The following is a 461,373-nucleotide window of genomic DNA, read 5'->3' on the forward strand; positions in this document are numbered from 1 at the left end:
GTTACGGGACCGAATTGCGATTCGACACGGGAGATACATCGACCATGACAGTGATGATAAGAAAACGTTCCGTTTCGTCCGAGAAGACTTAGGGATTCTCGTAGATTTTGTCGCAGAGCTGATGAAAGAAGAGCGTCATCTGTTGATTGGCGTACGGGGAAACCCGCGTGTCGGCAAGACAGAGTCAATTGTCGCAGCAAGTGTGTGTGCGAACAAACGGTGGCTATTCTTGTCATCGACACTGATGAAACAGACCGTCCGGACCTCTTTATTTGAAGAAGAGCGTGAAGGCGATCATGTATACATAATCGATGGAGCTGTCTCTACGCGTACGATGGATGAGCGACATCGTCAACTGATCCGTGAGGTCATGCGGTTGCCTGCCGTAAAAGTCATTGAACACCCAGACCTTTACGTCCGAAACACCGATTGCGTGTACGAAGACTTTGATTATATTATTGAATTGAGAAACAATCCGGATGAGACAATCATCATCCCACAAGAAACACATCGTGAGTCAGAATGGTTTGAATAATTATGTGAATGGAAGGTGTGGACCCCTGTGACAGAACTAGGGACTTTTTTGAAACAAAAGCGTGAGGAGAGCGGATTAACGCTCGACCAAATCCAGCAGACGACGAAGATTCAAAAGCGCTATATCATCGCGATCGAGGAAGGTGATTACAAAAATCTCCCTGGCTCTTTCTATGCACGGGCGTTCATTAAAACGTATGCGGAGTCACTCGGTCTCGATGTGGATGAACTATATGAGACATACGCTAAAGACCTACCAAAAATCGAAGCACAACCCTCCGTTCAACTTTCTCGGAAAAAGACGTATTCAAAAGCGTCAGAGTCGACAAGTCGGGTGTCGAGATGGGTTCCGAAAGTACTGCTTGCCCTCACGGTATTCTTGCTCATTACAGCAGTTTATTTTGCGGTGAGAAGTATCGACTTCGGCGGACAAGAAGCGAGTCCGGCCGAGCCGCCGAGTTCTGGTGTCACAGTCGACCAGAATGAAGACGTCCCGGCGGATGAACCAGCCGAGGAGGAACCGGCTTCAGAAGAGCCGGCTGAAGAAGAACCGCCAGTAGAGTCTGGTCCGATTGCGGTAACAGAATCGAACGGTGCGGACATCACTTATGAGATAGCGACGAGTGATAAGCTGTCGACCGAGATTTATGTGAAAGAATCACCAGCCTCATATGTCGGTGTTCGTGATACTTCACTAGAAGGTCCGTTCCTTGCTCCTGAGTATCCGAACCAATCGAAACAGAACCCGATTGTCATTGAAGACGCTGAAACGGATACGCTACGTATCCGAATCGGACTGATCGCAGGTGTTGAGAAAATCGTCGTCAACGGTCGCGAGCTCGAGCTTCAAGAGTCTCCGGTCACACAAAATATTTTCGTAAAGAGAGTCGACGCAGAATAAGTCGACTCTCCTTCTAAGAGGAGGCGTTCTACATGAACCTACCTAACCGATTGACGATGCTACGCGTGGTCTTGATCCCCGTATTCGTCGTCTTACTCGCTGTTGATTTTGATTGGGGAAACATCGCCTTTTTAGGTGCTGATATCCCACTTCACCAATTTATCGCTGGTGTCATCTTTACCATCGCGGCCATTACAGACTGGTTGGACGGTCACTTGGCGCGAAAACACAATTTGGTCACGAACTTCGGGAAATTTATGGACCCGCTTGCGGACAAGTTACTCGTTACAGCGGCACTCGTGTTGCTCGTCGAGATGGACCTCGTTGCCGCATGGGTGGTTGTCGTGATTCTTTCTCGTGAGTTTGCGGTCACAGGTCTACGACTAGTCGCTGCCGACGAAGGGATTGTCGTTGCGGCAGGTAAGTCGGGTAAAGCAAAAACATGGGTGCAATTGTTCGCCATCATTTTCTTACTATTCGGTAATCCGATTTTCAGCTATGTCGGTATCCCGTTCGGGGAATGGGCGATGTGGTTGGCACTCGCACTAACGATTTACTCCGGAGCCGAGTATTTCGCACAAAACTACAAGATTATTGTGAAGTCGATGTAAGTCGACAGAGACGAGTTGGTTGATCTAGCTCGTCTTTTTTTTGAAGTCGAGGAGGAAATAAGATGAAACGAGCCGAAATCATTGCGGTAGGAAGCGAGTTGCTCTTAGGGGAAATCGTCAATACAAATGCGAGTTACATATCGGAACAACTATCGAAATACGGTGTCTCCGTCCTGTATCATCAAGTTGTCGGCGATAACGCGGAACGGATGCGTGAGACGTTTGAGATGGCGCGTCGTCGTTCAGACCTCGTAATCGTCACAGGTGGGCTCGGGCCGACGGCAGATGATGTCACGAAGACGGTCCTTTCAGATTTGCTTGAGCGCCCGATTGTACGAGATGAAGAAGCATTTCATACGATTCAACAATTCCTTCGTTCACGTAACCGTGAGATGAATGAAGGGGACGCTCGTCAGGCGGATGTCTTGGCTGGTGCTGATGTTTTACAAAATCCGGTCGGTCTCGCTCCTGGGATGTGGATTGAAGGGGAGACGACGTGGATGCTCCTACCAGGTGTGCCTCGTGAAATGCGAGCGCTCGTCGATGTGACGTTTCCAAAAAAGTTTTCAGGCGCGACGCTCGTCTCGGAATCGCTACGATTTTATGAGATTGGAGAATCTGCACTCGATGATGCCGTCAAAGACTTATTGAACGGATCGAATCCGACCGTTGCACCATATGCCGAAACGGGAGAGGCGAGACTGCGAATCAGTGCTCGTGCGATTAATGAGACGGTTGCAAGAGCGATGATCCAGGAAATGAAAGCTGAAATTTTAAGTCGCGTCGGTTCTTATTATTTCGGATCGGATGATGAGACGATTGCCTCATACCTCGTGCAATCATTGACACGTCATCATCAAACACTCGCAATCGCCGAATCGTTGACCGGTGGAGAAGTTCAGTCGATGATTACATCGACCCCGGGAGCATCGGCTGTCTTTTTAGGTGGTGTCGTTACCTATTCAGATGAGCTAAAAAATAGGTATTTGGGGGTTGCTCTTGATACAATTGAACAGCACTCAGTCGTCTCAAAAGAAGTTGCTTATGAGATGGTAGATGGATTAGCCGATCAAACAAATGCGGACTACGCACTCTCCTTTACAGGTGAAGCCGGACCAACCTCGAGCTCGGGACGTCCTGTCGGTACGGTATATATCGGCGTGAAGACGCCGAGAGGAATCGAGGTCATCGAACGGATGTATCCGCATCAAGAACGTAACGTCATCCGTATGCGAGCTGCGAAAGATGGGTTATGGGCACTGATTCAACGAATGAAAAAAGGCGAATAAATGTTCGTAAAAAACTTGTGTATCGCTATTTGTTCACGTATAATGAAAGTATCAATTAAAGGAGGCTCATTTATCTATGAGTGATCGTAAACAAGCGTTAGAAATGGCATTACGCCAAATTGAGAAACAATTCGGTAAAGGCTCGATTATGCGCCTTGGTGAAAATACAGACCAGCAAGTATCGGTCATCCCTTCTGGGTCTATTGCCCTCGACGTCGCACTTGGAGCAGGCGGATATCCACGCGGTCGTGTCATTGAAGTGTACGGACCAGAATCTTCAGGTAAGACGACTGTTGCCCTTCATGCGATTGCAGAAGTTCAAAAGCGTGGTGGTCAAGCTGCATTCGTCGATGCTGAGCACGCACTCGATCCAAAGTATGCGAAAAATCTTGGCGTCAACATTGATGAGTTGTTACTCTCTCAACCAGATACAGGGGAACAAGCGCTAGAGATCGCTGAAGCGCTCGTTCGTTCGGGAGCAGTTGATATCCTCGTTGTCGACTCGGTTGCGGCACTCGTACCGAAAGCCGAAATCGAAGGGGAAATGGGAGACTCGCACGTCGGTCTTCAAGCTCGTTTGATGTCACAGGCTCTTCGTAAATTGTCTGGTGCAACGAACAAGTCGAAAACGATTGTCATCTTCATCAACCAAATCCGTGAGAAAATTGGGATTATGTTCGGTAACCCAGAAACAACACCTGGTGGTCGTGCCTTGAAGTTCTACTCTTCAGTACGTCTCGAAGTACGTCGTGCGGAGACACTCAAGCAAGGTCAAGACATGGTCGGGAACCGTACGAAGATCAAGATTGTAAAAAACAAGATCGCACCACCGTTCAAGACGGCGGAAGTCGACATCATGTACGGTGAAGGGATCTCACGTGAAGGGGAGCTCATCGACATCGGTGCAGACCTCGATATCGTGCAAAAGAGCGGTGCTTGGTACTCGTTCAATGAGGAACGTCTCGGTCAAGGTCGTGAAAACGCGAAGCAATACATGAAAGAAAATCCAGCAATCGCTGCTGAGGTGGAACGACAAATTCGTGACCACTACGGCTTGAACGGCGAAAAAACGGTCACAGTTGAAGGGGAAGACGACGAAGTTCTCTCGCTTCTTGATGACGAATAAGTACACGGTCTCACTCGAAATCATTCGAGTGAGATTTTTTTAGTATAATTTTTTAGGCAATTGGTAGTTCTATCCTGTCCGTGCATTGCATTCTCCTGCTTAAATAAGTACAATAAAGTTATGCGCGGGCTTGCCTGCGTTACTCACTTATTAAAAAAATAAAATAACCTTGCGAAAGGGAGGTGAACATGATGGAATGGCAATATATGCTTATTCTGATCCTCCTTTTGCCGATAGCTTTTGTTGCAGGTTTTTTTGTGCGTAAATCGATCGCCGAAGCGAAGATTCAAGGTGCCGAGACGGAAGCGACCAAGATTGTAGAGCAAGCAAAACAACAATCGGAAGCGATGCAAAAAGAAGCACGGCTTGAAGTAAAAGAAGAGATGATTCAACTTCGTAATGAGACGGAACAAGAATTACGTGAACGTCGCGAAGACCAGAAAGTGAAAGAGAATCGCCTCGTTCAAAAAGAAGAGCTTCTCGACCGCAAAGCAGACATGCTCGAGCGGAAAGAAGATTCGCTGGATGAACAGGAGCGCGGGCTCGAAAAACGCAAGCGTGAAGCAGAAATGCTCGAAAGCAAAGTGGAGGAACTATACGAAGAGGCACGCCAAGAACTTGTACGCGTGGCATCCCTCTCGAAAGATGAAGCACGTACCATCATCATGGACGAAGCGAAGCAGGAAGCGCTTCACGATGCTGCTCTCCTTCAAAAAGAAATCGAGCAAAAAGCAAAACAAGAAGCGGATAAAAAAGCGAAACACCTCTTATCTCTCACGATGCAACGATACGCTGCTGAACATGTCGCGGAGACGACGGTATCCGTTGTCAACTTACCGAGTGATGAGATGAAAGGTCGCATCATCGGGCGTGAAGGACGTAACATCCGTACGCTTGAGACGTTGACTGGGATTGACCTCATCATTGATGACACGCCAGAAGCTGTCATTTTGTCAGGTTTCGACCCGGTTCGCCGTGAAATCGCCAAAATGACGCTTGAAAAACTCGTTCAAGACGGTCGGATTCACCCGGCTCGAATTGAAGAGATGGTTGAGAAGTCTCGTCGTGAAGTGGACGAACGCATTCGTGAATACGGGGAAGAGGCTACTTTCGAAGCCGGTATTCACGGACTTCATCCAGACCTCGTCAAGACGCTCGGTCGCATGCGCTATCGTACGAGTTACGGTCAGAACGTCTTGTCTCACTCGGTCGAGGTGGCACACCTTGCCGGGATGATGGCAGCGGAACTCGGTGAGGACGTCACGCTCGCGAAGCGGGCTGGACTCTTACACGATATCGGGAAAGCGATTGACCACGAAGTCGAAGGCAGTCACGTCGAGATCGGTGTAGAGCTCGCGACGAAGTACAAAGAGCATCCGGTCGTCATCAATTCGATTGCTTCCCATCACGGGGACGTCGAAGCGACATCAACGATTGCGGTACTTGTTGCAGCGGCTGACGCATTGTCAGCGGCTCGCCCAGGGGCCCGTCAAGAGACACTTGAAAGCTACATTCGCCGTCTCGAGCGACTCGAGTCGATTTGTGAGTCGTTTGAAGGTGTCGAGAAATCGTATGCGATTCAAGCAGGACGCGAAGTCCGTATTATCGTTCGCCCAGATGTCGTCGACGATGTCGTCGCTGGTAAGATGGCACGCGATATTTGTAAACGAATCGAGGATGAGCTTGACTATCCTGGACAAATTAAAGTGACGGTCATTCGTGAAACACGTTCCGTCGATTATGCGAAGTAAACAAAGCGGAGAATTTCTCCGCTTTTTCTGTTTGAGGGAGGATTTTATATGAAAATTTTATTTATCGGTGATGTGGTCGGTAAACCAGGTCGAGATATTTTAAGCAATCAGATTGGACGATTGAAAGACAAATACAATCCGACGTTCATGCTCGTGAACGGGGAGAACGCGGCCAATGGGCGCGGCATCACGAAAAAGATTTATCAACAGTTTTTAGAGCTCGGCTTTCATGGAGTGACGATGGGGAACCATACGTGGGATAATCGCGACATCTTTGATTGGATTGACGATGCCGACCGAATCGTCCGCCCGGCCAACTATCCTGACGGAACTCCTGGAGTCGGAGTGATGAAATTGAAGCAGAATGGGAAGAAACTTGCCGTGATCAACGTCATGGGTAATGTGTTCTTACCATCTCTCGACTGCCCGTTCCGTACTGTCGATCGTCTCATCGAAGAAGTGCGAGACGAGGTCGATGCGATCTTCGTTGATGTTCACGCTGAGGCGACAAGTGAGAAGATTGCGATGGGTTATCATCTTGACGGGCGTGCCCAAGTCGTCGTCGGGACGCACACACACGTACAGACGGCAGATGAGCGTGTTCTGCCGAACGGAACGGCCTATATTACAGACGTTGGGATGACCGGCCCGCTTGACGGGGTGCTCGGAATGGATGCGTCGGTCGTTTTAAAAAAATTTATGACACAACTCCCAGTTCGGTTTGAAGTTGCCGAGGGACGGGAACAACTTAATGGAGTTTTCATTACAATCGATGATCAGACGAAACGAGCGACAAAAATCGAACGAATACACCTAGATGATCAGACCGTCTGGTTTGATTGAACAACCTACCCGAGGGGGAAACAAGAATGGACGTACTCAAAGTTTCGGCAAAATCGAACCCTAACTCCGTTGCGGGTGCTTTAGCGGGTGTGCTACGTGAAAAAGGAACGTGTGAGATACAGGCGATTGGGGCAGGTGCACTGAATCAGTCCATCAAAGCCGTCGCGATTGCCAGAGGCTTCGTCGCGCCAAGCGGTCTCGATTTGATTTGCATTCCAGCCTTTACCGATATTATGATTGACGGAGAGGAACGCACTGCCATCAAGCTCATCATCGAGCCACGGTGAGCGGTCGGGACATAGGTCCTATTCTTGTGAAGAGGAGCCATCGGCGCGGATGGCTCCTCTTTTTATGACGAAGTCAAAGGAGTGATTAAGGTGTTGCAGTTATATATTGTCAGACATGGGCAGACAGAGTGGAATAAAGAAGGACGTCTACAAGGGCGACAGAATTCGCAGTTAACGAGTGAGGGGGTACTGAATGCGGAAAAGTTAGGTAACCGACTTCGAACGATTAAATTCGAGTCTGTTTATGTGAGCCCAAGTGGTCGAGCCGTTCAAACGTTAGAAGCGATGAACGTATCTTTAGATACACCTGTACATATCTTAGATGACTTGAATGAAATCTCATTTGGTGATTGGGAAGGGAAGGCTGAGCATGAAATCGAACGAATGGATGTATTCGAAACTTTTTGGTCAAATCCAAGTCAATATGATCCTCAATCGAATCAAGGGGAAGAACTGATAGCTTTTACGAGTCGTATTTCGAAAGTGATTCATCAAATCATTCAGTCGAACGAACACGGCAATGTTCTGATTGTGACACACGGAATGGTGATTCAGGCAATATTGAGGGAAGTGCGACAAGTCAATCTGTCCGAATTGTGGTTCGATGACGAAATCGAAGGAACGAGCTTATCGATTATTGAGTTTTCAACGCAAGGATTTAAAGAAATGCTGATTGGAGACACCTCCCATCAACTGAGTGGAACATATTAAGACTAGACATCAGAAGAATGTCATAAAAAAATCATGATGCATCTTCTCAGTTTCGTCATTTTATGACAAGATGATAAAGAACGTATCGTTCGATCATAAGAGACAAGAGGGGGACGTTTTCAATGGAACAACTCGTGTCAACCACAGAGACGGAAACAACGACACCAGTAATGAAAGCGATTCAAAAACACACGGCCGGGTTTGGGGCAAAGCTAGTCGAAGTACCCGTTCCGACACCGGGACCTGGAGAGGTACTCATTCAAGTCAAAGCGACATCGATTTGCGGGACCGATGTCCACATCTATGAGTGGGATGAGTGGTCACAGAGCCGCGTTAAACCACCGTACGTATTCGGTCATGAGTTTTCGGGAGAAGTCGTGGCACTCGGGGAAGGGACGAAGCGCATCAAAGTCGGACAGACAGTGTCCGCTGAGACGCATATCGTCTGTCATCAATGTAAACAATGCTTACGTGGACAATATCACATCTGTAAAAACACAAAAATCATTGGTGTGGATACGCAAGGCTGTTTCGCAGAATATGTCGTCATGCCTGAAGAGAACCTTTGGGTGAACCCGGAAACGATGCCGGCAAAACTCGCATCCATTCAAGAACCGCTCGGAAACGCGGTGCATACTGTGCTAGCGAGTGACGTATCCGCCAAATCGGTCGCCATCGTCGGATGTGGACCAATCGGTCTCATGGCAGTCGGCGTTGCCAAAGCAGCTGGCGCGAGTCGCGTTTATGCGATTGATGTCAACCCGTATCGTTTGAAACTTGCTGAAGAGATGGGAGCGGATGTCGTCATCAACAGCTTAGAAGAGAATCCGCTCGAATTGATCGAACGCGAAACAGATGGAGATGGAATCGACGTCGTCTGTGAGATGAGCGGACACCCAATCGCCATCGACCAAGCGTTCAAAATGGTCACGGCAGGTGGGGACGTTAACGTCTTGTCACTTCCAGCTCGTCCGGTCGCCATCGACCTCACACGGGATGTCGTCTTTAAAGGCGTCCGTGTACAAGGTATCACGGGACGTAAGATGTACGAGACGTGGGGCCAAGTCTCGACGATGCTCGCGACGGGTCAATTGAATGTCGAACCAATCATCACACACGTCTTCAAGCTTGAAGAGTTTGAAAAAGGATTCGAACTCATGCGGGCAGGGAAATGTGGAAAGGTCGTCTTACTACCATAAAGGGGGAAACAACATGGCATTTGAACATATTACAGAAGCAATCAATGAGATGAAAGAACAAGGGACGTTTCGTAAGCTCGTCCCGCTCGAATCGGCACAAGGGAACGAAGTGACAATCGACGGGAAATCACTCGTCCAGTTGTCATCAAACAACTATCTCGGACTTGCGAACCATCCGCGATTAAAACAAGCGGCAGTTGAAGCGGTCGAACAGTACGGTGCGGGAACAGGATCGGTTCGGACGATTGCCGGTACGTTCGAGATGCACGAAGCGTTCGAGCGCGAACTTGCAGAGTTCAAGCATACAGAAGCATCACTCGTCTTCCAATCAGGGTTCGCGACGAACCTTGGGGTCTTGTCTGCACTTCTCGGACCAGAGGATGTCGTCATCAGTGACGCACTCAACCATGCGTCGATTATCGACGGGATTCGTCTTACGAAAGCAGCGCGACGCATTTATAAGCACGTCGACCTTGAAGACTTGGAGAAGGCGTTGAAAGAAACACAGGACTACCGGACGCGTCTCGTCGTAACGGACGGTGTGTTCTCGATGGACGGGAACATCGCACCACTTCCGGCGATTGTCGAACTCGCAGAGAAATATGATGCTGCGGTCATGGTAGATGATGCTCACGCATCTGGCGTTCTCGGGAAGAACGGTCGCGGAACGGTCAACCACTTCGGTTTGGACGGTCGTGTCGCGTTACAAGTCGGGACGCTTTCAAAAGCGATTGGAGTCCTTGGCGGTTACGTCGCCTGTTCACAAGACGTACGGGATTACTTGATTCATAAAGGTCGTCCGTTCCTCTTCTCGACTTCACATCCACCGGCAGTCGTTGCGGCGAACCGTGAGGCAATCCGTGTCATGAAAGAGGAAGAAGAGTTGTTCGACAAACTATGGGCGAACACGGAATTCTTCAAGAACGGACTACGCGACCTCGGCTTCGATATCGGACATGCGACAACACCGATCACACCGGTCATGCTCGGTGAAGAGACGCTCGCGCATACGTTCTCGGACAAGTTGAAGGAGCACGGCGTATTCGCACAGAGTATCGCCTTCCCAACAGTTGAGCGCGGAAAAGCACGCATCCGGACCATCGTCACAGCGGAGCATACGCGAGATGACCTCGAACGCGCGCTTGAGGCGTTCAAAACGGTAGCGGAAGAGTTGAATGTGACACTACACGCATGAATGAGGACTGCAGACGATTTGTCTGCAGTTTTTTGATGGAACCATAGTGAAATACCGAAACAAATTATTTATATTTCAATTACCGTAATTTGATTAATAGGTTTTCATGCATAAAAGAAGCAAAGCGCAATGCTTTGCTTAAATCACGAGTATTCCTCTAAATCCTCGAGCCGCATAATAAGAGTCTGCACCATTGTGATAGACGAAGGTGTGATCATAGCGACGGTCGCAGAACAGGGCGCCACCTTTTTGACGAATGGTGTCCGGTGTGTGAATCCAACTCGACGTCTTCAAATCGAATGCACCGAGTGTTTGTAAGTGTCGGTATGTTTCTTCGTCGAGAAGGGTTATGCCCATCTGTTCAGATAAGGCGACCGCGCTTCCGACGGGCTTATTCTTTTTACGTGCCTCAAGAGCTGGTTCGTCATAACAGAGGCTTCGTCGACCGCTCGGACTCTCGACTGAGCAGTCGCAAAAAGCGAGATCTCCGTTAGGGAGTCGAATCACGTCGGGTTCGCCTCCTGTCTGTTCCATTCGAAATAAGGACAGAAGCTTTTCTTCGGCAGTCTCAATTTTTGTTGAAATGCCAGACCATGACACATTTTCGTGTCGCTCTGGATGGTCCTCAAAACGCACCTTCAGTATGATTAATAGTTCAGAGACTTGCTCTTGTGAAAGTTTAAACATGGAGAATCCACTCCTTGTGTTATTTTTACTTAAGTATAAGCTACATTCACGATGAATACTTCTCGATTTAAGAAAATATGAGTAATAAGGCGCCCTCTCTTAGAGAAGGCGCCTGCTGCTTATACAGATGATACGGTTAACATGGACTGTTCAGTCAATCGCCCGATCCAAATCAATGGAAGGGTCAAAAGAGCTCCGAAAAGGTAAACCGAATCGATCGGTAGGCCGTCCGCAAGAAGACCGAACAATAAACTTCCTATACTGAATGCGAGGGCGTATCCTGTTTGTTGCACACTATATACATAAGGAAGCTGTGTAGCCGGGATCTGGTCTTGAATGACTGTATTTGTCTGAATGATCCGCATTTGTGTGGCTGCCCCTTGAATGACTAACGCCAGAATCGCAAACGCGAGATGTGCAGTCATGCCGAACAAAATGGCAGCGACAATGGATAAGATGGCAGTCGACGATAGCGAGGGTGCGTATCGTGATCGATAAAGGTAGGCACTCACCGCAATCATGCTGATCAAAAAGGATGCGTTAAGCGTTCCCCACCAGCCCGTATCAACTTGTAAATGTCGCTCGAGATAGACGAGAAGCAAGGCGGAAATCCAAAGTGTACTGACGAAGGATTCATACGTGACAAACCAGGTCACGCGACGTGCGAATGGTGACGTCTTTACATAAGTGAGGCTTTCAAGTAAGGAAATCGATTCATCCGTTTCGTCATCCATCACGTCTTCCGTAAGCGATTGATTGAAGTAAAACGTCACGATTGTGGAGAGGCTGAAAAGAATGAGCGAAACGATTAACGCAAAGGCACTCGACATGAGAGAGACGAGCATCGTGCCAATTGGCCACATCGCGAGTTGGATGAACTGATTGGACCCTTGAACTAGGCTGTTCGCTTGTTGACGATTCGTCGTCAATCTTGGGATAAATGACGCTTGGATCGGACGCGCGAACCCATCGAGGAATGCAATCAACACGACAAGTCCGAGAACAAGAATCGAATCCGTGAAGAGAACGAGTACAAGGGTGATCGTCTTCATCAGTTGTGACAGGACGAGCGTTTTTCCGAGCGAGCAGCGACTGAGGATGCGGGCGAAAAAGAGTCCGCTGAGCGTCATACCGGCAGTCACGGCAATCGGAAAGCTAGCCGCCATGAGAGCGGACCCAGTTTGTTGATACAGCAAGGCAATGAGCGCGACGATGTATAGGACATCGCCAATGTTTGCGAGCCATTGGCTAACGAGCAGTGTGTAAAACGATTTCATCACAAATCTCCTCCGAATCTATTCAATTAGGTGGGTTGGACGAATCGTTTTTACACATTTTCACCTCTTCATAAAATGATATAAAAATAATTATACAAAATTTGATGAATTCTGTAAACTTGTCATATGGGTGAAATTGTCATAGTGGGAGGATGAAATGATTCAACAAGCTTTGAAACTCGTAGGTAAAAAGAAGTTGGAGTGGGTTACAACACGAATACCGACTCTTGAGGCGGATCAGGTTTTGATTGAAACCATCGCTACTGCCATTAGCATTGGTGCAGAGATTCCCCAATTTGAAGCAACGGATTTGACTGATGCAAGTCCGATCTATCCTCGTAAAGTGGGATATGAGAGTTATGGAAGGGTTGTAGATAAGGGTGAGAATGTCACAACACTCCATGTTGGCGACCGAGTAATTGCCTTTTATGGGCAACAAACGTATGGGATTGTCTCTGAACAAAAAGCGTTTTATGTTCCACCTGAAGTAGACTATGAAACAGCGTTGTTAGCGATTTTATCTTGCGATGCAGCGAAAGGAGTTAGAAAATTAGCACCATCTTCTACCGATTCGGTCATTGTTTCCGGTCTGGGAACGATAGGGTTACTCGCGATCTATTATCTACGCACCTATTATGGTGTGACGATGATTGATGCGATTGAGCCAGATTCGAATCGAAAAGAACTGGCTCATACGTTTGGAGCTGGCTGTGTATATACCCCGAATGAGGTGAAAGAGAGCTTTTATGATTACGGCATTGAATGTTCGGCTCGCAATGATGGATTCATGAACCTTCAAGAAGCTGTTAAGCCGAATGGATCGATCTGTATTTTATCAGACGGTAATCGAGAAGAATTGGTGCTACAACCTCAATTTTATGAGAAAGAACTACATATTGTTGGGTCTAGTGATGGCTGGGATTATACAGAACACTTCAGCTGGTATTTTGAAGCGAGTCGACAAACTCCATACATAAAAGAGATTTTTGAGTTAGACATTGAACAAGATAGCTTGATTGGTACGTTTCAAGAATTAAGTGAAGGTGTCATCAACCCAATTAAAGTTTCCGTGACATATAGAAACGAAAATACATCATTTGATGAGTGAGAAGGATGGATTCATATGCTTGATTATAAAATAAATGACGATATAACACTGAGAATGTTTAATGTAGAGGACGCGGAAGCATTATTTCAACTGACGATGGAATCGAAACCTTACCTAAGAGAGTGGCTGGGGTGGCTTGATTATATCGAGTCAGTAGAGGATTCAAAGCAGAACATAGAAGGACGAATCAAAGGATTGATTGAAACGGGTGGATTCCCGAAATCGTTCGCTTTGATGTATAAAGGCGTGCTTGCCGGGACGATCGGATTCAACGAAATCGACCGTGGTATCAAATGTGGTACGATCGGTTACTGGCTCGGACAAAATTTTCAAGGTAAGGGAATCATGAGTCAGGCACTCGAGACAATCATCGAATATGGATTCTGTGATCTTAATCTAAATAAAATTGAGATTCGAGTCGCGACAGAGAACTTGAAGAGTCGGGCTCTCCCTGAACGCTTTGGCTTTAAAGAAGAAGGGGTCATTCGAGATGCGGAATGGCTATATGATCGTTATGTCGACCATGTCGTTTACGGGTTGCTACGGAATGAATGGGTAAGATAAAAATAGGAAGGACATTCTCTCTTGATGGGAGAATGTCCTTTTTGCAAGTCAATAATCGGTTTGTATGATAATTTCTAATGACTTTTTTAAAATTTCCACATCTCGATCCGATAAATGGTCGAAAACTTTTTCATTCAGTTCGATTGTCGCAGCTTCGATTCCACTTCTCAATTCTTCAGCTTTTTGAGTAGGTACAACCAATACGTTTCTACGATTATCAGGGTCAATCGAACGCTCGACGAGTCCTGCCTTTTGCATTTTATCGAGTATTCCTGAAATTGTCGGAGCCTCTAAATATAACTTTTCTGCAATCTGTTTCGGGGAAAGTTGTCCTTCCCTCCATAAACAATTCAATACCCCATATTGAGCTGGAGTCACTTCATATTCTTCTAGTAGCTTGCTGAAATATTTAAAAACCTTATTCTGGCTTGCGCTTAGTAAAAAGTTAATACAATCTTTCAATTCCATATCGTTCTCTCCTTATCTTGACACTACTTATCATATCATGTTAAATTTCGTGGTGAAACAGTTTTGGTACAAAACAATTTGATGTACGAATCTAGATTTGACAGCTAGAAATCAACTTCATGATGAAACGTAATGCAAAATGAGGAGGACAACAAAAAATGAGTAATGAAAAACAATTTTCAAATTGCCATGTAAAAGTCGAAAATCACGTAGCCTATCTTTTCGTCAATAATCCACCAGCAAACGTAATCAGTTCAGAGACGGTTAGTGGATTATCAGCTTGCGTTGATTATGTCGCGAATGATTCAGAGATCAAGGCAGTCGTGATTACAGGGGAAGGAAAATTTTTCATTGCGGGTGCTGATATCAAAGAGTTTGTATCTGCGTTCGATAGTGAAGATAAAGGAAAATTACTATCTGTAGAAGCACAAGCTGTCTTAAACAAGATCGAACAATTAAACAAACCTGTCATTGCTGCGATTAATGGAGCTTGCTTAGGTGGAGGTTTGGAGCTTGCAATGAGTTGTCACATGCGGATTGCTGCAGACGAAGCCAAACTTGGACAACCTGAACTGAACTTAGGATTAATACCGGGCTTTGGAGGAACACAGCGGTTGGCACGGCTCACAAATAAATCGAAGGCTCTTGAAATGATTTTGACTAGTAAAGTCATTGGTGGGAAAGAAGCGGAATCGATTGGCTTAGTCAACAAATCAGTGCCCCTTGTCGAGTTGATGAATGAAGCGAAACAACTTGCCGAAGCCATTGCACTTAAAAAGAGTCGATTATCGATTGCGGCAACGATAGAGGCGGTAAATAAAGGGTTGGAAACAACATTAGACGAAGGTTTCGCAATTGAAGCGGACCTCTGGGCGAAGTTATTTACAACGGAAGACATGAAAGAAGGAGTCAATGCTTTTATCGAAAAACGTGAGGCAGAATTCCAAGATAAATAATGATTGGATCATTTCAACCTGTTTTCAGCAAGTTTATGTTGTGTAGTAGTCATATTAACCTATACTCAAGGCGGTGATCGATAGTGGATACTCGAGAAAGTGTCGTCACAGAAGTTCAAAATGGGATTGGATGGATCAAGCTGAATCGCCCCCGTGCGTTAAACTCTTTAAATGTTGACATGGTAGATACGATGAATGAACGGTTAAAGCAATGGAAGTCAGATGACCGTGTGTCATTGATATGCATCTATGGAGAAGGCGAAAAGGGTTTTTGTGCAGGTGGGGATATGCGAACCTTATACGATTTAAAAGAAAAAGGTAATGAAGCGTACGCCAATCAGTTCTTTTCGCTTGAGTACGGATTAGACAATGCAATTCATCATTATCCAAAACCAGTCGTCGTATTGATGGATGGTGTAGTTATGGGAGGTGGCGTTGGCCTCTCCATTGGTGCCTCACATCGGATTGTCACCGAGTCATCAAAGTGGGCAATGCCTGAAATGAACATCGGTTTTTTCCCTGATGTCGGGGCAAGTTATTTTTTGAATCGAATGCCTGGTTTGGTTGGTACTTACGTCGCGCTAACCGCTAGTGTCATACATGCAACCGATGTACTTTACGTTGGAGCGGCTGACTATTATATGGAGAGCAAAGATTGGCCGGGATTAAAAGAAAGCATGATGGAAAAACATTGGACGCCAAATGCAGTTGAAACAGAACTCAATCAACTATTGCAGTCATTTCGAAGCCCTGTTTCTCTTCCTTCGTCAATATCATCGATACAAGACAAAATTGATCATCACTTTCGGTTTGAAACGATTGAAGAAATCATTTCATCACTCCAGGTATCTGCAAATCAAGGTGATGAATGGGCAGGAATCACGATGAGGACACTTCTATCTAAATCACCGACGTCACTAAAAGTAACCCTTCGTCAAATTCAGAAAGGGAAGGGGCTATCTCTTCAAGCGTGTTTTGATATGGAACAAAACCTCGCATTGAATTTTATGAAATGTCATGATTTCTATGAAGGGGTTCGTTCAGTTCTAGTTGATAAAGATCGTTCTCCAAAATGGAGTCCTACTACACTTGACGAAGTGACAGAACAGCAAGTTGAATCTTTTTTTAAAACGGTATAGCTCAGGATTGTTGACGCTTAATGACAGAACTAAACCCGCCCTTCACGAGAGGGCGGGTCTTTCGTCTGATTCGAATAATTCAGTTCCGAACTCTTCATACGCCTGTTCATAGCGACGTAATGAAGATTCTTTATGCATACACGTAAGGTTCATCCGCTCAGATGGCGTCATGTCGGTCGCATATGTCTTTAATACATGGGCGTTTCGTAGCATTGACGGGGTGACCGAACGCGCGAGTCCGCTCCGTTCGTTTAGCTGCCGCATCATCTTCGTGATCATGACGATCGTCAATTGCTTCGGTTGATTTTTCGCATACACCCAGCGGAACGTCATGCGTGCGAAATCGAATGAGACGAAGACTGGGTCTTCCGAGTACCAACGTGGTCGTACTGGTGTAGGGATATCAGCCAAATAATTCATGAGTAACGATTGGTCTTCCTGTGACAGTTTCAAGGTGAACTGATTCCCGAGACGATCATATACGTCAAAGGTGTGGTCGGCCAGATGCAGGTCGCTCATTCGCAAACGAATGATGTGATGGACGCGCAAGCCGTATTTATAGAAGAGCGTCACGATCAGTTCATTCCGATTGACGAGATAGGGATGGGCTTGCAACTGATTCTCGCTCAATCCTCTCGTCGAACGAATCGTATGAACGAGTCGGTCAAATTCAGACTCGAGCGCGATCTGGTCGACGGACAACGTATGTGCCGGTTGCGAGTAGGCTAGCATTTTTTTTCGTAATGGATTTAAAAAGTGGGTCAGGCTATTGATGACCGTGACGATTCGGGCGACGGTCGCCTGTTGATAATGCTTTTCTTCGATTAGAAAATCATTCACGAACGTTTTCCATGATTCGATTGGAACGTCTAACCAGTCCGTCGGTTCGTTCAATTCGACATTGTGGTCGTGAAAGTACTTGTGCACATCAATCAAGTCGTAGCGATAGCGTTTAAGCGTCGAGGGTTGACGGCCGCTTGCTCCGAGATGATACAAGTATGTTTCGATAAATTCGGGGAGCGGATAGTCTTTTCTACGTTTCGTCATGGTCGAGCCTCCTTCTTCCTTTATCCTACCACAAACGGACGTTCTCTATACGCTGATTCGTGGTAAGATGAAAGGTGAGACTTTATGGAATGAGGGATTACATGATAGAACGTGAAAAAGTTGTCATCGTCGGCTGTCAGTTACCGAATGTCGATGATTGGACATATGAACAGTCGATGGGCGAGCTCGTCGAACTCGTGGATACGGCGCAAGGTGAAGTCGTCGCTCGGCTCGACCAAAAACGTCAACAAGTCGACCGTCGTACCTTTATCGGGAAAGGGAAAATTGAGGAGCTCGCGATGCTCGTCGAACAGTTCGAGCCGGATTTGTTAATCTTCAACGCCGAGTTGACACCGGCGCAGTCGAAGAACATTCGCATCGCCTTGAACGACCCGGATGAGATGAAGCTGATCGATCGCACGCAGCTCATCTTAGACATCTTTGCGAGCCGTGCGCAATCGCGCGAAGGGAAATTGCAGGTCGAACTCGCGCAGATGAACTATTTACTACCACGTCTCATCGGACAAGGGACACAGTTATCGCGACTCGGTGGTGGAATCGGGACACGTGGACCGGGTGAGACAAAACTTGAGTCGGACCGTCGCCACATCAAGCGTCGTATCGATGAGATTACGAAACAACTCGAAGGAACGGTCGCACACCGGGATCGCTACCGGGAACGTCGGAAAGAAAACCGCGTGTTCCAGGTAGCGCTCGTCGGGTATACGAATGCCGGGAAATCGACAATCTTTAACCGATTGACGGATGCAGATACGTATGAACAGGATGAGTTGTTCGCAACACTTGACCCCTTGACGCGTGAACTCGAACTTCCACGCGGTGGGAAAGTGCTGATTACCGATACGGTCGGATTTATCCGTGATTTACCGACGAAACTCGTTGCCGCCTTCCGTTCTACTTTGGAAGAAGTGGTCGGTGCCGATTTGATCCTTCATGTCATCGATGCGTCGAACCCACATTATTTGAACCAAATCGATACGACGAATGCGGTATTGGAAGAACTCGGTGCGAGTGAGGTCCCACAACTCGAGGTATATAATAAGAAAGACCGTCTTACGGAAGACTTCGTCGGTGGACCCCTGTTGATCTCGGCAATTGCACCAGAAGATATCGAACAGTTGATTGGTGCACTCGAAGATAAAATCTCGGACATTTTGACAAAAGTCCACGTCGTCTTACCGGTTACGGCTTTTGAACATTATCACCCGGCGAAAGAGGCGATGTATCGTCTTGAGGAGAGTTTCTTAGATGACGGCTCGGTCGAGTTGATCGGTTATATGAGAGAAGACACGCGTCTATATGCGACGCTAAAACAATTTGAGGTGTAAGTATGTGGCAAGAAAAGATTGAGCATTATGATGCACTCGCGCCGTACGTGAAAAAGGCCGAGGAGCGAGTGAAACCATTTTTTGAAAAGATTGAAGAGACGGCTGAGTTCAACCAGTATCGTGTTCTCGAATCGTTTAAAAAGCATAAAGTGTCGGATTTTCATTTCAACCCGACGACGGGGTATGGATATGATGATCTCGGTCGTGACACGCTCGAGTCGATTTATGCAGACGTGTTCGGAGCAGAGCTCGCATTATGCCGACCGCAAATCATCTCGGGTACCCACGCAATTGGGATTGCCTTGTTCGGTGTCCTGTTACCGGGTGACGAATTACTGTATATCACAGGTAAACCGTACGACACGCTCGAGGAAATCGTCGGTATTCGTGGAGACGGTCGTGGTTCATTAAAAGAACTTGGTGTCCATTACGATACCGTCGAATTAAAAGAGGATCGTGAAATCGACATCGACCGCGTTCTTGAACGGATTCGTCCGGAGACGAAACTCGTCGGGATTCAGCGTTCGAAAGGATATGCGAATCGTCGCAGTATTCCTGTCGGAGAGATCAAAGTCGCGATCGAACGGATCAAAGCGGCACATCCGCACGTATATGTGTTCGTTGACAACTGTTACGGGGAGTTCGTCGAGACGATCGAGCCGACGCATGTCGGGGCAGATTTGATGGCTGGTTCTCTCATTAAAAACCCGGGTGGTGGATTGGCGAAAACGGGTGGTTACATTGCTGGAACAAAAGAATTGATTGAACGTTGTTCGTTCCGGATGACAACACCAGGTATCGGTAGTGAGGCAGGTCCCTCACTCTATTCGCTTCAGGAGATGTATCAAGGTTTCTATATGGCCCCACACACTGTGGCGCAGGCGCTCAAAGGAGCTCACTTGACAGCTAGTCTCCTGTCTTTGATTGGATTTGAGACAGACCCGCACTATACGACTCCTCGAACGGACTTGATTCAATCGGTGACGTTCCGCGACCGCGAGAAGATGATTGCATTTTGTCAAAGCATCCAAATGGCATCGCCGGTAAACGCACATGCGTTACCCGTCCCGGCCTATATGCCGGGATACGAAGACGATGTCATCATGGCGGCTGGAACGTTCATTCAAGGTTCGTCGATCGAGCTATCAGCGGATGGCCCGCTTCGGGCACCTTATACAGCGTACGTTCAAGGTGGTCTGACGTATGCTCACGTAAAAGTCGCTCTCATGTTGGCGTTGAGCCAATTACACGACAAAGGATTGGTCGAATTCAACGATCAAAATCAACACACGCATTTGTAACCATTCTGTCATGTTAACTTTCTTAACATCTATTGACAGGATTGTTGTCATGTATTATTCTCACATTGTGAGACAGAAAAGGAGGGGTAAGGATGGCTGATCAATTTCGTCGCTCCAACCCGTTGTTTCCGATTGGAATCGTCCAAGATCTGACGCAACTGACTGGTAGACAGATTCGGTATTATGAAGAACAGGGTCTGATTTCGCCTAGTCGGACGGAATCGAAACGACGGCTTTATTCCTTTAATGATGTCGAACGTCTACTCGCAATCAAGGATTACATTGACCAAGGCTTTAATTTGGCGGCAATTCGCCACATGTTAGAGCAAGAAGGTGAGAAAGAAGCGGAAACGACTGCTCCGACTGCACCGGTCAATGAAGCACCAAAGGTTTCGGAAAAAGAGTTACATCAATTATTGAAAACACAGCTTCAAGAAGCCGGTCGTTTCAATAAGACGTCGCTCATTCAAGGCGAGCTTTCACGTTTTTATCGATAACACCGCACACATCAACCATTACACAATGTGAGAGGGGACATTTTACCATGGCCAGAAAAACGTTCACAAAAGAAGACATTAAACGCATCGCACAAGAGGAAGACGTACGCTTTATTCGACTTCAATTCACGGACATCCTCGGAACAATCAAAAACGTCGAGGTGCCGATCAGCCAATTGGACAAAGCACTTGATAACAAGATGATGTTTGACGGATCGTCAATCGAAGGATTCGTCCGCATCGAGGAATCAGACATGTACTTATATCCAGACCTCAACACATGGGTTGTCTTCCCGTGGACAGATGGCAGCGGAAAAGTCGCTCGCTTAATTTGTGATATTTATAACCCAGACGGTACACCGTTCAGCGGTGACCCACGCGGTACACTCAAACGCAACCTTGAGAAAATGCAAAAACTCGGTTTCTCAGCGTTCAACGTTGGGCCAGAGCCAGAGTTCTTCTTGTTCAAGAAAGACGCATCAGGCCGTCCGACACTTGAGCTCAACGACCAAGGTGGATACTTCGACTTGGCACCAGTTGACCTCGGTGAGAACTGCCGTAAAGAAATCGTGATCGAACTTGAAAACATGGGCTTTGAAATCGAAGCATCACACCACGAAGTTGCACCAGGACAACATGAAATCGACTTCAAATACGCGGATGCTGTCACAACGGCAGATAACATCCAAACGTTCAAGCTCGTCGTTAAGACGATTGCTGCGAAGTATGGTCTTCACGCGACATTCATGCCGAAGCCACTCTTTGGTGTAAACGGTTCAGGAATGCACGCGAACATGTCACTCTTCAAAGGTGATACGAACGTCTTCTACGATCCAAATGGCGACATGGAACTTTCAGACACAGCTCGCGCATTCACAGCTGGTATTTTGGAGCACGCTCGTGCGTTCACGGCAGTATGTAACCCGACTGTGAACTCTTACAAGCGTCTCGTACCAGGCTACGAAGCACCTTGCTACGTTGCATGGAGCGCACGTAACCGTTCACCGCTCGTGCGTGTTCCAGCAGCACGTGGTCTCTCGACTCGTATCGAAGTACGTTCGGTTGACCCAGCGGCGAACCCGTACCTTGCTCTTGCTGCCCTCTTGGCTTCAGGTCTTGACGGAATCGAAAAAGATTTGAACGCACCAAAACCAATCGACAGCAACATCTACGTGATGGACAAGCCAGAGCGTGTAGCGAACGGAATCGACGATCTCCCAGCAACACTCTTTGATGCACTCGAAGTCCTTCGTGCGGATAAAGTCGTGATGGATTCACTTGGTGAGCACATCGGCGAACATTTCCTCGAATTGAAAGAAATCGAGTGGGATATGTTCCGTATGCAAGTAACGGAGTGGGAGCGCGATCAGTACATGACGCTCTACTAATAATAGAAGTATGCAAAAGAGCAATGGATGACCTTCTTCAGAAGGGTCGTTCATTGCTCTTTTTGTTGTGCTTCAGATGAAGCAGATATATATAAAGGACCACCTTCCGTGATCAGTCGGAAGGTGGTCCTTTCGTCGGTCAAAATGCTTTTTTTATAAATGTCGATGTATAGTCGAGTGCCGTATGCAATGTCGTCGCGAATACGAGTCCTAGAAAGAACGGCATGCCGTGAACGTCCACCCATGACCGAATCTCCGCCTCATATGCCGTAAAAGGTAATAGCATGATGAGCGGAAAGCCGATGTATGCAATCCGAATCACATCACTCAGACCAGGTAAATGCGAGAAGAGCGAGCGGTGCGGCATGAGCTTCACATAAGGTAGCCATATCAATTTAAGTGGACCCCATCGATAATAGGCATCTGATTTTAAATCGAGGTCCGGGGAGAGCCAGAGTGTGCCGATAATCGCACCGATGATCAATGCGAACGGAACATCGATTTCAAGAAAAGGCGTGGCAACCGCAAGTGCTCCGGTTGCCACGAGATTCGTTCGAGTATGTGTCTTGCCACTAGCCATTAGTGAATCGTCCGGTATACACCGATAACCTTCCCTAAAATCGAAACATTGTCAAAATACATCGCTTCTAACTCATCATTTTCCGGTTGGAGACGAACTTTTGAAGCTTCTTTATAGATTCGTTTCACCGTCGCCTCACCCTCATCGGTCATAGCGACGACAATCTCTCCATTGTCGGCCGTGCTCTGCTGGCGGACGAGCACGCGGTCTCCGTCCAAAATCCCAGCGTTAATCATCGAATCCCCAGAAACCGACAACATGTATACATTATCTGAACCAACGATATGTGCCGGGAGCGGGAAGTGTTCTTCCACGTTCTCGATGGCGGTAATCGGTGTCCCGGCGGTAACTTTCCCGATAACCGGTACGTACATGACGGACTCTTGTTCTTCCATTGCCGGCATATCTTCAGTCAAAATCTCAATCGCGCGAGGCTTCGTCTTGTCCCGACGAATCAACCCGCGTTTTTCTAGACGATCTAGGTGACCGTGTACGGTCGAACTAGAAGCAAGGCCGACGGCTTCTCCAATTTCACGAACAGAAGGTGGATATCCCTTTGCCCGAACTTCATCTTTGATGAAATCAAGAATCTGTTGTTGTCGCGCTGACATTTTTTTCATTATGTTCACCTCGATGTAATCGAATAACCTGCAAACGCATCCTATTCTTTATGTGTCTAGTGTAACACAAGAACACATGAGCGTACAAACATTCGTTCGTTATTTTCTGTTGACCGAACACGGGTTCTTGTTTTATGATGAGAACAGATAAACGAACAAACGTTCTAACGAACATATATTCTTATACAGGAGGCAATGCAATTATGAAAGATACACTCAACGGAATCATTTTAGTCGGAATGCTCTTGGTCGGGATGTTCGCTTTTTATTTGGCAGGAGAGATGCGGGGGGAACCGGCAGCGGTTGAACCAGTCGTCACATCGGAACGCACGATTGAAGAAGAGGTCGCGTATGTCCAGGCAGAATCACTCGAAGCACAGATCATGGCGGAGCGAGAAGAGCATAACGAACGTAAAACAAAATGGTATGCCGCTGAGTGATCGTTCATCATTGCGTACCGTTCTCGAACTGTGTATCGTAAGGAATGAATGCGATGAAAGGGAGTGATGCGATGCGAGTCGTCGTCTATTGTCGGGTATCGACGAACAAGTCCACCCAAGAGACATCACTCAGTCGGCAAGTCGATGAATTACAGCAATTGGCTTCGCAACTAGGGGCAGAAGTCATAGATATCATCACGGAACAAGAAAGTGGGTACGAGGTGAATCGAAAGGGTTTGCTTGATTTACTTGACCACGTGTCGACGTCTGATTTGGACGCCGTGCTTGTCACGGACGACAGTCGCTTGGGGCGAGGAAATGCCAAGATTGCCATCTTGCACACATTAATGAAACACGACGTTCGGTTGTTGACGATGCAATCGACATCGGACTACGTCGTTTCCGATGCCGAGAAGATGGTGTTGGAGATTGTCAGTGTCGTTGAAGAATATCAGCGGAAAATTCACAACGCTAAAATTTCTCGTGGGATGCGTCGTGCCGTCGCCAACGGATTCAATCCGCAACGGAACATTCAGAACAACGATCAAGGTGGGCGACATCGAATCGAAGTACCAATTGAAGAGATCATTCAACTGCGCGAACGTGGGTTGACGTTTGCCGAGATTGCGGCAACGCTCCGTGGATTCGGGTATGAAGTGTCGAAAGCGACCGTGAATCGACGGTATCTCGAGCACCAGTCAGTTGCTGAAACTTGATTCTTCCTCTCTGATTTTGTAAAGTATAAGAACAAATTCACTAGAGAGGGGGCGAGTCAGATGTTAGCACCAGGACAATTGGAGCGAATCAATTTCCTCGCCAACAAAGCGAAGACAGAAGGACTGTCTCAAGATGAAATGAACGAGCAACAAAACCTACGCCAAGAATATTTGAAGGCGTTCCGTCAATCGTTCAAGTCGCAAATGATGGGCATGAAAGTCGTGGATCCAGATGGCAACGACGTCACGCCTGAGAAATTGAAAGAAGATCAAAAACGCTATCGTGGCGAGTGATGCTGAATGCACATCCTATTTCGTATAGGATGTGCATTTTTGTTATACACGAACGCTCATCAGACGAACGGATTTCGGTTCATTTCATGCAATTGAAGGAAACGATTTCAATGAATGTGTTATACTAATTAATTAGTTGTGACACACGAATGAGTGTGATAAAATATGACGGGTAGAAAACCTTCTTAACACAGAGAGGATGAAATTAGTGGAAACAACTACTAAAGAATTATTAGCGATTAACTCGATCCGGACGCTCTCAATTGATGCGGTCCAAAAAGCGAACTCTGGTCACCCAGGGATGCCGATGGGTGCTGCACCTATGGCGTTTACACTTTGGACAGACAAAATGCGTCATAACCCGAAAAACCCGAACTGGTTCAACCGTGACCGTTTCGTACTTTCGGCAGGCCATGGATCGATGCTCTTGTATTCGCTCCTTCACTTGTCTGGATATGATTTGTCGATGGACGACCTTAAATCATTCCGTCAAATGGACTCGAAGACTCCTGGTCACCCAGAGTACCGTCATACGGCTGGTGTAGATGCGACGACGGGACCGCTTGGACAAGGGATTGCGATGGCTGTCGGGATGGCCATGGCAGAGAAGCATTTAGAAGCGACTTACAACCGCGACGAGTTCAACGTCGTTGACCACTACACGTTCGGGATTTGCGGAGATGGAGATTTGATGGAAGGTGTTTCAGCGGAAGCAGCATCACTCGCTGGTCACTTGAAGCTCGGTAAACTTGTTGTGCTTTACGATTCAAATGATATCTCGCTCGATGGCGATCTTCACAAGTCGTTCTCTGAAAGCGTAGAAGACCGTTTCAACGCATACGGATGGCAAGTCATTCGTGTTGAAGACGGAACAGATATCGATTCAATCGCAAAAGCAATCGACGCAGCGAAAGCTGAGACGTCAAAACCAACATTGATTGAAGTGAAAACGGTCATCGGATTCGGTTCACCGAACAAGTCAGGGAAATCAGCCTCACACGGTGCACCACTTGGAGACGCTGAAATCGAATTGACGAAACAGTTCTATAAATGGGAAGGCGAGTCGTTCTACGTGCCGAACGAAGTATACGACTTGTTCAACGAGAAAGTTGTCGAGCCTGGCGCAAAATACGAGTCAGACTGGAACGAACTCGTAGAAGCATATAAATCGGCACACCCAGAACTCGGTGCACAGTTCGAGCGTGCGATGAACAACGAACTTCCTGAAGGTTGGGACAGTGAGTTGCCGACATTCGAAATCGGTTCGAAAAAAGCAACACGTCAAACGAGCGGTGAAGTGTTGAACGCAATCGCAAAAGCAGTACCGACACTCTTCGGTGGATCGGCTGACCTTGCCGGTTCAAACAACTCGATGATTAAGGGTGCAGTGGACTTCGATGAAGATCCAGCTGGACGTAACATCTGGTTCGGTGTTCGTGAGTTCGCAATGGCGGCAGCTGTAAACGGAATGGCACTTCACGGTGGCGTACTTCCTTACGGTGCGACATTCTTCGTCTTCTCGGATTACCTTCGCCCGGCAGTCCGTCTTGCTGCACTCATGGGACTCCCATCGACGTTCATCTTGACGCACGACTCAATCGCAGTCGGTGAAGATGGTCCGACACACGAGCCGGTTGAACACTTGATGAGCTTCCGTGCGATGCCAAACCTCTCTGTCCTTCGCCCGGCAGACGGTAAAGAAACGATTGCTGCTTGGAAACAAGCTGTGACATCGAAAACGACACCGTCACTTCTCGTCTTGACTCGTCAAGCGTTGCCTGAGCTTGAAGGCACATCGATTGAAACGGCAGGAAAAGGAGCATATGTCGTTGCAGGAGAATCGAAAGATGCAGACGTCCTCTTACTCGGAACAGGTTCGGAAGTACACGTTCTCGTCGAAGCGCGTGAACAGCTCGCGTCAGAAGGTGTGAATGCGGCAGTTGTTTCAATGCCATCATGGGAACTCTTTGAAGCTCAATCTGCTGAATATAAAGAGTCTGTCCTTCCATCTTCAATCACGAAGCGTGTATCACTTGAAGCGGGTGCGACACTTGGATGGTACAAATATGTAGGATTCGGTGGAAAAGTACTCGGAATCGACAAGTTCGGAGCTTCTGCACCTGGAGACCTTCTTATGAAGGAATACGGGATGTCAGTCGACAACGTCGTCAATGCAGTGAAATCACTTTAATTGAATGCTAGAATGTTGTGGCGGTCGCTCATTTGGCCGTCACTTTTTTTCTGCACGACTAGCGAAGTTGTTCAATTTAGTGTATAGTAAAAAACGATGTTTCATATGGTAGAGGAGGTAAAGCCTTGAGTACATTATTCTGGATTCTTCTTGTCGTGGCAGCACTCATCGGGGGTATCGCGATTGGATTCTTCATCGCGCGTAAATACATGATGAACTACCTTGAACAGAACCCGCCAATCAATGAAGATATGATTCGTACGTTGATGATGCAAATGGGTCAAAAGCCATCACAGAAGAAAGTCAACCAAGTGATGCGCGCCATGAACGTGCAGATGAAAAACGAAAAGAAATCATAATCAGTCATGAAAGCACTTCGGTCTCCGAAGTGCTTTTTTGCTTCCTCTTTTTGTTAGACAATCGAACAAACTTTCGCTACGATTAATGAATAATCTTCATGTGAAGACAAAGGGGGCGTTTCACATTCGTGTATTTAAACAATTATCTTGGTTTTTACGTCTCGAGTGGAGGACGTATGCACTTGGCATCGTCTTACTCGTATTCGTAGCGGGATTAGAATTAATTCCACCGCGCATCATCGGACGAATCGTCGATGAAATCAACCGGGGTTCACTTTCGTCGAACACGCTTTGGATGTTGCTAGGCGGTCTGGCTGCCGTCGGAATCGGAAATTATGTCGCCCGCTTCTTTTGGCGCTATTTTATCTTCGGCGCTTCAATTCGACTGGGGAGAATGCTTCGAAGCCAACTGTATCGGCACTTTACCGATCTTGATCAACGATTTTACAAAAAGTCACGTGTCGGCGACCTGATGGCTCACGCGACAAACGATGTACAAGCCGTATCCATGACGGCAGGGGCAGGGATTTTAACACTTGTCGATAGCGTGACGCTTGGAACGTTCGTCATCATCACGATGATTACAACAATCAGTTGGAAGCTCACGCTCGTCGCCTTGCTCCCACTCCCGATCATGGTCGCTCTGACGACACGATATGGGAAGATGTTACATAGCCGATTTGGGGTCGCCCAAGCGGCATTTTCAGAATTGAATGACAAAGTACAGGAAAGTGTGAGTGGGGTTCGTGTCTTGAAGTCGACCGGGGAAGTCGAACGAGACGTAGACTCGTTCGAGAACTTATCGAGTGAGGTCATGGCAAAAAACGTACGGGTTGCCAAAATCGATGCCCTGTATGATCCAACTATCTTTGGTATTGTCGGTTTGTCGTATATCCTTTCAGTTGGCTATGGGGCGGTCTTGATTGAACAAGGTGAATTGACAATCGGACAAATTGTAAGCTTCACTGCCTATTTGGCACTATTGACGTGGCCGATGTTAGCTTTTGGATGGCTCTTCAACATCGTCGAGCGTGGACGGGCGTCATACGACCGGATTGAACGAATGCTCGCCGTCAAACCAGAGATTCAAGATGACCGGATGGCCGCCACGACACTTGCACACTCAGAGGTGGAAGTCGATGTGCGAAACTTTGCGTATGACGATACGGTTGTACTCCATGATGTCCATTTTCGGATTGAGCGTGGGAAGACAATCGGGATTGTTGGAAGGACAGGTGCAGGTAAGACGACGATTGTCCGTCTGTTGACCCGTGAGTATGACGTAAAAGATGGAAAGATTAAAATCGGAGGCATCAATATCCGCCAAGTGAAAAAATCACTGTTAATGGACAAAATTGCGGTCGTGCCACAAGACCATTTCTTATTCTCGGATTCGATTGCGAACAACATCGCTTTCGGAAAACCTGAGGCGAGCATGGAGGAAATCATCGAGGCGGCCAAAGTCGCTGAGGTGCATGAAGATATCGTCCGTCTCCCTGAAGGGTATGCGACACTCGTTGGGGAACGTGGAGTGACCTTGTCAGGTGGACAGAAACAACGTATATCCATTGCGCGTGCGCTCATGACTGAAGCGGATGTCTTAATCTTAGATGATGCGCTATCTGCCGTAGATGCGAAGACGGAAGAGTCCATCATCGAACACTTCCGTGTCGGAAATCCTGATCAAGCTCGTGTCATCGTTGCGCATCGCCTCTCTGCTGTGGAACACGCGGATGAGGTCCTTGTGATCGAAGACGGGAAAATCGTACAGCGTGGGCGTCACGACGAATTGCTTAGAGAAGCAGGTTGGTATCGTGAAACGTATGATCGCCAACAACTTGAAGCGATTGTAGAAGGGGGTGGACATGATGAAGCATGATGTTCAAGAATGGGAAGTCATCAAACGGTTACTCAGCTATGCGAAGCGTTACGGAAAGTCACTCAGTGTCGCCTTCGTTTTTCTATTGATTGCGACAGGTGCTAAGTTGGCTGGTCCTTTTTTAATCAAAGTATTCATCGATGAATTTGTCACTCCCGGTGTCTACCCGACGAACTGGGTCATTGCACTCTTCACGGTCTATATGGTTCTTCACTTATCGGCGATCTTATTTGACTATCTGCAATCCATCTCATTCCAGAAGATTGCATTGAAGATTGTTCAAAACATACGAATGGATATTTTCCGCCACGTCATGGGGATGCGGCTCGCTTATTTTGATCGAACACCAGCGGGCGTCCTCGTATCAAGAATCACCAATGATACGGAGGCAGTAAAAGAACTGTACGTCGGAGTGATGAGTACATTCGTGCAGTCGGCTGTTCAATTGATTGGGACGTATATTTTCCTATACATATTAGAACCGCCGCTTGCGACGATGGGACTCGTCTTATTGCCGCTCTTCTGGCTCATCATTTGGGCATATCGTCGTTTCTCAACGAAATATTTCGCGCAAGTGAGAGACCTGTTGTCACAGCTAAACGCCCAGTTGAACGAATCAATCAACGGCATGGGGATTATCCAACAGTTTCGTCAAGAAGAGCGCCTCATTCGTCAGTTTGAAGAGACGAATGAGGCGCACCAGGAGGCACGATATCGCAACTTAAAGCTCGACAGCATGTTGCTACGACCAATCATCGAACTCCTTCTTGCTTTCTCAATCATTGGGTTGCTTGGATATTACGGGGTGCTCTCGATGAGTGAACAAGTTCAGGTCGGGGTCGTCTACGCGTTCATCAGTTACATTGAACGGATCTTCCGACCTGTCCTCGATATTATGCAGCGATTGAGTGAGTTCCAACAAGCCGTCGTCTCGGCGGACCGGGTCTTTAAAATCTTAGATACGGATGAACCCGCTCCAGGGAAACAGATGCCGGGCGAGGCAAAGGTTACAGAAGGAGAAGTGCGATTCGAGGATGTGACATTTAGCTACGACGGAGAAGTCGACGTATTGAAACAGATTTCATTCGTTGCAAAACCTGGTGAGACGGTCGCGCTCGTTGGACACACCGGAAGTGGGAAAAGTTCAATCATCAACCTTTTGACCCGCTTTTATCCGTATGGAACTGGTCGAATCACGATTGATGGACAGCCGCTCGAGCAATTTGAAGAGCAAGAACTTCGTCAACAGGTCGGACTCGTATTGCAGGATCCCTTTTTATTCACCGGGACGATTGAAGAAAATCTGAAACTATTCAATCCAAACATCGATTCAGAACGTGCTCGTGAAGCTGCCGAGTTCGTCCAGGCACACACATTCATTGAGAAGTTAGATGCGGGGTATGGACACGTCGTCGGAGAGCGTGGCGCGACATTTTCGAGCGGCGAACGGCAATTGCTCGCATTTGCCCGGACTGTTGCCCGTAATCCAAAAGTACTCATTCTTGATGAGGCAACGAGTTCAATCGATACAGAAACGGAAGAACGTGTACAGATCGCGCTCGACCGCATGCGCCGTGGCCGTACTACGATTGCAATCGCTCACCGGCTATCAACGATTCAAGATGCTGACTTGATTCTGGTGTTGCACCGTGGAGAAATCGTGGAGCGTGGCAATCATCAACAATTATTAAAACAAAATGGTCTATACAAAAAAATGTACGAATTGCAGTCGGGGCAACGTCTGATGTCTTGAATTGGAAAGGATACCTATTGGGGTGTCCTTTTTCCATGGAAAAAAAGCTCGTCACCATAAGTGACGAGCCATCAAGGTTAATTCGAATGCTGATCTTTTTTATGCTTTGATAGGACGTGACGTGTAATGAGAGAGTCAAGTTCTTGACTGACCAAAATGACTTCTGGTGAGGTCCAAGTGTGTGTTGACGCGATTTTATACAGTTCATCACGTTTCTGTTCAATGGCCTGGTGTAGTGTATCTGCTGCGGTGACTGCCACGTTCGTTCCCCCATCATGTAAATTAGAATTTTGCGAACTAGAATATCCAAATCTTAGCACCTACGTTTACAGATGACAAGTTTCATTTCCATTTCAAAAATTACAAAATGATGTTTCATTTCGAAAGAAAAGATTCGAGCAATTTAAATAGGTTTTCGCTATAATGGTCGTGAAAGGTGGAAATCGTCATGGAAGTCACATTATGGCTCGCATTTGGGGCGGGCGTCTTATCGTTTTTGTCACCATGTACGCTCCCGTTATATCCGGTGTTTCTCTCGTATATTACAGGGGTTTCCGTATCTGAATTAAAAAATGAAGGATTGAAACAGCGTACAGCTTGGTTCCACACGTTTTCGTTCTTGTTCGGCTTTTCAATCGTTTTCCTCGTGCTCGGATTATCGACCTCGTTAATTGCTGATGTATTCATCCAATATAAAGATAGTTTGCGGATGTTTGGCGCCATTTTAATTTTCGTGTTCGGCGTCTTTTTGGCAGGTCTATGGCAACCGCAGTTTATGATGCGCGAGAAGAAAATGGATATCGGCGAACGGAAGAGTGGATATTTTGGGACCGTATTAATCGGAATTGGCTTTGCTGCGGGATGGACACCGTGTACGGGTCCAATTTTAGCTGGTGTGATTGCACTTGCCGCGACTAACCCGAGTCAAGGTCTCGGCTACATGTTGGCGTATGTCATCGGTTTCGCGATTCCGTTTTTAGTGATGGTCGCGTTTGTTGGCAAAATCAAGTACTTAGCACGAAACAGTGCGAAAGTTGCAAAAGTCGGAGGCTATTTGATGATGGCATTCGGCGTATTATTATATTTTGACGGAATGAACCGGTTCGCTGCTTGGATGAGCGAGCTTGTCGGATTCACCGGATTTTAAGGGGTTGACCGAGATGTCAATGTTATGGGGGTCGACTCTCATTGCATTATTGATGGGGATCGTGGCTAGTTTCGTTCGTGTGAAAGCATCAGCGAAACCGACAAATGCAAAAAAAATCTTAATTCCACCACTTGCCATGACGACCGGGATGATTCAATTTTTGATTCCTGCATTTCGTTTGTCATGGTTCGAAGTGCTTGAGGCGTTAGCGGTAGGACTAATCTTTAGTCTGTTCCTCATCAAAACGTCAAACTTTGAAAAGCGGGATGGAGAAGTGTATCTGTCACGCTCGAAAGCATTTTTTATCGTCGTATTCGCGCTACTCGCGATTCGTACAGCGATGAAAGTTTGGGTCGGGCATGAAGTCGATATCTTCTCTACAGGTGGGTTGTTCTACTTGATTGCCTGGGGGATGATCGTCCCTTGGCGGATTGCGATGTATCAAAAATATAAACGGATTGCGATCACGTAAAAATGGAGTGGCTCATGGCCACTCCATTTTTGTTTACGATTCTTTTGTGACGGCCACTTCCGTCTCCGCATCGATTCCTGTGTTTGCTTTGACGAGAATACGTTCGTAGTTTCCTGCAACTTCATCGGACTTCGTGACGAGCGTACCGATGATGGCTGCAATGAACCCGAGTGGAATCGAGACGATTCCTGGGTTCGAGAGTGGGAAGAGCGCTTCTCCAATGAAAATGGCTGATCCGTCTGGTGCCCAAAGGTTCGGACTAAGTGCGACTAAGATTAAAGAAGAGAACAACCCGACGACCATTCCCCAGATTGCTCCACCAGTATTGAACCGTCTCCAGAAGATCGTGAAGAGAATGACCGGTAAGTTCGCACTTGCCGCAACAGCAAAGGCGAGTGATACGAGAAACGCCACGTTCATCGATTGAGCAAAGAATGCAAGTCCCATCGAGACGAGGGCGACTGCAACAGAGGCGATACGAGCGGCTTTCACTTGCTCCTTCTCTGTTGCTTCCCCTTTACGAATGATATGACCATAGAAGTCATGAGCAAAAGCAGAAGCGGCCGATAAAACGAGCCCGGCGACGACAGCAAGAATAGTCGCAAATGCGATTGCCGCTACGAAAGCGAACAAGAGATCGCCACCGAGTACTTGCGCGAGGAGAGGAGCTGCCATGTTACCTGCAGGGTTCGCAGCGAGAATGGCATCACGTCCAACGAAAGCTGCTGCCCCGAAACCTAAAAAGATTGTCAAAATATAGAAGGCACCGATGATCCATGTCGCATACACTACCGACTGTCTCGCGGTCGGTGCATCTTTGACGGTGAAGAAGCGAATCAAAATGTGTGGAAGACCAGCTGTACCAAGAACGAGCGCCATATTTAACGAAATCGTATCGAGCGGAAGCTTGAACTTGTTTCCTGGGTTCAGAAAGTCACTACCAAGCGGTGTGGCTTTGCTCACTTCATTGAACATTGTTGTAATCGAGAAATCAAACCGTGCGAATACGAGGAACGAGATGATGGCCGTACCAATCATCAATAAGACGGCTTTTGTGATCTGTACCCATGATGTCGCTGTCATGCCGCCGAACACGACATAGACCGTCATCAATATACCGACAACGACGACACTCGTCGTATATGGGATACCAAGCAACAGCTCGATCAAAGCACCAGCACCTACGAGCTGGGCAATCATATAAAAGATGGAGATGACAATCGCATTCATCGCCGCGACGCCACGCACGCGTGGTTTGTTGAAGCGTGCTGCGATCATATCGGCCATCGTATACTTTCCAAGGTTGCGGAGCGGCTCCGCGACGAGATAGAGGACGACGAGATAAGCCACGAGGAATCCGATGGAATAGAAAAAGCCATCAAATCCAGCTAGCGCAATCATACCTGCAATCCCTAAGAAAGAAGCGGCAGACATATAGTCGCCTGCAATCGCGAGACCGTTTTGGAAACCAGTCAACCCACCATCAGCCGTGTAGAAATCACTGGCGGTTTTCGTTTTTCTTGCTGCGAAGTATGTAATGACAAGGGTGAGACCGACAATGGCAGTAAAGAGGGCAATCGCTGTCCAGTTCATGATTTCACCTCTTCTTTCAATTGTCTCACGAGTGCATCAAACCGGCGGGCACGTCGACTATAGAGTACGCATAATGTCCACGTCATAATAAATTGGGAGAAGGCGAACGCCCATGCCCAAGTGATGTCTCCGACGAGTGGCGTATTCAAAATGGTCGTATAACTTGTTAAAACGGGGAGTGTGAAATAAAAAATGAGTGAGAAGATGATAGCTGGAACGATGAATCGATTTTTTTCACGCATCAATCGATGGAACGTTTCGTGCTCTGTGATCGACGGAGCGGAATGACTACTGGTCGTTTGTGCAACTTGCGTCACGTCATGCATAAAATTCCTCCTAAGCTGTAAGATAAATCCATTATGCGATGTAAAAATGAGAGGAGTCATGCCTTTTTTTCATGTCGAATCCTTCAACATTATTGTAATATTGGTCATACCAATTCATTGTAAGCGTTTTCAATATTGTCTAAAAATTGAACGTTATGTTTGAAAAGTAAATAGTTTGAGAAAAGGTACTTTTGACCCAATAGGCAAAAAGCACAATTCGACAAATAAAAAACTCTACCCAGGTCGGATAGAGTCTATTGCTGAAAATAGTGCTCGTAAGGCGTCCAGTCGATTTGTTCCTCGGCTAGTGCTTTCTTTAAAAACTTATGGTCTCGTTTCGGCGTTGCGGCAATATACCCTTTCACCACGAGTTCGGTCGTCATTTTCTTCGCGCGCGATTCGAGCGCAAACTGGCCGATCTTACCAGCGATTTTTCGGATGGCGACGTCACGAAACAGTTCTGGAACCGGTGAGACGAGTCGGTCTAATAACGTCCGTGTCTCTGGCGTCCATAGGTGTCGTGTTCTCTCTATATAGTCGTCTTCAATGTCTAGAAGGGAACGTCCGTCTTCTTTCGGCATTCGTTTTAAAAACTTACGAAACATGAAGTATCCGCCAATCGTCATGAGTCCAATCATGACGAATCCCCAGAATACAATGAAATACATCATCAAGTTTTCTGGCATCGTCTTTCCCCCGTTCTATACATTCACTTGCTATCATCGTTAGTATACAAAAAAGAATCCATTTGCAAAAGGAGCACGTCTCGTTAGGATAGACGAACTCAACCGATTTCGTTAGAATAGATAGCGTTGCTACGAGAATAAGCATGAAGTGAGTCGAGAAAGGAAAGGTCTATCACATATGAGCCAATTGAAACAAGAAGTCGAGAGACGCCGAATATTCGGGATCATCTCTCACCCGGATGCGGGTAAGACGACATTAACAGAGAAATTACTTTTGCACGGTGGCGCGATTCGTGAAGCCGGTACCGTCAAAGCGCGTAAAAATTCAAAACATGCGAAGTCAGACTGGATGGAAATTGAGAAGCAGCGTGGAATCTCGGTTACATCGTCTGTCATGCAATTCATCTATCAAGATAAAGTCGTATCAATCATGGATACACCAGGTCACAATGACTTTGGTGAAGACACATACCGCGTATTGACATCGGTCGACAGCGCGGTCATGGTCATCGATGCAGCTAAAGGGATCGAGACGCAGACGAAAAAACTTTTCCAAGTGTGTCGGATGCGCGGTATTCCAATCTTTACGTTCATGAACAAATTAGACCGTCAGGCAAAAGACCCGCTCGAATTGATGGAAGAACTTGAGGAAGTACTCGGCATGCCTTCCGTTGCCATCACATGGCCAATCGGGAGTGGGATGCAGTTCGAAGGGGTCTATGACCGGATGAAAAATGAAGTTCATTTGTTCCGCGGAGACAAGTCAACCCTTCAATTAAGTGAGGACGGGGTAAACGACCCGGTGCTCGCTGATCATCTATCTGAAGAAAACTTGACGAATCTTCGCGATGAGATTGACCTTCTCGACGGAGCGGGGAACGAGATTGATGTAGAGGCGATTCAGAGCGGTAAGTTGACGCCTGTATTCTTCGGGACGGCACTCGTTGACTTCGGTGTGACTGCGTTCTTGAACCATTATTTGGAGATGTCTCCAGCTCCAGAAGCCCGTAAATCGAACGTAGGCCCAATCAATCCGACATCAGAAGACTTCAGTGGGTTCGTCTTTAAGATTCAAGCCAACATGAACCCGGCTCACCGTGACCGGATTGCATTCGTCCGCATCTGTTCAGGTGTGTTCGAGCGTGGAATGGACGTCACGCTTACCCGGACTGGTAAGAAAATCAAATTGAGCCAGTCTACACAACTGATGGCCAACGATCGTGAAACGGTCGACCAAGCGTTCGCAGGAGATGTCATCGGGATCTATGACTCAGGTACGTATCAAATCGGGGACACGATCACGACATCGAAGCAAAAGATCGCCTTTGAAGCATTGCCGACTTTCCCACCTGAGTTGTTTATGCGTGTGTCGCCTGTCAACTCGCTCAAGTCGAAACACTTCCACAAAGGTGTAGAGCAACTCGCGCAAGAAGGGGCAATCCAAGTTTATCGAAACGAATACAATGAGATTTATCTCGGTGCGGTCGGCCAACTCCAGTTCGAAGTGTTTGAATATCGTTTGAACAATGAATATGGCGTAGACATCCGGATGGAACCTGTATCGTACAGCGTTGCACGTTGGGTGAAGGACAAGGAATTGAAAGCGTTGAAACCTTTCCAGGACTCACGGAACATGCTCGTTACAGACCGTTGGGAACGTCCAGTCTTCCTTTTCGCGAACGAGTTCACGTATGAGCGGTTCGCTGAACGTCATGCAGACGATTTGACGCTCGTCGAGGCACTTGATGTCAACGAAGAGATTGGAACAGAAGAATAATTTGTAAACACCTCAGTTTTGAGGTGTTTTTTTGTCGTTTATCCCTTTCTGAATGAATTGATAAGTTTTACTTATGACTAATTTGTGACGGAATGTATTTTACGTCACGCTATACTTGTATTATGATAAATATGTGAAAAGTAAGCGATTACGCATTGTCGTGTGGTCGGCGCTTTCAAAAAGGGGGAAATTGCAATGGAACAGACGAATGTTTTAGACGCCTTCGCATCTCGGACAACGTTCGAGGCGAACGGGCAATCGTATGATTTTTATCGATTGAAAAAGTTAGAAGAAGAAGGGTTAACGAACATCAGTCGTTTACCTTACTCGATTCGCGTTCTTCTCGAATCGGTACTCCGTCAACAAGACGGTCGCGCGATTACAAAAGAACATGTCGAGAACTTGGCAAAATGGGGTACTGCCGACGTCTCGAAAGACATTGACGTACCGTTCAAGCCGGCACGAGTCGTACTTCAAGATTTCACAGGTGTACCGACAGTCGTAGATCTCGCGTCACTTCGTAAAGCGATGGCGGACCTAGGTGGAGACCCGAACAAAATCAACCCAGAAATCCCTGTCGATCTCGTCGTCGACCACTCTGTTCAAGTAGATGCGTACGGATTTGCAGGCGCATTGATGAAAAACATGGATATCGAATTCGAACGTAACGAAGAGCGTTATAAGTTCTTACGTTGGGCTCAGACGGCATTCGACAACTACCGTGCCGTGCCACCAGCAACGGGTATCGTTCACCAAGTAAACTTGGAGTACTTGGCATCTGTCGTCCTTGAGAAAGACGATGGAGCAGGTACGGTTGCGTATCCGGATTCACTCGTCGGGACGGATTCGCATACAACGATGATCAACGGACTTGGTGTCCTTGGTTGGGGAGTAGGAGGAATCGAGGCGGAAGCGAGTATGCTCGGCCAACCGTCATACTTCCCAGTACCAGAAGTCGTCGGTGTTAAAATCATCGGTGAAGTCAATCCAGGCGTGACAGCGACAGACGTTGCCCTCGTCGTGACAGAGATGCTCCGTCATGAAAAAGTTGTCGGCAAATTCGTTGAATTCTTCGGCCCATCGCTTCACACGATGCCACTCTCAGACCGTGCGACAATCGCAAACATGGCTCCAGAATACGGTGCGACATGTGGATTCTTCCCAGTCGATACGGAAACATTGAACTATATGCGTACAACCGGCCGTTCTGAAGAATTGATTTCACTCGTTGAAGAATACTCAAAAGCAAACGACCTCTTCTACACGCCAGATCAAGCTGATCCGACGTTCACGAAAGTGTTGACGCTCGACTTGTCGAAAGTTCAACCTTCACTTGCAGGTCCGAAACGTCCGCAAGACCGAATCAACCTCTCAGACGTTCAAACTTCGTTCATCGATAGTTTAAGCGCTCCTGCTGGGAACAGTGGTTTCGGACTTGACCGCTCGGAACTCGAGAAGAAGGCAACTATCAACTATGAAGATGGAGCAGTCGACATGAGCACGGGAGATGTAGCGATTGCTGCAATCACGAGCTGTACGAACACGTCAAACCCTTACGTTATGGTCGGTGCTGGACTCGTTGCGAAGAAAGCGGTAGAGCGCGGCTTGACTGTTCCGAAATACGTGAAGACATCACTCGCACCAGGTTCGAAAGTCGTAACGGACTATCTCGACAAAGCCGGCTTGACTTCTTACTTGGACGAACTCGGCTTCAACACAGTCGGTTACGGCTGTACGACATGTATCGGAAACTCGGGTCCACTTGACCGTGAAGTCGAAGAAACAATCACGGAGAACGACTTGCTCGTATCTTCTGTCCTTTCTGGGAACCGTAACTTTGAAGGACGCGTTCACCCGCTCGTGAAAGCGAACTTCTTGGCGTCACCACCACTCGTCGTCGCTTACGCACTCGCGGGATCGGTTAACTTCGACATCATGAACGATTCGTTCGGTACGGACAAAGATGGAAATGAAGTGTACTTCAAAGACATCTGGCCATCAAACGATGAAATCAAAATGGTCGTACAAGACGTCGTTTCACCAGAAGCGTTCCGTAAAGAGTATGAAACTGTCTTCACTGGTAACGAACGCTGGAACGCGCTTGACGTACCAGAAGGTAACTTGTATGACTTCTCAGACGAGTCGACATACATCCAAAACCCACCGTTCTTCGAACAACTCGAACCAGAAGCTGGGGAAGTGCATGCATTAAATGGATTACGCGTCATCGGGAAGTTCGCGGATTCGGTCACGACTGACCATATCTCGCCAGCTGGATCGTTCTCGAAAACGACACCAGCCGGTCAATATCTCCTTTCAAAAGGAGTAGAACCGATCGACTTCAACTCATATGGATCACGCCGTGGTAACCATGAAGTCATGATGCGTGGTACGTTTGCAAACATCCGTATCCGTAACCAAGTCGCACCAGGTACAGAAGGTGGATTCACGACTTACTGGCCAACAGGTGAGATCATGCCGATGTACGATGCAGCGATGAAGTATAAAGAACAAGGTACTGGTCTTGTCGTCCTTGCTGGAAACGACTACGGAATGGGATCATCTCGTGACTGGGCAGCGAAAGGAACAAACCTCCTTGGCATTCGTGCGGTCATCGCACAAAGTTTCGAGCGGATTCACCGTTCAAACCTTGTCATGATGGGTGTGCTTCCACTTCAATTCTTAGAGGGTGAATCAGCAGAGTCACTCGGATTGACTGGTGAGGAGGCAATCGATATCCAAGTCGATGAGTCTGTTCGTCCACGCGATATCTTAAACGCAAAAGCGACACACGAAAACGGTACGGTGACAGAGTTCAAAGTCATCGCTCGTTTCGACTCGGAAGTGGAAATTGATTACTACCGTCACGGTGGAATCTTACAGATGGTTCTCCGTAACAAACTCAAATAAACAATCGCTGATCAAACCTTCCTTTGAAAAAAGGAAGGTTTTTTCATGAATATGCGATTTTATGGTGAAAGTTTTAAAAGAATCGGGAACAGGAAGACAGGGAGGGGTGTGCTTATGGTGCAGGAAGAAAATAAGGGCAAGAGTTGGTGGAAACGATTGACACAGCAAAAAGAGGTAGAACCTGATCGGGAAATCGACATCACTTTACCTGAATTGCGTCATGCGATTCACGAATATGAACAGACGCTGCCAAAAGGCGTCAATCGTACGGTCCTACTCGATGACACGCAAGAAATTGACACCAAGCGATTGAAACATCATTTGTCCGGGGTACCGAAACAACGCTTCTATATGTCTAAGGAGACGTTTCATATCGTTCCGGAAGAAGAACGTGATGTCATTTATGAGATGGACCAAGTGCAACGTGCTCTAGACCTTTACATGGACCAAGAAAAGAAACTGCCACTTCGTAAATTTCAAGACGCATTGCAATTAGATTTGACCCGGCTCCGTGATGGCGGCTACCTTAAGACATTGCCAAAAAGACCGTACTATGTGGTGGATGAAACGTTGATTGTTTCACTTGAACCAAAGGAAACGTCTTCTTGACAAGACACCTATCTATTTTGCGGTAAATGACACATTTATGGACAGTTAGGGTTGAGACTTGTTTAAAAAGTATGTTAGGGTGGAAAACGTATATGAAAATAGAAAATTAAATAGGAGTGATTTTTATGGAACGGAAAAGCCGTGTGACGCCTGTATTCGTCATATCTGCAATCATAACGGGATTATTCACAATCTGGGGATTATTTCCCGAAAGTCTTCTCGGAAATGCTAGTTTATTGAACGTGACGAGCACGTTACAAGGTTGGCTATCGAACGGGATGGGCTGGTTCTACTTATTAAGTGCGACCGGATTCTTACTCGTTGCCATCTTTTTAATCTTCTCTCGATACGGTTCGATTCGTCTTGGTAAAGATACGGACCGACCTGAGTTTAGTTACATGTCATGGTTCGCCATGTTATTCAGTGCGGGAATGGGGATTGGGCTCATCTTCTGGGGAGCAGCAGAGCCATTGCTCCACTTCCATTCGCCACCTTTCTCTTCATTGACACCTGAAGGAGACGCACGGACAGCGATGCGCTATGCCTTCTTCCACTGGGGCTTCCACCCGTGGGCAATCTATGCCATGATCGCACTTGCCATCGCTTACTCAACATTCAGAAAAGGACGCCCTGCGACGATTGGGGAAACAATCGGTTCGCTCGTCCACAACCGCTACGAAAAACCTGTGAAACAAACGGTCGATATTCTTGCAGTCATTGCGACGGCATTTGGGGTGGCGACTTCACTCGGTTTTGGTGCTCAACAGATTGCCGGTGGTCTTCATTATCTCATCCCTGGGGTGCCGAACGCCTTCGTGACACAGTTGATCATCATCGCCGTCGTAACGGTGCTTTATATGATCAGTGCTTCTACCGGCCTTGATAAAGGGATTCGTATCTTGAGTAATACGAACATTTTCTTGGCAATCGTTTTACTCGTCGCGACGATGTTCGCCGGACCGACAGCATTCATTTTCGACTTATTCACACAAACCGTCGGAACATACTTGCAACAACTTCCTGGTATGAGTTTCCGTACAGCTGCGTTCGAACCGGTTGAACGTGAATGGATCAACGGCTGGACAATTTTCTATTGGGCTTGGTGGATTTCTTGGTCACCATTCGTCGGAACATTTATCGCACGCGTATCGAAAGGTCGGACAATTCGTGAGTTTATCATCGGAATCCTGCTCGTCCCAACATCATTCGGGCTCTTATGGTTCTCCGTTTTCGGCGGTTCAGCAATCTGGGCTGACTTGTTCGGTGGATACGACTTGATTGGTCAAGTGAACGAAATCGGGACAGAGGTCGGACTCTTCGCATTGTTTGATACGTTCGGTGGTTTTGGGACAGTACTCAGTATTGTTGCCATCTTCTTGATCTCGACATTCTTTATTACGTCTGCCGACTCTGCGACATACGTACTCGGGATGCTCACATCGAATGGGAAGCTCGTTCCTCCGATGGGCATTAAAATGACGTGGGGTGTCATTCAATCATCAATCGCAGCTGTGCTTCTATACGCAGGTGGACTAGATGCCCTGCAAGCCGTAGCAATTCTCGCAGCCTTCCCATTCATCTTCGTTCTCGTCTTTATGATTGTCGCCTTGTTCAAAGACTTGGCCGATGAACCAGATGAGCGAGATAAATGGTTAGAGGCACAAAAGAAAGATGAAGATAAATTAGGATAATCCGGAAGGGTCTCATGCGAGACCCTTTTTTCAGTCAAAAATATTTTGCTTGTCCTCTTAGCTAGTGTAGGATAGTAAGTGAAGAAACGAGGAGGATAGGCGATGAAACAACAGATAAAAAAACGGTTGAGCTGGGTCATTTTGGCCGGCATCCTCATTGTCGGAGCATTGCTCGCTTATAATTTTTACGTACTCATGAATTTGAATGGTGAAGAGACAGAACAGGTTGAGCCTTTCTACTCGAATGTCGTAATTGGGTACCAAGAGCGTAAACTTCCGAAAGAAGGGGAAACACTCGAAGAACGAGAATATCTCGTCACGTATGATGAAAACGGACATTTCGTCTCTGAAGTCGTGACGGGTCCAAACGTGGGCGCAAAAGCGGAATGGGACGGAGAGACGTATTTGGAGTTTAATCCAGATGGAGAAGAAGTCCTGCGACAAGAGACCAATTCTGGAGCAGTCGCACCACATCCTTTCTTGTCACGTGCTACGAACGAACAGATTCGTAAATGGTTAGATGATGGCACGCTCGGATCGAGTGAAGGTGAGACGAACTTGGTCGGTCGAACCGCACAAGCGTATGTAAAATCTGAATCGGCTGAAACGGTTCCGGAAGAATGGATTGAAAATTATCCATCTATTTTCAGTGAAGAAGAGAATAAAGAGACAGTCACATATTATGTTGATGCGAACGAACGGATTTTGCTAGCGGCAGAATCGCGGAATAACGGGAAGTTGTTCCATTCGATTCGGATGACATCTTTTGAATCAAGATAATCCGATGGGGAGCAGACGTCATGTCGGCTCCCTTGTCGTCTGAAAGGGAGAACAGGATGAAACAAATTCAAGTTGAACAAGTTCAAACGGATTTGACGAACTGGGAAGCTGGAGAAAAGATCAATGAGGCGGCACTCTTATCCTACGCGCACTGGTCACGTGCGACTGGACATGAGGAGGAGTTGATTCGTTCATTGACCTTGCTCGCTACGCATCGACTCGAGAAGAAAGAATCGATGGACCCGTTATTGAACCGCTGGGTAAAAGAGTTGGAGTCGATGAATGCGTTGCCCCCTGAATTACGTCTATTTCAATTGAATGAGCAATTGCGGCGTTCGAAGCAAGCACTTCAAATCGATTGGCCGACACTTCGCGAAGCGGATTATGCCTCGATGAAAGTACAAATTTTGACAGAATACGAGTCCAAAACATCTGCGTTACTCGACCAACTTGACCAACTGCATGATGAGGTGGAAGCGGCGAAGTCTGATTTACGTGACTCTGAATGGCGGGGACAACTCGAGAAAATCTTTGAAGCCATCATCGAGGCGATGCAGGAGGTTGCGTCTTTAGAAGATGATACGGCATCTCTGCTCGCATCGATGCAAGGAAATTACTTCAGTCGAGAAGCGTTTCGTCGCTTCGGTGAACGTGTTGTGCTCGTCAAGGAGCGACTCGATACAATCTGTCAGTTGTTGCCGGAGCGTAAGAGCGAGACGCGTTCGAGCGCAATCGAATCACTCGAGGAAATGATCGGTCTTGACGATATAAAAGAGCGTGTGAAGGCGTGGTATCGTTTTCTTCTCTTCCAAAAGGAACGTGAAAAAGCAGGGTTTTCATCAAAGCACCAACCCTCCCTCCATCTCGTGTTCACGGGTAATCCTGGGACCGGGAAGACGACGCTTGCTCGACTTATGGCAGAAATCTATTTCGAGCTTGGTTTGCTTAGTCGCCCAGATCTCGTCGAGGCAGATCGCTCAAGCCTCGTCGGGGCGTACGTCGGACAAACGGAAGAACAAGTGATGAATAAGGTGAAAGAGGCAGAAGGTGGCGTTTTGTTCATCGACGAGGCATACGCGTTAAAACGCCAAGATGCGAGCGGAAGCGATTACGGACAAGCGGCAATCGATACGCTCGTCGCAGCGATGACGAGTGGCGAATATGCTGGGAAGTTTGTCGTCATCCTTGCCGGTTATCCAGAAGAAATGCGCCATTTCCTACTCGCAAACCCAGGTTTACGCTCAAGATTCCCAGAATCAAATCATTATGAGCTACCTAACTATCGGGATGAGGAATTAGTTGCTATTGGAGAAAAGGTGGCACAGGAAAACAATTACGTGTTAACGGAAGAGGCGAAACGTGCACTTCTAACGCGGATTGACCGCGAACGAGTCGATTCGACGTTTGGGAACGCGCGAACGGTTCATAACATTTTACTCGATGCGATGTTTAAGAAGGGTTCTCGTTTTGGTGCGGATGCTCCTTTAGATGAAATGGCGCTCTTGAACGAAGAAGACTTTGATCAACCGATAGATGATTCACACTCAGTATCGCTAGACGATTTGGTCGGTATGGAAGAAGCTAAAGCACAGTTAGCGGAGATTGAAGCACTCGTAAATGTGCAAAAGAAACGTAAAGCGCTCGGTTTGAAGACGGCGCCGGTCCAGCTCCATATGACACTCACTGGAAATAGTGGTACAGGAAAAACAACTTTTGCATATTTGTACGCCCAAATGCTGAAGCGTACAGGGTATTTGAAGCGTGGGCATGTCAACGTCGTCAGCCGAGCAGATCTAGTCAGTGGTTATGTGGGGCAGACCGCTCAAAAAACCAAAGCGGCGATTCGTGACGCACTCGGTGGTGTACTGCTCATTGACGAAGCGTATAGCCTGAATGGGGGAGCGAACGACTACGGCCGAGAAGCAATCGATACACTTGTGGATGAGATGCCAAAACATGGAGAGAATCTTGTTGTCGTCCTTGCGGGATATGAAGGCCCAATGCGACGGTTGATTGAGTCCAATCCAGGATTAAGTAGTCGTATGAAACGCACGATTCATTTTGAGGATTATTCGCAAGAACAGTTAGTGGAAATCGCAACGAACTACGCAAATCAATTTGGCTACGTCATAGATGAGGAAGCGATGGATGCGTTATCGACACGATTAGGTGAAATCAAACACGCGAATGCACGGACTGCCTTGTCCGTCATTGATGAGTCAATTGCTCGTCAATCATATCGACTCATGTCGGAGGAAGAGAACGAGACGTCACTCCAACAATTATTAGTAGTAGATATTAAGAGTAAACTATAATACACTATTGGTAGGAAAGAAGGATGATTCAATGCACACGATTCAAATCCCAGTAAGATATCAAGAAACGGACATGATGGGAATCGTCTATCATGCCAACTATTTAGTTTATTTAGAAATAGCTCGCACCGAACTGTTGCGTCAACTCGGTGTCGAATATAAAGACATGGAAGAGGCAGGATTCGTTTCACCCGTGACGAACGTTTCTATGGACTACAAGCGAAGCGTCACATTTGGTGATACGGTTCATGTCCGTGTCTGGGTTGATCAGTACTCGAAAATCAGAACGATTTATGGGTACGAGTTAACGAACCAAGCCGGGGAACTCGTTGGCACCGCCAAGACAACTCATGTGGTCGTCAAACGGGGAGATTTTAAACCGATTCGCCTTGATCGGGAATTCCCAAAATGGCATGACATGTATATGAACGTCATGAATCCTGTCTAAGAATCTTCTGTCTTCGTACCGTCAGTATGGTATCATATCTTGACGGTACTTTTTGTTATCTAGAAAGGGGAAGATCGCATGCGATATCCATCAGTTTTGATGGTTTGCGGCACCTTGACGTTCATGTTAGCCGGATGTACGACAAACGAGCAAGTTGAACCGAAAGAACCAACGACACAGTCATCAACAATAGATGAACCACAGACAGAACCAAATGAACCGACTTCAGATCAAGAAGAGGTCGAGACCGAGTCTCAGACTGACGAGGAGACGACGGAATCTGAATCGGAAGTCGAAGAAGAGCCGGCTGAGCCGTCAACAACGGAAGAACCGACAATACCTGTTCAACCGATTGAAATAGGCGGTGTGGCAAATTTAGATTTAGAAGAATTGATTCTCGTCAATAAACAAATTGCATTGCCTGCCAATTATCAACCGAGCGACTTGGTTGAGGCCAAAATCGACTTTGTCGATTCGTCGGTCGGTGATCGGAGGATGATGCGCAAAGAAGCAGCACGTGCGATTGAAAGTTTAATGAGTGACGCAAAAGCGGCTGGAATTGATTTGAAAGGAACGAGCGCGTTTCGTTCATACGGTTATCAAGTAACGCTATTCAACGCTTATGTTGAACGGGACGGGAAGGAGCAAGCGATGAAATACTCCGCTCCACCCGGACACTCTGAACACCAGACCGGTCTTGCAATCGACGTATCGAGCGCTTCTGTCAATTATCAGCTCACACAAAGCCTTGGGGAAACGGTTGAAGGAAAATGGTTGGCAGACCATGCTCACGAGTATGGCTTTATCGTTCGCTACCAAAAGGCGTTTGAGGAAGAGACGGGCTACATGTATGAACCTTGGCACTTACGCTATATTGGGACTAAACATGCCAAAGAAGTGCATACATTGAATCAGCCATTTGATCGATATATTGAGGAATATATGAAGTAAGGGGAATTGCAATGCCATATGTGACAGAAATCATCATTATTATTTTAAGCTATTTACTCGGTTCGATTCCGTTTGCGCTCATCATCGGTAAGCTCGGCTATCGAGTAGATGTTCGAGAACATGGGAGCGGAAACCTAGGCACGACGAATACGTTCCGTGTTCTCGGTAAAAAGGCTGGCATCCTTGTTCTGCTCGGTGACATGGGGAAAGGACTGGTCGCTGCACTACTACCTCTCTTGTTTGGAAGTGAGATGAGTCTATTACTTGCGGGGATTCCGTCAGTCATTGGACATTCTTATCCGATCTTTGCGAAATTTAAAGGTGGAAAATCGGTGGCGACAAGCGGAGGCGTTCTCTTAGCGGCGTTTCCGTGGTTCTTCTTTGTCGTCGTCGGCACGTTTATTGTGACACTTCTTATTTCACGGATGGTTTCTCTTTCTTCCATGGCTGCGGCTGTAGTCGGGCTTGTGACGGCCACAGCGTATAGTTTAGTGACAGAGGATTGGTTGCCGCTAATCGTCATTGTACCACTCGCCTTGTTTATCATCATCAAACATCGCACCAATTGGCAACGCATACGAGCGGGGAAAGAACCGAAAGTGCCTCTTTTTCAAAATAAGCATAAATCTTAATTCATCTAGGTGCGTCTGATTCAGACGTGCCTTTTTTGTGCATTGTTGTTGATTTACACAAGGAAGAAACAAAATCATGTTGGATTTGCTCGTTCTTTACTTTCAATTTACGATAAATTTACATCCGTTCGTTACACTAGAAAAGGAAAGATTTTAGTGGAGGAGGCAGGGACGTGTCTTTAATCGGTGAAGAACGTAAACAGAAAATTGTCGAATGGATCGAACGAGAAGGAAAAGTGAAGACGAGCGAATTGATCGAACGCTTGAACGTGTCAGGAGAATCGATTCGACGCTATTTAGAAGAACTAGAGAAAGAACACCGTATCAAACGTGTTTATGGGGGTGCCGTCCTCCATCAGAGCATGTCCTTTCAGCCAATCGTGATTGCCAACATGGATGGAATCCGACGCATCGCATATACGGCATTCCAATTAATTCCGGACGATACGTTAGTCTATATCGGTCACGGTGTCGCGGCCGAACAAGTAGCGTCTCGTCTACGCGGACGTAACGTAACAGTGGTCACCCCATCTCTAACGGTCGCGAAAGCGCTATTTGAGCAGCGAGCGAAAGGAGTGCTCGGTGGCGAAATACAGTTGTTAGGTGGTACAATCGACCCGAAACATCTCGTGACGACGGGAGAGCAAGTCCTTGCACAACTTCAAACATATATGTTCGATCTTGCCATCTTGTCTGTTGAGGGGGTCGATGCGACTCTTGGTCTAACGTGCGATGCTTATGGGCTCACCAGTATTACGCAGGCTGTGATGTCTCAAAGTCGCGAAACGTTCTTATTGACAGACCATACACAGTTGAACCAACAAAAACGGTATCGAGTCTGTGATTTTTCGAAGGTAACGGCCATCATCTCTGATTTTCCGGAACCTCAAGAATTTAAAGGCGTCTTAGCCGAACATGGTGTGGATTGGAAATTCGCACCGTAAAAGGAGCGATTACATGAAAATAGAAGTAATAGTCACAACGTTATCTGAAGCAATCCAAGCGGAACAACTCGGGGCGGATCGACTCGAGCTGATAGCGGATATGGAAAAGGGTGGCATCACACCAAGCTTCGGGACGATTCGGAATGTAGTTGAACACGTCTCGGTTCCGGTACACGTTATGATTCGACCGCATACACGTTCGTTCCATTTTAACGAGGATGACGTCGAAACGATGCTCGCCGATATCGGTTTATGCCGTGAACTCGGAGTTGATGGAATTGTCTTTGGTGCATTGACACAGGACGGGGCAATCGATGAACGGATTTTAGGAGAGGTCATTAAGCATAAAGGGGAAATGACACTCACGTTCCATCGTGCTTTCGATGCATCTCGTGATGTATTTGAATCGATTGATGTCTTAAATGACTTTCCGGAAGTCGATCTTTTATTGACGTCAGGCGGTGCGAACACAGCACTCGAAGGAATCGAGACATTAGAGCGGCTTAAAGAACAAGCAGAGATGACAATCCTACCGGGAGCTGGCATCACAACAGAGACGTTACCTACCTTAAAAGCTCGACTTGGAGTAGACATGGTACACGTCGGCAATGGTGTACGGACAGATGGCCAGTTCGATGAGTCTAAGTTCAAACAACTTCGAGGATAAGTCAAAGCGGAAAGCAGTCGTATGACTGTTTTTTTGCTATAATGAAAGAAAATGATAAGTGTAGGTGAACTCATGCAATCTTCTGTTTACAAACAATATGCGCTTCGAATGCTCTCTGGAAAGTGGGGCATATCTTTGCTCGTCGTCTTGACTGTTATGGTCATACAAGCGATGATTACGACGCGTCTCGACCTTTCCACAAATGATCCTGAAGTTCTCATGACTTCAGTGGCGTTGTTGTATGGAGCGACCGTATTGCTCGCGCCGATTGAACTCGGGAAAAATTGGGTGTTTCTTCAAGTTGCTAAAGACGAAAAGCCCAAGTTTGGATTATTGATTGAAGCGTTCGGGTCACTAAAAGACTATTCGCGTGCAGTGGTTTATTATGCGGTGTTCTATTTAGGGTTAAACGTGTTGATGTTATTCTTGATTGTGCCTGGCGTATGGTTTTATTTGACGTATCGAATCGCGCCATTCATTATGCGTGACGAACCAGATCTTTCGGCATTCCAGGCAATGCGAAAGAGTCGGTTAATGATGAAAGGGCACAAACAGACGCTGTTAAAACTGTTCGCAAGTTTTATCGGATGGTACGCGCTCGTTCTTCTCACTGGCGGACTCGCTTATATCTTTGTCACGCCTTATCTTCAAACAGCAATTTCAGGACTTTACTTAGAAATGAAGGCATCTTATCTCGCAAAACAACCGGTCGGGTAATCCGACCGGTTGAATACGTTTAATGCTGATCTGTCTTTTTCGGGTTAGGGGCGTCTTCAAAATCTTGCTTTTCTTGTTCTGACGCATCCGCATGCCACTTTTTCGCTTGTTCGGTGGCAATCGGTATCGCTTTCGTCTCAGAATAGCCTTGTGCGAGCAATGCGTTCGCAATATCGATGGCTTTCTTTTTTACAAGTGGATCGAAGTTTTTCAGTGATTCCGGATAGTCTCTCATGTTCCATGGCACGAAAATCGCCTCCTTCACTCCTACTAATTCCACAAACGGGATGATTCAAACGTCTTGGTTGAGATAATACTCGATGAGCGCTTGCGTCCCGTTCTCCCCGTATCCATTGTCTTCGAGGATTGAGTAAAGACGATGAGCCAGTTCAAGTCCAGGTAATGTTACGTGGAGCTCGTTCGCACTTTCAATGGCGAGCGTCATGTCTTTTATAAAATGTTTGATAAAGAAACCAGGAGCATAATCTTCGACGATCATACGTGGAACTAAATTTTCCAGTGTCCAGCTACCCGCTGCCCCTCCGCGAATCGTACGGATGAGTGCTTCCGGGTCAAGACCTGCTCGTTTGCTGAACGCGAGCATTTCTGCATTTCCCATCATCGTTCCGGCAATTGCGATTTGGTTGGCGAGTTTCGCGTATTGACCGCTCCCAGCATACCCCATCCGCTCAATTGACTGTCCCATTGCTTCAAATAAAGGTTTCGCCTTGTTGAAGGCAAACTCCCCGCCTCCGACCAAAATGGATAACGTTCCATTTTTTGCGCCGATGTCACCGCCTGTGACCGGTGCATCAAGTGGGAGAAGACTCCGTTCGATCGCCGTTTCTGCGATGCGTTCGGCAAGCTTGGGAGAGGAGGTGGTCATGTCGATCAACAGTGTCCCCGGTTCCGCAGAATCGAGGATGTTTCCGTCCCCAAAATAGATAGATTCGACATCTGACGGGTAACCGACGATGGTGATGACGGCATCAGCATCTTCGCAGACGTCTCGAATCGATTCACACCATGTCACACCTTCTTCGAGTAGAGAAGTGGCCTTCTCCTTCGTGCGTGTATAAGCTTTTACGTCAAAGCCATGTTTCATCAAATTTCGTACCATGGATTGGCCCATTACCCCGAGACCGATAAATCCGATTGTTTTCATGTTGATTGTCCCCCTAATAATTGTTGTGAGACGAGTCGCTGATAAAGAGCGTTCTCGTTTAAAAGTTGCTCATGTTTTCCAATCCCGCTGATGCGTCCATCTTCTAACACGACGATTTGGTCGGCATGTCTGACGGTCGATAAGCGATGGGCGATCACGAGCGTGGTTCTTCCGACCATAAGCCGATCGAGCGCTTCTTGGACGACGCGTTCCGATTCTGAGTCAAGGCTTGATGTCGCTTCATCAAGCAATAGAATTTGTGGGTTGCGTAACAATGCTCTGGCAATTGCAAGACGTTGTCGTTGTCCTCCTGACAAGCGAATACCACGTTCTCCAATCTCCGTCTCGAGTTGCTCGGGCATCGCTTCAATGAAAGACCACGCATTGGCCATCTCACACGCTTCTTTAATTTTCTCATCACTTACTTCATGCTGAAGGCCGTAGATGATGTTTGTCCGAACAGAACCCGACAGGACAGGAGAGTCTTGGGCGACATAACCGACGATTTGACGCCACGTGTCACGACCGTATGTCTGAATGTCATGATTGCCGTACCGGATCAGTCCTCCCGTCGGGGTATAAAACTGTTCAACAAGCGAAAAGAGTGTCGTTTTACCTGCGCCGCTTCGACCAACGATAGCGGTCGTCGCACCTGGCGAAACGTGAAGGGATAGCCTTTGTAAAACAGGCTCTGTCCCGTAATGAAACGTTACATCCTCGAAGAATAGATCAGCCTGTTCGATGGATTCTTGACGTGTGCTGTATGGTTCTGGAACAACGTCGAGTAATTCGGCAATCCGTTCAGTTGCGCCACGAGCTTTTTGAAGTCTTGTTAGAAATTCACTCATCGTGATAAGTGGCGTGATGATCTGGAACACATACAACATGAAGGCGAGCAGTTCACCAGTCGATAAGGCTCCTGTCGAAACACGATAGGCACCAAACCCGAGAATAGCAATCAACATCCCCGTCAACGTGACGTTCAGGAGAGGGATGAGAATGGCTTGGATTCGCCCTTCTTTCACTCCGTAATCGAATAACGTCTCGATTTTTACTTTACCTGTACTCACTTCCATTTGTTCTGTCGCCTGTGACTTGACGAGTCGAATTTCACTGAGTAGTTCCGCAAAGAATCCAGACAAGTTTCCGAGCTCCTGTTGCGTTTCTTTCGCGATGATTCGAAGTTTTCGACCGAGTGGTATAACGATGACAAGCGTGGTCGGCACTGAAAACAAGATGACGAGCGTCATTTGCCAATCGAGCGTGAACAAGATGGCGACGGCACCGATGACCGAGACGAAGGAGGTCAACAATCGGACACTTTGTTCGGATAACAACTGTTGCAGTGTCGTCGTATCATTGTTTAAACGAGAGACGAGTTCACCCGATTTGATTCCATCGTAAAACGGGATAGGTAGTTTGATGAGATGGTCCCACAATGTCGTACGAAGATTGGCGACGACACGTTGACCGACGATATGTAGCCAGTAGATCGATAACGCACTCGTGATGACCTGGACGAGAAACGCAATGATAAAGTATGCGAGCCATTCGGGTGTCAACAGGTCGCTACTCCAACGGTCGACGACGCGTTGCAGGATGAGTGGAATCGCTAGCGATGCAACGGCTTGGAGGAGCGAAATCAGAATGGCTCCGACAAACAATCCTTTAGGAGGGTTCGCGATTTTAAAAAGCTGGAAAAACGTCTTCCACGTTGATGATTTCATATTGAACAATCCTCCTCCCTTCTTACTTTCGCTGTTTCAAAATCGGGTGTCAAGACGTCGAATCGAACGAATGAGTCATGCTAGAATAAAAAGGAGAGGTGATACGTGATGAAATGGATTCACACGGCCGATTGGCATCTAGGTAAGATTGTCCATGGTCGTCATATGACAGAAGATCAACGAAATATTTTATTCCATTCGTTTTTACAAATCGTCGATGAGGAAAAACCTGATGCGGTCGTCATCGCGGGAGACTTGTATGACCGTGCCGTACCGCCAGTCGAGGCTGTCGATTTGCTAGATGAGATGTGGCGGGAATTGGTATTAAAACGAGAGATTCCGGTCGTCGCCATCGCCGGAAACCATGATTCTGCTGAGCGGCTCGAATATAGTTCAAAACTATTGAGACAAGTAGGGCTACATATCGTCGGTAAACTAGACCCAGATGCGGGTCCGCTTGAAGTAGCCGGAATCCCGTTTTACCCAATCCCGTTCCTTGAGCCGGCTCGGGTTCGACACGTTTTGGGAATCGATACGATTCGTACACATCATGACGCACTAAAAGCCGTCATAGAAGCATTTGGTTTGATTGAAAAGAATGCGGTCTCAGTCGGACATAGTTTTGTCGCAGGTGGACTTGAAACCGATTCGGAGCGTCAATTATCGATTGGTACTGCCGGGCAGGTCGCGAAAGGGTTGTATGACCCCTTTTCGTATACGGCTCTCGGTCATCTACATAATCGTGATGCGATTCAAGCAGAACGGATTGCGTATAGTGGTTCTCTCATGAAATATTCATTCTCTGAGGTCAACCATGAAAAATCAGTGGATATCGTAGAATGGGACGGGCAATGGAAGCGACGACGTCGAACGTTGACACCTGAACGTGATATGAGACAACTCACGGGAACGTTACACGAGCTTCTCGCGCCGTCATTTTATCAGCAACAACAGACAGATGATTATTTAAAGATTGTGCTGACCGATGATAAAGCACTTTTTGACCCGATGGCGAAGCTTCGCACTGTCTACCCGAACATTCTCCATCTCGAATTGGAACTGTTGCGACGACAAGAACAAACATCCACATTTGAACGGGAAACGCTCGAGCGACAATCGGTCGAAGAGGTGTATTTACAGTTCTTTGAAGCCGTGCATGATCGCACGGCCTCGGATGCCTTGAAACAAATGATTGAAGAAGGTGATGTCAGATGAGACCGGTTGAATTGAAGATTCAAGCATTCGGACCGTATGCAGAACGTGAAACGATTGATTTTACGCAATTAGTGGGCAGATCGATGTTTGTCGTAAGTGGTCGCACGGGAGCAGGGAAGACTACTATCTTTGATGCAATGACATTCGCCCTATATGGTCGAGCGAGTGGTGCGCTTCGAAATGCGAGTGATTTCAGAAGTCAATACGCTCAAGCTGAAATGAAGACGGAGGTCGACTTCTCGTTCACAATTCGTGGTGATCGCTATCGGATTGTGCGACAACCACAACAACCTCACCCTAAAAACAAAACACCCATCCCGCATGAGGCCGTTCTGTATGAATGGGAGGACGGTTGGAAGCCGGTAGCAACAAAAGTGAACGAGGTTCAAGAACAAATTGAGTCGATCCTACAATTATCGTATGAACAATTTAGCCAAATCTTGTTACTCCCTCAAAACCAATTTAGACAATTGCTCGACTCGAACTCAAATGAGAAGCAACAAATCTTGCAATCTATATTCAAAACAGAGGCGTATCGTGCTTTCCAAGAGCGATGGGCAGAACGTTTCAGTAGTTATCGGAAACAAGTTGAATGGGCGGTCGAACGAACACGACTCAAGTTACTCGAGCTCGAAGACGAAGCGATAGAGGATGTTTCGACAAAATCGATCGATGTGATCCATCACTGGCTGAATGAACGCGAACAACACTTGATCACAACAGCTGAGATGGCAGCAGACCAAAAACAAGTTCATTCGAAAACCTTTGAACAGGCTCGTGCCGAATTAGAACAAGCGAGAGCACTTGTCAGTTTATTTCAAGAACAACAAGAAACCGTGCAAGCCCTCAATCAATTTCTAAAAGGGGAGACAGAACGAAACGAACGTCACGAGCTGTTGCGGCATTTAGAAGCAGCCGCAACTATTCGTCCAGTCCATGATCGACTATTAGAAATGGAGAAACATGTTCTCCGTATGACGATAGAGGACGAAGCATCTTCTAAAAAGCTCGAACAATTACAACAAAAACAATCTTCTTTATCGGAGCAACAAGTTGCGATTGAAGAGGACAAACAAAAAATCTTATCCCTTCAAGAGCGACTCCGTCTAATTGATGAGATGTTACCTCGAATGAAAGAGCGAGCCGAACACGTAACTCATCGTGAGCAACTGACGAAGCGTGCGAAGGATTTAAGTACTTTCCCTAAAGAAGCGCGACTTCAAGAACTACAAGAGCGTGAGCGACATTTCGTTGAAACGTTGGCAATTGAACCAGAAGAACGTGCGATTGATGCAGAGCGATATGTCGACCGATTATTGTATTTGGATAAACTTGAAACAAAGATGAACAAGTTATCGGATCAACTCGCCGCTTGTGAGCGGGACGGAAAAGAAGTACAGCGACTGCATGCCATTCAGCAAGAATTAATGAATAAATATAAACAACAAGAACAGATGAATATGGCAAGACAACTAAGTGAAGCGTTGGAAGATGGCGAACCGTGCCCAGTATGTGGTTCGCGTCATCATGATGTTCCACAGTTCGAAGAAGCAGTCGAGTATTTGGATGAAAGAGAATCCGCTATGACGCGACTTGAAGAACTGTCAACACGTCTGATTGAAGCGAGAGCCGATTATCGTTCACTTCATCAACAGCTTGAAACGGTTCGAAGAGAATTTGACGAAGGGTTAAAGGACGTTCAAGTGGAATCGTCATTGACAGAAGAAATCAAAAAATGGCAAACGCATACGAATCGTCTACAACGTGAGGAGCGGACTCGTCTCGAGAATGAACGGACGTTGCGTCAACTAACCGGCGAAATGAGACAACTCGAAGAAGAGCGACGTAACCAGTTCGAAGAGCGTCAACGTGTTCTCGCAGAACTTGAAGCAACACAACAAAAGTTGAACGCGCTCGGTCAAACAGAGGAAGCAACGTTAGAAGGATTACAAACCGAACGGACGGAGCGACAAAATCTTCTCACGGCACTGACTAAAAAAGTCGAGTCGTTCAATCATGACTTCGAAATCGTCAAAAAAGAAACGTGGAAAGAGGAAGAACGGCTCACTTTGCTACGTCAACAACTCGTAGAGGCGAGAGGGCAATTTGATATACAAAGAACGATATGGAGTGAGCAGTTAGAAGCCGCTCGATTGACTCAGGAGCGATACGAACAACTTGCCAGTCGAATCGACCAGCGGACAAAGATGCAGGAAGACTTGCAACGTGAAGAAGAAGAAGGGATCCGGCTTCGACATCGTATTCAAATGATTGAGGAGAAACTAGGAACCGTAGAACGACCTGACTTGCAGTCGATTGAAATGAAGGTCAATGAGGCCAAAGCGTTATACGAACGAGCGTCAGAACATTTCATTTCCTCACAAGATGCTTTATTTAGACATCGTCAAATCGTATCAGAGTGGCATGTACTTCGTGAGGAAACAGCGCGCGAAGAACAGAAGCTAGAGACCATCAAGTTGATTGCTGAAACCGGAAAGGGAATTAATCCTCAAAAGATGACGTTTGAGACATACGTACAAACGGCCTTTTTTGACCAAATCTTACATGCTGCAAATATTCATTTAGACCAGATGACAAGTGGTCAGTTCCGACTCGAACGCAAAGTAGAGACGGCGAAAGGAAACGCAAAATCTGGACTGGAACTCCTTGTGTTTGATGCATATACCGGTCAATCACGGCGCGTTCAAAACCTTTCTGGAGGAGAAGGGTTTAAAGCGTCTCTCTCACTCGCACTCGGACTTGCGGAAGTGGTGCAACAATTGAGCGGGGGCGTCAGTCTCGAAACGATGCTCATCGATGAAGGATTCGGGACGCTCGATGCCGAATCTTTAGACCAAGCGATTGAATTATTGATGTCTTTACAGGCGACCGGACGCCTTGTCGGGGTCATCAGTCATGTCCAGGAATTGAAAGATCGCGTCGATGCCCGAATCGAAGTGAAAAAATCTAGAAGCGGGTCAACGATCCAGCTGATTGTGGAGTGATAGATTGTGAAACAGATGGTGACGAAATCAATTCTCATCAATTATTTGAAAGAAGCGGGAATCCGACCAGGAGAATCCTTGTTCGTGCATACCTCGCTCTCTAAACTCGGATGGGTATGTGGCGGTGCGCAGACCGTGATTGAAGCGTTGCAAGAAGTAGTGGGAGCATCAGGACTAATCATGATGGCGACTCAGACAGGAGACAATTCAGATCCGGCTGAATGGGAGGCGCCACCTGTCCCGGTTGAATGGTGGCAGACGATTCGCGCCGAAATGCCACCTTATGACCAAGAAAAGACATCAACTCGCGGAATGGGACGTGTCCCAGAGCTGTTTCGGAATTATCCGAACGTTTATCGAAGTGCACATCCGATGTGGTCTGTTGCTGCATGGGGAAAAGATGCAGCAGCAATCGTTTCTGATCATACGATTGATGTCGGATTCGGTCCAGGCTCTCCAATCGAACGTATGATTGAACGAAATGCTCGCGTCCTCCATCTAGGGTCGCCACTCGATGCGACGACGCTTTGGCACTATGCCGAGTATGGGATTGATGGCCCGACAAAAACTTTCGGTTGTGCCGTTCTCGAAGATGGTAAACGCGAATGGCGGACGTTTGATCATACCGACGTGAACAGCGATCCCTTTGGAGCAATCGGAGAAAATATCGTCAAACAAAAAGACGTTCAGATGTTTTCCATCAACGAAGCGACGTGCTATCTGATTCCAGCTAATACGTGGGAGCCGGTTCAACACGCTTTAATTGCACTCCGTAGCTGGTTGAGATAATGAATGCAGAATCGAGGGGAAGAAATAAATGAATCGTTGGATGAAAATAGTGAGTGTTGCTGTAGTCGTGATTTTGATTGTGGCGGGGTTGGCAATCGGTGGAATCTCGGCTCATATCGGTGATCAGTTGACGTCACCTGAGCGAGAAACGTTAACATATACTCCAAAATCACTCGGATTGAAGTATGAGAATGTGACAATCCAATCTGAAGAAGGACATGACTTATATGGATGGTGGATTCCACATCCAACACCTCGCGCGACAATCGTCTTTGCCCACGGATATGGAAAGAATAGAGAACAGGATGACTTGCCGCTTAAAGAGTTGATTCCAGAATTTCATGAACAAGGATATCAATTTTTAACGTTCGACTTCCGAGGATCAGGGATTTCTGAAGGAGACCGTGTAACGGTCGGTGCGAAAGAACAATCGGACTTACAAGCCGCCATCCAATATGCGAAAGGTCGTTCAGACGGCCCAATCGTACTTTACGGAATTTCCATGGGGGCGGCGACGGCTCTCTCTACGGCTGACGATGTTGAAGTAGCAGCAGTCATCGCAGATAGTCCGTTTAGTGATTTGCGAAATTATCTCGAGACAAATCTTCCGGTGTGGAGTGACCTACCAAACGTTCCTTTCACGCCTGTCATCATGACAGTGACCCCTTGGTTCACAGGACTCGATGCGGATCTCGTCTCACCAATTCAAGACATTCAAGCGATTGAGGCGCCGATTTTGTTAATCCATAGTGCGGGTGACGATGCGATTCCGGTCTCAGAAAGTGAAAAACTGGCGAGCGTACGGGACGGTGTCGAGCTATGGGTGACGGAGAACGATGGACATGTCGGATCGTATCAATCATTCCAGACTGAATATCGTCAACAGATTTTCGATTTTCTAGAACGGTCATTGTAAGCAAAGGGGCGCATTTGTGGCCCCTTTTTGATATGATTGCAGACGAGACCAATGAAAGAAGGGTGCAACATGGATTTTTTACAATTATTTCAGTTTCTCTTGCTCGGTACGTTGATTGGAATCTTGAGCGGTTTCTTCGGAATCGGGGGAGGAATCTTGCTTACGCCTCTCCTTCTCGTCTTCGGATATGAAGCGAGTGCGGCAATCGCACTCAGTCTCATGTTGACGCTCGGTTCAACGACGGCAGGCACGATCTCACATATTCGTTTACGGAACGTGAACGTGTCTCACGCGCTATGGATTGGTGTGTTCGGGATTGTAGGGACTTGGATTGCTACACCTCTCGTTTTTTACTTAGAAGGGGTGGACGGAGCCACATTAATCATCTCCCTCGTCTATATTGCTTTACTCACGTACTTTGCGATTTCATTCTTCCGGTCGAAACAACATGTCGAAGGCAGCGTTGGGACAGACTCTGTACCACGACTTGGAATCATCGGTGTTTTTGCAGGTTTTATCTCTTCTTTGATGGGAGTAAGTGGAGGATTCGTTTTGACCCCACTTCAAGTCAAGTTACTTAACACTGAAATGAAACGAGCGGTCGGGACGAGTATTTCAGCAGCTCTCCTCATCGTTGTCTCAGGCGTGATTAGTTATGCCGTAGCAGGCGCTGATACGAACTATTGGCATGGACTTGCTTTAATTGCTGGTGCAATGATTGGATCTCCGTTTGGGGCCAAACAGTTGCAACGCTTCAGTTCACAACATGTCAAAAAAGCACTCGGTGGCTTTTATATCACGGTCGCATTTAGTGTGGCGCTTAATTTAGTCGGGTGGAACACGGCTTCACTGGCACTTCTGGTCACATTAGCACTTCTTTTTATTATCACACTAGTCATTCGACCTCGTAAAAAATAAACCCCGTCCTTGGACGGGGTTTTAACGTCTAGCAATATGATCAATGTTCTCTTGAATCTCTCCAACTTTTGCTTTAGCCTCGCGGAGTCTGCGCTCAAATGCTTCTGTGTCACGTTTCTCATGAGACGACTTGTCAATTCCTTGACGTTGCCCTTTGTCAGAGCGTTGATAAAAGTGGGTTGCTTTTTGTAAGCGTTTTTTAAACGTCGAGTCGCTCATAGGGACACCCCCTTCCATACTTCATTTATTCCACATATGGAAACGGGTGAAACGTTTGAAAGCTTTATGAAGCGAGTGAACGTCTTACTTGAGCATTCTCAGAAATTTTTACAGCTAAGATCGCAGCAAGCACGGCTTTGAGTGAATCGCCAAAAATAAATGGGATATTCACTTTGAGTGCATCAATGAACGACATTCCCAGAACGAGCTCAAGTCCAATGCTACCGAATAAATACACGAGGCCGAGGCCGAATAACAGATTATATCCAATCAATCCAGGAATCGAGCGATGTCGTTCGCTGAACCAGCCGATGAAGAAAGCTGCGATTGGGAATCCAATCAAATATCCGACTGTCGGTCCTACGAATGGGGCGAACCCTCCTTGACCGCTCAGGACTGGAAGTCCAATCAATCCGAGTAATAAATACACGATGACCGCCAAAAATCCTTTTCGTGCACCGAATACACCAGCAATTGTCATAATGGCTAATGTTTGAAGTGTGATAGGAACTGGACCGATTGGTATTTCAATGAAGCCGATACTTGCGATGAGTGCTGCGCCGAAGGCGATTTGAGTCATGTCTTGAATCTTCATATGTAAACCCCTTTTCAGTTAACGTTAACAATATAAAAGTTAACATGGGTTTGAGAGGTTGGCAAGTCATTTTTATGAAACGTGATTGAATCAATAAAACATCGTCTCAGCAATATGACTGAGACGATGTCGATTAAAGTGTGGTCATCGCATTGATGCATTCCGAAGCTTCTTTTAACTGTTCACGAACGGCATTAAATCCTGTGCCACCGTAACTATTACGACGTGCAACTGCCTGTTCAGGGGTCAAGGCGAGGTACACATCTTCTTGAATCAAAGCAGAATGTGTTTGGAACACAGACATCGGTAGTTCGCGTAGATATAGACGTTCATCGACGCAGTATTTGACGAGTTTCCCAGTTACTTCATGCGCTTCACGGAACGGCATGCCTTTTGCCGTCAAATAATCAGCAAGCTCGGTAGCATTTGAAAAGTCGCGCTCTGTTGCTTGCTTCATCGTGTCCGGGTGGAACGTCAATTCATTCATCATCCCGGCCATAATACTTAGCGATCCTTGAACGGTTTTGACCGTGTCAAACATACCTTCTTTGTCCTCTTGCAAATCTTTATTATACGCGAGAGGAAGTCCTTTCATAAGGGTCAACAATCCCATCAAGTTTCCGATAACGCGACCTGATTTCCCACGTACGAGCTCGGCCATGTCTGGGTTTTTCTTCTGTGGCATCATGCTTGAACCGGTCGAGAACGTATCAGACACGGTAATGAAGCGATATTCTTCACTTGCCCAAAGAATCAACTCCTCACAAAAACGCGAGAGATGCATCATGAGCATCGATGCGTTCGACAAGAACTCGAGAATGAAATCGCGATCACTGACGGCGTCTAAACTGTTCGGATAGACACGATTAAATCCGAGTAATTCAGCCGAACGAGCACGGTCAATTGGGAACGTTGTCCCAGCAAGTGCACCGGCACCGAGCGGTGACCAGTCGATTCGCTTCAAACTGTCACTGAAGCGTTCTTTGTCTCGTTCGAGCATCCAAAAGTAGGCGAGTAAATGATGTGCCAAAGAAATCGGCTGAGCACGTTGGAGGTGCGTATAGCCAGGCATAATCGTCTCTACATTTTCTGAGGCGTGTGCATATAACTCATGTTGAAACGATTCAATCAATTGAATGACTTCTTTTACTCGTTCTTTCAAGTAAAGGTGCATATCCGTCGCGACTTGATCATTACGACTACGTGCCGTATGCATTTTCCCAGCAATCGGACCAATCTCTTCATGGAGCAACGCCTCTAAATTCATATGGATGTCTTCATGATACACCTCAAACGTCAACTCGCCTGCGATTGCTTTTTGTTTAAGTTGTTGTAATCCTTGAAGGAGTTGTTTCACTTCGTCATGGGAGAGGATGTGTTGCTCCCCGAGCATCGTCACATGCGCCATACTGCCTTCTAAATCTTCAAGGACGAGTTGAGCATCAAATTCAATCGAGGCCCCGAATGCATCGACCCAATCGCTGGCCGTCTTCTCGAAACGCCCTCCCCATAATTTACTCATTAATGAACGCCCCTTTTTCCATCAATACCTCTGACTGTACTTTTGTAGGGAGACCCCATAGTTTGATAAATCCAACGGCTGCTTGTTGATCGAACGTGTCTGCAGATGTATACGTCGCAAGTTCCTCGTCATAAAGCGAGATTGGTGACTTACGTCCGTCTACAATTGCTTGTCCTTTGAACAGTTTCATCCGCACCGTACCTGTGACGGTCTGTTGCGTCTCGTCGATGAAAGCGAGTAGTGCTTTCGTGAGAGGAGAGTACCAAAGTCCGTTATAAATCGTCTCCGTCAACTTTTGCTCGACAATCGGTTTGAAATGCGCAACTTCACGCACAAGCGTCAATGCCTCAAGCGCCTTATGAGCTGTGATCAACGTCATTGCGCCAGGAGCCTCATACACTTCACGTGATTTGATTCCAACGACACGGTTCTCAATGTGGTCGATTTTACCGACGCCATGTGCACCTGCGACAATATTCAACTCTTTTAGAATATCTGTGAACGATTGGCTTTGACCATTGATGGCCACCGGAACCCCGTTCTTGAACTCGAGCTCAAGATAAGTCGGCTCATGCGGTGTATTTTCAAGAGCTGCCGTCAACTCATAAGCGCTCTCTGGTGGTGCGGCCCATGGGTCCTCTAAAATGCCGCATTCAATCGCACGTCCCCAAATGTTTTGGTCGATCGAGAAAGGTTCCTCTTGAACGATTGGGATTGGGATATTGTGTTTCGCTGCGTATGCGATCTCTTCTTCACGTGACCATTTCCACTCACGAACAGGTGCAACGATTTCAAGTGACGGATCGAGTGCATGGATGGACACTTCAAAACGAACTTGGTCGTTTCCTTTTCCCGTACATCCGTGTGCCACGGCAACTGCACCTTCTGCTTGAGCAACTTCAACCAATTTTTTCGAGATGAGAGGGCGTGATAGAGCGGATACGAGTGGGTATACGCCTTCGTATAACGTATGCGCCTGCATCGAATAACGAGCAAAGTCACTCACGAATTCATCGACCGCGTCGATGACGATGGATTTTTTAGCCCCAACTTTAATCGCCTTCTGTTGGATTTTTTCTAAGTCTTTTCCTTCTCCGACGTTTAAGCATACGGCAATGACGTCATAGCCTTGTTCATCCAACCATTTGATTGCAACTGATGTATCTAGTCCTCCAGAGTAAGCCAATACGAGTTTCTGTTTCAAAATGTGAGCACCCCTTATGAATAATTATTAATTTTTATTTATAAATATACGACTTAGTGTAAGGGATAATAAACACTGTGGCAACCCTTTTTTGAAAAGAAAAAAATGACCACGAAACATTCGTGGTCATCATTGTTCGATTGTAAGCTCGGGTAGCCATTGCGACATATGGTTGCTGACAGGGGAAAAGAGTTCAGGTTTTGCTGATTTTAATGGAACAACTTCATAATATCCCTCTGATGATTTCTGTGTGAACGTTGGATAGAACATCGGATTTTTTAACTCAAACGTTGAAACGTCATCTTCCGTCGTTTTGACGACATCAATCCCAATAATGCCGCCCGTATTTCGATCATCTCCTTGTTGTCCAGACAGGAAGTTACCGAGAGAGTACACGACGAATGTTTGATTGCCATCAACTCCTTCAAGCATCTTTGGTGGTTGGAGGACGTGTGGGTGATGACCGATGATAATGTCGACCCCAAGGTCCGCCAGCTTCTGAGTAAGTTCTGTCTGACTCTCATTCGGTAACGTTTCGTACTCTGTGCCAAAGTGTAGAGAGACGACTGTCAAATCAGTCGTTTGCTCGGCCTTCTCGATTTCAGGTCGCATCTGCTCAAGGTCAATATAGTTGACGTGGTAAGGTTGCTTCGGAATGACACCATTCGTCCCATACGTATAGGCTAAAAAAGAAAAAGAAATCTCATTTGCCGTCAACGTCCGAATGTTTGCCTTATCTTCCTCAGACAGGAATGAACCTGTGTAAGGCATACCGATTTCATTCCAGTGATTAATCGAATTCTCAATCGCACGTACTCCTCGATCCAGTGTATGATTGTTCGCCGTCGTGACTAAATCAATTCCGGCTCGTTGCAGAGCATCACCAATCTCAAACGGGCTGTTGAAAGCAGGATAACTTGATAATCCGATTTCACTCCCACCAATCATACTCTCTTGGTTGGCAATTGCTACATCCGCTCGTTCTAAAATCGGTGCGACCCGTTCGAAGGAAGAGTCAAAATCAAACCCGTCATTGACACGAGCCGCGTTATATACTGAGTCATGCAACAATACATCGCCGATAGCATAGACCGAAGCCGTCGTAATGACTGGTTCAGGTTCGGCTGGTGGCTCTTCAACGGGTGTTTGCACGACTGGTTCCTCGGTTTCGACTTGAGTGGTCGAGGAAGATTGTCCGCAGCCGAATAGGAGGATCAGGCTTGAAGTAAAAGCGAGATGAGAAATATATTTAATTGCTTTCATCAATAATAACCTCCTTTTCAAAGTGGAATCATCCTTAATATAAATTATTCGTTAAAAACTAGAAAAATCCTTGTATGTAAAAATGGCAGGTCAAGAAGACCTGCCAGGACGATTATTTAATATGTTCTTTCACCATGTCACGCATTTGGTCGAATTCACGTTGAATGATTTCACTTGGTTTAGGTGTCATGAGACTGACGACATAAATAGCAAGAGCGGACAGGAAGAACGCAGGGATCATTTCATAGAGCGTTCCGAACGTGCCAAAAAGTGAAGACGCGTAGTTCTTCCAGAGGATGACGACGAATGCACCGGTCAACATCCCGGCAAGGGCGCCTTGACGAGTCGTCCGTTTCCAAAAGAGACTGAACAGAATGAGAGGTCCAAATGATGAACCAAATCCTGCCCAAGCATAACCGACAAGATTTAAGATGGTGTCATCTGCATCGAGCGCGAGTACAATCGATACGACAGAGACGAGAATGACAGTGATACGACCGACCATGACGAGTTCACGGTCACCTGCGTCCTTACGGAAGAATTTTTGATAAAAGTCTGTCGTCGCTGCACTTGATGAGACGAGCAATTGTGATGAAATGGTCGACATGATGGCAGCAAGAAGAGCCGCCAATAACACACCGGTGACCAAATCAGGGAACAATAAGTCTGATAGATTAATAAAAATGTTTTCTGGATTATCGATTGTCAGTCCTTGTTGCGTGTAATAGGCAAGACCAAACAATCCGGTCGCCATCGCCCCGACGACAGTGAAGACCATCCAAGAGATTCCAATGCGACGTGCTGTTTTAATGTCTTCTAGTTTTCCAATTGCCATAAAGCGTACGATGATGTGAGGTTGACCGAAATATCCGAGGCCCCACGCGAATAAAGAAATGATACCAATCAGCGATTGTCCCGTCCAAGGGTCAAGTAACGCTTCATCGATATCCCGAACCGTGTCTAATGCGTTCGAGACACCATCCGTTGCCATAATGGCGATCGCCGGTACAAAAATGAGCGCAAAAAGCATAATCAATCCTTGAACGAAGTCCGTCCAGCTTACGGCTAAAAAACCACCGATGAACGTATACAGAATGATAATCGATGCAAGAATGATAACGCCTGTCACAAACTCGATGTCAAAGACGGCATTGAACAGTCGTCCACCTGCAACGAACCCACTCGTCGCATACAACGTGAAAAAGATGAGCGTGACAGCAGCAGAAAAGGAACGTAACAATCCTTTTGAGTCTTTGAATCGCTTCTCAAAAAAATCTGGAATTGTGATCGCATCATCCGATATGTAGGAATAAATGCGCAATCTCGGAGCGACCAATAACCAGTTCAAGTAGGCGCCGATTGTCAACCCGATGACAATCCAGCCGCTTGAGATTCCCGTGGCATACATCGCACCAGGTAATCCCATCAAGAGCCACCCACTCATGTCAGACGCGCCAGCAGATAAAGCGGCGACGCCGGGTCCGAGTGCCCGTCCGCCTAACATATAATCTCCGATACTGCTTGTTCTTCGATATGCGATGATCCCAAGTAAGACCATCAGTGCCATGTATAAGACAATGGACACTAAAATTCCGTTCATCAACATCCCCCCGAAAGATATAAAATATGAAAACGCTTTCAGTGATAGAATATCACTTTGTCAAAATATTGTCACAAGAGCTGGGGAGATGTAAAGATGTTTTTGATATCTGGTCTTAAGTTATCGAAATGTGCAAGAGACGAGATGGTCATTGACAAGGCCTGTCGCTTGTAGGTGGGCATAAACCGTGGTTGGCCCTAAAAATTTAAATCCACGCCGCTTCAGGTCTTTACTCAATCGCTCAGACAATTCTGTCGTTGCGGGGACTTCATCAAGTCGCTCCCACGAATTGATGATCGGCTTATGATCAACGAACGACCAAATATATGAATCGAACGAGCCAAACTCTTCCTGTAGTTTGATGAACTGTTTCGCGTTATTGATGGATGCTTCAATTTTTCGTCGGTTCCGGACAATTCCGCTATCTGCCATGAGTCTCTCAATATCTGCTTCTGTAAAACGTGCTACTTCGTTCACCTCGAAATTCGCATAGGCGGAGCGATAGTTTTCACGCTTTCTTAAAATCGTGATCCAACTGAGTCCAGCCTGTGCACTCTCAAGTGTCAGACACTCAAAATGTTTTTGGTCATCGTGAACTGGATTGCCCCATTCCTCGTCATGATAGCGAACGTAGAGCGGGTCATTCCCACACCACGGGCAGCGAAGTGTTTCTTGCATCTCAATCAACTCCTTTTTATATAAGTGTAGCATGTCTCAACGATTACTCGTTTGGAAGGTTGGGTATAAAGTGGGGGAATGGAGGCATCAAAATGAGTGACTGGATGATTTCGATAATCGAACAATATGGATACATAGGAATCGCGTTCATGATTTTTATTGAGAACGTCTTTCCGCCGATCCCTTCTGAAGTCGTATTACTCTTTGGTGGTTTTTTTGCAGTCAAGACTGATTTATCAATCATACTCGTGATTGTCGCTTCGACGGTTGGAGCTATTTTAGGGGCAGTATTACTTTACGGACTTGGTCTCTTATTTGATGTCGAACAGATTGAAAAGTGGACGAAGAAATATGGGAAGTGGCTTCGTCTTAATATCGATGACGTTAAAAAAGCGGATGCCTGGTTTGATCGCTATGGAGGATGGATGGTCTTCTTCGGTCGATTGATGCCAGTCGTTCGAAGTCTCATCTCTATCCCGGCTGGTATGTCAAATATGCCATTTCTGAAGTTTTTACTTCTCAGTACTGCCGGAACGGCAATTTGGAATACGATCCTCATCATGGTCGGGATGAAGGTTGGTGAGAACTGGAAAGATATTCTCGCCTACCTGGATGCGTATTCTTACACGATTTACGGCCTGCTCCTCGTTGGGGTGATCGCTTATGTTATTTGGCGTAAAAAACGGCACAAAAAACTAGCAAAAGACTAAATGAAAAAGCGGGTGGACCTATGAATGGGTTCGCCCGCTTACTCTTCTTTTTTCTTCTCGGGTAATACTTTTGTAAGTGTTCGTTCTGTCTTCTCGGCCAAATATTCAGAGAAGCGGAATAAGATAATACCGACAATGGCTGATACGAAAATGTAGAGACCAACAAATAAGTTGATTGCACCGTTCGAGAGGGCGGTAAACAAGATGGAGAACTCTCCACGAGGAGCGAGAGAGAAGCCGGCTTCATTTGCCTGAACACGAGATAACCCGTAGATCCTGCCTCCGACACGACCGACAATCCATTTCGACAAAACACCCCAAACAATCAAGACAAAGAATAGTGCGTTAACGATGACACCTTTCTCCAAATTGATTGATATTCCAAATGAAATAAAGAAAATGGGGAGAAACAAATCACGAACTGGTACAGTCAAACGTTTAAGCGGACGAACGTCATGGATATCAGCTAGCATGATTCCGGCAATGAAGGCTCCTAAAATCTCAGAAAGCCCAAATACCATACCGATCCCAGCGAAGAAGAGGATAAGTCCAATAAGACCGATACTCGCATCATCCTGACGCAACAAATGTTTCGAGAACTTTTGTTGTTTTGATACAAAATTTGAACCAATAAACAACAGCACACCAAAAATGAGGAATCCGGCAAACACTTTGCCAACGTCAGTCATGGCTATCGGTTCCTCTTGAATAATGAATGGGGCAATCGTAAGCAGGAGTGGTGCAAAAATATCTTCGAAAATAAGTAGAGCGAGTACGAATTCTTTAATATCTTCATGTTTTTCGGAGTGGCGCTCAAGCAGTTTCGCCGAGATGGAAGAGCTCGTCGCATACAATACGGCACCAATCAGGAAGGCACGTGGAAAGTCCAACCCGAACAGCAAGGCGATTCCGAATGAGACACCAAATGAAAGGACGATGTCCAGAACGCCCGCCTTCCATACTCTTCGCATCCGTTTCCAAAGTTCACGCAACGGAAACTTTAAACCGAGCAGGAAAAATAACAGAATAATCCCGATTTCACCCGCAATTTTAAATACCTCGTTTCCGTCCCAGAAAAAGCCGACTCCAACACCAATGGCGATAAACGCTAAAATACTAGGAAAGTACAGGCGTTCAATAAGGAGGCTGAAGACGGAGATGAGCGTGAGCGCCAGTCCGAGCAACACGATGATGTTCAATCCATCCATAAGTCATCTCCTTCGTTGAGGGGTATTAACTTTCTGATTGATTCCACTGGTACTCCATGCCAACTGATTCAGGACGTGAATAGTCAAAGCCGAATTGTCGATATAATCCATCCGCCGGAATATCTGCGATCAGACTGATGATAGCCGTCTCATCCGCTTCCTTTAAAATCCACTCCATTAAATTCTCCATAATTAGCTTTCCAAGGCCGAGGCCTTGACACTCTGGATCAACGACGATGTCGACTAGATGAAAGACCATCCCGCCGTCCCCGACGACTCGTCCCATTCCGACGATCTCATCATCTAAATATAAACAGACACCAAATAATGTGTTTTTAAGACCTTTGATTGTACTTTCATCCGATCGCCGAGGCATTCCCGCCTTCACACGTAACGACTGATGTTGTTCCGGTGTCGGTGTCTCAACTTTAACAGTAACTTCATTGACCATACTAAAATCCCCCTCTACACAAGTTAATTTTATTTTCCCACTATATTGAATGAGTAAACCTTGATTTCTGAAAATGGCTATCGGCATAATGAGAGAAGAGACAGGGGGAATTGCGGATGTTACATGGACAATCGATCTTGCCCGCGATAAGGGATATGCGCGATCTAGAACGATTTTTGTCAAGTGAACTTGAGTTAGGCGTATTGCTTGAGGTTCATATGAGTCGTTTAGAGTCAATTTTCAAACTGCTGGAGAAGCATCAAAAAAAGGTATTCGTTCATATGGATTTAATCCAAGGCATGAAAGCGGATGAATTTGCGACCGAATACGTCTGCCAAACGTTTAAACCGTTCGGAATCATCTCGACGAAAGGAAACGTCATCGTTAAGGCGAAACAAAATAATGTGATGACGGTACAACGGTTATTTTTAATTGACTCGACGTCGTTAGAAAAGAGTATCAGACATATTGAACGGTCAAAACCAGACTATATTGAGGTGCTTCCAGGAATTGTGCCGAAATATATTCGACGAGTGCAGGAGCGGACCGGTATACCGGTATTTGCAGGTGGACTCATTGAGACGACAGAAGAAGTGAACGAAGCCCTTGCTGCTGGAGCAAGCGTCATTACGACATCGAATCGTAAACTGTGGACTGAGTAAGCTACATTGGGGTATACATTCTTCTAGGAGGGATGAATAGATGAAAGACGTGATGATTATTACAGGAGTGACTCATGGGATTGGATATGCGCTCGCAAATGCGTTTGTAGACCAATATGAAGTGATTGGGTTAGATATTGAGGATGACCCGCATATTAAAGGGATGCTCTTTTATCAAGTTGATCTTGGAAATACAGAGGAATTACAACGTGTATTTGAAGACATCAAGACACGTGTCGGACGTGCCCACGTTTTGATTAACAATGGTGGAATCGCCTCACTTGTCAAGCCAATTGACGAACTGAATGTCGATACGTTTAAACGAGTTATCGATGTCAATTTAGTCGGCACTTTTACTTGTGCAAAATACTTTTTAGAACTAAATCATGATGAATCGTACGGTCGGATTGTCAACATGGCCTCTACAAGGGCTTCTCAAAATGAACCTCACTGGGATGCATACGGCGCCTCAAAAGGTGGAATTGTCGGTTTGACTCACTCGCTAGCCATTTCATTGAGTGAACGACCCGTAACGGTAAATGCAATCAGCCCAGGGTGGATTCATACGTCAGAAGATAGCTTACGTGAAGTCGATCATCGTCAACACCCGTCAGGACGAGTCGGGGAACCGGATGATATCGTCCGAGCTGTAAGCTATTTGATTGACCGAAACAATGACTTTGTCAATGGTCATAATCTAGTTGTAGATGGTGGAATGACGAAAAAAATGATTTATGAAGAATGATAAGGCTATATACCCAATTCCGCTTTAAAATTAGATTATTTAGGCCTATATCCGGGTAATTAATAAAGAGTTTATACCCGAGATTAGGAGGAAGGTGCTATGAATCCCCTTGTAGAAGAAGCACTCCGCTTTTCATCGATTCGTCATGGAGGACAACATCGCAAAGGTTCATCGATTCCATATTTGTCACATCCATATTCAGTTGCATTGCTTCTTGAAACGGATCAGCAACCGTCAACGGTCGTGGCAGCAGGGCTCCTTCATGACTTGATTGAAGATACGAATACGGAACCGAAAGAAATTTTAGCAAGATTTGGTCCAGACGTGTTACGGCTCGTACTTGCCGTCTCTGAGAAAAATCGGGAGGAAACATGGGAACAACGAAAACGAAAGACTTTGCAACACATCTCCTTTCTACAATTTGATGAGGTCGCACTCCTCGTGGCGGACAAGCTACATAATCTCCGTTCCATCCGCTATGATTTAGAGATGGAAGGGATGACGGTGTGGCAACGCTTTAAACGTCCGATGCGAGACCAATCTTGGTATTATCATCAGTTACTTCTTGCGTTCGAACCATTTAGTAGTTCGACAGACTTGATTGGTCTGTACGAACAAGAACTCAATTCCTTATTTTATGGCGGAAATAATGAAAAAGATCGGAAAGTGGCAAGACTCTTTGAATCAATTCTTACCTGTTTTATCGAGGATGAATGGGTTCAAGAAGCGGCACCACTTTGTCAAACTGCATATGAACTAAAAGAGATTGTTGCTCGTGCGTCGGTGGATGAGGCTGAGGTACATGAATTTCGTGAACAACTCGAGCGAGCTGGTTGGAACACACCTTTGTCGGCGCCTTTATTAGCTGCAATGCAAGAACTGGGCTATCGAACTGCCTTAGATGCGCCGGATTTTGTCACACTCATGCGCCGCTCGATTGTCAACTAGGACGGTTCATGCTATAGTCAAATGGAAGATAAAAAGGGGAGTAGCGACCACAATCGTGGTCGATGGGTCGTCATTACAGTGCGCATGCACTCGGTCCATCGAGCTTTTACAAGTCCGCAAGACCTTTTTATGGGCGTTTTTGTCGTCCATAAAAAGGTCTTTTTTGTTTACCCAAGGAGGAGAAAAAATGGTATTTGTTTATTTCTTATTGGCTGCGGCCATAACGGTCTACGCCGCTATCAAGTTGTCTACGTACGCCGATGTTATGACGGAAAAGTCAAAAATGGGCGGGATGCTCGTTGGTACCGTTCTTTTGGCGGGGGCAACCTCATTACCTGAAGTGACGACGAGTATCTCGGCGGTCATGATTGATAACCCGGACATCGCCATCGGAAACATGCTTGGTTCTAACTTATTCAACATTTTTATTTTGGCAATGTTTGATCTTTATTTCCGTCAAAAACAACTCTTCAACTATGCGAGCCGTGATCATTTATATACGGCGGGACTTGGTCTATTACTGACTGTTACGACATTGGTCGCCTTGATTGTCCGTGTCGATATGACGTTTATCGGAATTGGCGTGGATGCCCTTTTAATCGCTATTCTTTATGGGATCGGAATTTACTATATTGGGAAGCAACCGAAAGAGCCAGTCGCTGAACATGAAGTGGAAGAAGAGGTTGTCGTCAGCAAGTATGAAGATATCACGTTGAAACGAGCTGGATTTGGATTTTTGATTGCTGCCGTCCTCATCATGGCGGCCGGAACAGCACTCTCCATCACGGGTGACCAGATTGCCGTCGTCACAGGATTCGGTTCAAGTTTTGTCGGTAGCTTTTTGATTGCGGCATCAACGTCTTTACCTGAAGCGGTCGCCGTGTTTATGGCACTTAAACTTCGAAACGTCAACTTGGCGTTCGGATCGATTCTCGGAAGTAACATCTTTAACATGCTCATTATCGCTATGTCAGACGTCTTCTATCGCAATGGTTCGATTTTGGCAGACGTATCTACGTCACATCTCGTATCAGCGGTCGGTATCACGATTCTATCAATCCTTGTCATGTACAGCGTGCTTCGACAAAACGTCACCTCGAAGGTACGCTACGTCATTCCTTCACTACTTGTCGTCGTCGTTTACTTTGTTTCGTCTTATTTGATTTTCATCGGATGATTCGATGCATCAGCTTCTTGCTGATGCATTTTTTTGTGGGAATGTGAAGCAGTCGCTTCGGGTATAGAGGAAGGGAGAGGAGGGGTGGCGATGCAAATGCATGAAGTAGGAGTACGTGATGCGTATTCAATTCTAATCCCGGCCTATAACCCTGATGGTGCACTCGTCACACTTGTAGAGAAATTGAGAGCAGACGGATTCTCGACAATTATCGTCGTGAATGATGGAAGTGATGCATCGTCCGATTCAATTTTTCGGGAGCTAGGTTCAATCGTCGATGTGGTGTTAGCACATGAACAGAATCGAGGAAAAGGAGCAGCACTAAAGACTGGTTTACGCTATATTGTGGAGAATTATACTGATAAGTTAGGTGTCATCACGGTAGATGCCGATGGACAACATCTTCCTAAGGATGTCGTCAATGTATATGAGGAGGGTGTAAGTAAGCCGCACCATCTAATCATGGGATGTCGTGATTTCAGTGGTGACAAGATCCCCCTTAGAAGTCGCTTTGGTAACCAGGCGACGCGACTCGTCATGTTAATCGGGAGCGGATTGAAATTGAAAGACACACAGACTGGTCTACGTGCCATACCGATGCGATACGTGAGACAGTTGCTCGACATTCCTGGGAACCGATACGAGTTCGAGATGAATATGCTGACGTTCACCAAACGCTTGCAGGTCCCCATTCAACAGACGACCATCCAGACGGTATATGAGAACGAAAATGACTCGTCCCATTTCAGACCGATTTTAGATTCGATATTAATCTATCGCATGTTTTTGATGTATTCGGCATCATCCGTCGCATCGTTCCTTGTCGACGTGGGTATGTATGCAGTCTTTATCTATTTATTGTCACCGTACTTCGATACAACCCATGTCATCGTGGCAACGGTACTCGCACGAATCATTTCCTCTTTATTCAACTATTTCGTCAATCGGAAAGTCGTCTTTCATTCAAAAGCGCGACGATCACTTTCCAAATATTTTTCTCTCGTCGTTCTCCAGATGGCGATCTCGGCAATACTGGTATATATCCTGTTTCTATTATTTAGACAAGGAGAAGTTATCTTAAAAATTATTGTCGACAGTTTTCTCTTTTTCATCAGCTATTATGTTCAAAAGCGATGGATCTTCAAAAAATAACCGGCTACGAGATCGTGGCCGGTTTAGTATGCGAGTGTACCTGTTTTCACAGAGGTGTAGCGATGTAACTCACGGGGACTCATAATACCTGTCTTTTGCATCATGTCGCGCATTAAGAGCGCACAGACCCGCGCATCTTCTGCAGCGTCGTGGTGAATGAACGGGACATTCAAGTAGTCTGCCATCGTGTTTAACTTATGGTTCGCTAATCCTGGATAGAGTTTTCGTGACAGTTTGACAGTGCACCCGTACTCAATCGTTGGAAAATCGTACAAGTCATATTTCACGATTGCCTTTCTCAAGGCCCCCATATCAAATGAGGCGTTATGTGCGATGACGAGGTCGACTTCTCGTAAAATCGGGTAAAGAGAGGCAAGTACTTCCGGTAACGCTGGGGCATCCCACACGTCGCTCGGACGAATGCCGTGGACACGGATGTTACCCATATCAAAGTCCTCCTCTGGATTGACAAGTCGTTGATCAGTGTCGATGACTTCTCCGTTTTTGAGGATACTCCATCCGACAGAACAGATACTGCGACTGTCTCGGTTTGCGGTCTCCACATCGAGCGCGAGAATGGTATGTTGCATGGTGCTTCACCTTCTTTCTTTGCAATAAAAAAAGTCTAACAGAAAGTTAGACGAATGTCGTGGTTAAGCAGCGACGAGTGTACGACACGCTTCTGCACAGCGCTCACATGCTTTCGCGCAAGCTTGGCAGTGGTCATGCAAGTGGCGACCACACTCGACGGCACATGTATCACACACCTGAGCGCACAATGCGACAATTGGTTTAGAGAAAGCTGAATCTGTTTCTAAGGCGTTTAACGCCAACGTGCAAATGTCAGAGCATTCCCTTGTCAGTCGAATGCATTCGGTGAACATGTGCAAATCTTCTTCTTGTAAACTTTTTGAAAAACAATGATTACAGGCGCGCATGCATTCAATCACGCTCGTCAATGTCTCTTCTACAGATGTGCGTTCCATCATAAAGTCCCCCTTGTATGAAAAAGTCTACCTTACCTTACCCGTTCAACAAGGGATTGAATCGCATAACATCAATAAAAAAGTCACATCTCATTTGAGATGTGACAGATTAATGGAGCATAGGGGGCTCGAACCCCTGACCTCTACGCTGCCAGCGTAGCGCTCTCCCAGCTGAGCTAATGCCCCGTTTGAAATCATTATATCATCCTAGTATTCGACATGGCAATTCCCTTTTTCATTTTAGGTTTATAAAAATTGAAGCATGGGAATTTCATGTTAGACGTTATATTAAGAAAGTAGGTGTGTTTCATGGAAATGATTTTATTGGCGCTCTTACCAGCACTCATGTGGGGGAGTATCCCGCTCATCGTGTCGAAAGTGGGAGGGAAACCGATTCAGCAATTGATTGGTACGACCATCGGAGCCATGATCATGGCAGGAATCATCGCCCTCGTTTTCAGACCAGAGTTCACGACTCTTGCGATTGTGACCGGGTTTATTTCTGGGGCGTTTTGGGCGCTCGGTCAATATTTACAGTTCCAATCGTTCCAAATCTTAAGTGTCTCAAAGGCGATGCCAATTAGTACCGGCATGCAACTCGTCGGGACGTCTCTCTTCGGGGTCATCGTACTCGGTGACTGGAAGACGACGACAGAGCTGTGGTTAGGGTTTTCTGCGCTCGTCTTGATTATCATCGGGGCGACAATGACTTCGTATCAACAGAAGAAAGACAAAGACAGCGCCGGTGCATTGAAGAAGGGGTTACTGGTCCTATTCGTCTCAAGTATCGGTTACGTCACATATGCTGTCTTGACGAACTATTTTGAGGTGGACGGAATCACTGCAATCCTTCCACAATCAGTCGGGATGTTCATCGCGGCGCTTCTCTTCAGTCTTCGGGAGAAGGACGTGAAGAAAATCGATCCACGTACGTTCAAAAATATCTTGGCAGGTCTTGCCTGGGGAATCGGGAACTTCGGTCTCTTCGTCTCGAGCGGAGAAGTCGGAATTGCCACTTCCTTCGCTTTATCTCAATTGAACGTCGTCGTGGCGACACTCGGTGGAATCTATCTATTGAAAGAAGAGAAGACGACAAAAGAACGTGTCTTTGTCTTTATGGGAATCGGTCTCATTGTCGTCGCTGGATTTATGCTTGGGATTGCCAAGAGTTAAATTTCGATGATGAAATGAAAAGAACCCTGAATGTTCACTCGGTCTAGAGTGCCATTCAGGGTCTTTCTTTTGAGTAAATTTTAATCGTTAAAAGGAGAGCAGGAGATGACGTAATCGATAGGGAAGTAATCCCATGTTGCGTTCGTCATATAGGACGTGCAACGCATTCGTGATGAATCAAAAAAATGTAGAGTAAAGGAGAAAACAATCATGGAATCAAATGTAGTGACGATCTCGACGCTTGTGGATACACCAATCGAAAAAGTCTGGGAACTCTGGACAGCCCCTGATCATATCAAACAATGGAATCATGCATCTGAAGATTGGCATACGACCGAAGCGGAGAATGACTTACGCGTCGGTGGGAAGTTTCGCAGTCGGATGGAAGCAAAAGACAACAGTATGGGGTTCGATTTTGAAGGCGTGTATGAGGAAATTCAAGTGAACGAGATTATTCAATATCGCCTCGATGATGAACGGAGAGTGAGAATTTCATTCGCACCAGAAGGTGATCAGACAAAGATTGTTGAAACGTTTGATGCGGACTCGATGAATCCGGTTGAGTTGCAACGTCAAGGATGGCAGGCAATCCTCGACAATTTCACTCGATATGCGAATGAGAAGAATAAGTAAGGTGATCGAGTAATCTAATAATCAGCAGTATATATGATGAAGTTTACATGTATACTGCTGTTTGGCATGATAGCAATAAAAACCGCTTGTATATGTATATGTATATGTAGAGGATGTTATCTTTAGAATCGATCATGAACAACAAAATGAGATCGTTAAATCTAATACAGTGGCCCAAAAACTATGAAAAGTTGGATCATGCAATTCCGTAAGTAAATATGACAGGTGATGCAAAGAGTACATACATAAATACATTGTGAAATTAAGCAAACGCTTCAAACACAGGCATCATAAACGGAAGCGAAAACATCATAACGATCGAAAAAATAAAGGTTGCCATAAATCGTGAGAACTTCATTTTCTTCTCCACTTCAAAGAAATGGCAAAGGCAGTCAATCCTCCTATGACGACGACATAATAAACGGAATAGAAGACAAACTCTCCAATATCCTCAAAACTACTAAACGTATTTTCCATAATCATTGGATCAGACAACATACCGATTGTCACAATCGGCAAAAAGAAGACCCAAAAACGTTTCCAAAAATACGTGCGGTACGACGACTCATTTGAAATCACTAGTAGCCCCTCCTATCAGTTCCATACTTTACCATATTGTAACATGAACCTCTTATGAACAAATAGTTGAAATTTGGGTATTATACAATTTTTACTACATGTAAAAACAGCGAGTGCATCACATGTACCCGCTGCTTAATATTGATTATTCACTCGTCGTGCTCAATTCACCCGTCCCGAACGTTGCACTAAAAGCACGACACCAAATCACCACCGTGCTATATTCTGTCAAATCGACATCAGCCGGAACCAAATAGTTTTGATTTCCCGTGTTTCCCTTAAGTGCTCCGAGTCTAATCCCTTCAGACACTTCCACGCCTGGTTTCGTCAAATAAACAAACAAGTCAGGACCGTTCGTCGTCTCAAACTCTTCAAATCGCAGGTAAGTTCCGTCTTCTGCTTCAACTGAGCGAATCATACCGGTCGTCTCATAATTTTTCTCCCCGTCCATGAACACACCCGCTACTTCGGTTGGACTCGGTTGTGCTTCCGGTGTTTCGGACGTCTCTTGATCTGATTCCTCTTCCTCTGGAGCTGGTGATTCGACAGCTGTCGGTGGTAATCCTTCGTCGACCGTCTCGGTTAAAAATAGTGGAGAGATGAGCCACCAGGCGATTGCGATGATGGCGATCCCGATGATCCCGATGATGATTTTTGTCCGAGTCTTCATCAATGAATCCTCCTTTTCGGATGTATGAACCATTAATAGTCTTTCCCGATTATTGGTCTTATAAAAAGACGCGAATGCTGAAATTCGCGTCTGATGACCGTTATACGGTTTCAGTCCAGTTCTCCTCGATGAACTCGTCACGTCCCGAGATGGAACGGTCTTCCTTGTAATGCTTCGGATTCTTTTTATGATAATCCTGATGGTAGTCTTCTGCAGCGAAGAATGTCGTCGCCGGAATAATTTTCGTGACGATCGGAGCCGTGAAGCGCCCGCTTGCCGCCAACACATCACGACTCGCTTCGGCAGCGACGCGTTGTTCCTCTGTGTGATAGAAGATAGCTGGGGCATACTGAGGTCCCCGGTCTTGGAACTGCCCCTCGTCGTCCGTCGGATCGGTCTGAATCCAATACAGTTCAAGCAGACGTTCATACGAGAATAATGCTGGATCATATGTGATTTGAACGACTTCGAAGTGCCCCGTCGTCCCGGTTTTTACTTGTTCATATGTCGGATTGTCGACCTGTCCGCCCATATAGCCGGATAGGATGCCTTCAATCCCTGGTAATTCTTCAAATGGTGTCACCATGCACCAAAAACAGCCGCCTGCGAATGTTGCTTTTTCCATACTGTCGTTCCCTCCAAATCGTCATTCAACAAAAAAGCGCTCACGTCGGATGACATGAGCGCTTTCGTCATATCGTCCAAGGTTTCCCTTGCTGGTCGTAGCACCTTGCCTAAGGCAGGTTGCTGTGAAGTCGCGGAGCCAGATCTCTCGTTCACTCTTGATATCGATATGTAGTTGGTGAGAGCATCATACCACCCTCAAAATACATTCGTCAATGATTCGGTTTTCGTTTCAACTGAAAAATCGTCAAGACGATGATGAACCCAATCAACGCGATGGAGATGAACGTGCCATACGGCACATTTTCACCGTATAGCTGCAAGGAAAATAGACCGAATACGGCGAGCAACACGAATACGTAGGAGCGCGTCATAGGAACCTCCTGTTTTTTCTTAAGTGTAACAAGAACACATCGACTTGGCGATGAGAAAAGGAAATCAAGGACATAACACGAATAAAGGGGGGAGGTAAAGGAGGAATGAACAATGAAACAATCACAATTGTTAGAGCTGACAATCGAAGACGCGCATCGTGGCTTTAAAGAAGGGGTATTCACAGCACGAGACGTGACCGCGTATTATCTAAAAAGGATTGCGACATATAATGAGCGACTCCACGCCGTCATCCAGGTGAATCCGGACGCACTTTTCGAGGCAGAGGCGGCAGACCGGGCCTATAAAAAAGGGGTACGCAAACCACTACTCGGGATTCCCGTATTGATCAAAGATAATATCGAAACGGCAGGACTGATGCGTACGACGGCAGGTGCTGCCGCGATGCGACATCATTTCGCAGGTCGGGATGCCGAGCTCGTCAAACGGTTACGGGCTGACGGGGCCATCATTCTCGGTAAAGCAAACCTGTCCGAATGGGCCAACTTCTTGACAGAAGACATGCCGAACGGTTGGAGTGCCGTCGGTGGCCAGACGATGAATCCATATGGCGACGGGTTGGATGTCGGAGGATCAAGTTCAGGGTCGGCATCTGCGGTCGCTGCAAATTTAACGCTTCTTGCAGTTGGATCTGAGACGAGTGGTTCAATCGTACACCCGAGCGTGCATAATGGCATCGTCGGAATCAAGCCGACCGTCGGATTGATCAGCCGCTCAGGAATCATCCCGATTTCACGTTCTCAAGATACGGCTGGACCGATGGGGCGTACGCTACGTGATGCGGTCATCGCGTTACAAACGATGTGTAGTGAGGACTCGGAAGATCCGTCGACATGGGATACCCCTGTCGGACCGCCTTATGTGACATGTCTTGATGTCCGTCAAGCGGTCGGAATGCGTGTCGGGTTCATCAAACCTGACATTTCAGACGAAGAAGTTGGGTTGTATGACCAGGCGGTCCGGTTGCTACGTCAAGCCGAGGTTGAACTCGTCGAGGTCACCCTACCAAAGCATACGGGGCTTGAACAAGCAGACATCCTGTTCGATGAATTCAAGCTCGGGATCGAGGCCTATCTTGCGAACACGACCGTGCCTTTTAAGACGCTTTCTGACTTGATCGAGTGGAACGCAGAACACCCTGAATCGATTCCGCACGGTCAAACCATTTTTGAAGAAGCGAACGCCCGATCTGGGAAACTGATTGAAGCGAGCTATCTCGACCGTCGCATCGAGGACGTTCGTTTAGCGAAAACAGAAGGGATTGACGCGTTGCTTGCGTCGCATAAACTTGATGCGATCGTCTTACCACATGATGCGAACTATGACATGGCGGCGAAAGCAGGGCATCCGACGATCACAATACCCTATAAACGAAAAGCGAGCGGCGCCCCGTTCGGTCTATCATTCACGGGGACGAGCTATTCGGAACGTGATTTGATTCGTGTCGCCTATGCGTTCGAACAGTTCATCACTCGTCCGACGCCTCCTGATTATTCGTAAGTTGCACCCGTCTCTGACGTCCGCTACAATGGTACGTATGCGGATTAGAGAAAGGACAGGTTAGAATGAAATCATCTATATACGGGTTGACGTTCGATCAACTCACAAACGAGTGTACGGAAGCAGGATACGGTGCCTTCCATGCACGTCAAGTCTGGGACTCGCTATACATCGATCGAGTCAAATCGATGGACGCGCTAAACGTCCGTGACGAGGTACGCGATTACTTAACAGAGAAATATGTCATCTCGACACAAGAACTGTTCGTCAAACAAGAAGCGGGAGACGGGACGGTCAAATTTTTACTTAAACTTCACGACGGGCACTATATCGAGACAGTGCTCATGCGCCATAAATACGGTCGTTCGGTCTGTGTGACGACACAGGTCGGTTGTAATATCGGTTGCAGCTTCTGTGCGAGCGGTTTGTTGAAGAAGACACGTGACTTGACGGCTGGTGAGGTAGTCGAACAAATCATGACCGTCCAACATTTCCTCGATGAAGAAGGGGAAGGGGATCGCGTCAGTCATATCGTCGTCATGGGAATCGGCGAACCGTTCGATAACTTTGAGAACTTGGTCGACTTCTTGCGCGTCGTCAAAGATGAGCGTGGTCTTGCGATCGCCCCACGTAAAATCAACGTGTCGACGAGTGGTCTCGCGGACAAGATTTACAAGTTCGCAGACCTCGACTTGCGGATCAACTTGGCACTTTCACTCCATGCACCGAACGATGAGCTTCGGACTCGCATCATGAAAATCAACCGTGCGTTTCCGCTTGATAAACTCATGCCATCGATTCGTTATTACGTCGAGAAGACGAATAAACGCATCACGTTTGAGTACATCTTGCTATCGAAAGTGAATGATTTACCGGAACATGCGGAAGAATTGGCTAATTTGATTGAAGACATCAAAGACAAGTCTTACATCAACTTGATTCCGTATAACCCGGTCAACGAGCATATTCAATATGAACGAAGCACACCTGAAGATATCATGGCATTCTATGATATCTTGAAGAAACGTGGCGTCAACACGGGTGTCCGTCTCGAGCACGGGACAGACATCGATGCAGCTTGCGGTCAGCTCCGCAGTAAGCATATGAACGTCGAGGGTGCGAAGTGACGAGAGGCCTCTCCGATAGCGGAGAGGCCTTTTGTTTACCTTTTTTGACCGACATACTGGATGACGGAAGAGTCACCGTGATGGAGTGACCCTTCTTCGCGCCATACAACCACCTCATGTAAGATGAGCGGTACGAAATCGTCCTCTAGTTGGTGGAACATTTCTTCAGAATAGAGAAGTGAGACGTCTTGTGGTCCGCCTGTGCCGTAAGCGAGTTGATTTGTAGAGTACACTTCGGTCAGGAATACACCACCAGGTCGAAGCGTTCTTTGAATTCCGGCGAACACTTTTTCTCTGACATGTTGAGGAAAGTGACCGAAGATACAGATGACCACATCATACGCATCTTGCGACCAATCCGCTTCATTCAAGTCAATCTGTTTCGTCTGAAGGGAGACGTTTCGCGAAATCGCCAAGCGCTCCGCTTTTTCGAGCCCTACTTTCGAAGCGTCCCACATCTCGACGTCGAATCCGAGTGTGGCGAGCCACACGGCGTTCCGACCTTCTCCTTCAGCGATGGCTAACACGCGTCTCCCTTTAAGCTGGTGTGTTGTGATGTAGTCGCGTAAAAATTGATTCGGCTCGGTCCCATACACATATTCATCCGTATTGTAACGTTCGTTCCATTTCGACAAACCATCCACTCCTCTCACTTTTCCTTAAATATAGCAAAACAATGAGACTCAGATGGAAATCCTTCACGATTTTCTGAATTCATGCTTAGTCCAGTTGGGAGAGGGGAATAGATTTCTGAACTAATGGATAGAGTGGAGGCTAAGTAATGGAGAGAGTAGATGCGTCGTTGTGGATTCGGGTACGTAATACGCTAGGTGAAGGTCCTTGTTGGGATGCTGAGTTGAAGCGTTTTTATTGGGTGGATATCGAAGGTCATACGTTGTGGTGGTATGACGAACGAGAAGATGAAATTTCTTCTTTTGAGGTCGGGAAACAAGTCGGTTTCGTCATTCCAAAAGTGACGGACGGTGTCGTCCTTGGTCTAAAAGACGGGATTTATGAATGGGATGAAATCAATCGGGAACTAAATAAAATTGTCGAATTGGATGATCCCGACGGTCGATTACGTTTTAATGATGGGAAAGCCGATCCATATGGTCGTATTTTTGCGGGCACACTCCACCTCGAAGATGAAGAAAATCAAGCGACATTGTATCGGGTCGATCGTGATGGAACGACGACATCATTGATGGATGAGTTGACGCTTTCGAACGGATTGACGTGGTCTCCTGACCATTCCGTTTTTTATCATATCGATACACCGACTGAAAAAATCCGGAAGTATGATTTTGATTTGAAGACAGGAACAATTTCGAACGGAGAGGTCGTCATCGATTTTTCGGAGGAAGAAGGCTTTCCTGACGGGATGACGTCCGATTCTGAAGGTTGTCTATGGGTTGCGCATTACGCGGGTGGAAGAGTATCGCGGTGGGACCCGTCAACAGGCGAAAAGTTACTTGAAGTCCATGTTCCCGCACCAAATGTCACTTCATGTGCCTTTGTCGGAGATGGACTCAATCGATTAGCTATCACGACGGCTCGTGAAGGAATGGATGAGGAGGCGCTTTCTGAATATCCGGATGCGGGATCGGTATTTATCATCGACACAGAAGTGAAAGGGATGCCATTGTATCGTTTCGGTCGCTGAGGAGGAAGTTCGATGGTGAAACGACTGTTAGTTCGAGCTGGAATTGGGTTGGCAGTTGCTGCAGCGGTCAAGATTGGGATTCAAAAGTTACAAGAAAATCGAACGCGTGAAGAAGATCATTCGTATCTCGATCCGAAGTGGGATGAAGTGCCAAGTATTGATTCGGATAAAGATGAGGATGAGGTCGGATTGACTCAACTCGATTCGATTTATCGGGCTGAATGGCAGGCGAATGCTTATCCACGCTCGGAGGCAGAACGAAAAGCATTGGAAGAATAATTGTATTTTCTTCAAAAACACGTCCATGTGGCGTGTTTTTTATTGACAAAAGTAAGGAACGACTCCATTATACAAAGAGTAATGATTACGATTTAATGGAGGTCCATCATGAAACGAATTCCAATTACAGTACTTTCGGGTTATCTCGGTAGCGGGAAGACGACACTGCTCAACCACATCTTACATAACCGAGAACATAAAAAATATGCGGTCATCGTGAATGATATGAGCGAGTTGAATATCGACGAGAAGCTGATTGATCAGGGCGGGTTCTCGCGGACCGATGAAAAGCTAGTCGAACTCTCGAACGGGTGTATCTGTTGCACGCTGCGGGAAGATTTGTTGACGGCTGTCTATGACTTAACAAAAGACCGTGAGCTCGATGGGATCATCATCGAGTCATCAGGAATCTCTGAACCAATTCCTGTCGCGCAGACATTCACGTATGCCGATGACGCTCTTGGGATTGATTTGACGAGCCGTGTGTACATCGATGCGATGGTCACGGTCGTCGATGCATACCGTTTCTTCAAAGATTTCAATTCTGGTGAATCGCTCATGGAGCGTCAACAAGCCGTCGACACCGGTGACGTCCGTGAAGTAGTCGATTTGCTCGTCGACCAAGTCGAATTTGCGGATATCATCGTATTGAATAAGGCGGACCGTGTGTCCGAAGGGGAACTACAGGAGATGGAGGGGTTACTCCAAACACTGAACCCGAGTGCGAGATTGTTGACGTCGACATACTCGAACGTCGCGTTAGAAGACCTTCTAGACGTCCAGTTATTCGATTTTGATCAGGCGATGCGCGCTGCAGGGTGGATCCAAGAACTCGAGTCGGAAGAACATACGCCGGAAACGGAAGAGTATGGCATCAGCTCATTTGTCTACCGGCGCCGTCGACCGTTCCACCCTGAACGTTTGATGCACTGGATGGAACATTATCCAGAAGAAATCGTCCGTGCAAAAGGATTTTTATGGATTGCGACAAGAAACGACCTCGCTTGTCTGTTTTCACAGGCAGGGTATGCATCAACGCTTGAACATGCAGGTCGTTGGCTTGCGACGTTACCTGCAAGTGAACGTGAGGAGATGTTTGCTGCTGAACCTGACCTTCGTGAGGATTACATCGAGCCATACGGGGATCGGCAAAATGAGTTGGTGCTCATCGGTCAACGAATGGAACGGGAAGCGGTCGAGCAATCGCTTGATGCCTGTTTATTGACGGACGAAGAGATGTCGTCATCGTGGGATACGTTCCATGACCCACTTCCGGGTTCAGGTCATCTCGTCACATATTCAGATTGACCGTTTACAAAAGATTGAAACATCGCTATACTGTGACTGCATAAGTAACCGCATATCAATGACTGCACTAGGGGTGCTTCGGCTGAGATGAGAGCATGGCTCCGATCCCTTATAACTCGATCCAGGTAATACTGGCGTGAGGAAGTGCGGCACTTTCTCTATGCAAGTTTGTATAGATTTTGTTGCTGCATTCTCATGAATGCGGCTTTTTTTATGCAAACACATTTAGAGGGGGAAACAAAATGAATGAATCATGTGGTACGAGCCCAATCGTCGGGTTTCGATTCACACTGAGCCCGATGACAGACGACTTCGTCGGGACAATCAAAGGTGCACTAAAACGAACGGATCTATCAGGCGTGTGGCGCCATACGGACGATGTGTCGACGGTTATCCGTGGGCGAGCCGAGCATGTATTTGACGTCGCCCGAACAGTTTTGAGTCTTGCCTCAGAGGAAGGAAAGCATGTTTCGATGAGCGGAACGTTCTCCGTTGGATGTCCGGGAGATTCGATTGGGGATGAAGCGCTCGAGGCACCGCCACAACCACTGAACGGATCCTCAAGAGAACAGTATGTCTCCTCACAGTTCGCACTTTATCCGATGGGTACTGAACATTACATGGACCTCATCTACGAGGAAATCGAGCAAGCGAAACAGGTCGGTGTCTATAATGACTCTATGCACTATGCGTCAGGTATTCATGGGAATTTGGATGATGTGTTCTCGTATTACGAGGCGGCGTTCAAACGGACGCGCGAGAAGAATCAACATGTCGTCATGACGGTGACGTTCAGCGTGAACAGTCCGTCACACGGAGGTCGACATGCTTAAATCGTGGAAATTAAAAGAGGTCGTCCTCGTCTCCGTATTGTCTGTCGTCTTTGCCGTCGTCTACTTATTGTTCGTCCATATTGGGAACTTATGGGCAGGATTGATCGGACCGATCGCCTACGAGTGGATTTTCGGTATCTGGTTTATCGTGTCGATCATCTCGGCGTACATCATCCGGAAGCCTGGTGCCGCCTTCATCTCAGAAGTGATGGCTGCGACAATCGAGATGTTGATTGGAAACGCGATTGGACCGCGCATCATCTTGGTCGGAATCGTTCAAGGTTTAGGAGCGGAAGCTGTCTTTGCGATGACGGGTTACCGCCGCTATGAGCTGTGGGTACTCATGCTTGCAGGATTCGGGTCCGCCGTCACGAGTTTCGTCTATACATATTTCATGAGTGGGTTCGCGATGCTAGAACCTGGTTATGTGGCGACGATGTTCGGACTTCGAGCTGTCAGTGGGATGGTTATCGCAGGAATCGGAGGAAAGTTACTTAGTGATTTGTTGCTAAAGACAGGTTCCCTTCGCGGCTATGCGATTTCACGAAGTGGGAACGTCCATGGTTGAGACCGAATCACTCCACTTTCAATTCCCAGAGAGTTTAGATGCGATTCTTGAAGATGTCACCGTATCGATCCGACCAGGTCGTACGATGTTAAGTGGGGCGAGCGGGAGCGGGAAGTCGACCTTTCTTGCGCTATGCAACCGTCTCTTCCCCGAGAATTGTGACGGCATTCTCCAAGGTAGACTCAAACTGTTCGGGAGGTTGCACGACGATTATGTACCAGGCGAAATCAATCAACGTGTCGGGACGGTGTTCCAAGATCCGGACACGCAATTTGTCATGGAGCGTGTGGATGAAGAACTCATCTTCACGCTTGAGAACTTGTCGACACCTATCTCAGAAATCGAACGACGCGTGACGGAGATCCTCGAATCATTACAGTTAAGTGCCTATCGAACCCGTGAAATCGATTCGTTATCAGGTGGGGAGAAACAGCGAATCGCCGTCGCATGTGCTTTAGTCGGAAGACCTGAATGGCTGCTGCTCGATGAACCGTTGACTCATCTTGACCCGGTGACCGCGTACGAATTTGTGGAATGGCTCGATCGAGTGACAGGACTGAACGTCATCGTCGTTGAACATCGTCCTCACCTATGGGGTGATTACTTTGACTGGCATATTGAATTAGAGCGAGGGCGTATCGTTCGGAATGAATCCTTTTGCCCGGTCGATGACTTTGCATTTATAAAGTCAAACGCTTCGCTAAAAAATCCTTATCACTACACGATCGAAGAGGTCAGACGTGATTCATTTCAGCTGAAAAGATCGGAGCTTCATGTCCGAGCAGGAGAAGTGATTGCCATACTTGGTCCGAATGGGAGCGGGAAGTCCACGTTTTTAAGAAGCTTAACGGAACATGACCGACGGGTTGGGCTCGTACCGCAATCGCCGGAACATTTATTTTTCATGAATTCTGTCGAAAGTGAGTTACAGTTTGGTCATGAAGATTCGATTGAAAGCGTTTTATCTGACATGTCGCTTCTTGATCAGCGACATCTCCATCCGTTATCTCTCAGTCACGGACAAAAACGGAGGCTCGCAGTTGCAATCCAGTCGCTAACGAACAAACAGTTGCTCGCATTCGATGAACCGACAGCGGGTCAAGACGAACCGTCATTGCATGCGCTCGAGCTGTTGATGAAGCGACATGCTGAAATGGGTCGAACGATTCTATTCGTGACCCACGACTTGTCGTTCGCCCGCATCGCCAACACGTTTTATTTGATGAAGGACGGGGAACTTTCAGGACCATTTAAAGATGAACTCTGGCAGGACACGGAGACACTTCGTCATTATCAGTTGCAAGGGAGGAGAGCGCGATGTCACTCCATGACATGAATCCGACGGTGAAATTTCTGACATTGACGTTCGTCATGTTCGGTCTCGCATTGTTTTACAATCCATGGACCCAGCTCGTGATCGTAGTAGGGACGGTACTGATTCAATGGATGGCAACCAATGTCTCATGGAAAAGATGGCTACTTTTCTTGATCCCTTTTCTCATCACGGCGCTCGGAACGTTTTGGACAACGCTCGTTTTCGGAAAAGACCTCGGGGGAGAGACATTGGTGACCATTCTGAGTCAGGAAGTCACAATTGAGGAGAGGGATGTCGCGATTGCCCTCAGCCTTCGCGTATTGGCGTTCACGGTCCTCTCGCTTCTTTTCATGTTGACGACGGATTCAAAGCGGTTCGTCATGAGTCTGATGCAACAGGCGAAGTTGTCACCGACAATCGCCTATAGCGCGCTCGTCGGGTTCCGTTTCATTCCTCTTTTAAAACGGGAACTGCAACAACTTCAATATGCACATCGCCTACGGGGTGTCCCACTCGATACGAGATGGGAACGTCTACGGCACGTACCGAAATTACTGTTGCCACTCCTTGCCGGATCGATTCGAAGAGCGGAGCGTGTCGCCTTCTCGATGGAAGCGAGAGGGTTTACAGGCGGAAAACGGACGATTTATGACAGGGTTGAAGTCAAATCAAGTGATTTTATATGGTCAGGTGTCTTTTTCGCGTTGTTTGGATTTGCCATCTGGGCAGGAATATAAAAAAGGAATGGCCGCCAAAGGGGGCGGCCATTAGTGCGGCTGGTCCCACTGCGCCCCGACTCCTGCAGGAAAGCAATCCGATGGAGACCCAGCAGCGACTTGAGTCGCGATGCGGCTCCGGGATTGCCTGCGGAAAGCGTGGGCGCCGAAAGGACGAGTACGAACATGTTATTTGTCAACAAGCTGTGACAACTCACTCGGAGTCGTCTTTTTTTGTTTCTTTTACGATTCGAAACTTTGGTTTGATTGATTCATTGTTGAACGCCTCGAGCACTGTGTTTTCGTTGGCCATACGGATCTGTTGTGGTTCACCTTTGGCCGTCGTACCAATGCAGTACATGTTTGACTCGTAATCGGCAAAGAGCGACTTATAGGATGTCGCATGGTGCATCAATCGACCAGGTGAACCCCAACCGACGATGATCATGCCATTGCTTGCTGCTACCTCTTGCAACGTCTCTTCGACATAGTGATAGTTTGTCTCGTCGAGTTGTGATTCCACATACGGAAGATTATCATTGATGGCAAGTGTCGGCACAAGGCTGATGACACGCATCTCCCGAATCGGCTGTGACAAATGATTTTGCATCAACATATAGGCACGTTGCGTTGTCGTACCTGATAAGAAAGCATCGCTCATTCGTGGTGAATAAATGATGACGGCACAAATGACCCCGTCTTCCACATCCGTGAACTCATACGTTCGCATATAGCGTTTTGTTTTATCTTCATTGAAGATTGATTTTACGCGGATGGTTACTTCTTCTACATGCGTATTCATTTCCATTCCTCACTTTTTCATGTAAGCATCAGCCGAGTGTTTTGAACCACTCGATGTATCGAATCGTATAATAGGCGACATGTTGACTGATTGTGTCCCGTTCTTCAGGGATGTACGTCACGTTTGTTTCGTAATTTTCATAGTATGTCATAACATCGTTAACATACTGCTCACTCCGGTTGTACTCGAAGATAGCATTTCGAATAGATGTGGTAGAATCCGTTTTCTTCCCACCGTGTTCACTTAAATAATACGCCGCGGTATGTGCGGAATCAATAAGACTATGTGGGTCTGCTTTCCCGTCTCCATTCCCGTCACGACCGAGACCACCGTACTGGTCGATCAATGCAAGGTCTGTCAAATCGACTTCGTCTTCTGGGACGTCACCTTTTTGGTCATCCGTATCATATTCCCAACCGAGCCAAGTACGAGGCATGAATTGGAATGGTCCGATCGCACCAACGGATGAGCGCATGGAAGAACTGTGAGAGAAAATCGTCTCGACGCGATGTACGGCGGCAAGCAAATGCCAGTCCACATCGTATGCGTCAGCAGCGTCCTGATAGACAGCGATGTGAGCGTTCGGTACGCCATGCTCACCATAATAGGTTCGATACAATCCATTGTTTACTTTATCGTGTTGACCGAGCCAGCCGATTGCCCCGAGCAAAAGCACGAGCACAATGATAAAACCGGTCAATCGCAGCATCATACGTTTCAAGATACCGCCTCCTAGCTTTTAGACAATACCCGAATAGTGTAGCATATAGCTAAGAGTAAGGACAGGAGTGGATATGGATGCTCGAACGATTGATTTTTACGGCAATTATTGGATACATGTTGATTGTCCAAATATTCAACGCAAAATTGATCCGTCCATTGATTGAGACGAAGGGACGGGCGTGGGTGTACGATCAAACCGTAAAATCAGCATGGGGACTGACCTTGTTGATTGTCGCCCTCATATTCTTATTTCAAGTACCGCCATCCGAAGTTGGTTTAACATTCGCGCCAGAAACGGGCAACGAACAGGCGTGGCAAGTCTTTTTCCTATCATGTATCCTCGTTGCATTTACGCTCGTCTTTTATTTATTGGTCAAGACCTCATCAAAACTTCGTCGAGCATTGCGTCCTTATTATGAGCTCGATTTAGAAAAATTGCTCCTGCCAAGAACGAAGAATGAGGAGCAGGCATGGAGCGCCGTCTCGGTCACGGCCGGCGTGACCGAAGAGTTTATTTTCAGAGGAGTGCTCTTGTACACAATCTCCCTCTATATAGAGGTACCGAATCTGACACTTGCCTTGATCGGAGGTGCCCTGTTCGGCATGGCCCATGCCTATCAAGGGATCAAAGGTGTCGTTACGACAGGCGTCGTCGGTTTCGGTCTCGGTCTCTTATATCTAGGGATGGGTGTCCTGTGGCCGGTCATGGTCTTGCATGCACTGCTTGACTTGATTGCTGGACCAATCCATGTCGACGTAAAAAACGATTGACCGCGTCTTCATATGCAGGCGCGTCCTTGATCATACAATCCGTATGTTCCGCCCCGTCAATCAATAGCAAGTCATTTTGCCGGTTCAGTGCGTTCATCTCGACTGACATCCACGTTGGGACGAAATCATCTTTTGATCCGTGTACGAATAAGATCGGGGTCGTCGTTTCGGTGACGGCCTTTTTCGGTTGTACTTGCTTCATCGTGAACCCGGCACGTGACCATAAGAAATAATTGATACCGGGAAGGAAAAGTTCTGCCGGTATCCGGTGTAACTCCTTCAACTGGTATCGCATCAGGTGACCCATATCGTCAAACGGACATTCTGCGATGACGAAATCGACATCTGTGAGAGGGGTCGTCTGAAGGACCGTCGCGGCACCCATCGAGACCCCGTGAAGACCAATTTGGTCGACCGATTCATTTATTTTCAACCATTCGATCCAATCAATCATATCGATTTTTTCATGATATCCGTAAGAAGCATAAATCCCTTCGGATTCCCCATGAGACCTCAAATCGACAGCGAGCAAGTTATAACCGAGGCGATGGAACATGGCAAGATGAGGAGCCATGAAACTATGAGAAGCGGTATACCCATGAACGAATACAATCCACTTCGTCGATGCGTCATTTCGATAAATCCGTCCGTAGAGTCGATAATCGTCCCTCGACTGAATCGAGACGTGCTCGAACGGGACATCATGATAGAAGGCGCGATCCTCTTCTGTGTACGGAGCGAGTAACATCTCCGGTGTTTTCCGTTTCCCTCGAGTCATCCGTTTGAAGGCATAGTAGCTGATTGCGTAATAACTTGTGAAAAGTGAAGCTAATCCGATTTGCCATTTCCGTTGCATAATACCGACTCCTTTCACCGTTATTGTACCCGAAATGAAGACAAATCGTCCTATTTTCATACATAAGAAGAACGCATACGCACAATAACTCCTTAGGTTGGATAACATATAATCACTCGTTTTAGATGTGAGTCAACGCTATGATCAATAAACAATCTACAAGGGAGTGGGAATCACGATGGAGCGAACGGATATCTTTCGAATGATTCAAAGCATATTGAGCAATCCAAACGGCACACTTGATCGGGGAGTAACTTTTAAGTGGACAAGCGATGGAAACATACGAGTCGTCGGACTCGTGTTTGATTTGTTGCTAGACCGCTATTTTTTACACAACAAAACGAGTATATCCACCGAGGTACAGGAAATCGCAATGTCAACCGGATGTAGACCAGAAGAGGTCGTCCGGGCGTTTGCCTGTCTCTCGGGGATTCGACTCGAATCCAATCATATAGTGGAGCGGTTCATGGTGATCGAAGAAGCGATGATTTCTCGAAGCGGAGAAATTGGAGTCACCGTACGTTTCGGCGGTTGGCTCACATATCAGCTCCAACAAATCTGTCAGCATGAGAAGATACTTAGTTTCTAATCTCGGTCAGCGTGCCATCAATGACGCGTAAGACACGGTCACACACATCAAGCATGCGCTCGTCGTGCGTGATGACGACAACGCTGCGCCCTTTACGGTGTGCCTGTTGTGACAGTAATTCCATCACTCGACGTCCGTTCTCATAATCCAGGCTCGCCGTTGGCTCATCTGCCAGAATCAGTCGTGGAGAATTGACCAAAGCTCTTGCGACGGCAACTCTTTGTTTTTCTCCTCCTGACAGTGTCATCGGGAGATGATGCAGCCGATGTTCTAATCCGAGCTCTTGTAACAGTTCTTTAGCATCGACGTTTCTGTTTTCTTGAATGAGTTCGAGTTGCTCGAGCACTGTCAAATAGGGAATGAGATGAGCCTGTTGAAATACGAACCCGACCTCATGAAGTCTTAGAAGACGCCGTTGTTCCTCATCTAAATCAGACACGTCTCGTTCATTCAGTAAGAATGTTCCATGTTCCGGTTTACGAAGCAGTCCGAGAATGTATAACAATGTGCTTTTCCCACTACCACTTGGGCCGACAATGGCGATACATTCTCCCGGAGACACGTTTAAATTGATATTGTTTAAAACGAGTTGACCATCGAATTGATGGGATACGTGTTGTAGTCTCATGATGCTTTTCCTCCTATGATTTCAATTGCGTCAACTTGGCGAAGTTTCCAAAGGGGGAGCAACGCGCCAAGGATCGATAAGATGATGAACATGAAGCCGAATCGTAAAACGTGACCGATGTCGACGATAAACGGCATGGACGACGGAATCACTGCATCAGCGATGTACATAATCCCGATAGACGTAACAACAGCGGATGAAACGATGACGATGACCTGAAAGAGCAAAGCTTGCCCGATGATACGAGGTGACAGACCAATCGCTTTTAAAATACCGAGTTCCGGTAGTTTTTGTAAGGTGAACAAATAGAAAAAAGCAGTCAAAATAAATGTACCGATTACGAGTAGGAATGCTCGCATCATCGTGAAGGTGCTCTGTTCGGCACTATAGCCAGGAACGGACTCGATGAGCTCCTGTTGACTCATCATGAGCGTATCGGATGCTGAGTGATTTGTACCGATTTCAGCAGATACATATGGGCGTTGTTCGGAATATCGTAAATAGTCGAACCATGTTTCATTCGTCGTGTAGAGAACAGGTCCATGACTGTATCTTCCGATTGACTCACCGGCGATTGTAAAGTCATATTCCGACACGAAGTCTGTCAAAACATCACCTGATCGAAGATTCTCAGAAAGACTAGAATCGTACAGGACTTCTCCTTTTTGTAGATGATCGACTGGGCCGATATCGCTTCCTTTTGGAAGAGCAAACAGTGTCACCTCTTCCTTTTTTCCATTCAGCGTGATTGTGAGGGGACGTACACTCATCGTCGCGATAGAAGAATCGGCAGGGACGTCTAAGAAGGACCGCGTCAACTGTCCATCCGAATCCTTGTCTAATCGATACGTCGAAGCGTTTAATTCGTGCAGGGCAGAGCCATTATCGTATGCGAGTCCGTCGGCAAGCCCAGTGATCAAAGTTGTCAACATAACAATCAAAAGTGTAATCACAAAGAGCATGGAAAACTTTCGTTTTTGTCTCCACATCTCTTTCCATCCTAATTGCATAAAAAAACCTCCTTCAAGTTCTTATGAAGGAAGTGTAATCGTTTAATATGAACAGAATATGAACAGCTTCAAAAATGAAGATGAATCGTCGTCCCTTTTCCTTTTGTGGATTCGAGCGTGATCTGCCCACCGTGTAAGGCGATGATGTCTGAAGTGATGGCAAGACCTAAACCGGTTCCTTGACTCGACCTCGCGACGTCGCCTCTGAAGAATCGGTCGAACAAATGTCGTTTCGTCTCTTCGTCCATTCCGATCCCTTCATCGGTAAAGGAAACGGTGATACGTGGTTCGGTGGAGCAGGTGATACGAATCGTTCCGCCCTCGTGAGAGGCGTGAACGGCATTCACCAATAGATTGTTCCATACTTGGGCGAGAAGGACCGGGTCACTTTTTAGTATGGTGTCGGTCGGGATATCGGTCATGACGGCGAGTCCTTTTTGGTCGAGCAGAAAAGCATTCATTTGTATGACCTCTGAGATGGATTGAAGGACGTTCACATCTGAATCAAGGGAAGGCGGCTGTTCGTCTAAACGTGATAAGAGTAAGAGTTGTTTGGTCAATTGAGATAAACGTCTCGTTTCCTGTTCAATGACGCGAGCGTATTCATTCGAGACACCATCGGTACGTTCTGCCAGTTTCTCGGCATAACCGACGAGTGATGTCAAAGGCGATTGAAATTCATGAGAGACGTTCGACACGAACCGACGTTGGCGTGCCTCAGTCTGATTGATGACAGTTGTCATCTCTTGAAACTGTCTCGCTAACGTTCCGATTTCATCTTTTCGCTCGATAGGCAGATGTTTCGGCTCCTGTCGCATCGCCACGTCCGTTGTCGCTGTAGTGAGCGTTTTTAAAGGCCGGACGAGTGAACGTGTCGAAATCGCGATCAAGCCGAACGCAAGGATTGTTACGAGCGCGAAGAACATGCCGACAAAAAGGTGAAGCTCTCGGATCTGGGCACTTAAATCCGGACGAATGAAAACGACGTCCCCGTTTTCGAGGGTCATTCCGTACGTATTTGTCAACTCGTTATCGAAAAGGCCTAATAAGAACAAGTGAAACGGAAAATCACGCATTCCTTGATAAGCGCTACCTTCACGGACGGATGCGATCACTTCTTCAGGAATCGACTCATCTCGAAATTCCCCACCGTAGCGAGAGCGCATATTGGTTGAATCAATCACGACCAATTGGTAGCCCGTTGCAGCTAAAAACGTATAAAAAGCCTCTTCATCCGCATCTGTATGTTCAGCAAAATAAGTCGATGCCTCGTTTGCAACCGATTCGGTCTTCTCACTATATGAGGGTTGCCACCACGTATAATATGCGACATTACTGATGAGGAGAGAGATTGCGCCAGAGACAAGTAAAATGAAAAACATGGTGAGGATGATTCGAGTATAGAGCGTCTTCATTTCACTACCTCGAACGAATAGCCGACCCCACGAACAGTTCGAATAGAGAGTGCAGGATGATCGAATCTGTGTCGAAGTCGTTTGATGTGCACATCGACGGTTCGTTCGTCGCCTTCAAAGTCATAACCCCAGACAAGTTCAATCAATTCCTCACGGCGATATACTCTTCCTGGAAATGAAGCCAACTGAAACAATAACTCGAATTCCTTTTTTGGAAGATAGAACATTTTGCCTTCCAGTTTCACCTCATACTCTTTTAAATCCAACTGAAGCGGGCCTGCCTGAATGCGCGAAGCGGACGAACGTTCATAGCGCCGGGATACGGCTTGCAGTCGAAATAATAACTCCTCCGGGATGAACGGTTTTGTCATGTAGTCATCTGCCCCGTGTTCAAAACCTTGACGCTTATCCCCCCATTCGCCGAGCGCGGTCAGTAAGATGACTGGAATATCGAATGCGCTTTTTAGACGGCGACACAACTCTCGACCATCTATGCCAGGGAGCATGATATCAATGATTGCCGCATCGATTGGCTGGCTCATGTATAGTTCCTCTCCTGTCTTGCCGTCGGTCGCAATCAAGACATCATGCCCGGCTTCTTCAAACGTCTCTTTCACGAGTCGTAAAATGGAAGAGTCGTCTTCCACGATGAGTAAACGCATGTTGATCAATCCTTTCCTTCGGACTCCGTACGCGAAACGAGGTGACCCTTTAAGAGCCACCTCGAGTCCATTTAGTTCAATTGCTTCGTCATCTCTTGATGCAAGGCGCGAAGCGCACGGATGAAAGCGTCTTTGAAGTATTTATCCTCTTGGGTTTCTAGTGTTTGTACCGCTTTTTGATCACCTGTCGTTGCTTTTACGAGCAGATTCACGACTGTTCCCCAACGCTTGACGTGTTCTGGTCTTGGGTGATTGAGGGCGGTTGTCAGCGTGAACCAATACGGTTGGTCACGTCGTTGCAGAGTGGCAATCATTTGTTTTGCAAGAAGTGCCTCTTCTTCGGAAGGGAGTGTTGCCGTTGCGAACCAACCAAGTAGCGAGGCACTCATCGATTCGAGTTCCTGCTTCATTGATTGTTCCATCGGCAAACGTCCGAAATCTGTGACGTTCACAAACACCAGGCGGTCTTTCGGGTCGATATGGGTGACCCATCCGGTGATGACTTTCAACTTGTCCCGTTCCTTTGACTGTGCTTTACACGTATAACCCTGTTGTTTTCCGATATAGATTCGGAACTGCCCCCGATCGACATGTTTATCCACTTTGAATTCAATGTCTTGTCCCACTTGAAACGGTTGATTTCGCTTATTCAAAGTCTGTCCTTTTTTCAACTCAGGTCGTTTTGAAATATGACGCAATGCTTCTTGCTCGGTTCGATCATCCAACGTCCAAAGATTGTGAGGGGTCACATTCTTGAAGCGATGGCGTCGTACAAAAATGTATTGATCGAGCGCATCAATCGCGTCTGCGGAAGCGAGCGTTCCATTCAAATAGTCATCAGCGATGTCGCGTAACGTGAGGGATTCGAGACGATCGATATATCCGGCGTATGGAATCGTTTCGACAACGTATAGAGCAGTCGCAATCAATTCACTTTCGCGAGGGGTCAACGGTCGTTTGGCCATGGTGCACTTCCTCTCTAGATTCATACGATTAGTATAACAAAAACAATGCAATCGGTGCGAATTCGACCGAGATTTGGAAAATCATGAGGAATGGACAGGATTCCCACAACGCATCACGAATAGTAACTTGTAGAGAATCGGATGAAGGAATGAAAAGTGAGGTGAGGCGATGAAACTCTCCATCGAACCAGGTGATTATGTTGTACTGATTGAAATCAATAAAGAAGTCTTAAAATGTGTCTCACTCGAAGAAGCGGATCAGGCAGACCGAATCAGATACGAATTAGTCGGACGGATGAGTGAACGGTTACCAGCTGAAGTCATCGTACCGTCCATTATCGACTATATTCGCTTCGGAAGTGGGTATATTGGAGATCGTATCGTCTGGGATGCGGAAACGGAGTCTTTTTTTTGTCAACAGTTCGAGACAATCGAGGGCTCACCGCTCGGAGAAGATTTGGAAGGATTCCGACCTGATCCGAGTCGAGTCGAACTAGCACGGTACTATACGTACTTGACTATTGGACGGATCGTCGAATATGAAATGTTACATCCTGATGAACCGAGCTATTGGTAATTTTTTTGAAAATAGGTAAATCTGCTATTTGATTTGCGATAATAAAGTGATCAATCATTTGTTTGAATGGAGCGTGTCAAATGAAGAGACTTTTATTAGGTTTAACGATAGCAGCATTTATCTCTCCTTTGCATTCATATGCAGAAAAACCTGTTGTGATAGAAAAACATAGTTATCAAGTAAGTGAACCGAAATATAAAAATCAATATTATATTAATCAGAGTGAAACAAATAAAGCGTGGAATGTTACAAGAGGATCATCTGATATTTTAGTTGCGTTGATTGATTCTTCAGCCGACCGTACACATTCTGAGTTGAAAAGTGTGCCTCGGATTCTTAATTCTATGAAGGGTCCTTATAGTGCTGATTATCACGGCACCCATACTTCGGGGATAATGGCTAGTAAACATAATAAATCTGGAATCGCCGGTATGGCGCCGTCCGTTCGATATGACTTTTACAACGTTTTTTATGGAAAGAACTCTGAATATACAGATTCTTGGACAGTTGCAAAAGCGGTTGATAAGGCAGTGGCTAATGGCGCTACCATTATTAATTTGTCTTTAGGTGGAGACCAATATGATAAAGTTCTTGCAAACTCTATAAAGGCAGCAAGATCTAAAGGGATCATAATTGTTGCCTCTTCGGGAAACGATTCCTCTAATAAAGTATCTTTTCCTGCTAATATGAAAGAGGTTGTTGCAGTAGGAGCAGTCGATGCCAAACATCGAATTGCAAGTTTTAGTAATATGAACAAAGACGTCAAGATTGTGGCTCCAGGTGTTAGTATTTTATCTCTTGGCGTTAAAAATCAGTATGTATATATGGACGGTACTTCGATGGCAGCACCAATGGTCACTTCTGCGCTTGCTTTAGTAAAGTCAGTTAATCCTTATCTAACTCCCTCTGAAATTGACAACTTGATTGCCAAAATGCCAAGAGCGAACGGGAAATCGTATACAGAATTAAATACAAAGCGTTTACTAGATGCAACACCTCAACCGGTAATAGTAACTGCTCCTCAAAACATAGTAGAGCCATATGTAAGAAACGTACAAGTCAAGCCAGGGACTGCGAAAAAAGTAAAGACTAGTTTGGCGTTATACCAAGGTTCAAAGAAATTGAAAACGTTACCAGTAAATAAAGAGTTTACAATGTTTGCGAATGGTGACTGGTTATCTAGTGGACAATATAAGTTAGTAGCTAAAGTTAGCGATGGGACTTTTAAACGTCAAACGAGTAAGACGTTCAATTATGTAAATCATATGAAGAGTAGAATTCGAATCAGTGCCAAAGATAAGAAAACCTTTGAAGTTGATTTATCAAGAAAAGGTAATCTTGAAGTTAGAGATGTAGATGGAAAAATCATTTTTTCTGGAAAACGTCCGGTTGGAACATTTTTTATAAATGGAGATCCAACTAAAACGATGACATTTATCTTGAGACCAGATGATCGTAATGAGAAGAGTGTCAAAACGATATATTACCCATAATATTTGTTGAATGAATTTAATGAAGAAAAAGGGAAGGAATCAGAATGTGCAACCATTCTGATTCCTTCCCTTTTTATGTTGTACTCTATCTTTACTTCATGGTGATGGCTTCTCCACACCAACGGATACTCGCTTCTAGTACATTTCCTTGGTCGTCAATATGCTCAAAACTGAGTTTACCATCGCGGATAATCTCGCATAATCCGACTCGAACCCGATCGCTCCAAGCGCGACGTGTTTCATGGGATTCATCGAACACCGGAATCGCATCTGGGAAACGCTCTTCTAGGTGTGCTAAATTATGATGGTCAAAATGATAAGGTCGCTTTGAGAGTTCGTTCGGTGCTTTAATATCGAACGGTTCAAACCCTCGGACGAGACGATTATTTCGGTAGAAGGCGAACACGCCGTTGTTCGGGTGGAGCACTTTAATGTCATCGATTTCTATTACATAGGTTAGACGTTGAATCCAACCGTTTTTTGCATCTTGATGCATCAAAATCCCTCCTTATTCAATGAACACGCCTTATTTTAGCGCTGACTGAACGTAAAATCAAGTTTCGAATTTAAGTTGTCAATCATTGAAATTTCCGCTACAATGGTTGAAGTGACTATGAGGTCTGGACAATCGCGGGATGCAAGTCTTGAGGAAAGTCCATGCTCGCACAGCCTGTGATGGCTGTAGTGATCGTGCTACACGAAAAGATAAGTGTAGGCAACGCAAGTTGACGGCAGAAGAAATACCTAAGTCTACGGATATGGTATACGCTTCTTGAAAGTGCCACAGTGACGGAGTCTGATCGGAAACGTTCAGAGTGGAACGAGGTAAACCCCACGAGCGAGAAACCCAAACTATGGTAGGGGAACTTCCAGACCGGAACCGAACGGGACGGAGGGCGCCGATGTGCGCAGATAGATGATTGTCACTCCATCGTGCCAGGGAAACCGCTATGAGCACCGGAGTACAGAACATGGCTTACAGGACAACATAGTCTCAACTGACAACGACAAGGAGTTCAAGCACATATACTTGAGCTCCTTTTTTCATGATTTTTTTACAACTTACAGAATCAATGAGAGAATTTAATGTAGAAAGAAGGCGATTGCAGATGGCAAAACGTAAACTGATTGCGACGGCAGCGATGGGAATCGAGGCGCTCGTTGCAAAAGAAGTGAGAGATTTAGGATATACATGTGAAGTGGAGAACGGTCGAGTGTATATTGATGCAGAGATGGAGGACATCCCACGTCTGAATATGTGGTTGCGTACGGCAGACCGGGTCAAACTCGTCGTAGCGGAATTCAAGGCGACAACGTTCACAGAACTTTTCGACGGGGTCGTGGCTTTGCCATGGACAGACCTCATGCCGTGGGATGCTGCGTTCACGGTTGACGGTCGCTCGGTCAAATCGAAATTGTTCTCGATCCGAGACTGTCAAAAGATCACGGAGAAAGCGATCGTTGAAACGATGCAACGCGGCTATCATAAGGAAGGGGAATGGTTGCCGAAATCAGGTGCGAAATTCCCAATCGAAGTCGCATTGTTGAAAGACGTAGCGACAATCACAATCGATACGTCAGGCCCGCTTCACCGTCGTGGGTACCGTGAGCTTCATTCACAGGCACCGTTGAAAGAGACGATGGCGGCAGCGATGATTCAACTGACGAACTGGCGCCCGGATATGCCGTTTTATGATGTATTTACGGGATCGGGGACACTTGCGATCGAGGCGGCGATGATCGGCCGGAACATCGCTCCCGGGATCAACCGTGAATACTTCGCACAGGATTGGACATGTATCCCGAAAAAAGCGTGGTATGCTGCCATTAATGAAGCGAATGAGAAGGCGGAATGGGATAAACCGCTTAAAATCTACGGGATCGACCTCGACCCGCGCATGGTGAAACTCGCGAAAGATAACGCTGAACTCGCTGACGTACGTGATGCGATCACGTTCGTGCATAGCGATGCGGCTGCTTTGAAGCCGAAAGAAGAGTACGGTGTCATCATCGGTAACCCGCCATACGGCGAGCGACTGCAGTCAGAAGAAGAAATCATCGACTTGTATGAGCGGATTGGAGCGCAATATGCGAAATATCCTGGTTACAGCGTCTACATGTTGACGAGTTACGAAGACTTTGAGAAGGCGTACGGTCGTCCGGCGACGAAACGTCGTAAGTTGTACAACGGGAATATCGAGACCCAATACTACCAATATTATGGTTTACGTCCTAAAAAGCGCTCAACAGAGCCGATGAATGACGATAAATAAATAGTCATTGCACACTTATTACACACTTTTAATTTTTTTCTGCCTCAGACACACGAAAACCGCTCCCTAGAGCGGTTTTTTTACGTCCTCGATCAACATGGAGAAAAGCTCGGCCGTATCGCCCTGAGTAGTGTGCAATACGTGTGCGTAGGTATCCATCGTCGTCTTTGCATCGGCATGGCCCAGTCGTTCCTGGATGACCTTCGCGTGGACCCCGGCCTTGATGGGCAAGGTCGCATGTGTGTGCCGTAATTCATGCATCGTGATTTCTGGAATCTCGGCCGCTTGGACGGTCAGTTTTTGACGTCGTCTCAGACCTGAATACCATACATAGGCGCCTTTAATCCCGAGACAGACGAGGTCCTCGTCGTTACGCCACCCGAACTTGACCATATCATACTTCTGTCGAAGACGAGACTTCTCGAGAAAACGGATCAATTGTTCGGGGATGGTGACGACCCGGGCCTTCTTCCCTTTGGTCTGCTCGAACGAATAGCCGCCCTTCGTCTCGATGGCGGTGCGGGCGATTGTGACCTGTTTGCGGTCGAAGTCGATGTCCGACCAACGGAGTGCGGTTGCCTCGCGGGCACGCATGCCCGTATAGGTTATCGAGTGGACCGCTGTACGATAACCGTTCGCCATCGTCTCATCCGTAGCCTCGAGGTATCGTTTCAGCTCGTCAGGGGTGAGTGTCTTATATTCCTTATAGCCTTCCGACAATTTTTTGACGGCAGCCATCGGGTTGTCACCGCTGTAATAGTCCATTCGGCGAGCCCAGGAGAAGAATCCGATGTAGACTCTCCGTCGAATATTGACAGTGTTCGGCTGCAGGCCCATATCGAGGTATTCCCGAAGCAGGCGGAGGCAGTGCTGCGGTTTTACTTTGTCTATGTTCAGACGCTTGAACCAGCCTGGTGCGTTCTCCACAAAACTTGTATAAGTGTTGTACGTCGTCTTGGCCATCGTGGTCTTGATGTAAAACTCGAGCCAGTCATCGAGCACCTCGCCGACTCGTCCTTTCGGACGTACCTTTACGAACTCACCTTCCTTCTGAGCCCGGATCTGGTCGGCGACCCAATATTCTACGGTCTTCTTCCTTTCGTCGGAGAAGTAGCGTTGCACGCGTTTACCTTCCTCGTTGAAGCCTAGAGAGAGTCGAACCTCCCATTTTCCGTTTTTCTCATTCTTTTTGATTTTTGCCATTTACATCAACCTCCTTCCAAACTAGTAAATATCCCGAACGTACTTTCGTTTTTTTTGATGTCTCAAGTTTAACAAATTATGAACCCGGAAATAATAAAAATAGAACTACTTACTCTTTTTCGCACTTTTTTTAACCATTCTTGTAACATTATTGTTATTATTAATACGAACACAAGGTAAAAAGGCGAACGTGGGTTCTTTAAAAGAACCCGAAAAAAGCGACCGTCTACCTTTCAGTTAGGGGGTATTTACATGTATAACATCCAACATGTGGTCAATTACTTTTTGAGCCAAGAAGCGATGACTCCAAAAAAATTACAAAAACTACTTTATTACGCGTACTCCTGGTATCTTGTATTGGAGAACGAAGAGTTGACTGATCCGCCGGAACGTCTATTCAGTGAAAAATTTGAGGCGTGGGTACATGGTCCGGTTGTCCCAAGTATTTATCACCAATATAAAGAAAACGGGGCTAACAACATCCCGAAAATAGAAGACTTTGACCCGGTTGATGCCGGATTCACTTCTGATACTATAGATGTCCTAGAGCAAGTCTGGGAAATCTATGGTGGCTACAACGGTAACCAACTTGAATCGATAAGTCATCAGGAAAAACCTTGGATTGAAGCGCGCGGGAATTGCTCACCAATCGAGATTTGTCGTACAGACATCAAAGATGAAACAATCTTTGAGACATACGGCTCTCGTTTATAAGAGGAATAAACATGACACGTCAAAGAAGAATCGTCAACAACAAAGTTCCAACCCAAATTCCTCAAGAATCAAAGGCCGCTGCAGGGAAAGTCGTCTCATTATTCGGACCTTCGAATGACGACATCCCGCAGTTTTTCTTTTCCAATCCAAACTGGATGCGAGGTGCCAAAGTAAGAGGGGGAGTAACGACGTTTTTAAAAGACTCTGCGCAGTACGCTGAGAAGACAGCTATTATCCTGACTTCGCTTCTTCCTAAACTGATGAGTGATTGGGATTCGCTCTATCCTTCCCCGAATCGTCATCAGTATGCTCATTGCCATAGTCTCAAAAATGATGCGTTATTAAGAGCGAAAGATGTCATCAGAAAGATTTATGGGGAATCACTTGATGAGGAATCGGAATATATGAAAAATATATGGCAGTTCGGCTTTAGCCAGGGTGTCCGATTGGTTTGTGGAGTGAGTGGCCGCAATAAGATCTATCCTTTGTTTGTGGACTACCATCATCTATTGTTCCCTAACGCGCATTACAATGAACATGACTACGAGACGTATCGCTTTTGTCCGAAACATATGATTGAAATGGAAGAAGAAGTTCAGGAAGAGACCGCAGTGAGCTCCGTCCTCTACATCTCCCAGGAACAATTGTATGAGGCGATGGGGGACATGTGTGACGCATGTGTAGAAAGACTGGAAGATCTGATATGATACATCTGTAGAAGAATTGCATTAACAAAATTTCTATTTCAAACAGTTTTGCAGTCTATAAAAATCATAGTTTTAAATAAAGATGCTGCAGACAAGTTGCTTGTCTGCAGACTTAGAACCAAAAGAAATCTCTTTTTTATATCTAAACTCGTTTTTAAAAGCCTTTACATCTTTCATGTAGTTCGAAAGATGTAAAGGCTTTTTGTACATATTTATTAATTAATCACATAACTTGATAATGTGTTTATTGCTCTTATTTACAATTTTGATAATACCCCCATTGAGATCTCTAGGAGTATCCCATCTATCTATCGACTCTAAGGGGTGGAATACATTTTTACAAGAGAGGACTGGAAATTGGGCTCTTATAAATGTATCATCTTTAGGGATTTTTATCTCTCCATTTAAAAAAATGTTTTTGCTCGATAATGCAAATATCAATTTTCCGATTTCTCTCTTGGTGGTGGGGTCGAATAGTTTAACTTCTTGAAGAATCGAAATCATACACAAAATGATACAGTTAATAGTTTCGTTTGATAATTTAGTTAAACCATTTGTAGTAAAAAAATTATTTATACCGTTTCGAATTTGTTTGAAAGAGAAAACGTCATCGATTTTCATTGTGCCAGCTGCTTTACCCAAATTAATTAAAATGTTCTCATTTCTCTCTAAGTAATCCTTGATATCACCTTTCGATTTTTCTCTGTGTGCTATAAAATCCCCCATTTCTCTTATAAATTTATTACTCCGTGACTTTTCTCTTATCAGTATAAAAAAGCTGTATACATCAAGCTCATCGAATGAATTTTCGATAAATTTATTGTGTATTCGATGGACTAGCTCGCTTTCTTTGGCATCCAATGTTTTCACCTCTTATCTATTAGCGGATCATGAATATTAATTATAATTTTCATCCAATTTTAGTAATTATATAATTTATGAATGTTAAATGTCTGTCACTTTGAATCAACGACTAGTTGCGGCTTCACTCTCTGACAAGATTTGAAGCGTTCGATTATATTCCTCGGCCTGAGCCAACTTCGTAATCTCAAGCGTCTGGTCGAATTCCTGTTTGATAACATCGGCGACTTCATCAATGTTGACCTTGAAGAACTCCTTGCGGAAGTTGACCTGATTCACGCGACGGTCGGCGAAACGTTTGTGTAGCTTGTTCTCGAGGTTTGGTGCATCTTCTGAAAAAATCATGGCGTGGATGTCGAACGTGAACGGTACCGATGCGCTGCCAAGCTCACGGATCCGCTCGAGTGGCTCAAGACGACGTGTCATACCGATTTTGTAGACATGTTCCCCGAATGAACCGATGTTCGAGATGACATAGACGTAACCAGCACGCGTGTTACGCTCGCGGTTCTCGATATCACCTTTGATCTCCTCGACTTCTTGAAGCTTCGCCTCGAGTTCCGCAATCTTAGCCTCCAGGGCAGTACGCTCTGATTCGCTCGCATTCTCAATTTTAGTACGTGCAGCGAGTAGGGCGGCCTTAAAGTGAGTTTCTTCCTTCTCAACTTTTTTACGCGCTTCTTCGATTTCTTTCAAGACACGTGCCTCTTCTCGCATCTGCTCTTTAATGGCTTGCTGTTCTTCCTTCTCCTCCTGTTTTTTGACGCGGTACCTATGCATGACTTGAAGCTCTTGAAGTTTCAGTTTGAGATACTCATCCGTCATGAATACAGACTGCATGTCGGTCAAAGAGTTCAATTGCCTGAAGCTCTTCGCGATCTTGTCGATCGACCGGTCATGGTTCGTATGCTTCACGCCGGCAATGATGACGTCGCATTCGTTGTTGAAGGCTCTTAAAATCAGCTTGATTGTGTCATTCACGAACTCTTTGCCTTTCTTCTTGTCATCATCAACGGTATAAGCGCTTGGGTGAGTGGTAGCGCGTTTCTCTTTGATTAATGCCTTCTGCTTCGCACGCACCGCGTCCAGTTTTGCCTTCAACATCTCGGATGTGTCGTCGTCCGTCAGGTAGCGAGGAGGTGAGTATAAGCCATGCTCGATTGCAGACAAACGCCCTTTATATTCGTTGATGCTCAGACCAAGCTGGTCACGTGTACGCTTGAGAGTCTCGACTTCTTTTTCAAGCGAAGATCGTTCCTTCTCGATGCCTTTTTTGAATTTGTCCAATTCGGCACGCAACTGTTCTTGTTTGACCTCGTTGTGTTTCTCGATGTTTTCGATTTCCTTTTTGAGGTCGATATATCGAACCTCTTCCTTCGTCAACTCGATCCGTTCGATTTCTTTCGTCAAGCGCTCGACTTCTTCCCGGTTCTGTCGCGCGTTCATGATATCTTGCCACCAACCCATATCATTCATCTCCTTTGAAAAATACATATGTGCTATTACATAGAAAAGGAACGAGGAATGAAGTTCAGCCTCGTTCAGTCGACAAACTTATAAAATCACTATTAAATTGTAACATGTAAGAATATGGAACAATTTATTTACAAATGAGAATCGTTCGACAAAACAATGCCAATTCTGGGACTTTGACGAACATCTCACCTTGTCCCGATAGGAAAAATGGTTGAAAATATTTTGTGTTCGGTTCATACTGGGAACAAGAAAACAGAACAAGTGTTCTTGTCACTAGGCTATAACCCGATGCCTTTTTCTGAAGAGCAGGTGACGGTAGGTGTCAACGCCGTGATTGGTGTGGCAGGGACGGTTTACATCTGGTGGGAAAATGCACCGATGACGAAAGAGACGCAAGAAGCGCAAGAAGCGCAGGTATATCTCGAAGAGTTGAAGAAACGAAAAAAATGAGAGTGGAGGTAGAAAATATGGTTGAAAAGGCGATTCTTCCTTTAAATAACGCTAGGGTTACAGCGGGTTACAAAAACGAATTATACAAAAAAAAGTATGGGATTCGAGCATTTCGGTACCGACATGGCAGACAAGTTCCGCAAAGATATCTCGATTTACGCCCCGTTCAAAATGAAAATCGTGGCGGTCGGATTAGATACATTGATGGGTGGGATAATTATTGCAACCAGTGTGAATCCAATCGATATCCATTACGGGCCGAAAAAGGGTTCGCGACGCCTAACAGTACGGATGGCGCATCTAGCCAAAACTTATGTGAAGGTCGGTGACCTCGTTTCCCCAGAAGATTCTAAAATCGCAGACTACGGTTCGACTGGGAAATATGGAGGTTCTCCGCACTTGCACATCGAAATCGATACGGATGTGGAGTATCCGCAATATAGCCCGACTCTTTCGCGTTCGTCTAAGCTATGGAAGAAAGGGAAAAACTCCACTTTAAATCCAATGGACGTGTTCAAGGTAGACGCGAGCGGGCAACGCGGATTTAAACAGACATTCTCTCATGCGAAAGCATCGCGAGGTTGGGTAAAACCAGATGATAAAACGACAGTCGATCTCGATGGGAAAATCGTCAAAGCAAAAAGTGTGTGAAACATGAAACCCCACCTTTATCGGGTGGGGTTCTTTTTTCGTTTGACTGTGGGCTTCACATACATCTTACGGCTGTGCCCTCGATGTAGATAGACCCATTGCCACCACGTTTCATCACGGCTCTTCACTTCGCAGAGGTATCGCATCTTGAGCGGATGGACCTTGATAACGCGAAACTTGATGAGAGGATCGAGATTCCCCATCACTAATCTGGAGAAAATAAGTTCATACGTGTCTTCATATAACAGGAATGGCCGTTTTGTCGCTGCCATGTTTTCACCTCATATCGAGCATACGCCCTGCCCAGACAGTCCTGCAATCGTCAGAATTGTGAAAGATGAATGTGAGCAAATGAATATAAAATAAAAGCCCTCATCAGGGAGCTCAACCGATCTTCGTCGTATTCGGCACAATGTCTTCGAACCTAAGTTGCGTCTGTTCCTCCGTACGTGTGACAATCTCGGCCCGGACCACTTGCTCGCCCTTCTGGATAACCCGCATGCCCTCAATATATCGCATCACTTCCATGATCTCTTCCTTTGACCCGATGATTGCCAGTTGCATATGATTGCCTCCCCGTTCCACAAACAGGCGAAGATTTAATAAAGTAATATACCCGTATATTACGTAAAAGAAACGAATTTCACACCAGTTCTCCAACTATATTTACTGAACACTGGGTGTATGGTCTATGTCTATATAGCAATAAAACTGATTTAAAATAAATCTTTAGATGATGATATATTGTTGACTACTAATTTTTACGTGTTATAAAAAAATGGTAAATTTATTGAATTATGTTTACAAAAATTCAACCTTTTGTTTTAATTAAAATGTAAATTTAGATTAATTTAACAAAAATGGTGAGGTGGAAAAATTGAAGAAAGTTATTGTGTCTTTTTTACTGTCATTTATAGTTTTAGGTAATATAAATGCAGTATCGGCAGCGGAAAAAAACTTGGCAATGTATACATACAGTCAAGAAAAAAGTAACTGGTGCTGGGTGACTGGAGCTCAAATTGTATCACGTTATTTAACTAGTACAATTTATTCTCAGTGTGAGTTGTACAAGGCTGGAAAAGGTGGAACATCTTGCTCGGGAAATCTAGGTGGTGGTTTTTATGGAGATATGACCAGAGCATTAGAAAGAGGTAACGTTTATCCTGGTTATGCAACTAACGAATTCGCAAACATGACAACTATAGTTAAAGAAATTAATAGAAATGCACCATTATTAATTAGATTTGGATGGAAAAATACAAATTTGGTTGAAGGGCATATGATTGTTGTCCGAGGATATAACACTGACAACGATTATGTCAGATATATTTTCCCATTACAGTCAGCAAGTTTTTCGGATAAAACTTCAGAATTACGTTCAAATTCATATGCATACACAGAGGAAAACTCAAGTTGGAAAACTACACATTCAAGATGGAATATGTATTGAGGAGGACATCTAAGTGAAAAACAAGCTAGTTATTTTGTGCTTATCGATATTTGCAGTATTTAATACACAATTTAGTGTATTTGCGGATGCACCTACTGCAAAATCGGCTGAGCAATTTGCTAAGTTACATTTTAAAGAAATTGTATTAGAGCATATTAGATCTGAAGATTCTATGTACTACAATTTATCAAAAAGTGAAGAAATCTCATTCGGTAAATTATATAAAGTACATACTTTATCAAAAGAGTTTATTTCTTCAAAAAAACAGTTAACCGGTAACCTAGGTATTGAAGATGGGAACCTATATATTTCTGCTGTATATCAAGATGGAAATCCAGTGAACGTCATTAGCACATTCAAGAATAATAATGGTGAATTTATGTTTGCTACTTTTGGATTTGGAGCTGAACTTGCAAAAGCTCTTGATGAAAAAAGTACAAACGGTGGAAAGATAATTTACGAGGAACCAGCTGATTCTTGGTACATCTTTGAAAATGGGCGAGTGTCTGGATTCTCTAAACCAACAGATAATATGTTAGGTGGAGAAAGTTTAACGTTAAAAGAGTTTCGAGAGTATGTATATGATAAATACGGTAACTTAACTGGAATTACTGAAAAAGGAGAGCAAACAAAAGTAGGTACTAGTTTTCAGAAAGCTTATGAAAAAAAGGCACCTGAGATAGTTCTTCAATCAGGTTTGATAATCTCCCTAATTTCAATTATTATCGGTTTAGTATATTTTAAACGAAAAAAATCTAAAATCTCAGTATGATACTTTAAACTGCTAATAGGTAAAATTATTACTTTGTTTTTAGAGTTTCGTTACTCTGTTACTTAAATAAAAAAGTTGCCATTCTTCCTAAATATTAATGAAGGAGTGGCAACTTTTTTATGTGGTGAGTAAATGCAACAGAATTAAATACTTATACGATTGGTTTTAAATGATTCAATTGCACATCAACTTTTTAAACTTTAATTGCACACCTCATTGCACACTAAGTAGATTATGCTAGTCGACAAGGCAATCGTTACCCCTATTTAATATAGTAGAAGATGACAAGGGACGAGGGACGAAACAATATAAATAGTACTATCAATTCTTCGGGAAACGTCGTCCACGACCAGATCGTGACACGTCATCAAAACCTGAATAAGAGATCGAATGACCGTTCTAGTGGGCGGTCATTTTTTCTCGTTCCCCTAAAACCAACTCAGTTGTTTCATCATTGGGCGAACAGGTTATACATATCATATGTATAATAAGAGGGGGACATAGGATGCAAAAGTATACGGTCGAATACCAGTTACATGCGAAAGAGCAGAATACCCGGACGGTCGAGGTAGAGATGGATCGGGTGCCAGACTTGAATAACCAAGAAGAATTAAACGCTGCCTACCAAATCGTTTCGGACGCCATTCGGGAACCGATTACAAGTTTTGAGATTGTATCCATTACATGAGCCCGGGGCAATTGCTTCGGGCTTTCTACATATGACTTAAAGGAGTGGACAGATTGAATATTTTAGTAGTAGGACTTGGTGATGTGGCTAAAAAGGCGTATCTCCCTGTGTATGCCGGCTTGAAAGGTATTGGTGTGTATCTCGTGTCAAGGAGTGAAGAGAAGTTGAACGACATCGTATCGACGTATTGTTTCGAAGGAGGATATACGAACCTTCAGGACGTTTCGATGACTCAAATTGATGCTGTCATGATTCATTCGACAACAGCGGTTCATTACGAGCAAGCCAAGTATTGTCTAGAGCAAGGTAAGCATGTCTTCATCGACAAACCAATCACGTTTGCACTTGAAGAGACTGAGCGACTTGTCGCATTGGCGAAAGAGAAAGGCGTTCATCTCGTCACGGGCTTCAATCGTCGATTCGCGACGGCCACTCAGGCGTTGAAACAAGTCGAGCAAAAGAATATGGTGTTCATTCAAAAAAATAGGACGTATAAACCGGCCACACTGCGAGAATTCGTCATCGAAGATTTTGTACATGTCGTCGATACATTACGTTATTTAACGGACCTTCAACCTGTCGAACGGTTGCGTGTCACTCCACGTTATGACGGGGATGTATTGAAACAAGTCATGATTCACTTCACTGCAGGTGGAATCGAAGCAATCGGTTGGATGAACCGAGATAACGGCTGCACCGAAGAAGTGATGGAGGTCATGTCACCGTCAGTGAAACGAGTCACGCGTGACGTCGAACGGATTATGGAATACGGGGTCGACGGGATGACGGAATGGTCGCTAGACCCTTGGGAGTCAAATTTGAAGCGTCGAGGTTTCATCGACTTGATTGAAGATTTTGTGAAACTGTTAAAAGGGGAACCGAATAGGTCTGTCGTCGCTGAAGATAGTCTAGTGACGCATCGACTATGTGAAGAGATTCTTGAGGCCGTGCAATGAACGGGCTGTTTCTCGCAGATTCAGAGCGGGTAAAAACCCGATAAAAGGAGGCGATTTCGTTGGATATCCGTGAACTGATTATGCAAATCAATGACTATTTATGGTCGTACCTTCTCATCTTCGTATTGATAGCAGGAGGACTTTATTTTACGATTCGGATGGGGTTCGTCCAGTTTCGGATGCTACCTGAGATGTTCAAGTTACTATTTGTGAAAGGTCTTAAACACGAGAAAGGTCAGGTCTCTTCTTTCCAGGCGTTCGCCATTGGAACGGCGGCACGTGTCGGTACGGGAAACATAGCCGGTGTATCGACCGCAATCGCACTAGGAGGTCCTGGTGCCGTGTTCTGGATGTGGCTCATTGCCCTGATTGGAGCGGCATCGGCGTTTGTTGAAAGTACGCTCGCCCAAGTATATAAAGTGCACGACGGCAAGGCGTGGCGCGGTGGACCGGCCTACTACATCGAACGAGCGCTCGGAGAACGCTGGCTTGGGATTGTATTTGCGATTTTGATTACGTTTGCGTTCGGTTTCGCGTTCAATTCGGTACAGGCAAACACAATCGCCCTTTCGGTCAATAATGTGTTTGAGATCGACACGGTATGGGTCGGGTTGATTTTGTCGGTTGTCACCGCTATCGTCATCTTTGGTGGGATTCGTTCGATTTCAACGTTATCAGGAATCATCGTCCCGGTCATGGCTGGGGGATATATTCTGCTCGCCATCTGGGTCGTGCTGACAAATCTCGATGTCGTACCTCAAGTCTTTTCGGCGATCTTCTCTGAAGGCGTACTCGGTTTCCAACAATTGTTCGGTGGAGCGGTCGGAGCGGCAGTCCTTCAAGGGATTCGACGAGGGCTGTTCTCGAACGAGGCTGGGATGGGATCTGCGCCAAACGCGGCAGCTACGGCTGAAGTGAGTCATCCGGTCAAACAAGGATTGATTCAATCGCTCAGCGTATTTGTGGACACGTTGTTCATCTGTACGGCAACGGCGATGATTGTTTTGATCTCAGGCGTAGAAGGGTCTGAGTCGTTCCAAGGGATTGAGCTTGCCCAAGAGGCACTTCTCGTTGAAATCGGTCCGATTGCGACGACGCTTATGACAATCGCGATTCTCCTCTTCGCCTTCAGTTCCATTTTGGCCAACTACTATTACGGAGAAACAAATATTGAATTCATCTCGGAAAAGAAACGCTATCTGATAATCTATCGAATTGCAGTAATTGGAATGGTCATGTTTGGTTCAGTTCGGTCGGCTGGATTAGTCTGGTCCATCGCTGATATCTTTATGGGCCTTATGGCGCTCGTCAACATGTATGCGATCTTCCGACTAAGTAAAGTCGCGAAGACGTTACTAGATGACTACATGGCGCAAAAGAAAGAAGGGCGAGACCCGGAATTCTTCAAAGAAGGGGTCGACCTTCCCGGAAAAGAGCACATCGAAGCATGGGAAGCGAAAAAAGAAGAAATCAGTTAAATCGAGATACGAGAGTGCTTCCAAAAAGGGAAGCCTCTCTGTCTTTTCAATTTATTTATTTCAAATACCGCATTTTAATTATATTTCATGAAAGAAGAGAGTAATTATGAAACAAGTTTTGATGACAATCGTCAAGCGTTTCTTTACAGAACGCTTTTTTGATCAAGCAGCTATGTTGGCCTATTATTTCATTCTATCCACGTTCCCGTTCTTATTATTCGTTCTAGGGATTGTTGGCTTATTACCATTCACGAGCGGGGATGTGATTCAAGCGTTATCGCTCATCATGCCTGAAGCTAGCTATCGACTTTTAGAAGGAAATATTGAGGCGATTTTCGACAACTCCAAACTGAAATTGGCATCATTCAGCATTTTGCCCGCTCTTTGGATTTCTTCGATCGCCGTACAATCATTGGTCCGTGCTTTGAATGATGCTTATCGAGCAGTCCGAAATAAAGCATTTTGGAGAGGGGTCTTACAAGATATTGCGATTACATTGGCACTTATGTTCGTACTGCCGTTTTCATTACTCGTACCGGTAATCGAGACGGCACTTCGAGAAGTGTCTTCTTACATCTTGTTCATCGATGAAATTGTCACAACCTATGCTCAAATCTGGTTTTACTTCAGATGGATTGTTGGGACGGGTCTACTCTTTACGGTATTCATCTTCGTCTATAAATGGTTGCCAAGTATATCAGGTACATTTAAGAATAGCTGGGCCGGTGCTGCATTTGCGACTATGGGAATTTTAATCGTATCTAACGTATTCAGTTACTACTCGCAGTTTGCGAACTATGAACAGTTCTACGGTCAACTTGGGGCGTTCATTGTCTTATTAATTTGGTTTTACCTTGCAGCTTCCGTCATTTTGCTCGGCGGACTCTTGAATGCGACATTAATCGAAAGGAAAGAAAAAACTTCATTAGACGTGTAATTGCTAGTTATCATTTAAAAGAATAGGGAATGGTAACGTAAGGTCACATCATCTAAGCGGAGGTGGGAAACATGGATATGCAACGGCTCGTACACAATCGTCGTTTCATCGATCAATCATTGTTTTACCTCGCCTTACATCTGTGGAAATGGGTTCTTCTGTTACCTGTCTTATTCTACCTCGACGTATCGTTTCGACATTCGCCATTCTCTGAGTTTCTGATCGTTAGTATCATCCTGTATCTCATGTTTCGGGTGATACAATACGTCATCGCCAGCCGTGCTTCTTTCATGGAATTGGTTGAGTTCGGCTATTCAGTTTTATCACTCGTTCTCGTCTTTTCATTTTTGATGGAAATCGGTGCACCACCGGTCGCCATAGCCATCATTGGCGCAGCATACCTGAGCCATCCGATGCTTGCATTGCATCATTATCAAAATTTCTCTGAACGAAAATGGCTGAATAAGCAATTTCAATTGTTTAGTCCGATGTTGCGCCAAGGAGAGGTACCTGTTCATGTCCTCGTATTGACGGAAGATGAAATAGTGATTACTGTAGAGAGTGGAAAAGAGTTTACGTACCGTCATATTTATTGGGGCGGTTTTTATGTAGAAAATGCTTCCTAAAAGGTGGTTACTCCGTTGTTTAGTGGATTCGACAATATCATTGTCATTTTGTTCTGGATTGCGACATTCATTGCGTTCTTCAAAGGAGCGTATGATATGTGGCGTGAATATCGAACGACGAAAGAAAAATCAGTGTTATACTATCTAATCGCGATGATCATTACATGGTTCTGGTTTAACCCATATGAATTGATGGCACTCCATCCGTTCGTATTGATGGCGTATTATTGGAATCGAAATAAATGGATGCGTAACGCTATGCTCGTATTAGTGCTCGTTCCATTCGTGATTCGCGTCTGGTTAATCGCAGCAACGATGTAAGACAAAAACTCGGTCCCTTTGAAGGGAACCGAGTTTTTGTTTTGAACTTTGATTATTCTTTTTTCGCAGCTGCCAATTCGGCTTCCATTTCACCGAATTCACGGTTGATGCGTTTTTGTTCTTTCTGGCTAGTAAAGTTACTGACAAGTACGATTGCCAACATACTTAAGAAGAAGCCAGGAACCATTTCGTAAAGGACAGTTGAGAGTCCAGTGACGATCCAAAGAATAACTGTGATAGCACCTACAAGAATACCAGCAAGGGCACCTTGGCGTGTCATCTTGTTCCAATAAAGTGACAATAGGATTGCTGGTCCGAATGCAGAACCGAAACCGGCCCAAGCATAACCAACGAGTGTCAAGATTGTACTAGAAGGGTTGAGTGACATAAGTGTCGCTACAAATCCGACGAGTAAGACACCGATACGACCAGCGCGTACCATTGTTTTTTCACTTGCTTCTTTATTAAAGAACTTGCGATAGAAGTCTTCTGTCAAAGCAGACGACGTAACGAGCAATTGTGACGATACAGTCGACATAACCGCTGCAAGAATCGCAGCTAACAAGAATCCAGTGATGAACGGGTGGAACAAGACTTCAGAGAATCGAATGAAGACTGTTTCCGGGTCACCGAGCGGATTCCCTTGTCCACGGAAGTATGCGATTCCGACGAAACCAGTCATGACTGCACCGATGATTGATACTGTCATCCAGCTCATTCCGATGCGGCGAGCTGTTTTCAAGGATTTCACATCACGGATTGCCATAAAGCGAACGATGATGTGCGGCTGACCGAAGTAGCCAAGTCCCCAAGCGAGGAGACCGATAATCCCGAGTGTCGTTGTCCCTTTGAAGAGATCGAACAAGTCGGCATTAATTGTTGTTGCAGAGTTGACAGCAGTGTCCACTCCACCGAGATCCGTTAAAGCAACAAATGGAACGAGCACGAGTGCCAAGAACATGATGACACCTTGTGCGAAGTCCGTCCAACTAACTGCCGTGAACCCACCGAAGAGGGTATATAAGATGACGACACTAATTGTGACGATGACACCTGTCTGATAGTTTAATCCAAATGAGCTTTCAAACAACTTCCCACCAGAAACAAGTCCGGCTGACGTATAGAACGTGAAGAAGATGATGATGACGGATGCAGATAGGATCCGTAGCCAGTTCGAGTGATCTCGGAACCGATTCTCTAAGAAGTCTGGAATCGTAATCGAATCGTTCGCCATCTCTGTGAAGACGCGAAGTCGTGGAGCAACTAACAAGTAGTTCAAGTAAGCTCCGATGACCAATCCAACGGCTAACCAAATTGCTGATAGTCCAGTTGCATACATTGCACCCGGTAGTCCCATTAACATCCAACCACTCATATCCGAAGCTCCGGCTGACATGGCTGTAACTCCTGGCCCCATTTTACGGCCACCTAACATATAATCTGATGAATCGGTCGTTCGCTTGTACGCAACGTATCCGATAAGAAGCATCATCACGAGATAAAGCGCGATTGATACCCATTCTTGCCATAGCATTGAATTACCTCCTATTAAGTTAAGAAAATCTATTTCATCAAACTCGTTCGCGATTGTGTGAAGACATCACACAGTCAAAAGCAAAAGTTGAAAAGGCGAACTTGTGTCTTACCTTACCGAACGATTTAAATGATTGCAAACTGACACCTTTTCATAAAAATGGCTCTAAAGCCCGTCGTATCAACGGATGAGAGTGAAAATGAGGTGTTTAAAAGTTTAAATATTCTGAATATTTGAAATGTTGAGGACTTCCCTGTGTAACATTTCTGTAATATTAGACCTGATTTTTCAGAAAAAACGAAAAAGAAAGAGCATGATTCACATGCTCCTTCCCTGGTTATTGAAAAGCTTTCTCTTCGACAAGACGCATCGTCGGGAAAGTCTGCCCCGATTTCGCCTGCATTGTAACCAAAATATATGTCTCATTTTTGTGTTGCATGATAAACACCATCGTATAACCCGACTCATCAGTATAGCCAGTTTTCGTAGCGGTCACATACTTCGAGTAGTGGATACTTCGTTCATTGACGGATGAACCGAGGTGATACCACCAGCGTCGTTTACCATTTCCGTCTTTATCATTGAATTCTGCCTTAAATTCATATGTACCGGCAATTTCAACGAGTTCGGGATATGTACTAAATGCGTAGGCAATCTTGGCCATATCGTTTGCCGTCGTATAATGGTTCGGATCCGAATAGCCGTGAGCATTAACAAAGTGAGTACCTGTTAATTCCAACACGTTTGCACGTTCGTTCATCAATTGAACGAATGCCTCAGTCGACCCGCTCGTGTATTCTGCCAAACTGTTTGCGGCATCATTACCTGATTCGAGAAGAGTCGCATAGAGCGCTTGACGTACCGTCAACGTATCTCCAATCGCAAGGTGGGCAATATGGCTATCCCAAGGGATATCGAGTGTCGAAGACTGAATTGAAATGAGCGGCTGATCGAGTTCGTTCGCTGCCGATGCTTTTTCGTAGGCGAGTAGGGCCGTCATCAATTTTGTCGTACTGGCCGGAAAAACACGATCGTCAGCATTTTTGTCGATCAAGATTTGCTGTTTGTCTACATTTACGAAAGTCATCGCGCCAACAGGGATATCCTCGTTTGCAATCAACATCGTATCACTAGGATTCCAAGTACCCATCTCGATTTCAGGAAACACTGGGCCTTGTTTAATCGGTTCGACTTTTAATGTGGCGGCTTCTGCAGGCTCTGGCGATTCTTTATCCTGTTTGAATCCGACTAACGTCGGGATCAGTGCGACAATTCCGAGCAATACTATTGCTGCAATCATTCTTCGCATGATGTATGTTCTTCTTCGGTGTCTCCTTCTACGGGTCAAAAAAGTCCCTCCTTTCATCGTTACTCTATAAACATAATAGAAAATGTAGATGTTTTGCGCTCATAAAATAAATAACTAGGTCAATGATTCAAGATGAAAGAATTGCGTTTCGGGTATAGAGATAAAGATGCTCACAAAAGGAAAGGAGAATGTATCATGCATCGATATCCGTTCACGAGCTCCATCTGGCGGCAACATGATACCGGGACATTATATCCACCATTAACCGCTTCAGAGTCATCTGAAATCGTCGTTATTGGGGCAGGTATTGCTGGTCTGGTCTGTGCGTATGAACTTCAAAAGCGAGGGAAGCAAGTCACGCTTCTTGAAGCATTAGAGATTGGTCACGGGACGACAGGACACACGACGGCCAAGTGCTCTGTCCAACATGGGACGATTTATCAGAAACTGATTAGACACTTCGATGAAACGACTGCCCGACTATACTACGAATTTAACTCAGAGGCACTCGTCTATTTAAAAAATCAAATAGACGAGGGATTTGATTGTGATTATTCGGTTGAAGACTCTTATTTATATTCTACAGAACCAAATGAGGAACTATCTAAAGAGCTCGATGCTTATCGTCGTTTAAAACTGGATGGTGGGGAGGCGACCAACGAAGCCGGTGACGCACTTCCCTTTCAAATAGAGCAAGCGCTTGTGATTCGAAATCAAGCACAGTTCCATCCGGTCAAATACTTACGTGAATTGGCAAATCGATTTGTCGGTCTCGGCGGAAAGATTTATGAACAAACGAGAGCGTTCGAGGTAAGTCAAGGTCCTCGACCAATTGTCACGACTTCAACAGGAAGAAGAGTGCAGGCAAATCAGGTCGTGATTACAACACACTATCCATTTAATGACTTACGAGGCTTATACGTATCAAAATTCTTAGTGGAACGATCTTATATCGTCGCTTGCGAGACGGACGCAACACCGCTAAAAGGGATGTATTTGAGTGTCGACCGCGTCAGTCGCTCGTATCGGACATATGAAGAAAACGGAAGAACTTTTCTGTTGGTCGGGGGAGAGGGGCATACAGCGGGACAGGTGACAGACACCCGAAATCGCTATGATCGTCTAGAGAGCGATGCGCAACACCATTTTAAAACGATGCGTGCGACGTATCGTTGGTCTTCTCAAGATCTCATTACTTTGGACTCGCTTCCGTATGTTGGGCAAATGTTCAAACGGGAACCAGACATCTTACTAGCGACAGGATTTCTAAAATGGGGGATGACGAACGGGATTGCAGCGGGAAATTTACTCGCAGACCAGCTCACCGGTCGTCCAAATCGTTTTTCAGAATTGGTGTCTCCGCTTCGAAAAACCGTGAAACCATCTGGTGTTGGTCCATTTGTCAAAACCAATCTTGATACGGCAACACAATTTGCGAAAGGTGCCGTGGATCGCGTCCTCGAACGTCGAGACGTCGAGGACCTTCAACTAGACGAAGGTGGTATCGTACAAGTGGACAACCAGACGAAAGGCGTATATCGAGACCTCGATAACCATTGTCACGTAGTCAATCTGACATGTACACACCTCGGTTGTACAGTGAAATGGAATAATGCGGAACGGACATGGGACTGTCCTTGTCACGGGTCACGTTTTGATGCAAAAGGTGCTGTGCTGGAGGGGCCAGCGACAAAACCACTTCCCTACAAGAAGCGAGAAGATTTGTAAACTAGTATAGGCAAAGGTTGACAGCTATAATAAAGTAGAAAGAGAATAGACAAACTTATAGGGGTGAATGACAGATGGAACTAACAAAAGAATGGCGTGAACATTTTAAGCAACTACGTGCTTTCGATGAAGCAATCTCTCTCTTATACTGGGATATGCGTACACAGATGCCGGAACAGTCGGCACCGCTTCGGGCGGAAACAATCGGTTATTTGTCGACCGAGGCATTTAAACGACAAACGAGTGAATCGTTCGCATCTTTACTAGGACGAATGACTGAGGAAGAGGGTCTGTCTGATGTCGAAGCGCGTTCGCTTGAAGTCGCAAAAACTCAATATGAACGAAATGCGAAGATTCCTCACGATGAGTATCAAGCATATGTGACGCTAGTATCTGAAGCAGAAACCGCATGGGAGAAAGCAAAAGACCAAAATGATTGGGACATGTTCGCTCCTTATTTAAAGAAAATTATCGGATTCCAGCAGAAATTTGCGGAATATTTCGGCTATGAGAAACATCCATACGATGCCCTTCTTTATGATTTTGAGCCAGGGATGACAGTCGAACTTCTCGATCAACTGTTCGCTTCGCTCCGGGATGAGCTTGTACCACTGATTCAGCAACTTCCAAAAGAATCACTTTCAATGGACTGGTCAATGCCGGCAGACGTACAGGAAAAGATTTGTCACGATTGGATGAATGTCGTCGCATACGATTTATCACGTGGGCGTCTCGATGCGACCGTCCACCCGTTCGAAATCACCATCAACCGTCGTGACGTACGAATCACGACAAAATATGATGAAACTGATTTTCGGAACGCCTTATTCGGAACGATGCATGAGGCGGGACATGCGACGTACGAGCAACAAATCGATCCGATGTTTGATGAACTCGGTCTAGGCGGGGGAGCATCAATGGGAATCCATGAATCGCAGTCACTTTTCTTTGAGAACTTTATCGGTCGGAGCGAAGCCTTCTTACGTCGCGTATATCCGAAACTCCAGGTGCTCTACCCAGCATACGGAGAAATCGACTTTGATACGTTCTATCGTGGGGTGAATGAAGCGAAACCTTCTCTCATCCGGATCGAAGCGGACGAGTTGACGTATAGTCTCCACATCATTATCCGCTATGAGCTCGAGAAAGCGCTCATTCAAGGAACGTTATCCGTCGATGAGCTCCCAGCTGCCTGGAATGAGAAATATAAAGAGTACCTCGGGCTCGACGTGCCATCGAATGCCAAAGGTGTGCTACAAGATGTACATTGGGCTGGTGGTTCGTTCGGTTACTTCCCAAGCTATGCGCTCGGGTTGATTTATGCCGCTCAATTGACGGAGTCTTTGAAAAAAGACCTTCCTCAGTTTGAGACATTGATTCAAGACGGTGAGATTGAACCAATCAAAGCATGGCTACAGGAAAACGTCCATCAATACGGAAAACGCCTGACACCGAATGAACTCATCCAACAAGTGACAGGACAGGAAATCTCGGTCCAACCACTCGTTCGTTATCTAACTGACAAGTATCAGACCGTAGCCAAATGAAACGATTCGCGCATCGAGGTGTGATGGCGTTACAACCTGAGAACACGATGTCGGCATTCAGACTCGCGCTTTCTGCGGGAGCGGAGGGGATCGAGACAGATGTTCATTTGACAAAAGATGGTGAGCTCGTTCTCATCCATGATGAGACGTTGGAGCGAACGACTGACGGAAACGGTTTGGTATCTTCATATACACTTGAGGAACTGAGAGCATTTAACGCCGGTGTACGATATTCTCAACAAGAAGTAATCCCGACACTACAAGAACTCCTCGAACTTGTACGGGATGAAGAAATAATCTTAAATTTAGAAGTGAAAACCGATATCAAGCGTTACGAAGGTATTGAGTCGAGCATTATCGATTTGATTGATTGGTCAGGTATTGATCCATCTCGCATTATCTTCTCTTCTTTCAATCATGTCACAGTACATCGATTAAAAATGATGCGACCGGATATTGAAACCGGAATGATACTGGCACAACCATTGTATGATCCCATTCGTTATGTATCCTCTGTAGGTGTTGATGCAGTACATCCTGATATCAGAAGAATTACAGACGAAGAAATAAAAATGTTTCAACAACATGATATTGCTGTCAGACCCTACACGATCAAGACGAAGGCTCAACTCGAGCGCTGCCGAGCGTTACAAGTCGATGCTATTTTTGTCAATGATGTTGAATGGGCAAGTAAAACCCCTTAGTCGCAGGCTAAGGGGTTTTATAATTCGATGTGAGGGAACTACAATTTATGTAAAGGTTGCGCTTTCATTCGTTAGCATATCGGAGCACATTCAGGACATAATGTCCCCTTTACGTCACTGTCGGATTGTCTTAAGTTTAAGATGTCACCGAGCTACATAGCAATCAGATGTAGCACACCATGTAGCACTGCATCACACTTGTTGTATGCAAGTCGTAGGTTACCGTAGACAAAAGGAGGAAATTTCACATGAAGAAGTTGATGTCTTTACTAGGTACACTAGCACTAGCCTTCGCTTTCATCCTACCGGTTAGCGCCGATGGACATGAAAATGCAATGGTCCGTGTGCTACATGCTTCACCTGATGCACCGGCAGTTGACGTGTATGTGGATGGGGAAGTCGCGGTCGAGGGAGCAGAGTTTAAAGACCTTACTGATTACTTGACACTTCCTGCAGGAGATTACAACGTTGAAATCAAGCCAGCAGGTGACGCAGAAACAGTCGTCGTTGCAGCTGACCTTTCAATTGAAGCAGGCAAATTCTACACAGCCGCTGCGATCGGTCAACTTGAAAACATCGAGATCGCTGCAATGGAAGATGATGCGAACTTCGAAGATGGAAAATCTAAAGTTCGTGTCGCGCACTTTGCACCAGATGCACCAGCAGTGGATGTCGCTCCTAAAGGTGGAGACCCACTCTTCTCGAACCTTGAGTTCAAAGCTGTGAGTGATTATGGCACACTTGATGCTGGTACGTACGACCTTGAAGTTCGTCCAGCAGGTGCGACGGATGTTGTGAAAGCACTTGATGGTGTGGCACTCGAAGGTGGTAAAAACTATACTGCATTCGCAATCGGTCTCCTTGAAGGAGAACCAGCGTTTGAAGTACTCCTTGCTGCTGATGGCGGAGAAATGGCAATGGCGCCTGAAACAGGACAAGGTGGTCTTGCTCAAACAGCTTCAATGAACTGGTTGCTCGCAGCAGCAGTAGTTGGAGCGGCAGCGGCTGGATTCTACGTCTTTCGTCGTCAGAAGCAAGACGCTTAAACTTGTATTCTTAGGAACCATCGGATTTCTCGTATGGAGCGCGCAAGCGGAAGCCCCAGAAAAATCGTTCATCATGCCAAAGGCTGAATTCGCTGAACCACTCGTGTTGACTTCTAAACAAGTCGATCGGCAATCGTTTCATTCGAACAGTTTCGTCCCATCCCGCCTCGTCATTCCTTCAATCGATGTCGATACATCGATTGAAGCGGTCGGGAAGGACGAGGCTGGAAGGATGGATACGCCTTCTAACGTGAACCAGGTCGGTTGGTATCAATATGGGGCGAAAGCAGGCGCGACAGGAAACGTCGTCTTGTCAGGTCATCTCGATGACTTGAACGGTCCAGCCATCTTTGCGAACCTAGGTCAGCTACCAATCGGAGAAGTGGTGACGCTCCAACAGGATGACCAAGTCGCAACGTATGAAGTCGCTAGTGTGAAACAATATCGCCTTGATCAAGTCCCGCTCGCATCAATCTTTGCGGCGACTCAAGCAAAGCGGATTCAACTGATTACGTGTGCAGGGCCATACGATGAGAAACTAGGGTATCGTGACCGTATCGTCGTCACGGCACATTTAATTGAAACGAAATAAAAGCAGGAGATGCAAACTTACATGTTGCATCTCCTTTTTCATGTCTCATAAAAATAGACCCCAACCAATATGGCTGAGGTCCGTTCATGGATTAAGCGTCCATGCGGTCTAATAATTTTGAGAGTAAAATGAGTTCTTCATCAGAGAAATCAGTGAATACATCCATCAAATATTCGATCTTCATGCTTTCTAACGTTTCGAACAACTCACGACCTTCATCTGTCGCTTGAAGTTCGACGACACGGCGATCCCGCTCGCTGCGTTCGCGAGAAATCAATCCTTTTTTCGTCAACTCATCAGCGAGTGCTGTGATCATCGAAGCTGAAAATTGAAACTCGTTCGACAAAGCAGAGGCGATTTGAGGACTCTGTTGACAGAGAGAACGTAGAATGAAGAATTCATTACGAGTCAAATATTGTGAGAACATCGAACGGAGATTTTTTTTCACTCCACGATAGTTCATCCGGATTCCACGTTCAGCATCAGCGACGAGCTGACGACGTGAAGCAGTTGGTACAGGTGTTGTCATCCTCGAAACTACCTCCTAGTGATAATATTATTCATATATACTTCAGAACATAGAAACATTCTACATTAAAAACATGTTGTCTGTAAAGTTATAAAGGCTCGTCTTTCGCACGGATTTGTTGAATGATGTCCTCATAATGTTTTAAGTCAGGATAAAATCGTCTAAAGAAGAATTCGATTTGCGGGTCATCACCTTCTGCCAACAGTTTGGCCAGGACAGCGTATACGACACCCATTCCTTGTCTCGGTAACAGGGAGGAGGGGAGTAATGTCGCACATTGTACGGCTTGCGTATAGTAAGTTGAAAGCGTGTCATTCAAATCTTTGAACGTTCGGATATCTGCATAATGGAACATCCGAGTCAATTCAACGATTGCCGAGAGATCGGTCTCAAGCAACCATTCACTTTGGAAGATGGCATTGTCTAATTTTTCAACAGTCTGGTCGTTGGCGATATAATAGTTCAAATTGTCTCGAGTAATTGTCACTTTCTCCGGAGAATCAAGAATTTGTTCAACCGTTTCTTGTTCGAATGTTCGCAATTGTTTACGGATATTCACAAACTCAGAATCAGCAATCTCTAGCAGTCCGGCGACACGACTGAAACTTCTTTTGATTTCAGGAGGGACGGCATTTGGATTTTTATAACCGAGGTCATGCTCAATTTCGGCCCAAGCATGCTGTAGAATCGAGCGGACTTGAATTTCCGCTTCTTTTTCTGCAAAGCGACGGTACTCACCGAGAGCGAGTCGTTTCTCACTCAACTCCACGACATAATGTACAGACAAATAACCGAACTCGTTGGAATCAAGCAAAGTTGATTTATCAATTGACTGTTCTCGGTCAATGGTGAACTCGTCCTCTAATATTTGTGCGACAGTTCGCACATCATCATGAAAGTATGTGACGATACGGATCCCGGCAAGGTCTTGGACATCACGTAACGATCGATATTGATAAGGTTTACGAGATAATTTGGCATAGAGACTATCCGCCTCTTTGGCACGGGCGACTATTGAATGAAACTGGATTCCGGCTTCCGTCAATAATTCACTGAGGAGTGCCTTCAGTTTAGTGGCAAATGCTTCGTAATCTTCTTTTTCATTCAAGTATTCAAGCATGATCGTGTTCAAGTCTTGTTTCGGCACGGAACTCACTCCTTTTCTCTGTCTTTAGTATATCATCTCCATTACGAAACGATATGGTAGCATATGTACAGAGGGGGAATGAAGATGAACCATACATTCCGGTCATCCGAGAGAGAAAAACTAGAAATCATCGCAGGTTTACTACAACAGGCCGATTATCGGATATCCCGCATCCGAGAAGACGGGAATCAATATGTCGTGACCGCGCGCTTGGTGGGGCGGGCTACAATCAAAGGTGAACGTGAACGCATCGAAGGAATCGTGCAACATTTTGATGTGGAAGAGTGGACACTCCACGAATAAACGGTGATGATTCATGTTTACACCCTCATTTTTCGGGAATAACAAAAACAGTGAAATATATGAATGTGAACGTTTAGGAGGATGGGGCATGTTAGAAACAAGGGTAGTAAATGATATGACGACGGTAGACCATGAAGTGAACGAGATGGTTTCGGGAGGATGTGTAAACGAACACATCTATTTATTTGCCAAAGACGAAGAATTGACGATTCGATTGGCGGCAGAAGCAGGTGTCCAACCGTACCGTATCCCGGAAAAGGGGATGTTCGAGTCGTTGCTCTCAAAATTCACAAGCAATTCGGAAGATCGGATGGAACAGATGGAAAGCTTAGGTCTCACGAAAGAGATGGTCGACTCACTCGAGCGTGAAATCAAGGATGGTAAAATTGTATTAGTCTGCGATAAATAAAAATGGACCGGTAGCCCGGTCCATTTTTTAGTGCTTCGTTTGATAATAGGCATTGACGATTCTGCGCAACGATTGCTGGTCGAGACGAAGCTTTGAAAAGCCTGCATCTTTTAACAATTGTTTTGTGTTTTCGTCATGGAACGTGATATTCCGATTCAAGTATGGATTGAATACCTTCACCATGTCGTTAAATGACTGTTCGACAGAGCTGAGTGTGTCTGTCGGTGTCTCCGTAATCGTCAAGTGTGGGAACGAGAGCGACTCTTTCATATAATCGAGCATCATCTCATTGCGTGGTGGCGAGTCATTCGTGACGTTATAAATCGTACCCGCTTTTGCATGCTCGATCGCGGCTAAAAGCACGTCCGCGACATAATCGACCGGAACAAGGTTCGAGGTACCTGAGGCTGACCCGATTAAACGGATTGACTCAACGCTATGACCCCGCCGTTCCAGTTTACGTTTAAACAATTCAAGTGCACGCATATACCCATACATCGTGAATTTCGAATCCGCTTCTCCGGTTTTAGAGTCACCGACGATGATTGCCGGACGGAAGATCGAGACGTCGAGCTCATCTCGTGATTGCCAGACCGCCTGTTCGGCATGTGCTTTGCTTTCTTCGTATGGATTTAAAAACGATTGCGACACATCATATAACGTCTCGCCACCGATTTCTTTTGCCCCGAGTGTATAAGCGGTGCTCACATGGAAAAATCGAGGTGCATCAATCAACTTGGCCAATCGAAGGGCCTCTCTCGTCCCGGTTAGATTCGTTTCGAACAATTCTTCTCTTAATTCTTCGTCAAATTTGACGAGTGCTGCCATGTGTAGGAATAAGTCCACTTTTCCCTTGTGTGAATCGATGAATCGTTCATCGGCACCGAGTGCGCGCGCCGTCAAATCGCCAGGCAACACATCGATTGATTTTCTTTCTTCCGCCGTGAACTGGGCGTTTACTTTCTCCGGTGTTCGGGCGAGCATACAGATTCGATGCCCTCGTTCAATCAACTCTTTAGCGAGTCGTCCCCCTAAAAATCCTGTTCCACCAGTCATAAAAATATACAATCGCGTTCTCCCTCTCTGTGACATTCTGCATCCATCATATCAAGTCTCGTCAGATGTAGCCACTTTGCGTCTTTTAAAAATTCATGTTTAAAAAAAATCGAAGTCGGTTAAGAACTATAGAGAAGCGTACGAACGGTGCGTAAAGACAGCTTGCCTGTCAAATCCATTGAAGTGAGGTTTTTTAGAATCATGGCAAATCTATTCGGAACAGACAAGGATGACGTAGCAAAGAAGCAACAAGACATTGAGAAAACGGTTCAAGAAAAAAATATTACCCAAATCCATCTTTATTTCTCAGATGTACTCGGTGATTTAAAACTCTTGACGCTTTCGGCAAAATTGTTGCCTGAGGTTTTTGAAGGAAAAACAATGTTTGATGGTTCTTCAATCAACGGATTCTCTTCCATCAAAAACTCCGACTTATTCTTGAGACCGGATTTAGATCGTCCACGTTATGAGCAAGATGGTGATGAGAGTATTTTGGCGTTCTTCTGCGATGTGTGTACACCAGAAGGTGAACGATATGAATATGATCCACGGAATGTGTTGAAAGATGCACTTGAACGAGCTGCACGAGACGGCTACTCGGTATTCGTCGGCGCAGAACCTGAATTCTTCATCTTTGATGAAAATGGAGAGTTTTATGACGAAGCAGGTTACTTCTCGACGCGTTCAGAAGACAAAGGTTATGAAGTACGTCAACATATCGCAAACCGATTGAGCAATGTCGGATTCAATATTGAAGCGGTTCACCATGAAGTTGCTCCTGCGCAACATGAGATTGGTATCAAGTACGACGATGCGCTCCATACGGCGGACAACATTCAATTCTTCAAAGAAATCGTCAAAATCGCGGCAAAAGAAAAAGGGGCATCTGTCTCATTCTTACCAAAGCCGTTACGTGACGTGAACGGTTCTGGGATGCACTTGAACATCTCGGTATGGAAAAATGACGAAGACGGGAAAGCGACGAACAATGCGTTTGATGAGGCCGACGCGGATTATGGACTTTCTCAAACAGCACGTCATTTCATCGAAGGGATTTTAAAGCATGCCCGTGCGACGGCTATCTTTACAAACCCACTGCCTGAGTCATATGAGCGTCTCGTTCCTGGATTCGAGGCACCGGTCAATATTTGCTGGAGTCCGTCGAACCGCAGTTCGATGATTCGAATCCCAGCTTCCCGTGGAAGCGCGACGCGTGTCGAGGTTCGAAACCCTGACCCGAGTGCTAACCCGTATTTGGCACTTGCCGCCCTCATCTACGCTGGTTTAGAAGGGATTGAGCAGAAGCTTGAACCATCTAAGCCGAACGAAGACGACTTGTTTGAGTATTCAGCTAAACAAATCGAGAGCCAAGGAATCGCTTCGCTCCCTGCGACGTTCCATGAATCGATTCAATCGCTGAAACAAGACAACTTCCATGATTACTTTAACCACAATATGATCGATCGCTATTTGTCACTCATTCAAGTACGCAAATAAAAAATGACGCCAGCCGATTCAATCGGCTGGCGTTTTTTAAAGATTAATGGATTCCGCGCATATATACTTTGATTTTTGGTGCGAGTGCGAACAGAATCAAGCTTAAAACGATGGCGACACCACCGATTACCCCGAAATAGAGCATCTCGTTCTCAGGTGAGTAGAACTTGACGAGCTGTGCGTTGATTCCTTGTGCGGCAGCGTTCGACAAGAACCAGAGTGACATCGTTTGAGCGGAGAATGCTGCTGGTGCAAGTTTTGTCGTAGCCGACAAACCGACCGGCGATAAACTTAGTTCTCCCAAGACAACGATGAAGTAACTCAAGACGAGCCAAAGCGGGTTGACAAGGGCATCCGGACCGCTGAAGTAAGCAGGAAGTAGGATGACCAAGAAACTGATTCCGGCAAACAAGATCCCGAAAGCGAATTTCGTCGGGATGCTTGGCTCACGGTCTCCAAGGCGTACCCAAAGCCAAGCAAAGACCGGTGCAAGTAGAATGATGAAAAGCGGGTTCAACGATTGGAACCAAGCTGGAGACAACGTGAATCCGAAGAATTCAAGGTCAGTCCGTGTATCCGCATAACTCGCAAGGATTGTTGCCCCTTGCTCTTGAATCGCCCAGAACATGACGGAGGCGATGAAGAGCGGGATATAGGCAATGATGCGTGAACGCTCAACCTCTGTCGTTTTTGGACTGCGATACATGATGATGAAGTAAACTGTTGGAATTGCGATTCCGAACACCCCGACGAGCGAGATGAATGTGTTAATCGTGAACCAGCCGAGTGGGATCAAAATCGCAAGTAAGATGGCGATTCCGATTGTGACAAGGCTGACGATTCGAATCGTTTTCTTTTTCTCATCAGGAGATAACGGGTTCGGTACGTATGAGCCGGCAAGACCAAGGTTCGTTTTACGCGTCAATACGAAGACGACGAGTCCAACGAACATCCCGATGGCAGCAAGGGCGAAGCCCCAATGGAAGCCGTAATCTTTTTGAACTTGTCCAACGATGAGCGGTGAAATGAACGCGCCCAAGTTGATACCCATGTAGAAGATACTGAATCCAGCGTCACGACGGCGATCCGTTTCACTATACATATCTCCGACTATACTTGATACGTTTGGTTTCAATAAACCCGTACCAATAACAATCAACGCCATCGAGATGAATAAGAAGACGACGCTACCTGGAATCGAGAGGACGATGTGTCCGAGCATGATGAACACACCACCGTAGAAGACCGCCCGTGACGTCCCGAATACTCTGTCCGCAAGCCATCCCCCAATGACCCCTGACATATAAACGAGTGCACCATAGACGGACATAATCGAGAGCGCGACGTTACGGTCGAGCCCGAGTCCACCTTCAGAAACCTCATAGTACATATAGAATACGAGGATGGCCCGCATGCCATAGTACGAGAAACGTTCCCAAAATTCAGTGAAGAATAAGGTGAACAACCCTTTCGGTTGTCCGAAGAAGCCTTTTTGTGGAACACTGTCCACGATTGTCTGTTTATCGATCCTTTCCATGAAAGATCCCTCCTTAACCGTTTTATCATAAAAAGGATTATTATGATTGTAAAGTGAATTGAATGATAATTTCAAATTTTAATAAAGATGCAAAGAATGAAAAGACCACACTTCCATGAGCAGAGAGTGTGGTCGATGAGTGATTACGCTGTCTTTTGCTTTGCTTCCGTTGCCTGGACATGACGTCCGAGTTGCCAGTAAATGATGCCAGATAGGCAACTTGCGCCGCCGATCAAAATCAGTGCGATATGCCCGGCACGATTGTCGAAAAAGACACTTGCGATGATTGGTGCCGTCACACCGCCAATTAGCCATTGAATACTTGCAGCCCCATTATAGGCACCGCGCATATTCTCTGGCGCAATCAAGGCGATGAACGTCTGTTGGACAGGCGACATAATCATCTCGCCAAGCGTGTAAAACGCGTAGACGGCGAGTAAGATACCAACGAGTGGAAGGTAAGGAACATCAAGTGCGTACAAAGCTCTAGGGACGATGGCGAGTAAAATCATCCCGATTCCGAAGACGGTCGCTCCGGCAAGCATGACTTTCCCAAATGGTTTATTCCCTAGCTTCGAAGCGATTGGAAACTGGAAGAGGACGACCATGATTCCATTAAGTGCCAACAGGTATGGGAATGGGTTCTGTTGCGCGGTGTATGTCGGGAGCGACTCTTTCAAAAAGAGCGGTAACATGCTCTCGACGACTGAGAATCCCATTGATATGAATATACCCGCAAAGATGAAGATCAGAAACACGCGGTCATTATAAAATACGCGCAACACTTCCCGGTTGCTCGGGGTCTCATCTTCTGTGAACTCCGGCAATGATTCGCGAATGAAGTAGCCGAGCGCGAGGGCATAAAGACCGAAGATGAACGCCGCTGCAAAGAAAATTAGCTCGCGGTCGATGAACAGTACCGCACTCCCGAGGAGAGGTCCAAACGCAGCACCGATGTTATGCCCCATCCGTAATAGGCCGAATGCTTCGTTCATATGCTCGGGTTCTGTGACGTCAGCAACCATCGCACTAGCAGCGGGATGGAATAGTGAGTTAGTCAAACCGAGCATCGCATTTAGTAACAATAATGGCCAAAACGAATCCGCGAACGCAAAACCAATGAGGGCAAGCGCGTCACCAATGATGGCAATCATCATGATCGGTTTTCGCCCGTAGAGATCGGCGAGTCGGCCGCCAATCATCGAGCCGAGGAGCGCCATGATTGGTCCAGTTGCCATAATGATTCCGACTTGAAGGTAGCTATCTAACTGGTCGCTATAATAAAGGACTAAGAATGGGGCGATCATGAACATCATGATTCCCGTAATCGTCTCCCCTAAGAAACGAATCCAAATATTGCGGTCAAGCCGCTTGAGTGATTGAAACATACAGGTCACCTGCTTTATTTAATTTTAGACACAAAAGGGACGTCATATGCATAAAGGCATACGACGTCCCACGTTGTTTATGCATGCCTCGATAGGCAGGCGTCTTAGATCTGTTTCAATCGAAGAGGTGCCTGCCAATCAGTATGAACTTGAGTGAATGGTTTCGAAGATACTACTGACATGGGAACCTCTCCTTTCTGTTAATTGTGTTCTTCTCTTCAACTGTATGACACATTTCATGAATATGTCAACAGAATCATGAAGGGATTTAAAGTAACTCATTCAAATTTTTACGATTCAAACGATAGTCAATGAGTCTAGACAAGACGACTTGAATCATCGCAGTGATAGGGACACTCACGAACATGCCGACGAGACCGAACAGGCTGCCCCCGATAATGATGGACGTGATGACCCAAAATGGCGTGATCCCGACACTGTCACCAAGAATTTTCGGACCGAGCCACAATCCATCGAATTGTTGCAACAAGAAGATGAACAAGAGCACCAACACGGCGGTGAACGGGTCATAGAAGTATGTGATGATGAACGCCGGAATCATCCCAAGTAGTGGACCGACATAGGGGATGAAGTTGAGGACGCCGACGATGACACCAAGAAGTAGCGCATATGGCGCACCGATGATCAAAAGTCCGATGACAGCCAAAACACCGATGATGAGACAGTCAAGTGACTTTCCGATGATGTATCGTTTAAAAATATAATCCATCTCCTGAAAGATATCGATCGTCGTCTTTGCAGTACCGACGGGTAAAAGCGCGTAGAGAAGGCGCTTGAACATACGAGCGAAGACTTCCTTGTCTTTCAAGAGATAAATTGAGATGACAATCCCAATCAAGAAGTTGATCAATGTCATCGTAAAACTTGAGACATAACCGACAGACGAGAGGACGGCTGTTTCGACCCATCCCGAGTAGCGGTCCTCGAAGCGAGCAAAATCAATCGCCTGGGCGATGGTTGCGTTATAGTCTTTCAAGTAATTGTTTACATCACCAAGAAACGCATCGATTTGACGGATATAGACCGGTAACTCCTCGATAAGTGATGAAAGACTCGAGTAAATCCGTGGGAACAAGGTGACGACCGAGATCGCTAAAATCCCGATAAATGTGATATAGACGATGAGCAGACCTTGATACCGCTTCAAATGGAACCGTTCTTCTATATAAGAGAGTACGGTGTTGAGTAGTAAAGCGATGGCAATCCCCATGATAATCGGGGTCAGTAACTGAAACGTGTACTGCAAAACACGTGAGATGGTATCCGGTTCACTGATGACACGCCATAAGACGAGTAAAATCAGACCGATCACACTGAGTTTCCAAATAAGTTGACGATTAAGCTCCAATGCTCTATCCCCTCATACAAATATAATTTTTCTACCCTTTTACTATGAATGTTTTTTGAAAAGGATTCAATAGATGTTCACCTTGAAAAAAAATATTTGACACCGTTGGAAATGTCTGGTTAACTTAGGGACATACTAAAATTACATAGCGAATAACACTTTCTATCAAGAGAAGCGGAGGGACTGGCCCGATGAAGCTTCAGCAACAGATTGCAAAATACTGTGCTAATTCCAGCAAGGTAACCTTGAGAGATGGGAAGGTGGTTGACTACATACGTCTGTATTGAGCACCCCTTTCCTCAGAAAGGGGTGTTTTTTCGTATCAGGAGGAAGAATCATGGCAGACAAACGTTCACAATTATTAAAATCTTTACCAACCCAACACTTCGTCGGATTAGCAGAAGAGGTCGCGGCGGTAGAGGCTAGTGGAAAGACCGTTATCCGGCTCGGGCAAGGGACGCCCGACTTACCGACTCCCGCTCCAATCTGTGAGGCGCTCGAACGTGCCATCACGGACCCGTCGACACACCAATACGGTCCGTTTCGCGGACAGGCGCGCTTAAAAGAAGCGGTCGCATCATTTTATTCTCGGGAATATGGTGTCGAACTCGACCCGGAACGGGAAGTCGCTATCTTGATTGGCAGTAAATCTGGTCTGATCACACTCCCACAATGCCTCCTCGAACCGGGTGACGGCATCCTACTGCCTAACCCAGGGTATCCGGACTATATCTCGGGTGCACGTCTTGCCGGTGCCGAGATCATCGATTTGACGTTAAAAGAAGAAAACGGCTTCCTTCCGGACTATTCGACACTCGATCCGCTTCACGCTCGACTCATGTATTTGAACTATCCGAGCAATCCGACGGGTGCTGTCGCAACACCGGCATTTTTTGAGGACACCGTCGCATTCGCCAAACAACATGATGTGATGGTCGTCCATGACTTTGCGTATGGAAGCATCGGGTTCGATGGTCACGTTCCTCCGAGTTTCCTTCAAGCCGAAGGGGCGAAAGAAATCGGAATCGAAGTCTATACAATGTCGAAAGCATTCAATATGTCAGGATGGCGTGTCGCGTTCGCGGTCGGGAATGCTGACATCATCGAGGCAATCAACACCTATCAAGACCACGTCCATGTATCTGTCTTCTCTGCCATTCAAGAGGCGGCCATCGTGGCGCTCGAGTCACCTCGCGAACTCCGTGACGACCTCGCGTCGCTTTATGAAACAAGACGAAACCGACTGATTGACGGATTACGCCGTGCCGGGTGGGACATTGAGGCGCCGAAGGGTTCCTTCTTTATATGGGCGAAAGTGCCTGAGGGAGATGCAAAATCTTTCTCGACAAAGTTACTCCACGAGGCGGGCGTCGCCGTCACACCAGGCTATTTCTTCGGAACAGAGGGGGAGCGCCACATCCGATTCGGTCTCGTATCGTCTGAACAGAAGATTGATGAAGCGGTAGAGCGGATCGAGAAATTGTTCGCGGCTTATGAGGAGGTTCATCTATGATTCGTCAGGCGGTACTTGAGTACGATCATTCGAAAGACGCACTTGAGAATCTTCCCGCGCGTATCGGGAAGCGGGAGGCGCTTGTCTTGAGAGGGGAGAGCGGGTATAGCAAGGCGGTGCGCGTGTCGCCTCGCCTCGCGGATCTCCCGAGCGTACGATTTACCGGAGAATGTTCAGACGAGGAAGTTGAACGGTTGAACGGTTATCGACCTGACGTATGGATTGCCGTTGGTGGCGGCAAATTGATTGATACAGCAAAACGAATCGCGGCTTCTCAGAGCGTACCGCTCATTGTCGTCCCAACACTCGTGTCAAACTGTGCCGCCTTCACACCGCTTAGCGTCATCTACACTGAGGAAGGGTCATATATCCGTTACGACACATTTCCGGTCGTCATCGAGCGCGTCATCGCGGATGAACGACTGTTACGTGATTCACCTTACGACTATTTCAAGGCTGGCGTGATCGATACGGTCGCAAAGTGGTACGAGGCCCGATATATTAGCGGGACGACATCAAGGGATGCAGGCATTCAGTCAGGGCTATCGCTCGCGGCACAGTGTGGCAAGTTGATGGACCTGTCGATCCGCGAACAGGATTTCCGTCGCTACGGCACGGACATCCGATATATCGTCGATCACGTCCTCGCAATCGGTGGTGCGGTCGGTGGGTTTGGAGATGCCGGCACACGTGTTGCTGTCGCGCACGCCGTTCATAATGCGCTCAGTCGCTTTGACTCGACTCATCATTGGCTACACGGGGATAAGGTGGGGTTCGGATTGGTGGTTCAAGAGCGACTGGTAGCATCTGAGGACACCGTAATTCTCAAGAACTGGCTTCAATCCATCGGTGCACCAACTTCACTTGCGCAACTTGGTATTCGTTTTGATCAAATCGATGAATTGGTCACATTAATTCGTGAAGAAACCAAGATTCAAGGATTTCGTGATTTCGATGATTCAGAACGGTTAAAAGAAATTCTCATAAATCTTCAAGAAATGGTTTACAAATAATTCTTTTATCAGTAATATAATAACAAAATAATAGAACCGATTGCTTATCAAGAGTGGTGGAGGGACTGGCCCGATGAAACCCGGCAACCAGATCAGTATGATCATGGTGCTAATTCCAACAGACGAGACGTCTGGGAGATGAGCGTGTCCGACTTTCACTTGTCGTGCCCGCCGCTCTTCGTGAGTAGCGGGCTTTTCATTTGGAGGAGGAACTATTTATGAACATCAAACAAAAAACACTTTTGGCAGGTACATCATTACTTGCAGCAATCGCACTTTCCGCGTGTGGACAATCCGAGGAGAGCGAGACGCTCAGCACGGAAGAACTGACGATCGGAGTGACCGGTGGCCCACACGAGCAGATTGCAGAGAAAGTGCAAGAACTCGCGAAAGAGGACGGGCTTGAGATCGACATTAAAGTATTCAATGATTACAACACACCGAACACTGCTCTCGACGAAGGCAGTCTCGACGTGAACAGTTATCAGACGCTCTCATTCCTCGAACTTCAAAAATCGGATAAAGGCTACAAGATTGACGACGTATTTAAAACGGTCGCGTTCCCGATGGGGCTGTATTCTGAGAAGTTGAAAGATATCAAGGATTTAAATGAAAGGGATAAAGTGGCTGTACCGAATGACCCGGCGAACGAACTTCGAGCGCTCCGTCTATACGAAACGGCTGGTCTCATCACATTGAAAGAAGGTCTGACGGATAAGGCGACGAAACGGGATATCGCCGAGAATCCACTCAACCTTGAATTTATCGAACTTGAAGCCTCACAGCTCCCGACACAGCTTCCAGAAGTGGCCCTTGCAGCAATCAATACGAACTTCGCGATGGGAGCTGGCCTTTCGATCAACGAAGACGCGCTTTTCCACGAAGATACGGTCGATAACCCGTACCCGAACTATGTCGTTGTCCGTTCAGCCAATAAAGAAGATGAAGTTGTCGAGACGTTGAAGTCATACTACCATTCGGATGAAGTACGTACTTTCATCGAAGAAGAATTCAATGGTTCTGTCGTACCAGCGTTCTAAGGAGGGATTCGATGATTGAACTGAAACACATCACAAAGCAATTTCACGTCAATGGAGATACGATTACCGCGCTCGAAGACGTCTCCCTCACAATCGAAAAAGGGGAGATTTTCGGCATCATCGGTCGAAGCGGTGCCGGTAAGAGTACGCTCATCCGGATGATCAATCTATTGGAACGACCGACGACAGGTGTCGTTGAGATTGAGGGACAAGACATTACACAGTTAAAGAAAAAAGAACTCTCTTCGCTACGTCAGCGAATCGGGATGATCTTTCAACATTACAACTTATTGAAGACTGCGACCGTTGAAGAAAATGTCGCCATCCCGCTCCGCCTCGAAGGGCTCGGGAAAGGAGTCATCTGTGAACGGGTCGACCGCTACCTCGACATCGTCGGTCTATCCGAACATCGGAACCATTACCCTGAACAATTATCAGGCGGACAAAAACAGCGCGTCGCCATTGCTCGTGCGCTCGCACATGAACCGGACATCCTCCTCAGTGACGAGTCGACGAGCGCGCTTGACCCTGAGACGACGGAATCTATTTTAGAGTTATTGCTCGAGATCAACCGAAAGCTCGGTTTGACGATTTTTCTCATCACGCATGAGATGGAAGTGATTGAGCGAATTTGTGACAGGGTTGCGGTGATCGATCACGGCGAAATCATCGAGCAAGCGAATGTGTTGGATGTCTTCTCAAATCCAAGACACGAAACGACGCAACGGTTCTTGAAGACGAACCTCGACGTCCCGGAAGAAGTCGTGTCGGAATTACAGACGCGTGGCACACTCGTCCATCTATCGTTCATCGGCAGTCAGACGGAACAGGCTGTGCTCGCCCAGTTGACGAAACGATTCGGCATCCTACCGAACATCATCGGAGGCGGGATCAAGAAATTGAAAGCGGGTCTTGTCGGAAATCTGCTCGTTCACCTTGATGGGGATCACGATCAAACAGAACTTGCTGTCCGTTATTTGAAGACGAGCGGCGTAAACGTAAGGGAGGTGTCGAACCATGCAACAGTTCTGGACAGACTGGGGTGACCTGATTTGGACGGGGACGATTCAAACGTTGACGATGACAAGTATCGCGCTCCTTATCTCGACCTTGATCGGACTTCCGCTCGGGACGTTGCTCGTACTGACGAGAGCGAACGGGCGTCTCGCGAACCGATTCGTTTATGGTGGATTGTCGAGCGTCATCAACGTCATCCGCTCGATTCCATTCATCATTCTATTGTTTTTCATCTTACCGTTCACACGGTTCATCATGGGCACGACCATCGGGGTACAAGGTGTGCTGCTACCACTCATCGTCTTCACCGCGCCGTATATCGCTCGTCTCATGGAGTCTGCTCTTCTTGAAGTCGATCGCGGGGTCATCGAGGCATATGAGGCGATGGGGATCTCGACGAGAAAGATTATCTGGTACGTCCTCATTCGAGAGGCACGCTCTTCCATCGTTCTCGGATTGACGATCGCAACGATCGGTCTGATTGGCGCGACGGCCATGGCCGGTCTCGTCGGAGCCGGTGGGCTTGGAGATATCGCGTATCAATACGGGCACCTTCGTTTCGAACCAGAAGTCATGTATGTGACGATTTTTGTCCTGATCCTTCTCGTTCAATCGATCCAGTCATTCGGAAACCGATTGGCAGCCAAACTAAAACGAGCCTAAAAAAGAATCGTGTCGCTTTAGCGACACGATTTATGCGTTGTGGAGCAAGCGTTTTAATTCAGCGATGCGGTCATTTCGAGGAATAAACGTCCGAATCTCCTTTTCACTGAAACCTACTTGGATGCGATGATGGTCAAAGACGATAGGGCTTTTCAAAATTTGAGGGTTTGATGCGACAAAACTATATAGTTCACGAATCGACATCTCATCGAGTTTCTCTGCCGCTTGCTTATACACACTCTTTTGTACCGACAACAAGTCGGTCGTCCCATTCTCAGTCAGACTCAACATTTCTTTAAATTCACCAAAGGATAGGCCTTGGTCTGTCAATTTCTTTTCGATGAAGGGAATCTTTTGTTCCCGCAACCAATCAATCGTTTTTCTGGAAGAACTGCAGCTCGTATGCGTGAATACCGTGACCGTCACGACAACCACTTCTCCTTTACATCAGTTTGGTTCTAACTATTATCTCTCTTTATACGGTACGAACCGTGATTATGTTTCAAATCACATACAGTTTCTTTTTGATTGAAGACGACTTCGGACGGGTACAGGTTTCAAGAGCAACCACATAAGGAGGAATGAAGATGTTTGACTATACTGTACAGTCTGACCGTACCGTGGATGACGTCATCGACCGTCTAGGTGAAACGTTGAAAGAAGAATCGTTTGGTGTGCTATGGGATTTTGATTTGAGTGAAACGTTAGAGAAAAAGGGTCAAGCAATCGATGGGAAGTATCGCATCCTAGAAGTATGCAACCCGAAGGCGGCGAAAGAAGTGCTGTCGCAACATCTAGAAGGAGGTTACTTCCTTCCATGTAAAATCGCCGTGTTTGAAAAAGACAATCATACACATATTGGCATGCCTAAACCGACCACATTGATTCGTCTCATTGACGATGAATCGTTACAGGCCATCGCGGCAGACGTCGAATCTAGACTGCAACGTGCGATCGACCACTGTAAATAACTGAAGTACCATCCGCTCATGAAACTTGGGCGGATTTTTTTCGTATAGGACAGTTAGATAATGGTAAAATTGGAATATGATCAAAAGTGGAGGGATTGTATGTTCAAACGTGGTATGACAATCTTACTTGGCGCGTCCTTGTTAAGCGCATGTGGAGCATCTGACATAGAAGTCATTCAACTAGATTACATCGAGAAACAATGGAATGTCGAGAGTTATACGAAAGAAGGAGAAATCGTTCAAATCGACGAGACGAAAGAAGTACTCATGGCGTGTGAGGGTGAACGTACGACTGAACTAAAGGGAGATATCACTGTTTATCAGACAGTGTTTGCTGGGCGAAAGGGAGTCGTTCCATACATGGATCCGTACTCGATGAAGGTGGTTACCTATTTAGAGGGGGATGAACGATATGCGGTTTGTCGCGAAAGCTACACAAATCAGTTCGTAGCGCAAAAGATTGATTCATTCCCAACTTTCGTGAATACGAACGAAGGAATTGAAGTTCAACATTTACCAAGAGTCGAACAGGCGGCTACGATGGAACAGAATAACTTACTGAAGGCGGATTTTGCGGAGATTGATGGAAATAGAATCACGCCATTCTTACATACATTACTTGAAATTCAACCAGCTTTTTTTGGAGAACTCGAAATAGAACTTGGCGACAAGACGACCAGACATCCAATCGTTCAATTTGAACCGAGAGGAATCGAGATGCCTACTCCGCAGTTCGCCATCGGATATGATGAGAAAACGCTTCAGCCATATACCCTTTACTCATTTGATCGTCAATATTTCATGCAACGCTCTTTCAAATTTGCAGATATGGATGATTACGAGTCGATGGAAAATCAAGGATTTGAGGAGTTAAGCGTGGATACCATTGTCGAACCCGGAGAGTTAAAGGAAGGAGAAGCGGTTCCCTTATATTCATTCCACTACATAAAAGATGGCGAACCCGTGACTGAAACAATGACGATGCGCTATATTTCTGGAACTTTACTTAAGGAAGGCGAAGAACCTGCCTCTATTTATGAGGATTGGATGCATGATTCAGAAAAAGGACCGAGAGTCGTTGCGCACCGTAAACCGTTTGACGAGAATGCACTCACTTATCCTGATTTTATCGAAATCTCGACGGAAGAATCTGAACAAGTCATGGAAGTATTAAAGGAGGCAGAACCGGTCGGCCGTAAAGGTGAGCCTGCAGACTATCGATACTTGACGTTGACGGAAGGATGGAAAGGGCAAGAATTTGAAATTAGCTATAAACAGCGGTCAAAAAAACTTGATATCTATCTGACAGATCCGCTTCGCGATCAGACGTTTAAACTATCGAGCAAAGGAGCGGAAGTGTTCTTGGATATTTTCCCGGAGTACAAAGAGTCATGATGAAACGAATGCTATTCACGTTATGTGCAGTTGGAATTTTATCGGGTTGTGGTGGGGAAGAAGTAAGTGTCGTCAAACTTGAGCATATGCCAGCGCAATGGGATGTACGAGACATGAACTCGAACAGCTTTGATATCGGGCCGGAGACGTGGGCGAGCGATTTACTCCATGCATGTACCGATGACCCGATTCCCCAAATCAATGAAGACGTCACGGTCTATCATTCGTATGCATTGAACCGAAAAGCCATGATTTCGGACTACGATGCACATGCCTATAAGTTAGTGACGTATGTAAAAGGAGAGCAGAACTATGCCATTTGTCAGGATGGTTTTTCTCCAAAGATGAGAGTCGGACTGATTGAGGAACTCCCTTCGTTTGTTCAAGCATCAAAAGGCGTCACCATCCCAATCGTCCCGACTATCGGGATTGCAACGATTGAGCAAGAGGAGAGTGTCAAGGGGAGCGATTATTCCGATATATTCGAAGCCCCTGTCCATCTAGTTGACGGAACGATGATTCATGTGACCCCTTCCTTGAATGGAAGCATCACATTAACCATCGGAGAAGACGAAGGCATCTTTCCGCTCTCCATCATTGAACCTTACAACGCGCAAATGGGAGTTGTGACGATCGCACTCGGCTACGACGAGCAATCCCAAAAGGCTTATTTTTTTGCAGAGTCCGAAGGTGGGTTACTTTCCTACGATCCGGTTGTCACGATGACCGAAACCGATTATTTTCAACCAAAGCAATTTGAAGGGTTACAGGTTGAGCGGGTATTGCAGGCAGACTCGCTCGAACCCGGAGTCGAGACACCGCTCTACACGTTCTCTTTTGTGGAGAACGGAAAACGTGTGACGAAAGACGTCCTTATCACCTACACGGAACGCGAATTTGCGACGGCTAAATCGATTGAAGCAGACATCGAATCGAATCCTGCCGTACCAAGTGGTCCATTCGTTTTCGTCCATAAGACCCCTTTAAACGGAAAGGCAACGATTGATTATCCGAACGTGTTGCGCGCTGCAGGGATTGACATGTCTGATTTGATGGACGCCATCGATGGGGCAGAACCGGTCAAGCGCTCAGGAGATGTAGAAGAGTATTCACTTCTTACCATCATCGACGGATGGATCGGTCAGGAGTTTCAATTAAGCTTTAAGAAGCGCTCAAAAAAAGTGGATGTATACTTAACCGATGCCAAGCAGAATCAGACGTTTAAATTGACGAGCGCAGGTGCAGAGACGTTCTTCAGCTACTTTCCAGACTTAAAAAAGTAAAGGCGCCAGTTGGCGTCTTTTCATTTGGTAAATACTTCAAAATCAAGATATTGACCTTCTATACAAAAAGTAGGCAATGACAAATAGCTCAATACGTTACACTGAGATTCACGATTTAGTACGAATATCCTACGAAGAAGAAAGGTTGCTATAGTTGATGAGTACATTGAACCAGAAAGTAATTCATTCAGATGATGTATTTCGTTCCATCGAGACGAATATGGCGATGATTCGATTTGATCGGCAACGCCGGGTCGTCGATGTGAACGATACGTTCGCAAAAGCGATGAAATATAGACGTGAAGAGATGATTGGCATGCAACACCATTTGTTCTGTCCTTCCTCTTTTGTGAATAGCCCGGAGTACACGGCGTTTTGGGAGAAATTATGGAGCGGATTCAGTTTCTCGGATAAAGTGGAGCGCGAAAACGCAAAAGGAGAGACGATTTGGCTCGAGGCAACGTATATGCCAATCGTTGAAGGGGATGACGTAATCGGTGTCGTCAAAATTGCATCGGATATCACAGAGCGTCAACAAGTCATTGAGGATTATGCATATCGTTTCAAATCGATGACCGATGTGCTCGATGAACGGGCGAAGACAGGCATGCAAGATACAAAAGTATTGAATGAGACGATTGAACGTCTTGCCAAAGATGCAGCGGAAAACCTTCACGCCCTTCAGAACTTGCGTCGTCAAGCTGATGACATCGCTAAAATCGCCTTGTCCATCAAAGAAATCGCAGCACAAACGAATCTATTGTCTTTAAATGCCGCCATTGAAGCGGCCCGTGCTGGTGAACATGGGCTAGGATTCAATGTCGTGGCGACGGAAGTACGTAACTTGTCCCGTATGGTCGAACGAGCGGTCATCGACGTCAACTCGAACACGGAAGGGATGAACGTCGAGCTACGTAAGATTGTAGAAGGGGTCACCGCATCCAATCAAGAGATCCAGTTGAGCGCAAAGACGATGGAACAGACGATGGAGCGTTTCCATACGTTCGAGCAAGCGGCAGCCGAGTTACATGATACGGCTGACACGTTCACTTCCAACTTATGAACCGATTGACCCTTTGACGGGTCAGTCGGTTTTTTTGAGTTGCAATGTATGTCCGTTTTGCTTCAACCACAGCTTCGCATCATCCGTTTTAGGATAAACGGTTCGTAACGTATCCCAAAATGAGGCTGAGTGATCGAAATGGACGAGATGTGTCCATTCGTGAGCGATGACGTAATCCATCATCTCTTTCGGTGCCAGCATGAGGCGGACATTGATGGAGATGGTCCCAGTTGAACTACAAGATCCCCAGCGTGTCTTTTGGTGACCGATGCGAATCTTTTTCGCTTTAACGCCTAAGGACTGTTCGTAAATCGGTGCACGTTCGATCACATATTCACGTGCTCGTTCACGTAACCATACTTCGTAGGATTTTATTAAGGTGATCTCGTCCCAATCCCTCGGGACGAAAAAAGAGGAACCGTCATATCGGAGTGTCGTCCCATCATCTTTTTGGGTCGGATAATTTTTCCCATGAAAGACGAGCCCCTCATTGAGTACAGACGTCTGTTTCGGAAGATTGTGACATGTATGACGAATCCATGTGGCGTGTTCTTCTAAAATCCAATCGACGACTCCTTTTGATAAACGCGCTGGGATGCGTAGCTCGATGCCGTTAGGTGTGACATAAAATGCAGCTTTTTTCCTTCGCTTCTGTCTGACGATGTTGACGTTCATCCATAACCTCCTCTCCATATCTCGATTGAGTATATCGAAGTCGGCAAGAAACCGCCATGCTTTTTTGGCACGCAGTCGAACTAACTTTGATACAGTAAGGGAAGGAGGGATGAACATGAAATCAATTTTACAACAACAACTTGAACGTACAGGAACGAATTCGGTGAAGTGGGATGGGTTGGATCGTTGGTTCCATCTATCTGAAGATGTATTGCCACTCTGGGTGGCCGATATTGATATCCGTACTGCACCGTCTATTTCGGAGGCACTCGCCAAAAAAGCCGCTCAAGGAGAATTTGGATACACGTTGTTCGCGCCTGAAGCGCAGGAAGCGGTCCGCTCTTGGTACGAGCGACGTCACGATTTAGATGTCGACCCGAAACATGTCTTGTTTTCAAGTGGGGTTGTTCCTGCGTTGACGCATATCGTTGAGGCACTGACTGAAGTCGGGGATGGTGTTGTCATTCAGTCACCTGTTTACCCACCGTTCCATGAACTCGTTGTCGGCTCGAAACGTCAAGTATTCGATGCACCGTTGAAAGAAAACGATGGACGGTACGAGATGGACTTTGTCGCTCTAGAAGAAGCGATGAAGCAAGCCTCACTCTTCTTACTCTGTTCCCCACATAACCCGGTCGGACGTGTCTGGACGAGAATAGAACTCGAGAGAGTCGTGGAACTCGCAAATCGATATGATGTGATTGTCGTCGCAGATGAGATTCATGCGGATTTGACATTCCCATCCCAAAAACATACCGCAATCGGTTCGCTTGACCCTCGGGTGATCACAGTTAGCGCACCTTCAAAAGCATTTAACATCGCTGGGCTATTTGCTTCATACATCATTTGTCCGGTCGACGATTGGCGGAAGCAGATCACGAAAGTACAGAATAAACATCACGTTCTTCCTACACCGTTTGCGAATACGGCCATCGTTGCGGCCTATACCGATAAACGTGCGGAACAATGGCTCGATCAGTTACGAGAAGAACTTGAACAACAAATGTACGAGGTCATCGATTCAATCGAATCGAATCTGCCAATGCTCCATACAGCCCGCCCCGAAGCAAGCTATTTATTGTGGATCGACTTTTCTAAGCTCCCGATGTCTGCCGAAGAGAGGAAATCTTGGCTTCATCAAGACGTTCGAATCTTCCTATCCCCTGGAAGCCCGTTCGGTCCTCAAGGTGAGTCGTTTGAACGGATGAATATCGGGACACGTCGAGAATTGTTGGAGGAGGCGATTCATCGTCTGAGCGTTCAAATGGAACGAAAGGCGTTTGTGTAAAACGAGAATCGGGAAAAATTCACAATGAGACGATGAGAGAAAGTGAGTGGATGAGATGGAGACGATCAATTGGAAGAAAAAGATGGAGGAACAGTTAAGGCGAAGTGGATTCACCTTACAAGTCGAAAATATGTCCAATATCCGCTTGACTGAGATTCATGCGAGTTCTTCTCCGTTGATTTCTTATCCGCTGCGTGTCCGATTGTATGAGCGGATGGGTTGGCTCATGTGCACGGTCGACTCGCCGACGCTTGACCGAAATGAAGACCACCCTTTATTCGAGCGAATGGTAACAGCCGTGTTCGAACGGATTGTGCGTCATTTGTACAATGGTTATGGATTTCATATACTGACGTTCATCGGAGATACCGGGAACTATATCACCCCGAAAGATTCAGAGACGGGAGAAGTTGTTCGACTCGTCGCTCACTTGTGGAATGACCGATCTTACATCCATCTTGACACGTTCGAAGAATATCCAGCCCTGTACGTGACCCCACCATGGGCCCATCAGGCGTATGCTATCGAGAGCACAGACGAGGAATGGGTCATTTACGCGGGTAGGGGCGGGAGACCGTCGACTGATTATCGGGCAGATGGCGTTGAATTGAAATCCCATCGTTTGGCAGACGGAGAACTCTTCTTCCCGGTCGACCGTATCTCCAAAGACAAAGGAACGCTCGCCCTTGCGGAGTGGCTTCGTCTCGAACGGAGAGAGGTTGAAGACTTTATGATGTCGTTCATGCAGACGATTCGAAAGTTCGACCCTTCCTTCGGATTTGCTTGGGGCGGGACAGAGACATTCTTTCACGGTGTACCGGTCGAGCCATACGCTCAAGTCCTCAGGCTCGAGAGCGGCAAGCGTCGCTATCGCGTCATGAACAATACGGCGAATCGACTGTTTGCCGTATCGGATGACCCGAATGAGTGTCTGAAGGCAGTGAGCCGAACATTGGGGACGATCACGCTACCGGAACACCGCGTGTCGGCACTCGGTCAACTGGTCATGGGGATTTGGCAACAGTTTGAGACCGATGAAGAAACCTACATCCAAGAAGTCGCATATCGGGATATCTCGAAATTCCAGATGGAAGAGAAGATTGGTCATGCTTTGGCGAATCAGCAACGTATTCGCTGGATTGACAAAAATCACCCGCACCAGAATGTGATTGAGTATGCCCATCTTCGCATCACGTTCCCGAAGCGACCACCTGGCCTTGTCACTGTCGAACCTGCCGAATCCGGACATGAAAGAGGTGCCTTATGAGAATTGTTGACGCACGTGCCATGCCGATCGATCATGAAGACTTGATTGCAGTCACTTCGTCTTCGGTCTACTATCGAGAAAAAAAAGACCAGACGACTTTTTCCCTGTATCGCTTTGATGAAGAGGACGGGATGATTACCCAGTTGAACCGACGACCTTATGAAGACTTCGGATATTCGAAACTCTTCGTAGATGGGGACGTCGTGTACTTCTTGAACGAGATCCCAAGTGACGATGGCGTGATCAAGACAGAGTTGATTTCTTTCTCTTATAAATCAGGGAAAGAGGAGGTCGTGACGACGTTTGAAAAACGAGGAAACAGTACACTGTTCTGGGTACTCGATCATCGTTACTTCCTCTTTTTGACGGCGTTTGAATCGTCTGACGAAGCATGGTTGTATGATCGCGTGACCGGTCAGCAGGAGCGCATTCGAGACGAGCGTCTAGTCGGGAAGACGGAGCGGTTCCGCGAGCTTTACTTGTTCACGACCACATTTGAAGGCATCTCCTACATTGTCTGTAACGCCAGACTCGATGAATTCGACTACTACGACGCCCTCGACAATGGGCGAATTTCCCCAGACGATCCGATTGACCATTCGGAGGCGCTCCTCATCTGTCCACTCGAGGAGGCGGTCGAGGCGGTCTTTAATCAACGAGAGGAATTACCGTTCGATGACATTCTTCGATTACATGGAGAAGGGGACACGGTTCAATATTTGGGTGAAAAGGAAGGCGTTCTCCGATTTTCGGCGTTTGTCGACTCGTTGAATGAAGAAGTGATCTATGATTTGACTGCGCCTGACGTGTTACACGAAGTAGCAGTGGTCGACTGGGGTGCCTATGAACCGCTCGACTTCACATATGATGATGTCAGTTCGACAATCTTCATAAAAGTCGATGAGAGCGACATGCACACCGAAGTCATTGATATGGCGACTGGAGCGCGCTATATCGATGTGGAACCGTTTGAACGTGTCATCGGTCGTCGTTATCTCGTGCATGAGTATACAGAGGGTCTTACGAGCGGCGTCGTCATTTTCGATTTAGAGACAGAGGAACGCTTCGCATACGACAATGCTTATTATATGGTCATCGATGATGCTATTTTAATCTTGTCAATGTCTAGCACATAAATATAAACACCACCCATTAATTAGGTGGTGTTTATATTTGGATATATGGTTTACATAACATATTACTGTAAACCTGATATAGCGTGTTTTTTTCGTTCATCACCGATATGGGCATACACTTGTGTCGTTGCCACAGATTCATGACCGAGCAGCTGTTGAATCGTCAACACATCGATTCCGCTCATCGCCAGTCGAGAAGCGAACGTATGGCGAAGCTTATGTGGTGTCACTTGTTTATAAGTCAAGAAAGGGAGAAACGATTTCAACCGATCGATATGACTTTTTAACATGTGTTGAACCGTGCGGACAGCGATTCTTTTTCCTTTCTCGTTCTGAAACAATGCTCCCTCACTCGACGTTTGGCGATATTCGATGAGAAGGGGCTGTAGTGGACCTGCAATCGGGATGAGGCGCTCTTTGTTCCCTTTACCGATGACACGGATTGTCTCGGTCTCAAAGTTGATATCAGACCAGTTGAGCCCGACGAGTTCTGATACGCGCATACCGGTTAGCCCGAGCAGTTGGATGATTAGAAAGTCGCGTTCGCGATTTGCCTCATACCAGCTCGCCTCACGATTTGTCATCCCGACATTGCTTCGTACAAGCGTCGAGAAATCGAGCCATTCCGACTCTGTCAAATAGACAGGGTTCCGTTTTCCCCGTTTCGGACGCTCCACGGTTTGGAACGGATTGACCGTTGCCTGATTCGTCTCAATCAAGTAGTTGAAAAGTGACTGCAGCGTCGAGAGTTTTCGATTGATAACGCTCGGCGCATTCTCGAGCTCGAGCGCAAGATAGGTCGCATACGCTTCTGCGCCCGCATGGTCAATTTCTGTAAATGCGACCAACTCAATCGTTTCAGGATCGAGTTCGGTCCCACTTACATGTTCGACCCACCGGAAGAAGTCCAACACATCATAGACATATCGTTGAGCCGTCTGCTTCGAGTAGTGTTTGGCGGCTAAGTGATGGAAAAAATGTTGGATAAATTCCGGTAATCGATGCAACCCATTCAACTCGAATCGTTTTGTCGTCGCGGTTGTCGGTCGTTGACCGAGTTGGCGGAAAATACTCATCGAACCCCTCCTGTTCTGACTTGGTTCTTCCCATTTCGTTTTCCTTCGCGTAAATAATGATCCGCCTCTTTTACAATCTCTTCTAACGCGTCCTCTTGCATGCGGACCGCGAGACCGAACGTCATCGTAACATGGAGACGCTCACCCTCATATTCCAGATACGTTGCCTCGATTTGACGCCGTAATTGTTCGACCGACGCGTAAACATCTTCGGATTGTTCAGAGATAAAGAGTAAAAACTCTTCGCCGCCCCAGCGGACTACAATGCCATCGATGGAAGATAGGGTAGCCGCTACTTGTTGGATGACGCGGTCTCCGCAATCATGACCGTACGTCTCGTTGAACGATTTGAATCGGTCGATATCACAGAGCACTAAAGCGTAAGGGTCACCATCACGCCCCGCTTGTTCAATCGCTTCGGAGACGCGCTCGTGCCCGGCTTTCCGATTCAATAGCCCGGTCAATCCGTCCGTAGAAGCAAGGCGTTGTAATCGCTCATTTGACAGCTCGAGTTCATCCGTCACCTCAACGACGGCTTTCTCAAAGATAAACGAGAGACCGGCAATCATCATGACCGTCGAAAGGATGCAAAAAAGTCCGAGCGTCTGTTCAATGTGTTGCGGCAATGCCACAATCCCGTCTGACACATAGATAAAGAGAATGCTGTAAATCAGCATTGCGAGAGTGGTCGTCAAAATCCGTTGTCTCTCTGTCACGCTCGGCATGAAAAAGACACCATACGCCATCATGAGAATGAAGTAATGCATGTTGACATCCCAGCCTAAAATGATTGTCGAGATGATGGCGTTATATACGACCTCGATAAAGAGTCCGGTGAAGAAAATCCCATACCATTGTTTATGTACAAAATAGAACGAAATCGTGTAATATAAGACGCTCACACCATTCGAGATGAACAGTGAGGTCACATCCAATTGCCAAAACAATAGACAAAACAAAAGATGAACAAACCAGGCGATGACATTTCCGAAAAAAGTGATGCGCTCATTATATAACGTCCCACGACGGGCATCATACGTTGTTCCCATCTCACACCTCCTCTCATTCAGTATAGCGAAAAAGGGATCATTTTTACATAAAAGTCATCAAAACCATTCAAAAAAACGCTTATAAAACGTATTTATTATTGCGTGAAATAGATATTTCACGCAACGTTTATGAGTTACGTAATTGCCTTTGAATCGAATGGTTAATCGACCTATAAATTTTATCGCAAAATAAAAGGTAGACAATAATTTGTTATGTAAACCATATTGATTTGTCTTGAAATTGTAATGTTGAACCATTATACCTTATGATGAAAATAGGACTTGAAACGGCAACTAAGGTAACGTTACACTGTAAACGTAAACCAAAGGGGGATTTTGGATGGATGATCAGCGTTTGAAGCAACTTTTGTCTGAAGCGAAGACCATCGCGGTCGTCGGTGTATCCGACAACCCGAACAAGACGGCCAACCAGATTGCAGAGTATTTGCTACGCGTCGGGTATACCGTCATCCCTGTCAACCCGATGCTCGAGGAGTGGAACGGTCGCAAGGCATATCCGTCCGTCGAGAGCATCCCGGGTAGAATCGATATCGTCGACGTGTTCCGTCGCAGCGAATTTTTAGCAGGTGTCGCAGAAGATGCGGTACGACATGGGGATGTCGGGCTCGTCTTCAATCAGCTCGGTCTCTCAAGTCCTGAGGCGGAGCAAATCGTACGTGACGCCGGACTCGATTACATCGAGAACCGCTGCTTGTACGTGGAGCATGCTCGTCTACTCGGATAAGACCTACCTCCTTGGTAGGTCTCCTTTTTTTCAGCAATGGCTGACAAGGGAGGCTTGCCAGAATGGATGAACAGCTATACAATAGGAAAGAAAAACGAACGTGTGTTCGAAATTGAGGTGACTGCTATGTCAACAGATCTATTTAATTACAATGAAGACGCCATCCAGGTGCTCGAAGGACTCACGGCCGTACGAAAACGACCGGGGATGTACATCGGGTCAACCGACCATCGCGGACTTCACCATCTCGTCTATGAGATTGTCGACAATGCGATCGATGAGGCGCTCGCCGGGTTCGGCGGTCAAATCGATGTGACGATTCACAAAAATGATGCGATCACGGTTCGTGACCACGGACGCGGAATGCCGACAGGGATGCACGCCTCAGGAAAACCGACACCTGAAGTCATCTTCACCGTCCTCCACGCAGGTGGGAAGTTCGGACAAGGCGGGTACAAGACGTCGGGTGGTCTCCACGGCGTCGGTGCCTCGGTCGTCAACGCGCTCTCGAGCAAGGTAGTCGTGACGATCCATCGCGACGGAAAGGTATTCGAGCAGACATTCGCGGACGGCGGTGTGCCACAGACGACACTCCTCGAGACGGGCAAGACGCGTCAGACCGGGACGAGTGTCTATTTCAAACCGGATGCAAGCATCTTCTCGACGACAACATATAACTATGACACGCTCGCCGAACGATTACGTGAATCGGCATTCCTCTTAAAAGGATTGACGATCACCCTCACGGATGAGCGCACGGATAAACAAGAGACGTTCCATTATGAAGAAGGAATCGCCGAGTTCGTTCAATATTTGAACGATGACAAGGCAACGCTCCATCCGATCGTCTATTTCGAAGGCACAGAGAACGAGATTGAGATCGAACTCGCGTTCCAGTTCACGGACGCCTATTCCGAGAACGTCCTCTCTTTCGTCAACAACGTCCGGACGCGGGACGGCGGGACGCATGAGGTCGGTGCCAAGACGGCAATGACCCGCATCATGAACGAGTATGCGCGCAAGAACGGATTGCTTAAAGAGAAGGATAAGAACCTAGACGGTGGCGACGTCCGTGAGGGACTCACGCTCATCGTATCGGTCCGAATCCCAGAGGAATTCCTTCAGTTCGAAGGACAGACGAAGTCGAAACTCGGCTCACCAGAGGCGCGTGCGAGTGCCGATAGCGTCATGGCGAAACAGTTGACGATCTTCTTAGAAGAGAACCCACAGATGGCCACGATGCTCATCAAAAAAGCGATTCGCGCGGCTCAGGCACGCGAAGCGGCAAGAAAAGCACGTGAAGAGGCGCGGAACGGCAAGAAAAAGAAACGTTCAAGCATCTTGAACGGAAAATTGACGCCAGCGACATCGAAGAATGCAGCGAAGAACGAACTGTTCCTCGTCGAGGGTGACTCGGCCGGTGGTTCAGCCAAACAAGGACGTGATCGGACGTTCCAAGCAATCCTTCCATTACGCGGGAAGGTCATCAACTCGGAGAAATCAAAGCTCCAGGACATCATGAAAAACGAAGAGATCAACACGATCATCCATGCGATCGGCGCGGGGGTCGGTCACGATTTCGACTTGGACGACTGTAACTTCGACAAGGTCATCATCATGACGGATGCCGACACGGACGGTGCGCATATCCAAGTGCTCCTGCTCACGTTCTTCTTCCGTTATATGCGCCCCCTCGTCGAGGCAGGCCGCGTGTTCGTCGCCTTGCCACCGCTCTACCGTATCTCAAAAGGAAAAGGGAAGTCCGAACAGTTCGACTACGCCTGGGACGAAGAGGCACTCGAGAAGTTGGTCAAGGTGTATAAGAAAGGCTATATCCTCCAACGTTACAAAGGTCTCGGTGAGATGAACGCGGATCAGTTATGGGAGACGACGATGAACCCGGATACGCGTACGCTCATCCGTGTCACGGTTGATGATGCGGCTGTCGCGGACAAACGTGTCTCGGTCTTGATGGGCGACAACGTCACGCATCGTCGTGAGTGGATCGAGGAGAACGTCGCCTTCGGACTCCAGGAAGATGATTCGATCATCGCCAATGAACATGTGACTAAAGCGATTGAGGAAGTGATGTAACGATGTCGACGATTCAACACATTTTAAACTTATCTCTCGAACAGGTCGTTGGTGACCGGTTCGGGCGATATTCGAAATATATCATTCAAGACCGAGCCTTGCCGGATGCGCGAGACGGGCTCAAGCCTGTACAGCGCCGGATTCTATATGCGATGCACCATGAAGGGAACACGAACGACAAGCCGTACAGGAAGTCTGCGAAGACGGTCGGGAACGTCATCGGGAACTATCACCCGCACGGTGACTCGTCCGTCTATGAGGCGATGGTACGTCTCTCACAAGACTGGAAATTACGTTATCCACTCATCGACATGCATGGGAACAACGGATCGATGGACGGTGACCCGGCAGCGGCCATGCGTTATACGGAAGCGCGTCTCTCGAAGATCGCCGGTGTCATGCTAACGTCGATTGCGAAGAATACGGTCGACTATACACCGAACTTTGACGATTCGACGGAAGAACCGCTCGTCTTACCGTCACTCCTCCCGAACCTACTCATGAATGGGACGACAGGAATCTCTGCAGGTTATGCGACGGAGATTCCGCCACATAACTTGACGGAAGTACTCAACCTCGCCATCGCGCGTCTGAAAGGTCAGGTCGATTCGGCGACAGACGCCCTCGCGTATGTCACAGGTCCTGATTTCCCGACCGGAGGAACGGTCATGGGGAAAGACGGCATCTTAAAGGCGTTTGAGACCGGTAAAGGGAAAGTCATCATCCGGGCGAAGTCAGAGATCGAGCAGTTAAAAGGTGGCCGTGAACAAATCACCATCACGGAACTGCCATATGAAGTGAACAAGGCGAACCTTGTCAAAAAGATGGAAGAGCTTAGACTTGATAAAAAGGTTGAAGGTGTCGCGGAAGTCCGTGATGAGACAGACCGGACCGGCCTTCGCGTCGTCATCGAATTGAAGAAAGAAGCGGACGCAGAAGGTGTCCTCCATTTCTTCTTGAAGCATACGGACTTGCAGATCGCCTATAACTACAATATGGTTTCGATCGTGAATCGGACTCCGAAACAGATGGGGATTCTCCCAATCATCGATGCTTATTTGAAGCACGTCGAGGAAGTGGTCACACGCCGCACGACGTTCGAACTCGAGCAAGCGAAAAAGCGTGCCGAAATTGTCGATGCCTTAGAGCAAGCCATCTCTGTCCTTGATGAGACGCTCGAATTGATTCGTTCCGCAAAAGACAAAGCGGACGCGAAGAACAAACTAATGGAGCGGTTCTCATTCACGGAACGCCAGGCCGAAGCGGTCGTCATGCTCCAATTGTATCGACTCACCAACACGGACATCGTCGAGTTACAAAAAGAAGCAAAGGCGCTCCAAAAAGAGATCGCGCGCCTCTCGAATATCCTCGACGTGGACGCGACGAAACGGAAATTGATCGTGAAAGAACTCACGGCATTGCGTGACGAGTTCGGGGACGACCGTCGCTCGATCATCGAGTCGGAAGTCGAGGAATTGAAACTGAAGACGGAAGTTATGATTGCTGTCGAGGAGACGATGGTCTTCGTCAGCCGTGACGGATACGTCAAACGAGCCTCGATGCGCTCATATGGGGCTTCAAGTGACGTCTTACCCGAGATGAAAGAGAAAGACCGACCACTCCTCACGACACAGGCGATGACGACGGACCACTTGCTCGTCTGGACGAATAAGGGCAGCTATCTCCTCATCCCGATCCACCAGATCCCAGAATCGAAGTGGAAAGATGCTGGACAGCACGTCGCCAACCTCGTCCCAATCGAAGGGGAACAAGTCATCTCGGCAGACGTCGTCTCGACGTTTGATACGGACGCTCATTGCCTCTTCGTGACGAAAGATGGGATGGTCAAACGTACACCGCTACGTGACTATGACGCGCAGCGGAAGTCAAAACCGCTCATGGCCTTGAAGCTAAAAGGTGACGATGAGGTCGTTTTCGCTGGAATTAGTGATGGTCCTGGGCAGTTGTTCCTCGTCTCAGAGCGTGGATACGGTCTCTGGTTCAAAGAAGATGACGTACCGGTCGTCGGACAACGCGCAGCCGGTGTGAAGGCGATGAACCTGAAAGACGGTGACGTGGTCGCCGATGCCTTCTCCTTCTTCATGCCACCGTTATTCGTCCTCGTGACGCAACGCGGAGCGGTCAAGAAGATGAAGCTCGAGGACCAGTTCGACTGCACGAACCGTAACCTTCGTGGGACGATGCTCATTCGTGAGGTCAAATCAAAACCGCACCAAATCCGTCGTGTGCTCCCGGTTCATGGGGATGAGACATTGCATATCGTCGGGAAAGAGAAAGCAAAACAAGTGAAGACAAAAACGCTTACGCTACTCGATCGCTACGCCAACGGGTCGTTCGTCTTTGACGAAGATTCGTTCGGTGAAATCGAGGACGTGTATCTCGATTAATAAACAAGACCTGTGATTTGGCACCTTGCCGCTCACAGGTCTTTTTGCTGTAGCCACTTTTCTAGTTCGTGTTGTTGTCGACGGTGATGTCGTGTATGCATCTCGACAAGCTCGAACCATTCTCTCGCGTTCAACCAGCCGAAACCGCCATGAAGTGTTTTTTGGTTATCTCCAGCGTCGTCTAGACGAGATTCTAAAGCTTCCATCCGTGAAATCAAGGTGAGCAACCGTTCTCGTAACCGGTCGTGTGAATCCGTATTATTCGGTGGTTGATTCATCTCAGGTGGGAGCTCGATTTTGATTGGCGGAAACCCACCTTCTCGAAACAACCTCTCTCCAAATGGCGTCTTCCCACCACCGAGTTGGCCGTCTTCTTGAAGACAACGGTCGACTTCATCTAAATACTCATTCGCAACCAAAATGATATGATCGTACATCTGACCAATTGACCAAATAGTAGGGGTGTATTTATACCGTAAGTCGGGTTCTGAATAGTATGCCAGTGTCTCCTTGTAATGGTCTAGTTCATAACGTTTCATGCTAGACGCCTCCTCCATTTTTCTTTCAGTATACGTGACTCATACGAGTCAATGGGGAATATGAAAAGCGAAAAGGAAGAACGGATGGATTTGACGAAAGAAACATGTAGGACAAATGATAGGGGGATCTATATGTCTCAATGGCTAACGTGGGCGAAACGGATTCAGGCGCTGTCTCAGGCCGGTCTGACGTTCACACGTGATCAATATGACCGAGAACGATATGAAGAGCTCCAAGAAATCGCAAAGGAGATGTTTGAACGGCATTCAGACTTATCGAACGAGGCAATCTCACAATTGGTCCATGTCCAAGGCTATCCGACACCGAAGCTCGACGTAAGGGGTGTCGTCTTTAAAGGAGACCGGCTTTTACTCGTCAAGGAGCGGTCAGACGGATTGTGGACATTACCAGGCGGCTTCTGTGAAGTGAACCGTTCTCCTGCTTCGAATATCATCAAAGAAGTGGAGGAAGAGGCTAGCTTGGACGTGATCCCATTGCGTCTCCTCGCCTTATTCGATATGCATGAACATCCACACCCGCCACTTTCTGAGCATTACTACAAACTTTTTATCGAGTGTGCCTTGATCGGCGATGGGGAGGGGGCTGCCGGTATGGAGACGAGTGATGTCGGCTTCTTTGAACGCGATCATTTACCAGAACTCTCCCTTGCCCGTAATACGCTCGAACAGATTCATATGTGCTTCGACGCGCATTGGCAAGAAGATGACTGGACCACTTTATTCGATTAGGAGGTTCTACCGATGAAAGTGAGACGATACGGACATATCCATCAATTATCCTTTTATGCTCCTGTTCTTCCGATTAACGTCCAGTTGATCGAACATGAGCTTGGGCTCGTCTTGATTGATACAGCGCTAAAACGGAATGCGTCAGACATCCTGGCGTATATTGAAGAACTTGATAAACCGCTCCTTGCCATTTTGTTGACGCATGCCCATGGAGACCATGTCGGCGGGGTTGACGCAATCAAAGCCGAGCACCCACTCGCAGAACTGTTCATCTCCCGGCGTGATGCCCGTCTGTTGTCAGGGGACCGTTCATTAGATGAGGACGAGCAGAACAAGATTCGTGGTTCCTTGCCGACAATCCATTCTACTCCGGACACGCTATTAGATCCCGGGGAGCGGCTGTTTGGGTTACAGGTACTTGCAGCAAGTGGACATACGCCGGGTTCAATCGCATTTTATGATGAAGCGAATCGAGTATTACTCGCTGGGGATGCTTTTCAGTCACAAGGCGGGGCTGCAGTGGCAGGGGACGTCCGTCCACTTTTCCCGCTCCCTGGTCTTGCAACGTGGAATCGATCCATTGCTGTCGAGAGTGCGGAGCGGCTAATCGATTTGTCTCCACTCCTGACGTTTGTCGGGCATGGTCCGCCGCTCAAAGGGACGCATCGACTTTATTTGGCATTGAAGCGGGCGCAGCGAAAACAGGCGAGAAAGTTTATTCGTTAATGGAGGGATGAGACGATGCAGCTAAACGAAATCCCGATCCATCAATTCGAACAGGCGCAGCAGATGCTTGAGATTCAACGGAACGCTTATGCCGTTGAAGCGGAATTGCTCGGGTTTGATGAAATCCCGGCTCGATATGAGACGATTGATGTCATTCAAAACTTGCCAGGCACGAGCTACGGGTTGTATATCGAGGAGCGGTTGATCGGATTTATCACGGTTGAAGCATCCGAGAAGACGGTTGAGATCACAAAACTTTGTATTGACCCGACATATTTTCGGGCGAGACTGGCAACGACGTTACTCGAGCATGTGTTGAGTATTCATAAAGGCCAACTTGTATACGTACACACCGGCAAACACAACGGACCGGCCAAACGTCTGTATACGAAACTCGGATTCGTGCGGAGCACTGAATTTGAACCAGAACCAGGCGTCACATTAATTCGATATACACATTCATCTTAATTTTCAATCTCATCTCACTATCATAAGTATACTAAGATAATGAGATGAGTATTTATTTTTACTGATAATATATGTTATGTTAACTAGTGAAAAAACAGTACAAAAATACTCTAAATCAGGATGCCCCCTTCTTAGAATATCTTGTACCAATATAAGGTCAAATCAATCTGTGGGTTCGCATGTTGTTTGATGGTGTCGACTCCGCCGAGTTGAAACCCTTCCTTTTCATAAAAGCGACATGCAATGAGATTATCGTTCTGCGCTTCAAGAGATAATCCAATCAGTTCTTTCTCTTTGGCCCAACGTTCGGCTGTCTCAAGCAACATTCGTCCGATTCCTTGCTTACGGTACGTCATTCTGACCGCGATGTTTTCGATATATGCAAATCGATTCCAATCTTTCACGATCCGAATTTGTCCGACACACTCATCTGCATCCATCGCTACATATACGATTCGATTGTCCTGACTCATATAGCCATGCCAGTTGATTTGGTCGTCTGGGAATGATATTTCTTTTACGTCATGATCAAGCTCTTCAATATATGTCCATTCACCATTTATATAACTTGGTATCATTCGACCGATGATGGGAAATGGATTATTTGCGTCATTTACTTGATTGATGAGCGATGCTTCTAGTTCTTTTAATTGAATCCGACTCATCTGCTCCACCTCTTTTCGCTATAGAGTGGTATCTATTTATTCAATTCACTTATTGCTTTTCTTATGAGAAATAACAATCTGTTTCATCGATTATGCTTCTCTGTATCAATGAAATGAATTTTGCTTTCAAAGGAATGTTAGCGCTTTATGAATAAACGTTTCAGATGTATCTCGAATCTGTTTAATCTATGCTTCACAGTTGCTAGACCGCTGAAGTCATGCTATTTTTAGACAGATGAAGCATCTAAGGAGGAATTTTAGTGAAACGAACAACAAAAGGTTTGGCAGCTACATTATTCTTAGCAATCCCACTTGCCGCTTGTGGTGATGATAGCACGAATCAAGCAGATACGTCACGTTGGGAAGAAATTCAAGAAGAAGGAAAGTTGACAATCGGTACAGCCGGTACCCTCTACCCCGCTTCTTTCCGTGAAGAAGAGAGTGATACGTTGACAGGTTTTGACGTAGAACTCATGAAAGAGATTGCGAAGCGTCTCGAGCTCGAAGTAGAGTTCAAAGAAATGGCGTTTGACAACATGTTGACGAGTGTTCAAAATGGGCAAATCGACGTCGCAGCAAATGACATCTCGGTGACAGAAGACCGTAAAGAGAAATTTGCTTTCTCGAAACCGTATAAGTACACGTACGGAACAGCGATCGTTCGAAAAAGTGACCTTTCAGGCATCGAATCACTTGAAGATTTGAAAGGCAAAAAGGCTGCTGGTGAAGCGACAACGGTCTTCATGGACGTCGCACGTGAATACGGAGCTGAAGAAGTCATCTATGACAATGCGACGAACGACCAGTACTTGCGTGATGTCTCGACAGGACGTACCGATGTCATCTTGAACGATTACTACCTTCAAACACTTGCGCTCGCCTTCTTCCCTGAGTTTGATATCACGATTCACCCGGATATCGCCTATAACCCACAAGAAGTCGCTTTCTTGATGGATAAGGAAAATGACGAGCTCCAAGAGAACATCGACCGTGTATTAGGTGAGATGCTCGAAGACGGTACAGTCAAAGAGTTGTCTGAGCAATTCTATAACGGTGCGGACGTCTCGGTAGAGCCTGATGTGGACGCAACGATCGTCGAAACGAAGTAAGAGGTCGATATGACGTTCTCAGACATCAAATGGGACGCCATTTTTGACGTAGACCTAGCCATCGAGTCGCTTCCTTATCTGTTAGGAGGATTGCCGAATACGCTTTGGATTTCTTTCACGAGCATGTTCTTCGGTCTTGTGCTCGGTTTACTGTTAGCGTTAGGGAAGTTGTCTCCAACGCGCCTCCTTCGCTATCCGTCGACGTTTTATATCTCGTTCATGCGTGGCGTGCCCATTCTGATTATCTTGTTCATCCTCTATTCGGGGTTCCCCTTCATCGGCATCGAATTTGCCGCATTGACAGCAGCGATTCTCGGATTCAGTTTGAACTCCGCCGCTTATATCGCCGAGATTATCCGCTCCTCGATTCGGGCGGTTGATGATGGTCAGGTCGAGGCGGCCCGCTCGCTCGGGATGGGGAAATGGTTGACGCTCAAAGGAGTCATCTTGCCACAGGCGACACGGATTGCCCTCCCCCCGCTCTCGAACGTCTTTCTCGATTTGATCAAAGCAAGTTCCCTTGCGGCGATGATCACCGTCCCTGAGATATTCAATAAGGCGAAAATCGTCGGAGGTCGTGAATTTGATTATATGACGGTCTATATCGTCGTAGCATTGATTTACTGGGCGATTTGTACGTTCATGTCGTTCTTCCAAGAATGGCTCGAACGTCATTTTGAACGATATTTAGATTCTCCAAAACGATGACTGACTGGCTGACGCCAGTTGGTCTTTTTTTATCGATTCATCATTATGTACTCATTCATGATTTTCCGCACATCTCAATCGTCGATTATGCTATGATTTTCTTAATTATCAGAAAAATATAGGGGGATTTTGAATGGTGCATCCATGGGTTTCACATTTGAATGATCAAGTCATCGGGCAATCAAAAGCAATCAAGCTTGCCTCGATCGCGTTATTGTCAGGGGGGCACGTCTTGCTTGAAGACCGACCTGGGACAGGGAAAACGACTCTCGCGCGTAGTCTGGCGAGTTCCGTCTCAGCGGCGTTCCAACGCGTACAATGTACGCCGGACACATTGCCGAGTGATATTTTAGGGATGGAACTGTTCAACCCGACGACGGGGGCGTTTGAACGTCGGACGGGTCCAATCTTTACATCCATCCTTCTTGTCGATGAGATTAACCGCACAACGCCACGAACACAATCGGCCTTGCTTGAGGCGATGCAGGAACGGCAAGTGACGCTCGGGGAAGTGTCACTTCGGTTACCAGAGCCTTTCTTTATGATTGCCACACAAAACCCGTTCGACGGGCAAGGGACATTCCCGCTTCCGCAAGCCCAGTTGGATCGATTCCTGTTCAAATTGACACTTGCTCCCCTGTCACGAGATTCAGAACGTCGTTTGATTCGAAACGAGCATCTGTCGACGGAACCGTTCTCGTTGCAACGTGATGAGCTGTTGAAGATGCAGCAGGAAGTACGGGATGTCCGATTCCATGAGGCGATGGAGGACTATCTCCTCGATTTGATGGAATCGCTCCGACATCACCGGGATATCGAGGTCGGTCCAAGTCCAAGGGCTACACTTGCCTATACGATGGCAGCTCGGGCACATGCCTATATGGAAGGACGGGACTTCGTTTCTCCAGAAGACATCCGGGCACTTGCTCTTCCTATCTTAGGACACCGCATCGTCTTGACGGTCGAGGCTTCCTTAAAAACGAAGCCGACGAAACTCATCAAATCTGTACTCGAGACCATCCCGGTCCCATCAGAGGTGTAAGATGCAGTTAGTCAGCCCACGCTATCTCGAGTCCGGATACATGTGGCTCTTGTTTGTCGTCGGGGTCTTCACGTCGCTATATGGGAACGTCTTAATTGCAAGCCTGTTGATCGGGTTCAGTCTTTATGCCTTGGTCATGCCTGCTTTCATGTTTCGGTTGGCGGAACAAGTGCATGTCGACCTCACCGAGGAGCTAAAACTGTTCCCGAACGATGACGCCATCTATGTGTTAAAACTCGTATCTACCGCAAAAGTACCACTCGGAGTCGTCCGCCTCTCTGGTTATCTGCATCCGACGGTAGAGTCAGAGGGTCACGCGTTTTGGCGACAAGAGAATTTTGTTGAGACGAATGCAACCGTCGACTTTACCATCCCGCTCCATGCGAAGAAACGCGGCCCGATCCGTCTTGAGGCAATCGGGATGGAGATTCGTGACCCGTTACGGATGTTCTCTTTATACAAAGAGGACGCGCTTCCTCGAATCGGATATGTATTCCCTGAGTTTTCACCGTACCCACTCCCGAAACGGCCGCCTACCCTTCCTGGGGAGGAGATGGTCCGCCATAGCGCCTATCGTGACCCGGAAACGTTCCAGTCGGTAACACCTTATCACGGACAGCCGATGCGACAACTGTATTGGTCGGCCTATGCGAAGACAGGTGAACTGCTGGCCCGTACGGAGCAACCTGTACAAGCGAATGAATATGTCATCGTCCTCGATTTGTTGACGAAAGACGGACGTGCCCTCACCTATCAGATGGAGCGACTCATCTCACAAGCTGCGGCCTTATGCCGAGATTTTGAGAAAGAGAACGCGAGTTACGGCCTGATTGTCCCGACACTTACGAAAGACGGGATCACGTACGATTTACCGCCTGGAAGTGGAGAAGTCCATTTCCGTAAAATTATGACGACGTTCGCCTGTCTGTCAGAGAGCGATTTTCCATTGGCTCGTTCGTTGTTCGAACGAAAAGTCGCCAAGTACAGTGGGAATCAATCGATTTTACGGCTAGGAGGTGAAGGTCAATGAGATGGTTATGGTGGGTCTTTTCAGCATTTTATATCGGCCATGTGTTTCCTTTGCTCTTTTTATTGACGCTTCGTCTCCCTCGGAACACCCAACTCATCGTTCAGACAGTCATGAGTATCGGTGCCCTGTATTTCTCTTATGAGATGAGCATCTTGCTTTTGGTATTCACATACGTGCATGCGTTTATCCGAACGTTGGATTGGACGGATCGTTACGCGATGGCGAGTGTCCTGTTCTTAGTGGCGGACTGGTTGTTCCCACCGGCGACACAACCGCTCGCGATGGTGCTCTTTCCGTTCATCTTTTTAATTTGGCAACGAAACTTATATTATCGTCGTGACTATAAACGTATGGTGACGATGCTTGTGCTCGGTCTGGGAATCGGGTTAGCCGTTTCTCTCATCCTGCGTACGATCAAAGAGCTGTTGTTCGGAAATGTCATCGCCTGGATCAGCCATTTCTTCTTATGGGTCGGTAGCTGGTTCGACGGGATTGTACTCGACCCGAATGATCGAGTGAACCGCATTCTCGTCCCAGACAATCCGAACATCGATGCAGAGACGGTATCGCAGGAGACGCTACTCGAGACCGCTTCGAACGAGTCACTGTTTTTCATCGGCATCTTTGTTGTCACCTTGTTGATTGGTGTCGGTTTGTTCTTCTATCTACAGAAGCGAAAAGATATCCAGGAAGGTGGAATGATTCCAAAAAGTATTCACCACCCAACGCTTTCAGATAAACGTATCGTCCGCTCGCCACGGCAAATTCAGCTCCTCGAAACAGGTCGGAAGCTCGAGCAACTTCAACCACGTCTGCGCGAAGAGACGGTGTCTGATTGGCTTCAGCGAATCGAGTTCACGGACCATACGTTGTACGCTGAATGGCTAGAGGCAGCTGAGTATGGAGATAAGGAAGCCCCGAAAGACGTGAATGAGTCTTTCGAGCGGCTTGTCACACAGTTGAAGAAACGATAAAAAACATCCGGTCATGAGGAAACCCTCTGCCGGATGTTTTGCTTTGCGTTATAAAATTGGACTGAGGAGGCGTGACACGCTCTCCTTGAAGCGAATCCAACGAGTCCTTGACTCATATCGTTCAATCGTCAACCGCTCCGCACGTGCCTCGTCCCGTTCGAATGCATCGATGACCGATTGTGCGACATCTCGGTCAAAGACGAGTGCTGAGATTTCAAAATTGAGGCGGAAGCTTCGGGCATCGATATTCGTCGTCCCGATCGAGGCGACTTCTCCGTCGATGACGAGGGTCTTCGCATGAAGGAACCCTTCCTCGTACGTAAACACCTCTGCCCCGTAACGTACGAGCTCTGCCGCATTTGCATAGGTCGCCCAGTAGACAAACATATGGTCCGGCTTATTTGGAATCATCAGTTTGATTTTCGTGCCTGCCATGAGCGCGATGCGACAGGCATCGAGGAAGCTCGCATCCGGAATAAAGTAAGGGGTCTGAATGTAGATACATTCCTTCGACTGCGTGATCATTTTGACGAGCATGTTCTTCAGATGCTCCGTCGAGGAGTTCGGTCCCGATGTCACGATTTGAACCGGGGAAGCGTGATGTGAGACTCCTTCCATCGGCCATATGAAATCGTCTTTTTGCGCCTTCGTTTTCGTCGGGACTGAGCGATTCCAATCCAAGATGAACCGTTCGAGCAATTCTTTGACGGCGTCACCAGAGATGCGCAGATGGACATCGCGCCAATAGCCGAAGTGCTCATCTTTTCCGAGATATTCATCCCCGACGTTGAAACCGCCAATATAGCCGAGTCCACCGTCGATTATACAAAGTTTTCGGTGATTTCGATTGTTCACACGGAAGTTGATCCCAAGTTTTGAGGGGAAGAAGGATTTGACTTCCCCGCCGTGCGCGAGTAGGTCCTTGAAATGTTTATGTTTCAGTCCCCTCGACCCGACAGCATCATAAAGGAGACGGATACGTACCCCTTGTTTCGCTTTCTCCGTTAACAGGCGAATGAGTGACTGGCCAAGCGCATCATTTTGAATGATGTAATATTGAATATTGACTTCTTTCGTCGCTCGTTCAATGTCTTGAAACATTTGATCAAATTTTTCCGTTCCGTCGTGCAAGATACTGATATCGTTGTGGAACGACATCAATGCATTCGTCGACACGAGGTTCAGACGAGCAAGTCGACGATATTTCAATAGCAGCGGATGGTCGAACGGTGCGAGGGTTCGGTCGAGTTGGTCGAGCTGTTCTTCGACATGATGATGGTACGCCTCGCGTTTCTCTTCTTCGACTTCATAAAAGTTTTGAGATTTGATCAGTCGACCAAAGAAGATGTAGACGAAGAAACCGATGAGCGGTAGGAAGAAGAGGACGAGTAACCACGCCCACGTCGTGCCGATATCCCGCCTTTCAAAGAAGATGATGGTGATGGCGAACGTGAGATTAAGTAATAAGATGAGCCATGTCAATATGACGATGATGAGTCCGATAGTCACTTCCATCGTATCCCTCCCTTTCATTCAATTCTTACCCGAAATCAAGCAATGTTAGCAAATATTTTTCATGATGTGGGTATACATATAGGAAGAAGTAATGAAACGGGGGAAGTTTATGGAAGACATGATGATCGGGTTCAGCTTACTTGTCCTTATCGGTGCACTTTCACAGCTATTGGCATGGCAGTTTGACTTCCCGGCCATCTTGATTATGACCGTTGCCGGAATTTTGGTCGGTCCGATTTTCGGTTGGTTGGAACCCGATCAGATATTAGGCGACCTTTATAGCCCCCTTATCTCGATTGCGGTGGCCCTCATCTTATTTGAAGGAAGCTTAAGTCTTGAATTTAAGGAGACTGATGATTTAAGGAGACCGATTTTTCGTCTCGTCACAGTGGGCGTATTCATCTCGTTCATCCTGACATCGCTATTATTGATATTTATCGGTGATTTTCATTGGTTACCCGCCTTCACACTCGGCGCCATCTTTGTCGTGACAGGACCGACCGTGATCATTCCGCTGTTACGGCAAGCGAACTTATCACTTCGACCCTCAAAAATGTTGAAGTGGGAAGGAATCATCGTCGACCCGCTCGGCGCTCTGATGGGCCTATTCGTTGTTCGGATCGGATTCATCTTGTATCAGAACGACGGGCTCGCAAGCCATCTACCGTTCTTTTGGTCTTGTATCGTCGCTGTCGCCTTTGGGATTGCGGTTGGTCATTTACTCATCCGCCTATTCGGAAATGAGAAAGTGCCAGAATATTTACGGACGACGTTGACCTTCTCCGGCGTCCTTCTCGTCTACTCCATCAGCGAATGGGTCATGCACGAGGTCGGATTGTTTGCCGTGACGGCGATGGGCTTGACGATGGCGAATTCCAAGCATGGTCATCTCCATATTTTGAAACAGCTTCGTGAGTTTAAAGAGAATATCTCGATCTTGCTCGTCTCGACCGTATTCATCATCTTGACCGCGAGTTTGACGCGAGATAGCTTACTCGCCGTCTTCGATTGGCCGCTCCTCTTATCGATTATTGGAATTTTATTTATCGTCCGTCCCGTCTCAGTACAAACGTCGTTACTTGGATCACCTTTGACGACGAGAGAACGGGCACTCATCAGCTGGATCGCCCCTCGTGGAATCGTCGCCATGACGGTGACGGCATTCTTCGCCCAAGAGATTGCCGAACTAGGGATTGAAGATGTGGAGCGGATGTTGCCGATCACCCTCGGGCTCGTCGTCACGTCTGTCACGTTACATGGATTGACAATCAAACCGCTCGCCAAACGGTTAGGTTTGACGAAAGTGAAGAATCCTTGGGAGAAAGGGTAAACACAAAAAAGACACCGCCCGATGGCAGTGTCTTAAATGAGCTTGAATTAGTTCAAGACTTTGATTGTGATCGACTTGCGACCGAAGTTGAGCGCTTGCTCTTGTGTTGGCATCAAGATGTCGATCTTGTTACCTTTGATGGCACCACCAGTGTCTCCAGCGATTGCTTCTCCGTATCCTTCAACCCATACTTTAGAGCCGAGCGGGATGACAGAAGGGTCGACCGCGATGACTTTTTGGTTAGGGTTCGAACGAACGTCGATACCTGTCGCTGTGATTCCAGAACATCCAGCACAGTATGGTGTATAAGCTGTTGCTTCAACAGTCATTGTCTTACCTGAAGCCGGAGCTTGGGTTTGCGTTGTAGACGATGCTGTTTTCGTAACAGGTGTTGATGTTGAAGTCTTCGGTGCTGATGTCTTCGCATCATTCGCTACCGATGCAGCTGCTGCACCTTTCACGGCGAACTCTTGTCCTGGGAAAATAAGATCTGAATCAAGACCGTTCCAAGTCATCAATTGATTAACAGAGATCCCGTGGTTCAATGCGATACGATAAAGTGTATCACCTGATTTAACTGTATACGTTTTAGATGCAGTAGAAGCTTTTGCTTCTGCCTTTCCAAGTTTCAAGACTTGGTTCGGGTAAATCATATTTGAGTTTAAGCCGTTCGCTTGTTTAATGTCGTTTACAGAGACGTTGTTGTTCACGGCGATACGATAGAGTGTATCTCCAGACTGAACTGTGTGTGTTGATGCTGCCGAAGCTGGAGCAGCGACTCCTAAACTAAGGCCAGCGAGTGCCGTTAGTGTCAATAGTGGTTTTTTCATAAGAATATTCCTCCCTTTTCTAACGCCCCCTTACTGTAACACCTCTATATTTCACAGCGATTACAGGACGATATGAGAGTGATATCAGTTCATTTACAGAACAATTCATGAGGATGAGAGGTTTCAGAAAATTGTTTTAATCAATCAAAACGGCTTTACAGAGCCGTTTTGAGCTATAATAAAGAATGAAATAAGGAGGTTTTGGTCTTTGGAACTATTACTGCTATATTACATTGTGACTAATTTACTAGCGTTTGTGTCATTTTTTGTCGATAAACGACGGTCTCGCGTCGGGGCTTGGCGGATTTCGGAGCGTACGTTACTGACGATGGCATGGGTCGGTGGAGCGTTCGGGGCTTATTTGGCGATGCGGATCTTCCGCCACAAGACATTGAAGCCAAAATTCCGAGTCGGGGTACCAATCGCCATTCTCGTTCATGCCGCATTCACTGGATGGCTCATCTTTTAAGCCTTATATAGAAGAAACACGACAATCAATCTGTTTTTAGATAGTAAGGAATTGTCGGAATCGTCTCCGTTTTTACTAGAACGAAAGTATTTGATCCGTTGAATCGGAGACAAAATATCGAAATGTTACGAATTTGAGGGGAAATGCGTTTTAAGAGTATGAGACTGACAAGACATGGTGATTCAACGTTTTCGATAACCGATCAGTTCACGATTTTATGGATTGAATCCGGAGTAGTCGATCTGGTGGTGAATGGAGAATGGATCATACTTGATTCTAATGAAGGATTGATGCTCACAGACGGTCAAAGTTACGTGATTCAACGAATGAAAGAATCGTCTCAAATCGTAAAACTTCAATTTGACCCGTATGAGTTGTTCCATCCCAATATGGCAGAGAGATATGTAAAATCATACGATACTCTCGACAAGTCCATACATATCTTAAAGAAGGAACGGACACCACGCTCCCTGGTTCAGACGATTGAACGTGCCATCCAATATATAGAATCAGAGGGACCGCTCGCAATGATGGATGCGACATTACAATGTACGGTCATCTGGCGTTATTGGATTCAGCAAGAATGTCTGTCGACGAAGCATTCAAAAAAACTGGAGAGCCTCCGAAACATGCTTTCCTGTGTTCATTCACAACTTGAAGACAAACTTTCGTTAGCTCAAATTGCGACCGCGGGAAAGGTGAGTCGTAGTGAATGTTGCCGCTTATTTAAACGATTCGGTGACACGTCTCCTCTCGCGTATGTCCAACTTAAAAGAATGGACCGGGCCGCAACCCTGTTAGAGGATTCGACGGAGTCGATTGCTGACATCGCCCAACGTCTGAGCTACTCTAGTGTCAGTCACTTCGTCCAGACGTTTAAAGCACATCACACGATCACCCCGCTCGCCTATCGAAAAAAATACCAAACGAAAAGAGCCGAATGATTTCGGCTCTTTTCGTTTATCTTGCCGTCCAACCGCCATCTGCTTTCAGCACATCTCCATTTACAAAACTTGAATCGTCCGATGCTAAAAAGAGCGCGACTTTCGCGATTTGTTCTGGTTCACCCATCGGTGCTTCCCCGGCACCTTGAATGGCACGCATCCCCATTTCGCTTGGTGCTGTGATCGTTGAACCAATGTTCGTATTGACGCCACCAGGTGCAATCGCGTTTGCCCGAATCTTGCCGAGCGTCCCATGTGTCGCCGCGATGTTTTTCGTTAAACCGATTAATGCATGCTTCGATGCCACATACGCTGCACCACCTCGTGTACCGAACAATCCTCCGACCGACGCGTTGTTGATGATGACGCCACCACGGTCCTGCTTCTCCATCACTTGAATGGCGGCACGTGAAAGTTTCATCGGTCCGGTCAAGTTGACGGCAAGGACACGGTCCCATAATTCATCCGTCACTTCACCGACGGTCATGAAGTTGTCCATAATCCCTGCATTATTGACGAGAATGTCGACCGACCCAAACGTTTCTTTCGCTGTATCGACGAGTCGGTCGATATCTGACTGATTCGCTACGTTACCAGCGATGCCGACGACATCTCCGCCTCCCGTCTTGATCTCTTCGACCACTGCCTGAACAGAATCTTCATTCAAGTCGAAGGCGACGACCCGTGCACCTTCATTCGCGAACAGTTTGGCGATGGCTCGCCCCATGCCAGAACCAGCACCTGTAACGATTGCCGTTTTTCCTGAAAGTTTCACCGAACACTCCTCCTTTACAAGTAAGAACGTATATAAAGCGTGATGACAGCAAGCTACCTGTCACTATGCTATACCCGTATTTGTTAACGTACACATGAAGAAACATGGCGAATTTTCTTCAATTGATGACCAATCCTCTTTATACTTGAGTGGAGACGACTATATAAAGAGGAGAGATGATGTGAGACCATTCCATTCAACGATTCACGGTCAAGGCGACCCTGTTCTTTTCCTTCCCGGTGGGGGATTCACTGGATCACAAGGCCAATTATTTGCCGAAGCTCTACATAACGATTTCGAAGTACACCTGTTAGATTTACCTGGCTTTGGTGAAAGTGAGGGACTACATACTTATGCGACATCGAAAGTACTCGCGGACTGGGTCGAGGCGTATCGAATCTCACGACAACTTGAATCGGTTCGGCTGATCGGTCATTCGATGGGAGGTGCTATCGCCTTGTCATATGCAGTCCATTATCCAGACCAGGTCAGCCGATTGGTTCTTCTCGATCAAGGACATAAACCAAACGCCAGCCTCCCTTATCGTGAATATGGCATCTTCGGATTCACCTTCCCATTACTGCGACTACTGTATCACAACGCACCAAGACGCCTGTTGAACTGGATGGAAGCACAAGTGAGCACACGTGACTCTATATTTTCCGAAGAACGGTTCCAGCTGTTCTGTAGACGAATCGGGGTCGAACCGACTGCATACGTTCGAACAGCTTTTGAGCGACCGGCGCGTCTGTCGTCTGGTGGCTTACATTTGTTGTTCGGTTACGACGGGCTTGATTTCACCGACTTGTTACAACGTGTGCAAGTGCCGACGCAACTTCATTATGCGGACTTCACAGGTGTTGATTTGAAGGAGGCGAAACGGACGCTCCATCATGTCAAACGAGCGGAACGACAACTTCATCCCTCTGTACAATTAATTGCCGTACCAGGCGGACACTTCGTTCAGTGGAGCCGTCATTTCTCGATGGGACACGTTGAGCGATTCTTTCGTACATAAAAAAGGCAGCGGAACCTTCTCCGCTGTCCTTTTTCGTCATGATGTCCGATTGTGGCGTTCGAGCCATTCGTGGAGCTGGTGTTGTAGCTCGGGATGGAGCGGCTGCCTGAGTTGTGAACGATATTGCTTTTTCACGTCCAAAATACTCATCTCACCGTCGAAATGTTTCAACATATGGTCCATGTCCTTAATCTTTTGTACCTCAATCTGTTCCGCGTGGAGTGCGTCGAGCTCGTCAAGATGATGAGCGTCCGTTTGAACGTCTCGGTCTCCCGTCATTGCGAGCGTGGGAATGTGCAACTGAACTAGTCGCTCACGAAGCGACTCATCCGTGAAAGCAAGATGCTCCCGTAACCATTTGGCAGGGAATTTCATCAATTGGATACGCATCGTGTCCTGATCCGTTGCGGTGACGCGTTCGAATAGTTTTTGTTGTTTCCCGATGACCGACTTCTCGTTCAAGCTAACTCGAAGCAGTTTGCCCTTGATTCCTTTCGTACGTTTCACTTCATCAAGTAAGGCATGTGCCTGTTCCTGCATGCTCGTCTTCAAGGCAACACCGGCCCCGGACAATAGGATGAGACCGGAAACGGATTCACGTTCGGCCGCGAGTGTCGCGACGATACATCCTTCGCTATGGCCGAGCAGCAATATGTCTTGTGAGATGTGATCACGAGATTTCAGATAACGGACGACCGCCGTCACGTCATCAACGAGTCCTGTCAGACCAACACTATTTCGATTGCCTCCACTCTTGCCGATTCCCCGTTTGTCAAAGCGTAACGTGATGAAACCTTGTGTCGTCAGCCATTCTGCCAGATCTTTATACAGGTTCGACTTGAAGCCGGTCCCGTTCCCGTCGCGGTCCAATCCACCCGTACCCCCGATGAGAATGATGGCTGGAAATGGCGACTGGCCATCGTGTGGAGTCGTCATTGTAGCTGCGATGGTTGATTCTCCTTGAATGAATACCTCTTCTTGCTTATACATCATCCATTTCCTCCTTTTCTTCGACGGGCATGAACGCATACGAGAACTTTCGTAACGTGCGTTCTTTGGATGGCTCATTGTCCAACACATCTTCCAATAAGTCATAGAGACCTCTCAAGAATCGGTCACTTTCAGTATCGGACAGGTAGAGCGGGATACTCCGGAATCCGACTTTGTCTTCCGGGAGATCGATCGAGTCGCGCTTCAAATAGTTCCCGAAATCCATGAGCAGTGACATCGTGAACGTATAGCAGACCATGTACAGTTGCTCGCGGTCCTCCTCCTCGACAATCTTATTGATACTGGTCAACGGGTTGTTTTGAATCGCATATACCTTCTCATACACCCCGCGTACTTTGTTCTCACTGACGACGGATAAGATCTCATCTTGTACCATCTTATTGATGTGGCGATAGAGGCTCGCCTGAGGCACATCTGGAAGCATTTTTGCCAAATCAGCGGTCGTAACCCCTTCATTCATCAAAACATGTTGAAAGATTTTCATACGAATCGGATTCAACAAACTTTTTAAAACATCTTGATTCATTATCTTCACCTCAATGTTATCACATTTGATAATATTATTATTTTTGATAATATCATGCGGTCGAATCGTTGTCTATGTCCATACAAAAAAGCCGCCCTCATAAGGCGGCTGATTCGACACATCCCTTGTGATTAACGTTCACAGGCGATCCCGTCTTGATCACGGTCTTTCAATTTATTCGCGTCATATAAAGCTTTATTCACATATGGCGTATACCGAGTTTTTCCGCCTTTGTTTTTCGTCGTCTTCGACTTTGCCACTCCACCTTTAAACACCTTGTTCAGCTCCGTACAATTTTTGAAGCGTTTCGCCGCTGCATCGACCGATTCCGTTGGTGCTACACTCAACCCGATCATGAGAACGAACGTTGACAGTACCAGTAAGATTTTTTTCATCAAATCCCTCCTCTTATCCGTTATATCGGGTGAATTTGTGTGATATTCATCATTGAAAGAGATAAAAAATTCTTTCCGACCCGAATGAAGTCCAAAACAGGTACTTGCTGTTAGTTCTTCTCCACGACACGTCGCACGATGGAGAAAAACACTCGGTTCGGTAGAAAACGCTTCAACGCGATCAGTAGTCCCGCCTGTTTACCTGATGGATAACGAAGTCGTCTCTTCCGGTCGTTCGCTGCACGCCAAATCGTCTCAGCGACAACATCGGGGCCTTCGGCATTCGCACCAGCGGCGTTCGTGTTATGAAGTGCGACCTCTGTATAGTCATCATATACATCAAGAGGTTGATCGCGGACGAGTTCTTGGGAACGACCATAAAAGTCTGTTTTGATTGGTCCCGGTTCAATCAACTTCATGTCGATGTTAAACGGTGCCAATTCAAACTGAAGCGATTCGATGAACCCTTCAATCGCCCATTTTGAACTGTGATACAAGCTATAGATTGGGAATGTGATTTGACCACCTACTGAAGACACGGTCACAATCCGTCCGCTCTGCTGTTTACGGAAATACGGGAGAGATGCCCGGATCACGTTCATGACCCCGAAAACGTTCGTATCAAACTGTCGCTGAATCTGTTCAGGCGAGGCTTCTTCGAAAATCCCGACCGCTCCGTACCCGGCATTATTTAATAACACATCAATCGTTCCGTGATCGGAGACGATTTGCTTAAAGGCGTCACGAATACTCGATTCGTTTGTCACATCTAGCTGATAAAGCGACACACCTTTCAAATTCGACAATTCTTGATGGTCTTCAGGTTGTCGCATCGTCGCGGCGACATGCCAGCCTCGTTTGCTGAACAGTTCGACGGTAGCTCGACCGATTCCGCTTGACGCTCCTGTGATGATAATCGTTTGTTTCTGATTCATATTCATTCTCCTTATAACGTTTATATGTTTAAACTTTTAAACTAATTGGTGGAAAAGAAGCCTTTCTCTTTGTTTCCAAAAAGAAAGGTCAAAGGATGCATTCGTCTTCGATTGCGCGCGTCAGTGCCTTCAGCAGTCCGACCGCGTCCTCGAGCGTCAAGAAGTAAAAGTTCTCTGTCCCGACTTTCTCTGATGAGACGATGCCCGCTTGTCGCAATAGTTTGAGATGATGCGAGATGGCCGGTCGAGACAGCTCGATCTTTTCATCAATCTGATTGACGTTCAAGCGTTCATGTTTGGCGATCTCGACGATGATACGTTGACGATTGACGTCGGCCAATACTTGGAACAACGGGATTGCATCTTCAAATAAAGATAACGATAACTCAGGTGTAGCATCTGGTTGCTTCATATTCATCACTCCGTTTAAAAGTTTAAACGTTTAATCCTGCATTTAGAATACTAGGTGACCCGCCTTCTGTCAACGAAGTTGTTCATACACTTCGCGCAGAATGCTTGAAATCATATGTCTTGAGTCATAATCTCGCTTTGAGATTTGGACGAGAGGTGACGGTTCGGGAAAGAGCTGGGCATTGATGTCGTCAATCGTATAGCCTGCTGCGGTTTTGGATAGCACGTCATCGGTCAAGCGTTCTAGATAATCGAGCTTTTTGGTCAGTTGCTCTCTCCCCTGTTCGAGACGCCCGGCGTGTTGGCAATATACTTCCTCAAAATCAAGACTCAGGACACGTTTGAGCGAGCGGATCTGTTCGGGGACGGACTCCTCCGGAATCATCACTTTCGGATACGGATGGACGAACAAATCACCGGAGAACAGTCGACCGTTCTCCTCATCGAATAAGACGACGTGATTCGGTTCATGACCGGGTGTATGAATCACCTTATATGAGTGATGTTCCGACGTGATTTGATTGTCATAATAGGCGATCGGTTGAAACGGTTCCGGGTCACCGGAGAAGAGCGCCCGGTATTCCGGGATGTCTAGCCCCGTTCGGCACATTTCCAACGCGGATTCACGTATGTAGATCGGTACCCCGTATGTTCGCTCGAGCCAAGCGGCCGTCCCGATATGGTCTTCGTGAGGGTGTGTGATACTGACAAGATCGATGGGGACTGATTCATAAAACGATTGGAGAGCCGGTAGCATCGTCCGTGTCCCCGTATCGATGATCATGCCGTCGATATAATACACATACATCGACATTTCGAATGGACCGTTCTTTACTTTGGCACTAACGGCCGTCACCGGTCCATAGTTCTTCACTTGCATCATGCGTCCCTCCTATATCTCACTTTTCTTCATTATAGCGAAAAAAGCCAAGCAATCTCTTATTTCTGAGAATTCCTTGGCTTATCTTCTTATAAAGAGGCGAGCACGCGCTCCGGATCCGGTCGAACCATATAATCAGGGTCCGCCTCGGCAAACTGGATTGTACCATCTTGGTCGATGACATAAGTCGCAGGTACAGGAAGGCGCCACGGATTCGTGTCTCCATTATAGTGCGCGAGTTGAAGTCCAAAGTCCGTTTCATATGTTTGAATCAAGTGAGCTGGAAAATCGAAGAGTAAACGATAAGATTCTGCTACATATTGATTGGGGTCACTGAGCACTTCAAATGTCAGATTGTTCTTTTCGGACGTCGACAAGGACTCATCTGGCATTTGAGGGCTGATGGCAACGAGTTGTGCCCCTCTCTGTTTGATTTTCGGCAAAATGCGTTCATACGCCTTCAATTCGAGATTACAGTAAGGGCACCATCCCCCTCGATAAAAGTTCAAAATTACTTTTCCATCTTGCAATAATTCTGACAAGGTGACTTTTTCACCCGTAGCGTTGACGAGCTTAAAGTCAGGAGCTTTTTCCCCTACTTGTAACCCTTGACCGACTCCTGATTCAATCAATGACGCTGTCGCTTCTGCAACACTCTGTTTAACATGGACAGGTGCACGGCCTAAGAATCGGTCCCGCACCGCTGCTAATTCTTCCCGAAGCATGTGACCTCTCTCCTTTTACGACTGATTTGCTGTCATTTCGAACACGTCTTCCAAATGAGCTTGGAGTTCACGCTTATAAAGAATGATGTCCGGGTTCGCAATCACGTCATGCGCCCCAAAACTCTTCAATGGTTCCATTCCAATGAACTGCTGAGCATAGTGCAGGTGGGCGATTGAATCTTCAAAGTCTTTACCAGCGAAGAATCCTTCAGCATTGTTATATTCTGTGACAGGGGCGTTCCATGTTGTCGAGAACATATATTTCTTCCCTTTCATCAATCCACCTTTTCCATACCCTTCTGCAGCACCGACGAAGAAGACACCATATTCGTACACTTCATCCATGTATTTTTTGAATTTTGCCGGGAGCGAGAACCAGTAGATCGGTGTTTGGTAGATGACGACGTCTGCCCATTTATATTTTGCTTGCTCTTCTTTGATATCATAACCGGCATCGATGACCGTCGTTTTCACTTCGTAGGCTCCGTCGAGTGTTTGAACGATTTCGTCGAACATCGTCTTGTTCAATTCACCCTTTGCAAAGTCATAGTACTCATGTCCGTTAATAACTAATACGTTTTTCATCATTCAAAACTCCTTAAAAAATTGTTTTATAGTTCGATAACCATCAAACTAAAGGTATCGTATCACCGTAAGTTATACTTCGCAAGCATTTTGATCATCAAAAAAAGCATGCGCTCGAAGCACATGCTTATAAGTCTTCATCTTTTACGGCGAACACAGAACTTAATAATCCAGGGAACTTCTGTTCAATCTCATCTTTTCGGAGCGAGTAATAATGCTCTTTTCCTTCGATGCGTCCTTTGATCAGTCCAGCTTCCCTCAAAATTTTGATATGATGGGACACCGTTGATTTATTCAACATCAATTCGAGAGAATAAGTGGAGCAGTTGTTTTCACCGGATTCTCTAAGGCATCGAATGATGCGTAATCGGTTCGGTTCACTGAGTGCGTGAAGGACTTTCGTATACGGTATGGTGTCAATAGACGGATGATGTAATGGTTTCATAACGCCATTATACAAATCAATTCTAAAATTCTCAAATTTCGCTGTTCAATTTCTCCCCATTCGACGCGATGACCCGCTTATACCATTCGAAGGAGTCTTTCTTCATCCGCTCCATCGAGCCGTTCCCTTCGTTGTCACGGTCGACATAAATCATCCCGTACCGCTTCTTCATCTCTCCCGTCGTGAACGAGACGATATCGATGATGCCCCAAGGCGTGTAGCCGATCAAGTCGACCCCGTCATATATGACGGCTTGCTTTAATTGTTCGATATGTGCCTTCAAATAATCGATTCGGGCCGCGTCATGAATCTTACCCTCGACGATCTCATCGACGGCACCGAATCCATTCTCGACGATGAAGAGCGGAATCTGATAGCGGTCATATAAACGGTTGAGCACATAGCGGAGACCGACCGGGTCAATCGCCCATCCCCAGTCACTTGACTGGATGTACGGATTCTCGACACCATTCGGTAAACCACCGTTCACGATATCCCCGCGATTGTCCGCGACGACATCACTTTTCACGGTCGTCGACATATAGTAACTGAAGCCGAGATAGTCGACCTTCCCATTCTGTAGGATTTCTTCGTCTCCTTCAAGGATCGGGATGTTATACCCTTCCCGCTCAAACTCGTTCAAGGCGTAGCTCGGATAGAAGCCACGTACTTGTACGTCCGGGAAGAAATAACGTTGACGCATCATCTCTTCGGCGAGCATGACGTCGTCCGGGTTCGATGAGTATGGATAGATCGGCACATGCGACACCATCGCCCCGATTTCGAAGTCCGGATTAATGGATTTCCCTTTAGCGACAGCGAGAGCGCTCGCAATCAGTTCGTGGTGTCCAGTCTGATACATGACTTCGCGGGCGTTCTCGCCTTCTTCTAGGAGGACGCCCGAATTCGTCCATAAGAAGAGCGGGTTATTGACGTCCATCTTGTTGTTGATCTCGTTGAACGTCATCCAGTATTTGACCTTGTCTTTGTAACGGTCGAAGCAGACCTCGGCGAAACGGACGAAATGCTCGACGACCTCACGATTGCGGAAGCCACCATATTCACGGGCAAGGTGGAGCGGCATCTCAAAATGAGAGAGTGTGATGATTGGTTCGATGTCGTGTTTGAGTAGCTCATCGAACAAGTCGTCATAAAACTGAAGACCCGCCTCGTTCGGCTCTGCATCATCGCCGTTCGGGAAGATGCGACTCCACCCGATCGAGGTACGCAAGCATTTCAATCCCATCTCGGCAAAAAGGGCCACATCATCTTTATAGCGATGATAAAAGTCAATCGCCTCATGGTTTGGGTAGAATTCGTTCGGCTCAACCTTGTCCGTGATACGACGCGCAACGCCGTGTGCACCTGCCGTCAAGACATCGACGACACTCGGTCCTTTGCCGTCAGCGTCCCAACCACCCTCGAATTGATGGGCGGCGAGTGCGCCTCCCCATAGAAAGTCTTTCGGTAACGTCTTCATCCTCTATTCCTCCTTCACATGAATCATACACGTCAAGTATAATTGTACCGGTACAATTAAACAAGGTTGATACAATAAAACGATTTTGTTTTTTCATGATATAATACAATAAGTGACGAAAAAGTGAGGAATGACCATGTTAAAATACCAACAAATCGCAAATGAAATCGAACAATACATTCGTGAACAAAACTTAAAGCAAGGGGATAAATTACCTGTCCTCGAACAAATGATGAATCAATATGCGGTGAGCAAGAGTACGATCACGAAAGCTTTAGAGCTGCTCGAACGAAAAGGTATCATCTTTCAACTCCGTGGTAGTGGCATTTTCGTCAGACGCCATAATCGTCCCGGTTATATGAGTCTCTTTTCCACTCAAGGATTCAAGAGTAACCTTGGAAATCGAATCTTGACCTCTGATGTACTCGACGTGTCTGTTATGAAACCAGATGTGTTGGTGGCCGAAAACCTCGGGATTGACGTGACTGACGATGTATACCGTGTCGAACGGGTAAGGTATGTGGATGGCGAAGTGCTTTGTCATGAAGAATCGTATTACGTAAAAGCCATCGTCCCTTACTTGAATCGAGAGATTGTGGCAGATTCCATTTTCGATTACGTCCAAAGTGCGCTCGGTGTCACAATTGGTTTTTCTGACATGTATCTACAGGTAGGTCGATTGACTGAAAGTGAAGCGGAATACCTCGGTTTGCATGAGGATGATCCGACGCTTCGTATCGAAACAATCTTTCATCTGACGAATGGGAAGCCATTCGACTACTCACGCATCACTTATCATTACGCACATTCGCAGTTCGTCATTCAGGCGAACGGCCCCTATATGTAAAGAAACCCCTCATGCGCGCATGAGGGGTTGTTCGTTAGACAAGTTCTTTTCGGTTCAAGTCGAATAACTCGCGACCAGTCTCATATAGGAGTTCGTCAAACCGTTCGGTTCCGTGTTCTTCGATGAACAGCTCTTCTGAAGGGTAAATCGGTACAAACCAGACGATTTGGACGCTCTGCTCCTTGTTCTTATACGTGAGGAACGACTCATCTGAGTAAAAAGGAGCGGTCGCATAGACCGAAGAAAATGAATATTGTTCAATCACTTCATCTGGCAGTTCGTAGAGTTCGCCCAACTCGAACGCCTTGTGCTTTCTAATTGCATAAAGGGTCAGCTGCAACATCAATTCAGCAAACTCATCTTTGACATGCTGTTGATTGAAGCGGAACAGCAACTCTTGGTGAGCGATCGAACCATTTTCGAATTGAAGTGTATGCCAATGCAGTCCTAATGTCGAAATACTTGTGATTTTAGAGGCCTCTTCTTCAAGTTCGATGATTTGAACATCATCTTCTAGCAAGTGAGGGATATCATACCCGCTGACGAACGTGCCACAATGTTTTTCTAGATGCTCTAAATAGTTCATGTTCCATCCCCACTTTCTGATAATTGGTGTACTTGTTATTAAACGATAGAACTATTTGATTATCGGGATTTCAACTTGATTAACCCAATCGTGAATAAATCGTTGCTAGTGTTGATTTAACGGAGGTAACTCATTTCTTGAAAAAAATCGATGTTCATGACTTTCATCCGTTGATTGAATGATTTCTCCTGAAAATTCAGTTGTGAAAAAAATAATTTGAACACTGTATACGAGGTCCCCGTTTTCATATCTAGAATACCCTTCATCACCAGAATATATCCCGAACAGTTTTAATTTTCTTACTGTCAGACCTGTCTCTTCATTTGTTTCACGTATAGCTGTTTCTTCAAACAATTCACCGGGTTCCATTACACCACCAGGGATACCCCATACATCATGATCTTTTCGATGTTGTAATAGAATTTGCTCGTTATACTCAATAATGACCCCACATCCAACTGTCATTAAAAGATTTGACCCAATCAAGTGACGCATGTTTTGTATGTAACTAAATATATACCACCTCTAAACTTTTGACATCATGTTGCTTTTCGCCTCTTGAGGAACCAATATCCGAATGGCAACATTGCTAACACTGCAAAGCCAATCAATCGGATAGTATTCGATGTTGGCTTGTTTGATTCTGCTTCGTCTGAATAGCCATCCGCTCCATCCATCATTCCTTCTTCGGCATTCCCTTCAACACTTTCATGCTCTTCAATCAATAAGGCTTGAAACGCCTCAGTTGAAATCGCATCCCCGCTAATCATTTGTTTTGAATTAGATGTCAACGCCGTCAACATGTCCCCATCATAATCAAACCATGCCGACCTTTCTGTGTATTTCACGAGATGTCCTTGTACGTCCATCAACGTTTTTGGTGTTTCTTTATCAGAACCGAACGTTGAGAATGCATATGTTTTTGCGGATTGTTCGTACGTCCCGATCACGTTGACCGGCTCATCGTCCTGAAAGACAGTCGCCACAAATTCTTTTGTCGGGATGAAGGAACACGTCTCACCCGTTTTGTAACAAGAGGATGACGGGATATAGGTCCCCAACAACGGACCGAACGTGATGTTCTCGCTGTCGGTCATGTGATAATTAGTCGGATCATCTCCCTGAATATGATCCATCACGATATCATAAAAATGTGCATCTGCAAATCGCTCGGCAGAGGATTCCGTCATCTCGGCTGATCCGGTTGTTGCACTCGCAAGTAGTCCGAAAGAACAAATATATAAGCTCATCATTCGCTTCATGTGCTTCTCCTTTCATCACCCTGATGACTTCAGCAACATCGCATGGTTAATGTGAATCAATTCGGCGTGTGGCTGTTTATGACGACTGACATATGACGTAAATCGCGATGATGCGACAAATGCATTTGATTCATGAATCATCGCCAGTCGGACGAGAACGAGGCGTAATTGTTTTCGTCCTTCACCAAGTACAATATGGTCGATTTGATTGTGTTTGTCGAGTCGGTTAATCAAGAGTTCTACTTTACAGTCTTCTTTGATCAAGTATGAGACCCTATAGGCCGTCTGTTGAATCAAGTCTTCATATTGCGCATGGAGCCCATTGCCGAGCGGCCCGCTCAAATCGAGAGAAATCGTGAACGTATCGAGATTTTGTCGCTCGTAGACTTTCGCCTGGACATGTCCGGTCTTTGAAGTGGCGACCCAGTCGATCTGTTTGGCCGGCTCTTTCTCATATCGTTTCGCGCTTTGAATCATCAAAGGGTCTTTCAGCGGAGAATGTTTGACAATGCGGTCACCCATCCGAATCATGCGCGATTCGGATATCGGCGATTTCGTGATGGCGGGTAACACGATCCATGAGGGAAGCGTCATCCCCTCATCCGTGAAGAAGAGGGTTCCCAAGTGAAACGGTAAGGTGACACGCATGACACATGTATGAATCGAAGCGGGTCCTCGCTTCACAACAGAGACGGACACGTGATGAATGTCTTCTTCAATCCGTGAGTCATATGCCCGTGACCCGTTTTCAAAAGACATCCGCTCATTCCCCTCTAATCGAATCGATAGCGGAACACCGAGGGCAATGATTCGTTCATACCTATCGATGTGGATGATACACGTCGTCTCATCGTCGATGAATAAGAGGTCTTCTTTTTGTCGGATGGAAAACGAGACTTCATTTGAAAGCGTTCGAATGATTCGCTTCCGAATGAACATGACGATTAATAAGGCCCCACATATATAAGAGATGGGCCACACATAAGGCATCCACATCGCGAGAAGACCGAGACTGACATAAGCCGGCCACAGTTGGTCCTGAAGGATGGACGGCGTACTGATTTCGACCTGTCGCATCGTTACACCCTTTCGACCGGGACGGGTACTGATTCGAGTACGTCCGCTAGCACTTGGCGCTTCGTCGATTTGATGTCGCCTTCAAGGGTGAGGGTCAAGCGGTGCGAGAGAATGTGTGGCGCAACCGTTTGGACGTCTTCGGGTGTGACGAACTGACGGTCGTTCAAGTATGCATAAGCTTGTGAGGCTTTGACGAGAGCGAGCGTCGCCCGTGGACTCGCCCCGACTTCGACCAACGGATGCTGTCTCGTCTCTTGGATCAGTGCGAGCAAGTAAGTGACGACATCTTCATGAATCCGGATGTTCTCGACTTCGTCTTGTGCTTCTAAGAAAGCGGTATTTGTCATCAAGGCATGTACAACATGTCTCGTTTTTGAAATCGTCTGGAGAATCAAGTTCCGCTCTTCATCTGCCCCAGGATATCCGACTTGAAGGGACATGAGGAAGCGGTCGAGTTGTGCGTCCGGTAGCGCGAACGTTCCGGCCGACTCGATCGGGTTTTGCGTCGCGATGACGAAGAACGGTTTCGGTAGCTGATACGTGACGCCACCGATGGAAACTTGGCGTTCTTCCATCGCTTCAAGCAAGGCGGATTGTGTTCTCGGGACGGCACGATTCACTTCATCAATGAGTAAGATATTTGTGAAGATGGGACCGGTACGGTTTTCGAACGTCTGCGTCTGCATATTGAAGAAGTCTGAACCGATGATGTCAGAAGGCAGCAGGTCTGCCGTGAACTGGATTCGAGCGAAGTCTGCCTCAAAGCTTTTAGCGATGCTTTTCGCAAGTAATGTCTTCCCGGTTCCTGGCACGTCCTCTAACAAGATATGACCGTTCGCCAATAGGGCTGTGCAACATAATTTTGTGATTTCCGGTTTCCCGAGGTAAATGCGGTCTAATTGGTCCAATACGTGTCGGATGGTCATGAGTTCGACTCCTTTTGTGTGCGTAGTAGGTATGCGTCAAGTTGTTGAATGAACGCTTCTTCTCGTTGTTGTGAGATTTCCCCGTTATCATAGCGTGTCTCTAAATAGGTGATCAGTGATGCATCTAGCTCGATTCGTTTCGCCCAGGTCGACAACGTCTCGGACGGGCGGCGACGTTTTTGTGGCGGCAGTGCTGCTTCGAAATGAATCAACTGTTGCCGAATAGCTGAGGCAGGTAATGGATGAAGCGTTCGGTTTATCTGCTCCGATGAGTTATCAGCAGTCACTGGTGAGTGATCCTCGATATCTAACTCTCCCACCTCGCTTTGTTTGTTCGAAGGACGTCGTCTTTTCCAAAGCCACCATCCGAGCAAGATGAGTAGTCCGGTAATGATGAATGGGAGGTAGGAGACACTATTCGTCTCTTCTGATGAGGGATTGCCATAAGAAGGTAACTCATCATTAACCTTCTCTCTTGGAGTCCCGCCTTTATCATCTGGACCCTCACTAGAAGAACCTACCGCAACCCCTCGCCAGTTTTCTTCAATAATTTTGTCTTCCCCACACCAAAAATCGACATCCGTCACTTCGAAAATCCCTAAAAACTTTCGTTTGTCATGACAGTCCGTGACCCAACTCGTGATGTCGCTCCCTGAGATATCTAATGATTGGTAGTAGCGGTATCCTAGTTGACCGGAATAGGAGATGAGGGCGACTAGTAGTAAAGAGAGTAGAACCCCTGATACAAAGATTGTTTTTGCTTGCTTCATGGGTGTTTCCGCTTATGTATAGTCGGTTTGATTGCTTTCATCTGAAATACGGCTCCTCTCATAGATTCAATACCTTTTTTTGGAAATGGGTTTAAAAGGATTATAGCATATGCATTAGCGGAATATTCAGTTATTTTCAGACAAAAGAAAAAGCTCGTTCATTGAACGAGCACTTGATCTATGTCTATGAACTTATTGGATTCCTCTTCTTTCATCGCTTGAGGATGGACTCGACTTGATGCATATGGTGCCGGTCATGCTCGATAAATTCTCCGATAATCACATATAGTGAATATGGGACACCTTGATGAGGATCGTGTGAGACGCCATTCACTGTCGTTTTATAAGTTAGTGCTTCTTCACTTAAGGACTCGAGCATCGTGACGAGCGTTCGCCGACTTTGTAGTGATTCCTTCAATACAGCGTCACCTGTCAACTTCTCTGCCCTTTTCGTCGCCCGCGCGTTAAACGAGTCAAAATCAGGGAAAATCATCCCTTCCCCGTTCTTCACCGATGGGATGATGACATTCAACAGATGGTTGTCCCAATGAGCGATATGTAGAATGATTTGTTTTATGGACCACTTCTCCGAGTCTATCTGTTTATTCCAATCCAATTCACTCAGCTTTTCTAACGAATCGAGCCATTCTGTGTACGCTGCGAATTCTTGAATGACTTGCATCCAATCCCCTCCCCGTTCTCTTCAAATTACTGCGATTATAGCATGAACTAGACCTTCCGAATCATTAAAAAACGGCACCGTTCGTCATGAACAGTGCCGCACGTGTCTCTATAACCAGACTGGTAATGAGAAGAAAACTAAGAACAATACGGTCAAGACACCGACGACCGGACTGAGCGACCGATAGCCCTTCTTGAACAAGACAATCATCGTGTATGCGATGAATCCGAGTCCGATCCCATCGACGATGGAATACGTGAACGGAATCATGATGATGACAAGAATCGCCGGGAAGGCATGCTCCCAGTTATCGAGCGGCAAATGCTTCACGTTCTGGAACATCATCATTCCGATGATGATAAGAACCGGTGCAATCGCCGTCACGGGGATGATGGCAAAGAGTGGTAGCAATAAAAGTGATACCACATACAATCCTGATGTGACGAACGAAGCAATCCCGCCTCTTGCACCGACCGATATCCCGGCAGCCACTTCGACCGTCGAGACAGTCGGGCTTGATCCGAACATGGCACCGGCCATCGTCGAGAGACCTTGTGCAACGAGACCTTTTGGCGCATCCTTTTCTTTGTCGATTGCCCGTGTCTGATTCTGGATCAAGCTGATGTTTTCAATCAACAAGACGAGCGTCAGTACACCGACTGCGACCAAGAAGAGCGGAGACGCAGATTCCGCGAACGAGATGTTCCCGAATACCGTGCCGAATGACTCGAAGAACGGTGTCAACGAGAAACTACCTGTCCACTCCAGTGTTCCCATCAGCGCGCTAAGTCCAACACCGAAACCGATCGTCCAAAGGAAGCTGCTCGGTCCCATCTTCAAGAACAGTAAGATGGCGACGAAGAGTGATAAAAAGGCCACCTGGACGTTACGCTCACCGAGGTCACCGATGTGGAGCAATGCCCCGCCCCCACCTGAGACGATCCCAGCCGCCTCGAGGCCGATCAAGATGAGGAAGAGGCCGAGACCGACCGTCAATCCATCATGAATGATCGGCGGGAACGCGTTCGCCAATTTCCGAGCCACTTTCGTGACCGTTAACAGGACGACGAGTACACCTGAGACGAACGAGACGGCGAGCGCGCTTTGCCAGCTCAATCCCATCTGTAAGACGAGCGTGTACGTGAATAGCGCATTAATCCCCATCCCCGGCAACAAGAGAAGCGGTAGATTGAAGAATCCTGCAATCAACGTTCCAATGATGCTTGTCAAAATCGCTCCGACGAGCGCCCCCTCGAACGGGAGTCCGGCTTGTGTCAAAATTGCCGCATGTACGGCCGGGATGTATGCTGTCGCCAGGAAGTTCAGCACGCCCCCGTATGTTTCTGTTTTCCATTCTGTTTGTTTTGCCATAGGAATCAATCCTTTATTGGCACCCTCACCCACCCGTGTTTACACACGAGATTGATTATATCCTGTCAGACATCTAACAAGCAAGAGCGATTCGACTCAATTCAGTCTTTGGACCCATTCATGAGACCGATTCCATCAAAAGATTCATTTTATAAAATAAGAACGTTTGTTCTTATTTTAAGCGACTTTTTGCGAACAAATCTGCTATAATGAAAGGGCAGGTTAACGCAGCAATAGTGGGGTCAGCCGCCAAGTCCACAATGGAGGAAGGCGGTGGTGCGGATGGAACAACTTTGGACCTGGGTTGGGGATTATGTTATGATCCCAATCCTCGCTCCGATCATCGTTCACTTGGTGATTCACCGAACATCCGATCGTGCAACGTCTGAACGCACAAAAAAATGACCCCCTCGGCGCAATGAGATGGGTCACTTTCTGATTCACTAACCATTGTGGCGGCTGGGACCACTCTTAAAGTGGGAGCCTGTAAGCCAGAGGTCGGTGTGTCCAGCACCGGTCTCTTTCTACTTGCATCATACCATACTTTATCCGCGTTTTCAGTATGAGAAACTTCATTTGGCACGAAAATCACAAATAATTCATTCGCTCAGGAAACTTTATCCTGAGCGTTTTTCTTTCATTTCGTTATAACGCGAGAACCAGACGAGCATCGCGTCCGCTTCCTCTTTCGGAATGTCATCAATCGTCTCAACTGAAAGGAACCCTCCACGTGTCGAGAACTGCACCGTACATAATCCGAAACGTCGTTGCAAGAGCGATTGCTTCACTTGAATCTGTTCAATCCTCGGTTTGTCCGTCAAGAACGATTGGACGTTGAATGCTCCAGTGCACAATTGGATGAATTTATCGGTGCGGACATATTTGGTTGTGACGTAACTGAGCACGCGTCCCCCGATGATGACAGCCCATAACAGGAGGAGCCACCATGCAAAATCTCGGAAGAAGTAGAGCACGAGTCCTGATAAAATGAAGCCGAACCAGCTGATTCGCAACAGTTTGATCCCTAGGGCACGTCTCGGAAGTCGATGCAATTCGTCCGACCATGTGAAATACGCAAAGTGTTCACGCAAGACACGCATCGCCCGGTCACGCCGCACGAACGGGAGAATCGTCGATGATTCGTCTTTCAATTCATCCATCGTCCCTGCTGCGACGAGTTCGACCCCGACGATGTGGAACCAACGACGAATGAACGTCTCCTTGATCCTTATCGCTTGAATCTTTTCATATGGGATTTCTTTCGCACTTCGGTTCAACAATCCTTTCTCGACACGAATACGTTCTCCTCTCCGCTCGAGTCGGAAGTTCCCATACTTCAAGAAGTTGATGACCATACCGATCACGACCGACAGCATCAATACGCCGATGACGAGAAGACCGATGACGATGATGGACGCATGGACGACATAATCTTCGACCTGGTTGAATGCCCCATCCAAATTGATGAAGTCGTCGATTGACGAGATAATCGTCGAAGCGACCGGAAAGATGGCGAACACAGAGAGCGACGTGATGGAAGCCAACACGATTTCGCGCGTAGACAAGGCATATAAAAGACGGCTTGGTAACGGCTCTACCTGTTCTGTAGTCGCATCTGTTGTTTCTGAATGATCTTCGGTTTGTGCATTCTGTTTCCGATGACGGACATGCTCGAGAATCTCTTCCAATCGTTTGGCTTCTGTCGGAAAGACACCAGCTAATTTAAAAGAAGCATCGTCACTGTTGGCGTTCGTGTCGAACGTCAATTCAACGACGCCCAACAATCGATAAAGGAACGGGCTGTTCGAATGAACACTTTGAATTTTATAGAGTGGGAGCGACTTTTCTTTTTTCAACCAGTTTCCTTCGATGACATAGACAGTCTTTTCGTCGAGTGCATACCGAAAGTTCAACCATCCAAAAAACTTCTGGACAATGTCGAGCAAGAGAAAGAGTAAAATACCGACCCGGATGATGATGCCAAACGTCGATTCCCAGTCATTGTTGAGTATAAAGAGCAGGACGATTGGAATGGCGAATGATTTGATGACCTCAAGAATGCGAAGCACCAAAACGCGACTCGGGAGTCGATGCCACGTTAACGCGGTCTCGGTCATACGACATCCTCCTCTTCGATACGCGCGTAGATGGCGATTTGTTCACGAAGTGTCTTCGCGAAGGACTCTTCGATTGCATAAATGTCATGAGACCCGGCAGCTGTTCCGATGGTGATGGTCTGTAGCCCATATTTACGGAGAAGCGGTCCTTGTGCCGCATGTACATATTGGACTTTTGTCATCGGGATGAGCACATCATGTGTTGTGATGATGCCATGATGGATCCGGATCTCAAGCGGTTGGACGTCATATGTGAATCGTTCTTGTTTCCACTTTTGGAACCAGATGATGTCAATCAAGCTATAGACGATATCGATGACGAGAAGCACGATAAAGCCAATCTGTAGCCAAGTCGGCCAGTCAAACCAATATGAGGCCCCTACAAGCGCTCCTGTCACGAGAAGACCGATGAGATAAAAAATTGAGCTCGATAATCGGAAGACAGTCCGCGCCTCGATTGGAAGCGTTCCGCTGATTCGTTGTGGTGTGACACCTTCTTCCGGTGTCGGTGGTGTTTCTGACATGGTGAATCCCCCTATCGTTCATATGTATCTGTCCCTATTGTATACGCGTTTCCGCTCGAAAAGTTTCAGGATTCGGTCGGGAATGTACTCAATCGCTCGTATACCTCTTCGAAAATCGCTTGATCCTCTATTTCGTAAACCTGTTTTAATCGGTGAATGGCCTCTAATCCTGCCATTTTCAAGTCACCTGTCAACTTCCCGGTCATTTTTACGGAAGCAAACGCGCCCGCGACGACGACTTGGTCACATGTGTAGGCATACTCATACGTGGCCCAGTCTTCTGGAGCATATACATCTCGATTAATCCAACTTTCGATTAGGGCGTAAGCATACGATAAATAGCAAAGGTCTCTGTCCTTTCGTATCATCTCCTCGTACATAACCAATGCATCGGCTCCAGCATCATTCCCGAATGGTGCGTATTCTTCTGAACAATCCACATAAAAATCATCATTGAAAGTTGCCAGGTATTTCGGATGCGAGGTCAGAAAACTCGGTCCAACTTCGGGGTCATCCACATAAATATGGTTGTCCCAATCGAAAAGAGATTCATCATATCCTTTTTTCAATTTTTGACGAATGAGTTTCTCGAACTCGTTCATACATTCCAAATCGGATTCAAAAGACTTTACTTGTACTTTTCCGATGGTCCCTATTTTTCCGTAGTTTACAGCAAACTCATCACCCTCGATTATGATGTTCCAATACTTTGTGGTGTGCTCAAACGACCGCTTGATCATGTAGGGTTTCCTCCCGTCTTCAGCGCATTCAATCATATGACAATTGTACCTCGGATGAATCAGAAAAAACGAACCTTCTCATCGGTTCGTTTCCTTTGGCATTTCGTAATCTCTCTCGAGTTTGTTTATGAATAGGATCTTTACTTTGGTTCGTAGCGGAATCGTGCAATTTTTTCGTTCGCTCTCGCATAGAGTGTTTCTAATGAAAACCGACTCGGTCGAGAGATTTCTTTGGCGGACACGGCATCAATGGTTTTGTCGATGTAGGCATTTTCCTCTTGAAGATATTCGATAAGCAACAGTTTATATTCGTCAGAAGTCGCTTCCTGATGCTTCAATTCCTTCAATTCATCAAGATAGGCATCATTTTCTGCTTTGAATCCTTCTAGCTCTTCGACTGCTCCGGCCACGTCAACGTTATCCATCGGTATACTTGATAACATCAGCATTTTTATTTGATGATTCTGGGCATCTGCAAGAATGGTTCCAGCGTCAAAAGCGATAACCGGTCGAGGATCAACTTCTTCTGTTGAGGATGTCGCGCCACAACCAATCAACGACATCATCATAGTAAAAATCAGTAAGAGTATTATTAAAACCCTTTTCATCTTTATCCCCCTAAAAAGTAAGTCATGAAAGCAACAGAGCGATAGACTTCTTGGCATTGTCAACGATTTCTCCAGACTAACATATTTTACGTTTATTACCAAATTCATCGCTAAGAACCCTTTACCTTATAGTCAGTGTCCATCTCTAATACTCAATTGAAAATCAAAAAAATATCACATCAAAAAACCATGAAGGCACACTTGGTTCTGTGTACTCGTTCACGGTTTTTTGACAAGTTATTTCGATTTTGTTGCTGACTTGATCGTCCTTTAATCTTCAAAGAACCATTTCTTACGTGGTTCTACTTTTAGGTTGTCCCCATGTTTTTTCATTTCCGTCACAAGGTAGCGTTCGAGTTCGTTCATCGCCTTGACCCAGTCGGTCATCGTCGCCACGAGCGGAACGACGATTAAGATGAGTTCTTCCTCTTCTTCTCTCATGCGCTCAATCATCAGTTTTGCAAAGTCAAAGTTCTCATGGATGAGATCTTCTTCCCGGTCGATGAGATGTTCATTCTCGAGCTCATAGGCTGAAAACAGGCGTTCATGTCGACGCAACAAGTGGCGAATGTGGCGATACAGTTCATCTCTTAATTGCGGAGGAAGTTGTTCAATCGTGTAAAAGTCATGATCGAGCTTCTCGATGACATGGAGTGCGGCTCGGTTCGTCTCAATCATCTTCGACTTCAGGACGGCACGTCGGAAGATAGGTGTCTTCTTCTCGAGCCAACGATTCGCTTTAATCTCTTCTTCAAAATAGGCGTACGTCTGTTTTGAATCGCTATGCAATTTCTTCGTTTCAGGTAACGATTCAAATGAGGAACGGCCACCCTCTGTTTCTGCAAACAAGCGTGCGATTCGAACGACCATCTGAAACACGTCAGTGACTTGTTGTTCAAGTTTCCGTTCATATCGTGGTGGGAACAGGAGCGCATTTACAATCAACGCGACCGTGATCCCCATCATGATGAGTAAGTAACGCTCGCCTGCAAACACCCACACCGGCATATCGGACTGGCTCGCCCCTTCCATGATGAGAATCGTCGTCAAGATGACGGTCCGTGTCGTCGATTCTAAATTTAAAAACAGAAGGATGGAGATGGCAATGATGATGACGAATCCGATCGCAATCGGTGTCGGATTCGGGGTCAGTAGCAAGGAACCGACCGCAAGCAATGCTCCGATCAGGTTCCCTTTCATCTCCTCAATCAAGCGAAGCCCGGTCTGATAGACTGACGGCAGAAGTGCGAGTGACGCAGCGAGTGCCGGGACGACGATTTGTTGGAATTGAAATGCCTCGGCAATCAGCAAGACGATTGCGACCGACAGTCCGGTCTTAATAGTTCTAGCCCCAAATTTCATGTAGTGGTGCCTTCCTCTCTTACACCTGTCATATGTATTTTTTGCCTTCTTCCTCAATTCTAAAACGTACCATATTCTTTTCAAGGGGAAATGAACCATTTCAGGCAGTTTTGTGAACGCTTCCGTGTTATGATGGCGTTGGATATTTCTTTCATCTTGATGGGGAGGGGTTTACTTGTCAACAATTGCTTTATTCGGTGGAAGTGGCCGTACTGGGGAACGGGTGCTTGAACGCCTACTCGAAAAGGGACATCGTGTCACACTACTAACAAGACAGTCGCTAAGTTCCAATGAAGAGATCAATGAAATTTTAGGAGATGCGACCAATCGAGACGCTGTCTTTGAAACGGTTCGATCTGCAGATGTTGTCATCTCGGCGTTGGGGACGGACAAACAAAACGTATTATCAACATTCACACCACTCGTGATTGAAGCGATGAAACAGTTTGATGTGACACGCATCATCACGGTCGGGACCGCAGGCATCTTGCAGGCGCATGATAGCAACAACTACCGCTTTGAAACGAAAGAATCGAAGCGTACGATGACAACTGCAGCCGAAGATCACGCCCGTGCTTATGAGTTATTACGGGATTCGGGTTTAGCCTTCACGGTCATCTGTCCGACTCAATTAATCAATGAGCCATTGGACGGAGACATCATCATCTCAAAAGAAGTGTTAGGCACGAAACAATCAGGACCGATTTCAAGAGATGACGTTGCCGATTTGGTGATGGATTGTTTAACGAATGATGACTATGTCGGACACCGTGTCGGCATCACGACGGAATCATAATTAGGGGATGGGAAACATGCACGAACAACGAGAACAATTAGCACGACTCGCTTTAAGGTTTGAACAAGAGGAGATGACGGACGCTGCTCGACTCGCCCGGACCGCCCTAAAAAAAGTAACAAATGAAGAAGTGTGGATTGCCGTCTGTGGTCACTTCTCAGCTGGGAAGTCGACATTGCTCAATGACTGGCTAGAGGAAGGGTTCCTTCCGACAAGTCCGATTCCGACGAGTGCGAACATCGTCACATTACGTGGTGGCGAATCAGCGGCAGCCGTCGCCATCAATGACACGGATTGGATTTCATTAGATCCTTCTTCCCTATCAAACATTAGTGACTATTGCAAAGTCGAGGAGATCAAGGAAGTCGAGTATACGATTGACCGATTCCCGTTTGATGAACGCGTCGTCTTAATGGATACGCCAGGGATCGATTCGACGGATGAACGTCATCGCCAAGCGACAGAACGTTCGCTCTTCTTGGCCGACCATCTGTTCTTCATGATGGACTACAACCATGTGCAATCGGAGCAAAACATCGGGCTGATGAAACAGTTTAGCCGAGAAGGTCGTCCCTACTCCATCATCATCAACCAAATCGACAAGCATGATGAGCGTGAGCTCTCCTTTGTAGATTTCAAGGCTTCATTGACGAAGGCATTCCGTCATCACGACATCGTCCCAAATGACACATTCTACATTTCACTTCGTGATGTACATCATCCACATAACGAAGTCGAGCGCTTGCGGTCGTATGTACGTCAGGTCATCACCGAGGCAAAACAGCAACAAGTCGAGCATGCTGATGCATTGATTCATACGCTAGTCCACCGCAACGAAACATCAATCCAGTCGACGTTAGACCAATTGCCAACCTATGAAAAGAGCCCGAAGGAAATGCAATCTCGTCTACATCGTCTTGAAAAAAAACGGGCATGGTGGACCTCGTTCCGTCGTGAGTTCTTTAAACATCAAACACCGATCGTTCAAAGTGCGCCGATCATGACTTATGAGTTCCGTGAGTTGTTGCGGTCCTATCTCGAGAGTTGTGCCCCGTCCTTCAAGGTCGGTCTCTTATTCTCAAAAGATAAGACAAAGCAAGAACGCGCGCGCCGGGAAGAAGTGGCGGTCAAAGAGTTCAACCGTCTGATTGACATGAACTTACGTCCACATCTCGTAAAGTACGCGGAAGACATCATCCGAGATTTGAAGCTTCCTGAAACGTTGCTACCAAAAGGAGATGTCCTCCCGATTGCACCGAATTCACTTATTACCGAACAAGTGAAGTCCGGTGCATCCCTCAGCGGTGACACGGTCTTACAATTCAGTCGTGACATCGAGGCGGCACTCGCATCATGGGTCACGAAAGTATCAGAACCGTGGGTCCATTCGACGGATATGTATATGAAAGCGGAAGTCGACCTACGCTTGGAGCAATTTTCGGCTGAAGAAGAGGAGTTGTATGATGCGCTTGATACGGAAGCGTTGCGTATTCGTCTCTCCGACCGCTTAGAATCGATTCGAAAATATGAAGAATTACAACTTGATTCGAATCAATTGGATCAGTTGGCCGTTCGAAATTTTGTCGATGCGACATACCTCCCTGAAAAGCAGTCAAATGTTGTTGAATCAGAGGTTGCGTCGACGTCGATTTTAGAAGATGATCATGAATTATTTGATTTTAATTTTTCTTATGAGAATACGGTATGTGAAATATTAGAGAATCATCCTTTATTCCGCTCTCGTGTCTCGACATTACGTAAGAAAATCGAGCGTGCGAAACATGAACAATACACGTTCGCCATCTTCGGGGCGTTTTCGGCCGGAAAATCCTCGACTCTCAATGCGCTTTTCGGGGATTCGGTGCTACCGACCTCACCGAATCCATTGACGGCATCCATCACAAAAATCGTACCGCCAGATGGTCGGATGAATCGAACAGCGATGATCACCTTCAAATCACGAAATGAACTTGAGGATGAGCTACAAGGTTATGGGACTTCCCTCGCCTCTCTCGATGTCGACCATCCGTTCGTCAATGCCGTAAAATCGGCACCGCTCGATTATCTCGGACGAACGGAAGTCGTCGACTATGACACGTTCTGCGCGTTCGTCGCACAAGAAGAGAAAAGCTGTATCGTAAAAGAAATCGAACTTTATCTCGACTCACCGTGGGCACAGCGTGGGATTGTCTTCGTTGATACGCCGGGGGCCGATTCACAGTTCAACCGACATAGCGAGGTCCAGTTCGGCTACATGCGTGACGCGGACGCCGTCTTGTTCGTCACCTATTACAATCATGCGTTCACCGAAGCAGACCGAGAGCTCGTCATCCAGCTCGGTCGTGTCCAAGGGACCGGAGACCATGAGATGTTCTTCCTCGTCAATGCGTCTGATCTTGCGAAAGATGACGAAGAACGGGATGCTGTCACGGATTACGTGTCGCAACAGTTGACCGCACTCGGTGTTCGGAGACCGACCGTCCTATCCATTTCAAGCCGAAACGCCATGCGGGGCGATGACGCGGGATTCGATCGGTTCGTCTCGACGCTTGAACGCTACGTCGACAAAGACCTTCGTCTCGCAAACGCGATGCGTATACAGGAAGAGACGACAGCGCTACTCGCTGCATTTGATCGTGTATTTAACGAAGCGAAAGAAGACGCGTCGGCGAAAGCACATCGGCGAAAGCAATTGATTGCTTTACTCGAGAACCCACCGGCACTCGATGTGTCAGCACTCATCGATCTGTTTGACCGGGAAGCGAAAGAACTTCTTGCTCACCTCGAGACGCGTTCACTCCTCCGCCTCTCGGACTTCGTCAAAGAGACGTTCCATCCGGTCGAAGTCGACGGATCGAGAAAGAGCTTGGAGCGCGCACTAGCAAGAACACTCGACAAATACGCCTATGATATCCAACAAGAGCTCCAAGTGTTCCAGTATCGGTTGGAGCGATACGTTAAACGCGAATTCGTAGCTTTGATTGAGCGTAAGACCGAGCGTCAAGCGTCGCTCCTTCCGACGCTCGAATTCGATTGTGAATTCAATCTGGAATGGCTCCGGGAGGCTGTCGATCCGATTCATCTCGAGACATCACCTTATCAGTCGGTATTGAAGCGCTATAAGAATGCGAGTCAATTCTTTGAAGGTGACGGACGAACGCAACTGAAGGATGAGTTGACCTCACTTCTTCGCGATATGATTCGGTCGCGTCTTGAAGCGATTCATGCGAAGCAAATCGAGCGGGCCAACGGGGAAATCAGTAAATCTGAAGTCGAGATTGAACGAGAGTGGTCAACTCACTTGAAAGAACTTGCCGATGCAGAGCTCAGTATATTGACGGACAGCCATTCCTTTGATGAGATGCGTGAACGACTCGAGTCGCTCAGAAAGGAAACGGTATGAACACATTACTGCTCATCGGACTCATCCCTGCCGTCGTCATGACGATTGTTCTGGGACTGTTTCTGAGATATCTCTATTTGAACAAAGAATAACGGAAACGGTCCTCGATGCGCACATGACATCGAGGACCGTTTTAAGTTGGTATTTATTTGTCTGCTGGAAAGACCACGCCAAGTTGTGTTCGAACGTTCGTCATCACTTCAGCAAGACGAATCATGTCATTTGCTGAATGTACAATTGTCTCCGAAACCCTAGCTTCGATTGCACGGACAAATGCTTCGATTTCATATAACATCGGAGCGTTCTGCACTTCTGAAATAATCGCTGACGTGCCATCCCGTAACTCTAGACGGATTTCATCACATGTCGCAATATCGTCGATGACAATGCGTCCCTTCTCTCCGATGATCTCAGAAGGAGTCGATGTCGCATGGATTTTTGAGTGCATGATAATCACATCCAGATCGTCATAAGAGAGAATGACCGTTCCGCTCCCGTCTACTCCCGATTCCAGTTTGACACCACTCGCCTGAACGTCATTCGGTTGACCGAACAATTTTAAAGCGGGCCCTAGAAGATAGACACCGAGATCCATCAATGAACCGTTCGAAAAATCAGGGTTGAACGTGTTCGGGTTCTCCCCATTCTTATATAAGTCGTACCGTGAAGAATATTGTGATTTATTGAAGACAGCACGACGCACCGGAGCGATTCGTTCCATCGCCTGTTGAATCCGTCCAAGATTCGGCATGAACAGGTTTCGCAGCGCCTCAAGTAAGACGACTTGGTTCTCCTTCGCCACTTCAACCATACGAGTGACTTCCTGGACGTTCGAAGCGAGCGGCTTTTCACATAAGACGTGCTTGCCATGCTGCATGAACAAGATACTCTGTTCGGCGTGAAGTGAGTTCGGGCTCGCAATATAGATGGCATCGATGACATCACTTTGTGCCATCTCTTCAAGTGACGTGAACGTATGTACGATGGAATGAAGTTCAGCGTATTCTTTAGCGCGTGATTCTGTGCGCGAGTAGAGCGCTGTCACTTCTACGTCATCCAACTGATTGATTGTGTCGATGAACCAGTCTGTGATGAAGTTTGTTCCGATGATACCAAAACGGATCATGTGAATTCCTCATTTCCTTGTAGAGTTTTATCAAGCTTCTAACTAGTGTGAACCGGGGATACATGAGCAACCTTGGTCTGTTTTTTTAATCACGTTATAAAATATGAAACCTAGAAGAAGTATAAACGTAGTTAACACTATACATCAAATTGATTAGGAGAATTGCTATGAATAAAACAGATATATTGCTCGTTGGTACGACACATCTAAACATGCCAAACAATGGTGATTTATTTATGCCGGACATGGCAGATGTGTTGAGCGAAGATCGTCAGTTAGAAATTAAACAATTCGTGAATCAATTAGTAAAATTTAAACCCACTAAAGTATGTGTAGAAATGAATACTTCAAAGAAAGTATACATAAATGAGAAATTTCAACGTATCATTCAGCAGCCGGAATTAGCAACCGCTAACGAACGCGAACAAATTGCATATCGACTTGCACAACAATCTAATCTAGATTGCGTATATCCAATCGATTGGAATGAGGAAGAAGGATATAGCTTAGCAACCATAATTCAAGAACAGCAACATGCAATGGATCAAATATTATCATCTCAACAAGAAGTCATGAACCATATAGAAAAAACATTTAAGAATAGTACAATTTCTGACTATTATAAAGAAATCAATCACCCTACAGTTGCACTTACTATGCATCGTGCCTATTTAGAGATTGCATCTCTTGAAATGTCTGGTACTAGATGGGTATCACACTACTGGTATTTTCGTAATTTAATGATTTTTAAAGAATTGATGTCACTAAGGGAGTCAAATGAGCGCATTTTTGTGCTTTATGGTTTAGGACATATTCATCTCTTAAAACAATTTCTGAATGAGAGTGGATTATATTCTGTACATGATTTAAACAAATATTTATTGTAAATGAGGTATGTGAAATAATTTAACTAAAGTTTTTGAAGATTGACTTTGTGATTTAGTTCACTATTGCTCAATAAAAGAAGAGATTCTATGGATTTTTCATTTAATCTGCGTCTTATCTTTATTAACTTTCGACTATCTCGGCACGCTTTCTATCCTTAAATGGCCAGCGATACACCTGCTCTTCTTTCATGACAAGGGCAACACCGTCTTCAATTGTCAACGACGAGCAGTCAAGAAGATGACGTGGCATCGGATAGGAGTAAATCCGTCCGTTCGCATGGGCATGAACGAGACGACCGTCGATTGAAGAAATGACCCACACTCCCTTCTCTGACGCACACATCACGTCACAATCATGAAGGACCGGAGCCTTTCTAACCCCTTGATTATAGCGAAAACGTACGGACCCCTCTTTTGAGAAACAGACGAGTGCATGGGTGGAGATTCCTTTTCCAAAGATACCTTCGTCCCCGTACCCGACCCAGATTCCGGTATCATTCATCGCTACCGCTGCAATCACATTTCCTGCATGAAAGGAATGTTTGATATGGCCACGCGTATCCACCACCCACGCATTGATTGGTTCCCCTTCTAACGTAAACGCCCAGATGAACAAGTGATTCTCGTCGATGATTCGAATACCCGAAACGTGTTTATAATGATTGAAAGGTATGACGGAGTCGTTCCATTCGATGTAGAAACGATGATCGGATTGTACCAAATTAGCGGTTCCCATTAGCTCTTGAATATCAAAATCAACTAATTCTCTTTGTTGATTCATACATACTCATTCCCTTCCGTCTTCCAATCGCATGAACTGTAACGCCTCTTGAAACCGACGTGTATCTTCATCACTCACCACTACATCCACATATCTCGATTTCCAATAAGGAGAGAGGTCCACCTCTTCCACACCAATCCGCTTGAACCAATCCAACACCGTCTCATTCGATTGGTGTTTTAATGAAACCGGTAAATCCAGATTGAACTGGATGAGCGCATTCCGAATCGCGCTATCGGTCCATTGAATCTCTTTAGATTCCACAAATGCTTTTGCTTTGGCCGTTCGCACTCTTCGTTTTACGGCGTCACTCGAGAAATCAACAGTCGAGGCGACACGCTTTCTTTTCCGGATCATGCTGAGCATCAAAATCAGGAAGACAATCAAACCTCCTATAAGGAACCATAACCAGAATGAATTTCCCGACTCTGTTACCGTTCCACCTGTTCCGAACGTATAGTCTAAAAAGACATGATTCAAGATTTGAAAGTCCTCATCTTCTTTCAGACGAAACTTCCCTCCATAAGCACCACTGCTGGTTCCGTCCTCTCCAGACAAGAGAAGCACGATCCCACCTTTTGTCGGGTCATGAAACCATTCCCAAAACAGTCGGGCCAGATAGATGAATCCAGTCACCAACATCAAACTACCTAACATGACCATCAATAGTCGGATTGTAAATCGCATCGTAACCTCCGTCACACATTATGTACTATCGTATCATGCAAGATTATGGATTGTCAGAAAAATCCAAACGAAAGGACCGAAAGATTTCTCGGTCCAACACATTAAAGAATCGCTTCTGCGAGCAATCGGTCAAACTTGCGCACATCCACTTTTTTATTCAAATTGATTTTAATCGTTCCGGCGCGAGTGAACAGCTGGACTTCCGAATTCAAGTCGAACATGCGGCCCGCGTTTTCGGTCGAGTACATATTGATCGAATCGTACGGAAGGGAGTAGACTTCAATTTTCTTACCCGTCAACCCTTGTGCGTCACGGACAATCAGTCGTTTGTTCGTAAAGACAGCGACGTCACGCACTGTCTTATAAGCCGCGACCGCCCGCTCCCCATCGATAAATGACTCCGTGATATCACTCGGCACCTCACACTCCGAATAAAACGTCCAAGATAAATCTCCAATCGGGTTTCCCATGTTGATTCCTCCCTGAATAAATTAAATGTACTATCTCTTATATTCCACAATTCTCGTTTGATTAGACCTTGAATGGGAAGATACTGTATAGCATGTTGATTGTGGAGGAGGACGTCGTTATGATCGCGCAACAGGTGATCACATTACTACTGATTGGCTATTTTATTTATTTGATTGATTCCAAAAGAAATTACTTTCCTGTCCCGGTCATTTTGGTTTTAATCGGGATTGGTCTCTCGTATATCGCTTTTTTTGATTCGGTGTTCATCTCAAAAGATATGATTTTCGAGGTGTTCCTGCCAGCACTTCTCTTTACATCGGCTTACCAGTTCAAATATAAGGATTTGAAGGACAATATCGGGATCATCACCATATTGAGTACGGTCGGTCTTGTCTTGACTGCCATCTTGATGGGATATGGTACGTTTTGGATCAGCGAGTTGTTTACCCCGCTCACGTTGACCGCTTCCTTTTTATTAGCGTCCATCTTGATTCCGACCGATCCCGTTTCCGTGACGGCCATCTTGAAACGGAGTAAAGGTGAAAAACGGATTGCTGACGTCGTCGAAGGCGAATCGATGGTGAACGATGGAACGAGTGTCGTCATCTTCACGATCTTTCTCAGTATGTTCGCGACAGGAGAACGGTTCTCCACGCTCAACTTTTTGACCGAATTTTTGATGGTGTCCGCCGGAGGAATCGGCATCGGCTTCATTTTTGGATTTCTACTTAAGAAATTGATGATCGTCAGTTTTAAGAAGCATGAGCTCGTCATGTTGACCATCGTGACTGCATATGGTGCCTTCTATCTCGCCGATGCGCTAGAAGTGTCTGGGGTCCTCGCGACGGTGACGGCCGGCATGATGCTATCACATGAACTCGGAACGAAGGAAGATTGTGAAACGGTTCAACGTCATTTGGATGGCTTTTGGGACATTGTCATTCCGATGTTGCTTGCGCTCTTATTCTTATTGATTGGAATCGAAGCGACCAGCTATCTGTCTGTATCACTCTGGACGTTCGCCGTTCTTTTGTTCCTACTTTCAATCGTGACCCGATTCATCGTCGTCGGCGGCCTCGTCTATTCGGTCCCCGTCTGGCGTAAGGAATTTAAAGATGATTTAACGGCGACTTCTCTCCTTACTTGGTCCGGAATCAAAGGGACGATGTCGATTGCCCTCGTCCTCTGGCTAGAAGCAGAGAATATCGACGGGTCGAACGAGATGATTTCCCTCGCATTCGCCGTCATTCTACTCTCCCTTGTTTTGCAAAGCATCGGTGTCTATCCACTGACGACATATTTAACGAACAAGCATGACGATAGATAGAGTCCTTCCTTGAGAAGGGCTTTTTTACGAATTGAAAATTGACTTTGTCTACTTTTAGTGTAAAATTACACTTGTTATATATTAGGAGGTGTCTATTTTGGAAAACGTGACAACGCCATCCGCTGCCATTTCTACTGGAATTGTGACGGTTGTACTTGCTCTTGTTGCATCGTACCTTACTCCATCGTTCTTAAAAGTCGGAATCATCTGGGATCTCGTCGCTTTCTTAGTCATCGGCATTGCGACGTTCAGTTTTACATACCACTTCTATCAATCAAAACGACTCACATATTGGCAATACATTTGTTGCTACATCATTGTCTGCCTACTCTTATTCATCGTGTTTCTCGGTATCTCATGGTTACTGATTTTCATTAGCTCGGCGTCACTTTGAGTTCTACGAATAGGAAGGAAGAACCCATATGCAAAAATCCGAATTTCTCGGACAAGTTTCTCGAAAGATCAAGCTGATTCGAATCGAATCCCAGCATTCACAAGAAGAGATGGCCAATTTACTTGGTATATCTAAAAAAACGCTCATTCAAATCGAGAAGGAGCGGAATGAAGCGAGTTGGTCGACGGTTGTGACATTATGTGCACTATTCAATGAGAGTGAGGTTCTCATACATCTAATCGGTGACGACCCGGTCGAGTTCGTCAAGCTGATTGCAACCGAGAACACATACGAGCCGAAAGAAAAAACGCTCGGCGGACGTGTCTTTTGGCATGCGATTACAGAGGGTCCCCACTTCATTCTTCAACAGAACATCATCAGCGGACATTACCGCGTCATCGATCTCAATCATGTGAGATGGTATAGCACGTTTGATGCAGAAGATGCCGAACAAGTGCGGTTGAAGTTGGAACTTCATCGTGAGGTGTCAGATGACACGAAAGCATAAAGATTTGGTGATGGCTTTCAGTCTAATCGTCATAACAATCGTCTACTTTTGGCTGATCCCAAACATCGCGTTTGACTACATTTGGTTCGTTGGTACAATCATTTTACTCGTCCTCTCGTCTTTATCAATCACGCGCTTGATTCAATCATACGTTCCACTTTCTTTGATGAAATTCATCCTGATTAGCGTGATTTTTTTTCCTTGTACTCTGTTGTCTGTTGATCACCATGTTTTATGTCGTAGCGCTTTACCAGATGAATCACTTATAGCGAATTGGAGGTTTTCCTATGAGATTTTATGTCGGTTCAAGTTTTGCGAATATCGAAGACGTACGGTTCATCCGTGATCAGCTAACTGCGTTCGGTCACGCCCATACATACGATTGGACCCAAAACGAACGTGCCGCTTCAATCGATGCGTTACGTATGATTGGCGAAGAAGAAGTTACTGGAATTCAAACAGCAGACTTCGTCGTCATCCTCTTGCCTGGAGGAAAGGGTGCACATGTAGAGCTCGGAATTGCCATCGGGATGAATAAAGCTGTTTTCTTATACGATTTAGGCGATCAGATGATGAATATGGAGGAGACAAGTACGTTCTATCACGTCGATGCGGTACAACGCTTGGGGGGACCGTTCCACGACCTCCCCCACCAAATCTAAGGTCAATTGAAGGTCTCTAATCACGTTTGAGATGATGCCCTTTATTCTCACGGAATCGAGCCGGGGTGCAACCTACCCATTCCGCGAAATGCTTGTTCAGCTGAGCCGGACTGTTGAATCCGACTTCCTGGCTGATTGCGAGTAACGTAAGGTCCGAATAGCGAAGGAGCGACTTCGCATGAATCAGACGTTGTCTCGTGATGTATTGATACGGCGTCTGACCGATTCGCTCTCGAAAGCTCCGTATGAACTGATATTTGCTTTGATGGACGATTCGACTCAATTCTTCAATGCGAAGCTCCGTATGATAAGAATCATGAATGACACGCAAGACCGGTGCAAATATGTTTTCATCCACAATCGAATCGCTTAGATGATGTTGAATGAATGTCATGACATCAACTGTTGAATCAATCCCTAAAAACCATCGACTTGACCACTCCCCTAACAACTTTCTTGTCGACATGACCGCCACGGGAGGAGACGTTGGATTCAACTTGTTTTCAAACCCGTTCAAGCGGCTCGCTGCGAACCGAAAGCTCACGTAAGTCGTTTCAGTCGAATCAGCGAACAGTCGAAATGACTGATTCGGTTGAATCACAATCGATTCGCTGTCTTGAAGACGATATTCGAACGCATCCACCCCAATTCCGATTTTCCCTTCTAATACGAGCACCCAGACGATGTCTTCTAAGCTCTCTTCTCTCTCAGTCGTCCAATCCTCATTAGACGACATGTAGCGAATGGTGATGTCAGGCAGTGTAAATAATTGTTCCATATATCCCTCCAAATTATTGCACCAAAATCGAGCAACATACTGCACGATGATTCACTTCAAATCACGCATACTATTCATAACAGTCAAGTGGCCACTTCACTGACCTTATGAAAAGATGGTGATTTCACATGTTTCAATCGCTTCATCCCAACCTAAAAGTAAGACTTGGCTTGAACTTTTTTCAAAAGCTGACACAAACCGCTATATTTCCTTTTTTGACGATTTATTTTGTTCGACAGTTCGGTGCAACTGAAACCGGACCGCTCATCGTCATGACGATGATTGCCTCATTCATCACGAGCCTCTATGGTGGTCTTCTGTCCGATCGATATGGAAGAAAGCGAGTTCTCTTCATCGGAGAAATGTTACGATTTGTGTGTTATATCGGAATGGCAATCGCAAGTTCTCATGTTGTCGGCAGTGCCATTTTATTATTTATCTTCTTCTTTTTAAGTAATCTTCTGAGTAGTGCCATCACGCCAGCAAACGAAACCATCTTGATCGACGATAGCCGACCTGAGCAGCGGAAATATTTATATACGCTCAGTTACTGGCTCATGAACGGGTCCATCGTAATGGGTAGCCTAATCGGAGGCTTTTTCTTCGAAAAACACCTATTCTCACTGTTAGTATCGGCAGCCACCCTCTCATTCGGATGTGTCTTCTTCATTTACTTGAAACTCGAAGACCACTATCAACCTGTACGAACAAAATCACGGAAGACCACTCGTATGTGGACCGGATATGAGACGGTCATAAAGAACCGACTTTTTTTGAAATACCTTATCGCAGGTATTTTGACGTTGTCGTTAGAGTTGCAGCTTACGCATTATCTCGCGATTCAGTTCGCTGAGACGTTACAAGTTGTCCCGTTACTCCATTTCTCACTAGATGGGACGAAAATCCTCGGATTACTTCGAGCGGAAAATACGATTCTCGTGTTACTGCTCGGTCTTGTTTTGATGCGTTGGACCAAATCACTCTCTGAACGTGCCCTACTTTACACAGGTGTCACGTTGTTCAGTCTCGGATTCGCTATGTTGCCAATTTCCAATAGCTTTTCGATCTTAGTGCTCGGTACGGCTTGTTTCACGTTCGGAGAACTGCTATATGTCCCCATCCATCAAGCCATGCTTGCCCGAATCGTAGAAGACCACCTTCGCAGTCAATACTTGGCCGTGAACGGTCTCCGATACAGAGGTGCGCTTCTCATTGGTGCAATCAGCGTCTCGGCCTATGATGTCGTTTCACCCGGATGGATAGCCGTCACTTATATTTGCTTTGGTGTATTGGCAATCCTCTTCTATCGTTCCATTTTTAAACAACTGAATAAATTACCATCTACAATCGAAAAACAAGCCTCCTAAGAATATGAACAATCATCCTTGAATCAATCGATTTCATTCAGTTGCGTCATAAGCTGTTCGATCTCAGCTTTTAAGAACTCAGTCAACTCGACCAATTCTTCCTCAGATGGAAACAAGGATACGCCGGCCACATGATACGTTTCAGGGATCGAAGCAGTACCACCTAATGCTAATGCGTTTTTATATTTGTTCAGAGTGTCGTCTGGATGTTGCCTATACTGCATATACATGCGAAGTGCGGCAATCTGAGCAAGCGCATATTCTATGTAATAGAAAGGTGTTTCAAAAAGATGAATCACGCGCATCCATTGTTTTCCTTTTAAATCACTCACATCGTTCCAATCAATCAAATCAGTCTCATATTGATCGACTAAGCGTTCGAAGATTTCATTAAATGGATCCATGTTCTTTTCTGCATCATATAGATTATGTTGAAACTGATCCACGATGAAAACACTTGGTAAAAATTCGATCATCAATCGAAACTGTTCTAGTTTAGCTTGAATTAACGATCGTTCATCTGAAAAAAGTTTTGCCCAATGGTTCATCGAAAATAGCTCTAGTGACATGGCTACGAATTCGCCGACTTCAAACGAAATAATCTGCGCTTCGAAAAATAGGTGTTGCTGTGAGAAATCATGGTGGATGGCGTGACCCATTTCATGTAATAAAACAATGAAGTCATCAAATCCACCGAAACTGTTCATAAAAATGAAAGATGATTTTGAGTCGGGTAAAGATTCACAAAATCCACCTTCTGCTTTATTCGGTCGTGGGGATAGATCGAGATGGCCCTTCGCACGCATGTCAAAAAACAGTTTTCCAAAGTAAGGATCGAGTTCATTCAAGATTCGTTCCGTTCCAACGATTAAATCATCCGGCGAAACGGATAAATCGTGATGATCCGAAAAAGGAGATATCAATGAATCCCATGGCGAAAGTTTCGATTTCTTCAATTTCTTTGTTTGTAGCTGCTGGAACGAGCGGCGAAGTGGCTCAAAATGTTTACTCACTTGATTCGCAAACTGCAAACAATCCTCGGCGTCATAATCTAAACGTCCTAGCTTCATGAAGGCTAGTTCACGGTAACCATTATTATTTAATCGTCGCGCCTGCTGTTCCCGATTTTGAATAAGACTTTTCAAGCATTTAGTGATGTCATCTTCTTTTGAGACATACGCTTTGTACATATTCGTAAAAGCCTGTTTACGGATGGATTCGTCAGCATCGTATAGGTCTCCTTGAAGTCCCGCAATCGACTTAGAATCATCTGTCGGGTCAGTCAATTGACCGATTGTTTGCAAATATCTCTGTATGAGTTGATCCTCTTCAATCAATAATTCAACATTCTCTTCATGATAAAGATTCATCCGATTTCGCATGAGGCGAGTGACATGATGCTCATCCTCTATAGACTGTAAGGTAATTCGTGAAACATGTCTTTTCAGCTCATTGAGTGCAGGTTTTATAACGGTATGAACATGATGTTGTCTTTGATTGGCTTCTTCGCAATCGCTGTGTCGCTGAACGTCAATATAGCTCTTCGTGACGTATTCATCATATTTCCCAATCAATGCTGAATGTTTCGACATGAAGCCATCTAACTCATTGGAATCAATTTTATGAACAGTCGCAAGTACTTGGTTCGTCTCTTTTATTTCTTTAAAGTTGATCAACACTGCACCTCGATTCTTAGTTAACTTTCTATATTATGGTTATAACTGAAATTTTTGTTTCCAATATTTTCACAATATGCTATTCTTACAAAAATGATCTGACAAACGCGATGAAGAGAAGAGTACATCCATGAATCTTTCGTAGAGAGCCCCGTCCGGTGAAAAGGGGTAAAGAGGATGGATCGAAACAAGACTCCGAGCAGCGCTATGGAACTCATCTCGAGGGATATGGCGACGGGCACTCCCGTTATAGAGTTGAGGTATAGTCCGACTCGTTCGGCAGTACCGAACAAGGTTCGTACGGTGACGTGCGGACGAACAGGGGTGGCACCACGATGAGAATCTCGTCCCCAAGACTTCGTTCTTGGGGGTGGGATTTTTTTGCGTTGCGAAAGTGATTAAAAACACAAGGAGTGATTGACTTGAACTCGTTTCGAAAAACCTCTACGCTGCTGCTCGTCAGTGTCGGAATCTCAAATCTCGGTGCCTGGGTATACTTTATCGCGCTCAACCTGATCGTCCTCGAGATGACGGGGTCTCCATTCGCCGTCTCGATTCTCTATGTACTAGTCCCGCTCGCTTCAATCACAGCGAACCTATGGTCAGGTAGCCTGATTGATCGGGTCGATACGAGACGATTGATGATGTTGCTAGATGTCCTGCGCGCATGTCTCGTATTCAGCTTAGGCTGGATCGATTCTTTGTGGCTCATCTATGGAGTCGTCTTCATCCTGAATTTGATGAGTTCATTGTTCGAATCATCGAGCCTGGTCTACATGACGCAACTCGTACCTGCCTCGAACCGACAAAAGTTCAATGCGATGAAAAATTTTGTGCAGTCATCCGGTTTTATTTTAGGTCCGACGATTGCGGGACTACTCTTTCTAGTCGGGAGCCCGTCATTTGCGATTTTTGTGAACGCCTTCGCACTCATCGTCTCGGTAGGCATGCTGCTGCTCCTTCCGTCTCATCTTCGAACAGATGCGTCTGTTGAACCATTCTCTGTTCGAATGATTATGGAAGATTGGAAGGTCGTCATCCGATTCGCTTCGAATGCCAGATATGTGACGCTCATTTATGGATTATTCTGCGTCACGACGATCTTCATGTCTGGACTTGACTCGTTGGAAGCGTCATTCGCGACCCAAGTCCTACACTTGTCTGAGAGCCGATATGGGTTTCTCGTCAGTATCGCTGGAATTGGGATTATCGTTGGGTCACTCATCAATTCAAGATGGAGTCACCGTCTTTCTTTATCGTTTTGTATCGGATTCGGGGGCATCATGACACCAGTCGGCTATCTCCTATTCGCAGGTTCATCCTCGTTCACGATGGCTTCCATCGGATTTTTCATTCTGACGTTCGCGCTTGCCTTTGCCAATACCGGTTTTTTGTCATTCTATCAACACCATGTCCCGGTCGAAATCATGGGTCGGTTCTCGGGTGTCATCAGTGTGGCAGAGTCGCTACTCGTCATCGTTCTCACATTCGGGATCGGACTCCTTGCCGAATTGGTCGGGATTCGTCCGGTCTATCTCGCATTCTCAATTGTTTTCTTCTTAATCGGTTGTTTCACGTTGTACGTCATTCGTGACCGTTCGAAACGGGAGTATTTCACTCACGATTCAATTGAAGAAGCTTCTTAATTCATAGATCGGTCGTTTAAATGCGACTGGCTCGTTCGATTCGATGTATAGCCTCGATGATAATGTCTGGTCGTTGTAAGTGAATTTGGTGTCCTGCATTTTCCGCGATGATGAGTTCAGATTGATTCGATAAACTCAATTGTTGATGGATGAGTTCATGCCATGTTTCCTCTAGTAAGCGAATTTCTGACTCAGGCACCCCTCCATTTATCCCTTCCTGAATCATCGCTTCATGGTCTCTGCCGATGACAATTAACGGAATCGATGAAAATGTGCCCATTTGTTTGATGATCGCGGCATCGTCACGCCAGAACGATTCTTCTTCCAACATCGTTTTATACAATTGAGGAGATTGATAAAATCGTTTAAGACGTGCACGTGCATCTGATGATAAGCCTTGTTGCTCAAGTGAAAGTTCTGGCTGATGAACTTTCACTAGTTCTTCTTTTGAAAGGATTGCATAGGAATGGCACATCGTTCGCCAATCGTCATCTGAATATTGACCGTCCATCACCGGGGTTTCTATGTCGTCTAATATAGAAAAATCATGGGAAGTGGAATCGACGAGTACGACGCCTCCGACTCTATTCGGAAAAACTTTGGCCATGTGTTGCGCGCACAAACCACCGTAAGAATGACCGACTACTAGAATCGGTTGATGTAGCTGAAGGGTATTCAATAATTCAGTACATTCCAAAATGTGAGATGATATTCGACTCGAATAATCGTTCATCTCACTCTCACCATAACCGGGGCGATGATAAAGTAATACTTGATACGACTCACTTAATTGCTCGGAAAGAGAAACCCACTCTTCGAATGAACCTCCCATACCTGTCATGACCACGATCAGGCGTTCCCCAGAACCGAATAAACGATATTCAACATCATACTCATTGACTTCAATCATTCTATTCATTTAAGCCACCTTCGAATCAATTCGAGATCCTCTGGAAACGCATGGTCTAATCGTTCTAACTCTTGAAGCGACCACCAATTGACTTCCTCGATATCCGAATCAATCCTAGCGGTCTCGACCCGCTCTTCACACTTTGCCAAGAAATAATGTGTCTCGACTTGATAGTTTGACATGATAGCTTGTTTGATGTGTAGTCGTTGATTAACAGAAATGCGATAACCCGTTTCTTCTAACACTTCGCGCTGACAACACTGTTCCAGAGTTTCTCCGTCTTCTAGACCACCTGATGGCAAACTCCATCGTTGAACATCGCGGTTCTTTACGAGGAGAGTTTCCCCTTTTTCGTTAATGCACAAAGCAGCTGATCCAATCCATTGTTTCATCCATTCATACCTCTCTTATTTACAAGTTGACCAAGTAATTGATAATCGAATGAGTGCTCAATCGCATCAATCACACCGTGCACAATTTCGTCATGCGTCAACCAGCGAAAGTTATCACCATCCTGCTTCGCACCTAATTGAACTTGTCGGTATGTTTGATGTTCGCTTATGTTCAAAGCCTTCTTCTCATGTTCAGGATTCGTCTGACTCCCTAAAATATGTAGAACATCTGCGTGCAAAGAATGATTCAATATGAGTTGCATTGCCTTCCCGGAGTCCTTGTGCACCCACGCGATGACTTGTTTAAATGGTCCGTGTCGCTTGATTGATTCTTGAAGCCCTTTTGATAGGTCCTCTTCGTTACGATAATCGACAACTAGCGGATGACACGTTTCAGGGTTTTGTCGAACGACTTTTGCCATCTTTTCTTGATCTCGCCCGATGACAGTGACGAGATGTTCGCTCGCTAAACAGGATGTGACGCCTGCCAACATTCCGGTACCACCAACAATTAGAATATGCTTTTGAATCATGCCATCACCTCATTTCCATTATACACCAATAAACGAATCCGCTTTCGGTAATGAAGTGATTGGAAACATTCGCGTATTTTCAAAAATGTCCCGTTATTCATTTGAAGAATCACTTATAATGAATCAAGTGTTCGAATCGGTTTGAACCATCACTATTTCGGAAAATGGATAATAGTGTTACTATTACAATTTATTTCTTTTAAGGAGGAGGAGACGAGATGCGGCATTGGTCTGCCATGTCACTTCAACTGATTGCGCTCATCGTTGGCTCATTGATAGTAAGTACTCTATTATCTTCTCTTCTGATGATGAACAATCTACCGGTCTGGTGGATGATTTGTATCCCTGTCCTCTATCTTTCAACGCTACTCGTACACAGAGCCTCTGGAGTCCTGATCACGTTAGGGTTCGGTGCTTACTTTTTAATCATGATGTCCGGCTATACGATTCCCGTCCTCAAGCAATTCATTATTCTTCTGTTGTTAACAATGTTGACGAATCTAGCTTACTTGCTTCAAGTCATCCTGTTCCGCTCACAATTTGCCCTGAACGTCGCAGAAGCGAGAGTCAGTCAACTGATCGCTGTCGATCCTGAGACCGGGTTTGATAATCGCAATCGATTTTTCATGGACCTTGAAGCAGAGCGGGATCGATTGATTCGAAGTGGTGGAACGTTCGTCGTCACATTCATTTCGTTGCCGCTTTTAAACGATTTCGAAAAACGATACGGATTATCCGAATATGAATGGTTTTTAGATTATTTTAGTGACGAGTTACACGAAGCAACACGACGGACCGATAAAAAATATCGGGTTGCCACAGACACGTTCGCTATCCTCTTTCCTCAAACCTCACTCGAAAAGGCACAAATCGTTCATGAACGCATCAAACAACTGTTACATGGATACTCTCGTCTAGATGGCGAACCGCTTACCATTGATTGTTTAGACAAATCATTTGAAGTGACCTTAGAGAATTCCTTTATGAGTTTGGATGAGATACGGATATATTTAATTGAAGACGAAAAAAAATGAGTTCAGAAATGAACTCATTTTTTATTCATATGGATGTTCAGTTCATGATTCTCATCGATTTCAATGACATATTGTCGATTGATGGTCATTTGAATCGGGCTCTGTATCGACAGCTTCGGTGAAAACAGCCACACACGACCTTCTGGCACCAATAAAATGTATGCATCGCTATTCGGTGCGCCTAAAAAATTCAGATGACGTTCATCGATTGGGTTGCCGTCTCGGCGGTGGATCTCGATGTTCGCAAGTTCTTGTGCGACATGAAGCGGATTGATTGCAGTCAGGCTCATCTCGCCGATTCCAAGAAAGTCATCAGTAGAAAATACATCTGTATCACTTACTACATTAATTGAATGTCGCGCAATCAATTCGACGACATTCTCGTCCGCATCGTAAAAATAAAGTGACGAGGCATCAATCCCTTCGAAATAAATCTCATCCTCCCCATCTTCACTTAAAAGTGAGACACGTGATTTGATCCATTCTTTCGCTTCTTTGAATCGGTTGGCCGGAATGTTGATGGCGAAATGATATTGTCGCTCTTGATTGGTCGTCGCCTCTTGAAACACCAACGCATCTTCACCTAGATTGATTCGAAAACTCGTCGAGTCTTCTTCAATGACTGATAATCCAAGCCGCTCCGTATAGAAACGTTTCATTTCGTTGAGCCGATTTGTATAGAGTCTCGTTTCTGTGATTTTCATAACTAGCCTCCTTCAATACTGGTTGAATTAAATTTAATTTTCATACATATATGGTAAGTGAAATAAATATAATTCATCTCATAAGAATTAACAATCTCATTTGCAATTTTCCATTAAAATGAAAGCTCAAGAATCGAAACTTCCTTTGAAATCGTATCTAACACTCTCGTCCTCGTATCATTTTTCGATAGAAACACCTCTTCCCCATTTTCATCAAAGCAATATGCGATCGGTATGGATACACCGCAATTTCGATACGATCCATCCGCATGACTCGTGCCGATGATCATCGCTTTTCGCTCTACCGCAATCTTTCTTGCTTCTTCCGACCACTCCGTGAACTGTTCTTCACTAAACATTCCGACCCCGATTGGATTGAAGATGATTGATAGATGTTCATGTGTTTTTAATCCCTCACGGCCCATAAAAATCTCCCTGCAAAGTAAATATCCGTATTGTTCTGAACCATCCGTAGCACTCGATGGCATCAACAACAATTCATCCTCTGGTGTCTTCCGTCTCGTTAAAAGTGTCTCACCTTTATTGTTTACAATGAGGACCCGATCTTTATTCGATTCATCTCGATACCCTAAAACAATCGAGGTTTTGAACTGGATCGCCAACTCACTTACCCTATCTAATTGTGTATATGTACAATATCCCTCCGGATAGAGAATCAAGTCCACTGTCGGGTTCGACTCAATTTCTAGCTTCAGTTGCTCGAGATTTTGTTCCATCTTTGGTTGTCCAATCAAAATATTCATGAAATATAATCCGCTCCTTTGTTTGCATTCCCGTGCTCAGTTAGCCACTGATGAAGACGAGGCATTTGAGAAACCTCGCCTGTTAATTCATGTAAGGTCGATTTGACTTGCTCCATACCAATCAACTGATCATCGCTGTCTATATAGTCTATTCCGACTGAACGTTTCAAGTTGTACGCTAACCACTTCAATTTGCTCCAATGGCTGATTGATAAAACTGACTGCCAATCCGCTTGTAACTGTGGATGAATCTGTTTGTATCCATCTAAAAATGCGTTGAACCTCTTTTGGTTATCTTTCCCCTGCTCATGCCGGGACCAATAAATCATAGTCTCGACTAAGTCTTTCATCGGATGAATGGAACCCGCAGATTCCCAATCGATGATAGTCGGTCCTATCGAGTTCCATAAAACATTCTTGGAGTCTAAATCACGGTGACTGAAAACTAGTTCAGAAGAAAGACTGTTAGAAGCTCTTACGGCCGCTTCATTCAAATCAATCAGTATATCTTTTAAATCGACTAACATCTGTAGCCATTCCGCTTGTTTCTCTATCCCTAAAGCTATATAACCTTCCCAGTCCAGCCGATTTACTTCTTCCATAAACGTATCTTGACTGGATAATTGTTGAGAGAAGTTCATTTGATGAATTTTTCCTAAAATCACTCCGATTCCATAACTATGCTTCGCTGTGATCTCGTATTGTTTTAGGGATGTTCCTTCCACCCAATCGAATATGAGAAAATATTGTCCATCTACCTGTTGAATACTTTGGGCACTCACTCTCAAGGCCGGTAAAGCGGGAATCTGTCTCGAAGCAAGAGATGCAATTTCTTCAGAACGGATAAAATTTTGTAATGCATCACTCCGTTCCATGATGTATGGATTCAACCATTTTATCGCGAATTGCCCTTGATCTGTTTCGATTTTAAACATCTTGTGCATCAATCCACCTGTCACTTGTACGGGATTCTTCATTAGTTCTCCGAGTTGAGAAACCTGACATATGGTACGCAAATAATTGTTTTCACTATCATTCATTTCTAGACCACTTCTTCTCTGTTTGTTTATTTCTTATATCTCAATTACGTCGTAAAGATAAATTTGTGTCGAGCTTTCCCTTCTCTTCACTGGATGCTCACAATCACATTCCCAACTTTTTTCCCTCGGTCCACATATCGGTGTGCCTCGACAATCTCATCGAGTGGATAAACCGAATCAATGACGGGTTGCAATGCACCTGATTCGAACAGTTCATTCAAAAACATCAAATCCTCTTTTCGTTCACTCGCTGGCCCCTGCCCCGCAACAGAACGGAATGACCCGTTCTCCGCAACATGTTTTCGAGCCAATCGCTTTTCGATTTTTCCAGACGCATCAAACACCACATCATACGTACCCAATTCGCGGTCGTATCCTTCTTTCGAATAATCGATGACCACATCTGCCCCGAGTCGCTTCACGAGCTCCACGTTCCGCTCATGGCAAACTGCCGTGACATGTACGCCGAAATGTTTCGCAATCTGTACGGCAGTGGAGCCAACTGCACCTGCGCCACCATAAATCAAAACATTCTTCGCCCGTTCGATGTGTGCCTTCCGTAAAAAATGTAACGAGGTCGTCCCTCCGAACGGAAGTGCCGCCGCCTCAATAAAACTGGCATGCTCAGGCATCTTCACAACACATTTCGATTCGTTCACACAAGCGAATTCTGCATATCCGCCAAACCGCATTCCCGTGAGCGTATAGACGTTGTCTCCGACCTGAAAGTTTTTCACACTTTTGCCTGTTTCCACGACGATACCTGCCAACACGACACCAAGGATCGGTTGTCTTGGCGCCTTGAACCCCATCACCATTCGCATCGGTAGTTTTCCGAGTGCAGGAACGTCCAGTGCGCGAAGACGTCGATCTCCTGAATGAACGGCCGATGCATGTACTTGAATCAGTAACTCATTACTTTTCGGCTTCGGTCGGTCTACTTCTTTTATGACGAACACTTCTGGGCCTCCATATGCGGTACAAATCGCAGCTTTCACGTCGATTCACTCCTTGTCACTTCATTCTGTTATATACGTTCCCACAATCATGACCGTTCAGTCGATTCGGTACATAAAAAACCGGATGACCTTCTTAGAGATCATCCGATCCATTCTTTAAAGAGACTTTCACATCGACGAGGGAAAATGGATTGTCGAGTGACGCGGCAGCAGCTTCCGATTGTGCGACGTTCATTTCGGTCACCACCGGTTCTTGACGGCGTAGGCGGAATGCACGTTCAAGTCGACTCGTCAATAAATTAAAGATAAAGATCAGCGCTGCGAGTGCAATCGCCGGTATCAGAAATAGATGATTTGTCATCCATGTCATCGCTGTGAACTGTTTGAAGTAATATCCGAACATCGAAGACCACTCATAAACCGTCGGCATGACTCCTTCATATAAGATTACGGTCCCTCCGAAGAAGATTCCAAACAATGAAAGATGAATGAGTAACATGAGTGTTTGTACGAATTGTTGCATAAAGACGATGACAAGCGTTGGAATAAGATGCGGTAAGAGGTGCAGCCTCACACGATGCCAGACACCCCCACCGAGGGTTTGAGCAACAATCATGAACTCTTGTTGGAGTAATTGTCGGATTTCTGTGATGAGATATAACGTGACAGCAGGAAGTCCAAGCATGATTAAAACGATTAATTCTAACTTTACACGCTCGAACAGTGGCGTAATTTGTGTAGGGTCTCCAAAAATCAAGGTCGCCGCCAACATCATTAATGCGAGTAAAGATATCGGCAAAATCAAAAATCCATCTAATATTGTTTTAAAGAACCCATTCAAACGTGCTCCACGGAACGCAAGCGGAATCCCAATGAATAGCCCGATGACCACTCGTCCGAGTGCGACAATCGCACAGATACTAACAGTCCATTTAAAACCTTCCACGAGCATCTGGAATAAATCATATCCAGCATTGTCTGTCCCGAGCCATTGATATTTCGAAGGTTCTAGTGGTGGTATTCCGATGAGCCTCCCTTCATCCGAGTAGAGCATAAGGGTTTGATCTACGTTCCCATCACGAAACACGGTATTTCCAACACTCATCAACAGTAGACCCGCTACGATGACAAAGCAGAAGATAAAAATCGGGTCACGCATTAATACGCGTCGCATCAAATCCCTCCTTTCCATGCATTCGGAATGATCCACTCAATGAATAGGTCCAACAGAAAAATCGGAATATAGATGACGAATAAAATGACGAGCAAAATCTCCATCTGTGGATTGTAGACGGCGAATCGAAACAGCCCTTGGACGTTAAATAAATACTCGACGATGAGAAGCGTCGATAAGATGGTGATGATGTTTGAGCGGAAAAAGAGGTAGAACCGATAGATGATGTTCGGCAACAAGTGCTTCCAAAACAGTCCTCCCGGTCGAATCCCCTTCGCTTGAGCAAGTTCAAGGTAAGGGATGGCCTCTTGTTCATGGATATGGATGGTCAGCCATTTGATAAAGAAGAACATCGTCGTCAGTGTCAAGGTGACAATCGGTAGAAATCGTATGTATTCTGCGAACCCACCAGCCACTTCGATTCGATCAAACCCTGTTGCTCTATGTATAGAAATGGCGAGAAATTGTGAAAAGATTAACCAAAATAAATCAGGAACCATCTCAAGTGTCTGACTCGTTTGGTGCAGAACGGTGCGAACCCGTCTGCCGCTTTGATAATAGTAGTAGGCATACAGGAGACCGAGTGTAGTCGACACGGCGAGCGCCGTCGTAAAAATGATGACCGACTCTTTGACGAGCGGTCCAAGCGCAGGTAATAAAAGTAAATCTGTTTGAGCGGTGAAGTTGTAGTATGTAATCTCATCAAGCTTTTGGAGTTGGTTCAGCTGTTGTTGGATGCCGTTCCAGTAACTCGTCAGACTAAAATCTGTTTGAACGACGATTGTCGGTAGCGCACTGATCGCAATCAAGACAAAGAATGCGATGACAAGATGTGCAAATTTTCGTGCAATATAGGTCATTGTTCTGTCTCCTTTGAATTACATATCTCATCCGAACGTGTGAAAGGATGTCCGCTATTCTTTTATTTTGTAAAGGGAATAATATCCAAAGACACTTTCCATTGATTCTAGCATAACTATTATGTGAATAGAAACAATTTTCAGAAATCATGATGGAGAAGGAAGTATGCTATGATATGTATATAGAAATATTTAGGAGGTTGAAAAGATGTGGATTGTTTTGGGACTGGCTGCGATTGGAGCCACGCTTTTGAACTTGACTGTCTTTATGATGGAGAAGGATTACAAACTACCGATGGCGATTGCGCTGTCCTTGACCGCTCTCACGCTATGCGCCGAATATAGCTTGCTCAACATTTGGGTAGAAGTTAAGGACTGGGGTGCCATAACAGATGTCGTACCCGGCATGTCACGCGCGCTTTGGTTCTTAACGATTGCCGCAATCTTTTTGAATATACTTCCGATATTTTTAGAGGGGAAGCGAAAAAGACTGATGCAATCAAAAAAGGAACCAGTTTCGACTTACAATAACTGATTACATATAAAACGTGTTCGAAGCTAGTCTATAGCATCGAACACGTTTTGTTTTAGAAATAAATTAATTACAGGTCGAAGGCAATCACATAGTTTCCACCCACAATTTCACCGTTGACGAGAAGTGCTGCACGTTTAATATCTTCTGGTATCTCGTAGGTCAAGGTGACCAGAGATGTAGACGGAACACGTAACCAGGAATTATGTTCCCATCCTCCTCGTTCGACTACTGTGAATGTTTTGATTTCATACTCTTCACCATCTTCACCCAGTAACTTATAGCCTGGAGGAAAATATTTGATCATTCCCCCATCTGAATCGGTACCGGCTTCCGGTGTGTCACCACGTACTGCCAAAGAAACTAATTTGAATCCTGGCTTAGCTGGAGCAACTTCAGCAGGCGTTTGAACAATATTCTCAATCTTTACGAGTTCGTCGCGATAGGTCGGGTCGTCATATTCATAATATCGAAGTGAATCACTTCCTCGTCTTTCGATTTCTTGAGAAGCTTTCAAAGACAATTCAGTTAAGTCCAATCCAATCACATACTCCCCGGCCACCATATCTCCTCTAACGATGAGTGCGACCCGTTCCGTTTCTTTTGGTACTTCGTATGTCAAAATCAGTTTCGTGACAGAAGGGACACGCAGATAGGCTTTATTCTCCCATCCTCCTTGCTCTACCACGGTATGAGACACTTGTTTATACTCGTCCCCTTTCTGGTCCAAGAGAGGATATCCTTGAGGAGCAAATTTGAACGTGCCTCCCTCGTAATTCTTGTCTTCAAAGAACACATCTGCCGTCAGAGGAATCGAGACCAACTTGTTCCCCTCTGACGGAGATGGAGTATCTTGAGGTGGTTCAACAGGATCACCGATCGTGATATATTCATCTTCATATGCAGGGTCTCCCGCTTCATAATATCGATAAGCCTTCTGCCCCCTGTCTTCGATTGCGTCGTTTGAACTGGACACCGATTCCGCTTCGGTATGTTTCGATTGTCCAGAATCCAAGTCTTCTATTTTTTCTCCAGAAGTCCCTTCGACCACTTCTTGTGTTTCCCTGCTCTGATCAGGACCTGCACCGTCCGGGAGCGCAAAGAAGAAGAGCGTCAGAACGGCTGCCCCGAGACCACCTGCGACGGTCCCGAGGACCCACTTGAAGCGTCGTTCGGTCCTCTTCGTGTTCACCTGTGTCCCTCGCATTGCCTGATAAGGCATGACATTGACAGCCATCTGTGCGGGAAGGAGTGCCCCGCCGAGTCCCGTTATAATTGGGACGAGTAAAGTCGCCGTGAGGAAAAGCACCTCGGTGAGCGGGAGTGATCCATATACGTTCCAGACAAGGATTCCTGCAACTATCAGTCCAATTACCCCTGCCATTAGGCCAAGCAGACCTCCCTCGAGGAGCACGAGTCCACGTATGTTCGAAGAGCGCCAGCCGGTCGCCTTCAGGATCGCAATCTCACTTCTGCGCTCATTGATGTTCTGCCACATGACCTCCGTCGTCGTCAAAACTGCGATGAGGAGTGAGACACCCATGGCGACATAGTGCATCGTCCCCACTTCCAGTGCGACATACTCTCCGAGGAGCGAGGTGAACATGACTCCTTGCAGTCGGACGGAGACGAATAAGAAGAACATGAACAGACTCGTCGGCACGGCGATCGCGAGGAGCGTCAAGAGCGTGCGCTTCCACTGCGTAACGAGCTGGTTGAACGCCATCCCGATCACGCCTTCGGCCCGAACGAGCCGTAACCCGCGTGTCGTCGCACCGGAGCGCAGCGCCTCGTATGGCTTGATTCGCCGGATCATCATCATTGGCACAAGGGATCCCATCACATAAATACCGAGCCCCCCAAACCCGATCAAGATGACACGAATCCCTGTCGTCGCCGTTTCTCCGGCAAGGAGGAACGCGCCCAAAATCGACCACGCAATGAGGGCAACGACACCACCGAGCAGTAACGCCTCCATCAAGAGGAGCCTTGAGAGTTGACGTGGTCCCCAGCCAAGCGAGAGGAGCACGGCGAACTCTTTCTTCCGGGCGTACAACATAATCACGTTCGAGGTGAACACGTACAGGATTGCGACGAGGATGACACTCGCGATGACGCCACCCATGCCCATCTTCGTCTCCTCGAAGATGGTGAACGAGGACCCTAGTCGGACCCACGGCTGTTGAACCCAGCCGAGCGCCTCGCCTTCTTGAAGACCCGGTAAATATGTGAGTGCCATCTGTGGGGACGACCCGAGCGTGACGTCAGTGATGAGTCCCGTCTTCTCCTCGATCTCCTTCGCGATCGCTTGGAGTTTTGCCTCGCTCTCTTCATTCAACTCGTTGACCCCGCTGACATTGACCCGGATCGCCGAGATCGGCTCGTCACCGAGGATGGCTGCGGCCGCCTCGAGCGTCGTCAAGACGAGCGGTGGACGTGTGAGGAAGCCACGATCGTTGTTGACCGGCAACATCTCCTTCACCGGGTTGACCGGCTCGTCGTCGGCATCGATAACCCAATCGGCCTTCGCCGGGAAATAGGTCTCCATCGGCAAATCCGTCAGCGGGTCGCGTGCCATGTCAAGCTTCCCAGGATCGAAGACCCCGATATAGTTCAGTTTCACTTTCGGCCAAGTCGCACTCGTCTCCCCGAAGGTAGATAAAGGACGATACATCTGTTTATAAGGATAGATACTGTCTTCGGGCACCTCATATGGCTTCACCTGATAGGCGAACGGCCATCGATCTGAAAATGGGCTTTTCACAGGCTCATAATCGAGAGATGAGGGACGAAACGCCAAAAACTCAAACCCATTCGATTCATTGGCAAAGCTAAATCCTTGCCCGTCCATAAACGACTGAATTAATTTCTGATGCACCTCTTTTGTACTAATTTTGTCCAGACGACTCGTTTCTTTCCCAGGAAGGGTATCTAGGAATGTCTCGCCACCCGCCTCCCGTACTTTGTCTGCAATCTCAGTCGTGTCCAAGGATTCGAACGGAAGCTCTACCTCCTCCAGACGATATTCCATCGTGGCATCCACGAACATCTTAGAACTCATCAAGACAGGGATATGGGTGATCCCATCTTGTACCTCTATTTCTCCTGACTGTTCGAAATATCGACTGATCCCTTCTTTTTCAATGATTGCCTTATCTAACCCGACAAGTGCTGCTTCTGCCTCAGGGTCAACCCCTGCTATCATGAAGCTTGAACCATAGGCAGGCACAAATTTCCCGCCGGGCATCGTCGGGCTGAGTCCATAATTCGGATCAGCATCCGTAGGGCGCCATCCACCTAAAAAATACGTGGATGACTCCTCAACCTCGACAGTTGCCCCGGTGTTCGTCTCTTCAGAGAAAAGAACTCTGTATACAACGGGTTTTGAGATATCGAACTCACCGACATCTTCAAAGTAATCGTGTGACCCGATCATCGCAATCGGTGCCGCGACTTCGATGTCCTCAATCTGTTTAATCTGCTCATATTGCTCGAGTGTGATGCCCCCGTCCAAGCCGCTCATATAGTTCGGTTCGAGCAGATCAAGCTCCTCGGTCACGCTCCGCGTTCCGTGTGGCCGAACGACGAGATGATACGAGGATTTCCAACGCTTCTCGAGCTCGGAGACGACCGTCCCCTTATTCGACTCGGTCAATCCGACGAGATACGACAGCCCCGTACTGACGATCAAGACACCGACAAGGAGCAAGATGAATCGCTCCTTGTTACGCCACCATGAATTCCAGATGAACTTAAGCATGGATTGTCACCCTCGTATCAATCACCTCGATGATTTCACCGTCCTTCATCCGAACCTGCACCTCGGCTCGCTCGGCAATACCCGGGTCGTGGGTTACACAGATGACCCCGCAACCCTTCTCCCGATTCAACTCTCTCAATAACTCAAAGATGACCTCTCCCGTCTCGGAATCAAGATTTCCGGTCGGTTCGTCCGCTAGCATCCATTCCGGCTCATGGATGAGCGCGCGTGCGACTGCGACGCGCTGTTGCTGCCCGCCTGATAACTGTGACGGAAGAGCATCTATCTTGTCGCTCAACCCGACCCGATTCAACAAAGCGAGCGCACGCTCCTTCGGATTGTAGTCAATCTTTCGACCAAATAGTGGTGACATTACGTTCTCCACTGCGGTCAGAGTCGGGATGAGATGAAACTGTTGGAAAATGAATCCGACCTTTTCGAATCGAAAGTCAGCTAACTCTTTAGCTTTCAGTTTATTCAAAAGCTGATTATTGTAATACAGTTCACCGCTCGATGGAACGTCTAATGTTCCAAGTAAACTTAACAACGTCGACTTACCTGAACCTGAAGGACCGATAATGGATATGAAATCGCCACTTTTAAACGTCAAAGTAACATCTGATAACGCATTTGTTTCGACCCCTTCACCTGAAAACGTTCGGTTCATTTGCTTACACACGAATGTACCCATTATTACCCTCCTCATTTCAGATATAACACTTTACATATTTTAACTATATCTAAAATTTGGAATCGGGCAATATTTTTTTGATAATTCTGTTTTTTGATTCTTTAATGATTATTATTAGCCATTAAAAAGACTTGTACCAAATTAGTCCTAGTACAAGTCATTTACATTCCAATCTTATTCAGTCGAAAACAATAGCTCGCCGTCCATAGATCTCAACTCATAATCGATCCCACTTTGAAACTGCTTCGTCATCGTCGCGCGACATGTAAACACATGTCCTGGACCATATGCAACGTCCGGAATTTCCTTGAAGCCGTATGACCGCTCACCGAACCATAGCGTCACGTTCGATGAACCCTTCGATGATCGGTCATCGACGACATAACATTCTCCCGTCTCGACGATGTAATTCGTCGTCATACGATCGTACGTCTCCATGCCTGCCATCCCAAGTACAAGAACAGAGCAAAAAATCGCGAGAAAAGCTTGTCCTAGTTTTGCTCGATTCCGAGTCTTTCTCCACTCTCTCCAATAGATGACAAGAGATCCTAGACACAATAATCCAATCAACCAATAAAATATAATTTCCAACAACCCAATCACCTCATTCTGTAATACGACTTTCTTCAAAAAAGGATTCGCGATTCCTCATAAAAAAACTCGACATACGTCGAGTTAAGTCGTTTCATATTCCAGCTTTCGCTTTTGCCAAGCGACAAGCAGGATGCTGATGATGACGAGTAGGAACCATGAGGACAGTTTCCCTAAATCCACAATGGCCCAACCGTTCAACTGATCCGGATACGCCCAGCCGTTGTAAAAGGTCACAATATTCTCAGCGAGCCAGATGAAGCAGGCAATCAAGAAGAACGAAAGCACGACCGGCATGTTGAATCGCCGATCATCGAGTTTGTACGAGACAACCGAGCGGCCAAACGCCAAAAAGATGAGTGCAATCAATAGCCACCGAAGGTCTAACCACACATGGTGCCAAAAAAAGTTGAAGTAAATCGCGATGCCAAGTCCGAAGGCGATGATCGGGTTCGGCATTTGCGTGAACTGTAAATCGAGACGACGCCACGCCTGAACGACATAACTCCCGACGCTCGCATACATAAATCCGGCATAGAGCGGGACGCCCCACACTTTTGTGAACGCCTCATCCGGATAGCTCCAAGACCCCATCTGCACTTTGAATAGTTCAAGACCAAGACCGATGACATGGAACCAGCTGATGACTTTCACTTCTTCGATTGTTTCGAGTCCCGTTTTCACAAGGACCACCTGAACGAACAAACACCAGATGAGTAAGATGTCATAACGGGGAATCGGCAACTCCACAAATTTTGTGACGGCGAGCGCTCCGAAGATGGCGACTGGGAATATACAACTGAGTGCTTGTTCATAGGCGAAAATAAAGAGATAGCGGATACGTCCCATCGATTCGTCCTACCTTTCTATATATTCGTACAAGAAGGAAGATTCCCCATCATAAAAACGTGGGTCAAATACACCGAGCCGTTCTTCATTCGACACAATGACGACGAACGGCGACCATTTTGTTAGAGTGAGTGCCTCTTGATTCGCTTTAAACAATGGTTCAAGACTCGTCTTTTCGGCACTTGTCAATTCGTATCGCAAGTTCGCTTCTTGATATATCGAATCTTGAAAGAGCGATACGTTTTCGTCAGTCTTCGTGATCACCGTGAACTGAGTCGGGACAAATGAAGCCGAGAGCGCCACTTCGTCATATTCCTTTGAATAAGACTGATATAAATAGGCGCCTTGCGCACTTTGAATCGCGACATAAAGAACGAGGGCAGCCCATGCATACCGATACGTCGTATACCGCACTTCTTGTTTGCGGGCGACGAGCCAGGCGACTAAGAAGATTCCCCAATAGACAAAATCGACAATCGGGATTACACCGAATGTAACTCTCACGTCCGAAATCGGTTCAAAATACCCTGTCCCCCACGCATTGAACAAGTCGGATGTATTGTGTATGAACACAGACAATAAAGCCCACCAAAAATAGCGGATGTCCGTCACTCCAAAGAGGAGACGAACGAGTATGTAGATGAGTAGTGCAAAGAGTGGGACGAGAAAGATTGAGTGTGTGATGCCCCGATGCCACATCTGATACATCCCTTCCGTGTCCCATAGTCTTGAAATCACATCACTGTCCGGGATTTGGCTCCCGACGAGCGTCGTGACGAACAAGGCCCGTTTTTCATGTTGTTGTAAATCGCGTTTATCGGATGCACCATATAGTGTCAAACCGAATAACGTATGTGTAATCGTATCCACTTTCTACCTCCATAGCGAAAGAGACATCTCCCAATAATGGACGATGTCTCTTCATCTTAGTTCTCTTTATCCATTTTCATGGCGCGTCTTGCGACGATCGTTACGAAAATGACAGCGACAATCGGAATGATCAATGGCATCCAATTCAACATCCGCCTGTCCCCCTTCATTAAGTGTCGCAAGCAGTATAGCACATCTGATTACTCGATGGATGAATGAATGCTTGTCTTCTCATAAGTAGTTGCCATCTTCTCGATCGTCGCCTTCATATGATCGCGAAGCGTGAGCGGTTCGACCACTTCTACTTGTGCCCCTAAAGAGAGCAACCAGTAAATGAATCCGTCCGATACGGACGCATCAAAACGGATGAGGAATCGTTCGCCATGCTCGGACACGGAGACGTCTTCCCCCAACTTATCGAAGATGACCGGGAGAACGCGTTCGTCGACCGATAAAACGATTTGCTCATCCAAGCCGTTGTACATATTGAAGGACTTTTGGTAATAGTCATCTGGAAGATGGTGTTTCGGACGAATGGTGCCGTCTTCTACAATCTCGGAGTTGACGATTCGGTCGACCCGATAGTTCCGAACCTCTCCGATTGATTCGTCGATGCCAATCAAGTAATACTGTTCGTGATTCCAATGCAAGTCGATTGGATTGATGACGTACCGTTCTCCATCACGGCGGAGCGGGAACGTTCGCTTTGTCACGTCGAATCCGATGACATCCGTATATTGGAATGAGATGGCTTTTCGTTCATGGATCGCTCGCTGAATGCGGTCGATGTGATACGGAATCTGTCCGTGTTTTTTCTTCGGTGTCTTAATGATCGATTGTAGCGTTTTCGCCTCAGGATTGCTCGTCAACATTTGAAGCTTTTCAACAATCTCTTCGGTCACGTCTTCCGAGATAAATTTGGCCGCGACGATCGCATCGACCATCATCCGAAGCTCATGAATCTCGAATAAACGAGCAGAGTGCCAATATTTTTTGGCGAGACCATTCTTCTCTAATTCATCCTGCACTTCAAACCCCGAATTATTCAGTGCCTGGATATCGTCTTTCACCGATTTTTTTGCTAACTTAGAAGTATCTCCAATCGTTGACAAGTATTCGAGCAAATCTTCTAGCGTCTTAGGATTTGCCTCGTCCGTGTAACGTTCGAAAAAACGTCGAACTTCAAGTAACCGCTCTCGGTTATTCACGGTTCTATCCCCTTTCATTTCTATATCTATAATATGTATAAACAGACATTATCATTTTATTTCCACGAAATAAAGGTATTTTCCATTACAAAACGTTTAAGGAGGCGCCATCTGAAGTGAAATATTATGCACACGTCGACGGCTCAAAAATTGAATATATAGACCGTGGTCACGGTCCTGTCATTGTTTTGATTCATGGGACCCAATCATCTAGTTTAGAACCATACCATGTGGACCAGTTAATTTTGTCAGGTTTTCGGGTCATTGTCCCATCTAGACCCGGATATGGAGAAACACCGTACTCTTTTTCAGCATCTCCCCAACTTTTTGCATCCCGACTCGCTCACTTGATGCAAATGCTAGAAATTGATCAATATCATGTTTACGGCATCTCTGCCGGAGGACCGACCGCGATTGAACTCGCTTCCCAAAACCAACGTGTAAGAAGCTTGACACTCGCTGCCGCTGTGACTAGTGTCGTCGATTTTCCGTATCGGGACACAGTCAGCAGAAATATTGTCCAACCCGCATTCATCGCACTTCAATACATCATGAAACAATTCATTGCTCGTGCCATTCAAAAACATCCGTTCGAAGCGACGGCACGCATGATTCAATCGACGAGTGTGTTGGCACTTGAGACGATTCGGGAAGAGGTGTCTCCTTATGACATCTTCCTCCTCAAGCGTGTCGCCAATCAAATGGCGTTTGGCCTTGGGGCCCAGTTCGATTTGAAACAGCGTGTATCGAGCGAAGTCTTACTCGGTGTGACGTGTCCGACCTATATCATTCACTCGAAAAATGACAAAGCCGTCCCCGTACGCCATGCTCATTATGCGAAGCGGTTGATTCCCCATGCTCAGCTAACGATCCTGAACAGCCCGGGACACCTCATTTGGGTCGGACGGCAAGCGAGAAAATCAGAGCGACAAATCGAACGGTTCATTCGATTCAACTCGTAAGCATCTCATAAAGAGGTGCTTTTTTTACGTATTTAACCCGAGGACATCAATCAAGCGATTCGTCGTATGTTCTGGTAACTTCCAAATAACGTCCGTCCGTTCGAGTTTCGTGATCGCACTCGGACGGTTCGGTTGACCGAGCCAAAGCTGATAGCATTCCTGTTCTCCACCCTTATAGTGCAACATCAGATCAAAATCGGGAGCCACTTCAATCTCAATGCCTTCGATTTCTTCCGAACTTCGTAGCATTTCCGCGAACACTCTGACTTGCTCTGAATCAGAAAAGTCCAATACTGGTTCAGAGTTGAATCGTTCTCGTAATTTTGACTCTGCTACTATCACGCGTTCCATTTCTTCTCTTTCGAGTTCTTCTGTATCGATTTTATAAGGCATCGTCACTTTACGAATTTCAGCTGTCCAACGAATTACTTCACCCCTCTCGTCTTATATACGTCGCATCGATTAAATCGGTTTCAACATTTGGAAAATAAAAAAAAGCCGAGCAATCGCTCAGCTTTTACACTCATTCATACTTCCAGCCAACTAGACTTGCCTCCGCTCCGACATAGCGAATCCGCTTCTCGTTATCACTTGGGAAGACACGAAGCGTTGCCACAGCGTCGCCATCGTTCACGAAACATTCGACGCTCGACGAATCGACGAACAGATGAAGGGACGTGACGTCGATCACTTTTGTCCTTGTCGTCCCGAACTCCGTTGCGAAGGGTTCACCCGCATTTGTCCGATCGATCGTCAATTCGCGAGCTTCTTTCTCATACCGAATCACAAGCGATTCATCACCAGTCTTCATCAGTTCAAGTTCGAAGTCTTCACCAGTCGACGATAATTCAAGCTCATAGCGCTCAGGTGTATCGATTTCCAAATACGTATCTGTCTCATTGACAAATTCACCTTGTCGAAGCTTCTTCATCTCAGGAACAGGTCGTTGTTTCAACATGCCATCTTCTAGTGATAATTCACGTGGCAACGTCAACGCATGCGCCCAGCCGTAGCGGTCTGTCGGATATTCAATCTCCGGTAATCCCATCCAGCCGACTAGAATGCGACGACCGTTATGTTCCGTCGTTTGCGGGGCGTAAAAATCGAACCCGAAATCCAGTTCCTCGAACGTACCGTGGCTGAATACGTTCGTATTCAAGTCGAGATGACCCGTCAAGTAGCCAGACTGATAGATGTTATGGTAGCGATGCCCTGACGCCTCAATCCCTTGAGGAGAAAAGATCAAGACATGCTGTCCATTGATCTCGAAAACGTCCGGACATTCCCACATATAACCGAACTGCTCGAGCTCGGTTTTCACTTCACCTAAAAACGTCCATTCGTTCAAGTCGGTCGAACGATATAAGACGACACAGCCCGTCTCATCTGTGCGCTGTGCTCCGACAATCGCATAAAATGTGCCAGCTACTTCCCACACTTTCGGATCGCGGAAATGTTCTGTATAGCCAGCCGGGATATCTGGGATGGCCACATTCCGGCGTTCAATCATCCCGTCACGTAGGACACCGATAATTTGCGAGGCGTGACGCGTCCAATCGTCTGTCCGATGATTCCCGGTATACATCACGTGAAGGGTGTCGTCTACGACGAATCCACTTCCAGAATAGGCACCGTGGGAATCTTCCTTCGTTTCAGGGACTAACGCCACCCCGCGGTCGGTCCAATGGACAAGATCGGTAGAACTGACATGGTACCAATGTTTGAGACCGTGAACTGGCCCGAGCGGGAACCATTGATAGAATAGATGGTACTCTCCATCATAATATGTGAAGCCGTTCGGGTCGTTGAGGAGGCCCGTCGGCGGCTGGATATGGTATCCAAACCGCCACGGGGATGCGGCCGTCTTTGTTCGGAGCACCTCCATCTCGAGGGCGCTCACGTCACGGAGTGAACGATAACGTTCGGCCTTCGTCCAATTCATAGTGTCACTTCCTTTTTCATTATGCGGCTTGTTTGACCGCTTCTTTTTTTGCTTGTCGTTTTGCAAGGATGAATGTCAATCCGAACGTCACAGCGAATGCAATCGCCATTCCGATGATATACGAGATGATTGACCCTGGTGCGATCGAGATGATTCCAGGTAATCCAGCTGCGCCGAGCGCTACTGCCAATACGTCGTTTCCGACGATGAAGGCAGATGCGATGGCCGAACCGACGATCGCTGCGATGAACGGATAACGGAGTTTTAAGTTAACCCCGAACATGGCAGGCTCTGTAATACCAAGTAGTGCCGAGATTCCTGATGCTGAAGCAACACCTTTCATCTTCTTATCGCGTGTCAAGAAGAAGACAGCAAGCGTAGCCGCCCCTTGAGCGACGTTCGACATCGCTGCGATTGGGAAGATGAACGACCCGCCTGTTTCTGCGATATCAGCGAGGAGTTGAGTCTCGATTGCAATAAAGCTGTGATGCATCCCAGTGATAACGATCGGCGCGTAGAGGAGACCCATAATCAAACCACCGACGAATCCGAGTGAGTCATACGTCCATACTAATCCATCGATGATCAAGTTCCCTGCTTCACGTGTGATTGGACCCACGAACGCGAACGTAATGAACGCTGTGAAGAGGAGAGAGAGTAACGGTGTGAGCAAAATATCAAGTGATGCCGGCATGAACTTCCGGATGTTGATTTCCAATTTCGATAAAATATATGTCGAGACGAGGACTGGTAATACTTGTCCTTGGTATCCTAACTTCTCAATCTCAAGACCAAAAATGTTCCAAACGGGAATGTCTTCAACCGTTGCCTGAGCATACGCGTTGATCAAGTCCGGGTGAACCATGATCATCCCGAGGGCCGCACCAAGATATGGGTTGCCACCGAATCTCTTAGCTGCAGAGAATCCTATGAGGACAGGTAAGAAGACGAAGGCGGCGTTTGCGAACGTATTGATCATCGCTGCAAGGTCAGCCATACCTGGATACTGATCAATCAATGATTGTCCTTCAAAGAACAAATCAGGTGCTGTCAATAAGTTGTTGATCCCCATCAAGAGACCGCCGGCAACGATCGCCGGGATGATTGGTACGAAGATATCGGATAACATTTTGACGAATTGTTGGAGCGGATTCATCTTTTTCGCCCCAGCCGACTTCACATCTGACGTGGACATGTCACCAAGCCCAGTCAATAGCGAGAACTCGGTGTATACCTTGTTTACGGTTCCTTGTCCGATGATGATTTGATACTGACCACCTGTCGAGAACGTTCCTTTGACAACATCAAGTTCCTCGAGTTTTTTCTCATCGACTTTTGACTCATCGTTCAAAACGAGACGAAGGCGAGTCGCACAGTGGGCAGCTGCCGCAACGTTTTCTTTCCCACCAATCGCTTCTAATATCGATGCTGCTTCTTTTTTGTAATCCATCTTCATTTCCCTCCTAACGTTTCATTCACAAGTTGTCGTGATGGAATTGCTGGAATAGCTCCATATGCCGTACAAGTCAATGCACCTGTGACGTTTGCATATTCAATGTCGGAACGTAAGCGCTCCGGGTCAAATCCGAGTGTTGCTAATCGATACAAATAAGCACCGACGAACGCATCTCCCGCTCCCGTCGAATCGACACTATCAATCGAGATTGAAGGAACGATTTCATGATGCGCGCTTGTCGCAATCAACGTGCCACGAGAGCCGAGTGTGATGGCAATCTGTTTTGCGCCTAACTCTAGAAGTGCTTGAACCGCTTCATCAAGTTGCTCTTCGTCGGTTAACAAGTGTGCTTCTTCTTCGCTCAATTTAATGAAGTCCGCTTCGGCGATGAAGTGTCTCGCATCTTGTTTAAATTGCTCGAGGTCCGTGATCAATGCTTCCCGATAGTTCGGGTCGAATGAGATGAACAAGTCATCCCGTTTTGCAAATTGCAATAATTTGAAGTAAGCGTCTTTCAGTTTTCCGTCTAGTAATGCTGTCGCTGAACCGAAATGAATGAGATCTCCTTTTTGAATCAATGACAAATCAATAGATTCAAACGCATAATCTCCGTCACTTCCGCGTCGGAACGTGAAATCTCGTTCCCCGTCTTCTTGAATCGACACAAATGCGAATGTCGTATCCCCCGCTTCCACGAGATTGTCCGTGTCGACGCCATTGTCCGTCAATGTCTTTTTTAAAAAGAGACCGAACGGGTCACTCCCGACTTGACCGAGGAAACTGGATTGTCCTCCATGCTTACTGACGACTGCCGCAACATTCGCAGGTGCGCCACCTGCTTTTTTGACGAACGTCGTTCCGTTGACGAGGTCGCTCGAAGCATCCTCGCACACCCAGTCAATCAGTAGTTCGCCGATACAATGTACGGTGTTCATATCGTCCACCTCCATAAATCATATAAGTTCTTCACAAGATTGGTACCGGTTCCAATTTAGAATAAAAAATGTTGCGGAACCGGTTCCGCAACACAAATGTAAACGATTTATTTTATCTTGTCAACGCTTTCGCGCACTTTTAATTCAAAAATTGTGAACGTTTTCATCGGGACGTCGTCACCATGTAAAAGTTGTAGCATCATGTCAGCCGACTTTGCCCCGGTTCGTCGATACGGGAGATGGACGGTAGTAATGGATGGGTGTAGAACTTCCGTGAAATCATAACCGCCAAAACCACTAACTGAGACATCATTTGGAACTGAAATACCTTGATTCGCTAGGCCTTTCAACACGCCGAGTGCAATATTATCCGTTGCACAAATAATGAGTGAGGTCGAATCAATTTCTTTCGCCAATTGTTCTCCGACCGGGATGGCGTCCTCGATCTTAAATGTCGTCTGAACAAGATTGACGTGTGCACCCGCCTCATGAAGCGCCTTCAAAAAACCATCACGCCGATTTTGTCCGACTGCGATGTCTACCTCCGAAACACCGACATACACGACGTTCCGATGTCCCCATTCGGTGAATCGAGTCCCAAGTGCATATGCGGCTTCATAGTCTGGATAGACAAGACTGTGGACGTTGTCATGCTGTTGACCGATTAGCAAAACCGGAATTTGAATCGCCTCAATCGCTTCAATATGACGTTCCGTGACCGTCGTCCCGAGCCAAATGATGCCGGCGACTTTTTGTTTGGCCAAATTGTACAGTTGTTCAATCTCCCGTTCTGTCTGTTGTGCCGTATTGACGACGAGCATCTGATATCCTCGTTCTGTCAACCGTTCATCGATTCCCATCATCGTCCGTGAAGCGGCGTAAGAATCGAGTCGTGGAACGATGACACCAATCATCTTCGTCTGTTTTGACTTCAGGCTCTGGGCAAATTGATTCGGTTCATAATTCGTTTCCCGGATGACCCGATCAAGTTTTTCTCTAGTCGCCTTTCCTACCGATCCGCCGTTCAAATAACGTGAGACCGTACTCTTTGCGACCCCTGCAATCTCGGCGATATCTTTTATGGTGACTTGCTTCATCCTTACCCCTCCATATGAAAAAAGCTGACGTGCGAGACGCCGTCAGCTTAATGGTTAACTACATATCGTTTCTTAAAATTTAAATAATATAAACCGTTCCGCTTTTCAAATCCGTTTTGAACGAGCACTTGATGCATTTCTTGTTGATGTGGGCTCGTCGGCGGAATCCCGGCTCGGACAGTCTGTCCATCCATCAATTTAGAGTCTAGTAAGGCAAGACGTAAACCTTCTGTCGCATACCCGTTATTTTTATATGCATCAAACACCATCAGGTCAAGTTGATATACCCGGGCAAGTTTGAGTAACAACACTTTACCGACAAGTTTGTCATCGACCATCAAGTCATAGTAGAAATCTTCCCCATAGCTGTGCTCTTCTGCGTGATAAAGTTGTTCCGTCCCCATTTCCTCGAGGATTCCTTTTAACTCTTCGGCAGAAACACCATATGAGTTTTCTCCATATTTTTGAAAGTGTTCATATTCGATCTCATCAATCTGGCGAATAGGTTGACGCACGATGTTCATCCCGTGCCCTCCTTAACTAGTAGTTCAATATCTGTCTGCGCTTATTATAAACGAATCCAATCATGAAGCGCAAAAGATAACCGAACGTCATATCGGTTCTATATGAATATGAACCGAATCGACCGCATGCTGCTCATCTAGTTTTCGTTCGATCTCATCACATAGTTCATGAGCCGCGTCCACTGTTAAATCGCCATCAACTGCAATCGTCACATCGAGCATCACGTGATTTCCTAAATGACGCCCTTTGATTTCCCGAACTTCTTTCACACGTTCGAATTGATCAATCGTTTCCTCATAAGACTCGACGAGATGTGGAGGGAACCCGTCAGAAAGCTGATGGGTCGCATCTAAAAAGATTTGAATCGCCGTCCGGATGATCATACCGGCAATCACAATTGCTAACACCGTATCCATCCACGGAAGTTGGAAATATGCGAACAAGACACCTAGTGTCGCACCAATAGAAATCATCGCATCCGCTAAATTGTCTTTCGACGCAGCTTTGAGTGCCAATGACTTTGTTTTCTTCGCAAGATTCAAGTTGAATCGATACACCCCGAACATGATGAGCGCACTTACGAACGCGACGACTGCTGCTAGCGGGTTCGGTTCTGCATATTCTCCCCCGATTAAATTCGACAGACTATTGAAGAAAACGAAAATACCGACTGCAATCATGATTAGTGAGGCAATGAGTGCTGAAATAGTTTCCATCTTCGCGTGCCCATATTTATGCTCGGCATCCCGCGGCAACGCCGCAACCCGAATTCCGATATAAACGGCTACGGACGCGATGATATCGGTCGTATTATTGAATCCATCGGCTAATACCGCCTCTGATTCATATAAATATCCAAAGAAGACCTTTAATACAGATAAAATCAAATAAGCCGTGATTGACACAATCGCTCCCTTGAGCGCTTTTGGTGGATGATTTGTCGTTTCCATCCGCCCACCTCCTTATTAGCTCAGTTAGTATAGCAGGTGAACTTCGTGTGGGGATAGAGAAACAATGTTTCTTATACTCAAAATAAATGGAATATATTCCCGGTAGTTTCGTTTAACAAATTTTATGGTAAAGTAAACAGGAAGAGACCTTAGGGTTAAACCGCAAAAAGAGGTGAAACAGATGTTTACAGAACGAGATGGAATCAAATTGAGATTGGAACAAATTGACAGATTGCTTGTTGATTTGAATCGCGAGGCCAAGCAATTGATGGCACGCCTTCGCGAATTAGATGCCTCTGGAGAAAATCCGCACGAAGTATCATTGAAACCTGAAGAACGTGATACATTGAAATCGTCAATCGACGAGACGCTTGAAGCGCTTCAAAGCCGTTCAAAACGTCCAGTGAACGTGAACGATGAGAAGAAGAAAGAACTCGCTTCTCATAAAGCACTGATCGATGAACTATCAGATTTACTCAGTAAGAAAAAATGAGACGCCTCTGCGTCTCATTTTTTGTGAAGGAGCCCTACTATGTATATCGTAACCACTTGCTTACGTCCGACAGATGAAGTGTTATCTCGGGCGCATGTTCATGCCGCAGAATACAATATGAAGTTTGTGGATCGACGCAAACATTCCATCGACGAACTGAAAAAGCGCCATCATCAGGACGTACTTGTATTTGACAAGAGACGCGTCGAGTACACACCACTTCACAGTACAGAACCATTCTTTTTTCACCCTTCTAGCTCGGTCTTTCGGGTGAAACAACTCAGTCGTGGTGGAACCGATCCGCTCATTGACGCTTTACAAACCGAACCAGGTGATCAAATTTTAGATTGTACGCTCGGATTAGGTTCGGACAGCATCGTCATGAGCCACACTGTGGGTCCCACTGGAAAAATCGTTGGACTCGAAAGCCAATTCATTACGGCACAGCTCGTTCGGGAGGGACTAAACGTTTGGGTCGAGAAAGATGAACAAATCAATGAGGCGATGCGCCGCATTGAGGTCGTCCATACCAATTCTCTCGAATATTTGAAATCGTGTGCGGAAAATGCATTCGACTGTATTTACTTCGATCCGATGTTCGAAAAGACTATTTCAGAATCGGTTCATCTGAACCCACTTCGCTCAATCGCCGACACTTCCCCGCTCTCGCAAGAGCTGATGGACGAAGCAAAACGAGTAGCAAAAAAACGAATTGTCCTAAAGGCGCATTTTGAGAGCGATGCCTTCGAACGCCATGGTTTTACTCACATTAAGCGAAAAACATCGAAGTTCCATTACGGATATATCGACATGGAGTCTAAGACTATTTAGTTCATATTGACTAAATAGGTCTTTAGACTCTTTTTCTGGTTATTATTTTCTGAATATTGACATTAATCAGACATAAACGGTACATTTACAACAAGCTCACACATTTTCCCATTATTTTTTTACAGGAGGTTCATACAAATGAAAAAACGTTCCATCCGTCGAACGACGCTCGCGGCTCTCATGACATCTGCCATGACAGTCAGCATCGTTCCGGCTGCTGGTGCTGCACCGCTATCGGTTGCACCATCTGTCCCGACAACGAGCTCGCTCGCTCCGTTCGACCACAACATCATCGATGAAGAGCGTCTCGCAAAAGCACTCGAGAAACGCGGTGTCATCAAAAAAGGATTGTCAGCATCTGAACGCATGAAAGCGGTCGACGCATACATCGCGAAAAAACAAGGTGAAGCCAAAGATCCACATAAACATGACGACGAATTGAATGAGAAAGCTTCAAAAGCAAAAGAGAAGATACATACTCAATTCGAAAAAGAAACAGAACGCATTCTCGACAAAGCGAAAAAAGGACAAGCGAACTACCGTAAAGGAAAACCGAACGGTCAAGTGAAGGTTTCTCCAGCGCAGCAATCGTCTTACAACGGCGCGGTCCGTGAAGATAAAGTCCTCGTCCTCCTCGTCGAGTATAGTGACTTCAAACATAATAACGTCGAGCAAGATCCAGGTTATATGTATAGTGACAACTTCAGCAAGGAACATTATGAAAAATATATGTTCGGTGATGAGTCGTTCGAACTGTTTAACGGTGAGAAGGTTCAAACGTTCAAACAATATTATGAAGAACAGTCGGGTGGCAGTTATACGGTCGACGGTGAAGTTTCAGAATGGCTAAGCGTTCCTGGAACTGCGAAAGACTACGGCGCTGACCGCTCAACAGGCGGTCATGACAATGCTGGCCCTGGTCCACGTCAACTCGTCAAAGATGCATTGAACGCTGCGGTCGCATCTGGCATCAACCTTGCAGAGCATGACCAATACGATCTTTACGACTTAGATGGCGACGGTGACTTCAATGAGCCGGACGGCCTCGTCGACCACTTGATGATCATCCACGCTGGTACTGGTCAAGAAGCTGGTGGCGGTGCACTTGGTGACGACGCAGTATGGTCACACCGTTGGGTTCTCAATGGCGTTTATCCGGTAGCCAACACAGAAGCTGCAGTTCCATACTGGGGCGGAAAAATGGCTGCGTATGATTACACGATTCAACCTGAAGATGGTGCAGTCGGCGTCTTCGCACACGAATTTGGTCATGACCTCGGTCTTCCAGATGAGTACGATACACAATACACAGGTCAAGGTGAGCCAGTACAATCATGGTCAATCATGAGTGGCGGTAGCTGGGCTGGTAAAGTTGCTGGTACGGAACCAACAAGCTTCTCTCCACAAAACAAAGAGTACTTCCAAAAAATCATGGGTGGAAACTGGGCTAATATTACAGAAGTCGATCTTGAAGATATCAACTCTCAAGGGTTTGTCTCACAACTCGACCAATCGGTAACGAAGTCGAACAACCCAGGAATCGTCAAAGTCAACCTTCCTGATAAGAAGATTAAAGGGATCGAACCGGCTTATGGCGAGCGCTACTATTACTCGACTAAAGGTGACGACATCCATACAGAGATGGCAACACCTAGCGTGAAACTCGGTGCGGATGGCGTCCTCACATTCGATTCATTCTACGAAGTCGAATCAGATTATGATTACTTGTACATTAAAGCTGTAAGTGGTGGTAAAGAAGTCGTACTCGATGTATTCGGTGACGACGTCAACGGCGAGAACGAAGCTGGATACCCTGCTGAGACAACGAACGGTGCATGGGTCAACAAATCATATGACCTCTCACAATTCGCTGGACAAGATGTTCAAATCGTATTTGAGTACGTGACAGACGGCGGCGTCGCAATGAAAGGCTTCGCAGTCGACAACTTGTCAATCAAGTCAGAGTCAGCAACACTCTTCGCTGATGATGCGGAAGGTGCTGAAGCCGTGACACTCGATGGATTCGTCAACTCAGACGGATACGATTCGAAACCGCACTACTACTACCTCGAATGGCGTAACCATGCCGGATCGGATATGGGTCTTCTCAACGGTCGTGGCGTGAAATACAACACAGGTCTTGTTGTGTGGTATGGTGATGACTCTTACACTGACAACTGGGTCGGTGTCCACCCTGGTGAAGGTTTCCTCGGTGTCGTCGACTCTCACCCTGAAGCTCTCATCGGAAACTTGAACGGTCAAGAAACGGTAGCTGGTAGCACACGTTACCAAATCGCTGACGCTGCGTTCAGTCTCGATAAGACACTCGCTTGGTACATCGATTCACCAAGTCGTGGTGTGTATGACTACAAAGCACAAGCTGGCGTGAAGCAGTTCAATGATGCGAATTCGTACATCAACTCACTCATCCCAGATGCAGGACGTAAACTTCCGCAATACGGACTCGTCGTTGACGTTGTCGGTGAAGCGAAAGACAACTCTGCAGGTGCTGTTTGGATCCGTACAAAATAAGTATTTACCCTTTGACCTCCAGTCTTCTAAGTAAAGAAGATTGGAGGTCTTATTATTCTGAAAAAGCTTGAAAAACGCGAGTAACCTGTGTAACATAGTTAGTGTAACGCCTCTGTAGGTTAGTGGCAGACCTCAGCAATGGTAATGCTGCAGCACGAGTTCGATTCTCGTCGGAGGCATCAAACATACCGCTCAACGGAGCGGTTTAGAGCACTTCCTGTTATTGACAGGAAGTGCTTTTTTGTACTTCCCCTCCCTATATCGTTTTTGATGAACATTCTAACGACAATCAATGGTACAATTTGGATTACCATATCTTTTACAGGAGGGTTTCGATGAAACGAGCACTTGGAATAGGCACCGTTATGATTTTATTAGCAGCTTGTTCGCCTAGTACTAGTCAGGACTCAAAACCTGAACCAGTTACAGAAAACACCACAGAAACATCCGAAGAAACCGTCGAAGAATTAACTCTATTTTTTAAAGGCGAACCAACCCAAGAAGAAATTGATATCTTCTGGGGATACTTACGATCAGAAAGTAGTGATGTGCTCGCCACATTCGCTGACGGATCAGAAAGTCTTTGGGCATGTAAAGCCACATGCGAGAACCCTGACTCGACTGAATCCATCGACCTACAAAATCGTTTGGATCAAACCTCTACTAACATCGAAGAATTACGAGTTGGGCTCGAACACTTAAAACAATTCGACATCAATCATATTCAACACGTTGAAATCGATTCCGTCCTTCGATCATTAACCTATTCGCAAGACGTGAAACGAAGCATCAGTTGACTTGGAGAGCACAAGCAGACGTGCTCGGGAGCGCACGCGGTATGATAAAAGGGTTGAACATCGAACTGAGCGGAGTATAACTGCGTTCGTATCGCATGAATCATATATCAGCCTGAGCGTACATCACCTTGACATCATTTCCGTTCCTCTATAAACTTGAAAAGTTGAAATCATTGAATAGTTAGAGGAAGGAGCATGATTCATGCTAAACGAATGGTTATGGATTCCTTCTGCCATCCTTACACTCGGTCTTCTCGTCCTCAGTTACAAATTGTTTGGACGGGTCGGATTATATGCTTGGATTGCGATGGCTTCGGTCGTAGCAAATATTCAAGTCACACAACAGATTGTAATTGGCGGATACATTTTTACGCTTGGTAACATCGTCTACGGTTCGCTCTATTTAGCGACTGACATTTTGAACGAAAAATACGGACGAGCTGCGGCTCGAAAAGGGGTATGGCTCGGATTCTTCATTTTGATCGTTTCGACTGTACTTATGCAGTACGCCCTATTATATGAACCGTTCGAAGAAGCGCTCTTCATGCACGAAAGTTTTGAGGCACTCTTTTCGATGCTTCCATTGATAACGCTCGGTAGCCTTGCTGCTTACCTCGTCTCGCAATTGTTTGACGTCTTCGTCTACTCGAAGATTCGCGCCAAAACGGGCGAGAAAAAACTTTGGCTCAGAACGACAGGTTCGACTGTGCTTTCACAATTAATTGATACGTTCACATTCTGTATCATCGCTTTCTGGGGAATGGATTGGGAGATTTGGTGGAATATCTTCATTACGACGTACGTGGCGAAGTTCGTGATTGCTTGGATGGCGACACCGTTCATGTATTACGCGAAACGTACGAATCCGCAAGATGAATCCGAACAACATGCAGCATAAAACAAGCCGTAACTTCAATTTCGAAGTTACGGCTTTTATCATGGTCGTTCTATTTGGATACGAACAGCATACGGACGGGCTTCTTCAATCGATGCCGACTCTCGACAGACGGTGATGGCTTTGAACGGATCAATGGCGACCGCTTCGATCGTTTGATCGTTCGTTTCGACTTCAAGAATCGTATAGACAGGCAAACGCTCGAGTTTAACCCACTCCCCGTTACGTTTTTTTTCATAGATGACTGGTGTTTGAATCGAGTAACGTCGGAGTAAATCATGTACATTCATCTGATCTCCTCCCTATTCAAATCGTACACCTATTATAGAAAGCGTTTTCATATTTGTAAAGCGAGCTTACTTTTAGATTATACATATTTCTTCTTCATTTCGAATCGTAAATGTCCGATATAAAGAATAGAGAAATGGGGTGAATTGATGCGTTATCGCAGACAGGAAACTTTTCGCTATATTCTACCAAATCCCCGTACGATCCCTTATCGACTCGTTTGGGAAGAGAAAGAACTTTATGATGGAGAAGGACTTCTTTTGAATGTGAGCTCCCATGGACTGAAGTTGCGATCAGATTATCTTTTCCCGCTTTCCGATGATTTACAGGTCCACTTCGTCCTCGATCTCGTTCCAACCCTCCAACCTATTGAACTGGTCGGTCATGTCAGACATCGCAGCCAATTAGGATCGTTGTATGATTATGGTATTTTACTGGATGCCAAAATGGACGAAACTCAGCAACTCGTCACGATGATTAAAATGTATGCACGTGAAAATAAATGAGAACACGCGCCATTGCATCTTCTCATTTTTTCGTGTTTCCAAAAGAGGGTATACTACTATTATGACTATCATTGGGCGAGGTGTTCGTATGACAAGAAAATTTCTATTAATCCCATGGGGCGTGGCCATTGCATTGGCTATTTTTGGCCCGAACGTACCGTTTGATGGGCGATTCTTACTTGATTTTATAACGTATAACACGGATGCCTATGAAGGCTATTCGCTCTCTTTATTCAGCATTTTAGGTGTGTTCCCGTTAGCAATGTTCCCACTTCTTTGGTCAGAAGTGAACCAGCTCAAACCGAATCCACTCATTGCTGCCATCAGTAGCTTTTTCGTTGGTGGCTTCTTACTCGCTCCCTATTTGGCGTTCGCAAGACAATCACCTTATCCGACTCCCGTCAAACCGCTTCCGACCCGTATTCTTGGCGTCGTCTTGCTAATAGTGACGATCGGATTGTTCATCGCTGCCGCAAATACCGGGAATGTTTCAGAATATTGGTCGTATGTGGAGAATAATCAGTTTGTCCGAACGATGACCGTCGATTTTTTCTTGTTGGCATTTATTCAGATCACGTTAATGAACCGCGATGCGAAACGATATAAGATGAGCCTTTGGCCGCTTCCATACATTCCACTGTTCGGCTTGATTTTCTGGCTCATGATCCGTCATCAAAAACCTTTTAACGAAGCACCACCAAAACGTGAACGCGCCGAAATGAAACATTGATTCCCCTTTTTCTTTTGAACCGTTATACTTGATATTAGTTTTGTATTTAAAGGAGATCATCACATGCGCTATTTTCAGGTCACGTCTTATGTGACTGTTAAAAATGAAGAACTTGTCTTAAATGAGTATGTAAAAGTGCCCAATCAAAAAGTAGATCAATTTTTAAAAGAAACGTTAGAGCTTGATCTGTATGATGATCAAGTCTCGTTGCGTGAATGCGTTGTTGGGAAAGGAAAGTGGGAATGTCCTGTCGGTGACTTTGTCATCACGGAGCACACCGATGAAAAGAAATTTAATCGTCTGCAAAACAGCCGTTCCTCTAAAACGAATAAGTAATCTCGATATGAAAAACCTCCTCGTCTATTAGACGGGGAGGTTTTTATCATAGACATGGCGTTTATTCATCCGATTCTTCTTCGGGATTTGGATCAGGATGTTGGGTCGGAGCCGGTTTTTGTGCCGGATTCGATTCATCATCTGGTAGCGGGTCTGGGTGAACCCCTGGTTGTGATTCATCTCGTTTCATCGTATCCCTCCTTCATCGTTACTCCATCTGTTTATCCGTTTTCTTCATACACGAAACGTATCAGTGTATGTTTTGATTCCCAATCACTCGTCTTGAGATCGCTTTTTCAATCTCAACGATGATAAATACGACTGCTCCAAACGCTACTGGGTAAATCCAATCCTCTAACGTAAGTGGTGCAGTTCCGAACAACGTGTGCATGAACGGAACGTACGTGATGAACAGTTGAAGAGCGATAAGCAACCCAGATACGAGAAACGCGATCTTATTATCGAAGAAACGACGATTAAATGCAGGTACCAATTCTGTTCGACAATTATACAAGTGGAACAACTGTGCCATAACGATCGCATTTAAGGTGATTGTTTGTAATTTTTCGGTCGAGTAATCGAAATCACCAAGCATGTAGTTAATCCATAAACTACCGCCCCCAATCAAGATTGACACAAACGTGACACGGAAGATGTAATATCGGCTGAGAAGCGGCACGTTGGCCGGTCTTGGAGGTCGCTTCATCGTGCTCTCCTCTAACGGTTCAAAGGCAATTGCCAATGACAAGGTAATCGCGACGACCATGTTGACCCATAAGATTTGAACAGGGCTGAGCGGAGCTGCTGCCCCGAGTAAGATACTCATCGCAACGAGTAATGCCTGTCCTCCGTTCGTAGGAAGCAAGAAAAGGATTGTTTTCTTCAGGTTGTCGTATACGCGGCGACCTTCCCGGACAGCATTGTAGATTGTTTTAAAGTTATCATCGACAAGAACCATCTGAGACGCTTCTTTTGCAACTTCTGTCCCTTTGATTCCCATCGCCACCCCGATATCGGCACGTTTCAATGCAGGAGCGTCATTCACGCCGTCTCCTGTCATCGAGGTAATCAACCCGTTCTCTTGTAACCCTTTAACGAGTCGAAGTTTATCGTTCGGGCTCGTTCGGGCGAACACGTCATTATGAATCGATGCCTCTTTGATTTCTTCATCAGACATATCGGTCAGCTCTCGACCTTCGAGAGCCCCTTCTACTTCCATACCGAGCTCTTTCGCGATGGCGACAGCCGTGTCCTTATGGTCACCTGTAATCATTTTAATGCGGATTCCAGCATCACGACATGCGGCGACTGCATCAATCGCCTCTTGACGTGGCGGATCGACGATACCGAACAAACCGAGGAAAGTCAGACCATCTTCAACGTCCTCATGATCAATGGATTGTTTCGAACTGTCGACACGCTTCAATCCGGCACCGAGGACGCGCTGACCGCGGTCGGCAATCTCTTTTCGCTTTTCATCCCAATACTCTTGTTTGAAACCGTCTGTTGTCGCCATATCAAACAGGCGATCAGGTGCCCCCTTGACGAAAATCATCCGCTCCCCTTTATAATCGACGAGCGTCGCCATGTATTTGTATTCAGAATCGAACGGGATTTTGGAGATGACTTTAAGACGCTCGATCGGGCGCTCCGCTTTCTCAGCGACGGTCAATAAACACGCCTCGGTCGGGTCCCCATTGATAACCCAATCCCCATCTTCTTCGTTCAACTGTGCATCGTTACACGTCTTCCCGACCGTCAAGAGGTCAATCATCGACTCATCGTCATCTAAATCAAACGGTTGACCGTTCAATTCCAAGTCTCCGTTCGGTGCATACCCGCTACCTGACACTTCAATGTCATGTTTCGCCGTCACGATTTGTTTGACGGTCATCTCGTTTTTCGTCAACGTTCCGGTCTTATCGGTACAGATGACAGATACTGCGCCTAACGTCTCAACAGATGGTAGGCTTCGAACAATCGCTTTTTGTTCAGCCATATTCCGGACTCCGAGCGCCAATATAATGGAAATGACGGCTGGTAATCCTTCTGGAATCGCTGCGACGGCTAGACCAATCGTCGTCAACATAAGTTCGACTGGCTCATAATCTCGTAAGAAATAACCGAATGCATAAATAATGACAGAGATAATTAGGATAGCGATGGAGACCGTCTGTCCAAACTTTGTCGTCTGACGAATCAGTGGCGTCTTCACGGTTTGTACTTCTGAAATCGACGCATTGATTTGACCAAGTTCCGTACCTTCTCCGATTGCTGTGACAATTGCTTTGGCACTTCCTGTCGCCACACTCGTTCCCGAATAGACCATGTTTTTTCGATCAGCGAGTACGGCTTCTTCTTTAACAACGTCTGGCTTTTTCTCGACCGTCGTGGCTTCACCCGTCAATGCGGATTCCTCCACTTTGAATTTTTCTGCCTGAACGACCCGTGCATCAGCTGGCACTTTATCACCGGCAGCGAGCACGAGAACGTCTCCGACCACAAGATCACTTGAGTCAATCTCGGATTGTTTACCGTCACGAATGACGGTCGCTTTCGTTTCCAACAACTTTTTGATTCCTTCTAGCGCTTCCTCAGCTTTGTTCTCTTGAAGATAACCGACAACACCGATTACCGTGACGACTAAGACGATAACAATCGTATCGATATATTCGCCAAGAAAACCGGTGACAACTGCCGCTCCTAAAAGGACATAAACGAGGATATCATTGAACTGTCTTAAAAATTTTATGATTTCAGGCGTCTTCTCCTTTTCAGGTAGGACATTCTTACCGAACTCCTCCTGCCGATTGGTGACCGTTTGCTTCGAGAGACCTGACTCGACATCCGTCTCCACATGGGACTGAACTTCGTCTACCTCAAGTGCATGCCACTCCCTATCTGCATTCTGCATGTTCTTTCCTCCTCGACCAATACTTTATGAAAAGTCTTTCCTCTTTCTGTTCCCAATCTGATGCGCCCCGACACGTCCAAACTTGTACAATTGATGTCATTTTTCAAAGAAAACGCTCCCATGATTCTTTATTTCTTCATGTAAACGGTATCATGAATCAATTTTGATTTTTCTGATGAAAATGGCTTTACAGAAGCGTTTCTATCATTGAATATAGAAGAAATTATGAATGAATATAGATAGAAAGAAGGAAGAGTTTATGGTCATTATTCAAGGAATTGCACTCTTACTGCTCATCCTCGCCTTGTTCACACTTTTCAGTTACAAGGCGCCATACGGAATGAAAGCGATGGGCGCATTGGCAGGTGCGGCAATCGCAAGCTTTCTCGTCGAAGCATTCAACGCTTATGCCATCGGCGGATTACTGCCACTCCCTTTATATGAAGAAGTCGGGCAGGCAGCCGGTTCATTATCTGGTCCTGCTGCCGCGGCACTCGTTGCCATCGCACTCGGGATCAATCCCGTTTATAGCTTGATGATTGGATTGTCGGTATCTGGTTTCGGGATCCTTCCTGGATTTTTCGCAGGATATATCCTGGCTCTGGTCGGCACACGAATCAACCGCTATCTCCCGACCGGTGTCGATATGATTTTCTACGTCATCGTGATGGCACCGCTCGCACGTCTCGTCGCTACTGGCGTGGACCCACTGGTTTCAAATACACTTGCACAAATCGGTGCAGTCATCGAACTCGCCGCGACGCAAAACCCAGTCGTCATGGGACTCGTTCTCGGTGGAATTGTTACTGTCGTGTCGACGTCACCTCTCAGCTCAATGGCTTTGACGGCGATGCTTGGTTTGACAGGTGTGCCGATGGCGATTGCCGCTCTCGCGTTGACTGCATCCATCTCGATGAACTACCTGTTGTTCCGTCAACTGAAAATCGGTACGAAAAAAGACCAGCTTTCTGTAGCCATTGAACCGTTGACACAGGCCGACCTCATCTCGGCGAATCCAATCCCAATCTATAGTGTGAACTTTGTAGGGGGTGCCATCGCAGGATTGATTGTAGCGATGACCGGTATGATCAATGATGCACCCGGGTCGGCTGCGGGTATTCCTGGACTGCTTGTTATGTATGGCTTCAACGACTGGCAGACTGTCACACTGACAGCTGTTGTTTTATTCATCCTTGGAATCGGATTCGGATTGATTGGAAGTCGACTCTTTAAAAACTTCCCGATTGTCCGACATACTGAAAAAGTTGAGTCGACAGAAGAAGACGCAGCGTGAACTACTCGCCACTTATTTGCTTCGCAAATTGAAGGGGGAGCTTCTTGGGAAGACCGTACTTTTATTTGCCACGATTATTTACCAAGCTCGCCGGGTGGTTCCCACCCTGAAAGAATTCGTTTTAGTTTGCCAACATCAACAGATTGATGCTTGCGTTGATCTCTCGGTCATGATGAACACTACAATGAGTACACGTCCATTCACGGACATCCATCGCCTTCTTCTGACCTTTCTCGCCGCAAGAAGAACAGATCTGTGTCGATGCGAACCAGGGGTCTGCCTTGATGAACGTCCGTCTGTAGAAGTTTGACTTGTACTCGAGTTGACGGACGAACTCGTGCCAGCTGACATCCCCGATGGACTTCGCTACCTTGTGGTCCTTCATCATATCCTTCGACTTCAATGTCTCCACGACGATGACTTGGTTCTCGTCAACGATCCGTCTCGACAGCTTGTGAAGGAAGTCCTTGCGTTGGTTGGCGATTTTCTCGTGTCTCTTGGCTAAGATCAGCTTGGCTTTTTCTCGGTTCTTGCTTCCAATCTTTTTTCGTGACAAAGCGCGTTGTGCCTTCTTGATCTTCGCCTCGGATTTTCGGAGAAAGCGAGGGTTGTCGACCTTCTCAGAAACCATCGCATCGTTCGTCATGACGGCGAAATGTTCCAAACCGAGATCGATGCCGATCTTGTTCTCGGCTGGGATCCACTTTTCCTCATCTTGATCGACGAGGATGGAGATGAAGAACTTGCCCGTCTTGGTCGTCGAGACCGTCGCCGACCGGATGACGCCCTCGAACGGACGATGTTGTGTGAACCGCACGAACCCGACCTTCGGCAGCCGGACCTTGCCCGCCTTGATGCGGATTGTATTATGCTGGTTGTTCGTTGTGTAGGAGGCGCGCGACCGTCGTCTCGATTTTGAAGGTCGGGAAGCCGCCAGTTCCGGCGAAGAACTTCGCGAACGCCTTGTCGAGGTTCAGCTTCGCGTTCGCGAGCGCGAGGCTGTCCGCCTCGGCGAGAAACGGGAACAGGGGCTTGTAAGAGGCGGGTGTCGCCGGTTTCCGTCTCGTTCCACTCCCCGCTTTCGCCTCCTCGCGGATGGCGATACGGTCCTCGAGCAGTTTGTTGTAGACGAACCGGGCGCAGCCGATCGTCTTGATGAGGAACTCGGCCTGTGCCGCCGTCGGGTGGAGCCTGTATGTGTAGCCTTTCAGCATGTCCGTCTCTCCTCCCTTCAGAAGATTGTGATGTGTCTGCCTCATCCGATACCCGCGGAGGGGGAGGGAGAATCTGACAGAATCACGAACTTTTGTTCGTCACATCTGTCACAAGGGGAAACGAGTTTTGGACCGGGCGATTCATCCCCCACCTAAGCCGGGCTACGCCCCGAGACGCTTAGAAGAGGGAGAATTCTCGCCTGATTTAGTTAAATAAAAAATCGATGCCGCCGAACGAATTGTTCAACCGTGCATCGATTTTTTATTTTGCTTTCGGGAGTGGGGTATCCAACCTTAAAGGTGTCCGGTAGATTGGAAAGTAATTAGATAATCCATGCAATTGAATGTGCTTTGCATTTAATTGCTGATAAACCTGTTCGTTGAATACAAATTGACCAATGTAGTAAGGAAGCGGCTCATCTCCGGAAAAACTCAATTTAAAGTCATAGAGTGCATCTTGACCGGCGGCCCCTCCTCCGAGATGCAGATGAAGTTTACCCTTTTCACCCGCACGACGAATCATTTCACTGAATAGGAAATGGTTAGGACGGAGAGGTAAATAGTCTTTGAGAGACCCTCCTAAGTGGTAGTTTGCTCCCTCGTCACCATATAAGACTAATACTCCTGCAATCACGGTATTTTCAAAAACTGCAAATAGAAACTCGGTTTCGAATGACTCGCTCGTCAGTAACTGAGTGAAATAAGAATCAGGATAATAGTAGTCTTCAATTGCATCCCGACGATTCATGGTCGCCTCATAAAGATGCATAAATGTGTGAATGTCAGATGCGTCACCACGCACAACAGTCAACTGTTCACGGATGGCTCGTTTCACGTTTCGCTTCGTCATTTTATGGAACCGCTCAGTCAAGTATTCATACGGTTCATCTAGTTGGACATGGACAGTCTTTCGTACTGGAACTGCTCTCCCGAATGTTTCCATAATGACCTCATCAATTCTTAATGGATGATAACGAATCGTTTCGGTCACAGTTTTCTCGTTCTCCTTACGTTTAATGAAATGTTGCCTTGCGACTTTCACTTCATCATCTGTGAACGTTCCAACACGAAACGGACCACCATATCCGTAAGCTGTTACAAGATCATCATATTTTTCATTGATTCGGCGACGGATATATGGATATACAAGCATCCCTTTCGATGTGATGGCAAGAAACAGCTCTGGTGAGTCGTTCGATTCACAATTCACGTTAACATAATCAAAATGATCATACGCATCGCATGTTGTTAGATCCAACCATTTTTCCCATTCCATTTGGTCTTTGATGATTTTGAATTCCATCATCTCATCCCCTTTTCAGTAAGTGATTTCCATAACCACTTTTCCCATTAAAGGATGAGCACACCAGTGAAGAATTTAACTTTTTGTTGTTAACAATCAATATCCGTTTAAAGTAATTTACGAAATAAATATCGTTATTTCTTTTTACGTTTTTGTTCAAAAAAAGAACGAACTCACACTCAGGCGAATTCGTTCTTTTAGAAATCTTATGGAAATCAATCTACTGACATCACTTGACCCGTCTCGGACGATTGTCGAGCAAGTTCAATCAAGTGCGTCGTGAGTGTCGCATCTTTTAGAGATATGATAGGCTGACGCGTCTGATAACTTTCAGCCAACTGTTCATAATACTTAAAATAGCTGCCTTTCTCGACTTGAATCGTTTCGACCTCGTCCGTCGATAAAATCCCAGTCTCTAACACGTCACTTGCTAATTTCCCTTGTTTCAACGCTTCTTCCTGTGGGTCGAGACCAAATTTCATGAAACTTCCCTTCGTCCCATGCACTTCGAATCGTGGAGTCTCACCAGCGATGAATGGATTCGAGCGAAGGTAAACTCGCTTCTCTCCATAATAGAATGTCACATAGAATCCATCGTCAGACTGTCCACCCTCACGTTGAATCATCACATCCGCTTGAATTTTGTCCGGCTTTCCAAACAAAGCGAGCGTCTGATCGATAAGATGACTTCCTAGGTCAAACAAGATCCCTGCACCCGGTCCTGCATTTTCACGCCAACGGTCCCGAACATTTGGACGGAAACGATCAAAACGCGATTCCACTACCTTCCAGTCCCCTAATTCATTCGAGTCGAGTAGTGACTTGATTGTTAAGAAATCTCCGTCATAACGACGATTCTGATAGACGTTGACGATCCCCCTCGATTTCGCTTCAAGTTCCATCAACTCATATCCTTCTTCCGTTGTCAGGAATGCAGGTTTTTCAACGAGCACATCTTTCCCAGCCTTGAGACAGTCAACGATCATCTCTTTATGTAAATGCGATGGTGTGGTAATCACATACAATGTAGCATCCGATTGTAGTGCCTCCTCTAACGACGCATATACCGTTGCACCAGGTAATTCACCCTGTACTTCTTCCGGGCGTGATGACACGACACCGCTCACTTCAAAAGTGTCAATCGCCTTTAAAAACGGCAAATGGAACGTGTTCGCTGAAAAGCCGAAACCTACCAAGACAGTTTTAATCATCGAAACTCCTCCTTTTTCACTTTCATCATTATATCAAAAAAAGGGTCCAAAGACCCTTATGCACTCATGCTCTCATCTAATCTGTATTCGAACGTATTGTACCCGTTTCGTGAATCGACAAAGACGAAACCAAAACGTGGATAATAACTATTTAGAAATTCATTGTTAGCGACACAATCGAGACGAATTGGTTCATCTTCATCGGCTTCCTCTAGTACATGCTCCATGAGCTGCTGACCGACGCCGCGACCTTTCAGCTTTTCGCTGACGACGATTCGATGGATATATTGTCCACGCTCACTGTCGTCCCATAAGTTATCATCCCAGGCGTCTGGAGGTAACAATGCGATTGAAGCTAAAATTTGTTGGTCATCTTCAAAGACATATACACTGCCTTCTGTAATGTCAGTGCGCACACGCTCTACGAGGTCCTGTTCCAAATATTCGGTCCATTGGTCGCTTCCTTGTTCATTTAGCGCTACGGCTCGTTGTTCGATTAGGTTCGCGATGTTTTTGGCATCGCGCTTCGTCGCGAGTCGAATCATAACGTCCTCCTTTAGTTATACAGTATTTGAAATACAAATATAACGGAGAACACTTTACCTTTCAACCATCTTGCTCACTGTTGAAGTTCGAACGGAATGACCTCACCTTCGTTCAACTGATAGCTATAGGACAAGGTAGCGTTCAAGCTGTGGGAGACGGAACAATACCGTTCAACGGACAGTTCAATCGCACGTCGCACCCGTTCTTCAGACAAGTCGCCTTTCAGGATATACAAGATGTGAATGGCTGTAAAGCGTTTTGGATGATCGATTGCCCTTACCCCATCAATCTTCATTTCGAACGATTCTAACGGTTGACGCATCTTATGCAAAATCGATACGATATCGATTCCGGTGCAGGACGCTGTCGCGAGAAGCAACATCTCGGTCGGACGTGGGCCTATATCAAGTCCACCCACGTCCTCTGGCGCATCGAGGGTGACTGTATGCCCCGATGGCGTATGCGTTTCGAACGCCATGCCTTGCTTCCATACGACTTCCATGTTCATGATTTTCTCCCCCTATTTCATTTGATAGCAACCTATTCCCGCATTTGATGTATGATTAAGCCATAAATCAATTTTAAGGGGTGTATGTCGTTGGATTGGTCCATTCTTTTCAGTTGGGGGCTATATATTGTCCTCGGGTTAAACTTATTGTTCGCACTCGCCGTCATTTTTGCCGAAAGACGTGACGTCGGCGCGACCTGGGCCTGGTTACTCGTTTTGTTTTTCTTGCCGGTGCTCGGATTTATCATCTACCTTTTCCTCGGGAGACAGCTTAAGAAGGATAACTTCTATAATTTGAGTGTAGAAGAACGTTCTTTTCATGCGCTTCAAGTTGAAGCACAGCTCGAACAGATTCACACGCCTCAAACGCAGATTGCGCAACCGTTATTTGAAAAGTATGATCAACTGCTACAAATGAACTTGCGATCTTCAAAATCATTGATTAGTGTACATAACCGCTCCCTCATCTTGCATGACGGTGAACAAAAGTTCAAAGCGTTAATGGATGACATCCGCTCTGCCGAAACGGAAATCAATATCCAGTACTATATTATTCAGCGCGATGCTCTCGGACAGGCGCTGTTAAAGGAATTGATTGAGCGAGCGAAAGCGGGTGTCAAAGTCCGACTCCTTTACGACGCAGTCGGCTCTCGCAGTCTCCGTAATTCAGACTTTAAAGAGTTGATTGCGAATGATGGGGAGGTACGTGTCTTCTTCCCACCGACGCTCGGAATGATCAACTTTAAGTTAAACAACCGAAATCACCGAAAAGTCGTCATCATTGATGGGAAGATCGGCTATGTCGGTGGCTTTAATGTCGGGACCGAATATCTCGGACTCGTTGAGAAGTTCGGATACTGGCGCGACACCCATTTGCGTGTTGAAGGAGACGTCGTCTATAATCTTCAACACCGATTCATCTTGGACTGGAATTACTCAGGTCACCGCAAGCATGATCCGGAAAATACGTTCTGCTTTGCGAAACATGAGATTAAGGACAACTCCCCGATGCAAATCGTCACGAGCGGTCCGAACTCGGATACTGAACATTTAAAAAATATGATGATTAAAATGATCATGTCGGCGAAACGACGGGTCGTCATCCAAACCCCTTACTTCATACCTGATACGAGTTTTATGGATGCATGTAAAATGGCACTCAACTCCGGCGTTCAAATGGACATCATGATCCCAGGAAAACCGGACCACCCGTTCGTCATGTGGGCATCGCTCTCCTTCCTCGGAGAATTGCTCGACTATGGGGCAAACGTCTATCTGTATGATGAAGGTTTTCTTCACGCGAAGACGCTTGTCGTCGATGATGAGATTGCGACGGTCGGAACGACGAATTTGGATGCCCGAAGCTTTCGTCTCAACTTTGAAGTCAACGCAGTCATTTATGATGAACGCGTCGCCCTCGAACTTGTTTCCTTATTTGAGACAGACACTGCAGTCAGTCGAACGTATACGATGGAAGACTATGAAAAGCGAAAATGGACGGTTCGCTTACGCGAAGGGGTCTCACGACTCCTCAGTCCGATTCTATAAGAAAGAAGCAGAGCTGAACGCTCTGCTTCTTTGTCATTTTATAACTTGAATCGTGAGACAAGGTCCTGTAGTTCCTCTGCCATCGTCGCAAGTGCTTTCGCCGATTGTGACACCTCTTCAATCGATTTTAATTGATCATCTGTCGTTGCTGCGACTTGCTTAGAGGTACTCGAGTTCTCGTCGGCGATGTCCGCGATTTGAGATGCAGTCGCCGCCACTTCCTGAACGTTCGCTGCAATCTCCTCGACAGTTGCCGTCACGTCTTCGATTCTCGGGGTCATAGCGACTGTCCGCTCTTTAATTTTCTCAAATCGGTCTGCCGTCATTTCTGAAGAAATCAGTCCGGCTTTCGTGTGGGTAGATACTTCTTGCATCAAATGAACGGATTGCTCCGTTTCCTGTTTAATACGATCAATCAATGCCGCAATTTGTTTCGTTGACTGTTGGGACTGCTCCGCAAGTTTCCGAACCTCGCTCGCGACGACGGCGAATCCTTTCCCGTTCTCGCCAGCCCGCGCCGCTTCAATCGCTGCGTTCAATGCGAGCAGGTTCGTCTGTTCCGCAATCCCGTTGATGACCGAGACGATTTCGCCGATTTCACTCGAGCGATGTGCCAACGATTGAATGACGCCTTCAAACGTCACGACTGATGCATCAATTGCCTGCATCTGCTTGACGTTCTCTCTCACTGTCGTCGACCCATCTTCCGCTTCATTTGACGTCTCGCGTGATAGTTCAGACACGTCCATCGAGCTCTCTGAGATACGCATAATTCCGGATGTGATGGCTTGTAGCGATGTCGCATTGTCATCAAGTTGACGTTTTGAACCATCGGCACTGACCGCCATCTGATCGACCGCACGAGCAATCTGTTCTGACGAAGCGGTATTGTGCGCGGAGTTTGCCATCAATTCCTGCGAAGATGCCGCGACTTGACTGATTGAATCGTCTAGACGTAGCAACACCATCCGTAGTGAGGCACTCATCTCATTGAAACTCTCTGAAACGCGACCGATCTCATCATTCGATAAGACGGGGATTGGTTCAGTCAAATCTCCGGACTTAATCCGTTCAGCGCCTTCCGTCAATAAGCGCAATGGGCGTAAAATCGACCGGAGCACGAAGTACAAGAGCACCGCTGCCACACCGAACATACCGACGATGACGAATACGGTCGTCCAAAGAATACCGACAGTCTCGTCTTGAATCTCACCGTCATAAAGTGTACCTGTGATTTTCCATCCAGTGAGTGGGTTCGTCACGAACGCTTTCTCGACACCCTCTCCGTTCTCCTCTACTGATAGAATTCCCTCATCTGTTGCAAACAATGAGTCTGTCGAAGCCTCGGTCGACTTTTCTCCGACTTCAATCGATGGATGAATAACGACTTGTTGTGCCTCATCAAAAATCGCCACATATCCTTCCTGACCGATTTGAATACTCGATGCGACGTCAGCAATATCATTTACGTCTACGTCAACCGCAACGACACCACGACCATCCGCTGTCTTTTTAGATACCGTGATCATCATTTTCTGAGATGCGGCGTCGACGTAAGGATTCGTGATGGCGACCTCTTGCCCACTTGTCTCTGCCGCCTCATACCAAGGGCGGGTACGGGGATCATATCCTTCAGGCAATTCCTGCTCAGGATAAATCGTCATCGTCCCTTCTGCTGATGCAAAATAAATGTTCGTCACTTTTGGATGTGTTTCTAAATACTCCGTGAACTTTTCTGCTAACGCCTGATTTTCTTCACCTTCTTCATAGATAGAAGCATCGAGCCGATTGGAGAAGAATGAAATGTCCGTTTGAATCGGCGCAATTAAATTTGTCACTTCGTTGTTCATCCGATCTACTCCCGAATTGGCAGACTGGATCATTTGTGACTCAATCTTTTGCTTTGCCTGCGCGTATGCGACGACCCCGATCAATGTCGCCGGAATGAGCAATAACAAGACTGATAAGACAATCAATTTTTGTTTGATGCTGATGGTACGTTTCTGTCTCATAAAACATCTCCTTACCCCGAATAGAATGTTGAAGAAGGATTGGTCTGATGGACCGAATCCTCCTTTCGTTACCTACAATATCGGTTAGGAAAAATAGATGTTGATCATTGATTGAATTATTCGAAAATTATTTTTCGGAAACTGAAATGGAGTTTCACTTCAGCAATCAATATAGAAGGAAATCATTATATTCGTAATCTGAATTGTATTCAGTTAACATATCGGAAAAGGGGGCAAAAACATGAATACATTATTGGACGAAATCAAAACGTATAAAGAACAATTTAAGCAAAAAGCGCCAGCTGAAAAGCAGCGATTGATGGCACAAGCGACGCAAGAATTGAAAGATTCAGGGATTGCATCGGGACTAACCGTCGGCGATCGAGCACCGATGTTTGAATTGCCTCATGCAGACGGGACAAACGTCGGCTTGAAGGCACTTCTCGAGAAAGGACCTGTCATCGTCACGTTTTATCGTGGTGGATGGTGCCCATACTGCAACCTCGAACTTCGAGCGTATCAGCGTGAATTAGTAAAAATTGAGGAAAAGGGTGCCACACTCGTGGCGATCAGCCCAGAGACACCTGATTACTCACTATCTACGAAGGAGAAGAACGAGCTCGACTTTTACGTGTTGAGCGACGTAGATAATCAAGTCGCACGTCAATTTGACCTCGTCTTTGATATGCCGGATTATTTGATTGAGATTTATGAAGCATCTGGTCTCCACGTCGATGCACATAACGGCAATGAGGACTGGCAGCTTCCGAAGCCAGCGACGTTTATCATCCAACCGGATGGTACGATTTCATTCAGTGATGTGCCCGCTGACTATACAGAACGTGTCGACCCGAAAACGGTCATTGAACAATTATAAATGAAAAAGGAGGTGACGTTGTCATCTCCTTTTCGTTGTGCCATTTTTACAGATCGTCTCATCATTTATTGAATTCCTCTTGTAGTATTCCATACACCATACTATCGGTCCATTCATTCTTATTCCAATAATCTTTCAAGAAATGAGCTTCTTTTCTCATTCCGATTCGCTCGCATAATTTTTGGGAATCGACATTCCTTGCGTCAAGATTGGCTTGTATACGATGCAATTTGAACTCGTTAAACAACTCTTTGACCAATCCTCTAACTGCTTCAGTAGCGAACCCTTTCCCAGAGTGAGAATCAGCGAAGCAATAGCCAATCTCGACAGTTTCTTTCATCCCCGTATACCAAACTGTGAGATCCCCGATCACTTCATCTTGATGGACAACCGCCAAATTCAATGGGCTTGTTTCGGTAAGGGTAGAATTGTTCAGTTTTTTAGCAAACGCTTCATTCATATTCTCAGAAGTCCAAGGGTCATGTAAGAGATATCTACACACGTCAGGATTTTTATAAATATCAAATGTAGCATACAGATCGTCCTTCTTGAATGGTCTGATTTCTAGACGTTCAGTGGTAAATTCCATATCGATTCCCCCTTGCAAATCGTCGTGAGTATCGTAAGAATACTCACAACCTAATAACTTTATGGTATAACGACAAATTCCTCAACGCGTTTGAGAAGTGTTTCGAGTAAGCGTAGTGACCGGTATGTGTCTCCTGTGTACTCGAGACTATGGTTCATCTGCTCGACAATCTCGAGTTCAGTCAATGCCTCATGCTCAAGATTCTTGATTCGTTCAAGTATATAGTGTTGGTCTTCCGTACCCATGAGAACAAGCTGTTTTCCCTCATGAGACAAGATCGCTTCGTATACGTCATTTCGTTTCAACAACGGTGTCAACCAGACCAGTTCGGCGTCGCGAAACACATGACGGCCACGTTCACTCGTCATCGCAATCGTACCGAGCGATTTTCCGATGATTATGTATTTATTAAAGGAATGGGATTGTAGCAGTTGATCGATGACGAGCCGAACATCGATAACAATCGCCACTGATACATCGACTGATTCATATCGCTCATCCCGATAGTTGTAGTTGACCTCAAGGACGTTCAATCCATTCTCTAAACAAAGCGCTGTCGTATAGCGAAACATCGGGGAATCATTCGTATATCCGTATCCCGGCAACAAGATCACGAGGGTGTCGGATGACGAATCAGACTGCAGAAATGAATACGAGACAGGTATTCCGTTTGTGCCGATGACTCGACCCTCTGTTTCTTCATACATATCGTTCCCTCATTTCTGCAAAAGTTGCGTGTCATGGTGGTGAATCATCGTCCCGATCGTCTCTCCTTGAAGGATTCGTTGAATCGCATTCCGCTCCTTGAAATCGAACAAGTGAATCGGCAATCCGTGATTTCTTGCGAGTAGTAACGCTGATTGGTCCATCACTTTCAAATCATGGGAGATGACGTCGTTATAGTGAAGGGTTTCATATTGACGAGCCGCTGCATCCAATCGTGGGTCTCGATCAAATACGCCAGAAACACCGTTCTTTGCGACGAATAAGGCATCACACCCCACTTCGATGGCACGCTGAACGGCCGGATAGTCTGAAGAAACGAACGGTTGACCGTTACCGCCTGCGAAAATGACGATATATCCTTTTTTCAAATGATTGATAGCACGAAGTTGAATGTATGGCTCGGCAACGCTTGGCATCGGGATTGACGTCATGACGCGTACCTCTTGATCGATGTCTCGTTTCAAGATGCCCCGCAACATCAATGAATTCATGACGGTACCGAGCGTACCGATATGATCTGCCTCGACGCGATTGATGCCCCACGCTTCTGCTTGATTGCCACGGAAAAGGTTCCCCCCGCCGACCATGACGCAAACTTCAACCCCACTCTTTGCGAGTGACAATATTTCCTCTGCAATCAGGCTGAGACTCATTTCATCAAAATTTTCCGTTCCATCACCGGCTAGAGCGGCTCCACTTAACTTGATGCATATTTTTTGGTGCTTCAAAGTTTCCCAACCCTTCATTTGGAATTTTTTGTTCAATTTAGTATAGAGGAGTTTGTTTAATTGAACAACAAGATTCCTTTTTTGATTCAAAGGGACATTTCTTCATACTCTTTGTAAGACTCATCGAACATGTAAAGTCCACCGATCTCTTCATCGATAAACGTATACAAAGAAATCTCAAAGTCTTGAAGTGATGCGTCATTGAGACACTCGTTTACTCTGAGCAAACCTTCTTTTATATACAGCTTTCCCTTTTCAATATTCTCGTTTGAGAAATAGTACCGTCCAAGATCAAGATAGTAACGAGGAAATTCTGGATACTCTGCAATCACCTTGAACAGATACGATTCATACTGAGCTGGACGTTCGTAACTATGGAGATCGGCCATCGAATAGTAGAGAATCCCTTTTGATTTAGCATCCATTATATTCAGCATCGACTCGATCTCTTCAATCTTTCTTTCGTCTAATATTGGATAGACGAAAGTAGTATCAAGATATACGCCAAGGGCGAAGAAGATCGAATGCTCCGGATACTTTTCGTATGCTTCAAATAAGTGTTTGGAGGCACTCTCATAGTCTTCTTCTGACGTATCCATTTCAGCACTAATCTCACAAATCAAACAGTGACAATGTACAGAAAAAAGACCGTAGAACACCCTACGGTCTGTAAGCTCAGGCTCCCATAATCGAATCATGCCGGGTCGTTTCCCAGCCGTACGCCACTTCACGGAGTAACAACTCCCCGAACTCCCGATCCTTTTGGTCGATGACTTGCCCTTGTTTCCGCTCATAAAATGTGCGGAACGGATTCATCTCAAGCGCCCAAATCAAAAGTCCCGCCTCGCACATCGACTGTACGGCGTGCTCAAGGAGAGCGGACCCGATTCCGTTCCCTTGATGATTCTCCAAAATATAAATGGCATACACTTCGTTCGTGTGGTCCGGGTACTCACCCGTACGCTCTTCTCCGTAAAGGACGAAGCCTACAATCTCATCATCCACAGTCGCCACAAAGCCGGCTACTTCCTGTTGACGAAGCGCTGTCCGCAACCGTTCTGCCCATTCGATGGAACCGGACGATACTTTTAGCAAATATTCAGTCGGCACGATCCCCCGATAGGTCGTTCGCCATCCGTTCACACGCACTCTCGCAATCCCATACACATCATCTGGTTTGGCGACCCGAATGTCCAATGTGACCCCCTCCTAACCCGAAGCTTTACAAATAGTTTACCACAAATCCCCAACTTGCAATCCGAGATTATGTGAATTTTCATCGTTCTTCTACCACAAAAAAAGAGCCGCCACCTCTACTGAGGCAACGACTCTTTCGGTTTATGCGACTTCTTTTGATTGGACCGGTGTAGACGACGTTAACGGCTTCTTCAAGAATGAAAGGAGCAATGCGCCAACGAGGGCACCTGTCAAGATGGCAACGGCATAGAGTCCCATGCTCATCGCGACATTTCCAGCTCCTTCAAGAAGTGGGAAGACGAAGATTCCGCCGTGTGGGGCTGGCAATTGAATCGTGAAGAATGCTGACAATCCACCTGCGATTGCAGAGCCGAGGATTGCAGATGGTAAGACGCGAATCGGATCCGCTGCAGCGAACGGGATGGCCGCTTCGGTGATGAATGAAGCACCCATGATGTAAGCAGTCTTACCTGCTTCACGCTCTTGTTTCGAGAATTTCTGACGAGCGAATACAGTCGATGCGAGTGCGACAAGAATTGGTGGCACCATTCCACCCGCCATGACGGCTGCCATGACTTCTTGGTTTCCAGCTGTGAGGGCTGCCGTACCGAACACGTATGCCGTCTTGTTGATCGGACCACCCATGTCGACTGCCATCATACCACCGACGATGACACCAAGAAGGATGGCGTTTGCGCCGCTCATGCTGTTCAACGTATCCATCAACCATGTCATCAGTGCTGCGATCGGTTCATTGACGACGAGCAACATGACCATACCTGAAATGAACGATCCGAGTAACGGATATAAGAGAACCGGCTTGATTCCTTCAAGTGAAGCTGGCAACTTCGCAAGCGCCTTTTTCAAGAAGAGGACAACATAACCTGCCAAGAAACCGGCGATGAGACCACCGAGGAACCCTGCATTCCCTTGACTTGCGAGTACCCCTGCGACGAGACCTGGCGCAAGACCTGGACGATCGGCAATCGACATGGCGATGAAACCAGCGAGAATCGGAACGAGGAAACCGAAGGCAGCTCCACCGATTGTCATTAACTGGGCGGCAAATTCATTGTAAGACGGGTCATCCGGGTTCGCCGAGTTGATGCCCCAGAAGAAGCTGATCGCGATCAAGAGACCACCAGCTACAACGAGTGGGAGCATCGCGGATACACCGCTCATCAAGTGCTTATAGATACCTGTACGTTGTTCTTTCGGTGCACCAGATGTTTTTGAAGCTTCATACACCGGCGCATCTTGATTGACGGCGCGATTGATCAATTCTTCTGGTTTACGGATGCCTTGCGCGACCGGTACTTCGATGACACGTTTTCCAGCGAAACGATCCATTTCTACGGCTTTATCTGCTGCGACGATGATTGCTGTTGCACGATCGATATCTGCACGTGTAAGTTCGTTTTTCACTCCAGTAGAACCGTTCGTTTCGACTTTAATATCAACGCCCATCGCTTCCGCTTTTTGTTTCAAGCTGTCCGCTGCCATATACGTATGGGCGATTCCTGTCGGACAAGCCGTGACTGCTAAGATGAACGGTGCATCTTCATTCGTAGGTTTGACGACTTCTGGCTTCTCTTCAGCAGCTTCCTTCTCCTCGATGGCACGGATGACATCGTTTTCAGAAGTTGCTGCATAAAGGCGCTCTTGAAATGCTGGGTCCATCAAGTAGACCGATAATTTAGAGAGCGTTTCAAGATGTTCGTTATTTGCGTTCTCCCCAGCTGCAATCATGAAGAAGAGACGACTTGGTTGACCGTCTAACGCTTCATAATCGAGGCCTTCTGAACGACCGAAAGCGATGGCTGGTGTTTTGACGGCGCTCGTTTTCGCGTGGGGGATGGCAATCCCTTCTCCAAGTCCTGTCGTGCTCTCGCTTTCACGTTTTAAGATGGCGTCACGATATCCGTTACGGTCAGATAGTTTACCGGCACGGTCTAGGACATCGACGAGTTCTTCGATGACCTCACGCTTAGAGCTGGCGCGAAGATTCAATTGAATCGTATCGCGTTGGAGCAAGTCCGTGATTTTCATGTTGTTTCCTCCATTCGTTTAAGTGGTGTAATTTGTACTTGATCGATCAATCGATCAATATCTTGTTTTGAACATAAGCCAAACGTATAAGCGGACGCACTACCTGTCGTGACAGCGTAGCGGAACGCCTCCTGTTCGCCTTTTTCTTTGACGTTTGCGACAAATCCGGCAACGAGTGAGTCTCCGGCACCGACTGAGTTGACGAGTTTCCCGACTGGTGTGTTCGCCGTGACCGCGCCGTCCTTGTTGACGAGTAGTGCTCCATCTCCTGCAAATGAAATGATGACGTTTTTCGCGCCACGTTCGACGAGCTGCTCCGCATAAGGAAGAGCGTCCTCAAACGTCTCGATCTCTGTATCAAACAGTTCACCTAACTCGTGATGGTTCGGTTTGATCATCAACGGTTCGAGCGAAAGGACTTCAAGCATGGCGTCTTTCGTCGTATCGACGACGAAGTCGGCACCTTTTTCACGAATAGATTCAGCGATTGTCCGATACAATGAGTCCGGTAAATTGCTTGGGATACTCCCTGCAAGAACGACGATGTCACCTTCATCGACTTGGTCGAACTTGGCTTTTAATTGTTCGAGTTCACCATCCGTGATGTTCGGTCCGCTCGCGTTCAATTCGGTCTCTTCTTTTGCACGAACCTTGACGTTGATTCGGGTATTTCCGTTCACTTCGACGAAGTCCGTGTGTACGCCATGGTCGACGAGCGACTTTTTAATGAAGTCACCTGTCGTTCCACCGAGAAAGCCAAGAGCTTTCGTTTCTTTTTCATATTCTCGAAGCACAATCGAAACGTTGATTCCTTTTCCACCTGCTCGTTCGGTCGTTTCTTCGATTCGGTTCACTTCTCCTAAATTTACTTCTGGTAATGTCACATAGTAATCAATAGAAGGGTTGAGTGTTAACGTGTAAATCATTTCGCATTCACCACCTTTGTTATTGTTTGGATGGAACTCATTGATACATCGCTTGATGTGATTAATTGCGCAGCGTCTAACGTGGCGACTCGGCTGAACGTTCGTTTCCCGACTTTCGATGCGTCCGCGAGCACGTATGACGTCTGTGCCAATTCAATCGCCGTCTTTTTGACAAGCGCTTCTTCTGGGTCCGGTGTCGTGTAGCCTGCGTCAAGGTCGATTCCGTTCATTCCGAGGAAAGCGAGGTCAACTCGATAATTCATCATGCTCTCACGCGCGTTATATCCGACGAGCGCTTGAGTCGACCGTTTCAATTCTCCGCCTATCACAAACGTCTTAATATCAAGATTAAATAATTCATTCGCTATCGGTAGACTGTTCGTGACGACGACAATTTTCTTTCCTTCTAAAAACGGTACCATTGCTTGAGTCGTTGTCCCGGCATCTAAATAGATCGACATCCCGTCTTCAATGAATGTTGCGGCCTTCCGTGCAATCGCAACTTTCTCATCGACGAAACGATCTCGTTTCTCTTCAAATGTCGGTTCTTCGTCAGGAGTTGCGATGAGTGTCGCTCCCCCGTGCACCCTTACCAGATATCCTTCCGCTTCGAGGTCCGTCAAATCACGGCGAATCGTCGACTCGGATGAATCCGTCAAATCAACCAACTCTTTCAATTTGACGACTTTCTGCTCAGATAAGCGTTGTAAAATCAACTGATGTCGTTGTTTCGTTAACATCTTGTTCCCTCCATACGTCTAATATAAAGCGTTTTCATTATAAAAACAACTAAAATCATTCAAAAACATTCAGATACATTCAATCTGTCACAATTATAACACAAAAAACGGTCAATAAATGACCGTTTTTTGTGTTTATGACTGTTTTCTTAACCACTCCACCACTTCTTGCACGAGTTTTGGATGAATTGGTTCATCAATCGCCTCGCGGTATTCTTTATGAAGCGTCAGAAGAGAATGCGGCGAATCTCGCTCCACGAGAAGGTGATTCATGTCATCGATGATAGAGGACGTAACCTCCCCTTTCGTCTGAATCATATGGACGTGTTCCGGTGGGACTTGTACGTCACGTCCCCCTGTAATCGCAAGGACCGGAACGGTGACATGTTCTAACCGCTCTCGTACGTCATACGAGGCATGTTCACGAATCCATTTCGCGTTCACGACTTGTCCCCGATATTTAAATGCGGATACGTTCGTACGTAAAGATCGCTCGAGCAAATCATCCTGTCGTTTCCTTACTTTTTTTGCCACGCCTGTCACTCGGTAAAACATGCCTTTCAATCCTTTGACCCGTTCGACATCCTTCGCTAAGGCGTCTGCTTGATACAAAAACATCTGTTTCGATGACTCATGGAATCCTGATAATAAAATGAGTCCATCCGCTTTCGTTTCAAGCTGAACGGCAGGTGCGAGGACTGCCCCCTCGCTGTGGCCAAGTATATAGAGATGGTTCACGTCCGCTAGTTGCCTAATCGTTCGCACCACAAGAATCGCATCGTTAATCAAATCATGTAGCCCGACCTTATTAAAGTCACCATCCGACTTCCCGATTCCTTGCTTATCGTATCGGAACACGTTGTAACCATGATCGTATAGCGCCTCAGATAACTTGGCGTACGTATTAAAACCGACACCACCCATATTTCCGTCACGGTCACTCGGTCCGCTCCCGCTCAACATGACAATGGTCGCCCGAGGCTCCTCATGTGAAAGAAAAGTTCCTACAATCGTTCCGTATGCTGTCGTAATCGTCATCTCTTGTTTCATCGTATCGCCTCCACTTCTATCATACCCGAAACCGGCCACCAAAAAAATATGTCGTCGCCTGTGCCATTTCTTAACTAACCTTTTATCTCCTCAAAAAAGGTGCCCGCTCTCTCGAACGGGCACCTTGATTAATTCTTTACTTATACACCTTCGTACGCTGCGTACATAATCTCTTTCAATTCTTCGACGAGCGGCATTTTCGGGTTCGCCGTCGTACATTGATCCTCGAATGCGTCGACTGCCATTTTGTCAATCTTCGCGTCGAGTTCTGCTTTCTTAATGCCTTGCGCTTTGAACGATAGTTTAATGTTCAACCGTTGACCGAGCTCGATAATCGCTTGGACGAGTGACTCGACACCTTCAGCTGTCGTGCTTGCAGGAAGTCCGAGGTAACGTGCAATTTCTGCGTAACGCTCGTCTGCGATAAATGACTCATATTTCGGGAACGCCGCAAGTTTTGATGGGCGTGTCGCGTTGTAACGGATGACGTGTGGCATAAGGATTGCATTCGTACGACCGTGTGGTACATGGAACTCTCCACCGATTTTGTGAGCGATCGAGTGGTTGATTCCGAGGAACGCGTTCGCAAACGCCATACCAGCCATCGTTGAAGCGTTATGCACTTTCTGACGTGCTTCCGCGTCGCTACCGTTTTCATACGCTTTTGGTAGGTAGTCGAAAATCATCTTGATGGCGCGGAGGCAAAGGCCGTCCGTGTAATCGTTCGCCATGACTGAAACGTATGCTTCGATTGCGTGTGTCATGACGTCCATTCCTGTGTCAGCCGTAATCGATGCTGGTACGGTCATGACGAACTCAGGGTCGACGATTGCAACGTCTGGTGTGATCGCGTAGTCAGCAATCGGATATTTCACGTTACGTTTTTTGTCTGTGATGACGGTGAACGGTGTCACTTCAGATCCTGTACCAGAAGTTGTCGGGATTGCAATGAACATTGATTTGTTACCGAGTGTCGGGAACTTGTAAGTCCGTTTACGAATATCCATGAATTTCTGACGAAGGTTTGAGAATTTCTCTTCTGGACGTTCGTAGAAGAGCCACATCCCTTTCGCAGCATCCATCGGTGAACCTCCACCAAGTGCGATAATCATGTCTGGCTGGAAGTGACGCATCGCTTCGGCACCGTTCATGACCGTCTCAACAGATGGGTCTGGTTCGACTTGGTCAAAGATGCGATACTCGACGCCTGCAGGCAAGTTTTTGATAACTTTGTCAGCGAATCCGAGTTTGACCATCATTTCATCAGTGACGATCATCGCCCGTTTTTTCGTTGTGAGCGATTGAAGGTACTGTACTGAGTTTTTCTCGAAATAGATTTTTTCAGGTACTTTGAACCATTGCATATTCACGCGACGTCTCGCCACCTTTTTCACGTTGAGTAGATGTTTCGCCGTCACGTTTTCTGAGACGGAGTTCTTACCGTAAGACCCACAACCGAGCGTGAGTGATGGTGTCATTTCGTTATAAAGGTCACCGATTCCACCATGTGCTGAAGGTGAGTTGACGATGATGCGGCAAGCTTTCATGCGAAGACCGAATTCGAGGATCGCATCGTCATCTGTTGAGTGGATGACCGCTGTATGGCCAAGACCACCGATTTCGAGCATTTTTTCAGCGATGGCGAATCCTTCTTCACGCGATTGTACTTTATATGCACCGAGAACCGGGCTCAATTTCTCATGAGAAAGAAGTTCAGTTGCGCCGACCGTTTCAAGTTCAGCAATCAAGATTTTCGTATCAGCCGGTACTTTGAGACCTGCTTTTTCAGCGATCCACGCTGCTGGCTTCCCTACGATTTCTGGGTTAACTGCACATGTGTCCGTGCGGATTACGAGTGTTTCAAGTTTTGCTTTTTCTTCAGGTGAGCAGAAATAGCAACCAAGTGCCGTCATTTCGGCCTTCACTTCTTCGTATACTTCCTGGTCGACGATAATCGCTTGTTCCGACGCACAAATCATACCGTTGTCGAACGTTTTTGAAAGGATGACGTCAGAGATGGCACGTTTCACTTTCGCAGTCTTGTCGATATAGGCCGGTACGTTACCAGGTCCGACACCGAGTGCTGGTTTACCAGTCGAGTAAGCTGATTTGACCATCGCTGCCCCACCAGTCGCAAGAACCATTGCTACACCAGGGTGGTTCATGAGTGCTTTTGTTGCGTCGAGCGATGGAACTTCAACCCATTGAATCAAGTTTTCAGGAGCACCTGCCGCTACCGCTGCGTCACGAAGGACGCGTGCAGCTTCACTTGAGCATTGTTGAGCCGATGGGTGGAAGGCGAAGATGATTGGGTTACGTGTCTTGATGGCGATAATCGCTTTGAACATCGTGGTCGATGTAGGGTTTGTGACCGGTGTGACCCCAGCGACGACACCGACTGGTTCTGCGATGTACGTGATTCCGTTTTGAACATCGTCTTCAAGGACGCCAACCGTTTTTTCTCCACGGAGTGAGTTGTAAATATATTCTGTCGCAAAGATGTTTTTGATCATCTTGTCTTCAAAGACACCGCGACCTGTTTCTGTATGTGCTAATTTCGCAAGTGCGACGTGTTGCTCAAGTCCAGCGAGCGCCATCGCTTGTACGATATGATCGATTTTCTCTTGGTCGAACGTCATCAACGTATCGAGTGCGACGTGTGCACCCGCTACGAGCGTATCCACCATTTGTTCTGCCGTAGTTTCCACTTTTGCTTTCTCTTTGACTGCCATGTTAGGTTCCTCCTCATAATTGAGAGCTTTTAATGAACATATTGACTTGATGGAAGACACAATGTGATGACTACTTTCAAGAGATTGTGCTTTCCTTCACATTCATAGAATACAATGTTTTTCAGAGTCTGTGGGTGACAACAATGTGAACTCTTTCACAATATTTTTTCGCCATTTGTTGATAGCTCTTGATTTTTATATGCGTCCTCAGTAAAATCGAATACGTTTTCATGAAAATGTAAGTTACCACATATGTAAACGCTTACATTAATTGTGTCTGTTGTATCTCTTTTAAGATGTATCAATCGTCACATCAACCCGTTTTTAGGTTCAACTGCACCTAACTCGTGTATAATGAAAATAGAACCTAACTAGGAAGTGAATCTACTATGCCGAAACAAGATGCAGCGGACCAGTTCGTCAAACTAATCCCTTTAATTCGTCGTAAACTGCTACGTCGATCTGATTTTCCACAAATCCCGAACTTGAACTTCTCTCATTTCCATCTATTGATGTTGATTGAGGACGAGGGGGCTGTCACGAACGGTCGAATTAGCGAGACACTCTCCATCGCACCGCCGAACGTCACCCCGCTCATCACGAAACTATTGAATGAGGGCTATATCACGCGCGTACCGGACGAACGGGATCGTCGGGTCATTTGGAATCAATTGACAGAGAAAGGTGAACGTATTTTACTCGAACGGAGAGACTCGTTCCGCAGACTCTTCGAGGAACGTCTCGCCTTTCTAAATGAAGATGAAACCGATCGACTCATTGACAGTCTGAAGACGCTCACCGAGATTGTTGAGAAGATGGATAAAGGTGACGAGTAAAACTTCTCTCGTCAATTCACGCAACTTCTTATATAATCTGTAATGAATCTACGTACAAATGGAAAGAGAGATGACATGTAATGGGTCGTAAATGGAACAACATTAAAGAGAAGAAGGCGTCGAAGGACGCTAACACGAGTCGCGTCTATGCGAAGTTCGGTCGCGAGATTTATGTGGCCGCCCGTCAAGGGGAACCTGATCCTGAGTTGAACCAGTCATTAAAGTTCGTTGTGGAGCGTGCGAAAACGTATAACGTGCCTCGTGCAATCATCGATCGCGCCATCGATAAAGCAAAAGGTGGCGACGAGGAAAACTTCGATGAACTTCGTTATGAAGGATTCGGACCGAACGGTGCGATGGTCATCGTCGATACGTTGACGAATAACGTGAACCGTACAGCATCTGAAGTCCGTGCCGCATTCGGTAAAAACGGAGGAAACATGGGTGTCAGCGGTTCGGTCGCGTACATGTTTGATGCGACAGCAGTCATCGGTGTGAACCAAATGTCGGCAGATGACGCCTTTGAACTTATGATGGAACACGACCTTGACGTCCGTGACGTCATCGAGGAAGACGAGACGGTCATCGTCTATGCCGAGCCAGAAGCGTTCCATGCTGTTCAGACTGCGTTCAAGGCTGCTGGGGTTGAAGAGTTTGCCGTGGCGGAGTTGACGATGCTTCCACAAAATGAGGTATCGCTCGATGACGAATCGAAAGAACAGTTTGAAAAATTAATCGATGTTCTCGAAGACTTGGAAGATGTGCGCCAAGTCTATCACAACGTCGACATGTAACATGCCAGCGATAACTTTCACGAGTTATCGCTTTTTTCATATTCGATTTGACAAGGGTCACGTCATATGTTAAATTTCAAAAAGTCTTTATCATATTAAAGTGATACCAAGAGAAAGAAAAGTGAAAGGTGTTGGATCAATATGAACGCAGTACTACTTGCTGTTATCGTCTTGTTTGCACTCGCCATCAGTCGTGTGCACATTGTATTGTCCTTAATATTAGCTGCGCTAGTCGGAGGGCTTGTTGGAGGGCTTGGGTTTAACGATACGTTGACCGCTTTCAGCGATGGTCTTGGTGGCGGAGCGAGCATCGCCCTTAGTTACGCACTTCTCGGTGCATTTGCCGTTGGATTATCGAAGACGGGTCTACCGGACGTCTTAGCTGAGAAGTTGATCGCGATGTCTGGTCGTGACGTATCAGGCAAACGCGTGAGTTATGTCAAAGCGTTCTTACTGTCGCTTCTCTTATTGTTGTCAATCAGTTCACAGAACGTGCTTCCAATTCACATCGCCTTTATCCCGATCGTGATTCCGCCGTTACTCGTCTTATTCAATGAATTGAAATTAGATCGCCGTCTCGTCGCAACTATTTTGACGTTCGGTCTCGTAACACCTTATATGTTGCTACCTGTCGGGTTCGGCGGGATTTACTTGAACGAGATTTTGATTGCAAACGTCGAAGCGAACGGTTTGGCTGTCGGAGACGTCAATATCGTCTCGATTATGGGAATCCCAGCGTTAGGGATGGTCGTCGGTTTGATTGCCGCGTTCATTCACTACCGGAAACCACGTTCGTACGAAACAATCGCACTAGGACCAACTGATTATGAAGTTCGTCAAATGAGTGGTTTCAAGATGATCATGACGCTCGTCGTTGTTCTAATCGTCCTCATCGTCCAATTGCAGACGGAGTCGATGATTGCATCGGCGGTGACAGGATTGATCTTGCTTTCCATTTTCCGCCTCATCCCATGGTCAGAGGCGGATGACATCTTCACGAGCGGGATGCGTATGATGGCATTCATCGGTTTTGTCATGATTGCCGCTAGTGGATTTGCAGCCGTCATTCGTGAAACCGGCGCTATCGATCCACTTGTCAATGGCGCGAGCAATTTGATGGGTGATTCTAAAATGATTGCGGCTCTCGTCATGTTACTCGTCGGACTCGTCATCACACTTGGAATCGGGTCGAGTTTCTCAACCATTCCAATCATTGCGGCGATCTTCGTACCGCTTTGTGTACAGTACGGCTTCTCTGTCGAGGCGACGATTGCTATCATAGGGACTGCAGGTGCTCTTGGTGACGCCGGAAGTCCTGCGAGTGACTCGACACTCGGTCCTACGAGTGGATTGAACGCTGACGGTCAACACGATCACCTTCGCGAAACTGTTTGGCCAACGTTCTTACACTACAACATTCCACTCATCATCTTCGGTGTGATTGCCGCGATGGTGCTTTGATCATTTTTTCCGTCGTGAATAAATGGTTCCTAATAGAATCAGGATGAGAATAAACCAGATTCCCGTATACATGAGGATTTCGGTGAACATAAAACTCCTCCTAAACAAAAGATAAGGAGCGACGGCAGTCGCTCCTTTTTATGATGAGGTTTTTAAGACGGTCTTGCAAGTATCGAGATACGCATCGACCACTTCCGCCACTTCTCGTCCTTCTCGAATTGCCCATACGATTAAGCTTTGACCTCGTTTCGCATCCCCAGCTACAAAGACGTTGTCCACTGCTGTATGAAAATCCTTCGTCTTCTCGACACCAATTTTTCTCAACTCGTGCTCCGGACGCTCAAACCCGATTGCGACGAGGACAAGGTCCGCAGGGTACGTCTCCATCGAGTCTTCTTCTACGAAGAATGTCGCTTGACCATCTGGGTTGACCACTTTCGTCATTCGTTCCGTTTCGATCCCGGTGACTCGCCCTTCTTTCGTAACGATTTGGTTGGAGCGAATCAAGTACGTCCTCGGGTCTTTCTCATAGACCGCGAGTGATTCAGCGTACGCATAATCGGTCGTGAGCGTGTCAGGTTGAAGCGGCCAAGGTTTCTCAGGGGCACGAAGCAACCCTTTTGATGGGTGCTTCCCAAACTGAACGACTGATTTTGCGCCTTGACGAATCGCCGTCGCCACGCAATCGGCTCCTGTATCTCCACCTCCGATGACGATGACGTTTTTATCTTTGGCATCGTAAACGGAGGCGAGAGAAGCTCCTTTACGTTCATGCATCGATGCCGTCAAATAATCCATCGCCATTTCAACGCCAACAGCATCATCGTCGTCGATCCCGAGCGTGCGTTGTTTCTGAGCCCCTGTCGCAAAGATGACCGCATCGTAATCGCTCCGAAGCGATTCGACCGTCACGTCGGTACCGACTTCCACGTTCGTCCGGATGACGATGCCCTCTTGTTCGAGTAAACGAACACGACGTCTTACGACATCTTTATCGAGTTTCATATTCGGGATTCCATACATGAGGAGTCCGCCAGCTTCATCCGCCTTTTCGATAATCGTGACCGAGTGCCCAAGTTGATTCAATTGATCGGCTGCAGCCAACCCGGCTGGACCACTTCCAATGACGGCGACCGTCATCCCGGTCTTTCGATGGACCGGTCTCGGTTTTACCCAGCCTTCCTCAAATGCCCGGTCAATGATCGTTCGCTCAATCGATTTAATGGCAACCGGATCTTCACTGATCCCGAGTGTACATGATCCTTCACACGGTGCAGGACAAACTCTTCCCGTGAACTCGGGAAAGTTGTTCGTCTCCATCAATCGATGGTAAGCACCCATCCAGTCCGCTTTCGTGACGAGTTTGTTCCATTCTGGGATATAGTTGTGGATCGGGCAACCGATCGTCTCCTGACCAATCAAATCGCCGACGTGACAGAACGGTGTGCCGCAGTCCATACAGCGTGCGGCTTGTTGTTGGACGGATTGATCATCCATACGAGACGCATATTCATCATAATCCCTCACTCGCTCCTCGACATGACGTTCTGGCAGCGTCGTTCGCGCGATGTTCAAAAAGTTATGTTTCATACGGTACCTCCTTCAGTCACGACACGGAACAATTCAAGTGCTCGGTCGGCCTCACTCAATTCCGGACGATTCGCCTCAATTTGACGCATCACGTCTAAGACGTTCGCATAGTCTCTCGGAACGACTTTCACAAAGTGTGAACGTACTTGTTCAAATGTCTCTAAAATCGTCCGCGCTTTGACACTGTCCGTGTGGAATTGATGTGCCTCGAGAAGCGCATAAATTTGTTCCATGTCCTCATCATCCAGTTCTCGTACGACGGAGACGAGTTCATTATTCACGAGTTGTTCATAGGCTTGCGTGCCGTAAATATAAGCTGTACCACCAGACATACCGGCTGCAAAATTTCGTCCAATCTGTCCAAGTACAAGGACCGTTCCTCCGGTCATATATTCACACCCGTGATCCCCAACGCCTTCGACGACTGCCGTCGCACCAGAGTTACGAACGGCAAACCGTTCGCCGACGTGGCCGTTAAAGAACGCCTGACCGCTCGTCGCTCCGTATAAGCAGACGTTACCGGCAATCATTTGTTCACTTTCATCGAACGGGGCATGTTTCTCGGCAATCAAAGCAAGTTTCCCACCACTCAAGCCTTTGCCGATATAGTCATTCGCATCCCCGATGACAGAGATGGTGATCCCGCTTGGTAAAAATGCTCCTAGACTCTGTCCGGCAGATCCGCTAAGCCGAAGCGAGATCGTATCGTCAGGTAGGCCTACCTGACCATGAACTTTCGTCACTTCAAACCCTAACTGCGTTCCGACCGCCCGATCCGTATTTCGGACCCGCCCTACGAAGAACGTCGGTTGGGTAGAAGTGATGGAGCGTGATACAGCAGGGATGAGCTTGCGATGGTCATAAGAGCGGTATGCCGGATGCGGTAGTTCTTCTCGTTCTGGTAACGGAGTCGGCATCGAGAGCATCGGGGACAAATCTAAACGCCCCGCTTTCGGATGATTCGTCTTCCATTCACTTTCTTCGAGTAAATCCGTCCGACCGATCACGTCGTCAAGCGATGTCACACCGAGTGATGCTAAAATTTCTCGGACTTCCTCAGCCAAGAACGTCATCAAATTGATGACATGTTCCGGTTTCCCCATAAATTTCTGACGAAGTACGGGGTCTTGTGTCGCGACACCGACCGGGCAAGTATCTAAGTGACAAGCGCGCATCATGATACATCCGAGGACGACGAGTGGTGCTGTCGCGAATGCAAACTCTTCCGCCCCGAAGATTGCCGCCATGACGATATCGCGGCCAGTCATGAGCTTCCCGTCTGTCTCGAGCGTGACTCTACCTCGTAGCCCATTCAACGCGAGCGTTTGATGTGTCTCGAGGAGACCGAGTTCCCACGGGAGTCCTGTATGCTTGATGGACGTCTTCGGAGATGCACCGGTTCCTCCATCGTATCCACTAATGACAATCGTATCCGCGTTCGCTTTCGCCACGCCCGCTGCGATCGTTCCAACTCCTGATTTCGAGACGAGTTTGACACTGATTTTTGCATTCGGGTTCACATGCTTCAAGTCAAAGATCAGTTGCGCTAAATCCTCAATTGAATAAATATCGTGATGCGGAGGCGGCGAAATGAGACCGACGCCTGGAACCGACCCCCGAACTTCAGCGACCCATGGATACACCTTGTTCCCTGGAAGTTGTCCGCCTTCCCCAGGTTTTGCACCTTGGGCCATCTTGATTTGAATCTCATCGGCATGGTACAAATATTCGGCCGTCACACCGAAACGTCCACTCGCCACTTGTTTGATACGACTGATCCGTTCATTTCCAAACTCGTCCGGCACGAAGCGGGCACGGTCTTCCCCGCCCTCACCCGAGTTACTTTTCGCACCGATTTGGTTCATCGCGATGGCGAGCGTCTCGTGTGCTTCTTTCGACAATGACCCGAACGACATCGCTCCCGTTTTAAAGCGACTTACGATTGACGTGATCGGTTCCACATCATCAATCGGTACCGGACGTTGTGTCTTAAAGGAGAACAATTGACGGATGAACTGTCCCGAAGACTCGTGCAATTTCACGTAGGCATCATAATATTTTCGTTCATTTTCACGGCAAGCGCGTTGTAACAAATGAATCGTCTTCGGATTGAACGCATGTTCTTCCCCGTCTGAACGCCACTGAAAATCACTGCCCGCTTCAAGCGGACGATTCGTCTCATAGGCAGATTTATGGAGTGATTTCGCCTCATCTTCTAATTCAACGAATCCAATCCCTGATAGTTGGGACGTCGTTCCCCGGAAATGTGTTTCAATCATATCTCGGTCGAGGCCGACAGCTTCGAAGATTTGAGCCCCACGATAACTTTGAATCGTCGAGATTCCCATTTTTGACATGATTTTGACGATCCCCTCAACGACCGCCTTTTGGTACGAGCGAACAGCCTCTTCAAATGAATGAGCAATCTGCTCATTCTCCACCAAGTGTTGAATCGTCGCATAGGCAACGTAAGGATATACCGCATCGGCCCCATATCCGATCAAAGTCGCTGCCTGATGCACTTCTCGAACTTCTCCACTCTCGCAAACGAGACTACAGTTCGACCGCAAGTTCTCCCGAATCAAGTGTTGGTGCACCGCACTGAGTACGAGAAGCGCAGGCATGGCAATCCGGTCATGTGACACGAGGCGATCAGATAGAACGATTACGTTCGCGCCATTTCGTACGACCTGGCTGACGTTTTGTAAAAGGGCTTCAAGCGACGCCTCTAAATCATCCTCGAACGTTGTATCGACGCGTGTGAGCTTGAGTCGCTCATCGATTTGATTGAGTGTCGCACCGTCAATGATTGGATGATCCAACCATACTCGTTTGGCATGGCCACGTCCGGTATGGACCGGATCTCCTTGCGGACCGATCCAAGTAAATGTCGCCGTGACGATTTTCTCCCGTAAGGCATCGATTGGCGGATTCGTCACTTGAGCGAAGTGTTGTTTAAAGTAATGGAAGAGCGATCGAGGGCGTGTGGAAAGAACAGCAATCGGTTGATCGTGTCCCATCGACCCAATTGGATCTTTCTCGTCTTGGATCAACGGAATCATGTACTGTTCAATGTCCTCTTTTGTATACCCAAATGCACGTTGCACACGTTCGAGTTCTAAGACACTCTGCTCCTGAACACCTCTGTCCTCCATTTTCATCATTTGTTTGAGCCATTTATGATACGGCTCAGACTTCGCAATCGTCTCTTTAATCTCCTCGTCGGGAATCAAACGTTTCTCAATCAAGTCGATCAAAAGCAATTGTCCAGGTCGTAGTCGCTGTTTTGATTTGACGTTTTCGGCGTCGACTGGAATGACCCCTGTCTCTGATGACAGAATCAACTCTCCATCCAACGTCTCGACGTAACGCATCGGCCGTAACCCGTTTCGGTCTAAGATTGCCCCGATTTGTCGCCCGTCCGTGAAGACGACCCCTGTCGGACCATCCCACGGCTCCATAATCGACGAATGGTATTGATAGAAGTCACGTTTGAACGGCTCCATCTTTCCTTCAACAAACGGTTCAGGAATCAACATCATCGCTGTGTGCGCAATCGAACGACCCATGCGTGTGAAGAATTCGAAGGCATTATCGAGCATCGACGAGTCACTCCCGTCCTCCTGAAGGACAGGGAACAAATGGTTCACGTCTTCAAACAAGTCTGTCGATGTGACCCCTTCGCGCGCTCGCATCGCATCAATATTGCCTCGTAACGTATTGATTTCTCCGTTGTGGACGATCATGCGGTTCGGATGGGCTCGTTCCCAGGAAGGAAACGTATTTGTTGAGAATCGTGAATGGACGATTCCGAACGTGCTCTTGTAGTGTGGAGATTGCAAGTCCAAATAAAAAGCGTCGATTTGAACAGGCGTCAACATCCCTTTATAAACAATCGTTTTTGTCGATAAACTTGCAATATATAAGTGTAACGATTCGACTTTTTCAATCTTTCGACGGAGTTCATAGAACACACGTTCATTCGCATCTTCATCGAGGAACGGACATGAGATAAACCACTGATAGATGACTGGTTGTGTCACACGTGCATGTTCTCCGATTTGCGTCGAATCCACGGGAACTTCTCGCCACTCGATGGTCGAGCAGTCTAATTCATCCGCCATACGCTCCATCAATTTGATTTTTTCTTGTAGTCGATCTTCAGATGGCTGAAAAAAAACCATTCCGACAGCGTAGCGACCGAGTGACGGAAGGTTCATCGTTTGCGTAAACAATTCATGTGGGATTTCGGTCATGATACCTGCACCATCGCCGGCATCGATGACACCTTGTCCTCCTCGGTGCTCCAAGTTGCATAACATCGAGAGGGATTTACGGACAATCTCATGTTTTTTTAGTCCGTGTAGATTGACGTATAATCCAATCCCGCATGCGTCTTTTTCAAATCTTGAGTCATACAGTCCAACTCGACTCATATCATCGACCCCTTTCACTCACAGTTTCGTAATTAACATTCTGTTCTAAATATTCTGAAAAATCAAGGGGACTGTATGTATTTTTGCATAATAGAAATGTCTACGAACGTCTATGAAAGCGTATACACAACTGATATCAACAGGTTTTATCGTTTTAGTTATGTTAGATAAAGAATAAATATCCACGAATATTATTTATTTATAGGTTCTTACGAACACAAAAAAGGATATCTATGAAGATATCCTTTTTTCATTCATTGTTGTACTGTATTTCGCGGATGATGAAGAAACGATTTGGGACGCTTCCACAAAATCAAACCGATATACCCGATTGCGAGTAACGCGAGCGCACTGACGATGACGACATATAATGTCCCTTCTTCAATTCTCGCAAAAATACCGATATACGCCCAAACGAATACGAGTGGGTAGATGAAATCATGATGCCACCACATGAAAAGAAGTGCCAAAACGACACCGACCATGAGCATGAGCGAGGTCCAAGCAAGTTCATCAAGGCCTAAGAACGATGTGATTCGTTCCGTCTTCATCACGACGAACGTATTGACGATTGTCGCGACCGATACCCAACCGATATAAATTGAGAATGGGAAGCGGTCGAGCCAACTTGTAGATGTGCGGAATGCAATATAGTACAGCCAGCATAGAGACGCTAAAAATGCCACCATGATCACGAGCGAGAGTACGAACCACTCATTCGTAAATGCAAGGAGCCATAATCCATTCAACACACAAGAAATGAGGAATCCTGCTTTCATGCGCTCAGCCTGCCGATTCGCAGTCGTTCCTTTCTTCAGTTGTAATACTAACCATACGAGTAATGCCACATAGATGACACCCCAAATCGAGAAGGCGTAACCCGCCGGTTTAAAGTAGATGTCGATTCGGTCTGAAACTGCGGCATTGTCACCGCTCGCAAAGTAGTTGATGACGACGGTCGCCAAAAAAGCGACCCAGTTCACAATTGGCCATTTTGATAAGTCCATATGCACGATCTTCGAAATGAAGACCAAACACCTCCTTTTAGCAACATAACAATCTTTACCCGCATCCATGTGACTCTACACGTAGAAAGGGGCTCGCATATGCGAGCCCCCCCTATATTAAAAGTCGATTTCATCCGGGTCTGGCCCAAGGCGTTCACCTGTCGCCACTTGGTCGATTTTCGCTAAATCGTCCGCATCGAGTGAAAAGTCGAATACATCGAAGTTTTCACGGATTCGGTGCGGTGTCACCGATTTTGGCAATGCCACATGACCCGATTCGAGATGCCAACGAAGTACTACTTGCGCTGGTGTCTTCCCGTGCTTCTCTGCAATCTCAGAGAAAGTTGGGATGTCTAGGAACTTACCTTGCATAAGAGGACTCCATGCCTCGATTTGGATGCCTTCATCTTGGCAATAGTCCAACAGATCCGGTTGCGGAAGCTGAGGATGAAGTTCTACCTGATTGATCAGTGGTGTCATCAACCCTTCCTCTTTTAACGCTTCTAGATGATGTTCCTTAAAGTTGGACACACCAATCGCCTTGATTTTTCCTGCTTCATATAAGTCGATGAGGTCTTTCCATGCATCGACGAAACCATCTACCGGCCAGTGAAGAAGACAAAGATCCAAATAGTCTGTCTCAAGGCGCTTCAATGAGTCTTCAAACGCTTCTTTCGTCTTCCCTTCACGGATATCATCATTCCAAATTTTCGATGTGATGAATAGGTCAGAACGGTCGACTCCCGAGATTTTAATTCCTTTTGCGACACCTTCTTCGTTTTTATAGATGGCAGCCGTATCGATATGACGGTATCCAGTCTTCAGTGCCTCGACGACAGCGGCTGGTGCTTCCGTCTCATTGTCGACTTGCCACACACCAAACCCAATCATCGGAATCTCTACTTTGTTTCGTAACGTAGCATATAGCATTTCATTCATCCCCTTTTCTTTCTAACGAGCTGATTGTATCATACCCGACAATTTATTTCGGAAAACTAAATCGTCAAATCTTTTCGGGTAAAACGCATAAACGAGAGTACTGAAAAGAGGATCAATAAGCCGATTAACCAGATAAAATGAACGCCACCAAACTCTTCACGCATGATAGACGGTGCATCGAATAGAGAAAAGAACGAGATGTTCCCTAACCATTCGAATTGTTCACTTACTCCGTTGATGATATTCACCATCAAAAAGAAGGTGAAAATCCCACCGGTCACCATATAGGATTTACTACTATCATCAAACAAACTGGCCAGCATATAGGCGACGACACCTAATACGAGTAGCACGAGAGCCCCGTTTAATTGAAGCATCCATAGAATCGTATAGTCGATTTGTAAATCGAACAATAGATCTGCCGCCATGAGACTAAGACCATTCAATCCTACAAATAGAACTACCGCTATGATGAGGATGACAAACGTGGACAACACATACGTGAGACGAGAAATCGGGGCCGCCATATACAACATGATTTCCCCTGAATCGACCGGTTTGGCCAAAAGTTTTGAGGCAAACGTCAACGCAAACAATACGGCAAGTACATAGAAAATCAATCCATAATAATTACTCGACAGTAAGTTGAGCAGATTATCCATCGCCATCGTCGCATCGATTTGAAACACTTCGAGCAACTCAGGCGGCAGCGACTCTAATTTTGCTTCAATTATTCCCGTCTCCTGAATGGACGGGAAAATCGCGGCCAAAAAGAATAGGTAGACACTCGTCCCGACCGAATAACCGAGAATCCAACTCCGATTCTGTTTAAACATGGAGCGTATTAACATTTATGTCGCCTCCCCGTAATACTGCATAAACAAATGTTCGAGTTCGTCTGCGCCACTTTCTAATGAACGAATTTCAAAGTTGGTAAGCGTCCGAATCAGGTTGTTCAAATCTTGTGGCGATGTGATGGCGACTTCAACGTGTGCACCATCTCTCGTCCCAGAAGTTTCAGTGAATCGGACTGCCTCATCCTCCGTCGCAAATTCGATTCGATACCGTTTCACGCTATGCTGCCGAAGCTCTTCCATATCTTCCTCGATGATGATACAGCCGTCTTTAATCAATGCGGCACGATCGCACGTCCGCTCCATTTCCGGGAAGTGGTGTGAACTCATGAGAATCGCCTTTCCCGCTTGTTTTTCTTCAATGAGCCAATCAATCAATCGTTCCTGCATGAGTGGATCGAGTCCACTCGTCGGCTCATCTAGGAGATAGACGGGTGCCTCCTTCATGAAGCAGGTAATGATGGCGAGCTTTTGTTTCATCCCTTTGGACATCTTCCGGACTTTCGTCGACTCATCGAATGCGAAACGTTCACGAAGTCGTTGTTCTCGTTTGGCATCCGTCTTGTGTAAATGACGCGTCAATCGAATGATTTCTTCTCCGGTCATATTTTGAGGATAGTTGATTTCCCCCGGCAAATATCCAACGTTTTGCTTGACCTGCTCGGTTTCTTTCCAGCAGTCAAACCCGTTAATGGTTGCTCTGCCTTCACTTGGTTTCAACAGACCCATCAGATGACGAATCGTTGTTGATTTGCCGGCTCCGTTCGGTCCGATGAATCCGAAGATCGTTCCTGGTGACACTTGAAGTGATACATCAAAAATGCCGTGAGTTGCATCGAATCGTTTCGTTAATCGCTCAATCCGAATCATCACGAACCCTCCTTTTTTTGAAATATATGATTGATATGATTACAAAACTAGTATATCACGTTCTTTTTTGAAATGGAAATGGTATATTTATTACAAAACTAGAGGAAGGAGCGCTCTGACGAATGGATGGATTCGCAAAACGCACTGAAGAAAAACGACAGGCCATCTTAAGTGCCGCCTATGACTTGATGACAGAGAAACAATCTCGATTTACCGTAAGTGAACTCGCCAAGCAAGCACATGTCTCTCCTGTGTCGATCTATAATTACTTTGGTTCGAAAGAACAAGTCATGGTGGAAGTATTGAATCAGATGACGGAGGAACAAATGAATTGGATCGATGCGCAACTTGAGTCGAACGCTCCGTTTGAGGCGTTACTCGTCGATATTTTGAAACGTAAAATCAAAACGGCCGTTCTATTTGACGAGACCGTCACCAAGATGATTCAGCAAGATCCGAATTGGGAACAGTTGGCGTCCCGTGGCTATGCATCGTTCGCTAGATTGATTGAGTATGGGAAACAACAAGGCGCAATCGATGCCACGTTATCGACCACTTCTTATTTACGTTACGTCCAATTGATGCAACAGGCTATCCTATCTGATCCTCATTTTTCAATCGGGGATATGAAAGAGACAATGGAAGACTATTTTCATTTCTTTTTGAATGGCATCATCAAACGCTAAAGAGGTGGCTGTCTATGAACAGACAACCACCTCAACTTATGCTTTAAATATAAAATCTTCTATCGGATAAAGGGAAAGATCTACTTCACAATCACCCGTCAGGACGAGGTCACTCAACACTTTACCGATGAACGGACCAACTGTTAAACCGGATGACCCTAATCCGTTCGCCACAACCAATTTTTCAGCACCGGGAACTCTCCCGAGCACTGGAATCGAGTTCGGGGTGACTGGACGGAAACCGACTTTCGTTTCGATGAGTTCTGCTTCCGCAAGCCCAGGTGCTGACTCAAGTCCTTTGCTTAGCACTTCGTGAACGCCTATCGCGGTCGGTCGAACATCGAACGCTTTTCCTTTTTCGTGGGTGGAGCCGATGACGACCTTCCCGTCTTCAAATCCAAGTAAATAACGGCGCCGTGGCGGCATGACGACCGGCCAATCCGACGCGTCGGTATCTTTTAACTGGACGTGAACGAGCTGCGCTTTCTCTCCGTCGACACGAACCGTATATCCGAGAGGCTGTAACAGTTCCGGTAGCCACGCCCCTGCCGCAATGATGATTTCATCCGCCTCATACACAACCCCGTCACATTCAACGCCAATTGTATCCCCGCCAGTCAAACGTGCCGAACCGTTTACAAATGTCACACCGCGTTTCATGGCGACTCGCTCGAGTGCAGCCCGGAACTTCCCGCCGTCCACGCGTGCCCCACCCGTGACAAGAAGCGCATCATATTCATCCGATAATGGAGGAAAACGACGTTGCGCCTCTTCGGCGGTCAATCGTTCTAGTTCACCGATTTCTGGCGCCTCTTCGCGACGAATCATCGTCCGCTCCATCATTTGATCGAGTTTTGTTTCTTCATGGAGGGCTAGTGTCCCGACACGTTTGTAACCGGTCTCTGTCTCTCCTTCTGTTTCTAACTCTTTCACGACCTGAGGATAATAATTCGCACCTCCTTTAGCCAGTGCGTACCATGCTTTGTTACGGCGCTGCGCGATCCACGGGCATACGATGCCTGCCGCCGCATCTGTCGCACGACCTTCTTCTTTGCGGTCGATGACCGTCACGTCAGCTTTCCCAGCTAAATGATAGGCTGTCGAGATACCAACGATTCCCGACCCGATAATCACAATTTTCTTCATCATGAATCTGTCCTTACAGACAGATCAACACATCCTTTCGTGAAAAAATCATCGACCCGATGGATCGATGATTGATCATTATTCTCTCATCGCTAGACGATACAATAAGTCTAACAATTCAATATACAACCAGACGAGCGTGACGATTAATCCGAACGCCGCCACCCATTCCAATTGTTTTGGAGCCCGTTCCTCGACTTGACGAGCGATGAAATCAAAGTCTAAGACGAGTGCGAGCGAGGCGACGATGACAATGACAAATTGTACACCAATCGCAAGCGGGCTAGAACCTGTCATAAATGCCAACCCTGAACCGAATAGGCTCATGACGAGTTGGACGAGATATAACAGCATGACTGTAAACATGGCAGCCATGACCCCGGCTCTGAACTTTTGCGTCACTTTGACAAGTCCTGTCGTATAAACAAACCACATCGCAAAGGCGACGACGAACGTCGTCATGACGGCACGACCGACGATACCAGGGACCATCGCTTCAAAGAAGTATGAAATCGAACCGACGAAGACCCCTTCGACGATCCCGTAAAGAGGAGCTACGATTGGTGCCGTATTCGGCTTGAACGTGATGAGTAAAGCAAAGATGAAACCGAGGATGAGTGACCCGATCATGAGCGGGAATAAGAGCCCTTCCCCGATTGTAGGAACGACGAGCCACGTCGTTCCAGCTGCCGCTGTCACGAGAAGAAGCAAGGTGAACACTTTTGACCATGTTCCTGCTTTCGTCATCGGCTCGGCACTGTATGCTGTAGACTGCATTGATTTACGAAGTAGTGGATTCGATTTTAAGTTCAACGTTGTATAGCTCCTTTATGAGTCAATTACTGTTTTGCGAATACGTCGATAAACGCACGCATGTAGTCTGGTAAATCAGGTGGTCGACGACTTGAGACGATATGTCCATCAACGACAACAGGTTCGTCATGCCAGATTGCACCTGCGTTCTCCATGTCGTCTTTGATTCCTGGTGTACTCGTAACGTTCACACCATCCAAAATATTTGCTGAAATCAAGACCCATCCGGCGTGACAAATTTGACCGATCGGTCGCTTTTGTTCATCCATATAACGAACGAACCCTTTTACCGAATCAAAACGGCGCAACAAGTCAGGTGACCAGCCGCCCGGTACGAGAATTGCATCGAATGATGTGATGTCCACATCATCAAATGATACGTCCGACTTCGCTGGCACACCATATTTACCGATATACGCATGATCAGCCTTCTCTCCGGCTAAAATGACATGCGCCCCTTCTTCACGAAGACGGTGTACGGGATACCAAAGTTCTAAATCCTCGAAGTCATCACTGACAAGTTGAAGGACTTTCTTTCCTTGTAGTTTCATCAAACCCCTCCTTCTATTCATTCCCCATTATACCCGAAACCGAGAGTGGCGAAAACGAAGAATCTCGATTGTTTTTTCAGGATATGGATATAATCCGCTCCTAGATACTATATCTTGTGTTATGTTATGATACCTTTAGTCATTGGAGATTGAGAAGGAGGTTCATCACCTTATGAAGCAATATCACGATTTATGTCGACATATCCTCGAAAACGGGGTAGTGAAAGAAGACCGTACCGGCACAGGGACGACAAGCGTTTTCGGCTATCAAATGCGATTTAATTTACAAGAGGGGTTCCCCCTCATCACGACGAAAAAGTTACATACTCGTTCGATCATTCACGAACTTCTTTGGTTTATCTCGGGAGAAACCAACATTCGTTATCTACAAGAGAACGGTGTCCGCATTTGGAACGAATGGGCAGATGAAGACGGGAACCTTGGGCCAGTATATGGTTCACAGTGGCGTTCTTTCCCGCGCCCGGATGGTACGTCCGTCGATCAGTTGGCGCAAGTGATTGAACAAATCAAGACAAACCCTGACTCGAGACGGTTGATTGTCTCGGCATGGAATCCTGGACAACTCGATGAGATGGCCCTACCGCCGTGTCATTTACTCTTCCAATTTTACGTCGCTGACGGGAAACTCTCTTGTCAGTTATACCAACGGAGTGCCGACACGTTTTTAGGCATTCCGTTCAATATTGCATCATATGCGCTGTTGACGCACATGGTCGCTCATGTGACAGGACTCGAAGTTGGTGATTTCGTGCATACACTCGGAGATGCTCATATCTATCACAATCACCTCGAACAAGTGGAACTTCAACTGTCGCGTGACCCGCGTCCATTACCACAACTCAAAATTGTTCGAGACGTTCCTTCCATCGAATCATTCCGTTTTGAGGATTTTGAAATTCTCGGATATGACCCGCATCCACATATCAAAGGGGAAGTGAGCGTATGATTTCGCATGTCGTCGCATATGGACTCAATCGGGAGATTGGAAAAGACAATGATTTGTTATGGCGATTGCCGGATGATTTGAAGCACTTCAAGACCGTCACCTCTGGCGGAACGGTCGTGATGGGAAGAAAAACGTTCGAATCAATCGGAAAGGCATTGCCGAACCGACGGAATATCGTCGTGACGTCTGATCCTTCGTTTGAAGCAGATCAAATCGAAGTATGGCATGATTTAGAACGTCTCGTCGAAGAAAGTCAAAACGAGGAGTGGTTTGTCATCGGCGGCGCCACGTTGTATGACCAAACGATGTCGGTGACGAGCCGAATCTATGCCACTGAAGTCGAATCGACATTCGAGGGTGATACGTTTTATCCAGAACGAATCGGTTCATGGACGATCACGCATCAATCGAATCACCCGCAAGACGACAAGCATGCCTATGCCTTTTCGTTCATACAATACGACAAAGCAGACATCGATGAATAGTCGATGTCTGCTTTTTTAGTCAGGTAGTTTTTCTAACCATTGCTCAATTTTTTTCGTAATGACCTCATCTTGATCATCGTCTGAATAGTCATCATAAATCGCTTCAAGCTCGGAGGCAGTTCGCTTCGACACCGCGAGGATGTGACTATACTTACCACGCTGTTCTTTTACGGCAGAAAGTGTTCCTCTCGCTTCATGGGCACGGGTATCGTCTAAGATGAACATCTCGATGTTGTCATTACAAGAATATGCTTCATAAGGACGGTACACGACTTCATACCGTCGATGTTCTTTTGGTAATCGGTTCGCGAGCGATGTGAATGTATTCTCGGACATGGTCACATAAGCAATCCGCTTTTCCTCGCGAACAGCTGATGAATAGCGGACGACACGATTTCGGCCATCACGTTTTGCTTTATATAACGCCTCATCTGCATATGCACACCACTCACCAAGCGTATAACCGGTCTGACAAACTCGAGTGTATCCGATTGATACCGTGACGTGATGATCGTATGGGAATTCCATCTCTTCAATCCGTGCTCGGACACGCTCTAACACTGATTCGACGATTGCTCGGTCTGATACGTTCAAGAGGATTAAAAATTCTTCTCCTCCATAACGGATGAGTTCATCACTCGAACGAATCGCGTGTCGAATTTCTTCCGATACACGATGAAGAACGTCATCTCCGTAAGAATGACCGAACGTGTCGTTCAATTGTTTGAAGTGGTCGATATCGAGGAGAGCGACGGCAAAGCTCTCGCCTGAACGTTCTAATCTCGAGATGAAGCGAGAGAACGTTGCCTTTAAATATTTACGGTTGAACGCACCGGTCAGTTCATCAACAAGCAATGCTTTTGAAACTAAACGAGACTTTTCGATATGTAGACCAAGTCGGACTAATCGCTCCTCCATCGGTACCCACGATTCCCAATAATCATCGAATCCATAGGAATAGGCAGCGAGTCGATAATGCTCATTCGTTCCGATGACGATGAGCGGAACATATAATTTTCTCATCTTGCTCACAAACGATTGGATATCTCGCTCTTTAAACTGTGGCCATAGTTCGACGTCCATGATGATCGCCTTCGGAACGTCCTCATAGTCATACTCGACTGCTTCTTCGAGTGTTTGCAAGAAGACAGGACGTGCCCCGAGCTTCTCTACGCGCGACTTATAGCGGCTGAATGTCGAAAAGCTTGCAGATAAAATGAGAACGAGGTCCTCTTCTTCTTGTTCGATTCCTAGAACCGTGTGAATGTAACGTTTCACAGGAGAGATTAAAGTCATCGCCTCTGCTTGTGTGAGGACGTTAGGCAACTCCTTCGCATCAGACTCGACACGACTAAAGATTTCTAGAAGATGCATCAAACGTCGTTGTCGTACTTCCTTCTTCATCCAATCAAGTAGAAACTCGATATCTGTTTTAGGAATTTGCCTAGACTCTGATATTTTTTTCAAAATCATATGTATACGCTCAGTGAGTTGACCTTGCTCCATATCCGTCCCCCCTATGTTCGTACTCCCCGAATTCTCTTATGTTTCGATTATGCGACTTATTAAGTTAAAATACAACTATTTCCTTATTTATTTTCTATTGTTTTACATATACATAGGTCTTATGCCCTAAAAAGACATACAAAAAGCGGTCCTACGACCGCCTTCTGTTATTTTTTCACTTTTAAGTTCGGTGACGTCATCTCTTCCGGGCGAATCCATTGATTGAATTGTTCTTCTGTCAATAAACCGGTTTCCAACGCCGCTTCTTTTAGAGAAGTACCATTTTTGTGTGCCAATTTGGCAATTTTCGCTGCATTCTCATATCCAATATGCGGGTTGAGCGCAGTGACGAGCATGAGCGACTGCTCAACGTTACGAGAAATCACGTCTTGATTCGGCTCGATGCCGACCGCACAATGGTCGTTGAATGAATACAAGCTGTCAGTCAATAAACGACATGTTTGCAAGAAGTTATACATGATGACCGGTTTAAAGACATTCAACTCAAAGTTTCCTTGGCTCGCCCCGAAACCAATCGTCGCATCATTACCGAGTACTTGTGCGGCAACCATTGTGAGTGCCTCACTTTGTGTCGGATTGACTTTCCCTGGCATGATCGAACTTCCTGGCTCATTTTCAGGAATCGTGATTTCACCGATTCCCGCACGTGGACCCGATGCCAACCAACGCACGTCGTTCGCAATCTTCATTGCATCCATCGCTAACGCTTTTAAAGCACCATGTGTAAAGACGAGTTGATCGTGACTTGTGAGAGCGTGGAACTTATTCACGGCCGTCACGAATGGCTTACCTGTTTCTTCAGAAATCTTCTTCGCCACGACATCCCCGAAATCTGGATGGGCGTTGATTCCCGTTCCGACAGCTGTTCCACCGAGAGCAAGCTCAGTCAGTGGTTCAATTGTCCGTTCGATCATTTGTTTTGAGAGTTCAAGCATACGTACCCAACCACTGATCTCCTGTCCGAGCGTAACGGGTGTCGCATCTTGAAGGTGTGTCCGTCCAATCTTAACGATGTCCATATATGCTTCTGCTTTTTGCGAAAGTGTTTGGTAAAGAGAATCGATTGCCGGCAATACGTCATCTTGTACCGAAAGGATGGCAGCAATGTGCATCGCTGTCGGATACGTATCATTTGAACTCTGCGATTTGTTGACGTCATCATTTGGATGAATCGTGATCGATTGATTGCGTACATTCAATTTTTCATTAGCGATATGCGCAATCACCTCGTTTACGTTCATGTTTGATTGAGTACCAGATCCCGTTTGCCAGACGACGAGTGGAAATTCGGCGTCATGCTTTCCTGCTAGAATCTCATCCGCTACTTCCGCGATGATTTCAGCTTTCTCTTCTTCGAGTACCCCGAGCTCAGCATTGGCAAGAGCAGCACCTTTTTTCAAAATGGCAAAGGCATATACAATCTCAAGCGGCATCTTCTCTGCACCAATCTTAAAGTTTTCAAGACTACGCTGTGTTTGAGCTCCCCATTTCGCTGTAGCTGGAACTTTAATTTCCCCCATTGTATCCCGTTCAATACGATAATCCATGCTAAATTCCCCCTCTATAGTTGACTACGCTTTCATTTTAGCGAAAAACCATCTAAAAAGAAATGAGTCAATCCAAAAAGCGACCAAGAATGATTTTAGTCGCTTACTTTGTTCCATTCAACGCCTCACGCGCAATCACATCCGCACGATTTTCCGCGCGCGGAATCCATTTCAAAAAGACGTTTGGTAAATCATCATACGCAATCAATGCTCTCAGAAAGAGCGGTTTCGCCGATGCATCTTTCATGAAACGTTGCTCCAATGCACGAACAATCACTTCAGCATCAGAGTAGAGCATAAATGACGTCTCCCCTTGTATCTTATGCGCCTGTTCAAGCGCATAGGCACAAGCCGCTAGCTCCGCATGGACAGTCGATAGACCTTGCATTTGGTGCTTATACGTCGAGACCTTACCGTCTGATGACTTGATCCAGACACCAATCCCGTTCTCACCAGATGTCTGGTTTGTTGCTGCGTCAAAATAAATGTGAACCAAATCGATACGCCTCCCAGTCCGTATTAATCGGAGCATGGATATCAATCTGTGACAGACGTTTAGATAAGAGTGCAATCTCTTCATGTCCGTCCAATTTTTTTGCAAATTTCTGGTGTGGTGCCTCTAGCGTTTCATTCTGCACATGCAAGTACAGTGTTTCAACTGTATCGTAATGTTGAATCAGGATTGTCGCCGTCTTCGGACCGATGCCGCGGACGCCAGGGATATTATCCGAAGAATCACCTTGCAACGCTTTCACGTCGACAAACTGATACGGTTTCACGCCATACATCGACTCAAACAAACTTTCATTGACGAGTTGCTCCTCACCTTTTTTCGGCATGATTTGGAACACGTTCGGTGACAACAATTGCAACAAGTCACGGTCAGAGGAATAGAGATACGATTCTCCAGGAAACGCCGTCGCAACGGCTCCCATCAAGTCGTCTGCCTCATACCCGGTCAACTCTGACTGTAAAATTCCTCGTTCGTCTAATGCTGCTCTTAATTTGACATAATCTTCAAAGAGCGGTTCCGGCAGTCCGTTGCGCGTCGCTTTATATTCAGGATATAACGCGTAACGATGAGTAGACTCTCTTGTCCCGTCCCAAAAGAAGGCGATATGTGAAAAGTCTGTCGTCCAGGCATCAACTTTTCGAAGTAATCCTTTCACCGTCACGTCCGGGTCGAGTGCCCGTCGACGCTCAGTCGCAAAATAATAGCGTGATAATAAGTTAAATCCGTCAACTAGAATAAGTTTCATCCTGCTCCACCTCGCATGCTTTTAATCCTCGTGCCAACGCTTCGGCATCTAATTCCTTCCCAATCCAGACGAATACCGAACGGTCTCCTTCATGTAACTCATTCGCAAACGTCGCGCCCATGAGTTGATTCGTTGCTTGAATGACGAATTTTCGATTCTCGTCTTTTAGTCGGACGATGGCTTTCATCCGATAAATCGAATCCTCATAATGCATCAGTACCTCACGCACGTACCTTGTCACACGCTCACGCGAGAGCGGACGATCTGCATTCAAGGTGATGGCTCGAAGTGATGAGACGGATGCAGTCGCTTCTGTCAGTCGACTCAATTGTTCTTCATCGACTCGTGAAAGTTGGAATGTATTTTCAAGCAGTTCGTAGTCGCCTTTCGTTTGAATCGTTTCCACGATACGGACGGTCGGATTGATTTGAGTAATTCGTTCACGGGCATCATGCAATTGTTCTACCGAGACCAAATCCGTCTTGTTCAATAAAATTAAATCTGCATAAGCAATTTGATGGATTCCTTCCTTGAACAGTTCACGGTCCATTTGGCTGGCATCGACGACAGTCAAGATGGCATTCATCTTAAAATGTTGACGTAAGTACTCATCATAATAGATTGTCTGGATGATCGGTGCCGGATCGGCAACACCAGTCGTTTCGATGATGATGCGATCGAAGGTTTCCTGTTTTGCAAGGAGTTGATAAAACGTCTTACTCAAATCATTTTGAATCGAACAACAAATGCATCCATTCGAAAGTTCGATTTGCTCTTGATCCATCTTTACAATCAACTGTTCATCAATATTGACCGCCCCAAGTTCATTGACGATCAAACAAATCTTTTCATCCGTCGCAGCGAGTAGACGATTCATATACGTCGTCTTTCCTGCTCCTAAAAATCCGGTCACTAATTGTACGGGAATCATAATACCACCCTTTTCTTACAAATCTTCGTGTGCGCGAGCCCATTTCTCATAGCGCGCGTCTAGTAAATCGATCAAATGAAGCATCCACGCTTCTGTCGTCATCGGTAAAACACTCGAGCCCCATTCACGTTTCCCGTGATGCGATAAGATCATATGCCAAACACGATGATGCACATCAATCGGCAAGCGAACGGATGTACGGCGCAGCGTTCCCTCGAATAACAGGCCACCATACGGCATATGCCCAATCAATGTTCCGATCGGGTTGATGGAGATGCCAGTCGTCTCACTTGTCCCTTCGACAGGTGATAATTTCTCAAAACGGTTCGGGCTTGACAAGAGGTGGCTGTATTCATATATTTTTCCGATGTCATGGAAGAGGATCCCTAGTGCAAGCTCATCCCAATTTAACGATTCTTTTCGTTCTGCTATTGCTTCACAGGCCGCATACAATGATTCGAACGTCCCTTTATAAGCTTGTTCGATTTTAACACCGTTCATCGTATTCCAAAGGTCAACTTTATGCAACTGCTCGGCTTCTTTAATCACACGGAATACCATCGCCAAATAGTCGTCCTGTTCCTGAATCCGATATCCGAGACGTAACATGCAAACGGTATGCTTCAGCAATCCTCCAGCGTAATTATGATGATGGTAAAGTGCAGCTGGTGATAATACGAAATCATCCCAAACAAAATCAAAGAGGCCATAGGCGATTTGTTGATAGGTTGGTGACAACGTATCGACTAAGCTGAACAATTCATCTGCAAACTGTTCCATCGTTTCGTCTCCCGGTAATCCCGGAAGTAAAGAAATCGCCTCATCTTTTGAAATCGGATGAACTCGATCAATCGTGATTGATTTTGCACCGTCCGGTTTTGGATAAATATCGATTTTCCCAGACAATTCAATGACGCCTGATTCATAGATCGGGAGTAGCTCACTTTCATTTCCACGGAGCCAATGCTTCGCACGCATCATTCCGTTCGCCGTCGTGACAGTCAATTGAAGCCACTTCGCTCCATTTTTCCCTTCTCTGACTTCGACCGTACTGACGAGTGCTTTCGTCTGGACGGGAGCTCCATCTGGTAGCTGATCTAATCGCTCTTTCGATTTTTCGACTTTCGGTATTTGAAATCTTTCATGGTTCGTTGATGAACCGATGACCGGATCAATTTGTTGATAATAGTTCATGAACATTCCCTCCTCGCATCTCCTGACATTGTATCGTGTTTCCGTTCATTAGGCGAACATACTTTCTAGTAGGGTCCCGATTTCACACTCATTATATTGAAAGCGCTTACGATTATTGGTACGATAAAGGTAGTTCTACAAAGGGGGAAACGATAATGATTTCATTAATCGACACGTATGAACGTTTCATCGCCTCAGGGGAAGCGACACGTTATGCAAAAGAGCAACAATCCATCGAACATATTTTACAAGCATCTAGTTGTCCGGTAGAGATCAAGGACTTAGAACAGTCCCTCACTCATCTTTCCGGTAATCCATATGCAAAAGATGAGTCACTCGACAAAATCGTCGAGCACGAGATGAAAGGGGCAATGGCCGCACTCGAACTGTCCGGTTATCCGCTTCAGACTCCACTTGCGAAGGCAGTCATCCTATCCTCTTTCGCCCGTACGAATCGTCTTAACATTGATAAATTAAAAGAATTGAGCCATGCTGACTTACTTGTCCGGATTCAATCGTCAGAGCGCGCATGGAAGCGAACATATACGCTGTTACACCGTTCGACGCCGACACAAATTTGTGGACAAATGGATTCACTCCTCGGTGGGTGTGCCATCCAGCGCGTTTTAGAGGCAATCAAACAACCTGGAACGACAAAAACAGCATAAGAAAAGGAGCGGTCCCCGTGCCGCTCCTTTTCTTATGCTTATCCTTCTGTTACTTCGACTGCGTCTGGTTCATACAACGTCACGTTACGTGCCGGTGAAAATGTCGAAATCGCATGCTTATAAATCAATTGTTGACGACCTTCCGATTCGACGATGACGGTAAAGTTATCAAACGATTTGATGACACCTCGAATTTGAAACCCGCTCACTAAAAAGACGGTCGTTGGTACCATTTCTTTTCGGAGTTGATTCAAAAAATGATCTTGAATGTTGTAACTTGCTTTCATGCTGGATTCCCCCTAGTCTTTATCTCTTTAAAATAATCGGAATTTTCGAAAAAACCCCTCTACATCATCATAAATATTTTTATATGATAGTTCAAATGATTTTCGCCCCATATCGACCCAAATTCCATCAAATTGATGCCTGAACCACGTCAACTGTCTCTTTGCGAACTGTCTCGTATGTTGTTTCAGTAAGTCTGTCGCTCGCTCTTCCGAGATGTCGCCCTCTACATATGGAATGATTTCTTTATATCCAATGGCCCGCATCGCTTGCGTATCTCGATATCCTTCAGCAATCAAACGTTCTACTTCTTCGACAAGCCCAGCTTCCATCATCGCGTCGACTCGTTGATTGATGCGGTCATATAAAAGTTCACGGTCTGCATGTAGGACGAACAGTCGGTAATCATAATGTTCTGAAGGAGCACTGTCTGTCGTCTGCGTATCTCCTTGCATCGCTACTTCGAGCGCTCGGACAACGCGACGGACGTTATTTGGATGAATTGTCGCTGCACGTTCTGGATCGAGTTTTGCCAATCTTTGATGAATCGCTTCACGTCCCTCCACTTCTGCCATTCGTTCAAGTTCAGCACGCAGCTCCTCATCAACAGGTCGTTCCACAAATTCATAATCATATAAAATCGAACGAATGTATAAACCTGTCCCCCCGACAATAATCGGTAGCTTGCCACGGGCATAAATATCATCGATGGCAGCACGCGCCAACTGTTGAAATGCCGCAACACTCATTGCATCATCCGGGTCGCAAATATCAATCAAATGATGCGGGATTCCTTCGGCTTCCTCTTTTGTTACTTTTGCCGAACCAATGTCCATGCCGCGGTACACTTGAACGGAATCACCCGAGACGATCTCGCCGTCGAACGCTTTTGCCAGTTCGATGCCCGTCTTCGTTTTTCCAACCGCGGTTGGTCCGACGATGACGACGACAGGTGTTTTTTTCATACATCTCACTCCTCAATTAAAAACCCGTCTCCTTACGAGACGGGTCATCAAATTCTTCTTTTTATTCTATCATCAAATACGACGGCAAACAGCATGCAACCACATAAAAGTAATCCGAGTAATAACACAAGTCCATCACTCATCTGCTTTCGCCTCCTTTAGCTTCCTCATTCCCACTTTTCACATTTTAGACACAAAATAGATGCGAAAAAAGCACACTCATGAAGAGTGCGCCAACTAAGAAAACATAATGTATAGAAGAAACTACTAATCAGTCCTTACCTCCTGAACCAATCCCAAAAATGAGCACCTTGAGCGACAATCAAATAGTCGAGCCACCGTATATAATCCATAGGAAGTTTTTCCATGTCATCTTCGTAAGTCAAAAATTCACCGACCCAAATGTAGTTTTCATGTTCGTTGACAATTTCGCACACAATCCATTCCCCATCCATACCGGTACCTATGGGAATGAAACGATCAGGACACTCCCATACATCACGATATTCGATGATTTCATCTACAGAAAAGAGTTGAATTCCCCCGCCATATGCCGGGTGGACAAATAGTCGTGCGCCATTATGCATTTTCAAAAAGTGCATCATGTCCTCAGGTGTTCTTATTGGTAATCGTTTGATTTCAAATTCTGTCGCAGGCTGATTGAAGAAAAATAATAAAGTCTCAATCTCCCCCTCTTCCCTCTGTACTTCTAATCGAATGTCTACAAGTCGACTTTTCAATGCTTGCAAGGCTTCCAATCCATACCCCTCTTTCTGCGCAAGATTTTCTCTTAAAAATAGTATATAACAAACTATTTCACGCTATACAAAAAGGTCATCTGATGTGATAAAACTTCACCAGATGACCTTCTATGATTTTTTTATAGTATTAAGCCACTTCCACTGCCTGTTTCGTTCGTTTGACCGAAACGATGAAGTAGAGTATTGCTGTCCCACTCGCTGCCCACCAGATGATGTCGTATAATCCGTTCATGAGTCCGGCCATACCAATCATCGCAGGAACGATCAGAGTCAACCACGACAATACGAGAGCGACACGTGCCGTGACGGCCTCGTTCGGTTTGCCAAGACCCATCCCGAAAAAGAAGAGTCCCCATAAAAGTGACCAGAAAAACCATGTCAACGCTCCCATTGGATCGGCTGCTGCAATCGCTATTACCCCATAAAATGCGGCTGCGATAGAAACGAATAATGAGAACCAGCCGACGCCACGTCCGTCTAAGTTCAAAATAAACGTCACACCAACGTATAAATAAGTGAACGCGAACAGATAGATGCTTGCAAGACCGAACTGTTCTTCAGGACTTGCCCCAATCAGTAACCATGTTGCGATAAACGTTTGCAAGATTCCAGTGAACAAACTGAAAACACCAGCACTCTTCATGTCAACCTTCCCGAGAAGGACGAGACTATTTAAAAATAGCGCGACGCCACCAAATAATAAACTTACGTTACCCACTCTCATTACCCCTTTTGTACAGATGTCTGACCTCTATTCTACTGTATCACTTTAGCTTGAATTCGCTTTCAGTGCAAGGGGATTTTTGATTGTTCACGAGAACGTCATCCGTTATTCATTTTCAAGCATCTGTATCGCCTCATCGATGCGTTCTTGCTCCTCTTCTGAAAACGTCGGATATTGTGGATCAATTCGTTCGAGGACATCGATCATAACGGAAGAAATGATGTAACGACTGTACCACTCATCATCGGCCGGCAAGATATACCATGGAGAAACATCTGTTGATGTGTGCGTGATCATCTCTTCGAATATCTTTTGATAATCATCCCAATATTGACGCTCTTCCACATCGCTAAACGAAAATTCCCAATTTTTTTTCGGATCTTTCAATCGTTCAAGCAAACGATCACGTTGTTTCTCTTTCGATACGTTGAAGAAGAACTTGATGACTTCGAATCCGTTCTCTTTCAAATACAATTCGTAGTCATTGATTTGGCGATATCGCATCTCCCACACTTTTTCTTGATCCACTTCATCGGGTAATACTTCTTCGCCTAATAAATCATGGATACGAGGAGCAATCACTTCCTCATAATGAGACCGATTCAAAATGCCAACCTGTCCCCTTTCAGGTAGCAAGTCATGCATTCGCCACAGATAATCGTGCTTCTTCTCCGTATCAGACGGTTTCTGAAACGCATTCGTCTTTAATCCTTGTGCATTCAGGTTTGAAAAAATATAGCTGATTGCCTCGTCTTTTCCCCCTGCATCAAGTGCTTGCAAGACGACGACGATACCGGTCTTACTCTCGGCATATAGTCTCCAATGCAATTCTTTCAGCCGTTCCACACTATTCGGAATCAGTTCATTGGTCAATTCCGAATCATTAGGTCGATCGTCAACGCGGGTAGAATAATCCGTTAATTGTACTTGAGTGTTCGCTGCAACCATATATTTTTTTAGAATCATCTTGGTTCTCCTTTTCACTTTGCATTCCAATTTGGTTTACCCCAAATCGACACAAAAAATCCTTCCCGAAGCATTTCGGAAAGGATTTCTTAAATTGATTCTTAGTAGATTCCGACAGCGTCAAATGATTTCGCAGCCGATACCGCTTGTGGGCTTGTCGCACCGTAAAGATCTTTCGCCGATTGAACGACAGCTTGACGGAGGCTAGAGAAGTTTGATGTTGGCGTCAAGTAAACATTGAGCGCACGATAGTAGATGTCACCCATCTCCATGACTCCTACACCTTGTACAGATACGCCGTAATGCGATCCACCGTTACCTAAGAGGTATGCCGCTTTGTTCACGATACCTGAGTTGATGTGAACTCCACCATTGTCTTGAGTTCCTGTGTAACGTTTCGAGTAGTGATCTGGGTCCCCATATGCAGCCGGGTTCGACATCGAACGAAGTCCGTCTCCTGCCACCCCTGGAGTGTAGATGTCTTCCCCTACCAACCAGTCGAAGTCAGTTCCGACACTGTATTCCGCAACTGTACCGAAGATATCAGACACCGCTTCGTTGATGGCACCCGACTCGTTTTGATAGATCAATCCTGCCGTATACTCTGTGACCGCGTGTGTCAATTCGTGCGCGACAACATCAAGTGCGCCAGAGAGGTATGTGAACGTCTGACCATCTCCGTCACCATATACCATCTTGCTTCCGTCCCAGAATGCGTTGTTGTAGCTACGGCTATAGTGAACCGTCGAGTTGAGGGCCGCACCAGCATTATCGTAACTGTTTCGTCCATACGTGTTCTTATAGAAGTCATACGTCTTCGTCGCGTTGACGTGTGCCGAAACTGCTGCACGGTCGTACGTCGTATTCAAGACGTTATCGACGTCAGCCCATAGCGAACCTGGAAGGCGTGTACGGTTTGCTGCATCATACGTATAAATCCCTTTCCCACGTGTTGAATCCTGTAAATAGTAGTATGAACCACTCTTTGTCGTTTTGAACGTCTGACTGTATCCAAGAACATCGATCCCTGTTCCTGTATATGTAGTTCCTGTCACACCGTTCGTTGGTTTAGCGTGTGCCAATTGATCGAATTTGTTGAGAACTTCTCCAGTACCCGCATCGATGAAGTATGTCCAACGTGACGGTTCTTCCGCATCTAGAATGGTTCCGGTCACTTGATACGCGTATACAGATTTTTCACCTGTTGGATAAACGACCAATTCTGCTTCCGGTTCAAGCTCGTATGCGCCTTTATGTCCGACAAGCTCTTTATAGCTTGCGATGGCTTTCTTCTCGCTCAATTTGATTGACTTATGTAGATTCTTCAGCGATTTCGCATCGTCTACGACTGTCTTCAATTGTCCATCTTCGTCCACCACACCGACAACAACACCACCGAATACTGGTACTCCGTCGACCGTCTGTTGTAATTTGACGACTTTACCGAGTTTGTCTGACTTCGATTCGATCGTTTTGAACTCACCTTTTGATTTCACGTACTCTTTGACGATTGTCGTCGGAGCACTTTCAGATGGTTTCGTCAACGTACCTGACTTCAATTCTGCCGCCCCGACCAATTGTGGTACGAGTAAGACACCTGCGATTAATGATGTAGATACAACTTTTTTCATGTGTTTGCCTCCTTTGTGATGATTCTTACTTTACACAGTTTCCCACAAACAATGTATCCAACTTTTTAATTATTTTGACAATTCTAAATATTGAGTATTTAGAACTAATTAGTTCTTATTCGTAATCATTTAGCCATTAAAAAAAGTGCCACCCAGGAGGGTAGCACCATAAATATTAATACACATCTTTTTGCGTGAAGTGATAAAACGCATACGCTAGAGCGGCAATTGACCAGATGAGAATGATGAGTAAAGAAAATGGTAACGTCATCCCCTCAATCGGAGGGGCTTGTCCCTCCAAATAGGTATGAAGGCCGAAGTTGACGTTCACCAGGTATTTCGAGCTATCCCAATTTGAGCCGAGTGATGTCAAAAGTGGTCCGGAAATGAGGACGGCCATCATGATGCCGATTCCAGTTGCCGTATTTTTCACCAGCACCGAGATCATGAGAGAAATTGTACCGACAGCAGCCACGACAAGCCACGATAGCCCCATCGACATGAGCAAGTACTCCCACATCGGCAACGTATGAACGAAATCGGTCGAGAATGTGCCGGTCGGTGACGCTTGGAATCCTGTCAAGATTGGAGCTGTCCACCCGTCCCAACCGAGAACAATCCCCGATATGGCATAACTGACGACGGCAGTCACAAATATTAAGATCGACGTGTATAAAAGCGTCGTCAGCCATTTGGCAAGCAAGATTTTATAACGCCGGACCGGTCGGGACAGCAGCGTCTTGATTGTCCCATCATTATGTTCCCCACTAATGATATCTGCCATCAATACGATAATAAAGAGCGGCAGCACGAGCGTCGTACCTTGTGAAAAGAAGACGCGCATGAACGTAGGGGCACCCGGATAGTTCGGGTTGATGTCATTGTCTAAATAGTATTGGTTCTGTTGGACTCGAAACTCAAGGATTTGTCGGAACTCGTCCTGCACATTCGCAGAAGCGAGTCGGTTCTGTGTATCGATAATTTCTTGCTGAAGATCGACACGCCAGTCGATCGTCCCTTGTTCTTCACGTTGCTTCTCGATTTGACGATAGTTCGCGTATGTGAACATCGAGACGAGAACAATCAAGATGATGGAAACGACCATCAATCTGCGCTTCCGATGAATTTTAAGTACTTCGTTCCGAATGAGTCCGAGCATGGATGGATTAGGCAATATGATCACCACCCGTCAATGTAATGAAGAGATCTTCTAGCGTCTGCACTCGGCGCTCGAGTCCGAAAACGTCAACATCACGTTCCATTAAGTAGCGATTCAACTTCGCTGTCTCCTCGACGTTCATCGAGATTCGAATCGTCCGTTCATCGATCACGTCCGCCTGATCAATGCCCTCGTAACCTTGAACGATTGGTAACACTTCAAAGCTGTTGGTGACATGCAAATCGACCGTCGAAGCAAGTTCCTCAATTAAGGCCTGAACTGTGCCTACTTTGACAATCTTCCCTCTCGACATGATGGCGACACGATCCGCCAACAATTCAATCTCCGCTAAGATGTGGCTCGAGACGAGAACACTGAGTCCAGTCTCTTCAACGAGTCGACGAATAAATAGTCGTAAATCCCGAATCCCCATCGGATCAAGACCATTCGTCGGCTCATCTAAAATAAGGACACGTGGATTGTTCAATAACGCCTGAGCAATCCCGAGCCGCTGACGCATCCCGAGCGAGTACGTCTTCACTTTGTCATCGATTCGAGCGGTCAAATCGACGAGGTCAATCACTTCTTGAATCCTTTTGTCATCCACACCAGGCAACATGCGCGCGAACGCTTCTAAATTCTCACGTCCGGATAAGAATTTATACAGTTCTGGATTCTCGACGATGGCTCCAATTTGATTCATCGCTTGAACGAATTGCTTGTCAACTCGATAGCCACAAATGGAAACATTTCCTTTCGTCGGTTTAATCAAACCAACAATCATCCGAATCGTCGTCGTCTTCCCGGCCCCGTTCGGTCCTAAAAAACCGAATACTTCTCCTGGCTGGACTTCTAGCGAAATATTATCGATGATTGTCTTCTTTCCAATCACTTTTGTCAGTTGATGTAACTTTAACGTCGGTTCCATTGTCTCACCTCTTTTCTTATTCTATCGGACAAAATCGAATCTGTCCTATTCGAACATTCACATAGGGCACATCCATACATTTTTGATATGATGTTTGTATAGAAAGCGAGGTCAGCCCATGAAACAGTCGAAATGGTATGCATTTTTAACTGGCGCCGTTCTCTTGACGGGAATCGCGTTATACGGTCTTTGGATTGGTTATCAAGATATCGTCAATCCGCCAGAACGAACACTGTCCGTCTCTGAAGACGAGCGTCCTGAACCAGAAGGAGATATCTACGTCGCGCTTGGCGATTCGTTGACTCGCGGAGTCGGGTCGACATCAGGCGCAGGATATGTACAACCTGTCAGCGAAGGTTTGGAAGATGAATCGCTCCGTACCCAAAACTTAGCCGTGTCTGGGGCACGAACTGAAGATTTACTTGCTCAACTTGAGCAACCTGAAGTGCGTCGTACGATTGAGAGCGCCCGATATATCACACTAACAATCGGCGGAAACGATTTGTTCAACCGTGGGGAAAACGTCGATAATTTCGAGTCTGTCGATATTCAACAAGTCGTTACGGATGCGAAGACAAATCTCGAAACGATTTTTTCTGAAATCCGTGCGCTCAACGACTCGGCGACCATCGTCTATATCGGTCTTTACAATCCGTTCCAAAATGATGAGAACGGGCAAGCATTCAATCAACTCATCCTCGACTGGAACGCATCCGCGAAACAGTTGGCGAACGCGCAGAACATTGATGTAATCGATCCATTCGCTTATATCACTGACTTATCACGTGATCTCGCGACCGATCAATTTCATCCGAGTGACCGTACGTATGAAAAATTCGCGAATGATGTACTCTTCGTTCTCGAATAATCAAAATCCTCGTCAACATAAGCTGACGAGGATGTTTTTATTTTTCGTATCGAACGACCCACTGCTCTCCTTGTTTCATGAGACCAGTCCCTCGCCAACCTGTCTGTAGCAACTCAACTTGTTTCACCCGATCTTCCATCGGCACATCCATCGCTTCTGAAGTAGGTTGCCATGTGCGATGTAACTCCTTATAAAAAATATAACGAAGTTTTCCACCATACTTTTCTTTCAATGCCCCGATTCGGAGTCCGAGCGTGAACTTATCTTTCATGCTCGGAATATTGAACGGTGCGACGGTCGCGCAGACGACATCGAATCGGTCGTCGGTCTCGCATTGTGCCATCAATAGTTTACCTAGGTGTGTCTGTAACCCGTATCCCCTGAAATCTGGATGGACGTTTGTCACTTCTTGATAGAGAACACGCTCAAGCGAAGCTTCAGGCCAACCGATATCTCGGCCTAAATGTTCGTCGTCAATTGGTGGGATGAGCATGGCTCTGAATGCAATGAGACGTCCTTCATATATTGCTCCAACTAACGTTTGATCCGTCAACAGTTTCGTGAACTCTTCGATGGATAACGATTGATAGTGTTCTGGTTCAGCCAATGCCTGAATCACTGTTTCCTGAAGAGACATTAGTTCAGGTAAATCTGACAAGCTCAGAACGTGCACGTGAAGCGAAAGATCTTTCACGTCACCTTGCCACATGCGACTCTTCTCCAATCACATATGAATCAATCGTCAGTTCACGTAGCACGTCTTCATCGACGTCAATTCCGAGACCAGGTTGATCATTTAATGAGATAATCGGTAAATCATATGATAAGTTTCCGACATCTTTCCCGAAACGGAGAGGCCCTGTCAGTTCGACCGTTTTTACGATGTGACTAGAGAAAGCGACATGGAAACCTGCACTTGATGCAATCGAAGATTCGACCATTGACCCGATCTGACATTCGATTCCCGACATTTCTGCCATATGCACCAACTTTTTCGCCGGATAAATGCCGCCACACTTCATCAATTTAATATTTGCTTTATGTGCCGCCTGCATCATCGTCAAGCGTCTCATATCGTGAATGTCTTTCAAACCTTCATCCATCATGAGCGGAACCGCAATTTTTTGCTTCACTTCTAGCATGCCTTCAAAGTCATCTGCTCGAACCGGTTGTTCCACCCAATCGATTCCATACGGCTCGAGCAGACGCATCGCCTGAACGGTGTTGGCCGCGTTGCCCCATCCTTGATTGACATCGACTCGAATCGGAACATCCGGTCCTACCGCTTCTCTTACGGCTTTGACACGTGCCACGTCCGTTTGCACATCGACCCCAACTTTCATCTTCACGGCCGTGTAGCCTTGAATGATTTGTTCGAGTGCCTCTTGTGCCATATGACTTGGTTCCCCGATACTTAAGACGTGTGTGACCGGGAAAGACTCATGGTACCGACCACCAATCCATTCATAGATCGGTTGATTTAATTTTTTCCCGATCAAGTCATGACAAGCGATATCGAGTGCCGCTTTTGCTGCCGGGACCCCGCGAATTGCACGATCCATCTCATCATGAATGCGCTCTAAGTGCAACGGATTTTTTCCGATTAATAGCGGTGCTAACAAATGACGGAGTACACTGATCGTACTCTCAGCCGACTCACCCGTCACATGCTCGTCCGCCACCGCTTCCCCATAACCGACAAGTCCACAAGTCGTGGTCATCTTGACAATGACAGACGGCATATCATCGTAACGGTGATAACTGACGATAAACGGAACTTTTAACGGGAAACGAACTGAGAAAATTTCAATCTTTTTTATATTCATTTTCCTCACTCCTTTACTTCGATTGCGCTTTCCTCTATATTGTCGTTATATAGTCGTTAAATTGCAAGGGGGATTTTCAGATGTCCATCCATATCGCTGTCGTCGGTTCGCCAGCTTTCATTCAACAAATAATTAAAGATTCTTCTTTACCCGATGTCCGGATTGAAGGGTTTCCTTATGATGACCCACGCGAGGCGGAAGACATCGCTGATCAACTCGTGTTTTTTGACGGAGCTTTCTTCTCCGGTTCATTTCCGTATACGTACGCGACCGAGAAGGCGAACATTCCATATGCTCATCACGTTGTTCAAGATGATGTCGTGTTATTGACTTCACTCTTATATATGACGTTAACACAACACGTGCAATTAGAAGACATCTCGATCGACCTCGTTGACATGTCCCGATTGGAATCGATATTCGCATCATTTCCAAATCATGTACCCTCATCACAAGTGAAGCTACTCCACCCCCATATGAATCTTGAAGACTTGATAGCCTTTCATGAACAGCTTCAAGAAAGCGGGACGACACGATTTGCTTTGACGAGTGTGGAGCAAGTCCACCGTCGATTGATCAGTAGCGGTTATGCTAGTCAACTCATGATTGAACCAAAGGAGAGAATTCTCCATCATTTCAATGATTTTCTACAACAGATTCGATTGAAAAAGTCAGACCAATCACAATTCGCTGTCCTCTTCTACTCGAATGCGAATGAAGACACGCTTCAACATGTGACAAATCAACATTTGTTCGACGGCAAATTGATGGAATCTGACGAAAAAGGTATCGTCATTTTATCGAATAAAGGAAAAATCGAGTCCGCCATCTCCAGTGGAACCATCCTATTGGAAAATTCGTCTGCGTACGTTGGTATCGGATATGGATCAGATTATAAACGCGCACTCGAACATGCTCGTTTAGCCTTTCATGCAACGGGCGATGCCGCTATACGAATCGTCGACAATTCGAAGCAATTAACGTTCTCAAATCAACCGTCACCGATTCATTTCCGCGTCACGCAAACACGTGTCTATAACATGATGAAACAAACCGGCATGAGTCCGACCAATATCGAAAAGATCATTCACTTCTCAGCTAATCAACTCGAATTCACAGCGAAAGAGTTGACCGATTATTTGCAGGTGACACGACGTACGACAGAGCGACTGATTAAAAAGTTAGTCGAAGCGAAACTCATCCATGCGATTGGTGAAGAGATGAGCTACAGTCAGGGTCGACCTCGCAACGTCTATAAATTTCAATTCCCGGTCGAATGACGACCGGGAATTCTTGTTTTACTGTGCCACCTGTTCAGCGACAGGTTCTTCTTGTTGAATGACCGCCATGCGTTCAATCGTATATCCAGTAAAGGCATACAGAATCGAAATAACCGGTACGATGAAGTTTAAGACGGCGTATGGCGCATATTCGAACGCCCCGACACCGAGCGTACCGAGAATGAATACCCCGCACGTGTTCCAAGGAATAAATACCGACGTCAATGTTCCACCGTCTTCGAGTGCACGGGATAGATTCTTCGATTGCAGCCCCATTTTCTCATAAGCCCCGGCAAACATGCGTGACGGGACAACAATTGAGATGTACTGCTCCGAGCAAGTCGCATTTGTCGCAATCCCTGCTAAAATCGTTGAAGCAATCAACGAACCTGCTGTTTTCGCTAACTTCAGAATTTGATTCATGATTGATTGAAGCATTCCTGAATATTCTAATATTCCTCCGAACGTCATCGCAACGATCGTCATCGATACCGTATACATCATCGCATCAAGACCGCCTCGGCTGAAGAGGTTATCAACCAATTCATTTCCCGTATCAATGACATAGCCACTTTGGAGAGCGCCTACGCTGTCCGCGAGCGTACCCCCTTGGATGAATACTTGAGCCAAGAAGCCAAGTGCGATTCCGACGACGAGTGCAGGAATCGCCGGCACCTTCTTCGCGACGAGTAAAATGACCGCGAGCGGTACGACGAGTAACCATGGAGAGATGACAAAGCTGTCTTCAAGAATACTGAGTGTCTGTGTGATTTCTGACGAGTCCGTCGTCGAATCCGCAAAGCGTCTACCGAGCCATGCGTATACACCTAACGCGATGATGAGACCCGGTATCGTCGTATACAACATGTGTCGGATATGTACGAATAGATTCGTATGTGTCAGTCCTGCTGCTAAGTTTGTCGTATCTGACAAAGGTGACATCTTATCCCCGAAATAAGCACCCGAGATGACGGCCCCCGCAACCATCGGTGCTGGTATCCCCATACTGAGCCCGATGCCCATCCCCGCTACACCGATTGTTCCCATTGTCGACCACGAGCTCCCAATCGAGAGTGCAACGACTGCACAGATGAGACAAATCGTTAACAGGAAGTATGCGGGCGAGATAATCTTCAGTCCGAAATAGATCATCGTCGCGACAATACCTCCACCAATCCAAGCCCCGATTGTCAACCCGACGAGAATGATGATGACGACTGCCGGCAAGGCGAGCCGAATTCCTTTGTACATCATCTCTTCAATCTCTTTCCACTTAAACCCGTGACGCCATGCGACGATTGAAGCGACTGCCGTCCCAACGATGAGCGGGATGTGTGGACCTTGTCCAAGTTTGACGATTGAGATGAGCATGACGACGATCATCACGCTGAGTGGCAACAGTGCCCATCCTAGTTTCATGTCTTTTTTGTTCCCCGTTGTTTCCATCTAGCTTCCTCCCCTTGTAGCGAAAATTCAGAATTGTCGTTATATTGTCGCTAATAACGTTATGATAGCGCTTACACTTATTTGATGCAATAAAAAAATGAGTGGACAGACATCTGTCTATCCCACTCATCATGATTTATGTCGCTGCAATGCGGAGCGAATCCGCGAGCAAGAGTGCCCCGTCTTCCAAAGCATCACGGTCAAACGTCATATGCGGATGGTGGAGACCCGGACCTAAATCTGCCCCGATTCCAATCATCGTCGCATCAAGTGACGGTTTCTCGACGGTATAAAAATGAAAGTCATCGCTTCCTGACGTGACAATCCGTTCGACGAGAGCCGACTCACCAAATCGTTCCTCGATCGCTCGCTTGGCGATTTGGCTAGATTCTTCCCCGACGACGGCTCCCGGTGTGAAGTCTTGCCACTCCCATTCCAATTTCACGTGATGAAGTTGAGCGACATGGTGAAGCATATCCTCGACACGATTTCGCAAAGCGAGCAATTCTTCGTTTTGTTGAGCACGAACGTCAATCGAGAACGTCGCATTCCCCGGAATGATGTTCATATTGTCACTCCCGGCATGGACTTTCGTCAACTTGACCGAATGCGGCTCAAACGGAGACAAGTAAATGCTTTTTAGCATGTGTTGAATCGTAAAGATGACGTCGAGTGCGTTCTGTCCTTGATGCGGTCTTGCACCGTGCGCATCATCACCGAGCACCTCTCCCTTTAAGAAAAAGGCAGCACCATGCTGAATCGCCGCGGCGTATTGGCCTTTCTTCAACTCTTCTTGTGGACGTAAATGAATGCCGAACAGTTGGGTGACGTCTTCTAACGCACCGCGTTCAATCATGGCGAGTGACCCGTTCCCTTGCTCTTCAGCAGGCTGGAAGATAAAGCGGATGCGTTTCTGTAGCGATTCGTCCTTCAGCTGTTCGAGGGCACCGAGCACCATGCTGATGTTCGCGTCGTGCCCACACGAATGATTGGCACGGAACGTACCGTCCACTTGTTGCCATAACGCATCGATATCGGCTCGGACTGCAATCACGTCCTCCCCCGATCCAATCTCTGCAATCACCCCGGTCACATCCTCAAACGTCCGATGTGGAATCGACCAGTCCGATAAGATGGATGCGATTGTTCGAGTCGTCTCGATTTCTTTCCAACTGATTTCCGGATGTGCATGAAAATGTTCAAACCACTTGAGTACGCTTGTCATATGTACCTCCACATCTTTATATTTTTTTGACACCTTTGATGAGGACCCACTGTAAAGGGAGTCGACTCCACGTGATCCATTTCGGGATGACTTTCCCGCCGATTCTAGATGGCTTCACGGCCATGTTGATATTTGCCGGGAAAACGGCGATAAAGAATGCCGGCAACGTCCGTTTCACGAACGACGTTCCTTTGTTCAGTAAGAGCATCGCCCCGAAGACGACTTCTACGACTCCGCTCAGTTGCACCATCAACCGACGAAACGGCCATGACTTCGGAATGATCGACATGAACGCCTTCTCTCTGACAAAATGTAATATTCCTGCCCCGAAGAGTAACACCCCATATAAATTACGTACCATAACTCATCCTCCTTTTGTATAAGCATAGCAAAAAAGGCGGGCATATTGCCCACCTTTTACAGTGCAGAACCGTTCGCGTTTTGAATCTCGACTTGAACCGTCTCTGTTTTTCCGTCACGGACATATTCGATGTCGACCGTTCCATCTGTATCCCGGATCAATTCACTACGGAGATCGATGAACGAGCTGACTTCTTTGTCATTGATTTTCACGATGACGTCACGCGCTTCAAGACCCGCTTTCGCAGCTGAACTGTTTTGTTGGACTTCCACGATAATCGTTCCAGCCGTTACCGATTCAGGCAGGTTGATTTGTTCCGTCAAGTAACCTGGAGGGAACTCTGACACATCACGTAGCGAGACGCCGAGCGAAGGATGGTTCACTTCTCCCGTTTGTTCGATTTGATTGATGAGTGGAAGGGCGATGTCGACTGGAATTGAGAATCCGACTCCCTCGACTTCTGCCGTTGCAATCTTCATCGAGTTGATTCCGATGAGTTGTCCTTCTTCATTGATTAATGCACCGCCCGAGTTACCTGGGTTGATGGCTGCATCCGTTTGAATGACCTCGGCGTTGAAGTCGGCTTGACCGTTCTCATCCGTATCCACCGGTACGAGACGTGACGTCGATGAGACGACACCACGCGTCACCGAGTTCTCGAATTGTCCGAGCGGATTCCCGATCGCGATGACGGTTTGACCTGGTTTCAATTCGCTCGATTTTCCGATTGAGATGACAGCTGGTACTTTGTCAGCATCAACTTTTAAGACCGCCAAGTCATACGTTGCGTCACTTCCCATGAGCGTTGCTTCTGCTGTCGTTCCGTCATTAAACGTGACCGTCAGCTTGTCTGCCCCATTGACAACGTGATGGTTCGTTGCGATAAATGCCGAGTCACCTTCTTTTTTGTAGATGACCCCTGAACCGACTCCAGCCTCGACCGCTTCACTCGAGAAGCCGGTTTGGGCGAAGTTGTTCACGGTCACGACGGCAGGTTGAGCAGTCGCGACGGCATTCGTGACTGAAGAATCGGACACGTTTGATGACGTTTGGACCGGAGTCCCTTGTGAGGTGACGTTCGTGTCACTCACACTCGTAGCGGGTTGGTCGATGAACGGGTAAGCGATTGCGCCCGTCAACAATGCCCCGATGACCCCACCGACAAGTCCTGGGAACATACGGCTAACGAATGAAGGTTTTGTCTGTGTTCGTACTTTTGCTTCTTCTCGGTTAGATGAACCGAGTTCTGTATCTAACCAATCTTTTTGTTGCTCTGATTCATGTAATTGATCGCGTTCATTTGATTGATCGTGACGATCCATAATGATTCATCTCCTCTGTGTTATCTTCTACCCTTACTATAACGAAGAGGAACACTCATTTATAAAATGATAAATGAATTACAAGATTCTTCACATTTTGCGTCATTTCATTCAGACAATCACATTTCTTAGCGTACCCAGTCCTTCAATCGTCACTTCGACGGTGTCTCCCGTTTGAAGATACGTCGGTGGCGTCATCCCGTGACCGACTCCAGCCGGCGTACCTGTCGCGATAATATCACCTGCTTCGAGCGTCATGCCTTTCGATAACGTACGAATAAGCTCATCAATCGGGCGAATCATATCAGCCGTCGTCCCATCTTGGCGCGTCTCACCGTTCACATCCGTTCTGATTCGGAGTGGAAACTGTAGCTCGTCCGGTGTCACGATGAATGGTCCCATCGGACAGAACGTATCGAGCGACTTCCCGCGGAAAAATTGAACATGTTCTTTTTGCACGTCTCGTGCCGTCACGTCATTTAGAATCGTGTATCCAAAAATGTGTTCCTCGACCGATTCGATGTCTCGTCCCGACTTACCGATGATGACGGCGAGTTCGCCTTCGTAGTCTAATTTGTCCGTCAAATCCGGATGCCGCTCAATGACCGCTTCCGGACCGACCACCGAAGTCGGCGCTTTCGTGAAAATGACAAGTTTCCCAGCTCCTGCTGTATCCATCTCTTTCACGTGTTCTTCGTAGTTCTTCCCGATACAAATCACGTTTTTCAAAGGACGATACGGGGCGAGCAATTTCACATCCGTCAATCGGTATGACGGCGCCACGTCCAAATCAATATCTGGTTCGAACTCACGGGCGATCACTTCTAATAAATTTGTCGTATGTACTTGATTGCTAACATCGAAGACAAAATCGCCCTCGACAATCCCCACTCGTTGTTCTTCCTGCATGTAAAAACTACACCATTTCATCAAAAATCCCCCTTTTCATCATTATACAAAAAATCGAGACATGTCTGCCTCGATTACACTTTGTTTAAAAAGATGATTCGTTGATTGCTCGATCCCCGAAAGCGGAGTCCCGTGTCTCGTAGTGACTGCTCGTAACGTCCGTCAACGAGGACGTCAGCGTGGTCTAACACAGTTTGAACCGATTCGTCGTGCATCGCTTCCAACTGTTCAATCGTATAACCGGTATACACCCACACGTTTTTACCGAGCGATTTACATGCTGTGACGAGTTCCGCTACCGCTGACGATTGCAGGAACGGTTCGCCTCCGGAGACGGTCACCCCGTCCCAACCACTCATTTTTATGCGATGGACAAGTTCATCCACTTCGATTTCATCGCCACCGGCCGGATTCCACGAGGAAGGATTGTGACACCCTTTACAGTGGTGGGGACAGCCGGCAGTAAAGATGACCGTCCGTATTCCTGGTCCATCGACGACCGATTCTTCAACGACGGATAGAATGCGCATCATGTTTCACCCTCGCCCGTTCTTCTTCTCGTTTCGCCGTATTCCAACGGTCCATCGTCCCGACTAAATAGCCGGTGATGCGGCGGATTCGTTCGATGTTTGTATCCTCACCACAAGTCGGGCAGGCAACGTCAATCAGTCCTTCTAACCCACAATTTCCACAACGGTCGACCGGATGATTGATCGAACCATATCCGATATCATGCTGACGCATCAAGCGTACAATCGATTCTACTGCTTCTGCATTGTGGGCAAGGGAACCATCGACTTCGACGTAGGAGATGTGTCCCGCGTCGCATAACGCGTGATACGGTGCCTCAATTCGGATTTTTTCTCGGATGGAGACGGATTGATAAACCGGCACGTGGAATGAATTCGTGTAAAATGCCCGATTGGTAACCTCGTCGATCATCCCGAACTCTTCCTGGTCTCGGATCACAAACTTACCTGATAGTCCCTCTGCAGGTGTTGCGAGCAACGAAAAGTTCAAGTCGTACGCTTCGGCTGCTTCGCGCATGCGATTGGACAAATGGGTGACGATGTCGAGACCGAGTCGCTCCGCTTCACGGGACTCAGCATGTGTACTACCCGTCAACACTTTCAGCGTTTCAGCGAGACCGATGAAACCGAGTGAAAGCGTTCCTTGATTCAATACGTCTCGGACTTCATCCTGTATATGTAACTGCTCACTGCCACGCCAGACCCCTTGTGTGTAAAGAAAACGAAATTCTTCAGCGCGACGAGTACATTGATACTCGAATCGCTCAACCAACTGTTCAATCCCGATGTCGATATATCGGTTGAGAATTCGATAGAAGTCTGAGAGTGACTCCGAGACGAGTGCCATCTTCACCAAGTTAAGTGTCGAGAAAGACAGGTTGCCACGTCCGATTGACGTCTCCTCCCCGTGCCGGTTTCCCATGACTCGCGTACGACAACCCATGTATGCCACTTCTGATTCGTGTGTCCCATCGTAGTATGACGCATTGAACGGGGCATCGATAAAAGAGAAGTTCGGGAAGAGACGTTTGCCTGTGACGCGGCACGCCTCACGGAAGAGATCGACATTCGGGTCACCATCGTTGAAGTTGATACCTTCCTTCACTTTAAAGATTTGAATGGGAAAAATCGGTGTCTCTCCGTTCCCTAACCCACGTTCTGTGGCACGGAGTAACTCCCGAATGAGGATACGTCCCCACTTTGATGTGTCCGTCCCATAATTGATTGAAACGAAAGGTACTTGCCCGCCACCTCGTGAGTGCATCGAGTTCGCATTGTGAATGAACGCCTCACACGCCTGATACGTCGCCGAGATCGTCTCTTCTTCTGCGAGTGTCTCCAATTGCGCCTCGTCCCAGTCAACAGGTAACGATTGGAGTCGGCTCAGTTGACGCTCATATGTCTTCTCGACATACGGTGCTAAGTCGACGTCAAACATCGGAAAAGCCTGCCCCCCATGTTGCATATTTTGATTCGCTTGTAGGATGATGGATGCGAGCGCCATTGCGGAGCGAATGTCTTTCGGGGACCGAATCGTCCCATGCCCTGTATGGAAACCGTCTTTCAACAATTGACCGAGTGGAATTTGACAACATGTCGTCGATCCTGTGATGTAATAGTCCGCGTCGTGCACGTATAAAAAGTTATCAGTGACGGCTTGCTTTGACCGTTCCGACATTAAATATGTCTGCGACAATTCTTTCGATACTTCTGAAGAGAGTCGTGCTAATTTCCCGAGCGGGGACTTCCCGTCCACGTTCGCATTCTCTTGTACTAAGTCTTGGTCTGGTAAGACACAGACGTCCTCATACAACCGTAATAATTTCAATACCCCTCACCTCACTATATATGGATTAAAAATAGTTTAAATCGTTTTTAAAATCCTATATATAGATTATGACACGTTTTTTTTTGGAAGGTCACGAGTCGATATTGTGACAGTTTACATATGCGCAAACGACAAAAAAGAGCCTCGTCTTCGATGGGACAAGGCTCTACGTTATATGTGACAAACATCATTTATTTAGCAGCTTTCACGACTTTTAATTCGACTTCTTCCTCTAATTCTTGTGCCTCACGGAGACCTTTCGAGTTGAGCCATGTGTAGATGGCTCCCATAAAGAGCGCACCGCCGATAATGTTACCGAACGTCGCAGGAATCAAGTTGTGGATCGCACCTGCCATGCTGATCGTCTCAGGGTGTGGGACGACAAGCGTCAAGGCGAACAAGACGAAGTTGGCGATGACGTGGTCAAATCCTGAAGCGAAGAAGACCGCGACAAGGAAAATCATCGAGAAGATTTGAGCGAATTCATTTTTCATTTGTTTCGGTAAGAAAATAGCGAGACAGACCATCCAGTTACAGAAGATGGCACGGAAGAAAATTTCAACCGTCGTGTGATGCATTTTTCCCTCAACGACTGAGAACAACCAGTTGTTCATGCCTAGTTCTTGGATGACGCCAGTCGGTGCGAGTAGTAAAGCGAATAGGATTCCCCCGAGTGCGTTCCCGACAAAACAGAGCAACCAGACGAGCATCGTATCGCTGAGCGTCGTATAACCGCGAAGCGTCGACGTCGTGAAATACATCGTATTCCCCGTGAACAACTCCGCTCCCCCATAAATGATCATGACGAGCGCAATCCCGAACGAGAAGCCCCCGATGAGTGTCGTAAACGGTGATTCCGCTAAATACATGCCGTTGACGACTTTCAACGTGAAAATCGAAGCAAAGCCGATAAAGATCCCGGCTAACATTGCCCGTAAAAAGTATTCCATTGGACGATAATGAATCATTTGCGAGGAAGCCTGCGCTTTTTTCCGTAATGATTCGAGTGCATGGATTTCCATTGATGCCATGTCACAAACCCTTCTTTCTGAATAATTAAATAGGAAAGTATCAGTTCTAATATGTGAAATCATTAACAATATAAACTGTACAGTCTCTGTTGGCAATCACCTCTAGAAGGAATTGACAGAGTGTTCACATCGTAATCGTTTACATATGGCAGATTTGTGACAAACAAAAATTCTCTCGATTTTCGAGAGAATAACAAGACAAATCTTTAGAAACCAATAGTTTGAATAAGTGATTAATCTTTCTTCATGAGTTCATCAAATGTTACATTCAATCTTTCCTCTACATGAAATATTTCATGATTTACAATCAAAAGTTATCCACTCCTGAAGTCCACCCCTACAAAATCTCCTAGCATATCTTCATAGCCAACAACTGCAAAGCTCTGGTTTTTAAAATCTTCTAAATCTCCAAACTGACTTTCTAACTCATCGATTGATAGAATATAAAGGTATCTATTCAATTCTTCGATCTGATCCAGCAAAATTCCCTTTTCTTTAACAGGTGAAAGCGATTGTATAGATTTAAAAGGAAATACAGGTGCGTTCTATGATTTAATACTCATCAACTAAATTATCATCATGACGATAGAGAAATGATTATAAAGAGGTGATTACGGTGTCAGATACTGGCGGTTTTATTAATATAGGGATTGTGTTTTCGAAAGAACAATCATTTAACCAAAGCTTATATGCTGTGATTGATTCGTTTGTTAGTCAGGGCAGTAACCTTATCAAATTGAAATTTAGTGAAAATGAAGAGGGAACTCATTGGATTGAAAAACAAATAATCAACAATAAAGTTACTGTTGATCTGAGTGAAAATTATTATCCATTTATCACGCTCTCAGGCAATGCTCTTGGAATGAACAGTAATGAAATCAAGCTCTCGCCTGTTACTGAAAAGGATTTCCATGGATTTCTCATCGATATAAAATGGGATGACATGTTCCCTCTACCTCACAACAGCGATACAGTGGTCAGTCGGACGAATAAGTTGATTCGTTTTTTGATTGATAGCTATAAGCTGACCGCCTATAGCTATGCAATCGTAGGAAGTGAGTTGGATATTGAACTTTCTCCTGAAGACTTCATGGATAAAATAAGTAGTGAAAACTACTTCCCACTAGCTTTGGTGGGTGACAGCTCAAAGGTACAAATTCATAGAGGTTCACATCATATTGATGGAATCACTCCCCAACGAAAAAGTATTGAAACAATCAACATATAACGCTTTTTTGTATAACTGAATCGCCCCCGTTCCCAATTCCCAAAGAAGTAGTTCTACCGTCAGGGTACATTCAAGTATAGAGATTTAATAACCGTTCAAGTTCACTTTGTTCGAATGGCTCTAGTCCATTGATTTTTTTGGGGGATGATAATCGCATCTGCCTCTTGAAAATACAAATATAAATGTTTTTCATCTTGTGATGCTTTATCTATCGATCCCCAAGGAATTTGAAGCATGCCCTTCGACTTCGGGTTATCCGAAGTTCATTCAATCCCAGAATCATCAAGTTTCACTGTTATAGTCCTTGGCCATCCACCTATTTTCTTCAACTGTACCACGCTTTTCCTTAAAGTAATGGGAGGATACATTTTACGTACTAATGGATATAGCAAGAGCATGACCAGGACACCACCTGCTATCGCCACTAACACAAATGACATATACGAGATATTACGAGGAAAGAAATACACCACTGCAGTAAATCCATATGCAAAAGCCAGCAACTCTTGTTATCTGGCCGTCAGGGAACTGCGGTGAAATGAGCCCGGATCACCATTCCTTCTCTCATGTACCGTCATCAGAGACTCCCCAATCCTCGAAGTTATGCTTGATAAGCAAATGGACATGCATCACTTCGTAAAATGCGGACAACGACGGAATTATTGGCGAATGGTTTCAACCATAAATTAAAACAAAGAATGTCATTTACGTTCATTTACGCTTTCGACTTACTTTATCAAGTCGAATTTTCTCGATCAACGCGTGAATGATCTGTTCATTTCTCCGCACAAAATCTTTGTTGAAAGAAATCTACTCTCCTTCTCACATGAAGTAATTGAGTAGGTTCGGTGCATGAGGAGCCCATGAGGAGCCGCTGAAGCTTTTTTCGTTCACGATCAGGTGTTTCACTTAACTATATAATTCATCGAAAAAACAGAGGAGCAACGCCCAATCTCGGGACGTTGTTCCTCTGTTTCGATCGAATTGTTTATTCTTTATCCTCAGTCGATTCTTCTGTTTCTTCAGAAGATCCTTCAGAAGCTTCTTCTTCAGTAGAACCTTCCTCTGATTCAGTCGTTTCTTCCTCTTCTTCAGCAACCGGCTCATTCACAGATGCGATGTGCATGTCTGATTCCGAGACAATCGTGTACGATTTATCTTCTGGAAGATCTGCTACCGTCACCGAGTCACCGATTTCGAGGTCTGACACGTCAAGTTCGATGCGTTCAGGGATGTTGGCAGGTGTCGCAGCGACCGTCACTTTATAGAGCGACTGAGCGAGATATCCGCCTTCTTTGACGCCTTTCGCGTCGCCAACAAGGACGATATCCGTTTCGACTTCTGTCTCTTCATCCATCTTCACAGCCATGAATTCGACGTGTTGATAGAAGTTTGTGAACGGGTCTGTTTCCGAACCGTGCACGAGCGTATTGATTTTGTTTCCATCGAAATGGAGTTCAATCAAGGCATTGTCACCGTGGTCTCGAAGAATTTTACGAAGGTCCATCTCGTCAAATACGATTGGAGTGCTGTCTACTTTGTATCCGTAGACGACGCCTAACGCTTTGCCTTCCTTACGCAACTTCGTGCGCAGTGACCGTGGGCGTAATTCTCGTTTTGATACTTGAAGTTTGTTCGTCATTTTCTTTTCCTCCTACATGGATATACATTTCATGTCGACATCTTGAGGGTGAGGCAGTGAAAAAGCCACCTCTCAACCTCGATGCGTTGAGTGACATGTGTATAGTTTTCCCATGAGGGCTATTGAATAAACGTTACATCGTGTTAAAACAAGGTAACAAGACGATTACATGACGCGTTTGAACAATTTCTCGAGTTCATACGTGCTCCACTTCACGAGAATCGGGCGACCGTGCGGACAAGTAAACGGAGATGTCGTTCGACTCAAATCATCAATCAATTGTCGCATCATTTCCATATTGAGTGGATGATTGGCTTTGATCGATCGTTTACACGCCATGAGGATCGATGCCTCTTCACGATATTTCGCAAGATCAATCGAGCGCTGTTGAATGGCCATCTCCACCAAGTCACGAATCGTGCCTTCTAAGTCATGTTGCGGATACCATGTCGGAATCTCACGGACGAGGAACGTGTTACCCCCAAACGGCTCTAGAGTGATGCCTGCGTCCGCTAGGAGTGGTAGCACTTCTTCGATAGCGAGCGTCTCTTCTTGTGTGAACTCTAACGTTAACGGGATCAACAGAAGCTGATACTCTTTTTCCGGACGTCCTAACTGCTCATAGAACAATTCATACTTGATTCGTTCCTGAGCGGCATGTTGGTCCATCACGTACATCCCGTCTTCCGCTCCACAGATGATATAACTCGAGTGCAGTTGCCCGATGACGTCTAACGCCGGTAAACCCTCCGACTGACGTACAGGCTCCTCGACCTGCTCTGGTTCGATCATCTCTGCTTCCGGCTCATGAACGAGCGGAGCCGGATTCCACTGGGAAGGTGACGTGAGCGTCTCTTTCCGTTCCCGAGGAATCGGATAGTTCCACTCGACCGGATCTGCTTGTTTAGGTTGTGGCTCCATCGAAAAGTCGAGTTTCGACTGTTCAGACGGTGTCACACGTTTTGGCTTCGGCTCTTGTTTCACAGACGGAATGAGCCGTTGCTCACGGAGTGTCAATTGAACGGTCTCTCGGATAAGCTGGCATAGTTCTTTTTCTTTCGACAAACGCACTTCACGTTTCGTCGGATGGACGTTCACGTCAATCAACATTGGGTCCATCTTCACTTCAAGCACGGCAATCGGATAGCGACCGATCGGTAAGAGCGTATGGTAGCCTTCGAGCACGCTTTGCGTCAGCGCGAAGTTCTTGATGCTTCGCCCATTTAAGATGAGGGTCACATATTGTTTGTTCGAACGGGTCACCTCCGGACGTACGAGATGGGCGCTCAGCGTATAATCATTCGTCTTACTCGATGCCGTGACGATTTGTGCGGCGACTTGACGACCATAGATGGCGAGCATGACTTGTTTCAAGTCTCCATTCCCGTTCGTTCTCAGCAATTCTTTTTCTTCATGGAAGACTGTGAAGCGAATCTCCGGATGAGAGAGTGCCAATCGGTTCAACGTATCGGTAATGCTGGCGAGTTCTGTCGCCGATGTCTTCAAGTATTTCAGACGGGCCGGTGTGTTGAAGAAAAGCTGACTGACTGCGATTTCGGTCCCGACGTTCGTCGCTACCGGATTCGTCGACTTGACGACTCCACCTTCAAGCGTCATCTCAAAACCGTCCTCATCCGCACGCTTAGATTTCAATGAGACGTGACTGACCGAAGCAATCGAGGCGAGTGCCTCTCCTCGGAAACCGAGTGTCCGAATGCGGAACAAGTCGTGCTCATCCCGAATTTTACTCGTCGCATGTCGTAAAAAGGCTCGGGCGGCGTCTTCTTCATGGAACCCGTGCCCGTTGTCACGCACTTTGATGAGTCGGATACCCGCTTCTTGTAAGTCGACGTCTACTTTCGTCGCTCCCGCATCAATCGCATTCTCGACTAATTCTTTGACGACAGAAGCAGGTCGTTCAACGACTTCCCCGGCTGCGATTCGGTTCGCGAGTTGTTCAGGTAACTCTCGAATGATTCCCATCGACTCACCCTTTCTTTGCGGTTTGTTGCAGTTCATACAACGCCTGCATCGCTTCGATTGGATTCATTGCCAATAGATCGATTTTGAGCAGCTGTTCTCGAACAGCGTCATTCGACTCGAACAACGACAATTGGCTGACTTCTTCCACTGGAGTTGGAACAGCCTGCTCGTTTAAAGCAGGTTTCGTCGCCTCTGACTCGAGTTCTGAGAGAATCGTCCGTGCCCGGTCGATCAACGAACCCGGGAGTTCGGCCAATTCCGCCACATGAATCCCATATGATTTATCGGCACGTCCTGGATGCACTTCATGCAAGAACACGACACGCCCATCCCGCTCAATCGCCCGGACATGGACGTTCTCGAGCGTCGAAATCGAATCTTCGAGCACTGTCAATTCATGATAGTGCGTCGAGAAGAGTGTCTTCGCGCCGATTGACGAGGCGATATATTCGACGATCGCCTGTGCGAGCGCCATTCCGTCATACGTTGACGTCCCGCGACCGATTTCATCTAATAAAATCAAACTATGTTCCGTCGCCTCAGTGACAGCTTGTCTCGTCTCGGTCATCTCGACCATGAACGTCGACTGCCCGCTCACCAAATCGTCCGCCGCACCGATTCGTGTAAAGATGCGGTCAAAGAGCGGGAGTTCCGCTGCTTCTGCCGGGACGAATGAACCGATTTGATGAAGGATTGCAATCAAGGCAAATTGACGCATGTATGTCGATTTACCGGACATGTTCGGACCCGTGATGAGCAACATTTGGCGTGTGTCGTCAAGCGTCAAATCATTGGCGACATATTCGCCTCGCGGCAAGACCGTCTCAATGACAGGGTGACGCCCACGTTCGATTTGGACGTGGGATGTCGTAACAGGGCGTACATATTCCCGCTTCTCCGCCACTACGGCAAGAGCGAGGAGAACATCTAATTCACTGAGGGAACGAGCCAGCTGCTGAAGGGCCTTCGTATACGTCTTCACCTCTTCGCGAAGTGCGACAAATAGATCATATTCGAGCGTACAGCTCTTCTCTTCCGCCCCTAATATGAGGGCTTCCTTTTCTTTCAGTTCTGGCGTGATGTAACGTTCCGCATTCGTCAACGTCTGTTTCCGCTCATAGCGACCCTCTTCGAGTAGCTTCGCATTCGCTTTCGTCACTTCTAAGTAGTAACCGAAGACGCGATTATACCCGACCTTTAATGACTTGATGCCGGTCGCGATGCGTTCCTGTTGTTCGAGGTTGGCAATCCACGACTTCCCGTTCGCTTTTGCCTCTAGCAGTTCATCGAGTTCATCCGAATAACCGTGACGAATCATACCGCCCTCTTTCGTCGAAATCGGGGGTGAATCGACAAGGGCAGCTCGGAGCTGTTCACTTAACGATTCAAACGAATCAAGCTTTTGCTCGATTTGCTGCAAACGATCCGCTTTCACTGTTTGTAAGAGTGACCGGACAGAAGGCATCCGCTCGAGCGTGTCGCGAAGTTGGACGAGATCTCGCGCATTCGCCGTCCCGTATCCAACTTTCGCGACAAGGCGTTCGATGTCATAGACTCGCTTTAACTCTTCTTGTAGTTGATCGCGCAACATGAAGTCGTCCACTAAGTTCTCCACGGCGTCCTGTCGCTCTTTGATGCCTTGTTCAGTGTAAAGCGGCTGTTCGAGCCAGCGTTTTAACAGTCGTCCGCCCATCGCTGTCGTCGTCTCATCAAGGAGCGATAAGAGTGACCCTTTTCTCTCCCCAGAACGAGCAGATCGGAACAGTTCAAGGTTTCGGGCCGTGTTGGCGTCAAGTTGCATATGTTGTTCGAGCTCATAGGCGACAGCCGGTTGCAAGTGGTCGAGTGAGCGTTTCTGTGTTTTCGTCAAATAGGCGAACAATAATTCAAATGCCGAACGCTGTGCCTCATCTTTCGCACCTTGCGCGAGCGGACTCTCCCGCTTGTCCACTTGAATTGAGAGAGGGATTCCCGTCTGTCGTAACAAATCAGCGAGTCGCTCGTCCTCGACGATGACCTCGTTTGGGAGTAACCCTTCGATTTCCCGTAAGACGGCCTCTTCCGACGAAAGCGTCGTCAACCATGATTCACCGGTTGTGACGTCACCGCGCGCAATCCCAAAACGACCTGCGACGTCAGAGATGGCGACGAGATATCGGTTTTCTTTCTCGCTCAGTGATGCCATGTATGTACCTGGCGTAATCACTTGGATGACTTCGCGCTTCACGAGTCCTTTCGTCGCTTTCGGGTCTTCCGTCTGTTCACAGATGGCGACATTGAAGCCCTTTTCAATCAATTGTTCAATATAAATGGCCGCAGAATGGTGAGGTACGCCACACATTGGGATCGGGTGTTCGGCCTGCTTTCCATTTTTAGAAGTGAGCGTGAGCTCTAACTCCTTTGCGACAATTTGCGCATCTTCAAAAAACAACTCGTAAAAGTCGCCGAGTCGATAGAATAAAAAGGCGTCCGGATAGTCTGCCTTGATGGAGAAATATTGTTTCATCATTGGTGTCTGATGGACTTCTTGCATGTTAATTCACCTCTAGAAAGTACAACAGCTGACCATCGGCCAGCTGTGTCGTTTTAGTATCCGCAGCCGCCGCGTGCTTGTTCAGCCGCCATGCCGCTCCCTGTCTTTCCTGCAAGGACGTCTCCGTCCGTCGATTCGATAATACGATCCGTCACGGAGTTCGCGAGCGTGACCGTCACGTATTGAAGCAAGTCGTTTACTTCGACTTGAGTTTCTTGGAACGCTTGAACGACCGGAATCGAATCGAGCTCTTCCATCGCTTTATCAATCTTTTGCTCAACTTTTGCAAGTGCTTCGGTCTTGCCATAATGCTTACAGTTGACCGCTTCTTTTTGTAAGAACTTGATTCGTTTAATCAACGTCTGTACGCGGTCGCTACCGTTCACTTTCGCTTCCGCTTCTTTGAAACGTGCCACTTCTGGTGTTTGTGCTAATACGTCTGCCAATTCTCTTGCTTTTGCAATTACTTGTTGATCGGTCACCATTGTAAACCCCTTTATGTCTATAATGTTATCGTGCTCAATCGCACGTGAATGTTCTTTCTCATTCTAACATGAACGATTCGGAAACGGTACTAGCGGGATTTAAGGATTCACGAAACATATCGACATGCGGAATCCCGTCTTCGTTGTAAATTTCACTAGTCCGTTTGAATCCGAACGATGCGTAGAATGGTTCCACATACGTCTGCGCTTGAAGATATAGCGTCTCATGTCCGAAGTCCTGGATTGCCTCTTTCATCAGCTGACGAGAATAGCCTTTTCCTCGATGAGCGGCTTTCGTGACGACACGTCCGATGGCAATAGGAGACGCCTCCGTCAACACGCGAAGAGCAGAGACAATTTCTCCATCTTCTTCAATCCAATAATGGACGGCCTGTTCATCTTTCCCGTCGATTTCTTGATACGGACAATTCTGTTCGACGACAAAAATCTCAGTCCGTAGTGCCAGTAAGCGATACAATTCCATCGTTGTCAGTTCACCAAATGTTTTTTTCTTCATCCGTTTTCCCCCTATTCAATTGTCGCCCCGAGTGCCCGGGCGACATGTAACCCACTCGTCATCGCGCCAATCGTTCCCGCCCCCGGAAATATCGTATCTCCACAGACGTAAAAATTCGGTAAGTCCGTACGATAGCTCGCGGCACGGAACAGCGCCTGGCTTGGGGTCTGAGCATAACCTCCGACTGCCCCATGTGGACGTTTCGTATATTTTACCCATGCACCTGGTCCACCGGGAAGGAGAAGTGACGACTCACGATTCCAAGCGGGGAACGCAGTCGCAACGACGTCGACGAGACGATCGGTCCAATCTTGTTCTAGTTTCTCATATGCTGCCCGGTCTTTCCAATGCTGCCATTCAGATAAATCGATATGTGTGGAGACCGTGATGGTTCGTTCCGGTTTTTCTGTGCGCAACACGTCATCTGGTGCCGACATCGAGATGAACGCATGGCCACTCGGTAATCGATGGTGATATATTTGTTGGAAAAGTGGTTGTTGTTGGCATATGTCCTCAGGTAGGACGAGATACAGACTGAACGTACCCCATTGGGACTGCTTCAACTGTCTGCGATACTGTCGTTTGAACCGTCGTTGTTCCTGTCCTTTGAGAAGTTCGCTCGTCCGCTCAATCGGTATGGCAGACACAACCGCGTCGACCAATTCAAGCCGACCTCTTCGATCGGTGACGAGCCACCCATCCGACACACGTTCGATGGACTGCACATCTCTTCCTAATCTTGTAACACCACCAAACGTTCGGACGGCGCGCTCTAATGCATGAGCCAATTGATACAGTCCACCTTCTACATAATATGCCCCTTCGTGATAGACCGACAGTGCGACTGCACCGAGCAAATGACTCGCTTCCTTCGCACCGGTCTGCAAACTGTCGAGCAGTATGCCATCGATGAATCGTTCGAACATCGTATTGTTTAGTCCATGACGGGCTAACGTGTCACCAAGTGGCCGTCGGAGTTTCATGAGCGTCATGAGTTGGTTCGGACGTAAGCCTTTTAGTGCATACATCATATCCGAGACCGTGCGAAACGGAAGAGCGGGCAACTGCTGAAACAACGGACGAATCTTCTCAAAATCGCCCCACACTTCACGATAGAACGCATGAATTGCATGACGGTTCTCCGGAAACGCGCGACTCAGCTCTTCGAGGAGACGTTCGCGGTCGTGATAATAGGAGATGGTAAGGTCCGGGAGATGAATATCCATTACTTCATCCAATAAAGTGACCTCGACCGTTTCTCCAAGCTTCTCGAGAACCCGCCGATGGACCCCTCCCTGCTCAAATCCCATCCCGAGTGTCGCGCCAGCGGGAAACAAGTAGTCTCCACGTTGAAACTTACCGGCACACCCGCCCCATTCACGCGACGCTTCAAAGACAATCACATCATGACCTTCTTGTTGCGCGAGCGCAGCTGCCGTCAAGCCGGCGATGCCCCCACCAATGACCCCAATCTTCATGAACATCCCTCCTAACTGTATGATACCCACTCCTTCAAAAAAATGGAGAAATGAATCGGTTTATAAGATTCCAGACTTCTTTTGAAGGGAACCGATTCTCTTATGCAGAAATAGTTCACATCTGAAAAGGTAAGGTGATGAAAATGCGCAGTCGTGTCATGGTCTATTTATTGATTCCAATCCTCATCTTTATTGGTATACTGATTACCCCACCTTCCGAGGAATCGCTCAAACTCGCGACGATGACCGTCGTCAGCATTCAAGAGATGATCCCTTACGAAAAAGAGTATACGGCACAGAAAGTGTTAGAAGAACGGACAATCGACGACAAGTCAGCCATTATCGAAGAATGGCGTCTCGAACAAGGGGCGAGAACGTCTTATAGTTATGTGCTCAGACTGAGAGGATTTGAACATGTGACTCAAATCGATGCAGGGGCTGCCAACACGAGATCGGACGGGTATTATGCGATGCAGGCGCATAGTCCCATCTTTGAGACGGATAAACCGGTATCGACAAACTATCCGATTGTCGTGTTTAGTTCGGAACAACGCCTCGTCATCGGTCAGATGGATTTCCGTGTCATTTATGAAGAGGATGGTCGATTAGAAAAATGGATCGTATTGGAGGATAAGCAAGAGTAAATGAACAACTTACCACATGACAACAATGAAAAAATGAAACGAATCATGATTATTGGTTCCGGTGGTGCGGGCAAATCCACCCTCGCGCGCCAACTCGGGGAACAGTTGCAACTTGATGTCTATCATTTAGACGCCCTCATGTGGAGACCAGGATGGGTGATGGCGCCGAGAGAAGAACGAATCAACATTCAACAACAACTCGTGAAGAAAGACGAATGGATTATTGACGGAAACTTCGGGAACACGCTGGACTTGCGTCTACAGGAAGCTGACACTGTCATTTTGATTGATTTGCCACGTATCGTGTGCGTATATCGGGTTCTAAAAAGAGTGATACGTTACCGTGGTACGACACGGCCCGATATGGGCGCATCTTGTGAGGAAAAGCTTGATTTCGCATTCCTCAAATGGGTGTGGAACTTTCCTGATATTCAACGACCTGAGATGCTCAAACGAATCTCACAATTTTCTCATGAGAAGCAGATCATCGTGTTAAAATCTCGGAAGGATGTTGAAAACTTTATTCATCAAACGAAAAGGTAGGAACTTCTATGAACCCTATTCTTCACCAAATCGGCACCATCTTTATTCCGGTGAGTGATATTCAAAAAGCGCGTGACTGGTATTGTAATTTATTCGATTTGTCAATAAAAGGAGAGATCTTATTCGACCATTTATATGTCATACCATTAGAGGGCACCAACCTCGTTTTAGATAGTAAAATCTACTCAACAGATAACATCATCCAGACACCACTGTTTCACTTGAATACACGTGACATCCATCAAGCTTATTCTTATATGATTCAAAAAAATATTGATATCATCACACCAATTGAGCACGATCATTGGTTCAATTTCAAAGATTTTGATGGAAATGTCATCATGATATGCAAATGCTAAAATCAGCCATATGAGGTTCTTCAGGTCGATTGTATCGAATGTCCACCTTGAAGAACTGAGGCAATATAACAAGTAAATCAAGTTATATGAGTAATAAGATTTACTCCTATTTAGATGTGAGGTGATCATCTGTTTTTTCTTCAAATGTCTGGAACACCTGGATCTGGAAAATCCACATTGGCTAAACGAATCATCCAACATGTACACGCGGTCGTCATCGATCATGATGTATCGAAAACTGCATTGCTTCGTACGCTTCCTATCGACAATTTCTCGGATGGAGAAATCGGGAAGATGGCTTATGATGTAGATTGGTCTCTCGTCGAGTATCACCTATCACTTGGACAAAACGTCATTCTCGACAGTCCTTGTCTCTATGACGAAATGCTCGATAAAGGGATAGCGATTTCCACAAAGTACGGAGCGACATATCGTTATATCGAGTGTCGTCATGAAGATTACGAAGAAATTAACGCACGACTTCGAAACCGTGTCAGACGACCGAGTCAAATTAATCAGGTTTCGTATGAGAATTGGTCTAAGATGAATGAACACTGCAAACGCCCTAAGAACCATACCTACTTACAAATCAATACGATGGACAATCGAGAGATTCCGATTGAGCGAATCGTTTCGTATCTTATGAGAACCTACGAATAAAACGCTTTCATCTCGAAAGTGTTTCTTTTTTTGATGTTTTTGTATTTTTATACTTTACAATTAATAATCATGCATATACACTTAGTCTCATCTACTACAGGGAGGCATTATACACATATGAAAAAATGGTTATTAGCAGGTACACTTATCATGAGCGCGGCTTTACTCGGTGCATGTAGTCAAGAAACAGAAGGTGAAGCGACAGAACAGAAAACACTCGTCATGGGGACGAGTGCCGATTACTTCCCATATGAATTCGTCGATACGGCAAATGGGGATGCGATTGTCGGATTCGATATTGAAATCGCAGAAACGATCACAGAGCGACTCGGCTACGAATTGAAAATCGAAGATATGGACTTCGGTAGCTTACTCGGGGCCCTCAATAGTGGCCGTGTCGACTTCGTCATGGCAGGAATGACACCGACTGAAGAGCGTAAAGAGAACGCCGACTTTTCAGATATCTACTTGTCAGCGACAAACTTGATTATGACGAAAGACGAGTCACTTCAGGCGATTGAAGATTTGTCTGGGAAGAAAATCGGTGTCCAAACGGCTTCGATTCAAGAAAACATCGCTAAAGAACAGGCTCCTGACGCCGAACTCGTATCATTGAACAAAATTCCTGAGATCGTTCAAGAGTTGAACACGGGTCGGATCGATGCGATGGTCATCGAAGATACGGTCGCTCAAAAGTATCTCGATCAAGATGACAGCTTCTATACGTTCGCTTTGAAAGAGGATGGCGAAAAAGGATCAGCAGCGGCATTCAAATTAGATGATGAGTTACGCGACCAATTCAACGAAGAGTTGAACAAGATGATGGAGTCTGGTGAAATTGATGAATTGGTGAAAAAATGGTTTTCAATGGAGCCGACTGAATGAGACAAGTCAAGCTACCGATTTATCCCGTCGTCTATCCGACGGGACATCGGTTAAACCAAAATGAGAGCCAGTTCCCTTTACCTGTCCGAATCAAAAATCAACTGGATTCTATGACCTATCATGACTTACATGAATATCCGGTCGAACCGATTAATGAGTTGTTTGAACGTTACGCCACGTATGTCGGTGTGACACCCGAGCAATTACTCGTCGGTTGTGGGAGTGATGAGATGATCCATGTCGTGACGCAAGCATTGCTCGCTCCAGATGACATCGTCCTGTCCCCGACCCCTGATTTTTCGATGTATCCCATTTTCACGACAATCGCACACGGTCAACATGTTCAAGCCGCTGATTTATCGTATGAAGGCATCTTGAAGGCAATCGAGACGTATCATCCAAAACTTCTTCTTCTATCGAACCCGAACAATCCAACCGGAAAACTGTGGACCGTTGAAGAGTTGACGCACCTCGCCACACTCGTGCCGTACCTCGTGGTGGATGAGGCGTATATGGACTTCACACCTGATGCCAGCATGATCCCGTTTATCGCGAAGCATCCAAATCTCATCGTCCTCCGTACGATGTCGAAGGCGTTCGGATTAGCGAACGTCCGAATCGGGTTCATGGTGACAAATAGCGAACTCGCACATTACTTCCGTCAATTCATTCCCCCGTTTAACATTAGCGGGGTAAGTGCAAAAATTTGCAACATCTTCTTAAAAGACGGGCATTATCTTCAGGAATCGATCGAATGGCATGAAGAGATGCGACAGAAATGGATGGTAGCTTTAGAAGCCATCGGTCAAGTCCTCCCTGCCTCGACGAACTTCTTGTATGTCGAGTTAGGGCAGCCTGAAGTCGTATGGTCACATTTGACTGCATTGAGTGTACACACGTCGAAACAATCGACGGGGATTCGAGTGACCATCGGTGATGAGGCGGCACTCAAGCTTACACAACAAGCGATTCAGCAATACGTTGAATCGATGAATGTAAAAAACTCCTGAACCTCGTGTTCAGGAGTTTTTGTCAGTCAATCGTTTTTATCACGCGCGCCGGATTTCCTCCGACGACTGTACGAGGTGCAACGTCTTTTGTGACGACTGCGCCAGATGCGATGACGGCCTCATCACCAATCGTCACACCCGGATTGATGATGGCCCCTCCACCAATCCATACCCGGTCGCCGATGGTCACCGGCTTCCCGAACTCATACCCAGAGATGCGCTCAATCGGATCGATCGGATGTGTCGCCGTATAGATATGTACACCCGGTGCGAGCATACAGTCATCCCCAAACGTGATGGGACAGATGTCTAGAAAGACACAGTCAAAATTCGCATAAAATCGTTCACCTAAGTGGATGTTATACCCATAATCACATTTGAAGTTTGGTTCGATGTAATACGACTCTTTCGTCGAACCGAGTAACGCACTAAGAATTTCTTTCCGCTCAGTCAAATCATCAATCCCGGAACGATTGAATCGCTCGATCAATCGCCGGGCATGCTTCCGATCTTTAACGAGCGTCTCATCACCAGCTAAATATAATTCACCACGAATCATCTTCTCTTTTTCCGTCATCATGATCCCTCCTTAAAATCAGTATAGAGGATTTTTGAAGGCTTTAGGGAATAGAGACAAGGATGAGCAGAAGGAGGAAGATGTGATGAAACGAATTTTAGAATGTCGGGCAAGTGATTTTATAACATTTAATCGTCAAGATTTAGTCGGGTCGATTCGAAAGGCAGAAGGACGAACCGTCATGGCCGAGGTCATCCCGACCGTGCAACCGCTGTACCCAGAAGTGACGAACGCAGAGCTGGCGCGAGCGTTCGGTGCCGACTTGATTTTATTGAACATGTTGGATGTGTTCCATCCTTATATTAAAGGACTTGAAAGTCATGCGTTGTTCGGAGATCTACCAGGTGATGAGATGAGCGACCATCCGATTTTGGAACTAAAAAGACTGATTGGATTACCTGTCGGTGTCAACTTGGAACCCGTCGACTTTTCAGAGAAATCGTCTGAGATGAATGAAGTGAAACGAGGCAGACTCGCTTCAGTTGAAGCGTTCCAAAAAGCATCTGAACTCGGAATCGATTTCGTTTGTCTGACGGGCAACCCGAATACGGGGGTCACGAATGAAGCAATCGAACAAGCCATTATCCGGGGGCGTCGTGAATTCGCCGGCGTCATCATTGCCGGAAAAATGCATCAGGCCGGTGTCGGCAACGTATTGGACCGCGACGCATACATTCGCTTTGTCGAAGCTGGGGCAGATATCATTCTATTGCCGGCTCCAGGAACCGTACCAGGTGTCCGTGAAGACTCCTTCCACGAACTCGTACAAGAATTGCAAGCGCTCGGGGCCCTCACGTTAGCAGCGATTGGGACGTCTCAAGAAGGAGCTGATGTGGCGACTGTTCGTGACATCGCACTCTCTTCGAAACGAGGCGGCGCGGATATCGTTCATATCGGCGATGCCGGATTATCTGGGATTGCCGTACCTGAAAACATTCAGGCACTCTCGATTGCCATTCGCGGACGGCGTCATACATACATTCGCATGGCCGCTTCGGTCAATCGATAACACAAAAAAGGGAAGGAGCATGTCTCCTTCCCTTTTCGTTTACCATTCCGTGACGTCTCGACGCGGCTTCGCCGGTGTCGTCGTTCCGTGACGCTTGGCAAGTAACGCCTCCACATCCTCTAAACGAACACCTTTGGCTGCTAACAAGACGAGTAAGTGATACAGAAGATCTGCTGACTCTTCGACCAAGTCTTCATCCGTCATGGCAGCAATGACAACCTCGAACGATTCTTCACCAAACTTCTTGGCGATTTTTTCAACACCCTGTTCCAACAAGTACGTCGTATAAGAACCTTCTTTCGGTTCTGCTTTTCTAGATTGAATCAATTGCTCCAATTCATGAATCATACGCTCACCTCCGTAAAGAAACAGCTTCGATTCCCGGTATGACACGTCGGACCGTTCGCATGGACACGAACGAGAAGCGCATCCTGGTCACAGTCGACGTGAATGCTGACGACGTCAAGTGTATTCCCGCTCGTCTCCCCCTTCATCCACAGCCGACCTTTCGATCGGGACCAAAACGTGACGACTCGTTCACGAAGTGTCTGTCGGATTGCCTCATCGTTCATATATCCTAACATGAGGACCGCCCCATCCTCTTCTGAAACGATGATGGCGGGGATTAGTTCATTTTCGTCGAAACGAACCGCATCGGCAAGTTGTGACTCGTGCATACGTGTTTCACCTCTTCTACTGTCGTTTTTCGGTCATGTAAGATGGAGGCAAGTAATGCGGCATCGACTTTCTCAAGCGCCTCGACTACGTGCTCGGCATTCCCTGCACCACCGGAAGCGATAATCGGAATATCGACGACTTCGCGGAGTTGTTCTAAAATCGTCAGGTCATATCCGTTCTGCTTCCCGTCTTGGTTCATGGACGTGACAAGAAGTTCACCCGCTCCAAGTGCGGCCACTTGTTTCGCCCATTCGACTGCCAACAGCTCGGTTTTCTGTTTACCGCCATATGTGTAGACGTAGTACGCCCCGTCTTCAAACTTCACATCGATCGCCACGACGATACATTGTGATCCGAAACGATCCGCGGCTTCACGAATGAGACTCGGAGATTCGACAGCGAGCGTATTCAATGATACTTTGTCCGCTCCTGCTTTTAACAGTGAAGAGATATCCTCAAGCGAACGAATCCCTCCACCGACCGTCAACGGAATGAACACTTTTCGTGCAACCGCACTGACGACATCGAGCATCGTCTGTCGGCGTTCCGTACTTGCCGTGATATCGAGAAAGACGAGTTCATCTGCTCCCGACTCATCGTAATATTTCGCAATTTCGACCGGGTCACCAATGTCTCGTAATTGAACGAATTCAATCCCTTTGACGACACGACCTTCTTTCACATCGAGACATGGAATAATTCTGCGTTTAAGCATAACGCGCCTCCCATTCAATCAGTTCATCGATACTTACTTTACCGGAGAGGAGGGCTTTGCCGACGACCGCCTCATCAATCTTGGCCATCTTCAGTTCTTTCACGTCCTCTTCCGTCGTCACACCGCCTGAAGCGATCAGGGTGACGTTGACGATTTGCCGTAACGCCTTCATGCGGGAGACGTTCGGTCCGTTTAGTTTCCCGTCAGAACCGATGTCCGTATACAAAATCGTCTCGATTCCTCGTTGGACGAGGTCTTGGGCGACAGAGATATCATCGAGTTTCGTCGCTTCCTGCCAGCCGTTGATAGCGACTTTCCCATCATACGCATCGAGTGCCACGGCGACTCGATTGCCGTACTTCTCGATAGCCCGATCCAAAAAGTCAGGGTCCATGAACGCCTTCGTCCCTAAAAGGACGCGGTCCGCACCAGTTTCCATGACCGCATCGAGTGAAGCTTCTGAACGAATCCCGCCCCCTGTTTGAACGAGGAATCCAAGAGACTTTGCATAGTGGACGACGTCTAAGTGACGTGGCTCACCTGCTTTGGCCCCTTCTAAATCAATCAAGTGAATCATCGGAACTTTTCCTTGCCATTCTTTCAGTAGCTCATACGGGTCACCATATTGTTCTTCTGTCGAAAAATCACCTTCCGTCAAACGGACAATCTTTCCTCCGATTAAATCAATGGCGGGTAGTAATCTCACGTTCGACCGCCTCCTTCCATTCTTGAAGTAAACTGAGACCGAACGTCCCACTTTTTTCTGGGTGGAACTGCATGCCCGTCACGAGCCCTTTTTGAACAATCGCCGGAACTTTCTCACCCATGTATTCAGCCGCTGCCACGATGTATTCGTCATCCGTCACCGCATGGTAAGAGTGGACAAAATAGACATCCTCATCCCGAAGGATCGAGTTCCATCCAACGTGTGGGAGCCGCTTCGCACGCATACGTTCCACTGTCCCCGGAATCAAACCGAGACCTTTCGTCGGCATCCCTTCCGTGCTTGAGTCAAACAAGAGCTGCATCCCGAGACAAATGCCTAAAAACGGCTTTTCTGTCGCCATTCGTTGCAAGAACGGGATAAGACCTGTCTGTTCGAGTGATTGCATCGCTTGTGGGAAAGCACCGACACCAGGGAGTAAAATGGCGTCCGCTTCTTCAATTTGCCTCGCATCATTCGTGATCACGACATAACAGCCGATAGCTTGTAACGCACGTTCGACGTTGAACACGTTTCCCATGCCATAATCGATGACAGCTACTTTCATCCTTCAATCCATCCTTTCGTAGAAGGGAGTCGGTTCGTCCCATCGCTCGAGACAGCCTCGGCGAGTGCCCGACCGAACGCCTTAAACAACCCTTCAATCATGTGGTGTGAATTCGACCCGTAAAGGACGGCGAGGTGAAGCGTGAGTCGACCGTTCATGGCGACGGCACGGAAGAACTCCTCTGCGAGTTCTGTGTCAAAATCGCCGAGCTTCGGATTGCGAATCTCCGCCTGATAGACAAGGTAAGGGCGCCCTGACACATCGACGACCGCTCGCGCGAGCGTCTCATCCATCGGCATGTAGCTTGAGCCATAACGACGAATCCCGACTTTGTTCCCGAGAGACTTCGCAATGAGTTGCCCGAGCGCGATCCCGACATCCTCGACCGTATGATGGGCATCGACCCATGTGTCACCTTCTACTTTCACGTGTAAGTCCATCTGACTGTGAAAGGCGAGCAACGTCAACATGTGGTCAAAAAACCCGACCCCCGTCTGAATGGAGCTCTCCCCTGTTCCGTCTAGATTTAATTGAATGTCTATTTTCGTCTCTTTCGTCTCACGTTTTAGTTCAGCTGTTCTCAACAGAATTCACCTCTTCAATCGTTTGTCGGATATAGGCATACGCCTCGTCTGTTCCCGCACTGACACGTAGTCCATCAGGAAACGCGCGTACATGGACCCCATTCTCAAGGAAGCGAGATGCCCATCCTTCACTATCATCCGTTTTGACATAAATGAAGTTGGCACGGCTCGGTAAAATCTCACCGATTGGTCGTAACAACTCCGTTAATTTCTCACGTTGCGCCGTATGGAACTGAATCGACTCCTGAATGTATGATGCATCTCGTAAGACGACGTTCGCGACAGCGGCACTGAGTCCACTGACGTTGAATGGCGAGCGGAATCGGTCGATTTGTTCGATGATCTCCTCTGAGGTAATCATAAAACCAATCCGAAGGTTCGCTAAACCGAACGCCTTCGATAACGTCCGTAGGATGATGACGTTCGGGTGCTCGTTCAAGCGAGACACAAATGAGTCGTCCATCGTGAAATCGATATACGCTTCATCCACGACGAGATAAGGGACGCGTGCCGCAATGTCCGAAAGTTGTTCAAGCGTCCACATCTTGCCTGTCGGGTTGTTTGGGTTCGAAATCAGAACGAGCTTCGGTTTGATTGATTGAATGAGCTCGACGAGTGTCTCATAGTTCAATCCGTTTGCATCAGGTTGGATGAATTGGCCTCTCGCGATTTGAGTATAAATGCCATACATCGAAAAGTCAGGTGCCGGAGCGAGGACACGGTCCTCTGTATCTAAGATCGCCTGACTTAAAATTGCCAACAGTTCATCGCTTCCGCTTCCGACCATGAGTTGTGTCGACTCGACTCCTGCATAGGTCGCATAACTCGCTTTTAAAGCAATCAACTCGTCGACCGGATAACGGCTTAGTGCCTCGAGTGATACGTCACGAATCGCTTGTTCCAATCGTTCTGGTAACGGATATTGGCTCTCGTTTTGATTGAGCGCGAACCCAGTCACGGCATGCGGCACATAGCGCGGGATGTTCTGATAATTCCGTCTCATACGTCCTCCATCCGAACAGCCATTGCACGGGCATGTCCTTCTAGTTGTTCTTGTTTGGCGATTCGAATCGCCGCCTTCGTAATCGTCTCATCGAGTTCTGTCATCTCAAGGAACGTCTGACGGCGATAAAAGTCGTCGACGGACAATCCACTCGAGAATCGCGCTGTCCCACTCGTCGGTAAGACGTGATTCGGTCCAGCGATATAATCTCCGAACGCCTCAGCTGCCTCGTGACCGAGGAAGAACGACCCACCGTGACGAATCGACTTCATCAATTGCTCCGGGTCTTTAACGGCTAACTGGACGTGCTCGGCAGCCATTGTGTTCGCATACTCGATGGCTTCCTCTAGCGATCGATACAAGACACCGCCACGCTTCAACGCTTCTCTTGCGATGTCCTGTCGTGGTAAGAGCGCGAGCTGTCGTTCAAGTTCTCGCTCCACTTCATCACGAAGCGTCTCTGTCGTGACGAGTGCGATTGCTGTCGCTTCTACGTCATGTTCTGCTTGTGCGAGAAGGTCAGCCGCGACCCACTTCGGATTCGCCGTCTCATCGGCAACAATTAATACTTCAGACGGTCCGGCAACGGAGTCGATGCCGACGATGTGCGACACGAGTGCCTTCGCTGTCGCGACATACGCATTTCCCGGTCCTACAATCTTATCAACCGGGCGGATCGTTTCTGTCCCATATGCGAGTGCAGCAACGGCTTGTGCGCCTCCTACTAGAAAACATTCATCAGCTCCTGCGATTTTTGCTGCAATCAAGAGCGAAATGTCGATTCCATCTGCTTTTGGAGGAGTGACCATGACCACTCGTTTGACACCGGCGACTTTCGCAGGAATGATGTTCATCAGGACGCTCGACGGATAGACAGCTGTCCCGCCTGGCACATAGACACCGACCGAATCGAGTGGCATATAACGTCGACCGAGTCGGAACATCGTATCTTCGAACACATCATCTTGCCGTACTTGATGCGAATGGAACGCACGAATCCGTTCTGCTGCCAATGTCAGCGCTTCAGTTAATTCAGCAAATGCTGCCGGTGGGGTGAAGCGAGACAAATCGACTGATTCGATTTTGTCGACGCCATCGAATTGACGCGTCCATTCAAGTAGCGCTTCGTCTCCACGGGTTTCAATCGATTCTACGATGGGTTTCACGGCCTCGGCCCATGCTTCGCGCCGTGATCGATTCGTATCAGTGCTCATGCGTCTCCCTCCTGACTCAGCTTACGGATCCATTCCTTCAATTCGTCAGGCTGTTCCGCCAAAGCCGTTTCACTCGTAATGAACTTTGCATTGATTGAAAAGATTGTTTCATATTCCTCTAAGTCGTTCGCTGCCAACGTCGCACCCGTCTCGACGATATCGACGATGCAATCAGCGAGTCCGGTTAGCGGAGCAAGTTCGACCGACCCATTCAATGCGATGATTTCAACGTTCTGTCGTTTCGAAGCAAAGTGTGAGATGGCGATGTTTGGATATTTACTGGCCACTTTTAATTTCTTTGTGCCATTACGTCGAACTTTAGGGCCACATACGGCCATCCGACAACGTCCGAACGGTAAATCGACGACTTCGAGCACGCCAGGTGTTTTTTCTCGTAGAATATCTCCCCCGACGATTCCGACATCTGCGGCACCGTGCATCACATATTTATAGACATCGTCCCCTTTGACGAAAATAAACTCATGATCCCCTGCCTTTACCGTCAGCTCACGTCCACGCTTTTCCGGCCATACCGGCAAATCTTTTTCTACAAAAAATTGACGGGCTGCTTTTTCAATTCGTCCTTTTGCGACCGCTACCTTCATTTCATCACCTCATCTAACTGTTCTAAATCGAGTGACATGCCGAACGCTCGTCTCGAGTGTCCAAAATGTCCATATAGGGAATCGTATCGTCCACCTGAAAGGACTCGCTTGCCTTCAACGCTACCCGTCACCGTCAAACCAGAATAGTAATCAAAGTCTCCCGTTTGACCGAAGTCATATGACACCTCTAGTCCGATTGAGCGCAAGTGTTGTACGGCATCATCGACTTCATCAATGGCATCTTTTAAAGAATCCGGTGCCTCGGCACGTAATTCTTCAAGTGCAGCGTTCCCAATTAAAAAAGGGAGCTTCGCAATCAATGGATACCGATACGTCTCAGCTAGTTCGCGTAATGACTCTAAATTTCGAAGCGCCAAGATTTTTCGGAATGTGCGTTCCTGTATGCCCGTCTCTTTCGCGATTAACGAGATGACAGCCGCTGATCCGATTTTTAATGTCAAGCGATCTTTTGGAAGGACTCCTTCAGTCATATCGAGAAAAGATTCAATGAGATGACTATCTTTCTCTTCACCGTCGACCCACTCGAGTCCAAGCTGTTGGCGTTCATGCGGTTGACCTGAATGCTTGACCGTCCGACGATAGACAGCCCCGGCGTAGGCGACACGCATCGGTTCATGACCGTCTGCTAGCTTTCTAGCAATTTGAAGTGTATAGTCAGGGCGCATGACGAGGAGTTCCCCGTCATTCCCGAATAAACGATAGTAGGCCGACTCGTCAAAGAGCGCCAAATTTTGATAATGCGAATAGTATTCGAGTAGCGGTGGGTCGATGACGGCATAACCGCTCGCCTCTGCCTTCTCTAAAAATGACAGCATCCAACGCTTTGGTCGAATGACATCTCCTGATTGAAGTTCATACCATCCTTCTGGAATCGAACCTTTTGAATTTGACCAAATCATGAAAACCACCCTTTATCTTATTATCACTTTACCAAACTAAAGCAGTGTGTTAAATTTATCAAACAGAGCAACACCTGTCAACCAATTGAACTGAAAAGGACGTGTAACGGATGTTTAACTTTACCCATGATGGTCATGTGCATACCCCATTTTGTCCACACGGCACAAAAGACCCGATTGAACTATATATTCAAGCCGGAATCGAAAAAAGCCTGCAATCGATGACGTTCACAGAACACGCGCCGTTCCCACGATCGTTTATCGACCCGGTCCCGAACCAAGACTCAGCAATGTCCATCGATTTACTTCCTGAATATCTCGATACATTACAGCGGATGAAACAACACTTTAAAGATGTCATCGATATAAAAGTCGGGCTAGAAGTCGACTTGTTGCCACACCTTGAGGAAGAAACAATCGCTTTGTTAGAACCTTTTGCACCATTGCTTGATGAAGTCATTTTGTCACAGCACTTCTTATATGTAGATGGCACATATATGCCGATTGATTATTCTGCTGAGACGTTTGATGAGCTAGTCACAGCGCTCGGCTCATTCGAAAATGTGATGAAAGCTTATTATGAGTCAATCGAACGCGGCCTTGGATTCCCATGGGAAAACATTAACGTCGCTCGGATTGGACACATTGATTTACCGATCAAATATCAAAAAAATTATGAATGGGACCGTTCACATGTAAAAGAGGAAGAGGAACGTCTCTTACTAGCGATTGCTGATCGGGGTTTCGGACTCGATTTCAACACGGCGGGATTAAGAAAGCCTGACTGTGGCGAGCCGTACGTCGCAGGACTTGCAAAGAGCGCCAACCGACTGAACATCCCTTTCACGTTAGGATCAGACGCTCACCTCGCTAACGATGTAGCAGCCGGATTCGACCTCATTGCACAAAAAAAAGCCACGTTCCTATGAACGTGGCTTTTTGACAGCGATCTAGCTATCTAGATCCCCATGCTTATGGTTGACAACGATATGGCATTCCATTTCTTCATCTGTAAACATCATACCATAACAAAAAATAGATGCAATAAAAAATTGGGTGAAATAGTTCACCCAATTTAAATCACATCGCTGCGTATAGAGTTTTCAAGTCATTCGTCGCCGCTTCATCCATTTGAAGTGCCACGAGTTCAACGTATTGAAGCGCTGGATCTTGATCTTTCGACAAAGCGACGATTTCTGCGGCTGCCTTGTCTAATGCCAACAAGATTCCCGAGACGCCAAGTGTCGGATAATATCGAAGGAGTGCACGAACGTGTTTGATTTCTGATACTTCATTTCCGTTAATGGTTAACGATTTGACTGCCAATTCCTGATGCATGCCAATCGCAAATTTATCTTCCCACACTTCTTCAAGTGTGATTAACGCTTCCACTTCATATGCACCATCTGTAAAGCGAACGAGTTTTTCCATAATCAAATTCCCCTCTCCTGAATCTACTTTCATTATATAAGAGATTTCAAAGAGTATATTGTGAAATATTGAACATTATGTGTAAAGTTTGTCTCACTTCATTTTGAACAAAAAAAGGCCCCTCCGAGGAGGGGCGAATAATGGAAGAGTAAAACACCATTGGCAGTACATTAATAATATATCATCTAATGAAAACGTTTACAATGTATTTTTGTACATTTTTTCAAGTGGCATATGTAACACTTCAATCCCACTTTCACGCATCAACTCTAAACCGTCACCATGCTCATAACCGACCGCATAAACGACGCGTGCAACGCGTGCTGCAATCAGCGCAAGGGAGCAGGCATGACAAGGTGAATGGGTAACATATGCCGTCGCACCGAACGCATTCGTCGAGTCAGCAGCCAATTTTCCAATCGCATTGATTTCTGCATGAATCTCATGTTGCTTCGACCAGTGATGATGGTCATATGGGTCCGTACATTTGATGTAAGTCACACCATTACGGATGAGCCGAGCTGGTTCGTTGAGCATATCGAGGTCCATCGACGCAACATAGTCGGTATGTTTATAAAACCCATCTTCTTGCTTGATATAGATCTCATTACAATTTGTATGACCAGAAGGTGTACCGTTTAGACCAATTGAAATCGGCTTTTCATCTTTTACGATGACACAGGCAACACTCTTAGATGCACACTTCGAGTGCCGCTCAGCCATCATATCGGCAAACAATAACCACGTCTCGTCCCACAATCGTTGTTTCTCCATGTAAGCCCCTCCTCGTAGAAAAGGAAAGTCTGATTGCTCAGACTTCCCTTCTTAATATCCAGTATCTTTTGGTAGTTCTTTATTTTTAGAAGCGATCTCGATGACTTTCTCTTTGAGCTCATGTTCCATCCGATCAAGTTCACGCTCAGCGTCACGACGCTTTTGTTTCCCTTCTTGTTGAATGCGTAACGTTTCATCCAACGTCGAGAGTAAATTCTCGTGGGCTACTTTAAGTGACTCCACCGAGACAATCCCTTTTTCATTCTCTTGAGCAATTTCAATTGAAGAGTCTTTCAACATCTTCGAGTTCTGCTCAAGCAACTGGTTGGTCGTCTTCGTCACATCCTGTTGCATGCGAAGTGCCGTCTTCTGACGGGTTAAGCTGAGTGCAAGGACGACTTGGTTTTTCCAAAGAGGAATCGTGTTGACGACCGCTGATTCGATTTTCTCCGCAAGGATTTGGTTATTCTGCTGGATAACTCGAATTTGAGGTGCCATTTGAAGACTGATCGTACGACTCAATTTCAAGTCATGTAACTTCTTCTCGAAACGGTCAGCCAATTGAATCATATCGTTCAATTGTTGAAGCTTAGACTGATCTTTTGAAATTTCCACTTCTTGACGAAGTGGCGCAATCTCATGTTCACGTACATGATCAAGCTTCGTCTCACCCGCAGCGATATAGACGTTCAACTCTTCGAAATATCGCTTATTCTTGTCGTACATTTGATCGAGCATCGTGATGTCTTTCATGAGCCCGAATTTGGCACGATCGAGGTTATGAATGACTTCTTCCAAATAGACGTTCATTTTTTCGAATTGAAGCTTGTAGTTTTCAGCCTTCTTCTTTGCGCGACCGATGAGCGGGATGTTGTCCATGAAACTTTTCTTTTCCGGCTGAAGCATGTCTGGATCCATCTTTCGGACGTTTTGCATCAAGTCAGACAATAATTTCCCAGCATCCCCGCCGTCTTTCATACGCACTTCCGTCAAAATCTGGTCAGAGAATTGTGAGAGTTCACGTTGGACATTCGAGCCGAACAGCATGACTGAATCCGTCTTTTTAATATCGATGGACTCCGCCAATCGCGTAATTCGCTCACGATGCTCTTGAGGTACGTCTGGCTTGGCTTGAATGGCAGGTACTTCATGAGGTTGTGAAACAGATGACCACTCCACAGAAGGGTCACTAAATCCCTCTGTTTCGGTCTTTGTTTTCGTATCAGATGTCAGCTCTTCTTCCGGCCATGACTGCCAGTTCGTTTCATTCGATGAAGTCATGTTTCTTTCTCCCTTCCGGCTGATCAGATAAGACTCGCTCCATCATGATCAGTTCACGTTCAAAGTCTACGGCGTCATCTTCAAGAAGACGTCCGCGCTGTTCTTTAAATTTATCGACAATTAGTCGCATATTCGTGATTAATTGCTCTCGAGTCTCTTCTTGAATAACGACTCGTTTTCCTTCAAGTTCTTTAAATTTCAAGACGACCGAGACGAGGGAATCTAAGTAGAATGTGAACAAGTCTCGAACATGTTTCGCATCTTGCGGGTTTTCGAAAAGTTCTTCGAACAATTCATGTGCTTCTTTTGAGACAGCTTTCATTTCGCGCCGTACTTCCACATCTTTAATTTCAGGAAGGACACGGTCAATCTGTTGCAACTTCTCATAACCTTGTTCAATCGTCCGTTGCAAAAATTGAAGCTCTAAATCGTCTGTCGCCTCGAATTGACGTGCTGGGACAGGCTCTTCAATCGGTTTAAGGATTCTTGAACCCGTGAATGGTTCGTCCTCATCAAGCAACAGTTTTTTCTTGGCACGTTTCGCAACCGTTGTCGGTGTGCGTTGACGGTTTTTGCGCTTGTTCGTCGACCAGACTTCATTCAAGACGAGCGCCCCTACGATAATGAATAACCAGGAGAAATCGAATACGTTGATGGCAAAGTATATGACCGCCCCTGTCAGGGCCCATTTCATCCATGTTTTCATTCTTTTCACCTCATCTCATGTTACTTCTATTGTACATTACGAAACCTATCAAAAAAAGTTTCGTCATCTCTATCATTTTAGCATAATAAAAATCGCTAAATCCTCCGTCCAAAGGTGTAGAAACAACTACCTATAACGACTTCTTTCCCGTTGTGCGACGAAAAAAACCGTAGACTCTGAGAGCCTACGGTTTCGGTTATTGTGCTGTAAGTGTCGTAACCCACGTTGATACCATGACAATTGCTACCGTTACGGGAATCACGTAACGAATGAGCGCATGCCAGATTGGATAAAGTTTCTTACCTGGTTCTGACGTTTGGATCTCATCTTTCAATATACGTTGATCGACGACGTATCCGACAAAAATCGATGTCAAGAGCGCCCCGACCGGCATCAAGATATAGCTAACAAGGTAATCCATCGTATCGAAGAACGTTAGCCCATTAAACAATTGTACATCACTCAATAATCCGAACGACAATGCGGATGGAACTCCTACAACGAAGACGAGAATAGCGGCCGTTACCGTCACTTGTTTCTTCGTCCAACTCGATTTCTTTTCATTCAATCGATCCGTCACACCTGCAACGACGACTTCTAACATGGCAATTGATGACGTGATCGATGCGAAAGCGAATAATAGGAAGAACAAGACCATGAAGAATCCACCAAGTGGTACTTGGTTGAAGACTGCCGGTAACACGACGAACAGTAGCGCCGGACCTTCAGCCGGGTCAAGTCCCGATGCAAAGACTGCCGGGAAGATGGCAAGCCCAGCTAAGAGTGATACTGCAATGTTCAATAGAACAATCATGTTCGCCGAACGATTCAACGTCCCTTTCGTCTTAATGTAAGACGCATACGTCAACATCGCCGCTACTCCTAACGATAAGGAGAAGAAGGCTTGACCTAAAGCAAACAACACTGATTCACCCGTTAATGCTGAGAAGTCCGGTTGTAAGAAGAAGCGAACCCCTTCCATCGCTCCGTCAAGTGTCAATGAACGGACGACGAGAACTAAGAAGCTGACGAACAAGAGTGGCATTAAAATTTTACTCATTCGTTCGATTCCTGCTTCAACTCCACGTAATACAATCAAGAGCGTGATCAAAAGAAATAAAAATTGTCCGAGTACAGCAATTCCTGGTGTTGAAACGACATTTCCGAAAACATCCCCGAATTCGTCAGCCGAGCGCCCGCTTAATGTTCCACTTAAACCGAGCCCGATATAAATGAGAACCCATCCTCCAATAACACTATAGAAGGAAAGCAACAAGAAACATGCGATGACACCTAAATAACCGATGATGGTCCAACGACCGTGCCCTAATTTTTTGAAGGCGAGAAGTGCCGTCTTTTGCGTAGAACGTCCAACGATGAATTCACCAATTAATAATGGCAGACCGAGTAATAATGTGAACGCCAAAAACATGAGTAAAAAGGCACCGCCCCCGCTAGTTCCAGTGACGTATGGAAACTTCCATATCGCACCTAAACCGATTGCCGACCCTGCGGCAGCTAGAATGAATCCAATTTTTGAGGCGAATGAGTTTTGCGCCATGATTACCCCTACTTCCTGTTTTTCATTTCATTTTCATAATAATAGTGAAATACTAACACGGTTCAAGGGTCAGGACAACAAAAAACAGAGAAAAGTCTGAATACTTTTCTCTGTTGATGCTTTATGGCGTTAAAAACATGAGAGCCTGCTCTCGAATTCGTATCGTTAAGTGATCGGTTTCGAAATGCTCACCGTCTACATCGATGATTTGAGGTTCATTTAACTCGACTTCGACATGAGGAGCCTGAAAGTGATTCCATTCCGTCGATTTTTGATCAAGACCGAGTTGCTGGGCCAACAATTGTCGAATCATCGGAAATCCGATTGACGAACTGTGAACGACTTCTAACAATCCGTCTGAAAACGATTGTGTCTCAAGCTTCGTCGGTACAGTCCCGAGATAACTCCCATTCCCTACATATAGAAAACTGACATCACCTTCGTAAAGGAGTTCATCTCCTCGTCGTAACCGAATCTCAAACGGGTCAGCTTCACGAAACTGGCGGATAGTCGCTAAAAAGTAACCGATTGAACCTAATGCTTCCTTTTCATCCGGATCGATTTGACGTGACGTGTCTGCAATCAATCCGACTCCTACGAAATTGAGAGCATACATCTCATCAACTTGAATGACGTCCACATGCTGTTCATGATTCGACTTAATGACACTTGCCGCTTGTGTCGGTTGAATGGGGAGTTCAAGCGCTCGCGCAAAATCATTACATGTCCCGGCAGGAATGATCCCTACCGTTGGACGATCCTCACGCTCTAACGTCATTAATCCATTCACCACTTCGTTTAAGGTCCCGTCTCCCCCTATCACAATCATATGGTCGAACGTTCCACTTTCTTTCGCGAATCGGAGCGCGTCCCCGATTTCTTGAGTTTTTTTGATAATTAATTCTTCGTAGAGCGATTCAATCGTTCCGATGACTTCTCCGAGCATCGTTTCGCTCGTACCGGACTTCGGATTCGAAATAATCAAAGCTCTCATAATAACCCTTCCTGTTCTAAGAAGTCTTTCGCTACATCGTAAGCACGTTCATTTCCGTAGGCAACACGTCGGTTCAGTTCAGACATCTGTTCGTCTGTAATTTTGCCGGCGAGTTGGTTGAGCGCATCCTCAATCTCCGGATACTCTTCAAGCGTCTCCTCTTTCATGAGTGGTGCACCTTGATAAGGTGGGAAGAATTGTCGGTCGTCTTCTAGTACGACGAGATCGTTCTCGGCGATATCAGGATCTGTCGCATAAGCGTCGACTAGATTGACATCCCCTCGTGCGATGGCGCGATAACGTAATTTCTGCTCCATCGAGACGACAGATGGGAAATCAAACCCATACTCGTTTTGTAAGCCAGGATACCCGTCTTCACGGTCGGTGAACTCGAGTGTGAAACCGGCTTTAATATCGGACTCGACATTCCGTAAATCTGAAATAGCCGTAATGTCTTCGGCCTCGGCATAGTCACGTGGAATCGCGAGCGCATACGTATTGTTAAACTTCATCGGTTCGAGCATCACGTACCCATCTTCGGCCAGTGCCTCTCTCGCCTGTTCATACACCTCACCTGCATCGTTTGACTCAGGTGTCTCTTTGACGAGACTCGCGAGTGCCGTACCTGTAAACTCCGGATAAATGTCGACGTCACCTGATTGGAGTGCGCCCCAGACGAACGTCGTCTCTCCGAAGTTCGGTTTCACGGATACAGTCAAATCTGTTTCTTCCTCAATCAATAGCTTATACATATTCATCAGAATTTCTGGCTCTGGACCGAGTTTACCTGCAACGACAAGGTCTGTCTCTTGAGAGCGACCAAATGCGAGCGGCGTGATGATGACCAGTGCGAGTACGGTAGAAACAGCAATCAATTTCGTCTTATTGCGAGTCGCTGTCGCACCTTCCATCTGACGCAACAAGAAGTCAAACAGGAGTGCCAAAATAGCGGCTGGGATTGCACCCAGTAAGATTAAGTAATTATCGTTTCGGTTAATCCCAAGTAAGATGAGTGTACCAAGTCCACCTGCTCCGACAAGGGCAGCGAGTGTTGCCGTACCGACGATTAAGACCATCGCTGTACGGATACCAGCCATGATGACTGGCAATGCAAGGGGAAGTTCGACTTTCATCAAACTTTGATTCGGCTTCATCCCACAAGCTCGAGCTGCTTCAAGTAACGATTTGTCCACTTCATTCAATCCAGTAAACGTGTTACGTAAAATTGGTAGGAGCGCATATAACACAAGCGCGATGATGGCAGGCAATGCTCCGATTCCTACGAGTGGAATCATTAACCCGAGTAGGGCAAGCGAAGGGATTGTTTGAATAATTGCTGTAACACCAATGGCGGTCTCGGCAATTTTCTTACGACGTGTCAGCCAAATCCCTAATGGTACGGCAATCAAAACGGCAATCAAAAGCGATACGACAGAGAGCTGCAAGTGCTCAATCAGTGCCTCGACAAGCTGACCTTGTCTATTTTGGAACGTCTCAAGCATCTAGCTCACCTCTTCCGCGTTGTGTGAATTCTAAGACGAACGGATCTTCACTCGCCAATATTTCGTCTGGTGTACCGACCAACATGAGTTCGCCGTCGCGCATCAATGCGATGCGGTCACCGAGCTTCATCGCTTCTTGCATATCGTGTGTGACAAATAGAATCGTCTTACCGAGTTCATCATTTAGTCGCTTGATGTCATCTTGCAATTGACCACGGCTAATCGGGTCAAGCGCAGAGAACGGTTCGTCCATCAGGATGACGTCCGGGTCTGCGGCTAGTGCGCGCAATACCCCGACCCGTTGTTGCTGACCACCAGATAGTTCCGAGGGCTTCTTCGAACGTAATTTCGGGTCGAGACCGGCAATTTTCATCAATTCCGTCACACGGTCTTTCGTTCGTTCTTTTTTCCATTTCAATAGTTCCGGTACGACAGAGATGTTTTCTTCAACTGTTAGATGGGGGAATAAGGCAATTTGTTGAAGCACATAACCGATGTTACGGCGTAACTCAAAAATATCGAATTGATAGATTTCTTTTCCATCGATTAAAATCTTACCGTCCGTATGATCGATGAGGCGATTGACCATCTTCATCGTTGTGGTCTTCCCACAACCGGAAGGTCCAATCAATACAAAGATTTCTCCTTTTTCTACTGTTAAACTTAACTCTTTGACGGCTAACGTCCCGTCTTCATAACGTTTTGACACATCACGAAACTCAATCAACCTGATCCCTCCTCGACTATTTCCAAAATGGAAATTCAAATAGTATTTTGCCCGTTTCTCTACTTTGTTAAACAAAAAAAGGCTCTCCTATTGGAGAACCTGACCATTAGTAAAGCGTTACTTTGATGTGACGACGCCCCCATTGAATCGCGTCCTGTTTAGAATCGACGAGTAAATCGACGATATGTCCTTTGATTCTTCCACCTGTATCAAGGGCAATCGCATCACCGACACCTTGGATATGGACTTTAGAACCTAATGGAATGACGGCAGGGTCAACAGCGATGATTCGCATCCCGTTATAATAAATCGAATCAGTCACGTCATGACCAGTTGCTGTTAAGACACGACCACCATATGCCTTGTTATCAGCGATATCATTTGAATATGCAGTCGATTCGACTGTAATGACTTTTTTACCCGCTGACGTAGACACCGGTGTCGCCGTAGTCTTTTTATTCGAAGAAGCCGCTGCCTTTTTTGCTGCCGCACGTTCTGCTTCTTTACGCGCTTCTTCAGCTTTTCGTTCTGCTTCAAGTTTAGCAAGTCTTTCCTTTTCTGCTTTCTCTTTCTCTGCAGCAATACGTTCTGCTTCGAGACGCTTCTCTTCAGCGATGCGTTTCTCTTCAGCGATGCGTTTTTCTTCGGCAATTTTCTTTTGACGGGCGATTTCTTTCTGTCGTTCTTCTTCAATCGCTTGTCGTTCTAATTCAATTGGATTTTGTACAATTTTCTGTTCTGTCCCGATTCCGATCTGTGCAGCATCTGCTTGACCAACGAATGTGAACATCCCAATCATTGCGGTTCCAAATAACATCATATATTTAATCAATTTCATCGTAGTAAGGTCATCACCTTTCTCGTTATGTAACGAACAGATGTTAATTTACCACGACACCTTACATTGGAGTAGCCGTTTCAACGAAGTGAAATATTCCTGACATATGACGTAAAAAGTGGTTACAGATTGTAACAATTGCGAAAAACGTTGCTATTACTAGGTTTCACAAAAAAATTACAGAATCGTTACAATAAATCATGTAACAAACCTGTAATCTTCCTGTCATGTGTTTTATTTATTCAATTGGCTTTAAATCATGCAATCTGAGCATCCCCCACGGTGCAACATCGACTTGGACCGTGAAAGATTTTTCCCCTTCCACCCTGTCTACTTCATCTTGAGGGACACGATACGACCCCATTTCTTCTATATAAAGATTGCGGTCATAGTAGTTCGCCCGTACTCCTCCGAAAAACGGTTTTGACTCGACTCGGTCGATGACGGCAAATCCATCTTCTCCTTGCTCGAACGAAACGTAAACCGTCCCCGTCTCAACATTTTGACGTCCTTCGAATTCGTCATATTCCAGATAGATAGAGTCTCCAAAATACGGGTCATACGGTTCATACGAAGTACCTTTGAACGTGTATGTCTCCCCTACCCACGAGATGGCAAAGACAAGAATGACAAACAGGACGGCAATCATGACTTGGACGGCCGGAATGACCCACGTGGACAATCGTTTCATGTCGTCACATCCCTTCTCGTACGATTACGCCACCATAGTCCGAGTGACAATGCGAAGACGATGAGCGCACCGATCAAGAAGAAGAGAGAGATATCCAGACGGTCCCATACATAAATGAAATAAATCGTCATCTGGACAACTAGGAAATAGATAAAGGCGAAGATGGTTGGTTGTCTCATCATGTCTTGACGGACGAGGTATGCCAATGCAATCACTTCAATCAATACCGCCAGAAGTACACCTGAATCCTCGAATAATGCAAATGGAATGACTGCGAGCAAACTCACCCACAATAGATCGTTTCGGCGATGAATCAAATAGACGGCGACGAGTGCGATGGATAGGAGGGTCGCTTCTAGTATCGAAGGTGGTCTTTGCGAGAGCCAGCTTTCCGTGACATTCACTAAATAGCCAATGGAAAGCACGGCTGCGACAAATAAATAGGCAGCTTGCCAAGCAGCCCGCTTACGATAAATCAGAAGTAACGCATGTAAAATGACGAGTGACCAAAGTGGCCATAGTCTTCCTTCATAGTCCACATATTGACCAAAGATATTGAGAATACCGTAAAAGGTGAGCCATGCGAACGTCCGATCCAATGATTCCTCCACAAAATGGAACCATACCCATGTCACGACGAGTGCAAATCCAATCAACGTCAACCCTATACCTTCGAAACTGTTCGTGACGGCCATGAATGCAGTGATAGCGGAGATAATCGAAAAAATGACGTGCTCATACATGATTCTGTGCAAAACGGCCATCGTGAAGAGGATCCAAAACAGAAACGTCAATTGCCCGGATAGATTATACGTGGTAAAGATGACCGCCATGGTCGCTACAAAAAAGACAAATCCTAATACGCGTAATAAAGTGACGTACCTCGGCGTTTTCAAGCGGACCCGCTCGGCAAAGACATAAAATCCAACCATAAAAATAAGAAATAACCCAATCTTTAAGAGGTCAGGAATCGCCTGCCAATTGGCTGCAACGAAGCTAAATAGGCTGAGTGCCAGTAAAATCGAGCCGACAATGACTAAAACAGGCGGCTTGTGATCATGTCGCTCACTAGCCGCCCGTTGTGTATGTTCATAGTCGACTAGTCTTTTACCCGTCGCTTCATCTAACAAACCCGCCTCTTGCCATTCACGTACTTTTTTGTCAATGGACACCTGAATCATCCCTTTCAGAAAAAAGGTCAGCTGGCGCGTTCAATCAATTCCAAATCTGATTTTAATAAAACTTGTTTTTCAAACTCGAGCCCAAGTTGTTGAAACTCTTCCATGATCGAAACGTCTCCGATCACAGTATTGGTCAGTACGGCGGTCACTTCTGCGACCCATCCTTCACGAGTCGACTTCACGATATCACCTACGAGGAATTCTTCAGACACACCCATTCACTTCCAATCTAAATTTGTTTCTATCATTATAACGAAATTATGTCGGTTTGAATACGTTTTCTTTTATGCGTTGAATAAATTGTGTCAAAAATTTTCCAGTAAGTCCCCAAATGATATAGTCTTCATGTTCGTAGAAAGGTTCTCTCATTTTAATTACCCGTTTTTTGTACGCTTTAGCATTCGCCAATCGATCTAATGGGATATTTTGATCCGGGTTCATCGTCCACTCCATCTCTCCATGAAACGGGTCAATCATGAGCAATGTAGAGACCGGTACCGTAAACAAGTGATCGACCTCATCCGTTTCTTTCACACTTGGTAATTCCGATAAGATTCCGACAAATGGATAAATCAATTGTCGATGGGGTGTGGCGAGCGGCCTCAATTTGCCAATGACTTCAATTTGAGTTGACGCAATCTCGAGCTCCTCACACGTTTCTCGCACCGCCGCTTCGACAGGTGTCTCTCCTTTTTCAAGTCGACCTCCTGGAAAAGAAATCTCCCCGGGTTGCTGCCGCATCGTATGGGCACGTACTTCAAAGACGACATGCCATTCCTTCTCTATTTCAACGAGCGGAATTAATACCGCCGCTGTCTGTTCGTAATCTTCTTCCATTGTAAAGCTATTTCGAATTTGATTTTCATTGATCCATGGCTGCACACCGTTCACTCACCTTCCATCATCGAATATCTTATACCGTTCTATACCCCACTTTTCGTTTAATCGCTGCCAATGTCGGAAATATCATTATTAATGATAGGAGTTGATCACTTTGGACGAACAAGTGGATGTACTAATCGTCGGAGCCGGACCGACCGGCCTGACGCTCGGCCTCACCTTAGCCAGATATGGCGTTTCATTTCAAATCATCGACCGAAAGACGACCCCGTCGGATAATTCTCGGGCCATCGGGATACAGCCGCGGACAATCGAAGTGTTCTCTCGCTTAGATGTCGCCCAAGAAGTGCTCGAGCGGGCCCGTACGATTGAACGGGGAAATCTCTATTTCTCAGGTCAATGGACGGCAAAGCTAGAGTTTTCAAAGCTTGTCACTCCGTATCCTTTCGTGACACTACTGCGACAAAATGAAACAGAAGAAATTTTAGAACGCGCCCTACACAAACATGGTCACGCAGTGAAGCGCGGCGAATCACTCTCGTCGATCACCCAATATCCATCACGTACGATTGCTCATTTGACTGCTGCAGATGGAACCCAGCGTTCAGTCGAAGCCAAATATGTCGTCGCCGCTGATGGTGCGAACAGTTCTATCCGTCGAATGCTCGCCCTCCCTTTCAGTGGGAAGTCGTTTAAAGAGGCATGGGTGTTAGCGGATTTGAAAGCAGATTGGCCCATTTCTCGCGAAGAGGTGCATATTTTCTTCTCGGATCAAGGGGTGCTAGAAGTATTTCCACTCACAGATGAAACAATCCGGATTACGGGAAACTTACGAACCGATGAATCATTCGTGGAATCGGACCTTCAACAATTTGTTGAACAACGTAGTCACATGCCTGTTCACATCCACGATGTCGAGTGGTTCTCAATTTTTCGCGTTCATAATCGGATGGTCGATACGTTTATCCATAATCGCATCATTCTAATGGGCGATGCGGCTCATATCAATTCTCCGGTCGGTGGACAAGGAATGAACACTGGGATTGCGGATGCATTCAACTTAGGTTGGAAGCTATGGCTCCATTTGAAGACGGGTGCTCCACACCAAGTCGTCTCGACGTATCGGGATGAACGCGAGCACGTTGCAAAGAATGTCCTACAGACGACGAATATCGCGACCGTGATGCTTCAAACGACCCTTCCGATGCTGTTACCGTTCCAAGCCATCGGAGCTGACGTCTTCACACGAGTCAATCTCGTTAATCAAAAGATAACGGAACGCATCTCGCAACTTCATCTGTCCTATCCGAAAGCATTGCGTATGCCATTTCGACGAGTTGCCGAAGGAAAGATTTTTCCTGAGACAGAGATTTTGCGAACCGATGACGGCTTTCGGACGAAGATTTCGGAGATTGCAGATGGACGCTTCCAAGTGCTCGTGTTCGACGATGGCAAACGTGATTTGACAGCGATTTATGAATTCTTAAATCAGCATCATCCATTCATTCAAACCATTACATTGTCGAAGACGAGTCGTCCATTTTTCGACCAAGGAAATGAACTTGCCAAGTCACTATTTATGAAACGCGGTATATTAGTCATACGTCCAGACGGCTATTTATTGCATCTGCAACATCATGTCCGTCTAAAACCTTTACAGGACAAGTTAGCCGTCTGGCTTCCGCAAACATAAGCGTGTATAAATGGAGAGCCTCACCACATTGGTGAAGCTCTCCATGTCATTTATTCTTCAACATTTACATATAGAATACCTGGTTTTGAAAGCGTCAAATCGTAGAACGCTTCGAACGCCTCGATATCCTCGAGCTTACGAAAATCAATTTTGTCTGTCTCTTCATTCGGGATGGCGACGATGATGCCTTCTTCTGTCGATTTAATCATACCGGTTTGACCGTTATGAATTCGAATGTAGAGTACTTGCTCGTCTTCGAGGAGCGAGATTGCCTCTCGTCTCGATTGAATCGGTTTTTTCATAAAATCCCCCTCTTTTCCATTTTAGTATAACGTTCACTTCATATTGCTTTCAACTCGCCACACCATTAAACTTGTGTAAAGAAGGGGTTGAATGCGTTGGAAACATTATTCATCATTGTACTCGCCATCTTGTTCGTCATTTTGGTCACGATTCGTACGATTCGCAACTTAAAATGGGTTCGCTTCGGTGAAGCGTTTGGGAAGCAAGGCGAGGAACTATTAGGTGATTATCATTACCTGACAGAACAGGGAATCACCTGTCGGATTGAACAAGGACTTCCGACCGGAAAGTTGTTAAAACCGCTCGCAAAAAATTTAGACGACCGTGTCGCATTGTTCGTCCATCGAGATGATGCTGCAAAAGCTAAAGAACTATTAAAATAAGCAGAAGGCCAAATACAATCATTTGGCCTTCTGCTTATTTATGTACTTGTCTTTCAGAACAGTAGTAGGCGATTTGTTTAACAAGCGGCTCCGTCAACATCTCAAGATTGGTTTTGCTGATGACCTGATCGACCAACTTGAAAGAGTCGCCACAATTGGCCTTAATCCGTTTAAGCTTCAACTGTTCCGTCTCTGGGAAGATTAAAAACGAATAAACCGGAATCGCTTGTCCACACTCTTTTTTCAGTCGTGAACGTACTTGTTTGGTCATTCGCTCTAACTCCGTGACAGGATGTGGATAGACGTGTTTCCATCCCATAGACGTCTCTGTCCGACACTCGCGGTTCGTCAAATGGACAGGGGCTGGAGTTCGATTTAATTGAATCAAAAATACTCCTTTAGGTCCAACGAGCACGTAATGAACGAGATCGTCCCCAAACTCGACTTGTTCAATCATCATCCAATCAAAACGACAAGTGTGTCTGATGTTTTCGACGAGACGATCCGTATAGCATGTCGGTGCTTTCATCACTTCTTCTTTCGGACGAAACAGCTTTCTTGTCTGTTGTTTAACGGGTTGTTTCTCAGTAGCCGTTAACACTTGTAACATTCACTCCACCCCCTATTCCTTATTCGCTTGGTCCCACTTGCTTTCCGAAGACTGCTTTTTCGAGATTTGAAATGCGACGCAACATATCATAATTAGATGCGACAGGCTGCGCTGGCTTGACTGGTTCCGCTGCAGGTGATGATTCGCGACGCAATGAATCATTTTCCGTTTGGAGACGATCGATCTCTTTTGCCATCTTCTCATAATCGCGAATGACCACATCTAAGAATTGATCGACTTCTTCTTGTGAATACCCTCGTAATGCTGTTTTAAATTCTTGTTTATAAATTGCTTCTGCCGTTAGTTCGGTTTGCATCGTATCACTCCCATTGTTGTTCCCATTGTTTTTCTTCCTCAATGACACGTAAATCTTCCTGATTAATCAAAAAGACTTCCATATTCGGCTTTCGCCGTGCCCCTTCTACTAGAAAACGGGGACTTCCTTCCGTTTCTTCGTCATACAAGGTAATCAATCCTTCTGCTTTGTCTAAAAAGAATGCAGTTTTTGCGCGTAGTTGACTTGGATCCTCATACGGACGTTGCGTCAACGGTTCGAAGAAGTCGGCTTCGAGTTGCAGTTGCACAAATAATTCTTGCTCGAACGGTTTATAGCGTTCGTCCATATTTAAGAACGGAGGAAATACCGCAATTTTAATCGGATAAGTTTCTCTTAACTCTAACAATACTTGTCCGGCCCATAATTCACAACCGTTCGTTCCACTAAAGATGAACCATTCAGCGCCAAGTTCGATGACTTCAAGAATTTTTTTACGATAAGCTTCTTGAATGATTTCAATTCCGGGATGATCCGCTTTGAAAATTCCAAGTTCATGAGGACGATATCCTGTGATGGCTACAACTTTCATGATCTCTTCCTTTCTAGACGGGCACGGCGATGTTCTAGCTCGGCCTTTTCTCGATTGATTGTTTGACGCAACACTGTACGTTTTTGTTCAAGGAGCTCCATCGCTCGTTCCGTATAATCAATCGCGAGTGCCACATCCTTCTGCTTGTGCTCTGCATATTTGGCGAGTTCAACATAGCCCTCGATCGTATGCAATGATTCGAATAACGGAATTGCTTGCTCCATACGTCCCGTTCGCTTCAATAGCATTGCTTGCCGCATGACGGCTCGCTTCGAAGGACTCGAAAGCTGTTCAAACGCTTCGAGCGCCCGTTCCTGTTCGCCAAGGTCATGCAACCAATGCGCACGCTCTTCTCCGAAATCTATTTGTGGAGTCGTGACAAGTTGACTAAGTCTTGTGTAGAGGGAGACAAGACTTAAACAATCTGCATGATGGTGTTCGAGGACCGGCATGAGAATCTCCGGGTTCCGTTCTTTGACGTACTGGAAATAATGCATCGGTGCTAAAAATCCAGGAAGGTCATCTGTTCGGCCATGACCGAAATACGTTTCGACAGCTTTAAGTGACACCGATTCTAATCTCGGTTTCAACAATCGCCTCGCGGCATGTAATAAATCGACATGACCGACGGAAGGCAACGCTTTGACCCGAGATTTGACGAACGTATGTCTCGTCTTGATTTGCGGCCAGTCGAAGGACTTCCCGTTATAGGTGACGAAACGTACCTCGTCTCCGATATCTTGCAAGAAATGATAGTAAAAGGCGGTCTCAAACGCAGGGTGCGGCAAGACATATTGAATCATTTCTAAGTGTTCCGCTTGAATTCTCGCAAACCCGATTAAAAAAATCGATGTGCCAGATCCACGTAGCCCGGTCGTCTCTGTATCCATGAAAAGCACTTGTTCTGGTTCTAAGTCGACCGCGAAAAACGGATGTTCAGTCTTCCGCATCATTCGACTTGCGTCTCCGAAGGCATAGTCGTGATAAATCTCATCTAGTGGATAAGTCTTTCGGATTCGAACACACCACTCCTCTTCGAACGTTAAAATGTCCCCACCCTGCTCAATCCACTTCTGCTGCTCCACTTCGTCGGGAGACGCCGTGCGTACTGGTTCGACAGGTTCTTTCGTTTTTATTAATCTAGATAATTTTGCTTTCATAACGATCCTTTCAATGCTTGTAACTGACGAATGACTTGCTGTTTGAAGTCCCCGTATCCGACCATACCGACACAGCGAGGACATCCGCTCTCACACGGACAGTCTGATACTGTCCGTTCTGCTGCTTCAAGTACCATATCTGCATCTTTATAAAGCGCCTCACTGAGACCGATGCCACCAGGATAGCGGTCATATAAATAGACGGTCGGTTTATTCGTATGAGTCGACTTCATTTGAATGGTCGTAAATAAATCGAGCGTATCACACATGAGATAGAGCGGTGCGAGTCGTCTGAACAAGTCACTGACCGCCTCAAGTTGATCTTCGAGATCTGCCTCCGAGTATGCATAACGTTCGTCTAATGTGAACCACGTCGCCGTCGTATGCAATTCTCGCTCTGGGAGATGAATCGGACCTGACCCGATGTTCTCATGTGTTCCAAATTTAATTTTTTTAAAAAGGGTGGCCATCGCAATGACGGATACTTCGCCAAACGTTTTTGCACCATCCGTCTTGTTTTCTTCGAGCACTTTCAATTCCACAGCCAAATTCGCATCCGTATAGTAGTCGACATCGACACGACGGACGAACGCCTTTTTCTCTTCGAAGTCTAACTTTTCGACTTGATATTGTTCGGCACCATGCAAATAGATTGCTTCATCATGTAATAAGGTCATCGCACTAAACGTATCCATTTCACCAATCACTTGATGTTTTGCAGTTTGGTCGACGATGACTACATTCTCTTGGTCGCTTGTTCGAAGAGAGATGTCATGCGCCGGGAATGAATCCGTCATCCAATAGTATTTATTCGCTCGTTCGTGTAGCACTTGCGCATCGGTCAGGAACTCTAAAATATCCTCTGTGTCGATCGTTCCAAATCGCTCCCCTTTTTGAAACGGTAATTCGAATGCGGCGCACTTCATATGGTCTACTAAAATAATCAAGTTATTCGGGTCAAGGCGAGCAGCTTCCGGCGAACGATCTAAAATCATATCAGGTTGTTCGACGACGAGCTGGTCGAGAGAGGACGAAGACGCAACGAATACGACGAGTGACTCGGAATGACGACGACCTGCACGTCCAGCTTGTTGCCAAAGTGAGGCGACGGTTCCGGGGTAGCCATTGAGAACGCATGCTTGTAACTGCCCGATATCCACGCCGAGTTCTAACGCATTCGTTGAGACGACTGCTTTAATTTCACCATTCCGTAACCGTCGTTCAATTTCGCGGCGTTCCGATGGAAGATAACCCCCTCGATACCCGACAATCGACTTCGGTCCAAGCTCTCGTCGTGTCAGCTCTTGCAAATATGTTAAAAGCACCTCGACGCGGACACGCGATCGTGCGAATACAATCGTTTGAATGTTTGCTTCGACGAGCTTCGATGCGATACGTTTCGTCTCGAGTGTTGCACTTCTACGAATTCCAAGTGCTTCATTGACGACAGGGGGATTGTAAAAGACGAGATGCTTCTTCCCTTGAGGTGCCCCGTTCCGGTCGATTAACACGACTTCCTCTTCCGTCAACAATTCAGCGAGTTCACGTGGATTCGCAATCGTCGCGGAAGTCATGATCCATTTCGGATGACTTCCATAATAGGCGCAAATCCGCTTCAATCGACGAAATACGTTTGCGACGTGGCTACCAAACACACCACGGTACGTGTGCAACTCATCGACGACGATATACTCTAAATTTTCAAATAGACGAATCCATTTCGTGTGGTGCGGTAAAATTCCCGAATGGAGCATATCCGGATTGGTGATGACGATATTTCCCGCATCCCTGACTTTTGTTCGCGCGGCGGGAGACGTATCCCCATCATACGTAAAGCATCGCAAATTCCCCTCGAGTGCCTCGACCATCTCCATCAAATCACTATTTTGATCTTGCGCGAGTGCTTTTGTCGGGTAAAGATAAAGCGCACGTGCTGTTGGTTTTTCAATCATCTTTGAAAGTACCGGTAAGTTATAGCACAGTGTTTTTCCTGATGCGGTCGGCGTCACTATGACAGTCGAGTGACCGGCTGCCGTTTGTTTCACAGCTTCAGCCTGGTGCGTATACAGCTGTTCGATTCCCCGGCTCTTCAAGACGTTCGTCAATTGTTTCGGTACTTGCTCTGGAATGGGTGCATATTGTGCCGGACGTGCATCGACTGTATGCCAGTGGCGGACGTTTTTGGCAAAGCTGGCGTCTTCTTTTAATTCTTGAATCATTTCTTCGACGGAGCGTGATTTTCGCATCAGTTCACCTTCTCTTTTTATGAGTTCGAAGGTGCAAGTTCCACTACGGTTTGCCGGATCGATTGAATCCGTTCATCTCGTATCACTCTCGATACAGCGGGCATTTTCAAAATGGTCATGTTTTGAAACGTTGTGGCGACATGCGCATTCTCTTCTTCAAGGCGGATCAGCGCGTCTGAAAACAGACGTTGTGTCGATCGACCGAATAAGACAATGGTATGTAGCTTCGTACATTTCGAATGAACCGCTAATAGATGCTTGGCGTAGCGTTGCACCGTTTTATAATAATCTTCGTCTGTCGATAAGGTTTGACGATTGCCACGAAGTAAATTCGGATAGTAGGATTCCTCACCCGTGAACATCGTTTCGACACCGATTCGTTTTAAGTAAGCATGTCCAATCGCTTCAGCGACGGTTTGATCATGGATGAGACGACCAAGTGGAATCGACTCTTTTAACAGCAGATGGGAAAGCTTTAATCCGAGATGTCCACTGAGCGGTACGCCGAAATCGTCGTCTTGCAGTCGATCCATAACAAATAACACTTTCATCTTGCGCTTTAAAGAGAGTTGAACCATGTGTCACCATCCTGTTCCCTTTCTTTTCATTATAACAAAGTCATACGAAAAACAGGGCGCACAATGTCGCCCTGCCTTTCTTAGTTATTTCCGTTATTCGAATTGCCGTTCCCACGTTCCGTGTTTGGCGATTCATCATTGGATTGACCTTCTAACGGAGCACCTGAATCGTCTCCATCCGTCGGTTGGTCTGTTCCTTCATCAGTGGCCGGCTCATCCGGATTTTGTTCGTCTGTCGTACCTTCACCGTTTCCATTGTCGGTTTCGTTACCATTGCCGTTATTATCCTCATTGCCGTTATTTTCATCTGATGGGTTGTCTGCGCTATTTTCTTCTCCAGAAGGATTTTCTTCTTCCTTCGGTTCTTCTTTCGGTTCAATCGAGTAGCTTGCTTGCGCTGGTGCTGATTGCTGTTCACCCGTCAATGGGTTCGTCGCTTTGGCAACGATGGTGAATGTCGTGTCCCCTTCAGCCAAGTTTGCAATATCGACACTCGTCTCTCCCGTCGTACCGACGACTTTTTCACCGCCATCCGCCGACTGTTGCGTCACAGTGAACGAGATGTCTGAGTAGCCGTCTGCTTTTGCACCATCAAAATCGTATGACCATGAGACAGAACCGGCTTGTGAATCTTCATCATAGTTGACGCTTGCGCTCGTTGGAGCGGCAAGTTTCTCAGGTTGAAGATCTTTTGGTTTTGTCCCCTTGACATATAGTTCCTTGCCGAGAGACAAGACAGAATCTGGACGCTCGAAACGATCAGGTTGCCCCGTCGCGTTCGTCACCTGTTGCATCATATACTCGAAATAGTATTGGGCGTAGTTCGGTTTATTATTACTTTCTTTATTAACTTTACCTGTCCATACTGAAATCGAGTAATCGGTTGAATACCCTGTAAACCATTTGAATTGTTCGTTGTTCGTTGTTCCCGTTTTACCAGCTACATCCCATGGGAATGCACCTGGTTCATACGTTCCACCTTCGGCACTTACAACATCACGCAACATGTCTGTCAACATGTAGGCCGTATAGTCTTCCATCGCCTGCTTCGCCTTGACTGGCGAGTTGATACTAGAACCGTCATTAAATTCAATTTTTTGAATCAAGTGTGGTTTTGTATACATCCCGTCTGCACCGAGTGCAGCATAAGCTGCCGCCATCTGAGTCGTGCTTGCTTCAGCAGTACCAAGTGCATTTGACTCATTTAATTGATCGCCCGAATATGAAGGTTCGATTCCAACATTTTTTACAAACGACTCAATTGCCTCTTGACCGTACTCATCCCGCACTTCTTGGAATGCTCGAACTGCAGGCGTGTTCGCTGAAATCTTCAAATATTGACGCATCGTGTTCATACCGCGATAACCGTCGTAGTAGTTCCTTGGTTTTCCTTCTGGAAATGCTGCATCAAGTAACATTTTTCCTGTTGACCATTGTCCATTTTCAATACCTGGTCCATAGTCAAAGAATGGTTTTGCCGTAGATCCAATCTGATATTTTTCATTTGAATAATCAATATAATATTTATCATCTTGCTTCGCCTGTTGACTATCGATGATGGCAACAATTTCACCCGTCTTCGTATTCAGCACGGTTGCACCCATACGAAGTTCATCTGATGGAAAGGCACCATTAGGAATGTTTACATTATCAGACTTAATGTCACTATTAAACTTTGTGTGAAGTTCTTTATTGATTGACGTGTATACTTTCAAACCTGTGCCATAGATGTCTGATTGTTCAAGACCATAATCTTCCTCAAGCTCTGCTTGGACACGTGAATAAATCGCACGTGTGAACGCCTCTTCTTCCGTCTCTTCACCTGGTGAGATGACGTCAGCGATGGCAACATCAAGCGCTGCGTTATACTGTTCTTCCGAAATGTGACCGTCTCGTTTCATCGCAGACAATACTTGTTCTTGACGGTAACGCGTCAATTCTTGGTCACCGTTGATGGGGTCATATGCGCTAGGACGTTGCGGAAGACCTGCAAGGATTGCTGCCTCCTGGTAGTTGACCTCAGAGACCGGCTTGTTGAAGTAGCGTTTTGATGCGGTTTGTACACCGTATCCACCACTACCATAGTAGTTTTTATTTAAATACATCTCCAAAATCTGTTCTTTCGTATACTCACGTTCAAGTTTGAGCGCGAGCCACTGCTCTTGAAGCTTACGCTTCAACTTCTTATCCGTTGAAAGAAACGATTGTTTCACCAACTGCTGCGTGATGGTCGATCCACCTTCTGCACCGAAACCGTCAGTCAAGTTGGCCACGACCGCGCCACCGATTCGACGTAAGTCGATTCCGTTGTGTTCATAAAAACGACGGTCCTCGATTGAAACGACCGCTTGTTGCATCACTTCTGAAATATCGTCAATGGAGACGTATTCCCGAATTTGACCGGCTCCTTCGAGCGGTTCGCCTTCAGCCGAGATCAGCTGAATCGGATACGTATCGACGAGTTTTTCTTCGTCAAGCTCTGGTGCCGTCGCAATTGCATATACGGTATATGCCCCGAATGCGATGACTGCTGCAATAAATAACATGAAACCTAATAAAAAGATGCGTTTCCACATCGGCTTCTTACTCTTATTCTTTGGTTGTTTCCCAGTTTTTTTGCGTTTATTCGTCGTCGAATCTTGTCGACGTGCGATCCTACTTCGCTCCATTCATAGTTCACTCCTTCTATTCAATCGAGCCATTGATCGAGCACCGTCAAATAATCAATCGACGGTAAGGCTCTCGTCGGCACTTCAATCGCTTCCTCTTCAATAAAGCGAAGTGGAATCGATTTACGTCCCGTCATTCGTTGTTCCCACCACTGAACGAGTTGTTCGGTGGTCAATACATATTGCGTATTATAGCGACTAAAGCGGATGATGACAAAACAAATCCCTCCGTGACGTTCGCACTCACGCATATGTTCAATTTGGTGTTCATGGAAATTGCCAAGCGGAAACGACGTCTTATTATTCGTTTCTTTCGCTTCAAAGTCAATGTACTTGCCGCGATACACCCCGTTATAGTCGGTCGTGGATGCCTGTTTGAAATAAGCTTCCGTCACTTTGGCGGCACTCCGCTTCGGATAGTCGACTTTGACGATTTGTAACGGTGTCGGTTTCTTATGAATGACGGCCCGTTGATGAATCCGATAAAATTCATTCGTTTCATTCAACAACGTCTCCAAATTCATTCCGCGATTCGCATAGGTTGGAGAATTCGATCGTTCCTTCGAAATTCCTTCCCCCTTTTCTATCTTTGTCACTTTTGCTTTCTTACCGTTTGGATAATGGAACAATGTCGTCACCCCATACATACATATTAACAGGTCGGTCCACTCGTTCCTTCCGTCTCAGGTCTGATTGTCGACTTCTGTCGGTCGACACTTATGTGGATTTACCGCAACACATATCGTACCAAACTCCCGTATGTTAAACTAGTATGAAAGCGATTGTGTATCCAAATTGAAAAGCTCTCGTTATGTATGACCCGATTGTTTTTTTATGATAATAGCACCTATAGTGTTTATCCAAGATGACACATCGATAAACCTAATTGATGTCATTCTTTAAAAAGTGTGCAATTTCTGTGCAATAGATTGACCGAATCACCATTTGGAAATAAAATAGGATGCTTAAAGACGTTACTGTTAAGCCGTTTTGGAGGGATTGGATGGAAAGTGGAAAGAAGTATGTCATGTTCGTGGACGAGACTGGTACACCGAAAGGCAATACACAGTTCAATTTGACTGGTGTGTTGATGGAGTACAAGTATTCAATCGACGCGGATGAAACCGGATTACCTTGTGAGTTGAAGCGCCGTCTTCATGCGTTTAAGAGAGACGTTTTTAAAACCGAGCAAATTCCGCTACATTTGAAAGAAATTTTAAAGGCGGAACATCCATACGGTAAAGAAGACGGCATCACAATCGACATGTTGCGTGATTTTTGGGATAAACTACCTGACTTTTTGCGGGGAATTGATTGTACCATCGTCAGTGTCGAAGTCGATAAGCAAAAACTACATGACTTTTATTCGACGCCAAAAGATCCGTACGTCGTCGCTTTCGCCCACCTGATGAAGTCCTTCTATGCGTTCTTAGAGGAAACAGAGGCGGTCAGTGCACGCGTCGTCCTCGAATCAAGAGATGATTATCAAAACCTACTCATCCAAAAAGCATTTTTCGATATTTTCAATTCTGGTACGGTCCACCTCGATGTCGAAAAGAGTCGTCAAAAAATTAAAGGCTTCATTTTCTCTGAGAAGCAGAACACGATGTATCAATCTGGATTAGAAATCGCAGACCTCGTCTGCCTCCCACTGTCACGCGTTCGTCGTGGTGTGATTGAAGTAAAACCACGGTTCGTCCATTATGGGGACGAGAACCGAATCTTCAAAGCAATCAAGGACAAAATTTACATTCGTAAAGAAAGTCCGGACCAAGACTTCCGCAACTGGGGCTTCAAAAAAGTACCAATCACGAAAAAGCGTCGTGAGTGGAGCGACCATCCTTGGAACCATTAAACCAAAAATGCATCGACACAAAACGTGTCGATGCATTTTTACGTAGTGACTTTCGTCGATTTCATTCGTTTCTTGCCTTCACGGCACATATGAAGAAGCGGGCACGTCTCACAGGCAGGTCGCTGCGCTTTACAATGATAGCGTCCAAAGAAGATAAATTGATGGTGGAGCTGCGACCATTCATCGCGTGGGAACTTCTTCATCAACGTATCCTCGACTTGGCGAACGTTATCTTTCCAACGACAAATGCCAAGACGTTTTGACACGCGCTCGACGTGAGTATCCACGGCAAAAGCGGGTTCATGGAACGCGACCGACAAGACAACGTTGGCCGTTTTGCGACCGACGCCTGGAAGGGCCTCTAATGACGCCCGGTCTGACGGCACAATCCCGTCGTGCTCGTTCACGATTTTCTCAGAGAGCGCCTTCACGTTCTTCGCTTTATTACGGTATAGGCCAATCCGCTTGATCAATGCCTCGATTTCCGAAACGTCTGCGGCAGCCATCGCTTCAACTGTCGGGAAGGCTTCAAATAGACCTGGTGTCACTTTATTGACAAGAGCATCTGTCGCTTGCGCGGAAAGCGCCACGGCGACCACTAATTCGAATGGATTTTGATGGGTCAACTCACAATGCGCATCCGGGAACATTTGCTTCATCGTGTCCGACACTTCTTGTAACTGAAGTTTCGTCAACATCACTTGTTCCTCCGTTGATATTCCACGACATCTTCAAGCGTCTCGACTTGATGGCCCTGCCAGACGCGTAAGATTTTGTCCATATATTTAAAGTTTCGAACATTCCGTAGTTTTGCTTCGCGCAAAGCCGCCATGATCAACTCTTCGCTGAAGTTATCTTCCGTCATCCATCCAACGATTTGTTCAATCTCAAATGGGGTAATTGTCCCGAATTCTCGTTCAAATGTATGAATGATATTTTCATTCAACGTCTGTTGCGGTGCGATTTTCTCTTCTCCTTGTAACGCTTCAAACAGTGGCAATAGGCTGTATCGCTCGCTATTACTCGAAGCGTCAATGGCAATCAATTCTTTTTGCAACAGGCCGAGCAGCACAGATCGTGCCTCATTCTCTGAAATATTCAATCGTTTCCCTAATTCGCTCGGGAGCGGCATGACGATGCCTTCCCCAGTCATTTCAAGTAGATGGACGATGAGACTGAATTCGACAGGTGACAAGTCGAGTCGTCTAGCATCAGTGAACAGTTTTCGCGGAATGACGACCGGACTTTGCTCGAATAATTGAATCAATTGATGTGCATCCATGTCGCACTTCCTTTCTAAGACACATTAATCGGGGAGGACATGACGTCTTCCCCGATTAATCGTTAAGGGTGGATTCGGTTTAATAAACGTGGGAACGGGATTGCTTCACGGATGTGCTCGATTCCACTGATCCATGCAACCGTACGCTCCAGTCCGAGCCCGAAACCAGAGTGTGGGACCGAACCGTATTGACGAAGTTCGAGATACCAATCGTATGCATCGGTTTCGTCAAGACCTTCTTTGATGATTTCTTCTTTTAGACGTTCATAGTCGTCTTCACGTTGCGACCCCCCGATGATCTCGCCATACCCTTCTGGTGCAATCAAATCTGCACACAGTACGAGCTCTGGGTTTTCAGGGTCCACTTTCATATAGAACGGTTTGATTTCTTTTGGCCAGTGTGTGATGAAGACCGGTTGATCGTGCGCGTTCGCGATCGCCGTCTCATGTGGTGCACCGAAATCGTCGCCGTATTCGATATCATCGAATCCTTCAGATTTCAAGAATTTGATTGCATCTTCATAACGGACACGTGGGAATGGTGCCTTCACTTGCGCCAACTTTTCTAGGTCACGTCCAAGGAATTCAAGTTCATTCTTACAGTTCTCAAGGGCTGACTGTGCGATGTATGAAACATATTGCTCTTGAATTTCTAGGTTCATATCGTGATCGAAGAACGCCATCTCTGGCTCGATCATCCAGAACTCGATCAAGTGACGACGCGTTTTTGACTTCTCTGCACGGAAAGTCGGTCCGAACGAGAATACTTTACCGAGTGCCATCGCAGCGGCTTCCATGTACAATTGGCCCGTCTGGGAGAGGTAAGCAGATTGACCGAAGTAGTCTGTCTCGAACAACTCTGTCGTACCTTCTGGTGCACTGCTTGTCAGGATTGGTGGATCGATTTTGACGAATCCTTCTTTGTTAAAGAATTCATATGTCGCACGAATAATTTCGTTACGAACTTTCATAATCGCGTGTTGACGACGTGAACGGAGCCATAAGTGCCGGTTGTCCATCAAGAATTCCGTTCCATGCTCTTTTGGTGTGATTGGATAATCCACTGATTCCGCAATCACTTCTAAATCAGTAACTTCTAATTCAAACCCAAGTGGTGTACGTCCACCATCTGATTTGACGTTACCTGTCACCCAGACAGAAGTTTCTTGTGTCACACCTTTGGCGAGGGTGAACAATTCTTCAGAAACGTCCGCCTTCACAACGACGGCTTGTGCAAATCCGCTACCATCACGTAATTGGAGGAACGCAATTTTCCCGCTCGAACGTTTGTTGGCAATCCAAGCGCCGACGCGGACTGTTTGTCCTTCATAATCTTTAAACTGGTTAATTGAAATTGTTGTCATATTCATTTCCATCCTTTCGCTTATCGAGTGCGCTTCGTAATGAAGTCTTCTACTCGATCGAGCGCTTCTAATACGCGTTTTAATTCTGTTGCATATGATAATCGTACGTAGTCTTCCTGTCCAAATCCAGAACCTGGAACGAGTGCCACGTTCGCCTCTTCAAGTACTGCCTCGCACCAAGCATCGACTGTGTCGTATCCGCTCTCGGTCGCGGCAACTTTCGCATTGGCATATAAGTAAAATGCGCCTTGTGGCTTCAAGCAAGTGATTCCTGGAATTTGTTCGAGACGATTATAGACGATATCGAGTCGCTCTTCGAACGACTGACGCATCATATCCACATCATCTTGTGGTCCATTGTATGCCTCGACTGCTGCCGCCTGAGCGACAGATGTCGGGTTTGATGTCGAGTGAGAAGCTAAGTTTGTCATCGCACTAATAATTGTCGCATCACCAACGGCATACCCGATTCGCCATCCTGTCATCGCATGGGACTTCGAGACCCCATTGATGATCACTGTACGTTCACGCATGTTTGGTAGAGTCGCAATCGATACGAATTCTGCGTCCCCATAAATCAACTTCTCATAAATTTCATCGCTCACGACGAGAAGGTTATGTCGAAGAACGACATCGGCGAGTGCCTGTAGCTCTTCTTTCGTGTAAATCATTCCCGTCGGATTTGAAGGGCTGTTCAAAATGACTGCCTTCGTCCGGTCCGTGATCGCATGTTCGAGTAATTCTGGTGTCAATTTGAATGATGTGTCTTCATTGGTATCGACATATACAGGCTCTCCATCCGCAAGTTTAATTTGCTCTGGATAACTGACCCAGTATGGTGTCGGGACGATGACTTCGTCACCCTCATCTAAAATTGCTTGGAATAAAGCGTATAAAGCATGTTTTGCACCAGAAGCGACCATCACTTCATTACGCTCAAACGTTAACTGACTATCCCGCTTCGTTTTTTCGATGATGGCATCCTTCAACGCGACTGTCCCGCCCGAAGGTGTATATTTTGTATCGCCATCACGAGCCGCTTGGCATGCAGCATCGATGATTCGTTCTGGTGTATTGAAATCAGGCTCACCTGCCCCGAGTCCAATCACATCTTTTCCTGATGCCTTTAGTGCTTTTGCTTTAGCCGTAATCGCTAATGTTGTCGATGGCGTGAGTTGCTTTACTCGTTTCGCTAATAGATGTTCCATCATGATCCCCCTCTAATTCGTCACATTTGATCGGTCAATTGGACGCGTCGAATATACTCTCCAGTCTGTAACGTGTAATACGAATACGTATAAGATGCATCTGCCTTTGTGACTACTTCAATAAGCGCTCTCTCGTCGAAGCCATACTTACAACTGACTAGTTGTCCGCCTGTCTCCTCGACTGAACGAGCGCAGACATCATTCGCATTTACTTCACCGATTTCACGCTGCTCAATCTCTAGTTTGTCATTCAATGGCACGAACCAGATAGAGTCGCCGTCCGCTTCCGGGAAAACAACATATGCCTCTGTCCCATTGAACAGCTCGCCTTGCCCCACTTGTAGGTTTGGCGATTCCTCATTCAATCGTGTCGTTGCTTCCTCGATGAGTTGCTCTTTTTGATTTTCTGTATGTCCAATCGTGAATCGATACATCACGCTAAAGACAAGGACGACACCAATTAGTGCCGTCAGCAATGAGACGATCCATTTTGTTTTTCTGGTCATTCTGTACGATAGATGGTGAAGACCATCTCTTCCTTCTTCGGATCATTCACTTTTTTCTCAAGCGAAAGGCCGAACATCAAATCTTGACTTTTTAACGTCCGATTCAATAAATCGACAATCTTATAAACATCCGCAGTCGGTTCGATGCGTACACTCGCAAGCGTCTCAATATTCGAATTCATGTTGACTCCTCCTCCAAAACACTATACGTATCATTATAAAACGATAACATCATGATGCCTAGCGTTATCTATCATTTCTTGCAACGGAGTTTTCCTTTTCATCTAAGAATAACTCCAACTCTGATAGAGACGTTTCTAGCGTCCCTTCAATCCGGTCCACCTTCGGCAAGCTGTTGATAAACTGTTTCCCGTACCGAGTCGTCTCCACTCGACGGTCAAATACAAAAATCGCACCATAGTCCACTTTCGATCGAATCAATCGACCGACACCTTGCTTGAATCGAATGACCGCTTGAGGAAGTGACAGTTCAAAGAATGGGGATTTGCCCATCGATTCAATCTTTTCAGAACGGGCTTGCATAATGGGTTGATCTGGTGGCGCAAACGGTAGACGTACGATGACAAGGCAGGTCAACGCCTCACCCGGAATGTCCACACCTTCCCAAAAACTAGCGGTCCCGAAAAGAATAGACTGCTCCATCCGCTTAAACTGCTTCGTTAATCGACTACGCGACCCTCCGCTGACACCTTGGGCAAGGAGCGTGTAGGACGGGTCGAGATGATCTTTCACTTGTTCGTAAGTGAGACGTAACAATTCATTCGATGTGAAGAGAACGAGCATCCGTCCTTTTGTCACGTTCGCGATTTGAACGATTGATTGGGCCGTCTGGTCGACGAATTGCGGTAGCGGGACATCATTGATTAACGGGAAGTCTGATGGAACAAACAACTTGGCCTGCTCTTTAAAGTTGAATGGTGATGGTAGCACGACTCGTCTCACCGGTTCTCCTTCTAGTCCAAGTCGACGCTCCATGAAACTAAACTTACCGGAGACTGTCATCGTCGCCGACGTTAAAATCGTCGGTCTCTTCTTGAATAGACGTTCGTGCAACAGCGGCCCAATCTCGACAGGTTGTGTATACACCGAAGTCAATTTTCGGTTCCCTAAATTCAACTCGACCCAGCTGACCGCATCATCGTCTCGTGTCAACATCGTCTCATAAATGACACTTTCGAGTTCTCGAACATCGCTAATCAATGTCTTCAAATCACTCAAGAGCGCACGTTGTTTGAATGTCATATGCTCTTTTCGCTCATCGAGCAGACGGTGTAGGTGCCTGAGCGATGTCCGAAGCGTTCGCAACTTGTCCTCTAATCGATTCGCCACTTCGCGAATTGGTCGGAACGCAGCTCCTTCTCGTTCGAAACGAACCGTTTGACGAGGTTCTTTTTTCTTTCCTAACGATTGCAACGCAGTCAAAAGGTCCTCGAGCTCTTCTTCAACCCGAGCAAGCGCAGAATCAATTTGTTGGCTGAACGCCTCCGCCTCTTCCGTAACAGAAGTCAGATCGGCAAGTTGGATGATTCGTGAATGAAACTTTCCATCCGCTCCATATCCGAACCATTTGAACAACCGATCGAATTGGATGGCATCAAACGTCACACCAAAATGATGAGAGGCCACTTCTTCGACTTGATGCGCCTCGTCTAATACGAGTGGCGTATCAGTCGGTAAGATACCTGCCTGATGTTGTAAATCCGAGAATAACAACGCATGGTTCGTCACAATCAAGTCTGCCTCTTTCGAACGTAGGACTGCTTTTGTGAAAAAGTCACGACTATACCATGGATCGAATCGACCGAATTCACTTGAAGCATCTGCTTGTATCAGGCGTTTGAACGCGGCAGGACCTTGCGTCGCAGACCCTGGGAAGGAGAGTTCTTCTAAATCCCCCGTCACCGTTTCAGTCAACCATACAAGCACCATCGCTTTACACATCGAAACTAACAGTCCATCATTCGATTCGTCGAGAACCATCTCAAATTTTCGCAAATCGATATAGTTCCGTCTTCCTTTTAACAGCGTGAATTCAATTTCCGGAAAAATCTGTTGGAGCACCGGTAGATCACGGGTCAACAACTGCTCCTGTAATTGAATCGTATGCGTACTGATGACGACCGGCCGTTTCGTCTCGAGTGCATGATGCGCGCTCGGAATCAAATACGCCAATGTCTTCCCAGTACCGGTCCCAGCTTCGACTAACAGCGTTTCCTCATCGTCTAACGCTTTATAGACGTGACGCATCATTTCAAATTGACTTTGTCTCGGCTCAAACTGTTCAAAGATTGACGGGAGCGTCTCTTCAATCGTACGAAGTAGAAACGGTTCGAACGGTTCACGCTCTATTGCCGGTACGAATGAATCGTCCGGACGACGCAAAGCAATCTTACGATGAATATCAAAACGTGTTTCGTCATCAGGTCGAATCCCAATCTCGACGATGATTTCATCGAGTAACGGTTCGATATGACTCGTCCACGACTCTGATAAGTCGCGAAGTCGTTTCAACGTCACGACGGGCAACTCACGGAGCCGTTCCAGCATTCGAATAAAGAGCTCGGCAGTCGCCTCCGCATCACTAAGGGCCCGATGTGCGTCTGTATGTACGAGGTCAAACGTGTCGGATAACGCTTCAAGGGCATGGCTCTCTAATGTCGGATAAAGAATGCGCGACATTTCAACCGTGTCAATGGCTCTACCCTGAAATGGAAGGTAACCGGCTTGTTCCAGACTCTCGTTTAAAAAAGTTAAATCAAATGCGACGTTATGCGCGACAAATACCCGTCCATCTAGCATTTTCCAAATGTCGGGAATCACTTCTTCAAATGTCGGTGCATCACTTACGTCATCATCGCTAATCGTTGTTAATTGCGTAATAAAAGGTGGGATTGGTCGACCCGGTCGAATCAAGGTGCTATAGCGCTCGATTACTTCACCAGCTTGTACGACGACCGCCGCAAACTCAATCAGTTCATCACCGGACTTTACGGAATGACCCGTTGTCTCTATATCCACAATCACATACGTGTCCATAACATCCATCCCATCTTAGGCACGCTCGTGCTTTCTATCTGTCTCATCTTACCATAGAACGAACGACGAAAAAACGGGGATGCCTTTGTCGACATCCCCACAATACTTTATAAAATCGTATGGGCAATCTCTTCGTAAAGAAGTTGATCGACCTCGTTTTGCTCATTCAATACGGCTACTTTCGGACGATGCGTTTTCGCTTCTTCCGCTGTCATTTGACCGTACGCCATGATGATGACAACGTCACCGACCTGGAAATGACGTGCAGCGGCACCATTTAAACAAATCACACCCGATCCACGTTCCCCTTTAATGACATACGTCTCGATGCGAGCACCGTTATGGTTGTTCGTAATATGAACATGCTCGTTTTCCATGATGCCCACCGCATCCATCAAGTCCTCATCGATTGTGATCGAACCGACGTAGTGTAAGTTTGCTTCTGTCACTGTAGCTTTATGAAGCTTCGCGTGCATAAATGTACGAATCATTGGATTCATCCCTTCTTCCAAATCACATTATCAATCAATCGGGCTCGTTCGAATTGAACGGCCACCGCTATCAATATTTCATTCGAATCGCTTGAGGCAACACCGAGCGTCGGATAGTCCACGAGTTCGACATAATCGATTTGACTGTTTGGAATCCCGTCTAATCGTTCAGTCAATTGTCGTTTTACTTCCTCAATCTTGTGACCTGACTCAAGCGCTTCTCTTGCTACCGTCAACGCTTTAAAGATTTGACTCGCTTCTTCTTTTTCAACATCTGACAAATACACGTTTCGAGAAGACTTGGCTAATCCTGTCTCCTCACGAATAATCGGGCAGCGTCGAATGTCGACCGGAACAAAATAGTCTCGGACGTATCCTTCGATCAGCGCCACTTGTTGGGCATCTTTCAGACCGAAATAAGCACGTGTCGGTTGAACAAGGTTAAATAATTTAGAGACGATTGTCAACACACCATCAAAATGGCCGGGACGACTTGCCCCACATAACACGTCCGCGCCTTGGCGAACAGTGACGCGTGCCATATCAAGCGGATACATCGTCTCCGTTGTCGGATAGAACAGAAGGTCGACACCGGCTTCCCGAGCCAACTTTTCATCTCGTTCAAAATCTCGAGGATACCGATCGAGGTCTTCGTTCGGGCCGAACTGAGTCGGATTGACAAAGATACTCATGACAACGAAGTCATTTTCACGTCGTGCGTTCTCAACGAGACTCATATGTCCTTCATGCAAATATCCCATCGTGGGAACGAAGCCAACTGTTTGGTTCGTCGGAAGCGTGTGACGCAACTCTTCAACGGTTGATACAATCTTCATCATTTTCCTCCATACAGCGAATCGAGTAACGATTCATCCATCGTGAACGTATGACGTTCAAGCGGGAATTGACCAGTTTTTGTCTCTTCCACATAAGAACGGATAGCCTCTGTCGCCACTTCATTCACATCCGCATATGCTTGAACGAATTTAGGTAAGCGGTCTACCCCGTACTTCAATACGTCGTGATAGACGAGTACTTGTCCGTCGACTTCCGCCCCGGCACCGATCCCGATGACTGGGATTGTCAACTCTTCTGCGATTCGTTTTGCTAACTGGTGAGGCACACACTCGAGGACGAGCATCTTCGCACCCGCTCGCTCGGCAGCCAAGCTGTCTTGAAGTAGTGTTTCAGCTGCCTCTAGCGACTTCCCTTGTACCTTGTACCCTTCTAATACACCGACCGATTGCGGAGTCAACCCTAGATGGGCGACGCACGGCATCCCCACCTGAGTCAGACGTTCAATCGTCTGTAGGACTTCGCCGGCACCTTCTAGTTTAATGGCATCCGCATGTCCTTCTTGGAATAGACGGGACGCTGCCTGGAGCGTACGATCAAAATCACCATGGTATGTCGCAAATGGCATATCCACTACGACGAACGTGTTTTTCGCCCCACGGCGTACAGCTTTCGAGTGGTGAAGCATATCTTCCGTCGTCACTGGGATTGTCGAATCATACCCAAGAACGACCATCCCAAGGGAATCGCCGACCAGAATCAAATCGACACCTGCCGCTTCTGCCAGCTTCGCTGACGGATAATCATACGCCGTCAACATGACGAGCTTTTCCTGCTCGTTCATCTTTTTCAATAATGAAGTCATCGTGTGCATCTGTTTCTCCTCCTAAACGTGGAGACAGGAAAGAATAAACGCCTTCTTACACGAATGGCAAGAAGGCGCACGAAAAACAAGTTCATGGTTTTCATGAGTAGTGTCCTTCTGTCCCTGTCAAAATGATCAAGGCAGACAACTGATTGTGACAGTCTGCAAGTGCGGTACACTTCAACAAATGATAGCGTCCGACACATTAAGTATAGTCGATGGTCTCGCTTTCATCAATCATTCCACACCGCAATCTCAGCAGAGTAAATCGTTTCAATCTTTCCATCTGCCTCAAGAAGCAACGCGCCCTCTTCGGATATCCCTCGCATGACACCAGATCGCGACGCACGAGAAGCGTTCAACGTAATCGTTTCATTCAAATAGGCGGCATGACGCATCCAATTTACTCGAATCGAGTCAAACCCCGCTTCGAGGAATCGATCGTATTCGATTTCAAGTTCAGCTAGCAATTCAGCTAATAGTTCACTTCGACGGTATCGTTTACCGGTCTCTAGGTAAAGGGAGGTGGCCCGATGTGCCAACTCTTGCGGAACTGCCTCGCCATTGACGTTCACGCCGAACCCTAAGATGACAGCTTGGATACGGTCGCCTTCCGTCTGCATTTCTGTCAAAATACCGCCGATTTTCTTTCCATTCAATAATAAGTCGTTTGGCCATTTAATCGTGACATCAAGGTGTCGATGATTAAGCGCTCTCGCGAAGGCGCTCGCTGCCATCAAAGTCAGTTTCGACGCGTCACGAATTGGCAAATCGGGTCTCAGGATGATACTCGCCGCAATATTGACTTGTTTCGGGTTATACCAATGTCGCCCGAGTTGTCCCCGTCCTGCAGTCTGCTCCTCACTGATGACGAGTGTCCCTTCTGGTACATGTTGTTGAGCTAGCTCATGGGCGATTCGTTGTGTCGTATCGATTTGTTCATATGCATGCACAGTTTGACCGAATCGGCCTTTTCGGAATGAGACGAAAGCTGGTTCATCCAACCGATCGCTCTGTTCGATCAGTTGATATCCTTTACGGGGAATGGTATGAATCTCGTACCCGTCTTGTTTAAGGGTTTCGATATGTTTCCAAATAGCGGTACGTGAAATATTCAATTGGCGCGCCAATTCTTGTCCGCTCCATACTTCCCCATTTTGTAACAGTGTCAGGACACGCCCGCGCGTTGAAGCCATCTTCTCGCCTCCTCTTTCAATACAGTCTCATGATTCGGAATGTCTTGTGAAATGACACGTCGTTCGAGATCGAGCAACAGGTGCTTGATTGCCTCTCCTCTCGCCCCAAGTTCAAGGGCATCCCGGCCATTGAATTTCAGTTCTTGACGAGATTGGATCGGGAGCAATCGTTTCAGTTCTCGACTGCGGTCCTTTTCACCATTCATTTTAAAATAAGTCGAGAGCGTGTCTTCATCCGTCATGTAGACCGTCATCACATCGAGCCCCGTCTCACAGAGTTCGGCGAGCGCCCGAGCCTCCCGCTTGATCGCGTTCGATCGTTTCCATGGCAGTAGCCACGTCTCATCTTTCGCATGATATAAGAAGAGAGCCCAGCCACTGACTGCGTTCACGGGAGTCCGCTCATCTTGTTGCACCCGCTGCATCAATTCGGTCGTCACGTTCGGTAAATGACGATGGATCCCGAGCTCGACCATCTCGGCTAACGCTTTTCGGTAGGCAGGTCCGGTCAACAGCTTTTCAAACTCGATCGCGATGCGTTCCATCGCAATCTGTTCGAGCTTATGGCTAAGCGCACTCGCCGCGTCGCGCAATTGCTCATGTAAGGTAAAATCGAGCTGAGACATGAAACGGAGGGCACGCATGATCCGAAGGGCATCCTCACCGAACCGTTCGAAAGGACTCCCGACCGTCCGGATGATCCGTTCCTCTAAATCATGCTGACCCCCAAATAAATCCACGACTTGACCATCATGGAACGCCATCGCGTTCATCGTAAAGTCGCGACGCAACATGTCCTCTTCGAGTGTCACCCCGAGTGCGACATGGTCCGGACGTCTTGAATCTGAATACGACCCTTCCGAACGAAATGTCGTCACTTCAAACGGGTGATGGTCAATGATGACCGTGACCGTTCCATGCTCGATACCGGTCGGGACCGATTTCGGGAACAGTGCCATCACTTCCTCCGGAAACAGAGAAGTGGCCAAGTCGATATCGTCGGGCAAACTTCCAAGCACATAGTCCCGAACGGCCCCACCGACGATGTACGCCTCACCGCCATGTTGTTCGATTGTCTCGATGATCTGTTTTGCATACTCCCACTCTGTCATGAAGTCACCACCTGTTCATACAAGCGCTCATATTGTGTCACGATGTCTTGCGAAGCGAAACGCTTCGATTTTTCGAGTCCATTTTGTCTGAACCGCTCTTGAAGTACCGTGTCTGTCAGTATGCGTTGCATCGCCAGAGCGGCGATTGTCGCCTCACCTCGCGGCACGACAAAGCCGTCCTCGCCGTCCGTGATGACTTCCGGTAAGCCGCCTGCGTCACTGACGACCGATGGAACACCCGTCGCCATCGCCTCGAGTGCGACGAGACCGAACGCCTCTTTGTCTGACAATAGGACATGAACGTCACTAATGGAGAGGAGTGCGGCGACTTGCTCTTGTTTCCCGGCAAAGATGACGTCGTCTTCAAGTCCCATCTCTGCCACGAGACGACGCATCGCACCCATGAGAGGTCCATCTCCGACGAGTAACAGTTTTTTATGCGGAACCTCCATCTTGTCGAACGCCTCAAGGACAAGGTCGACACGTTTGACGGGACGGAAGTTTGAAATGTGGATGACGACTCGGTCATCTGCCGTCAATCCGTAGCGTTCCCGTAATGTCGGGTCGATTTGAGGTGTATAGACCGATTCATCGATAAAGTTGTGAATCACTTGAATCGGTAAATCGCCTGCGATCCGCTCCTCTGTCTCCCGTTTCAAACTATGTGAGACGGCCGTGATGGCATTCGATTGGCGTAAGCCATAAAGAATCGCCGGTTTCAATTCCTCATCCTCACCGAGCACCGTGATGTCGGTCCCATGTAACGTCGAGACGATCGGTGTCTTCACACCGGCCATCTCCCGACCGAGCGCGGCACATACAGCATGTGGGACCGCGTAATGCGCATGAATGACATCAAGTCCGAACGACTGGATGACACTCGCGATTTTCGCCGATAGCGTCATATCGTAAGGCGGATAGCGAAAGACTGAATATTGATTGATCTCGACTTGGTGGAACGTGATATTCGGATGGTAGGCGTTTAAACGGAACGGCATACTACTCGTGATGAAGTGGACGTCATGTCCGCGGTCTGCAAGCTTCATCCCGAGTTCTGTCGCTAAAATTCCCGAGCCTCCGACCGATGGATAACAAAGAATCCCAATCCGATACGTCATGTGAGATCACCTGCCTGTTTCACGACATACGGTCGCACTCGCTTCAAACCTTCCGCATAGGAGACGCCAATCAAACTTCCAAAATGTCGTTCACGGGCGACCACCCGTTCTACATAAGCGTCTGTGAGTGGCGTTTTCACCCCGTCAACAGGCGTAAATTGACTCGCATAACATTGCAGCGCCTGTGTCTTCACTTCAATTGTCTCGCTAATATCGACACATACGTCTGGCTCGACGTGCGCATTGATCATGTATTGGTACACACTTTCCGGTCGATATGCCGGAAGCTCCGGTAAATATTTTCGGATACCCGCGTTGAACAGCGCCTCTGTCACCAAGTACGCACAAGCTGCATGATCTGGATGACGGTCGACCTCATATGGATAAATCAAGTGTGTCGGACGTTCACGACGAATCAACGAAACGATCGCCTCGAGCTGCTCTGCGCTTCCATCTATCCCCCGGTCTTTAAAGCCGAGATTTATGCGACGGACACCGAGCACAGCATCTGCCGCACTTGCTTCTCGTTGTCGTGTTTCTACATCACCATTCGAAGATAGCTCCGCTCTCGTCAAATCGACGTAAACGACCTCAATCTTCTCTTTTGTCCATTGGGCGGTCATCCCTGCAATCCCGATTTCGATATCATCTGGATGTGCCCCGATGGCTACTACTTTCATCTACATCACCTCTTCTTTGAAAAGTATAGCCGACTCGTTTCTGAATGTCATATGTTCAGGGTAGTCAATCGAACTGTTTTTCGAGTAATCTATCTAAGGGGAGGTGAACTTGATGACGGTACAATTACCGATTCGTGTTCGAAATATTATATTCATTTTAATAGGTTCTTTTATTTTTGCATTCGGCGTTTATCACTTCAACGTCCAAAACAATTTGGCTGAAGGTGGATTCACCGGAATCACCTTGATTCTTCGGGGTCTCTTTGATATCTCGCCCTCCATTACGAACTTGGCGTTAAACATCCCGCTCTTTTTCATGAGTTACAAGTTGTTAGGTCGAACGACGTTCATCTATACACTCATCGGGACGTTCTCATTCTCACTTTGGTATGCACTCATCGCTAAATATTCTACGCTCGTCATCGACCTGACGGATGATATGGTGCTCGCCAGTTTGTTCGCCGGTCTCTTTATCGGGGTCGGGCTCGGCATCATCTTCAACAATGGCGGGACGACCGGTGGCGTCGACATTATCGCGCGTCTCGTCCAACGATATATCGGTTGGTCAATCGGAAAGACGTTTCTCATCTTCGACTTCTTTGTCATCGTCCTTAGTTTGACGTATCTCGATTACCGTGAGGCGATGTATACACTTCTCGCTGTATATATCGGGGCACGTGTCATTGACTCGATGCAAGAAGGGACGTATGCCGGTAAAGCGGCGATGATCATCAGTGACCACCGGACCGCCATCGCTGATGGGATTCACGCAACGATGAACCGCGGCACGACAAGGTTGCTTGCCAAAGGTGGCTACTCGAATCGTGACCTTGAAGTATTGTACGTCGTCGTCGGACGAAATGAAGTGAACCGTTTGAAGACGATCGTCAAACAGATCGATCCGCATGCATTTGTCACGTTCCACCACGTCTATGAAGTTGGAGGAGAAGGGTTCACGTTCGATGAGAATCGGATTCCGTTGAAGTAAACAAAAATCGCCACGTTCATCATATGAACGGGCGATTTTTTATGCTTCAATGCTAAGCACTTCGAATGCCAGCGTACCTTCGGGCGATTCGACGTGTACGATTTGACCAACCGTAGCACCAATCAAATTGCGACCGAGTGGCGATGAGCTTGAAATACTCCCTTGTCCTAAGTCCGCCTCGGCCTCACTTACGATTCGATAGCTCTCCGTCTCCTCGTCGTTTCGTTCCCGAATGACGACCTTGTTTCCGAATGACACGACGTCCGTTTGTTTGGATTCGACGATTGTCGCGTCGTCAAGCAGGCGTTCAAGTTCTAAAATATCCGCCTCCATCCGCTCATAGTCACGTACCGCTTCGACATAGGTGACATCTTCTCGGAAATCACAAAACTTTCGCGCCGTCCGCATGCGTTCACGTGCAGCCGTCCGGGCATGCTTTAACGTCGCGAGCCTATTTTTCACTTGATCATGACCCATCGCTGTCAGTTGTGGCTTCATGGACAACATCTCCCTCTCTCAACAAATCAAAAAATCCCGCCGGTTGACGGGATTTTGTTCTATTCTTCTCGTGGCATGAAGACGATGAGTGCCAAACGAATGAGTTCGGCAACGGCAACGAGCGTCGCAGCCACATATGTCCATGCTGCGGCATTCAATACTTTACGTGCACCTGACTCTTCTGTCGCCGTCACGATTCCGTGTGACGTCAACTGTGCCATCGCCCGTTTCGAAGCATCGAACTCGACCGGTAGCGTAATCAATTGGAATACGACCGCCCCGAGCATCATGATGACACCGAGTTGTGCCAACCCGAGTGCGCCGAACAAGAAGCCTCCGAGCAATAACGGGAACGACAAGTTCGACGTAATGTTAACGACTGGAACGAGACTATGACGAACGCGCATCATCTTGTAGTCAGTCGCATCTTGAATGACGTGACCAATCTCGTGAGCTGCAATCGCAGCCGATGAAATCGTCGACCCTTGATATACTTCACGAGACAGACGAACGACTTTATTGACCGGGTCATAGTGGTCACTCATGAGTCCATCGACCATTTCGATTCGTACATTGTGAACACCGTTCTGTTTCATGATGAAGTCAGCGACTTGTGCGCCTGTGACACCGCTTTGAAGCGGTTGTTTTAAGAACTGTTTGTACGTGCTTTTCACTCGCATCTGGGCCCATAAAGGGATGAGCATAATCAGTGCAAGATAGAAAATATAGCCACCTAATGACATTTTCTATTTCACCTCTGCGTGTATTTGATAATTTGATTTTACATTCTTATGAACTTATTTTCAAGCGAAGGGCGTAGGACGAACGCATATCCCATAAAAAAACATAATCCCGTTAACCAAAACGAGCCGTAGCCGATCCACATGATATGTTCTGCGAGTGACGGATAGCGCGGCCATTGACCGAGCACATAATCGACCACATCATTATGAATTACCCAAATGAGCGAGCAGACAAACGATGTAACTGTCCATTTCATAAACGGTGCATAGATGAGTGCCTGAAGCGCCATTGCTCCGTGGGAGACCATCAACATGACCGCCATTAAGACGGTGAGGGTCGGTGCATCAGGCGGTAACGTCCCTAAAAACATGATATTCATGATTACGGCCCATACCCCATATTTGATCAACGTAATGAACGCAAGCGTCTCAAACAGTGGAGAGCGTTTGTTCGCAATCCATAGCCCGAGCACAATCGTAAAGAAGAGGGATGCCGTTGGGCTGTCCGGAACGAATGGCCAATATACATAAGGTGTATCCCGTAGTTGAGGTTCATACCAAATATAGCCGTAAATCGTACCTCCTAAGTTGATGACAAATAAAAGAGTCAGTACGATTCGATGCATCAAGAAAGGTTTTAAAAACGTCGGGTTCATTGTCTCCATCCTTTTTTCTTCAGTTTATCGCAATACGAACAAATAAGTAAAAAAGTGTAGCCTGGTTTCTCAGGCTACACTTTATGGCTTACTCGTTATTTTCGCCGCCTTCACCATATGAAGCGATGAACTCAGATAATACTTGTAAATCTTCAGGTGAGCCGTCCCACTGACCAGCAGGCATCGTCCCAATCCCGTTTACAGCAATATCTGCAATCTCTTCAGCCGTGTACGTCGTACCGACCAAGGCAGGAGCAGCTGCTCCACCTTCTAAGTTTTGACCGTGACAGTTCACACACGATTGAGCCGAATAAATCTCATATCCTGGTGCAGCTGTATCAATTTCAGGACCTTCACCTGGAATTTGAAGTTCACCTTGTGCATGAACTTGATCCCAGTGTGTCGTTTGAACAGATTCCCAAGTCAAGTAGAAGACTGAAAGAATACCGAGCATCATGAAACTAATGGCGACTGGTCGTTTCGCAGGGCGACGCTCGAGACCTTGGTCAAGCCAAGGTGCGATGAGAAGTGCCGTGAACGCCAAACCTGGAATAATGACTGTACCGAGTAAGATCCAGTCTCCAGCTGCGAATTGATATTTGAGTAACTGATACAAGAACAAGAAATACCAGTCCGGTAATGGAATGTATGACGTGTTCGTTGGATCGGCGATATTTTGAAGCGGTGGTGCCTCGACAATCGTCAAAGCGATGAATCCGATCAAGAAGACCGAACCTACCATCCACTCTTTAAGCAAGAAGTTTGGCCAAAACGCTTCTGTGCGTCCTGGATATTCTGAATAGTCTTTTGCAATGTTTTGTTTCCGATTCGAGATTCCTACTCGAGAGTCGGTTACAAATTTCATCCCTTTACCGCGATGCATATCGTTTCTCCTCCTTTTTCTCCTCGAATCGGCTTATAGCGGTCCAGAAACCCCTTGTTTACGAATCATCAAGAAGTGGGCTCCCAATAGTCCGAACAATGCCGCCGGTAAGAAGAAGACGTGGATGGCGAAGAATCGTGCGAGTGTGCTCGCCCCGACAATCTCACCACCGGCGAGAAGTGTCTTCGCAATACCACCGATAACCGGTACACTTTCAGCAATTTGAAGCGTAACTTTCGTTGCGAACAACGCTTTCATGTCCCAAGGAAGCAAGTATCCTGTAAGTCCAAGCGCCAAGACGACGAAGAACAAGAGTACACCGACGACCCAGTTAAGCTCACGTGGCTTCTTATACGATCCCGTGAAGAACACGCGGAGCGTATGTAAGAATAACATGACGATGGCAACGGATGCGCCCCAGTGGTGCATCCCACGAACGATTTGTCCGTGTGCAATTTCATTTTGTAAATAGTACACCGACGCGTGCGCGTTGATGATATCTGGTACATAGTACATCGTCAAGAACATCCCAGAAAGGATTTGAATGACGATCGTAAAGAATGTCAAACCGCCAAAACAATAGACAAATGCAGAGAAGTGATGAGCAGGGTTGACGTGTTCCGGTACTTCGTGGTCTGCGATATCGCGCCAGAGCGGTGTGATGTCTACGCGCTCATCGACCCAATCATAAATTTTTTGTAACATCGACTAGTCCCCCTCTCACTTCTGTGAAATTGGGCTACCTAGATATAGGAAGCCATCTTTTTCTTCTTTTTCGTAACGTGCAAGTGGTGCAGTTGGTGGTGTACCCGGGATGTTCGTTCCATCTTTTTCATAACGTCCTAAGTGACATGGACAGAAGAATTCTTGTGGACGAGTCGGATCACCTGCAAAAGCTACCTGACAGCCAAGGTGTGTACAAATCGGAGAAAGTGCGATGATTTCGCCACTTTCTGTTTTGTATACCCATGCTGAAAGTGTTTCTTCAAATTCGTACCAAGCATCTTGTGTTTGTTTCTTAAAGTCGACACGTTGCGGCTCAGTCGTGATGTCATCAAGACTCATTACTTTTACTTTGTCGCCTGCTCCAGATTTTTTCAAAACCGGATCGATCGCAAAGTTGACCATCGGACTGATCAATGTTGCCGCCATAAAGCCACCTACTCCAGTCAGTGTGTACGTTAAGAACTGACGGCGCGTGACTTTTGACCCATTTTGAGCCATTTCGTTCCCCCCTCATTCGTGTGCATAACCCCATAATTCTTTATGCATTCTTCACAAAAATTTCTCACTCAACAAAATAGTATATCAATAAAACCTCTACGTCAACCGCTTCATGTCGCCATCCAACGGCTCGAAAGTTCCGTGATAACTTGTGTCGCAAAATTTTGTACCATCGTATGCGCCTGATCGCTCGTCATCGCTCCTAGCGCTAACGGCGGCACGAACAAAATTGGCAATTCATACGGCTTGAAACGGACGTCTGATGCAATGAACAAAACGTGAGAAAATCCGGATGTTTCCGCTTTTTCCACTACATCTTTCGCTAATTCCACACCAGCTTCCACATCGGTGTAACTGATTGTCGGGCTGAGCATCGTTCGACCAGATAATTGACGTTCTGTCTCGACCGTAACGGCATGAATGACTTCATAGCTTTCGGCTTTACGAACCATATCCTCACCAAACGCCAATTCTGCGAGCGGAACGATGAGCGTATCGACGTATTGTCGTTCGGCAATCGAGCGAAGTGCCCCTTGACTATCGAACCTCATCTTTTCCCTCCTCTCCAACTGATCTCATCATGTCTATTGTATCGTACATGACTTCGTTCACGTTTCAAACTTATGAACGAACTGTGAAATAATTGTGTATTCCTACGTTATTAATATACCAAAAAACAAGCGCCTACCGGAACGGAAGCGCTTGTTTTTTTCAAAATAATTTAGATGCCCGTACTTGGTGAAGCTGACTCGTCAAATTGCGGAATAAATTTTCGTCTCGACGATCGAGCGCTTTATCGATTTCAATCAACAGTCGCTCCTCTTCAAATTGGGCAACCGAGGCTTGAATGACCGTCTGGGCAGAGGAAGAAACTTCATCCTTCACTTCTACCACCGGCTCAAACGGATTCTGTTCCACGATGTCGACCCAGTTCTCATCAATCATCATGCCCTGGAAGTTTAATTCCACATAGATCGGCCCATCGTGCAGACGGATGTCATGATAGGCCTTCTCAGGATTCATGGTTACAAGGTCTCCCCGTCGATATCGAAACGGTTCACCGTCAAATCCGTACGCCGTCATCACAAGACTTCGCGGCGAGACCGAGGCGTTCGTGACGAAATGAACGTTGCCAAGCTTATCGGGATGTCTCAACCAATAGTCAAGAATCCACTTTGCTTCACGTTTCCGAAGTGTATGATGAGCGACAAATCGCTTCAAAAAATTCCGTTTCCGCTCGACCATCTGACCTCATTCCCTTCCCTTTATCATTCTACGTCATCAGACAATTGTTCGAGCTGGTCTTCGAGCACTTGGCGATCTTCAAGGTCGACCACCAATGCAAGCGATTGCTCGACCACAAGTCGCGCGTCTTGTCTACGACCTTCCTCTATCAACAGTGTAGCCCATTCTGTCACAAATGACACGTCCTCTTTCATCATCGGCTCAATCGAGGCATACAAACTGACTGCTTCTTCATACTCTTCAAGCTCATATTTCGCTTTCGCCTTGTACCAAGTCATAAGCGGCGATGTCGCATGATCTTCAAGTGCATCTATTGTTTCGAGGACGTCATCGATTTCTCCTGCTTCGAATAAAATCGATAAGATCAATTCTGTCGCTTGTAGCGATTCCGGATTCAAAACGAGTGCTTCCCGAAGCTCTTTAATGGCCCCTTCACGGTTTCCGAGTTTGAGGAGCAATTTCGCTTTGACGTGACGAAGTTCGTCATTATAGTCGTCGCGCGTGATCCCTTGGTCTACGATTTCAAGCGCTTCTTCCGTCTGTCCAAGCGCGTCTAATGCTTCGGTGTACGGGAGATAGAGCGACGTAAAGTCCGGGTCCATTGCCTGAAGCTCTTTAAATTGCTTGATAGCGACTTCCTCTCGCCCGATCCGGTGAGCTGTCATGGCATGTCCAAAGACAGTATTTAAATCGCGATGTGTTGCTTTTTCATACTCTTCAAGCGCCTCTTCGAATGATCCGACCATCGTGAGTGCTTCCGCATAATCCGCTTGGTAATCAATTTCAGCCGGTAATTTCATTTTCGGAAGTCGCGCATAGAGCGGAATGGCTTGTTCAAACGAACCAGTCGATGCATACAATTCGGCTAACCCGTAAATGAGTAACGGTTCGTCCGGGTTCTTTTCAAGTGCTTGCATCAGTTTTTTCACGGCTACTTCATCGAGCCCTTGAGATTGATACAAATCTGCTAACAAGACGAGACTTCTCACTTGCGTCTCGGCGTCATCTGACTTGATCTTCTCTAACACTGCAATCGCCTCTTCTTCGCGGTCACTGTCTAAATATGCCTCCGCGAGTGAGAGAGCGACGTTCGGGTCCCCTTCGTAGTCGACGTATAATTTTGATAGGACGTCGGTCGCACGGTCGGCAAGACCAAGTTCTAAATACAAGTCGGCGATTGCGAGGCGATCGTCATCGGACCCTTCTTTTTCAAGTTCTTCTATATGCGCAAGAGCATGTTCAGTCTCTCCTGATTCAAGCATCTCGATTATATGTGTTAGTGCTGCTTCATCTAGCATGTTTCGTCCTCCTGGCCTTCGGTTTGTCGTTATTCTATCTCACGCTGAATCCGTTGTAAATCTTGACGGAAGTCGGGATAACTGACATCGGACGCATCGATGCCTTCAATTTGGATGGTATCCTCTGTGACGAGTGATGCGATTTGTAACATCATCGACAGACGATGGTCACCATATGTTGAGACGTTTCCGCCATGAAGACGACTCGGTTTTACGATAAATCCGTCCTCTCTTCCAACGATGTCCACGCCTAGTTTACGTAACTCCGAGACGACCACGTCAATCCGATCGGTCTCTTTCACTCTCAGTTCCGCTGCGTCTTTCACGATGGAGGGTGAATTCGCCTGTGAGGCGACGAGCGCAAATAACGGTAATTCATCGATTTGCGACGGGATCATTTCCCCTTCGACGACCGTACCAGACAGCTCACTCGACGTCACGGTAACATCGCCGACCACTTCCTCACCGACAGTTCGTTCATTGGAAATGACAACACTCGCACCCATGCGCTCGAGTGTACGTAAAAATCCGATTCTTGTCTCATTCAAACAGACGTCCGTCGTCGTGACCGAACTGTTCGGTACGATTGCTGCTCCTGCCCAGAAAAAGGAAGCCGATGAAGGGTCTGCTGGCACATCGACCGTCGCGCCGCTCAGACGAGTCGGTTCAATGCGAATCACACGTATCCCTTCTTCTTCATCAACGGATAGGTTCGCCCCAAAGAGTGGCAACATTCGCTCTGTATGATCTCTAGACAACATCGGCTCACGCACAATTGTCGTTCCTTCAGCACGTAACCCAGCGAGAAGGACCGCCGATTTCACTTGGGCACTCGCAACCGGTAACGTATAGTCGATGGATTGTAGCGTTTTCCCTTCGATCACGAGAGGCGCCACATCTCCTGTTACGGCCGCCCCCATTTCACGTAGTGGTGCTGTGACGCGTCGCATCGGACGTTTCGATAGGGATTCATCGCCCACGAGTTCAAATGAACCATCATATCCAGACAAGAGCCCAAGCAACAAGCGCATCGTCGTCCCCGAGTTCCCACAGTCAAGTCGTGCCGAGCGAAGAGTTTCTACACCCGTAATGACGAGTTCGTCTTGTCGTTCGGTCACGTGTGCTCCGAGTAATTGAATGATGTCGAGTGTCGAACGACAATCGGCACCGAGGAGCGGATGCAATACACGCGTCGTCCCAGTCGCCATCATGCCGAATAAAAGCGCACGATGGGTGATCGATTTATCACTCGGAACACGGATTGTACCGTTTAAACTCATTGTTCCCACCATCCTTTCATCTGTTCAAATGTATGTTGAATCTGCTCTAGCGGTACTGCTTCAACGGCAATCGAGTCACGAAGCAAGACAAATCGGATTTCTCCGTGTCGATTCTTTTTATCACGAGTCATTTTTTCAATGTAATGGTCGAACGGTTTCCAGTCAATCGGCGTGACGTCGTTCATACGGATCCACTCAAACAACCGTCTCGCCCGCGACTCGTCATTCGATAGTAAAAAGGCAAATACCATCCCATGCAAAACCGCTTCACCGTGAGGAATACGATACGCCTCGACAGATTCTAGTGCATGCCCAAACGTATGCCCGAAGTTGAGCCAAGCGCGAATACCTTGTTCCCGCTCATCTGTCTCGACAATCGCTCGTTTCACTTCAATACCGCGAGCGAGCCATGTGATCCAATCTATCTTTACAAGTCCAGTCAGTGCGAAAAACAAGTCGTCCTCGAAAGAGGATTCGAGGACGTAACGTGATAAATACGCATGTTTTAGCAGTTCACCGATGCCACTTCGCACTTCCTGTACCGGCAAGGTTTCAAAACGAGAGACATTATAATAGACGCCCACCGGTTGATAGAAAGAACCAATTGCATTTTTCGCGAGCGGATGATTGACGGCGACTTTACCTCCGACAGCCGAATCGTGAGCCAAAATCGTCGTCGGGACTTGTATGTAAGGAACACCGCGCATATAGACACTCGCTAAAAATCCAGCTAAATCGCCAACCATCCCGCCACCGAAAGCAATAATCAGGGTGTGACGGTCACATCCGTGTCTCAACCCTTCCGAGACAAGCTGATCGAGCCGCGATAACGACTTCGACGCATCACCGGCTTCGACGACAGACCAAACGACTCGCGAATGAACGTGTTTTAACTTTTCGAGGAACGATTCCCCGTAAAGTAAATCGACATGTTCGTCCGTGATGACCCAGAGCATCGAGGCATGTGACCAGTCATTTGTTCCAATCCAACGATCTTCATTGTCGACCACGACGTTGTACGGGGTCGATGCTGTTATCGGAATGGTCACCATACACGCAACTCCTCCCGATATTCATCGACCCGACGTTTGATTCGTTCCATCGTATCGTGACCGAACGTCTCACATACTTCCTTCGCAATTTCGAACGCGATGACCGCCTCGACGACGAGTGATGCTGCAGGAACAGCACATGAGTCACTCCGTTCAATTTGAGCGAGGAACGCCTCTTTCGTATCAATATCGACCGATTGGAGTGGTTTATAGAGCGTCGGAATCGGTTTCATGACCGCTGAACAGAGAATCGGCATTCCCGTTGTCATCCCGCCTTCAAAGCCCCCGAGGTGATTACTGAGTCGCGTATACCCGTCGTCACCGTAAGCAATCGGGTCCATCACTTCTGATCCAGGTCGATATGCCATGTCAAAACCGTCTCCGAACTCCACACCTTTAAATGCGTTGACACTCATGACAGCCTGCGCAATTTTCGCATCCAGTTTCCGGTCGTATTGCACGTAGGAACCAAGTCCAGGAACGACACCGTGCACTTCCGTACAGACGATGCCGCCAATCGAGTCTCCGTTTGACTTCGCTTCATCGATGCGACGCATCATTCGCTCGGCTGCTACCTCGTCAAGCGTTCGGACAGGCGAAGCATCGATGATTTCTTTTGCTTCTTGAAGTGATTCGAACGCACGCGTTTCCGCCTTTTCCCCGCCGATTACTTTTACATAACTGAAGAGGGACACCCCGACTTGTTCGAGCAACTGTTTACAGAAGGCACCTACCGCGACACGTGCAGCCGTCTCCCTTGCACTCGAGCGTTCCAAGACGTCACGTAAATCACGATGGTCATATTTCATCCCACCGACCAAGTCGGCATGACCTGGTCTCGGCCGCGAGACACGTCGTTTGACTTCAAGGTCGTCATCGATCGGTTCGGCTTGCATGACGTGCTTCCAATGGGTATGATCTTTATTCTCAATCCAAAATGTAATCGGAGCACCTGTTGTCTTACCGTGTCGTATACCTGAACGAACATCTACCTGGTCTGATTCGATTTGCATGCGACGTCCTCGTCCATATCCAGACTGACGCTTTTTCAATTCTATGTTGATTTGATTTAAATCTATAGCTAGACCGGCAGGGGCACCTTCAATAATGACCGTCAGTCCCGGACCATGTGATTCACCAGCTGTCAAATAGCGCATCCGCTCACCTCATCCATCTATTTTTTCGTAAAAGAAACTTTGTTTCATCGCATACCCGTAACGCTTCGGCTGGAAGATTTGTTCCGTTCCACCGACGAATAAAATCCCTCCTGGGCGAAGTGCACGTTGAAACGAGGTATATACTTTTTCTTTTGCTTCTTCCGTGAAGTAAATCAATACGTTCCGACAGACAATTAAATCAAAGTTACGTTCATATACGTCTGCCAACAAATTATGTTTTTTGAACGTTACCAGTTGTTTGATTTCATCTGAAATGAAATAATCGTCTCCACGACGCGTGAAGTAACGGTTTTTAAACTCATCTGGTAAGTCGATGAGTGCACGTTCGTGATACTTCCCTTGTTTCGCCTTTTCGATGACAATGTCATCTAAATCAGTGGCCATAATTGAAAATTGAGAAGGCGCTAGATGTTTGGACAATAACATGGCGAGAGAATAGGGTTCCTCTCCTGTCGAGCACGCTGCACTCCATACACGAAGTTTGCCTTGACCCGAACGAATCAAGTGAGGCAATATATCCTCCTCGAGCTGTTGCCATCGAATCGGATTACGGTAAAACTCACTCACGTTGATGGTCATCCGATCAAGGAACTCCTCATATAACTGACGATCTGTGTCCATTGCCTTTAAATACTCTAGAAAAGACGCATAACCCTTCTTCTCGCGCAAGGCGACCATCCGACGCTTCATTTGCGCCTCTTTATATAAATTCAAGTCAATTCCAGACTTGATATAAAACTTTTTTACGAAGATGGCATAATCATTCATCACCAATTTCAACCTCAATTCTCTCTCATTTCCTCTTTCTACTGACCACTTGGTTTTGAAGGGAACCAAAAAGGGACAGGTTTCCCCGTCCCTCGATTCGTCATGAAACGTGTGAGGCAACTCCTGCGAACCAAAGTGCCAATTCGCGTTCCGCGCTGTCCACACTATCAGAACCATGAATCACGTTTTGTGACATCGTCGATGCAAAATCACCACGAATTGTTCCTGGTTGTGCATCTAGTGGTTTTGTCTTCCCAATCATGAGACGAGAGACGGCGACGATGTCTTCCCCTTCCCATTCCATCGCGACGACCGGACCAGAAGTCAAAAACTCTACCAATTCACCAAAGAACGGTTTTTCTTTATGCTCTGCGTAGTGTGCCTCTGCGACCTCAACTGACGGAGTCACCATTTCGAGACGGTTCAACGTATATCCTTTGTTTTCAAAGCGTGAGATGATTTCCCCAATCAATCCACGTTTAACCCCATCCGGTTTAACCATTAAAAATGTCTTTTCCATTCCCCAAATCCCCCTAAGTCAATAAATGTGTACGATGTACGTATTTAGTGTACACGCTCCAGCACTTTTTTGAAAGGGGTTACATGGGCAATTACCATTTGCGCTTCCCGATATATTGTGCGATTTCAATCAACGATCGCTTGTCAGGGACATCCGGCAACCCATCAAGTCGATGAATAGCACGTTCGACGTATCGGTCAATTGTACGTTGGCTACGTTCTAACGTCCCATTTCGTTGCACTTCACGGACGAGTGACTTCGTCATATCCGTGTCTGTCGAGGCGTTCACCTGACGAAGACGTTCATAAAAAGTTGGGTCCTCCGATGAATAGAAAAGCGGTAATGTTTTATGACCGTGTCTTAAATCTTCTCCGACCGGTTTGCCGAGTTGGAAACTCTTAGCTGTAAAGTCTAGTAAATCATCCGTCATTTGGAATGCCATCCCGATGTCATATCCGAATAGACTTAGCTGTTTGACGACTTGAGGAGAAGCTCCTGAAATGACAGCGCCTGCTGCACAACTCGTTTCAATCAGAAGGGCAGTCTTTCGTGCTATCCGATCTAAATATCGCTTAGGCGACTGACCCCATTCGTATTGATCCTGAATTTGATTGATTTCACCGACACAAATCCGCTCCATCGTATCCGCCATGATTCGCATCACTTCGGGGGACTCGATTTCGGAGACGAGACGAATCGCCTCTCCGAATAGTGTATTTCCGGTATACATCGCAACGGTCTCATCATAACGTTCCATGACGGTCGGTTTCCCCCTACGGAGCATCGCATCATCGATGACATCGTCATGAACGAGTGATGCCATGTGAATCAATTCAAGACTTGAGGCAACTTTCGTCAAACGGATATCCTTCGTCTCACCGAATCCTGCGCTTAATAAAACAAATGCCGGTCGGATGCGTTTACCACCAGCATCAAGTAGTTGGCGAGATGCCGATTCAATAACAGGGTGGTCCGTCCTGACTCGACTAGATAAAAATTGATCAATTTGATCAATTTCTCGGTTCATATGACGATAAAGTCGCTTCAAAGACATGTTTCACCACTTCTTTCCTAGATGCATGGCACATGCACCTCCGGAGAATGTCTTTACTTCGACTTGTTCGAACCCGGCATCTTCAAACATACGTTTGAGCGTCAAACGGTCTGGGAACTGGTCGGTCGATTCTTGTAACCATTTGTATTGATCGTATGAACCGGCGAATACTTTACCGAATAAAGGCATGACTGTCCCAAAATAGAAGCGGTACAATTCTTTGAAAAGCGGTGCCGTCGGTTGACTCGTTTCAAGACAAACGACCGTCCCACCTGGTTTTAAGACGCGATACATTTCACGTAAAACCGTCATGTAGTCCGGAACGTTTCGAAGTCCGAAGCCGATTGTAACGTAATCGAACGAATTGTCTCCAAACGGCAACGCCATCGCATTACCATGAAGTAACTCGATTGTCGGCAACGACTTCACTTTTTCTTCTCCCACTTTAAGCATGTTTTCTGAAAAGTCGAGACCTTTGACGACTCCCGTGTTTCCTGCAGCTTCCGCCAATTGAATTGTCCAGTCAGCTGTCCCGCAACAAACGTCTAGACATTTAGCCCCCGGAAAGACGTTCATTTTCTTCATCGTTGTCCGTCGCCACCACTTGTGAAGTCGGAAGCTGATAATCGAGTTCATCGTATCGTAGCTCGGAGAAATGGACTGAAATACTTCGTATACTTTTTGCTCTTTTTCTATCGGTTGCAACGTGTAACATCCTTTCCGTTCTAAGCGACCGCGTGCGCGAGCAACTTCGTGAGCTGCTCCTTTTGGTCTTGTCTGAGCGCTGTCGCTTTCTTATCAATCATTCGTTTCCCACTTGTTGTCAAATAAGGTTGTTCGATCAGCTCGGAAAGTGTTTGAATCAATCCGACGTTCGCTTCGAGCCAAATGTTCATCGAGACGTTTTTCTCGAGCAGTAATGTACACTTCGCCGCATTGACGCGTTGTACAGACTGTCCGAATCGGTCACTATATGACGCTGGAAAAGCCGTCAAGATTTTATAAAACTGAGCCGAGGCAAAGTCACCTGCGAGCACTTTTAATTGGCGCTCTAGCGACCCTTTCGGACTGCTGTTCACTTGATCATGCAATTCGAGCGCTTGATGTGCGAAATAGGTTGCCATCACGAGTTGTCGATGCTCAATCGATTCCAAATCAATCATCTCGACCATCCAACGAAGCAACAGCATGTCGACCGTTGGGACAACCTCGTGTTTCGTCAAATAGGGATGATTCATACGTTGTTCGATTTGACGAGCAAGGTCTGTGACAACGAATTCATTTGTCAACTGTTCCATGCTATCCCCCCTCGTCCACTTCATTGTCATTCTGACATAGTATAGCACATTTTTGTCACATTCACGTCATTCGAACTCGCAAACCCAACAAAAAAAGCCGCCATTCGGCGACTTATGTATTGCAGATTACTTGACCGCATCTTTGAGCGCTTTACCTGCTTTGAATGCAGGAACTTTGCTCGCTGGGATTTCGATATCTTCTTTTGTACGTGGGTTGCGACCTTTACGGGCAGCACGCTCACGAACTTCAAAAGTACCAAAACCGATCAATTGAATTTTCTCACCGTTTTGGAGTGCTTCAGTGATAGATTCGAATGTAGCTTCTACAACTACTGTAGCTTCTTTTTTCGAAACGTTTGCTTTCTCCGCTACTGCTTGGATCAATTCAGTTTTGTTCATCACGATTCACCTCCTCTCACTAGGAGTTTACGGGATTAATCATATCGTACAAACGTTGATATGACAACATTTTTTGCATGATTTCACGACATTCACCTTCAAAACAAGCTCAGTTGTTTAAAAAAACGACTTCCCCTTGTTCATCTATTGTATAGCCTTGTGAATAAGCAGGGGCGAATGGAGCGTCTTCATACAGCAAATAACGAATGTCTTCGCCGATTACTGGCGACTCATCCGTATTTTGAAGCGCTTCCTTCACGTCTTCTCGATAGTCCACAAATAATTGTCCGGTGCCGTCCACATAGATCGGGAGCTCACGGTCCGAGTAAGGACTCGGGATAACCGGTTCCTCTGTGACAAAAAGTTTATCGTAGTCAAGCGTGAACTGATTCTTTCCGAGTGACCCATCGAACGGGAACTTCCCTTCTTTCGCTCGAAACGCGGTGATATTTGTTTGAAGTTGCTGTAGCCGTTCCGACACGCGTAAATCAATCAATTTGACGGTCGGTTCCGTTTCGACATCTACGAGAATGTATTGGAACAACCCACCGCCTTCGAAACTATTTGCAGGAGGGTCGGCTAGATATCCTGGTACGAGTCGGGCAAACTCGATTGGATAGCGTTCCATAAGTGGCGTTTCCGCAGGTTTTGTTTTGATTGGTAAGACGCCAGATTGTTCACGATATGCATCGACCGCACTTTGCACGGTGTTCAACTGATCCTCATATGGAATATTGTTGCCCCGTTCCGAATCCGGAAACATACATCCTGCCAACAAAGTCGTCAGCGCCAAGCTGACAGCAATGATACTTTTTTTCATGGTCTATCCTCCCGTCGGTCCTGAGACGACGACAAAAATCATAATAACTGTTCCAAATAAGAAAATGATGAACGCAATCAGGCGCACAAGCGTCGCAAACCACCCGGTCAGTTTCGTGTGACTGATGGCGACCATCAAAGCAGCAACGGCAAAAGCACCGATCCCTGCAAATGAAATCCACATTTTGATGAGTGACGGTGTCACGTCTATCCCCCTACTTTCTCTATGTTCTCCAGACTTCAAGTGTAGCAAAAAAAAGCGAGGAACTGAACGAAAACGTCAGTTCCTCCCTGAAGTATTATTCTTCAAAATGAAACACTTGTTCCATCTCATGCTTTTGTGGGCGTCTCATGAGTTTTTTCACTTCATCATGAGGACTCTTGCCTTCGAACAACACGTTATAGAGTGCTTCTGTGATTGGCATCTCGACTCCCGCATCTTTCGCAAGAGAGTGTGCCGCCTCACAGGCGCGGACACCTTCAACGACCATTCCCATGTTTCCAAGAACGTCTTCAAGCTTTTCACCGCGTCCGATTGCATTTCCGGCCCGCCAGTTTCGGCTATGCTGTGACGTCGCCGTCACAATCAAGTCACCGATTCCAGTCAATCCCGAGAAAGAGGCTGGATTCGCTCCAAGTTTCACCCCAAGACGGGCGATCTCAACAATCCCGCGGGTCATGAGCGCAGCTTTCGCATTGTCCCCATAACCAAGCCCGTCGGTCATGCCTGCCGCAAGGGCAATAATATTTTTAAGCGCCCCACCGTACTCGGCACCAACGACATCCGAGTTCAAGTAAACACGGAATTGGTCGTTAGTGAGTAGCTCCTGCACTTCGTCAGCGACATCAAGGTCCTCACAAGCGATCGTGATGGTCGTCGGTTTACGTACAGCGACTTCTTCTGCGTGAGTCGGACCGGTCAAGACACCGATTGCGCGACGCTTCGATGGATCGATTTCTTCCGCGATGATCTCCGAAAGACGCTTATGCGTTTTCGGTTCGATTCCTTTTGCGGCATGAACGATGGTTACCGGTTCCTTCAACAGCGTGTTCAACTGTTTTGAGACAGGACGAATCGCCGAGCTTGGAACGACGAGGAAGACGATGCTGCGTCCTTCGAGTGCTTCGTTCAAATCCGTCGTGGCGCGAATCGATTCCGGTAATGGTGTATCTTTCAAATAAAACGAGTTCGTGTGCGACGAGTTGATTTCATCCACGTGTTCTTCTTCACGTCCATAGAGCAGGACGTCATGACCATTGTCCGCTAATACGAGCGAGATGGCCGTTCCCCAACTTCCCGCTCCGATGACAGCTACGTTTGCCATAACTGATACCCCCAAATATTAGTTTTTCTGACGAGCCACGATATGAATCGGTGTCCCGGTGAAGTCAAATGCTTTGCGAATTTGATTATCTAAATAACGTTTATACGAGAAATGCAACAACTCAGGGTCATTGACGAACAAGACGAACGTAGGCGGCTCGATCGCAACTTGAGTCGCGTAGTTGATCTTCAAGCGTTGCCCTTTATCTGTCGGTGTCGGGTTCATCGCGACCGCATCGACGATGACATCGTTCAATACGCTCGTCGAGATGCGACGGCGATGTGTTTCTGCCACTTGTTTGATGACAGGCAATAATGTCTGCAACCGTTTCGACGTAAGTGCTGACAAGAAGACAATCGGTGCATAATCAAGGAACAAGAATTCTTGACGAATCTTCTCTTCCATCTTCTTCATCGTCTTATCATCTTTTTCGACTGCATCCCACTTGTTGACGACGATGACAATCGCTTTCCCGGCTTCATGCGCGAGACCGGCAACACGTTTATCTTGTTCGATAATCCCTTCCTCACCGTCGAGGACGACGAGGACGACGTTCGAACGTTCGATTGCCTTTTGAGCGCGCATGACGCTATATCGTTCCGTCGATTCATATACTTTTCCGCGTTTACGCATACCTGCCGTATCGATGATGACGTACTCTTGACCGTCACGTGTGAACGGTGTATCAATCGCGTCACGCGTCGTTCCGGCGATATTCGAGACGATGACACGGTCTTCTCCAAGAATCGAGTTCGTCAAACTAGACTTCCCGACGTTCGGGCGCCCGATTAACGAGAACTGAATGACATCTTCGTTATATTCAAATTCATCCTTTTCAGGGGCGAGTTCGAATACTTGATCCAACAAGTCTCCAAGACCCAAACCGTGTGTACCCGAGATTGGGAACGGGTCACCGAATCCGAGTGAATAAAATTCATACATGAGATCTCGCATTTCAAAGTTATCCACTTTGTTGACGGCAAGAACGATTGGTTTGTTCGAACGGAACAACAAGTTCGCTACTTCTTCATCAGCTGCCGTGATCCCTTCACGACCGTTCACCATAAAGATGATGACATCTGCTTCATCGATGGCGAGTTCAGCCTGATGACGCATTTGAACGAGCAACGGCTCGTCCCCTACTTCAATCCCACCTGTGTCAATCAAATGGAACTTACGGTTTAACCACTCTCCTGTGCCGTAAATACGGTCACGTGTGACACCCGGTTTATCATCGACGATCGAGACACGATCTCCGATGATGCGGTTAAAAATTGTGGATTTCCCGATATTCGGACGGCCAACGATGGCCACTGCTGGAATTCCCATAAAAACACCTCACTAATCTTTCTATCAAAATTTCATCATTTCAACATTTCGAAACGCAACTCACCTATCATATCACAGGCAAAATTAAGTGACCATACAAAAAGAAGCGGGAGCATGACTCCCGCTTGAACGATCATCTTATTTAGAGTCGTCCGAAGAGTCATCACCTGTCAATTCAGAGACAGAGAATCCTCCTTGGTCGCTATATTCGTCGAGTAATGTTTGATCATCATCTTGACGAGTCGGTTCAGATGATTCGAGTGCACGCATCGACAATGAGATTTTCTTATCATCGAGATGAACGTCTAACACTTTCACCTTCACTTCTTGACCTTCTGATAACACTTCAGATGGCGTCGCGATGTGACGGTTCGCAATTTGCGAAATATGAAGGAGACCTTCCACTTGCGGTGCAACCTCAACGAACGCACCGAACGTCACGAGACGTTTGACGGTTCCTTCGATCACATCACCTGGTTGAATCTGCCCTTCAATCGTCTCCCATGGGCCAGGTTGTGTTTCTTTAATTGAGAGCTTCACTTTTTCATTATCTAAGTCGAGACCAAGGACTTTCACTTTGACGCGGTCGCCTTCAGTCACAACATCACTTGGCTTCTCGACACGGCTATGCGCCATTTCTGAGATGTGGACGAGTCCATCCACACCACCGATGTCAACGAACGCACCGAAGTCTGTCAAACGTTGAACCGTTCCTTCGATTACTTGACCGACTTCAAGTGATTCAAGCGTCTCAGATTTCTTCGCGCTCATCTCTGCTTCGACAACTGCTTTATGTGACAAGATGACGCGATTCTTCTCGCGATCGATCTCGACGACTTTTACGGTAATTGGTTTGTTCAAGTATGACGAGAAGTCTTCTACGAAGTGACTTTCGACAAGAGATGCCGGGATAAATCCACGGATTCCAATATCGACGACAAGACCACCTTTGACCTTATCTTTCACCATCACTTCAAACACTTCACCCGATTCGAATTTTTCGACGATTCGATCCCATGCTGCCTCGGCATCAACGTCTTTTTTCGAAACGACCACTTCTTCGTCCGTGACTTTTTTAACTTTGACACGAATCTCGTCGTTCACTTGGAGTGATTCGTTTAAATCGTCTAGATGCATGCTTGATACTTCGCTAATTGGCAAAATCGCTTCGGTCTTATAACCGATATCGATCAGCGCTTGCTTATCCTCGATTTTGACGACTGTTCCGGTCACAATTTGACCACGATTAATTTCAAAATCAGGCATATCTTTCATTTCTTCGACCATTCCAACACTACCCCCTCACGATGAGTACAAAAAGGAGCGCCATGAGGCGCTTACACCTAGTATAAATCTCTTATAATTCCGAGAATTTGTCAAGGCGTTATGAAGATTGTACCTCTATTGAAAGAAGTTTAAACCTCAATTCCCGAGCCCCGTGATTACTTCGTGAATGAATGTGTCAAATAAAGGTCGGCAATCGTATCCATGATTAAGTCGGCCGCCTCTTGTGCGCTCGCCTTGCGTTCTTTCAATGGAGTCAAATCAATCGGCTTCCCAATCACGACACGCAATTTCGTACGGAACTTATATTTACCAATGATGGCAATCGGTAAAATATGCGCATCCGAACGCATCGCAAAGAAACCAACGCCAGCTTGAGCCTTTCCTAATGTCCCGTCTTTAGAACGTGTACCTTCAGGAAAAATCGAAATCACCTCTTCTTCTTTCAGCTTTTGAAGAACGACTCGTAGCGCCTGACGGTCACCTTCCCCTCGTGATACCGGAATCTGTCCCGCTCGGTTCAAAATATGCTTCAATACGGGAACACTAAACAATTCCTTTTTAGCAAAGAATCGCAATGGACGCTCTTTCGGAATCGCACATGCAAGAAGGACCGGGTCCCAGTTCGACTGGTGGTTCGAACAAACGAGGATTGACCCATCTTTCGGGACATGCTCGCGTCCGATGAACTCTACACGGAACGATATACGTTGGATGATGTTGACGACGCCTCTCGCCATCCGATACATTCCAAACGGACCGTTGTTCAACGGCTTATTCATGCTTTCACCTCTTCAATTAATCGTTCAATCGCTAAGACGACTCCATCGATGGACAACGTCGTCGTATCAAGATAATGGGCATCTTCCGCTTGACGGAGAGGAGCGACCTCACGTTCTGAATCTCGTTTGTCGCGAAGGGCGATCTCTTCTTTCAATTTCTCGTAATCGCTAGGGATTCCTTTTGATACGTTTTCCTCGTGACGGCGGCGTGCTCGCTCTTCGACAGACGCGGTCATGAACACTTTCAAATCAGCGTTCGGCAACACGTGCGTGCCGATATCGCGTCCATCCATGACGACACCGCCATGTTTCGCTAAATCGCGTTGCAAATCCATCAACGCATCCCGCACTTCCGGTTGACGTGCGACAAAACTGACATTATTCGTCACTTCACTCGAGCGAATGACGTCAGTCACTTCCTCGTCACCATCAAATACACGTTGTCCTTGATCCGACGGAACGAGTCGGATTGACATGTTTTCAATCATCTTCGAAAGAGCTGGACCATCTTCAAGATTGATCCCTTCGTTTAAGGCGCGGTATGTGACCGCTCGATAAATCGCACCTGTATCAATATAGACATAGCCTAATTGTTTTGCCAGTGATTTGGCGATTGTACTCTTTCCAGCACCAGCTGGTCCATCTAAAGCAATTTGTAGCGCTTCTTTCATACAAAACGGGTATCGAGTGCGCCCGATACCCTCCTCCTCTCGGTTTATAATCCCGAGAACATCATAACAGTTTTTTATCTTGAAGAAAATACAGACCCTATCCGTTTACGCGCTTCGAGTTGAACGCGGAAGCAGTATCGTAAAATCGTTTCTTGATCACGAGGCGTCAAATCCTCAAAAGCTAAAGAAAGTTCTTGCTTCACTTCTTGCTTATGTATCCGTACGAGTCGACTCTTCACCCGAAAGAGCTTTGGTGCCCCTTGCTCATCTTCAATTCGGAAAACGACGATGAGCGATTCATCCACTTCAATCGGGGCACGATTCGCAATGATCTTCATTCCACCAGCTGATACGTCAAGCGACGTCGTTTCGAATGACTCGAAGTCCGCCCCGTCAGCCGCGACGACTGTCACGTCAATCATTTCAGGTACACGCAAATATTCACGCCGTTGAATCCGTTTGATTTTTTTCTCATCCGGCATTTTGAACGCATAGCGAATCGTCATCTGCGCATCGCTGATTCGTTTCACAACTTTCGTATCGAATGCAAATAATTGGTTATCCCCTTTGAAGAAGTAGACTCGCATATCCTCCTCTTCATGTAAAAAGAACGTTTTGAGCGTCGTCATGTCACTTGGAGATTCGATCCAAACCACTTGGTCCACGATGGCAGCAATTTTAGTTTTCCCCTCGTTGCGTCCTTCTACTTCAATTCTTAATTCTTGTCCTTCTTTCAGCATTAGCATGTTCCCCTTTATTTAAATTGACGACGATTGGACAGGTTGGCAGCTCGAACGAGTAATAGAGCCACCATCCATAAAATGACGATATAGAGCACGGCTGGCAACTTATGATCCGGTTCTAAAATTAAAATCAAATCAAACGTCCCATGGATGACCGTCGCAGAGAAGATCGCCATAAACAGCCACACCCGCTCGCGTACCGAATGTTTGGCTCGTCCCAAACAATAACCCATGACGACCGCAAACAATGCATGCCCGCTCACCGGCAAGATGGCCCGCCAAATGGCGATTTCTAATGAATCGTACACCCATAAGTATAAAAAATTCTCCAACGTCGCGAAGCCTAATGAGCAGGCGACCGCATAGAGAATCCCGTCGTAGTAATCATCAAAGACTTTATGTATATATATTGTATAATAAATCATAAACCATTTAAAAAACTCTTCGAGTAAGGCAGTGGTGACATATGCCTGCCAAAACGGCCCAGTCAGCACCCTTTCTTCAACGAACGCATATTGGATAAACATGATCGGGAAAACGAGAACGGCCCCGGCCACGAAAGAACGAATCACATATCCGAGCGGTTCTGCTTCCAATTCATGGCGAAGATAGAAGTAGGAAAGAAGGGCAAGCCCTGGTGCAACCGCAGACAAGGCGATTGCGATCATGACGCATCTCTCCTTTCTCTCATTAGCATACACCGAATTGTCTGAAAGAAAAAGTGTAGAACGCCTAGAAAATGGAAATATCCTTAAAAAATATTAGGAGGTCATTTATGAATCATTTATTACTCATTCACACAGGCGGTACGATCGCCATGTCTCAATCTGGCACAGGTCACGTCGAACCAAGCGATGTGAACCCGATTGATGCCACACTTCCGAAAGCGACGGACATCGCCAAAATCACGACAAAGCATTTTTCAAATATCCCATCTCCACATATGACACCAGTTAAAATGCTTGAACTGGCTCAATTCATTCAACATGAATTGACACAGGACACGTATGACGGGGTCGTGATTACGCACGGAACCGATACACTAGAAGAGACGGCATATTTCTTACAGATCACGCTCGGCGCACCAGTCCCGATTGTATTGACAGGAGCAATGCGTTCCTCGAACGAAGTCGGATCCGACGGAGAATTCAATTTGATCACTGCTCTTCGGGTCGCGAAAAGCGAGGCGGCTCGCGGAAAAGGTGTTCTCGTCGTGTTCAATGGAGAGATTCACTCGGCATTCAACGTCACAAAAACACACACATCATCCGTTGATACATTTAAGTCGGTTCATTTTGGAAATGTGGGTATGGTCACAAAGGACCACGTACTCATCTATAGTCAACCGGCGACAAGACAGCCCAAAATGATTCCGTCCATCTCAAAACGGGTAGCAGTGTTAAAAGTCGTTGCAGGAATGGAGCCTGATTTGCTTGAATCTGTGATGACACTCGGATACGACGGACTCGTCCTCGAAGTGTTAGGACAAGGTAATGTCCCTCCGACACTTTTGCCAGCGCTCGAGCGCTTAGTAGAGGAAATCCCAGTCGTGATTGTCAGTCGTTGCTTTAACGGAATTGTCCAAGACGTATATGGGTATGACGGTGGTGGGAAACAATTAAAAGAGATGGGCATCATATTCTCGAACGGGTTAAATTCGCAAAAAGCTCGCTTGCGGTTACTCGTAGAACTCGAATCCGGGTCTTCTCAATCCGTCATGGAACATAGCTTTAGCTTCCAGCAATAACCTTGCGCTTCTGCGCCCCCTTCCCTACAATGAGCAAAGAGGTGATTTTCAGTGAATAAACAAGCGATAATTGTGGGTGCTGGACCATGTGGTCTATCAGCGGCCATCGAGTTAGAGAAGATTGGGGTTTCTTGTACCGTAATTGAACGAGGAAATATCGTGGATGCGATTTATCGCTATCCGACCCATCAAACGTTCTTTTCATCTGCGAGTCTGTTAGAAATCGGGGATATTCCTTTTATATGTAAAGATCTAAAACCTCGGCGACAAGACGCACTCGTCTACTATCGCGAAGTCGTCACTCGTACCGGACTAAACGTCTATCCGTTCGAGACCGTCGAATCGGTTGAAAAAATCGATGACCGTTTCATCGTGACGTCAAGACATGAGCGCCGTGGGGAAACCGTCCGCGAGGCGGATTATGTGATATTAGCCACAGGCTATTATGGACGCCCTCGTCTGCTCGACGTGCCTGGTGAAGAGTTGCCACACGTACACCATTATTTCCATGAGGCCCATCCATACTATCGACAACATGTCACCATCATCGGCGGGAAGAACTCCGCTGTCGATGCGGCAATCGAACTCGAGAAGGCCGGCGCATATGTGACGGTGCTTTATCGCGGCGACTCGTATAGTCCTTCCGTGAAGCCGTGGGTTCTTCCTAACTTCGATTCACTCGTCCGACATGAGAAAGTTCGAATGGAGTTTGAGGCGACGATTGATCGAATTACCGAAGACGGTGTCTATTACCATCAGCATGGAGAAGAAAAACACGTCTATGCCGATCACATTTTCGCGATGACCGGATATCAGCCAGACCATCATCTTTTCGAAAATGCTGGAATCACAATCGATGACGAGAGCGGTGTCCCGACATTTGATGAGGAAACGTTCGAAACGAATGTCGAGCATCTGTTCATCGCCGGCGTCGTCGCTGCCGGGAACGATGCGAATAAGATTTTTATCGAGAACGGTCGATTCCACGGGAAAGCCATCGCAGATACGATCACAAACCGTATCAAAGTATAAAAAAGTTCGGTCAACACGTGTTGACCGAACTTTTTTATTTAGACCCAACCACGGAAGCGTGACGCTTCCGCCATCTTACGAACACCGACCATATAAGCCGCGAGACGCATATCGACCTTGCGGGCTGAAGAAGTATTGTAAACCGTATTGAACGAATGAACGAGTACTTTTTCAAGTTTTTCCTCGACTTCTTCTTCCGTCCAATAGTAACCTTGGTTGTTTTGTACCCACTCGAAGTACGAAACCGTGACGCCACCACTCGATGCCAACACGTCCGGCACGAGAAGAATTCCGCGTTCTGTCAAAATCTTCGTCGCTTCGTTCGTCGTCGGACCGTTCGCCGCCTCCACTACGATGGACGCTTTAATGGCATCGGCGTTATCTTCCGTGATTTGATTCTCGATGGCAGCTGGCACGAGAATGTCACAGTCGAGTTCTAACATCTCTTTATTCGAGATCGTGTTTTTGAAGAGCGTCGAAATCGTACCGAATGAATCGCGACGGTCTAACAAGTAAGGGATGTCCAAACCGTTCTCATCATGGATGGCACCGTAAGCGTCACTGACCGCGATCACTTTCGCTCCAGCATCATACATAAACTTCGAAAGGAAACTACCCGCGTTTCCGAACCCTTGAACAACGACACGTGCACCTTTTAGCTCAATACCACGGCGTAGTGCCGCTTCTCGAATCATGATGGCCACACCTTTCGCCGTCGCCGTCTCGCGACCGTGTGAGCCTCCAAGAACAAGTGGTTTACCTGTGATGAATCCCGGTGAGTTGAATTCATCGATTCGGCTATACTCATCCATCATCCAAGCCATGATCTGCGAGTTCGTGAACACGTCTGGAGCTGGGATGTCTTTTGTCGGTCCTACGATCTGACTGATCGCCCGCACGTAGCCACGGCTCAATCGTTCGATTTCGCGGAAACTCATCTCACGTGGGTCACAGACGATCCCGCCCTTACCGCCACCATAAGGCAAGTCGACAATCCCCGCCTTTAAGCTCATCCATACAGATAGTGCTTTAACTTCTACCTCAGTCACGCTCGGGTGGAACCGAATTCCCCCTTTTGTCGGTCCGACCGCATCATTATGCTGAGCGCGATAACCCGTAAAGATTTTTGTCGAGCCATCATCCATGCGAACTGGGATCCGAACGGTCAGCATGCGAAGCGGTTCTTTCAACAACTCGTACATCTCGTCTGGATAGCCGAGCTTATCTAATGCTTCGTGAATTACCTCTTGTGTCGATTCCAAGATGTTTTTTCGTTTTTGATGACCTTTTTCTTGATCCGTAATCATGAAGGTTTCCTCCCCTAAATTGTCAATTCTCCCCCAAGAATTAACCTCGTATTCGTTTAAAAGTATAGCCGATACGCGCTCAATTTGAAAGGGTTTTACAAAAATAATGAAAGCGTTTTCTTTAAGTGTGGAATGATACAGATGTCTTACTTCGACTCGCGTTCGAGCGCGAGCTCGATAAAGCGGTCTAATAGCTCACCGTAAGAAATCCCGACCGTTTTCGCGCTGTCCGGGAACAAGCTTAACGGCGTCATTCCTGGCAATGTGTTTGTTTCTAAAATGTACGCTTCTCCTGCTTCGGATACGAGGAAATCAGAACGCGAATATCCTGAACATCCGAGCGCGCGATGCGCCATGACAGCCGCCTGTTGCACTTCTGTCGTCAATTCATCCGAAATTTCGGCAGGACAAACGTGAATCGAACCACCTTCTGTATACTTCGACTCGTAGTCGTAAAATTCATTTTTCGGAATGATCTCAATGACCGGAAGGGCTTGTTCTTTTCCAAAATTTCCGATGACCGGTACAGTCAATTCTTTGCCTTTAATGTATTGCTCGACTAAAACCGCTGAATCACATAGAAATGCCTTCTCAATGCCAGCACGCAACATCTTTTCGTCCATTGCGATCGTCAAACCGTTTGACGAACCTTCTTGGGCAGGCTTGACGACACATGGGAACTCATTTCCCCACTCGGCTATTTTCTCATCAATCGAATCAACAGATTCAATCAGCACGTCGCGCGCCACACGGATGCCCGATGCCGCGAAGATGATCTTCGCTCTTGCCTTGTCCATCGCAAGAGCCGATGCCAATACACCTGAACCTGTGTACGGGATCCCCGCCATTTCAAGTAATGATTGAACACGGCCATCTTCGCCGTATTTCCCATGTAACGCACTGACGACGACGTCGACGTTTAACGTCAACAACTCGTTCGCGCGCTCTGGATGAAAGTCGATTGCCGTGACTTCATGACCACGTTCCGTCAATGCCTCAATCATCCCTTGTCCGCTTGTGAGGGATACCTCACGCTCTCCTGACACTCCACCATACAATACAGCGACCTTCATTCCAATCTCTCCTTCAACTAACTACTGAAAATTCATGTCTAATCATAACACGGGCATCTTAAAAACAATAGGAACAGAAAAGTAAAAAAAGCCGTACTTATGCGAATGCATCGTACAGCTCTTTCACAGCATGTTCAGTTTGAATCGTCTTTCCGTATTCCATCATGACGTACGGACTGACCGTAGTCGTCTTTCCATATTCGGACAAAATGGCGGCGAGTCGTTCTTCCACTTTCTCAGGAAGCACTTCCACGAAGTGAAGATAGTATCGACCCTCATAATGATAAAGTGCCCCACCTTGTTCGGTTTCATGTATATGTGGAAACAGTCGAATCGAAGCGTTAATCACATCTTCGAGGTCATCGAACTGGTAAATCAAATGATGGATGACGTCGATTGTCAGGCGAATCTCAACTTGTTCGAGATCAAGCTCTGCAATGGCTTCACCTTTTTGAACGTCAATGACGAGGCCATCTCGCGGAAACATCGTCACATTCAAGTCAACCGCCCCTTGCGGAGAGAATCCGTACTCACTTTCTGCTGTCTCAAGCAATTCTTTCCAGAGCTGTTGACCGTTTTCCCCCACAATCGTATCGATGGCGATTCCACGTAATGTAAGCTCATTCGCAGTCACATATACACGAAGATGTTCTTTTGTTTGTTTTTCAAATCTCAATCGAAAACCTCCAGTGAATATTCAATCCTACTAATAAGCTACTCCCGTTTTAATCCCGTGTCAAATAGTTGATAACCATTTCGTCCACTCTTCTGGTGTATCGCCAAGAAATGCATCTTCGAACCGACCCCGTTCGAGGCTAACCGCGTATCCACCGGCCCCAATCTTCAGTTCAGGATGCTCTTCTTGGATATAGCCCATCGCCTCGATTAACTGAGGAATGTGATCCGTCAAAGTGCACGCAAAAATGAGGCAGGATGCATCGATGTCATGCAGCGCCTTGCTCAAGTCTTCTTTCGGGAATCCAGCTCCTAAAAAGATGACGTCGTATCCATGTTGACGCAAGTAAAGTGTGACAAATAGAAGTCCGATTTCATGCATCTCACCGGGTGCACAGACACAAGTGACTCGCGGAAGGAACGGATTCATTGGCATTTGAAGTGACAATGTAGATAGACGAGCCCGTAAAAAAGCTGTCGCGAAATGTTCATGGGCGATTGTAATCGACCCTTGCTCCCACTGAGAGCCGATATCCATCAGAAGCGGTCCAATGATGTCTTTCGTCACCTTTTCAAAGCTAAACGTATTAAAAGCACGATTGATCAAATCATGTGCGGTTCGCTCATCAAAGGAAAGCAACGCCTGAAGCAAGCCGTCCTTTAGTTCCTCATCGTAAAGCTTGGCAGACGTCGGTTCCGGTTCAGGTGCCTGATGGAGCTGTTGAATCGCTTGTGAGACGGATAACCCTTCTCTTTGCTTCTCTACCACCCATTTGATTTTTTCGACATCTTGATCTGAATACAGGCGGTGACCTGATTCGGTCCGGCTCGGTACGATAAATTGGTACCGACGTTCCCAGGCACGAATGGTCGTTGGATTGACACCGGTCAACGTCGCCACGGTCTTAATGGAGTATTTCGGCATCTCCGCCCTCCTCTCCTATTCGTTCTATGACATAAGTATATCCTCAATCGAAAAGGTTTACCCCTTTTATTGTGCAATCCAGTATTTTTCAAAAATAAAAAAGGCGCGAACATCGTCCGCACCTCACCTTAAAATATGGCATCTCGCCCGATATATATGAAAATGAGAATAATCGCTAACATGGCGAAGGTCAATGTCATCGCCAACGGGCGCTTCATCAAGTTATCGTTCAACTTTCTCTTCCGTTCATGTTCTTGCCTCTCCGATCGAGACGGCAACGTATCCGCCAACTGCTCGCGTAAAGAATCTGCCTGATTCCGATGTCGCAACGTATGCCCTCCTTTACCTTTTTTATCATTTTACTATGATATTATTCAAAGGAAAAGATTTGCGTCAACCGTATTCTCCATTCTGTCACATTTTTTCGGACGATTCGTGTTGTCTCCGGAAACTCAATCGCCCCACATTGGTCACAACATTCTTCTTGGTCGATTGCCGACTCCGAAAAATAACGAAGCAAATAATCACGTCGGCACGTACGGATGAGTGCATAATCCATCATCTGTCCGAGTTGACGATATCGATCACGTCTTCTTTCTTTTACCCAATCGAGCGCCTCTTGAAGCGAGCGTTCAGACAGCATCTGCTTCAAAAGAAGGAATTTCGGGTCCTCTTCGTTCATCCGCAATATACGAGATAACTGCGAAACCGACGTGCCGTTCTCGCGTTCAAAATACGCCAAACGGATGTCTTCGTCTTTCGGATATTGACCGTCAATCAAAAATTGTTGGATGCGCTCGTCTCCGTCTGCATAGAGGAGGACAGCAAACGCCGGCTCTCCATCACGACCTGCTCGTCCAATCTCTTGCATATATGCTTCGACCGTTGCAGGTATTTGAAAATGGATGACGGAGCGGACGTTGTCTTTGTTTACCCCCATCCCGAATGCACTCGTACACACCATGACCGACACTTCGTTCCGTAAAAATTGAGATTGCACAAGTCGTCGGTCTTCTGTCGACATTCCACCGTGATAAAATAACGCGTCATCTAGTTCAAACGCCAATGCTTCCGCTTCTCGACGGGTCGCCGTATAGACGACAGCCGGTTTTGGAACGTCTCGCACCAATTCTTTTAATCGTTCAAGTTTCTTTTCTTTTTCGAGCCGTTCGACCATCAATCGAATTTCCGGTCGATTCGCAGAATGAACGAACTGCTCAGGTGAAAAGAGTGCCAATTTTTCAACGATGTCTTGCTTCACGCTTTCAGGTGCGGTCGCTGTGACCGCCATGCATTGCGGGCTTCCGATTTGTTTACGCAATTCCCCTAATCGGGCATACTCCGGTCTAAACTCATGACCCCATTGAGAGATACAATGCGCCTCGTCAATGACGAGCATTTGAATCTTGACGTTCGAGAGTGCTCGTGTGACATATGGCACTGCCAACTGCTCAGGTGATAAATATAGAAAGCGATAGCGTTTCAAGTGATTGATGATCTCTTGCTTTTCTTCTGCTGATTCCATCGACGTCAATCGTGCGACACCTCGTTCTCCACGTTCTCGAATGTGAAGCATTTGGTCTTCAATCAAAGAGAGCAGTGGTGAGACGATGACCGTCAATCCTCCGTTCTTGATATATGAGGGGAGTTGAAACGTCAACGACTTTCCTGCCCCTGTCGGCATGACTGCCAATACATCCTGACCCTCTACAACGGAATGGATGATTTCATGCTGACCTGGGCGGAAAGTATCATACCCGAACACACGCTTCAATGTTGATTCATACAAATGTCTCACCTCGTTTCAGTCTTGCGAACACAAGACGTATTTGAAAGTAACTAACGTTTCCCATCTCTTCAAATATCGGTTTCAACGCCCAACTGTTTGGATGTCGAAGCCTCTCGATTGTGACAATCTCTTCGGCCGGGACGAACTGATCGAGGGGAAAGATGTCTAAGTACATCGCCATCTCTACCACATGATCTTCAATCGTACTCGTCCGTAGTCTACGTTGTGACTGAACTTGTTGGAACGAATACCCTTTCAAAAAGAGTTCGTATGATTCCCGTGCCGAATAGGTCATCCGCTCTGTCGACAATCCATACGTAAATCCTCGTAACTTCGCATCTTCCGGTAACGCTATCAACAACTCATTCCATCCGGCCAAAAAATAGAGTCGAGCCGTCTCGGCATCCACATCGAGTAGGCTAGCAATTTGTTCATAAGTCAGACCGGTTTCAAATGCTCCCGTGAATCGATAGACGACCGCCGTCGCATATGGATCTCCGATTTTCTCGAGCGCGATCTCGATTTCGTGATGAAACGATTGCATCAGCACTTTCCAATCTCGGTCGAGTTGCAATAATCGCTTTACCCACTGTTCTGCAGGTCGATCGGCTTGGACGGGATAAAATGTTCGTTCATGTTCCTTAGACATGAACGTCTGTACGAAAAGGCTAAGCCGTTTCCATGTCGTCGCGTTAAAATCACGGCGCTCCCCACCTAATCGATTGAACAAATCCTCTACAGCTTCAGGGGATGCCAACATGTCTCCCGCTTCTGTCAGTTTAAACTGTTTGCGGTTTAACCATCCCCGCTTCTCAAGTCCTTTCAATAAGGACTCATATGCATACGTTGTTTGCGGAAACTGTCCAAAAACAGGTTCTAGTTCATAAAAGAACGCGTCTTGTAACGTTGTCGCCGAACGCTTTCCATTTAAGACATGGAATAGGCTGCGTTCACTTCGTTCTCCGTTTAATCGCTTAATGGCCAGCAGTAAAACTCCGTCTGCTAAATGAACCAAGTCGTCACATCCTTAAAAAAATCATTATCCTACCAAAAAGACACTCGTTTCCTCATTGAAATAATTGGGTATGTAGACTACAATTACTCGTAGACAGTAGATTGATTTCTAAGAGAAACGAACCGTTTGGAGGGTTATTATCATGGCAAAATTTACTATCGTCGATAAAGATACATGTATCGCATGCGGAGCTTGTGGTGCAGCAGCACCAGATATTTACGATTACGATGATGAAGGTCTCGCATTCAACTTGATGGATGACAACACAGGTACTGTTGAAATTCCTGATGAGTTATACGAAGACATGATGGATGCATTCGAAGGATGCCCAACCGATTCAATCAAAGTGGCAGACGAATCGTTCGAAGGCGATGCATTGAAGTTTGAATAATCCAAGAAAGACATATTGGTCATTTTGACCGATATGTCTTTTTTTCATTTTCACTTCTCCATCGTACTCCAATCATGACAGCTCTAGCCAAGTATAACAAAAAAGGTTGTTTGGCTTAAGCACCAAACAACCTTTCTAAAACGGACATATGTCCTATTCCAGATTAGCGTTTTCCTTTAATATATGGAATACCGACTGACTTCGGTGCATCCGCACGACCAACGAGTCCAGCGAGCGCAAGAATCGTGAGCGCATATGGTGCAATCAAGAGGAGAAGCTGTGGCACGTTATTGATGACCGGCAAGTTGCTTCCGATAATCGAAAGTGCTTGAGCGAATCCGAAGAATAATCCGGCACCGAGTGCGCCGAGCGGATTCCACTTCCCGAAGATCATCGCGGCAATCGCCAAGAACCCTTGACCAACAATCGTTGTTCCACTGAAGTTTGTCGTAACCGTAACGGCATATACCGCTCCGGCAAGGCCACCAAATGCACCAGAGAGCATGACGCCCATGAAACGCATTTTTGTGACGTTGATTCCCATCGTATCAGCCGCCATCGGATGTTCCCCGACTGAGCGTAGACGAAGTCCGAACGGCGTCTTGAAGATGACGAACCAGACGACGAACGCTAATGCGATGGCAACAAATGACGTATATTGAACGTTAATGAAGAACATTTTCAGAACAGGAATATCTGACAAAAATGGTACGTTCTCTTTCGCAATACGATACTCGATAAAGTCAGTTTGACCTTTATTATAAAGCACACGTACAACGAAAATCGCGAGACCAATCGCAAGCATGTTAATCGCTACTCCAAGAACCGTCTGGTCCGCACGCCATAGGATGGCCGGAACAGCTAAGAAGAGAGAGAATAACGCTCCAACTACCATCGCAACGAGTAAGGAAATCCATGGGCTAAACGCACCGGCTCCTAAGTCTGTCAACGTGAGCGTTGTGATGATTCCTGTTGCGGCACCGATGATCATAATTCCTTCGAGTGCGATGTTGACGACACCCGAGCGTTCACTGAAAATCCCACCAAGCGCTGCGATAATGAGTGGAGTCGCATAGGCGAGTGCAACCGGTACGACGATATAGAGGACTTCTAAGAAGCTCATTTTTTCTCCACTCCTTTCTTACGATTTCCTTTAAGTTTCTCAATAACATAGTTGATGGCATAACCAGATGCCACAAAGATAACGATTGCTGCGATGATGACTTTGACGAGTTCAGACGGTACGTTCGCACCAAGTTGCATCGCCAATCCACCGATGTTCAATCCAGCAAAGAGAATCGCTGCAAGAATGACACCAACCGCTGTGTTTGCACCGAGGAGGGCTACGGCAATCCCGTCAAATCCAACACCTGTGAACGATGCCGAGAGCGTCATACTACCGAACGTCCCGAGACCTTCCATCGCGCCGGCGAGACCTGCGAACATCCCTGAGATGACAAACGAAAGGACGATGTTACGGTCAACGCTCATCCCTGCGTACTGAGAAGCATGTTTGTTGAACCCGACTGCACGTAACTCGTAACCGAGCGTCGTACGTTGAAGAATGTAGTAGTATACAATCGCTGCGAGCACCGCAACGAGGACACCCCAGTGAAGACGTGAGTACGTCGTCAACTCTTGTAACCATGGTGACGCAAGCGATGCCGATTCGTTGATTGAGTCTGTACGTTCGTTCGTCACACCGATGACGCTACGCAAAATCGCGTTCGTCGTGTAAAGCGCGATATAGTTCATCATGATTGATGTGATAACTTCGTGTACGTAAAACTTCGCTTTTAAGAAACCAGGAACGAAAGCCCAGATTGCGGCTGCGACCATCGCTGCAAGAAGTGCAAGCGGTAAATGGATAAACATCGGTAAATCGAAGTTGATCCCTACATAAACGGCTGCTACCCATCCAATCAACACTTGGCCTTCTACCCCGATGTTAAATAGCCCGGTCCGGAATGCAAAGGCAACCGCAAGACCCGAGAAGATAAGTGGTGCTGCTGCACGTAACGTCTCCCCGATGGCATACGGGCTTCCAAACATCCCTTCAAACAGGGAGATAAAGCCTTGAACAGGGTCGTACCCACCAATCAACATAACGATGGCTCCGACGAGAAGTCCTAAAATGATGGATAGGAATGGAATGAGAAGTTGGTTTAAACTTAATTTTTTCATTCTGTGTCGTCCCCTCTCTGACCGCCGGCCATCAAGAAGCCAAGTTCTTGTTCCGTCGTCTCTTTCGGATCACGAATTCCTACGATTTTTCCTTCATAAAGAACGGCGATACGGTCGGATACGTGTAAAATCTCATCAAGTTCGAACGAGATGAGCAAGACAGCACGGCCCTTTTCACGTTCTTTAACGAGTTGTTCGTGAATAAATTCAATCGCACCGACATCTAGACCGCGCGTTGGTTGTGCTGCGATGAGTAAATCAGGCGAGCGGTCGACCTCACGGGCGATAATTGCTTTCTGCTGGTTACCACCAGAAAGGGCACGCGCTGGCACATCGATGGATGGAGTTCGGACGTCAAACTTCTCAATCAACGCCTTCGCTTTCTCTGCCACGGCTTTATAATTCATAAGACCCCGTTTCGAGAAAGGTTCTTTATAGTACGTTTGAAGAACCATGTTGTCACGAATCGAGTAGTCAAGGACAAGCCCGTGCTTATGACGGTCTTGTGGAATATGTCCGATGCCAGCTTCCGTCATTTTACGAGGTGTGTGCCCCGTCACATCTTTTCCATTGAGTAAAACTTTACCGGATTCTGGCTTTTTAAGCCCAGAGATTGCTTCAATCAGTTCCGTTTGACCGTTACCGTCAATTCCTGCAATCCCGAGTACTTCTCCAGCACGAATCTGTAAGTCTAATCCTTCAACGACTTTCAAACCACGACTGTCTTTGACGACAAGTCCTTGAACGTCGAGGACAACTTGTTGTGGATCGGCTTTCGAATACTCCGCATCGAAATTGACTTCTCGCCCGACCATCATTTCAGCAAGACTGTCTTCGTTAACGGTTTCGTCGACTTCAACCGTTCCGATATAACGTCCGCGGCGAATGACCGTACAACGGTCTGCGACTTGCATAATTTCCTTCAGCTTGTGCGTGATCAAGATGATCGACTTACCTTCAGCAATCAGACGTTTCATAATTTGGATAAGTTCTTGAATCTCTTGTGGTGTCAACACTGCCGTCGGTTCATCAAAGATCAAAATATCCGCCCCGCGATAGAGCGTCTTCAAGATTTCTACACGCTGTTGCATACCGACTGAAATATCTTCAATCTTCGCGTCTGGATCAATCTTAAGTCCATACTGTTCTGAAATATCCTTGACCTTTTTACGGGCTGTCGCACGGTCAATCGTTACACCGCTCTTTGGCTCAAGTCCGAGGATGATGTTCTCTGTGACCGTGAATTTTTCAACAAGCATAAAGTGTTGGTGGACCATCCCGATCCCAAGTTCGTTGGCGATGTTCGGGTTTTCAATATCCACTTTTTTTCCGTGCACACGAATCTCTCCGCCTTCAGGCTGATAGAGACCGAATAACACGTTCATGAGCGTCGACTTCCCCGCTCCGTTCTCTCCGAGAAGCGCATGGATTTCCCCTTTGCGCAATTGGAGTGTGATATTGTCGTTCGCAACGAACGTACCGAACTCTTTGCGAATATTTAGCATTTCAATTACATATTCCAAGGAAGTTCACCCCTAACTTTAAGTAAAGGGAGACCACATGGGTCCCCCCTTCACTCAAATGAATTATTTTACGTTTTTCATGAACTCTTCGAACTCAGCGTCAGTTGCTGGTGCAGTAAGTTCTCCGTCAACCAATTGTGTACGGTATTCTTCAACTTTATCGAGAATCTCTTTTGAAACGTGCTTATCAGAAGTTTCTGCGATGCCGACGCCGTCATCTTTCAAACCGAACTCGATGATTTCGCCACCTGGGAATTCTCCGTCCATCGTTTGTTTCGATACGTCATAAGTAGCTGTATCTACACGTTTGACCATTGACGTAAGTGTAACGTCTTCTGGAAGACCTTCTTCATACTGGTCACGGTCAACCCCGATTACCCAAACTTCTTCGCCGTTCTTCTTACGGTTTTTCGCTTCTGTGAATACCCCTACACCTGTACCACCAGCTGCGTGATAGATGATGTCCGATCCAGAACCGTACATACCTGAAGCGATTGCAGTTCCTTTTTCAGCCGAGTTGAAGTCTTCTGCATACTTCACGTCGATTGTTGCTTCTGGGTTTACAGCCATGACACCCGCTTTAAATCCATTTTCAAACTTTTTGATCAAGTCTGATTCTACTCCACCGATGAAACCAACTTTATCAGTTGTCGTTGAGAGACCGGCAATGACACCAACGAGGAATGAACCTTCTTGCTCTTTGAACGTGATCGATGCAACGTTTGGAGCATCAACAACCATATCGACGATTGCGAAGTTGTTGTCAGGGAACTGCTCTGCAACTTTTTGTACATCTTCAGCCATCAAGAAGCCGATTCCGTAGATCAAGTTGAAGTTATCACGAGCCAATTGTTGCAAGTTAGGCTGGTAGTCCGCTTGCTTAGCTGATTGAAGATATTTGTATCCTTCGTTTTCAGTCAAGTCGTTGTCTTGACCGAACTTTGTGAGACCTTCCCAAGCAGATTGGTTGAATGATTTGTCATCAACACCGCCAGTATCTGTAACCATCGCTACTTTGAAGTCGCCGCCTTCTCCGCCTTCACCGTTTGAAGATGAGCCACCTTCGTTGTCATCGCCACCGCATGCTGCGAGTACTGTAGAGAGTGTGAGTCCTGCTGCTAAAGCTGAGAGAATCGTTTTCTTTTTGTTCATCATCGTCGTGTTTCCCCTTTCGGTTCATAACAAATTTTGTTGTCATGTTATCAGTAGTCTTTACACCGGTATAAGAAAGCGCTTTCACGCTGTTCCCCAAAAATAACTCTTCCGTTCATAAACTGTTCGGTTACACTCGTTTACGTACGACATGGAAGTCGAATCGATCAGCTCGGAAAAAGTTGGCCGAATCGAGTAATGGTAAATCACTCTCATCGTAATGCAATTGTTTTAATGCGAGTAACGGTTGGTCCGTCTGAAGTTGTGACGATATTTCAGAGCTGACACTCGGTTCGATGTGCGTGATTGCATATGCGACTCGACGTCCTACCTCTTTTTCGAGAGAGTCAAACAACGACTTCCCTTCGGTCAATGCCTCAGGATTTGAGACGAGATGGGCCGGCACTTTGTCGACACAATAAACGACCGGTGTGTCATCCGCATATCGAATTCGAACGATTCGATAAATCGGTGAGTTCGGCTCAATCTTGAGACGCTCGGCTTCTCTCTCTGTTGCCAACACTTTCTCGGCCACCAACACTTTCGTTCCTGGTGTCATTTTTGCACGTGTGATCATATCAGTAACACTGAATAATTCCTCGATCCCTGATGTGAATGGCGGTTTAGAACTAATAAACGTCCCTACCCCATGTTTTCGCACGACAAATTTCTCATCTTCGAGAATTCTTAGCGCTTCACGAAGTGTCGCTCGACTGACTCCGAGTTGCTTCGAAAGCTCAAACTCTGAAGGTAATTTCTCACCTTCACGATAGACACCAGCGTCGATATCTTGCTTAATTTTCTCAATCACTCGAAGATAGAGCAATCGATGATCGAGCTTAATCGACATTGGCCTCACCACCTTTAATTTACTTACCAGTGCTCAGACATCTGACGTATGAATGTCCTTGCCAATATTAAGTATAGGGATTCGAGAATTAGAACGCAATACTTTTTGTTCGGAATCAAGGAAATATTTTAAAAAACCATCTCGAACCGTACCTCTGAGTCCATTTTACTCTTTTCGATTCAGTTTGAAAAACTTTTGTAAAATGTAAACGTTATTAAAAAATGTAAGCGTTTCAGCCGTTTTTAAAAGTATGTACTATTAAACGATATAGGTCATATGTGCTATATTACATGAATATTATAACGAACCTCTCTGATTTGCGCGAATATTTCCATATTGTTTAAAAAGCAATAAAAAACGAACGATTGAATATATTGATATACAATCGTTCGTTTATACACTTATTCATTTTGTTCGTTTATTAAAACTTTCCGAGGTTTTGAACCTTCTGACGGACCTACGTACCCCGCCTCTTCGAGCGAGTCAATTAAGCGTGCTGCCCGATTATAGCCAATTCGAAATCTTCGTTGAATCATCGATGTCGAAGCCGTTTCTTGGGTGACGATGAATTGAACGACTTCTCCGAACAATGAATCATCGGAGTCGATTGTCGTCACCTCTTCTTCTTTCGGCATCATCGCTTCCACATACTGTGCTCGTTGCTGGGCGATGACATGATTGACGACCGTTTCGACTTCTTGATCGGAAACGAACGCACCTTGGACACGTACTGGTTTGTTCATCCCGTTTGCAAGCATCAGCATGTCGCCACGCCCAAGTAGTTTCTCTGCTCCTCCTCCGTCCAAGATTGTCCGGGAATCGGTTTGTGAAGAGACTGCAAACGCGATTCGAGACGGAATGTTTGCTTTAATGACCCCTGTAATGACGTCGACAGATGGACGTTGTGTCGCCAAGACCATATGAATCCCTGCGGCCCGTGCCATTTGTGCGAGGCGCATGATGGCGTCCTCGACGTCATTTGAAGCGACCATCATCAAATCCGCCAACTCATCGACAATGACAACAATAAACGGTAGACGCTTCGCATCCTCATCATCGGACTGATCGACGAGTTCATTGTACCCTTCAATGTTACGGACACCATAGCGACTGAACAGCTCATATCGTCTTTCCATCTCGGCGACGACTTGTTTCAATGCCTGTGCTGCTTTTTTCGGGTCTGTGACGACCGGTGTCAACAAATGTGGGACGCCGTTGTAGACATTCAGCTCAACCATTTTTGGGTCGATCATCATGAGACGGACCTCGTCTGGTCGAGAGCGCATCAGTATGGATACAATCATTCCATTAATACAGACTGATTTACCGGAACCTGTCGATCCGGCCACGAGTAAGTGTGGCATTTTGTTTAATGAGATGCCAACAGTCTCCCCACTAATGCTTCGTCCGAGTGCGACGAGTAGCTTTGAATCGTCCTGTCTCACTGGGTCTGCTTCAAGCACTTCTCGTAAACAGACTGGAGCGACTTCCTGGTTCGGTACCTCAATTCCAATCGCCGCCTTACCCGGGATTGGTGCCTCGATTCGGATGTCTTTCGCGGCAAGTGCAAGTGCGAGATCATCGCTAAGCGAAGTGATTCGACTGACCTTCACACCAATGTCCGGTTGTAACTCATACTTTGTGACGGTCGGCCCAAGGTGAATTTTTAATACTTTCACGCCTACACCAAACGACTTTAATGTCTTCACCAATTTAGCGGCATTCTCTTTTAAACGCGCATTTTCTCCAGATAAATCGGTGATTACCGGTTCTTTTAAATTGGAGAACGGAGGGAGTTCATATGTGTCCGAGACGTCTTGCGCCGCGGTCATCATCATTTCCTCGGTCGAAATGGAAGCGTCTGTTTCCGTAGAAGGTGCCGCTTTGGTTTCCTCTTTTTTCTCTGCCACCACTTTCTCACTGAACCCGACAATCGGGATATCATTCATCGTGACCACATCTGACTCCGACTCTACATCCGAATCGGCTTCCACCAGCAACGGTTTAGGCGAAGATTTACGAGACCCTTTCGGTTCCTGCTTCTGCTTGATCTCTTGTTTTTTCTCTGCTTTCGGCCTTGACTGCCATTCCTTTTTCACAGCCACAACAGATTCCTCTAAACGATGGTAAATCGTTCCCCAAATCGTTGGCACATAAAGGGATACACCGACAATCAAACAGACAATGCCTAAAAAGATGAGGCCGAAGTCAGAAAATAAGTATTGGTTTAAGCCATAAAGTGCACCGTTGACGCCGCCTCGTTCTTCTCCCCACAGTAAATCACCGAACAGTAAAAAGGACGCGGTCATACTGAACAGTCCAGCTCGCTCCATCGGTTTCATCGGTTTCAGTAAAATCCATAATAAGATGGCAATCATCAGATACGTGAGCGCACCCCAGCCACCAAACAGATATTCGGACAAGTCAGATAGTTGTCGACCGATCCATCCGAAATCGAATAAGGCAAATACGAATGCGACGATGGAAAGAACGAAAATTCCCCATCCATATGTACGTGGCGCAATCGGTTGTTTTTTCCGTTTTCTCGTGTTTCGCGTTGCTGGTCGCTTCCGCTTCACGGGTGTCTTACTCGTTTTTTGAGCCACTTCAGTTCCTCCTAAAAAAAGAAGGCAAAAGTCTGATGACTTTTGCCTCACTCTCATTCCATTAAATCTCCATGATGATCGGCAAGATCATCGGACGACGTTTCGTCTGCTCGAATAAGAAGACGCTAAGTCGCTCGCGGATATTTGATTTCAATTCGGTCCAATCACTGCCAGCTTGCAGACTCTTTTCAATCTGTTTTGTGACAATACGGTTTGCCTCTGAAATCATTTCTTCCGATTCGCGCATATACACGAATCCACGTGAGATGAGTTCAGGTCCTGAAATCAATTTCTTCTGTTTCCGATTCAATGTGACCACGCAAAGCACGACCCCATCTTGTGATAACAAGCGACGGTCTCGTAAGACGATATTTCCGACGTCACCGACACCGATCCCATCAATCAAGACGTTACCTGCAGGAACTTTACGGCTCATGCGGGCTTTACGACCTGTGAACTCGACGACATCTCCTTTTTCAACGATGAAGATGTTGTTCGGTTTGACCCCTACTTGTTCAGCGAGTTTCGAGTGTGCCATTTGCATCCGGTATTCGCCGTGAATCGGTAAGAAATATTTCGGTTTGACGAGATTGAGCATCAACTTCAACTCTTCCGCCGAACCGTGTCCGGATACGTGAACTTTACGTTGGTTGTAAATGACGTTTGCCCCAGAACGGAACAATAGGTCAATCGTTTTCGAAACCGACTTCTCATTCCCCGGAATCGGAGTTGCCGCAATGACGACCGTGTCGTTCAAGCGAATGTTTACTTGCTTGTGCGCATTACGTGCCATCCGAGTCAACGCCGCCATCGGCTCCCCTTGAGATCCCGTCGTCAAGATGACGACTTTGTTGTCAGGAAGACGATTCACTTGCGATAACTCGACAAGTGTCTTCGCTTTGAAACGTAAGTAGTTTAATTTTTGTGCGACTTCGACGATGTTGACCATACTGCGACCAACGACCGCGACTTTGCGGTCATTCGCTTCTGCGGCTGCAAAGACTTGTTGTAAGCGGTGAACGTTCGAGGCGAATGATGCCACGATGACACGACCTTCGGCTTGATAGATCACATCGTTCAATTCAGCACCGACAATCGATTCTGAACCGGTTTGACCCGGACGCTCTGCGTTTGTTGAATCGGAAAGCAATGCAAGTACTCCGCGCTGTCCAATCGCCGCCAATTTGTTAAAGTCAGATTGTTTCCCGTCGACTGGCGTGTAATCAAACTTGAAATCTCCGGTATGGACGATGGCACCTTGAGATGTTTGAATACAAACACCGACACAGTCGGGAATCGAGTGATTGACGCGGAAGAACGTGACGAGATGATCAGCGATAGTCAATTTCGTTTTGGCATCAATCATGCGAAGGTCGACTTCTTTCAACAAATCGGCCTCTTTTAATTTCAGTTCAATCAATCCGAGAGTCAACTTCGTCCCGTATACCGGAACATGTTTTAAATCGCGTAGGACATAACTGAGTCCACCAATATGGTCTTCGTGACCGTGAGTGATGAAAATCGCTCGGACGCGATCCTTGTTTTCTTTTAAATAAGTGATGTCTGGGATAACAATATCAATCCCGAGCATCTCATCGCCTGGAAACATGAGACCGGCATCGATGACGAAGATGTCGTCGTCTAGCTCCACGACGTACATGTTCTTCCCGATTTCGCCTACGCCTCCAAGCGCAAAGACGCTAATATTCTCTGTCTTCTTTTTTGACACTAACAAAAACCTCCTAAATGTTTCATATTCTGTTTCGTCCCTTATCGCTACTGAATATTGTATCGGAAAACGGCTTCATTGCCAACATTTCCGTTCAATCTAGTAGAGGTTTTAGTGTATCGGCAAGCGGTGCGATTGCTTTCTTGTCCGGTTGCTTCCCTGCGACGAGTTGTCGGATTGACAAGCCAAAGTCCATCTGGAGATGCGGATAGTCAGGGAATGAGTTCCAGTCGCCTCCCCATTCGAAACCAAGCGCCTTTCCTAATTCCCCAAGCTCTTGCCAGTCTGGTACATCGTTGCGATTACGATCCGTGCTTAAGTCATAGTCCGTTTTATTGTTATGGATGATGACAAAATCGACCGCCAGTCCATAATTGTGATAGCTTTGACCTGCTTTCGCATTCGTCACCACTTGTCCCGGTTCAGAACGCCCTTGTGCATATAAAGCGTTTTGTTCTTTTGCTGAACGATACCCTGACGTCAATCGAACTTCGAGATCGAGACAAGAATGAGCCAACCGTACGAACATCGCACCACGTTCCGCAACTTGCGGATGAAGGCGATCAAAATCAATCTTCGTTCTTGCCAATATCGTGTTTTCCGCCCCTACGTCCCGGACACACATGTCCGCTTCAAACGTGGGCTCATCCACCCATGGCACAGGTTCTGGCTGCATATAAAAGTAAGCAAGTATGATACCGATCAAGAAGGCGACCATCGCAAGTGATAACACGCCGGTCCATCTCATCTTCTTAACCGTTTACGGAGTCCTTTAAGGATGGGCAATCCTTTTTCGAGTGCCATATAGAACGGGCGATTTAAGACGAGGTCGAATTCTCCGACTTTCTCAATCATGTCGCTCCCCCATCCAGACTTGAATGCATAGAGACCCGCATATTCATCATCAGGATCCGTGCTACCCGAGACGCCACCAAAATCATAACGCTCGGCTCCACTCTCTTTCGCCGCTTGCATCATCGTCCATTGCATCAAATGGTTTGGCATGAATTCACGGAACTCATTTGACGAGGCACCATATAAGTAATAAGAACGTCGTCCCGCAAGTGTCAAAAGCCCACCTGATAAGACAAGTCCATCCGGGTAAGCCTGATTCAATTCGACGAGCTCAGGTAACGCTTGCTCGGCTTTTTGAATTTGTGCCACCGTCTGTTCTTTACGATTATGAAGGCTCGTTCGTTTCTTTTCGACGGTTTCCTTCTCTAACCCACGTTCAATTTTTTCCAACTCTTTTTTCGCTTTCTCAAGCGTTGCTTGTTGCTGATCGAGCGCAATTTTAGGTTCGAGTTTTGTTAAAAAGAGTCGAGCATCGTTCGGTTGGAGACAATCATATAGATTCTCAAAATAATCAAGACCGCGAATGGCAAACCCGTCACGTTCTCCCGTCACTCTCATGAGATCGGCGAACGTTTTTAATCCATCACGACCGACTTCCTTACAGACGATTCCTTTTTTCTCTGCTAAACGAACGTTATAGCGGAATTTATGATGGAATTTCGCAAAAATTTCTTTTTCACTCGGACGTAAATCTGTCTCCATCGTGAAACGAGGTTGTGCGTAATCGAAGCCACCCCCGTACCCTTTGTGCCGAAATCCGACGGCTTCCATTTCTGTCAAGAGACCCGGCATCTCATCGCGGTCGATGTTCGGATCGATTTTGATGACGATTGCTTTATGGTTCGCAGCGACACGCTTTGCTTCTTTTACAAGCGCTTGGAGCGATGCCACGTCATCATAGTCTACGACAAAGCCACGTGGCGCATAACATAACGTATATGGTAGTTTCGGGACACGTTTAAATAACAACAAAGCCACACCGGTCGTCAATCCGTCGCGGGCAACTGCGATTCGTTCTGACGTCCATCCGTTCTGTCGTTTTACATCTCCCCAACTTGATAGTTGTAATAGGTCGCCACGGTCGTGTTTTTTGACGAAGTCGTCATGTTCTTTTTCTGTCAACGTAACTGGTTGTACTGCCATAAATCATGCTTCCTCCGTATTCAAAATGGTCGATCGGACAATCGCCTCTTCGTCGAGTGGCAATTTCTCGTTTCCGATAATCTGATATTTTTCGTGCCCTTTTCCTGCTAACACGATGATATTGTCCGGTTTGGCTAAGCTTGCCGCATAACGGACCGCTTCTTCCCGGTCGCCGATTTCGACGTAGTTATCGTGCGTCATTCCGGCCGCAATCCCTTTTGTAATGGATTCATACGCTTCGAAGCGCGGATCGTCTGTCGTAATGATGACCGTCCCCGCATAAGTCGATGCCATCTCCCCCATAGCCGGACGTTTCGTCACGTCACGATTACCGCCTGTACCGATTAAAAAGACAATCTTCTCTTTCGGTACGCCGACGAGCGATTTTAAACATTGTTCAATCCCATCCGGAGTATGAGCATAGTCCGCGTATACGTTGTAACCTGGAACGTCTAGGCGCTGCATGCGTCCTTTGGCCGGATGAATCATTTCAAGTGCTCGAGCGATTTTCTCCAATGAGTATCCTGCTGCAAGGAGACAACCTGTCGCGAGCAATAAATTATACACGTTGAAACGACCGATAAACTGAACGGTCACCGGTAGGCGTGTGCCTTGATAGTTCAACACAAAGCTCGTTTGAGACAACGTCTGTTCAATCTCAGACGCCATCAAATCAGCCATCGTGTCGATTCCATACGTCAATACTTTTGCACCTGTCATCGTCTCATATAGGGCACTCTGTGCATCATCTGCATTCAAGACAGCCACTTTCCCACGTGAAGCCATTTGACCGAGCTGTGCGAAGAGCAATCCCTTCGCTCGCGCATAGTTTTCGAACGTCCCGTGGAAATCAAGATGATCATGCGTCAAATTCGTGAATCCAACGATATCAAAATCCGTTCCGATGACGCGGCCGAGCTCTAAACCGTGCGATGACACTTCCATCATGACGTCCGTCACACCTTCATCACGCATTTGCGCCAACAATTGTTGAAGTTCTGAACTTTGAGGTGTCGTGTTTTTACTCGGCACGACTTTGTCATTAATTCGCACTTCGACTGTGCCAATCAATCCGGTCGAGTGTCCGAGGACGTCGAGGACGTCCCGTAAAATCGTCGTCGTTGTCGTTTTACCGTTCGTTCCAGTGATTCCGAACAGTCGCATCTGTTCAGAAGGATACGCATAAAATGCTGATGCCAAAAGCCCGATTGAGCGAGAACTATCACGCACAATCAAGTTCGGAACGGAAAGTTCGAGCGGTCGTTCACTGACAACCGCAACTGCCCCTCGTTCTACCGCTTGAGACGCATATTCATGTCCATCGACCGTATATCCTTTGATGGCGACAAACAATGTCCCCGGGACAACTTCCCGCGAATCGGTTGTCACGTGAGTCACCACGATGCCTTCAAGATTTGGTTGGTTAATTAGTTGTATCGTCTTCACTAAATCCGTTAAGTTCAAGTCTTTCCCTTCTTTCACCTGTATCCTATCCAAACTAAAGAATACCTCTTAATCAGTGTAGAGAACTTACAATTCGGTTTCAAGTCACGCTTCGTTTGGGAGGACGTATGACTTCGCTGGTTGATGTGTCAATACTTCACGAATCAATGCATTGACCTCATCGCGCTCGATTCGCTCCACTTTTTGAATCACGTGTTCGATCGGCTCTACTTCATCGAGTAACAGCAAGTTTCGACCATTTCGGTTCATGCGTGCGCTCGAGCTTTCATTCCCTAGGACGAGTGAACCTTTTAATTGGCGTTTCCCTTTATCGACTTCTTCATCCGTCAATCCTTCTTCGAAGAGACGCTTCAATTCTCTCTCTAAAATGAATTCGACTTGATTCAACGTGTCTGGTGACGTTCCGACATAGATGGTGAACGTCCCATGATCCGCAAACGTCGTGTAGTATGAATAAATCGAGTAGGCCAATCCTTCTTCTTCACGAATCGATTGAAACAGGCGCGAGGACATCGTCGCACCGATGGCATTGTTCATGAGTGCCAAGTGGGGTAACCGGTCATCCGTTGCCGAAATGGCCTCGTAGTTCCAACAGAGGTGCGCCTGTTCCGTTTCCTTTCGTTTCGTCAACGTGTCATCGAACAGTTCTGGTTGAGTGAGTTCTTTCGACGATTCCCTAGAAGGGATGTTGGCAAACCTACGCTTCACTGCCTCCATCAATTCTTCAGAGACATGTCCAGCGATGGAGACGACAATTTCTTCTGCCACGTATCGCTCTTGTAAATAGTCAACGAGCTGATCCCGCGTCAATCGATTGACGCTTTCCTCTGTTCCAAGAATCGGTTGTGCGAGAATATCATCACGATATGCCGCAATCGCCAACAGTTCATGGACGAGGTCTTCTGGCGTATCCTCATACATTTTTATTTCTTCCACGACGACCCGTTTCTCTTTCTCTAATTCGGTCTCATCAAGTACCGAATCAAATAACATATCCGTCAAGACGTCGAGCGCCATGACCGCATGTTCGTCAAGTGTCTTCACATAAAAACAAGTGTGGTCTTTCGAGGTGAAGGCGTTGACGCTTCCACCGAGTTCATCAAAAAAGGAAGCAATTTCTTTCGCGTTTTTCGACGACGTCCCTTTGAACAACATATGTTCAATCAAATGACTGATCCCGATGTTTTCAAACGACTCCGTTCGTGTCCCGGCTTTAATAAAGACACCGGTCGACGTACTGCGAGAGCCTTCAATCGGTTCGATGATGACGCGGACACCGTTTTGTAGTGTCATCCATTCCATATTCTCACTCCTATGAAAAAGGCCATCGCACCAAGACGATGGCCAGAATAATTAATTTGTCGAGCGCGGTGGACGACGGTCCCCGTCACGACGTGGCGGACGGCCTTCACGAGGTGGACGGCTTTCACGTGCAGCCTTCCGTTTCGCTTCATACGCTTCACGCTCTTCAGGAGACAATCCTTCTAAGATGAGCGCTTTATGCGATGCGTTGACACGACCTTTATCATCAATTTCTGTAACTTTAACTTGAATCGTATCACCGAGCTTCACGACGTCTTCGACGTTTGCGACACGCTCGAGGCTGAATTCTGAAACGTGTACGAGTGCATCTTTTCCTTTGAAGAGCTCGACGAACGCGCCGAACTTCTCGATGCGGCGTACCGTTGCATCAAATACTTCACCGACGACGACTTCGCGTACGATGTCCCCGATCATCTTCATCGCAAGATCAATACCTTCTTGGTCTGTCGAAGCAATGAACACCGTTCCATCTTGTTCGATGTCGATCTTGACGCCTGTTTGGTCAATGATGCTGTTGATCATCTTACCACCTGGTCCAATCACATCACGGATCTTATCCGGATTGATTGTCATCGTGATAATTTTCGGTGCATATTTCGACAATTGTGTACGTGGTGCGTCTAACGTTTCGAGCATATGGTCAAGGATGTGTAGACGACCGACACGAGCTTGTTCGAGTGCTTCTTCTAAGATTTCACGCGTGATTCCAGCAATCTTGATATCCATTTGAAGGGCAGTGATCCCGTCTTTCGTTCCAGCAACTTTGAAGTCCATATCACCGAGATGGTCTTCGAGTCCTTGAATGTCTGTCAAGACCGTGTAGTGCTCCCCTTCCATGATTAGACCCATGGCAATCCCAGCGACCGGCGCTTTGATTGGTACACCAGCATCCATCAAGGCGAGCGTCGATCCACAAATTGAAGCTTGTGAACTTGAACCGTTTGACTCAAGCACTTCCGAGACGAGACGAATCGTATACGGGAAATCTGCTTCTTTTGGAATGATTGGCAAGAGTGCGCGTTCACCGAGTGCTCCGTGACCAATTTCACGACGCCCTGGTGCACGGACAGGACGTGCTTCACCGACCGAGAATGGTGGGAAGTTGTAGTGGTGCATGAAGCGCTTATTCTCTTCTAAACCGATTCCATCAATGATTTGTGCATCACCGATGACACCGAGCGTCGCAACCGACATGACTTGTGTTTGACCACGTGTGAAGAGACCAACACCGTGTGCACGTGGAAGCAATCCGACTTCTGAAGCGAGCGGACGGATGACATCCGGACGACGACCGTCCGGACGCACTTTGTCGACCGTGATCAAGCGACGAACTTCATCTTTAACGAACTTGTTCAAGATGCCTGAAACTTCTCCAAGTTTTGATGGCTCATCAGCAAGACGCTCTTCATACAATGCCACATATTTCGCAATCACTTCGTTGATGGCTTCGTCGCGAGCATGCTTCTCTTCAACTTGAACCGCTTCGACGATTTCTGGTCGAGCTGCTTCAAGTTCAGCTGTGAGTGCCTCGTCATATTTCGAGACCGTATATTCAAACTTCGGTTTGCCAACTGCATCTGTAATCTCTTGTTGGAAGGCAATCAAGCGTTTGATTTCTTCATGTCCAAACAAGATTGACTCAAGCATGACGTCTTCTGGCACTTCGTTCGCACCAGCTTCAACCATGTTGATTGCAGTCGATGTACCGGCAACTTGAAGCTCAAGGTCTGTTTTCTCCATTTGAGCCGTTGTCGGGTTGATGACGAATTCGCCGTCAACACGTCCGACCGTAACACCTGCGATTGGGCCATCAAACGGCACATCAGAAATCGAGAGTGCGATTGACGTTCCGAGCATTCCCGCCATCTCTGCCGAGCAGTCTGGGTCGTTCGACATGACGTAAATCATGACTTGGATGTCATGACGGAATCCGTCTGGGAAGAGCGGACGAATCGGACGGTCGATGAGACGTGATGTCAAAATCGCATTTTCCCCCGGACGTCCTTCACGGCGAAGGAATCCTCCTGGAATTTTACCGACTGAATACAATTTTTCCTCATAGTTGACTGTCAATGGGAAAAAGTCTAAATCTTTTGGTGCTTTTGAAGCCGTTACTGTCGCAAGGACGACCGTGTCACCATAGCGAACGAGCGCCGAGCCATTTGCTTGCTTCGCAAGTTGACCGACCTCTACAGACAATGGGCGTCCGCCCCACTCTGTAGAGAATACTTGTTTCGTACCTAACATGTACATTCTCCTCTCAAACCTTATCTAGTTTATTATGTAACTCTATCTTACGAATGTCTAATCATTTTCCTTAAAAAAGAAGAAACGGACTAGGACGTTGTCCCAGCCCGTTAAACAGTCTCGATCGATTAACGACGGAGACCGAGGCGTTGAATCAATTCACGGTAGCGCGTAACGTCCTTGTTACGAAGGTACGTAAGCAAGTTACGACGACGTCCAACCATTTTCAAGAGACCGCGACGTGAGTGGTGGTCTTTCTTGTGTGTACGAAGGTGAGCGTTCAATGTGTTGATTTGTTCAGTCAACACTGCCACTTGTACTTCCGGTGAACCAGTGTCACCTTGTTTAGTCGCGTATTCCGCGATAATTTCGTTTTTACGTTCTTTTGAGAGTGCCATTGCCTCTCCACCTCCATTTAATAAAAAATTGCCGCGTTGCCGAGCCGGCGTTGGTGAATCGACCAGCCAAGCGAAACGGTGTACTTTGCGTACTTGACAAGGATAGCGTAACCGCAACCGAAAGTCAAGATAGGATTAAGCGTGCCGACACCTCATCTTGTTTTAGTTGAGCGACCAATGCATCCAATCCATCGAACGCTCGCTCGTTGCGGATATATTGAATCCACTCAATCTCAATTACTTGCCCGTACAAATCCTCCGAAAAGTCAAAGAGATGACTCTCAACAGAGACTGCTCCCGTCTCATAAAAAGTCGGGCGACGTCCGACGTTTGTCATCGCCTTGAACGTCCGGCCGTCTGGGAGCGTGACGCGTGTCGCATACACCCCGAGTCGTGGCATGACATAAGAGGCGTCCATCAACACGTTCGCAGTCGGAAATCCGATCGTTCGCCCTCTCGCATCTCCGTGAATCACTTCACCGCAGATGACATATGGAGCACCGAGTAACTCATGTGCTGCGTCAACGTGACCTTCAGCCAATAGTTTACGAATCCGAGTCGAGGATACCTTCTCTCCATCCATCGTCTGTTCCGTAACGACGGACGTCGTGAACTGATCACGCGAATGGTATGGAAGTGTTTCCATCGTCCCTTCGCCAAACTTGCCGTACGAGTAATCAAATCCTGCCGTCACATGTACGGCTCCCGCAGCAATTAAATAATCGTCGACAAACTGTTGAGGGGATAATCCAGCCAACTCTTTCGTAAACGTCAAGACGAGACACCGCTCGACACCGAGCGCTTCGATTCGCTTCAATTTCCGAGATAAAGGTGTGATATAACGGACCGCGTCCGGTTTGTTCGAAAGCACTTGTTTCGGGTGTGGGTCGAACGTAACGACCGTCACCGGAAGGTTATGTTCCGCTGCCACGCGTTTGGCATGATTGATTACGGCTTGATGTCCTTTATGAACACCATCAAAAAAACCAAGCACCATGACCGATGGATACAGGTCAGGTGTTTCAGGATAGGTGAGATGTCTTGTTTCCATACTGTCAATTTCCCCCTTAGTCGATGGCCAGCATGACCTCGACTGTAGCGTCTGTCGTTCCATCTTGTCTTCGATATAAAGCAAGAGGGATTCCTTCTTCATTATAGACAGTAAATAACTCAAATTCGAGCGAAACGCCGTTCAACTTCCCACCATTGCGAATATAGCGTTCCCGATTCTTTGGGATCGTGATGGCAGGCCAACGTTTGATGACATCCTCGAGCGGGATGACATGCGCCATTCGTTCTTCGACAGTCTCGAGTGCCTGTAGCGTTTCAAGCGATACGGCATGTGCCTCCTCGAATGACCCAGAACTCGTCCGTCTGAGTTCGCTCATATGGGCAGGGTAACCCAGCTTCTCCCCGATTTGAACGGCAAGTGTACGAATATACGTCCCTTTTCCGCAATCGATCTCCATTCGGAAACGACATACTCCTTCTTCAAACGTCAATCCACTCGTCCGTTCTAGACGGTGAATCTCTACCATCCGACGTGGGCGTTCTACAGTCTGTCCTTTTCGGGCATACTCGTACAATTTCTTCCCATTTACTTTGACAGCCGAATAATACGGTGGGATTTGTTCAATCGTCCCAATTAATTGACGCATCGCTTCATCAATCTGAGCTTCAACCAACTCATTCGGTGCGACGTCCTTTTGCTCCACGACCTCACCATGCGCATCCTCCGTCATCGTAGCGGTGCCAATCGTCACCTCGGCCACGTAACGCTTACCTTCGTCAGTTATAAAACGAGATAATTTCGTGGCGCGTCCTAAACAGATTGGCAATACACCTGTCACTTCCGGGTCAAGCGTACCCGTGTGACCGACTTTTTTCGTTTGAAACAACTTTCGTAATTTGAACACACAGTCATGACTCGTCATGCCACGGTCCTTATCGAGTACAAGCACTCCGTTCGGTTCCAATTTCATCCCTCCATACAAAAAAAGGGAGAACGATGTCTCCCCTTTCAAGTTATTGATCTTTGTTCAAATCACGAATCAATGAATCGATATGGCTACCATATGCGACCGATGAATCGTATTCAAACGAGATTTCTGGTGTTTTACGAAGACGGATGCGGTTCCCGATCTCGCGACGGATAAATCCTTTCGCTTTGTCGAGACCTGCTTGCGTTTCTGCTTTCACATCTTCCTCATCACCGAGCACCGTATAATAGACCGTTGCTTGTTGTAAGTCCCCTGTCACGTCAACACTCGTGATTGTAGCGTTTTTTGTGCGTGGGTCACTCACTTCCCGTAACAAGACGTCTGTAATCTCTTTACGCATTTGCTCGGCAACACGTTGGGCACGAATTTTCATACGTGATCCCTCCTCACATTATTTACGTTCGACTTCTTTCATGACGAACGCTTCAATGACATCTTCTACTTTAATGTCATCAAATTTCTCTACTTTAATTCCACACTCATATCCAGTCGCAACTTCCTTCACGTCATCTTTGAAGCGGCGAAGCGTATCGAGCTTGCCTTCATATACGACAATTCCATTACGAATGACACGGACACCAGCGTCACGTGTGATCTTACCTTCTGTCACATAACAACCTGCAATCGTACCGACTTTCGATACTTTGAAGACGTCACGAACTTCGACTTGACCTGTGATTTCTTCGACGAACTCAGGGTCAAGCATCCCTTTCATCGCGCTCTCGATTTCTTCGATCGCGTTGTAGATGATGCGGTGGAGACGCATTTCAACATTTTCTTGTTCCGCCATTGAACGGGCGTTACCGTCAGGACGAACGTTGAAACCGATGATGACAGCGTTCGCCGCTGAAGCGAGGATGACGTCACCTTCTGTGATTGCACCGACACCTTGGTGAACGATGTTGACTTTGACACCTTCTACATCAATCTTGCGAAGTGAACCAGCCAATGCTTCAGCTGAACCTTGTACGTCTGCTTTGATGATGACGTTCAAATCTTTCACTTCACCTTCTTGAATACGGCTGAACAAGTCGTCAAGGCTAACTTTCGCTGATTCACGGCGTTGTGATTCGAGGTAACGTTGGTAACGTTTTTCCCCGATAGCACGTGCTTTCTTCTCATCTTCGAAGACGATGAACTGATCACCGGCTTGTGGCACATCGTTCAAACCTGTGATTTCAATCGGTGTCGATGGACCGACTTGTTTCACACGACGACCGATGTCGTTAACCATCGCACGGACACGACCGAACGTGCTACCGACGACGATAGGGTCACCGATACGAAGCGTACCGTGCTGAACGAGAAGTGTTGCGACAGGTCCGCGACCTTTATCGAGCTTCGCTTCGATGACTGATCCACGAGCTGGCATGTCTGGCGTCGACTTGTACTCTTCGACTTCAGATACGAGAAGGATCATCTCGAGCAATTCATCGATTCCTTCACCTTTGATGGCAGAAATCGGAACGAAGATTGTTTCGCCGCCCCACTCTTCAGGAATGAGACCGAACTCCGTCAATTCTTGTTTGACACGATCAGGGTTTGCCCCTTCTTTGTCCATTTTGTTGACCGCAACGATGATTGGAACGTTCGCTGCTTTCGCGTGCGAGATCGCTTCCTCTGTTTGTGGCATGACGCCATCGTCAGCCGCAACAACGATGATGGCGATATCTGTCACTTCCGCACCACGTGCACGCATCGTTGTGAACGCCGCGTGACCTGGCGTATCGAGGAATGTGATTTTCTTATCGTTTACAGAGACTTGGTACGCACCGATATGTTGCGTGATCCCACCTGCTTCACCTGCGACGACTTTCGTGTTACGAATCGAGTCAAGAAGTGTCGTTTTACCGTGGTCGACGTGACCCATGATTGTGACGACCGCTGGGCGCTCTTCAAGATCATATTGTGAGAAGTCAATCTCAACTGTTTCGAAGTCTGTTTCGTCCACGACGACTTCTTTTTCTACTTCAAAGCCAAACTCAGAAGCGAGCAATTCGATCGTTTCGTCGTCAAGCGTCTGGTTAATTGTCGCCATTACGCCAAGACCCATCAACTTCATGATGATCTCGTTCGGCTTTTTGTTCATTTTTTCTGCAAGGTCAGAGACACTGAGCACGTCGTCATACTTGATGACGTTCCCCATCTCTGCTTCTTGTGCGAGACGAGCCGCTTTACGCTGACTTGTCTTCGAGTTTGGATCGGCTTCTTGTGGCACTGCCGCTTTTACCGGCTTGCCTTTACCTTTCCCTTTTCCACGTTTTTTATTGCGTGGGTCGTTGTTACGGTTGTCGTTACGATTTTGACCACCGCGATTGTTTTGACCGCCACGGTTTTGTTGTGCCGCTTGCGGACGTGCTTGTTCTTTTTTCTCTTGTTTCGGTTCGTTCGAAGTTGAAGTTGCTTTCGCTTCCGCTTGCTTCTCAGCACGATATTTTTCTGGATTGAACACGCGGTCCAACTGCTTGACTGTCTCATCATCGAGAACGGCCATATGGTTTTTCACCGGTTTGTTCAATTTTTCTAATTGAGTAATGACTTGTTTACTCGTTACATTCTGTTCTTTTGCAAATTCATAGACGCGTTTTCCCAAAGCATCCACCTCCGTTAATAGTTAAGAGAGAAGTTGCTTAAGCTTGTTCGCAAATCCGGATTCTGTCACCGATACGACGACACGCATATCCTTACCGAGTGCGGCACCGATTGTATAGCGATCACTCACTTCAATCAACGGCACTTGATAGGATGCACATTTGTCGGTGACTCGTTTTTTCGTCGAGTCACCTGCATCTCCGGCTAGAATGACGAGCTTGGCACGACCCGCTCGCACATCCTTTAATACAAACTCTTCTCCCATCGTTACTTTCCTTGCTCGAGCGGCAAGGCCTAACAATGATTCCCACTTACTCATGATTCGTCACCTGCGACAGCTTTCAACTGTTCATACAAGGTATCGCTCGTCTTTACTTTCAAATGATGATCGAGCGTCCGTTTTTTCTCTGCTTGACGAACGACATCGAGATCTTTTGATAGGTAGGCACCGCGACCGTTCACTTTACCGGTCTGATCGATGACTACGTCACCTTCAGGCGTTCGAACGACACGAATCAATTCTTTCTTCGGGAGCATTTCTTGTGTGACCACACACTTGCGCAAAGGAAGTTTCTTTTGCTTCATGGTCATTCCTCTTCTTTCACCACAGCTGTTTCAACTGAAGCATCTGATAAGTCTTGTTCAATTTCATTTTGAACAATTTCTGGCTCTGATTCAACTTTTTCAGCGAACGTATCGAACAAATCGAGCGCTTCCGCATCTGTCTCGCTCTTAATGTCGATTTTCCAACCAGTCAACTTCGCAGCGAGACGCGCGTTTTGACCACGTTTTCCGATTGCGAGTGACAATTGATAGTCAGGTACGACAACCGTTGTCGATTTTGCAGGCTCATTGACATAGACGGCAACGACTTGCGCCGGACTGAGTGCGTTTCGAACGAACTCTTTCGGGTCTTCAGACCAACGAACGATATCAATCTTTTCCCCGTTCAATTCGTCGACGATTGTTTGGACGCGTTGTCCCTTTGGTCCGACACATGCGCCGACCGGGTCAACGATATCCGAGTGTACGGCAATCTTCGAACGGTCTCCTGCTTCACGTGACACAGACATGACATCGACTGTACCGTTTGAAATCTCTGGTACTTCAAGTTCGAAGAGACGGCGTAAAAGTCCCGGGTGCGTACGCGATACTTGAATCGCAGCACCAGAACCTTTTGTCGTCGAATCGACTTTTGTCACGTATACTTTGATACGGTCATGAATCTGATACGATTCGTTCGGCATTTGTTCGTTCGGAGTAAGGACCGCTTCGATGTTATTCTCAAGACCGATATACAAGTTGCGCGGGTCAAAACGCTCAACAATCCCTGTCATGATTTCATCTTCTTTGTCAGCGAAGTGGTTGTAGATCCGTTCGCGTTCAGCTTCACGCATTTTCTGTGTGACGACTTGTTTCGCAGTCATCGCCGCAACACGTCCGAAATCACTTGGTGTGACTTCTTCTTTATGGAAATCACCGAGCTCATAGTTCGGGTCGATTTCATGTGCTTCTTCAAGCGAGAGCTGTTGGTCTGGTTGTGTGAGACGTTCTACAACTTCTAAAAGTGCGTAGACACGGATATCCCCTGTCACCTGGTCGAACTCGACTTTTACATGCTCGTTCGGGTTTGCGACGTTTCGACGATAAGCAGAAATGAGCGCTTGTTCGAGAGCGTCGATAATTATATTTTTATCAATTCCTTTTTCTTTGGCAATCTGATCGATTGTAGTGAGTAATTGTGGACCCATCTTCTTCCCTCTCCTTAACTAAACGTGACCGCTAAGCGGGCTTGTGCAATTTTGTCTACCGGTAGCGATACCGCTTTTTTTCTTGTCTTGATGCGTGTCTCGATCACGACCGTTTCCCCATCATATGCCGTCAAAATTCCTTCAAACTCTTTGGCACCATCGATCGGAGCGAACGTTTTCATGTAGACGTTTTTGCCTACTGCACGTTCGAAATCGCTCGGCTTTTTCAGCGGACGCTCCGCACCAGGACTCGAGACATCAAGATAATAAGCCTGTTCAATCGGATCGGTTTCGTTCAGTTTTTCCGAGAGTTGTTCATTGATATTGACGCAATCGTCTAAATCGACGCCCCCTGGTTTATCGATATAAACGCGCAAGAAATAGTCTGGACCCTCTTTTACGAATTCCACATCGACCAATTCCATGTTTTCTCGTTCGACGATTGGCAACGCAATCGATTCAACGACTTCTGTTATTTTGGACACTCTCATCCCTCCTTCTGGCTTTTACATACAAGAAAGGAGTAGGGTTCCCTACTCCTTTCCGTCGTAGTATCCAACTTTGTTCGATACCAATATATCATATTTTCCCGACAAATCGCAACTTACACCCCAAAATCAAAGAATGAGAGTTGGTTCTCATCAGGCAAGCCTTCAAGACATTTCATCGTATCAAGTGTCTCAATGACCGTTTTCGACAGCTTCGCTCGTTTACGCAAATCTTCTTTCGAGAGGAACTGTCCTTCTTCTCTCGCCTCGACAATGGCTTTTGCCGCATTCGTCCCGAGCCCATCGACCGCATTGAAAGGAGGAATCAACGTATTGTCTTCAATCAAGAACTCGGTCGCGCTCGAACGATACAAGTCGATATTTTGGAACTTCATGCCCCGCTCAAGCATCTCGAGTGCAAGTTCGAGTACCGTGTGCAATCCTTTATCTTTCGCGGTTGCATCGAACCCTTTCTCACGGATATCCGACATCGCTTTGCGGACGGCTTGAGGACCTTTGATCATCGCAGACAAGTCAAAGTCTCCAGCGCGAACGGTAAAGTAAGTCGCATAGTACAGGATTGGATGATGCACTTTGAAATATGCGATTCGGACGGCCATCAAGACGTAAGCCGTCGCGTGCGCTTTCGGGAACATATATTTGATTTTCTTACAAGATGAGATATACCATTCAGGCACATCGTTCTCCCGCATCTCCGACTCCATCTCATCCGTGAGACCTTTCCCTTTACGGACGGACTCCATGATTTTGAAAGCGAAGGATGGTTCGAGTCCTGCATAGATCAGATAAACCATGATGTCATCACGACAACCGATGACATCTTTCAGTTCGCATGTTCCGTTATAAATCAATTCGTTCGCATTCCCGAGCCAAACGTCCGTCCCGTGAGACAGACCTGAAATTTGAACAAGTTCTGAGAAGGTGGACGGTTTCGTCTCTTCTAACATCTGACGAACAAACTTCGTCCCGAACTCAGGAATCCCGAGTGTACCGGTCTTCGACTCAATCTGTTCTGGCGTCACCCCGAGTACTTCTGGAGACGAGAAGATTTTCATAACCGTCGGATCATCTGTAGGAATCGTCTTCGGATCAATCCCTGACAAGTCTTGTAACATCCGGATGACGGTCGGGTCATCGTGTCCGAGAATATCGAGCTTTAGCAAGTTGTCATGGATCGAATGGAAGTCAAAGTGTGTCGTCTTCCATTCTGACGAGTTGTCATCCGCCGGATACTGAATCGGCGAGATGTCCGCGATGTCCATGTAGTCCGGGACGACGATAATCCCACCCGGGTGCTGCCCCGTCGTCCGTTTCACGCCAGTGACCCCAGAGACGAGCCGATCGACTTCTGCGTTTCGGTAAATCTTGTCGTTCTCGGTCGCATAACCTTTCACATATCCGTATGCCGTCTTATCCGCGATTGTTCCAATTGTTCCAGCACGATACACATACTCTTCGCCGAACAATACTTTTGTATAGGCGTGGGCATGCGGTTGGTATTCACCCGAGAAGTTCAAATCGATATCCGGTACTTTGTCTCCTTTGAATCCAAGGAACGTTTCGAACGGAATATCATGTCCATCTTTTTTGTACCACGTACCACATTCCGGACATTCTTTATCCGGTAAGTCATATCCCGAACCGACCGAACCGTCGTTGAAGAAGTGTGAATGCTGACAGTTTGGACAAACATAGTGTGGTGGCAACGGGTTAACTTCAGTGATTTCCGTCATCGTGGCGACGAGACTAGACCCGACCGACCCACGCGAACCGACCAAGTAACCGTCATCCAACGACTTTTTAACGAGTTTATGTGAAATCAAGTAAATGACCGCGAATCCGTGACCGATAATCGACTTCAATTCTTTTTCTAGACGTGCTTCAACGATTTCAGGCAACTCGTCACCATAAATCGAACGAGCCATGTCGTAGCTCATATTCCGAACCTCATCATCCGCCCCTTCAATCTTCGGCGTATACAAGTCATCCGGGATGATTTGAATCGATTCGATTTGATCGGCGATCGCGTTCGGGTTCGTGATGACGATTTCACGTGCCAAGTCTTCACCTAAAAACTTGAACTCTTCCATCATTTCTTTCGTCGTCCGGAAATGGGCGTGTGGCAACTCTTTACGTGTATTAATAAAGTTCGCTCCACCTTGGGTACGAATCAAAATCTCACGATACGACCGGTCAGACCGGTCCAAATAGTGCACATTTCCCGTTGCACATACCGGTAACTCGGCCTTCTCGGCGACGCGAATGATTCGCTTAATGATTTCTCGGAGCTCCATCTCGTTTGCGACAATCTCTTTATCAATCAAATGGTGATAAAGCGCAGGTGGATGGATTTCGATAAAGTCGTAAAATGACATCATCTTCTCGAGTTCATCATCCGACTTGTTCAAAGCAGCGTCAAAGATCTCACCATTGTCACAAGCTGAACCAATCAATAGTCCCTCACGACGTTTCACGAGTTCTGAACGTGGCATGCGTGCCATTCGATATAAATAATCGATATGGGAGAGTGAGATGAGTTCGTATAGGTGACGAAGCCCCGGTTTTTTGTTTTTCGCATAAATCGTCGCATGGAACGGACGAATTTTCGACACGTCACTCCCAACTTTTGCGTTCAACGAACGGTGCGTCGTCATCTCAAACATCTGTTTGGCGAGGTCGAGTAGCTTCATCAACAAATAGGCTGTCGCCTCGGCGTCATAAATCGCACGGTGATGTTGGGTCAATTCGATATCGAATCGCTTCGCGAGTGTATTCAGTCGGTGATTTTTCAGTGTCGGCATCAACGTACGAGCTAGTTCGAGTGTATCAATGACCGGGTAATCATCCGGTTCATGTCCTCCGCTCCGGAGTGTCGCCTCGAGGAAGCCCATATCGAATGATGCGTTATGGGCGACGAGAATACTGTCACCACACCATTCGACGAACTGTTTCGTGATGACTTCCGGGTCAGGCTGTCCTTGAACCATATCATCCGTGATTCCAGTCAATTCGATCGTCGTCGCCGACAACGCGTGTTTCGGGTCAGCGAACGCCTCGAAGCGATCGATGATTTCCCCGTCCTTGATTTTGACACCGGCAAGCTCGATGATTTTATTGTAGACGGCAGAAAGTCCGGTGGTCTCAACGTCAAAAACAACGTATGTCGCATCGTCTAACGACACATCACTCGCGTGATAGGCGACAGGGACGCCATCGTTGACGACGTTTGCCTCGACACCGTATAGCACTTTGATGTCATTTTTCTTCCCGGCGTAATACGCTTCTGGGAACGCTTGGACACCTGCGTGGTCAGTGATGGCAATCGCACGGTGCCCCCACTTCGCAGCACGTGCAACGAGCGCGGACACGTTCGTAACCGCGTCCATTTGACTCATCTGCGTATGGGCATGGAGTTCGACCCGCTTCTCACCTTCCCACTCATCTCGAGGCGGCTCGACTTTTACTTCTTGGAGTTGTGACGCCATCATGCATAGTTCACGCATGAACGAATCATCCTCGACCCGTCCTGCGGTTTGAATCCACATGCCCTTTTTGACGGCACTGAGCATCCGGTCGTCATCGTCATCTCGCGCAAACACTTTTACGATTAACGAGTCGGTGTAGTCGGTCATTTTGAAGGTAAATAATTTCTTCCCGCTCTTCAGCTCTTTTCGCTCTGCAGAGAAGACGAGACCACGAATCGCGACGCGGCGTTCTTCTTCAATAATCGTCTTGATTGGGACGATTTCATCTTTGATGAGTGCACCCATCCGAATTTCTGTGATTGGTTCATCGTTCGTTTCCGTCGCTTTGGCGAACTGTGCCGCAAGCGCCATTTTCGCCTGCTCGATGTCCTCTTGAACGACTTGTTCACGTAAAGCTTGACTAGCCTCGGCATCTTCGGAGAAATGTGCCTGACACGGTTTTTTCGTGAAGCCATAAGCGCTATAGAGCGCTTGGACCTCTTGACAGAGTTCTTTGTCCACATAGCTTGCCTCAGGTCCGGACCGCACCGGGATCAACAGTTTGTTCTGTTCAAATCGCGGTGACACCGATCCGAAGTAGCTTCGCATCGCGCCGGACACTTGGCTCAATTCGCTGACGATGCGTGGCCAGTAGTCGATATAGTCCTGCTCACTTCCACCTTTTGCTGTCGTGAACCGAGCATACACTTCATCTGCGAACGTCGCGTAACGATTTTCTAACCGACTCATGAACAATTGATGTACGTTGTACGGTAAGACTGTTGGAAATGTAAAATAAAACGTCCACGTTCGTCGTTTTTTATTAACGACGAGTCGTGAGAGTTCCGCTTCGTCGAACAGGTCTGTTTCAGTCGTGATCCCAAGATCACTTAACAATAATTGCATTTTTTGATTTGCTTCCACGGGTCCGTCTTTCCCCCTTTATGCCAATTCGACAAATGAAGGTGACCGCTTACGCTGTCACCTTCATCCATTAATGAACTTCGCTAAATTTTGAAATGATGACTTCGTTCAATTCATCGATTGACGTTTCAATCACTTCACCTGTTGCCCGAACTTTTACTTCAACGATTCCTTCGCCAGCTTTCTTTCCGACGTTGACGCGAATCGGAAGGCCAATCAAGTCCGCATCGGCGAATTTGACGCCCGCGCGCTCTTTTCGGTCATCGAACAAGACATCGTACGTTTGACCGAGTTCTTCATAAAGACGGTTTGCAAGTTCAACTTGCGTCTCGTCTTTTGCGTTAATGGCAATCAAATGAAGATCGAACGGCGCCACGTTTCGTGGCCAGATGATTCCACGGTCGTCATGATGTTGCTCCACGATCGCTGAGAGCGTCCGTGACACACCGATTCCGTAGCAACCCATGATGAGTGGTTCAGCGCGACCTTCTTCGTTCAGGAATGTCGCCCCCATTGCTTCTGAATAACGTGTCCCGAGTTTGAAGACTTGTCCGACTTCAATTCCACGTGCGAAACGGACTGGACCCGATTCGTCAGGTGCCAAGTCGCCTTCCACGACAAAACGTAAATCATGATACGTCATCTCTGCGAGGTCACGTTCGGCATTCACACCTGTGAAGTGCGTGTTTGCTTCATTCGCTCCACAGACCGCATCTACAAGATACTTGACCGCATAGTCGGCAACGACTTTGACCGGCGCATGGATTGGTCCAAGCGTACCTGGCGCACAATTGAATAGCTCAACAATTTTCGCTTCGTCTTCAAGTTGAATATCGAGTCCACCGAGTGCGTTTTTCACTTTGACTTCATTTGCTTCATGGTCGCCACGGACGATTGCCATCACTGTCTCTCCATCAACATTGAATAGGACAGATTTAATCGTCGTCTTCGGATCGACGTTCAGGAATTTCGCTACGTCTTCAATCGTACGATTTTCTTCCGTGTCCACTTTTTCGAGTGGACGTACGTCAGCTTGTTGCATCTCATAACGATCGAGTGTTTCTGCCATTTCAATGTTTGCTGCATAGTTCGACGAATCTGTATAGACAATCGTGTCTTCCCCGATATCAGCAAGCGCTTGGAATTCATGCGTGTCTTTCCCGCCGATTGCACCTGAGTCTGCGACGACCGGACGATATTTGAGACCGGTACGATCAAAGATACGTGAGTACGCGTTATACATGTTTGTATACTCTTCATCTAAATCTTCTTGCGTCGCGTGGAATGAGTATGCATCTTTCATCAAGAACTCACGTCCGCGAAGTAAACCGAAGCGCGGACGACGTTCATCGCGATACTTCGTTTGAATCTGATACAGGTTCATTGGGAGTTTTTTATACGAGTTCAGTTCGTCTCGTACGATGGACGTGATTAATTCTTCATGCGTCGCACCGAGGGCGAAGCGGCGGTCATGACGGTCAGTCAATCGCATCAACTCCGGACCATAGATGCCCCAACGTCCTGTCTCTTCCCAAAGTTCTGCCGGTTGGATGGCAGGCATCAATAATTCTTGCGCACCAGCACGATTCATCTCTTCACGGATGATCGTTTGAATGTTGTGTAACACGCGATGTCCGAGTGGAAGATAGGAATAGATTCCAGCCGCATTTTGACGAATGAATCCTCCACGGACGAGAAGTTGATGACTGACAGCTTCCGCGTCAGCCGGTACTTCTCTCAAGGTAGGCATGAGCAATCTAGATTGTTTCATACAGTTCAACGTTTCCCTTCTCTACAAACAGCTTATTTGAAGAATGATTGAATGTCGTTCCAGGTGACAATCAACATTAAAATCATCAATAATGCGAATCCGATAAAGTGAACGAATCCTTCTTTTTTCGGATCGATTGGACGCCCGCGCACCGCTTCGAATAGGAGGAAAATCAATCGTCCTCCATCTAATGCAGGAAGCGGGAGTAAGTTGAAGATAGCTAGGTTGACGGAAAGAAGTGCTGTCCAGTTCAACAGCATGATCAAACCGCTCGCCGCCACTTCATCTGTCATACGCACGATTCCGACAGGTCCTGCCAATTGATCGACACCGACTTGACCCGTCACCAAATCACCGACGGCTGAGAAGATGAGCGTGGACATCGTCCACGTCGTCTCGGCACCTGTCGTCACAGCTTTAACTGGTGAACGTTCCAACGCGTTCGTGACACCAAGAATCCCGACCGTTTCGCCGTTTTGTTCAACCGCCTGTGGTGTGACTGTGACCGTCGCTTCCTCACCATCACGGACGTATGTGACGTCTGTTGGCGTGTCAGCACGATCCGCTAATGCGGTACGTAAGTCGAGCCAATCAGTGATTGGTTCCCCTTCAATCGATACGATTTCATCCCCACTCATCAAACCAGCCTCATCGGCGGCCGAATCAGGTTGAACGGTACCGATTTGACCATCGTTCGTCGGCGTTCCTTGAACGAGACCGACGATGATGAGCAAGATAAACGCCAAGACGAAGTTCATCGCTGGACCGGCTGCAATCGCCAAGACACGCTTCCATACCGATTGGGCACCGAACGTGCGGTCATACGGTGCGATTTGAATTTCCATCCCTTGGTCGACAAGAAGTGTATCCCGTTCTAACGAATAGACACGTACCTCCTCATCGATGAGGAGCTGTACTTTCAACTCATGTGTCGCGTCAAATTTATCAACGGTACCGACAACTTGAACATCCGTAGCGGTGTCCGGCTGAAAATAGACACGATCGACAGTGCCTTGTTCGGTTAAACGAAGTCCGACATGTTGACCTGCACGTACTTCAATCGGCTCAAAATCTTCCCCGGCCATTTTGACATAGCCACCGATTGGTAAGAGACGAATGGTATAGAGCGTTTCATTTTTACGGAATGAAACAATTTTTGGACCGAATCCGATTGCAAACTCGTGACAGAGAATGCCTGCCCGTTTCGCCATGACGAGGTGTCCCCATTCGTGTACCGAAATGAGAACTCCAAACATCAGAACGATGGCGATAAAAGTCGTCATGATTTATTCCCCACCTTCAATTCCTTGCTGAATCTGTTGACGTACTGCTCGGTCGACTTCTAGAATTTGCGATAGCGTTGGTTCGGCAATCACTTCATGTTGAGCCATTGCTTCTTCAACGAGTCGTTCAATTTCTAAGAACTTGATGTGACCGTTCAAGAACAAGTCCACTGCCATCTCATTGGCCGCATTCAGGACGGTTGGCATGGAACCGCCAATTCTTCCTGCTTCAAACGCTAACCGGAGAGCCGGGTAACGATTGAAATCTGCCTCTTGAAAATGTAGCTTTCCGATTTCTTTCAAGTTTAACCGCTTATTCCCCTCAATTTCAAGCCGCTTCGGTTCTGAGAGCGCATAAAGAATCGGGCCCCGCATATCCGGGTTTCCAAGCTGTGCCATCACAGCCGCATCTTTAAATTCAACCATCGAATGGATGATCGATTCACGATGCAAGATGACTTCAATATCATTATAGTCGATATCAAACAGCCAGTGTGCCTCGATCACCTCAAGACCTTTATTGAACATCGTCGCGGAGTCGATGGTAATCTTCGCCCCCATCGACCAGTTCGGATGATTCAATGCATCTTCAACCGTCACATCAGCTAATTCTTCTCGTGAACGATCACGGAAACTTCCGCCAGACGCCGTTAAAATGATTTTTGAAACATCTTCTCTACGTTCTCCATTCAAACATTGGTAGATGGCAGAATGCTCGCTATCGACCGGTAAAAGTTTAACCCCATGTTCTTTCACAGCAGCTTTGACGAGATGTCCTGCTGTAACGAGTGTTTCTTTGTTGGCGAGCGCAATATCTTTCCCTGCTTGAATGGCAGCAAGCGTCGGCTCGAGGCCAACCGCTCCCACGACCGCCGTCACGACGATATCAGCTCGTTCTGCAGTCGCGCACTCTTTGAGCCCTTCAGGACCAATGAAGTATAAAGGTTCATATGTAAGGCGTGGTTTCAGTTGTTCGAGTACCTCGATACTTGTCGCCGACACATATTTAGGTCTAAGTCGATTAATCCATTCCGTGGCGACATCGACGTTCGTGCCGAATGCATATGCCTCAAGTTCAAACAGATCGGGGTGCTGTTCGATGACGTCACATGTCTGCACGCCAATCGAACCTGTCGCCCCAATTAAGCTAATTCGCTTCATCTCGACACTCCTTCTCATAGCAGATTAAACACCCAAATAACAGTAAAGACCGCAATCATACTATCAAATCGATCTAAGATTCCTCCGTGACCAGGTAATAAATGACCAGAGTCTTTAACTCCGAACTGGCGTTTATACGCGGATTGCACCAAATCACCGAGCTGTCCGACGACGGCTACGACGATGGCTAAAATGATGACTTCCAATATCGGTAGAATCGGATCGATCCACACGAAAATGACTCCGAGGACAACGGCAGATACGATCCCACCAATTGCTCCTTCAATCGTCTTATTCGGACTGATGGATGGCCAAAGTTTTGCTTTCCCGAACGCCTTCCCCGTGAAATAAGCCCCTGAATCCGTCGCCCAAATCATAAATAAGATGAGCAACACTTTTGATAAACCGTCTTCAGACAGTCGTACTAGTGCGAAGCTCGAGAAACCGACGACCAAGTAGACAGCGGATACGAAGTAGAACCCGGCATCTTCATAGGTGAATCGATTTTTTGTGACAACCGTCCAAAACAGTAATAAAACTAGCCCTAGCACGAGCCACTGTTCGATTGTGAATGGCATTTCACCTGTAACGATTTGTGTCTCCAGCAATAATAAAACGAATGGAAAGGCGACAAGGAGTGATGTCACTAAAAACGGGAATGCCAGCAGCTTGTGTTTTCGCATCAACGTAAACTCGCTCAAGCCAATGAGAGCGAGAATCCCCATTAATGAAACAAAGGCGTTACCACCGAGCGCGATCACGGTAATAAAGATTGCTCCTGCCCAAAGTCCTGTAATAATTCGTGTCTTCATGTTACACCCCACCAAAACGACGCGTGCGCGCGTTGTAAGATTCAATCGCTTCTACAAAATGCTCACGCTTAAATTCCGGCCACAATACTTCCGTGAAATGGAGTTCAGCATATGCGCTTTGCCACAATAAAAAGTTTGAAAGTCGTTGTTCACCGCTTGTGCGAATGATGAGGTCCACATCTTGAACGTGGGTCATGAGTCGTTCACCGATTAACTGGTCATCCACAGCGTCTGGTATAAGCATACCAGATTGTACATCTTCGGCAATGCTACGCATCGCTTGGACGAGTTCATCCCGACCACCATAGTTGAGCGCGAAGACGAGTTTCAATCCCGTGTTTGTAGCGGTGCGTTCTCTCGCCTGATCGACAGCCTCACGCGTCTCGCGAGGTAGTTTTGTCGTATCACCAGCGACAAGCACCTGAACGTTTTGTTCATGAAGCTCTTTCAAATCGGTCTCTAAAAACTGCTTTGGCAATTTCATTAAAAACGAGACTTCCTCTTCCGGACGAGTCCAGTTTTCCGTTGAGAACGCGTAAAGCGTCAGTGATTGAATCCCGAGTTCTTGCGCTGTCCGAACGGCTTCGCGGATTGACTTCATCCCTTCTCGGTGACCCATGATGCGAGGGAGACCACGTTTTTTGGCCCAACGTCCATTTCCATCCATGATGATGGCTACGTGCTCAGGAACACTTAACTCCGCCTCGACTTTTGTTTTAGGATTCACCCATTTAAACATTCTGTTATCCTCCTGATTGTATGAAAGAAGGACCCTCTCAGAAAAAGGGTCCCCACACAGCTTTTTGGTATACCACTTCCGTGATTACACTTCCATGATTTCTTTTTCTTTCGTTGCTGCAGATTCATCAATCTTCTTGATATACGAATCCGTCAACGTTTGAACGTCATCTGCATATCCGCGGAGATCGTCTTCTGTTAACTCGCCATCTTTCTCGAGTTTTTTCAAGTTTTCGTTTGCGTCACGGCGAACGTTACGAACAGCGACTTTCGCTTCTTCCGCATATTTCTTCGTGATTTTAACCAATTCTTTACGACGCTCTTCCGTCAAAGCAGGAATCGCCAAACGGATGACTGTTCCGTCAGAAGATGGAGACAATCCGAGGTCTGCCTTTTGAATCGCTTTTTCCACTTCTGAAACCATTGATTTATCCCACGGTTGAATCAAGAGCAAACGCGCTTCCGGTGTATTGATGTTTGCCACTTGATTAAGTGGTGTCGGAACGCCATAGTAATCAACTTGAACAGGATCCAAAATCGATGCACTGGCGCGGCCAGTGCGAAGCGTACCAAAATCACGTTTAAGTGATGTGTGCGCTTTTTCCATTTTTTCTTCAGCTGTTTTCAATACTTCTTTGACACTCATGAATTGACTCCTCCTACTACCGTCCCGATATGTTCTCCGAGTACGACACGTTTAATGTTACCTTCTTCAAGCAATGAGAATACAATCAATGGAATGTGATTGTCCATACAGAGCGAGGTTGCCGTTGAGTCCATGACTTGAAGTCCGTCTTTTAGGACATCAAGGTAAGACAACGTATCATATTTCACTGCAGTGGCATCCAATTTTGGATCAGCAGAATAGACACCGTCGACATTGTTTTTACCCATTAAAATAACATCGGCTTCGATTTCAGCAGCGCGAAGTGCAGCTGTCGTATCCGTTGAGAAGTATGGGTTCCCTGTCCCTGCTGCAAAGATGACGACGCGACCTTTTTCAAGATGACGCATCGCACGGCGACGAATGTATGGTTCAGCAACTTGTCGCATTTCAATTGATGTCTGGACGCGCGTTTGGACACCGTACGTTTCAAGGCTATCTTGAAGAGCAAGTGAATTTAAGACGGTCGCGAGCATTCCCATATAGTCTGCGTTTGCCCGATCCATTCCAAGTTCACTACCCGTCTTTCCACGCCAAATGTTTCCGGCACCTACAACAACGGCCACTTCTACACCCATCTCAATCAATTCTTTAATCTGATTTGAGATTGAGTTTACAATGTTAGGGTCAATCCCATAACCTTGATTTCCAGCGAGCGCTTCTCCACTCAATTTTAACACAATTCGTTTATATTTCGGTTCCATAACTTTGCCTCCTCTTGCTTGAAAAAAGGGAACACGCTCCCTTAACGAACTAACTCAAGGTTATACAGACGTGTTCCCAATTTTGGTTGCATCATATGCGATGACGCAGATTATTTTTTAAGTTGGTTCATAACTTCTTCAGCAAAGTTCTCTTCACGTTTCTCCATACCTTCTCCTACTTCGAAGCGTACGAACGAGTTGACTTTCCCGCCTTTAGATTCTACGTACTTCCCAACTTTGAAGTCGCCGTCTTTTACGAACGTTTGGTCTACGAGGCAGATTTCCTCGAAGTACTTGTTCATGCGACCAGCAATCATTTTCTCAACGATGTTAGCAGGCTTGCCTTCGTTAAGAGCTTGCTCAGTCAAGACTTTCTTCTCACGGTCGATTTCTTCAGCTGATACTTCGTCGCGTGTCGCGTAAAGTGGACGTGCTGCTGCAACGTGCATCGCTACGTCTTTTGCAACTGTTTCGTCAGATGTGCCGTCGATTACAACGACAGAACCGATGCGACCACCCATGTGGAGGTACGTACCGAATACAGCATCGTCAGCTTTTTCAAGAACAGCTACACGGCGGAGTGAAATTTTCTCTCCGATTGTAGAAGCTTCTTCTTGGATGTACGTTTCAAGCGTTTTGCCTGCTTCGTAGTCAGCTGCGAGTGCTGCTTCTGCAGTTGTTGCGCCTGAAGCGAGTACTGCTTTCGCTACGTTGTTTACGAGTGTTTGGAACTTCTCGTTCTTCGCAACGAAGTCTGTTTCTGAGTTGATTTCGACGAGCACAGCTTTGTTGCCTTCAACTGCTACTGCTGTCAAACCTTCAGCGGCGATACGATCACCTTTTGCTGCTGCTTTAGCGATTCCTTTTTCGCGAAGGAAGTCGATTGCTGCTTGCATGTCACCGTCTGTTTCAACGAGTGCTTTTTTGCAATCGAGCATTCCTGCTCCTGTTTTTTCACGAAGTTCTTTTACCATTGCTGCTGTAACTGCCATCGGAAATTCCTCCTTGTAAAACTAACGAATTTTAAGAAAAAGCACGAGGCTTTTTGAATACTTGTCCTAAAAAAAGGTGATAAAAGGCTTTCCCTTTATCACCTATTGTCTCACTGATTACTCAGCTTCTGTAGCTTCAGCTTCTGTCGCTACAGCTTCTTCAGCAACTTCTTCTTCACCTTGCTTCGCTTCGATGATAGCATCAGCCATTTTCGAAGTGAGCAATTTAACTGCACGAATTGCATCGTCGTTCGCTGGGATGACGTAGTCGATTTCATCTGGGTCACAGTTTGTGTCGACAATCGCAACGATTGGGATGTTCAATTTGTGAGCTTCCGCGATTGCGATACGCTCTTTACGTGGGTCAACGATGAAGAGGGCGTCAGGCACTCCAGGCATATCCTTGATTCCGCCGAGGAACTTCTCAAGACGAGTCATTTCTTTTTTCAAGATGATGACTTCTTTCTTAGGAAGTACTTCGAACGTGCCGTCTTCTTCCATTTTTTCGAGTTGCTTCAAGCGGTTAATACGCTTTTTGATTGTTGAGAAGTTAGTGAGTGTTCCACCCAACCAACGTTCGTTAATGAAGAACATACCAGAACGGATTGCTTCTTCTTTGATTGTATCTTGAGCTTGTTTTTTCGTACCTACGAAGAGGACGTTTCCGCCTTCTGCCGCGAGTTCACGAACAAAGTTGTAAGCTTCGTCTACTTTTTTGACCGTTTTTTGAAGGTCGATGATGTAGATCCCGTTACGCTCTGTGAAGATGTATTTCGCCATTTTTGGGTTCCAACGGCGTGTTTGGTGACCGAAGTGTACACCAGCTTCAAGCAATTGCTTCATTGAAATTACTGCCATGATAAATTTCCTCCTTGTGGTTTAAAAAAGTCCTCCGCCTCGTTCATTGTTGTATTCCGACCTTTCGGCACCGAGGAATACCATCCCGAGACGTGTGTGATGTGTTTAACACCGAGAACTACTATAGCATATGTCACGAAATCCGGCAACTCTCACTTTTTGCGAAGTTTCGCATATAGCGCGAGTTCGCCTTCCCCTTTTCCAAGAATGCGGGCAGCATCTCGGACCGAATGCCGCAATAACACATCATCTACGTCAATTGATGGTTTTGACTTGTCTTCATCTAAGTCGTTTGACACGACATCCGCTTTTGTCTCAACAGGTACGGACACATCCTCCTGATGAACGTCCGCTTTACGCTCTACGGGTTCTTTCGTGACAAGATCGTTCATCGACTCCATGAACGAGAGAAGCAACGTCTCCGTCTCCTGTTTCTCTCGTTCGAGTCGCTCAACCCGTTCTTGTAACGCCTGGACTTGACGGTACCCGAATAAAAAACCGTAAGCAACCAAACAAGCCGTGATCACATATACAATATACACTTGTTCATCTCCTTACGATGTCTTTTCTTCTAAATACGACCGTCCGAGTGCCTGCTTTAACGTCTTCAACGCCTTTGAATGGATTTGAGAAATGCGAGAGGTGGACAGTTCAAGCACTTCCCCAATTTCGGTCAATGTCAGTTCATCAAAATAGAATAGTGATACGACGAGCCGCTCTTTTTCGGACAAATGGTCGACTTCTGTCGCGAGCACATCAATTAACTCTTGTTGGAGTAGGGTATCTTCTGGTTTTTCAGAGTCTGGGTCGAAATACGTGACAGACATCACTTTGCCTTCTTCTTGTAACGTCACAGCCTCATCAATCGACAGCATATTGGCAAAATACCCTTCTGCCATCGTCCGTTCAATTTCAGAAACAGGAAGGTCACAGGCGACTGCTAACTCATGCTTCGTCGGGGCGCGATGTAACGATTGTTCAAGTTGTTCTGCCACGTGGTCGATTTTTTTTACTTTCTCACGAACCGAACGAGGCAACCAATCCACTTTTCGCAACCCATCGATGATGGCTCCCCGAATTCGAAAGGCGGCGTACGTATCAAATTTATTGTTATGCTCTGGATCATATTTCATAAGGGCATCGTACAATCCCATGTAACCCAAACTTTTCAATTCGTCGCGTTCGACGCTTTTTGGTAGCGTCACGATCATCCGTTGTACGTGGTAGTGGATGAGAAACTCGTAATGTGCTAGTAGTTCGTTTGCTGTATCCATATCACGGTCCGTATTCCAGCGATCCCACAACTGTGTAAGATGAGTCGTCATGTCGATCCCCCCTTATAGTTCTTTCGTGCCTACGCTCACCGTCCGAATCGACAAAATCGATGTCGCTACATCGAATTCGATCGTTCGTCCGTTATGTCCGCCACAATCTTCGGCCACGAGCGGAATCCGATGAACTTTTAATGCTTGGCGAATCGCCTCGGCGTTTCGTTCTCCGATTCGCATCGCTTCATTCTCATATTTAAATTGAAACATTTGTGCGCCACCTGCCATTTTGGCTTGTAACCGCGTCGCTCCTTCTCGTTTAAGAGAATGGACGAGCGTGTCGATGGCTGTGTCTGCATATTTTCCTACTTCAATCGTTTGATTCTTCCGAGCAATGGTCGAGTCGGGTAACATGACATGCGCCATTGCCGCCAATTGGAGACGAGTGTCATATAAAATGACTCCAACACACGACCCGAGTCCAGCTGTACGGAGGCGATTCGGCGCTGTCGTTTGTTTCCATTCGGCGATGCCGATTTTTAATACGTCAGCCATTGCCTAGCAACCGTTCTTGAATACGTTTGAGCGAACCATGTGTCGGTAGGAACAACACATGCCCAGCGCTTACTTTTTGATCAATCATAAATGTCGTGTCGATGTACAATGCGGCATCTTCTTCAGGTTGAACCGATGTCACGACAAACTCGACGATTGACCCAGCCATATCGATTGCCGTTGCCGGCACTTGAATCATGATTGGCGTCTGTAGCCAGTCACCAAGTGCCCGGGCATAAGCACCGCTCATAATATTCCCGACTTCTTCCCAAGCCGATATCCCTAGCTCATCAGTTGATTGGAACGAGAATGGCATCCCAATGAGTGTCGATACCATCTGTTCGGCGTCCTCGACGGCAAACAAAATGAGAATCATGCCGCGTATCTCACCGTCTAACTCGAGTAGCACCGAAGCGACATGTCGCTCCGGACCACCCACTCGATCAGGCAAATACGAGATTGGCTCCATCTCAGCCGAGGAGACCGTGATATTCACCGGTTTGGCTAACATGGCGGATAACGCGGTAGCCGCATGACCAGACCCTATATTTCCCAGTTCCTTTAACAAGTCTTGCTCAAACTCACTCAGCATACTGTTCCTCAAACAACGCATTCGCATCGAGAAGTGAGAAGAGTTTGTCTTCTCCTTTAGCGATGGCTGTCAAGTGTGCTGAAATCATGTCGCGACTCGATTCTGGAATCGGTTCAATCCGCACTTCATCACTTTCAACCACTTCGTTTGCGCGGTCGACGATGAAGCCCGCATCCCCTTGATTCAAGGATGCGATTAAAATACGCGTCTCATCTGTCGGTTCGATTTCTTCATAACCGAGACGCAAACGAAGGTCGATGACCGGTGTGACGACACCCCGAAGATTGATGACCCCTTTCACGTGTAACGGGGCGTTCGGGACGCGTGTGATCGGCTGAAGTCGCTCGATTGAACGGACCGATTGTACATCGATCCCGTACGTATTTTCTTCAAGTGAAAAGACTACCCATTTCTGTTCCATCTATATTCCTCCTTAAAAGAGATCGTTACTATCTACGATAAGAGCGACGCGACCGTCACCGAGAATGGTCGCACCTGAGATAGCAGGAATCCCTTCAAGATACGTACCGAGCGGTTTCATGACAATTTCTTGCTGGCCGATCAAATCGTTGACGACGACACCGACAAGTTTGTTTCCTTTTCGAACGACAACGACCGGGAATTGCGACTTCGTCTCCGATTCGATTCCGAACATTTCTTTTAAATAGACGAGAGGAACCAACTGGCCACGGAAATCAAAGACACGCTCGCGGTGCGCCGTCAAGATGTCCGCTTCATCAAGCAAAGTCGTCTCGAGAATCGATGACAACGGAATCGCATACGATTCCTCACCGACTTGTACGAGCATGGCCGAGATGATTGAGAGGGTGAGTGGCAGACTGACCTGGAATTTCGTCCCTTGTCCCGCAACCGTCTCTAACGAAACGACACCACCGAGTGACTCGATTTTATTTTTCACGACATCGAGTCCGACACCGCGACCTGAAAGGTCCGTCACGACGTCAGCTGTCGAGAAGCCTGGAGCGAAGATTAACATCGCCAACTCGTTCTCAGACATCACAGTCGCCTCTTCATCTGAAATCACGCCACGTTCCAATGCTTTTGCACGAACTTTGTCAACGTTAATTCCCGCACCGTCATCCTCTATCTCGATAAAGACACGGTTGCCGCCGTGATAAGCGCGAAGGGCAAGCATCCCTTGTTCCGGCTTACCTGCTTTCACGCGAACTTCAGGGCGTTCGATTCCATGATCGATCGCATTACGAATCAAGTGAACGAGCGGGTCTCCAATCTCATCGATGACCGTACGATCAAGTTCCGTCTCCGCACCCGAAATATCCAATTGAACTTTCTTGTGGATTTCTTTTGCGACCGAGCGAACCATTCGTGGGAAGCGATTGAACACTTGCTCAATCGGCATCATCCGTAGGGTCAACACGAGTGATTGCAGTTCGTTCGTACCTCGTTTGATTTTTTCAACGGTTTCGTTCAATTCTGGTTGACCCACCTCATCAGCGAGTCGTTCTAAACGTCCACGATCGATGATGAATTCCTCGAACAAGTTCATGAGACGATCGATTCGTTCTAAGTTGACGCGAATCGTTTTCGCTTGAGCCTGTGCAGCCACTTGTTCCTTCGTATCTTTTGTTTCTTTTTCTTCTTGATCTGAGGCTTTCTGTACCACTGGTTCTGGTACTACCACTTCGGCTGTCACTGCGACTTCTGGTTCGCTTTCTGACGTTCCTGTGAACACATTGACTTCGACACGTTCCACTTCCGACACTTGGGCGATGGCATGTTCAATGACTTCCGTCGCCTCTTGTGATAGGAATAAGACGTCAAACGACAAATCGAATTGCTCTTGCTCGATTTCCTCTGTCTCCGGGTTCGTGCGCACGACTTCGCCCAATTCTTGGAGACGATCGAACACCATATACGCCCGAGCTGCTTTCAGGACGACAGCGTCTGATAATTTCACGGTGATTTGATAGGCCTCGAATCCTGTCTGTTTCGCCTGTTCGATGACCGAATTCATATAAAGGTCGACTTCGAATGTATTTGACTCTTTTACCTCTGTGACCACGACCTCTTTTCCACCGATGAACGATTGGAAGGCAGCGACCGTTTCAGAAACATCCACGTTCGCACCTCGTCCGCCGTTCTCAATGTCAGCAATCATGTCCTCCATCTGTTCCATAGCGATGAACATCGTATCCAACAGCAGTTGGTTGCTTTCCTTTTTTCCGCCACGAACGAGGTCGAGTGCACTTTCCATCTCATGCGTCAAATTGGCGACGTGTTCGTACCCCATCGTCGAGGACATCCCTTTTAACGTATGCGCCGATCGGAAAATCTCTTGAACGACATCCGCCCCACCCGATTGTTCTAGCTTAAGTAACTGTGTGTTGATTGATTGGATATGTTCTTGGGATTCATCTAAAAACAACCCTAAGTATTCGTTCACGTCCATCTCATTTGCCTCCCTGTCGTTATACTCGGTTCCACTGTTTCCGTAAGTTCCCCATCAAACGGTCCATCAAGTGACGTGGTTTCGGAGGCGTTCCCGTAAGCGTTGTCAAAATTCGTTCGAGCCGCCAGCTAATATCACTTTTTCGATTGTATTGATAAAACGGGACTTGGGCGATGACTGCCTTTCTGACTGAAGGGTCATCTGGTAAAAATCCGAGGAATCGAATCGTCTTATTTAAGAACTGCTTACATGCGACTTCCATCCGTTCGAAACATTGTAGTGCTTCCTCTCCAGACTGGGCTCGGTTCACGATGACGCCTAGTGGTAAGTCTGGATATTGATGATGCACTAGTTTTGTATATGCGTATCCGTCCATGAGCGAAGTCGGTTCCGGCGTTAAAATCAAAAACATTTCATCACACCCTGCAATAAATTGCAGCGAGGTATCCGTCGCCCCTGCGCCCATATCAAAGAGGACGTAATCATATGCGGTCAGTACTTCGAGTTCTCGCATGAGAAATTGCATGTCATCTTCTGAGAGATGGACGAGTTGGTCTTGTCCACTCCCTCCATGTAATATATCGACACCATGCACATTTTTCTGAACAGCTGCAGCCAATGGAATACGAGCTTTTACGGACTCCATCATCGTTCTCGACTTCATTGCGTTCATTAAGATATGGACGTTGGCCATCCCGATATCAAAATCGACAATCAATACCCGCTTTCCGAGCTCTGAAAGAGCGATAGCCGTGTTCACGCATACGTTCGTCTTTCCGACACCGCCTTTCCCGCTCGCAAAGGCGATGGTCGTCGGATGGACATCATTGATTGCTCTTAAACGCCTTGCTTGGTCCATCTTGTCCACCCTTCTTTCTCAAACAGTCGTTTCGTCAACGCATCCGCATCTCCCCGAATCAAATCATCCGGCACTTCTTGACCGTCCGTCATCCATGCGACAGGAAGACCGCTCTTTTTCACCATTCGATACATCGCGTGAATGTCACTCGTCTCATCTGCTTTTGTGAAGATGAGCGAACTGAGTGGGAGTGACTCGAACTGGGAGTAGATCATATCCATATCTTTCATTTTTGATGTCAAACTTAACACGAGCGATAAACTCGTTTCCGTAAAGTCATGATGTTCGTGAAACTGTTCCACGTACGCAGGATCTCGGAAGTTGCGACCTGCCGTGTCGATCAACACGATGTCCTTTCGGGCAAATAATTGCTTTGCCCGCTTAAAGTCATGGAAATCATATGCCACTTCGACGGGGATACTCATAATTTCAGCGTACGTCTTCAACTGTTCGATGGCTGCGATTCGATATGTGTCAGTCGTGATCAACCCGACTGTCTTGCCTTCTTTCAACTTGAAATGCGCAGCTAGTTTGGCAAGTGTCGTCGTTTTGCCGACGCCGGTCGGTCCGACGACCATGACATAACGTTTCGCCTCAGGTGGCTCGCCGAAGGACGATTTGACTTGTTCATACACGTACTGTTCAGCCGCTTCTACAGACTTCGTCGTATAGTAGAGCTCGTTCAACGTCTCTTCCCACGATTCTTCCGCGAACGACTCCGTCGAAAGTAACGCTTCGACATGTTGTAGTGACGTATGGAGTCTTGGCGCCGCTCCTCCTACCATACGAGGTGCTGGTGGTGTTTGAGGTGATACCGTTTGAATCGGCTTTGTTTGAACCGATACAGACTGTCTAGGTTTCGTGACCGTTTGCTCTTTTTCAAGTGCAGCGATGACTTCCACTTGTTTCGAAGCGAATAAACCGAACCATCCGGTCTTCACTTGCCGTGAATTTAGGATCACCGCTTCATCACCTAACTCTTGCTTCACTTTCGTCATCGCTTCAGCCATCGTTTTCGCTGTAAATTTTTTAATCTGCATTTAAATCACCCCAATACTTTTCACTTCAACGGAACTGAGTAATTCGTTATATGCCAATACGGGAACATCTGGATAGTATCGTTCAAGCAACTGTCGAACAAATAGTCGAATCGTCGGTGAACATAAAATGACCGCTGACGCTCCATACCGTTCAAACATCGACAGTTGTTCTCCTGTGCGCTCGATAATGTCGCGCGCCTGCTCTGGGTCGAGTGCCAAGTAGTTCCCAAACTCCGTCTTTTGTACGGCGTCTTGAACGGTCTGTTCCGTCTGACCACCTAACGTGACCACATACAATGGACCTTCAGGTGGTTTGACTTGGTCGGTCAGTTGGCGTGACAACCCTTGACGGCAATATTCACCGAGGATTTCTGCATCTTTTGTCACTTTCCCGTAGTCAGCCATTGTCTCGAACAAAAGAGGTAAGTTTCGAATCGATACATTTTCTTGTAACAAGTGACGTAACACTTTTTGAATTTCACCGATTGAAAGCACTGAAGGCGTTACATCTTCAACGAGAACTGGATGGGTTTCCTTCAAATGCTCGACGAGTTGTTTCGTTTCTTCACGACCGAGTAAATCGGCAGCATGTTTCTTCAGCGTTTCGGTCAGATGTGTCGCGACAACGGACGGCGGATCCACGACGGTATATCCACTCATTTCTGCTCGCGTCCGTGTCTCCTCATCAATCCAGAGGGCCGGAAGACCAAATGCCGGTTCCGTCGTTTCAATCCCGTATACTTCCGGGTCTTCAATCCCTGGGCTCATCGCCAAGTAATGGTCGAGCAACAACTCACCTTCTGCGACGACGTTTCCTTTCACCTTGATGCGATACGCGTTCGGCGAAAGCTGTAAATGGTCGCGAATCCGAACCGTTGGCAAGATGAATCCGAGCTCGAGCGCGAGTTGACGACGAATCATGACGACACGGTCCAACAAGTCACCGCCTTGCGACTCATCCGCAAGTGGGATCAATCCGTATCCGAATTCGAATTCAATCGAATCGATTTGTAAGAGCGAGACGACAGATTCCGTCGGAGCTGTCGAAGGCTCGTCTTCCATGATTGGATCTTCCGTCGCCTGCCGGATGTTTCGACGCATCGTATAGGCTCCGAAGAAGGCCGTACCTGCGATGATCATCGTCACCGGGATAAGTGGTGGTGACACGAAACCGAGCATGAAGACGATGGCGCCGGCAATATAGAGAAGCGATGGGTTTTGACCAAGCTGGTCGATCACATCTTCTCCTAAATTGCCGTCCGAGACGGCACGGGTCACGATAATTCCGGTTGCCGTTGAAATCAAGAGTGCCGGGATTTGACTGACGAGTCCGTCCCCGATCGTCATGAGCGAGAACGTTGTGAACGCTTCTCCGACCGGTAATCCCATCTGAACGACACCGATAATGATTCCGAAGATCAAGTTAATCGTCACGATGATGATACCAGCGATGGCATCCCCTTTGACGAACTTGGATGCCCCATCCATCGAACCATAAAAATCGGCCTCGCTTTGAATTTTACGGCGACGCATCTGCGCTTCCTTGTCGTCAATTAGTCCGGAGTTCAAGTCAGCATCGATGGCCATCTGTTTCCCTGGCATCGCATCGAGCGTGAAGCGTGCAGATACCTCAGATACACGCTCGGCACCTTTTGTGATGACGACGAACTGAATGATGACGAGAATGAGGAAGACAACGAATCCGACAAGGACATTTCCTCCGATTACGAAATCACCAAACGTCGCAATGACTTCCCCTCCGTAACCGTTTGAGAGAATCGAACGGGTCGTCGATACGTTCAAACCGAGACGAAACAACGTCACAATCAATAAGAGGGAAGGGAATACGGAGAAGTCGAGCGCTTCTCTGGCATTCATCGCCACTAGTAAGATCATGAGGGCGATTAAAATATTTACGATGATTAAAAAATCTAATAAAAAGCCCGGTAACGGGATGATCAGCATGATGACAATCATCAAGACACCAATCAAAACTGCAAAGTCTTTCGCTTTTACTGCCAACACATACTCCTCCTCAAGACGGTTGCTTCATTTGATAGACGAATGCGAGCACTTCCGCAATCGCTTGATAGAACGATTCGTCTACCACTTCTCCGATATCGATTTGCGCATATAGCGCCCGTGCAAGCGGCTTGTTCTCAACAATCGCCACATTGTGCTCTTTTGCGACATCTCGAATATGAAAGGCGACTCGGTCGACCCCTTTTGCCACAACGAGCGGGGCAAAGTCTTTCGTATCATCGTAGCGGATGACGACCGCGTAATGGGTCGGGTTCGTGATGACGACGTCGGCATTCGGAATTTCTTGCATCATGCGTCGCATCGCCATTTCTCGTTGTTGTTGCTTAATCTTAGATTTGATCAGCGGGTCACCTTCTGAGTTTTTATACTCGTCTTTTATGTCTTGCTTTGACATTCGAATCGATTTTTCGAAATCAAATCGTTGATAAAAAAAGTCGAGTAATGCGAGTGCGAGCAATGCGACACTCACCCAGAGACCAAGTTCAATCGTGATCCCTGCGAGCGCGACGATGGATTCTCGAATCTGTTCGACGGCCATCCGGGACAATTCTTTTTGGTTTTGCCAAAGGACAGCGATAGCGGTTGTCAGGATGATTAAAAATTTGAATAAGGACTTTAAAAATTCGACGACCGCTTTCATGCTGACGATACGTTTCACCCCTTTAATCGGGTCGATTCGCTCGAGCTTTGGCTGGATCGCTTCTAAGGAAAAAAGCGTTCCAACTTGTAAATAATTGATGAGAATCCCAAACACGACAGCGACGATAAAGAATGGCGCCAAAATCAATCCGACTCGAAGCATCAAGTCGATGATCATCCCTGACATGCCCTCAGATATATTGAACAGTAAGTATTGGGGGCTGAGTAAATCTCCGACTAATGAGAGCAACTGTTGCCCAATCATCGGTCCGAAGAATGACAGCATGAGAAACATGGCAAAGAGCGCGAATGCTCCCGTCAAATCAGCGGATTTGGCGACTTGCCCTTTCTTTCGTGAATCCTCTCGTTTACGCGGTGTCGCTTTTTCTGTTTTTTCACCTGCAAAAAACTGCAAATTGACCGATAAAGGATATAGAGGCTTCTTCATGAGGCATCTCCTAGTATGAGCATAAAGTCGTGCATCACGTCTTGTAATAACGGAATGAACTGACTAATACCTGTCAGTGTCAATCCCATCAACAAGACCATGACGGCAAATCCGGCAATCAGTTTGAAGGAAAAGCCGATTGCAAAGATATTGAACTGTGGCGCCGATTTTGCTAAAAAACCAAGTGCCAAATCGACAAGCAATAAAGATGCCATCATCGGCAAGGCCAATTGCAAGGCGACCATCATCGTCATCGTGACCACTTTCACTGCCATCATGAGTGAGGCTTCCGTGAAGTTAATCATCGGTTGACCAGGTGGATAGATTTGAAAACTGTAATAAATGCCGTCAATCAGGAGTAAATGTAAATTACTCGTCAATAAAATGAACAGCGTAAAAATATAATAAAATCGTCCAATTAGTGGCGACTGTCCGCCAAACATCGGATCGTATGCGGAAGCCATCGCGAGTCCAAGTTGAAGGTCGATGACCCCTCCGGCAATTTGCGGAGCGAAAAAGAGAATGTTAATCAATAGACCGAGTAAAAGCCCAATCATGACCTCATACACGACCTGAATCACAAACCCATTCGTCATTTGAATCGGCTCGGTGATGGTGAACATAGCGTAATACGCTAAAAATGCACTGAAGCCTACCCGGTGCATGACCGGCAACTGTCTCGTCGAGAACAATGGGACACTGACAAAAAAGCCAGAGAGTCGCGCAAACGTCAGACCGTACATACTGATGAAGTCAACTGCGTTCATTTCGACGCAACCTCGACCATCAGCTCAAAAATCAATCGTGTGAACCCCTCAATTTGTTGAAGCATCCACGGTCCAAAAATGACAAGACCGATGAAGACCGAGATGATTTTTGGAACAAACGAAAGCGTCTGTTCTTGAATTTGAGTCGTGGCCTGTAAAATCGAGATCACGAGACCGACAATCAGTGAGATGAGCAGCAATGGCATTGAAATTTTTAATAATGTCCACACACTCTCTGTTGCCAAGTAAATGACCATTTCTTGTGTCATGTCCGTTCCCCCTACATACTTCTAAGCAATGATTCCACAATCAAGTGCCAGCCATCGACCAATACAAATAGTAATAATTTAAACGGTAAGGCGATCATGACCGGTGGTAGCATCATCATCCCCATCGACATGAGCACACTTGCGACGACCATATCGATAATTAAAAATGGCAAGAAAATCATGAATCCGATTTGGAAAGCCGTTTTCAACTCACTAATCGCATAAGCCGGAACGAGAGCGAGAAGCGGTACATCATCAAGTGATTCAGGTTGTTCGTAGTTCCCATATTTCAAAAACAGTTGCAAATCTTCCTGTCTTGTATATTTCGACATGAATTCTTTCATCGTCCCGCTCGCTTCATCAAACGCCTCATCTTGTGAGATTTTGTCATCGAGATAAGGTTTTAACGCGTTCTCATTCAAATCAGAGAGAACGGGAGACATGACGAACAATGTAATGAACAAAGCCAATCCGACAATCAACTGGTTTGGCGGTGTTTGTTGTGTACCGAGCGCCGGTCGAATAAAAGATAGTACGACGACGACACGTGTGAAGCAGGTCATCAAAATTAAAAAAGAAGGGGCAAGTGTCAATAACGTCAATAAAATTAAGAGTTTGATCGACGTTGACGTACTGTCTGGTGTCTCTAAATTGATTAATTGCTCAAACGTTGTCATGACTTCTTCCTCACTTCTTCTAATTGAGCAAGTTGTTTCTTAAAGGTATCTAAAAATGCATTCGAATTCGCCGTTCGGAGTGATAAAGGCTCTGACTGCTCTTCATCCATCGTTTCCGCATCGAGTCGATCAATCAATTGAATCGATTCCCCGACGCCGAGGACATAGACTTGATCCCCAAGTTTCACGAGTTGGACGGAACGGTCCTTTCCGAGTGGGACACCTCCGAGGTGTTTCATATGCTGAGTCGCTTTCACACCTTGTGTTTTGGAACCGAGCCAACGCATCAAGACGATAAAACCGCCGACCACGACTACGAGACTCAACACGACTTTCACGCCATTCCCAATCGTTGACGCTGTCGTTGGAACGTTACTTTCCAATTCTTCTGTCTGTTTTTGCTCGAATTGTTGGTCTACGGTGGCGGCCTCAACCGTGGCCGGAACAAAAAGTCCGACCACGAGGAGAATAATCAACCACCATTTCTTCATTGTGCGACCGTTTTAGAGACCGCTTCGATGACACGTTCCGCGTTGAACGGCTTAACGATGAAGTCTTTCGCACCTGCTTGAATCGCATCGATGACCATCGCTTGTTGCCCCATTGCCGAACACATAATGACTTTTGCATTCGAGTCGAAGCTGCGAATCTCTTTTAATGCCGCGAGACCATCCATCTCTGGCATCGTGATATCAAGTGTGACAAGATCCGGTGTGAGCTCACGATATTTTACGACCGCGTCAGCTCCGTTTTCTGCCTCACCTACTACGTCATATCCGTTCTTTGTCAAAATATCCTTGATCATCATGCGCATGAACGCTGCGTCATCTACTACTAATACTTTTGCACTCATTCTAAATTCCTCCTTAGACGATTCCGATCCGCTCATGCGGTTGAATAATTTCTGTTACACGTACCCCAAAGTTTTCTTCAATCACGACAACTTCTCCTCTAGCAATTCGTTGTTGGTTGACATAAATATCAACCGGTTCGCCAGCTAGCTTGTCGAGCTCGATGATGGAACCATGTGATAACTCGAGTACTTCCCGGACAGATTTTTTCGTTCTGCCTAGTTCGACTGTCACGTTTAACGGCACATCATATAATAGCCCTAGATTTGCCGGTACAGACTCTTGTGGAGCTGGTGATTGGAGCGGCATGAATTCTGCTTGGCTTACCGCGACCTCTGGCATCGATTTTTGCTTTTCCGGTTGTGGTTGCGCCTGCGGTTGAGCTTGCGGCTGAGGTTTAGGGACCTTGGCTTTCGGTTGTTCTTTTACAGGCTCCACTGCCGTTTGTGCTTCACCGGTCGCTTTCATCAATTCATCGACTAATTGCTTTCCGAATTGAATTGGAGCAATTTGAACGATTGTGGAATCAATCAATGTACCTACTTTGAGATTGAACTCAATGAGCACCATCGTTTCCCAAAGTTCAAGACGATCGATAATCGTTTGATTTTTTGTTGCGTCAAACACCTCGACAAGTGGTGGAGAGATGTCAATTTTCTTCGAAAACACCGTCGATAAAGATGTCGCGGCTGCGCCCATCATTTGGTTCATCGCTTCTTGAACGGCTGATAAGCGAATCTCATCAAGGCTTTCAGGATCAACGTTCTCCCCTGTCCCACCTAACATGAGGTCAGAGATAATGGCCGCATCTTCGCGAGTCAAAACGAGGACATTCTCCCCTTTTATCCCTTCCGTATACCCAACACGTAATGCGACATGCGGCGTAGGATAACGCTCACGCAATTCCTCAATTCTCACCTCACTGACAACCGGTGTCGTGATTTCTACTTTTTGCTGTAGTAACGTTGACAAGGCCGTTGCCGAATTTCCAAATGAAATGTTTCCGATTTCTCCGAGAGCATCGCTTTCCATCGAATCTAAATGCTCTTCATCTTCCGCCTTCGGCATCGGCGTATTGTCACTTGTCCCACGTAGTAATGCGTCAATTTCATCTTGTGACAGCATTTCACTCATTGCTCTTCCTCCTTCACACGGTGAAGCACTTGAACCGCCATACGCTTCCCACTCACACCGACTTGCCCTTTAAATACTTTGTTTTCCCCTACCATGATGGAAAGAGGCTCTTTTGCAACTTGATCGAGTGCCAAACAATCCCCAACTTCAAGATGCAGCAGATCGCCGAACGTAATTGTCGTCTCTCCGAGTAATGAGACGACCTCGACCGTCGAGTTCATCAACTGGGCTTTGAGTGGCTCTTTGCTCGATTGACTCGCATTCCGACGATTCGCTTCCTGCATCCAATAATGACTCGAAAGTTTCGACAAGACAGGTTCAATTGTCACGAACGGAAGACAAACGTTAATCGTCCCGCTCACTTCCCCAATCGTCACTCCAATGGAGATGAGGACGACCGTCTCGTTAGGTGAAACGAGTTGAAGGAACTGCGGATTCACTTCGACAGCAGCCATTTCCGCCTTGATTTCTGCAATTGACTCCCATGCATCTCCATAACTTGAAAAGGCACGTTTATACAATTGCGTCAAAATTCGCATCTCGATCTCTGTGAACGACTCAATCTTGTCCATTTCCACACCCGGTCCACCAAGTAGACGATCGAGCATCGCATAGGAGATGTTCGGATTGACTTCGATGATAAATCTTCCGTTTAACGGCGGCGCTTCAATCAAGTTAATCATCGTCATACTCGGGATAGAATGAATGAATTCATCGTACGGTAGTTGTTCGACCGAGTTGACGGTGAATTGAACATAGGTGCGAAGTTGTGCCGAGAAAAACGTCGTCAACATACGTGTGAAATGCTCATGAATCCGAGTCAAGCTTCGAATTTGATCTTTAGAAAATCGAACGGCTCGTTTGAAGTCATATTGCCGAACCTTTTTTTCTTCTTCTTGTGCGAGAAAGGAATCCGCTTCGACATCCCCACTGCTTAGTGCAGATAGTAAGGCATCAATTTCTTGTTGAGACAGTACTTCTCCCATGATGCCACCTCACTGAATAATTTTCTTCGTCATATAGACGCGTTGGACTTCACCTTCTTCAAGCAGTCCATTAAGTTGTTCTCGTAATGTCTGTTCAAACTTCTGCATATCCTCTTTCGTTGCCAACTGTGTTTTTGTCATCCCGGCCAAGTCACCAAGAATGACATTGTGCACTTGAAACTTGCGCAGCTCTAGATTCTCTTTTGTTTCTAGCGAATCTGTGACAATCGTGAATTGAACGTTGATGAAACGCTCATCTTGAATATTCGTCGTCATGTCATCGGTCATGAAGCTTCGCTCCGCCAACTCTTCAGCGGTGACCGGTTTCGTTTTTGCTGTGACGTTGTCACCGAAAACGTACTTATACGTCATGAAGCCGGCTCCGCCCATGACGAGTAGGACGACTAGTAAAATGATGACAACTTTCAGGCCGCCACCTTTTTTCTTCTCTTCTTCACTCATCTTCTTCACCTCTTGTGAACATCGTTCCGACTAAACCGATTGAGCGGTAAAAGGCTTCAGTTCGTTCAATGATTTGATCTTTCGTTTCTTTCACGAGATACGTTTTGCCATTAAACAGTTGGATTATCGTGTCAGGCTCTGCTTTCACTGTTTCGATCAGCAAAGCGTTGAGCACGAACTCCTCACCCCGAAACGCCGTGACGCGAATCATCAGCGTTTCAAGTTAACGAGCTCTTGAAGAATCTCGTCCGATGTTGTAATGATTCGTGTGTTCGCCTGGAAACCACGTTGTGCCACAATCATTTCTGTAAATTCTTCAGAAAGGTCGACGTTCGACATTTCAAGTGCGCCCGAAACGAGGTTACCTCGCCCTAAATCACCGGCCGCTCCGATGAGTGGGTCACCTGAGTTTTGTGATTGCAAGAAGTTGTTGGCGCCGACTTTCGATAAACCAGCGTTGTTGCTAAAGTTCGCCGTCACGATATAGCCTGCCGTCTGCAACGCACCGGCTGCGTCGACATAGCTCACTTGACCGTCTTTTCCAATTGACAATGAACGTGCGTCTGTTGGAATTGAGATTTTACCGTAAGCAGGGGAATTTTCCACTACGTTTGGGATATCTCCAACCAAGTTCGGCGCAGGAAGGTTATCCGTAGGTTTCGCACCCGTTCCTAACAAGTAAGTTCCTTCACCTGTTACCAAGTCACCGTTGTTGTCCGTATAGAAGTTACCGGCACGTGTGTATTGCGCTTGACCGTTGACGATTGTGACGAAGAAACCTTCTCCTGAAATACCGACGTCTAACGCACGTCCCGTATTTTGCATCGCTCCTTGGTTGTAGACGTTATCGACAGTCGCCATCGTTCCACCAAGACCGACCTCTTTCGGGTTAATCCCTCCGGCCGTCGCCCCATTACCGCCTGACGCACTACCGACTTGTTGACTGACGAGGTCTTTGAACGTGACACGACCTTTTTTATAACCGAACGTGTTGACGTTGGCGATGTTGTTCCCGACGACGTCTAATTTCGATTGGAAGTTCTTCAGACCACTGATTCCTGAGTACATTGCTCTTAACATAATAGTTCCTCCTATACTTATTTGATGGAAGTGATGTCGTACACGCTGACCGATGTGCCGTCTTCAAGATCGGCCATGTATCCAGTTAAATCAGATCGAGAAATCGAGACGACACGACCCGAGCCTTTCGTCGTTTCTTCACTCGATTCCGAACTGTAGTCAATCGTTTTACCAATCATGCTGCTAAATTCGGAAATCGAAGCCATATGACGGTCGACCAGCACAGAGTCGAGTTGCTTCGAAATCGTTTGCATCTGTTCAAGTGAAGAGAATTGAGCCATCTGAGCGATGAACTCACGGTCTTCCATCGGCGACATTGGGTCCTGGTTCGCAATTTGAGCGAGCAGCAACTTCATAAACATGTCTTTGTCATATTGATTTGTCGCTTTTGGAAGTGACTGGTCTGGCAGTGTAAAATCATTCGTCTTCGGTTGGATGCTCGTCATCCTCAGACCCTCCTTTTGGTTGTTCCTGCGGTTGCTCCTGTTCCGGTTGCTCTGAGCCATCTGGCAACGCCGACTTCGTGTCGAGTGCTTGTTGTGTCAAGTTGACCTCGACCCGAACGTTTTGGGAGTGAGGCGTTAACGTTTGTTGCAACTGCTGAACTTGTGACTGAAGCAATTGTTTCGCCTCTTGATTGCTTGCGAACAATTTGACGACGAGTTCCCCGTTATGTCGTTCAAGCTTGACGACGAGCTCACCGAGTTGTTCTGGATATAGACGTACCGTAAACACTTTCGAACCGTCCGCTCCGCTCGAAAACGGTGCTTTTTGAAGCGCGGACTCAATTCTCGCCTGTAAGTTTTCAGGTAAGGAACCTTTTGAGGCGTACATGACGGTTTCTACATCAATTTGTGGTCGCGACCAGTTTAATCCTTTCGGTAACCACTCAACACCACTTGCCTGAGGGAGCGCTTTCGCCACTTTCACGGTTTCAACTTGTGGTAGAACGGGAACTTCCTTCATATTGCCGGCTGGTCCATTAAACTGTGTGACCACCCGTTGAATCGTTTGAACGTGCTTCCCAAGTTCTTGATTTGGCACAGTCTGTGTCAACCCTGTTTTTGCAGACAAATCCGTCTTTTGCACGATGTCACTACTTGTTGCGACCGCCTGAGCAACGATTGGGAGCGCTGAATCAACATTTACAGATGACGTAGACAATTGTCCGAGTACACCTACATATGCATCCATAAACGTCCGATACGCATCTTGCGGAAGTGATTTTAGCCAATTCAATGTGTCAGGTTTTTGAAACCACGTTTCGAGTTCCTGTGCCACTTTTTCAAAGTCGACTGACTCTTCAGGAAGCACACCTTCTTCAAGTTGAGGAAGCGCTGTCTGCTCTCCGGATCCTTGCATTGGTGCGAGCATCGCCGAGAGGAGACTTAAAAAACCGCCCGTTCCTTGTGAATTCCCATCTGTCGCTTCGGTACGTGCCATCGAACCTTGAATCGCTTGTGATAATAATGCGATATTCAATGTGTGTCCTCCTTTCCCATGTTCATTGGAGAAGCTGCGTCACAACCGCAGCCTGCTGCGCATTCATCCGCCCTAAAATATCCGCCTGTTGCTTTGGTGATAATTCTTTAAGCAATTCCGCCACCTGTGGACTCTCTAGTTCCCCCATAATGGCCGCCGCTTGTTTGGCGGACATCTCTTCATACACACTGACAATGTCAGAAGTGGTTTCTTTTTCTGATGTGGCTGCCGCTAGCTCGGAGACAAGTCGGTCACGTTCCCGAATTAAATCGGTGATTTCTTCTTGTCGCGCTTTCACTTCATTCGTCAGTTCCACATTTTCATTTCGAAGTTTTTCAATCTCACTGTTTGCTGCTTTCAACCGGTTCGTGGCGTCACTGTCGATACCTGTCACGTTCACTTTCGTCTCAGATGTCTTCGGTGTTTCTGCTGTCTTTCCATCCTCACTAACTGGTAGGAATGGTACGGATAAAAGTGGACGGTCCATCGCGTAGTTCATGACGACCATTCCGCCGACCAAGATGAAGATTGCTGGGATGAGGACTAACGCCACAATCATTTGTTTGCCTCGTTTATTGTTCTCTTTTGCCATGCTACTTCCCTTTCCCATGATGAATCACAGCGAGTTCGTCCATCATTAATTGCTCTGTGAGTTTTGCCGCTGTCATCTCTTCTAAACTGACCTTTTCATGAAGTGTCACATATTTCTTTTCTTCCACTACTTTTCCGAGCAAGCGTTCTTGTGATGCGTGATAACGATTGCGCGCTTGTTGAACGACGAGCTGTTGTGTTTCGATTTGACGTTTTACTTGCTCACGCGTCTTTTCCCGATACTGAGACATGAGTAAATCAATACGTCCTTGCTGTTCATCTTGATGTTTAATCAACGATTCATACATGAGGAGAAGGTCATACAACGCTTCCATCTCCGTTTCGAGTTTTGCTTTCAACCCTCTTACTTCAGTAGCGGCATCTTCTTTCTCATGTTCAGCAATTGGCATGATTCGTTCTAGAATGAGTCTGTTCATGATTCACCTCGCGCGATGTCTGACAAATGAGCCATCGTTTGTTGGAATGCAGCATCTTCATCAATCGATTGCTTTAAAAATGTCAGTAAGTATGGATATTTCTCGATTGCCGTATCAATCGCTGGGTTCGAACCTTTTTTATATGCGCCGATGTTAATCAAATCCTCGGCATCGATATAAGTCGCTAGCCAACTACGAAACGTTTGTGCTGCTTCACGATGTGTTGGAGAAGCGATTTGGTTCATGACACGACTGATTGACTTCAACACGTGGATGGCAGGAAACTGTCCACGGTTTGCAAGCGCTCGGTCCATAACGAAGTGCCCGTCTAAGATTCCACGCACCGCATCGGCAATCGGTTCGTTCATATCGTCACCATCAACGAGTACTGTATAGAACGCCGTAATCGATCCGGTTGCTGCCGTACCGCTTCGTTCTAATAATTGAGGGAGCATCGCAAAGACAGACGGTGTGTACCCTTTCGATGTCGGTGGTTCACCAGTCGCAAGCCCGATTTCACGTTGAGCCATCGCAAATCGTGTCACCGAATCCATCATGAGCACCACTTCTTTACCTTGGTCCCGAAAGTACTCGGCGATTGCGGTTGCGGTGTAAGCACCTTTCAATCGGACGAGGGGAGGTTGGTCACTCGTCGCTACAATGACGACAGACCGGGCCATCCCTTCTGGGCCGAGCTCTTTTTCAATGAATTCTTTTACTTCTCGACCACGTTCTCCGATTAAGGCGATGACGTTAATATCTGCCGAAGAGCGCTTGGCAATCATCCCGAGTAACGTGGATTTCCCTACCCCAGAACCAGCAAATAGTCCGACACGTTGCCCTTTCCCAACGGTCAGCAACCCATCGATCATACGAACGCCAGTCGACAAGGCATCTAAAATCCGGGGACGATTCAAAGGGTTAGGCGGTTTCCGCTGGACGTCATACCGCTTACCAGTTACGAGTCGCTCTCCCGTAAGCGGACGCCCTAGACCGTCGAGCACTTGTCCAATCAGTTCCTCACCAACAGGGACTTGGAGCATTTTCCCGGTACCTTTCACTAAACAACCAGGTGCAATCTGTGTTGTTTCACCGTATGGCATAAGAAGGACGCGCTCTTCATTAAAGCCCACCACTTCCGCTTCGACCGTCTCATTTGAAGGGAGCATGATGAAACATCGCTCCCCGACAAAGGCACTCGGTCCATTTGACTCAATCATCAATCCTACGACCCGACACACTCGACCGATTTTGCGAGTAAACTCGCCATCCGTAGATTGTTTGATCGTATTGATGACCTGCTCAATAAGCGCCATCCGCTAAAACCTCCTCGATTTTGGCTTTGATTCTCTCGAAGCTATACGAAAGATCGATTTCATTTCCTCGATGTGGTGACTCAATCCGCACAGACGTTTCGTCTAAAGAACTTTCTCCACGATATTTTAATGGTGGCGTCTCTTCATCGCGCCACATCGATTCAAATCGTTGGATTGAAGCAAGCCGAGTCGGATGAACGTAAATCGTCAACGCTTCCGCATCGATGAGTTGAGCCATCTGTTCTTGGATCATCGCCGCAAACAACGTCTCGTCTTTTCGGACAAGGTCCGTCGTCACATGCGCACTTACTGCAATCGCTAAGTCAATGAGTGAAACTTCCGCCTGTTTCCATTTTTCCTGAAACAGTTGTTCGAGTTCGGTCGAAACAGAGTTCAAACGCGTCGTGATGTCTTCAAACTCTGCATATCCGTCTTGTCTTCCTTGAAGGAGACCTGCCTCATAACCTTCCGAACGTGCCTGTTCAAACGCTTCTTGCTTTAAGTGTTCTAGTCTCTCCATTTCGGTTAACTGAAACTGCTGGAACGCATCTTCGTCTTGTCTTAACTTCTCATAACGCGACTCAATCACTTGATGATGGTCGATGCTCTCAATTGAATCAGGGATGGATGATTCCAATCGTTTCGATTCAATCCGCTGAGGAATATGCGATGTCGCGCGTTGACGTTTGATCACATTAGACAACGATGTCATCTCCTCCACCTCGACTGATTACGATTTCACCAACATCCTCTAGGCGGCGAATGATTCCGACGATTCGACTCTGTGCCTCTTCAACATCACGCAATCGAACAGGTCCCATAAATTCCATGTCTTCTTTGAACGTTTCGACCATCCGTTGAGACATATTTTTAAAGATAATTTGTTTTACTTCTTCCGACGACACTTTGAGCGCTAGCAACAAGTCGTCGTTCGCCACTTCGCGAATGATCCGTTGAATCGCCCGAGAATCGAGTGTGACAATATCTTCGAAGACGAACATCCGCTTCTTGATTTCCTCTGCGAGTTCCGGGTCTTCGATTTCGAGCGCATCGAGAATGGTACGTTCTGTCGTCCGGTCTACACCGTTCAAGACTTCGACGACCGCCTCGATTCCACCCGACTGAGCATAATCTTGCATATCTGTCTGTGACAAGTTCTTTTCAAGAATCTGTTCCACTTCATGGATGACGTCTGGATTGAGTCGATCCATTGTCGCAATCCGTTTCGCGACTTCCGATTGAATCTCAGGTGGAAGTTCCGAGAGGATCTGCCCTGACTTGACCGGTTCTAAATGCGCTAAGATTAGCGCAATCGTCTGCGGGTGTTCATTTTGAATAAAGTTCAATAACTGTTTCGGGTCTGCCTTTCGTGCAAACTCGAACGGTCTGACCTGTAAAGTCGATGTGAGGCGATGAATCAATGCCATCGCTTTATCTTCACCAACCGCCTTTTCAAGGACCGTTTTCGCAAACCCGATTCCACCTTGAGTAATATAACTTTGAGCCATGGCAAGTTCGTGAAACTCACCGAGAATACTATCCTTTTCTTCCGGGGACACTTTTTTTAACGCTGAAATTTGAAGCGTCAGTTGTTCCATCTCTTCTTCTGAAAGATGTTTGTAGACGTTCGCTGCCACTTCAGGTCCCAGGGAAATCATGAGCATCGCTGCCTTTTCGCGATTCGATTGTTTTGCATAGTTCACGTTACTCACTCCTCAGACATCCAAGTACGAAGCAGTTTAGCAAACTCTTCTGGATTACTTTCAGCTAATTTTTCTAACTGTTTCTTCTTCACTGCCCCTTCGCCTCGCTCTTCGAGGTCTAGGTCAGGTACTTCATCTTCATATGGAACTTCCCATTCGTTCGTCTCTTCCACAACTTCTTGCTTGCGTCTACGCATCGCGAAGAAGATCAAGGCAAGAATTACGACTGCACCAGCCGCTGCCGCATACATCCACCAAGGTGTCGGTTGCTCTGTTGTTGCAACTTCTTCCACTTCAGCGAACGGTCTCGACACGACGACAACTTTCTGTTCGAGTTCAGCATCCGTGATGGCTTCGTCCGTCTTCGCTAACGACGTCCGGATGATCGAATACATCATCGTCTCGAGGTCGCCTTCTAGCTGTGGGTCGATACTTGTCGCGCCATCTGGTGGTTCAACGATGAGTTGGACCCCGAGGTCACGAATCGTATATGGTGCGTTTTGAATCTGTTTCGTGATGCGGTTGACCTCATAATTGATGATTTCATGGTTTTTTTCACTTTCTTCTGTGCTATCCCCTGTAGCAGCAGGGAAGTTGATCGTGTCATTCTCACCGGTTCCGGTCGCTTCTGTCGCCGTCCCCGTACCACCCGTGTAAGCCTCGGCGATTCGTTCAGCCGACGTTACGATGCCTTCCATGTTTTCCTCGTTGACTGGCGTGACGAGGTTTTGCTCTTCGGCCGTCTGGGTCGTATCGATATCTGCTGTGACAGAGACGAGGACGCTCCGCTCTCCGAGAAGGACAGATAACATCTGTTGAATTTGTTGACGGACGTCTTTTTCAACTTGACGCTTCAGTGCCAACGGATCAGAAGAAGATCCTCCAGCTACGACTGTCTGATCGAGGTCATAATACGTAAAGTATTGGTCCATGATCGAGATGTTTTCAGGCTTCAAGTTTGGAACACTTTTACTAATCAAATGATAGAGACCTTTGACCGTGTTCGGTTCTAAATTGGTTCCGGCCCCGATATTTAACACAATCGAAGCTGTCGGCTCTCCTTGATCTTCCGCTAAGAAGACGGACTTCTCAGGAAGCGAGATAATGACTTTCGCTTGATTGATTCCTTCAATCTGGGTGATGAGTCGCTCAAGTTCCGTCTGCATCGCACTTCGTTCGATGACCGCCATTTCACGGTCCGTCGTTCCGAAACCGGCATTTTCACTAAAGAAACTGTAGTCAATTGCCCCAGATTTCGGGATCCCGGCTGCCGCAAGGCTAACTTTCAACTGGTCGACCATTTCATTCGGAACATATACACTGACCCCGTTCGAAGTCGCTTTGATTTCCGACTTCACACCGTCCGCAGTCAGCTTCTCCGTCACTTCACCCGCTTCTTGCGCAGATAGGTTGGTGTACAGAGGAGCCATGTTCGGTCTCGATAGGAAGAATGTGAGTACGAGTGCTGCGATCAATATGATCGCAATGGAGATTCCCCATACGAGTTTCCGCTTCGCCGGCATCGATTTCAGCGCATCGGTCATCGATTTGAATCGTTCTTTTAATTGTTCATTCATCGCAACTTGTCATCCTCTACAATTAAACTTGCATTCGCATCATTTCTTGATAGGCTTCAACGGCCTTGTTCCTCACCTCGATGGCAAGTTGCATCGCAATCGACGACTCTTCACTTTGAATCATGACTTGATGAAGGTCAGCTTTTCCGACAGCCAAATCTTTTCGGGCTTGACTTGTCGCTTGTTGTGTTTCGTTCAACGCATTCATCGCTTCATTCAAATATGACCCAAATTGAGATGGGTTTGTTTTCTTCATTGATGGTGTGATCTCTGGGCTCATCAATTGAATCGGGTTAATTTGCATCCTTCGTCACTCCTTATCCTTTTCCAATCTCCATCGCTTTGACGAGCATCGCTTTTGATGCATTCATCGCGGCAATGTTTGCTTCATAAGAACGGGTCGCGCCCATCAGGTCGACCATTTCTTTTAGTAGGTCAACGTTCGGCATTTGGACATAACCACGCTCGTCCGCGTCAGGATGACTCGGATTGTAGGCCAATTTATACGGAGCATCGTCCTCGATGATTTGAGCCACCTGAACACCGCCGTTGACAGCATCTAACCGCTTTCGGAAAGGTGCTTCCTGTAACACTGTCATCTTTCTCGTATACGGCTGCCATTCTCCATCGACAAGTTTTCCTCTCGTCGTCTGAGCGTTGGCGATGTTTGCCGAGACGGTATCCATTCGTAAACGTTGAGACGTTAATGCTGTAGCTGAAATATGAAAACTATCAAACATCCCCATCGATTAACGACCTCCTCGAATAACAGATTTCAATCCGCCGAGTCTACGATTTAATTGTTCCATCATCGCCTCGTATTGGAGTTGATTACGTGCCAGTTCACTCATCTCATAATCTAAGTCGACGTTGTTGCCATCACTTCGCATCGCTCCACCTGCTCGATCGACGACAGTAGACTGCGTCGAATCACTCGGACGCCCGTCTTGGAGCTTGAGTCGCATCTCACTTTGAAGAGTCTGTTCAAACACGGCTTGCTTCGCTTTGAAGTTTGGGGTATCGATATTCGAAAGATTATGACTAATCACTTTCTGATTGAGGACTGAATGATTGATGGCTTGTTTCAATAATTGATAGTCACTACCAATCCAATTCATGGCGCTCACTCACTTTCATATGGTAACTGCTGATATATACCTGATTTGGAAATTCTACTATTTCATTGAAACAAATCTGTAACAGTTCTGAAAGATATTTTTTAAAACATAGGTAAATGGCTTCGCATCTTTTTGTCGAATTAACGACAAATTCTGAAAATAATTACTTTTGTACTAAAAAAAACCGCTCCCTCTAAGAGGAAAGCGGTTTTTTAGGAATAAAGTCTCATTTCGAAGTGTTTTCAATGGAAAATACATATCAAAAG

472 protein-coding genes, 2 tRNA genes, 1 other RNA gene, 3 pseudogenes, 4 riboswitches and 1 other annotated feature (1 of these 483 cut by a window edge) are annotated in these 461,373 nt (G+C 46.6%); of the genes and pseudogenes, 165 read left to right on the plus strand and 313 right to left on the minus strand.

Annotation, left to right across the window (positions count from 1 at the left end):
* The 11 genes from KNO85_RS05715 to KNO85_RS05765 form a co-directional block, all read left to right on the plus strand.
* Positions 1 to 535, plus strand: partial view of a YmfK family protein gene (locus KNO85_RS05715; RefSeq protein ID WP_012726484.1) — the 3' portion only. 242 nt of this gene lie to the left of the window's left edge; only the last 535 of its 777 coding nucleotides appear in the window; the start codon falls outside the window, past its left edge; the stop codon is at positions 533 to 535.
* A 27-nt stretch (positions 536 to 562) separates the two neighbouring features.
* Positions 563 to 1,435 (plus strand): helix-turn-helix domain-containing protein, encoded by an 873-nt coding sequence (locus KNO85_RS05720; RefSeq protein WP_214787679.1) that lies wholly within the window; start codon positions 563 to 565, stop codon positions 1,433 to 1,435.
* A 32-nt stretch (positions 1,436 to 1,467) separates the two neighbouring features.
* The gene (gene pgsA, locus KNO85_RS05725) at positions 1,468 to 2,046 is read left to right on the plus strand and encodes a CDP-diacylglycerol--glycerol-3-phosphate 3-phosphatidyltransferase (protein ID WP_214787682.1); all 579 of its coding nucleotides are present in this window, start codon (positions 1,468 to 1,470) and stop codon (positions 2,044 to 2,046) included.
* Positions 2,047 to 2,108: 62 nt separating this feature from the next.
* Positions 2,109 to 3,335: a competence/damage-inducible protein A gene (locus tag KNO85_RS05730; protein WP_214787684.1), complete on the plus strand. Its 1,227-nt coding sequence runs from the start codon at positions 2,109 to 2,111 to the stop codon at positions 3,333 to 3,335.
* Between the two features lie 76 nt (positions 3,336 to 3,411).
* Positions 3,412 to 4,461, plus strand: a complete 1,050-nt coding sequence (gene recA, locus KNO85_RS05735; protein WP_074033216.1) for a recombinase RecA — start codon at positions 3,412 to 3,414, stop codon at positions 4,459 to 4,461.
* Positions 4,462 to 4,652: 191 nt separating this feature from the next.
* The gene (gene rny, locus KNO85_RS05740) at positions 4,653 to 6,212 is read left to right on the plus strand and encodes a ribonuclease Y (protein WP_198930002.1); all 1,560 of its coding nucleotides are present in this window, start codon (positions 4,653 to 4,655) and stop codon (positions 6,210 to 6,212) included.
* Between the two features lie 48 nt (positions 6,213 to 6,260).
* Positions 6,261 to 7,055 (plus strand): TIGR00282 family metallophosphoesterase, encoded by a 795-nt coding sequence (locus tag KNO85_RS05745; protein WP_214787687.1) that lies wholly within the window; start codon positions 6,261 to 6,263, stop codon positions 7,053 to 7,055.
* Positions 7,056 to 7,081: 26 nt separating this feature from the next.
* Entirely contained in the window at positions 7,082 to 7,342 is a 261-nt protein-coding gene (locus tag KNO85_RS05750) for a stage V sporulation protein S (protein ID WP_012726477.1), read from the plus strand.
* Between the two features lie 90 nt (positions 7,343 to 7,432).
* The gene (locus KNO85_RS05755) at positions 7,433 to 8,053 is read left to right on the plus strand and encodes a histidine phosphatase family protein (RefSeq protein ID WP_214787690.1); all 621 of its coding nucleotides are present in this window, start codon (positions 7,433 to 7,435) and stop codon (positions 8,051 to 8,053) included.
* Positions 8,054 to 8,175: 122 nt separating this feature from the next.
* Positions 8,176 to 9,252 (plus strand): L-threonine 3-dehydrogenase, encoded by a 1,077-nt coding sequence (gene tdh, locus KNO85_RS05760; protein ID WP_214787693.1) that lies wholly within the window; start codon positions 8,176 to 8,178, stop codon positions 9,250 to 9,252.
* A gap of 13 nt (positions 9,253 to 9,265) precedes the next feature.
* The gene (locus KNO85_RS05765) at positions 9,266 to 10,447 is read left to right on the plus strand and encodes a glycine C-acetyltransferase (RefSeq protein ID WP_214787695.1); all 1,182 of its coding nucleotides are present in this window, start codon (positions 9,266 to 9,268) and stop codon (positions 10,445 to 10,447) included.
* A gap of 138 nt (positions 10,448 to 10,585) precedes the next feature.
* On the opposite strand, the gene KNO85_RS05770 is transcribed toward KNO85_RS05765, so the two are convergent.
* Both KNO85_RS05770 and KNO85_RS05775 read right to left on the minus strand, forming a co-directional pair.
* On the minus strand, positions 10,586 to 11,134 hold the full coding sequence (locus tag KNO85_RS05770) for a DUF4256 domain-containing protein (RefSeq protein ID WP_214787698.1): 549 nt from the start codon (positions 11,132 to 11,134) through the stop codon (positions 10,586 to 10,588).
* Between the two features lie 119 nt (positions 11,135 to 11,253).
* Positions 11,254 to 12,411: an MFS transporter gene (locus tag KNO85_RS05775; protein WP_214787701.1), complete on the minus strand. Its 1,158-nt coding sequence runs from the start codon at positions 12,409 to 12,411 to the stop codon at positions 11,254 to 11,256.
* Positions 12,412 to 12,568: 157 nt separating this feature from the next.
* Between KNO85_RS05775 and KNO85_RS05780 the strand changes: the two genes are divergently transcribed.
* Positions 12,569 to 13,519, plus strand: coding sequence for an alcohol dehydrogenase catalytic domain-containing protein (locus KNO85_RS05780; RefSeq protein ID WP_214787704.1), 951 nt, complete (start codon positions 12,569 to 12,571; stop codon positions 13,517 to 13,519).
* A gap of 15 nt (positions 13,520 to 13,534) precedes the next feature.
* Positions 13,535 to 14,083 carry a GNAT family N-acetyltransferase gene (locus tag KNO85_RS05785; protein ID WP_214787707.1) on the plus strand — a complete coding sequence of 183 codons (549 nt, stop codon included), beginning with the start codon at positions 13,535 to 13,537 and terminating at the stop codon, positions 14,081 to 14,083.
* 48 nt (positions 14,084 to 14,131) lie between these two features.
* Here the strand turns inward: KNO85_RS05785 and KNO85_RS05790 are convergent, their stop codons facing one another.
* A complete protein-coding gene (locus tag KNO85_RS05790; RefSeq protein ID WP_214787710.1) occupies positions 14,132 to 14,551 on the minus strand; it encodes a MarR family winged helix-turn-helix transcriptional regulator in 420 nt (139 codons plus the stop codon).
* A gap of 158 nt (positions 14,552 to 14,709) precedes the next feature.
* On the opposite strand from KNO85_RS05790, the gene KNO85_RS05795 reads away from it, so the two are divergent.
* A complete protein-coding gene (locus tag KNO85_RS05795) occupies positions 14,710 to 15,507 on the plus strand; it encodes an enoyl-CoA hydratase (protein ID WP_214787713.1) in 798 nt (265 codons plus the stop codon).
* 83 nt (positions 15,508 to 15,590) lie between these two features.
* A complete protein-coding gene (locus KNO85_RS05800) occupies positions 15,591 to 16,646 on the plus strand; it encodes an enoyl-CoA hydratase/isomerase family protein (RefSeq protein ID WP_214787716.1) in 1,056 nt (351 codons plus the stop codon).
* A 42-nt stretch (positions 16,647 to 16,688) separates the two neighbouring features.
* Here KNO85_RS05800 and KNO85_RS05805 read toward each other — a convergent pair whose 3' ends face one another.
* The gene (locus KNO85_RS05805; protein ID WP_214787719.1) at positions 16,689 to 17,693 is read right to left on the minus strand and encodes a tyrosine-type recombinase/integrase; all 1,005 of its coding nucleotides are present in this window, start codon (positions 17,691 to 17,693) and stop codon (positions 16,689 to 16,691) included.
* A gap of 101 nt (positions 17,694 to 17,794) precedes the next feature.
* On the opposite strand from KNO85_RS05805, the gene hflX reads away from it, so the two are divergent.
* The 4 genes from hflX (at position 17,795) to glnA (ending at position 22,228) form a co-directional block, all read left to right on the plus strand.
* On the plus strand, positions 17,795 to 19,042 hold the full coding sequence (gene hflX, locus KNO85_RS05810) for a GTPase HflX (protein WP_214787723.1): 1,248 nt from the start codon (positions 17,795 to 17,797) through the stop codon (positions 19,040 to 19,042).
* 2 nt (positions 19,043 to 19,044) lie between these two features.
* Entirely contained in the window at positions 19,045 to 20,343 is a 1,299-nt protein-coding gene (locus KNO85_RS05815) for a methionine gamma-lyase family protein (protein ID WP_214787726.1), read from the plus strand.
* A gap of 92 nt (positions 20,344 to 20,435) precedes the next feature.
* On the plus strand, positions 20,436 to 20,840 hold the full coding sequence (locus tag KNO85_RS05820) for a MerR family transcriptional regulator (RefSeq protein WP_214787729.1): 405 nt from the start codon (positions 20,436 to 20,438) through the stop codon (positions 20,838 to 20,840).
* A 47-nt stretch (positions 20,841 to 20,887) separates the two neighbouring features.
* The gene (glnA, locus tag KNO85_RS05825) at positions 20,888 to 22,228 is read left to right on the plus strand and encodes a type I glutamate--ammonia ligase (protein WP_214787731.1); all 1,341 of its coding nucleotides are present in this window, start codon (positions 20,888 to 20,890) and stop codon (positions 22,226 to 22,228) included.
* 139 nt (positions 22,229 to 22,367) lie between these two features.
* Here glnA and KNO85_RS05830 read toward each other — a convergent pair whose 3' ends face one another.
* The gene (locus tag KNO85_RS05830) at positions 22,368 to 22,808 is read right to left on the minus strand and encodes a metal-binding protein (protein WP_214787734.1); all 441 of its coding nucleotides are present in this window, start codon (positions 22,806 to 22,808) and stop codon (positions 22,368 to 22,370) included.
* Positions 22,808 to 23,428 carry a transcriptional repressor LexA gene (lexA, locus tag KNO85_RS05835; protein ID WP_074033201.1) on the minus strand — a complete coding sequence of 207 codons (621 nt, stop codon included), beginning with the start codon at positions 23,426 to 23,428 and terminating at the stop codon, positions 22,808 to 22,810. Before lexA ends, KNO85_RS05830 begins: the two co-directional genes overlap by 1 nt.
* Before the next feature lie 203 nt (positions 23,429 to 23,631).
* On the opposite strand from lexA, the gene KNO85_RS05840 reads away from it, so the two are divergent.
* The 7 genes from KNO85_RS05840 to KNO85_RS05870 all read left to right on the plus strand — a co-directional run bounded on the left by KNO85_RS05840 (position 23,632) and on the right by KNO85_RS05870 (position 31,060).
* A complete protein-coding gene (locus KNO85_RS05840) occupies positions 23,632 to 23,868 on the plus strand; it encodes a hypothetical protein (protein ID WP_214787737.1) in 237 nt (78 codons plus the stop codon).
* Positions 23,869 to 23,939: 71 nt separating this feature from the next.
* Positions 23,940 to 24,584: a YneB family resolvase-like protein gene (locus KNO85_RS05845; RefSeq protein ID WP_214789824.1), complete on the plus strand. Its 645-nt coding sequence runs from the start codon at positions 23,940 to 23,942 to the stop codon at positions 24,582 to 24,584.
* A 60-nt stretch (positions 24,585 to 24,644) separates the two neighbouring features.
* The gene (locus KNO85_RS05850; protein WP_012726456.1) at positions 24,645 to 24,878 is read left to right on the plus strand and encodes a DUF896 domain-containing protein; all 234 of its coding nucleotides are present in this window, start codon (positions 24,645 to 24,647) and stop codon (positions 24,876 to 24,878) included.
* Between the two features lie 199 nt (positions 24,879 to 25,077).
* Positions 25,078 to 27,069 carry a transketolase gene (gene tkt / locus KNO85_RS05855; protein WP_214787739.1) on the plus strand — a complete coding sequence of 664 codons (1,992 nt, stop codon included), beginning with the start codon at positions 25,078 to 25,080 and terminating at the stop codon, positions 27,067 to 27,069.
* A gap of 125 nt (positions 27,070 to 27,194) precedes the next feature.
* Positions 27,195 to 27,428 carry a YneF family protein gene (locus KNO85_RS05860; protein ID WP_012726454.1) on the plus strand — a complete coding sequence of 78 codons (234 nt, stop codon included), beginning with the start codon at positions 27,195 to 27,197 and terminating at the stop codon, positions 27,426 to 27,428.
* 124 nt (positions 27,429 to 27,552) lie between these two features.
* Positions 27,553 to 29,307 carry an ABC transporter transmembrane domain-containing protein gene (locus KNO85_RS05865; protein ID WP_214789826.1) on the plus strand — a complete coding sequence of 585 codons (1,755 nt, stop codon included), beginning with the start codon at positions 27,553 to 27,555 and terminating at the stop codon, positions 29,305 to 29,307.
* Positions 29,297 to 31,060 (plus strand): ABC transporter ATP-binding protein, encoded by a 1,764-nt coding sequence (locus KNO85_RS05870; protein WP_214787742.1) that lies wholly within the window; start codon positions 29,297 to 29,299, stop codon positions 31,058 to 31,060. Before KNO85_RS05865 ends, KNO85_RS05870 begins: the two co-directional genes overlap by 11 nt.
* Before the next feature lie 77 nt (positions 31,061 to 31,137).
* On the opposite strand, the gene KNO85_RS05875 is transcribed toward KNO85_RS05870, so the two are convergent.
* Positions 31,138 to 31,320, minus strand: a complete 183-nt coding sequence (locus tag KNO85_RS05875; RefSeq protein ID WP_214787745.1) for an aspartyl-phosphate phosphatase Spo0E family protein — start codon at positions 31,318 to 31,320, stop codon at positions 31,138 to 31,140.
* 188 nt (positions 31,321 to 31,508) lie between these two features.
* On the opposite strand from KNO85_RS05875, the gene KNO85_RS05880 reads away from it, so the two are divergent.
* Positions 31,509 to 32,207: a cytochrome c biogenesis CcdA family protein gene (locus KNO85_RS05880; protein ID WP_012726450.1), complete on the plus strand. Its 699-nt coding sequence runs from the start codon at positions 31,509 to 31,511 to the stop codon at positions 32,205 to 32,207.
* 19 nt (positions 32,208 to 32,226) lie between these two features.
* Entirely contained in the window at positions 32,227 to 32,679 is a 453-nt protein-coding gene (locus KNO85_RS05885; protein ID WP_214789828.1) for a CcdC family protein, read from the plus strand.
* A gap of 33 nt (positions 32,680 to 32,712) precedes the next feature.
* On the opposite strand, the gene KNO85_RS05890 is transcribed toward KNO85_RS05885, so the two are convergent.
* The 3 genes from KNO85_RS05890 to KNO85_RS05900 all read right to left on the minus strand — a co-directional run bounded on the left by KNO85_RS05890 (position 32,713) and on the right by KNO85_RS05900 (position 35,284).
* Positions 32,713 to 34,272: a solute symporter family protein gene (locus KNO85_RS05890; RefSeq protein WP_214787747.1), complete on the minus strand. Its 1,560-nt coding sequence runs from the start codon at positions 34,270 to 34,272 to the stop codon at positions 32,713 to 32,715.
* Positions 34,269 to 34,598, minus strand: coding sequence for a DUF485 domain-containing protein (locus tag KNO85_RS05895; RefSeq protein WP_214787751.1), 330 nt, complete (start codon positions 34,596 to 34,598; stop codon positions 34,269 to 34,271). The genes KNO85_RS05890 and KNO85_RS05895 overlap by 4 nt, the downstream gene beginning before the upstream one ends.
* 254 nt (positions 34,599 to 34,852) lie before the next feature.
* On the minus strand, positions 34,853 to 35,284 hold the full coding sequence (locus tag KNO85_RS05900) for a DUF2621 domain-containing protein (protein WP_074033193.1): 432 nt from the start codon (positions 35,282 to 35,284) through the stop codon (positions 34,853 to 34,855).
* Between the two features lie 178 nt (positions 35,285 to 35,462).
* Here KNO85_RS05900 and KNO85_RS05905 point away from each other — a divergent pair, with 178 nt between their 5' ends.
* From KNO85_RS05905 to KNO85_RS05960, 12 genes are all read left to right on the plus strand, one after another.
* A complete protein-coding gene (locus KNO85_RS05905; protein WP_074033192.1) occupies positions 35,463 to 37,061 on the plus strand; it encodes a peptide chain release factor 3 in 1,599 nt (532 codons plus the stop codon).
* A gap of 195 nt (positions 37,062 to 37,256) precedes the next feature.
* A complete protein-coding gene (gene acnA / locus KNO85_RS05910; protein WP_214787754.1) occupies positions 37,257 to 39,971 on the plus strand; it encodes an aconitate hydratase AcnA in 2,715 nt (904 codons plus the stop codon).
* A gap of 114 nt (positions 39,972 to 40,085) precedes the next feature.
* Positions 40,086 to 40,580 carry a DUF3939 domain-containing protein gene (locus tag KNO85_RS05915; RefSeq protein WP_214787757.1) on the plus strand — a complete coding sequence of 165 codons (495 nt, stop codon included), beginning with the start codon at positions 40,086 to 40,088 and terminating at the stop codon, positions 40,578 to 40,580.
* 125 nt (positions 40,581 to 40,705) lie between these two features.
* Positions 40,706 to 42,271 carry a BCCT family transporter gene (locus KNO85_RS05920; RefSeq protein WP_214787760.1) on the plus strand — a complete coding sequence of 522 codons (1,566 nt, stop codon included), beginning with the start codon at positions 40,706 to 40,708 and terminating at the stop codon, positions 42,269 to 42,271.
* Between the two features lie 102 nt (positions 42,272 to 42,373).
* A complete protein-coding gene (locus KNO85_RS05925) occupies positions 42,374 to 43,051 on the plus strand; it encodes a hypothetical protein (RefSeq protein WP_214787763.1) in 678 nt (225 codons plus the stop codon).
* A 56-nt stretch (positions 43,052 to 43,107) separates the two neighbouring features.
* The gene (locus KNO85_RS05930) at positions 43,108 to 45,366 is read left to right on the plus strand and encodes an AAA family ATPase (protein ID WP_214787766.1); all 2,259 of its coding nucleotides are present in this window, start codon (positions 43,108 to 43,110) and stop codon (positions 45,364 to 45,366) included.
* A 31-nt stretch (positions 45,367 to 45,397) separates the two neighbouring features.
* Positions 45,398 to 45,814 (plus strand): acyl-CoA thioesterase, encoded by a 417-nt coding sequence (locus tag KNO85_RS05935; RefSeq protein ID WP_214787769.1) that lies wholly within the window; start codon positions 45,398 to 45,400, stop codon positions 45,812 to 45,814.
* Positions 45,815 to 45,892: 78 nt separating this feature from the next.
* Positions 45,893 to 46,765, plus strand: coding sequence for a M15 family metallopeptidase (locus KNO85_RS05940; RefSeq protein WP_214787772.1), 873 nt, complete (start codon positions 45,893 to 45,895; stop codon positions 46,763 to 46,765).
* 11 nt (positions 46,766 to 46,776) lie between these two features.
* Positions 46,777 to 47,397, plus strand: a complete 621-nt coding sequence (gene plsY / locus KNO85_RS05945; RefSeq protein WP_214787775.1) for a glycerol-3-phosphate 1-O-acyltransferase PlsY — start codon at positions 46,777 to 46,779, stop codon at positions 47,395 to 47,397.
* A gap of 173 nt (positions 47,398 to 47,570) precedes the next feature.
* Entirely contained in the window at positions 47,571 to 48,341 is a 771-nt protein-coding gene (locus KNO85_RS05950) for a DeoR/GlpR family DNA-binding transcription regulator (RefSeq protein WP_214787778.1), read from the plus strand.
* Between the two features lie 13 nt (positions 48,342 to 48,354).
* On the plus strand, positions 48,355 to 49,008 hold the full coding sequence (locus KNO85_RS05955) for a copper homeostasis protein CutC (protein WP_214787781.1): 654 nt from the start codon (positions 48,355 to 48,357) through the stop codon (positions 49,006 to 49,008).
* Between the two features lie 72 nt (positions 49,009 to 49,080).
* Entirely contained in the window at positions 49,081 to 49,725 is a 645-nt protein-coding gene (locus tag KNO85_RS05960) for a DUF975 family protein (RefSeq protein ID WP_214787784.1), read from the plus strand.
* Between the two features lie 19 nt (positions 49,726 to 49,744).
* Here the strand turns inward: KNO85_RS05960 and KNO85_RS05965 are convergent, their stop codons facing one another.
* The 3 genes from KNO85_RS05965 to KNO85_RS05975 are packed head-to-tail and all read right to left on the minus strand — an operon-like array spanning position 49,745 to position 52,617.
* Entirely contained in the window at positions 49,745 to 49,972 is a 228-nt protein-coding gene (locus tag KNO85_RS05965) for a DUF2188 domain-containing protein (protein WP_214787786.1), read from the minus strand.
* A gap of 45 nt (positions 49,973 to 50,017) precedes the next feature.
* Positions 50,018 to 50,890 (minus strand): NAD(P)-dependent oxidoreductase, encoded by an 873-nt coding sequence (locus KNO85_RS05970; RefSeq protein ID WP_214787789.1) that lies wholly within the window; start codon positions 50,888 to 50,890, stop codon positions 50,018 to 50,020.
* Positions 50,887 to 52,617 (minus strand): ABC transporter ATP-binding protein, encoded by a 1,731-nt coding sequence (locus tag KNO85_RS05975; protein ID WP_214787792.1) that lies wholly within the window; start codon positions 52,615 to 52,617, stop codon positions 50,887 to 50,889. Before KNO85_RS05975 ends, KNO85_RS05970 begins: the two co-directional genes overlap by 4 nt.
* A gap of 108 nt (positions 52,618 to 52,725) precedes the next feature.
* Between KNO85_RS05975 and KNO85_RS05980 the strand changes: the two genes are divergently transcribed.
* The 5 genes from KNO85_RS05980 (at position 52,726) to KNO85_RS06000 (ending at position 59,460) form a co-directional block, all read left to right on the plus strand.
* On the plus strand, positions 52,726 to 53,832 hold the full coding sequence (locus tag KNO85_RS05980) for an exonuclease SbcCD subunit D (protein ID WP_214787795.1): 1,107 nt from the start codon (positions 52,726 to 52,728) through the stop codon (positions 53,830 to 53,832).
* Positions 53,829 to 56,837: an SbcC/MukB-like Walker B domain-containing protein gene (locus tag KNO85_RS05985; RefSeq protein WP_214787798.1), complete on the plus strand. Its 3,009-nt coding sequence runs from the start codon at positions 53,829 to 53,831 to the stop codon at positions 56,835 to 56,837. Before KNO85_RS05980 ends, KNO85_RS05985 begins: the two co-directional genes overlap by 4 nt.
* A 15-nt stretch (positions 56,838 to 56,852) precedes the next feature.
* Positions 56,853 to 57,626, plus strand: a complete 774-nt coding sequence (locus KNO85_RS05990; RefSeq protein ID WP_214789830.1) for an AAC(3) family N-acetyltransferase — start codon at positions 56,853 to 56,855, stop codon at positions 57,624 to 57,626.
* A gap of 28 nt (positions 57,627 to 57,654) precedes the next feature.
* Positions 57,655 to 58,542, plus strand: coding sequence for an alpha/beta hydrolase (locus KNO85_RS05995; RefSeq protein WP_214787801.1), 888 nt, complete (start codon positions 57,655 to 57,657; stop codon positions 58,540 to 58,542).
* A gap of 69 nt (positions 58,543 to 58,611) precedes the next feature.
* Positions 58,612 to 59,460, plus strand: a complete 849-nt coding sequence (locus KNO85_RS06000; RefSeq protein ID WP_214787805.1) for a sulfite exporter TauE/SafE family protein — start codon at positions 58,612 to 58,614, stop codon at positions 59,458 to 59,460.
* 21 nt (positions 59,461 to 59,481) lie between these two features.
* Here the strand turns inward: KNO85_RS06000 and KNO85_RS06005 are convergent, their stop codons facing one another.
* The 7 genes from KNO85_RS06005 to KNO85_RS06035 form a co-directional block, all read right to left on the minus strand.
* Complete coding sequence (locus KNO85_RS06005; protein ID WP_214787808.1) at positions 59,482 to 59,679, minus strand: hypothetical protein; 198 nt, start codon at positions 59,677 to 59,679, stop codon at positions 59,482 to 59,484.
* A gap of 64 nt (positions 59,680 to 59,743) precedes the next feature.
* On the minus strand, positions 59,744 to 60,274 hold the full coding sequence (locus KNO85_RS06010) for a biotin transporter BioY (protein WP_214787811.1): 531 nt from the start codon (positions 60,272 to 60,274) through the stop codon (positions 59,744 to 59,746).
* A 133-nt stretch (positions 60,275 to 60,407) separates the two neighbouring features.
* Positions 60,408 to 61,796 carry an argininosuccinate lyase gene (argH, locus tag KNO85_RS06015; RefSeq protein WP_214787814.1) on the minus strand — a complete coding sequence of 463 codons (1,389 nt, stop codon included), beginning with the start codon at positions 61,794 to 61,796 and terminating at the stop codon, positions 60,408 to 60,410.
* Positions 61,789 to 63,003 carry an argininosuccinate synthase gene (locus KNO85_RS06020; protein WP_214789832.1) on the minus strand — a complete coding sequence of 405 codons (1,215 nt, stop codon included), beginning with the start codon at positions 63,001 to 63,003 and terminating at the stop codon, positions 61,789 to 61,791. The genes argH and KNO85_RS06020 overlap by 8 nt, the downstream gene beginning before the upstream one ends.
* 126 nt (positions 63,004 to 63,129) lie before the next feature.
* Positions 63,130 to 64,263: a CapA family protein gene (locus tag KNO85_RS06025; protein WP_214787817.1), complete on the minus strand. Its 1,134-nt coding sequence runs from the start codon at positions 64,261 to 64,263 to the stop codon at positions 63,130 to 63,132.
* Between the two features lie 112 nt (positions 64,264 to 64,375).
* The gene (putP, locus tag KNO85_RS06030; RefSeq protein ID WP_285800885.1) at positions 64,376 to 65,863 is read right to left on the minus strand and encodes a sodium/proline symporter PutP; all 1,488 of its coding nucleotides are present in this window, start codon (positions 65,861 to 65,863) and stop codon (positions 64,376 to 64,378) included.
* Positions 65,864 to 65,983: 120 nt separating this feature from the next.
* Entirely contained in the window at positions 65,984 to 66,541 is a 558-nt protein-coding gene (locus KNO85_RS06035; RefSeq protein ID WP_214787819.1) for a DNA-3-methyladenine glycosylase I, read from the minus strand.
* A 92-nt stretch (positions 66,542 to 66,633) separates the two neighbouring features.
* Here KNO85_RS06035 and KNO85_RS06040 point away from each other — a divergent pair, with 92 nt between their 5' ends.
* The gene (locus tag KNO85_RS06040) at positions 66,634 to 67,251 is read left to right on the plus strand and encodes a DedA family protein (RefSeq protein WP_214787821.1); all 618 of its coding nucleotides are present in this window, start codon (positions 66,634 to 66,636) and stop codon (positions 67,249 to 67,251) included.
* A 38-nt stretch (positions 67,252 to 67,289) separates the two neighbouring features.
* Here KNO85_RS06040 and KNO85_RS06045 read toward each other — a convergent pair whose 3' ends face one another.
* Positions 67,290 to 68,459 (minus strand): cation:proton antiporter, encoded by a 1,170-nt coding sequence (locus tag KNO85_RS06045; protein WP_214787824.1) that lies wholly within the window; start codon positions 68,457 to 68,459, stop codon positions 67,290 to 67,292.
* A gap of 25 nt (positions 68,460 to 68,484) precedes the next feature.
* On the minus strand, positions 68,485 to 68,910 hold the full coding sequence (locus KNO85_RS06050) for a GNAT family N-acetyltransferase (protein WP_214787827.1): 426 nt from the start codon (positions 68,908 to 68,910) through the stop codon (positions 68,485 to 68,487).
* Positions 68,911 to 69,026: 116 nt separating this feature from the next.
* On the opposite strand from KNO85_RS06050, the gene KNO85_RS06055 reads away from it, so the two are divergent.
* The 5 genes from KNO85_RS06055 to KNO85_RS06075 all read left to right on the plus strand — a co-directional run bounded on the left by KNO85_RS06055 (position 69,027) and on the right by KNO85_RS06075 (position 73,594).
* Positions 69,027 to 69,572, plus strand: a complete 546-nt coding sequence (locus KNO85_RS06055; protein ID WP_214787829.1) for a glycerol-3-phosphate responsive antiterminator — start codon at positions 69,027 to 69,029, stop codon at positions 69,570 to 69,572.
* A 40-nt stretch (positions 69,573 to 69,612) separates the two neighbouring features.
* Complete coding sequence (locus tag KNO85_RS06060; protein WP_214787831.1) at positions 69,613 to 70,317, plus strand: SDR family NAD(P)-dependent oxidoreductase; 705 nt, start codon at positions 69,613 to 69,615, stop codon at positions 70,315 to 70,317.
* A 99-nt stretch (positions 70,318 to 70,416) separates the two neighbouring features.
* Positions 70,417 to 71,265 (plus strand): HD domain-containing protein, encoded by an 849-nt coding sequence (locus tag KNO85_RS06065; protein ID WP_214787833.1) that lies wholly within the window; start codon positions 70,417 to 70,419, stop codon positions 71,263 to 71,265.
* A gap of 187 nt (positions 71,266 to 71,452) precedes the next feature.
* A complete protein-coding gene (locus tag KNO85_RS06070; protein WP_214787835.1) occupies positions 71,453 to 72,442 on the plus strand; it encodes a sodium:calcium antiporter in 990 nt (329 codons plus the stop codon).
* A gap of 90 nt (positions 72,443 to 72,532) precedes the next feature.
* Positions 72,533 to 73,594, plus strand: a complete 1,062-nt coding sequence (locus tag KNO85_RS06075; protein ID WP_214787837.1) for a bifunctional glycosyltransferase family 2/GtrA family protein — start codon at positions 72,533 to 72,535, stop codon at positions 73,592 to 73,594.
* A gap of 23 nt (positions 73,595 to 73,617) precedes the next feature.
* On the opposite strand, the gene KNO85_RS06080 is transcribed toward KNO85_RS06075, so the two are convergent.
* The 3 genes from KNO85_RS06080 to KNO85_RS06090 form a co-directional block, all read right to left on the minus strand.
* Entirely contained in the window at positions 73,618 to 74,184 is a 567-nt protein-coding gene (locus KNO85_RS06080) for a 3'-5' exonuclease (RefSeq protein WP_214787840.1), read from the minus strand.
* Between the two features lie 63 nt (positions 74,185 to 74,247).
* Positions 74,248 to 74,580 carry a four-helix bundle copper-binding protein gene (locus KNO85_RS06085; protein ID WP_214787842.1) on the minus strand — a complete coding sequence of 111 codons (333 nt, stop codon included), beginning with the start codon at positions 74,578 to 74,580 and terminating at the stop codon, positions 74,248 to 74,250.
* A 113-nt stretch (positions 74,581 to 74,693) separates the two neighbouring features.
* Positions 74,694 to 74,766: transfer RNA gene (locus tag KNO85_RS06090), tRNA-Ala, on the minus strand.
* A 123-nt stretch (positions 74,767 to 74,889) separates the two neighbouring features.
* On the opposite strand from KNO85_RS06090, the gene KNO85_RS06095 reads away from it, so the two are divergent.
* Entirely contained in the window at positions 74,890 to 75,753 is an 864-nt protein-coding gene (locus KNO85_RS06095; protein ID WP_214787844.1) for a GRP family sugar transporter, read from the plus strand.
* Between the two features lie 210 nt (positions 75,754 to 75,963).
* Positions 75,964 to 76,386, plus strand: a complete 423-nt coding sequence (locus KNO85_RS06100; protein ID WP_214787846.1) for an SRPBCC family protein — start codon at positions 75,964 to 75,966, stop codon at positions 76,384 to 76,386.
* A gap of 724 nt (positions 76,387 to 77,110) precedes the next feature.
* On the opposite strand, the gene KNO85_RS06105 is transcribed toward KNO85_RS06100, so the two are convergent.
* From KNO85_RS06105 to KNO85_RS06115, 3 genes are all read right to left on the minus strand, one after another.
* Positions 77,111 to 77,635, minus strand: a complete 525-nt coding sequence (locus KNO85_RS06105) for a DM13 domain-containing protein (protein WP_214787848.1) — start codon at positions 77,633 to 77,635, stop codon at positions 77,111 to 77,113.
* Between the two features lie 100 nt (positions 77,636 to 77,735).
* Positions 77,736 to 78,260, minus strand: a complete 525-nt coding sequence (gene msrA, locus KNO85_RS06110) for a peptide-methionine (S)-S-oxide reductase MsrA (RefSeq protein WP_214787850.1) — start codon at positions 78,258 to 78,260, stop codon at positions 77,736 to 77,738.
* 67 nt (positions 78,261 to 78,327) lie between these two features.
* A riboswitch (SAM riboswitch) is annotated at positions 78,328 to 78,427 on the minus strand.
* 44 nt (positions 78,428 to 78,471) lie between these two features.
* Entirely contained in the window at positions 78,472 to 78,633 is a 162-nt protein-coding gene (locus tag KNO85_RS06115) for a hypothetical protein (RefSeq protein ID WP_214787853.1), read from the minus strand.
* Positions 78,634 to 78,745: 112 nt separating this feature from the next.
* Between KNO85_RS06115 and KNO85_RS06120 the strand changes: the two genes are divergently transcribed.
* Together KNO85_RS06120 and rlmN are read left to right on the plus strand one after the other, a co-directional pair.
* Positions 78,746 to 80,152, plus strand: coding sequence for an amidase family protein (locus KNO85_RS06120; RefSeq protein ID WP_214787856.1), 1,407 nt, complete (start codon positions 78,746 to 78,748; stop codon positions 80,150 to 80,152).
* Positions 80,153 to 80,217: 65 nt separating this feature from the next.
* Entirely contained in the window at positions 80,218 to 81,279 is a 1,062-nt protein-coding gene (gene rlmN / locus KNO85_RS06125; RefSeq protein ID WP_214787859.1) for a dual-specificity RNA methyltransferase RlmN, read from the plus strand.
* A 35-nt stretch (positions 81,280 to 81,314) separates the two neighbouring features.
* On the opposite strand, the gene KNO85_RS06130 is transcribed toward rlmN, so the two are convergent.
* Positions 81,315 to 81,923, minus strand: a complete 609-nt coding sequence (locus tag KNO85_RS06130; protein WP_312846168.1) for a class I SAM-dependent methyltransferase — start codon at positions 81,921 to 81,923, stop codon at positions 81,315 to 81,317.
* Positions 81,924 to 82,060: 137 nt separating this feature from the next.
* Between KNO85_RS06130 and KNO85_RS06135 the strand changes: the two genes are divergently transcribed.
* The 7 genes from KNO85_RS06135 (at position 82,061) to KNO85_RS06165 (ending at position 87,982) form a co-directional block, all read left to right on the plus strand.
* Entirely contained in the window at positions 82,061 to 82,942 is an 882-nt protein-coding gene (locus KNO85_RS06135; protein WP_214787866.1) for an SMP-30/gluconolactonase/LRE family protein, read from the plus strand.
* 12 nt (positions 82,943 to 82,954) lie between these two features.
* Positions 82,955 to 83,221: a hypothetical protein gene (locus KNO85_RS06140; RefSeq protein WP_214787868.1), complete on the plus strand. Its 267-nt coding sequence runs from the start codon at positions 82,955 to 82,957 to the stop codon at positions 83,219 to 83,221.
* A 108-nt stretch (positions 83,222 to 83,329) separates the two neighbouring features.
* Positions 83,330 to 84,529: a GTP-binding protein gene (locus tag KNO85_RS06145; protein ID WP_214787871.1), complete on the plus strand. Its 1,200-nt coding sequence runs from the start codon at positions 83,330 to 83,332 to the stop codon at positions 84,527 to 84,529.
* 59 nt (positions 84,530 to 84,588) lie between these two features.
* A riboswitch (TPP riboswitch) is annotated at positions 84,589 to 84,689 on the plus strand.
* 82 nt (positions 84,690 to 84,771) lie between these two features.
* Complete coding sequence (locus KNO85_RS06150; RefSeq protein WP_214787875.1) at positions 84,772 to 85,362, plus strand: Ykof family thiamine-binding protein; 591 nt, start codon at positions 84,772 to 84,774, stop codon at positions 85,360 to 85,362.
* Positions 85,355 to 85,930 (plus strand): ECF transporter S component, encoded by a 576-nt coding sequence (locus KNO85_RS06155; protein ID WP_074034359.1) that lies wholly within the window; start codon positions 85,355 to 85,357, stop codon positions 85,928 to 85,930. Before KNO85_RS06150 ends, KNO85_RS06155 begins: the two co-directional genes overlap by 8 nt.
* Positions 85,923 to 87,266: an ABC transporter ATP-binding protein gene (locus tag KNO85_RS06160; protein ID WP_214787878.1), complete on the plus strand. Its 1,344-nt coding sequence runs from the start codon at positions 85,923 to 85,925 to the stop codon at positions 87,264 to 87,266. The genes KNO85_RS06155 and KNO85_RS06160 overlap by 8 nt, the downstream gene beginning before the upstream one ends.
* Positions 87,248 to 87,982 (plus strand): energy-coupling factor transporter transmembrane component T family protein, encoded by a 735-nt coding sequence (locus tag KNO85_RS06165; RefSeq protein WP_214787881.1) that lies wholly within the window; start codon positions 87,248 to 87,250, stop codon positions 87,980 to 87,982. The genes KNO85_RS06160 and KNO85_RS06165 overlap by 19 nt, the downstream gene beginning before the upstream one ends.
* Positions 87,983 to 88,175: 193 nt before the next feature.
* On the opposite strand, the gene KNO85_RS06170 is transcribed toward KNO85_RS06165, so the two are convergent.
* Both KNO85_RS06170 and KNO85_RS06175 read right to left on the minus strand, forming a co-directional pair.
* Entirely contained in the window at positions 88,176 to 88,763 is a 588-nt protein-coding gene (locus KNO85_RS06170) for a DUF1643 domain-containing protein (RefSeq protein ID WP_214787884.1), read from the minus strand.
* 28 nt (positions 88,764 to 88,791) lie between these two features.
* Complete coding sequence (locus KNO85_RS06175) at positions 88,792 to 89,475, minus strand: lytic transglycosylase domain-containing protein (protein ID WP_251126120.1); 684 nt, start codon at positions 89,473 to 89,475, stop codon at positions 88,792 to 88,794.
* Positions 89,476 to 89,561: 86 nt separating this feature from the next.
* Between KNO85_RS06175 and KNO85_RS06180 the strand changes: the two genes are divergently transcribed.
* Positions 89,562 to 90,257 carry a CPBP family intramembrane glutamic endopeptidase gene (locus tag KNO85_RS06180; RefSeq protein WP_214787890.1) on the plus strand — a complete coding sequence of 232 codons (696 nt, stop codon included), beginning with the start codon at positions 89,562 to 89,564 and terminating at the stop codon, positions 90,255 to 90,257.
* On the opposite strand, the gene KNO85_RS06185 is transcribed toward KNO85_RS06180, so the two are convergent.
* Positions 90,190 to 91,113 (minus strand): alpha/beta hydrolase, encoded by a 924-nt coding sequence (locus KNO85_RS06185; protein WP_214787893.1) that lies wholly within the window; start codon positions 91,111 to 91,113, stop codon positions 90,190 to 90,192. The two genes, KNO85_RS06180 and KNO85_RS06185, sit on opposite strands and share 68 nt — an antisense overlap.
* A 178-nt stretch (positions 91,114 to 91,291) precedes the next feature.
* On the opposite strand from KNO85_RS06185, the gene KNO85_RS06190 reads away from it, so the two are divergent.
* Positions 91,292 to 91,702 (plus strand): hypothetical protein, encoded by a 411-nt coding sequence (locus KNO85_RS06190; protein ID WP_214787895.1) that lies wholly within the window; start codon positions 91,292 to 91,294, stop codon positions 91,700 to 91,702.
* Here the strand turns inward: KNO85_RS06190 and KNO85_RS06195 are convergent.
* The 5 genes from KNO85_RS06195 to KNO85_RS06215 all read right to left on the minus strand — a co-directional run bounded on the left by KNO85_RS06195 (position 91,692) and on the right by KNO85_RS06215 (position 96,382).
* Positions 91,692 to 92,330, minus strand: coding sequence for an ABC transporter ATP-binding protein (locus KNO85_RS06195; protein WP_214787897.1), 639 nt, complete (start codon positions 92,328 to 92,330; stop codon positions 91,692 to 91,694). The two genes, KNO85_RS06190 and KNO85_RS06195, sit on opposite strands and share 11 nt — an antisense overlap.
* A complete protein-coding gene (locus KNO85_RS06200) occupies positions 92,327 to 93,340 on the minus strand; it encodes an FtsX-like permease family protein (RefSeq protein WP_214787899.1) in 1,014 nt (337 codons plus the stop codon). Before KNO85_RS06200 ends, KNO85_RS06195 begins: the two co-directional genes overlap by 4 nt.
* Positions 93,341 to 93,408: 68 nt before the next feature.
* On the minus strand, positions 93,409 to 94,755 hold the full coding sequence (locus KNO85_RS06205; protein ID WP_214787901.1) for a sensor histidine kinase: 1,347 nt from the start codon (positions 94,753 to 94,755) through the stop codon (positions 93,409 to 93,411).
* A complete protein-coding gene (locus tag KNO85_RS06210) occupies positions 94,752 to 95,417 on the minus strand; it encodes a response regulator transcription factor (protein WP_214787903.1) in 666 nt (221 codons plus the stop codon). The genes KNO85_RS06205 and KNO85_RS06210 overlap by 4 nt, the downstream gene beginning before the upstream one ends.
* Positions 95,418 to 95,488: 71 nt before the next feature.
* Positions 95,489 to 96,382, minus strand: a complete 894-nt coding sequence (locus tag KNO85_RS06215) for a hypothetical protein (protein ID WP_214787905.1) — start codon at positions 96,380 to 96,382, stop codon at positions 95,489 to 95,491.
* Positions 96,383 to 96,551: 169 nt separating this feature from the next.
* Between KNO85_RS06215 and KNO85_RS06220 the strand changes: the two genes are divergently transcribed.
* Positions 96,552 to 96,959, plus strand: a complete 408-nt coding sequence (locus KNO85_RS06220; RefSeq protein ID WP_214787908.1) for a type III PLP-dependent enzyme domain-containing protein — start codon at positions 96,552 to 96,554, stop codon at positions 96,957 to 96,959.
* A gap of 80 nt (positions 96,960 to 97,039) precedes the next feature.
* On the plus strand, positions 97,040 to 98,452 hold the full coding sequence (locus KNO85_RS06225; protein ID WP_214787911.1) for a S8 family peptidase: 1,413 nt from the start codon (positions 97,040 to 97,042) through the stop codon (positions 98,450 to 98,452).
* 91 nt (positions 98,453 to 98,543) lie between these two features.
* Here the strand turns inward: KNO85_RS06225 and KNO85_RS06230 are convergent, their stop codons facing one another.
* Positions 98,544 to 98,948, minus strand: a complete 405-nt coding sequence (locus KNO85_RS06230; RefSeq protein WP_214787914.1) for a hypothetical protein — start codon at positions 98,946 to 98,948, stop codon at positions 98,544 to 98,546.
* A gap of 120 nt (positions 98,949 to 99,068) precedes the next feature.
* Here KNO85_RS06230 and rnpB point away from each other — a divergent pair.
* Both rnpB and KNO85_RS06240 read left to right on the plus strand, forming a co-directional pair.
* An RNA gene (gene rnpB, locus KNO85_RS06235) (RNase P RNA component class B) lies at positions 99,069 to 99,436 on the plus strand.
* A 125-nt stretch (positions 99,437 to 99,561) separates the two neighbouring features.
* Positions 99,562 to 100,725, plus strand: coding sequence for a THUMP domain-containing class I SAM-dependent RNA methyltransferase (locus tag KNO85_RS06240; protein WP_214787917.1), 1,164 nt, complete (start codon positions 99,562 to 99,564; stop codon positions 100,723 to 100,725).
* Positions 100,726 to 100,791: 66 nt separating this feature from the next.
* On the opposite strand, the gene KNO85_RS06245 is transcribed toward KNO85_RS06240, so the two are convergent.
* On the minus strand, positions 100,792 to 101,928 hold the full coding sequence (locus KNO85_RS06245) for a tyrosine-type recombinase/integrase (RefSeq protein ID WP_214787919.1): 1,137 nt from the start codon (positions 101,926 to 101,928) through the stop codon (positions 100,792 to 100,794).
* A 252-nt stretch (positions 101,929 to 102,180) separates the two neighbouring features.
* Between KNO85_RS06245 and KNO85_RS06250 the strand changes: the two genes are divergently transcribed.
* The gene (locus KNO85_RS06250) at positions 102,181 to 102,642 is read left to right on the plus strand and encodes a Panacea domain-containing protein (protein WP_214787922.1); all 462 of its coding nucleotides are present in this window, start codon (positions 102,181 to 102,183) and stop codon (positions 102,640 to 102,642) included.
* An 11-nt stretch (positions 102,643 to 102,653) separates the two neighbouring features.
* Positions 102,654 to 103,349 (plus strand): hypothetical protein, encoded by a 696-nt coding sequence (locus KNO85_RS06255; RefSeq protein ID WP_214787925.1) that lies wholly within the window; start codon positions 102,654 to 102,656, stop codon positions 103,347 to 103,349.
* A gap of 219 nt (positions 103,350 to 103,568) precedes the next feature.
* On the opposite strand, the gene KNO85_RS06260 is transcribed toward KNO85_RS06255, so the two are convergent.
* Both KNO85_RS06260 and KNO85_RS06265 read right to left on the minus strand, forming a co-directional pair.
* Positions 103,569 to 104,210 (minus strand): hypothetical protein, encoded by a 642-nt coding sequence (locus tag KNO85_RS06260; protein WP_214787928.1) that lies wholly within the window; start codon positions 104,208 to 104,210, stop codon positions 103,569 to 103,571.
* 105 nt (positions 104,211 to 104,315) lie between these two features.
* A complete protein-coding gene (locus KNO85_RS06265) occupies positions 104,316 to 105,677 on the minus strand; it encodes an SNIPE associated domain-containing protein (protein WP_214787931.1) in 1,362 nt (453 codons plus the stop codon).
* A gap of 231 nt (positions 105,678 to 105,908) precedes the next feature.
* Here KNO85_RS06265 and KNO85_RS06270 point away from each other — a divergent pair, with 231 nt between their 5' ends.
* Both KNO85_RS06270 and KNO85_RS06275 read left to right on the plus strand, forming a co-directional pair.
* Complete coding sequence (locus tag KNO85_RS06270; RefSeq protein WP_214787934.1) at positions 105,909 to 106,136, plus strand: phage holin; 228 nt, start codon at positions 105,909 to 105,911, stop codon at positions 106,134 to 106,136.
* 96 nt (positions 106,137 to 106,232) lie between these two features.
* Positions 106,233 to 106,787: a M23 family metallopeptidase gene (locus KNO85_RS06275; protein ID WP_214787936.1), complete on the plus strand. Its 555-nt coding sequence runs from the start codon at positions 106,233 to 106,235 to the stop codon at positions 106,785 to 106,787.
* 17 nt (positions 106,788 to 106,804) lie between these two features.
* Here the strand turns inward: KNO85_RS06275 and KNO85_RS06280 are convergent, their stop codons facing one another.
* Positions 106,805 to 107,059 carry a hypothetical protein gene (locus tag KNO85_RS06280; RefSeq protein ID WP_214787939.1) on the minus strand — a complete coding sequence of 85 codons (255 nt, stop codon included), beginning with the start codon at positions 107,057 to 107,059 and terminating at the stop codon, positions 106,805 to 106,807.
* Between the two features lie 112 nt (positions 107,060 to 107,171).
* Positions 107,172 to 107,351, minus strand: a complete 180-nt coding sequence (locus KNO85_RS06285) for a hypothetical protein (protein ID WP_214787942.1) — start codon at positions 107,349 to 107,351, stop codon at positions 107,172 to 107,174.
* Positions 107,352 to 107,664: 313 nt separating this feature from the next.
* Between KNO85_RS06285 and KNO85_RS06290 the strand changes: the two genes are divergently transcribed.
* The 8 genes from KNO85_RS06290 (at position 107,665) to KNO85_RS06325 (ending at position 114,015) form a co-directional block, all read left to right on the plus strand.
* A complete protein-coding gene (locus tag KNO85_RS06290; RefSeq protein WP_214787945.1) occupies positions 107,665 to 108,237 on the plus strand; it encodes a papain-like cysteine protease family protein in 573 nt (190 codons plus the stop codon).
* 13 nt (positions 108,238 to 108,250) lie between these two features.
* Positions 108,251 to 109,009 (plus strand): hypothetical protein, encoded by a 759-nt coding sequence (locus KNO85_RS06295; RefSeq protein ID WP_214787948.1) that lies wholly within the window; start codon positions 108,251 to 108,253, stop codon positions 109,007 to 109,009.
* Between the two features lie 505 nt (positions 109,010 to 109,514).
* Positions 109,515 to 109,697 carry a hypothetical protein gene (locus KNO85_RS06300; protein ID WP_074034388.1) on the plus strand — a complete coding sequence of 61 codons (183 nt, stop codon included), beginning with the start codon at positions 109,515 to 109,517 and terminating at the stop codon, positions 109,695 to 109,697.
* A gap of 44 nt (positions 109,698 to 109,741) precedes the next feature.
* The gene (locus tag KNO85_RS06305) at positions 109,742 to 110,653 is read left to right on the plus strand and encodes a Gfo/Idh/MocA family protein (protein ID WP_353047806.1); all 912 of its coding nucleotides are present in this window, start codon (positions 109,742 to 109,744) and stop codon (positions 110,651 to 110,653) included.
* A gap of 59 nt (positions 110,654 to 110,712) precedes the next feature.
* A complete protein-coding gene (locus tag KNO85_RS06310; RefSeq protein WP_214787954.1) occupies positions 110,713 to 112,131 on the plus strand; it encodes an alanine/glycine:cation symporter family protein in 1,419 nt (472 codons plus the stop codon).
* Positions 112,132 to 112,237: 106 nt separating this feature from the next.
* Positions 112,238 to 113,068 carry a YihY/virulence factor BrkB family protein gene (locus KNO85_RS06315; protein WP_214787957.1) on the plus strand — a complete coding sequence of 277 codons (831 nt, stop codon included), beginning with the start codon at positions 112,238 to 112,240 and terminating at the stop codon, positions 113,066 to 113,068.
* Between the two features lie 71 nt (positions 113,069 to 113,139).
* Entirely contained in the window at positions 113,140 to 113,694 is a 555-nt protein-coding gene (locus KNO85_RS06320) for a hypothetical protein (protein WP_214787960.1), read from the plus strand.
* A 15-nt stretch (positions 113,695 to 113,709) separates the two neighbouring features.
* Entirely contained in the window at positions 113,710 to 114,015 is a 306-nt protein-coding gene (locus KNO85_RS06325; RefSeq protein ID WP_251126041.1) for a hypothetical protein, read from the plus strand.
* A gap of 52 nt (positions 114,016 to 114,067) precedes the next feature.
* On the opposite strand, the gene putP (KNO85_RS06330) is transcribed toward KNO85_RS06325, so the two are convergent.
* Together putP (KNO85_RS06330) and KNO85_RS06335 are read right to left on the minus strand one after the other, a co-directional pair.
* Positions 114,068 to 115,549 (minus strand): sodium/proline symporter PutP, encoded by a 1,482-nt coding sequence (gene putP / locus KNO85_RS06330; RefSeq protein WP_214787963.1) that lies wholly within the window; start codon positions 115,547 to 115,549, stop codon positions 114,068 to 114,070.
* A gap of 337 nt (positions 115,550 to 115,886) precedes the next feature.
* On the minus strand, positions 115,887 to 116,858 hold the full coding sequence (locus tag KNO85_RS06335) for a D-alanyl-D-alanine carboxypeptidase family protein (RefSeq protein WP_214787965.1): 972 nt from the start codon (positions 116,856 to 116,858) through the stop codon (positions 115,887 to 115,889).
* A gap of 195 nt (positions 116,859 to 117,053) precedes the next feature.
* Here KNO85_RS06335 and KNO85_RS06340 point away from each other — a divergent pair, with 195 nt between their 5' ends.
* The 5 genes from KNO85_RS06340 (at position 117,054) to KNO85_RS06360 (ending at position 122,475) form a co-directional block, all read left to right on the plus strand.
* Positions 117,054 to 118,586 carry an FAD-dependent oxidoreductase gene (locus tag KNO85_RS06340; protein WP_214787967.1) on the plus strand — a complete coding sequence of 511 codons (1,533 nt, stop codon included), beginning with the start codon at positions 117,054 to 117,056 and terminating at the stop codon, positions 118,584 to 118,586.
* A 74-nt stretch (positions 118,587 to 118,660) separates the two neighbouring features.
* Positions 118,661 to 120,133 (plus strand): carboxypeptidase M32, encoded by a 1,473-nt coding sequence (locus KNO85_RS06345; protein ID WP_214787970.1) that lies wholly within the window; start codon positions 118,661 to 118,663, stop codon positions 120,131 to 120,133.
* Positions 120,130 to 120,837, plus strand: coding sequence for a glycerophosphodiester phosphodiesterase (locus KNO85_RS06350; RefSeq protein ID WP_214787972.1), 708 nt, complete (start codon positions 120,130 to 120,132; stop codon positions 120,835 to 120,837). Before KNO85_RS06345 ends, KNO85_RS06350 begins: the two co-directional genes overlap by 4 nt.
* A 248-nt stretch (positions 120,838 to 121,085) precedes the next feature.
* Positions 121,086 to 121,883, plus strand: coding sequence for a DUF4397 domain-containing protein (locus KNO85_RS06355; RefSeq protein WP_074034410.1), 798 nt, complete (start codon positions 121,086 to 121,088; stop codon positions 121,881 to 121,883).
* A 73-nt stretch (positions 121,884 to 121,956) separates the two neighbouring features.
* Positions 121,957 to 122,475, plus strand: coding sequence for a class F sortase (locus tag KNO85_RS06360; RefSeq protein WP_214787974.1), 519 nt, complete (start codon positions 121,957 to 121,959; stop codon positions 122,473 to 122,475).
* Between the two features lie 91 nt (positions 122,476 to 122,566).
* Here the strand turns inward: KNO85_RS06360 and KNO85_RS06365 are convergent, their stop codons facing one another.
* Entirely contained in the window at positions 122,567 to 123,004 is a 438-nt protein-coding gene (locus KNO85_RS06365; RefSeq protein ID WP_074034413.1) for a MarR family winged helix-turn-helix transcriptional regulator, read from the minus strand.
* A gap of 88 nt (positions 123,005 to 123,092) precedes the next feature.
* On the minus strand, positions 123,093 to 124,151 hold the full coding sequence (locus KNO85_RS06370) for a GTP pyrophosphokinase (RefSeq protein ID WP_353047807.1): 1,059 nt from the start codon (positions 124,149 to 124,151) through the stop codon (positions 123,093 to 123,095).
* A gap of 84 nt (positions 124,152 to 124,235) precedes the next feature.
* On the opposite strand from KNO85_RS06370, the gene KNO85_RS06375 reads away from it, so the two are divergent.
* Positions 124,236 to 124,454, plus strand: coding sequence for a hypothetical protein (locus tag KNO85_RS06375; RefSeq protein WP_214787975.1), 219 nt, complete (start codon positions 124,236 to 124,238; stop codon positions 124,452 to 124,454).
* A gap of 88 nt (positions 124,455 to 124,542) precedes the next feature.
* Positions 124,543 to 124,863 (plus strand): YflT domain-containing protein, encoded by a 321-nt coding sequence (locus KNO85_RS06380; protein ID WP_214692491.1) that lies wholly within the window; start codon positions 124,543 to 124,545, stop codon positions 124,861 to 124,863.
* 27 nt (positions 124,864 to 124,890) lie between these two features.
* On the opposite strand, the gene KNO85_RS06385 is transcribed toward KNO85_RS06380, so the two are convergent.
* A complete protein-coding gene (locus tag KNO85_RS06385) occupies positions 124,891 to 125,931 on the minus strand; it encodes an SDR family oxidoreductase (RefSeq protein WP_214787977.1) in 1,041 nt (346 codons plus the stop codon).
* 189 nt (positions 125,932 to 126,120) lie between these two features.
* Here KNO85_RS06385 and KNO85_RS06390 point away from each other — a divergent pair, with 189 nt between their 5' ends.
* On the plus strand, positions 126,121 to 127,416 hold the full coding sequence (locus tag KNO85_RS06390) for a glutamine synthetase family protein (RefSeq protein WP_214787979.1): 1,296 nt from the start codon (positions 126,121 to 126,123) through the stop codon (positions 127,414 to 127,416).
* A 43-nt stretch (positions 127,417 to 127,459) separates the two neighbouring features.
* On the opposite strand, the gene KNO85_RS06395 is transcribed toward KNO85_RS06390, so the two are convergent.
* The 3 genes from KNO85_RS06395 to KNO85_RS06405 all read right to left on the minus strand — a co-directional run bounded on the left by KNO85_RS06395 (position 127,460) and on the right by KNO85_RS06405 (position 131,710).
* A complete protein-coding gene (locus KNO85_RS06395) occupies positions 127,460 to 128,953 on the minus strand; it encodes a peptide MFS transporter (protein WP_214787980.1) in 1,494 nt (497 codons plus the stop codon).
* 143 nt (positions 128,954 to 129,096) lie between these two features.
* Positions 129,097 to 130,341 (minus strand): MDR family MFS transporter, encoded by a 1,245-nt coding sequence (locus KNO85_RS06400; RefSeq protein ID WP_214787983.1) that lies wholly within the window; start codon positions 130,339 to 130,341, stop codon positions 129,097 to 129,099.
* Between the two features lie 268 nt (positions 130,342 to 130,609).
* Positions 130,610 to 131,710, minus strand: a complete 1,101-nt coding sequence (locus KNO85_RS06405) for an AI-2E family transporter (RefSeq protein WP_214692476.1) — start codon at positions 131,708 to 131,710, stop codon at positions 130,610 to 130,612.
* Between the two features lie 159 nt (positions 131,711 to 131,869).
* Positions 131,870 to 131,969: riboswitch (SAM riboswitch) on the plus strand.
* Between the two features lie 78 nt (positions 131,970 to 132,047).
* Between KNO85_RS06405 and KNO85_RS06410 the strand changes: the two genes are divergently transcribed.
* The 5 genes from KNO85_RS06410 to KNO85_RS06430 all read left to right on the plus strand — a co-directional run bounded on the left by KNO85_RS06410 (position 132,048) and on the right by KNO85_RS06430 (position 136,956).
* Complete coding sequence (locus tag KNO85_RS06410) at positions 132,048 to 133,223, plus strand: aminotransferase class I/II-fold pyridoxal phosphate-dependent enzyme (RefSeq protein ID WP_214787986.1); 1,176 nt, start codon at positions 132,048 to 132,050, stop codon at positions 133,221 to 133,223.
* On the plus strand, positions 133,220 to 134,236 hold the full coding sequence (locus KNO85_RS06415; protein ID WP_214787989.1) for an iron-containing alcohol dehydrogenase: 1,017 nt from the start codon (positions 133,220 to 133,222) through the stop codon (positions 134,234 to 134,236). The genes KNO85_RS06410 and KNO85_RS06415 overlap by 4 nt, the downstream gene beginning before the upstream one ends.
* A gap of 41 nt (positions 134,237 to 134,277) precedes the next feature.
* A riboswitch (SAM riboswitch) is annotated at positions 134,278 to 134,381 on the plus strand.
* 73 nt (positions 134,382 to 134,454) lie between these two features.
* Complete coding sequence (locus KNO85_RS06420; protein WP_214787992.1) at positions 134,455 to 135,276, plus strand: MetQ/NlpA family ABC transporter substrate-binding protein; 822 nt, start codon at positions 134,455 to 134,457, stop codon at positions 135,274 to 135,276.
* Positions 135,277 to 135,287: 11 nt separating this feature from the next.
* Positions 135,288 to 136,322 carry a methionine ABC transporter ATP-binding protein gene (locus tag KNO85_RS06425; RefSeq protein WP_214787995.1) on the plus strand — a complete coding sequence of 345 codons (1,035 nt, stop codon included), beginning with the start codon at positions 135,288 to 135,290 and terminating at the stop codon, positions 136,320 to 136,322.
* Positions 136,294 to 136,956, plus strand: a complete 663-nt coding sequence (locus KNO85_RS06430; RefSeq protein ID WP_214787998.1) for a methionine ABC transporter permease — start codon at positions 136,294 to 136,296, stop codon at positions 136,954 to 136,956. The genes KNO85_RS06425 and KNO85_RS06430 overlap by 29 nt, the downstream gene beginning before the upstream one ends.
* A 30-nt stretch (positions 136,957 to 136,986) precedes the next feature.
* On the opposite strand, the gene KNO85_RS06435 is transcribed toward KNO85_RS06430, so the two are convergent.
* Entirely contained in the window at positions 136,987 to 137,382 is a 396-nt protein-coding gene (locus KNO85_RS06435) for a Spx/MgsR family RNA polymerase-binding regulatory protein (protein ID WP_214692466.1), read from the minus strand.
* Between the two features lie 161 nt (positions 137,383 to 137,543).
* On the opposite strand from KNO85_RS06435, the gene KNO85_RS06440 reads away from it, so the two are divergent.
* The 4 genes from KNO85_RS06440 to KNO85_RS14965 all read left to right on the plus strand — a co-directional run bounded on the left by KNO85_RS06440 (position 137,544) and on the right by KNO85_RS14965 (position 141,668).
* A complete protein-coding gene (locus KNO85_RS06440) occupies positions 137,544 to 137,927 on the plus strand; it encodes a DUF302 domain-containing protein (protein ID WP_214788001.1) in 384 nt (127 codons plus the stop codon).
* A 99-nt stretch (positions 137,928 to 138,026) separates the two neighbouring features.
* Positions 138,027 to 139,322: a hypothetical protein gene (locus tag KNO85_RS06445; RefSeq protein WP_214788004.1), complete on the plus strand. Its 1,296-nt coding sequence runs from the start codon at positions 138,027 to 138,029 to the stop codon at positions 139,320 to 139,322.
* Positions 139,319 to 140,605, plus strand: coding sequence for a hypothetical protein (locus tag KNO85_RS06450; RefSeq protein WP_214788008.1), 1,287 nt, complete (start codon positions 139,319 to 139,321; stop codon positions 140,603 to 140,605). The genes KNO85_RS06445 and KNO85_RS06450 overlap by 4 nt, the downstream gene beginning before the upstream one ends.
* 157 nt (positions 140,606 to 140,762) lie before the next feature.
* Positions 140,763 to 141,668: a methyl-accepting chemotaxis protein gene (locus tag KNO85_RS14965; protein WP_214788011.1), complete on the plus strand. Its 906-nt coding sequence runs from the start codon at positions 140,763 to 140,765 to the stop codon at positions 141,666 to 141,668.
* A 21-nt stretch (positions 141,669 to 141,689) separates the two neighbouring features.
* On the opposite strand, the gene KNO85_RS06460 is transcribed toward KNO85_RS14965, so the two are convergent.
* Positions 141,690 to 142,343, minus strand: coding sequence for a M48 family metallopeptidase (locus KNO85_RS06460; RefSeq protein WP_214788015.1), 654 nt, complete (start codon positions 142,341 to 142,343; stop codon positions 141,690 to 141,692).
* Between the two features lie 115 nt (positions 142,344 to 142,458).
* Between KNO85_RS06460 and KNO85_RS06465 the strand changes: the two genes are divergently transcribed.
* The 3 genes from KNO85_RS06465 to KNO85_RS06475 are packed head-to-tail and all read left to right on the plus strand — an operon-like array spanning position 142,459 to position 146,034.
* Positions 142,459 to 143,631 carry a MalY/PatB family protein gene (locus tag KNO85_RS06465; RefSeq protein ID WP_214788018.1) on the plus strand — a complete coding sequence of 391 codons (1,173 nt, stop codon included), beginning with the start codon at positions 142,459 to 142,461 and terminating at the stop codon, positions 143,629 to 143,631.
* 55 nt (positions 143,632 to 143,686) lie between these two features.
* Entirely contained in the window at positions 143,687 to 144,898 is a 1,212-nt protein-coding gene (locus tag KNO85_RS06470) for a hypothetical protein (RefSeq protein ID WP_214788021.1), read from the plus strand.
* Positions 144,895 to 146,034 carry a hypothetical protein gene (locus KNO85_RS06475; RefSeq protein ID WP_214788026.1) on the plus strand — a complete coding sequence of 380 codons (1,140 nt, stop codon included), beginning with the start codon at positions 144,895 to 144,897 and terminating at the stop codon, positions 146,032 to 146,034. Before KNO85_RS06470 ends, KNO85_RS06475 begins: the two co-directional genes overlap by 4 nt.
* Positions 146,035 to 146,096: 62 nt before the next feature.
* Here the strand turns inward: KNO85_RS06475 and KNO85_RS06480 are convergent, their stop codons facing one another.
* Both KNO85_RS06480 and KNO85_RS06485 read right to left on the minus strand, forming a co-directional pair.
* Positions 146,097 to 147,110: a tyrosine-type recombinase/integrase gene (locus KNO85_RS06480; protein WP_214788028.1), complete on the minus strand. Its 1,014-nt coding sequence runs from the start codon at positions 147,108 to 147,110 to the stop codon at positions 146,097 to 146,099.
* On the minus strand, positions 147,107 to 148,159 hold the full coding sequence (locus KNO85_RS06485) for a GGDEF domain-containing protein (RefSeq protein ID WP_214788032.1): 1,053 nt from the start codon (positions 148,157 to 148,159) through the stop codon (positions 147,107 to 147,109). Before KNO85_RS06485 ends, KNO85_RS06480 begins: the two co-directional genes overlap by 4 nt.
* Before the next feature lie 340 nt (positions 148,160 to 148,499).
* On the opposite strand from KNO85_RS06485, the gene KNO85_RS06490 reads away from it, so the two are divergent.
* The 3 genes from KNO85_RS06490 (at position 148,500) to parC (ending at position 153,406) form a co-directional block, all read left to right on the plus strand.
* A complete protein-coding gene (locus KNO85_RS06490; protein WP_211782816.1) occupies positions 148,500 to 148,904 on the plus strand; it encodes a CoA-binding protein in 405 nt (134 codons plus the stop codon).
* Positions 148,905 to 149,030: 126 nt separating this feature from the next.
* Positions 149,031 to 150,998 carry a DNA topoisomerase IV subunit B gene (gene parE / locus KNO85_RS06495; RefSeq protein ID WP_214788035.1) on the plus strand — a complete coding sequence of 656 codons (1,968 nt, stop codon included), beginning with the start codon at positions 149,031 to 149,033 and terminating at the stop codon, positions 150,996 to 150,998.
* A 2-nt stretch (positions 150,999 to 151,000) separates the two neighbouring features.
* Positions 151,001 to 153,406, plus strand: a complete 2,406-nt coding sequence (gene parC, locus KNO85_RS06500; protein WP_214788038.1) for a DNA topoisomerase IV subunit A — start codon at positions 151,001 to 151,003, stop codon at positions 153,404 to 153,406.
* A 32-nt stretch (positions 153,407 to 153,438) separates the two neighbouring features.
* Here parC and KNO85_RS06505 read toward each other — a convergent pair whose 3' ends face one another.
* A complete protein-coding gene (locus KNO85_RS06505) occupies positions 153,439 to 153,945 on the minus strand; it encodes a DinB family protein (protein WP_214788039.1) in 507 nt (168 codons plus the stop codon).
* Between the two features lie 132 nt (positions 153,946 to 154,077).
* Here KNO85_RS06505 and KNO85_RS06510 point away from each other — a divergent pair, with 132 nt between their 5' ends.
* Genes KNO85_RS06510 through KNO85_RS06520 form a run of 3 tightly spaced genes read left to right on the plus strand, consistent with a single transcriptional unit; the run spans position 154,078 to position 155,889 of the window.
* Positions 154,078 to 154,695 (plus strand): NUDIX hydrolase, encoded by a 618-nt coding sequence (locus KNO85_RS06510; protein ID WP_214788042.1) that lies wholly within the window; start codon positions 154,078 to 154,080, stop codon positions 154,693 to 154,695.
* A 12-nt stretch (positions 154,696 to 154,707) separates the two neighbouring features.
* Positions 154,708 to 155,421: an MBL fold metallo-hydrolase gene (locus KNO85_RS06515; RefSeq protein WP_214788045.1), complete on the plus strand. Its 714-nt coding sequence runs from the start codon at positions 154,708 to 154,710 to the stop codon at positions 155,419 to 155,421.
* A gap of 15 nt (positions 155,422 to 155,436) precedes the next feature.
* Positions 155,437 to 155,889, plus strand: a complete 453-nt coding sequence (locus KNO85_RS06520) for a GNAT family N-acetyltransferase (protein WP_214788048.1) — start codon at positions 155,437 to 155,439, stop codon at positions 155,887 to 155,889.
* A 131-nt stretch (positions 155,890 to 156,020) separates the two neighbouring features.
* On the opposite strand, the gene KNO85_RS06525 is transcribed toward KNO85_RS06520, so the two are convergent.
* Positions 156,021 to 156,554: a GNAT family N-acetyltransferase gene (locus KNO85_RS06525; protein WP_214788051.1), complete on the minus strand. Its 534-nt coding sequence runs from the start codon at positions 156,552 to 156,554 to the stop codon at positions 156,021 to 156,023.
* A 260-nt stretch (positions 156,555 to 156,814) separates the two neighbouring features.
* On the opposite strand from KNO85_RS06525, the gene KNO85_RS06530 reads away from it, so the two are divergent.
* The 5 genes from KNO85_RS06530 (at position 156,815) to KNO85_RS06550 (ending at position 161,417) form a co-directional block, all read left to right on the plus strand.
* Entirely contained in the window at positions 156,815 to 157,663 is an 849-nt protein-coding gene (locus KNO85_RS06530; RefSeq protein WP_214788054.1) for a transporter substrate-binding domain-containing protein, read from the plus strand.
* Between the two features lie 9 nt (positions 157,664 to 157,672).
* Positions 157,673 to 158,371, plus strand: coding sequence for an amino acid ABC transporter permease (locus KNO85_RS06535; RefSeq protein WP_214788057.1), 699 nt, complete (start codon positions 157,673 to 157,675; stop codon positions 158,369 to 158,371).
* A 133-nt stretch (positions 158,372 to 158,504) separates the two neighbouring features.
* Positions 158,505 to 159,413: an AAA family ATPase gene (locus KNO85_RS06540; RefSeq protein WP_214788060.1), complete on the plus strand. Its 909-nt coding sequence runs from the start codon at positions 158,505 to 158,507 to the stop codon at positions 159,411 to 159,413.
* A gap of 1 nt (position 159,414) precedes the next feature.
* Positions 159,415 to 160,443 (plus strand): DUF58 domain-containing protein, encoded by a 1,029-nt coding sequence (locus KNO85_RS06545; RefSeq protein WP_214788063.1) that lies wholly within the window; start codon positions 159,415 to 159,417, stop codon positions 160,441 to 160,443.
* A complete protein-coding gene (locus KNO85_RS06550) occupies positions 160,440 to 161,417 on the plus strand; it encodes a hypothetical protein (protein ID WP_214788066.1) in 978 nt (325 codons plus the stop codon). The genes KNO85_RS06545 and KNO85_RS06550 overlap by 4 nt, the downstream gene beginning before the upstream one ends.
* Before the next feature lie 48 nt (positions 161,418 to 161,465).
* On the opposite strand, the gene cls (KNO85_RS06555) is transcribed toward KNO85_RS06550, so the two are convergent.
* Positions 161,466 to 162,932 (minus strand): cardiolipin synthase, encoded by a 1,467-nt coding sequence (gene cls, locus KNO85_RS06555; protein ID WP_214788069.1) that lies wholly within the window; start codon positions 162,930 to 162,932, stop codon positions 161,466 to 161,468.
* Positions 162,933 to 163,041: 109 nt separating this feature from the next.
* Here cls (KNO85_RS06555) and KNO85_RS06560 point away from each other — a divergent pair, with 109 nt between their 5' ends.
* Positions 163,042 to 164,262: a cation:proton antiporter gene (locus tag KNO85_RS06560; protein ID WP_214788072.1), complete on the plus strand. Its 1,221-nt coding sequence runs from the start codon at positions 163,042 to 163,044 to the stop codon at positions 164,260 to 164,262.
* 47 nt (positions 164,263 to 164,309) lie between these two features.
* Here KNO85_RS06560 and KNO85_RS06565 read toward each other — a convergent pair whose 3' ends face one another.
* On the minus strand, positions 164,310 to 165,092 hold the full coding sequence (locus KNO85_RS06565) for a LysM peptidoglycan-binding and 3D domain-containing protein (RefSeq protein ID WP_214749086.1): 783 nt from the start codon (positions 165,090 to 165,092) through the stop codon (positions 164,310 to 164,312).
* A gap of 208 nt (positions 165,093 to 165,300) precedes the next feature.
* Here KNO85_RS06565 and KNO85_RS06570 point away from each other — a divergent pair, with 208 nt between their 5' ends.
* Both KNO85_RS06570 and KNO85_RS06575 read left to right on the plus strand, forming a co-directional pair.
* Positions 165,301 to 165,561: a DUF1294 domain-containing protein gene (locus tag KNO85_RS06570; RefSeq protein WP_214788075.1), complete on the plus strand. Its 261-nt coding sequence runs from the start codon at positions 165,301 to 165,303 to the stop codon at positions 165,559 to 165,561.
* A gap of 158 nt (positions 165,562 to 165,719) precedes the next feature.
* Positions 165,720 to 166,505: a helix-turn-helix transcriptional regulator gene (locus KNO85_RS06575; RefSeq protein WP_214788078.1), complete on the plus strand. Its 786-nt coding sequence runs from the start codon at positions 165,720 to 165,722 to the stop codon at positions 166,503 to 166,505.
* Between the two features lie 16 nt (positions 166,506 to 166,521).
* Here the strand turns inward: KNO85_RS06575 and KNO85_RS06580 are convergent, their stop codons facing one another.
* Positions 166,522 to 167,280: a glucose 1-dehydrogenase gene (locus KNO85_RS06580; protein WP_214788081.1), complete on the minus strand. Its 759-nt coding sequence runs from the start codon at positions 167,278 to 167,280 to the stop codon at positions 166,522 to 166,524.
* Positions 167,281 to 167,461: 181 nt separating this feature from the next.
* Here KNO85_RS06580 and KNO85_RS06585 point away from each other — a divergent pair, with 181 nt between their 5' ends.
* Positions 167,462 to 168,298, plus strand: a complete 837-nt coding sequence (locus KNO85_RS06585; protein ID WP_214788083.1) for an alpha/beta hydrolase — start codon at positions 167,462 to 167,464, stop codon at positions 168,296 to 168,298.
* A gap of 36 nt (positions 168,299 to 168,334) precedes the next feature.
* Here the strand turns inward: KNO85_RS06585 and KNO85_RS06590 are convergent, their stop codons facing one another.
* The 10 genes from KNO85_RS06590 to bglA form a co-directional block, all read right to left on the minus strand.
* Positions 168,335 to 169,291 carry an alpha/beta hydrolase gene (locus KNO85_RS06590; RefSeq protein WP_214788086.1) on the minus strand — a complete coding sequence of 319 codons (957 nt, stop codon included), beginning with the start codon at positions 169,289 to 169,291 and terminating at the stop codon, positions 168,335 to 168,337.
* The gene (locus tag KNO85_RS06595) at positions 169,281 to 169,835 is read right to left on the minus strand and encodes a helix-turn-helix domain-containing protein (RefSeq protein ID WP_214788089.1); all 555 of its coding nucleotides are present in this window, start codon (positions 169,833 to 169,835) and stop codon (positions 169,281 to 169,283) included. The genes KNO85_RS06590 and KNO85_RS06595 overlap by 11 nt, the downstream gene beginning before the upstream one ends.
* 131 nt (positions 169,836 to 169,966) lie before the next feature.
* Positions 169,967 to 170,230 carry an excalibur calcium-binding domain-containing protein gene (locus KNO85_RS06600; RefSeq protein ID WP_214788092.1) on the minus strand — a complete coding sequence of 88 codons (264 nt, stop codon included), beginning with the start codon at positions 170,228 to 170,230 and terminating at the stop codon, positions 169,967 to 169,969.
* Positions 170,231 to 170,340: 110 nt separating this feature from the next.
* Positions 170,341 to 171,165 (minus strand): SDR family oxidoreductase, encoded by an 825-nt coding sequence (locus KNO85_RS06605; RefSeq protein ID WP_214788095.1) that lies wholly within the window; start codon positions 171,163 to 171,165, stop codon positions 170,341 to 170,343.
* Positions 171,166 to 171,253: 88 nt separating this feature from the next.
* On the minus strand, positions 171,254 to 171,577 hold the full coding sequence (locus KNO85_RS06610) for an ArsR/SmtB family transcription factor (protein WP_214788098.1): 324 nt from the start codon (positions 171,575 to 171,577) through the stop codon (positions 171,254 to 171,256).
* 69 nt (positions 171,578 to 171,646) lie between these two features.
* Entirely contained in the window at positions 171,647 to 172,456 is an 810-nt protein-coding gene (locus tag KNO85_RS06615; protein WP_251130586.1) for an MBL fold metallo-hydrolase, read from the minus strand.
* A gap of 89 nt (positions 172,457 to 172,545) precedes the next feature.
* Positions 172,546 to 173,181: a peroxiredoxin-like family protein gene (locus KNO85_RS06620; protein ID WP_214788104.1), complete on the minus strand. Its 636-nt coding sequence runs from the start codon at positions 173,179 to 173,181 to the stop codon at positions 172,546 to 172,548.
* Between the two features lie 15 nt (positions 173,182 to 173,196).
* On the minus strand, positions 173,197 to 173,766 hold the full coding sequence (locus KNO85_RS06625; RefSeq protein WP_214788107.1) for an NAD(P)H-dependent oxidoreductase: 570 nt from the start codon (positions 173,764 to 173,766) through the stop codon (positions 173,197 to 173,199).
* A gap of 127 nt (positions 173,767 to 173,893) precedes the next feature.
* The gene (locus KNO85_RS06630; protein WP_214749121.1) at positions 173,894 to 174,211 is read right to left on the minus strand and encodes an ArsR/SmtB family transcription factor; all 318 of its coding nucleotides are present in this window, start codon (positions 174,209 to 174,211) and stop codon (positions 173,894 to 173,896) included.
* Positions 174,212 to 174,242: 31 nt separating this feature from the next.
* The gene (bglA, locus tag KNO85_RS06635; RefSeq protein WP_214788110.1) at positions 174,243 to 175,691 is read right to left on the minus strand and encodes a 6-phospho-beta-glucosidase BglA; all 1,449 of its coding nucleotides are present in this window, start codon (positions 175,689 to 175,691) and stop codon (positions 174,243 to 174,245) included.
* Positions 175,692 to 175,827: 136 nt separating this feature from the next.
* Here bglA and KNO85_RS06640 point away from each other — a divergent pair, with 136 nt between their 5' ends.
* Positions 175,828 to 176,538 (plus strand): GntR family transcriptional regulator, encoded by a 711-nt coding sequence (locus tag KNO85_RS06640; RefSeq protein ID WP_214788112.1) that lies wholly within the window; start codon positions 175,828 to 175,830, stop codon positions 176,536 to 176,538.
* Between the two features lie 34 nt (positions 176,539 to 176,572).
* Here KNO85_RS06640 and KNO85_RS06645 read toward each other — a convergent pair whose 3' ends face one another.
* The 13 genes from KNO85_RS06645 to KNO85_RS06705 form a co-directional block, all read right to left on the minus strand.
* On the minus strand, positions 176,573 to 177,124 hold the full coding sequence (locus tag KNO85_RS06645; RefSeq protein ID WP_214788114.1) for a suppressor of fused domain protein: 552 nt from the start codon (positions 177,122 to 177,124) through the stop codon (positions 176,573 to 176,575).
* A gap of 105 nt (positions 177,125 to 177,229) precedes the next feature.
* Complete coding sequence (locus KNO85_RS06650) at positions 177,230 to 177,619, minus strand: NUDIX hydrolase (protein WP_214788116.1); 390 nt, start codon at positions 177,617 to 177,619, stop codon at positions 177,230 to 177,232.
* 44 nt (positions 177,620 to 177,663) lie between these two features.
* Entirely contained in the window at positions 177,664 to 178,386 is a 723-nt protein-coding gene (locus KNO85_RS06655) for a hypothetical protein (RefSeq protein WP_214788118.1), read from the minus strand.
* A 15-nt stretch (positions 178,387 to 178,401) separates the two neighbouring features.
* Complete coding sequence (locus KNO85_RS06660) at positions 178,402 to 179,463, minus strand: DUF58 domain-containing protein (protein WP_214788120.1); 1,062 nt, start codon at positions 179,461 to 179,463, stop codon at positions 178,402 to 178,404.
* Positions 179,464 to 179,465: 2 nt separating this feature from the next.
* The gene (locus KNO85_RS06665) at positions 179,466 to 180,389 is read right to left on the minus strand and encodes an AAA family ATPase (protein ID WP_214788122.1); all 924 of its coding nucleotides are present in this window, start codon (positions 180,387 to 180,389) and stop codon (positions 179,466 to 179,468) included.
* Complete coding sequence (locus KNO85_RS06670; RefSeq protein ID WP_214788124.1) at positions 180,386 to 181,159, minus strand: hypothetical protein; 774 nt, start codon at positions 181,157 to 181,159, stop codon at positions 180,386 to 180,388. Before KNO85_RS06670 ends, KNO85_RS06665 begins: the two co-directional genes overlap by 4 nt.
* Before the next feature lie 211 nt (positions 181,160 to 181,370).
* Positions 181,371 to 181,841, minus strand: a complete 471-nt coding sequence (locus KNO85_RS06675; protein WP_214788127.1) for a DinB family protein — start codon at positions 181,839 to 181,841, stop codon at positions 181,371 to 181,373.
* 108 nt (positions 181,842 to 181,949) lie between these two features.
* Positions 181,950 to 183,212: an NCS2 family permease gene (locus KNO85_RS06680; protein WP_214788130.1), complete on the minus strand. Its 1,263-nt coding sequence runs from the start codon at positions 183,210 to 183,212 to the stop codon at positions 181,950 to 181,952.
* A 617-nt stretch (positions 183,213 to 183,829) separates the two neighbouring features.
* Positions 183,830 to 185,329, minus strand: a complete 1,500-nt coding sequence (locus tag KNO85_RS06685; RefSeq protein WP_214788134.1) for a PH domain-containing protein — start codon at positions 185,327 to 185,329, stop codon at positions 183,830 to 183,832.
* On the minus strand, positions 185,326 to 185,853 hold the full coding sequence (locus KNO85_RS06690; protein ID WP_214788138.1) for a PH domain-containing protein: 528 nt from the start codon (positions 185,851 to 185,853) through the stop codon (positions 185,326 to 185,328). The genes KNO85_RS06685 and KNO85_RS06690 overlap by 4 nt, the downstream gene beginning before the upstream one ends.
* A gap of 65 nt (positions 185,854 to 185,918) precedes the next feature.
* Complete coding sequence (locus KNO85_RS06695; RefSeq protein ID WP_214788141.1) at positions 185,919 to 186,593, minus strand: WGR domain-containing protein; 675 nt, start codon at positions 186,591 to 186,593, stop codon at positions 185,919 to 185,921.
* 140 nt (positions 186,594 to 186,733) lie between these two features.
* Positions 186,734 to 187,201 (minus strand): hypothetical protein, encoded by a 468-nt coding sequence (locus KNO85_RS06700; RefSeq protein ID WP_214788144.1) that lies wholly within the window; start codon positions 187,199 to 187,201, stop codon positions 186,734 to 186,736.
* 270 nt (positions 187,202 to 187,471) lie between these two features.
* On the minus strand, positions 187,472 to 188,563 hold the full coding sequence (locus KNO85_RS06705; RefSeq protein WP_214788146.1) for an FUSC family protein: 1,092 nt from the start codon (positions 188,561 to 188,563) through the stop codon (positions 187,472 to 187,474).
* A 175-nt stretch (positions 188,564 to 188,738) separates the two neighbouring features.
* On the opposite strand from KNO85_RS06705, the gene KNO85_RS06710 reads away from it, so the two are divergent.
* Together KNO85_RS06710 and KNO85_RS06715 are read left to right on the plus strand one after the other, a co-directional pair.
* Complete coding sequence (locus tag KNO85_RS06710; protein WP_214788149.1) at positions 188,739 to 189,359, plus strand: NAD(P)-dependent oxidoreductase; 621 nt, start codon at positions 188,739 to 188,741, stop codon at positions 189,357 to 189,359.
* Between the two features lie 16 nt (positions 189,360 to 189,375).
* The gene (locus KNO85_RS06715; RefSeq protein WP_214788152.1) at positions 189,376 to 192,762 is read left to right on the plus strand and encodes a dynamin family protein; all 3,387 of its coding nucleotides are present in this window, start codon (positions 189,376 to 189,378) and stop codon (positions 192,760 to 192,762) included.
* A 145-nt stretch (positions 192,763 to 192,907) separates the two neighbouring features.
* Here the strand turns inward: KNO85_RS06715 and KNO85_RS06720 are convergent, their stop codons facing one another.
* Positions 192,908 to 193,888: a Gfo/Idh/MocA family protein gene (locus KNO85_RS06720; protein WP_214788155.1), complete on the minus strand. Its 981-nt coding sequence runs from the start codon at positions 193,886 to 193,888 to the stop codon at positions 192,908 to 192,910.
* Positions 193,889 to 194,055: 167 nt separating this feature from the next.
* Between KNO85_RS06720 and KNO85_RS06725 the strand changes: the two genes are divergently transcribed.
* The gene (locus KNO85_RS06725; RefSeq protein ID WP_214788158.1) at positions 194,056 to 194,775 is read left to right on the plus strand and encodes a DUF5694 domain-containing protein; all 720 of its coding nucleotides are present in this window, start codon (positions 194,056 to 194,058) and stop codon (positions 194,773 to 194,775) included.
* 121 nt (positions 194,776 to 194,896) lie between these two features.
* Here KNO85_RS06725 and KNO85_RS06730 read toward each other — a convergent pair whose 3' ends face one another.
* The 3 genes from KNO85_RS06730 to KNO85_RS06740 form a co-directional block, all read right to left on the minus strand.
* The gene (locus KNO85_RS06730; protein ID WP_214788161.1) at positions 194,897 to 195,556 is read right to left on the minus strand and encodes a hypothetical protein; all 660 of its coding nucleotides are present in this window, start codon (positions 195,554 to 195,556) and stop codon (positions 194,897 to 194,899) included.
* A gap of 6 nt (positions 195,557 to 195,562) precedes the next feature.
* Positions 195,563 to 196,243: a hypothetical protein gene (locus KNO85_RS06735; protein ID WP_214788164.1), complete on the minus strand. Its 681-nt coding sequence runs from the start codon at positions 196,241 to 196,243 to the stop codon at positions 195,563 to 195,565.
* 101 nt (positions 196,244 to 196,344) lie between these two features.
* A complete protein-coding gene (locus KNO85_RS06740) occupies positions 196,345 to 196,713 on the minus strand; it encodes a PH domain-containing protein (RefSeq protein ID WP_031423744.1) in 369 nt (122 codons plus the stop codon).
* 119 nt (positions 196,714 to 196,832) lie between these two features.
* Between KNO85_RS06740 and KNO85_RS06745 the strand changes: the two genes are divergently transcribed.
* From KNO85_RS06745 to KNO85_RS06760, 4 genes are all read left to right on the plus strand, one after another.
* Positions 196,833 to 198,041, plus strand: coding sequence for a cation:proton antiporter (locus KNO85_RS06745; protein WP_214788167.1), 1,209 nt, complete (start codon positions 196,833 to 196,835; stop codon positions 198,039 to 198,041).
* Between the two features lie 97 nt (positions 198,042 to 198,138).
* Positions 198,139 to 198,435 (plus strand): hypothetical protein, encoded by a 297-nt coding sequence (locus KNO85_RS06750; protein WP_214788170.1) that lies wholly within the window; start codon positions 198,139 to 198,141, stop codon positions 198,433 to 198,435.
* 28 nt (positions 198,436 to 198,463) lie between these two features.
* Positions 198,464 to 198,943 (plus strand): helix-turn-helix transcriptional regulator, encoded by a 480-nt coding sequence (locus KNO85_RS06755; protein WP_214788172.1) that lies wholly within the window; start codon positions 198,464 to 198,466, stop codon positions 198,941 to 198,943.
* Between the two features lie 287 nt (positions 198,944 to 199,230).
* Positions 199,231 to 199,605 carry a nucleoside 2-deoxyribosyltransferase gene (locus KNO85_RS06760; RefSeq protein WP_214788175.1) on the plus strand — a complete coding sequence of 125 codons (375 nt, stop codon included), beginning with the start codon at positions 199,231 to 199,233 and terminating at the stop codon, positions 199,603 to 199,605.
* A gap of 16 nt (positions 199,606 to 199,621) precedes the next feature.
* On the opposite strand, the gene KNO85_RS06765 is transcribed toward KNO85_RS06760, so the two are convergent.
* Entirely contained in the window at positions 199,622 to 200,383 is a 762-nt protein-coding gene (locus tag KNO85_RS06765; protein WP_214788178.1) for a helix-turn-helix domain-containing protein, read from the minus strand.
* 170 nt (positions 200,384 to 200,553) lie between these two features.
* On the opposite strand from KNO85_RS06765, the gene KNO85_RS06770 reads away from it, so the two are divergent.
* Positions 200,554 to 201,750, plus strand: coding sequence for an MFS transporter (locus KNO85_RS06770; RefSeq protein WP_214788181.1), 1,197 nt, complete (start codon positions 200,554 to 200,556; stop codon positions 201,748 to 201,750).
* A 23-nt stretch (positions 201,751 to 201,773) separates the two neighbouring features.
* Here the strand turns inward: KNO85_RS06770 and KNO85_RS06775 are convergent, their stop codons facing one another.
* The gene (locus tag KNO85_RS06775; RefSeq protein ID WP_214788184.1) at positions 201,774 to 203,426 is read right to left on the minus strand and encodes a M3 family metallopeptidase; all 1,653 of its coding nucleotides are present in this window, start codon (positions 203,424 to 203,426) and stop codon (positions 201,774 to 201,776) included.
* Positions 203,427 to 203,527: 101 nt separating this feature from the next.
* Positions 203,528 to 203,781 (plus strand) — a binding site (T-box leader).
* 58 nt (positions 203,782 to 203,839) lie between these two features.
* On the opposite strand from KNO85_RS06775, the gene KNO85_RS06780 reads away from it, so the two are divergent.
* Positions 203,840 to 205,072, plus strand: a complete 1,233-nt coding sequence (locus KNO85_RS06780) for an MFS transporter (RefSeq protein ID WP_312846139.1) — start codon at positions 203,840 to 203,842, stop codon at positions 205,070 to 205,072.
* A 16-nt stretch (positions 205,073 to 205,088) separates the two neighbouring features.
* Here the strand turns inward: KNO85_RS06780 and KNO85_RS06785 are convergent, their stop codons facing one another.
* From KNO85_RS06785 to KNO85_RS06795, 3 genes are read right to left on the minus strand one after another with little or no spacing between them, the layout of a single operon-like run.
* Positions 205,089 to 205,991 (minus strand): alpha/beta fold hydrolase, encoded by a 903-nt coding sequence (locus tag KNO85_RS06785; RefSeq protein WP_214788188.1) that lies wholly within the window; start codon positions 205,989 to 205,991, stop codon positions 205,089 to 205,091.
* Positions 205,988 to 206,374 (minus strand): NUDIX hydrolase, encoded by a 387-nt coding sequence (locus tag KNO85_RS06790; protein WP_214788190.1) that lies wholly within the window; start codon positions 206,372 to 206,374, stop codon positions 205,988 to 205,990. Before KNO85_RS06790 ends, KNO85_RS06785 begins: the two co-directional genes overlap by 4 nt.
* Positions 206,371 to 206,907: a Rossmann-fold NAD(P)-binding domain-containing protein gene (locus KNO85_RS06795; RefSeq protein WP_214788192.1), complete on the minus strand. Its 537-nt coding sequence runs from the start codon at positions 206,905 to 206,907 to the stop codon at positions 206,371 to 206,373. The genes KNO85_RS06790 and KNO85_RS06795 overlap by 4 nt, the downstream gene beginning before the upstream one ends.
* 218 nt (positions 206,908 to 207,125) lie before the next feature.
* Here KNO85_RS06795 and KNO85_RS06800 point away from each other — a divergent pair, with 218 nt between their 5' ends.
* Complete coding sequence (locus KNO85_RS06800; protein WP_214788194.1) at positions 207,126 to 207,941, plus strand: GGDEF domain-containing protein; 816 nt, start codon at positions 207,126 to 207,128, stop codon at positions 207,939 to 207,941.
* Between the two features lie 14 nt (positions 207,942 to 207,955).
* Here KNO85_RS06800 and KNO85_RS06805 read toward each other — a convergent pair whose 3' ends face one another.
* From KNO85_RS06805 to KNO85_RS06830, 6 genes are all read right to left on the minus strand, one after another.
* Positions 207,956 to 208,645, minus strand: a complete 690-nt coding sequence (locus KNO85_RS06805) for a glyoxalase (RefSeq protein WP_214788196.1) — start codon at positions 208,643 to 208,645, stop codon at positions 207,956 to 207,958.
* A 113-nt stretch (positions 208,646 to 208,758) separates the two neighbouring features.
* Positions 208,759 to 209,409, minus strand: coding sequence for a hypothetical protein (locus KNO85_RS06810; RefSeq protein ID WP_214788199.1), 651 nt, complete (start codon positions 209,407 to 209,409; stop codon positions 208,759 to 208,761).
* Positions 209,406 to 210,449, minus strand: a complete 1,044-nt coding sequence (locus KNO85_RS06815; protein ID WP_214788202.1) for a phosphotransferase — start codon at positions 210,447 to 210,449, stop codon at positions 209,406 to 209,408. The genes KNO85_RS06810 and KNO85_RS06815 overlap by 4 nt, the downstream gene beginning before the upstream one ends.
* An 86-nt stretch (positions 210,450 to 210,535) precedes the next feature.
* Entirely contained in the window at positions 210,536 to 211,447 is a 912-nt protein-coding gene (locus KNO85_RS06820) for an NAD(P)-dependent alcohol dehydrogenase (protein WP_214788206.1), read from the minus strand.
* Positions 211,448 to 211,541: 94 nt separating this feature from the next.
* Positions 211,542 to 212,582, minus strand: a complete 1,041-nt coding sequence (locus KNO85_RS06825; RefSeq protein ID WP_214788209.1) for an ABC transporter permease — start codon at positions 212,580 to 212,582, stop codon at positions 211,542 to 211,544.
* Complete coding sequence (locus tag KNO85_RS06830) at positions 212,582 to 213,442, minus strand: ABC transporter permease subunit (protein WP_214788212.1); 861 nt, start codon at positions 213,440 to 213,442, stop codon at positions 212,582 to 212,584. The genes KNO85_RS06825 and KNO85_RS06830 overlap by 1 nt, the downstream gene beginning before the upstream one ends.
* A 208-nt stretch (positions 213,443 to 213,650) precedes the next feature.
* Between KNO85_RS06830 and KNO85_RS06835 the strand changes: the two genes are divergently transcribed.
* Complete coding sequence (locus KNO85_RS06835; RefSeq protein WP_214788214.1) at positions 213,651 to 213,977, plus strand: hypothetical protein; 327 nt, start codon at positions 213,651 to 213,653, stop codon at positions 213,975 to 213,977.
* Positions 213,978 to 214,044: 67 nt separating this feature from the next.
* Here the strand turns inward: KNO85_RS06835 and KNO85_RS06840 are convergent, their stop codons facing one another.
* The 6 genes from KNO85_RS06840 to KNO85_RS06865 all read right to left on the minus strand — a co-directional run bounded on the left by KNO85_RS06840 (position 214,045) and on the right by KNO85_RS06865 (position 221,943).
* Complete coding sequence (locus KNO85_RS06840) at positions 214,045 to 217,734, minus strand: ABC transporter permease (protein ID WP_214788217.1); 3,690 nt, start codon at positions 217,732 to 217,734, stop codon at positions 214,045 to 214,047.
* Entirely contained in the window at positions 217,727 to 218,428 is a 702-nt protein-coding gene (locus KNO85_RS06845) for an ABC transporter ATP-binding protein (protein WP_376777881.1), read from the minus strand. Before KNO85_RS06845 ends, KNO85_RS06840 begins: the two co-directional genes overlap by 8 nt.
* Positions 218,429 to 218,599: 171 nt before the next feature.
* A complete protein-coding gene (locus tag KNO85_RS06850) occupies positions 218,600 to 218,863 on the minus strand; it encodes a hypothetical protein (RefSeq protein WP_214788220.1) in 264 nt (87 codons plus the stop codon).
* A 237-nt stretch (positions 218,864 to 219,100) separates the two neighbouring features.
* Complete coding sequence (locus KNO85_RS06855; RefSeq protein WP_214788222.1) at positions 219,101 to 219,865, minus strand: DUF817 domain-containing protein; 765 nt, start codon at positions 219,863 to 219,865, stop codon at positions 219,101 to 219,103.
* A 9-nt stretch (positions 219,866 to 219,874) separates the two neighbouring features.
* Entirely contained in the window at positions 219,875 to 220,735 is an 861-nt protein-coding gene (locus tag KNO85_RS06860) for a metal-dependent hydrolase (protein ID WP_214788224.1), read from the minus strand.
* Positions 220,736 to 220,935: 200 nt separating this feature from the next.
* Entirely contained in the window at positions 220,936 to 221,943 is a 1,008-nt protein-coding gene (locus KNO85_RS06865) for a helix-turn-helix transcriptional regulator (protein ID WP_214788226.1), read from the minus strand.
* Between the two features lie 116 nt (positions 221,944 to 222,059).
* Here KNO85_RS06865 and KNO85_RS06870 point away from each other — a divergent pair, with 116 nt between their 5' ends.
* Entirely contained in the window at positions 222,060 to 222,905 is an 846-nt protein-coding gene (locus tag KNO85_RS06870) for an alpha/beta fold hydrolase (protein ID WP_214788228.1), read from the plus strand.
* A 24-nt stretch (positions 222,906 to 222,929) separates the two neighbouring features.
* On the opposite strand, the gene KNO85_RS06875 is transcribed toward KNO85_RS06870, so the two are convergent.
* The 7 genes from KNO85_RS06875 to KNO85_RS06905 form a co-directional block, all read right to left on the minus strand.
* On the minus strand, positions 222,930 to 223,256 hold the full coding sequence (locus KNO85_RS06875; RefSeq protein ID WP_214788230.1) for a YhfM domain-containing protein: 327 nt from the start codon (positions 223,254 to 223,256) through the stop codon (positions 222,930 to 222,932).
* Between the two features lie 172 nt (positions 223,257 to 223,428).
* The gene (locus KNO85_RS06880) at positions 223,429 to 224,847 is read right to left on the minus strand and encodes a glycoside hydrolase family 32 protein (protein WP_214788233.1); all 1,419 of its coding nucleotides are present in this window, start codon (positions 224,845 to 224,847) and stop codon (positions 223,429 to 223,431) included.
* 19 nt (positions 224,848 to 224,866) lie between these two features.
* The gene (locus tag KNO85_RS06885; protein ID WP_214788236.1) at positions 224,867 to 226,297 is read right to left on the minus strand and encodes a sucrose-specific PTS transporter subunit IIBC; all 1,431 of its coding nucleotides are present in this window, start codon (positions 226,295 to 226,297) and stop codon (positions 224,867 to 224,869) included.
* A 2-nt stretch (positions 226,298 to 226,299) separates the two neighbouring features.
* Positions 226,300 to 227,238 (minus strand): carbohydrate kinase family protein, encoded by a 939-nt coding sequence (locus KNO85_RS06890; protein WP_214788240.1) that lies wholly within the window; start codon positions 227,236 to 227,238, stop codon positions 226,300 to 226,302.
* A 107-nt stretch (positions 227,239 to 227,345) separates the two neighbouring features.
* The gene (locus KNO85_RS06895) at positions 227,346 to 228,335 is read right to left on the minus strand and encodes a LacI family DNA-binding transcriptional regulator (RefSeq protein ID WP_214788243.1); all 990 of its coding nucleotides are present in this window, start codon (positions 228,333 to 228,335) and stop codon (positions 227,346 to 227,348) included.
* A gap of 47 nt (positions 228,336 to 228,382) precedes the next feature.
* Positions 228,383 to 228,859, minus strand: coding sequence for an N-acetyltransferase (locus tag KNO85_RS06900; protein WP_214788246.1), 477 nt, complete (start codon positions 228,857 to 228,859; stop codon positions 228,383 to 228,385).
* An 87-nt stretch (positions 228,860 to 228,946) separates the two neighbouring features.
* Positions 228,947 to 229,810: a cation diffusion facilitator family transporter gene (locus KNO85_RS06905; RefSeq protein ID WP_214788249.1), complete on the minus strand. Its 864-nt coding sequence runs from the start codon at positions 229,808 to 229,810 to the stop codon at positions 228,947 to 228,949.
* A 181-nt stretch (positions 229,811 to 229,991) separates the two neighbouring features.
* Between KNO85_RS06905 and KNO85_RS06910 the strand changes: the two genes are divergently transcribed.
* The 6 genes from KNO85_RS06910 to KNO85_RS06935 all read left to right on the plus strand — a co-directional run bounded on the left by KNO85_RS06910 (position 229,992) and on the right by KNO85_RS06935 (position 235,361).
* A complete protein-coding gene (locus tag KNO85_RS06910; RefSeq protein ID WP_026826028.1) occupies positions 229,992 to 230,303 on the plus strand; it encodes a hypothetical protein in 312 nt (103 codons plus the stop codon).
* Between the two features lie 39 nt (positions 230,304 to 230,342).
* Positions 230,343 to 231,134: a class I SAM-dependent methyltransferase gene (locus tag KNO85_RS06915; RefSeq protein WP_214788252.1), complete on the plus strand. Its 792-nt coding sequence runs from the start codon at positions 230,343 to 230,345 to the stop codon at positions 231,132 to 231,134.
* 138 nt (positions 231,135 to 231,272) lie between these two features.
* A complete protein-coding gene (locus KNO85_RS06920; protein WP_214788256.1) occupies positions 231,273 to 233,666 on the plus strand; it encodes an immune inhibitor A domain-containing protein in 2,394 nt (797 codons plus the stop codon).
* A gap of 108 nt (positions 233,667 to 233,774) precedes the next feature.
* Positions 233,775 to 233,845: transfer RNA gene (locus KNO85_RS06925), tRNA-Thr, on the plus strand.
* A 156-nt stretch (positions 233,846 to 234,001) separates the two neighbouring features.
* Positions 234,002 to 234,463, plus strand: a complete 462-nt coding sequence (locus KNO85_RS06930) for a hypothetical protein (protein WP_214788259.1) — start codon at positions 234,002 to 234,004, stop codon at positions 234,461 to 234,463.
* A gap of 202 nt (positions 234,464 to 234,665) precedes the next feature.
* On the plus strand, positions 234,666 to 235,361 hold the full coding sequence (locus KNO85_RS06935) for a queuosine precursor transporter (RefSeq protein ID WP_214788262.1): 696 nt from the start codon (positions 234,666 to 234,668) through the stop codon (positions 235,359 to 235,361).
* A gap of 38 nt (positions 235,362 to 235,399) precedes the next feature.
* Here the strand turns inward: KNO85_RS06935 and KNO85_RS06940 are convergent, their stop codons facing one another.
* Positions 235,400 to 235,648, minus strand: coding sequence for a hypothetical protein (locus tag KNO85_RS06940; RefSeq protein ID WP_214788265.1), 249 nt, complete (start codon positions 235,646 to 235,648; stop codon positions 235,400 to 235,402).
* Positions 235,649 to 235,795: 147 nt separating this feature from the next.
* Between KNO85_RS06940 and KNO85_RS06945 the strand changes: the two genes are divergently transcribed.
* From KNO85_RS06945 to KNO85_RS06955, 3 genes are all read left to right on the plus strand, one after another.
* Positions 235,796 to 236,152 (plus strand): PilZ domain-containing protein, encoded by a 357-nt coding sequence (locus KNO85_RS06945; RefSeq protein ID WP_214788268.1) that lies wholly within the window; start codon positions 235,796 to 235,798, stop codon positions 236,150 to 236,152.
* Between the two features lie 88 nt (positions 236,153 to 236,240).
* Positions 236,241 to 236,882 (plus strand): hypothetical protein, encoded by a 642-nt coding sequence (locus KNO85_RS06950; protein ID WP_214788271.1) that lies wholly within the window; start codon positions 236,241 to 236,243, stop codon positions 236,880 to 236,882.
* 63 nt (positions 236,883 to 236,945) lie between these two features.
* Entirely contained in the window at positions 236,946 to 237,218 is a 273-nt protein-coding gene (locus KNO85_RS06955) for a hypothetical protein (protein WP_214788274.1), read from the plus strand.
* 61 nt (positions 237,219 to 237,279) lie between these two features.
* On the opposite strand, the gene KNO85_RS14970 is transcribed toward KNO85_RS06955, so the two are convergent.
* The gene (locus KNO85_RS14970; RefSeq protein WP_260569900.1) at positions 237,280 to 237,408 is read right to left on the minus strand and encodes a hypothetical protein; all 129 of its coding nucleotides are present in this window, start codon (positions 237,406 to 237,408) and stop codon (positions 237,280 to 237,282) included.
* A gap of 60 nt (positions 237,409 to 237,468) precedes the next feature.
* Complete coding sequence (locus KNO85_RS06960; protein ID WP_214788276.1) at positions 237,469 to 240,132, minus strand: cation-transporting P-type ATPase; 2,664 nt, start codon at positions 240,130 to 240,132, stop codon at positions 237,469 to 237,471.
* 259 nt (positions 240,133 to 240,391) lie between these two features.
* Here KNO85_RS06960 and KNO85_RS06965 point away from each other — a divergent pair, with 259 nt between their 5' ends.
* On the plus strand, positions 240,392 to 241,426 hold the full coding sequence (locus KNO85_RS06965; RefSeq protein WP_214788279.1) for a PTS sugar transporter subunit IIC: 1,035 nt from the start codon (positions 240,392 to 240,394) through the stop codon (positions 241,424 to 241,426).
* A 121-nt stretch (positions 241,427 to 241,547) separates the two neighbouring features.
* Here the strand turns inward: KNO85_RS06965 and tnpB are convergent.
* From tnpB to KNO85_RS06990, 5 genes and pseudogenes are all read right to left on the minus strand, one after another.
* Positions 241,548 to 242,640: pseudogene (gene tnpB / locus KNO85_RS06970) on the minus strand (IS200/IS605 family element RNA-guided endonuclease TnpB).
* A gap of 262 nt (positions 242,641 to 242,902) precedes the next feature.
* Positions 242,903 to 243,943, minus strand: a complete 1,041-nt coding sequence (locus KNO85_RS06975; RefSeq protein WP_214788282.1) for a GNAT family N-acetyltransferase — start codon at positions 243,941 to 243,943, stop codon at positions 242,903 to 242,905.
* A 215-nt stretch (positions 243,944 to 244,158) separates the two neighbouring features.
* Entirely contained in the window at positions 244,159 to 245,154 is a 996-nt protein-coding gene (locus tag KNO85_RS06980) for a Gfo/Idh/MocA family oxidoreductase (RefSeq protein WP_214788285.1), read from the minus strand.
* Between the two features lie 56 nt (positions 245,155 to 245,210).
* Positions 245,211 to 245,699: a GNAT family N-acetyltransferase gene (locus tag KNO85_RS06985; RefSeq protein WP_214788287.1), complete on the minus strand. Its 489-nt coding sequence runs from the start codon at positions 245,697 to 245,699 to the stop codon at positions 245,211 to 245,213.
* A gap of 74 nt (positions 245,700 to 245,773) precedes the next feature.
* Entirely contained in the window at positions 245,774 to 246,208 is a 435-nt protein-coding gene (locus KNO85_RS06990) for an OsmC family protein (protein WP_214788290.1), read from the minus strand.
* An 84-nt stretch (positions 246,209 to 246,292) separates the two neighbouring features.
* On the opposite strand from KNO85_RS06990, the gene cls (KNO85_RS06995) reads away from it, so the two are divergent.
* Complete coding sequence (gene cls / locus KNO85_RS06995) at positions 246,293 to 247,756, plus strand: cardiolipin synthase (RefSeq protein ID WP_380075956.1); 1,464 nt, start codon at positions 246,293 to 246,295, stop codon at positions 247,754 to 247,756.
* 38 nt (positions 247,757 to 247,794) lie between these two features.
* Here cls (KNO85_RS06995) and KNO85_RS07000 read toward each other — a convergent pair whose 3' ends face one another.
* Positions 247,795 to 249,768: a methyl-accepting chemotaxis protein gene (locus tag KNO85_RS07000; RefSeq protein ID WP_214788296.1), complete on the minus strand. Its 1,974-nt coding sequence runs from the start codon at positions 249,766 to 249,768 to the stop codon at positions 247,795 to 247,797.
* A 241-nt stretch (positions 249,769 to 250,009) separates the two neighbouring features.
* Here KNO85_RS07000 and KNO85_RS07005 point away from each other — a divergent pair, with 241 nt between their 5' ends.
* Positions 250,010 to 250,645, plus strand: coding sequence for a peroxiredoxin-like family protein (locus KNO85_RS07005; protein ID WP_214788299.1), 636 nt, complete (start codon positions 250,010 to 250,012; stop codon positions 250,643 to 250,645).
* 61 nt (positions 250,646 to 250,706) lie between these two features.
* Here KNO85_RS07005 and KNO85_RS07010 read toward each other — a convergent pair whose 3' ends face one another.
* The 10 genes from KNO85_RS07010 to adhE all read right to left on the minus strand — a co-directional run bounded on the left by KNO85_RS07010 (position 250,707) and on the right by adhE (position 261,382).
* A complete protein-coding gene (locus tag KNO85_RS07010) occupies positions 250,707 to 251,234 on the minus strand; it encodes a GNAT family N-acetyltransferase (RefSeq protein ID WP_214788301.1) in 528 nt (175 codons plus the stop codon).
* Positions 251,235 to 251,293: 59 nt separating this feature from the next.
* Positions 251,294 to 251,941 (minus strand): alpha/beta family hydrolase, encoded by a 648-nt coding sequence (locus tag KNO85_RS07015; protein WP_214788304.1) that lies wholly within the window; start codon positions 251,939 to 251,941, stop codon positions 251,294 to 251,296.
* A 9-nt stretch (positions 251,942 to 251,950) separates the two neighbouring features.
* Entirely contained in the window at positions 251,951 to 252,706 is a 756-nt protein-coding gene (gene pyrH, locus KNO85_RS07020; protein WP_214788307.1) for a UMP kinase, read from the minus strand.
* Between the two features lie 68 nt (positions 252,707 to 252,774).
* Positions 252,775 to 253,419: a hypothetical protein gene (locus tag KNO85_RS07025; RefSeq protein ID WP_214788310.1), complete on the minus strand. Its 645-nt coding sequence runs from the start codon at positions 253,417 to 253,419 to the stop codon at positions 252,775 to 252,777.
* On the minus strand, positions 253,364 to 253,885 hold the full coding sequence (locus KNO85_RS07030; RefSeq protein WP_214788312.1) for a GNAT family N-acetyltransferase: 522 nt from the start codon (positions 253,883 to 253,885) through the stop codon (positions 253,364 to 253,366). Before KNO85_RS07030 ends, KNO85_RS07025 begins: the two co-directional genes overlap by 56 nt.
* A gap of 141 nt (positions 253,886 to 254,026) precedes the next feature.
* Positions 254,027 to 255,934: a PTS fructose transporter subunit IIABC gene (locus tag KNO85_RS07035; protein WP_214788315.1), complete on the minus strand. Its 1,908-nt coding sequence runs from the start codon at positions 255,932 to 255,934 to the stop codon at positions 254,027 to 254,029.
* Complete coding sequence (pfkB, locus tag KNO85_RS07040) at positions 255,931 to 256,860, minus strand: 1-phosphofructokinase (protein ID WP_214788318.1); 930 nt, start codon at positions 256,858 to 256,860, stop codon at positions 255,931 to 255,933. The genes KNO85_RS07035 and pfkB overlap by 4 nt, the downstream gene beginning before the upstream one ends.
* A complete protein-coding gene (locus tag KNO85_RS07045) occupies positions 256,857 to 257,600 on the minus strand; it encodes a DeoR/GlpR family DNA-binding transcription regulator (protein ID WP_214788321.1) in 744 nt (247 codons plus the stop codon). Before KNO85_RS07045 ends, pfkB begins: the two co-directional genes overlap by 4 nt.
* Before the next feature lie 135 nt (positions 257,601 to 257,735).
* Positions 257,736 to 258,650, minus strand: coding sequence for an alpha/beta hydrolase (locus tag KNO85_RS07050; protein WP_214788324.1), 915 nt, complete (start codon positions 258,648 to 258,650; stop codon positions 257,736 to 257,738).
* Positions 258,651 to 258,790: 140 nt separating this feature from the next.
* Positions 258,791 to 261,382: a bifunctional acetaldehyde-CoA/alcohol dehydrogenase gene (gene adhE / locus KNO85_RS07055; RefSeq protein WP_214788327.1), complete on the minus strand. Its 2,592-nt coding sequence runs from the start codon at positions 261,380 to 261,382 to the stop codon at positions 258,791 to 258,793.
* Between the two features lie 389 nt (positions 261,383 to 261,771).
* On the opposite strand from adhE, the gene KNO85_RS07060 reads away from it, so the two are divergent.
* The 3 genes from KNO85_RS07060 (at position 261,772) to KNO85_RS07070 (ending at position 264,473) form a co-directional block, all read left to right on the plus strand.
* Positions 261,772 to 262,218, plus strand: coding sequence for a MarR family winged helix-turn-helix transcriptional regulator (locus tag KNO85_RS07060; RefSeq protein ID WP_031423822.1), 447 nt, complete (start codon positions 261,772 to 261,774; stop codon positions 262,216 to 262,218).
* Positions 262,219 to 262,298: 80 nt separating this feature from the next.
* Positions 262,299 to 263,012, plus strand: coding sequence for a YebC/PmpR family DNA-binding transcriptional regulator (locus KNO85_RS07065; RefSeq protein ID WP_214788330.1), 714 nt, complete (start codon positions 262,299 to 262,301; stop codon positions 263,010 to 263,012).
* 141 nt (positions 263,013 to 263,153) lie between these two features.
* Complete coding sequence (locus KNO85_RS07070) at positions 263,154 to 264,473, plus strand: Na+/H+ antiporter family protein (RefSeq protein WP_214788333.1); 1,320 nt, start codon at positions 263,154 to 263,156, stop codon at positions 264,471 to 264,473.
* Between the two features lie 138 nt (positions 264,474 to 264,611).
* On the opposite strand, the gene KNO85_RS07075 is transcribed toward KNO85_RS07070, so the two are convergent.
* From KNO85_RS07075 to KNO85_RS07100, 6 genes are all read right to left on the minus strand, one after another.
* Complete coding sequence (locus KNO85_RS07075; RefSeq protein WP_214788336.1) at positions 264,612 to 266,063, minus strand: glutamate synthase subunit beta; 1,452 nt, start codon at positions 266,061 to 266,063, stop codon at positions 264,612 to 264,614.
* Entirely contained in the window at positions 266,060 to 270,499 is a 4,440-nt protein-coding gene (gene gltB / locus KNO85_RS07080; protein ID WP_214788339.1) for a glutamate synthase large subunit, read from the minus strand. The genes KNO85_RS07075 and gltB overlap by 4 nt, the downstream gene beginning before the upstream one ends.
* 254 nt (positions 270,500 to 270,753) lie before the next feature.
* Positions 270,754 to 271,506 carry a tryptophan-rich sensory protein gene (locus KNO85_RS07085; RefSeq protein WP_214788342.1) on the minus strand — a complete coding sequence of 251 codons (753 nt, stop codon included), beginning with the start codon at positions 271,504 to 271,506 and terminating at the stop codon, positions 270,754 to 270,756.
* Positions 271,507 to 271,623: 117 nt separating this feature from the next.
* A complete protein-coding gene (locus KNO85_RS07090; protein ID WP_214788345.1) occupies positions 271,624 to 272,436 on the minus strand; it encodes an aldo/keto reductase in 813 nt (270 codons plus the stop codon).
* A gap of 65 nt (positions 272,437 to 272,501) precedes the next feature.
* On the minus strand, positions 272,502 to 273,296 hold the full coding sequence (locus tag KNO85_RS07095) for an ABC transporter permease subunit (RefSeq protein ID WP_214788348.1): 795 nt from the start codon (positions 273,294 to 273,296) through the stop codon (positions 272,502 to 272,504).
* Positions 273,297 to 274,169 (minus strand): ABC transporter ATP-binding protein, encoded by an 873-nt coding sequence (locus KNO85_RS07100; protein ID WP_214788351.1) that lies wholly within the window; start codon positions 274,167 to 274,169, stop codon positions 273,297 to 273,299. It lies immediately after the preceding gene.
* A 122-nt stretch (positions 274,170 to 274,291) separates the two neighbouring features.
* On the opposite strand from KNO85_RS07100, the gene KNO85_RS07105 reads away from it, so the two are divergent.
* Positions 274,292 to 274,855 carry a TetR/AcrR family transcriptional regulator gene (locus tag KNO85_RS07105; protein WP_214788354.1) on the plus strand — a complete coding sequence of 188 codons (564 nt, stop codon included), beginning with the start codon at positions 274,292 to 274,294 and terminating at the stop codon, positions 274,853 to 274,855.
* A 36-nt stretch (positions 274,856 to 274,891) separates the two neighbouring features.
* Here the strand turns inward: KNO85_RS07105 and KNO85_RS07110 are convergent, their stop codons facing one another.
* The 3 genes from KNO85_RS07110 to KNO85_RS07120 form a co-directional block, all read right to left on the minus strand.
* Complete coding sequence (locus KNO85_RS07110; RefSeq protein ID WP_214788357.1) at positions 274,892 to 276,001, minus strand: NAD(P)/FAD-dependent oxidoreductase; 1,110 nt, start codon at positions 275,999 to 276,001, stop codon at positions 274,892 to 274,894.
* 78 nt (positions 276,002 to 276,079) lie between these two features.
* Positions 276,080 to 276,814 carry a Bax inhibitor-1/YccA family protein gene (locus KNO85_RS07115; RefSeq protein WP_214788360.1) on the minus strand — a complete coding sequence of 245 codons (735 nt, stop codon included), beginning with the start codon at positions 276,812 to 276,814 and terminating at the stop codon, positions 276,080 to 276,082.
* Between the two features lie 26 nt (positions 276,815 to 276,840).
* The gene (locus KNO85_RS07120) at positions 276,841 to 277,365 is read right to left on the minus strand and encodes a type 1 glutamine amidotransferase domain-containing protein (protein WP_214788362.1); all 525 of its coding nucleotides are present in this window, start codon (positions 277,363 to 277,365) and stop codon (positions 276,841 to 276,843) included.
* A 172-nt stretch (positions 277,366 to 277,537) separates the two neighbouring features.
* Here KNO85_RS07120 and KNO85_RS07125 point away from each other — a divergent pair, with 172 nt between their 5' ends.
* Together KNO85_RS07125 and KNO85_RS07130 are read left to right on the plus strand one after the other, a co-directional pair.
* The gene (locus KNO85_RS07125; protein ID WP_214788365.1) at positions 277,538 to 278,332 is read left to right on the plus strand and encodes a thymidylate synthase; all 795 of its coding nucleotides are present in this window, start codon (positions 277,538 to 277,540) and stop codon (positions 278,330 to 278,332) included.
* A complete protein-coding gene (locus KNO85_RS07130; RefSeq protein ID WP_214788368.1) occupies positions 278,329 to 278,817 on the plus strand; it encodes a dihydrofolate reductase in 489 nt (162 codons plus the stop codon). The genes KNO85_RS07125 and KNO85_RS07130 overlap by 4 nt, the downstream gene beginning before the upstream one ends.
* Positions 278,818 to 278,832: 15 nt before the next feature.
* On the opposite strand, the gene KNO85_RS07135 is transcribed toward KNO85_RS07130, so the two are convergent.
* From KNO85_RS07135 to KNO85_RS07160, 6 genes are all read right to left on the minus strand, one after another.
* Positions 278,833 to 280,323 carry a GGDEF domain-containing protein gene (locus KNO85_RS07135; protein WP_214788372.1) on the minus strand — a complete coding sequence of 497 codons (1,491 nt, stop codon included), beginning with the start codon at positions 280,321 to 280,323 and terminating at the stop codon, positions 278,833 to 278,835.
* 167 nt (positions 280,324 to 280,490) lie between these two features.
* Positions 280,491 to 281,891 (minus strand): class II fumarate hydratase, encoded by a 1,401-nt coding sequence (gene fumC, locus KNO85_RS07140; RefSeq protein ID WP_214788375.1) that lies wholly within the window; start codon positions 281,889 to 281,891, stop codon positions 280,491 to 280,493.
* A 103-nt stretch (positions 281,892 to 281,994) separates the two neighbouring features.
* Positions 281,995 to 282,387 (minus strand): reverse transcriptase-like protein, encoded by a 393-nt coding sequence (locus tag KNO85_RS07145; protein ID WP_214788378.1) that lies wholly within the window; start codon positions 282,385 to 282,387, stop codon positions 281,995 to 281,997.
* On the minus strand, positions 282,368 to 283,150 hold the full coding sequence (locus tag KNO85_RS07150; protein WP_214788381.1) for a 5'-3' exonuclease: 783 nt from the start codon (positions 283,148 to 283,150) through the stop codon (positions 282,368 to 282,370). The genes KNO85_RS07145 and KNO85_RS07150 overlap by 20 nt, the downstream gene beginning before the upstream one ends.
* A complete protein-coding gene (locus KNO85_RS07155; RefSeq protein WP_214788384.1) occupies positions 283,131 to 284,081 on the minus strand; it encodes a CobW family GTP-binding protein in 951 nt (316 codons plus the stop codon). The genes KNO85_RS07150 and KNO85_RS07155 overlap by 20 nt, the downstream gene beginning before the upstream one ends.
* Positions 284,082 to 284,096: 15 nt before the next feature.
* Positions 284,097 to 285,275 (minus strand): HD domain-containing protein, encoded by a 1,179-nt coding sequence (locus tag KNO85_RS07160; RefSeq protein ID WP_214788387.1) that lies wholly within the window; start codon positions 285,273 to 285,275, stop codon positions 284,097 to 284,099.
* Between the two features lie 155 nt (positions 285,276 to 285,430).
* Between KNO85_RS07160 and KNO85_RS07165 the strand changes: the two genes are divergently transcribed.
* Positions 285,431 to 285,943, plus strand: coding sequence for a hypothetical protein (locus KNO85_RS07165; protein WP_214788390.1), 513 nt, complete (start codon positions 285,431 to 285,433; stop codon positions 285,941 to 285,943).
* A gap of 38 nt (positions 285,944 to 285,981) precedes the next feature.
* On the opposite strand, the gene hfq is transcribed toward KNO85_RS07165, so the two are convergent.
* The 8 genes from hfq to KNO85_RS07205 form a co-directional block, all read right to left on the minus strand.
* Positions 285,982 to 286,230 (minus strand): RNA chaperone Hfq, encoded by a 249-nt coding sequence (gene hfq, locus KNO85_RS07170; RefSeq protein ID WP_012726185.1) that lies wholly within the window; start codon positions 286,228 to 286,230, stop codon positions 285,982 to 285,984.
* Between the two features lie 27 nt (positions 286,231 to 286,257).
* Positions 286,258 to 287,193 (minus strand): tRNA (adenosine(37)-N6)-dimethylallyltransferase MiaA, encoded by a 936-nt coding sequence (gene miaA, locus KNO85_RS07175; protein ID WP_214788392.1) that lies wholly within the window; start codon positions 287,191 to 287,193, stop codon positions 286,258 to 286,260.
* A 278-nt stretch (positions 287,194 to 287,471) separates the two neighbouring features.
* Positions 287,472 to 287,951 (minus strand): SMI1/KNR4 family protein, encoded by a 480-nt coding sequence (locus KNO85_RS07180; RefSeq protein WP_214788394.1) that lies wholly within the window; start codon positions 287,949 to 287,951, stop codon positions 287,472 to 287,474.
* Between the two features lie 130 nt (positions 287,952 to 288,081).
* Positions 288,082 to 288,672 (minus strand): AmiS/UreI family transporter, encoded by a 591-nt coding sequence (locus KNO85_RS07185; protein WP_214788396.1) that lies wholly within the window; start codon positions 288,670 to 288,672, stop codon positions 288,082 to 288,084.
* A 111-nt stretch (positions 288,673 to 288,783) separates the two neighbouring features.
* Positions 288,784 to 289,644, minus strand: a complete 861-nt coding sequence (locus KNO85_RS07190) for a PPK2 family polyphosphate kinase (protein ID WP_214788398.1) — start codon at positions 289,642 to 289,644, stop codon at positions 288,784 to 288,786.
* 101 nt (positions 289,645 to 289,745) lie between these two features.
* Positions 289,746 to 291,275, minus strand: coding sequence for a M4 family metallopeptidase (locus KNO85_RS07195; RefSeq protein WP_214788400.1), 1,530 nt, complete (start codon positions 291,273 to 291,275; stop codon positions 289,746 to 289,748).
* A gap of 175 nt (positions 291,276 to 291,450) precedes the next feature.
* Positions 291,451 to 292,449, minus strand: a complete 999-nt coding sequence (locus KNO85_RS07200) for an ABC transporter permease (RefSeq protein ID WP_251130591.1) — start codon at positions 292,447 to 292,449, stop codon at positions 291,451 to 291,453.
* Positions 292,442 to 293,362, minus strand: a complete 921-nt coding sequence (locus tag KNO85_RS07205) for an ABC transporter ATP-binding protein (protein WP_214788402.1) — start codon at positions 293,360 to 293,362, stop codon at positions 292,442 to 292,444. Before KNO85_RS07205 ends, KNO85_RS07200 begins: the two co-directional genes overlap by 8 nt.
* Before the next feature lie 118 nt (positions 293,363 to 293,480).
* Here KNO85_RS07205 and KNO85_RS07210 point away from each other — a divergent pair, with 118 nt between their 5' ends.
* Positions 293,481 to 294,230 (plus strand): GDSL-type esterase/lipase family protein, encoded by a 750-nt coding sequence (locus tag KNO85_RS07210; protein ID WP_214788403.1) that lies wholly within the window; start codon positions 293,481 to 293,483, stop codon positions 294,228 to 294,230.
* A gap of 37 nt (positions 294,231 to 294,267) precedes the next feature.
* Here KNO85_RS07210 and KNO85_RS07215 read toward each other — a convergent pair whose 3' ends face one another.
* Together KNO85_RS07215 and KNO85_RS07220 are read right to left on the minus strand one after the other, a co-directional pair.
* Positions 294,268 to 294,939, minus strand: a complete 672-nt coding sequence (locus KNO85_RS07215; protein ID WP_214788406.1) for a hypothetical protein — start codon at positions 294,937 to 294,939, stop codon at positions 294,268 to 294,270.
* A complete protein-coding gene (locus KNO85_RS07220; protein WP_214788409.1) occupies positions 294,926 to 296,056 on the minus strand; it encodes a mandelate racemase/muconate lactonizing enzyme family protein in 1,131 nt (376 codons plus the stop codon). The genes KNO85_RS07215 and KNO85_RS07220 overlap by 14 nt, the downstream gene beginning before the upstream one ends.
* A gap of 80 nt (positions 296,057 to 296,136) precedes the next feature.
* On the opposite strand from KNO85_RS07220, the gene KNO85_RS07225 reads away from it, so the two are divergent.
* Positions 296,137 to 297,336, plus strand: coding sequence for a helix-turn-helix domain-containing protein (locus KNO85_RS07225; RefSeq protein WP_214788412.1), 1,200 nt, complete (start codon positions 296,137 to 296,139; stop codon positions 297,334 to 297,336).
* 18 nt (positions 297,337 to 297,354) lie between these two features.
* On the opposite strand, the gene nhaC is transcribed toward KNO85_RS07225, so the two are convergent.
* The 9 genes from nhaC to KNO85_RS07270 form a co-directional block, all read right to left on the minus strand.
* Complete coding sequence (gene nhaC, locus KNO85_RS07230; RefSeq protein ID WP_214788415.1) at positions 297,355 to 298,782, minus strand: Na+/H+ antiporter NhaC; 1,428 nt, start codon at positions 298,780 to 298,782, stop codon at positions 297,355 to 297,357.
* A gap of 136 nt (positions 298,783 to 298,918) precedes the next feature.
* Entirely contained in the window at positions 298,919 to 300,007 is a 1,089-nt protein-coding gene (locus KNO85_RS07235) for an amidohydrolase (protein WP_214788417.1), read from the minus strand.
* A gap of 16 nt (positions 300,008 to 300,023) precedes the next feature.
* Entirely contained in the window at positions 300,024 to 300,368 is a 345-nt protein-coding gene (locus tag KNO85_RS07240; protein WP_214788420.1) for a DoxX family protein, read from the minus strand.
* A gap of 56 nt (positions 300,369 to 300,424) precedes the next feature.
* Positions 300,425 to 301,690, minus strand: coding sequence for a S1C family serine protease (locus KNO85_RS07245; RefSeq protein WP_214788423.1), 1,266 nt, complete (start codon positions 301,688 to 301,690; stop codon positions 300,425 to 300,427).
* Positions 301,691 to 301,801: 111 nt separating this feature from the next.
* The gene (locus KNO85_RS07250) at positions 301,802 to 302,620 is read right to left on the minus strand and encodes a fumarylacetoacetate hydrolase family protein (RefSeq protein WP_214788426.1); all 819 of its coding nucleotides are present in this window, start codon (positions 302,618 to 302,620) and stop codon (positions 301,802 to 301,804) included.
* Between the two features lie 53 nt (positions 302,621 to 302,673).
* Complete coding sequence (gene nrdG, locus KNO85_RS07255; RefSeq protein ID WP_214789842.1) at positions 302,674 to 303,129, minus strand: anaerobic ribonucleoside-triphosphate reductase activating protein; 456 nt, start codon at positions 303,127 to 303,129, stop codon at positions 302,674 to 302,676.
* Entirely contained in the window at positions 303,107 to 304,957 is a 1,851-nt protein-coding gene (locus tag KNO85_RS07260) for an anaerobic ribonucleoside triphosphate reductase (protein ID WP_214788429.1), read from the minus strand. Before KNO85_RS07260 ends, nrdG begins: the two co-directional genes overlap by 23 nt.
* Positions 304,958 to 305,148: 191 nt before the next feature.
* Positions 305,149 to 305,979 carry a formate/nitrite transporter family protein gene (locus tag KNO85_RS07265; protein WP_074035310.1) on the minus strand — a complete coding sequence of 277 codons (831 nt, stop codon included), beginning with the start codon at positions 305,977 to 305,979 and terminating at the stop codon, positions 305,149 to 305,151.
* A 323-nt stretch (positions 305,980 to 306,302) separates the two neighbouring features.
* Entirely contained in the window at positions 306,303 to 306,470 is a 168-nt protein-coding gene (locus KNO85_RS07270) for a hypothetical protein (protein WP_214788432.1), read from the minus strand.
* A 134-nt stretch (positions 306,471 to 306,604) separates the two neighbouring features.
* Between KNO85_RS07270 and KNO85_RS07275 the strand changes: the two genes are divergently transcribed.
* The gene (locus KNO85_RS07275; protein WP_214788435.1) at positions 306,605 to 307,216 is read left to right on the plus strand and encodes an Imm64 family immunity protein; all 612 of its coding nucleotides are present in this window, start codon (positions 306,605 to 306,607) and stop codon (positions 307,214 to 307,216) included.
* Positions 307,217 to 307,317: 101 nt separating this feature from the next.
* On the opposite strand, the gene KNO85_RS15000 is transcribed toward KNO85_RS07275, so the two are convergent.
* From KNO85_RS15000 to KNO85_RS07310, 7 genes are all read right to left on the minus strand, one after another.
* Positions 307,318 to 307,452: a YcxB family protein gene (locus tag KNO85_RS15000; protein WP_214788438.1), complete on the minus strand. Its 135-nt coding sequence runs from the start codon at positions 307,450 to 307,452 to the stop codon at positions 307,318 to 307,320.
* Positions 307,453 to 308,204: 752 nt separating this feature from the next.
* Positions 308,205 to 308,858: a 50S ribosomal protein L25/general stress protein Ctc gene (locus KNO85_RS07285; RefSeq protein WP_214788441.1), complete on the minus strand. Its 654-nt coding sequence runs from the start codon at positions 308,856 to 308,858 to the stop codon at positions 308,205 to 308,207.
* Positions 308,859 to 309,023: 165 nt separating this feature from the next.
* A complete protein-coding gene (gene mutL / locus KNO85_RS07290; RefSeq protein WP_214788444.1) occupies positions 309,024 to 310,841 on the minus strand; it encodes a DNA mismatch repair endonuclease MutL in 1,818 nt (605 codons plus the stop codon).
* 4 nt (positions 310,842 to 310,845) lie between these two features.
* Complete coding sequence (mutS, locus tag KNO85_RS07295) at positions 310,846 to 313,374, minus strand: DNA mismatch repair protein MutS (protein ID WP_214788447.1); 2,529 nt, start codon at positions 313,372 to 313,374, stop codon at positions 310,846 to 310,848.
* Positions 313,375 to 313,427: 53 nt separating this feature from the next.
* Positions 313,428 to 313,859: a YlbF/YmcA family competence regulator gene (locus tag KNO85_RS07300; RefSeq protein ID WP_012726155.1), complete on the minus strand. Its 432-nt coding sequence runs from the start codon at positions 313,857 to 313,859 to the stop codon at positions 313,428 to 313,430.
* Positions 313,860 to 313,917: 58 nt separating this feature from the next.
* Positions 313,918 to 314,376 carry a GNAT family N-acetyltransferase gene (locus tag KNO85_RS07305; RefSeq protein ID WP_214788450.1) on the minus strand — a complete coding sequence of 153 codons (459 nt, stop codon included), beginning with the start codon at positions 314,374 to 314,376 and terminating at the stop codon, positions 313,918 to 313,920.
* 11 nt (positions 314,377 to 314,387) lie between these two features.
* Complete coding sequence (locus KNO85_RS07310) at positions 314,388 to 315,854, minus strand: phytoene desaturase family protein (RefSeq protein WP_214788453.1); 1,467 nt, start codon at positions 315,852 to 315,854, stop codon at positions 314,388 to 314,390.
* A gap of 137 nt (positions 315,855 to 315,991) precedes the next feature.
* Here KNO85_RS07310 and KNO85_RS07315 point away from each other — a divergent pair, with 137 nt between their 5' ends.
* From KNO85_RS07315 to KNO85_RS07340, 6 genes are all read left to right on the plus strand, one after another.
* Complete coding sequence (locus KNO85_RS07315) at positions 315,992 to 316,498, plus strand: hypothetical protein (RefSeq protein ID WP_214788456.1); 507 nt, start codon at positions 315,992 to 315,994, stop codon at positions 316,496 to 316,498.
* Between the two features lie 33 nt (positions 316,499 to 316,531).
* Positions 316,532 to 317,041, plus strand: a complete 510-nt coding sequence (locus KNO85_RS07320) for a DNA topology modulation protein (protein ID WP_214789844.1) — start codon at positions 316,532 to 316,534, stop codon at positions 317,039 to 317,041.
* An 8-nt stretch (positions 317,042 to 317,049) separates the two neighbouring features.
* A complete protein-coding gene (locus KNO85_RS07325; protein WP_214788459.1) occupies positions 317,050 to 317,400 on the plus strand; it encodes a VOC family protein in 351 nt (116 codons plus the stop codon).
* A 144-nt stretch (positions 317,401 to 317,544) separates the two neighbouring features.
* Complete coding sequence (locus tag KNO85_RS07330; RefSeq protein ID WP_260569782.1) at positions 317,545 to 318,060, plus strand: P-loop nucleotide/nucleoside kinase family protein; 516 nt, start codon at positions 317,545 to 317,547, stop codon at positions 318,058 to 318,060.
* Between the two features lie 117 nt (positions 318,061 to 318,177).
* Positions 318,178 to 318,945, plus strand: a complete 768-nt coding sequence (locus tag KNO85_RS07335) for a transporter substrate-binding domain-containing protein (protein WP_214788462.1) — start codon at positions 318,178 to 318,180, stop codon at positions 318,943 to 318,945.
* Positions 318,942 to 319,955, plus strand: a complete 1,014-nt coding sequence (locus KNO85_RS07340; RefSeq protein WP_214788465.1) for a pyridoxal phosphate-dependent aminotransferase — start codon at positions 318,942 to 318,944, stop codon at positions 319,953 to 319,955. Before KNO85_RS07335 ends, KNO85_RS07340 begins: the two co-directional genes overlap by 4 nt.
* 22 nt (positions 319,956 to 319,977) lie before the next feature.
* On the opposite strand, the gene KNO85_RS07345 is transcribed toward KNO85_RS07340, so the two are convergent.
* Positions 319,978 to 320,532, minus strand: coding sequence for a maltose acetyltransferase domain-containing protein (locus tag KNO85_RS07345; RefSeq protein ID WP_285800894.1), 555 nt, complete (start codon positions 320,530 to 320,532; stop codon positions 319,978 to 319,980).
* Between the two features lie 85 nt (positions 320,533 to 320,617).
* Between KNO85_RS07345 and KNO85_RS07350 the strand changes: the two genes are divergently transcribed.
* Positions 320,618 to 321,541 carry a DUF7916 family protein gene (locus KNO85_RS07350; RefSeq protein ID WP_214788471.1) on the plus strand — a complete coding sequence of 308 codons (924 nt, stop codon included), beginning with the start codon at positions 320,618 to 320,620 and terminating at the stop codon, positions 321,539 to 321,541.
* 39 nt (positions 321,542 to 321,580) lie between these two features.
* On the opposite strand, the pseudogene hisIE reads toward KNO85_RS07350, so the two are convergent.
* The 9 genes and pseudogenes from hisIE to KNO85_RS07400 form a co-directional block, all read right to left on the minus strand.
* Positions 321,581 to 322,218, minus strand: a pseudogene (gene hisIE / locus KNO85_RS14910) (bifunctional phosphoribosyl-AMP cyclohydrolase/phosphoribosyl-ATP diphosphatase HisIE).
* Complete coding sequence (hisF, locus tag KNO85_RS07365) at positions 322,167 to 322,934, minus strand: imidazole glycerol phosphate synthase subunit HisF (protein ID WP_214788480.1); 768 nt, start codon at positions 322,932 to 322,934, stop codon at positions 322,167 to 322,169. The pseudogene hisIE and the gene hisF overlap by 52 nt, the downstream one beginning before the upstream one ends.
* Positions 322,927 to 323,640, minus strand: a complete 714-nt coding sequence (locus KNO85_RS07370; RefSeq protein WP_214788483.1) for a 1-(5-phosphoribosyl)-5-[(5-phosphoribosylamino)methylideneamino]imidazole-4-carboxamide isomerase — start codon at positions 323,638 to 323,640, stop codon at positions 322,927 to 322,929. The genes hisF and KNO85_RS07370 overlap by 8 nt, the downstream gene beginning before the upstream one ends.
* Complete coding sequence (gene hisH, locus KNO85_RS07375; protein ID WP_214788485.1) at positions 323,618 to 324,205, minus strand: imidazole glycerol phosphate synthase subunit HisH; 588 nt, start codon at positions 324,203 to 324,205, stop codon at positions 323,618 to 323,620. The genes KNO85_RS07370 and hisH overlap by 23 nt, the downstream gene beginning before the upstream one ends.
* Positions 324,202 to 324,789, minus strand: coding sequence for an imidazoleglycerol-phosphate dehydratase HisB (gene hisB, locus KNO85_RS07380; protein ID WP_214788488.1), 588 nt, complete (start codon positions 324,787 to 324,789; stop codon positions 324,202 to 324,204). Before hisB ends, hisH begins: the two co-directional genes overlap by 4 nt.
* Positions 324,776 to 325,792: a pyridoxal phosphate-dependent aminotransferase gene (locus KNO85_RS07385; RefSeq protein WP_214788491.1), complete on the minus strand. Its 1,017-nt coding sequence runs from the start codon at positions 325,790 to 325,792 to the stop codon at positions 324,776 to 324,778. The genes hisB and KNO85_RS07385 overlap by 14 nt, the downstream gene beginning before the upstream one ends.
* Positions 325,789 to 327,006, minus strand: a complete 1,218-nt coding sequence (gene hisD / locus KNO85_RS07390; RefSeq protein WP_214788494.1) for a histidinol dehydrogenase — start codon at positions 327,004 to 327,006, stop codon at positions 325,789 to 325,791. Before hisD ends, KNO85_RS07385 begins: the two co-directional genes overlap by 4 nt.
* Entirely contained in the window at positions 327,003 to 327,611 is a 609-nt protein-coding gene (gene hisG / locus KNO85_RS07395) for an ATP phosphoribosyltransferase (RefSeq protein ID WP_214788496.1), read from the minus strand. The genes hisD and hisG overlap by 4 nt, the downstream gene beginning before the upstream one ends.
* Positions 327,608 to 328,531, minus strand: a complete 924-nt coding sequence (locus KNO85_RS07400) for an ATP phosphoribosyltransferase regulatory subunit (RefSeq protein WP_214788501.1) — start codon at positions 328,529 to 328,531, stop codon at positions 327,608 to 327,610. Before KNO85_RS07400 ends, hisG begins: the two co-directional genes overlap by 4 nt.
* A gap of 110 nt (positions 328,532 to 328,641) precedes the next feature.
* On the opposite strand from KNO85_RS07400, the gene hisJ reads away from it, so the two are divergent.
* A complete protein-coding gene (gene hisJ / locus KNO85_RS07405; protein WP_214788503.1) occupies positions 328,642 to 329,460 on the plus strand; it encodes a histidinol-phosphatase HisJ in 819 nt (272 codons plus the stop codon).
* A 151-nt stretch (positions 329,461 to 329,611) separates the two neighbouring features.
* Here hisJ and KNO85_RS07410 read toward each other — a convergent pair whose 3' ends face one another.
* The 13 genes and pseudogenes from KNO85_RS07410 to KNO85_RS07470 all read right to left on the minus strand — a co-directional run bounded on the left by KNO85_RS07410 (position 329,612) and on the right by KNO85_RS07470 (position 341,099).
* On the minus strand, positions 329,612 to 329,962 hold the full coding sequence (locus KNO85_RS07410; protein WP_214788506.1) for a hypothetical protein: 351 nt from the start codon (positions 329,960 to 329,962) through the stop codon (positions 329,612 to 329,614).
* Positions 329,963 to 330,160: 198 nt separating this feature from the next.
* Positions 330,161 to 330,736, minus strand: coding sequence for a deoxycytidylate deaminase (locus KNO85_RS07415; RefSeq protein WP_214788509.1), 576 nt, complete (start codon positions 330,734 to 330,736; stop codon positions 330,161 to 330,163).
* A 51-nt stretch (positions 330,737 to 330,787) separates the two neighbouring features.
* On the minus strand, positions 330,788 to 332,017 hold the full coding sequence (locus tag KNO85_RS07420) for a toxic anion resistance protein (RefSeq protein WP_074034586.1): 1,230 nt from the start codon (positions 332,015 to 332,017) through the stop codon (positions 330,788 to 330,790).
* Positions 332,001 to 332,723: a 5-bromo-4-chloroindolyl phosphate hydrolysis family protein gene (locus tag KNO85_RS07425; protein ID WP_214788511.1), complete on the minus strand. Its 723-nt coding sequence runs from the start codon at positions 332,721 to 332,723 to the stop codon at positions 332,001 to 332,003. The genes KNO85_RS07420 and KNO85_RS07425 overlap by 17 nt, the downstream gene beginning before the upstream one ends.
* Before the next feature lie 196 nt (positions 332,724 to 332,919).
* Positions 332,920 to 334,284, minus strand: a complete 1,365-nt coding sequence (locus KNO85_RS07430) for a sodium-dependent transporter (RefSeq protein ID WP_214788513.1) — start codon at positions 334,282 to 334,284, stop codon at positions 332,920 to 332,922.
* A 121-nt stretch (positions 334,285 to 334,405) separates the two neighbouring features.
* Complete coding sequence (locus KNO85_RS07435; RefSeq protein WP_214788516.1) at positions 334,406 to 335,278, minus strand: diacylglycerol/lipid kinase family protein; 873 nt, start codon at positions 335,276 to 335,278, stop codon at positions 334,406 to 334,408.
* Positions 335,275 to 336,780, minus strand: coding sequence for an ABC transporter permease/substrate-binding protein (locus KNO85_RS07440; protein WP_214788519.1), 1,506 nt, complete (start codon positions 336,778 to 336,780; stop codon positions 335,275 to 335,277). Before KNO85_RS07440 ends, KNO85_RS07435 begins: the two co-directional genes overlap by 4 nt.
* Before the next feature lie 10 nt (positions 336,781 to 336,790).
* A pseudogene (locus KNO85_RS07445) lies at positions 336,791 to 337,507 on the minus strand (ABC transporter ATP-binding protein); the annotation flags it as partial.
* A 106-nt stretch (positions 337,508 to 337,613) separates the two neighbouring features.
* Positions 337,614 to 338,345: a 3D domain-containing protein gene (locus KNO85_RS07450; RefSeq protein WP_251130594.1), complete on the minus strand. Its 732-nt coding sequence runs from the start codon at positions 338,343 to 338,345 to the stop codon at positions 337,614 to 337,616.
* A gap of 238 nt (positions 338,346 to 338,583) precedes the next feature.
* Complete coding sequence (locus KNO85_RS07455) at positions 338,584 to 339,036, minus strand: GDYXXLXY domain-containing protein (protein ID WP_214788525.1); 453 nt, start codon at positions 339,034 to 339,036, stop codon at positions 338,584 to 338,586.
* Positions 339,033 to 340,217, minus strand: a complete 1,185-nt coding sequence (locus KNO85_RS07460) for a DUF2157 domain-containing protein (RefSeq protein ID WP_214788528.1) — start codon at positions 340,215 to 340,217, stop codon at positions 339,033 to 339,035. Before KNO85_RS07460 ends, KNO85_RS07455 begins: the two co-directional genes overlap by 4 nt.
* Positions 340,218 to 340,234: 17 nt before the next feature.
* Positions 340,235 to 340,435, minus strand: a complete 201-nt coding sequence (locus KNO85_RS07465) for a DUF2187 family protein (protein WP_214788531.1) — start codon at positions 340,433 to 340,435, stop codon at positions 340,235 to 340,237.
* 40 nt (positions 340,436 to 340,475) lie between these two features.
* Positions 340,476 to 341,099 carry an NUDIX hydrolase gene (locus KNO85_RS07470; protein ID WP_260569815.1) on the minus strand — a complete coding sequence of 208 codons (624 nt, stop codon included), beginning with the start codon at positions 341,097 to 341,099 and terminating at the stop codon, positions 340,476 to 340,478.
* Between the two features lie 112 nt (positions 341,100 to 341,211).
* Here KNO85_RS07470 and KNO85_RS07475 point away from each other — a divergent pair, with 112 nt between their 5' ends.
* Positions 341,212 to 342,750 (plus strand): FAD-dependent monooxygenase, encoded by a 1,539-nt coding sequence (locus KNO85_RS07475; RefSeq protein WP_214788537.1) that lies wholly within the window; start codon positions 341,212 to 341,214, stop codon positions 342,748 to 342,750.
* A gap of 50 nt (positions 342,751 to 342,800) precedes the next feature.
* Here the strand turns inward: KNO85_RS07475 and KNO85_RS07480 are convergent, their stop codons facing one another.
* Positions 342,801 to 343,052, minus strand: coding sequence for a hypothetical protein (locus KNO85_RS07480; protein ID WP_214788540.1), 252 nt, complete (start codon positions 343,050 to 343,052; stop codon positions 342,801 to 342,803).
* 96 nt (positions 343,053 to 343,148) lie between these two features.
* On the opposite strand from KNO85_RS07480, the gene KNO85_RS07485 reads away from it, so the two are divergent.
* Positions 343,149 to 343,436, plus strand: coding sequence for a hypothetical protein (locus KNO85_RS07485; protein WP_214788543.1), 288 nt, complete (start codon positions 343,149 to 343,151; stop codon positions 343,434 to 343,436).
* Positions 343,437 to 343,470: 34 nt separating this feature from the next.
* Here KNO85_RS07485 and KNO85_RS07490 read toward each other — a convergent pair whose 3' ends face one another.
* The 8 genes from KNO85_RS07490 to recU form a co-directional block, all read right to left on the minus strand.
* A complete protein-coding gene (locus KNO85_RS07490) occupies positions 343,471 to 344,046 on the minus strand; it encodes an NERD domain-containing protein (RefSeq protein WP_214788546.1) in 576 nt (191 codons plus the stop codon).
* A gap of 19 nt (positions 344,047 to 344,065) precedes the next feature.
* Positions 344,066 to 344,362, minus strand: a complete 297-nt coding sequence (gene gpsB / locus KNO85_RS07495) for a cell division regulator GpsB (RefSeq protein ID WP_214788549.1) — start codon at positions 344,360 to 344,362, stop codon at positions 344,066 to 344,068.
* Between the two features lie 4 nt (positions 344,363 to 344,366).
* Positions 344,367 to 344,912, minus strand: coding sequence for an SLOG family protein (locus tag KNO85_RS07500; protein ID WP_214788552.1), 546 nt, complete (start codon positions 344,910 to 344,912; stop codon positions 344,367 to 344,369).
* Positions 344,909 to 346,072, minus strand: a complete 1,164-nt coding sequence (locus KNO85_RS07505; RefSeq protein WP_214788556.1) for a ribonuclease H-like domain-containing protein — start codon at positions 346,070 to 346,072, stop codon at positions 344,909 to 344,911. Before KNO85_RS07505 ends, KNO85_RS07500 begins: the two co-directional genes overlap by 4 nt.
* On the minus strand, positions 346,069 to 348,318 hold the full coding sequence (locus tag KNO85_RS07510) for a DEAD/DEAH box helicase (protein ID WP_214788559.1): 2,250 nt from the start codon (positions 348,316 to 348,318) through the stop codon (positions 346,069 to 346,071). Before KNO85_RS07510 ends, KNO85_RS07505 begins: the two co-directional genes overlap by 4 nt.
* 17 nt (positions 348,319 to 348,335) lie before the next feature.
* Positions 348,336 to 348,896, minus strand: coding sequence for a hypothetical protein (locus KNO85_RS07515; RefSeq protein ID WP_214788562.1), 561 nt, complete (start codon positions 348,894 to 348,896; stop codon positions 348,336 to 348,338).
* Between the two features lie 80 nt (positions 348,897 to 348,976).
* Positions 348,977 to 351,565 carry a transglycosylase domain-containing protein gene (locus KNO85_RS07520; RefSeq protein WP_214788565.1) on the minus strand — a complete coding sequence of 863 codons (2,589 nt, stop codon included), beginning with the start codon at positions 351,563 to 351,565 and terminating at the stop codon, positions 348,977 to 348,979.
* Positions 351,566 to 351,585: 20 nt separating this feature from the next.
* Positions 351,586 to 352,212: a Holliday junction resolvase RecU gene (gene recU / locus KNO85_RS07525; protein ID WP_214788568.1), complete on the minus strand. Its 627-nt coding sequence runs from the start codon at positions 352,210 to 352,212 to the stop codon at positions 351,586 to 351,588.
* Between the two features lie 356 nt (positions 352,213 to 352,568).
* Here recU and KNO85_RS07530 point away from each other — a divergent pair, with 356 nt between their 5' ends.
* Positions 352,569 to 353,420 (plus strand): DUF3800 domain-containing protein, encoded by an 852-nt coding sequence (locus tag KNO85_RS07530; protein ID WP_251126025.1) that lies wholly within the window; start codon positions 352,569 to 352,571, stop codon positions 353,418 to 353,420.
* 38 nt (positions 353,421 to 353,458) lie between these two features.
* Here KNO85_RS07530 and nth read toward each other — a convergent pair whose 3' ends face one another.
* From nth to bshB1, 14 genes are all read right to left on the minus strand, one after another.
* Entirely contained in the window at positions 353,459 to 354,118 is a 660-nt protein-coding gene (gene nth, locus KNO85_RS07535) for an endonuclease III (RefSeq protein WP_214788574.1), read from the minus strand.
* Positions 354,118 to 354,702 (minus strand): DnaD domain-containing protein, encoded by a 585-nt coding sequence (locus KNO85_RS07540; RefSeq protein WP_214788576.1) that lies wholly within the window; start codon positions 354,700 to 354,702, stop codon positions 354,118 to 354,120. Before KNO85_RS07540 ends, nth begins: the two co-directional genes overlap by 1 nt.
* A gap of 62 nt (positions 354,703 to 354,764) precedes the next feature.
* Entirely contained in the window at positions 354,765 to 356,066 is a 1,302-nt protein-coding gene (asnS, locus tag KNO85_RS07545; protein ID WP_214788579.1) for an asparagine--tRNA ligase, read from the minus strand.
* A 20-nt stretch (positions 356,067 to 356,086) separates the two neighbouring features.
* Complete coding sequence (locus KNO85_RS07550; protein WP_214788582.1) at positions 356,087 to 357,274, minus strand: pyridoxal phosphate-dependent aminotransferase; 1,188 nt, start codon at positions 357,272 to 357,274, stop codon at positions 356,087 to 356,089.
* A 20-nt stretch (positions 357,275 to 357,294) separates the two neighbouring features.
* Positions 357,295 to 357,750, minus strand: coding sequence for a hypothetical protein (locus tag KNO85_RS07555; RefSeq protein ID WP_251130595.1), 456 nt, complete (start codon positions 357,748 to 357,750; stop codon positions 357,295 to 357,297).
* A gap of 26 nt (positions 357,751 to 357,776) precedes the next feature.
* Positions 357,777 to 357,962 (minus strand): YpmA family protein, encoded by a 186-nt coding sequence (locus tag KNO85_RS07560; protein ID WP_015881492.1) that lies wholly within the window; start codon positions 357,960 to 357,962, stop codon positions 357,777 to 357,779.
* Positions 357,963 to 358,026: 64 nt separating this feature from the next.
* Positions 358,027 to 360,837: an ATP-dependent DNA helicase DinG gene (gene dinG, locus KNO85_RS07565; RefSeq protein WP_214788587.1), complete on the minus strand. Its 2,811-nt coding sequence runs from the start codon at positions 360,835 to 360,837 to the stop codon at positions 358,027 to 358,029.
* 107 nt (positions 360,838 to 360,944) lie between these two features.
* Positions 360,945 to 361,328, minus strand: coding sequence for an aspartate 1-decarboxylase (gene panD, locus KNO85_RS07570; protein WP_015881490.1), 384 nt, complete (start codon positions 361,326 to 361,328; stop codon positions 360,945 to 360,947).
* Between the two features lie 5 nt (positions 361,329 to 361,333).
* Positions 361,334 to 362,164, minus strand: coding sequence for a pantoate--beta-alanine ligase (gene panC / locus KNO85_RS07575; RefSeq protein ID WP_214788590.1), 831 nt, complete (start codon positions 362,162 to 362,164; stop codon positions 361,334 to 361,336).
* Entirely contained in the window at positions 362,164 to 362,997 is an 834-nt protein-coding gene (gene panB, locus KNO85_RS07580; protein ID WP_214788592.1) for a 3-methyl-2-oxobutanoate hydroxymethyltransferase, read from the minus strand. Before panB ends, panC begins: the two co-directional genes overlap by 1 nt.
* A gap of 224 nt (positions 362,998 to 363,221) precedes the next feature.
* Positions 363,222 to 364,184, minus strand: a complete 963-nt coding sequence (locus KNO85_RS07585; protein ID WP_214788595.1) for a biotin--[acetyl-CoA-carboxylase] ligase — start codon at positions 364,182 to 364,184, stop codon at positions 363,222 to 363,224.
* Positions 364,157 to 365,296 (minus strand): CCA tRNA nucleotidyltransferase, encoded by a 1,140-nt coding sequence (locus KNO85_RS07590; protein WP_214788598.1) that lies wholly within the window; start codon positions 365,294 to 365,296, stop codon positions 364,157 to 364,159. Before KNO85_RS07590 ends, KNO85_RS07585 begins: the two co-directional genes overlap by 28 nt.
* Positions 365,293 to 366,414 carry an N-acetyl-alpha-D-glucosaminyl L-malate synthase BshA gene (bshA, locus tag KNO85_RS07595; RefSeq protein WP_214788601.1) on the minus strand — a complete coding sequence of 374 codons (1,122 nt, stop codon included), beginning with the start codon at positions 366,412 to 366,414 and terminating at the stop codon, positions 365,293 to 365,295. The genes KNO85_RS07590 and bshA overlap by 4 nt, the downstream gene beginning before the upstream one ends.
* Positions 366,411 to 367,094, minus strand: a complete 684-nt coding sequence (gene bshB1, locus KNO85_RS07600; protein WP_214788604.1) for a bacillithiol biosynthesis deacetylase BshB1 — start codon at positions 367,092 to 367,094, stop codon at positions 366,411 to 366,413. The genes bshA and bshB1 overlap by 4 nt, the downstream gene beginning before the upstream one ends.
* Before the next feature lie 112 nt (positions 367,095 to 367,206).
* Between bshB1 and KNO85_RS07605 the strand changes: the two genes are divergently transcribed.
* Positions 367,207 to 368,082: a YitT family protein gene (locus KNO85_RS07605; RefSeq protein ID WP_214788607.1), complete on the plus strand. Its 876-nt coding sequence runs from the start codon at positions 367,207 to 367,209 to the stop codon at positions 368,080 to 368,082.
* Between the two features lie 39 nt (positions 368,083 to 368,121).
* Here KNO85_RS07605 and KNO85_RS07610 read toward each other — a convergent pair whose 3' ends face one another.
* The 27 genes from KNO85_RS07610 to prsW all read right to left on the minus strand — a co-directional run bounded on the left by KNO85_RS07610 (position 368,122) and on the right by prsW (position 389,799).
* Entirely contained in the window at positions 368,122 to 368,580 is a 459-nt protein-coding gene (locus tag KNO85_RS07610; protein WP_214788610.1) for a GreA/GreB family elongation factor, read from the minus strand.
* Positions 368,581 to 368,639: 59 nt separating this feature from the next.
* The gene (locus tag KNO85_RS07615) at positions 368,640 to 369,323 is read right to left on the minus strand and encodes a zinc metallopeptidase (RefSeq protein ID WP_214745364.1); all 684 of its coding nucleotides are present in this window, start codon (positions 369,321 to 369,323) and stop codon (positions 368,640 to 368,642) included.
* Positions 369,324 to 369,361: 38 nt separating this feature from the next.
* Positions 369,362 to 369,979, minus strand: a complete 618-nt coding sequence (locus KNO85_RS07620) for a DUF1405 domain-containing protein (protein WP_214788613.1) — start codon at positions 369,977 to 369,979, stop codon at positions 369,362 to 369,364.
* A gap of 88 nt (positions 369,980 to 370,067) precedes the next feature.
* The gene (locus KNO85_RS07625) at positions 370,068 to 370,862 is read right to left on the minus strand and encodes a menaquinol-cytochrome c reductase cytochrome b/c subunit (protein WP_214788615.1); all 795 of its coding nucleotides are present in this window, start codon (positions 370,860 to 370,862) and stop codon (positions 370,068 to 370,070) included.
* A gap of 33 nt (positions 370,863 to 370,895) precedes the next feature.
* Positions 370,896 to 371,567: a menaquinol-cytochrome c reductase cytochrome b subunit gene (gene qcrB, locus KNO85_RS07630; protein WP_015881478.1), complete on the minus strand. Its 672-nt coding sequence runs from the start codon at positions 371,565 to 371,567 to the stop codon at positions 370,896 to 370,898.
* A gap of 15 nt (positions 371,568 to 371,582) precedes the next feature.
* Entirely contained in the window at positions 371,583 to 372,086 is a 504-nt protein-coding gene (locus tag KNO85_RS07635) for a QcrA and Rieske domain-containing protein (RefSeq protein ID WP_214691882.1), read from the minus strand.
* 110 nt (positions 372,087 to 372,196) lie between these two features.
* Complete coding sequence (locus KNO85_RS07640) at positions 372,197 to 372,637, minus strand: DUF2487 family protein (RefSeq protein WP_214788617.1); 441 nt, start codon at positions 372,635 to 372,637, stop codon at positions 372,197 to 372,199.
* A 160-nt stretch (positions 372,638 to 372,797) separates the two neighbouring features.
* Positions 372,798 to 373,331: a ReoY family proteolytic degradation factor gene (locus tag KNO85_RS07645; RefSeq protein ID WP_214788619.1), complete on the minus strand. Its 534-nt coding sequence runs from the start codon at positions 373,329 to 373,331 to the stop codon at positions 372,798 to 372,800.
* 23 nt (positions 373,332 to 373,354) lie between these two features.
* Positions 373,355 to 374,629, minus strand: a complete 1,275-nt coding sequence (locus KNO85_RS07650; RefSeq protein WP_214788621.1) for a tetratricopeptide repeat protein — start codon at positions 374,627 to 374,629, stop codon at positions 373,355 to 373,357.
* Between the two features lie 29 nt (positions 374,630 to 374,658).
* Positions 374,659 to 375,909, minus strand: a complete 1,251-nt coding sequence (gene aroA, locus KNO85_RS07655; RefSeq protein WP_214788623.1) for a 3-phosphoshikimate 1-carboxyvinyltransferase — start codon at positions 375,907 to 375,909, stop codon at positions 374,659 to 374,661.
* Positions 375,906 to 376,961: a 3-dehydroquinate synthase gene (locus tag KNO85_RS07660; protein ID WP_214788625.1), complete on the minus strand. Its 1,056-nt coding sequence runs from the start codon at positions 376,959 to 376,961 to the stop codon at positions 375,906 to 375,908. Before KNO85_RS07660 ends, aroA begins: the two co-directional genes overlap by 4 nt.
* Positions 376,955 to 378,118 (minus strand): chorismate synthase, encoded by a 1,164-nt coding sequence (aroC, locus tag KNO85_RS07665; protein ID WP_214788628.1) that lies wholly within the window; start codon positions 378,116 to 378,118, stop codon positions 376,955 to 376,957. The genes KNO85_RS07660 and aroC overlap by 7 nt, the downstream gene beginning before the upstream one ends.
* Before the next feature lie 9 nt (positions 378,119 to 378,127).
* A complete protein-coding gene (locus KNO85_RS07670) occupies positions 378,128 to 378,907 on the minus strand; it encodes a CheR family methyltransferase (RefSeq protein ID WP_214789851.1) in 780 nt (259 codons plus the stop codon).
* A gap of 100 nt (positions 378,908 to 379,007) precedes the next feature.
* Positions 379,008 to 379,427 (minus strand): nucleoside-diphosphate kinase, encoded by a 420-nt coding sequence (ndk, locus tag KNO85_RS07675; RefSeq protein WP_214691868.1) that lies wholly within the window; start codon positions 379,425 to 379,427, stop codon positions 379,008 to 379,010.
* A 91-nt stretch (positions 379,428 to 379,518) separates the two neighbouring features.
* Positions 379,519 to 380,481, minus strand: a complete 963-nt coding sequence (locus KNO85_RS07680; protein ID WP_214788632.1) for a polyprenyl synthetase family protein — start codon at positions 380,479 to 380,481, stop codon at positions 379,519 to 379,521.
* Between the two features lie 3 nt (positions 380,482 to 380,484).
* A complete protein-coding gene (locus KNO85_RS07685) occupies positions 380,485 to 381,186 on the minus strand; it encodes a demethylmenaquinone methyltransferase (protein WP_214788635.1) in 702 nt (233 codons plus the stop codon).
* 20 nt (positions 381,187 to 381,206) lie between these two features.
* Positions 381,207 to 381,779 (minus strand): heptaprenyl diphosphate synthase component 1, encoded by a 573-nt coding sequence (locus KNO85_RS07690; protein WP_214788638.1) that lies wholly within the window; start codon positions 381,777 to 381,779, stop codon positions 381,207 to 381,209.
* Between the two features lie 126 nt (positions 381,780 to 381,905).
* Complete coding sequence (locus tag KNO85_RS07695) at positions 381,906 to 382,178, minus strand: HU family DNA-binding protein (RefSeq protein WP_074034634.1); 273 nt, start codon at positions 382,176 to 382,178, stop codon at positions 381,906 to 381,908.
* A gap of 109 nt (positions 382,179 to 382,287) precedes the next feature.
* A complete protein-coding gene (locus KNO85_RS07700; RefSeq protein ID WP_214788641.1) occupies positions 382,288 to 382,998 on the minus strand; it encodes a hypothetical protein in 711 nt (236 codons plus the stop codon).
* Between the two features lie 3 nt (positions 382,999 to 383,001).
* Complete coding sequence (locus KNO85_RS07705) at positions 383,002 to 383,202, minus strand: DUF2768 domain-containing protein (protein ID WP_214788644.1); 201 nt, start codon at positions 383,200 to 383,202, stop codon at positions 383,002 to 383,004.
* Between the two features lie 94 nt (positions 383,203 to 383,296).
* Positions 383,297 to 384,322 carry an NAD(P)H-dependent glycerol-3-phosphate dehydrogenase gene (locus tag KNO85_RS07710; protein ID WP_214788647.1) on the minus strand — a complete coding sequence of 342 codons (1,026 nt, stop codon included), beginning with the start codon at positions 384,320 to 384,322 and terminating at the stop codon, positions 383,297 to 383,299.
* A gap of 18 nt (positions 384,323 to 384,340) precedes the next feature.
* Positions 384,341 to 385,651, minus strand: a complete 1,311-nt coding sequence (gene der, locus KNO85_RS07715; RefSeq protein ID WP_214788650.1) for a ribosome biogenesis GTPase Der — start codon at positions 385,649 to 385,651, stop codon at positions 384,341 to 384,343.
* A 138-nt stretch (positions 385,652 to 385,789) separates the two neighbouring features.
* The gene (gene rpsA, locus KNO85_RS07720; RefSeq protein ID WP_214788654.1) at positions 385,790 to 386,938 is read right to left on the minus strand and encodes a 30S ribosomal protein S1; all 1,149 of its coding nucleotides are present in this window, start codon (positions 386,936 to 386,938) and stop codon (positions 385,790 to 385,792) included.
* A gap of 155 nt (positions 386,939 to 387,093) precedes the next feature.
* Positions 387,094 to 387,717 (minus strand): lysophospholipid acyltransferase family protein, encoded by a 624-nt coding sequence (locus tag KNO85_RS07725; protein WP_214788657.1) that lies wholly within the window; start codon positions 387,715 to 387,717, stop codon positions 387,094 to 387,096.
* Positions 387,714 to 388,388: a (d)CMP kinase gene (cmk, locus tag KNO85_RS07730; RefSeq protein WP_214788660.1), complete on the minus strand. Its 675-nt coding sequence runs from the start codon at positions 388,386 to 388,388 to the stop codon at positions 387,714 to 387,716. Before cmk ends, KNO85_RS07725 begins: the two co-directional genes overlap by 4 nt.
* A gap of 74 nt (positions 388,389 to 388,462) precedes the next feature.
* On the minus strand, positions 388,463 to 389,128 hold the full coding sequence (locus tag KNO85_RS07735; RefSeq protein WP_214788663.1) for a flagellar brake protein: 666 nt from the start codon (positions 389,126 to 389,128) through the stop codon (positions 388,463 to 388,465).
* 14 nt (positions 389,129 to 389,142) lie between these two features.
* The gene (gene prsW, locus KNO85_RS07740) at positions 389,143 to 389,799 is read right to left on the minus strand and encodes a glutamic-type intramembrane protease PrsW (RefSeq protein WP_214788666.1); all 657 of its coding nucleotides are present in this window, start codon (positions 389,797 to 389,799) and stop codon (positions 389,143 to 389,145) included.
* Between the two features lie 107 nt (positions 389,800 to 389,906).
* On the opposite strand from prsW, the gene KNO85_RS07745 reads away from it, so the two are divergent.
* Together KNO85_RS07745 and KNO85_RS07750 are read left to right on the plus strand one after the other, a co-directional pair.
* A complete protein-coding gene (locus tag KNO85_RS07745; RefSeq protein ID WP_214788669.1) occupies positions 389,907 to 390,878 on the plus strand; it encodes an asparaginase in 972 nt (323 codons plus the stop codon).
* Between the two features lie 51 nt (positions 390,879 to 390,929).
* On the plus strand, positions 390,930 to 391,910 hold the full coding sequence (locus KNO85_RS07750; RefSeq protein ID WP_214788672.1) for a YpdA family putative bacillithiol disulfide reductase: 981 nt from the start codon (positions 390,930 to 390,932) through the stop codon (positions 391,908 to 391,910).
* A 38-nt stretch (positions 391,911 to 391,948) separates the two neighbouring features.
* Here the strand turns inward: KNO85_RS07750 and KNO85_RS07755 are convergent, their stop codons facing one another.
* The 7 genes from KNO85_RS07755 to KNO85_RS07785 form a co-directional block, all read right to left on the minus strand.
* Positions 391,949 to 393,217 (minus strand): Glu/Leu/Phe/Val family dehydrogenase, encoded by a 1,269-nt coding sequence (locus KNO85_RS07755; RefSeq protein WP_015881453.1) that lies wholly within the window; start codon positions 393,215 to 393,217, stop codon positions 391,949 to 391,951.
* A gap of 146 nt (positions 393,218 to 393,363) precedes the next feature.
* Positions 393,364 to 394,290 carry a D-alanine--D-alanine ligase gene (locus KNO85_RS07760; RefSeq protein WP_214788675.1) on the minus strand — a complete coding sequence of 309 codons (927 nt, stop codon included), beginning with the start codon at positions 394,288 to 394,290 and terminating at the stop codon, positions 393,364 to 393,366.
* Positions 394,291 to 394,387: 97 nt separating this feature from the next.
* Complete coding sequence (locus tag KNO85_RS07765; protein ID WP_214788678.1) at positions 394,388 to 394,966, minus strand: adaptor protein MecA; 579 nt, start codon at positions 394,964 to 394,966, stop codon at positions 394,388 to 394,390.
* Between the two features lie 60 nt (positions 394,967 to 395,026).
* Complete coding sequence (locus tag KNO85_RS07770) at positions 395,027 to 395,890, minus strand: MerR family transcriptional regulator (RefSeq protein ID WP_214788682.1); 864 nt, start codon at positions 395,888 to 395,890, stop codon at positions 395,027 to 395,029.
* 128 nt (positions 395,891 to 396,018) lie between these two features.
* Positions 396,019 to 396,219, minus strand: coding sequence for a hypothetical protein (locus tag KNO85_RS07775; protein ID WP_074034648.1), 201 nt, complete (start codon positions 396,217 to 396,219; stop codon positions 396,019 to 396,021).
* Between the two features lie 41 nt (positions 396,220 to 396,260).
* On the minus strand, positions 396,261 to 397,688 hold the full coding sequence (locus KNO85_RS07780) for a RecQ family ATP-dependent DNA helicase (RefSeq protein WP_260569876.1): 1,428 nt from the start codon (positions 397,686 to 397,688) through the stop codon (positions 396,261 to 396,263).
* Positions 397,672 to 398,694, minus strand: a complete 1,023-nt coding sequence (locus tag KNO85_RS07785) for a YpbB family protein (protein WP_214788688.1) — start codon at positions 398,692 to 398,694, stop codon at positions 397,672 to 397,674. Before KNO85_RS07785 ends, KNO85_RS07780 begins: the two co-directional genes overlap by 17 nt.
* A gap of 142 nt (positions 398,695 to 398,836) precedes the next feature.
* Here KNO85_RS07785 and KNO85_RS07790 point away from each other — a divergent pair, with 142 nt between their 5' ends.
* Positions 398,837 to 399,085, plus strand: coding sequence for a ferredoxin (locus KNO85_RS07790; RefSeq protein WP_214740203.1), 249 nt, complete (start codon positions 398,837 to 398,839; stop codon positions 399,083 to 399,085).
* 163 nt (positions 399,086 to 399,248) lie between these two features.
* Here the strand turns inward: KNO85_RS07790 and KNO85_RS07795 are convergent, their stop codons facing one another.
* The 62 genes from KNO85_RS07795 to flgB all read right to left on the minus strand — a co-directional run bounded on the left by KNO85_RS07795 (position 399,249) and on the right by flgB (position 461,107).
* The gene (locus KNO85_RS07795; protein WP_214745401.1) at positions 399,249 to 400,208 is read right to left on the minus strand and encodes an ABC transporter permease; all 960 of its coding nucleotides are present in this window, start codon (positions 400,206 to 400,208) and stop codon (positions 399,249 to 399,251) included.
* Positions 400,205 to 401,269 carry an ABC transporter permease gene (locus tag KNO85_RS07800; RefSeq protein ID WP_214788691.1) on the minus strand — a complete coding sequence of 355 codons (1,065 nt, stop codon included), beginning with the start codon at positions 401,267 to 401,269 and terminating at the stop codon, positions 400,205 to 400,207. Before KNO85_RS07800 ends, KNO85_RS07795 begins: the two co-directional genes overlap by 4 nt.
* Positions 401,266 to 402,792, minus strand: coding sequence for an ABC transporter ATP-binding protein (locus KNO85_RS07805; RefSeq protein ID WP_214788694.1), 1,527 nt, complete (start codon positions 402,790 to 402,792; stop codon positions 401,266 to 401,268). Before KNO85_RS07805 ends, KNO85_RS07800 begins: the two co-directional genes overlap by 4 nt.
* A 63-nt stretch (positions 402,793 to 402,855) precedes the next feature.
* On the minus strand, positions 402,856 to 403,944 hold the full coding sequence (locus tag KNO85_RS07810) for a BMP family lipoprotein (protein ID WP_214789852.1): 1,089 nt from the start codon (positions 403,942 to 403,944) through the stop codon (positions 402,856 to 402,858).
* A 130-nt stretch (positions 403,945 to 404,074) separates the two neighbouring features.
* Complete coding sequence (locus KNO85_RS07815) at positions 404,075 to 404,794, minus strand: GntR family transcriptional regulator (RefSeq protein WP_074034655.1); 720 nt, start codon at positions 404,792 to 404,794, stop codon at positions 404,075 to 404,077.
* Between the two features lie 401 nt (positions 404,795 to 405,195).
* On the minus strand, positions 405,196 to 407,400 hold the full coding sequence (locus KNO85_RS07820) for an FtsK/SpoIIIE family DNA translocase (protein ID WP_214788697.1): 2,205 nt from the start codon (positions 407,398 to 407,400) through the stop codon (positions 405,196 to 405,198).
* A gap of 61 nt (positions 407,401 to 407,461) precedes the next feature.
* Positions 407,462 to 409,129 (minus strand): ribonuclease J, encoded by a 1,668-nt coding sequence (locus KNO85_RS07825; protein WP_214788700.1) that lies wholly within the window; start codon positions 409,127 to 409,129, stop codon positions 407,462 to 407,464.
* 94 nt (positions 409,130 to 409,223) lie between these two features.
* The gene (locus KNO85_RS07830; protein ID WP_214788703.1) at positions 409,224 to 409,877 is read right to left on the minus strand and encodes a M15 family metallopeptidase; all 654 of its coding nucleotides are present in this window, start codon (positions 409,875 to 409,877) and stop codon (positions 409,224 to 409,226) included.
* Entirely contained in the window at positions 409,874 to 411,127 is a 1,254-nt protein-coding gene (locus KNO85_RS07835) for a lipid II:glycine glycyltransferase FemX (protein WP_214788706.1), read from the minus strand. The genes KNO85_RS07830 and KNO85_RS07835 overlap by 4 nt, the downstream gene beginning before the upstream one ends.
* A gap of 3 nt (positions 411,128 to 411,130) precedes the next feature.
* On the minus strand, positions 411,131 to 412,591 hold the full coding sequence (locus tag KNO85_RS07840) for a UDP-N-acetylmuramoyl-L-alanyl-D-glutamate--2,6-diaminopimelate ligase (protein ID WP_251126021.1): 1,461 nt from the start codon (positions 412,589 to 412,591) through the stop codon (positions 411,131 to 411,133).
* Positions 412,592 to 412,675: 84 nt separating this feature from the next.
* Positions 412,676 to 413,893: a M16 family metallopeptidase gene (locus KNO85_RS07845; RefSeq protein ID WP_214788709.1), complete on the minus strand. Its 1,218-nt coding sequence runs from the start codon at positions 413,891 to 413,893 to the stop codon at positions 412,676 to 412,678.
* Positions 413,894 to 413,944: 51 nt separating this feature from the next.
* On the minus strand, positions 413,945 to 416,161 hold the full coding sequence (pnp, locus tag KNO85_RS07850; protein WP_214788712.1) for a polyribonucleotide nucleotidyltransferase: 2,217 nt from the start codon (positions 416,159 to 416,161) through the stop codon (positions 413,945 to 413,947).
* Between the two features lie 128 nt (positions 416,162 to 416,289).
* Positions 416,290 to 416,559 carry a 30S ribosomal protein S15 gene (gene rpsO / locus KNO85_RS07855; RefSeq protein ID WP_074034662.1) on the minus strand — a complete coding sequence of 90 codons (270 nt, stop codon included), beginning with the start codon at positions 416,557 to 416,559 and terminating at the stop codon, positions 416,290 to 416,292.
* Positions 416,560 to 416,683: 124 nt separating this feature from the next.
* Entirely contained in the window at positions 416,684 to 417,610 is a 927-nt protein-coding gene (locus tag KNO85_RS07860) for a bifunctional riboflavin kinase/FAD synthetase (protein ID WP_214788715.1), read from the minus strand.
* A 16-nt stretch (positions 417,611 to 417,626) separates the two neighbouring features.
* Positions 417,627 to 418,541: a tRNA pseudouridine(55) synthase TruB gene (gene truB / locus KNO85_RS07865; RefSeq protein ID WP_251130598.1), complete on the minus strand. Its 915-nt coding sequence runs from the start codon at positions 418,539 to 418,541 to the stop codon at positions 417,627 to 417,629.
* Between the two features lie 43 nt (positions 418,542 to 418,584).
* A complete protein-coding gene (rbfA, locus tag KNO85_RS07870) occupies positions 418,585 to 418,932 on the minus strand; it encodes a 30S ribosome-binding factor RbfA (protein ID WP_015881430.1) in 348 nt (115 codons plus the stop codon).
* Between the two features lie 18 nt (positions 418,933 to 418,950).
* Positions 418,951 to 421,152, minus strand: coding sequence for a translation initiation factor IF-2 (gene infB / locus KNO85_RS07875; RefSeq protein ID WP_214788721.1), 2,202 nt, complete (start codon positions 421,150 to 421,152; stop codon positions 418,951 to 418,953).
* 21 nt (positions 421,153 to 421,173) lie between these two features.
* Positions 421,174 to 421,470 (minus strand): YlxQ family RNA-binding protein, encoded by a 297-nt coding sequence (locus tag KNO85_RS07880; protein ID WP_214788724.1) that lies wholly within the window; start codon positions 421,468 to 421,470, stop codon positions 421,174 to 421,176.
* A complete protein-coding gene (rnpM, locus tag KNO85_RS07885; RefSeq protein WP_214788727.1) occupies positions 421,467 to 421,742 on the minus strand; it encodes an RNase P modulator RnpM in 276 nt (91 codons plus the stop codon). Before rnpM ends, KNO85_RS07880 begins: the two co-directional genes overlap by 4 nt.
* The gene (gene nusA, locus KNO85_RS07890; protein ID WP_214788730.1) at positions 421,739 to 422,902 is read right to left on the minus strand and encodes a transcription termination factor NusA; all 1,164 of its coding nucleotides are present in this window, start codon (positions 422,900 to 422,902) and stop codon (positions 421,739 to 421,741) included. Before nusA ends, rnpM begins: the two co-directional genes overlap by 4 nt.
* A 14-nt stretch (positions 422,903 to 422,916) precedes the next feature.
* On the minus strand, positions 422,917 to 423,387 hold the full coding sequence (gene rimP, locus KNO85_RS07895) for a ribosome maturation factor RimP (RefSeq protein ID WP_260569808.1): 471 nt from the start codon (positions 423,385 to 423,387) through the stop codon (positions 422,917 to 422,919).
* 119 nt (positions 423,388 to 423,506) lie between these two features.
* The gene (locus KNO85_RS07900; RefSeq protein ID WP_214788737.1) at positions 423,507 to 427,799 is read right to left on the minus strand and encodes a PolC-type DNA polymerase III; all 4,293 of its coding nucleotides are present in this window, start codon (positions 427,797 to 427,799) and stop codon (positions 423,507 to 423,509) included.
* Between the two features lie 70 nt (positions 427,800 to 427,869).
* The gene (locus KNO85_RS07905) at positions 427,870 to 429,570 is read right to left on the minus strand and encodes a proline--tRNA ligase (protein ID WP_214789856.1); all 1,701 of its coding nucleotides are present in this window, start codon (positions 429,568 to 429,570) and stop codon (positions 427,870 to 427,872) included.
* 32 nt (positions 429,571 to 429,602) lie between these two features.
* Positions 429,603 to 430,853 (minus strand): RIP metalloprotease RseP, encoded by a 1,251-nt coding sequence (gene rseP / locus KNO85_RS07910; RefSeq protein WP_214788740.1) that lies wholly within the window; start codon positions 430,851 to 430,853, stop codon positions 429,603 to 429,605.
* A gap of 3 nt (positions 430,854 to 430,856) precedes the next feature.
* On the minus strand, positions 430,857 to 432,014 hold the full coding sequence (gene dxr, locus KNO85_RS07915; protein WP_214788743.1) for a 1-deoxy-D-xylulose-5-phosphate reductoisomerase: 1,158 nt from the start codon (positions 432,012 to 432,014) through the stop codon (positions 430,857 to 430,859).
* A gap of 14 nt (positions 432,015 to 432,028) precedes the next feature.
* Complete coding sequence (locus tag KNO85_RS07920) at positions 432,029 to 432,826, minus strand: phosphatidate cytidylyltransferase (RefSeq protein WP_214788746.1); 798 nt, start codon at positions 432,824 to 432,826, stop codon at positions 432,029 to 432,031.
* 1 nt (position 432,827) lies between these two features.
* On the minus strand, positions 432,828 to 433,565 hold the full coding sequence (locus KNO85_RS07925; protein WP_214788748.1) for an undecaprenyl pyrophosphate synthase: 738 nt from the start codon (positions 433,563 to 433,565) through the stop codon (positions 432,828 to 432,830).
* A gap of 84 nt (positions 433,566 to 433,649) precedes the next feature.
* Positions 433,650 to 434,210, minus strand: coding sequence for a ribosome recycling factor (frr, locus tag KNO85_RS07930; RefSeq protein ID WP_214788751.1), 561 nt, complete (start codon positions 434,208 to 434,210; stop codon positions 433,650 to 433,652).
* Positions 434,207 to 434,932 (minus strand): UMP kinase, encoded by a 726-nt coding sequence (pyrH, locus tag KNO85_RS07935; protein WP_214788754.1) that lies wholly within the window; start codon positions 434,930 to 434,932, stop codon positions 434,207 to 434,209. Before pyrH (KNO85_RS07935) ends, frr begins: the two co-directional genes overlap by 4 nt.
* Before the next feature lie 110 nt (positions 434,933 to 435,042).
* Positions 435,043 to 435,924: a translation elongation factor Ts gene (gene tsf, locus KNO85_RS07940; protein WP_074034676.1), complete on the minus strand. Its 882-nt coding sequence runs from the start codon at positions 435,922 to 435,924 to the stop codon at positions 435,043 to 435,045.
* A 117-nt stretch (positions 435,925 to 436,041) separates the two neighbouring features.
* A complete protein-coding gene (gene rpsB / locus KNO85_RS07945) occupies positions 436,042 to 436,782 on the minus strand; it encodes a 30S ribosomal protein S2 (protein WP_015881415.1) in 741 nt (246 codons plus the stop codon).
* 152 nt (positions 436,783 to 436,934) lie between these two features.
* Positions 436,935 to 437,324: a hypothetical protein gene (locus KNO85_RS07950; protein WP_214788757.1), complete on the minus strand. Its 390-nt coding sequence runs from the start codon at positions 437,322 to 437,324 to the stop codon at positions 436,935 to 436,937.
* 12 nt (positions 437,325 to 437,336) lie between these two features.
* Positions 437,337 to 438,107 carry a FliA/WhiG family RNA polymerase sigma factor gene (locus KNO85_RS07955; protein WP_214788760.1) on the minus strand — a complete coding sequence of 257 codons (771 nt, stop codon included), beginning with the start codon at positions 438,105 to 438,107 and terminating at the stop codon, positions 437,337 to 437,339.
* 12 nt (positions 438,108 to 438,119) lie between these two features.
* Positions 438,120 to 438,605 (minus strand): chemotaxis protein CheD, encoded by a 486-nt coding sequence (locus tag KNO85_RS07960; protein WP_214788763.1) that lies wholly within the window; start codon positions 438,603 to 438,605, stop codon positions 438,120 to 438,122.
* Positions 438,598 to 439,197, minus strand: coding sequence for a chemotaxis protein CheC (locus KNO85_RS07965; protein WP_214788766.1), 600 nt, complete (start codon positions 439,195 to 439,197; stop codon positions 438,598 to 438,600). The genes KNO85_RS07960 and KNO85_RS07965 overlap by 8 nt, the downstream gene beginning before the upstream one ends.
* Positions 439,187 to 439,618: a chemotaxis protein CheW gene (locus KNO85_RS07970; RefSeq protein WP_214788768.1), complete on the minus strand. Its 432-nt coding sequence runs from the start codon at positions 439,616 to 439,618 to the stop codon at positions 439,187 to 439,189. The genes KNO85_RS07965 and KNO85_RS07970 overlap by 11 nt, the downstream gene beginning before the upstream one ends.
* A gap of 12 nt (positions 439,619 to 439,630) precedes the next feature.
* Complete coding sequence (locus KNO85_RS07975) at positions 439,631 to 441,628, minus strand: chemotaxis protein CheA (RefSeq protein WP_214788770.1); 1,998 nt, start codon at positions 441,626 to 441,628, stop codon at positions 439,631 to 439,633.
* A gap of 19 nt (positions 441,629 to 441,647) precedes the next feature.
* Entirely contained in the window at positions 441,648 to 442,487 is an 840-nt protein-coding gene (locus tag KNO85_RS07980) for a MinD/ParA family protein (protein ID WP_214788773.1), read from the minus strand.
* Positions 442,466 to 443,527, minus strand: coding sequence for a flagellar biosynthesis protein FlhF (locus tag KNO85_RS07985; RefSeq protein ID WP_214788776.1), 1,062 nt, complete (start codon positions 443,525 to 443,527; stop codon positions 442,466 to 442,468). Before KNO85_RS07985 ends, KNO85_RS07980 begins: the two co-directional genes overlap by 22 nt.
* Positions 443,528 to 445,549: a flagellar biosynthesis protein FlhA gene (flhA, locus tag KNO85_RS07990; protein ID WP_256441797.1), complete on the minus strand. Its 2,022-nt coding sequence runs from the start codon at positions 445,547 to 445,549 to the stop codon at positions 443,528 to 443,530. It abuts the gene before it with no gap.
* 13 nt (positions 445,550 to 445,562) lie between these two features.
* Positions 445,563 to 446,657, minus strand: a complete 1,095-nt coding sequence (gene flhB, locus KNO85_RS07995) for a flagellar biosynthesis protein FlhB (protein ID WP_214788782.1) — start codon at positions 446,655 to 446,657, stop codon at positions 445,563 to 445,565.
* Positions 446,654 to 447,424, minus strand: a complete 771-nt coding sequence (gene fliR / locus KNO85_RS08000; protein ID WP_214788785.1) for a flagellar biosynthetic protein FliR — start codon at positions 447,422 to 447,424, stop codon at positions 446,654 to 446,656. The genes flhB and fliR overlap by 4 nt, the downstream gene beginning before the upstream one ends.
* Positions 447,421 to 447,693, minus strand: coding sequence for a flagellar biosynthesis protein FliQ (gene fliQ, locus KNO85_RS08005; RefSeq protein WP_015881403.1), 273 nt, complete (start codon positions 447,691 to 447,693; stop codon positions 447,421 to 447,423). The genes fliR and fliQ overlap by 4 nt, the downstream gene beginning before the upstream one ends.
* Before the next feature lie 11 nt (positions 447,694 to 447,704).
* Positions 447,705 to 448,370, minus strand: a complete 666-nt coding sequence (gene fliP, locus KNO85_RS08010; protein WP_074034688.1) for a flagellar type III secretion system pore protein FliP — start codon at positions 448,368 to 448,370, stop codon at positions 447,705 to 447,707.
* Positions 448,367 to 448,861, minus strand: a complete 495-nt coding sequence (locus KNO85_RS08015) for a flagellar biosynthetic protein FliO (protein ID WP_214788788.1) — start codon at positions 448,859 to 448,861, stop codon at positions 448,367 to 448,369. The genes fliP and KNO85_RS08015 overlap by 4 nt, the downstream gene beginning before the upstream one ends.
* The gene (locus tag KNO85_RS08020) at positions 448,858 to 449,223 is read right to left on the minus strand and encodes a response regulator (RefSeq protein WP_074034690.1); all 366 of its coding nucleotides are present in this window, start codon (positions 449,221 to 449,223) and stop codon (positions 448,858 to 448,860) included. Before KNO85_RS08020 ends, KNO85_RS08015 begins: the two co-directional genes overlap by 4 nt.
* Positions 449,224 to 449,236: 13 nt before the next feature.
* Positions 449,237 to 450,355, minus strand: a complete 1,119-nt coding sequence (gene fliY / locus KNO85_RS08025) for a flagellar motor switch phosphatase FliY (RefSeq protein ID WP_214788792.1) — start codon at positions 450,353 to 450,355, stop codon at positions 449,237 to 449,239.
* Positions 450,352 to 451,341 (minus strand): flagellar motor switch protein FliM, encoded by a 990-nt coding sequence (gene fliM / locus KNO85_RS08030; protein ID WP_214788795.1) that lies wholly within the window; start codon positions 451,339 to 451,341, stop codon positions 450,352 to 450,354. The genes fliY and fliM overlap by 4 nt, the downstream gene beginning before the upstream one ends.
* Before the next feature lie 9 nt (positions 451,342 to 451,350).
* Entirely contained in the window at positions 451,351 to 451,803 is a 453-nt protein-coding gene (locus KNO85_RS08035; RefSeq protein WP_214788798.1) for a flagellar basal body-associated FliL family protein, read from the minus strand.
* The gene (locus KNO85_RS08040; protein ID WP_031421671.1) at positions 451,796 to 452,014 is read right to left on the minus strand and encodes a flagellar FlbD family protein; all 219 of its coding nucleotides are present in this window, start codon (positions 452,012 to 452,014) and stop codon (positions 451,796 to 451,798) included. Before KNO85_RS08040 ends, KNO85_RS08035 begins: the two co-directional genes overlap by 8 nt.
* The gene (gene flgG / locus KNO85_RS08045) at positions 452,014 to 452,883 is read right to left on the minus strand and encodes a flagellar basal body rod protein FlgG (RefSeq protein ID WP_214788801.1); all 870 of its coding nucleotides are present in this window, start codon (positions 452,881 to 452,883) and stop codon (positions 452,014 to 452,016) included. The genes KNO85_RS08040 and flgG overlap by 1 nt, the downstream gene beginning before the upstream one ends.
* Before the next feature lie 17 nt (positions 452,884 to 452,900).
* Complete coding sequence (locus tag KNO85_RS08050) at positions 452,901 to 453,329, minus strand: flagellar hook capping FlgD N-terminal domain-containing protein (protein WP_214691822.1); 429 nt, start codon at positions 453,327 to 453,329, stop codon at positions 452,901 to 452,903.
* Positions 453,301 to 454,365, minus strand: a complete 1,065-nt coding sequence (locus tag KNO85_RS08055) for a flagellar hook-length control protein FliK (protein WP_214788804.1) — start codon at positions 454,363 to 454,365, stop codon at positions 453,301 to 453,303. Before KNO85_RS08055 ends, KNO85_RS08050 begins: the two co-directional genes overlap by 29 nt.
* A gap of 22 nt (positions 454,366 to 454,387) precedes the next feature.
* Entirely contained in the window at positions 454,388 to 454,957 is a 570-nt protein-coding gene (locus tag KNO85_RS08060) for a MotE family protein (RefSeq protein WP_214788807.1), read from the minus strand.
* Between the two features lies 1 nt (position 454,958).
* Positions 454,959 to 455,393 (minus strand): flagellar FliJ family protein, encoded by a 435-nt coding sequence (locus KNO85_RS08065; RefSeq protein WP_214788810.1) that lies wholly within the window; start codon positions 455,391 to 455,393, stop codon positions 454,959 to 454,961.
* Entirely contained in the window at positions 455,390 to 456,709 is a 1,320-nt protein-coding gene (fliI, locus tag KNO85_RS08070; RefSeq protein WP_214788813.1) for a flagellar protein export ATPase FliI, read from the minus strand. Before fliI ends, KNO85_RS08065 begins: the two co-directional genes overlap by 4 nt.
* Positions 456,696 to 457,421 carry a FliH/SctL family protein gene (locus KNO85_RS08075; protein WP_214788816.1) on the minus strand — a complete coding sequence of 242 codons (726 nt, stop codon included), beginning with the start codon at positions 457,419 to 457,421 and terminating at the stop codon, positions 456,696 to 456,698. The genes fliI and KNO85_RS08075 overlap by 14 nt, the downstream gene beginning before the upstream one ends.
* Positions 457,405 to 458,412 carry a flagellar motor switch protein FliG gene (gene fliG / locus KNO85_RS08080; protein WP_026826250.1) on the minus strand — a complete coding sequence of 336 codons (1,008 nt, stop codon included), beginning with the start codon at positions 458,410 to 458,412 and terminating at the stop codon, positions 457,405 to 457,407. Before fliG ends, KNO85_RS08075 begins: the two co-directional genes overlap by 17 nt.
* A 5-nt stretch (positions 458,413 to 458,417) precedes the next feature.
* Entirely contained in the window at positions 458,418 to 459,989 is a 1,572-nt protein-coding gene (fliF, locus tag KNO85_RS08085; protein ID WP_214788819.1) for a flagellar basal-body MS-ring/collar protein FliF, read from the minus strand.
* 22 nt (positions 459,990 to 460,011) lie between these two features.
* Entirely contained in the window at positions 460,012 to 460,293 is a 282-nt protein-coding gene (fliE, locus tag KNO85_RS08090) for a flagellar hook-basal body complex protein FliE (protein ID WP_214788822.1), read from the minus strand.
* 13 nt (positions 460,294 to 460,306) lie between these two features.
* Entirely contained in the window at positions 460,307 to 460,735 is a 429-nt protein-coding gene (gene flgC, locus KNO85_RS08095; RefSeq protein ID WP_214788825.1) for a flagellar basal body rod protein FlgC, read from the minus strand.
* A 3-nt stretch (positions 460,736 to 460,738) separates the two neighbouring features.
* Positions 460,739 to 461,107 (minus strand): flagellar basal body rod protein FlgB, encoded by a 369-nt coding sequence (gene flgB, locus KNO85_RS08100; RefSeq protein ID WP_214788828.1) that lies wholly within the window; start codon positions 461,105 to 461,107, stop codon positions 460,739 to 460,741.
* Positions 461,108 to 461,373: the final 266 nt, after the last annotated feature.

The organism is Exiguobacterium sp. s124 (assembly GCF_018617485.1).
In the GTDB taxonomy this organism is placed as follows: Bacteria; Bacillota; Bacilli; order Exiguobacteriales; family Exiguobacteriaceae; genus Exiguobacterium; species Exiguobacterium aestuarii.

What these genes read in the sequence shown, in the direction of transcription:
- pgsA (WP_214787682.1), top strand. Translation starts at nt 1,468, where the DNA reads ATGAACCTACCTAACCGATTGACGATGCTACGCGTGGTCTTGATCCCC.
- KNO85_RS05730 (WP_214787684.1), top strand. Translation starts at nt 2,109, where the DNA reads ATGAAACGAGCCGAAATCATTGCGGTAGGAAGCGAGTTGCTCTTAGGG.
- recA (WP_074033216.1), top strand. Translation starts at nt 3,412, where the DNA reads ATGAGTGATCGTAAACAAGCGTTAGAAATGGCATTACGCCAAATTGAG.
- rny (WP_198930002.1), top strand. Translation starts at nt 4,653, where the DNA reads ATGGAATGGCAATATATGCTTATTCTGATCCTCCTTTTGCCGATAGCT.
- KNO85_RS05745 (WP_214787687.1), top strand. Translation starts at nt 6,261, where the DNA reads ATGAAAATTTTATTTATCGGTGATGTGGTCGGTAAACCAGGTCGAGAT.
- KNO85_RS05750 (WP_012726477.1), top strand. Translation starts at nt 7,082, where the DNA reads ATGGACGTACTCAAAGTTTCGGCAAAATCGAACCCTAACTCCGTTGCG.
- tdh (WP_214787693.1), top strand. Translation starts at nt 8,176, where the DNA reads ATGGAACAACTCGTGTCAACCACAGAGACGGAAACAACGACACCAGTA.
- KNO85_RS05765 (WP_214787695.1), top strand. Translation starts at nt 9,266, where the DNA reads ATGGCATTTGAACATATTACAGAAGCAATCAATGAGATGAAAGAACAA.
- KNO85_RS05770 (WP_214787698.1), bottom strand. Translation starts at nt 11,134, where the DNA reads ATGTTTAAACTTTCACAAGAGCAAGTCTCTGAACTATTAATCATACTG.
- KNO85_RS05775 (WP_214787701.1), bottom strand. Translation starts at nt 12,411, where the DNA reads ATGAAATCGTTTTACACACTGCTCGTTAGCCAATGGCTCGCAAACATT.
- KNO85_RS05780 (WP_214787704.1), top strand. Translation starts at nt 12,569, where the DNA reads ATGATTCAACAAGCTTTGAAACTCGTAGGTAAAAAGAAGTTGGAGTGG.
- KNO85_RS05785 (WP_214787707.1), top strand. Translation starts at nt 13,535, where the DNA reads ATGCTTGATTATAAAATAAATGACGATATAACACTGAGAATGTTTAAT.
- KNO85_RS05790 (WP_214787710.1), bottom strand. Translation starts at nt 14,551, where the DNA reads ATGGAATTGAAAGATTGTATTAACTTTTTACTAAGCGCAAGCCAGAAT.
- KNO85_RS05795 (WP_214787713.1), top strand. Translation starts at nt 14,710, where the DNA reads ATGAGTAATGAAAAACAATTTTCAAATTGCCATGTAAAAGTCGAAAAT.
- KNO85_RS05805 (WP_214787719.1), bottom strand. Translation starts at nt 17,693, where the DNA reads ATGACGAAACGTAGAAAAGACTATCCGCTCCCCGAATTTATCGAAACA.
- hflX (WP_214787723.1), top strand. Translation starts at nt 17,795, where the DNA reads ATGATAGAACGTGAAAAAGTTGTCATCGTCGGCTGTCAGTTACCGAAT.
- KNO85_RS05815 (WP_214787726.1), top strand. Translation starts at nt 19,045, where the DNA reads ATGTGGCAAGAAAAGATTGAGCATTATGATGCACTCGCGCCGTACGTG.
- KNO85_RS05820 (WP_214787729.1), top strand. Translation starts at nt 20,436, where the DNA reads ATGGCTGATCAATTTCGTCGCTCCAACCCGTTGTTTCCGATTGGAATC.
- glnA (WP_214787731.1), top strand. Translation starts at nt 20,888, where the DNA reads ATGGCCAGAAAAACGTTCACAAAAGAAGACATTAAACGCATCGCACAA.
- KNO85_RS05830 (WP_214787734.1), bottom strand. Translation starts at nt 22,808, where the DNA reads ATGGCTAGTGGCAAGACACATACTCGAACGAATCTCGTGGCAACCGGA.
- lexA (WP_074033201.1), bottom strand. Translation starts at nt 23,428, where the DNA reads ATGAAAAAAATGTCAGCGCGACAACAACAGATTCTTGATTTCATCAAA.
- KNO85_RS05840 (WP_214787737.1), top strand. Translation starts at nt 23,632, where the DNA reads ATGAAAGATACACTCAACGGAATCATTTTAGTCGGAATGCTCTTGGTC.
- KNO85_RS05845 (WP_214789824.1), top strand. Translation starts at nt 23,940, where the DNA reads ATGCGAGTCGTCGTCTATTGTCGGGTATCGACGAACAAGTCCACCCAA.
- KNO85_RS05850 (WP_012726456.1), top strand. Translation starts at nt 24,645, where the DNA reads ATGTTAGCACCAGGACAATTGGAGCGAATCAATTTCCTCGCCAACAAA.
- tkt (WP_214787739.1), top strand. Translation starts at nt 25,078, where the DNA reads ATGAAATTAGTGGAAACAACTACTAAAGAATTATTAGCGATTAACTCG.
- KNO85_RS05870 (WP_214787742.1), top strand. Translation starts at nt 29,297, where the DNA reads ATGAAGCATGATGTTCAAGAATGGGAAGTCATCAAACGGTTACTCAGC.
- KNO85_RS05880 (WP_012726450.1), top strand. Translation starts at nt 31,509, where the DNA reads ATGGAAGTCACATTATGGCTCGCATTTGGGGCGGGCGTCTTATCGTTT.
- KNO85_RS05885 (WP_214789828.1), top strand. Translation starts at nt 32,227, where the DNA reads ATGTTATGGGGGTCGACTCTCATTGCATTATTGATGGGGATCGTGGCT.
- KNO85_RS05890 (WP_214787747.1), bottom strand. Translation starts at nt 34,272, where the DNA reads ATGAACTGGACAGCGATTGCCCTCTTTACTGCCATTGTCGGTCTCACC.
- KNO85_RS05895 (WP_214787751.1), bottom strand. Translation starts at nt 34,598, where the DNA reads ATGCATGACGTGACGCAAGTTGCACAAACGACCAGTAGTCATTCCGCT.
- KNO85_RS05900 (WP_074033193.1), bottom strand. Translation starts at nt 35,284, where the DNA reads ATGCCAGAAAACTTGATGATGTATTTCATTGTATTCTGGGGATTCGTC.
- KNO85_RS05905 (WP_074033192.1), top strand. Translation starts at nt 35,463, where the DNA reads ATGAGCCAATTGAAACAAGAAGTCGAGAGACGCCGAATATTCGGGATC.
- acnA (WP_214787754.1), top strand. Translation starts at nt 37,257, where the DNA reads ATGGAACAGACGAATGTTTTAGACGCCTTCGCATCTCGGACAACGTTC.
- KNO85_RS05915 (WP_214787757.1), top strand. Translation starts at nt 40,086, where the DNA reads ATGGTGCAGGAAGAAAATAAGGGCAAGAGTTGGTGGAAACGATTGACA.
- KNO85_RS05920 (WP_214787760.1), top strand. Translation starts at nt 40,706, where the DNA reads ATGGAACGGAAAAGCCGTGTGACGCCTGTATTCGTCATATCTGCAATC.
- KNO85_RS05925 (WP_214787763.1), top strand. Translation starts at nt 42,374, where the DNA reads ATGAAACAACAGATAAAAAAACGGTTGAGCTGGGTCATTTTGGCCGGC.
- KNO85_RS05930 (WP_214787766.1), top strand. Translation starts at nt 43,108, where the DNA reads ATGAAACAAATTCAAGTTGAACAAGTTCAAACGGATTTGACGAACTGG.
- KNO85_RS05935 (WP_214787769.1), top strand. Translation starts at nt 45,398, where the DNA reads ATGCACACGATTCAAATCCCAGTAAGATATCAAGAAACGGACATGATG.
- KNO85_RS05940 (WP_214787772.1), top strand. Translation starts at nt 45,893, where the DNA reads ATGCGATATCCATCAGTTTTGATGGTTTGCGGCACCTTGACGTTCATG.
- plsY (WP_214787775.1), top strand. Translation starts at nt 46,777, where the DNA reads ATGCCATATGTGACAGAAATCATCATTATTATTTTAAGCTATTTACTC.
- KNO85_RS05955 (WP_214787781.1), top strand. Translation starts at nt 48,355, where the DNA reads ATGAAAATAGAAGTAATAGTCACAACGTTATCTGAAGCAATCCAAGCG.
- KNO85_RS05960 (WP_214787784.1), top strand. Translation starts at nt 49,081, where the DNA reads ATGCAATCTTCTGTTTACAAACAATATGCGCTTCGAATGCTCTCTGGA.
- KNO85_RS05970 (WP_214787789.1), bottom strand. Translation starts at nt 50,890, where the DNA reads ATGAAAACAATCGGATTTATCGGTCTCGGGGTAATGGGCCAATCCATG.
- KNO85_RS05975 (WP_214787792.1), bottom strand. Translation starts at nt 52,617, where the DNA reads ATGAAATCATCAACGTGGAAGACGTTTTTCCAGCTTTTTAAAATCGCG.
- KNO85_RS05980 (WP_214787795.1), top strand. Translation starts at nt 52,726, where the DNA reads ATGAAATGGATTCACACGGCCGATTGGCATCTAGGTAAGATTGTCCAT.
- KNO85_RS05985 (WP_214787798.1), top strand. Translation starts at nt 53,829, where the DNA reads ATGAGACCGGTTGAATTGAAGATTCAAGCATTCGGACCGTATGCAGAA.
- KNO85_RS05990 (WP_214789830.1), top strand. Translation starts at nt 56,853, where the DNA reads ATGGTGACGAAATCAATTCTCATCAATTATTTGAAAGAAGCGGGAATC.
- KNO85_RS05995 (WP_214787801.1), top strand. Translation starts at nt 57,655, where the DNA reads ATGAATCGTTGGATGAAAATAGTGAGTGTTGCTGTAGTCGTGATTTTG.
- KNO85_RS06000 (WP_214787805.1), top strand. Translation starts at nt 58,612, where the DNA reads ATGGATTTTTTACAATTATTTCAGTTTCTCTTGCTCGGTACGTTGATT.
- KNO85_RS06005 (WP_214787808.1), bottom strand. Translation starts at nt 59,679, where the DNA reads ATGAGCGACTCGACGTTTAAAAAACGCTTACAAAAAGCAACCCACTTT.
- KNO85_RS06010 (WP_214787811.1), bottom strand. Translation starts at nt 60,274, where the DNA reads ATGAAGATTCAAGACATGACTCAAATCGCCTTCGGCGCAGCACTCATC.
- argH (WP_214787814.1), bottom strand. Translation starts at nt 61,796, where the DNA reads ATGAGTAAATTATGGGGAGGGCGTTTCGAGAAGACGGCCAGCGATTGG.
- KNO85_RS06025 (WP_214787817.1), bottom strand. Translation starts at nt 64,263, where the DNA reads ATGAAAGCAATTAAATATATTTCTCATCTCGCTTTTACTTCAAGCCTG.
- putP (WP_285800885.1), bottom strand. Translation starts at nt 65,863, where the DNA reads ATGAACGGAATTTTAGTGTCCATTGTCTTATACATGGCACTGATGGTC.
- KNO85_RS06035 (WP_214787819.1), bottom strand. Translation starts at nt 66,541, where the DNA reads ATGCAAGAAACACTTCGCTGCCCGTGGTGTGGGAATGACCCGCTCTAC.
- KNO85_RS06040 (WP_214787821.1), top strand. Translation starts at nt 66,634, where the DNA reads ATGAGTGACTGGATGATTTCGATAATCGAACAATATGGATACATAGGA.
- KNO85_RS06045 (WP_214787824.1), bottom strand. Translation starts at nt 68,459, where the DNA reads ATGGATGGATTGAACATCATCGTGTTGCTCGGACTGGCGCTCACGCTC.
- KNO85_RS06050 (WP_214787827.1), bottom strand. Translation starts at nt 68,910, where the DNA reads ATGGTCAATGAAGTTACTGTTAAAGTTGAGACACCGACACCGGAACAA.
- KNO85_RS06055 (WP_214787829.1), top strand. Translation starts at nt 69,027, where the DNA reads ATGTTACATGGACAATCGATCTTGCCCGCGATAAGGGATATGCGCGAT.
- KNO85_RS06060 (WP_214787831.1), top strand. Translation starts at nt 69,613, where the DNA reads ATGAAAGACGTGATGATTATTACAGGAGTGACTCATGGGATTGGATAT.
- KNO85_RS06065 (WP_214787833.1), top strand. Translation starts at nt 70,417, where the DNA reads ATGAATCCCCTTGTAGAAGAAGCACTCCGCTTTTCATCGATTCGTCAT.
- KNO85_RS06070 (WP_214787835.1), top strand. Translation starts at nt 71,453, where the DNA reads ATGGTATTTGTTTATTTCTTATTGGCTGCGGCCATAACGGTCTACGCC.
- KNO85_RS06075 (WP_214787837.1), top strand. Translation starts at nt 72,533, where the DNA reads ATGCAAATGCATGAAGTAGGAGTACGTGATGCGTATTCAATTCTAATC.
- KNO85_RS06080 (WP_214787840.1), bottom strand. Translation starts at nt 74,184, where the DNA reads ATGCAACATACCATTCTCGCGCTCGATGTGGAGACCGCAAACCGAGAC.
- KNO85_RS06085 (WP_214787842.1), bottom strand. Translation starts at nt 74,580, where the DNA reads ATGGAACGCACATCTGTAGAAGAGACATTGACGAGCGTGATTGAATGC.
- KNO85_RS06095 (WP_214787844.1), top strand. Translation starts at nt 74,890, where the DNA reads ATGGAAATGATTTTATTGGCGCTCTTACCAGCACTCATGTGGGGGAGT.
- KNO85_RS06100 (WP_214787846.1), top strand. Translation starts at nt 75,964, where the DNA reads ATGGAATCAAATGTAGTGACGATCTCGACGCTTGTGGATACACCAATC.
- KNO85_RS06105 (WP_214787848.1), bottom strand. Translation starts at nt 77,635, where the DNA reads ATGAAGACTCGGACAAAAATCATCATCGGGATCATCGGGATCGCCATC.
- msrA (WP_214787850.1), bottom strand. Translation starts at nt 78,260, where the DNA reads ATGGAAAAAGCAACATTCGCAGGCGGCTGTTTTTGGTGCATGGTGACA.
- KNO85_RS06115 (WP_214787853.1), bottom strand. Translation starts at nt 78,633, where the DNA reads ATGACGCGCTCCTACGTATTCGTGTTGCTCGCCGTATTCGGTCTATTT.
- KNO85_RS06120 (WP_214787856.1), top strand. Translation starts at nt 78,746, where the DNA reads ATGAAACAATCACAATTGTTAGAGCTGACAATCGAAGACGCGCATCGT.
- rlmN (WP_214787859.1), top strand. Translation starts at nt 80,218, where the DNA reads ATGAAATCATCTATATACGGGTTGACGTTCGATCAACTCACAAACGAG.
- KNO85_RS06135 (WP_214787866.1), top strand. Translation starts at nt 82,061, where the DNA reads ATGGAGAGAGTAGATGCGTCGTTGTGGATTCGGGTACGTAATACGCTA.
- KNO85_RS06140 (WP_214787868.1), top strand. Translation starts at nt 82,955, where the DNA reads ATGGTGAAACGACTGTTAGTTCGAGCTGGAATTGGGTTGGCAGTTGCT.
- KNO85_RS06145 (WP_214787871.1), top strand. Translation starts at nt 83,330, where the DNA reads ATGAAACGAATTCCAATTACAGTACTTTCGGGTTATCTCGGTAGCGGG.
- KNO85_RS06150 (WP_214787875.1), top strand. Translation starts at nt 84,772, where the DNA reads ATGAATGAATCATGTGGTACGAGCCCAATCGTCGGGTTTCGATTCACA.
- KNO85_RS06155 (WP_074034359.1), top strand. Translation starts at nt 85,355, where the DNA reads ATGCTTAAATCGTGGAAATTAAAAGAGGTCGTCCTCGTCTCCGTATTG.
- KNO85_RS06160 (WP_214787878.1), top strand. Translation starts at nt 85,923, where the DNA reads ATGGTTGAGACCGAATCACTCCACTTTCAATTCCCAGAGAGTTTAGAT.
- KNO85_RS06165 (WP_214787881.1), top strand. Translation starts at nt 87,248, where the DNA reads ATGTCACTCCATGACATGAATCCGACGGTGAAATTTCTGACATTGACG.
- KNO85_RS06170 (WP_214787884.1), bottom strand. Translation starts at nt 88,763, where the DNA reads ATGAATACGCATGTAGAAGAAGTAACCATCCGCGTAAAATCAATCTTC.
- KNO85_RS06175 (WP_251126120.1), bottom strand. Translation starts at nt 89,475, where the DNA reads ATGATGCTGCGATTGACCGGTTTTATCATTGTGCTCGTGCTTTTGCTC.
- KNO85_RS06180 (WP_214787890.1), top strand. Translation starts at nt 89,562, where the DNA reads ATGCTCGAACGATTGATTTTTACGGCAATTATTGGATACATGTTGATT.
- KNO85_RS06185 (WP_214787893.1), bottom strand. Translation starts at nt 91,113, where the DNA reads ATGCAACGGAAATGGCAAATCGGATTAGCTTCACTTTTCACAAGTTAT.
- KNO85_RS06190 (WP_214787895.1), top strand. Translation starts at nt 91,292, where the DNA reads ATGGAGCGAACGGATATCTTTCGAATGATTCAAAGCATATTGAGCAAT.
- KNO85_RS06195 (WP_214787897.1), bottom strand. Translation starts at nt 92,330, where the DNA reads ATGAGACTACAACACGTATCCCATCAATTCGATGGTCAACTCGTTTTA.
- KNO85_RS06200 (WP_214787899.1), bottom strand. Translation starts at nt 93,340, where the DNA reads ATGCAATTAGGATGGAAAGAGATGTGGAGACAAAAACGAAAGTTTTCC.
- KNO85_RS06205 (WP_214787901.1), bottom strand. Translation starts at nt 94,755, where the DNA reads ATGAAGACGCTCTATACTCGAATCATCCTCACCATGTTTTTCATTTTA.
- KNO85_RS06210 (WP_214787903.1), bottom strand. Translation starts at nt 95,417, where the DNA reads ATGCGTTTACTCATCGTGGAAGACGACTCTTCCATTTTACGACTCGTG.
- KNO85_RS06215 (WP_214787905.1), bottom strand. Translation starts at nt 96,382, where the DNA reads ATGGCCAAACGACCGTTGACCCCTCGCGAAAGTGAATTGATTGCGACT.
- KNO85_RS06220 (WP_214787908.1), top strand. Translation starts at nt 96,552, where the DNA reads ATGAAACTCTCCATCGAACCAGGTGATTATGTTGTACTGATTGAAATC.
- KNO85_RS06225 (WP_214787911.1), top strand. Translation starts at nt 97,040, where the DNA reads ATGAAGAGACTTTTATTAGGTTTAACGATAGCAGCATTTATCTCTCCT.
- KNO85_RS06230 (WP_214787914.1), bottom strand. Translation starts at nt 98,948, where the DNA reads ATGCATCAAGATGCAAAAAACGGTTGGATTCAACGTCTAACCTATGTA.
- KNO85_RS06240 (WP_214787917.1), top strand. Translation starts at nt 99,562, where the DNA reads ATGGCAAAACGTAAACTGATTGCGACGGCAGCGATGGGAATCGAGGCG.
- KNO85_RS06245 (WP_214787919.1), bottom strand. Translation starts at nt 101,928, where the DNA reads ATGGCAAAAATCAAAAAGAATGAGAAAAACGGAAAATGGGAGGTTCGA.
- KNO85_RS06250 (WP_214787922.1), top strand. Translation starts at nt 102,181, where the DNA reads ATGTATAACATCCAACATGTGGTCAATTACTTTTTGAGCCAAGAAGCG.
- KNO85_RS06255 (WP_214787925.1), top strand. Translation starts at nt 102,654, where the DNA reads ATGACACGTCAAAGAAGAATCGTCAACAACAAAGTTCCAACCCAAATT.
- KNO85_RS06265 (WP_214787931.1), bottom strand. Translation starts at nt 105,677, where the DNA reads ATGGGTTGGTGGCAAGATATCATGAACGCGCGACAGAACCGGGAAGAA.
- KNO85_RS06275 (WP_214787936.1), top strand. Translation starts at nt 106,233, where the DNA reads ATGGGATTCGAGCATTTCGGTACCGACATGGCAGACAAGTTCCGCAAA.
- KNO85_RS06280 (WP_214787939.1), bottom strand. Translation starts at nt 107,059, where the DNA reads ATGGCAGCGACAAAACGGCCATTCCTGTTATATGAAGACACGTATGAA.
- KNO85_RS06285 (WP_214787942.1), bottom strand. Translation starts at nt 107,351, where the DNA reads ATGCAACTGGCAATCATCGGGTCAAAGGAAGAGATCATGGAAGTGATG.
- KNO85_RS06300 (WP_074034388.1), top strand. Translation starts at nt 109,515, where the DNA reads ATGCAAAAGTATACGGTCGAATACCAGTTACATGCGAAAGAGCAGAAT.
- KNO85_RS06315 (WP_214787957.1), top strand. Translation starts at nt 112,238, where the DNA reads ATGAAACAAGTTTTGATGACAATCGTCAAGCGTTTCTTTACAGAACGC.
- KNO85_RS06320 (WP_214787960.1), top strand. Translation starts at nt 113,140, where the DNA reads ATGGATATGCAACGGCTCGTACACAATCGTCGTTTCATCGATCAATCA.
- putP (WP_214787963.1), bottom strand. Translation starts at nt 115,549, where the DNA reads ATGCTATGGCAAGAATGGGTATCAATCGCGCTTTATCTCGTGATGATG.
- KNO85_RS06335 (WP_214787965.1), bottom strand. Translation starts at nt 116,858, where the DNA reads ATGCGAAGAATGATTGCAGCAATAGTATTGCTCGGAATTGTCGCACTG.
- KNO85_RS06340 (WP_214787967.1), top strand. Translation starts at nt 117,054, where the DNA reads ATGCATCGATATCCGTTCACGAGCTCCATCTGGCGGCAACATGATACC.
- KNO85_RS06345 (WP_214787970.1), top strand. Translation starts at nt 118,661, where the DNA reads ATGGAACTAACAAAAGAATGGCGTGAACATTTTAAGCAACTACGTGCT.
- KNO85_RS06350 (WP_214787972.1), top strand. Translation starts at nt 120,130, where the DNA reads ATGAAACGATTCGCGCATCGAGGTGTGATGGCGTTACAACCTGAGAAC.
- KNO85_RS06355 (WP_074034410.1), top strand. Translation starts at nt 121,086, where the DNA reads ATGAAGAAGTTGATGTCTTTACTAGGTACACTAGCACTAGCCTTCGCT.
- KNO85_RS06360 (WP_214787974.1), top strand. Translation starts at nt 121,957, where the DNA reads ATGCCAAAGGCTGAATTCGCTGAACCACTCGTGTTGACTTCTAAACAA.
- KNO85_RS06365 (WP_074034413.1), bottom strand. Translation starts at nt 123,004, where the DNA reads ATGACAACACCTGTACCAACTGCTTCACGTCGTCAGCTCGTCGCTGAT.
- KNO85_RS06375 (WP_214787975.1), top strand. Translation starts at nt 124,236, where the DNA reads ATGAACCATACATTCCGGTCATCCGAGAGAGAAAAACTAGAAATCATC.
- KNO85_RS06380 (WP_214692491.1), top strand. Translation starts at nt 124,543, where the DNA reads ATGTTAGAAACAAGGGTAGTAAATGATATGACGACGGTAGACCATGAA.
- KNO85_RS06390 (WP_214787979.1), top strand. Translation starts at nt 126,121, where the DNA reads ATGGCAAATCTATTCGGAACAGACAAGGATGACGTAGCAAAGAAGCAA.
- KNO85_RS06395 (WP_214787980.1), bottom strand. Translation starts at nt 128,953, where the DNA reads ATGGAAAGGATCGATAAACAGACAATCGTGGACAGTGTTCCACAAAAA.
- KNO85_RS06400 (WP_214787983.1), bottom strand. Translation starts at nt 130,341, where the DNA reads ATGTTTCAATCACTCAAGCGGCTTGACCGCAATATTTGGATTCGTTTC.
- KNO85_RS06410 (WP_214787986.1), top strand. Translation starts at nt 132,048, where the DNA reads ATGGCAGACAAACGTTCACAATTATTAAAATCTTTACCAACCCAACAC.
- KNO85_RS06415 (WP_214787989.1), top strand. Translation starts at nt 133,220, where the DNA reads ATGATTCGTCAGGCGGTACTTGAGTACGATCATTCGAAAGACGCACTT.
- KNO85_RS06420 (WP_214787992.1), top strand. Translation starts at nt 134,455, where the DNA reads ATGAACATCAAACAAAAAACACTTTTGGCAGGTACATCATTACTTGCA.
- KNO85_RS06425 (WP_214787995.1), top strand. Translation starts at nt 135,288, where the DNA reads ATGATTGAACTGAAACACATCACAAAGCAATTTCACGTCAATGGAGAT.
- KNO85_RS06430 (WP_214787998.1), top strand. Translation starts at nt 136,294, where the DNA reads ATGCAACAGTTCTGGACAGACTGGGGTGACCTGATTTGGACGGGGACG.
- KNO85_RS06440 (WP_214788001.1), top strand. Translation starts at nt 137,544, where the DNA reads ATGTTTGACTATACTGTACAGTCTGACCGTACCGTGGATGACGTCATC.
- KNO85_RS06445 (WP_214788004.1), top strand. Translation starts at nt 138,027, where the DNA reads ATGTTCAAACGTGGTATGACAATCTTACTTGGCGCGTCCTTGTTAAGC.
- KNO85_RS06450 (WP_214788008.1), top strand. Translation starts at nt 139,319, where the DNA reads ATGATGAAACGAATGCTATTCACGTTATGTGCAGTTGGAATTTTATCG.
- KNO85_RS14965 (WP_214788011.1), top strand. Translation starts at nt 140,763, where the DNA reads ATGAGTACATTGAACCAGAAAGTAATTCATTCAGATGATGTATTTCGT.
- KNO85_RS06460 (WP_214788015.1), bottom strand. Translation starts at nt 142,343, where the DNA reads ATGAACGTCAACATCGTCAGACAGAAGCGAAGGAAAAAAGCTGCATTT.
- KNO85_RS06465 (WP_214788018.1), top strand. Translation starts at nt 142,459, where the DNA reads ATGAAATCAATTTTACAACAACAACTTGAACGTACAGGAACGAATTCG.
- KNO85_RS06470 (WP_214788021.1), top strand. Translation starts at nt 143,687, where the DNA reads ATGGAGACGATCAATTGGAAGAAAAAGATGGAGGAACAGTTAAGGCGA.
- KNO85_RS06475 (WP_214788026.1), top strand. Translation starts at nt 144,895, where the DNA reads ATGAGAATTGTTGACGCACGTGCCATGCCGATCGATCATGAAGACTTG.
- KNO85_RS06480 (WP_214788028.1), bottom strand. Translation starts at nt 147,110, where the DNA reads ATGAGTATTTTCCGCCAACTCGGTCAACGACCGACAACCGCGACGACA.
- KNO85_RS06485 (WP_214788032.1), bottom strand. Translation starts at nt 148,159, where the DNA reads ATGGGAACAACGTATGATGCCCGTCGTGGGACGTTATATAATGAGCGC.
- KNO85_RS06490 (WP_211782816.1), top strand. Translation starts at nt 148,500, where the DNA reads ATGGATGATCAGCGTTTGAAGCAACTTTTGTCTGAAGCGAAGACCATC.
- parE (WP_214788035.1), top strand. Translation starts at nt 149,031, where the DNA reads ATGTCAACAGATCTATTTAATTACAATGAAGACGCCATCCAGGTGCTC.
- parC (WP_214788038.1), top strand. Translation starts at nt 151,001, where the DNA reads ATGTCGACGATTCAACACATTTTAAACTTATCTCTCGAACAGGTCGTT.
- KNO85_RS06505 (WP_214788039.1), bottom strand. Translation starts at nt 153,945, where the DNA reads ATGAAACGTTATGAACTAGACCATTACAAGGAGACACTGGCATACTAT.
- KNO85_RS06510 (WP_214788042.1), top strand. Translation starts at nt 154,078, where the DNA reads ATGTCTCAATGGCTAACGTGGGCGAAACGGATTCAGGCGCTGTCTCAG.
- KNO85_RS06515 (WP_214788045.1), top strand. Translation starts at nt 154,708, where the DNA reads ATGAAAGTGAGACGATACGGACATATCCATCAATTATCCTTTTATGCT.
- KNO85_RS06520 (WP_214788048.1), top strand. Translation starts at nt 155,437, where the DNA reads ATGCAGCTAAACGAAATCCCGATCCATCAATTCGAACAGGCGCAGCAG.
- KNO85_RS06525 (WP_214788051.1), bottom strand. Translation starts at nt 156,554, where the DNA reads ATGAGTCGGATTCAATTAAAAGAACTAGAAGCATCGCTCATCAATCAA.
- KNO85_RS06535 (WP_214788057.1), top strand. Translation starts at nt 157,673, where the DNA reads ATGACGTTCTCAGACATCAAATGGGACGCCATTTTTGACGTAGACCTA.
- KNO85_RS06540 (WP_214788060.1), top strand. Translation starts at nt 158,505, where the DNA reads ATGGTGCATCCATGGGTTTCACATTTGAATGATCAAGTCATCGGGCAA.
- KNO85_RS06545 (WP_214788063.1), top strand. Translation starts at nt 159,415, where the DNA reads ATGCAGTTAGTCAGCCCACGCTATCTCGAGTCCGGATACATGTGGCTC.
- KNO85_RS06550 (WP_214788066.1), top strand. Translation starts at nt 160,440, where the DNA reads ATGAGATGGTTATGGTGGGTCTTTTCAGCATTTTATATCGGCCATGTG.
- cls (WP_214788069.1), bottom strand. Translation starts at nt 162,932, where the DNA reads ATGGAAGTGACTATCGGACTCATCATCGTCATATTGACATGGCTCATC.
- KNO85_RS06560 (WP_214788072.1), top strand. Translation starts at nt 163,042, where the DNA reads ATGGAAGACATGATGATCGGGTTCAGCTTACTTGTCCTTATCGGTGCA.
- KNO85_RS06565 (WP_214749086.1), bottom strand. Translation starts at nt 165,092, where the DNA reads ATGAAAAAACCACTATTGACACTAACGGCACTCGCTGGCCTTAGTTTA.
- KNO85_RS06575 (WP_214788078.1), top strand. Translation starts at nt 165,720, where the DNA reads ATGAGACTGACAAGACATGGTGATTCAACGTTTTCGATAACCGATCAG.
- KNO85_RS06590 (WP_214788086.1), bottom strand. Translation starts at nt 169,291, where the DNA reads ATGATGTATAAGCAAGAAGAGGTATTCATTCAAGGAGAATCAACCATC.
- KNO85_RS06595 (WP_214788089.1), bottom strand. Translation starts at nt 169,835, where the DNA reads ATGAATCAAGATGTTTTAAAAAGTTTGTTGAATCCGATTCGTATGAAA.
- KNO85_RS06600 (WP_214788092.1), bottom strand. Translation starts at nt 170,230, where the DNA reads ATGAAAAAAATCTTACTGGTACTGTCAACGTTCGTTCTCATGATCGGG.
- KNO85_RS06605 (WP_214788095.1), bottom strand. Translation starts at nt 171,165, where the DNA reads ATGAATCAGAAACAAACGATTATCATCACAGGAGCGTCAAGCGGAATC.
- KNO85_RS06610 (WP_214788098.1), bottom strand. Translation starts at nt 171,577, where the DNA reads ATGAAGCAACCAGATGCTACACCTGAGTTATCGTTATCTTTATTTGAA.
- KNO85_RS06615 (WP_251130586.1), bottom strand. Translation starts at nt 172,456, where the DNA reads ATGCAAGTGAAGAACTATGGACCGGTGACGGCCGTTAGTGCCAAAGTA.
- KNO85_RS06620 (WP_214788104.1), bottom strand. Translation starts at nt 173,181, where the DNA reads ATGCTTCGGGAAGAATTAGCAGCGGTGCGGGACCGATTCTTAGGCCGT.
- KNO85_RS06625 (WP_214788107.1), bottom strand. Translation starts at nt 173,766, where the DNA reads ATGAAAAACGTATTAGTTATTAACGGACATGAGTACTATGACTTTGCA.
- KNO85_RS06630 (WP_214749121.1), bottom strand. Translation starts at nt 174,211, where the DNA reads ATGAAACCATTACATCATCCGTCTATTGACACCATACCGTATACGAAA.
- bglA (WP_214788110.1), bottom strand. Translation starts at nt 175,691, where the DNA reads ATGAAGACGTTACCGAAAGACTTTCTATGGGGAGGCGCACTCGCCGCC.
- KNO85_RS06640 (WP_214788112.1), top strand. Translation starts at nt 175,828, where the DNA reads ATGTTAAAATACCAACAAATCGCAAATGAAATCGAACAATACATTCGT.
- KNO85_RS06645 (WP_214788114.1), bottom strand. Translation starts at nt 177,124, where the DNA reads ATGAACTATTTAGAGCATCTAGAAAAACATTGTGGCACGTTCGTCAGC.
- KNO85_RS06650 (WP_214788116.1), bottom strand. Translation starts at nt 177,619, where the DNA reads ATGCGTCACTTGATTGGGTCAAATCTTTTAATGACAGTTGGATGTGGG.
- KNO85_RS06655 (WP_214788118.1), bottom strand. Translation starts at nt 178,386, where the DNA reads ATGAAGCGAATGATGAGCTTATATATTTGTTCTTTCGGACTACTTGCG.
- KNO85_RS06660 (WP_214788120.1), bottom strand. Translation starts at nt 179,463, where the DNA reads ATGCGACAGGTCGAAATCAGTACGCCGTCCATCCTTCAGGACCAACTG.
- KNO85_RS06665 (WP_214788122.1), bottom strand. Translation starts at nt 180,389, where the DNA reads ATGACCATCCGACACGTATTGGACCAATTAGACCGCATTTACCTCGGG.
- KNO85_RS06670 (WP_214788124.1), bottom strand. Translation starts at nt 181,159, where the DNA reads ATGAAGCAAGCAAAAACAATCTTTGTATCAGGGGTTCTACTCTCTTTA.
- KNO85_RS06675 (WP_214788127.1), bottom strand. Translation starts at nt 181,841, where the DNA reads ATGCAAGTCATTCAAGAATTCGCAGCGTACACAGAATGGCTCGATTCG.
- KNO85_RS06680 (WP_214788130.1), bottom strand. Translation starts at nt 183,212, where the DNA reads ATGGCAAAACAAACAGAATGGAAAACAGAAACATACGGGGGCGTGCTG.
- KNO85_RS06685 (WP_214788134.1), bottom strand. Translation starts at nt 185,329, where the DNA reads ATGACCGAGACCGCGTTAACGTGGCATCGACTCCCGAGTCGCGTTTTG.
- KNO85_RS06690 (WP_214788138.1), bottom strand. Translation starts at nt 185,853, where the DNA reads ATGTCAGAAACACCACCGACACCGGAAGAAGGTGTCACACCACAACGA.
- KNO85_RS06695 (WP_214788141.1), bottom strand. Translation starts at nt 186,593, where the DNA reads ATGATCAAGCGGTCGTTTGAGCACACCACAAAGTATTGGAACATCATA.
- KNO85_RS06700 (WP_214788144.1), bottom strand. Translation starts at nt 187,201, where the DNA reads ATGAAAAGGGTTTTAATAATACTCTTACTGATTTTTACTATGATGATG.
- KNO85_RS06705 (WP_214788146.1), bottom strand. Translation starts at nt 188,563, where the DNA reads ATGAAATTTGGGGCTAGAACTATTAAGACCGGACTGTCGGTCGCAATC.
- KNO85_RS06715 (WP_214788152.1), top strand. Translation starts at nt 189,376, where the DNA reads ATGCACGAACAACGAGAACAATTAGCACGACTCGCTTTAAGGTTTGAA.
- KNO85_RS06720 (WP_214788155.1), bottom strand. Translation starts at nt 193,888, where the DNA reads ATGATCCGTTTTGGTATCATCGGAACAAACTTCATCACAGACTGGTTC.
- KNO85_RS06725 (WP_214788158.1), top strand. Translation starts at nt 194,056, where the DNA reads ATGAATAAAACAGATATATTGCTCGTTGGTACGACACATCTAAACATG.
- KNO85_RS06730 (WP_214788161.1), bottom strand. Translation starts at nt 195,556, where the DNA reads ATGAATCAACAAAGAGAATTAGTTGATTTTGATATTCAAGAGCTAATG.
- KNO85_RS06735 (WP_214788164.1), bottom strand. Translation starts at nt 196,243, where the DNA reads ATGCGATTTACAATCCGACTATTGATGGTCATGTTAGGTAGTTTGATG.
- KNO85_RS06740 (WP_031423744.1), bottom strand. Translation starts at nt 196,713, where the DNA reads ATGGGAAACCCGATTGGAGATTTATCTTGGACGTTTTATTCGGAGTGT.
- KNO85_RS06745 (WP_214788167.1), top strand. Translation starts at nt 196,833, where the DNA reads ATGATCGCGCAACAGGTGATCACATTACTACTGATTGGCTATTTTATT.
- KNO85_RS06755 (WP_214788172.1), top strand. Translation starts at nt 198,464, where the DNA reads ATGCAAAAATCCGAATTTCTCGGACAAGTTTCTCGAAAGATCAAGCTG.
- KNO85_RS06760 (WP_214788175.1), top strand. Translation starts at nt 199,231, where the DNA reads ATGAGATTTTATGTCGGTTCAAGTTTTGCGAATATCGAAGACGTACGG.
- KNO85_RS06765 (WP_214788178.1), bottom strand. Translation starts at nt 200,383, where the DNA reads ATGGAACAATTATTTACACTGCCTGACATCACCATTCGCTACATGTCG.
- KNO85_RS06785 (WP_214788188.1), bottom strand. Translation starts at nt 205,991, where the DNA reads ATGAATAGAATGATTGAAGTCAATGAGTATGATGTTGAATATCGTTTA.
- KNO85_RS06790 (WP_214788190.1), bottom strand. Translation starts at nt 206,374, where the DNA reads ATGAAACAATGGATTGGATCAGCTGCTTTGTGCATTAACGAAAAAGGG.
- KNO85_RS06795 (WP_214788192.1), bottom strand. Translation starts at nt 206,907, where the DNA reads ATGATTCAAAAGCATATTCTAATTGTTGGTGGTACCGGAATGTTGGCA.
- KNO85_RS06800 (WP_214788194.1), top strand. Translation starts at nt 207,126, where the DNA reads ATGCGGCATTGGTCTGCCATGTCACTTCAACTGATTGCGCTCATCGTT.
- KNO85_RS06805 (WP_214788196.1), bottom strand. Translation starts at nt 208,645, where the DNA reads ATGAAAATCACAGAAACGAGACTCTATACAAATCGGCTCAACGAAATG.
- KNO85_RS06810 (WP_214788199.1), bottom strand. Translation starts at nt 209,409, where the DNA reads ATGAATATTTTGATTGGACAACCAAAGATGGAACAAAATCTCGAGCAA.
- KNO85_RS06815 (WP_214788202.1), bottom strand. Translation starts at nt 210,449, where the DNA reads ATGAATGATAGTGAAAACAATTATTTGCGTACCATATGTCAGGTTTCT.
- KNO85_RS06825 (WP_214788209.1), bottom strand. Translation starts at nt 212,582, where the DNA reads ATGCGACGCGTATTAATGCGTGACCCGATTTTTATCTTCTGCTTTGTC.
- KNO85_RS06830 (WP_214788212.1), bottom strand. Translation starts at nt 213,442, where the DNA reads ATGACCTATATTGCACGAAAATTTGCACATCTTGTCATCGCATTCTTT.
- KNO85_RS06835 (WP_214788214.1), top strand. Translation starts at nt 213,651, where the DNA reads ATGTGGATTGTTTTGGGACTGGCTGCGATTGGAGCCACGCTTTTGAAC.
- KNO85_RS06840 (WP_214788217.1), bottom strand. Translation starts at nt 217,734, where the DNA reads ATGCTTAAGTTCATCTGGAATTCATGGTGGCGTAACAAGGAGCGATTC.
- KNO85_RS06850 (WP_214788220.1), bottom strand. Translation starts at nt 218,863, where the DNA reads ATGGAGACGTACGATCGTATGACGACGAATTACATCGTCGAGACGGGA.
- KNO85_RS06855 (WP_214788222.1), bottom strand. Translation starts at nt 219,865, where the DNA reads ATGGGACGTATCCGCTATCTCTTTATTTTCGCCTATGAACAAGCACTC.
- KNO85_RS06875 (WP_214788230.1), bottom strand. Translation starts at nt 223,256, where the DNA reads ATGGAACGCGTGATAGTAGCAGAGTCAAAATTACGAGAACGATTCAAC.
- KNO85_RS06880 (WP_214788233.1), bottom strand. Translation starts at nt 224,847, where the DNA reads ATGAATTGGACGAAGGCCGAACGTTATCGTTCACTCCGTGACGTGAGC.
- KNO85_RS06885 (WP_214788236.1), bottom strand. Translation starts at nt 226,297, where the DNA reads ATGGATTACAAAAAAGAAGCAGCATCGATATTAGAAGCGATTGGTGGG.
- KNO85_RS06890 (WP_214788240.1), bottom strand. Translation starts at nt 227,238, where the DNA reads ATGAACACCGTACATTGTATCGGCGAACTACTGATTGACTGGGTGTGC.
- KNO85_RS06895 (WP_214788243.1), bottom strand. Translation starts at nt 228,335, where the DNA reads ATGAAGCAAGTCACCATAAAAGATATCGCCGAGATTGCAGGGGTCGCA.
- KNO85_RS06900 (WP_214788246.1), bottom strand. Translation starts at nt 228,859, where the DNA reads ATGAACATCGTGCGTCAACCTATTCGCCAGATTGATGAGATCGAATAT.
- KNO85_RS06905 (WP_214788249.1), bottom strand. Translation starts at nt 229,810, where the DNA reads ATGGAAACGACAAATCATCCACCAAAAGCGCTCAAGGGAGCGATTGTG.
- KNO85_RS06910 (WP_026826028.1), top strand. Translation starts at nt 229,992, where the DNA reads ATGTTTACAGAACGAGATGGAATCAAATTGAGATTGGAACAAATTGAC.
- KNO85_RS06915 (WP_214788252.1), top strand. Translation starts at nt 230,343, where the DNA reads ATGTATATCGTAACCACTTGCTTACGTCCGACAGATGAAGTGTTATCT.
- KNO85_RS06920 (WP_214788256.1), top strand. Translation starts at nt 231,273, where the DNA reads ATGAAAAAACGTTCCATCCGTCGAACGACGCTCGCGGCTCTCATGACA.
- KNO85_RS06930 (WP_214788259.1), top strand. Translation starts at nt 234,002, where the DNA reads ATGAAACGAGCACTTGGAATAGGCACCGTTATGATTTTATTAGCAGCT.
- KNO85_RS06935 (WP_214788262.1), top strand. Translation starts at nt 234,666, where the DNA reads ATGCTAAACGAATGGTTATGGATTCCTTCTGCCATCCTTACACTCGGT.
- KNO85_RS06940 (WP_214788265.1), bottom strand. Translation starts at nt 235,648, where the DNA reads ATGAATGTACATGATTTACTCCGACGTTACTCGATTCAAACACCAGTC.
- KNO85_RS06945 (WP_214788268.1), top strand. Translation starts at nt 235,796, where the DNA reads ATGCGTTATCGCAGACAGGAAACTTTTCGCTATATTCTACCAAATCCC.
- KNO85_RS06950 (WP_214788271.1), top strand. Translation starts at nt 236,241, where the DNA reads ATGACAAGAAAATTTCTATTAATCCCATGGGGCGTGGCCATTGCATTG.
- KNO85_RS06955 (WP_214788274.1), top strand. Translation starts at nt 236,946, where the DNA reads ATGCGCTATTTTCAGGTCACGTCTTATGTGACTGTTAAAAATGAAGAA.
- KNO85_RS14970 (WP_260569900.1), bottom strand. Translation starts at nt 237,408, where the DNA reads ATGAAACGAGATGAATCACAACCAGGGGTTCACCCAGACCCGCTACCA.
- KNO85_RS06960 (WP_214788276.1), bottom strand. Translation starts at nt 240,132, where the DNA reads ATGCAGAATGCAGATAGGGAGTGGCATGCACTTGAGGTAGACGAAGTT.
- KNO85_RS06965 (WP_214788279.1), top strand. Translation starts at nt 240,392, where the DNA reads ATGGTCATTATTCAAGGAATTGCACTCTTACTGCTCATCCTCGCCTTG.
- KNO85_RS06975 (WP_214788282.1), bottom strand. Translation starts at nt 243,943, where the DNA reads ATGGAATTCAAAATCATCAAAGACCAAATGGAATGGGAAAAATGGTTG.
- KNO85_RS06980 (WP_214788285.1), bottom strand. Translation starts at nt 245,154, where the DNA reads ATGATTAAAACTGTCTTGGTAGGTTTCGGCTTTTCAGCGAACACGTTC.
- KNO85_RS06985 (WP_214788287.1), bottom strand. Translation starts at nt 245,699, where the DNA reads ATGATTCGACTCGCGACGAAGCGCGATGCCAAAAACATCGCGAACCTA.
- KNO85_RS06990 (WP_214788290.1), bottom strand. Translation starts at nt 246,208, where the DNA reads ATGAACATGGAAGTCGTATGGAAGCAAGGCATGGCGTTCGAAACGCAT.
- cls (WP_380075956.1), top strand. Translation starts at nt 246,293, where the DNA reads ATGTCGTTGGATTGGTCCATTCTTTTCAGTTGGGGGCTATATATTGTC.
- KNO85_RS07000 (WP_214788296.1), bottom strand. Translation starts at nt 249,768, where the DNA reads ATGAGACAGAAACGTACCATCAGCATCAAACAAAAATTGATTGTCTTA.
- KNO85_RS07005 (WP_214788299.1), top strand. Translation starts at nt 250,010, where the DNA reads ATGAATACATTATTGGACGAAATCAAAACGTATAAAGAACAATTTAAG.
- KNO85_RS07010 (WP_214788301.1), bottom strand. Translation starts at nt 251,234, where the DNA reads ATGGAATTTACCACTGAACGTCTAGAAATCAGACCATTCAAGAAGGAC.
- KNO85_RS07015 (WP_214788304.1), bottom strand. Translation starts at nt 251,941, where the DNA reads ATGTATGAAGAAACAGAGGGTCGAGTCATCGGCACAAACGGAATACCT.
- pyrH (WP_214788307.1), bottom strand. Translation starts at nt 252,706, where the DNA reads ATGAAGGGTTGGGAAACTTTGAAGCACCAAAAAATATGCATCAAGTTA.
- KNO85_RS07035 (WP_214788315.1), bottom strand. Translation starts at nt 255,934, where the DNA reads ATGAAAATCACGGACTTGCTCCAACGCGATACGATTCAATTGAATCTT.
- pfkB (WP_214788318.1), bottom strand. Translation starts at nt 256,860, where the DNA reads ATGATTTACACGTTAACACTCAACCCTTCTATTGATTACTATGTGACA.
- KNO85_RS07045 (WP_214788321.1), bottom strand. Translation starts at nt 257,600, where the DNA reads ATGTTAACGAAACAACGACATCAGTTGATTTTACAACGCTTATCTGAG.
- KNO85_RS07050 (WP_214788324.1), bottom strand. Translation starts at nt 258,650, where the DNA reads ATGAAACAAGAGATGACGATTACGACAGCATACGGAACGATTGTAGGA.
- adhE (WP_214788327.1), bottom strand. Translation starts at nt 261,382, where the DNA reads ATGGCAGTCAAAGAGAAAGCAAAAGTGGAAACTACGGCAGAACAAATG.
- KNO85_RS07060 (WP_031423822.1), top strand. Translation starts at nt 261,772, where the DNA reads ATGCCGAAACAAGATGCAGCGGACCAGTTCGTCAAACTAATCCCTTTA.
- KNO85_RS07065 (WP_214788330.1), top strand. Translation starts at nt 262,299, where the DNA reads ATGGGTCGTAAATGGAACAACATTAAAGAGAAGAAGGCGTCGAAGGAC.
- KNO85_RS07070 (WP_214788333.1), top strand. Translation starts at nt 263,154, where the DNA reads ATGAACGCAGTACTACTTGCTGTTATCGTCTTGTTTGCACTCGCCATC.
- KNO85_RS07075 (WP_214788336.1), bottom strand. Translation starts at nt 266,063, where the DNA reads ATGAAACATAACTTTTTGAACATCGCGCGAACGACGCTGCCAGAACGT.
- gltB (WP_214788339.1), bottom strand. Translation starts at nt 270,499, where the DNA reads ATGAGTCGAGTTGGACTGTATGACTCAAGATTTGAAAAAGACGCATGC.
- KNO85_RS07085 (WP_214788342.1), bottom strand. Translation starts at nt 271,506, where the DNA reads ATGGACTTATCAAAATGGCCAATTGTGAACTGGGTCGCTTTTTTGGCG.
- KNO85_RS07090 (WP_214788345.1), bottom strand. Translation starts at nt 272,436, where the DNA reads ATGCTATATGCTACGTTACGAAACAAAGTAGAGATTCCGATGATTGGG.
- KNO85_RS07095 (WP_214788348.1), bottom strand. Translation starts at nt 273,296, where the DNA reads ATGTTAATACGCTCCATGTTTAAACAGAATCGGAGTTGGATTCTCGGT.
- KNO85_RS07100 (WP_214788351.1), bottom strand. Translation starts at nt 274,169, where the DNA reads ATGATTCGGATTGAGCGATTAACGAAACGATTCGATGCAACTCACGGC.
- KNO85_RS07105 (WP_214788354.1), top strand. Translation starts at nt 274,292, where the DNA reads ATGGATGGATTCGCAAAACGCACTGAAGAAAAACGACAGGCCATCTTA.
- KNO85_RS07110 (WP_214788357.1), bottom strand. Translation starts at nt 276,001, where the DNA reads ATGAAGAAAATTGTGATTATCGGGTCGGGAATCGTTGGTATCTCGACA.
- KNO85_RS07120 (WP_214788362.1), bottom strand. Translation starts at nt 277,365, where the DNA reads ATGAAACTACAAGGAAAGAAAGTCCTTCAACTTGTCAGTGATGACTTC.
- KNO85_RS07125 (WP_214788365.1), top strand. Translation starts at nt 277,538, where the DNA reads ATGAAGCAATATCACGATTTATGTCGACATATCCTCGAAAACGGGGTA.
- KNO85_RS07130 (WP_214788368.1), top strand. Translation starts at nt 278,329, where the DNA reads ATGATTTCGCATGTCGTCGCATATGGACTCAATCGGGAGATTGGAAAA.
- KNO85_RS07135 (WP_214788372.1), bottom strand. Translation starts at nt 280,323, where the DNA reads ATGGAGCAAGGTCAACTCACTGAGCGTATACATATGATTTTGAAAAAA.
- fumC (WP_214788375.1), bottom strand. Translation starts at nt 281,891, where the DNA reads ATGGATTATCGTATTGAACGGGATACAATGGGGGAAATTAAAGTTCCA.
- KNO85_RS07150 (WP_214788381.1), bottom strand. Translation starts at nt 283,150, where the DNA reads ATGAAACTTATTCTAGTTGACGGATTTAACTTATTATCACGCTATTAT.
- KNO85_RS07155 (WP_214788384.1), bottom strand. Translation starts at nt 284,081, where the DNA reads ATGATTCCCGTACAATTAGTGACCGGATTTTTAGGAGCAGGAAAGACG.
- KNO85_RS07160 (WP_214788387.1), bottom strand. Translation starts at nt 285,275, where the DNA reads ATGAACTATTATCAACAAATTGATCCGGTCATCGGTTCATCAACGAAC.
- KNO85_RS07165 (WP_214788390.1), top strand. Translation starts at nt 285,431, where the DNA reads ATGATTTCATTAATCGACACGTATGAACGTTTCATCGCCTCAGGGGAA.
- hfq (WP_012726185.1), bottom strand. Translation starts at nt 286,230, where the DNA reads ATGAAAGCAAGTTACAACATTCAAGATCATTTTTTGAATCAACTCCGA.
- miaA (WP_214788392.1), bottom strand. Translation starts at nt 287,193, where the DNA reads ATGAAAAAAACACCTGTCGTCGTCATCGTCGGACCAACCGCGGTTGGA.
- KNO85_RS07190 (WP_214788398.1), bottom strand. Translation starts at nt 289,644, where the DNA reads ATGATTCTAAAAAAATATATGGTTGCAGCGAACACTCAAGTACAATTA.
- KNO85_RS07195 (WP_214788400.1), bottom strand. Translation starts at nt 291,275, where the DNA reads ATGAAAAAAGTTGTATCTACATCATTAATCGCAGGTGTCTTACTCGTA.
- KNO85_RS07205 (WP_214788402.1), bottom strand. Translation starts at nt 293,362, where the DNA reads ATGGAACCGACGTTAAAGTTACATCAACTGACAAAAGTGATTGGAAAG.
- KNO85_RS07210 (WP_214788403.1), top strand. Translation starts at nt 293,481, where the DNA reads ATGAAACAGTCGAAATGGTATGCATTTTTAACTGGCGCCGTTCTCTTG.
- KNO85_RS07215 (WP_214788406.1), bottom strand. Translation starts at nt 294,939, where the DNA reads ATGTGGCAAGGTGACGTGAAAGATCTTTCGCTTCACGTGCACGTTCTG.
- KNO85_RS07220 (WP_214788409.1), bottom strand. Translation starts at nt 296,056, where the DNA reads ATGAATATAAAAAAGATTGAAATTTTCTCAGTTCGTTTCCCGTTAAAA.
- KNO85_RS07225 (WP_214788412.1), top strand. Translation starts at nt 296,137, where the DNA reads ATGTCCATCCATATCGCTGTCGTCGGTTCGCCAGCTTTCATTCAACAA.
- nhaC (WP_214788415.1), bottom strand. Translation starts at nt 298,782, where the DNA reads ATGGAAACAACGGGGAACAAAAAAGACATGAAACTAGGATGGGCACTG.
- KNO85_RS07235 (WP_214788417.1), bottom strand. Translation starts at nt 300,007, where the DNA reads ATGACAAGCGTACTCAAGTGGTTTGAACATTTTCATGCACATCCGGAA.
- KNO85_RS07240 (WP_214788420.1), bottom strand. Translation starts at nt 300,368, where the DNA reads ATGGTACGTAATTTATATGGGGTGTTACTCTTCGGGGCAGGAATATTA.
- KNO85_RS07245 (WP_214788423.1), bottom strand. Translation starts at nt 301,690, where the DNA reads ATGGATCGTCACGATCAATCAAATGAACGCGATCAATTACATGAATCA.
- KNO85_RS07250 (WP_214788426.1), bottom strand. Translation starts at nt 302,620, where the DNA reads ATGAAATGGTGTAGTTTTTACATGCAGGAAGAACAACGAGTGGGGATT.
- nrdG (WP_214789842.1), bottom strand. Translation starts at nt 303,129, where the DNA reads ATGCGCATTCTATCCGTCGTTGAAGAATCGGTCGTCGATGGACCAGGA.
- KNO85_RS07265 (WP_074035310.1), bottom strand. Translation starts at nt 305,979, where the DNA reads ATGGAAATCCATGCACTCGAATCATTACGGAAAAAAGCGCAGGCTTCC.
- KNO85_RS15000 (WP_214788438.1), bottom strand. Translation starts at nt 307,452, where the DNA reads ATGCTTCAAATTCCTTGGGGATCGATAGATAAAGCATCACAAGATGAA.
- KNO85_RS07285 (WP_214788441.1), bottom strand. Translation starts at nt 308,858, where the DNA reads ATGACGAACAAACTTCAAGTATCAAAACGAGAATTACGCCCACGGTCA.
- mutL (WP_214788444.1), bottom strand. Translation starts at nt 310,841, where the DNA reads ATGGGAATCATTCGAGAGTTACCTGAACAACTCGCGAACCGAATCGCA.
- mutS (WP_214788447.1), bottom strand. Translation starts at nt 313,374, where the DNA reads ATGCAAGAAGTCCATCAGACACCAATGATGAAACAATATTTCTCCATC.
- KNO85_RS07300 (WP_012726155.1), bottom strand. Translation starts at nt 313,859, where the DNA reads ATGGTGACCGATCAACAAGTAATTGCAAAAGCAAGAGAATTGGCAGAC.
- KNO85_RS07305 (WP_214788450.1), bottom strand. Translation starts at nt 314,376, where the DNA reads ATGAAGAAAAAAACATTTGGTGAACTGACAACGATGGAATTGTATCGC.
- KNO85_RS07310 (WP_214788453.1), bottom strand. Translation starts at nt 315,854, where the DNA reads ATGAAGATTGGGGTCATTGGTGGGGGCATCGCCGGCTTGACGGCAGCT.
- KNO85_RS07315 (WP_214788456.1), top strand. Translation starts at nt 315,992, where the DNA reads ATGAAAATGCGCAGTCGTGTCATGGTCTATTTATTGATTCCAATCCTC.
- KNO85_RS07320 (WP_214789844.1), top strand. Translation starts at nt 316,532, where the DNA reads ATGAAACGAATCATGATTATTGGTTCCGGTGGTGCGGGCAAATCCACC.
- KNO85_RS07325 (WP_214788459.1), top strand. Translation starts at nt 317,050, where the DNA reads ATGAACCCTATTCTTCACCAAATCGGCACCATCTTTATTCCGGTGAGT.
- KNO85_RS07330 (WP_260569782.1), top strand. Translation starts at nt 317,545, where the DNA reads ATGTCTGGAACACCTGGATCTGGAAAATCCACATTGGCTAAACGAATC.
- KNO85_RS07335 (WP_214788462.1), top strand. Translation starts at nt 318,178, where the DNA reads ATGAAAAAATGGTTATTAGCAGGTACACTTATCATGAGCGCGGCTTTA.
- KNO85_RS07340 (WP_214788465.1), top strand. Translation starts at nt 318,942, where the DNA reads ATGAGACAAGTCAAGCTACCGATTTATCCCGTCGTCTATCCGACGGGA.
- KNO85_RS07345 (WP_285800894.1), bottom strand. Translation starts at nt 320,532, where the DNA reads ATGACGGAAAAAGAGAAGATGATTCGTGGTGAATTATATTTAGCTGGT.
- KNO85_RS07350 (WP_214788471.1), top strand. Translation starts at nt 320,618, where the DNA reads ATGAAACGAATTTTAGAATGTCGGGCAAGTGATTTTATAACATTTAAT.
- hisF (WP_214788480.1), bottom strand. Translation starts at nt 322,934, where the DNA reads ATGCTTAAACGCAGAATTATTCCATGTCTCGATGTGAAAGAAGGTCGT.
- hisH (WP_214788485.1), bottom strand. Translation starts at nt 324,205, where the DNA reads ATGAAAGTAGCTGTCATCGATTATGGCATGGGAAACGTGTTCAACGTC.
- KNO85_RS07385 (WP_214788491.1), bottom strand. Translation starts at nt 325,792, where the DNA reads ATGAGACGGAATTATCAGAACATCCCGCGCTATGTGCCGCATGCCGTG.
- hisD (WP_214788494.1), bottom strand. Translation starts at nt 327,006, where the DNA reads ATGAGCACTGATACGAATCGATCACGGCGCGAAGCATGGGCCGAGGCC.
- hisG (WP_214788496.1), bottom strand. Translation starts at nt 327,611, where the DNA reads ATGAAGGTAGCGGTCGCAAAAGGACGAATTGAAAAAGCAGCCCGTCAA.
- KNO85_RS07400 (WP_214788501.1), bottom strand. Translation starts at nt 328,531, where the DNA reads ATGATTTGGTCAAATTCAAAAGGTTCGATTCCAGAAGGATGGTATGAA.
- hisJ (WP_214788503.1), top strand. Translation starts at nt 328,642, where the DNA reads ATGTTTAACTTTACCCATGATGGTCATGTGCATACCCCATTTTGTCCA.
- KNO85_RS07410 (WP_214788506.1), bottom strand. Translation starts at nt 329,962, where the DNA reads ATGGAAAAACTCGTTCGCTTTACAGATGGTGCATATGAAGTGGAAGCG.
- KNO85_RS07415 (WP_214788509.1), bottom strand. Translation starts at nt 330,736, where the DNA reads ATGGAGAAACAACGATTGTGGGACGAGACGTGGTTATTGTTTGCCGAT.
- KNO85_RS07420 (WP_074034586.1), bottom strand. Translation starts at nt 332,017, where the DNA reads ATGACTTCATCGAATGAAACGAACTGGCAGTCATGGCCGGAAGAAGAG.
- KNO85_RS07425 (WP_214788511.1), bottom strand. Translation starts at nt 332,723, where the DNA reads ATGAAAACATGGATGAAATGGGCCCTGACAGGGGCGGTCATATACTTT.
- KNO85_RS07430 (WP_214788513.1), bottom strand. Translation starts at nt 334,284, where the DNA reads ATGGCGCAAAACTCATTCGCCTCAAAAATTGGATTCATTCTAGCTGCC.
- KNO85_RS07435 (WP_214788516.1), bottom strand. Translation starts at nt 335,278, where the DNA reads ATGAGAGCTTTGATTATTTCGAATCCGAAGTCCGGTACGAGCGAAACG.
- KNO85_RS07440 (WP_214788519.1), bottom strand. Translation starts at nt 336,780, where the DNA reads ATGCTTGAGACGTTCCAAAATAGACAAGGTCAGCTTGTCGAGGCACTG.
- KNO85_RS07450 (WP_251130594.1), bottom strand. Translation starts at nt 338,345, where the DNA reads ATGAAATTGATTAAATATATGATGTTATTTGGAACCGCAATGATTGGG.
- KNO85_RS07455 (WP_214788525.1), bottom strand. Translation starts at nt 339,036, where the DNA reads ATGAAACGATTGTCCACGTGGGTCATTCCGGCCGTCCAAGTCATGATT.
- KNO85_RS07460 (WP_214788528.1), bottom strand. Translation starts at nt 340,217, where the DNA reads ATGATTCAGGTGTCCATTGACAAAAAAGTACGTGAATGGCAAGAGGCG.
- KNO85_RS07465 (WP_214788531.1), bottom strand. Translation starts at nt 340,435, where the DNA reads ATGGGTGTGTCTGAAGAATTCCTCGTAGGTGATATCGTGAAGTCGACT.
- KNO85_RS07480 (WP_214788540.1), bottom strand. Translation starts at nt 343,052, where the DNA reads ATGAAAAAACCGATTCAATCGAGACGAGAGGCAATCTCGCTCCTCGAA.
- KNO85_RS07490 (WP_214788546.1), bottom strand. Translation starts at nt 344,046, where the DNA reads ATGTTACAAGTGTTAACGGCTACTGAGAAACAACCCGTTAAACAACAG.
- gpsB (WP_214788549.1), bottom strand. Translation starts at nt 344,362, where the DNA reads ATGCAAACCGAACTAACGGCAGAAGCAATTTATAAACAAGAATTTAAA.
- KNO85_RS07500 (WP_214788552.1), bottom strand. Translation starts at nt 344,912, where the DNA reads ATGAAAGTTGTAGCCATCACAGGATATCGTCCTCATGAACTTGGAATT.
- KNO85_RS07505 (WP_214788556.1), bottom strand. Translation starts at nt 346,072, where the DNA reads ATGAAAGCAAAATTATCTAGATTAATAAAAACGAAAGAACCTGTCGAA.
- KNO85_RS07510 (WP_214788559.1), bottom strand. Translation starts at nt 348,318, where the DNA reads ATGCGAAAATCACGCTCCGTCGAAGAAATGATTCAAGAATTAAAAGAA.
- KNO85_RS07515 (WP_214788562.1), bottom strand. Translation starts at nt 348,896, where the DNA reads ATGGTTCAACTCTCTTTAAAGCGCAAGATGAAAGTGTTATTTGTTATG.
- KNO85_RS07520 (WP_214788565.1), bottom strand. Translation starts at nt 351,565, where the DNA reads ATGGAGCGAAGTAGGATCGCACGTCGACAAGATTCGACGACGAATAAA.
- recU (WP_214788568.1), bottom strand. Translation starts at nt 352,212, where the DNA reads ATGTATGGGGTGACGACATTGTTCCATTATCCAAACGGTAAGAAAGCA.
- KNO85_RS07530 (WP_251126025.1), top strand. Translation starts at nt 352,569, where the DNA reads ATGGAAAGTGGAAAGAAGTATGTCATGTTCGTGGACGAGACTGGTACA.
- nth (WP_214788574.1), bottom strand. Translation starts at nt 354,118, where the DNA reads ATGTTGACGAAACTTCAGTTACAAGAAGTGTCGGACACGATGAAGCAA.
- KNO85_RS07540 (WP_214788576.1), bottom strand. Translation starts at nt 354,702, where the DNA reads ATGGATGCACATCAATTGATTCAATTATTCGAGCAAAGTCCGGTCGTC.
- asnS (WP_214788579.1), bottom strand. Translation starts at nt 356,066, where the DNA reads ATGACAACAATTTCAATTAACCAGTTTAAAGATTATGAAGGACAAACA.
- KNO85_RS07550 (WP_214788582.1), bottom strand. Translation starts at nt 357,274, where the DNA reads ATGGAACATCTATTAGCGAAACGAGTAAAGCAACTCACGCCATCGACA.
- KNO85_RS07560 (WP_015881492.1), bottom strand. Translation starts at nt 357,962, where the DNA reads ATGAATTCGAATATTGAGACGCTTGCGAGTGTACGCATCGAACCGACT.
- dinG (WP_214788587.1), bottom strand. Translation starts at nt 360,837, where the DNA reads ATGGACACGTATGTGATTGTGGATATAGAGACAACGGGTCATTCCGTA.
- panD (WP_015881490.1), bottom strand. Translation starts at nt 361,328, where the DNA reads ATGATTCGTACATTTATGCACGCGAAGCTTCATAAAGCTACAGTGACA.
- panC (WP_214788590.1), bottom strand. Translation starts at nt 362,164, where the DNA reads ATGAAGATTGTATCAACCGTTGAAGAGTTGCGTCACACGCTTCCGACG.
- panB (WP_214788592.1), bottom strand. Translation starts at nt 362,997, where the DNA reads ATGCACACGATGACTTCATTATTGAAAAAGATGAACGAGCAGGAAAAG.
- KNO85_RS07585 (WP_214788595.1), bottom strand. Translation starts at nt 364,184, where the DNA reads ATGGCTTCAACGCGCGGGCGTGTCCTGACACTGTTACAAAATGGGGAA.
- KNO85_RS07590 (WP_214788598.1), bottom strand. Translation starts at nt 365,296, where the DNA reads ATGACAGAGTGGGAGTATGCAAAACAGATCATCGAGACAATCGAACAA.
- bshA (WP_214788601.1), bottom strand. Translation starts at nt 366,414, where the DNA reads ATGACGTATCGGATTGGGATTCTTTGTTATCCATCGGTCGGAGGCTCG.
- bshB1 (WP_214788604.1), bottom strand. Translation starts at nt 367,094, where the DNA reads ATGAAAGTAGTAGCCATCGGGGCACATCCAGATGATATCGAAATCGGG.
- KNO85_RS07605 (WP_214788607.1), top strand. Translation starts at nt 367,207, where the DNA reads ATGACGGTACAATTACCGATTCGTGTTCGAAATATTATATTCATTTTA.
- KNO85_RS07610 (WP_214788610.1), bottom strand. Translation starts at nt 368,580, where the DNA reads ATGAAGCCACAACTGACAGCGATGGGTCATGATCAAGTGAAAAATAGG.
- KNO85_RS07615 (WP_214745364.1), bottom strand. Translation starts at nt 369,323, where the DNA reads ATGTCATTAGGTGGCTATATTTTCTATCTTGCACTGATTATGCTCATC.
- KNO85_RS07620 (WP_214788613.1), bottom strand. Translation starts at nt 369,979, where the DNA reads ATGAACCCGACGTTTTTAAAACCTTTCTTGATGCATCGAATCGTACTG.
- KNO85_RS07625 (WP_214788615.1), bottom strand. Translation starts at nt 370,862, where the DNA reads ATGCATCGCGGTAAAGGGATGAAATTTGTAACCGACTCTCGAGTAGGA.
- qcrB (WP_015881478.1), bottom strand. Translation starts at nt 371,567, where the DNA reads ATGTTACAAAAAATTTATGATTGGGTCGATGAGCGCGTAGACATCACA.
- KNO85_RS07635 (WP_214691882.1), bottom strand. Translation starts at nt 372,086, where the DNA reads ATGGCTCAAAATGGGTCAAAAGTCACGCGCCGTCAGTTCTTAACGTAC.
- KNO85_RS07640 (WP_214788617.1), bottom strand. Translation starts at nt 372,637, where the DNA reads ATGAGGTTCGATAGTCAAGGGGCACTTCGCTCGATTGCCGAACGACAA.
- KNO85_RS07645 (WP_214788619.1), bottom strand. Translation starts at nt 373,331, where the DNA reads ATGGTCGAGCGGAAACGGAATTTTTTGAAGCGATTTGTCGCTCATCAT.
- KNO85_RS07650 (WP_214788621.1), bottom strand. Translation starts at nt 374,629, where the DNA reads ATGCTAGATGAAGCAGCACTAACACATATAATCGAGATGCTTGAATCA.
- aroA (WP_214788623.1), bottom strand. Translation starts at nt 375,909, where the DNA reads ATGAGTTTAAACGGTACAATCCGTGTTCCGAGTGATAAATCGATCACC.
- KNO85_RS07660 (WP_214788625.1), bottom strand. Translation starts at nt 376,961, where the DNA reads ATGGTGACCATTCCGATAACAGCATCGACCCCGTACAACGTCGTGGTC.
- aroC (WP_214788628.1), bottom strand. Translation starts at nt 378,118, where the DNA reads ATGCGCTATTTGACAGCTGGTGAATCACATGGTCCGGGACTGACGGTC.
- KNO85_RS07670 (WP_214789851.1), bottom strand. Translation starts at nt 378,907, where the DNA reads ATGAATGATTATGCCATCTTCGTAAAAAAGTTTTATATCAAGTCTGGA.
- ndk (WP_214691868.1), bottom strand. Translation starts at nt 379,427, where the DNA reads ATGGAAAAGACATTTTTAATGGTTAAACCGGATGGGGTTAAACGTGGA.
- KNO85_RS07680 (WP_214788632.1), bottom strand. Translation starts at nt 380,481, where the DNA reads ATGTCTTTGAAGCGACTTTATCGTCATATGAACCGAGAAATTGATCAA.
- KNO85_RS07690 (WP_214788638.1), bottom strand. Translation starts at nt 381,779, where the DNA reads ATGGAACAGTTGACAAATGAATTCGTTGTCACAGACCTTGCTCGTCAA.
- KNO85_RS07695 (WP_074034634.1), bottom strand. Translation starts at nt 382,178, where the DNA reads ATGAACAAAACTGAATTGATCCAAGCAGTAGCGGAGAAAGCAAACGTT.
- KNO85_RS07700 (WP_214788641.1), bottom strand. Translation starts at nt 382,998, where the DNA reads ATGAAAAAAAGTATCATTGCTGTCAGCTTGGCGCTGACGACTTTGTTG.
- KNO85_RS07710 (WP_214788647.1), bottom strand. Translation starts at nt 384,322, where the DNA reads ATGGCAAACGTAGCTGTCATCGGAGCGGGAAGTTGGGGAACGGCCATC.
- der (WP_214788650.1), bottom strand. Translation starts at nt 385,651, where the DNA reads ATGGGAATTCCAGCAGTGGCCATCGTTGGCCGTCCGAATATCGGGAAA.
- rpsA (WP_214788654.1), bottom strand. Translation starts at nt 386,938, where the DNA reads ATGGTCGAAGAAATGAAAGATATGCCTGATTTTGAAATTAATCGTGGT.
- KNO85_RS07725 (WP_214788657.1), bottom strand. Translation starts at nt 387,717, where the DNA reads ATGAATAAGCCGTTGAACAACGGTCCGTTTGGAATGTATCGGATGGCG.
- cmk (WP_214788660.1), bottom strand. Translation starts at nt 388,388, where the DNA reads ATGAAAGAAGCGCTACAAATTGCTTTAGATGGACCAGCTGGTGCTGGA.
- KNO85_RS07735 (WP_214788663.1), bottom strand. Translation starts at nt 389,128, where the DNA reads ATGCTGAAAGAAGGACAAGAATTAAGAATTGAAGTAGAAGGACGCAAC.
- prsW (WP_214788666.1), bottom strand. Translation starts at nt 389,799, where the DNA reads ATGATCGCAATCGCCTTGTCTGCGGTTGCACCAGGGCTTGCCCTTCTT.
- KNO85_RS07745 (WP_214788669.1), top strand. Translation starts at nt 389,907, where the DNA reads ATGAATCATTTATTACTCATTCACACAGGCGGTACGATCGCCATGTCT.
- KNO85_RS07755 (WP_015881453.1), bottom strand. Translation starts at nt 393,217, where the DNA reads ATGATTACGGATCAAGAAAAAGGTCATCAAAAACGAAAAAACATCTTG.
- KNO85_RS07760 (WP_214788675.1), bottom strand. Translation starts at nt 394,290, where the DNA reads ATGAAGGTCGCTGTATTGTATGGTGGAGTGTCAGGAGAGCGTGAGGTA.
- KNO85_RS07770 (WP_214788682.1), bottom strand. Translation starts at nt 395,890, where the DNA reads ATGCCGAAATACTCCATTAAGACCGTGGCGACGTTGACCGGTGTCAAT.
- KNO85_RS07790 (WP_214740203.1), top strand. Translation starts at nt 398,837, where the DNA reads ATGGCAAAATTTACTATCGTCGATAAAGATACATGTATCGCATGCGGA.
- KNO85_RS07795 (WP_214745401.1), bottom strand. Translation starts at nt 400,208, where the DNA reads ATGAGCTTCTTAGAAGTCCTCTATATCGTCGTACCGGTTGCACTCGCC.
- KNO85_RS07800 (WP_214788691.1), bottom strand. Translation starts at nt 401,269, where the DNA reads ATGAAAAAATTAAGTTTAAACCAACTTCTCATTCCATTCCTATCCATC.
- KNO85_RS07810 (WP_214789852.1), bottom strand. Translation starts at nt 403,944, where the DNA reads ATGAACAAAAAGAAAACGATTCTCTCAGCTTTAGCAGCAGGACTCACA.
- KNO85_RS07815 (WP_074034655.1), bottom strand. Translation starts at nt 404,794, where the DNA reads ATGTCGATTAAGCTCGATCATCGATTGCTCTATCTTCGAGTGATTGAG.
- KNO85_RS07830 (WP_214788703.1), bottom strand. Translation starts at nt 409,877, where the DNA reads ATGAGATGGACCGGCGTGTTATCACTTGCGATGGTCGCCTTCTTGATC.
- KNO85_RS07835 (WP_214788706.1), bottom strand. Translation starts at nt 411,127, where the DNA reads ATGGCAGTACAACCAGTTACGTTGACAGAAAAAGAACATGACGACTTC.
- KNO85_RS07845 (WP_214788709.1), bottom strand. Translation starts at nt 413,893, where the DNA reads ATGGAATGGATGACACTACAAAACGGTGTCCGCGTCATCATCGAACCG.
- pnp (WP_214788712.1), bottom strand. Translation starts at nt 416,161, where the DNA reads ATGTTAGGTACGAAACAAGTATTCTCTACAGAGTGGGGCGGACGCCCA.
- rpsO (WP_074034662.1), bottom strand. Translation starts at nt 416,559, where the DNA reads ATGGCACTCTCAAAAGAACGTAAAAACGAAATTATCGCGGAATACGCG.
- KNO85_RS07860 (WP_214788715.1), bottom strand. Translation starts at nt 417,610, where the DNA reads ATGGAAACAAGACATCTCACCTATCCTGAAACACCTGACCTGTATCCA.
- truB (WP_251130598.1), bottom strand. Translation starts at nt 418,541, where the DNA reads ATGAAATTGGAACCGAACGGAGTGCTTGTACTCGATAAGGACCGTGGC.
- rbfA (WP_015881430.1), bottom strand. Translation starts at nt 418,932, where the DNA reads ATGAAAATTCGTGCCCAACGTGTTGCCGAGCAAATGCGTAAAGAGATT.
- KNO85_RS07880 (WP_214788724.1), bottom strand. Translation starts at nt 421,470, where the DNA reads ATGAGTAAGTGGGAATCATTGTTAGGCCTTGCCGCTCGAGCAAGGAAA.
- rnpM (WP_214788727.1), bottom strand. Translation starts at nt 421,742, where the DNA reads ATGACCATGAAGCAAAAGAAACTTCCTTTGCGCAAGTGTGTGGTCACA.
- nusA (WP_214788730.1), bottom strand. Translation starts at nt 422,902, where the DNA reads ATGGGTCCACAATTACTCACTACAATCGATCAGATTGCCAAAGAAAAA.
- KNO85_RS07905 (WP_214789856.1), bottom strand. Translation starts at nt 429,570, where the DNA reads ATGAAACAATCTAGATTGCTCATGCCTACCTTGAGAGAAGTACCGGCT.
- rseP (WP_214788740.1), bottom strand. Translation starts at nt 430,853, where the DNA reads ATGACGACTTTTATCGCCATCGTTCTGATGTTTGGAGTTCTCATTTCG.
- dxr (WP_214788743.1), bottom strand. Translation starts at nt 432,014, where the DNA reads ATGAAGCGAATTAGCTTAATTGGGGCGACAGGTTCGATTGGCGTGCAG.
- KNO85_RS07920 (WP_214788746.1), bottom strand. Translation starts at nt 432,826, where the DNA reads ATGAAGACACGAATTATTACAGGACTTTGGGCAGGAGCAATCTTTATT.
- KNO85_RS07925 (WP_214788748.1), bottom strand. Translation starts at nt 433,565, where the DNA reads ATGTTTAAATGGGTGAATCCTAAAACAAAAGTCGAGGCGGAGTTAAGT.
- frr (WP_214788751.1), bottom strand. Translation starts at nt 434,210, where the DNA reads ATGAGTGTCAAAGAAGTATTGAAAACAGCTGAAGAAAAAATGGAAAAA.
- pyrH (WP_214788754.1), bottom strand. Translation starts at nt 434,932, where the DNA reads ATGGAACCGAAATATAAACGAATTGTGTTAAAATTGAGTGGAGAAGCG.
- tsf (WP_074034676.1), bottom strand. Translation starts at nt 435,924, where the DNA reads ATGGCAGTTACAGCAGCAATGGTAAAAGAACTTCGTGAAAAAACAGGA.
- rpsB (WP_015881415.1), bottom strand. Translation starts at nt 436,782, where the DNA reads ATGGCAGTAATTTCAATGAAGCAATTGCTTGAAGCTGGTGTACACTTC.
- KNO85_RS07955 (WP_214788760.1), bottom strand. Translation starts at nt 438,107, where the DNA reads ATGACGACTCATCTTACACAGTTGTGGGATCGCTGGAATACGGACCGT.
- KNO85_RS07960 (WP_214788763.1), bottom strand. Translation starts at nt 438,605, where the DNA reads ATGGCTGACGTATTAAAAATCGGCATCGCCGAATGGAAACAAACGACA.
- KNO85_RS07965 (WP_214788766.1), bottom strand. Translation starts at nt 439,197, where the DNA reads ATGCTGAGTGAGTTTGAGCAAGACTTGTTAAAGGAACTGGGAAATATA.
- KNO85_RS07970 (WP_214788768.1), bottom strand. Translation starts at nt 439,618, where the DNA reads ATGGAACAGAAATGGGTAGTCTTTTCACTTGAAGAAAATACGTACGGG.
- KNO85_RS07975 (WP_214788770.1), bottom strand. Translation starts at nt 441,628, where the DNA reads ATGGACGTGAACGAATACTTAGGGTTGTTTTTAGATGAATCCCAAGAA.
- KNO85_RS07980 (WP_214788773.1), bottom strand. Translation starts at nt 442,487, where the DNA reads ATGGACCAAGCAAGGCGTTTAAGAGCAATCAATGATGTCCATCCGACG.
- KNO85_RS07985 (WP_214788776.1), bottom strand. Translation starts at nt 443,527, where the DNA reads ATGCAGATTAAAAAATTTACAGCGAAAACGATGGCTGAAGCGATGACG.
- flhB (WP_214788782.1), bottom strand. Translation starts at nt 446,657, where the DNA reads ATGAAGAAGCCTCTATATCCTTTATCGGTCAATTTGCAGTTTTTTGCA.
- fliR (WP_214788785.1), bottom strand. Translation starts at nt 447,424, where the DNA reads ATGAACGCAGTTGACTTCATCAGTATGTACGGTCTGACGTTTGCGCGA.
- fliQ (WP_015881403.1), bottom strand. Translation starts at nt 447,693, where the DNA reads ATGACACAAGAAATGGTCATTTACTTGGCAACAGAGAGTGTGTGGACA.
- fliP (WP_074034688.1), bottom strand. Translation starts at nt 448,370, where the DNA reads ATGACAACGTTTGAGCAATTAATCAATTTAGAGACACCAGACAGTACG.
- KNO85_RS08015 (WP_214788788.1), bottom strand. Translation starts at nt 448,861, where the DNA reads ATGAAGAAATGGTGGTTGATTATTCTCCTCGTGGTCGGACTTTTTGTT.
- KNO85_RS08020 (WP_074034690.1), bottom strand. Translation starts at nt 449,223, where the DNA reads ATGAGTGCAAAAGTATTAGTAGTAGATGACGCAGCGTTCATGCGCATG.
- fliY (WP_214788792.1), bottom strand. Translation starts at nt 450,355, where the DNA reads ATGAGTGAAATGCTGTCACAAGATGAAATTGACGCATTACTACGTGGG.
- fliM (WP_214788795.1), bottom strand. Translation starts at nt 451,341, where the DNA reads ATGGGAGAAGTACTGTCTCAACAAGAAATTGATGCCTTACTATCTGCA.
- KNO85_RS08035 (WP_214788798.1), bottom strand. Translation starts at nt 451,803, where the DNA reads ATGAGTGAAGAAGAGAAGAAAAAAGGTGGCGGCCTGAAAGTTGTCATC.
- KNO85_RS08040 (WP_031421671.1), bottom strand. Translation starts at nt 452,014, where the DNA reads ATGATTCGCGTCACGGCGTTTCGGGGTGAGGAGTTCGTGCTCAACGCT.
- flgG (WP_214788801.1), bottom strand. Translation starts at nt 452,883, where the DNA reads ATGTTAAGAGCAATGTACTCAGGAATCAGTGGTCTGAAGAACTTCCAA.
- KNO85_RS08050 (WP_214691822.1), bottom strand. Translation starts at nt 453,329, where the DNA reads ATGACGAGCATCCAACCGAAGACGAATGATTTTACACTGCCAGACCAG.
- KNO85_RS08060 (WP_214788807.1), bottom strand. Translation starts at nt 454,957, where the DNA reads ATGGCAAAAGAGAACAATAAACGAGGCAAACAAATGATTGTGGCGTTA.
- KNO85_RS08065 (WP_214788810.1), bottom strand. Translation starts at nt 455,393, where the DNA reads ATGAACAGACTCATTCTAGAACGAATCATGCCAATTGCTGAACATGAG.
- fliI (WP_214788813.1), bottom strand. Translation starts at nt 456,709, where the DNA reads ATGGCGCTTATTGAGCAGGTCATCAATACGATCAAACAATCTACGGAT.
- KNO85_RS08075 (WP_214788816.1), bottom strand. Translation starts at nt 457,421, where the DNA reads ATGACATCGTTGTCTAATGTGATCAAACGTCAACGCGCGACATCGCAT.
- fliF (WP_214788819.1), bottom strand. Translation starts at nt 459,989, where the DNA reads ATGAATGAACAATTAAAAGAACGATTCAAATCGATGACCGATGCGCTG.
- fliE (WP_214788822.1), bottom strand. Translation starts at nt 460,293, where the DNA reads ATGCAAATTAACCCGATTCAATTGATGAGCCCAGAGATCACACCATCA.
- flgC (WP_214788825.1), bottom strand. Translation starts at nt 460,735, where the DNA reads ATGGGGATGTTTGATAGTTTTCATATTTCAGCTACAGCATTAACGTCT.
- flgB (WP_214788828.1), bottom strand. Translation starts at nt 461,107, where the DNA reads ATGAATTGGATTGGTAGTGACTATCAATTATTGAAACAAGCCATCAAT.